Source organism: Halomonas sp. 113, from assembly GCF_904067645.1.
In the GTDB taxonomy this organism is placed as follows: Bacteria; Pseudomonadota; Gammaproteobacteria; order Pseudomonadales; family Halomonadaceae; genus Vreelandella; species Vreelandella titanicae.
The window spans coordinates 340,003-799,371 of record NZ_LR881453.1 but is presented as its reverse complement, the minus strand read 5'-3'; the positions used below and the strand labels follow the sequence as shown (position 1 = coordinate 799,371).

The window sequence follows — 459,369 nt, the reverse complement described above, 5'->3', positions numbered from 1 at the left end:
GGTAAAACAGCAACGATCTCATCCTTCTTTAATAGCTGCCAATCGAAGTGCTCACACCAGTAGGTGAGATTAAGCTGCGTCACATCGGTGGTTATGCCCATATCAACCACGCCGCTTTCCACCCACTCCTTTATCTCTTCCTCCATGCCTTCCAGGACAAGGCTAATGGCATCAGGGTAGCGGCTCGTTAAGCTAGAAAGGTGTGGGGATAACCATCCCGTTAATGCACTGGGAATTACACCTATTTTCAGCGTTCCATCTACTTCATTATGAAACTGGGCCACTTGCTGGCTCAATACCTTAAGCTCTCCTACAACCTTTCTAGCACTAGTAAGCACTAACTCGCCTAAAGCAGTCGGCTCCCATCTTTCCGCCGCTTTTGTGATAAGTGGGCCACCTGCCAGCTTTTCCAATGCCTGCATTGAGTGACTTACGCCAGATTGGCTAACGCCCAGTCGCGCCGCCGCCCGGGTATAGGATTGCTCTTCCACTACCGCAAGCAGCACACGTAGTTGGGCAATAGAGATATCGGCGCCTCTTATCATCATCCCTCCTCATAACGGCCATGAGCGAACCGAGTTTCCAGCCACGCACTAGCGCCTTCTATGCTGGCCTTTCATTTATCATCCTGACCTGGAAATCCCATGTCCATCGTTCTGGCACTAAGCGCCATGTTGTTGCTCGGCAGTACACACTTTATCAATGGCTTGCTCGCCCGATTTTACCCGCCGCTTAATATTGGTTTTTACACACATCTGGGCGGGGCACTGGTCAGTCTTGCAGGTGCGCTGCTCTTTTCCAAATGGGAGCCAGATACCTGGAAATGGGGCACGCTTGCTGGCCTTGGCTCAGCCCTGGGCGCATTGCTGCTTTATAAAGGCTTATCGCAGGCTCCCTTTGCTATCGTAGTGCCTGTTAGCGCTGTCTCGATGGTAACCATCGCCCTTGGGCTCTCTTTGGTATTTCTTGGCGAGCGGCCCAGCGTCTGGGTATGGCTCGGTGTGATGATCGCCCTTCCCGCTATCTGGCTAACGACGGGCGGAGGTAGGATAAACAAAGGGCAGATGAGCAGCATAATCAGAACAGGCCTGCTCTTTGGGTTAGGTGCAGGCTTGGGGTTTTCTCTGCAGCTGCACTTTCTTGGGCAGGTGCCCGACCATGCGGCGCTGTATGGCATCGCCCTATGCATGCTAAACGGTGCCGTGTGTCTACTGCCGTTTTACCAACGCACGAAGCCAGCTCAAATACGCTTTCCACTTTTCTCAACGATGGCGGGCGGTATCAGCGCTCTAGGGCTTACGCTCTATGCGCTATCACGGCAAGGACAGCTCACCATTATCAGCATTGTGATTGTGTCGATGTACCCGCTGATACCCGTCGTATTCGGCTCACTGGTTCGCAAGGAGGGGGTTAGCGGCACCAGCATGGTGGGGATAGCGTTGTCTATTGTGGCGACGATGTTGATTGTGGCGGGGAATGGTTAGATAGCACTCAGCCGTTTCGGGTGTGTCAGTTTGTGGATTTGTAGTGGCGACGCAAACCGAATATTCGGTTTGGACATATCAACAGTTCGATATTGACCTGCCCAACAATACACATTGCCTAGCCAAGATCTGTGCCACTGGCAAATCGTCTGGACAGTAAGCATTCAGGGAAGGCGTCAGAAACTTGTATATATAGAGCTTCAAGCAGCTCCGTTTGATCTCTTCTTCGTGCGCCCTGTTTAGCCATACACGAGCCGATTGCCTCCATTCAGCTCATATTATGAGCCGATTATGGCTTCTATTCAGCTCATGGGCGAATCAGCGGACTTGTTGGTAAAGAAGAGTTGGTTAAACAGTAGAAATGCTCAGTAGACCGCACCAATTAGGCCTCTTGCCTTTCTTGTCAGCCATATCCATATTTATTACTTTTGAACACGGGAAGCATTCTATGACGTCAACAAGTCTTAGCTTGGAAAAACGCAAAAGCAAACTTGAGGCGCTACGTACACATCTAGCTCAAGGTACCAGACAAGCTAGAGCTGGTGAATTCGTGGACGATTTCTCGATGGATGCATTAATCAGCGACTTAGATAGTGAAGCGTGATGTCCACATTCCATATCACACCGAGGGCGCCGCTCCGATCTACCTACCCTAGCAACACTTCCAGCTTTCTCCGTTGCTCAGCATGCTTGGCGGCATTTTCGTTTTTCAGTTTTCCCAGATTGATAAGCTTCCAGCGTACGGCTGGCAGATCCACCGCCCGAGGGCGATCAATAGCATCAAAATCGGGCGTACCGTCATGCAGGCTTATTAGGAATCGCTTGGTGTTCTCATCGAAGCGGGAATGAATATCTGCAATCAATCGTTTACGGGTGTCCAAGAGCTCTTGGAGACTGACAGAAGCTCTGGTCATTCCCTCAAATTCTTGAGTATAAGGCTGATCAAGATTGATGAGATTCGGATTCAGCAGCTCATGCGCGGGGCGCGACGAACTCGCAATGTAGATCAAAAAGGTGCGAAATAGATCATCCGTTAGGCCCTCGTTCTCGTAAAGCAGCTTCACATCGTAAAGGTCGCGCGGATGCTGACGGTCGACGGCTGCGTTCAACTTACCGCCGAACAGGTCTTCGAAGGAGACAATCTGCATCTCTGCGTAGCCGAACTCATCTTCAACAGCTTCGGAGACGGAAAGCGTTTCAGGCTCATGAACGACACCGCGTGTGACTGGAGAGGTTTCGATCTTGATCTCTACACCGCCCATGCGAGCAAGAAGACGAGTGGCACCACCACCGCCGCCCTTGATACGTTGTGTTTTGGAACCCACGATACCGCCTTCAATGGCCCCCGCAATGCGATCCATCGCGTTGTTGATCTCGGAAAGGCTCTCGTTTCGATCTTTCACCGGCAGATAGGTCAGGTCGATATCGACCGACAAGCGCGGAAGATCACGATAGAACAGGTTGATCGCCGTGCCTCCCTTGAGTGCGAATACATCCTCCTTGGCGACATGCGGGAGAATACGCACAAGAAGTGCGACCTGTGCTTCATAGGTTTCACGTGCCATCGTTGGCCTCCGCCGTTACAAACGCTTCAGGCACCATAATCCGATAGCGCGGATGTATCTTGCCCCCTTTTACCAGCGCGCGGTCGCCACTTCCAAGATTGAACTCTGCTGGGTCGAGGCGCTTGCGCCAGGGGTGATCGTGGCGATCTGCAAAAACAAAGAACAGACGCTTTACCTTGATCTTCTTACAACTATGCAGCAGCGCTGACAGTAGTTTAGGTCTCAGCGTTGTCAGGCTCTCAAATAGCATATCGAGGTTGTGAAAACTCTCAAGGTCGGGCAGCTCGTTCATAGCTTCCATAATTGCCCTTTCGGGTGCCGACATCTTAAGCGTCCAGTCCCATGGCAGCGTGTCTTCGTCGTTGATGTTGTCCCTGGCCAACCCAAGCAATGGGTCGGCGAACAGCGAGGTGCTACGGGTCTCGACTGTTGCGTTTAGTGGCAGTTTGCTTAGCCAGTTGGGTGTGGCATCGCCATATACCCAGACAGAGGCATTATTACCCAGGCGCAGATAATGATCATAGCCTTGTTGGGCAAGTGCCGTTGTACCGCCGACATGGATGTCATAGCGCATTATATGCTGCATGGAGAGCAGGCAGGTTTTCCAATCGATGGTGGCCGGCGTTGTTGCATTCGGCACGGGGCGTCGGAAGACGCCGCGGTTAACGCGCTCCAGCCAGCTGTTATCGACGTATTTGCGAGCAAGGAAACGGCTGACACCGTGGCGTTCAAGCCATGCGGTGTCAACCATGAATCCTGAAGGTATGGCTTCAAGCACCTTCTTTAGCTTTTCTTCTTTAAGTGTACTCATGGTTCACAAATTAGCACTTAACTAAATAATCTGCCATGAGGCTCTTTAATATCATCAAATTTTGTGTACCTTTAGTTCACCAATTATCTATCTTTTAAAGAACCAAGGGAGGGCGATTTACCCGCTTAATATCCGCGCCTGCTTGTAACCGAGATACAAACTAATTCCGGGCTCTTAGGCGAATCCGCCTCCTGCAACAGCTCGATTTATCTCGGTTTGCTGGCATCAAATACCAACGAGACGGCGGCAAGACAAAATCGAAAGTGCCACTTACTTTGAATGTATGATTCTTCTGGAGATTGGCAATGGAACAACTAACAGGTGGCTGTCTCTGCGGTAAGATCCGAATCGTGGCCAATGGCGAGCCGCTCCGGGTAGGTATTTGCCACTGTATGGATTGTCGCAAGCATCATGGGGCGCTTTTCTATGCGGCTGCTGATTATCCCAAGCAAGCTGTCATTATCGAAGGCATACCGCACAGTTATGAGGGGCGTAACTTCTGTTCGGCATGCGGTTCGTCGGTTTTTTCGGTAAGCGAGGAAGAAATCGAAATACACCTTGGTGCTCTTGATGCTCCGAATCAACTGAAACCGACATATGAGCTTTGGAACATTCGCCGCGAACATTGGCTACCGCCATTTCCAAACGTGGAGCGATACGAACGAGATCGGCAAGATTGAGCAGGTTCAAGGACTGCCGCTTAGGTCAGAAGGCAATCGATCAGCGCTAACCTTCAGTGCGCAACTTAACCACTTCACCTAGCGCCAAGCCTATAGCTTCAGCAACCTGCTCATCTCTCAACACCTCACGCAGCCAACCCAATAACGTTTCGCTGACTGGGCGCTGAGGCGCGCCTTGACGTGTGTATAGGGCGATAGAATCGTGCTGGGGCGATTGGTGTCCGGAATCAGTGAATCACTACAGACGGCTGTCCGGGCCATGCTCTCAACTCTTTTGTGCAAGGCCGGTCGAGGTACAGGACACGGCGAGCAGGTAACGTAGGTTAGAAAGGTGCTGAACAGATCCTCCGCAAGACCTTCATTCTTGTAGAGCAGTTTAGTGTCGTAAGGTTGGCGCGGATCCTTGTGTAAACCAACTACTCGCCAACCAATGAAATTGGATGGGCAAAAAGTTATTATTCAGCTAAATAATCTTTCTACCGAATTCATGCACTTTTATATCCTCTAACTGGACACTCTATGCATAACCTATGGATTCCCGTCGTCGCCATTTTCGTCGTTGCTGGCCTGGTATTCGGTAGCCAGGCCTATTCCGAGGCTCAGCGTGATGCCCACATCGCCGCGACTATATCTGAACGCCTCGACAGCCAGGCACCGGCCGAAATCTCCCACTTGATACAAGTCAACAAGGGCTATGGGGTGTGCGGCGACTATGAGCTTTCACGCACCGAGTCCGGTCGCTTCTACTACAATCACGCCACCAAGCGCCTAGTGTTGGGCACCGATGCCCCGCTGTATCACGACAACTGCGAGGGCGTCTCTGACTGACCCCTTAGAACCTGTTCACGATCTTTTCATCAGTAAAGTGATTGCGCACAAACCCCATGATCCTCCTCACGGAGCGCTTTTCTATGCGGCTGCTGATTATCCCAAGCAAGCTGTCATTATCGAAGGCGAACCGCACCGTTATCAGGGGCGCTACTTCTGTTCAGCATGCAGTTCGTCGGTTTTTTCGGTAAGCGAGGAAGAAATCGAAATACACCTTGGCGCCCTTGATTCACCCAATCAACTGAAACCGACGTATGAGCTTTGGAACATTCGACGTGAACATTGGTTGCCACCCTTCCCTGCCGTGGAGCGATATGACCGGGATCGGGAAGGTTGAGCATGCTCAAGAGCGGCCGCTCAGATCAGCGCTTACCTTCAATGCGCAGCTTCACCACTTCATCTAAAGCCAGACCTGTCGCTTCAGCAATCTGCTCGTCACTCAGCACTCCCAGCTTGAGCAGATTACGAGCTGTTTTCTCAATACCCAGCTTTTCGCCTTCCTGAATGCCTACTTGGCGTTCTTGCTGAGCCCAGTTTTCCAGGTTTTCTGCCAACATGTCTTTATCCTCCACCAAACTGTTGAGCTGATTGAGGTCGACCTCAGCCCCTAGCCGCTGCAAGTGGCGTTTAAGCCAGCGGGTAATAATCTTGTCGATACGCTCTTTGTGAGGATCGGCCTGAATAATCGCCACAATCCGATCCACAGCTTGCTGAAGCCCCTGGCGATTTGTGGACGCCTTCTCGATACTGAACACCCCGCTTAACGGCGACTGCACCAAGCCTAACTGTTCATCAGTATAGCGCCCTTCATCGACTAAATAATAACGCATCCGTGGCTGGTAGACCTGTAGCAGACCCGGCGGTTCCGGCATGATCATGTCATAGAGATCTAACGATGCCGTCCAGCGCTCTGAACCGTTATAAAGCACTACCGGAAACACCGGCGGTAAGCCCTTGCCGGGTGTGATGACCTTCTGCTTGAGCAACTCACTGTAGAAGCAAGCGGCGTAGTGCATCAGCCGAACCGGCATGGTGCGATCCACCGAGGACTGAAACTCCAACAAGATGTACAGGTACACCTCTTGCGTTACCCCTTGCCAGTTAACGTTGACTGACCACACCACGTCCTCAATTTTTTCTTCGAACAGTGGCGTAATGTAGTTGCCGCTCTGGCTTTTCAGGGTAGAAAAATCCATTAACCGGGCAATCTCGGCGGGCGCAAAGCCTTCGACGAGTTGCTGAACAAATTCAGGATAACTAAACAGCTCTTTGTAGCCGGTATCGTGATGGTTGCTGACCATGGAGACCTCTGACAATCGATCCAAGCCAGAATAGCATGCTCAGCTACCTGGAAAACATTCACACGATGTGATGCAGAGGCGTAATGATCGCTCTGCCCGCTATCTGGCTAACGGCGTATATATACAAACCAAGCCCTAGTATCACTCTTCACCCAACATCTCACGCAGCCAGCCCAATAACGCTTCGCTGCCAGGGCGTTGGGGCGCGCCCTGGCGTGTGTATAGGGCGATGGCATCGTGCTGGGGCAAGCTCTCGGCCACCGGGCGGATCAGTTCGCCACTTTCAATTAAGCGTTGCGTTGTGCGCCGCCATCCCAAGGCGATACCGTGCCCCGCGACAGCCGCTTGCAGTAGCAGTGGATAGCTGTCGAAAACAGCACTCTCCGCTGATGAGAGTTCAAAGTGCCCCATGGCACGAAACCAGTCATCCCACTCCAGCCAATCCGCCGGGTCAGCGTGGTGGTGCAGTAGTCGCTGGTTCAGCAAAGCGTTGAGGCTCAACGGCGTAGTGACCCCTTTCAGGTAAGCAGGGCTGCAGACCGGAAATATCTCGTCCTCGGCGGTAAACACCAATCGATGGCTCCCGCTAGGCCTACCGTTGGTTTGCAGCGCAATGTCGAAGCTGCCACTAAATTCGATAATCGGCCTTGTCGAGGTCGCCAGCTGTATCTCAATTTCAGGATAACGACGATTGAAGTCAGCCAGCTTTGGCATCAGCCAATAGAACGCTTCGCATAACTGGCAGAACAACACGACGCGCTTATCATCCGGGTCGCCGCGCAGCGCCTGAGCACCCGTAGCAATACTCTCCAGCGCCTGGGAGACCGTTCGGCCAAACTCGCGCCCCTCGCGGGTAAGAAACACACTGCGATTACGGCGCTCGAAAAGCATCACGCCAAGGTCTTCCTCTAGCGCACGGATCTGTCGGCTGATAGCCGCCTGGGTCAGGTGAAGTTCTTCGGCCGCGCGCGAAAAGCTTTCCAGCCTGGCAGCAGCCTCAAAGGGTCGTAGCGTCGCCAGTGGTGGAAGAGACTTGATGAAGTTATCCATAATCTGAGCTCATGCATTGTGACGCAGAAGTTGTTTGAAGCACTGCTAGAGGCAGCGGCATTCTAGAGCGGAATTCAACTCTGGAACGCTGCAATGAAGGCCACCGCTGAACCACAAGATAATATCCTACAGGGCATAAGCCTTATCGTGGGGGCTGTGTTTCTGCTGGCGTTGACCGACGCCCTGGTTAAGTATCTGAGTGCCAGTATGTCGCTATGGCAACTCTATGTCATCGCCTCCACACTATCGCTGCCGATACTGTTAGGGTTGATCATTGGCCATTCAGGCCCCCGCCCCAAGGTAAAATCACGCCGCTGGGTGGCGATAAGAAGCCTGCTTCTGTTACTGATGTGGATAGCCTACTACGCAGCACTACCGCTAATTCCGCTTTCGGTGGCAGCGGTCGCCATTTACACCACACCGCTGTTTATTGCCGTGCTGGCTGCTTTTGGGGCGGGCGAGCATCTTTCACGCCAGGCCTGGCTAGGCATTCTCTGCGGTTTCCTGGGCGTGGTGGTGGTGTTGCGCCCTGGCGGCGACACCTTCACTCCTGCCACACTTCTACCCGTGCTTGCCGCCCTCTTTTATGCGCTAGCCATGCTGGTCACTCGCCACCACTGCCAAAGAGAGCACCCCTTACTTCTCACCCTGGGATTAAATCTAGCCTTCCTCGCAGCAGGCAGTCTCTTCAGTGTGCTGGTGGCAATCAACAGCACAGCATCGCTCGCTGAACACGCGCCATTCCTGTTCGCCGGTTGGCAACCGCTAGACGCCACAGCGTTATTGATCGTGAGCGCCTACGCGCTACTGCTGATCATTGTGAATACCGGGGTGGCAAGGGCCTATCAAATAGCCCCTTCGGCGTTGATCGGCACCTTTGATTACGCCTACCTCATCTTTGCCAGCCTTTGGGGCTACCTGCTATTCAGCGAAGTGCCCGATGCCATGACCTGGCTGGGTATGGGCATGATCTTAATGGCGGGAGTGATGGTGTTACGGCAACGGCGTATTTAAACCTGCAAAAAGAATGGCATCGTCAGTCGGCCATTACATCCACACAGAGCTCGATAGGCGCACAGTAGAAATACTATTCAGCCATTAAAAAATTTGATCATTTTAGCGGCGATTTCATCCGGTTGCTCCTCAGGCATGTAATGACCGCAGTTCTGAATGACCCCACCTTCCACATGGGTCGCTAATGGTTTCATAGCGTCATAAATATCAGGCGACATGCCGAAATCACCGCCCAAAGCCAAGATTGGCGTCTCAATTTTTTTGGCCGCTAATGACGTATTCTGCTCGGCGTCATCAAGCACTGCACGATAATAAGCTAACGCCCCACGTAGGTTTCCGGGTTGCTTATAGACGCGCTCATATTCATCTATATCAGCTGTTGAGAAAGTACCGGCGGGATTAAAAGTTTTCCGCTGAAAGAACCACTCGATATAACTTCTCTCCCGACCAGTGATTAAAAACTCAGGGACATCCGGTACTTGGTGAAAAAAGAAGTGCCATGACTTCCAGATGTTTGGCCCCACCTCAACTGTTGGTTTTAACGTCACGCCTGGGATATTAGCGTCAAGCAAGACTAGCCGACCCACTTCATCGGCGAATCGCGCCACAAAGGGGTAAGCGACCCACGAACCAATATCATGCGCACCAATGTGATAGCGCTCGAAACCAAGCTCCTTAACTAGCGCATGGATACGATCGCCAGCCGTTTGTGTATCATAGCCATCTACCGGTTTGTCGGAATCACCTTGCCCAGGTAAATCTATTGCGACTACGTAAAAATGGTCAGCAAGTATCGGCATGATGCGACGCCACGCGTACCAGCTTTGCGGGAAGCCTGCCATAAGCAAAATGGGAAAGCCTTTGCCACCTGATACAGTGTGCAAACGGACATCTCCAGCATCTACCATGGCATGCTTGAAACGCTTACCGCCAAGTTCAATTTCGTCATGTCCAGGCATTCACTTTCCTCCCTTTTTATCGTTGACAGCCAAGCCGTTACCGAGCCTGTTAGTGCTTGAGTTTAGCAGCCACCTAATTACAGCACCGTGCGACTCGCTGGTTAATATCTGATGTCCTCGTATCAAGCTCCTGACGATAGTAGCCACTTACATTAATAGCTCGGCAATTACTAACTCTTCTGGGCTTTTGGGAGGGGCTAAGGCAGCCTTTTTCCATTAGCTCAGCCAATGGCAGATGAGGATAGCCAGGAACTGTATAGCTCTATCCAACGGTGCCGGTTCCTCACTATGTCTGCGAAGCACCACCATCAGCAAACAATTCCACCCCGTTAACATAGCTGGCGGCATCGCTGGCCAGGAAGGCAGCAACGGAGGCAATCTCCTCCGGTTCACCGATGCGCCCTAGCGGACTTTTGGCTGTCAGGAACGCCATGCCTTCCTCGGCGTGCTCGCCGAATGCCTCGCGCAATGAAGCCGTATTGGTGGGTCCGGGGCTCAGGATATTGATGCGGATGCCTGTTCCCTTCAGTTCCGCCACCCAACTGCGCACCATGTTGCGCACGGCTGCTTTGGTGCCACCGTAGATGCTCATGGCCGGCCCTGGGTCTATTGAGGACGAGGAACCGACGATCACAATGCTGGCACCAGAGCCCATCAATCCCAGCGCCCCCTGAACGGTCAGCACCACGCCTTTAACGTTGGTCGAGAGCTGCTGGTCAATCTGCTCTTCGGTGATCTGCCCAAGCGGTGCGTGGCTGCCGCCACCGGCATTGGCCACCAGGATATCGATACGCCCGAAGCGGTTTTTCACGGACTCATAGAAAGACGCCAAGCTCGCAGCACTGGCGACATCGGCCACTATCCCTATAGCGCTGCTGCCCAGCCTGTGCACAGCCTCATCCAATACCGCCTGCCGCCTTCCCGTTATCACCACATCGGCTCCGTCATCGATCAAGCGCTTGGCGATGGCAAACCCGATACCACTGCTACCGCCGGTCACGACAGCAATGTTACGGTTCATGTCTTGTTTCACAGCATCACCTTTCAGTTTATAGTGATCACTAAAGAAATTCTATAGTGATCACTACAAACAAAAGAGTCAATCGGTATTATCAATATGAAAAGCAAACCATCCAAAACAGGCGCTGGCGAACGTGTGGCAGAACGCTCACCTCGACGTCCCTTCGACAGAGAGGCGGGAGTGGCCGTTGCAAAAGATCTATTTCACGAACGCGGCTACGACGCGGTAGGGGTTGCCGAGCTCACACGTGCACTGGGCATCAATCCGCCTAGCCTCTACGCCGCCTATGGCAACAAGGCGGGGCTCTATGAACGCTGCCTAGAAATCTACGTGGCAGAAGCCAACCTGCCAGCAGACAAGATCCTGACGCCCGACCGGCCTCTGTCGGAAGCGATCGATGATTTACTACGGCAGGCCGTGCGGCTCTACACCAAGTCAAAAGCCAAGCGTGGCTGCATGGTGGCTGAAGGCATGCGCGCCGATGATCCTCAGGCCCGCCAACTGGCCAACGCCTATGGCGACGCAGCGGCAGACTTTATCGAGGGCTACATCAAGAGAAGTCAGCCGCACCAGGCACGAAAACTTGCCGATTACGTCGTGACGACACTGCAAGGTCTTTCAGCAGGCGCGCGCGCTGGCCGCTCAAGGGCTCGCCTGCTTGCCGTAGCCGAACTGGCTGGCCAGGCCTTTGCAACCTTTCTTCATACACCCGATGAGAGCAAAGACACATGAGTATTCTTGACCATGTCGAGTTCGCCGTACGCGATGCGGAAATATCGCGATGCTTCTACGAACAGGCGCTAGCCCCGCTGGGCTTCAGCCGAATTATCACCGTAGGGCCAGACCGCACGCGCAGCGGCGGCACACGGCATGGCTTTGGGATGGAGGGCTACCCACGGCTATGGATACACGACAACGAGCAGCCGGGCGAAGGCGTTCATATCGCCTTCGCCGCAGCAAAACGAGCCATTGTCGATGCGTTTTATCGCGCCGCGCTGGCAGCGGGTGGGGAGGATAACGGCGCACCAGGCATTCGCACCCACTATCACGACAACTACTACGCCGCCTATGTGCTAGACCCGGACGGCGTCAACGTGGAAGTGGTCTGTCAGCAGGTCAACTGATGGGAATATCAGTGATTCGCGTATCGGCGATGGTCTCGGCAAAGCCGTGGCCGAACAGGCCCGCAGGGGTCTGGAAGCCGGGCCGCACCTCACCGGCAAGCACTCGCCGGGCAGCCTCTGCCGCCGCCATGGCCGTGAAGGTGTAACCGTTCACCGTATCCAGCACCGAGCGCGCCACCGAACCGTCCATATCGGTCACTTCGGCAACCGCATGGTAGCGGTTCGCCGCCCGCTCATCTGCGCTGGGCCCCGCAGGGAGTTCGTTGGCGTTTTCCGTAGGGAACGCACCCGCCGTCACATGCACGAAGGTTTCGATATCACTTACGCCTGTCGCCTGGTGGAGTGTCACGAGGTCGGGCAGCGTGACAGGGAATGACGATAGCGGGCCCTCGCCAAAATCGAAGTCGCGCACCTCTTCTGGGCTGCGTGCAACTAGCTCTCCGCCAACCAGATGAAGCGTCTCCGTCGTGATGTTCTGGCTCGCGCTGGTCACCGACCCTCTCGACATTCCCCCCGCCACCTTCAAAGCGATACTGATCTTGCGCGGGTTGCTGACTCGCGCCACGGCATGCCCCGCCAAGCTTCCCAGCATCGCGACGCTGCCGCCGCTTCCCGGCAGCAGCATCACACCCGCAGCCCGCGCCTGCCCGTCGAGCGCCAATGCCTGCCGGTAGGTCTCGAGTTCGGCCGAAAAATCGAGATAGTGCACGCCAGCACGAATGGCGGCCGACATCAGCGGCTTGGCCGTCTTCATAAAAGGCCCGGCGGCGTTGAGCAGAACAGAGATGCCTTCAAGGCCCCTTGCGATTGCCTCTGGGTCATCAAGCGAAAAGAGTCGAATATCAGCGCCTAAACGCCCTGCCAATATGTTCAGCGACTCACAATCCTTCGCTCGCCCAGCAACAACCAGGTGAATACCTGCGGATGCAGCATGCTCTGCCGCCATACCACCGGTGTAACCGGCGGCGCCATAGATCATCAATGTTTTCATGGTCAGTGCTGCCAACTTTTGTAGACAAACTCTAGGGTGTAGCCGTCAAGATCCCTGACCTGCGCGGCGTAATAACGGGGGTCATAATGGAGCTGCGGCCCAGGCGGGTGGATCTCGGTGGCGCCCGCCGCCATGGCCTCGGCATGGGCGGCATTGACCTCCTCTTCGGACACTGCCACGAAGCCCACATGCACCGCACCGGGCGCCGCCTCTCCCTGCCTTAGCCAGAAAAACACACGCCCCTTGGCACCGAACCCCTTCAGATCAGGGTGGCCAGGCGGGCCATCATGGCCGTCAAAATCGTGGCGGTTAGTAATTCCCAAAAGGGGTAGCACTCGCTCGTAAAAAGCAATGGAACGCTCGGTATCGCTCACCGTGAGGAAAATATGATCAAGCATGGGAGACTCCTTTAGAGTAAGAGTTAGTCTCCCATCATAGGCAACCACTCACCTAACGCCCCGCCTGTTCCTACTGCAATCCTGCCTATTCCTGCTTTTCGCTTGCCCCTGCTCCTGGTCTGGCATTCAATAGCGTCATGGAAGAACAACTCAACGAACTCCGCCGCCTGGCTGCCCATGCGCAAAACCGCCGTACCGAGACCGGTATTCCCCGGGTGGCGATGGTGCAAGGTGCCATTCCGGAACACGAGCTTGCCGCCGTGTACGACCCCATGGTCAACCTGATCCTGCAGGGCAGCAAATCCATGACCGTGGGCGGGCGCACCCTGCACTACGACCCCGCGACCTATTTTGTGATGTCGGTTGATCTGCCCGCAGCGGGGGTTGTACGTAGTAGCAACTCGGGAGAACCCTACCTTGCGGTAAGCCTGACGCTGGACGCCACCCTATTGGCAGGCCTGCTCTCGGAACTGCCTAATGCTGGCAGCAGCGCCGGGCATGCCACGGGGTTTTCCGTAGCAGCAGTGACGCCGGAACTGCTCGATGCCTGGGTGCGCATGTTGCGCTTGATGGAGCAGCCAGCCGACATTGCGGCGCTTGCACCCGCCTACGAACGCGAGATTCTTTATCGCGTGCTTCAGGGGCCAATGGGCTGGATGCTGCGCGACATCGCCACACCAGACACCGCCCTGGCACGGGTGCACCAGGTCATTCAGCGACTTCGTAACGACTATGCACGGCCCTTACGGATGGAGGCACTGGCCAAGGAAGCAGCCATGAGCGTCTCTGCGTTCCACCGCCATTTCAAAGCCGTAACGGCGCTCAGCCCCTTGCAGTATCAGAAGCAGGTGCGGCTACTTAAGGCTCGAACACTACTGATTTCCACTGGTTACAGTGTCACGGAGGCCGCTCACGAAGTGGGATACGAAAGCTCCACGCAGTTTGGCCGGGAATATGCCCGCACTTTCGGTCGGCCTCCGGCGAAAGATGCTGCGCGGATTGTTGCCAACATGAAGCGAGGCTTTCAGGCAAAACCCGACCAATAGCAGTACAAAGTAAAGAAAGGACGAGCTCTTCTCCTTACTCTGCGAAAACTTCCATGATGCTGTTTCCAGAATTGCTTAATCTGGCGATGGGCCTCTTTCCAGGAAGGTTGAAAGCGCAATGTAGCTGCGGACAGACCTGACGCCTTCAAGGCTCTGAATCTCCATCAGGAAGTCTTCGAGAGATTCGGTGTTAGCCGCGCGTACTTTAATGAGCACACAGCCATCGCCTGCCACAGTGTGCAGCTCTTCTACTTCGGGTCTGTCGGCAAAGGCCAGTAGTTTGCGCGTGGCGCTGTAGCTACTGGTATCGACCAGCAAGAAAGTCAGCAGCGTTCGGCCAAGCTTGCAGCCGTCCAGTATGGCGACGGTGCCCTTGATGACCCCATCGCGCTTTAGCCTTTTTACGCGGTCATGCACAGCGGGGGCGGAGAGGTGCACGATTTTGCTGAGTTCAGCGTAGCTACGCGACGCATCTTCGGCGAGAGCGCCTAATATTTTTCGGTCAATTGAATCAAGTTCAGCCGGGTGATGCTTTATCTGCCGAATAGCATCTTTTTCTTTATCTGACGACACCATTATCGTTTTACCTCCGAATATTATTTTCAATAAAATAAATATAACCGAACCACATTCGATTGAAAATATCATATACGGAGACACTATTATGCCATTAGCACTTTTCGCGTTGGCGATTGGCGCATTCGGTATCGGACTGACTGAATTCGTTGTCGCTGGCATCCTTCCCCAAATCGCCAGGGATTTCGGCGTCGATATACCCACGTCAGGTTTAATGGCCACCACCTACGCGCTAGGCGTGTTCGTGGGCGCGCCCATCCTGACGGTTCTAGGCGCCAAGGTGCCACGTAAAACGATGCTAATTGGCCTCGCTCTCATCTTCACGCTAGGTAACGTGATCACGGCCGTGGCGCCGACGCTCCCCATCGCGCTGGCGGGCCGTATTATAACGGCGTTCAACCACGGCACTTTCTTCGGTATTGGCTCCATCATCGCCGCCTCGCTGGTCGCGAAAGACCGTCAAGCAAGTGCTATCGCCTTCATGTTCTCTGGGCTTACGATGGCAAACCTGTTCGGTGTCCCTGCTGGCACCTGGCTCGCGCAGGCCTACAGTTGGCGGCTAGTGTTCTGGTTAATTGCCGGGATCGGTCTTATCACCGTCATCAGCGTCGCGCTGCTAGTACCCTCAATCAAAGCGGGCAAGGCCATCGCCTTGAAGAGTGAACTACGTGCCTTCGCAGACCCACAGGTGCTCCTCGCCATGGGTATTACCGTCTTCGGCCCTGCCGCCTTCTTTACCTCTATTACCTACATCGCCCCGATGATGGTCGAAGAGGCAGGGTTTACCGACACCGGTGTGGCAAAACTGATGGTTCTGTTCGGGCTGGGTCTGGCGGTTGGTAACTGGATAGGCGGTCGCTTTGCTGACCGTTCACTTTTCGGAACGCTGTTTGTAACCCTTGCCGCGCAGGCTGCGGTACTTTTCGTCTTCTGGCTGGGCGTTGGGAACAGCGTTGTGGCCTCGGCCTCTGTCTTCCTCATGGCCGCCTTTGGCTTCGCCACCGTCTCCCCGATCCAGAAACTGGTGATGGACCGTGCCAGCCAAGCAGGCGCGCCCACCATGGCAGCGTCGGTGAACATCGGCATGTTCAACCTGGGTAATGCCATCGGCGCATGGGTGGGTGGCGCGACGATTGCCGCCGGGTTCGGTTTGGCCTCTCCAAACTGGGCGGGCGCTATCCTTTCGCTGATCGCTTTAGGCTTGGCTGTCATTGCCTGGGCGAGCGCCGGTCAGCAATATTCAGCGGCGCTGGCAGAGTAAGGTCACGGGAAATACCCTCCCCTATCTCACAAAAATGCCCGCCTTGATGGCGTGCATTTAGATGCCTGATACTTACTTCTCGGCGCGCACCTACTCGGCATGCACCTTCTTGGTGGGAATGAGGTGCAGCGCCCCCACCACTGAGCCCACCAAGAAGCCAATCACCGCAGAACACAGCGTATTGAAGCTCCAGCCCAGCGTGCCACCCAAGGCACCGGTTGCCTCGCTAATGCCTTGCTCAATATGGTGTACCCACTCATAGGGAGCGTTGAACCAACCCGTACCGTCGGCACCAAGATTGGCCATCAGGATATGCCCACCCACCCAGAGCATGGCGACGGTTCCCACGACCGAGATGGTCGCTAGCACCTTGGGCATAGCAGTCACCAAACTACGGCCCAGGGCCTGCACTCCCGAACTATCCCGCTGGGCGAGCCTCAGGCCGATATCATCCATCCTGATCAACAGCGCGACCACGCCATACACCAGAATAGTGATGAAAAACGCGACCACCACTAGGCTAACCATCTGCGACCAGAACCCTTGATGGGAAACGGTTGAAAGCGCGATCACCATGATTTCGGCGGACAGAATCAGATCGGTGCGAATGGCGCCACTCACGATTTTTTTCTCGGCTTCAGGCCCCTTCTCTACCGCTGGCTTATCGTCGTCATGCTTGCCGGAAAGCTTGTGCCAGACTTTCTCCGCGCCTTCAAAAGCCAGGTAGGTGCCGCCTATCATCAGGATGATCGGCAATAGTGCGGGCAAAAAGTGATTCAGCAGCAGAGCCACCGGCAGGATAAAAATCAGCTTGTTGCGAATAGACCCCAGCGCGATCTGCTTCACAATCGACAGTTCACGCTCCGCTGCCACCCCCTGCAAATATTGCGGGGTCACCGCCGTATCATCCACCACCACCCCGGCCGCCTTCGCCGTCGCACGCCCAGCGGCGGCACTCACATCGTCCAGTGATGCTGCGGACAACTTCGCCAATGCGGCAATGTCATCCAGTAATCCTATCAAGCCGCCTATGGCCATGGGTGCTTCCTCCGTGAATAATAGTTGCAGATAGTAAAACACACAGCGACTTGGGCGCATCGCCTCTTTTGCCGCAAGTGCAGTGTTGTTTCAGTCTCCCTCTCAATTAACTGTCACCCGCTGAGTATGCTCAAAAGCGGCATCAAGTGGAGAATTGTATTGAGCCTGAGGGAAGCACGGTAAGCACATATTAAATACTCGCCAAGCGCTCACCCTGAATGGCTTTCAAGGTTTTACCGCTAGCACCTTTCCAAGCCAGCCGACCATTGGCGCTGCAGCCTACCAATATGCCAGTTGCTGTTGTGGGGGATAAAAAGAAAGTCCTGAGTGAATACCAGTTTTCCATCTAGCGTCGAGAGCACGCCTCACTCTTTGAGCAGTTGGGGCTGTTCGCTCATGTAGTCGCGTATAGAGTGCCTCTCCAGCGCGGGCCAGGGCACCTCTTAATACTTCAAAGCCATCGGCAACCTCTCAGCCGCCGGAGCCTTCAGTTTCTGCTCGTTTAGGTTAAAAGTTAAATGCGTTTACCACTGCTTAACTCTACCCCATCCAACAACAGGCGGCGCAACTACGCATTTTGCGTATCGATCCGTCAAGGCGATAAACAAGCGATTGGCCATAATACTGCTGCACTGGCGTAACAACGCTGGCACGAGATTTGGTCTCAGTGCTGCCAAGCACGCTCATAATACTTAAGCAAATGATTATAAAAAAACACGCAAAAAAATATTGTAATTGCCTGGTTTTAAATGTCTTTAAGCATAAGAAATTTATGTAAAGGCACTTAGCATATCAAAGGACCGCACTGTCACTTCTGACAGGTTACGTATAGAAGTTAATAAATTATCCTCAAATCAAGCATTCGGATATACAGATAAAGCCAGCTTAAGGCCAGGAGGCAATATGGAAACTGATAACACGACAGTGATATCAATGACCCACAAGGCTAATCCGCAAGCTGTTTACATCAATAAAATTGAATCAACAACAGCGTCAAGCATTTCTGCCTTGATATCTCTCCTGAACGACCAAGAACATTTTTCAGAAATATGTAGCAGCAAAAAATACATCAACCCCATGTATCTTATCGAATGTGCAAGACAATTAGAAACACTTGCTTCGCACAAGATATTAAAAATAAATAGCAATACACGATTCATATTAAAGTCATGGCGACTAGAGCTTTATCAAGAAAAGCCCCAAAACCATACCCTTATTGCAAGCTTAAGGATATTAGACACACATCTCTCACATACAAAAAAATTTATTGTAAATTTTAGATCTGGCGAAAGAACAATAGGTAAGGTTAGCATCATTGTATGTCACATAAGCGCCAGAGCGTATGAAACAATAAGAGGGGAAAATATTTCAAAATCAGTTAAATATGGTGGATTTGAGTTGCACACAGCATATGGCCTTCCTCAGGTGGAACCATACGAAGTAGGATGTAAATATCCAAAAGACGTTTGCATCAGAAATATAAGAAAAACAGGTCACACAAGAGCTGCAAATATAGTAGTACCATCCCAAAACCGCATACTCAATGACCACAAACAGGATCATATAACTGGATATAACCTTACGGAGTCAGCTAAACAATTCTGTTTGTATTGCACTATCAAAGAATCAAAGAAAAAAATAGAAAATATTTACATCAAAAGAATTTTTGCAAAATTTTACAAATATGCAGAAAACAACCAAGAACTACTAGTCAGACTGATTCGAAAAGACTCTAGCAATGATACTACACGCTGCATTATAGAGATATTACAAGAAGGCATAAGACTATCCATTTTCTTTATTTATATCAATGAGGTTGAATGCAATGAATGAGATAAAATCAATTTTGATCAATATGTTTGAAATGGAAGAAGGCTCCATTTCAGAAAATAAAACTTTGAATGAACTAGGTTTATATTCCATTTCTATCGTGGAGTTACAGTCAGGGCTAGAAGCAACTCTAGGACTTCCAAGCGAGTCGTTATCTTTGATGTCAGAAATGACATTAGAGGATATTGAAGATTCTATAGAGAGGCTAAAAAAATGACAAATAAAGTTGTGGTAACGGGAATGGGAGTATTGTGCTCTGCAGGGGCAACTGTTAGTCAGTTTTGGGATAATATTGTACAAAAGAAAGTCTTGACGCAATATGATCATAGATTGGAGAACGCACCAGTTAAATATTCCTGTCCCTTAAGTAATTGGAATCCAAAACTCAGATTTAAACAAGCAGCCTTTACACGGGTCGATCCATTTATACAATACGCTGTTTATGCTGCCCAAGAGGCCTTAGACGATGCGAATATTCAACCAGGCTATAATTTTCCTTCAAATAGGATTGGAATTATCGTCGGAAATTCGCTTGCTGGAATCAGCACATTAGAGAAGATTATTAACAATGAAGCAGAAGTAGGTCCGGCAAGTGTTAGCGCATCATACATTCTGTCAACAATGACAAACATGGCAAGCGCTAACATCTCCGTTCACTTAGGTATCACTGGTCCTTCATATTTTTTAAGCACAGCGTGTGCCTCCGGCGCGGATGCGATAGGTCGTGGTAAAAGAATGATAGAAAGCGGCGAATGCGACACTGTAATCGTAGGAGGATCGGAGGCACCCATTACAAAGAACGTAGTGACTGCATTCGCCAAGTTGGGAGCTCTTTCTCGCAATAACATTGGAGAAGGAAGTATAAGACCATTTGACAAAGAAAGGAATGGCTTTGTTATATCTGAAGGAGCTGGATTCCTTGTTTTAGAACACGAAAGCCAAGCTCAGAAAAGAAAAGCAAATATACATGCAAGATTACTCGGTTATGGCTCCTCATCTGATGCTTATCACATGACCACACCTACACCAAGCGGTAAAGGTCTTACACAAGCAGTAGAAAAAGCACTTTCCGAAGAAAATATAGAGCCAACTGAGATTGGATATATTAATGCTCATGGAACAGCTACCAGTCTGAATGATCGTTTAGAAAGTACAGTATATGAAAACATATTTGGGTTAACAGCTCCTGTTGCCTCCACAAAAGGCGTAACAGGACATCCACTCGCCGCTTCAGGAGCAATTGAAGCAATAGCATCGATTCAAGCACTAAAGACAGATACGATTCCTGGCACAGCCGGTCTCCATATCATTGACGATGATATAAAGATAAACATTAATAGAGAAACTACTAAATCTTCAAACTCATTGCCAGTAATGAGTTCATCAATTGGTTTTGGTGGGCAAAATGCAGTACTTATATTTGGACAAGAGGAATAGATCATGCTTAAGAATATAAAATATATTGCGATCGATACAGATGGCGTATTATTAAACGACACATATAGCCCTGTTATAAAGAAGTTCGTAGAAAAATATGGAGTAGAATATACCTCTTCGATCGAACGTTCTGTCTGGGGTTCTCCTCAGATTACTGCTGGTCACAACCTTTCATTAGCATGTAAGTTACCACACCCAGGTGAAAAGGTAATTAGTGATTTCTTTAAGCTTCGTGAAGAGTATCTAGAAGAACACCCAGTTGAGATTATGCCTAAAATAGAAGTTCCTTTAAAGGTATTTAACAAACTTGGCATGAAAGTCATATCGTATGGTGGGAGGAATCGCGAATATAGTTTTGACCGATTTTTATCAAAATATAAAAATCTCTTTGACTCAGAAACCCCCTATATTGATATTAATGCTAAACGACCTGGCATGTTACAAATTATAGAAGAAGTTCTTTGTTGCAATCCAAGTGAGGTTATTTTCATTGATGACATTAATCGTGTTGCAGAGACTTGCAAATCTATTGGTTCTGGATTTATCGGTGTACCTGCATCAATGAATCATAATTTTCAACTTATGGAAATGCAACGCACTGGCGTCAAGCATATGGTCAAATATTTTTCAGATATAGATGAAGATCATATCTTTTCCATCGATAAAATGTTAACTGGAGGTACGCTTTGGTCATGACAAAAGACAGGTTAATTATTATTGCAATCCCCATTATTTGTGGCCTCACGGCCGCAAATATGTATTACATTCAGCCTTTATTTTTAATGATATCTAAATCCATAGAAATAACCTATGTACAAAGCACCAATCTATTCACAGCACAACTGATAGGAAATGTTCTATCATTAATCTTTTTTATTCCTGTTGCTGATGTAATAGATAGAAGAAAAATCATTGGTGCCCTCTATATATGTCTCTGCACAGGCTTGTTTTTGGTCTATTTCTCGACTAACTTCAACATACTCCTTGGAGGATATGCGCTCATAGGAGTGGGCGCATCTTCTGTTCCTTTGATAATTGCTTTTTATAACAGAGATAAAAAACATGAGAATATCATTGGATATATTATGGGAGGTGTTCTTCTTGGCATTATTGGATCTAGATTCGCATCAGGAATTTTATCAAACTTCTTAGGTTGGCGTGGCATTTATATAGTTTCTTTTTTTCTTATGCTTTTGGGGGCAACCTTTGTCCTTAAAAACATGAAGCCTAATAGTGAGGGTAAAGAAAAGAATATTAGTTACTTGAATGTCATACGCAACAATATTATGGCAACTTTAGAAGATAGAAGCGTCCGACTATATTGTTTCTATGGCTTTGCAACGATGTTTTCATTTACAGCCTTCTGGACTAATATTGCGACTTACCTTGACCAGTCACTCGACTTCTCTACAACAGAAATCGCCTTATTCTCTCTTTTGGGGGTATTAGGAGCACTTGTTGCTATTTACGCTCCGGTTATAACTGGATCGATATTCAAGACAAGTCTCCGGCTTTTCATGACTGGAATTGCACTATTGGCATGCGCTATAGCACTACCAAACAGTTTAATTTGGCTAGCCTGGATTTCTCACAGGGTATAAAGGAAAGCGGCTGAAAGTGCTATGATTTCAAGAACCTAACCAATCCATCAAGCACCAACAGCCGCTTCCAAAATGGTACCTGAAAAGCTGACCTTCTCGCGGGGAGGTGTGTCTGAACGACGAAAAGTGGTTAAAAAGTAGCCGATGTAAGTCGAGCCAATAGGTGTTTAGCGGTGTTAGAGCCTGAGTGCGGTACTGGCTGAGGTGCTATGAGAAATCCAGGCTAGGAGGATTCACTGCACTGTTTGATGCATTAATCCAGCTCATTCATGTATCAAACCAAAAGAAATTATATTCTAGAAGCAAGGGAAAGGAGGCGCAAGCAGCTAGTAATTATATGACATTCTTCATGTTGGGCGGTGCCGCAGGTGGATTCACCTCATCGATTGTATACACAATTAGCAGTTGGAATGGCGTTTTGACAATGTGCTTAGGGCTATTTCTGCTGATGGTAATTATTGAAAGGAAAAAGTATGCCGAATATTAAACCCAGCTGACTTATAAGATAGGCTTAAAAAAGGTGGATGGTAACCTCTTTTATAATTGATACATTTCTGCAAAAACATAATTTCAAGCAGCCATCCACTGTGGGTGAAAGCACCCGTTCTTCTATAAAACTATTCAACGGCTCTGTCGATCAACCCCGACGAGAGCTACCTGAAGGAACAAACAGTAGAGTTAAGCACACTCGATGGCCTACCGTTTCCGGCATTTGCCGCGTCGGCGTTCGGCTTGATGCCGGTATTACCGAAGATATGACGATTTAGGCACTCGATGACCGCAATATCACTCACCTCGCGTTCTTGAATTTAGAATGTAGCTAGGTTTCCTTGAAAAATACCTAGGTTAGCGGTATATTAATTTATGTTAGTCTCATATTAAAAGATGTAGTCGGTACATTAAATCAGCTAAGATATCTATGGTGAAACCTCATGGTAGATAGTTGCAGCAGGCTAGGCCTCATGCTCAAGTCGTATTTAATGAATTTCGGTGAGGATCGATACTCGCTATTAACTATCCGTAACGGGATGGAAATTGATTTAGAAACAAGCCTTCCAGAAGAGTGGAAGACTGAATTTCTAAATAGGAAAATGTATATTAAAAGCGACATAGTTAAAGAAGCGAAGCATCACATAACGCCTTTCAAGTGGTCACCAGAAGAGTACTACGACTCAGACATTACCTATCTTACAAAAACATATAACATATCTCTCGGAATCTCTTTCTCTATAAACACCTGGAACTCCAAGACTATTTTAACTATCTATACTAACAACTCCGAATCTCAATTCAATAAAAATTTTGATGATATGACGAAGCTGCATTTATACAACCTTTTAAGTATTTTTGAGAAGAACCAAGAGACACCTGACTATAAAGAGCTGACTCTACGAGAACTAGAAGTCGCCAACCTTCTTAAGTTTGGTAAAACATACAACGAAATCAGCATTATACTGGACTTATCTGAGCGAACAGTTAGATTCCATACCAATAATATAGTTGAAAAGATGAATGTCTATACTGTTAAGCACGCATTGTTTAAGGCCACATCGATGGGGCTGATATAAGGGGAATGCTCCAAGAATGGAGATGACTTAATGGACTGCTTGCAGACCTCAGCCACCACGCCATACACCAAAATAGTGATGAAAAACGCCACCACTACTAGGCTCGCCAGCTGTGACCAGAATCCCTGATGGTAGGCAGTGGCAAGCGCGATCACCATGATTTCGGCGGACAGAATCAGGTCGGTACGAATGACGCCACCCACGATCTGTTTCTCGGCCTCCGACCCCTTCTCTACCGATGCCACCCTTGCAACACCGCCGTCCACCCCGGCCGCCTTCGCACGCCCAGCGGCGGCACTCACATCGTCTAATGATGCTGCGGGCAACTTCGCCAATGCGGCAATGTCATCCAGTAAGCCTATTAAGCCGCCTATGGCCATGGGTGCTTCCTCCGTGAATAACAGTTGCAGATAGTAAAGCTCATAGCAGGTTGGGCGAATCGCATCTTTTGTTCCAAGGGCAGTGTTGTTCAAGTCTTCTGTTCAATTACCTGAATCATCACAGTTTTCACAGACACCTCCATGTTTGATATTAAAGGTATCTAGGAGAATCCTTGAGCCCTCCCCGTTAAACTGAAGAATTCAAAATTGAAGCGTTAAACAGATGATAGAGCGCGACCATCGCGTTGCCTAGGTAGCTGAGCGTTTAGGCGTATCAGTCCATGGCTTGTAGTACTGGATCAAGCGCCTCAATAAGCCAGTAGAACAACGGCGCGAAGATGATGATCTCCAAGCTGTAAAACGTTGTTTGAAGGTTGAACTAAAACATGTGTTAGAAGAGCGAGTTATATTAATAACAACAGTCATCAGGTACTTCGTCAGAGATTCCGCTTGAAGTACGCGTTTATTCAAAAGCATGCGTGCCAATAACTGATACGGCGCTTGTCACCGGTTGAGTATGAAAGACGTTACTTTAAAAACCTAGAGGGTGTCTAGATTACTCGGGTTGATTCAGAGTATGCTCAAAAAGCGGCATAATGTGTAACATCTCATTGAGCCAGTGATACTAATCTAGGTGCAAGTTCAAACAGATGCCCTAGTATGTAGTCTGAACGAAAAGTAATTAATGAACATAGTAGACAGACTCCGTGCTTAGTTATGTGTCGTAAAAACGGAGTGTGACAGACTTACTAAGGGCTATTTATCTGACAGTTCCAAAATTCTATTGAATGGTTTGCAACTTTCTTCCGATTTAGAACCATACCTGAGGAAATCAAATGATTTTTTAGGAAGAGATTGATATCTCGCGACCAGATTCAAGTTATTGACTTCGTCTTCATTTTTATACTGCGTATAATTCCCTAAGCAGGCCAAATGGTCATGCAGATTAGAAAAAGCAACTTTGTCAAGTAGTAATTGCATGATAAGAGATTTCTCACTTTCTGTTATCTTTGTCGAACTACCAAAGAAAGCATTATCACCTATGTCTCTTCCATACTCTACCTTAACATCTATCTGAGTATTTAAAATTTCTCGAAGCTCCTCTTGAATACAAAAAATGGCATTATCAGTATACAAGACGGTACAAATATTCAGCACTTCAAGCTCTTGAAAAGCTTGCAAAAGGTTGTTGCGCTCTTCGTCTGTAAACTCAAAATAGTTATCGTTTTGCCGAGAATTTTCACCTTTTAAATAGAACTTCAATGCTTTTCTTATCTGATAGCCTGTTAGAACTAGATCTGTAACTAGAGTTGCCTGTTTAGAACCTTTTTTAATTGAACTTGGTGTAAAAGTGGACACGCCTCTACCGATGTCATTGTCGTGGTAAAGTATTCTATGAGTTCCATTGAAATCACTCTCATTTTTGATCAAAAAGAGGTCATAATTTTCTTCATCAAGTTCTTTTACCTTTTTAATGAAGTTTTTTATTTCACTTTCTAACATGCATTCATGTGATTTAATTAGTGTGACTAATGGTAAGTGGAACTTTTGTGGCAAATGATGCAGCCACTTTTTAAGGAGTTTGTCCGCAGCTGACGCTGAGATACCATTATGGTTCCTGACTACAAAGGAGGCCTGGTCGAAGCCAACTAATGAGGTAATATCTTTTTCAGACAATGTGATAGCAGGATAACTTTGGCTAAGTTTTTGTTCATCTACTATAAATTCATAGCGCTCTCTAATTGTCGAATACATTTTACTAAGGTAATTGTTTAATGAAATAATGTAAACAGCATCGCCACACTGATAAGAATATATATGTTCAGAACCATTTATCAAAGCTAAGTGTTTAATATCAAATGACACCACTTCTTTTAGCATAATGTTTATAATTTTCACCTTACTGAAAGCATATTTTTGGTTATCTATTTTAACTATTCTTGACGAAACAAAAGCGTTAACTTGAGAAAGTTTGAAATCTTCTAGTTTCACATTTAGTGCATCGAGTTCACTGTTGGAGATTTGATCCTCAATGAGGCTGCTATAGAAAGCAATGTCATTATGAAGATAAAATGGCATAGAAACTAAAAGTTTTTGGCTTATTACGGAAAGGGATGTATTGATGCTAAATATTATTGAAGACAGGTTAGAGTCGTCAATGGTCATCGAATCTTCAACTATGAATACATGCTGACTTTCTTCATTGTTGTGAAAACTTGAGTATTGCTTAGCGAAGTTTTCAAAACGTCTAATAGGATCTAATTCAGATAGGTATATATACAAGGATGTAGCCATCGCGATATCAAAGAAAAACTCTGATCCATCATAATCTTCATTTGTCATTTGTGAGTAGAACTTGATAATAAATTGCAGCTTGTCAATGTCTGGGTTTAAGTTATTAAAATATTGATTTTTAAGATTTTTTGCATCTTCGTCATTTTCGGAAATATATGACAAGAAACAATTAATGAAGTTATCTATAGTATTTTCATATGAGGTTACGCTTCCAAATTCATCATCTGATATGATTTTTGAATAGAAACAAAAATCTTCGGAAAAAACAGACCAAGCATTAGACGAAACATCAGATTTAATAACTCTCTCTGGACAGAAAATACTTGGCATCGGCTGTCCATCTTGCAAGCCATTTAAAAGTTCAGTTAAAATTTGAAGCTTCCTATTTAAATTGACTTCAGTAATATAACGGCGAAAAGAAAACAAATTCTCCCTATCATAGCCGACTATTAACTCTAAGAAGTCATTACAATACTCTAAGCTATTCTTTTCAGAAAAAGTGAAGATGCAGGCTTTCTTATAAGAACCTCGTCACCCCTTCTTAAGACGGTAACTCCATTTTCAATAATGTTTCTTTCAAACCATTTTTTGTTATTACTGGGAAAAATTGATACTCCATTGTTGTCGATAAGCCAATTATAAAATGTGGATTTAGATTTTAGCTTTTCCAATTGAGTTTCAATCTTTTCATTTTTCCATGTATCATTCTCAATTGAAAGGTAAACTAATAGAGCATTATGATATTGTTCGAAAACTTTATTGTTATCAGAAAGCCCTCTGAAAATATTTCCATCTACAATCGAAGAAATTATCCAGTTTGCTGTTGAGTTATTCATTTCAATGAAACTTAACTTATCTAGCCAGTTTGGAGGTGAAAAACTAATGCTAGAACTTCCAATAACATTGAATGATAGCGCACAATATTTCCACATTGATTCAATCAGATCTGTTGATATATTTTCACTCGAAGCTGAAAATAGACAGAGCAAATAATAAAACTTCTTGGTTGTAATTGGATCAAAAATTAAATGATCAGTAGTTGTTGTAGAAAAAGTCTTTTTTCTTTCTTCTATGGACATTTTAGCGAAGAATAAAGATGCTATTTTTTGTAGATCTGCATCGTTATCATTAAAACAGAAACTATAAATAACTTTGACAAAATCTGGTGTTGACTTTATTTCGTTCAGATATATGTTTAGATGTGATATTAGCTCGGGGGTGGCGTTTATCTTGCTATGATCAGATACAGAGGTAAGAGCTGACAAATAGTGTTCTGGTGAAACCTTGGTCACATCAATATTTATTTTGAAGTTTGTTATTAAATACGCAATATGCTCAAAAACAATAGTAGAGTATGTGATTTTGGGTTCTATATTCTCTAATATTTCAATAAGATAACTTCTTTTATCTTTATTAGTTTCAATTGCATTAATTATACAAGATGTTAATACTTCAGACTGCAGTGTATCAAAATTTTCAAGTTCATAAATGACTTCCCAACCCTCGTTGAGTTCAAATAAAAAATTGAATAAGTTTTTGAATAGACTACCCCGACCAACGGCTCTCTTAAGAGCAGGTAAGATTTGCTCAGTTTTAAGAACATTTAATTCTTTTACACCATCTAGGTGTGAGAAGATGAATGACAAGTCTTCTTGACATGAGTCAGACTGAACGAGCGTTACAAATTCACTAATTGCATTATCTTTTTGCTTATCACTTGAGGTTGCAAATTTCTTGGATACTTGGTCGACCGCATATTTAGATTGAGATCTATATTTATCAAACTTTCCATGAAATGAAGATATCTTGGATATGACTGTCTTTTCATTATTTATTGCTAAGTTTAGCAGTTTTAAGTTATCGCTTAGATTGTTTAGTATTTTATCTGCTTCAGCTTTTGACTTTGTAATAAAAAATATGTCGTCAACATATCTTTCATAAAGTAAGATATCTCCATTAACTAGTTTACTTTTGAAGTCTTTATCAGTCTCAGATAAGTACAACTCTGCAAAAAATCTCGCATACGCAGGCCCTTGCGGCAAGCCTTTATTGTCACCTACGATTTCTTCAGTCATATTAAAGATAGCACTAAGACATTTTTTATACCTATCACTAGTTTCGCTTCTCATCGACTGTATTTTGTCTTTTATCGGGGAGTCACCATCACCTAGTAATAATCTTTTAAGACCGTCATGTGAAATGTTATCGTAAAAGCTATGAATATCAGTTTTTACTATGTAATAGTCTTTATAAACCTCATTTCCAATAGCGTCTGTTATATTGGAGATAAACTTCAACCACAGATACAGCCATGGTTTAAAAATATAGCCACCATCAAATCCTTTATTTATTTGATAACCATGAGAATGGTTATCAGGCTTTATATCAAAATAGTATGCTATTTGCTTCAAAATGCATGAAGTTGCGACTCTTGTGCTTGAGTGTAATGTAACTAGCTCACGTTTCTTGGTTTCTTCATTTCTAGTATGTTTATAGTAACCCCAGTTTTTGGAACCTTCGATAAATTCTTCCATTTCGGCTAGAAATTCACTATTGTCTTTTGAAGATAGCTCTTCAATGACTACTTTTGCCTGAACTTCATCATTCATAAATAAATAATTTAATTCGGCAGCTCTTGTTATTTCTATATCTTTATTCGAGAACTCGAAGTTCGCCTCTGCATAAGAAAGAAAATTTGGAATACAAACTTTTAATAGACCTTCAACTGTAAATATCTCTTCAAACTTACACGACAGCGTATGCTCTATCTGTTCTTGAGTCGGAAAGTTAAAATTATTTAAAGCCTTTATAGCCGAGGTAGTAATCTTTACGTCGTAATTTTTAAATTTACTAAATATCTCATGTAAAATTTCGTTGCTTAGGTTTGAAGCATCTTTACATTCTAAGTTACACAGCAGACCAACTATTAACTTCCTCTCTTTATGCGTTAAATTACTTTGGGCTTCAATCTTTTTAGATAGTTTTTTAAGTGGTTCTGTTTGACTCCATAAATCTAGCAAAACTTCTAGGCTGAATGGTCTTTTATGAACTTTTATGCTCTTTATTCTATTATGTTGTATAGCATCTGATTCATAGCTTTCAAAAAAAACACCTAAGCTTTTTTCTAATGCTGACCTGTTAGTTGATAAATGATTCTGTAGAATACTTATATGTTCAATTAACACCGATTCAGACAAGGAAGTTATTTTCTTTACATCCTCAACTGCTTCTGTTTTAGATAATAGGTAGGAATAACAGCCAGATTTTTGATGTTTAGATAATGGGATTTTTACTCCTAGTCCAACTCCTCCTGTGGGAGTTGCTGAATGCGGAAATAGATCTATTCCGATTAAACAACTATCAAAATCTAATGACACATTTTGCAAAATCGCCTGTTGTATATCATACCCAGTTCGGTAATTAATCGTTTCATCGAAAGTAATCCATACATGGAAGCCTCGACTCCCTGAGTACTCTAGCAAAAATGGCACATTGAGAGCTTCGAGTGTTTGACAAAAGAGTTTAACCGTTTTATTGAGTTCGCTTTTTCCCTTCTCACCAAGACCTGATTCAATGCATGATTTTAGAATATCAAAATCAAAACATATCCACTTTATAGTTAAGTCATTATTTTTTTGGTATATTGCTATCGACCCTTGTTTCCGGAGCTCTTGAGCGATAAGTTCTGAATTGACCACTCCAGATTTTTTCCTATAGGTACCATCTACCTGTTGCTCAACATAGTGGCTCTGGTCTGTGGCCATAAGGTTGCTAATTAACTCGCCATATTTTTTATACACAACTATTTGCTCCGATGATTCAACGATCTGACTGCAGGATTATGGAACCACTTGACTTAAAATAAGTTTTTCAATACGTAAATAATATCATACACATTAAAAACTCCCACTGATAAACAACTAATAGTTAACTTTACCCTTCTATCGAGTTAGCCTCAAGTTTGAGGGCTTGCTCTCGTTGGAGTACACCAGGCTGGCCGACTCATGCAGTCATATATTACCAATTAATAGATTAACTTGATCTAATCCATGCTTTGCTAATTTAAAAACCAATGATTCATTCCTGTCCATAAATGCGTTAATTTAAATACTCTACTCCTCTCCCACAAGTACTGAAAATATTATATATAATGAAGGTAATACACATTCTCTTCTGCTACGTATGAACTAAGCAGCCCACTCACCTATCCTATTTGCACAACTCTGCAGCATGGCTGCACGCTGCTTACAGTCCTTGCCTTGGTTATATACAGCTTCATAGAGCAAGGTAATGGCTATTGTAGGGGCCCGAGCTTGGCAAACGACTATCCTTTTTTCTAGGCAAGCTTGTAAGTCATTTCCATGGCTCGCTTCAGTGTGGGAATACTCATAAGAACATCAGAATCGTCACGCGACGTTAGAATATAATACAACCCACCAGAGAACGTCCTCAAAGCGATAAGTATGTCCATGGGCAGACTGGATAAAAACACCAGGTGAGGGTTTCGCCGCTTAATTCGTTCTTTAGGGAGATTGTTTAATGCGCTTAGCAGAATTGAGTCTTGCTCCAGATAACACCAAAATAAAAAAAGCCCATGAAAACATGGGCTTAATATGAACTTGATGCTAGTCAGTACCCGCTAGTGCCTAACGCGTAATCATTCCCACTCAATAGTAGCAGGCGGCTTACTGCTCACGTCATAAGTCACCCGCGATACTCCTTCCAACTCATTGATAATCCGGTTGGAGACCTTCTCAAGCAGCTCATAAGGCAGGTGCGCCCAGCGAGCGGTCATGAAGTCGATGGTTTCGACCGCGCGTAGCGCGATGACCCATTCGTAGCGGCGGCCGTCGCCTACTACGCCTACGGATTTCACCGGCAGGAACACCGCGAATGCTTGGCTGGTTTTTTCGTACCAGCCGGAGGCGCGCAGCTCTTCGATGAAGATGGCGTCGGCATCGCGGAGGATGTCGGCGTACTCTTTCTTCACTTCGCCCAGAATACGCACGCCCAGGCCGGGGCCAGGGAACGGGTGGCGGTAGACCATATCGTAGGGCAGACCGAGTTCCAGGCCGAGTTTGCGCACTTCGTCTTTAAATAGTTCGCGCAGCGGCTCGACCAGCTTGAGCTTCATGGTTTCCGGCAGGCCACCTACGTTGTGGTGGGATTTGATCACGTGCGCTTTGCCGGTTTTAGACGCGGCGGATTCGATCACGTCCGGGTAGATGGTGCCCTGGGCCAGGAACTCGACGCCGTCGATCTTGCTGGCCTCTTCATCGAACACGTCGATGAAGGTGTTACCGATGATCTTGCGCTTGGCTTCTGGGTCTTTCTCGCCCTTCAGCTTGCCGAGGAACAGGTCTTCGGCGTCTACACGGATCACCTTCACGCCCATGTGCTTGGCGAAGGTTTCCATGACCTGGTCGCCTTCCGCTTTACGCAGCAGGCCGTTGTCGACGAACACGCAGGTCAGCTGGGTGCCAATCGCTTTGTGTAGCAGCGCGGCAACCACAGAGGAATCCACACCGCCGGAGAGGCCAAGCAGTACGTGGCGGTCGCCCACTTGCTCGCGCACGCGCTGTACCTGGTCTTCGATGATTTGCGCGGGCGTCCACAGCTTTTCGGCTTTGCAGATATCCAGCACGAAGTGTTCAAGAATGCGCTGGCCTTGCAGGGTGTGGGTTACTTCCGGGTGGAACTGTACGCCGTAAAACTGCTTCTCTTCCCAGGCCATGGCCGCAATTGGGCAGCTTGGCGTGGAGGCAGTCACGGTGAACTCGGCGGGCGCTTCGGCCACCTTGTCGCCGTGGCTCATCCATACGTCCAGTAGGGTTTTGCCACTTTTAGCGTCTACGTGGTCTTTGATGTCTTTGAACAGCGCGTTGTCTTCGTCGATCTGAATCTGCGCGTAGCCGAATTCACGCTGGTTAGAGCCTTCTACCTTACCGCCCAGTTGCTCGGCCATGGTCTGCATGCCGTAACAGATACCAAACACCGGCAGGCCCATCTCGAACACGCACTGAGGCGCACGCGGGGAGTCTAGTTCCGTCACGGATTCCGGGCCACCGGCCATGATAATGCCGTTGGGGTTGTACTCGCGGATCTCTTCTTCGGTGATATCAAACGCGCGGACTTCGGAATAGACGCCGATCTCGCGAACGCGGCGGGCGATCAGTTGGGTGTACTGCGAGCCGAAGTCGAGAATCAAAATCTTATGGGCGTGAATGTCACTCATGGCGGGGTCTCGGTTAAGCGGTGTGGGTGCCGCTGGTAAGGCCAAAAAGCAAGCGGCGAGCTTTGCCCGCCGCCGTTTTAACGTAGAAGCCTCTGATTAACTATTGCGCTTGACCATACTGCGTTAAAAATCGCCTCAAAATGCTCATTTACAACTTGTAAACTCCGCTTTCTCGTTGATTTTTGCCTTGTCTGGTCTGCGCTCATTACGTTAATCAAAGGCTTCAAAATCATCTATTGGTTAGCTCACCCGATAGTTGGGAGCTTCTTTGGTGATCTGCACGTTGTGAACGTGGGATTCGTTAAAGCCAGCGCCGGTAATTTGTACAAACTCGGGCTTGGTGCGCATTTCCTGAATATCGCGGCAGCCGGTGTAGCCCATGGAGGCACGCAGCCCGCCCATCAGCTGGTGAACGATGGCGCTCATCATGCCTTTATAGGGAACGCGGCCTTCGATGCCTTCCGGCACCAGCTTCTCGGCGCCTTCGCTTTTATCCTGGAAGTAGCGGTCGGCGCTGCCCTGGTTCTGGGACATGGCGCCCATGGAGCCCATACCGCGGTAGGCTTTGTAGGTACGGCCCTGGTAAAGCTCGACTTCGCCTGGGGCTTCTTCGGTACCGGCCAGCAGACCGCCGACCATCACGGCACTGGCGCCAGCGGCAATCGCCTTGGCCAAATCACCGGAGTAGCGCACGCCGCCATCGGCAATCAGCGGAATGTCGTACTCTTTGAGCGCTTCGGCTACGTTGGAAACTGCGGTAATTTGCGGTACGCCAACGCCAGCTACAATGCGCGTGGTGCAGATTGAGCCAGGGCCGATACCGACTTTCACGGCATCCGCGCCTGCTTCGGCCAGCGCCCGGGCAGCACCGGCGGTGGCGATGTTGCCGCCAATCACTTGAATCTGCGGGAAGTGCTCTTTGATCCAGCGAACGCGGTCAAGAACGCCTTGGGAGTGGCCGTGGGCGGTATCGACAATGATCACGTCCACGCCTGCTTCGGCCAGGGCGGCCACGCGATCCGGGGTTTCCGGGCCAGTGCCTACCGCCGCGCCAACTAACAAACGGCCGTCGCTGTCTTTGGCGGCCATTGGGTAGGTGCGGGCTTTTTCGATATCCTGGAAGGTCACCAGGCCACGCAGGTGGAACTCGTCATCAACGATCAGCATTTTCTCGATGCGGTGTTCGCGCATTTTGGCTTTGCTGGTTTCGAGGTCGGTACCTTCTTTGACGGTAACCAGCCGGTCGCGCGGCGTCATGATCGCTTCAACGCTGTCACCGTGGTTAGGCTGGAAGCGCATGTCGCGTTCGGTCACGATACCCACCAGGGTTTCGCCTTCTACCACGGGGAAACCGGAGAAGCCGTATTCACGGGCCATGGCGAGCAGGTCTTCGAGCTTGGCTTTAGGGCTAACGGTGACCGGGTCTTTCACAATCACGCTTTCGTGCTTTTTGACCTTGCGCACCTCAGCGGCTTGCTGGGTCATGGCCATGCTCTTATGGATGATGCCGATGCCGCCTTCCTGGGCCATCGCAATCGCTAGACGCGCTTCGGTAACGGTGTCCATCGCAGCAGAGAGTAGCGGAATATTGAGCGAAAGATTGCGGGTCAGGCGGGTTTTGAGGCTGACATCCTTGGGAAGAACATCGGAGAAGCCGGGAACGAGGAGTACGTCATCGAACGTTAGTGCTTCTTGGGCCATACGTAGCATAGCGGCAACACCCTGATTGAGAGGAAGTGGGGCGTGAAAGGTTAATCGTCTATTATAGCGTTTTGAGGGCCTTTCCAGCAATGCAGTCAGGCTTTTGTGCTTATACCAAATGCTAATGACGTATGCTGTTAGGCTGATAGCTGGCCATTTTTACTGTTCAAGGGGGCTTTTTGTCTCAACAGATTATTGTTTACACCGATTACGTTTGCCCCTTCTGCCTGCTAGCCGAAGAGGCCATTGTTCAGGCAACCGACGGTATGGATGTGGAAATCCGCTGGCGGCCCTTCGAGCTGCGCCCTGCCCCGGTGCCCACGTTGAAGGTGGAAGACCCTTACTTGCCTAAGATATGGCAGGATTCGGTTTATCCCATGGCCAAAAAGCTCGGCGTGCCCATCAAGCTGCCCAATATTTCGCCGCAGCCGCGCACCGACAAAGCCTTTGAAGTGTTTGCCATGGCCGAAGAGCAAGGCTTGGGCCACGCCTACTCCATGGCAGCGCTGAAAGCGTTCTTCCAGCAGGAGCGCGATATCGGCGACCCGGAAGTGCTGGCGGATATTGGTGAGTCGGTAGGCCTGGAGCGCCAAGCGGTGCTCGATGCGCTGGCCGAAGGCCGCTACCGCGAGCAGCACCAGATGGCCCAGCGCCACTCGGTAGAAGAAGCGCTTATCCAGTCGGTGCCTACCTTGGTCATCGATGGCGAAGTGATTCAGGGCGTGCCTGATCCTGCCGCCCTCAAACGTTTTCTGATTGAGCGCGCTTAAGTCTATGGCCTCCCCTATTCCCCAGGCCCTCACCGTCAACCAACTCACCCATCGTGCCTAGCAAACCCTTGAGTGTGATGGTGAGGTTATGGGGTGTATCATGCTGATTATTATTAATAAAAGGGGACAAGAATGGCAGACCAACCTAGGCAGCTCTACTACAGCAATCCAGATAACATCACGGGGGCACGTGTTTCGCGCGATATGATGGTGACGTTATGCAGTGCTTTCGGGGAAGCGCTTGACGACCCAGATACGCGTCATTTCATTCGCAATACGCGTATTCCCAATGAGCGGGAACTCTACGGTACCTTTATCAAGGCGCTGCTCAGTGATGGCTTTAATAGCCAGATTGGCCACATTGCCACTGAAGTACAGGTATCTCGTCAGACAGATGAAGCCAGCGGCAAAGGCCGAGTGGATATCATTTTCGACTATCGCAGCACCAGTTTTCTCGTCGAACTGAAAGTCATTCGTGCTTCTGTGAACGGTCGTCAACCTGGTGAAGAATACGCAACAACGACACAGCGACTCGTTCGCCCATGGCAGAAAGCCGTCAATCAGCTCATCGAGCTTGATGAAACAAGCCTGGGAAAAGCACTAAAGAAGAAGGTTATCAAGCTCCCTATCGCCCTCTACCTGCATGTGGATAACAGACAAAAGGGCAATACGGATCAATGGGAAGCACTCTGCTCTGCAACACACGAAAGGATCGTATCTCAGTTATACGCGAGCTACCACTTCAGCTACTTCCAGCCACTGACAGACCCGGTGACCACATCACGCCGAAGAGGCTGCCTCGTTGAAGGAACGCCAGACGTAAGGCTTTACGGCTTTTCTATTATTGCGGCATGCCAGTAACAACATCCGAATAATACAGGCTACTCTTTATGCGCCTCGCTCCAATACTGGATCGAGGCATCTGAAACGATGCCCTGCTCGGTACCAATACGTATCACCGCTTCCTGTAAAGCCAGCGACAGATCGTACTGATGGCAAAGCGCCAACGAACGAATCATCCGCGAGATACGTAGGTGATTATGCCCGCCTGCTTTGAGCCAAATATGATCGCGGATATTGAGGCTCGGCTGGGCAGTAATGTTGAGCCCATCCCGCACTAAACCCAAAAAACTTAACATCACATCCAGCGAGACTCGCTGCTGCTCACGCAACGCGCTATCGTCGTGAAATACTTCACGCTCGACATCAGTCAGTAGCGGGGCAAAAGCGTTAAAACGGCCAGCCTCGGGAATGGGAAAAAGCCACTGAATATAATCGTGGGTATGCTCTAGCCAGAAGTGAGATAAAGCCCAGATGGCATTGATATAGCGCCCTTTATGATCCGGTGCCTCGCCACGGTAAAAAGCGATCAACGGTGTTGGGTGGTGGCCCATAGCATTTCCTCGTCATCTCCTGGGTAATACAATGATATTTCGTAACAACGACGCCATTTTACGCCACTAGCCGTAAAGATTCCCGGATTCCCTAAAGCAAGGGACAGCAATGAACGCACCAACGCCCACTGCCCTCTACGTCAGCCGACTCAACCAGCGAGCCTATAAAGCTTCTTGCCAACGCTCAGGGTAGGTCATGAGCGCCTGAATTTCTTCGGGTGCAGGCGCATCACAAATCACTTGATCAAACTCATCAAGATGAGCAACACGCTGGATACCGCGCTGACATAATTTCGCTGACCCCATCAGCAGAACTTTACGGCCAGCGTGGCGCATCATGGTTTGTTTTACTTCTATTTTTTCACTGTCGAAGTCGAGCAGGTAACCCTCTGCATCTATGCCTGAAACGGAAATCATCGCCACATCCAGCCGATAGCTGGCCAGCTCTTTAATGGTGCGTGACCCAGTCAGCGCCCCATCCCGCCCCGCCACCTTTCCGCCCACCACATGAATATCCAACAACTGATGCTGGGCAGCGAGCGTCAGCGCGGCCGTTAGGTTATGAGTGACCACGTGCAGCCTTTTACGGTAGTTCAACAGCTCGCGGGCAACATGATCGCAGGTTGTGCCCGTATCCAGAAACAGCGCCTCGCCTTCCTGCAACTGCGATACCGCCAGGGTCGCCATACGCCCCTTCTCTACCTGCTGCGAATCCTGTTTGGTGGCGTAGCCAAGCCTCACCTGGGGCTTTTCGATCCGAGCCCCGCCCCGAAAACGCTGCAGCACATTAGCGTCACACAGTTTACGAATATCGCGCCGCACGGTTTGAGCGGAACAGTTGAGCCGCTGGGCAAGAAATTCGATCGAGGCATGCCCATGCAATTCAACCAAAGCAATTAACTCGCGATGGCGTGGGTTCAAATGCGCTAGGTCAGTCATCGGTAACAAACAATCCCCTGATAAAAAAATCCGGCCTTGCGACCGTCCGTCATCAAATTGACACAGCGGGGCGCGACCATAACGATCAAATTCTTACATTTTGATCAAAACATGACTCAGACATTACAAATTTATCTTGATGAATGCCAGCGTATCATGACGCACGCAGGTGAGCCTCTGTTGCCCAAAATGCGTCCGCTTGGTGAGGCCAGTTGGCCAGCTGTACTGCAATCCCCCTGCCTGCCTCACGAAGCGCTGATTGCACTGAAGCACAGCAATACGCCGATGCAGCGGCCTCCGGTGGGCGTGATTGGGCCTCGCGAGGCCACCCAGCGCCAGCTTGAAATAGCCTATGCCTTAGGCTCGGGGCTGGCCGAGCTGGGCATTCCGCTGTTATGCGGTGGCCGGGGCGGCGTTATGGAAGCGGCCAGCAAGGGAGCCGCACTTCAAGGAGGCGAGGTCATCGGCCTGCTTCCCGATACCCACGCAGAGGCTGCCAATCCTTGGGTTACCCTACCTATTGCCAGCGGCTTGGGCGAGGCACGCAACGTGCTTATCGCCCGAGCCAGTGTGCTGCTGATCGCCGTTGGCGGAAGCTTGGGCACCCACACCGAGGTGGCCTTTGGCCGCCATTTTGACAAGCCTGTACTCACCTTCCCGGACGCCCCCACTGCTGAAGGCATTACACCTGTTAGCAGTGTAGAGGAAGCCCTGCGCCTCACGGCTGCCCACCTATGGGGAGTCACACAACCGTCATGAATATATCAAAAAACGATCAAAATCTTACATTATGGTCATTTATATTTAATCGTGGTTAGGGGTCAGACATGCGATTGATCACTTATGGTTACTTGGTTTACTTGTTGGCCCCTATCGTACTCCTGCTTATAGGCGCTTTCGGTGACCATTGGAGCAACACGCTGCTACCTGAGGGGCTAACTTGGCGTTGGTTTATCACGGTATGGGAAGACGCCACCTATCGAAATGCGATGGTAACGACCTTCAAGCTGGCCTTGACCACCTGCCTGATCAATATATTACTCGTCGTACCACTGGTGTATGGCGTCATGCTCAAGTTCCCTGCCGTGGCTCAGAGCATCACGCGTCTTCTGGTCATGCTGCCAGTAGCCGTTCCCCAATTGGTCATAGGCTTTGCTTTTATTTTGGCCTTTAGTACCGCCATGCTGCCCTGGCTGGGTAGCCCCTGGCTGCTGGTAGCAGGCCATGTGGTGGTTACCTTCCCCTACCTTTTCTACACCGTATATGCCGATATCGAGGCCTCTCCCCTCAAGGCGTATGAACGCATGGCCCAGTCCCTTGGGGCAGCCGAGTGGCAACGTTTTGTGCACCTCTATTTGCCGTTGGTATACCGCTCGGTATTTACCGGCAGCTTAACGGTTGCGGCGCTGTCCATTGGCGAGTTTGAGCTGAGCAACCTGATTTCAGGTTTTATGACCCAGCCCTACCCAGTGGTGCTGATCCAAGCGTTTTACCGCACGACGGGCTTCGCCTGCGCCGCAACGCTTTTCCTGCTTTCACTCGCTCTGCTGTTTTCGCTGTTTTCCACCCTGGTGCAGTGGCGGCTGGGCCGACCCTCCTCTCAGGAGTTACCGCAATGATTGCGCTTGAAAACATCCAGTTCCACTACCCCCATAGCAGTGTGGGTGTTCACGACATCAACCTGCAGGTAGAAACGGGCGAATTTCTTGTGGTGGTGGGTGCCAGCGGATCGGGAAAAAGTACGCTTTTACAGCTTATCGCGGGCTTCCTCACCCCGCTTCAAGGGCGCGTTCTACTTGATCATCAAGATGTTACCCAGCTCTCATGCGGCGAGCGCGGGCTGGGAATCGTGCTGCAGGATTATGTGCTTTTCAACCATATGACAGTGCTTGGCAACGTCGCCTACCCGCTTAAGGTTAAAGGTGTTCGCCAGGGAGAGCGCCACCGACGCGCCCGCAAGATCCTCCATGATGTAGGCCTTGAGGCGTTGGAACATTGCTATCCATCCCAGCTTTCCGGTGGCCAGCAGCAGCGAGTGGCCATTGCACGCGCGCTGGTATTCGAGCCCCGTGCCCTTCTGCTCGACGAACCGTTTTCGGCGCTCGACGCTTCCCGGCGGGAGTCGATGCGCCAGGAGCTCAAGCATATACAGCGTCAATTCGGCGTCACCACGCTGATGATCACCCATGATCAAGAAGAGGCGCTGATGCTGGGCGATCACGTTGCCGTGCTTGAACAGGGCAAGCTCCTTCAACACAGCGCGCCCCACCAGCTTTACACGCAGCCTGTGAGTGAAGCCGTGGCACGTTTCATTGGTCGCACCAACTTTATCGACGCTCAGGTACTTGATTCGCAGCGGATTGAAACCGCCGACCTGGGCATCCTGGAAGTGGCACCACACGCCTTTACAGTGGGGCAAACCGTGCGCGCCATGATTCGTCCCGAAGCCATTATTGCCAACCCAGCTAGCGATATCGCTAACCAGGCACCTGCCACGGTGATAGAGAGGCAGTTTCTGGGCGCCCAGCAACGTCACTACCTTCTCTGCGGCACTACCACGTTGTCGCTTGAGTCGGCTTCACCGCCGGAAATCATCACTCACGTGGCGCTTCCTCCCACACATATCCACCTGTTCAATCGCTGAGGTACTACCATGAAACGCTCTTTTGCTTACGGCCTACTCTCCGCCCTTAGCCTGCTGCCTTTATCGGCGTATGCGGCCAACACGCTGGACTCGGAGTTCTACGATGGCGAACAAGAACTCTACGAAGCTGCTCAGGAAGAGGGGTTGGTTGTATCGTTTGATACCGGCCCAACCTGGGCCAACTGGCAAAGCCAATTCAATCGTTTCACGGAGCGCTACCCCGGCGTTCAGATTGTCTTTAACGACCTGGGCTCGGGTGCCACCGTGGTCGCATTGGAGCAGGCCCGCAACCGTCCCCAGGCCGATACCGCCTACTACTACGCTTCTTCAGCAATTAATGCGCATGAGAAAGAGCTGTTAAGCCCCTTTACCCCCATCAATTTCGACAGCATTCCCGATGTCTTCAAAGCTGACGCGGGTGAGTGGTTCACGATCCACTCCCTGAACGTGGCCTTTATCGTTAATACGCAGCTAGTCGATGAAGTACCGCAAAGCTGGGAAGACCTGCTCGATGAGCAGTACCGTAACAGCATTGTGTACCTTGACCCGCGCTCGACCGGGCAAGGCCAAGTCCTCACTCTGGCGGCCAACTATGCAATGGGAGGCGATCTCGACAATTTATCGCCAGGCATCGATTATCTTGCAGAATTGAGCCGCATCGGTAATGTTGCCCGTGTGGTTGGTACCACGCCCTATGCGCAGTTCGTGCGCGGTGAAATTCCTATCTGGATCGGCTATGAAAACGACGGTCTAAAAGCCAGCATTACCGATGGCATGGGCGACAACGCTGCGGTGGTGATCCCCGAAGAGGCGTCGGTCGCAGCGCCGTACGCTATTTCACTGGTCAAAAACGGGCCAAACCCGAATGCCGGACGCCTATGGCTCAACTATGTCATGTCGGACGAAGGCCAGCGTACCTTTGCGGAAGGATTTGTTCGCCCTGTCAACGGAGATATCGAGCTGCCCGACACGCTGGTAGAGGCACCGCAGATTCGCCCGCTGGATGTGCAAAAAGCGTCGAGCATTAGCGCTGACCTCAGCCACCAGTGGACTCAGCACGTCCTTAATCAATAAGGCCACGCCATGCCTCGCCTGCGCTTTTTTAGCGTTTTGCCGCTGGTTCTACCCAGCGGCATTATTTACACGCTGTTTTTTATGGTGCCGCTGACACTGCTGATCATTGCAGCGCTTGAGTCACCTTTGGTCACGGGTGCTCGTCTTCTTGACGATGGGCTGGTGTTTAAAAGCTTAATAACCAGCGTTGCTTTATCCATTAGCACTGCGCTCTTGTCGGTCATCGTTGGTGTCGTGATTGCTGAGTTTCTCTATCATCAGCCGGAACGGCGACGCTTTTTTCTTCTTTGGCTGATCTCTCTCCCGCTGATTTTCAGCGGCTTGATTGTGGCATATGGTTTTATCCTCTTGTTGGGGCGGGCAGGCTTTATCACACTGTCCCTGGCATCGCTGGGCATAGACCCGGCATGGTTTGGCCGCTTTGTGTATACCCCACAGGGATTGGTGTTGGTGTATGCCTACTTCTTGGTACCCCGCGTGGTGTTACTGATGCTGCCGGTGGTTCAAGGGCTTGACCGCCGCCAACTGGTGATGGCCGAAAGCTTCGGTGCCTCTCGGTGGCAGCAAATTCGTGACGTGTACCTACCGCCGTTACTGCCTGCGTTGATCTCCTCTTGGAGCCTTTGTGCTGCAGTGGCTTTTGGCGCCTATGGTACGGCCCTGGCGCTTACCGGTTCACAGATCAACCTGCTGCCGCTCCTGCTATACAGCAATATTTCCGACGCAGGGTCTGATATGGCCTCTGTTGCTCTTCTTGCGCTGCTAATGATGTGTTGCTGCTTGTTGCTAACCCTTCCCGGCGAATGGATTCGTCGACGTTCTCAGCATCGATAGCGCTTGTGGGGCAACGAATTTGCCCCGCTCTATATTCGATGAGCGCTAGTATTTGATGCTAGGCTACAGTGCCCTGCATTCAGATATCCGCCATGACCCAAACACCCGCCCAAACACTCTCCGTCAGCCAACTCAACCAGCGCGCCAAGCAAACCCTCGAGCGCGATGTGGGCGAGGTGTGGGTAGAGGGCGAGCTCTCTAACGTTTCTCGCCCCGCTTCCGGGCATGTTTATTTCACCTTGAAGGATGACCGGGCGCAGATTCGCTGTGCGCTGTTTCGTCAGCGGGCGCGGTTTGTTTCGGCGCCGATGCGCGACGGTGATCAGGTCAAGCTGCGCGGGCGGGTGTCGCTGTTCGAGCCCCGCGGCGACTACCAACTAATTGCCGATGCTGTGCAGGCGGCGGGCCTGGGAGAACTGCTGGCAGCCTTTGAGCGTTTGAAAGCGCAGCTAGAGGGCGAAGGTGTGTTTGCCAACGCCCGGCCGCTGCCCTTCCCGCCCCGCAAGCTGCTGATTTTGAGCTCCGCCACCGGGGCGGCCATTCGCGATGTGTTGGCGGTGCTGGAAGCACGCTGGCCACTGGCGGACGTGACGTTGATTCCGGTGCCCGTTCAAGGTGCCGAAGCCGCCCCAGCGATGATCTCGGCGCTGGCATTGCTTAACCGTCAGGCGCGGCTAGACCCTGAGCGGGACGTGATTCTGATCACTCGTGGTGGCGGTAGCCTGGAAGACCTCTGGGCATTCAATAACGAACACTTGGCGCGGGCGATTTTTCACTCCCGGCTACCGGTGATGTCGGCGGTAGGCCACGAGGTGGATATCACCCTGGCGGATTTTGCCGCAGACATGCGCGCGCCCACCCCATCGGCCGCCGCCGGACGCTTGGTTCCCGACCAACACACCCTTAAGCGCCAGCTTGAACATCAACACAGCCGTTTGCAGAGGGCGATGCAGGCCCGCCTGGAGCGCGACAGCCAGCGGCTGGATACCCTGCGCGCCAAGCTGCGCCACCCCGGCGAGCAGCTCAACCGTCAGCGCCAGCACTTAACCGCCCTTGATCAGCGCTTGAATCGCGCCATGCAGTTAACGCTCGGCCAGCAGAAAGCCCAGGTGACACAGCTGAGCAGGCGCTTAGCCAGCCAGGATATGGCGCGGTTGCACCGTGCAGAAAGCGAGCGTGTGAGCCAGTTACAGCGCCGTTTGGGGAGTGCGATGCAGCGCCAGTTGGAGAGCCGACAGGCACGCTTGAAAGCCGCCGCACGGGAGTTAAACGCGGTCAGTCCGCTAGCGGTGCTGGGGCGTGGCTATGCAATTGCCCAGGATGAGCAGGGCCAGGTCATTCGCCGCGCGAAAGATACCCAGCCCGGCCAGAAGCTGAAACTGAAGCTAGGTGAAGGCAGGCTAAGCGTGGAAGTTAAGCGGCGTTTAAAGTCCGGGGGTTAAAGACCTAAGTTAAATGGCCGATATCTTCTAACAATGAGGAGAGGATACCGCCATGAAGATTGGATTTTCGTCTTTTACACTAATTAATCAGCGCCAAGATAAGCCGCAGTTTTTAACGCCTACCCGCGTCGCCCCCCAAAAGAGCGAGTCTGCTGAAGACGACCCGTTCACAAAGCGTCTTAAAAAGCAGCAGGAAGCGCTGGAAAGCTTGGCGTCGCTGCCTACTCCAAAGGAAGCCTCCCAGCAGCAGGCCACCGATAAAGTGGGCTTCCTGCGTCAGCGGATTGAAATGCTGAAAGCCATGATGGCCTTCGCCTCTCCTGAACAGCTTAAAAACATGGCCAAGGAGCTCAAGAGCATCGCCCGTGAGCTTGCCGGTGCGGCTAAGCTACTGAACAATCAAGGTGGCGGTGGTGCTGGCATGACCGCAATCCCGTCCGTGGTTGCAACGCCAGCAGTTCCCACGACAGCCGTTCAAACGACAGCAGCTCAACCGGCCGAGGCCCAAGCCAACGGGGCCGACTCAGCCGCGGCCCAGGCGGGTGGCGATGAGAGCGCCCAGGTAACGGTTTCCAGTGACGCGCAGCAAGCCGAAGCCAGTGCGGAAACAGCCGAAGATGATGCTAAAAAGGCTGCTGAGCAAGAGGCCGAGAAGGCAGCGGGCGAGCCTGAAGGCGATGAGTCCACCGAGCTCGGCGTATTACCAAGCCTACCCAATCTCATTCAGAATGAAGACAACCGCTCGAAATCCAATGGCCCCAGCGCTAGTGAACACGCACTACGCGGCGTACTGACTGACGCCCAAAAAGCGCTGCGCGAAGCAGTTAACGAACTTAAGGTTCGGCTGAATGAAGAAGATAAAGAAGCTCGTCGTGAGCTAAAGAAAGCTGAAGACATAATGGAAAAGACTGATCGAGCGGTTGCAGCATCCACTTCTGACGCCCTCTACTCCTCATTGGGTCAGTTGCTGCCTACCTCGCTAGGTGACGTTGCCGTATCAACGTCCTCTATTAACATAGAGGTTTAACACTGACAGAAAAGGCGCTACCGGAAGTAGCGCCTTTGTTGTTTAGCGTTGGCCTAAACAATTCTGCATAGAAACAATGTTGCATAGCTTATTTCTTGGAATCCTTACCTGACTTTTTATCGTCATCGGACTCCGGGTTTACATGGTGGGTGTCCGGCATCGGGTTGGCTTCCTCATGGTGATCGTCACGATCTTTAGGGGCCTTCTTGTCTTTATCAGGAACTTGAGTCATCGCTTCTTCCTTACCGTAGTGGGTGAGCGAAAGAGTGGGAGGCGTTCGTGGTGCCTCCTATCCCTGGCTGACTTAACTGTAGCCCTTCCCCTTCAACTTGCAATTCACCCTCATAAGCACCCACGACATAACTGCAATTAAACAATATTTAAAACAAACACTTAAAACAAGTAAATAGCTTTATAGCAGCTACATTAGCAATATTGATAGCATCAATAACCTGCCACTATCATTTCTCTGCATGACCAACCGTTTTATTGCTCAGCGTTCGCTTACTGGTTTGCCGTTGTTACTACCTTGGTCTACGTTTACAGCGTGAAGGCACTTGAGGATACGAGGGCCTGAACAGTGGTTAGTAAGTGATGTTTTACGATAACTAACCGTATGTGCAAACCAAATTGTGCCAACAATGGAGTGACCGCACATGAGTGATCAACACCAACCACCCCAGCATCAGGATAAACAGCCTGGTGATGAATACGCCATGCGCCCGGAGCCCGAATACATCCGTGAAAGCTACCGGGGCGCCGATAAGTTACTGGACAAGGTCGCGATTATTACCGGTGGCGACAGCGGCATAGGGCGTTCAGTCGCCGTTCACTATGCCCGCGAAGGTGCCGACAGCGTGATCGTGCATCTTAAAGAAACCAAAGATGCAGAAGAGACCAAGCGGCTGGTGGAAGCCGAAGGTCGTCGCTGCTTGGTTTTGAAAGGCGATGTGGCAGCGCCAGCGTTTTGCCGCGAGATCGTCAAGCGCACCCTCGACCACTTCGGCAAGATCAATATCGTCATCAACAACGCCGCAGAGCAGTACGACTGGGACGACATTACCGAGATCCCCGATGATCAACTGCTGCGCACCTTCCAGACCAATATCTTCAGCCACTTCTATCTGAGCAAATCTGCCCTGCCGCACCTCAGCGAAGGCGACACCATTATCGCCACCTCATCGATCAATGCCTTTAAGGGCAACGATACGCTGATCGATTACACCGCCACCAAGGGCGCTATTCAGGGGCTGGTGCGTTCGTTGGCGATGTCGCTGATGGATCGTGGCATTCGCGTGAACGCCGTAGCACCAGGGCCGGTATGGACCCCGCTGATTCCCGCCAGCTTTGAAGATGAGAAGGTAGCGTCATTCGGCGGCCAAGTGCCCATGAAACGCGCCGGGCAGCCCAGCGAAATGGGCCCTGCCTATGTCTATTTGGCCAGCGAGGAGTCTTCCTACATGAGTGGCCAGACCATGCACCTGAATGGCGGGGTTATCTTAAATACCTAAGCGTTTCTTATATAAGATATAGCGCGCATTCCCAGGGTGGCTTTGAGCCACCCTTTTGTTGGAACACTGTGCATAAAATCACTGCAACGCCAAAATATTCCCGCTCGGGAATATTTCCTTCCAGAAAGCCTCTCTAATCACTAAAAATTACCGATCGGGAATAATCATAGCGTTTTGATCACTAATATGGTCTATCATTACCGTACGGTAATTTTATCGGACAGTCGCTATGACCTCCCAGATAGAGAGCGCAAAACGTATTCGCAACAGTGAAGAGCTGGGCAAGCTAGTTCAACAAACCCGGCGTGATCAATCATTGCTGCAAAGTGATATTGCCGGGCTTGCGGGTACAGGCAACCGCTTTATCGTCGATCTTGAGCGCGGCAAGCCAACCCTGCAGCTACAAAAAGTACTCGATGTTTTGGATCTAATGGGACTGGAAGTGATTATACAGCGCAAAGGGAATCACCATGGCCGCCCATAGCGAAGCGCTTGCCTGTTGCATGAATGACAAAACGCTGGTCGGCTTAAGTAATGATCTACCCAGATCAAAATGACTGACTGGCCTCGCTTCTCACTGCCGCCTGGGGATAGCCGTCGCATACGTATTGAGATGCGAGAGGTGTTCATCCGCTTGCTGCAAAGCGTCTAGCGTCTTAGGCCTATCGAATTCCGCCAATAAACTGCACAGCACTTCGGAGACGGCTAATGCCGGGGTTAGCGTGTGAAAAAAGCTATCGGTTTCCGTGGGGCATAGAATCGTCTGCGCTGACATCCCCACCAGCGGCGACACTTCACTATCGGTGATAGAAACAATGCCTACCCCCTTATCTTTTGCCAGTTGGGCCAGTTCCAGCGTCCCTGTTGCATAAGGTTTGATGGAGATAACGAGCAATACATCCTCAGATGTGGCACGAATTAGCCCATCTCCGCCGGTACCCCCAGGCCCATCCAGATGCACCGAGCGCTCGCCCAGTAGGGTCATCACGTAATGGAAATGCCAGGCAACGGCATGGCAGGAACGTAAACCCAGCACGTATACCTTTCTCGCTGATCTCAGCCTAGTGGCGGTGGCTTCCAGCTGCCGTAGTGAATCGGGTTCGCAGAGCTTAGCAAGCTGGGCACTCAGCCCTTGAAGCATATGCGAAGCGGTATCGCTGACTCCCCTTTCACTGCTGCCTTCATCTACCCGCTGGCGAACCTTGGCCGCAAAGCCATCGCCCCCCTGACGTAACACCGCTGCATACTGCGCCCGAAGTTCATCGTAGCCTGGCAACCCCAAGAATTTGGCAAGCCGTGTCATGGTGGCGGGTTGCACACCCGCTAGGCGCGCTACCTCTCGCATGGACACCAGCGCCACTTCCTCCGGATGCTCAAGCACGTAGCGAGCGGCCTGTTGCAGCTGCGCAGACATGGCATCGTACTGGGCAATAATCTGCTCTCTCAGCGAATCGCTCGGCTGCATAGTAGTTGGCTCTGTGAAGAAATAGTCGGTTGGCTCTGTGAATATATGATCTACATGTTTCACATTATATTTAAATGATTTATTTGTTGCAAACATCTTTGTGAGTGTGCCAATCTCATTGTCATATGAATTACTCACCGTTTGATAATGAGGGAAAGAGGCTATGACGCGTATTCTTCACCGCGGTATCGGCGGGAAACTGCCTCATGCTGCGTCGGCACAAGGCGTCTATATCACGGACACCACGGGGCGCCGCTATCTGGATGGCTCGGGAGGCGCTGCGGTCACCAGCGTAGGACACGCCCACCCGGAAGTGCTGGCCGCCATGCGCTCACAGATCGATAGCCTCTGTTACGCCCACACCTCATTTTTCACTACCGATGCCGCCGAAGCACTTGCCGAAAAGCTCGTGGATTTAGCCCCCGCAGGGCTGGATTACGTCTACTTGGTGTCGGGTGGGTCAGAAGCCGTCGAAGCGGCGCTGAAAATGGCCCGGCAGTACTTTGTAGAGATTAATCAGCCCCAGCGACGGCATATCATTGCCAGACGCCAGAGCTACCACGGCAATACCATCGGCGCGTTGGCAACCGGTGGCAATGCCATGCGGCGCCAGCAGTTTCAGCCCATTTTGCCAGAAACACACCATGTATCGCCCTGCTATGCGTATCGCGACAAGGGCACCGACGAGACGCCCGAGGCCTACGCTGCACGGCTTGCCGAGGAGCTTGAGGCAAAGATTCTGGAACTTGGCCCTGAAGAAGTCATGGCCTTCGTTGCCGAACCCGTCGTCGGTGCCACCTTAGGGGCGGTCGCCTCTGAGGCGGATTACTTCAAACGCGTGCGTGCCATTTGCGATAAATACGGCGTACTGCTGATCCTCGATGAAGTAATGTGCGGCATGGGAAGAACCGGCACAGTCTTCGCCTGCGAACAAGATGGGGTAGTCCCGGATATCGTCACGATCGCCAAAGGTTTGGGCGGCGGCTACCAGCCTATCGGCGCGGTGATGCTATCGGCCAACATCTACGCCAGTTTCGCCAATGGGTCTGGGCTGTTTCAGCATGGTCATACCTATCTTGGCCACCCTGTGGCCGCCGCGGCCGCTAACAAAGTGGTTGAGATCATTGCACGGCCAGAGACGCTGGCGAACGTCAATGCCATGGGCACGAGGTTACAGAGCGGCCTTGAAGCGGCGCTCGGCGCATCCCCCCATGTGGGCGATATTCGCGGCAGGGGCTTGTTTCGCGGTATCGAGATTGTCGCGGACAGGGAAAACAAAACACCTTTCGATCCGGCTAGAAAGATTTACGCCAAGATCAAGCGACAGGCCATGGCGCGTGGCCTGATCAGCTACCCGATGGGCGGCACTATTGATGGCATTAACGGTGATCATATCTTGCTGGCTCCGCCCTATATCATTGCGCCTGACGAAGTAGACCTGATCATTGAGCGTATTGCCGAGGCCATAACCGCCGCCATCGCAGAGTGATGACACAATCAATAACATCTGAAAGGAGACCCACCCATGCCCTCTTCTCCCTGCCCGCCTATTTCCGATGCCGACTGGCCTGAGGAGATCCCTGATTTACGCGAGGGCTTTGCTGGCGCACTCAACGTTTATCGCACCATGGCCCATCACCCGGCCTTGCTTAGAGCGTGGGCGCCCTTGCGCCAACACGTTGTTAAGGAGAATGCGTTAGGCCCGGAACTGACCGAAGTGGTGATTTTACGCGCGGGTTTACGTATGGGCTCAGCCTACGAGTGGGCCCATCATGTTAGTCGTGCACTTGCCCTGGGATTCTCCGAACACCGGATCACGGCTATTCGCGGTACTCCCGAAGGTGTTGACGGTCTTATCGTCAACGCCGTGGATGCGTTATTCGATGAGCGCATGCTGGCCAAGGAGCAGGAAGCAGAACTTGCCGAGGCGATCGGACGCAAAGCAGTGATCGACCTGATCGCCATGGTGGGTTTCTATTCGGTACTGGGCTATCTACTCAAAACCTACGACACACCGATTGACGACACTATTCAACAAGAAGCGCAAAAGCAGCCGGAGCTGTTTTCGCTAATGCCACGTTCAACCAGGGCTGCTAATTAGCCACCCAATTTTCAATAAGCGAATTACGCTAATTGCTTAACCAACACCTTCGATTTACGGGCGTGATTGTAGGTTTCGCGTTTCAGCGGCGGGAGGTCTTCCAGGCTGGCGGCGCGGAAGCCGTGTTCCACAAACCAGTGGGCGGTGTGGGTGGTCAGCACGAACACTTCAGTTAAGCCGCGCTGGCGGGCGCGGCGCTCCATGGCTTCCACCAGGCGCTCTCCCCGCTCGCCACCGCGGTAGCTGTCGTGCACCGCCACGCAGGCGAGTTCGGCAATGGTGGTATCCGTAAATACATGCAGCGCAGCGCAGCCGATCACCATACCGTCACGCTCGATCACCATGTAGTCATCGATTTCGTGCTCCAGGCGTTCACGGGAGCGCGCTACCAGCATGCCCCGGCGCTCTAGCGGTTCCAGAAGTTCCAGCAGACCCGCTACATCGTTGAGCGTTGCTGGACGCAGCTGTTCGTAGCGGTGCTGGGTAATCATGGTGCCCACGCCGTCCCGGGTGAACAGCTCACCCAACAGGGCGTCATGGTTGCGCCAGGAGAGCAAGTGCGTGCGCGCCACGCCTTCCCGTGCGGCGGTGCAGGCGGCCTGTAAGTGGCGGGCTAGCTCGCTGCCTGGCACTGCGGCGCTTAAACGCGGCTCGGCCTCCGCTGGCGAAAGCTGGCGCAGCAGCGCGCCCTGCTCATCTTCCAAGCCTTCGGATTCCCCCAGCAAGATCAGCTTATCGGCTTTCAGCGCCACGGCGGCGTGTTGAGCGACTTCAGAGGCGTCTAAATCAAAAACTTCACCGGTACTGGAGAACCCTAGCGGCGGCAGCAGCACCAGCGAGCCTTTTTCCAGCAGGCCTTCAATGGCGCTGGCACGCACCCGACGCACTTCGCCGCTGTGGTCGAAATCCACCCCTTCGCGCACGCCTAATGGCTTGGCGGTCACTAGGTTGCCGGAGATCACGCTCAGTTCCACACCGTGCAGCGGCGTGCTGGGCAGGCCAAGGGAGAGCCGTGCTTCAAGCCATAGCCGCTGGTGGGCAGCTACCTGCTCAACGTGAGCCATCACCGCGCGATCCGCGACCCAGCGGCCATCGATGCGCGTGGGCTCTACGCCAGCGGCAGTCAACGCTTCATGCACCTGGGGGCGAATGCCGAACACGACAACCAAACGCACGCCCAGGGTATGCAGCAGCGCCAAATCCTGAATCAGTTGCTCCCCTCGGCCAGACGCCATGGCTTCGCCTTCAATTAAGATGACAAAGGTTCGCCCCCGGTGGGCATTGATGTAGGGGGAAGCGTTACGAAACCAATCAACAAAAGGGAAGCGCGTATCCAAGGGCCGCTCTCCGGCAGCAGGTGAAAGAAACAATCTCAAAAACAATTTCAAAAACAATCTCCAGTTACTTTACCAGAGCACGAAAAACAGCGGCACCTTCAAATGCAAATCTGCTCGATCTAATGCAGATAAACATGAAGATGCCGCTGTGATCTTATCGCTCAGATGCTTCTAAAGCCTTTCGAGCCTTGGCGTACTACGTTTACAAGTGCTGTTTATTATTCGTTAGCCGAACATACCCTTGAACATAAAGAAGAACAGAATCGCCAGGCCAGCGCCTGCTGGTAGCGTGATCAGCCATGACATGGCAATCGTGCCGATGACCCGCAGGTTCAATGCCGCCATGCCGCGTGCCAGCCCCACCCCAAGAATCGCGCCGACCAGGGTGTGGGTGGTGGAAATCGGCAGGCCAGTGCCCGAGGCCAGCACCACCGTCGTGGCTGCCGCCAGGGTAGCGGCAAAGCCACGGCTGGGGGTCAGTTCCGTAATCCCGGTACCCACGGTAGCGATGACCTTATGGCCGTAGGTGACCAAGCCCACTACGATACCAGCTCCACCCAATACGAGTACCCACCAGGGCACCAGTGCGGAACCACCAATTTCACCGCCGGTTTGCACCACGCTGATGACTGCCGCCAGTGGGCCAACCGCATTCGCCACATCGTTGGAGCCGTGGGCAAAGGCCATGGCGCAGGCGGTGAAGATCATCAGCACGCCGAACACACGCTCAACATTGGCATAGCCGAAGTGGTCGTTGGTATTGTGCTCGAACTTGATACGCCGCTGCATGATCAGGCCAATACCCATGATCACCAGGCCCAGCAGGATCGACAACAACAGGCTCTGATTGAAGGTTAGATCCAACCCCACATGAGATAACCCTTTGGTCAGCGTGACCATCGAAACGATGAAGCCCACCAGAAACACATAACCGGGTACGTAGCGTTTGGCGGCCGTGAACGGGTTGGCGTCCTCGAAAATCAGGTGGTGTACCGATTTAAACAGCACGAAACCGATGGTACCTGCCAACAAGGGGGAGACCACCCAACTGGCGGCAATCTTGCCTACCGCACCCCAGTCCACCGTGGCAGGGCCTAGCCCTGCAACCGCAAAGCCTACGATCGCGCCGACAATCGAGTGCGTCGTGGAAACCGGCCAGCCTTTCATGGAGGCCACCAGCAGCCATGTCCCCGCCGCCAGCAGGGCTGCCAGCATGCCGTAGACCAGCAATTGTGGGTCGTCCTGTAGCAGTTCGGGGTCGATAATACCTTTACGGATCGTATTGGTAACTTCGCCACCGGCTAGCCAGGCACCCAGGAATTCAAAAATGACCGCAATCAGGATAGCCTGTTTGATGGTGATCGCTTTCGACCCCACCGAGGTTCCCATGGCATTGGCCACGTCGTTGGCGCCAACGCCCCAGGCCATGAAAAAGCCAAACAAACAGGCCAGGATGATAAAGATTTCACCGTGCTGGGCAATAATCAGCATGAAAGTCCCCTTAGCGGGCAGTCAGGATCTGCAGACGGCTACCCACGCGCTCGGCGCGGTCGGATAGTTCGCCAACCCATTCAATGATCTTGTAGAGAAAGATCACGTCCACTGGTGGTAGCTGGCTCTCAAGCTTGAACAGCTGGCGGCGAATGGTGATCTGTTGGTCGTCGGCTTGGTGTTCGAGAGTGTGCAGCTCACGGATCATCTTCTGCATCACATCCGAGACATTTTTGCCAAAGCCGGACTCGAGCAGATCCTTGAGCTCTTCTAGCGCTTGACGCGCTTGCGCCACGCAGGCAACGCTGGTTCGAATGTAGTCGCGCATCGGCGCGGCCAGCTCATCCGGCACGCGCATTTTACGCCCCAGCATAATGCCGGTAATGTCACGCACCTTGTTGGCGATCTTGTCCTGCACGCTGATCAGATCAAGCAGATCGGAGCGCGACACCGGAAGAAACATGGTGTTGGGCAGGTTCAACCGTAGTTCTGTTTTCAGCGTATCGGCGTCATGCTCTAGGCGGGTGACGTTTTCGCGCAGCTCAGCCGCTTTGTCCCAGTCATCAACCAGGGTTGCTTCAAAAAACGGCAACAGCTGATCGGCACACTCATTCGTCTTGACGATATGGGCCAATAACGGCTGGAATGGCGAGCGGCCAAACATCGAAGAAAAAGGATTGGAGGTAACCATAATGCCTTTTAGCCTGTTTTCGGGGAGCCTGGAAATGGCGGCGCCAGTATAAAGAGTGCGCCTGCCGCCGTCATGAAAAGTTCACAAATGTAATCAAATATTCATTTAAATGTCACGATAACGAGGTGGCTAGCGTCATGAAAAGCCCAAACCCCATGGAAGTGGAACTTAAACTGGCCCTTGCCCCGACAGGGCCTGCGGCGCTGACTCAACACCCGTATCTCGCTTCACACGCCGTGCGTAAACAAACGTTGACCAATACCTACTTTGATACCCCTCAGGGTGATCTGGCGAAAGCACATATTGCGCTGCGACTTCGCCAGGTAGACGGCCAGGTGCTGCAAACGGTGAAAACCGCTGGCCAAGGTGGTGGCGGGCTTTCCCAGCGCGAAGAGTGGGAGTGGCAAGTGGCTGGTCCGCAGTTGGATCTCGCTTCAATTGCCAAACTCCCCCCTTTTCAAGGCGAACTTAGCGGTGTGCTAGATGCCCTCGCTCCCCAACTCAGCACCGATTTCACACGGCGTAGCTGGCAGCTAAAAGAGGGCGGACAAGGTCAGGAGAGTCATGTCGAGCTGGTATTGGATGAAGGCGAAATTATTAGCGGTGACTACCGCACGCCGATTCGCGAAGCAGAGCTCGAATTAAAAGGCGGCGAGCCTGAAGCTCTGTGGGCGCTGGCATTGACCCTTGCTGAACAGGTACCCCTGCGACCCTCGGACAGTAGCAAGGCGGCCCGTGGCAATGCGCTTAGTAGCCAACACTGGCCGCTCCCCGAAGCGCACTCCCCGGCAGAGTGGCTGCACCGTGCCACGCTGGCGCTGGACGCCTACCACGACAGCCAACAAGCCAGCTTTTTAAACGATGCCCAGCAGGCGCTGGCCACTCTCGCCGAACATCCCGAACTGGATGCCACCGCACGCGCTTATGCCCAGGCGCTGCCTGGCGCGCTCGATGCGGACGGCCAGCCCAATGCAGCCTACGGTAAAGCGGCGTTAGCGCTCGCCCATCGCTTGGCGTACCAAACCGCGCTACGCTAGGTCCTAGCGCACTTTTCAGGACGGCATTGAGGTCCACTTCAGGATGATGCAATGAATTTAAACTTAACCCCCGGCGCGGAAGGCCTACGCACCCGCCTGTTTCATATCATATTTGAGTCTGACACGCCGGGAGCAAAAGCTTTTGATATCGCCTTGATTGTGGCGATTCTACTCAGCGTTGCGGTCATTATGCTGGGCAGTATCGAGACTTATGCCGAGCGGTACGGTGAGCTATTCTTCTATCTTGAGTGGGTCTTCACGCTATTGTTCAGCATTGAGCTGATCTTGCGCATTTACTGCCTGGAAAAGCCGACGCTCTATTTAAGAAGCTTTTACGGGATCGTCGACTTGATTGCCGTGTTGCCCCCATGGCTAGTGCTTTTGGTACCAGGCGCCCATGGATTGGTGATCGTTCGTCTGCTGCGAGTACTGCGCATTTTTCGTATTCTGCGCCTGATGGAGTTTGTCGGCGAGGCGCGTCTTTTAATGGATGCCCTTAAACGCAGCATGCGCCAGATATTGCTGTTTTTTAGCGCCATATTAATGGTGATTACCCTGTTCGCGGCGCTGATGTACACCATCGAATCCTCTGAGGCGGGCTTCACCAGTATTCCGATGTCGATGTACTGGGCCATTGTCAGCATGACCACCGTCGGCTATGGCGACATCGTCCCCGCTACTGCGCTGGGTAAATCGATTACGGTGGTACTCATGCTGCTCGGCTACTCGATCATTGCCGTGCCCACCGGGGTGTTTTCCGCTCAGGTGATTCGCTCGATCCGTGAAGAGCGTTACTCCGAAGAAGCCTGCCCCGGCTGCGGTCACGAACGCCATGAAAAACGCGCCCGCTACTGCCTACGCTGCGGCACCTGGCTGGATGAAGACAGCGAAGACCCGCGCAAGAAGGATGACGACAAAACAGATGACGCTCAAGAAAATCGCCACGAGAGTGACGAAGACAAGAACTAAGACAAGAACTAAGACAAAAACGCGCCCCAAGACAGCTAAGCTAAATCGTCAAACAAAATAGCCAAATCTGGGGCGCGCAGCGTTTATTTAATGCGGTATGGAGTGGTTATCTAACCGATCACTCCACTTCGTGCGGGGCTTCCCAGGCGTCTAACTCAGCCTCGCTCCAGGCACCGTAAGTAGCGTTGGGGAACACGATCCAATCGTTGCCAAAACGCTCGGCATTCTCTTCAACAAGCGCATGCTGCTGGTCAAGGTCGGCGCCCGCGAAGTCACCCGCGAAATCGTGAAGGGAATCCCCCAGCTGCATCACCAGAGTGTGGTTATCCACCACTTCCGCGCGACGTTCTGCCTTGGCAGGCCCCAGCAACATCACGCTCTGTTCAGAGACTTGGGGTAGCTCTAGCGCTTCCAAGGTGGCGATAGTGTCGGCCTCGTTCTCCTGGTAGCGATCAGAGACGTAAAAAATGGCCACGCCCTGCTCATCCGCGTAATCCAGGAACGCTTTGGCACCCGGCATCAAACGCGGCTCGCCTTCACGCTCCCAATGCTTCCATGTGTCCCAAGTGGTGTAGTCGTGGCATGCCTGCATGTCGCGAACCAACAGAGCGCTATTATCCAGCACCGTTTCATCCAGGTCGGTAATGATCGCCAAGTCGTCGCTACCACCATGCGCCTCAATCTGATCCTCAAGCCGGTAGGTGGCGAGGGCAAAACCCTGACGCTGCAGAGCAGCGGCTTCAGCAGACTGCTGTTGATAGCGCAGGCCCATTGCATAAGCTTCCTGGGCACATATTTCTGCGTCATCACTATTTGCATGGCTGGTCAGCGGTAAAGCGGTGAGGCTGGCTAGAGCAGCAAGGGTGCAGAGGCGAGAAGGGAATGGCTTCGTCATTGAATGATCTCCTGGGCTAGGCGATCTCAAAAAGACGAGGCGATTCCTCGCCTTAAAGGATCACAATTTATTATCGAAAAGAACCGTTAGGATCATATTTTATTTTCATTGAACATTCAAATAATGAAAAATAGACAAACTCCCTGCTCATTAAAGCTAAAAGCAGGGATTTGCTCTGAAAAGTGTTTTTAGACGACGAAAGGAGAAATATCGCCGCGCCCTTCACGGATGATTTTCGGCGGCAGTTCGCGCAGGTCGATGACGCTGGTGGGGTCTAAATGGCAGGCGCCGCCGTCGATAATGGCATCCAGGTGGGCGCCAAAACGCTCGCGGATCTCTTCCGGGTCGTTCATGGGCAGGTCATCGCCCACCGGAATCAACGTTACGCTCATCAACGGCTCGCCTAATGCGGCCAGTAACGCGTGGGTAATGCGGTGATCCGGTACGCGCACGCCAATGGAGCGCCGCTTGGGATGCAGTAGCAGGCGCGGCACTTCTGAAGTGGCATCCAGAATATAAGTATAAGGGCCTGGGGTATGGGCTTTCAGCAACCGAAATACATCGTTATCCACCTTGGCGTAGGTGCCAATTTCCGAGAGATCGGAGCACACCAGGGTGAAGTTGTGTTTATCGTCCAGTGAACGTAGCCATTTTATCTTCTCAATGGCTTTCTTCTCACCCAGATGGCAGCCAAGGGCATAGCCCGAATCAGTGGGGTAAGCAACCACACCGCCTTTACGAATGATCTCAATCGACTGATCGATGAGGCGTTTCTGAGGGTTTTCCGGGTGAATCTGAAAATATTGGCTCATTGGTAACTCCTGTCCGTAGGCCCTGCCTATACAGCATAGCCGACTTGGCTTTTAACTGACCGGGCTTTGCAATGACCCGGCTGTGATTTAACCGACCGCCAGCAGGCCGGGTGACGCATCGCGCAGGTGCAGCAGCCGGGGATGCTGCCATATGGGGGGCGCCGCAGTGCGCGGCACTAGGCTCATGCTGCCGGGGGCCGCATGACTGCCAGGGAAGTGAAAATCGCTGCCCATAGAAGCGTAAAGGTCGCGCTCCACTAGCTGACGCGCCAGGTCGCGGGTGCTATCCGGGTTCTGCTGGCCGCTGACCAGTTCAACCGCTTGGCCGCCCGCCGCTTGGAAGGTATCCATCAACAGGCCTCGCTTGCGCCGGGTTAAGCCGTGGCGCAGTGGATGGGCAATCACGGCCACACCGCCGGAATCGACAATCCAGCTCACGGCTTCGCTGATTTCCGGCCAGTGGGCTTTAACATCGCCCTTTTTGCCGCTGCCCAGATAGCGCTTGAAGGCGCTGGCCCAGTCGGGCACCACGCCTTCCGCTACCAGCGCGCGGGCAAAGTCCGGGCGGCCTAGCGGACGGTCGCTGCCGGCGTGCAGGCGCGCTTTTTCCAGCGCGTTGGATAAACCGACTTTTTCCAGCCTTTCGGCGATCACTGCTGCACGCTGTATCCGAGCTTCACGCTGCTGAATCAGGCCTTCTACCATTGGCCCCTGCAAGCCACCGGGCATCAGCGCCACCACATGGATATTGACGCCCTGCCAGCGTGTGGATAACTCACAGCCGGGGATAAGACACAGCCCTGCTTGCTCCGCCGCGCGGCCCGCTTCTTCAATGCCGTCCATGGTATCGTGATCGGTGAGCGACATGTGCGTCAGCCCGCGTTCGGCACACAGGGTTACCAGCTCGGTGGGCGTTAACGCGCCATCGGAAGCGGTTGAGTGCATGTGCAAATCAACTGGGTAGCGCTGATCGGCATCAAAGGTATAGGGAAGTCGAGGCATAAGCATGACGCCGTGTGGCCAGTTTGTCAGAATGCGCTTTTCAGCTGTGAATGAACCCTTCGCAATGGGTAAGATATGGTGCGCGCTTATGCCAGTGCGGTCAATTAACGGTCACTTTGCATCCTCGTCTTATCAAGGAGTTATACCCAAATGCTGTATGCCATTATGAGTGAAGATGTACCCAATAGCTTAGAGCGCCGCTTAGCGGCCCGGCCAGACCACTTGGCACGCCTGGAAGTGCTGCGCGATGAAGGCCGCCTGGTACTGGCTGGCCCTCACCCTGCCATCGACGCTGAAAATCCTGGTGATGCAGGCTTTTCCGGCAGCTTGGTGGTAGCGGAATTCGACAGCTTGGAAGGCGCCAAGGCATGGGCCGACGCTGACCCATACATTATTGCAGGGGTGTATGCCAAGGTAATTGTTAAGCCGTTCAAGAAAGTTATGCCTTGACGCCAATAGGCGAGTATGGAGGGTCCGTCGGCTTTTTCACAGAGCCTGTGGAAAACTCTGTGCAAACCCGGCGGACGCTTTGCGCTAAGCCAGAGATAACGCCAGCGCTAACAAATTGATCATTTTTTAACCACCTGTTCATCAATACGGATACCTGCGTGACCCAACGTTCAAACGCTTTGCCACCGCTTGCGGCATTAACGACGCCAACCCTTACCTGGAACGAGGGAGCCCCCCACGCAACAGCGTTTGATGACATCTATTTCACCCGTGGCGATGGGCGCGCAGAGACCGAGCATGTATTTCTGGGTGCCAACCACCTTCCCGAACGCTTTGCCGCCTGGGAAGCCGCGCGGCCCTTTGTGATTGGCGAAACCGGCTTTGGCACCGGGCTCAATATGCTCTGCGCCTGGGCCTGTTTTGAACAACATGCCCCTTCTTCTGCACGACTGCACCTGTTATCCACAGAGAAGTTTCCCCTTGAGCTAGCTGCCCTTGAACAAGCATTAGCTAGCTGGCCCTCGCTGGCGACTTATGCACAGGCGCTCTGTGCCCAGTGGCCCGCTGCGGTTAGCGGCATTCACCGCCTGCACTTAACCGATCGCGTCACCCTTGATCTGCATTTCGGCGATACCACTGAGCGCCTGGAGCAGTTGGATGGTCAGGTCGACGCCTGGTTTTTAGACGGCTTTGCGCCGTCTAAAAACCCCGATATGTGGCAGCCTGAACTGTTTAACGCCATGGCCGCCCGTTCACGCCCCGACGCGACTTTCGCCACTTTCACCTGCGCAGGCATCGTTAAGCGGGGCCTGAAAGCGGCGGGCTTTAACTGGAAGAAAGTGCCGGGCTATGGCCGCAAGCGGGAAATGCTAGCGGGCAGTATCGAAGCTCCACCAGCGGATCACCGCCGCCAGGCCACTCCCTGGTTTATCCCACCGCCTGCGGCACCGGCCAAGCACGTTGTGATAGTCGGCGCCGGGTTGGCGGGAAGCAGCGTAGCGGCAGCGCTGGCACGGCGGGGCATTAAGGTGACAGTGGTGGAGCGCGAAGCACCCGGTGCGGGCGGTTCGGGTAATCGCCAGGGCGCTCTATATGTAAAGCTTGCCGCCGAGACCAATCACCAAAGCCGGGTTTATCTTGCTGGGCTGTTGTACAGCCAGCGCTGGTTAACGCAGCAAAACTCCCCCCAAAGCTTATGGCAGCCCTGCGGCGTGGTGCAGTTGGCAAGCAGTGATAAAGAGGCACGCCGCCAGCAGCGTTTTATCGAGCAACACCCGCTGCCACCTGAAGTCGTCACGGGCATGGAGAACCCGGCGTTAACCGAAACGGCGGCAATCACCGTCAGTGCACCTCACGGGCTTTATTATCCACAGGCGGGGTGGGTAAGGCCTAAGGCGCTGTGTGAGTACTTGCTTAGCCAGCCAGGCATTAGCTTGCAGCAAGGCAACGTTCGCTCCCTTACCCAACTAGAAAACGGCTGGCAGCTCAACTTGGCCGATGGCAGTACGTTGGGGGCGGATCAGGTGGTGATTGCCAGCGCGCATTTGGCTAACCGCTTTACGCAAACGGCGGAATTACCGCTACAGTCGGTGCGCGGCCAGATTAGCGAGCTAACGCTACCCAATGAGGTGGCGGGCCCTAAACGCGTCGTCTGTGCTGGCGGCTATGTGGCGCCCGCTTTAGAGGGTGTGCTGACCTTCGGGGCTAGCTTTATACCCAACAATGTGACAACTGATGTGACGGACGACGACCATCAGCGCAATATCGATGAGCTGCGCCAGACGCTGCCCGCGCTGGTAGAGGCGTTGGAAAAGGCAGGCATTGAGCTGAGCCCTGAGAACCTTAAGGGCCGTGCCGCCGTGCGTGCAGCAAGCCCCGACAAAACCCCTTACGCTGGGCCGGTGCCGGTGGCAGAAGCATGGCGAACGGATTATTCGCTGCTGAGCAAAGATGCCACCCGCGTGGCGGAGATACCTGGCAGGCACCATCCAGGCCTGTGGATATCCACCGCCCACGGCTCAAGGGGGCTCGCCAGCGCGCCGCTTTGTGCCGAGGTAATCGCCTCACGAATCTGCCATGAACCAATGCCACTAGAAGCGCCGCTGGTCGACCACTTACACCCAGGGCGGCGGATTATTAGTGCAATTATTCGTGGGCAGACTTAATAGACAAGCTTGAGATTGCCGCGTCGCTGCGCTCCTCGCAACGACATTTTTGGGTGGGCGCCTGGCTACAACACTCTCTTGTCATCGCGAGCGAAGCGCGGCGATCTCGGGTTTGCCTGCCAATGCCAGCAAAGATTGCTTCGTCGTTTCACTCTCGCCATGACACATTGGCTGGGCGCCTGGCTACAACATTCTTTTGTCATCGCGAGCGAAGCGCGGCGATCTCGGGTTTACCTGCCAATGCCAGCAAAGATTGCTTCGTCGTTTCACTCTCGCCATGACACATTGGCTAGGCGCCTGGCTACAACATTCTTTTGTCATCGCGAGCGAAGCGCGGCGATCTCGGGTTTGCCTGCCAATGCCAGCAAAGATTGCTTCGTCGTTTCACTCTCGCCATGACACATTGACTGGGCGCCTGGCTACAACATTCTTTTGTCATCGCGAGCGAAGCGCGGCGATCTCGGGTTTACCTGCCAATACCAGCAAAGATTGCTTCGTCGTTTCACTCCCCGCAATGACACATTGGCTGGGCGCCTGGCTACAACATTCTTTTGTCATCGCGAGCGAAGCGCGGCGATCTCGGGTTTGCCTGCCAATGCCAGCAAAGATTGCTTCGTCGTTTCACTCCTCGCAATGACACATAGGCGTCATTGCGAACGAAGTGAAGCAATCTGGGGTGGGTGCCCCGACAGGCTGAGATTGCTTCGTCGCTGCGCTCCTCGCAACGACATATTGGGAGGCTCTTCGCAAGATGAGGCTAAATATCGCCCTCTTCTTCGTCGTCGGCGACATCGCGCCCAAACGAGCGCCACTGAGCCAGGGTCATCACTTCGGTCATCTCTAATTCAAGGTCGTGGGCGATAATCAGCTCATTGCGCTCAAGCTGCTTTTTCAGTTCGGCTACCCAGCCGTGCATGCCCTCGCCCGTGGTATCAGTGGTGTCGTAGCCCTGGCGGGTCACAAACGCCTCTAGCAGGGCATTGAGGGTGTCCGGCGGCAGCATTCGGGCGGGTACTTCAATAAAACGGCTCATTAACGCTGCTCCCACTCAGCCAAACGTTCGATAAAGGTGGCTTCGTCCACGACTTCCACGCCCATCTGTTCAGCTTTGGTAAGTTTACTGCCCGCCGCTTCGCCTGCGACCAGGCAGGTAGTCTTCTTCGATACACTACCCGCCACCTTAGCACCCAACGCCTGCAAGCGTGCTTTACCCTCATCCCGGGTCATACTCTCCAATGAGCCGGTGAGCACCCAGGTCTGGCCTTCCAGTGGCGTTGGGCCTTGGGTGACTTCCGCTTCTTGCCAGGTAATGCCCGCATCAATCAGCGCGGCAATGGTTTCCTGGTTGTGCGGTTGGCGGAAGAAAGTATGCACATGGGCGGCCACAATCGGGCCAACATCGTTGACCGCTTCCAGCGCTTCCAACTCAGCGGCTTGAATGGCCTCAAGGGTACCAAAGTGGTTGGCGAGATTGGCCGCCGTCGCCTCGCCTACTTCACGAATGCCTAAGGCGTAAATAAACCGCGCCAGCGTAGTCGATTTAGCGGTTTCAAGCGCGTTGACCAAGTTGGTGGCTGATTTCTCGCCCATACGCGGCAGGCTTTGAAGCTGTTCGACAGACAAGTGAAACAGCGCCGCCGGCGTTTCTACCCAGCCCAAATCAACTAACTGCACGATCAACTTTTCGCCCAAGCCGTCAATATCCAGCGCTTTGCGACTGGCGAAATGCTTGAGCGCTTCTTTACGCTGCGCCGCACAGTAAAGACCCCCCGAACAGCGAGCTACCGCTTCACCTTCAATACGCTCGATATCCGAACCGCACACCGGGCAATGTTCGGGAAAAATGATCTCCCTTGCATCCGCTGGTCGCAGCTCGGTATGCACGCTCACGACTTGAGGAATCACATCACCGGCCCGGCGAATCGACACCGTATCGCCGATCATGACATCCAAGCGTTTGATCTCATCGGCGTTGTGCAGCGTCGCGTTAGACACCGTTACCCCGGCCACGGTGACTGGTTCCAGGCGCGCCACGGGCGTAATCGCCCCGGTTCGGCCGACCTGGAACTCCACATCGTTAAGCGTGGTGACCTCTTCCTGAGCCGGATACTTGAACGCCACCGCCCAGCGCGGCGCGCGGGCAACAAAGCCAAGTTCACGCTGGTAGCGCAGGTCGTTCACCTTGATCACCACGCCGTCGATATCGAAACCTAAATCGTCTCGCCTTTCGCCTAACTGGTCACAGTAATCGGCAACGGCCTGCGGGCCTTTGACCACCTTCAATTCTGAACTGGCGCGAAAGCCTAACGTGGACAAACGCTGCATTAGTTCGCTGTGCGCAGTATCCCCTAAGTCTGGCTCCAAGCGCGCAGCCTGATAAGCATGAAACTCTAGCGGGCGCTTTGCCGTGATGCGTGGATCCAGCTGGCGCAGGCTGCCTGCCGCCGCGTTGCGGGGGTTGGCAAAGACCTTGCTGCCCTCTTCCCGGGCGCGCTCGTTCAGGGCTTCAAAACCCGCATGGCGCATAATGACCTCACCCCGTACTTCTAACAGCGCAGGCACGTTTTTACCCATCAGCTTGAGCGGTACCGAGCGCAGCGTGCGCAGATTAGAGGTAATGCCTTCGCCGGTGCGACCATCACCTCGAGTCGCACCGCTCACCAGCATGCCCTGCTCATAAACTAACGAGACGGCCGCGCCGTCCAACTTTGGCTCGCAGGTAAACTCAAGATCGTCTGCCGTACATTCGAGGCGTTCGGCCACCCGTTCAGCAAAGGTGAGGATATCGTCACGGCTAAAGGCGTTATCCAGCGACAGCATGGGGATAGCGTGGGCCACCGATGGAAAGCCATCCGCAGGGGCAGCGCCCACACGCTGAGTGGGTGAATCGGGAGTGACCAACTCCGGATGCTCAGCCTCCAACTGCTGTAAACGCTGAAATTTACGATCATAGTCGGCATCCGTCAGCGTCGGTTCATCCAGCACGTAGTAACGGTAGTTGGCCTCGTCCAGGGCGGTCCGCAGTTGGGTAATCTCTTCCAGAGATTGAGAATCAGACTGACTCATTGGGGTGGGTTCCAGTACTAGCTAAAATCGGCAGCGAAAACGCAAAAGCTAAATTTCAAAAGCTAAATTTCAAAAACATAAAAAATGACAAAACAACAGCGTATTGAACAGAAACACCCGCCTCCTGGCAAGAAGGCGGGTGTTTCACAGCAAGTGCTGCTTCGTCGGTTAGTAGGCGACGATTAGCGGGCTTGCAGTTGACGATGCAGGCGATGGCGGCGCTCAAACTCACGCACCCGCTGGCGGGCAAATTCGATCGTTTGTGCGGTCATCACGCTGCGGTTTTCGTCTTTTAGCTCGCCGCCCATATGGCGAACCACCACCATGGCGGTTTCTACCATCGCCTCAAAGGCAGCGGCACTATCGATGGCGCCAGGTAGCGGCATCAACAGCGTGATACCGGGCGTCATAAACTCACCCATCTCTTCAATGGGGAAAGTACCCGGTTTAACCACATTCACCATCGAGAACTGAAGCTCACTAGCATCGCTCTCGGTTTCAAAGCGGTGGAAAACACCCATTTCACTGCTGTAGCGCAAACCGCACACCATCATCAGCTCAAGTAGTTTAGTGCCATCGAAGCCTTCTGGATCACGGGACAGAACGCTAATCACCACGACTTCTTCGGCATTGGACAGCGTCTCTTTAGCGTGTTCACCGTTCACATCATGGCGCAGAGCTTTTTCTAACGTTGGGTGTACGCGGACTCGCTCGTTCATCCCACGCTCGCCGGCCGTTTGGCCGTCATAAGCGTCTGCCTCGAAGCTTTCTTCAAAACCTTCTTCGTGGGCTGCATACTCATGGCTTGCGTAGCGACGCGCCTCTTCATCGGCAGCATGCTGCTGGGCGGCTAGCCTTTCGGCGGCAGCCGCTTCTTCACGAGCTTGGGCCTGCTCTTGAGCAAGGCGGGCACGCTCTGCGTCAGCGGCTTCTTTGGCTTCACGCTTCTGCTCTGCTTCCAGCGCTTTGCGCTCGGCCTTCTGTTGGGCCAAGGCTTGATCACGCACCGCTTTCTCAGCTTTTTTGCGCTGCTTCTCTTTACGCCGCGCAATCAAACGACGCTTCAGCGAGCGCCCCATGCCTTCAAAGTCGACCAGGCGATACTCATCAACTTCGTCATCATCCAACTCGTCGTATTCGCCCGCTGTATCAGAACGCAACTGACGCCGTTTCGGCGAATGCTCATTGGCGTGTTTAGCAAATACTGCATCTTCTGGCTCAGCCCGCAGCACAGGCTCCTGGGTGTGCTCTGGTTCCTGCTGAGTGCGAGGCTGTGCCGCCATTTCGCTGTCTGTTTCAGTGGCAGCTGCGTCACTGGCGGTGAACGAGATAGCATCTGAAGCAGCAGGTTGAGACGCTTCAACGTTCTCTTCTGCCACCGGAGAGCTAGGCGTTGCAGCAGAAGACGCAGGCTGCTCAATTTGTGGTTCCGGCTGCGAAGGTGCTGTCGCCTTGACCTGCGGCCTCTCGGTTTGAGGAGAGCCAGCTTGAGGAGAACCAGTTTGTGCAGAGTCAGTCATTGAGATACTGGGCTCGCGGCGCTCATGTTCAGTGGGCGCATTGTGGGCAGCATAACTAGCAGAAGACGTCGCCGCAGAAGTGACTGGCGGCTCTGTCTTAACGGCTACGCTTGGTGCTGGCTTAGCAACTGATGCTGCTTTATCGAGTTTATCTGCCTTATCAGCTTTGCGCTTGGCGGCTTTAGCAGAGGCGGAACGTCTAAACTCTGAAAGCACTCTAGAAGGCCCAGGATGCTCTTGACGTTCTAACTTTGGTTTATTACCTAAGCCACTATAGTCTGCGGGTTTAACAACTCGAGCACCGCCATTTGGAAGTTCCCAATTGATCTCCGCAGCTTTAGCAGCCTCCTCGGGATCATCTAGCGAACTCCCGGATAGGTCTTTCTCCGCCTGATCCAGACGGGGTACACGACGCTGCCGTTGAAGTCTTCGCACACCGTCAATAACGATGAGCGATACCAACGCCAGCCCTAAAATGATTAGCCACTCTCTTAGTTCCATGTCGAACGTTCCATGGTCGTCTTGCCGGTTGCTAAGGCACGGTGTCTAAAATGTCATGCCTGAATATAGGTAACGGCTATTGAATAATTACCTGCTATCAATAAAGCCAAGCATAGCGCGATTACTACCAAAAGGGCCAATTTTTGCTGCATTTAACGCGATTTTCACGCCATGGCAGAATTCTGCCTCTCTTTAGGCCAGAGAAATCTGACCTTAACTTCAAACAAAAGTGCCGCAATCATTAGATCTAACATCTATAAATAGCTTTATAAAGGAATCCGAGAAGCAAGAAAAGCCGTTTTGACAACCGACACACCCGCCATTGCGTATTGCCTCTATAAGCCGTTTAACCATCTCAAGCGCGCTATTAGTAGGGTTAATATAGTTAAGAAGAACGCTTTAGGACATTTTTTTACGCATTTTTCTAACAAAAAGTTTATCTACTTGGCGTTTGCCGCTTCAGCTTTGCTCACTCTACTATCGCCAATAGTGCTTTCGCTAACTCTGCTTTCGACAATAGCCTCCTTGGAAAAACGCTCTCAACAGAAGTGCTCTTCCAAGAACTCTGCTGCTTAGTCTTCGTTCTCCCAGGTCTCAATCAGAATGCTTTCACTGCTGCTTGGTAGGATAGGGAGTTAGTTTAATCGACCAGCGCCGCCGCTTCTTCAATACCCACCGAGACTAACCGCGATACGCCGGGCTCTTGCATGGTGACACCCATCAAGCGCTCGGCGGCTTCCATGGCAATCTTGTTGTGGGTGATGTAGATAAACTGAACGTTTTCAGACATCTCTTTCACCAGCCTGGCGTAACGGCCCACGTTGGCGTCATCCAAGGGGGCATCGACTTCATCCAGCATACAGAACGGCGCGGGGTTAAGCTGAAAGATCGCAAATACCAGCGACAGCGCAGTCAGCGCCTTCTCGCCGCCCGAGAGCAGATGAATGGTGCTGTTCTTCTTACCCGGCGGGCGGGCCATAATCGCCACGCCGGTTTCCAACAGATCATCGCCGGTTAGCGTTAGCCATGCAGCACCGCCGCCGAATACGCGAGGGAAAAGGGTTTGTAGCCCAGTGTTCACCTGATCAAAGGTTTCGCGGAAACGCACACGGGTTTCTTGATCGATACGCTTAATCGCCCTTTCGAGGGTTTCCAGCGCTTCGGTCAGCTCAGCATGCTGCGCTTCCAGATAATTTCGCCGCTCGGCCTGCTGGTCGTACTCCTCAATGGCAGCGAGGTTGATCGCCCCCAAGCGGCGAATTTTATCCGTGGTGCTTTCCAGGCTTTCCTGCCAACGGGTTTCCGTCGCTTCCTGGGGTAACTGTTCGGCAAGAGTCTCGACGTTATGACCAAGCTCAGCTAGCTGCTCATCCTGGGTGGTGGCTTTAAGCGCCAGCGCCTGCACGTCCATGCGCCGCTGCTGGAGCTGCTCGCGGCTCTGTTCCAGGTTGCGCTCGTGCTGCTGGCGGGCAAGTTCATCGTTACGCAGCTGTTCTGCCAGTGCCTGAGCCTGCTGACGAGTGGCGTTTAAGCGCCCTTCCTGCTGCTCGCGCTGATGAAGCAGCTCTTCAAGCTCTTCACCGGCCAGCTCGTCGGGTTCGATCAGCATTTCCCGTGACTCTTCCAGCTCGGCAATCCGCAGCGAGAGCCGCTCTTCAGAGTCACTTGAACGCGCCTGCTGTGAGCGCAGACTATCGCGCTCGGCACTCAAGCGTTCACGCTCCAGCGCCAGCGCCTGCTGCTGCGCTTTGAGCGGGGCGTGCTGCTGGGTCAACTGGTCACGCGCTTCACGCTGCCGGTTGCGCTGTTCGGCGCTGGTTTCCCGCGCTTGCGCCGCGCTTTCCAACTGTTCCATCGCCACATGCCAGCGGGCACGCTGCTCGTCGATGGTAAGCGCTAACTCCGCCTCATCTTCTTGCAGCTGGGCAAGCTCTTCATCGAGTTCAGTGGCGCGACTCTCCAGATGTTCCAAGCGCTGGGCCAGGCTGCGCTCTTTTACCGCCAGCTGTTGCAGGGTGGCGGCGTGGGCGCGCTCCTGTTCGGCCTGCTGTTCACGGGCCTGTTCCAGGGTTTCAATGGTTTCACTGGCCGCTTCACACTGCGCTTCTGCCAGCGCCAGCGCTTCTTCTTCGCTTTCGCGCTGGGCGGTCAGTTCGGCGTAGCGGCGGCGCGTTAATAGCAGCCCGTCGATACCTTCGCCGTTGGCCTGCTGGTTCAGCCAGCCGCGGCCCAGCCAAACGCCATCCTGGCTTACCACGCTTTCGCCAGGTGCGAGGTGCGCTACCTGCGCCTCCGCTTGTTCTGCCGTTTGCGTATAGTGAATGCTCGCTAACCATTCACCCAACGCACCGGCGCCTTTGACCAAGCTGTCTAATCGCTGGCCAGAGGTTGAGGCGGCGGGTGGTGTTTGATCAATCAGCCGCCACTCCGTGGCTAAGGCTTCAGGTAAAGCGGCCAGTTGGTGGCGGTTCACCAAGCGGGCATTGAGCCAAGGCGCGAGCAGCCAGGACACCAGCGTTTCCCAGCCGGGCTCAACCTGCAGTGCTTCGCCCAGTTGAGGGGCATCCGCTAAACCATACGCTTCTAAGGTCGTGCCAATAGCAGGATCGTGATCCACCAGGGCGGCATCAATCAACGCTTGAAGTGAGGCCAACTCACCCTGGCGCTGACTGAGTTCAGCGCGCTGACTGTCCCGCGTCTGAGTGGCCTGCTGGTAGGCTGCTTTAGCATCGCCGTAGCGCTGCTGCCATTGATCCCGCTGGGTTTGAAAACCTTCCGACTGCTCCTCGGCCTCGGTCAACTGCGCCTGGCACACAGCGTGCTCTTCACGCAGCGCGGTGAGATCGGCTACTTCGCTGCGCTGCTGACGGCGGCGCTGATTTTCCGCTTGTAAACGCTGAATACGCTGTTCAAGGTCGCGTAACTGATCCTGGCTGCGATCCGCATCGCGGCTGGCATCCCGCCAGCGGGTTTCGGCATCGGCCCACTGCTGCTCGGCGGCTTCCAGCGCGGGAGACGCGTCGGCCAACGCCTGCTCCAGGCTTTCGAGCTGCTCCTCCAGCGCTTCGTGTTCGGGGAGCAGATCCTCAAAGCGCTCGTCAATGGCGGCTAAACGCTCCTGATCGCCTTCGCTAACGCGGCGCTGCTCGTCCAATTCGCGCCGAGCCGTGGCGATGTCGCTGGCCAGCTGGGTTTCACGGCTACGCCGGTGGGCCTGATCCTGTTCTAAACGGGCGATGCGCGTAGTGGTTTCAAAGAACTGCTGCTGATGGCGATCGAGCACCTCAGAAAGTTCGTCGTGCTGCTCCCGGGCCTGCTCCAGGCGGGTTTCGCACTGGCGGACGCCGAAGACATCTTTTTCTACCGCTATTTCCAATTCGCGAACGCGGCTCTCTTGATGCGATTGCTCGGAGCGCAGGGCGCGCCCGCGCAGCAGCGCCAGCTCGCCCTTGAGCCGATACTCCTGCTCCTTGAGATCCTGATAGCGTTTGGCGGCTTCGGCCTGACGCTTGAGGCGCTCTAGCTGTTTATCCAGCTCTTCGCGAATATCGTCCAGACGCTCCAGGTTCTCCTGGGTTCGCCGCATGCGGTTTTCGGTTTCCCGGCGGCGCTCTTTGTACTTGGAGATACCCGCGGCCTCTTCAAGCGTTGAGCGCAGATCGTCGGGGCGGGCTTCGATCAGCCGCGAGATCATCCCCTGGCCGATAATCGCGTAGGAGCGCGGCCCCAGACCGGTACCCATAAACAGGTCGGCGATATCGCGCCGACGGCATTTCTGGCCGTTAAAGAAGTAGTTGGATTGTCCGTCGCGGGTGACTAGACGCTTAACGGCAATTTCCGCGTACTGAGCGTAAACGCCGCCCATGCTGCCATCGCGGTTGTCGAACTTGAGTTCTATGGACGCCTGGCTGATTGGTTTACGACCGGTGGAGCCGTTAAAGATAACGTCGGCCATGGATTCGCCGCGCAGGGTTTTGGCGGATGACTCCCCCATTACCCAGCGCACGGCGTCAATAATATTGGATTTACCGCAGCCGTTGGGGCCTACGATGGCGGTCATATTGCCATCAAAGGGCACCGTGACGGGATCCACAAAGGACTTAAACCCGACTAAGCGAATCGACGTTAAGCGCATACCGAAGCGGCGTTCCTGTTGCGATTATTCAAAGACACGGTTAATCACCACTTCGGCCGCTTCGTCATCTGCAATCGGCCCGATGCTGACGCTCTCAAGGTCGCCGAACAGATCCCCAGGCTGAGGTGCTGCTTGGCCAGAGGGAGAAACACGCACCACTAAACGGGCTTCCTGTACCTGGGAGATTTGCGCCTGGGGAGACATCGCGGCACTGTTATCTAGCGTCACGGTCATGGGCAGCTCGGATACTTGTGCCCGCACCACGGCCAGGGGCGGTAACTCGCCCTCAATATCGCGGGCGGTGATAAAGACGCTGGCATCGCCATCCACACGCCCGACGAGCTCCTCATCCAGCGAGACACGCACACGAATGCCGGTGCCCTCGGCGACGGCCTCTTCGGGTTCAATACCCAATCGCTCCTGAGCCACGCGAATGCCGTCGCGTAGCGAGGACACAGTGTTGGGATCCTCGATATTGGCAATCGCCCGGCGCCAGTGGTCAATAGCCTGCTCGTAATCGCCGTTGTCGAAGGCATTAATGCCCAGCAAGCCCAGCACGGTGGGCTGGCGGGGATCCTGCTCCAACGTCTCGTCAACCAACGCTTGTACTTCGTCGGTAAGCTCGCGCTCAGCCATAAAGAAACGAATTTGCGCCAACTGAGCAAGCAGCGGTGGAATGCGCCCTTCAATCTCGATCAGGCGCTCCAGGGCGTCCACGGCCTTGGGCATTTGTCCGGTTTCACGGTAGAGCGGAAACAGCTCGCTCCACACATTAGGGTTATCCGGCTGGCGTTCGGCCTGCTCCTCCATGCGCTCGATATACATGGCAAGCGATCCATCAGGGTCGTTCTGCACTTCTTGCTGCACGGCCAGTAGCACCAGGTCGCCCTCAGCGCCCTTTTGCTGATACCAAATAACGCTAACAGCGACCACAGCGAGCATCACCACAGGCACGACAATACGGCCGGCGCTGGCAGCCTTTAGCGGCCGACGCTCGCGAAAAGCAGTGTCTTCCAGCAGGCTGCGCTCGAGTTCCAGCCGGTCTTCCTCAAAGCGTGCGGCATCTATGTCGCCGCGTTCAAGAGCCGCTTCCAGTGACGCCAAGCGGCGCTTGAAAATCGCCACGTTCTGCTCAGCGGAGGTGTCGTTGGCTTCAAAATCGCGCTGCTGGTCATGCAGGGCACGCGCGTTTCTTAGCGGCGAAACCAGCAGCCACAGCGCGGGGAGCAGTAGAATGGCAATGGCTATCCAGAGCAGCGTCATGAAGACCCCTTACGGTTAGTCAGCGCGTCTATGCGCTGGCGTTCTTCGGCGCTCAACGCTTTAGCAGAGGCGTTACGGCGGGCGCGAATCATCAGCACAACCACCATCGCACCTAGCAACACCAGGGCGATGGGCAAGCCCCAAAGCAGGTAGGTACGGCTCTCTAAACGCGGGTTGTAGAGAATATATTCACCAAACCGCTGCACCATATGGTTGATAATTTCGATATCCGACTGCCCGTCTTGCAACAGTTGATAAACCCGCTCACGCATATCTGCCGAAATGGGTGCATCGGAATCGTTTATGGCTTGGTTTTCACACAGTGGGCAGCGCATGGAGGCGGTTAAATCGTGATAGCGCTTCTCCATGACCGGGTCGTCAAATTCGCGCAGTTCGATACCACCTGCCGCTGCACCAAACGCTATGACCAGCAGTAGTAGCGCTGCCATGGTTCGCATTAGCGCCATTTTTCCACCTCCGGAAGAATTCGCTCGCGCACGTCTTGCGGTGATACGTAGCCTTTATGGTGATAGCGAATGACCCCGTCGGCATCGACCAGGAATGTCTCCGGGGCGCCGTAGACGCCAAGATCAAACCCTAGCTCGCCTTCCGGATCAAAAATATTAACTTCAAACGGATCGCCAAATTCGCTGAGAAACTGCATGCCTTTCTCGCGGGTATCGCGGTAGTTGACCCCGACCATGCGAATGTCGTTATCAGCCAGTTCCAGCAGTTGCGGCATCTCCTGCTTACAGGCCGGACACCACTCGCCCCACACATTCACCAACGTCACCTCACCCTTTAACAGCGTTTGGTCAACGCAGCGATTCTCATCACGCAGCGTGCTGGCTTCAAAGGTCGGGAACTCCCGCGCCATCAGCGCTGAATCCCGCTGGGAGGGGTCCAGCGAGAGGCCTTGGTAAAAGAACAGCGCCAGGGCTAAAAAACACACCGGCAACAGTAATAGCAGTAGCCGTCGCTTCATGCCGTGGCCTCCCGTGCGCCATTTTGAGTACTGTTCTGAGTACTATCATCCTGGCTAGCCACTTTGGGCGCTTCACGGGTGGATGCGGTACGGCGGTAGCGCTTGTCGAGCACCGCCAATACACCGCCAAACGCCATTAGCAGTGCGCCCAGCCAGAGCCAACGGACGAACGGCTTATACTGCACCCGCATTGCCCAACTGCCATCGCCCAGGTTCTCACCCATGGCGACATAGAGGTCGCGGAACAGCCCTGGGCGCAGGGCCACTTGCGTCATCGGCATACCGGTGGCCAGGTAGAGACGCTTTTCGGGCCGCATGGTAAAGCTGCTGCCTGAGTCGCCGCGCTGCACTTGTAGAATCGAGGTGTCCGCCAGGAAGTTAGCGCCACGACGCTCGGTTAACTCGGTCATGGTGAACTGATAGCCCGCGACTTCGACCGTGGTGCCCGGCGACATGCGCACGTTGCGCTCAATGTTGTAGTTGGACACTACCGTCACGCCGACGATAGTGACCGCAACACCTACGTGCCCCAGCACCATGCCCCAATAAGCCAGGGAGAGCTTACGAACACCGGCCAAAAACGAACTGGCGTGGCGGGTTTTATCGAATACATCGCGCACCATCGGCAGCACAATCCAGAGGGCAGAGACAATGCCCAGGGAGACAAACAGGTTCCACTCGCCACGGTACAGCAGCGGCATTAATATGCCGATCACCAATGCGGCCACACCGGCTAACCACAGTTTACGAATCAGATCCCGTGCCGCCATGCTCTTCCAGCGCGTTACCGAGCCAAGCCCCATAAAGATACACATCAACACGGTAAGCGGCACAAACAGGGTATTAAAGTAAGGCGGGCCCACGCTGATTTTCCCCAGCCCCAGAGAATCCAGAATCAGCGGATAGACGGTACCCAGTAGCACGGTGACGGTCATAATCACCAGAAAGATATTATTAACCAGCAGCAGCGCATCCCGGGAGAGCCAGTTAAACCCCACCTTATGACTTACCCGCGGAGCGCGCAGGGCAAACACCAGCAGCGACAGCGTTACCGTAATGGCCAGCAGCATCAGGATAAAGAAACCGCGGGCCGGGTCGTTAGCGAACGCATGCACCGAGGTCAGCACCCCAGAGCGCACCAGGAAAGTGCCCATTAGCGACAGCGAGAAGGTCGAGATCGCCAGCAGCACGGTCCAGCTTTTAAACGAGCCGCGCTTCTCGGTGACCGCGAGTGAGTGAACCAGTGCGGTTCCCGTCAGCCAGGGCAGCAGTGAAGCGTTTTCGACCGGATCCCAGAACCACCAGCCACCCCAGCCAAGCTCGTAATAGGCCCACCAACTGCCTAACGCGATACCCACGGTCAGGAATGCCCAGGCCAGATTCGTCCAGGGCCTTGCCCAGCGCGTCCAGGCCGCGTCTAAACGACCGCCCATCAGTGCTGCAATGGCAAATGCAAAGACCACGGAAAAGCCCACATAGCCCATGTAGAGCATCGGCGGATGCACTACTAGCCCGAAGTCTTGCAACAGCGGGTTAAGGTCGGCGCCATCCTGGGGCATACCGGGCAGTAGCCGCTCGAAGGGGTTCGATGTCATCAGAATAAACAGTAAGAAGCCGACGCAAACCATACCCATCACGCCCATTACTCGCGCGACCATATCCCGCGGCAGGTTGCCGGTAAACAGGCTGGCCGCACACCCCCAGCCCGCGAGCATAAAGCTCCACAGCAGCACCGACCCTTCATGGTTGCCCCACACCGCGCTGAACTTGTAGTACCAGGGCAGCAGCGAGTTGGAGTTGTTGGCCACGTTCGCCACGCTAAAATCGTCCAGCATATAGCTGGCGGTCAAACAGGCGTAGGCAATGGCAATAAACACAAACTGCCCCACCGCCATGGGCTGACCATAGGCCATCCACAGCGGGCGCCGGGTGGCGGCACCGGCCAGCGGCATCACGGCCTGCACCGCCGCCATCAGCAGCGCGATAATGAGGGCAAAGTGGCCAATTTCAGGAATCATTTTGATAAACATGTGCGCTCCGAACCAGCACTGGCGGTAAGGCAAGGCGGTTAAACGGTGGGTCTTAGTATTCGCTTGCTTGGGGTACGCCTTCTTCGTCCAGGCGTTTACCCACTTCCGCGGCTTTGGCCTGGTAGTCGGCTGGCGAATAGCCCGCCTCTTCAAGTGCCTGGGCGACTTCAGGGGGCATATAGTTCTCATCGTGGCGCGCAAGCACTTTATCGGCGTACAAACGACCATCGGCCTGAAGCTCTCCGATCACCACCACGCCTTGGCCTTCGCGGAACAAGTCGGGCAGGATGCCGCTGTAGTAGACCTCCAGGTCATCAACGTAATCGGTGACGACAAACTCGACGTCCAGGCTCTCAGGGTCACGGGATACAGAACCCTCTTTTACCATGCCACCGGCGCGAATCTGCCGCTCCATGGGCGCGTCGCCCTGGGCGATCTGTACCGGGCTGAAAAACAGATTGATGTTAGCGCGCAGCGCGTACAGGGTCAGCCCCACGGCAATCGCGGCCAGCGACACAAGGCCCAGGATAATAAAGAGTTTCTGTTTACGTTTAGGCGTCATTGGGCGTTTCCCCTTGCGCTGTTTGCGCGTCTTGCACGGCGTTTCAAGCCTTTGATCAATTGGCGCTGTTCAGCACGCGCATGCCATACGGTGGCGAGCAGCAGTAGCGCTGTCACGCCCCAGGCAGACCACACATAAGGCGCGTGACCACCCATGGCGAGAAATTCGGAAAATGAGTCAAACGCCATTAGCGAGCCTCCTCTGCCGGTACTTTCACCACTTGGCCGGTCACCAATTCCTGTACCCAGCGCTTGTTAGCTTCGCGGCGCAAAATTTCACTGCGTGTGCGCATCAGCGTTAAGGCAATGAAAAAGCAGTAGAAACCCAGCACCATAATGACCAGAGGCAGCCACATTTCAGTAGGCATGGCCGGGCGCGAGGTCAGCGTAAATGAAGCGGGCTGGTGCAGGGTGTACCACCAGTCCACCGAGTATTTGATGATGGGAATATTGATCACCCCCACCATGGCCAGCACCGAGGCTGCCCGTGAGGCGCTATCGCGGCTGGTAAAAGCCCCACGCAGAGCAATTACGCCCAAGTACAAAAACAGCAAGATCAGCATTGACGTTAGCCGTGCATCCCACATCCACCAGGTTCCCCAAGTGGGCACACCCCATACGGCACCGGAAAACAGCGCGACAAAGGTCATAGCTGCGCCAAGAGGCGCCATCACCGCCGCTGCCATATCGGCGACTTTAATTTTCCAGACCATAAACACCAGGCCGGAAACCGCCATGGCAATGAAGATAGACTGAGCCAAAAAGGCCGCCGGCACATGGACGTAAATAATTCGGAAGCTATTACCCTGCTGGTAATCCGCTGGCGCAAACGCCAACCCCCACAGCGAGCCAGTGACGATCAACAGCGCCGCCGCGGCCCAAAACCAGGGCTGTAATTTGGCACTAATGCCGTAGAACCACTTGGGTGATCCCAGCTTATGTATAAAGGCCCACATAGCGTGTCCTGTCCTTAACCGTTAATACTGATACGCAGCGATGCGGCAATCGCCCACGGCGCCAACATGAGTGAGGCGGCGAGCAGCGCGCCCAGGATAGCCAGGTGTGCGGAGACACCCTCTCCAAAAATGGCCGCCTGCACCGCGCCTGCGCCAAAAATGAGCACCGGGATATACAACGGCAGCACCAGTAGCGAGAGCAGCACTCCACCCCGTGCCAAGCCAACGGTTAACGCCGCACCGATGGCGCCAATCAAACTCAAGCTTGCCGTACCCAGGGCAAGCGACAGCGCCAGCACGGCGTAGCTGCCCGCCGGCAGCGCCAGCATAATACCCAATATCGGCGCCATCAGCGCCAACGGTAGGCCTGTCAGCAGCCAATGCACGGCCACTTTGGCCAAACTTAGCGCGACTAACGGCTGCGGCGCCAATAGCAGTTGCTCCAGACTACCGTCGTCATAATCGCTGCGAAACAGGCTGTCTAATGAAAGCAGCGCGGCTAACAAAGCTGCGACCCACAGCAAACCTGGAGCAATCACCGCTAACAGCTCAGGGTCGGGCGAAATAGCGATCGGGAACAGCGTGATCACCAGGGCAAAAAACACCAGTGGATTGAGCACTTCGCCACGACGTCTCAGCAATAGCGTTAAGTCACGCACGAGCGTGGCCTTCACTGCGGTCATTAACCCACCATTATGCTCACGCAGTGGCACTGCTGAAACCTGTTGGGTGGTCTCCGAGCTTTGTGAAGAGCTATTTGAAGCGCCATGTAAAGAGCTGTGCAACCCTTTCTCCTTTACCCTAGGGATATCCGTCTGAGCAACGGTGAAGCGGTTAACTCGTGGTGTGTCGTTACTAACACACAGCCCCCCGCCTGAGCGTGGGCAACCAGCTGTCTTTCTAGATCAGCGACGCCGTGGCGATCAATCGCGGTAAAAGGCTCATCCAGTACCCATAGGGCGCGCGGCGTTAACGTTAAGCGCGCCAGAGCCACACGGCGCTGTTGCCCTGCTGAGAGTTGCCCTGCGGGCACATCTTCAAAGCCTGCCAACCCAACCCGTTCAAGAGCTTCCAGGCGCTGCTCTTCATTACCGCTTTCCCCGCTTAAGGCCTGGTACCAGGCTAAATTTTCTAACGGTGAAAGCCCTGATTTAATGCCTGGTGCGTGTCCTAAATAGAGCAGATTCGCGAGAAAATGTTCGCGTGTCTCGTTCATCGCAGCGCCATTCCAGAACAGTTCGCCCTGGTAGTCACTGAGCTGGCCGGAGAGAATTTTCAGAAGGCTGGTTTTACCACTACCATTGGGCCCTTCAATTCGCACTATTTCACCGCTGCGAACCTCCAGATCCAACCCTTGAAACAGCCAGCGGTCATCGCGTTCACAGGCAAGCTGTCGGGCTTGTAGACACAGGCTCAAGCGTCTCTCCTGGCATATTGATTTCGCGTCGAACTCTACACGTAAAGCCCCTTTCTCGCCACTCACACAATGCGGCGCTGGGTCGCAGCGTGATCTTCATCAATATGTCGTGAGAGCAATTATCTCTGGCACTGTATGCAAAAACAGGTCTACAATGAAAACCACTGTATGAAAGAACATGCAATGGAGATTCTTTGATGACCCTATCGATGGCAGCACCTACCGTTACGTTTGGCCGTAGACAACCGACACCGCGCCCTTACGCAATGGCGCCTAGCATTACCCGACGCAATACCTATGCACTCAAAGTGCGTGGCAATGCACTGTGTGATTGCAACTTGTTCGATGGCGATGTCATTATTATCCGGCGCTATCAACACGATACCCAGACAGAAACTGCCGTTGCCGAAATAAACCAGCAAACGATCGCCTTGAGGCAGCTCTCTATCAGCCGCTTTGGCGTAGAGCTATGGCCAGAAGATACTTTGCAGCCAGCGCTATTTTTGCACAACCGGGATATTCAGGTACTCGGCATGGTAATGGGTGTGAAAAGTGAGACTACCTTTACGGAGCATTAATGCGCTATCGGGTTCCCGAGTTACCCACAGGGTCATGGCACACGGCTGACATTGAAGTAGAAAAGAGCCAATTTATCACCTGGATCTGCCACGCTCCCGATATCAACGCATTCACTACTCTGCTGAATGCGGCGAAAACCGCGCATCCTAATGCCAGCCACCACTGCACTGCCTACATTGCCGGGCCACCCGGCGAGCAAAATCTGATTGGCTTTTCCGATGATGGCGAGCCTGGCGGCACCGCTGGCCGCCCCATGTATCAGGTTCTCCAGGGGAGCCAACTGGGCCAGATTGGCTGTGTGGTCATTCGTTATTTTGGCGGTACAAAGCTCGGCACCGGTGGCTTAGCCCGCGCCTACGCTCAGGCGGTTAGCCATGCCCTTGAGACACTCGCTACCCGGGAAGTGGTTGAGCGCGACACCTACACCCTGCGCCTTACTTTTGCCAATGAAGCGGTTGCCCGCGCCTGGTGCGAAGAGCACGACATCCCTATTGAGCAAGCCGACTACGATGGTGATGGCGTTCGCCTGACCATTGGCTGGCCACGAGACTACCCGCTTGACCTTGCCCCGCTAGAAAACCGCTTGAAGAGTGCTATTGAGGTTCTCTCTGCACCAAAGGCATAACGCAGCAGATGAAAGGGCCCCATATGTCATTGCGAGGAGCTTGCGACGCGGCAATCTCGTTCTGCGGTGGCAAACAAACCGAGATCGCCGCGCTTCGCTCGCGATGACACTCACCGGCCATTGCGAGGAGCCTGCGACGAAGCAATCTCAAGCCTACCCTGAGAACCAACCCCAGATTGCTTCACTGCGTTCGCAATGACACCCCTATGTCGTTGATGGCAGAGGACTAGTTAACCCAGGTATTTAATCATTACCCCGGCCGCGACTGCCGACCCAATAACACCCGCCACGTTGGGGCCCATGGCATGCATCAGCAGGAAGTTATGTGGGTTGGACTCCAGCCCCACCTTATTCGCCACCCGCGCTGCCATAGGCACGGCGGAAACGCCCGCGGCACCGATCAATGGGTTGATGGGCATTTTGCTCACCAGGTTCATCAGCTTGGCCATCAATACCCCAGCGGCCGTGCCGATACCAAAGGCGACAATACCCAGACCTAATATCCCCAGCGTCTCAAATGCCAGGAAACTCTCGGCCATCAGTTTGGAGCCTACCGACAGTCCCAGGATAATCGTGACGATATTGATCAAGGCGTTTTGCGCGGTATCCGACAAGCGCTCGACTACGCCACACTCACGCATCAGATTACCGAAGCAGAACATACCGAGTAGCGGTGCCGCATCGGGCAGAAACAGCGCGACCAGAATCAGCAGCATAAGCGGGAAGATGATTTTTTCCAGCTTGGAGACCGGCCGCAACTGGGTCATCTTGATTTGACGCTCTTTATCGGTGGTCAGCAGACGCATGATGGGCGGCTGTATCAGCGGTACCAACGCCATATAGGCGTAGGCAGCCACCGCGATAGCACCCAGCAGCTCCGGCGCCAGCACGCTGGAGACGTAGATGGAGGTCGGGCCATCCGCCCCGCCAATAATACCAATGGCGGCGGCCTGATTGAGCGAGAAATCCATGATGCCCATCGAGGTGAGCGCCACGGCACCAAACAAAGTGGCAAAAATGCCAAACTGAGCGGCCGCACCTAAAAACAGCGTGCGCGGATTGGCCAGCAGCGGACCGAAGTCGGTCATGGCGCCCACACCCATAAAGATAATCAGCGGGGCGATACCTGAACCAATTGCTACTTTATAGAAGTTGTAAAGCATGCCATCGCTATAGCCGACGCCCACGGCGATATCACGTGCGGCACGCACCTGATCCGGTGCGACGCCATCGTGGGCTATCACTTTTAACGATTCACGCCAGGCTTCCGCATTCGCTAACGGATCCAGCGTCGCGCCCAGCGCTGCCGCTATCTGCTGTAGCACTGCGGGTTTCGCCACCTCGATCGCTTGGTCTAGCGCTGAAATCGCCAACCCTGCTTCGGGAATATTGGCCAGAATGCCGCCAAAGCCAATCGGCACCAGCAGCAGCGGCTCAAACTTCTTATAAATGGCCAGGTAAAGCAGCAGTAGCCCCACCATGATCATGACGGCTTGGCCAAGCTCAAGGTTATATAGCCCAGAGCCTTCCCATAACGTTACTAATTTATCCATTACTGGGCCCTTAGAGCTCGATCAGCGCATCGCCTACGGCTACGCTGTCGCCCTCGCTGACGTTAACCTTAGACACAGTGCCTGCGATACTGGCACGCACTTCGGTTTCCATTTTCATCGCTTCAAGAATGATCACCACATCCCCTTCAGCGACTTTATCGCCAGGGCGGACATTAACCTTGAAGATATTGCCGGCCAGCGGCGCATCAATGCTCTCACCAGTGGGTGCAGACACTTCCTCTTTGGGGGCGCCAGTGCTGGCCGCCGTTTGCTCCTGCACTTCGCCCAGTTCACCACCTTCAGACACTTCCACCACGAAGGCTTTACCGTTGAGCTTAACGGTATAGGTTTCCGGGCCACTGCTAGCCACCGGCTCTTTGCTTTCCACCTTGGCGGGTGTCTTTTCAGCACTTGCGTCAGTTGCCTGGGGGGCAGGTTCAAAGGCGTCGGGATTGTCGCGGTTTTTAAGGAACTTCAAGCCGATCTGCGGGAACAGCGCGTAGGTCAGAACATCATCTACTTCGCGCTTGCCTTCGGCCAAGCGAATGCCTTCAGCGCTGGCATTCTCTTTCAGCTCGGCAGCTAGCCTATCCATTTCCGGTGAGAGGTTATCCGCCGGGCGACAGGTAATCGGCTCACCGCCTTCCAAGACGCGCTTTTGCAATTCGGCGTTGAAGGGTGCTGGGGCAGCACCATATTCACCTTTGAGCAGCGCCTGAACCTCCTTGGAGATCGACTTGTAGCGCTCGCCCATCATCACGTTCATGACCGCCTGGGTGCCGACGATTTGCGAGGTGGGCGTCACCAGCGGAATAAAGCCCAGATCTTCGCGCACGCGGGGAATCTCGCTGAGCACGTCGTCCAGCTTATCGCCCGCGCCCTGCTCTTTGAGCTGGCCTTCCATGTTGGTCAGCATACCGCCGGGCACCTGAGCAATCAGGATGCGCGAATCAATGCCGCGCAGCGAGCCTTCAAAGGCGGCGTACTTCTTGCGTACTTCGCGGAAGTAACCGGCAATATCTTCTAGCAGCTCAAGATCCAGACCGGTATCGCGGCCGGTGTCTTTCAGCATTGCCACCACTGACTCTGTGGGGCTGTGACCATAGGTCATCGACATGGACGAGATCGAGGTGTCGACGTTATCGATGCCCGCTTCTACCGCTTTCAAAATAGTCGACGTAGAGAGGCCGGTGGTGGCGTGGCAATGTAAATGCACCGGAATCGATAACTCTTTCTTGAGCCGGGTGACCAGATCGAATGCCGTATAGGGCGTCAGTAGCCCCGCCATATCCTTGATAGCCAATGAATCTGCGCCTAAGCCAGCAATGGTTTTGGCGAGATCAACCCAGCTATCCAGGGTATGTACCGGGCTCACGGTGTAAGAGATGGTGCCCTGGGCGTGACCTTCGACGTTACGCACCGCCTGAATGGCGCGCTCTAAATTGCGCGGGTCATTCATGGCATCGAAAACACGGAAGACATCAACGCCGTTGGTTTTCGCCCGCTCGACAAACTTATCGACAACGTCATCGGCGTAGTGGCGGTAGCCCAGCAGGTTCTGACCACGTAGCAACATGGCCTGAGGCGTATTGGGCATAGCCTCTTTTAATGCACGAATGCGCTCCCACGGATCTTCGCCCAAATAGCGGATACAGGCGTCATAAGTGGCCCCACCCCAGGTTTCCAGCGACCAATAGCCAACGCGATCCAGTTTTTCGGCGATCGGTAGCATATCGTCCAGCCGCATACGTGTAGCGAATAGCGATTGATGGGCATCGCGCAGCACGACATCAGTAATGCCTAGAGGGCGTTTTATTTCGTTCATTGTCATGGCTCACAGTAGAGAGTTGTAAGTTTGTAGTAAAAATAACAAAAAAATAGCCACAAGAGGGCCAAAATGAAAAAAATCGAGAAAGTTAACGACGCCGGCTTGAGCGATAACGATGCACTGCAGCACTGATCACCGCCATGACCTCGTCATTTTGCGCAGAGGAACCCGAAGATGGCGACGATTTATTGCCCGTATTAACAGCCACAGGGGCGGGCTGAAAACGCCCAACAAGCTTCGACATCAGCGTAACGCTAATGACCAAAACAGTAAGAAAAACAAACACTACGCCCATACCGAGCGCCATCAACGCCAGCCCTTCTTGCAATAGTTCTAGATCCTGCATAAAGCGATCTCCTTGAAGCCCGGTGTCTTGAAGCACAGCTCAAGTACCATTTTTACGCACATCATGACGCCAATACGGTGAAAGGCGCTTGGCGCAGTAAGGGGAATGCACTAACCTGCCACACTCAGAATAGAATGCAATGGCGCGATAGTGGAAGTCATGGTTGTTAATTTACTACAAAACGGCAGAATCGGCCTAGCCCCGATGGAAGGGGTAATCGACGCCCTGACTCGTGATCTGCTGACCCGGCATGCCGGGTTCGACTGGACGGTCACCGAGTTTGTACGTGTGGTCGATGCGCGCCTGCCGCCAAGAGTGTTTTATAAACACTGCCCCGAGCTTGCGCAACCGCCTGTGGCCACACCAAGCGGCATTCCCGTGCATTTACAGTTACTGGGCTCTGACCCAGTCGCCCTGGCGGCTAACGCGCGCCAGGCGCTTAGCCTGGGCGCGGTGAGCGTCGATCTTAATTTCGGCTGCCCTGCCAAACTGGTTAACCGGCACGATGGCGGCGCCTCGCTGTTACGCCAGCCTGATCGCGTCTATAAGGCGGTTAAAGCCGTTCACGACGCTTTAGAGGGGGAAATCCCGGTAACCGCCAAGATTCGCCTGGGCTTCGCTAATCGCCGTTTAGCGGTGGCCTGCGCCCAAGCCACCGAAGCGGGCGGAGCAGCACAGCTGGTCGTTCATGCACGCACCCGAGACGAGGGCTACCGCCCACCGGCACACTGGGAGTGGATCGGCAAAATTCGCCGCCAAGTGAGCATCCCCGTGGTCGCCAACGGCGATATCTGGACACTGGAAGATTACTGGAAAGCCCGCACCCTGTCAGGGTGTCGCGACGTGATGCTGGGACGGAGCGCCCTGGCCGATCCTTGGCTGGCGCCACGCATTCGCCACTGGCTGCAAACCGGCGAGCGGCTACCTGAGAGTAGCTGGGCGATGCGCGCCAACGTGCTCAAAGAATACGCCGCTCTACAGCGTCAAAAGCTACCCGACCGCGTCGTGGTCTCTCTGGTAAAGCAGTGGCTTGCCCAAATGCGCCAAGGCAGCAGTGAAGCTGAACAGAATTTTCAGCGCGTAAAGCGCATCACCGAGTTAGACCAACTGCTCGACAGCCTTGTTGTCGACGAACAGCAAGCTGCAATGGCTTAGCCCTTCTTTCGCACCACCCCTTTAACAGGCAAAAAAAAGCGCCCTACCGCAAAGCGGGGGCGCTACAAACGATCGCAAGACCGGGGCGCGAGCGACTTCCGGTCAGGCTAGAAACTGGCGGTCAGACTGGAAACAGAAAACCCGCTCTCAATAAGAGAGCGGGTTTTGGAATCTGGCGCGCCCGGGAGGATTCGAACCTCCGACCCCCTGATTCGTAGTCAGGTACTCTATCCAGCTGAGCTACGGGCGCGTAACGTTTTACTAACGTTTACTTTTACTGCGACCAAGACTATTACAAATACTGATTAATGCAATTAGCCTCTGGTACAACTAACTTTAAATACAGCTAATCTCAAATACGATTAACCATAAATGCAGTCAGCATAAAAAGGTGGCGCGCCCGGGAGGATTCGAACCTCCGACCCCCTGATTCGTAGTCAGGTACTCTATCCAGCTGAGCTACGGGCGCATACCTTGTGACCATGCACTTTTTAACAAAGTAAAAGCACTTACTGGCCATGCGATTGGCGGAGAGAGAGGGATTCGAACCCTCGATAGGGCTATAAACCCTATACTCCCTTAGCAGGGGAGCGCCTTCAGCCACTCGGCCACCTCTCCTCAACGGCACGGCGCGAATATTACCGATTTAGTCTTCTTGTGTCTAGTCTTCTACGGATTTTTTTCGCACCGGCCATATCTTACATATAAGCTTACGCTTTAAGCATCGTTTCATCATGCGAGCTCGCAAGGCTTATTCCACTTCATTTTCACTGTTTCGTTCACGCTGAATACGCTGGTAAATCTCTTCACGGTGAACTGCCACATCTTTAGGCGCATTTACGCCGATACGTACTTGATTGCCTTTCACACCTAGCACGGTGACGGTGATTTCATCACCGATCATCAGCGTTTCGCCAACACGGCGAGTTAGGATGAGCATGGCTGATCTCCTTTTCAGACGTTTTATGCAACGGGATATGTCAGCCGGAGGCAACACCATGCCATTATGCGACATAGTGTTCCCTGTCACCAATGACTCCGGCTCCATGACACCTTATACCTCCCGTTGAAAGAAAGCTCACCACCACACGGCAGTAAGTACCCCTTCAGCGTAGAAGGTTTAAGGTATTAATGTTATTCAGATTCGATATCTGCCTTATCTAAACCAAAAGCTTTGTGTAATGCATTAACAGCAAGCTCCATATGCTTCTCATCAATCACGACCGAGATTTTAATCTCAGAGGTGGAGACCATACGGATATTGACGTTTTCGTCGGCTAGCACACGGAACATTTTCGACGCCACACCGGCGTGAGAACGCATACCTACACCCACTAAAGAGACCTTAGCAATATTGTCGTCGCCACGCAGCTCACCGCCGCCCAAATCAGGAATCACCGTCTCTTCAAGCAGCTTCTTAGTGGCTTTGTAATCGCCCTTAGCAACCGTAAAGGTAAAGTCGGTATAGTCTCCGGCCGGCGCCACGTTCTGCACGATCATGTCCACTTCGATATTGGCATCGGCAATGGGGCCTAGAATGCGTGACGCCACACCCGGCACGTCCGGTGTATTCAGCAGGGTTAATTTTGCTTCATTTTTGGTGAAAGCGATACCGGAGATCAGTGGTTCTTCCATAGCGTCCTCGTCTTGGTCGGCTTCTGCAACAATTAGGGTACCGGGGCCGTCTTCAAAGCTCGACAGCACCCGCAGGGGTACGTTGTACTTTCCGGCAAACTCTACCGCGCGGATCTGCAGCACTTTAGAGCCGAGACTGGCCAGTTCCAGCATCTCTTCCACGGTAATGCTCGTTAAGCGCTGGGCTTTGGAGCAGACGCGGGGGTCGGTGGTGTATACCCCGTCAACATCGGTGTAAATCTGGCACTCATCGGCGCCTAGCGCGGCGGCTAGCGCCACCCCTGTGGTGTCAGAACCACCACGGCCCAGGGTGGTGATATTGCCGTCTTCATCGACCCCTTGGAACCCGGCCACAACCACTACCTGACCAGCGTCCAGATCGGCCTTGAGGTCTTCGGTTTCAATGCGCTGGATACGCGCCTTGGTATAGGCACTATCGGTATGAATACCTACCTGGGCGCCTGTGTGCGAAGTGGCTGGCACACCGATTTGCTGCAGCGCCATAGCGAGCAGTGAAATAGTTACCTGCTCGCCGGTCGACAGCAGCATATCCATCTCGCGCGGTGCGGGATCGTCGTTAAGCGCCTGTGCCATGTCCGTCAGGCGGTTGGTTTCGCCACTCATGGCGGAGACCACGACCACTACCTGATGGCCTTGATCGCGGAAGCCCTTAACCTTTTCCGCTACGGCCTTGATACGCTCGACAGAGCCCACCGAAGTGCCGCCGAACTTCTGTACGTATAGTGCCATATGCCGTTTTTCCTATGCGTTCGGGAATGGAGGGTGAAAGTGTCACAAGTTTTAAATAAATAATAAGGCCGGTGACAATAATGCCACCGGCCCAGAGGTTTAGCTAAGAACGTTTTCCAACCATGCTGGTACGCTCTTCAACGCATCCGGCAGGGCGTCGGGTTGACTACCTCCCGCTTGGGCCATGTCGGGGCGGCCACCGCCCTTCCCTCCTACCTGGGAGGCAACATGGTTCACCAGCTCGCCGGCTTTCACTCGGCCGGTCAGATCCTGGGTGACCCCAGCGATCAAACTCACTTTGCCCGCCGCCTGGTCGGCAACGCCGAGGATAATCACTCCAGAGCTTAGCTTGTTCTTAAGCTGGTCAAGGATGCCGCGTAAATCTTTGCCTGATACGCCATCCAGCTGCGTCGCCAGCAGCTTCACGCCATTGACCTCCTGCACCTGGCTGAGCATATCGCTACCCGCTGCACTGGCTAATTTGGCCTTGAGCTGCTCAAGCTCTTTTTCCAGGCTACGGTTGCGCTCAACCAGTGATTCTACCCGCGCTTCGACCTGTTCAGGCTTGGTCTTCAAGCGCTCACCCAATCGCTCGAGGCGGGCTTCCTGCTCGCGGAAGTGAGCCAGCGCATTTTCGCCGGTGATCGCTTCGATGCGGCGCACACCAGAAGCAATGCCCACTTCGCTCATCACATGGCAGCAGCCAATATCACCGCTGCGTGCCACGTGGGTACCACCGCATAACTCGATCGAGAAATCGTCGGCACCAATGGTCAGCACGCGCACGTTCTCGGCGTATTTGGCCTCAAACAGCGCTGCTGCGCCCTTGGCCTTGGCTTGGTCCAGGCTCATCTGCTCGATCTTGGTCGGCGCATTAGCCAGAATCTGCTCATTGACCAGCCGTTCGACTTCCGCCAGTTGCTCGGCGGTCACCGGCTCGAAGTGGCTAAAGTCGAAGCGCAGGCGCTCGGCGTTCACCAGCGAGCCTTTCTGCTGTACGTGATCACCCAGCACCATGCGCAGCGCTTTATGCAGCAGGTGGGTGGCTGAGTGATTGCGAATGGTGGCTGTGCGCAGGCTGGCATCCACTTCACCACGCACGCTTGCGCCAACGCTTAGCGAGCCTTCTACCATCATGCCCTGGTGAAGATGATGACCGCTCTGCTTTTGGGTATCAGTGACCTGGAAACGGCCACCGTCGACATACAGGTAGCCGGTATCGCCCACCTGGCCGCCTGACTCGCCGTAAAACGGCGTGCGGTCTAGTACCACGACACCCTTCTGCCCCGCTTCCAGCGCTGCCAGTGGATTGCCCTCGCTGTCGACCAGCGCGGTTACCTTGGCCTGATCTTCCAAGCGGTCGTAGCCGGTAAAGGCAGTTTCGCCCTCCAACTCGATGGAGGCGCTGTAGTCGGCGCCAAATTGGCTGGCCGCCCGTGCGCGTTCACGCTGGGCCTCTAACGCCTGCTGAAAGCCATCTTCGTCCAGGCTAACGCCACGCTCACGACAGACGTCGGCGGTAAGGTCGAAGGGAAAGCCGTAGGTGTCATAAAGCTTAAACACCGTCTCACCCGGCAGCACCTTGCCATCCAACTCGGCCAGTGCCGCATTCAAGAGCCCCATACCGTGATCCAGGGTGCGTGCGAACTGCTCTTCTTCTTTCAGCAGTACACGGGCAATTTGATCGCTCGCTTCACGCAGTTCCGGATAGGCATCGCCCATCTCCGCATCCAGCGCCTCCACCAGCTTGTGGAAGAACGGCTCAACCGCGCCCAGCTTGTGGCCGTGACGAATTGCACGGCGAATGATCCGACGCAGGACATAGCCGCGCCCTTCGTTGGAAGGCAGCACGCCATCGGCAATCAGGAAGGCACAGGAACGGATATGGTCGGCAATTACGCGCAACGAAGGCGTAGCGGTATCAGGGTGCCCGGTCGCTTTCGCAGCGGCTTGCAGCAGGTTCTGGAACAGGTCGATCTCATAGTTGGAGTGGACGCCCTGCATGACAGCGGCGACACGCTCCAGCCCCATACCGGTATCGATGGAGGGCTTGGGCAGCGGGTTGAGCGTGCCCTGGGCATCGCGATCAAACTGCATGAACACCAGGTTCCAGATTTCGATATAGCGATCGCCATCCTCTTCCGGGCTGCCCGGCGGGCCACCCCAAACCTCAGGGCCGTGATCAAAGAAGATTTCCGAACTGGGGCCGCAGGGGCCGGTGTCGCCCATCTGCCAGAAGTTATCTTCATCCAGCTTGGAGAAGCGCTCAGGGTCGATGCCAATCTCATCTTTCCAGATGCGCTCAGCTTCGTCATCGCTGATGTGTACCGTTACCCACAGCTTGTCTTTGGGGAGTCCCAGCGTTTCGGTTAAAAACACCCAGGCAAAGCGAATGGCGTCGCGCTTAAAGTAGTCGCCAAAGCTGAAGTTACCCAGCATCTCAAAGAAGGTGTGGTGGCGTGCGGTATAGCCGACGTTGTCTAAATCATTATGCTTACCGCCCGCGCGAACGCAGCGCTGCGCAGAGGTGGCGCGCACGTAAGGGCGCGGATCGCGGCCTAGAAACACATCTTTAAACGGCACCATGCCGGCATTGGTAAACAGCAGCGTCGGGTCGTTGCCCGGCACTAATGAGCTGGTGGGTACAATCGTATGCCCCTGCTCTTCGAAGAAGGTGAGAAAGGCCTGTCTAATCTCTGCGCTTTTCATAGGGTATCCGTAACAAGAAAGCGTGATGTCCCAGGGCGCTGTTGCCGCTACCCTCAGGGGTCGCAAAGCAGCCATTATAGCGCAGTTGTCAAACGACTAAAGCCGCACTTAGTGGCAGAAAGGCAAACAGCCACGTAAACAACTGGATGAACAAGCGTATTAGAGCGCTACTAGAAATGTAAGAGGGGGTATTGTATAGGCTGGGGAAAACGTATTACAGACAGGAGAGCGCGTAGCGAATTTGTTCAAAATCGAAGCCGCGACTGGCGAGAAAACGTTCACGCCTAGCGCGCTCTTTGGGGGTCTCACCAGGGCTATCAAAACGCCGCGCCAGGGTTTCCCGGGCTAGCTCAAACCAGTCGACCTGCTCGCCCCCCTCCACTTCTTCAAAAGCGGTGGCAAGGGTTTCCTGGTCTATGCCGCGCTGGCGCAACTCGCCTTTAATACGAATCACGCCTTGGCCACGCAGTATGCGCGAGCGCACGAAACTGGCCGCAAAGCGCGCGTCAGACTGCAGCCCTTGTTCAACCAAGGCGTCCAGGCACTCATCAATAGCGGCATCGTCGAAAGACTTTTTCTTCAGACGCTGAGCAAGCTCGGCGCGGGAGTATTCGCGCCGAGCCAGTAAACCAATGGCGATATCACGGGGCGTAGCATCACGCTGGGAGGTGAATGCCATCAGCTTATCTTAGCGAGAGTCGTCTTAAAGCAGATCGTCATCACCCGCATCCAATTCTGCCGCTGCTTCGGCAGGTGCATCTTCCTTCTCCTTTTTAGGATCGGGCTTGGCCAAGAGCTGCTCACGAATCTGCGTTTCGATTTCGAGCATAATTTCCGGGTGCTCTTCCAGATACAGCGCTGAATTGGCTTTACCTTGACCGATTTTCTTACCTTTATAGCTGTACCAGGCACCGGCTTTGTCGACTAGGTTGCACTGCACGCCCAGGTCGATGACCTCACCGGCGTGGTAGATACCCTTGCCGTAAAGAATCTGGAATTCAGCCTGACGGAATGGCGGTGCTACCTTGTTTTTGACTACTTTCACGCGGGTTTCGTTACCGGTGACTTCATCACCCACTTTCACCGAGCCGGTACGACGAATATCCAGACGCACGCTGGCATAGAACTTCAGCGCGTTACCACCAGTGGTGGTTTCGGGGCTACCGAACATGACGCCGATCTTCATGCGGATCTGGTTGATGAAGATCACCAAGCAATTGGCGTTTTTGATATTACCGGTGATTTTACGCAGTGCCTGAGACATCAAACGCGCCTGTAGGCCAACGTGGGAATCACCCATTTCGCCTTCGATTTCAGCGCGCGGGGTCAACGCAGCGACCGAGTCGATAACAATCACGTCAACACCGCCAGAGCGTACCAGCATGTCGGTAATTTCCAGCGCCTGCTCACCGGTGTCCGGCTGGGAAATCAGTAGATCATCCAGGTTGACGCCTAGCTTTTCTGCGTAGCTGGGGTCAAGCGCATGCTCGGCATCGACGAAGGCACACACTTTGCCCTGTTTTTGCGCCTGAGCAATCACCGAAAGGGTCAGGGTCGTTTTACCCGACGATTCCGGGCCAAAGATTTCGCACACACGGCCAAACGGCAGCCCGCCGATGCCGAGGGCGATATCCAGACCCAATGAACCGGTGGAAACCGACGGCATGACGACACGCGGTGCGTCGCCTAGACGCATGACGGTGCCCTTGCCGAACTGACGGTCGATTTGGGTGAGTGCAGCGTTTAGCGCTTTAGTGCGGTTGTCATCCTGAGCCATTCAGAGATTCCTCATAACAAGCTGTATAATTAGCCAGTAGTATGCCAAAGATTGCGCCGTAAACAAATCCTTGATCGCGCTTTCTCTCATCTATTTTATCAACAGCCTTTTTGCATATGCGCCTTTTTCTTACGGCTGGTTCGTCTTGCTCGCCTTCTCGCGCTCATTCAGGCGCGCCACCAGCCCAACCAAGGCCTGACGCACGGCCTGCTCTCGCACCGACTGACGGTCACCTGGAAAGTGAAAGCATTCAGCTTCCTGGGCAGCAGCATCTCCCCAGGCCAACCAAACCGTACCCACCGGCTTTTCAGCGCTCCCCCCCTCTGGGCCTGCAACACCGCTAACGGCAACAGCTAAGCCCGCGCCACTTTCATTACAGGCGCCCAGCACCATGGCTTTGACGACCTCCTTGCTGACAGCACCGTGCTCGGCCAGCGTGGTCTCAGGCACCCCCAATAAGCGCGTTTTAGCAGCATTCGCATAGGTCACATAGCCCGTCGTAAAGTAAGCAGAGCTACCCGCCACCTCGGTAATGGCGCTGGCAATGCCTCCCCCCGTACATGACTCAGCGGCGGTCACTTCCACATTCAACTGCTTACACAGCCGCCCCAGCCGCTGAGCTAACAGGGTTAAATCAAGATTTTTCAGGCTAGTTTCGCTGGGCACTATGGTCGCTCCTTCAAGTGAGTCGTCTATTCAGCGTAGAATACTGCGTTTAGCTTTCTCAAAGAAATTGCTCAATCAGGACGCCCATGTCACAGGCCATTCCCCCTAACACGCCCATGATCACGCAATATTTAAAGATCAAGCGCGAGCACCCCGAGGTACTGCTGTTCTACCGCATGGGGGATTTTTATGAACTGTTTTTCGACGACGCCAAGCGCGCCGCCGCACTGCTGGATATTACCCTTACCCAGCGTGGGCAGTCAGGCGGCAAGCCTATCCCGATGGCGGGCGTCCCCTATCACAGCGCTGAGGGCTATCTGGCCCGCCTCGTCGCTGGCGGCGAGTCGGTCGCTATTTGTGAGCAAATTGGCGACCCCGCGACCAGCAAAGGGCCCGTTGAGCGCCAAGTGGTGCGTATCGTCACCCCTGGCACACTCCACGATGAAGCGCTGCTCGATGCCCGCCGCGACAACGTCCTGGTGTCCGTTTCTCCCGGAAAAGAGAGCTGGGGCCTTGCCTGGCTGGAGCTCTCCAGTGGTCGCTTCAACGTACTGGAAGTAGACAGCGAAGCCGAAATGCTCGCCGAGCTGACGCGTCTCTCCCCGGCCGAGCTGCTGGTACCCGAAAGCTTAACGCTACCCGAGGCCTGGTCGCAGAAACGCAGCCTGCGCCGCCAGGGCGAGTGGCTGTTTGATTTGGAAAGCGCTACCCGTAGCCTCTGCGACCAGTTCGAAGTGCAGGATTTACGTGGCTTTGGCTGTGCGCACTTAACCTCTGCGCTAATTGCTGCCGGGGTATTGATCGATTATGCCCGGGACACTCAGCGCTCGCGCCTGCCCCACGTGACCGCCATCAGCGTTGAGAACCGCGACGACGCGGTGGTGATCGACGCTGCCAGCCGCCGTAATCTGGAAATTGATATCAACCTGGGCGGCAGCAGCGACAACACCCTGGCCAGCGTGCTGGATACCTGTACCACCGCCATGGGTTCACGGCTACTCAAACGCTGGCTTAATCGGCCACTGCGTCAACGCGAGATTGTCCAGGCCCGTCATGCGGGTGTGGCGCTGCTAAGCCTGGATGCCGCCTATATGCCGCTGCGCGAGACGTTGAGCGCGGTGGGCGACGTGGAGCGCATTCTGGCCCGGGTGGCGCTGTATAGCGCCCGCCCGCGCGATTTGGCACGGCTGCGGGATGCACTGGTAACGCTTCCGGAACTGGAGCAACAGCTTAGCGAGGTTGAGAGCGGCAGTGCGCTGGATAACCTGCGCCCGCATATTCGCCCCTACCCAGAAATGGCCGATATGCTCAGCCGGGCGCTGGTAGAAAATCCGCCGGTGGTGATCCGCGATGGCGGGGTGATTGCCGATGGCTTTGATTCAGAGCTGGATGAGCACCGTGGCATGGCCGAAAACGCGGGCGACTATCTTATTCAGCTCGAGCTTCGCGAGCGCGAGCGCACGGGGCTAGCCAATCTCAAAGTGGGCTACAACCGGGTGCACGGCTACTTTATCGAACTACCGCGTTCACAAGCCCAGCAGGCGCCCGCCGACTATATTCGCCGCCAGACACTTAAAAATGCCGAGCGGTTCATTATCCCCGAGCTCAAAGAGTTTGAAGATAAGGCACTCTCCGCTAAATCTCGCGCGTTGACGCGTGAAAAATGGCTCTACGATCGCCTGCTTGGCGATCTCAACGCAAGCCTTCACGCGCTGCAGAGCACCTCGCAAGCCTTGGCGGAACTGGACGTACTGTGCGCCTTTGCCGAGCGCGCCGAGGCGCTGAACTGGGTGCGTCCAACACTCAGCGAAACCACCGGGATTCAAATTGACGCGGGACGACATCCGGTGGTCGAGCAGGTGAGCGAGACACCCTTTGTGCCCAACGACGTGACGCTCAATCCTGACCAGCACATGCTGATTATTACCGGCCCCAACATGGGCGGTAAATCGACCTATATGCGTCAGACGGCGCTCATCGCCCTTCTCGCTCACTGCGGCAGTTTTGTGCCCGCCGATGCCGCCGAGATCGGCCCGCTGGATCGAATATTCACCCGCATTGGCTCATCGGATGACTTGGCCGGCGGGCGCTCTACCTTTATGGTCGAGATGACTGAAACTGCCAACATTCTCCACAATGCCACCCAGCAAAGCTTGATCCTGATGGATGAAATTGGCCGCGGCACCAGTACCTTTGACGGTCTGTCGCTCGCCTGGGCAAGCGCTGAACATCTGGCAAAAGGACGCGCGCTAACGCTGTTTGCGACCCACTACTTTGAAATGACGGCGCTGCCTGAGCATATGGAAGGGGTGGCCAATATCCACCTAACGGCGACCGAGCATGGCGACAGCATTGTGTTTATGCACCGCATCGAAGCGGGCCCGGCCAGCCAGAGCTATGGTTTGCAGGTGGCGCAATTAGCGGGCGTGCCCAACCATGTGATTAAACGTGCCCGCGAGAAGCTGATAAGTTTGGAGCAGCGCGATGTGGATAACACAGCGCAGGCGCCGCGAACCGCACCGCAGCAAAACGATCTGTTCGCCGCTGCACCGCATCCGGTGGTCGAGGCGTTGGAAAACGTCGATATGGATGGTTTAACACCGCGGGAAGCGCTATCACTATTGTATCAGTGGCGAGACCTGATCTAATGGTGCTTACAGGAGGGAAAGCCATATGGCGCTTGCCGCCAGGTATGCGCACCTCTAGAATGTCGTTCAAACTTTTAGCTTATAAAAAACGGCTGATTTATAACCATTCACGATTGACCATGGCTGGGAGTTACCCGGCCCTGCAAGAGGGATAGCAAGATGACGTTTGTCGTTACCGAGAACTGCATCCAGTGCAAATACACCGACTGTGTGGAAGTCTGCCCGGTCGACTGTTTTTACGAGGGCCCGAACTTCCTGGTCATTCATCCTGACGAGTGTATCGACTGCGCGCTGTGTGAGCCCGAGTGCCCCGCCGAGGCGATATTCTCCGAGGATGAGCTGCCGGATGGACAGGAGGCCTTTATCGAGATTAACGCTGAGATGGCCGAAGTATGGCCCAACATCGCCGAAAGAAAAGACCCGCTGCCGGACGCCGAAGAGTGGGATGGCAAGCCCGGCAAGCTTGAGAAACTAGAGCGCTAAACGCTGTGACGGTTTAAAAATCAGCACATAGCTCTTTTTAAAAGCTCTCTTTAAAAATTCTCTTTAAACCAGCGCTGGTTGTTAAAAACAGTGCTGGTTTTTTTGTGTTGTCTAAAGTGTGCCGCCAAATTGCGGGCAAAAAAAGGCGACCCGTAGGCCGCCCGCTCCAAGCACTTCCTCTGACCACTCCCTGGATCAACCTCCTCAGATGACGTCCTTGCCAGGGCTCACCTCACTGTATCACCCGGCGCATCTGACCTACATCCCGCTGCATCCTGACTGAAGCGTCCTTGCCTCCCCTTGTCCTGTGTATATTGTGTCAGATCATGGCCGCTTCTCAACAAAGCCAAAATACAAAAGGGCGAGCCGCTGCGACTCGCCCTTTTTAAAAAACCACTTATTAAACAATTACTTAAATTTTAATTAGTGGCAAAGTAAGCTATTTCTTACCCTAAACTGAGCGATTCTCGTCGGTATTTGTAAGATATCTCTTACAAAATTTTGAGACATCTCTTACAAGCACCTCTAAAAATTCGCTCGATATTGGCATTTTACTGCCCTTTAATGGCTTTCAAACCTGGGTAGGTCACATCACCCAGCTCTGCTTCAATCACCAGCAAACGGTTGTACTTGGCAACCCGATCAGAGCGGCAAAGTGAGCCCGTTTTAATCTGACCGGCACAGGTACCCACCGCCAAATCGGCAATGGTGGTATCTTCGGTTTCACCGGAGCGGTGAGAAATAACCGCCGTAAAGCCAGCATCCTGCGCCATCTTAATCGCGTCCAGCGTCTCAGAGAGCGAACCGATCTGGTTAAACTTGATCAGGATAGAGTTACCGATCTGCTCATCGATACCGCGCTTGAGAATCTTGGTATTGGTCACGAATAGATCATCGCCCACCAGCTGCACTTTCTCGCCCAGCTTGTCAGTCAGCGCTTTCCAACCCGCCCAATCCGATTCATCCATGCCGTCTTCGATAGACACAATTGGGTAGTCGGCACACAGGCCTGCCAGGTAATCGGTAAAGCCTTGGGCGTCGTAGCTTTTGCCTTCACCGGAAAGGTTGTACTGACCGTCTTTGTAAAACTCAGACGAAGCACAATCCAGCGCCAGAGTGACGTCTTTACCCAGCTCATAGCCAGCATCGGCAACGGCTTGTTTAATCACCGCTAGCGCATCAGCGTTAGACGCCAGGTTAGGCGCAAAGCCGCCCTCGTCACCGACGGATGTAGAGAGCCCCTTCGCGGAGAGCACTTTCTTCAGCGCGTGGAAAATTTCCGCGCCCATGCGCAGCCCTTCGCGGAAGTTAGGCGCGCCCACTGGCTGCACCATAAATTCCTGGATATCGACGTTGTTATCCGCGTGCTCGCCGCCGTTGATGATGTTCATCATCGGCACCGGCATGCTGTACTGGCCAGGTTGACCGTAGAGCTCGGCAATGTGGGCGTAGAGCGGTACGCCTTTGGCGTTAGCAGCTGCTTTAGCCGCCGCCAGCGAAACGGCTAGGATGGCATTCGCCCCCAGATTCGCTTTGTTTTCAGTGCCGTCCAGCGCCAACATGGCATCGTCCAAGCCGCGCTGATCGCGCGCATCCATGCCCATCAGCGCATCACGAATTTTGCCATTGACCGCATCGACTGCTTTCAGCACGCCTTTGCCCAGGTAGCGCGACTTATCGCCGTCGCGCAGCTCTAACGCTTCCCGGGAGCCGGTTGAAGCACCACTGGGGGCACAGGCTTCACCGACAGCACCACTGGCAAGGCGTACATGCGCCTGCACGGTCGGGTTACCACGAGAATCCAGCACTTCCAACGCACTGATAGCAACAATTTTGGTCATGGCAGTATCCTTTCCTGTTAGTCAGATAAAATTATTAATATAACGACCTGATTAGCTAAATACAGCTTAGCGAATCGTTAGCGGCTCAAAACCTTTAACCAGCGCATCCAACTGGGCAAGCTGAGTCAAGAACGGCTCTAATTGATCCAGCGGCAATGCACAGGGACCATCGCATTTGGCGTTGTCTGGGTCAGGGTGGGCTTCCAAAAACAGCCCGGCAAGGCCGACAGCCACGCCTGCACGCGCTAACTCAGCCACCTGGGCACGGCGCCCATCAGCACTATCGGCACGCCCACCGGGGCGCTGCAGCGCGTGGGTCACATCGAAAAATACCGGGTAGCCGGTTTGCTTCATATCACCAAAGCCCAGCATATCAACAATCAGATTGTTGTAACCAAAGCTTGAGCCGCGCTCGCAGAGCATCAACTGGTCGTTACCCGCTTCCTGGAACTTGCTGAGGATATGACGCATTTCATGGGGCGCCAAAAACTGCGGCTTTTTGATATTGATGACCGCGCCGGTTTTGGCCATGGCGACCACCAAATCAGTTTGGCGAGCCAAAAAGGCCGGCAGTTGGATAATGTCAGCGACTTCAGCGGCTGCTTGCGCCTGCCAAGGCTCGTGAACGTCAGTGATGATCGGCACGTTGTGGCGAGCTTTGATATCGGCCAGTATCTGCAGCCCTTTCTCGATACCTGGGCCGCGGTAGGAGTGAATCGAACTGCGATTGGCTTTGTCAAAGCTGGCCTTAAAAACGTAGGGCATACCCAGCTTCTGGGTCACCGTGACGTAGGCTTGAGCGACTTCGTCGGCAAGATCGGCCGACTCCAGTACGTTCATGCCACCCAGCAGCATAAACGGCAAGGAGTTACCGGCGGTTAAGCCAGCAACGTTAATATGACGCTCTTGAGATCGGTCTTGAGAAGCCATGCTTCTGCCCTCTTATTCCTGCGAGTTCGCGTGGGCGCGACTGCGCGCTGTTTTGTAATCCAAGGCGGCGTTCACAAAGCCAGAGAACAGCGGGTGACCATCACGGGGAGTAGAAGTGAACTCCGGGTGGAACTGGCAGGCTACGTACCAAGGGTGGTCAGCCAGCTCGATGACTTCAACCAGCGATTGGTCGACGCTCTTGCCTGAGATAACCAAGCCCGCCTTTTCAAGCTCATCGATAAACTGGTTATTGACCTCGAAGCGGTGACGGTGGCGCTCGACAATCTCATCCGAGCCGTAGGCTTCGCGTGCTTTGGTTCCCGATGCCAAACGGCATACCTGGCCACCTAAGCGCATGGTGCCACCTAAATCAGACGCTGCATCACGCAGCTCGACTTTGCCTTCTGGGCTTAGCCATTCGGTGATCAAACCTACTACCGGGTGCTGGGTGTCGTGGGTGAACTCGGTAGAGTTGGCGTCGTTCCAGCCTGCCACATTACGGGCAAACTCAATCACCGCCACCTGCATACCCAGGCAAATACCCAGATACGGCACGTTGTTTTCGCGGGCGAATTGAGCGGTCATAATCTTGCCTTCTACGCCGCGCTCGCCGAAGCCGCCGGGCACCAGAATGGCGTCTTTACCCGCCAAGCGCTCGGTGCCGTGACGCTCGATGTCTTCGGAGTCAATATAGTCGACGTTGACCTTAATGCGACCCTGGATACCGGCGTGAATCAGCGCTTCGTTGAGCGACTTGTAGGCATCCAGCAGTTCCATGTACTTACCGACCATGGCAATACTGACGGATTTGAGCGGATTGAGCTTGGCATCCAGCACCTTCACCCACTCGGATAAATCTGCTTCCGGGGCTTCCAGGCGCAGCTTATCGCAAACGATCTCGTCCAGACCGTGTTCATGGAGCATCAGCGGGATGCGATAGATCGTATCGGCATCCTGCAGCGGTACCACGGCACGCTCTTCGACGTTGGTGAACAGGGCGATTTTGCGGCGCTCGCTCTCTTCCAGTTCAACTTCGCTGCGGCAAATCAGAATATCCGGCTGGATACCGATGGAACGCAGCTCTTTAACGCTGTGCTGGGTCGGTTTGGTTTTGGTCTCACCCGCCGTTTTGATGTAGGGCACCAGGGTCAGGTGCATAAACAGCGCACGGTTGGCGCCCTGCTCACTACGAATTTGGCGGATCGACTCCAGGAAAGGCAGTGATTCGATATCACCAACCGTGCCGCCGATCTCTACCAGCGCCACATCAAAACCTTCACCGCCCGCGTAAACGCGCTCTTTAATCTCGTCGGTGATATGCGGAATGACCTGGACGGTGCCACCGAGATAGTCGCCCCGACGCTCTTTACGCAGCACGTGCTCGTAGACACGACCGGTCGTAAAGTTGTTGCGCTGGGTCATTTTGGTGCGAATAAAGCGCTCGTAATGCCCGAGATCAAGATCGGTTTCGGCGCCATCTTCTGTGACGAACACCTCACCGTGCTGGAAGGGGCTCATGGTGCCCGGATCCACGTTGATGTACGGGTCGAGCTTGAGCATGGTGACCTTAAGGCCGCGGGCCTCTAAAATCGCCGCAAGCGAGGCGGAGGCGATGCCCTTGCCAAGAGAGGACACAACGCCGCCGGTCACGAAGATATATCGTGTCATGGATAACCTGTCGAAACGTGATCAGAAGGCACGGCAGAAAGCCACGCCAGGATGGGTCGACAGACTAGCAGATTACGACCTAAGGCTCAATTTGAACTGCACTGCTTAAAGTACGCGCTGTCATTCTGAAGCATCGCATCTTGTCATTGCGAGGAGCGCAGCGACGCGGCAATCTAACCCAGATCGCCACGCTTCGCTCGCGATGACATGAAGCTAAATACGCGCTGTAAATTGTGAAGCATCGCGCCCTGTCATTGCGAGGAGCGCAGCGACGCGGCAATCTAACCCAGATCGCCACGCTTCGCTCGCGATGACATTAAGCCTATAAAGGCACTTCTTTCACACGCCCAGGTAATCCAGAATACCTTCTGCAGCCTGGCGACCTTCGTAAATCGCCGTGACCACCAAGTCAGAGCCGCGCACCATATCGCCACCGGCAAAGATTTTTTCGTTGCTGGTTTGGAAGGCGTACTGGCCGTGCTCCGGCGCGGTGACGCGATCGCGCTCGTCCACCTGAATATTGGCGCTATCGAACCACGGTGCAGGGCTTGCCTGGAAGCCAAAAGCGATAACCACAGCATCCGCCGCAATGATCTCTTCAGAACCGGGCACCACTTCAGGGCGCTGACGGCCGTTTTCATCCGGCTCACCCAAGCGTGTGCGCACAACTTTCACGCCTTCGACCTTCTCTTCACCGACGACCGCCACCGGCTGACGGTTGAACAGAAACTCAACGCCCTCTTCACGAGCATTGGAGACTTCACGGCGCGACCCCGGCATGTTGCCTTCGTCACGACGGTACGCGCAGGTCACGCTGGTGGCGTTTTGACGAATCGAGGTACGGTTACAGTCCATCGCCGTATCGCCGCCGCCCAGCACGACCACACGCTTGCCTTCCATAGAGATATAGTCGTTGGGATCTTTTTCAAAGCCCAGGCAGCGGTTAACGTTGGCAATCAGGAAATCGAGGGCCTTGTACACGCCCGGCAGATCTTCGCCAGGGAAGCCGCCTTCCATGTATTTATAAGTCCCCATACCCAGGAAAACCGCGTCGTACTCCTGCATCAAGGTCTCAAACTCAATATCGGTGCCAATCTCGGTATTCAGGCGGAACTCGACGCCCATCTCTTCAAAGACTGCCCGACGGCGCTCCATCACGCTCTTTTCCAGCTTGAACTCGGGAATACCAAAGGTCAGCAGGCCACCGATTTCTGGATACTTGTCGAACACCACCGGCTTAACGCCGTTACGGGCCAAAATATCCGCACAGCCCAGGCCCGCAGGGCCTGCGCCAATGATGGCGACTTTTTTATCCGTCCAGGTAACGTGGGACATATCCGGACGCCAGCCCATGGCGAACGCCGTATCGGTAATGTACTTCTCCACCGAGCCGATGGTGACGGCACCAAAGCCGTCATTTAGCGTGCAGTCGCCTTCGCACAGACGATCCTGGGGGCACACGCGACCACATACTTCGGGCAGCGAGTTGGTTTTGTGCGACAGCTCAGCGGCTTCAATAATGTTGCCTTCCACCACCAGCTGTAGCCAGTTGGGAATATAGTTGTGCACCGGGCACTTCCACTCACAGTACGGGTTACCGCAGTGCAGGCAGCGATGCGCCTGGCTGGCCGCATCGGTGGGCTTGTAAGGTTCGTAAATTTCCGCAAACTCTTTGGCACGGGCACGGGCGTCTTTCTTCTGTGGATCCTGACGACCCACATCGACAAACTGAAAATCGTTATTTAAACGGTTAGCCATGATCTCTCTCCTGTCAGCGTGAGGGGCATAAACGGGTTATTGCGGCTGACGCCGAGACTGATCCAGCAAACTACCCAAGCTGGCTGCTTTTGGCTTAACCAGCCAGAAGTGACGCGCATAGTCGCTGAAGTCTTCCAGAATAGCCGCCCCACGCGCGGAACCCGTCGCGGCCACATAGGCTTCGATCATTTCACGCAGGTGACGACGATACGCCTCCATGGCCTCTGTGTTAACGCGGTGAATTTCGACCAGTTCGTGGTTGTACTTGTCCACGAAGGTGCGCTCTTCATCCAACACATAGGCAAACCCACCGGTCATGCCCGCACCGAAGTTGACCCCGGTCTCACCGAGCACGCAGACCAAACCGCCGGTCATATATTCGCAACAGTGGTCGCCTGCGCCCTCGATCACCGCTGAAGCGCCAGAGTTACGCACCGCAAAGCGCTCGCCCGCAGTACCGGCGGCGAATAGTGTCCCGCCAGTGGCACCATACAGGCAGGTGTTGCCGATAATGGCCGTTTTATGACTCTCAAACTGGCTGACTTTGGGCGGTACAATCACGATACTGCCGCCGTTCATGCCCTTGCCGACGTAGTCGTTGGCGTCGCCTTCCAGGAAAAGATTCAGACCCCGAGCATTCCATACCCCGAAGCTCTGCCCCGCCACGCCGACGAAATTGGCCGTGACCGGCGCCGCTTCCAGTCCCTCTTCACCGTATCGCTTGGCAATGGCACCAGAGGTGAGTGCACCCACGCTGCGGTCACAGTTGGTGATGGTGAAGTGGAATTCACCGCCCGACTGGCTTTCGATAGCATCTTTCAGCGCCGCCAGCACTTCCTGGTTTTTAGCGCCCGGATCGTGGGGCACGTTACGGCTAACCCTGCAGAACTGCGGCGCATCTTTGGGTACAAAATCATTGGCCAGCAGCGGCGTTAGATCGAGCTTACGCTGGGAAGCCGTATCACCCTCAAGCACTTCCAGAAGGTCGGTACGCCCGATCAAATCAGTGAGCTTGCACACACCGAGCATAGCCATCAGCTCACGCACTTCTTCGGCGATAAAGCGGAAGTAGTTCTTGACCATATCCACGGTGCCGCGGAAGTGCTCGCCGCGCAGGAAGTCATCCTGAGTCGCGACCCCAGTGGCACAGTTGTTGAGGTGACAGATACGCAGGTATTTACAGCCCAACGCCACCATGGGCGCGGTGCCGAAACCGAAGCTCTCGGCGCCGAGAATCGCCGCTTTGACCACATCCAGACCGGTTTTCAGGCCGCCATCGGTCTGCAGGCGAATCTTATCGCGCAGCCCGTTGATGCGCAGCGCCTGATGCACTTCCGGCAGCCCCAATTCCCAGGGTGAACCGGCGTGCTTGATCGAGGTCAGCGGGCTTGCCGCTGTACCGCCGTCGTAGCCTGATACGGTAATCAAATCCGCGTAGGCCTTGGCCACACCGGTGGCGATCGTGCCGATCCCCGGCTCGGAAACCAGTTTCACCGACACCTGGGCATCCGGATTGACCTGCTTAAGGTCAAAAATCAGCTGGGCCAAATCCTCGATAGAGTAAATATCGTGGTGCGGCGGCGGTGAAATCAGCGTGACGCCGGGGACTGCGTAGCGCAGCCGAGCAATCAGCTGGTTTACCTTACCGCCGGGTAGCTGACCGCCCTCACCGGGCTTGGCACCTTGGGCGACCTTGATCTGCAGTACTTCTGCATTGACCAGATACGCCGGGGTTACACCAAAGCGGCCAGAGGCAATCTGCTTGATCTTGGAGCTGCGAATGGTGCCGTAGCGGGCTGGATCTTCACCGCCCTCACCGGAGTTGGAACGCCCGCCGGCTTCGTTCATGGCCTGGGCCAGCGCTTCGTGGGCTTCCGGCGATAGCGCCCCCAGTGACATACCGGCGCTATCAAAGCGCGGCAGTAAATCTTCAACCGGCTCTACGTCTTCCAGCGCAATCGGTGTTTCCGCAGGCTTGAGCTTGAGCAAGTCACGAATAGTGGCCACAGGCCGCTCGTTCACCAATTGAGCAAACTTTTTCCACTTGGTATAGCTGCCTTCCTGAACCGCCGCCTGTAGTGACATCACCACATCGGGGTTGTAGGCGTGGTACTCGTGGCCGTGCACATACTTGAACATGCCGCCTTGGGAGATTCCTTTACGGGGAATCCAGGCATCTTTCGCCAGCAGCGCTTGCTGCATCTGAAGCTCGGCAAAACCGGCGCCCTGAATGCGCGAGGCCATACCGACAAAGCAGAGATCCATTACTTCATCTGCCAAGCCCACGGCTTCAAACAGCATCGAGCCGCGGTAGGAAGCCAGCGTCGAGATACCCATTTTAGACAGGATCTTGAACAGGCCTTTCTGCAGCCCTTTACGGTAGTTCTCACGACCGTCAGCCGGGTTGCCGGTCAGCTCGCCCGTGCGGTGCATATCCGCCATGACCTGATAAGCGAGCCACGGATAAACCGCCGTAGCGCCCACGCCAAACAGCACCGCCATTTGGTGGGCGTCGCGAGCGTAGCCGGTTTCTACCACGATGTTGGCGTTGGGGCGCAGCGCCAACCGGCCTAAGTGAGAGTGCACGGCACCCACGGCCAGGGCGGCCTGAATGGGAATCAGGCCTTTCGTCAGCTCCGCATCGGTGAGTACCAGAATGACTTTACCGGCGCGGACTTGAGCTTCTGCCTCCTCACATAAAGCCTTAAGCGCTTGATGCAAGCTCTGCTGATCGGGATCGTAACCCAACGACAGTGTATAGCTGGCAAACGCAGGATCGTCCTGGCTAACCAGGGCGGTAAACTTGCGTGGGGACAGTACCGGCGTGGTCAAGATCAAGCGGTGCGCGTGCTCAGGCGTCGCTTTAAAGACGTTAAGCTCAGCGCCACAGCAGGTTTCCAGCGACATCACGATCGCTTCGCGCAGCGGGTCGATGGGCGGATTGGTGACCTGGGCAAACTTCTGACGGAAGAAGTCAGTCAGCAGGCGCGGGCGGCTCGACAGCACCGCCATGGGCGTATCATCTCCCATGGAGCCAACGGCTTCCTGGCCACTCTCTGCCAGCGGGCGCAGCACCTGGTCACGCTCTTCGAAGCTAACCTGGAACAACTTCTGCTGAACGTTGAGCGAATCGGCATCCATGGTTTGGAAACGCGCAAGCTCGGTCAGTGCCGACTCTAAATAGTTCGCCTCCTGCTTAAGCCAACGCTTATAGGGGTAGGCAGATTTCAGCCGCTCATCGATATCAGTGGTGTGCAGCACTTCGCCGGTTTCGGTATCCACGGCGAGCATTTGACCAGGGCCAACGCGGCCCTTAGCGACCACGTCTTCCGGCTTATAGTCGTAGGTGCCGATTTCAGAGGCCAGGGTAATGTAGCCATTCTTGGTCATTACCCAGCGCGCCGGGCGCAGGCCGTTACGGTCGAGCATACACACCGCTTGGCGGCCATCGGTCATGACCACACCCGCAGGGCCATCCCACGGCTCCATATGCATGGAGTTGTATTCGTAGAAGGCGCGCAGCTCGGCGTCCATGGTCTCTACGTTCTGCCAGGCGGGCGGCACCATCATGCGTACCGCGCGATGCAGCTCCATACCGCCGGTCAGCAACACTTCCAGCATGTTGTCCATACTGGAGGAGTCGGAGCCGGTGGTGTTAACGATCTCGTCCAGCTCGGTGATATCCGGCAGACGCTCGTTAACGAAGTTGGCTTTACGCGAGTTCGCCCAGCCGCGGTTGGCCTCAATGGTGTTGATCTCGCCGTTATGGGCCAATAGACGGAACGGTTGTGCCAACGGCCAGCGCGGAGCAGTATTGGTCGAGAAGCGCTGGTGAAACACGCAGATGGCGGTTTCCAGGCGCGGGTCATTCAAGTCCTGATAAAACGCCGGTAGGTCTTCCGGCATCACCAGGCCTTTATAGGAGACCACTTCTGACGAGAGCGAGGCGACGTAGAAGTCCTCTTCGTTGCGTAGCGCCTGCTCGGCGCGGCGGCGGGCCATAAACAGGTCAACATCGAAGTGTTCACCCTGGCCTGGCTGCACAAACAGCTGACGAATACGTGGCAGGCAGTCCAGCGCCATGGGGCCGCAAACGCTGGAGTCAGTGGGCACATCGCGCCAGCCCAACACGTTAAGACCACGCGCTTCCAGCTCACCCGTCAGAGTGTCGCGGGCATGCGCTTCACGGGCATCATCGTTGGGTAGAAACACCACACCCACAGCAAAGCGTTCGCCCAGCTCGGCATCGAATGCTTCTTTGGCCAGCGCCTGCATAAACGGGGTGGGCATTTTCAACAGCAAACCACAGCCGTCGCCGGTTTTGCCGTCGGCAGCAATGCCGCCCCGGTGGGTCATGCAGGTCAGGGATTCAATGGCAGTTTTCAGCAAATCGTGGCTAGCCTGGCCTTCCATATGGGCAATCAGGCCAAAACCACAGTTATCGCGAAACTCGCCAGGCTGGTGAAGACCTCTATTCATGGGCGTGCCTCTACTAGTCAGCGTATTTTTTTAGCAGCGTGCTTATGGTATAAAGGACGGTTTCGCTTTTTTTATAGTGCTTATAACCTGCCCAGAATGGGGTACTTCCCAAGTTCGCTGCCGCAACAAAATGGCCGGTCAGCATAGCGATTGCTAGCCACTTTGCGCAATCTCTTGGCGCCCACATCGTTAGAGAAACTCTTTTCAAATCCTGTATTTGCATCCTCATTCAAGGAAAAAATACATATACTTCAACCACTTGTAACAAGGTAAAACGCTATTTTAACGCTTTTTATTTTCCATTAAACTTTAGTCTAAACAGCGCCCAAAAACCCATGCCGATAGCGCATAAGGCATACGGATTATATAAAACAGCGTTCGACAAATGGGCTCACGATGTAGCCGAGCGAATAAAAAACCGCCCAATGAAAACCACTCTACGTAAGGAGCGATCCATTGGGCGGATAGGATATAGCTGACCAGTTTTTGGAATGACTAGCTTGTGAAAGGATTACTTTTCCACTGGACAGCGCGGGTAATCATCGAGCAGCGTGCGAAGGACATCAACGGGCGTGGCATCGCTAACACAAGCATCGCCCAGGGCGTTAAGCAGCACCAATCGCAGCCGCGTATCGATATTTTTCTTATCCAGCCGCATGCGGGTTAAAAAGTCATCGCTGGTCATATTCGCCGGTGCCGCTAACGGTAGCTCGGCGCTCTCGATCACCGCCAGGCTGCGTGCTAGCGCCGCATCGGTGAGCCAGCCCAAGCGTCGGGAAAGCGTTGCCGCCATGGCCATGCCAGCGCCCACGGCTTCGCCGTGTAGCCAGTTGCCGTAGCCCTGATGCGCCTCAATGGCATGACCAAAGGTGTGGCCCAGGTTGAGCAGCGCGCGGACGCCCTGTTCCGTCTCATCTTCGGCAACAATGTCTGCTTTGATTTGGCAACTTCGTGCAATGGCGTCTGCGACGACCTCAGGCTCCACATCAAGTAGTGCGGGCATGTTGGCTTCCAGCCAGCTTAAAAACGCTTCGTCGCGGATCAGGCCGTACTTGATAACCTCGGCCAGCCCGGCGGAGAGTTCGCGACGGGGCAGACTCTTGAGCGTATCAATATCCACCAGCACCGCTTTGGGCTGCCAGAAGGCGCCAATCATGTTTTTCCCCAGCGGATGGTTAACGCCGGTCTTGCCCCCCACCGACGAATCCACCTGGGAAAGCAGCGTGGTGGGCACTTGGATAAACGCTACACCTCGCTGATAGGAAGCGGCGGCGTAGCCGACCATATCGCCGATCACTCCACCGCCTAAAGCAATTAGCGTGCAGCGGCGGTTAAAACCGGCCTCTAGCAGCGCGTCCCAAATACGGCTGACCTGTTCGATGGTTTTGTATTGCTCGCCATCGGGGAGTATGACCGTGCGCACTTCCAGATGATCCGGCAGGCTAGCGCAAAGCTTGTCCAGGTAGAGCGGCGCGATAGTCTCGTTAGTGACGACCATCACCTGCTGGCCGGCCAGATAAGGCGTTAGCATATCGGCACGCCCCATCAGCTCGGTGCCAATATGAATCGGATAGCTGCGCTCGTCTAAAGCAACATGAAGGGTGCGTTGCGCGCTGGCTGTCGAGTTCATGGTGATACCTTATGGTTAAGCGTTTTAGCCGACGATGATGAGGGCTCAAGTGGATCTACCAACCGATGCACCCGGCGCAGAATTTCATTGACCACCGCTCGCGGGCTGCGCCGGTCGGTGCGCACGGCAATATCCGAGGTGGCGCGATAGAGCGGGTCGCGCTGGGCAAACATATCGTTGAGCACCTGCTCGCGGTTGGCGCACTGCAGCAGCGGCCGGTTGCGATCTTTCGCTGTCCGTTTGAGCTGCTGGTCGACGGTGGTCAGCAGATAAACCACCGTGCCACGCTCGCGCAGTGCGCGGCGATTCTCTTCGCGCAGCACCGCACCGCCGCCAGTGGCGACCACGACCGGAGAGAGCCGGGTTAGCTCATCAATCATATGAATTTCCCGCAGGCGAAAGCCCTGCTCGCCCTCGACATCAAAAATCCACGGGATATCTGCCCCGCAGCGGTCTTGGATGGCGTGGTCACTGTCGTAAAACGGGCGCGCAAGCTCGGCCGCCAATAGGCGACCAATGGTGCTTTTGCCAGCCCCCATGGGGCCTATGAGAAATAAATTGGGTAAATCCTGCATCAGCGAACCGTTAAGCCATCGTCTAGGAGTCGTGGAGTAATAAAGACTAACAACTCTACCTTTTCATTGCTCTCTTCGGTATAGCGAAACAGTCTACCGAGCAAAGGAATATCACCCAAAAGCGGTGTTTTGGCGATTTGGCGCAGCTCTTCGGTGGTCAAAATTCCGCCTAACACCACCGTTTGGCCGTTATCTACCAGCACTTGGGTCTCAATCTGGTTGGTATCAATCGGCGGTTCACCGCCAAACTCCGATTCACGAAAACTGTCATTTTTAATCACCAGATCCATAATAATGCGGTTATCCGGGGTAATCTGCGGGGTGACTTCCAATGAAAGCTCGGCTTCTTTGAATTCGGTATCCAGGTTGTCGTTGCCATCCACACTCTGAAAGGCACGCTCTTCACCCTGGCTAATTTTGGCGGTACGTTGATTGGCGGTAATAATTCTGGGCTGAGAAATAGTCTGGCTTTTCCCTTCGCTTTCCAGTGCGCGCAGCTCCAAATCCAACAGGATATCACCAGATAAGTAGCCAAAGCTAAAACCGGTGCCCGGCCCAGTGGCAGCACCTAAATCCACAGCCAGGCCGCCCTGTGCCCGGTTGATGCCATCGGGGTTGATATCGCGTCGGCTGAAGGTGCCATCTTCCGCCTCCTGAAAACCGCGGGTACTCGACATACCCCAGTTAACTCCCAGTTCACGGGAAGCAGTGTCCCTTGCAATGACAATGCGTGCCTCAATCTGTACCTGCCGAACAGCCACATCCAGGCGGTCAATGGTGCGGGCGATATCGCGCACTTGATCAGCGGTATCTTGCACCAGCAGCGTATTGGTGCGGTTATCAATGCTGACGCGCCCCCGCTCGGTGAGCAAACCAAAGCCGTCATCGCCACCTCCGCGTAGCAACTGAGCTAAATCTTTGGCCCGCGCATACTTGATCTCGATAAACTCGGTGACCAACGGCGAGAGCGTTTCACGCTGATTGCGCGCCTCTAGCTCTTGGCGTTCCAAATCGGCCAATTCACTAGCGGGCGCTACCACGATCACATTGCCCTGCTCACGGCTCGATAGCCTCTTACTTTGCAGAATCAGTTCGAGCGCCTGATCCCAGGGCACATCATTTAAATTGAGCGTTACACGCCCCGATACGCTATCGCTGGCGACTAAATTTAGCCCGGTAAATTCGGCCAGTTTCGCTAGCACCGAGCGTACTTCTATATCCTGAAAATTAAGACTCAACCGTTCGCCGGTGAAGCGTTCACCTGTCGTCTGGGAGGGTTGCGCCTTCTGACTGGCGGGCTGGACTTCCACAGTCAGCGTGCGGCCATTTTGCGTGGAGATCATCGCATAAGCACCCTGCGTGGCGATCGCTAACTGGGTGGCGTCCTGGCTGGTGCGGGGCGTAATCCGTGTTATGGGAGTGGCGAAATCGGTGACATCGTAGATTTGGTTAAGCGAGTCTGGAATCGCCACATCGCGCAGATCCACCATCACTTGATCGGGGCCACCTTCCCGCACGTTCGCCTCGACGCCTTCGCGATCAAAGGTGACTATCAACCGTCCGGCACCATCTGCACCGCGACGAAAGTCAATATTCTCAACCTGCGGCCCTTCATCGGTTTCAAGCCCCGCTGAGGCGATGCTGGGCGAAGGGCTAGGCAAGCGGCTGGCACCTGAAGCAAAGGTAATGCGTAGGCGATCATCCATTACCCGTGATGTGAACGCCTGCGACTCGCTCAGATTGATCACCAAACGCGTGCGGCCATTGCCCTCCAGCGCGGTAATCTGTTCGATACCGTTACGATTAACGTTGATGCGCCGATCAGTGAGACCACTTTGGGTTGCTGCCAAATCCAGCGTCACTCGGGGAGGAGAGTCTAAGCGGTAGCTGCGTAGTTCAGGCATATCACCGGTAAAACGCAGGTCAAGATGGGTTCCACCGTTCTTAGCGGGTTGAACCTCAATACCGGTCAGCACCGAGGCAGCTGCCAATGAGGGCAACAGTAAGCATAGTGCGGCCATGGCCATGTAGAGAGTGATTCGCCAAGCTGTAACTGCCATGAGCTGTATCCGCTTACTCGCTGTTTTCGTTGATGACTAGTGACACTTGCCGCTCCTGCCACCCTTCAGGCTGAGTGAACACCCGTTCGGTAACGCGTATTTCTTGGGCGTTGATCTGGGCGATACGCCCATAGTCGGTGCCCATATAGTTACCCTCTTTGACGCTGGTCACGTTGCCATCCGGCGATGCAATCAACGCCACTTGTCGCTCTCCCATACGCATAGTACCGACCAATCGCAGCTCTTGCAGTGAGAAGCGCTCCAGCGGCTCTGGCGCGCGCTGCCGGTCGGGAGCGAGCGCAACTTCGCCTCGATCAGCGCTATCCTGAGCAATCTCGTCGGGAGGCAAAAAAGGGCTACGCCCGTCGCTATACAAGTAGGATAAATCTTGGTTTTCGGGCAGCGCGACAGCCATAACTGGCGGTTGCCCGCCAGGGGTCTGACGAATATCGGCCAGCGTGCCTTCAAGCTGAGCCAAGTCGGCGTCTGCACAGCCGGTGAGCACCACCGCGGAGACCGTCAAGGTGACGGCCGAGGTTGCCCTTCTTGTCCTTCTTGTTGCTACAAAAAGCAGTTGTTCAGCTCTCATGGCGCCTGCGCCCCCTCTGTGGAGGTTTGGTCGCTCTCCTCCACATAGCGGTAGGTGCGGGCCAAAAGCGAAAGACGCAGCGCTTCGCCGCGGCCATCGGCGGGTTCCAGGTTAAAATCGTGCTGGGTCACCATGCGGGGTAGCGAGGCGATATCGGCACTAAAGCGCGCTAACTGGTGATAGCCGCCACGCACCTGTATATCCAGCGGCTGCTCGACATAATGGGCCTGGGCTTGCGCTGTGCGCAGCCGAATCGTTTCAATGGTCAGGCGGTTATCGGCGGCGGCATCGCTAATGCTATCCAGCAGCGAGGGGATTTCTGCATCGGTAGGGAGCATGGTACGCAAGCGCCCCACCTGCCCTTCCAGAGTCGCCAACTGATCGCGCATTTCCGGCAGGAAGGCCGCTTGCGAGGCTTTGCTGCGGTATTCGCTCAGCAGCCTGGCTTCTTGGCGCTGGGCGACCATCAAGGCCTCGCGCTGTTCACTCACCACTAGCCACAGCATGACGCTCAATGCTGCCAGCAGCGCCAAGCAGCAGCACAGCACTTTTAATAGCCACGGCCAGCCGCCGGCCTCTTTAACGTCTAGATCCCGCCAGTCGACATCCCACAGGTGCTGCCACTCAATAGCCCACTGCTCGCGGTTAAGCGTCATGGAAGCGCCTCCTCAACGCCTTGCGGCAGCGCTGCGGTGGTCTGTTCCACATCAAAACGAAATACTCGGCCTGAGCCGTTTTGCTCACTCTCTACCGCCAATAGCGAGGGCACAGCCAACCCCGGTAGAGCGGCAATGCGGCGCAGTTGCTCGGAAACCTGGCGATCACTGCCTGCCACCGCAGTAACACTGACGTTATTCCCGCTCTTCGATAAGCGTTGATAAATGACGCCATTGGCCACGCTCTCTGCCACATCATTAAACAGCTGCACAGCATCCGTTCGCTCGGTCTGCAGCGCCTGAAACACCGCGATCTGCTCGCCTAAACGCTCGGCTTCGCTGGAGTAGCGTGAGACGCTCTCGATATCGGCATTAAGACGCTCAATATGGTTACTAATGTAAGCATTACGTTGCTGCTGGGCTGCCAGCTTGAGCTGGTAAAAATGCGCGACCAGCAGGCCCAGTACTACACCCACCACCAGCATGCCCGCCACCACGACGTAGAATTTGCGGGTTCGCCGTTCACGCTGCGCTTCCCGCCAGGGCAGAAGATTAATCGTCATGCTCATTGGTTAACTCTCATTGACCATGTCTCATTGACTTACCCTCATGGCCAAGCCACCCGCGGTAAGCATCGCTGGGGCATCGCTAGTCAACGCCTGAAGGTTCAAGCGCTTGTTCATCCGCATGTTCTGGAAGGGATTGGCAATGGTCACCGACATACCGCTATCTTCAGCAATGCGCTCGGCAAGCCCTGGAATCACACTCGAACCGCCCGCTAATACGATGTGTTGCACTTCTTGCTGACGCCCGGCGGTGTAATAGAGCTGCAGGGAACGCCCCACCTGCTGCACCACGGTTTCCAAAAAAGGGTTGAGAACACGCTCATGGTAATCATCGGGTAGCCCGCCGCGCTCTTTGGCGAAACCCGCTTCCTCCATGCTTAAATCGTAGCGGTCGCGAATCGCATCGGTGAGCTGACGGCCGCCAAACAGCGTATCGCGGGTATAAACGATATGCCCGCCGCGGACGACGTGGAAAGCATTCATATTGGCACCAATGTCCACCAGACCAAAGCAGGCGGTAGGGTCATTCTCCACCTTAAGCTGGCGCCGCAGCTCGGCAAGTGAACGCTCCATGGCGAAGGTCTCCACGTCCACTGCCGCAAGCTTTAAACCTGCCTGTTCTAGCGTGTCGGTGAGCTGCGTCACATCCTGCTGCCGACAGGCGACCAACACTACCTGCTGGTGCTCATCGTCAAAGGGCGCAGGGCCAAGGCACTCAAAATCAAATGCCACTTCATTGAACGGAAATGGAATATGGCGGTCGGATTCGGCCACGATGCGCTCTTCGATCTCCTCATCGCTTAGCCCGATAGGGAAGCTCAGCGTTTTGGTAATCGCGGCGCTAGCGGGAACAGCCACTGCAGCTTTACGGGTAGAGGGTTTAGCGTGTTCTAGTGCACGACTAAGCACACTGGCAACGCCATCGATATCGCGAATTCGACGCTCCACAACCGCCCCTTCGCGAAGTGGTCGCACGGCATAGCTTTCTACCTGGTAATGATCGTGGCATTGTTTTAGCTCAAGCAGCTTGACGGTCGCCGAGGTAATATCGACGCCAATCAACCCTTTACCAGGTTTTAGAAAGCGCATATTGGGTCTGGCTCCACCTGCTTGTCGCCCGTTTTCACATGTGATTTGAGGTTACATGATTTTTAGTTCCGTCACACGCGAACCCACTTAGCGCATATCAACACTGGTGGCCGCCGCTTCAGGTTCCTATAATGGCTGCCAATTGCATGATACGGCCGTTTAGATGCCGATCTTTTCATTCTTCCCAGGGTGCTCTTCGTACATGACGTTTCTTCGAACCCTTATTGTGTCGCTGTTTTTTCTCATCGTCTCGTTGGTGGGCGCCACCGCCTTAGCCGTGGTGGGGGCCGCCATTTACTTTGCCCCAGGGCTGCCCGACGTTCGCCAACTGCAGGACTTCGAACTGCACACACCGCTACGTATTTTCACCCAAGACGGTAAATTGATTGGCGAGTTCGGCGAAGAGCGCCGCATGGCGATCAATTTTGATGAAATTCCGCAGGATATGATCAATGCCTTGATCGCCGCCGAAGATGCCAGCTATTTTGACCACGCCGGTGTCGACCCGCGAGGCCTGGCGCGGGCGGTGGTTCAACTTGCGATGAGTGGCGATATCCAATCGGGCGGCTCGACGATCACCATGCAGGTCGCGCGTAACTATATGCTGACACTCGATCAGACGTTTACGCGTAAAATTCGTGAAATCCTGCTGGCACTACAAATGGAGCAGATACTCGATAAAGAGGAAATCTTCGAACTTTACGTGAACAAGATTTTCCTGGGCAATCGCGCCTACGGTATCGCTGCCGCCGCCGAAACCTATTACGACAAGCCCCTCGCCGAGCTTAGCCTAGCGCAAACGGCCATGATTGCGGGGCTGCCCAAGGCACCTTCTGCCTTTAACCCGCTGGCTAACTCCGAGCGTTCGCTGATTCGTCGCAACTGGATTCTGTTCCGTATGCGCGAACTCGGCTACATCGATGATGCCACCTATCAGACAGCGGTTCAGGATCCTGTAACGGCCCGCCGCCACTATACCCAAGCTGAAGTCGATGCCGCCTATGTCTCCGAAATGGCACGTCAGTATGCCGTGGAACGCTTTGGCGATGACGCTTACACCGGTGGCTATCGTATTTACACTACGATTGATAGCGAGCTGCAGCCCTTTGCCCGCCAAGCGCTGGCCAACGGCCTGACGGCCTATGACCTTCGCCATGGCTGGCGCGGGCCGGAGCAGCGTGAGATTGCGGCAAGCCTTGTCGAGGCCCAGGAGCAAACCGCGACCCAAGGCCTGGAGGAGGAGCTTTCTGAGTCTCCCGAAATTCGCCAAACCGCACGCCAAGCCGCCCAGCGCAGCCAAACGGAAGTCGAAGGGATCGAGGGCGACGTCAGCAACTGGGTTCAGGTGCTTGAGCGCACGCCCAATTATGGCCTGCTTCAACCCGCCATCGTGGTAGAAAGTAGCGGCCGCGAAATGCAGGTGCTAACTCGCAACGATGGTCTACAGACGATCGGCTGGGAAGGTTTGAACTGGGCACGCCCTTACCTGAGCCCGCGGAGCCGCGGAGCTGCACCCAGCTCGGCTGAGGAGATTGCCGTACGGGGTGATATGGTGCGCGTCATTGAGAATGAAGACGGTTCGCTACGCCTCTCTCAACAGCCGGATACCGAAGGCTCGCTGGTCGCTCAAGACCCTCAAACGGGTGCTATCCTGGCACTCCAGGGCGGTTTCGACTTTAACGCCAGCAAGTTCAATCGTGCTGTACAGGCACGACGCCAGTCAGGCTCTATCTTCAAGCCGTTTATTTACTTAGCGGCCCTTGAGGATGGAGAGATGAACGCCGCCAGCGTCGTTAATGATTCGCCCGTGGTGCTTGACGATGGCAGTAACTCATTGTGGCGGCCGGTCAACTCCAGCCGTGACTTCCAAGGCCCTATGCGCTTACGTCCAGCCCTTGCCCGTTCGCGCAACCTGGTCACTATTCGCGTTCTACAAACCATGGGGCTGGATTACACGATTAACTTTTTGGAGGGCTTCGGCTTCTCTCCCGCCCAGCTCCCTCGTGGCTTATCATTAGCGCTAGGCAGCGCGAGCTTAACGCCGATGGAAATGACCAACGCTTACGCGGTGCTCGCCAACGGTGGTTTCCAGGTGTCGCCCTGGTTTATTGAGCGGGTTACCCGTGACGACGACAATGAGCTGATTGATGAAGCCACGCCGCAGGTTGCCTGCCCCAGCTGTGCCGAAGACCAGGAGACGGTGGAAATTGATGGCCGCGAATACCCGATCGCCAAACGGGTAGCCGACCCAGCCGCTGTCTACATTCTACGCGATATGCTACGTGACGTTATCACCTCGGGCACTGGCCGCGGCGCACTGAGCCTTAACCGTGAGGATATCGTCGGCAAGACTGGTACCACCAACAGCCAGCGTGACGCCTGGTTTGCGGGCTTTAACAGCGATCTAGTCACTACGGTATGGGTCGGTAAGGACAGCAACGAGACCATTTCTGAGTATGGTTCTCAGGCCGCGCTACCCATTTGGGTAGAGTTTATGGGGGATGCCCTGGAAGGTACGCCGAACGCCGTGCCCGAGCGCCCCGCGACGATTGTCACTGCGCGCGTAGACCCAACGACAGGCCAACGTTTATCTGACGGCCAGTCTGGAGGTATCACTGAACTGTTCCATCAGGATCACTTGCCGGATTACCAGCAGCGCCGTATCAGCCGCGAGCTGGAAGAAGCCAGTGGTTCTGAGGGTTCAGGCACCGCTGAGTCGATCTTCTAACTCGATCTTCTAAACCAGCCAATCCTGTAGTACACCAAACAAAAGGCCTGGAGATTATCTCTCCGGGCCTTTTCTGTTACTGGCTACCTTTGGGTTTGTATATAGGGTCGCCTAACGTTTAACCAGCAGGTGCTTCGCGCTTACTGGCCAACCAGTTAGCGCCAATGGCGACGATCATGACCGCGACACCAGCAATTTCGGTCATCAGATTGGGATAGAACACCCCAAAGATCGCGGCGGTAATCGCGATGCGCGGTAGCCACGACATTTTGGTAAACAGATAGCCTTCCAGCGCCGCGGCAAAGGCACCTAATGCCAGAATGGCAATCACTCCATTCCAGATGACCACCGGCACCGGGCCACCAATGATAATCTCAGGGTTGAAGACCATAAACAGTGGGATCAGGTAGAGCCCTTTGGCAAACTTCCACGCCTGGAAGCTGGTTTCCATCGGCTTACTGCCCGCAATCGCCGCCCCGGCAAAGCCTGCCAAGGCGATGGGAGGCGTCACGTTGGAATCCTGGGAGTACCAGAACACGACCAGGTGGGCGACCAGCAGCGGCACACCAAACTCGGCTGTCAATGCAGGCCCAACGAGCACGATGAGCACGATATAGCTGGCGGTAACGGGTAGCCCCATCCCCAGCACCAAGCTTGCCAACAGCACCATTACCAGCGCCAATACCAGGTTGCCGCCGGAGAAAGCCAGCATCATGGAGGAGAATTTCAGTCCCAAGCCGGTTAAACCCACTACCCCAACGATAATCCCGGCGACTGCACAGGCCATGGAAACCGCTACCGCATTGCGAGCACCTAGTTCCAAGCCCTCGATCAGCTTGGCAAAGCCTGTACGTACCACGTCTTTAACGGCCGTTGCGGTCACTGGCTGGCCCTGCCTGGGCGCCACAAAGAAGAACCACAGCACATAGCGCAATACCGCTACCGCCAAAATGGTGATCACTGCGTAGTAGCCTACCCGCATGGGCGACATACTCATCGCCAGCAGCCAGACCAGCACCGCCAACGGCAGCAGGAAGTGCCAGCCATCCTTCATGACCTGGCGCATCTGCGGCAGTTCATCCTTGGGTAGCCCCTGCATGCCCTGCTTGAGAGCGATGATATGCACAAACAGGTACACCGTCGCGAAATACATGATCGCTGGCAGGATACTGACCTTGACGATGTCCAGGTACGGCGTATTGGTGTACTCAGCAATCAGGAACGCCCCAGCCCCCATCAACGGCGGCATGATTTGCCCGCCGGTCGAGGCCGCCGCTTCGATACCACCTGCCTGCTTGGCTTTGTAGCCCAGCCGCTTCATCAATGGAATGGTAAAAGCGCCGGTGGTGACCACGTTGGCAATCGCGCTGCCAGAAATCGAGCCCATGCCCGCCGACGCCAATACCGCCGCCTTGGCTGGCCCGCCACGCTGGCGGCCGGTCGCCGCATAGGCCATATCGATAAAGAATTTACCCGCCCCGGTGCACTCCAAAAAAGCACCAAAGAGGACAAAAATAAAGATATAGGTCGCCGCAACGCCTAGCGGCAGGCCGAAAATACCCTCTTGCCCCAAGTAGAGTTGACCGGCAACTCGATCAATGGTGTATCCGCGGTGCTCAAGAATGCCCGGCATCCACTCGCCAAGCCACGGCAGCTCGCCCCGCGGCCCCGCAAAGGCATACACAATCGCCAAGAGGCCAATCACGGTCATACCAAAACCTACCGCGCGACGGCTGGCTTCCAGTACCGTCACCGTAGCAATACAGGCAACCAGAATATCGGTACTGTTCCAAAAACCCGCACGGCTAAAAATCTCATCCAGGTTGAGTACCAAGTAACCACCGGTGAGAATCGCCCCGGCAAAAAACACTAGATCAAGCCCCCAGCCCAATACACCACGTTTGCGAGTGGGCCCAAAGGCTGGAAACATTAGAAATGCCAGCACCATAATCAGTGCCAGGTGAATACTGCGCTGATAAAAAAGCCCTAAGGGCTGAATACCGGCAGAGTAGAGCTGAAACAGGGAAAGACCCACCGCCACAATGGTGATCGACCACAGCACCATGCGGGGTTGAATCACATTACCGCCGGGCACCACGCTCGACGGTTGATTGGATTCGCTCATGAAGTCCTCGGAAGCGTTAACTAATGTCGTTTTTATTCACGCGGGGATGCGTGAGGGTCTATCAACTGAATGGTCACGCGTTGTCCAGCGGCGTGCTCACTGAGGCTCACTGGCGCATGCTCACCGCCAGGCCACACCACACGATGATTAACAGCCGGTGAACCTACCCTCAACACATAACGGTTATTGGCTACAGGCTCGTTAATGGCATTAATCCAGTAACCGCCCTCACCGTCTGATACCTGCTCGCCGCGGCCAAAAATATGCCCAAGCCCTGCGGCGAAATCGGGTTGATGGCTACGCTCTAATTGCATGACGCCCGCTACATTACGATAGCAGTCCAGCACCGTGAAATGTTCAACGGAGTGCTGCCACTTAATACACCAGCGACCGTCAGCCGGCACCGCTTCATCCACTAGCGTGTCGCCTTGTTCGGTCACCACGGCTAGGCGCATAAACGCCGACGCCGAAGCGGGGGAAGCCCCCACTTCGGCGAATGGACAACATGCAATCAGTAGCGCCATCAGTCGTCGCTGCCACTGCATGGCAATGTCCTTATGGCAATCTGATTATGAAAATATCATTACACGATTAAGGACGCAGACGATCCGGGATTTCAGCACCGACTTCTTCGAAATAGCGCAGTGCGCCCGGGTGCAGCGGCACGGGGGTCGACTCCATAGTGAACTCAACGGTGGTGTCGTTAGCCGCCGGGTGAACCGCAATCAGCTCATCGGTGTTTTCAAACAGCAGTTGGGTGAGTTGATAAGCCAGCTCTTCGTCCATATCGGCATTAACGACCAGCACGTTGGGGATACCGATGGTCTGAACGGCTTCGTCCATACCGTCGTACATACCCGCAGCAAGCTGGTAGGGGGCAAATACCGCTTCTTCTTCCTGGGCATTGGCTACCTCTTCATCAGACAAGCCAATCAGGCGAATATCGCGGGTGGCTGCCAGGTTGAGAATCGAGCTGGTGGGTGGCCCAACGCTCCAGAAGCCGGCGTCGATATCACCGTCGCGAATGGCATCAGCGGTTTCGTTGAAGTTAAGGCGCTGGGGAGTGAAGTCTTCATAGCTAATGCCATTGGCTTCAAGCAATGCACGGGCGTTCAGCTCGGTGCCGCTACCCGGTGCACCGACGGAAACGCGCTTACCCGCTAGATCAGCAATCGATTCGATATCCGACTCGGCCAGGGTCACCAGCTGTACCGCGTTGGGATAAACCGACGCCAGTGCGCGAGTATTTTCAATCTGGCGACCTTCAAAATCATCCGTGCCGGTATAGGCTTGATAGACCGTATCGGCCAGAGCCAGGGCGAGATCCGCGTCACCGCGCATAATCAGGCCCATATTTTCAACCGAGGCACCGGTCACTTCAGCAGTCGCCTGAGCGCCTTCGATATGGTTGTTGATCATTTCGGCAAAACCACCGCCGATAGGGTAGTAAACGCCACCAGTACCGCCAGTCGCGATTGAGAGTTGTTGAGCGCTTGCTGGAAGTGCAACCGCGAGCATAGAAGCGGCAGCGGCTGTGGCGTATAGAGAGCGTAGAGTTTTCATGAGCATTTCCTCCGTCCTGCTTGGACTTATAGGTATGGTTGACGATAAAAAGGAGGTGTTGAAGCCCCAGCTTCTGGCTGCCGTCACGACGAACCGGAAGCGGTGGAGGTGAAGTTAGCACGGCTTATGCGTTGGATGCTAATAGGGCGTTATCAGCGCAGCAGTGCCTTTACCTCATACAGCCATGAGTGCCTCAGAAGGTGTAACCGCCCAGCAGCTGGATCGAATAGCCAGCTATTAAAATCCTGAAATCCCGCATAAATGTCTTATTTTATGCCGAATTGTTATTATTTATTGATAATGGCCGTCAATTTCGCCCACCCCACCGTTATTATTGATTCAGGATAGGAGCCACACTGCTATGGAGCCCGGTTTTAAAGAGGACAATAGTCGGGATAAAGGCGCGCCGCGGCAGAACCTCGCCATTAGTGCTTACCGCCAACTCAAGCACGACATTATTCGTGGCCGCTATGCGCCTGAGCAGAAGCTGCTGATGAGCAGGCTCAAAGAGCAGTACGGCGCCAGCACCGGGCCGCTACGGGAAGCGCTATCGCAGTTAGTCTCTGACCGCCTTGTGGTCGCGATAAGCCAGCGCGGCTACCGGGTAGCACCTATGTCGCTGGCCGAACTCAACGATATTTACGACGCCCGGGCTCAGCTTGAAGGGCTGATCCTGCGCTTGGCTATAGAGCGCGGCGACGACGATTGGGAAGCCACGGTGCTGGCTACCGCACATCGGCTGGCCAAGGTCACCGACATCAACACCCCCAACGACCTGCTCGACATCTGGGATCAGCGCCACAAAGCCTTCCATACCGCCATTGCCAGCGGCTGCAACTCCCCTCACCTACTGCAAATGCGCAACACCCTGTTTGACCAGGTAGAGCGCTACCGCCACCTGTGGTTGCAGGAAACCGTGATGTCGTCCCAGGCGCTGGAGCTTAAGCGCCAGGAGCACGCTGCGCTGGTCGATGTCATTCTGGCGCGCGATACAGCCGAAGCCGACACCCTGATGCGCGATCACCTGATGACCCCCGTACCGATCATTACCCGCGTCCTTCAAGAGCGCGGCATCGGCTGAGCTTTTCGCTTCGGCTCTTCGTCCCAGACCAAAGTTCTACGTTTTAAAAAAATGTAGATATTTTAAAAAAACGGCGATACATTGGCTGCAAGCTATTTTGCATCTATTCCTTCCCACTATCCGAGGAATCTACGCCATGACGCATTTCAACTGGGACGACCCGCTACTTCTGGAACAACAGCTCACCGATGAAGAGCGCCAGATCCGCGATGCGGCCTACGACTACTGCCAGGAAAACCTTCAGCCCCGCGTGCTAACCGCCTTCCGTGAAGAGCGCTTTGACCGCGAGATCATGACCGAAATGGGTGAGCTTGGCCTGCTGGGCGCCACCGTTTCCCCCGAGTACGGCGGCGCAGGCGTTAACCACGTAGCCTACGGTTTGATTGCCCGCGAAGTGGAGCGCGTAGACTCCGGCTACCGTTCGGCCATGAGTGTGCAGTCATCGTTGGTAATGTACCCCATCGAGACCTATGGCTCTGAAGCGCAGAAGCACAAGTACCTGCCTAAGCTTGCCAGCGGTGAAATGATTGGCTGTTTTGGCTTGACCGAACCCGACCACGGCTCTGATCCGGGTGGAATGATTACCCGCGCGGAAAAAGTCGACGGCGGCTACCGCCTGACTGGCGCAAAAATGTGGATCACCAATAGCCCAATTGCCGATATCGCGGTGGTATGGGCGAAATCAGCGGCTCACGACAATCAGATTAAAGGCTTTATTGTCGAGCGCGGCACCGAAGGTTTCACCACGCCCAAAATCGAAGGCAAAGTCTCTTTGCGCGCATCGATTACCGGTGAGATCGTGCTGGATAACGCCTTTGTTCCCGAAGAGAACCTGCTGCCAAACGTCAGTGGCCTGAAAGGCCCCTTCGGCTGCCTCAACAAAGCCCGCTACGGCATCGCCTGGGGTGTGATGGGCACGGCAGAGTTCTGCTGGCACGCAGCGCGCCAATATACCCTCGACCGCAAGCAGTTTGGCCGCCCGCTGGCCGCCAACCAACTGATCCAGAAAAAGCTCGCCGATATGCAGACCGAGATCACCCTTGGCTTGCAGGCAGCCCTGCAGGTGGGCCGGCTAATGGATAGCGGCAACTGGGCACCGGAAATGGTCTCGCTGATCAAGCGCAACAACTGCGGCAAAGCGCTGGATATCGCCCGCCAGTCTCGCGATATGCACGGCGGTAACGGCGTCTCCGACGAATACGGTGTTATTCGCCATATGGTCAATCTGGAGTCGGTAAACACCTACGAAGGCACCCACGATGTACACGCTCTGATTCTGGGTCGCGCCCAGACAGGCATTCAGTCGTTCTTTTAATCACCGCACCTTGATCACTTGTCACTTATTAACGGAGCCTCTATGAACGAGCCAACCAAACCACTGGCCGGTATAAAAGTACTCGATATTTCCCGCGTACTGGCCGGGCCTTGGTGCGGACAAATGCTCGCGGATATGGGGGCAGATGTGATTAAGGTAGAGCGCCCCGGTAGCGGCGATGACACCCGCCACTGGGGCCCTCCTTGGCTGGCGGGCAGCGAAGAGTCGGCGTACTACCTGTGCGCTAACCGAGGTAAACGCTCGCTGACCGTCGATATGGCCAAGCCCGAAGGCCAGGCAGTGATCAAGCAGCTAGTCGCTAACTCTGACGTGCTGATAGAGAACTTTAAAGTTGGCGGCCTGAAACGCTACGGGCTGGATTACGCCAGCTTAAAGGCGCTCAACCCTAGGTTGATCTACTGTTCGATTACCGGTTTCGGCCAGGAGAGCCCTTACGCTCACCGCGCCGGTTATGACTTTATGATCCAAGCCATGGGCGGGATCATGAGCCTAACTGGCAAGCCCGACAGTGAACCCGGCGGTGGCCCGGTAAAAAGTGGCGTCGCCTTTACCGATATATTCACCGGGTTATATGCCGCTAATGCAATTTTAGCGGCGCTTTATCAGCGCCGTGATAGCAGCGAGGGTTGCCATATCGATATGGCATTAATGGATGTGCAGGTAGGCGTACTCGCCAATCAGGCACTCAATTACCTCACCTCCGGCAATGTGCCCCAGCGATTGGGTAACGCTCACCCCAACATCGTGCCTTATCAGGCGTTTGCCACCCAGGATGGCCATATGATTATGGCTGTCGGCAACGACGAGCAGTTCAAGCGTTTTTGCGCGGTGCTTTCGCTACCGGCTTTGGCGGAAGATCCACGCTTTGCCACCAATGGCGCCAGGGTAAACAATCGTGCTCTGCTCGTTCCGCAGCTGGAAGCGGCGTTGGCCCAGCGCAGCACTGATGAATGGCTAGCCGCTTTTGAAGCCGTAGGCGTTCCCTGCGGGCCGATCAATACGCTGGATCGGGTGTTCGACGACCCCCATGTGAAAGCCCGCGGACTTAAGCAGACCCTGCCCCACGACCAAGCAGGTCAGGTGGATCTGGTCGCTAACCCTATCCGTTTTAACGGTGCCCAAATGAGCGCCACTACGGCGCCGCCTCACTTAGGCCAACATACGGAAAGCGTGCTGGAAGAACTTGGTATTAGCTTGGAGCAGCGCACTGCGCTTCGCGCAGCAGGCATCATTTAATAGCACTAATGGTTTATGCACTCGATTTATGCACTTCCCTCTTATAGGCGCCTACTTGGCGCCTTTTTTTTTAAGCCAAAAGAACAGACCAATATTGCAAGCCAAGAAGCAGGCACCTGGCTAATGCTTCGCAACCCATGGTTGTACAAAAGCTATACAAAACGTATATTAAGACCTAAAGTTAAGAGCGTTGAATGCTTCAACATAGGCTATAGGCATTAATCTATCTAATGTTATGGCATTAACAGCGCCATCCAACACCCATCCCTCAGGAGCAGCTATGAGCCAGTGCGCACGCGTCAATGGCAGTTGCAAACGCTGTGAAGGCGACTTGCCCTTTGAGTTCACCATGGCCTTTCAGCCAATCGTGGATCTATCGCTGGCCCAAATCGTCACCTATGAAGCACTGGTTCGTGGGCCGTGCGGTGAATCCGCTTGGAGCGTCATTTCGCAAGTGACTGATGAGCTCCTCTACCGTTTTGATCAGGCCTGCCGGGTAAAAGCAATCGAAATGGCCAGCGCACTGGATATGCAAACCGACCTTTCGATCAACTTTCTGCCTAACGCCGTTTATGAGCCCGAAGCCTGCATCCAGGCAACGTTAGCGGTATCAAAACGGGTGGGTTGGCCTACCCATCGGCTTATTTTTGAAATCACCGAAACCGAGCGCGTCCGCGACCGGCAACACCTGTGCAATATTATTAATGCCTACCGCTCCATGGGCTTTAAAACGGCGCTTGACGACTTTGGCAATGGTTACGCCAACCTTGACCTGCTCACTGACTTAACCCCCGATAAACTTAAAATCGATCGTGAGCTGGTGATGAACTGCGATAAGGATCTTCGCCGCCAAGCACTGTTAAACGCGATCATCCTGCTCGCCCAAGAGCTCGATATGACTCTTATCGCCGAAGGTGTCGAGACTCGTGCCGAAGCCTTATGGCTCGCCCGCGCGGGAATTGTTCATCAGCAGGGTTTCTACTACGCAAAACCGGCGATTAACACTTTGTGCACCAATATTGTTCCGCTATTAGTGGGGTTAAAAAATGAAGTAGATAGCAGCTCAGGAGCGGTGTATGAAAGAGATTAGTCTCGACAGACTCTACCAGTTATTTAACCGCTCAAAGCGCAATACCGAAAACGTTATCAAAGCGGCACCGATTGGAATCTGTATTACAACCCCTTCGGGTCACTTTGAAATGGTCAATCCAGCTTACTGTGAATTTTATGGCTACCGGCAGGAAGAGCTTTTAGGCCAGCACCTTACCCACGTAGTGCCCGAAGAGAACCATGCGATTTTATCAGCGCTGCATACTGAGTTTATGCAGGGCAACGAGGATCAAGAGCTGCGCCAAGAGTGGGATGTGGTTCTCAAAAACGGCGGAAGACGCACCATCATCGCCGAAGCTGCGCGTATTGAGGCTGACGACGGCGAACCGCGTAAAGTCACTTTCATAATCGACATTACCCAGCGCAAACAGCTAGAAGAGCGGCTCAAGCAGGCTAATGAGCGCTTGGATCATATGGCTCACCACGATGAGCTAACGGAGCTGCTCAACCGTCGTGCCGGTTTGCAGCGCCTGGATGAAGAGATCAAGCGCTGCGAGCGGTATGGAACACCTTTCAGCATCGCGATCTATGACCTGGATGACTTCAAAGCGATCAACGATACCTATGGGCACAGCGCGGGCGATAGCGTTTTACAACAGATCACCTCCTTAGTGAGTGCTGTACTGCGCGATACCGATTTGCACATACGATTGGGCGGTGAAGAGTTTTTAATCATTATGCCAGGCGTAAATTCTGAAGAAGCCTACCAAGGCATGGAACGCATTCGTGAAAGCGTCGCGCAACAAACGTTTACTAAGCACCAATTAACGATGACGCTCTCATCGGGGATTGCCAGCTACGTTGAAGCCTCGGGCAAACGGCTACTTGATCGTGCTGATAAAGCTATGTATCAAGCTAAACAGACGGGGCGCAACCGTGTTGTCATTGCCTCGTCATCCATGTAGGCAACGCTTTTAAACTTCACAATCAGGCCCCTATCAGGCACCCCTATTAAGCACTATGCTAAAAGATCAATCCTCATCAATTAGGAAGTAAGCCATGAGCAGCAATGCCGAACTAAACGAGCTAAAACATAAATACGTCGCTGCTGGCGCTGCAAGCCCCGCAACGGCGTTCGCCGACCACGCTGAAAACGCTGAAATCTGGGACGCGGACGGCAACCGCTTTATCGACTTCGCAGGCGGCATTGGCGTACTCAACGTAGGTCACCGTCACCCCAAAGTGGTCGCAGCGGTAAAAGCCCAGCTCGATAAGCTGATGCATACCTGCCAAACGGTCATGCCTTATGAAGGCTACGTGAAAGTCGCGGAAAAACTCAGCCACATCGTGCCCGTTCGTGGCCATGCCAAAGTCATGCTGGCCAACTCGGGTGCGGAAGCGCTGGAAAATGCGGTCAAGATCGCCCGCGCCGCCACTGGCCGTTCTAACGTTATCTGCTTCGATGGCGGCTACCACGGCCGTACCTTCTTCACCATGGCCATGAACGGCAAGGTGGCGCCTTACCAGAGCGACTTCGGCCCCATGCCGGGCACCGTTTTCCGTGCGCCCTACCCGGTGCCTTACCACGGCGTTAGCGAAGACGAAGCCATTCGCGGCCTGAAAATGACGCTGAAAACCGATGCCAACCCCAAAGATACCGCGGCCATCGTGCTCGAACCGGTGCTTGGCGAAGGCGGTTTCTACCCGGCCTCTACCAGCTTCCTGACCAAGGTTCGCGAAATCTGCGATGAGCACGGCATGCTGATGATAGTCGATGAAGTGCAGTCAGGCTTTGGCCGTACCGGCAAAATGTTTGCCATTGAGCATAGCGGCGTTGAGCCGGACATTATGACCATGGCCAAGAGTATGGCCGACGGTATGCCGATTTCCGCCATCGTAGGCACCGACAAAGTGATGGACGCTTCAGGCCCTAACTCGCTGGGCGGCACCTACACCGGCAGCCCCACTGCCTGTGCGGCGGCGCTAGCGGTCATGGAAGTGTTTGAAGAAGAGAACATTCTGGAGAAGAGCCAGGCCCTGGGCGACAAGCTGGCCAAGCGCTTCAACGTGTGGGCAGATAAGTTTGATTGCATCGACCACGTGCGCAACATGGGCGCGATGGCTGCCTTTGAACTGGTGTCGAACAAAGCCGACCATACGCCTAACCCAGAACTAGCGGCCGCGCTATGCAAGAAAGCCCGCGAAGAGGGTTTGATCCTTCTTTCCTGCGGCATGTACGGCAACACCATCCGCTTCCTGATGCCCGTCACCATTCAAGATGACGTGCTCAATGAAGGCCTGGATATTATTGAGTCCTGCCTGGATTCGCTGGTGTAATTAAGCGTTAGTCAGCAAGAACCAAACCGCCGCCCAAATTTGGGGCGGCGGTTTTACTTGTGTGGATACCTAACCTGCTTATTCCGCCATAAAGCGAGGCAGCCACAAGGCAATATCCGGCCATAAGCTGATGATCAAGGCCGCCACGCACATCAGCAGGAAGAAAGGTAGCGCTGCCAGGGCCACCCGGCTGATGCTTTCCCCTGTCAGGCTTTGCAGCACAAACAGGTTGAATCCGACCGGCGGCGTTATCTGGCCAAGCTCGATCATGATGATCAGGAAGATGCCAAACCAGATGGGATCGAACCCCGCCAGCAGTACGATCGGCAGCGTAATCGGCAGGCTCATCACGGTGATCGAAATACCGTCCAGGAAAAGCCCCAGCACCACATAGAAAACCGCCAGCGCCAGCAACAACGACATCGGGGTAAAGTTTTGCGCGGCGATCCACTCCGCAAGCTCCCGGGGCAGGTGCAGGTAGCCCATCGCCGTGGAGAGCAACGTGGCGGTAATCAACAGGCTGCACACCATGATACTGGTGATTAACGTGCCTCTGAACGCCTCAATAAACAGCCGCGCCGAAAGCTGGCGCTCGACGCCAAGCAGCACCAGCGTTGCGGCCACGCCCACCGCCGCCGCCTCCGAGGGCGTGGCAATACCGCTATAGATAGAGCCAATCACGATGCTGATCAACACCAGCACGGGCAGCAGAAGCAGAATGGATTGCCCTACGCTCTGGTCAGTCGCCGCCTGTTTGGGTGCCAACGACGGCGACAAATAGGTCCTCGCGCCGATATACACGCTATACAGCAGCGCAATTAACAGGCCCGGCACTACCCCCGCCATGAACAGCTGGCTAATAGAGACTTCCGCCTGAACGCCATAGACGATCATCACGATCGAAGGCGGAATCAACAGCCCCAGGCTACCGGCGCCCGCCAGCGAACCGATCGATAGGTTACGATCGTACCCCCTCGTTTTCAGCTCCTGGGTGGTGATTTTGCCAATCGTCGCGGTCGTCGCCGCGCTGGAGCCGCTCACCGCCGCAAACAGCGTACAGCCAAGCACATTGGTGTGGAGAATACCGCCCGGCAAATGGCGGGTGATCGGCACCAGCCCTTTGAAAAGCCGCTCGGAAATATTGGAGCGAAAAATCAGCTCGCCCATCAATATAAACAGCGGGATAGCCGATAACTCCCAGCTATTACTGGCACGATAGAGAATTCGCGAAAAAATCAGACCGATACGATCAGCACCGAAGTCGCCAAACAGCCAAAGCGAGCCAATGGACACGGCCAGCATGGATGCAAAAATCCAGGTGCCCATCGACAAAAAGAACAACAGCAGTACGCCGACCCCGACGGCCGACCAAAAAATATCCATAACGCCTTTCCTATTAGTCGCTGCTTCAATTGACGCTAGACGAGTAGCCTGAACGCAGAGCCATTATTTTTAGGGCTCTGACTAACAGAGTGATGGAAATTAACCACATGCCCACGAGGATGGCGCTCTCCGGCAGCCAAATAGGCGTCTCTGCCATGGTTTCACTGACGGTGCCGCGGCTGTAGCTACGCAGAACATTCTGAAACCAGAAGGTCGAGAGCCACACAAAGCAGCCTGCCGTTACCAAGCAGCTGAATAGCTCCAGCGGCCAGCGCATGGTTTCAGGAAAGCGTTCCAGAAGCAGAGAGACACGGATCAGCCCGCCCTTCTCCAGCACATAAGGCAGGCCTAAAAAGGACATCGTAGCCACGGCATAGCCGATATACTCATCGAGGATAAACGTCGAGTGGCCAAACAGCCTGAGCGCTATCTCTAACAGGATATGGCCGAGCATATAAATAATGAGCAGCACGGCAATGACAGCACCGACCCGATTGAGCAGTTTAGAGATACGCTCAATGACATTGAGCGCCCTCATTCGGCGCCTCGGAACTCGCTCAAGATCGACTCGCCGTCATCACCAGTATTCTCCAGCCAGCTCTCGACCACGCCACTGGCGGCTTCCTTGAGAGGCGTTAGCAACTCGTCCGAGACGGGATCACTGATCACGACGTCGTGCTCACCAAGCGTCTGATAGTTCTCTTCGGTACGCGTTTCAACCGCTTCCCAGTTGTGTTGGTCAGTCAGGCTGGCCGCTTCCATGACCGCATCCTGTTGAGCGTCGGTAAGCGATTCGAACGCATCGCGATTCATGTGCACCATGTTAAGAGGAATGGCGTACTGAACCCCGGCAAAGTAATTCTGGTGCTCCCAAAAGCTGGCATTGGCCCCCGCTTCGGCGGACGTTAACACCGCCTCGATACCGCCGGTGGCCAGTTGGGGTACCACATCAGCCCAGGACAGGCTGACCGGCGAGGCACCTACATTTCTAAATGTCTCGGTACCGTTACGGTCAAAGGTGCGAATCTTCAGGCTCTCAAGATCGTCCTGGCTCGCGACCTCGTCTTCCGACCAGATACCGCTCGGCGGCCAGGGCGAGGCATACAGCAGCACCTGGTTATTATCGGCGAACACCTCTTCGTAATAGGGTTTCGCTATGTCATAAAGTCGCCGCGCATCGGCAACGTCGTCGACAATAAAGGGGAGCGAAGAGAGTAGAAATAGCGAATCGATGCCGCTCATGGTGCCCGAGAGGGTATCAGCTATCTCGACGGCGCCATCGGCCACGCCATAAAAATGATCACCGGAATTAAAGCCGAGCGAGCCACCCGTATGCAGCGTGATATCAATATCGCCATCGGTTAATTCGGCAAGCTTATCAATAAAATAGGCATCGCCCTGAGCATGAATGGAGGACGCATTATACTCATTGGAGAAGTCCATACTGACCGACTGGGAATGCGCATAGCCACTGACGAGTAGTGCCCCTAGCGCTATCGAAAGTTTTTTACCTGAATGAGGGAATTTATTATTTAAATCAGCAGGATGGAACATTCTTTTAACCCCTATTTTTGATTGGTATAGGGATTAAACTACAGTCATTTGGGAACCATTTATGTCCCATAGCGACGCGAACGGACCAGACAACGACACGCCGCCCAGTGGGCGGCGTTTGCTGCGTGATTAGCGTGGCCGGCGGTCGCCTTCGAGAAAGTTGGCCGTGAAGACCGCTTTGCCATGGGTCTCAAACGACCACTTCATCACCTCAGTTAGCGCTGCCATCACAGCATCGAACTCGCCAAATACCTGGGTGCTCATGCGATTCGGGTGCACCTCCAATCCCGTCGCCTCAAGGCGTTTCACCACCTCTTTGACCACCGGCTTGAAGTCATCGGCCAACGGGTAATAGCTAAGCTGTACGGAAAGATACATAACGCCTCCTTACGCTGTGTTTTGGGGCTGACGGGCGTTGGATAAACGCTGCCAGGCAGCCAAAATAGCGGCACGGGTCTCGTCCGGATGCTCCATCGGGAACATATGCGTACCGGGGACTTCACTTACCGATAGCCCTCTACGCTTCAAGCGTTTTATACGTGAAGCGGTCAATAGGTGGGACTCTTTGCCCGCCACCAGTTCTAACGGCACGCCCAAACGCTGCGGCAGGCGCGAGAGGTGATCCGGCAGGTGGCGGAAAATTTCCACCTCAATACCAGGATCAAAGGTCAGCTCTGCACTGCCATCGTTTAGCAAGCGCGTCCCTGCTTCAATGTAGTCGTTGAGCGCCTCTGGGGTAAAGCGACGAAACAGCCCTCGGCGACCCAGCGAGCTTGCCATCGCTTCGCGACTTGGCCACACGGTGCGCCGACCCAAGGTTTTTCCAGCAGGAGTAACCCGATCCACAAAGCCAAACCGCTTGGCGGCTTTCATTGCCCAGGCGTCCTTGCCCAGCATCAAAGGGGGATCAAGCATAATCACCCCGCAGAAGCGCTCGGGCTGCTTATCCGCGGCCATGGCCATTAGCGTGCCACCCAAAGAGTGTCCCACTCCCAGAAGCGGCGTATCCGTCTCGGGTAGATAGCTCAGCAGCTCATCCACCAAGTTGCCCCAATTATGATTAACGGGGTAGTCAGGGTGGTGACCCAGGCGATCCAGAGGGTGCAGATCAAAGGTCTCTGCCAGTGGGTTCAGCAGGCTGCGATAGCTTAAGCCCGGAAAACCATTGGCATGGGCAAACACTAAACGGGGACGTTGGGCAGCATTAGCAGACATGGCAAGGCTCGCGCGTTAAAAAGGCAGGAAGACGGCTAATGTGAAACATGATTATTTACGCCGCCTATCATACATCTGTTTTAACGCGCTCCTGCATGAGCGTCAATCGACAAAAGGATTAACAGGCTAATTAAAACAGCGACAATTGATGCTCCTGGCTGTTGTCCGCCAGCCGGTACCCCACGCCAAGCAGACGCACGGGACGCTCGCCGCGTGCCCAGCCAACGTTAAGCAGGGTTTCAAACTGTTCAAGGTTAGGCGCGGGGTCGGCGTGTTCGACGGTGGTTTGGGTAAAGTCGTTGAACTTCACTTTTACGATTAACCCGCGCACCGCCAGTGGCGGGTCAAGCCGTGCGTAGCGGCGCTCTAAATCTTCGATCAGCGCGGGTAGCTCTCGGTGGCAGGCATCGAGGTTGGGTAAATCCTGGGCGTAGGTCTGTTCGGTGCTGACCGATTTGCGCTCCCGGTGGGTTTTCACCGGGCGCTCGTCCCGCCCCCAGCTCAGCTCATACAGCCGCCGTCCAAAACGGCCAAAATGCTCGACCAGGTCGGTCAGCGTGCGGGTACGCAGGTCAGCGCAGGTGTGAATATCCAGCCCCGCCAGTTTCTCGGCCGTGCGCGGTCCTACCCCGTGGATTTTCTTGACCGGCAACTGTTGTACGAAGCTATCGACCTTATCCGGCGTAATCACGCACAGGCCGTCGGGTTTGTTCCAGTCGCTGGCAATTTTGGCCAGAAACTTGTTGGGCGCTACGCCCGCCGAAACGGTGATCCCCACTTCGCGGCTGACCCGTTCACGGATCGCTTCAGCCATTAGCGTCGCGCTGCCGTGATGCTGGGTGACCGCCGAGACATCCAGAAAGGCCTCATCCAGAGAGAGTGGTTCGATCAGTTCAGTCACATCGCGATAAATGGCGAAGACCTGGCGGGCAACTTCTTTGTATTTGGTCATCTCACCGCGGATCACGGTGAGATGCGGGCAGCGCTTGAGTGCCTGAGCCATCGGCATGGCCGAGTGAATGCCAAATTCGCGGGCGGGATAGTTGCAGGTGGCGACCACCCCGCGCTGCTCGACGCTGCCGCCAATCGCAATCGGTATATCCCGCAGCGCGGGATTATCGCGCATTTCCACTGCTGCATAAAAGCAGTCACAGTCGCAGTGAATGATTTTGCGCACCGGCTAGCCTTCCAACTGTAAAAAAATACAGTCTAGCATAGGCGTTATGTGCCACAGAAGGTTCTTAGCACCTGCTCATTTTCCGTGGCGGGCGCCGCTAAACGGCGCGCTTCAACAGATTCATCGAACGGCTTAGTCACCACTGCCAATAAGGTGTGGAAAGGCGCAAAATCACCGTCGTAAGCGGCATCAATGACCTCTTGGACCCGGTGGTTACGGGGAATAATGACCGGGTTGGCGCTTCGCATGGCGGCAAAACGCTCGCTATCTTGGCTGGCTATCTGCGCTTGCTGCCAGGTATCCAACCACGCGGTCAAACCGTCAGGCTGAGTCGTCAGTGCCAGCAGTGCCTGGCGGTACTCATCGCTCGGGGAGGAAGCGTATTGCGTGAGCACATCAAAGGTGGCGGTCATGTCCATCCGCCCCTGGTGCATCTGACTTTCGAGGCCTTCCATTAGCGCTTCGGCCTGGGGGCTTTCCGCCGCTAAACCGAGCTTATCGGCATGCAGGCGGAGTTGCTCGGCGCTGAACAGTAACTCAAAGCGACGGATGGCGTCAGTGGCCTGTTCCACGACCGCGTCGCCCTCTTCCCGCATCAGCGGCAGCAGCGTTTCGGCAAAGCGGGCCAGATTCCACTGGGCAATCGCTGGCTGGTTGGCAAAGGCGTAGCGTCGGCCTTGATCGATGGAGCTGTACACCTTTTGCGGATCGAACTGCTCCATAAAGGCACAGGGGCCGTAATCGATGGTTTCACCGGCGATGCTGCAGTTATCGGTGTTCATCACGCCGTGAATAAAGCCCACGCTCATCCAGCGGGCAATCAGCACTGCCTGGCGGGCCACCACTGATTCCAGCAGCGCCAGGTAGGGGTCTTCTGCGTTGGCGGCATCCGGGTAGTGGCGCGCAATCACATGATCCGCCAGGGCTTTGAGCAATGCTTCATCCCGCTGTGCAGCGGCAAACTGAAAGGTACCCACGCGAATATGGCTACTCGCCACGCGGGTAAAGACGGCGCCGGGCTCAGCCATTTGCCGTACCACTCGCTCGCCGCTCGCCACGGCCGCAAGGGCACGGGTGGTGGGAATTCCCATCGCCGCCATGAACTCGCTGACCAGGTACTCACGCAGCACGGGGCCTAACGGCGAACGGCCATCGCCGCCGCGGGAAAACGGCGTGCGGCCGCTGCCTTTTAGCTGCACATCGCGGCGAACGCCATTCTGATCGATCACTTCGCCCAGCAGCAGCGCACGGCCATCGCCCAGTTGCGGCACAAAGTTGCCGAACTGATGCCCGGCGTAACCTAAGGCGCCCGGCTTGGCATCCGGCATGGGCTGGTTGCCGCTAAACCAATCGGCAAGCGTTGTAGAGTCAGGTAGCTCTGTGGCCCCTAGCTCATGGGCAAGCGGCGCATTGAACGCAATCAGCTCCGGGCTGGCCACAGGCGTTGCTTGGGTGGCGACCCAGAGGGGTTCAGGCAAGGTGGAATAGAGATGTTCGAATGGCAGCACGATAGGCTCCGCTTTTAGTGGCAATAACTACCTAATACCCTAGCATTCTACTCAACTAAACGCCGAGGCGATGTTGCCAAACATACCAAATGTTAAAAACAGCGAGCTGACGCCACTGCCAAGGGATTTTTATAATCGGGACACGCTTGAAGTGGCGAGAGATATGCTTGGCTGCTGGCTGGTACGTGAGCATAAAGTCCGGTCACTTTTCTCTTAATAAAGATTTCTGTGAATTTTTTCCGCTGGTTATTGTTTGGCACAAGGTTTACTTTTCACAAAATACTTTTATAAAAGTAAACCGAGTGACATCTATGCTAGGTCAACGAATCCATCAGGCACGCCTTGCTGCTGACTTGACGCTTGAAGCGTTGGGCCAGCAGCTTGAGGTTTCCAAGGCGGCAATACAGAAGTATGAAAAAGGTAAAGCAACACCCGACTCCTCTAAATTGCTCAAGATCGCTAAAGCGTGTGGCGTTCGCACAGAATATTTTTTCCGAAAGTCGACGGTAACGTTGTCGAACATCGAATTTCGTAAACACAGCACGTTTGGGAAGAAGCGTTCTGACGCTATACAAATCCGCATTACGGAAATGATTGAGAAACGTGTCGAATTGCTTAACGCGTTCCCCGAGTTGCCCATTCCACACTTCGCAGTCCCTGGTTGTGTACCTCGCCAAATAGAAGATTTGGACGAGATTGAGGGCATCGCAGAGAATGTACGACACGCATGGGAGCTTGGGTTAAATCCAATTGCCGACTTGACCGCAGAGCTTGAACCCTTGGGGTTGTTGGTAATGGCAGTCGACGTGGAACACAAAGCATTTTCGGGCATGACTGCTACAGCAATGACAGTAGATGGGCAGTACTACCCTGTCATAGTGGTGTCTTCTCGCTGGCCTGGGGATCGCCAGCGTTTTACTCTCGCCCACGAACTGGCTCACGTGCTTTTTGCAGGTCGATTGACGGACGGAGTAAATGAAGAAAAGGCATGCGACCGTTTTGCTGGCGCGTTTTTAGCCCCAAGAGAGTCCGTTGTTAAGGAGCTTGGCTCTCAGCGAAAGCGCTTAGAGCCACAAGAACTTTACCATCTAAAGCATGAGTACGGCCTTTCAATGGCCGGGTGGGTAATGCGTGCGTTTCAATGTGGCGTTATCCATGACGGGTTGCGAGAGGCAACGATGCGAATGTTCTCGGCTCGCGGCTGGAGGACTAACGAGCCCGGCGAGGTGCTACCTAACGAAGCCCCTTCTCTATTTGAGCAGCTAGTATATCGGGCATTAGCAGAAGACCTTATTTCCGAGGCAAAGGCGGCTGAACTGCTCGGCATCCCAAGAATGCGCTTCTATCGAGAACGCCTAATGGAGTCTGCTGATGCTGTTACTCATCAGTGACGCCAACGTAATAATTGATTTAGAGGCTGGGGGCATACTGGAAACACTCTTTCAGCTTCCTTATGTTTTCGCTATGCCTGACGTGCTTTATGAAGAAGAAATTGAAGACGGCAGCCCGTACCTAATTGATATGGGGTTAAAAACACTCGTTGTTGAATCCTTGTACATCGATTATGCGATCACCTTGGGAGAAGAGCATGGCGAAGAGCCCGGCTTGTACGACAGGCTAGCGCTGGCTTTAGCTAAGCAGGAAGCCTGCCCGTTGCTTACGGGAGACAATAATCTGCGCGCCCTTGCTGGGCGCGAAGGTGTTGATATAAGAGGCACGCTATGGGTGTTCACTGAGATGATTGAGTTCGGGCTATTGTCCAATGAGGAGAGCTTAGCCTCCCTTGATTTGATGAAAGCACGCAAACGCAGATTGCCTTGGGACGATGCCAAAAAACATATCGAACGGGCAAACTTTGGCTCCAGGCAATGAGGAGCATGGTAAAAAGTTTCCCAGGAAATGCTATCAGTGTTTCAGGCGCTCTAGTTTCCGTGCAAACAGCGCACAGCCTGCTCAAGCACCGGCGTCAACGGCGCCCGCCACTGGTGGGTCAATAGCGCATCTGCCCGGGTGACGCCGAGCGATAGCGATGCCAGAGGGATGCCCCGCTCATGGGCGGCGCGGCAAAAACGGTAGCCGGAAAACACCATCAACGAGGTGCCCACTGCCAGTACCGCCTCCGACTCTGCCAGCGCTACCTGCGCTGCAAGCCGCCGTTCGGCGGGCACCACATCGCCGTAGAACACCACGTCAGGCTTCAGGATGCCGCTGCAGCGCGGGCAGTCGAAAATGCGAAAGGTGCTGAAGTCAGTTTCCAGGTCGGCATCGCCATCCGGAGCGTGCCCCGCCTGCAAACCAGTAAAGCTCGGATTCATGCGCGCCATTTCGGCATGCATGGCGTGGCGCATCATTTGATAGTCGCACACCATGCACTTCACCATGTCCGCTCGACCATGCAGGTCGATCACCCGGCGGGAACCAGCGCGCTGATGTAAACGGTCAACGTTTTGGGTCACCAACTGCTGGATATAACCCTGTGACTCCAGCGCGGCCAACGCACGGTGTGCGCCGCTGGCTTGGGCTTCGCGCATGGCGCTAAAACCGATCAGCGCGCGAGCCCAGTAGCGCTGGCGAACGTGATGAGAACTCATGAAGTCGCCATGCTGCACCGGGGGTGGCCGCTTCCACTGACCATCCGCATCGCGATAGTCCGGAATGCCACTGTCGGTACTCACACCGGCACCGGTAATCACCCACAGTTTGGGGTGCCGCTGAATAAAATCAGCCAGTTCCTCGCCCGCCTGGGCAACGCTTTCTGCAATTTCCACGGCCTGCGTCAATCGTTCACCTCTAGGCAATGTGGCTCAAACTCAACGATACTGTATAGCAACAGCGGGCCATGCAACGCGCCCTTTAACGGTTATTGTGCACCCAGGAGATACTCTTATGCAGCACGATCATGACATTATTATTGTCGGTGGCGGCATGGTGGGCGCCGCCCTGGCGGCCCGCGTGGGTCATGCGGGCTTCTCCGTAGGGCTGGTGGAGCACGGCGATTCCCCTACTCCCCCTAGCGGTGACTATGACCTGCGTATTTCCTCGCTGAATGCGCGCTCGTTAGCGTTCGTTAAGGCCAGCGGCACGACGTTACCTGAGGAGCGTTGCTGCCCTTTTCGGCATATCGATGTCTCCAACCAGGACGGCACCGGCCATTCGCTGTTTTCCGCTCAGGATAGTGGCATGGATGACTTCGGCATCTTTATCGAAAACCGCACGTTGCAGTACGCGCTATGGCAACGGCTAGAACAACTGCCCAGCGTCACCTGCTACACCCAATGCGCGCCGTTAAGTACGATCACCTCAAGCACTGGCCGCCTGCTGGAGCTGGATAATGGCAAAACCCTAAGCGCCCGTTTGATCGTCGGCGCCGACGGCGCGCAATCGACCCTACGTGAGCTAGCGGGGATCAACGTTAGTAGCCACGACTACCATCAGCGGGCGATGATTATTAACGTGGAAACCGAACTGCCCCAGCAGGATGTCAGTTGGCAGGTCTTCACCCCCACGGGCCCCATTGCCATGCTGCCATTGCCCGGCCATCGCGCTTCCTTGGTGTGGTACGACACAGATAAAACCACCCAAGCCCGCGAACAGCTGGACGATGACGCACTCAAAACAGCCATCGAAATGGCCTTCCCTAAACGCCTGGGCAACCTCATCCGTATCGTCGCCCGAGCCAGCTTTCCCATCAAGCGCCAACATGCCCACCGCTACATCGGCAAGCGTCTGGCACTCATTGGCGACGCGGCCCATGTGGTGCACCCGCTGGCAGGCCAGGGGTTAAATATCGGCCTGCACGACGCCGACACCCTTGCCGAGATCATTATTCAGGGCCGCGACCCCGGCGACTATGTCAACCTACTCCGCTTTGAGTGCCAGCGCCGCGCGGCCAACCAAGCGATGATCGCCGCCACCGACAGCTTTCACCACCTGTTTACCGGCGCCAAGCCGCTGCGCCAACTAGGCGATCTAAGCCTGCAAATAGCCGAGCGCTTCCCGTTCGCCAAACGCATGATGATGCAGCAAGCTAATGGGCTGAATCCGTTTAAGATGTGGTAACACCAGCGGTGGTGGAAACACTCACAATGATGAGAGGCTGGTTTCTTTCAAAGAGCCAGCACTATTTTCATGAAGAGCAAGTAGCAGGTACTTTTATCGTAAAAAAATCTACGACCTAATGGAACTTCAGGCTTTTACTGAGAGGTTTCGGAGGGCTGGCAAACCAACCCCAGTTGACTGAAACCCACCATCCACGGCAATGACTTGCCCGGTAACATAACCACTTTTCTCAGAGCAAAGAAATACAATCATCTCAGCAATTTCTCGCTCACTGCCGTAGCGATTTAAGGGAATAGCGTCATGATAAGCAGCGCGAATTTCAGGAGTGTGGACAGCCAGCGCAAGCTTGGTATCTACTGGACCTGGCGCCACACAATTAGCCCTGATGCCATGTTCGCCTAGCTCGGCTGCCTGTTGTTGAGTCAAATGAATGACGGCCGCTTTGGAAGTACCATAAGCCACACGCAATGTACTGGCCCTTAGACCCGAGATAGAGGCAATATTAACAATCGCACCTTTGGCCGCCTTGAGCAGAGGTAATAGTGACTGCGTAGTAAGAAAAATACCATCCAGATTAGTCGCCATAACCCGTCGCCATATTTCGTAAGTGGTTTCTTCTAACGGGCGAAAATCGGCAACACCGGCATTATTGACCAATGCATCAACTCGTCCGTATTGATTCTCCACCTCTTGCGCTAAATGAGCGATATCATCTGGCTCCGATATGTCATATACCCACGCATAGGCGTTTTCCAGCTTAGCGGCAACCTTCTCAAGTTCTGGTGCATCACGGTCAACCATAAGCACTTCATAACCCTGTTCCAAAAAGAGCTGAGTCGTTGCCAGTCCAATACCACGTGCAGCACCTGTTACTACTGCAATACGCTTTGTTGTTATCATCACTAAAGCCTTAGTAAAAGTTAGTTAACGAAATATTTCTATGAGCATTAAAGAAAGGGTTGGGAAAGCGGCAACGATTACGAGCCCTAGCAAGCAGGTAAATACAAAAGGTAGTGCTCCTTTTGCTACGCTCTCAATTGATAATTTGGTCACATTGGCAGCCACATAAAGATTAATTCCTACCGGCGGTGTAATCAGGCCTATCGAAAGGTTGATCATTAACAGCACGCCAAACCATATAGGATCCCACCCCATTTCATGGACAACCGGCATAAAAATTGGCAAAGAAATGAACATGACGGTGACCGCATCCATGAACATCCCCACAATAAGCAAGATCAACATTATTACTAGTAGAATGACCCACTCGTTACTGCTAAGACCAAGTAGCAGTCCAGAGTAGGTTCCGACAAGGTCATCAACGGTCACCACCCAACCGAACAAACTGGCATACGCAACTACCAACATAACAACAGATGATGATGCAGCTGCATCGCTTAGCGCCTCATATAACTTTTTTAAGGTTAATGTGCGGTAAGCAAGTCCACCCACAAACAACGCATAGACGGTAGCCACCAGCGCTGCTTCTGTTGGTGTAAAGGCCCCAGAGTATATTCCGCCCAAAATAACGACAGGCGTTAGTAGCCCCCAAAAAGAGTCACGAAATGTGCTCCAAAGTCTTTTTTTATAAGAGAGGTTCGTATCAACAAGGTCACCCATGGTTGCCAGGCACAGCTCATCAACCTTGCCAGTCTTAGCGCCTTTATCACGTCCTAGCGGCAGGGTTAATATCATGATGCCCCCCATCAATAGGCCAGGAATAATGGCCGCAAGAAAAAGCTTGGAAATGGAGGTCTCTGCAATCACTCCATAAATGACCAGTCCTATTGAGGGTGGAATCACTATCGAGAGAGCCGCTCCCGTGCACACTAAACCTGCAGCATAAGCCTTACGATAGCCATCTTCTTCCATCCCTTTAATAATCATGGGGCCAATTGCAGCCACAGATGCAGGCCCCGAACCACTGACGGCACCCCAGAAAAGACAAACCACTGTTCCCACGACCCCCATTCCGCCAGGCAAACCGCCAACGAGAACTCTAAAAAAAAGCACCATGCGTTCGGCAATTCCCAGCACTCCCATCAAGGTACCGGCCAGGATGAAAAATGGGATTGCAAGTAGAGAGAACTTGGTTATCCCGGTAGCAATCAGGTCACCTACCATATCTAGCCCAAAACCCATATGCCACATAGCATAAATAGCAGAGAGACCCAGCGAGAAAGCCACCGGCACACGTAATAGTAAGAGTAGAAAAAACACCAGAATCATCTGAGAACCTGAAGAGAGTGTGGCGAATACCTCAAACATTCGCACCTCCCACGCACTCACTATCACGATTTCGCTGCTCATCCCATAGCCGCTGCAGATAGCGAACTATTATCAGTGCAAAACCGAAAGGAATAGCCACATGATAATACCAAGCAGGCAACCCCAACCCGTAAGAACGCATGCCTGAACTTAGCTGATTCATCAGCACTTCCCATGAAAAGTAAGCAGATAGTGCCAACAATGCGACTGAAAAAAGACCAGACAGCAGAAAAACGATTTTACGTAGGCTGGCCGGTAATAAATCGTAGAAAAGCGAAACGGCTAAGTGTTCTCCCCTTCGCGCCGCGATAGCCGCACCAAAAATAGTCAGAATCAAAAAACCATTTGTCAGTAGCTCTTCTGTAGCAGCCAGAGAATAGTTAGTCCCATAGCGAACAACGACATTGGCAAACCCCAACAGGGTCATGCCCATAAAAAGCACTGCACAGAATATTTTTTCTGCCTCTCGCAGCATAAATTTCATGTTACGGCACCTCTATCAATTGCGGATAAAGCTCCAATAAATTACTTGGAGCGTTATCCAGACCAAGCATGAAACAGCTGGGATCAGTTACCGTTCTCTTCCACCGCATTAACAAAGGCCGACACAATCTCAGGGCCTATTTTCTCAGCCCACAGGTCAAAAGCCGGTACCGTTTCAGCACGAAACGCCGCAATTTCATCCTCTGACAGCTCAGTAATTTGCATGCCTTGTTCGCTCAGAAACTCCAAACCATCAGCGGTACTTTCTCGAGTTACCTCTATCTGGTAGGCCATTGCCTGCTCTGCAGCAAGCTGGATTATCTCTTGAGTCTTTTCGTCGAATCCTTCCCAACGTTGCTTAGATATGCCCAAAAACAGGGGATCATAAGAGTAGTGCCAAGTAGTCAAATAATCCTGCACTTCATAAATTTGCTGAGGGATAATAACAGCCCCAATGGGATTCTCTTGTGCATCCACCACGCCTTGCTGCAAGGCGGTCATCGTTTCCGTCCACTGCATTTGTTGGGGATTAGCCCCAAGTTCATTCAAGACATCGACATACATGGGGCCTGCAACACGTATATTGAGCCCACGGATATCCTCTGGGGTACGAATAGGTCGTACACTATTGGTTAACTCCCTAAAACCATTCTCCCCCCAAGCCAGCACCACAATTCCCTTCTCTTCCATTATGGCTTCAAGCAACTCAACAGGTTCACCCTGGGTTGTGGCATCAACCTGGTCGTAATTTGCATAGAGATACGGTAGCGAGAAAACCGCCATTTCCGGCACGAGAGGAGTGACATTGATAGCAGACGTGATGAGCAGATCAAGCGCACCACGGCCCACCATCTCAGCTTGGCGCATTTGATCACCGCCCGAAAGCTGTGCATTGGGGAAAACCCGCACATTTAGCTCACCTTCGGAAGCTTCGTCTAATAACTGAGCAAACCGCTCCGCCCCCAAGTGCCACGAAGTGGCATCTCCCGTGTTATGAGAAAGCCGCAATGTCTCAGCAGATGCAGTACTGGCGAGCACCAGTCCAGCAGCGGAAGCAGCCCATACAAGCTTACGAAAACTAAGGTATTTCATTGTGTTGTATTCCTTCTGACGTGCTTGTGCTGTCGCACTTGATTATTATTGATCCATAATATGGAACGTATTTTGTATTAACGACAATAAAAATTTGCCAAAGGCATTTCAAAAAGTCAAATTATCTGCAAAATAAGCTTTACAGGCGAAACAGAAAACAAAAGACGGTTCATAATATGGAACTAAAAGCTTTATCAAATGGAAGCACGACGGCTGGTGCGCAAAGTGTTGATCGTGCGCTCAGTTTATTAAGCCTAATTGCTCGACAAGCAGATAAGGGTAGCTCGCTTACTGATTTAACCAAGTCCTGTGGCTTGAATAAGGCTACGGTGAGGCGCTTACTGCTTGCGTTGATCAATGCAGGGATGGTTGAGCAGTCGCCCGCCAATCAGCATTACCACTTAGGCCCGGAGGCTTACTTACTGGGACAAAGAGCCTCAGAGCTACATAACTTGACGCGCCTCGCTACTCGCAATGTCGCGCGCTTGGCGCTATCAACCGAAGATGCCGCTTGCCTTTCCATTCGCAGAGGCCACCATTCGCTGTGCTTATACCGTGAGGATGGTGCTTACCCCATTCGCACCCATGCCCTGACACAAGGTGCGTACCATCCTTTAGGGGTCGGGGCAGGCTCACTTGCCATGCTGGCGGCTCTTCCTGACCGTGAAATCACCCAAATTTTAGACGCGCAACGCCCCCTCCTCGAACAGCAATACCCTCGGCTAATCCCGAGCCGTATGTTAAGCCTGGTTGACGAAACCCGGTCTCAGGGTTACGCAATTAACCCTGGTTTGGTATTTCCTGACTCCTGGGGCATTGGCATTGCCTTACGCTGGCCCGATGGCGTACTGGCGGGCTCACTCTCTCTGGCCGCGATACAGAGCCGCATGCAGGAACCGAGAAGATCGCAAAACCTTGTGCCGCGATTACAAGAAGAAGCTCTCGCGATTGAAGATCTGTTAGCCGCTGAATTTTTAAGATATCAAACACCCGCAACCCCTTAGCTAGGAGCACATAATGACAAAAGCGCATATCGTCGGCTGGGGCCATTCCCCTTTCGGAAAACTGCCCGAACCCAACACCGAAACCCTTATGCAGGGCGTAATTCAGGAGGCTCTGCTTCACGCTGGAGTTGCCCACGAAGCCATTGATGGCATTTTCGTCGGAGTCTACAACAATGGCTTTTCTGCCCAGGACTTCCAGGCAGCTCTTGTGGCCATGGGAGATGAACGCTTTGCGCACACCCCTGCAACGCGTTACGAAAATGCCTGCGCAACGGGAAGCGCAGCGCTGCATGGCGCACTCGATTTTATTGAATCAGGACGCGGGCGTATTGCATTAGTCGTTGGCGCCGAAAAAATGACGGCGACTCCCACCGCCGACGTGGGCAATATTCTGTTGAGTGCCAGCTACCATCAGGAAGAAGCTCACATCGCAGGAGGCTTTGCGGGCGTGTTCGGCGAAATAGCCACAAGCTACTTTCAGAAGTATGGCGACCGCTCGTACGAACTCGCCATGATTGCCGCCAAAAATCATGCCAATGGTGTTGCTAATCCCTGGGCGCAAATGCGCAAGGATATCGGCACCGACTTCTGCGCCACCATTTCAGAGCGCAACCCTACGGTAGCTGGCCCTTTACGGCGTACCGACTGCTCTCTCATATCAGACGGCGCCGCAGCCCTGGTTATTGCGGATGCCGAAACCGCCGCTCAGTTAGAGCGTGCTATTGCTTTTCGAGCGCGCACACAAGCGAATGATCTCATGGCACTTTCCCGACGAGACGTTCTGGCTTTCCGAGGCGCCTCTATCGCCTGGAAACAAGCGTTAGAAGCCTCGGGCCTCAGCCTTTCAGACCTATCTCTCGTAGAAACCCACGACTGCTTCACCATCGCCGAGCTACTGGAGTATGAGGCTATGGGACTAGCCGCCCCCGGCGAAGGCTATCGTGTCATTAGGGAAGGTATTACCCATAAAGATGGCGCCTTACCCGTCAACCCTTCGGGAGGCCTCAAATCCAAAGGCCACCCCATCGGCGCCACCGGCGTTTCCATGCATGTCATGGCTGCCATGCAACTAATGGAAGAGGCAGGCGACATGCAAATACCCAATGCCCACATAGCAGGTGTCTTCAACATGGGTGGGGCTGCGGTGACCAATTATGTCTCTATTTTGGAGCGTATGAAATGAGCCAATCACTAGAGCACGGCGTGACACCGGTCTCAACAAAAGTCATGAATCTGTCTCATTTCCTGACCAATAGCGCACGCCGCCTAGCCAATGAGATCGGCTTTGTATGGGGAACGCGCACCTGGCGCTGGCAGGAAATGGAAGCGCGCTCCATGGCGTTTGCCTACGCACTCGACAAACAGATGGGACTACGCAAAGGCGATCGGTTACTTGTTCAATCCTCCAACTGTCACCAAATGTTTGAAGCGATGTTCGCCTGCTGGAGAATTGGCGCCATTTGGGTGCCCGCCAATTATCGCCAGTCACCGGAAGAAATCGCTTGGTTAGCGGAGTCATCAGGGGCAAAGGGGTTGCTCTGCGGCGCCCAATTTTCTGACCATGCAACCGCCTGCGCCCCAGTCGTCGACTTTACTGTCTCCATTGGACAAAGCAACTTTGCTGATGATTACGACACTCTTGTTGAGCGCTTCATAGGTGAAGAGATTGCAACCTGCGAGGTCAACCGAGATGACCCCGCCTGGTTATTTTTCACCTCTGGGACGACCGGAAAACCCAAGGCCGCTATTTTGACCCACGGGCAAATGGCCTTTGTGGTGACTAACCATTTATGCGACCTGATGCCAGGAACAAACGCTGATGACGCCTCGATTGTGGTAGCACCGCTCTCGCATGGCGCTGGTGTTCATCAACTTGCACAAGTTGCAAGCGGAGTGAAAACGATTCTCCCAGCGGAGGATAAATTCAATCCCGAATCCATATGGGCATTGGTGGAGAAATGGAATGTCACCAACCTGTTTACGGTTCCCACTATTGTCAAAATGCTGATCGAACACCCTAGTGTCGATCAATATAACCATGCATCACTGCGTTATGTGGTCTATGCCGGTGCACCCATGTATCGGGCCGACCAAGTGAAAGCACTGGAAAAGCTCGGGCCTGTGTTAGTGCAATATTTCGGGCTTGGTGAGGTGACAGGCAACATTACTGTGCTACCACCTACTTTTCACCATGTTGAGGATCAGCACATGAAAACAGGCAGCTGTGGCTTCACGCGCACAGGCATGCAGGTTCAGATCCAAAACAGTGAAGGCCGTGAAGTTCCTGCCAATGAAACCGGGGAAATCGCCGTGATAGGCCCTGCCGTTTTTGCCGGCTACTTCGACAACCCGGAAGCCAACCGGAAAAGCTTTCGCAACGGTTGGTTCTTAACGGGCGATTTAGGGCATATGGACGAAGAGGGATTTGTTTATTTAACCGGGCGTGTTTCTGATATGTACATATCCGGTGGCTCTAACATCTATCCAAGAGAAATCGAAGAGAAACTACTCACTCACCCCCTCGTTTCAGAAGCGGCCGTATTAGGAGTACCTGACCCCACTTGGGGTGAAGTCGGTATGGCTGTTTGTGTACCTTATCCTGGGAAACAGCTTGATACAGAGTCTTTGAATCAATGGCTTAGCGAGAAAATTTCTCGCTATAAAGTGCCTAAAAACTATGTCGTTTGGGATGAGATGCCTAAAACAGCCTATGGGAAAATAACTAAAAAACTTATTCGAGAGACTCTAGTGGCGCGCGGTGAAATAAAGGAGTCGTCATGAGCTTATCACAACTAAAAGATTCACAGATGGGGGCTATCCAGCACCCAGGCCACCCTATAACTCAGAGGCATCAGGCCCAGCTTTGCCACACAACACCCATCCCCCTCCTTTTAAAAGGAGGGCAAAGCTTACACGATGCTATTATCAAAGAGTTAAGCGTACATAATATTACATCGGCTTATATCACCCTTAACAACGCGCAAATGGATACCCTGCGCTACGTGATACCGGGAGACGACCCCAAAGGTGAGCACGCGGCCTGGTATAGCGATACTTTTCACTTAGGTGCACCGGCTCAAATTTTAACGGCAGGCATTCATGTAGGCCGCCGCGAGGGCAAACCTTTCATGCACTGTCACGGAACCTGGAGTGGGGTAAGTGGTAAGGATAAAGGCAAAGAGGAACGTGATCAGGTGGTCGCTGGGCACTTACTCGCGCCTGAATCATACTTAGCCGAGGATATACAGGTCGACTGTATTGCGATAGAGGGCGCATGTCTGGATGTTCATTACGATGAAGAAACTCGGTTTCCGCTATTTTCACCCAGCACGACTTTAAGCAACATCAATAAAAAGAATGCGCTATTACTGACCTTACGACCAAATCAGGACCTTCAAACCGCGCTTGCTTCTATAGCAAACGATTATCGGGTCGAAACCGCTCAGATACTGGGTATTGGTAGTTTAATCAAGACATGCTTTAACGATGGCAAGCAACTGCTTACCCACGCTAATGAAATATTGATCTTGAATGGGGAATTAAAGGATCACCAAGCGACTATCCAAGCAGTCTCCGTCGGCATTGGTGGTGAGCAACACCAAGGGCAATTGGCCCCAGGGAAAAATGCCATCTGCGTCACTTGCGAGCTACTGCTTGTATTTTAGGTTGAAATAAAACCAACTATGCTAAAAGGCAAGCCAATGCCCGTGGCCTAAAACAATCACAACTATCCCTCTCTTAAGGTAAGGCAACCCTATGGCATCTACACGATACGCGCTGTTCACGGCAACGCTCTGTTCCGGCCTTAGCCTCCTTCTGGCTTCCCCCCTGTGGGCCTGGGATGGGGTCGTCGAGAAACAGACCTTTGAAATGGACAGCTTCACTACCCATGGCGGCGAGACGATCCCCAACGTCACGGTGGGTTGGGAAGCCTACGGCGAGCTCAATGACGCCCGCGATAACGTCATTCTAATCACCCACTTCTTCTCTGGCACCAGCCATGCGGCAGGCCGCTATGAGGAAAATGGGCAGCCGACCGGCTACTGGGATGCCATCATTGGCCCCAGCAAGCCACTCGATACCGATGAGTACTACATCATCTCCTCGGATACGCTGGTTAACCTGAATGCCAATGACCCCAACGTCACCACCACCGGGCCCGCCTCCATCAACCCTGACACCGGCGAGCCCTGGGGCATGGACTTCCCGGTCGTCACCATCCGCGACTTTGTCGAGGTACAGCGCGAGCTACTCGAAGGCCAAGGCATTGAATCACTGCATGCGGTGATGGGTGCCTCAATGGGCGCGCTACAGGCCTTCGAGTGGGCCAGCGCCTATCCTGACCGAGTAGAACGGCTAATCTCAGTGATTGGCGGCGGCGTTGCCGACCCTTGGCTGCTGGCAACCCTAAGCGCCTGGGCCGCGCCGATTCGTTTAGACGCCAACTGGAACGAGGGTAATTACTACGACGGCGAACCGCCTATCGACGGGCTAAAAGAAGCGCTAAAACTGGTGACACTCAACGCCAACCACTGGCAGTGGGCTAACGAAACCTTTAACCGCGATTGGGCCGACGAAGAACGCGACCCAGCCCAGGATATCAACGCCCGCTACGCGATTGAGAAAACGCTGGATGACATCGCCGCCGCCCGTGCGGCCACCTCCGATGCCAACCATCTGCTCTATCTGGTGCGCGCCAACCAAACCTTTATGGCAGGCCACGGCGACTCGCTAGAGGAAGGACTTGCCGCCATCGAAGCACCGACACTGATGCTGTATAGCGAAAACGACCTCGTCTTCGCGCCTGAAGGTGTGCGTCGAACCGCCGAGCTAATTGAGGCAGATGGCACTGAGGTGACGCTTGAAACCCTGGAAGGCGATCGAGGCCATTTGGATGGCGTTGTTTCCATCGACCAAGCTAGCGATACATTGCGGGCGTTTTTGCAGTAAGGGATTGAGCGCTGACTTTGAGTCTTAAACCCAGCACTGAAGAAGTTGCAATATGAGCCAGCCTTACCAGCCGCATCTCAGGCCAGAGCCTCTAAAACATTAGCGGCTGGCGTTCTCTTCGGCCACCTGACGAAGCGCATCGACAAGCACTTCAGCTGGCTGGGCGCCCGAAATCAGGTAGCGCCCGTCGAGGATGAATCCCGGCACGGCGGTAACCCCTGCTTTCATGAATCGCTGTTCTGCCGCTCGAACTTCGTCTGCGTACTGATCAGACCGGGCGATGGACTCGGCAATATCACCGTCAAGCCCGACCTCAATGGCCTTCTCGCGTAGAACTTCTGGGTCTGAAGGGTTTTTCGCCTCACCAAAGTAGGCATCAAACAGTGCCAATTGTAGGGGCGTCTCTAGGTTCTGCGTTGCAGCCCAAGCAAGCACGCGGTGGGCAGCGAAAGTGTTGTTCGCCCGACGCTCCTGGGCACCACGAAAATTTAATCCAAGCTCTTCGGCCACCGCCATAATCTCACGCTGGGACTGCGCCATGCTGGCAGCATCTTTGCCGTACTTGCGGCACAAGTGCTCCAGGATCGGCTCGCCCTCGGGCGGCATGTCAGGGTTGAGTTCAAAGGGCTGCCAGAAGAGCTCAACGTCGATCTCGCCATCAAGGGTTTCTAGCGCTTGTTCCAAGCGCCGATAGCCGATCGCGCACCATGGGCAGGCTACATCAGACACTAGGTCAATTCTCAACTTCTGCATGATAGATCTCCTCGTTGGGTTCGGTCGTCAGCGCTCAAACTGCGCTAAGCCTTGGCTTTTATCAAGCAACACCTAAACGCAACCCGCCTAGTCGGTTGTGCACTTTTTCCAACCCATTGACGGCGTTGGTAAGCAAAAGCCTCTTACTCACGGCTTAGCAGCTTACTAGTTCCAACGCTGGGGGTTGAACTGGTAACGAGGACTAAAGTTCGTCAGCACCAGGTGGGCAGCTCTGTCGATTCGGCAAACGCGGCAATCACGACTTTTCCTGGTTTGTGTTTGAAGATTAAGGAGTCATGACTTTCAAGAATGTAGCTTGCACCTTATCAAGAGAAAGGCAACCACACCCGATGCAGTCTGTCATCATATCTCTCAGTTCAATTAACTGCGTTATCTTCCTGTTTAGCTCGCCTCGCCACCTAGAGCCCAATTTGTCCCAATCAACAAGAGTGACACGGGTCTGATTCGGAAGCTCTTCAAGCTCAAATAAAATGCCTATAAGTTTATTTTTCGCGCCCCTCTTGACCTCAACCTTAGTTGAGGTTTCAGAATAGCCCTACGTCAAAGCCAACTCAATCTTATCGCTTCAGATAACATTTTTATTAAAAACGTGTAACTAAAACCAAACCAACACCCTTGAAAAAATCAACTCAGAGGATTTTAAAATGAAAGTACTTGCCTTCGGCGCTAGCAACAGCAAAAGCTCCATTAACAAAAAACTGGCTTTTTATGCAGCACAACAAGTCAGCGATGCAGATATTTCGTTAATCGATCTTAACGACTTTGAAATGCCAATATTTAGCGGAGAAAGAGAAAAGGAGTCTGGCATCCCTGAATTGGCGCATGCTTTTTACAACGCTATCGGTGAAGCAGATGTCATCGTAATGTCATTCGCGGAACACAATGGGACTTATACGTCAGCCTATAAAAATCTATTTGACTGGACATCACGAATAGATATGAAAGTATTTCAAAATAAACCCGTTCTTATGTTATCTACCTCACCTGGTCAAGGTGGGGCACAAAGTGTCTTAGCTTCCGCACAAGCGTCAGCTCCCTATTTTTCAGCAACCGTTATAGGCGCGCTTTCCTTACCAAGCTTTTTTGACAATTTTGACTTAGAGCAGGGTGTTGTCACTAACCAGCAGTTTAACCGAGACTTACATGGAATATTAATTAAAATTTAATTTTGTCTATTTTTGGGAAATCGTCTGCAGTCTGTCATCACAGGCGCTATAGAAACTTATAGCGCCTGCCATCACCAGTGGCAAAACCGCTGTGACTCGAAGGATATGACACCTGGAGAATGGCCTGGCTATGCGCTACTTCAGACCATAACAAGCTTCTTCACGTTAAGCTCTTCGCGATATTGGTCAGCATACCAAAGCGCATACTGGAACTGATGATTCAACCAGCTCTCTGCCAAGGTATCAAAAACAGTAGTCCGTTTAACTCGTTAGACGTCTTTGACTAGAATGGCTTCCCATATCGATTTTGGCATAGCGTACTTGTGCGTGATCATTTCTTCTAAACTGAGCATATTCCAGCCGCTTTGGAAAAGGTGCTCGATGGAACTTCGATCAAAAAAACGCTTGGGCTCGCCATGAACGGAGTAGTAGTTTGTATCGATCAAGGGGTGTCCCGAGGCACCGAAGTGATGATCGTTTGTCGAGTTCAACCGACAAAGGAGAATGCCGCTATCGTTCAGAGTGTCACGTATACGAGTGACAAGGCGCAGCGTCTCAGCCCAAGGGAAATAGTGTAACGATAGGCTCGCAACGACCACGCTGGCTTTTCCATTCTCAAGCGGGAAAGGATCGCGTAGGTCTTGAACAAAAAAACTCGCGTTGGGTACGCGGCCTCTAGCCGTTGTTACGGACTCTTCAGATAAGTCGAGTGCGACAAGGTCGACGCCAGCTCCAACAAGGATTGCGCTATCTTCACCAGCACCACAACCAAGCTCTAGGACTGGCCCGCAGTGAGCTCGATCAGTGATAAGAGGCAACCAGCGTTGGAGCCAGGGGTCTGAATACATGGGGAATCCTGAAGATATCTAATTAACAGTGATTTCATAAATTAATTTAACTCTACCCCATTGATTCCCACACGAGCAAAAATAAATTCAGCAGTGCTTAAAGCAACCATCGGGCGTATCTCGGTGCATAATCATCAAAGTCAGAGATAGCTTTTAAAATGCCTCAGCGGCGCATAGCACATCGACATATACCAAAATACGATCAAACTGATGAAAGTACATTCCGCCCTATACTGAGAAGCACCCAGTAATGATAAGGAGGCAGCTATGAAAAAAGCATTATTAGCGCTAATCGCTACGATGCTGATAAGCGGGTGTAGCAACACCACCGCATCAAACGCGCCCGCTTCAGATACTGCAACCGAGCAAAACCAGCCCCACCACCAAGTGACCGACCAATGGGTCGGCCGATGGACTGGCGTAGAAGGGTTATTCCTGGAAATCAGCAAGGACGAGCCTGCAGGCCCAGGGCATTATCTCCTTCACATGCGCTACGGCCTGGATGCCGATCAAGTCGGCACTTTCGAAGGGCAGGCCACCGCCGAGGGCATTAGTTTCAACCGCGGGGACGGCCCACAGCTGCTTCGTGCGGGCGACGGCGAAGCCACGGGTATGAAGTGGCTATTGGAAAAGGAAGACTGCTTGGTAGTCGCAACAGGTGAAGGCTATTGCCGCGACTGACCTGAGCGGTGATCACTCAAGGAGCGGCGGGATAAAAGCAGTTATTCAGCCGCTAGTTCAGCAAAGTGGCCCGCTTAATCCAGGGTGTACTTAAACCACCGCTGCTTTAAGCGGCAACCAGCCTCTTTACTTTAAGCTCTTTGCGATGCTGTTCGGCATGCCAAAGCTCGTATTGGGACTGCTGGTTCAACCAGCTTTCCGCAGAGGTATCAAACGCGATAGAAAGCCGCACCGCCATTTCAGGGCTAATACCGGCCTTGCCGTTCAGCACAGCACTGAGCGTTTTGCGACTCACGCCGAGCGCTTCCGCAGCGGCTGTAACAGTAAGACCAAGGGGCTCCAAGCAAAGCTCGCGTAATACTTCACCAGGATGGGGAGGGTTGTGCATCAGCATTGGCGGTACCTCAGTGGTAATCTTCATGATTCACTATCTCGGCATCTCCGTCCTCGAACCGGAACGTCACGCGCCAGTTACCACTCACCGTGACTGACCAGATTCCAGAGCGCTTACCTGAGGGTTCGTGCAAGCGAAGACCTGGCAAGTCCATATCATTGGCATCTGACGCTGCATTAAGTCGACCAAGAATAAGCCGAAGCCTCTTTGCATGCGCAGCCTGAATCCCTGCAGTGCTGCCGGATTTGAAGAATTTTGCCAAGCCTTTGTGTTTGAAGCTTCGGATCATCTATAAAATGTACCCTGCAACGTATCAGGTGTCAAAAACATGGTGCAAATCAAAAAGAGTCGATAAACGTGCTATGTCCCTACCGTTGATAACACAATTAGGTTAAAGACTACTCGCCCGCCACTTCAGTAAAGTGGCCCGCTTTATCCAGGGTGTATTCGCCAAAATCCCGCGCCAAATAAAGCGAGCCCGAGTAGACACGCTGGGCCTCCTTGCGAATGTCCTCAATGGAAGGCGACGCGTTAGGATTGAGCTGGTAACGGGGGCTGAAGTGCGTCAGCACCAGATTGGGCAACTGTACCGATTCGGCAAACGCCGCGACCAGCTTGGCGTAGCTATGCCCGACATCACCAGCCTTCTGGGCCATCTCTTCGGTGTAGGTGGCTTCATGCACCAGCACCTGTGCCCCCGCGCACGCTTCAAACAACAAATCAGGCTGATCATTGTCCCCAGCGATCACCACTTTTCTCGGCTTATGTTTGAAGATCAGGTAGTCATGGCTTTTTAACCGCTCCCCCTTAAACTCAACATCAACCCCTTGCTTCAACTGCCCCCACAACGGCCCTCTTGGAATCCCCTTTTGCGCTAGTTTATCCACATCCAAGGCAGCGTCGACCCTTGTCTCCGTAAACCCATAAGCATAGGACGGCGCCCGGTGTGAAAGGCTGAACGTGGTAACCGCAATGCTCTCAAACTCAACGCTGGGCAGGTCGTCCGAGTCGATAAACTCCAGGGCAAAGGGCAAACATAGCTGCGTAGCCTCACAGGTAGCCTCCAACCATGCCTTGATACCTGCGGGCGCCACAATGGTCAGAGGCGCTTTCCGGCCACCCATTCCCGCACTCGCCAGTATGCCAGGCAGCCCATAGCAGTGGTCGCCGTGCACGTGGGTAATCAAGATGGCTTTCAGCGAATGGAAAGACAGCTTCGTGTGCAAAACCTGATGCTGGGTGCCCTCACCACAATCGATCAGGTACCAGCCCTTTCCTTTGCTCTCTCGCAAGGCGATGCCGGAGACGTTTCTTATTTTGGTGGGTACACCGGCGGAGGTGCCTAGGAATAGTAAATTCATATCGCTTCCGTGCTCTCTCTTATGTACTCCATCTAGAACTAAGGCATCGGATTGCCAGCCAGCTAAATTTAAACAGTAGTGCTTTTACGATGCTCATTAGGCATATATTCATGCAGTTAGGGCCTACCTGCATTCGGCAAGCTCGGCTGGCGCCAATAGTTAGATCCTTATTTTCCTCACCTAATTTTGGCGTATTGTAGTACCGTTCTGCTACGCGCCCTCCCCAGAATTACATACGAGATAGTGATCACGTTAGCCATCGACCAACCGCTTTAAAAAACTCAGCTAGTTTCCTAGTTCCGCCGGAAAGTCCCAGAAGGGTTGGCCGGACTAACCGCCGCCTATCATAGGCACTACGTTGATCTAGATTGGCAATTTTTGTCGTCGAATTAGCTATTTTCCCACCCACTACGGCAGCTAGAGCGATATACAACCACCACCGTTGGTATCGATCCTGCTGATTGCTTGCGATTGCTGCGCTCGAATTTTCCTGACGAGTCCTAGAAACAACCAATGTTGGAATGATGCATTCACTAGCGAGAGCAACCGAATGTGTAATCATATATTTATCTACTAACCCTTCCGGTGGGTCAGGGAAAGAGGTGCAGAATGCAGATGGCACTTGTTGACAGACTCCAGACGGTCTAGCGTGTCGCCGAATACCTTCGCCAAGTTCTTCAATAGGACAAACAGTGCGGTTATATTGTTCGATCTCATTACGGATTTCGATGATCTCTTTTTCTGACACCGACCTGCTATTACCAGCGTAGATGTCAGCACTCTTAGTGGGGCCAAAGAGGTGAAAAGTGCCCGAACCATAGGCCGCGTATTCATTCAATGTTTGTTGCACATCAGAAGCCCATATACACGAAGGTGTTTCTGTCAGGCCTTCTGCCTTACAAACCTGATCGTAGCTCCGCACTTGATTCAATAAATACAAGCTCGCCTGTCGGCTTAGTCGATTTTCTTCGGCAAGGTGTGACGCATGGCGGTTTCCAACAGAGTCTGCTACGAAAAATATCCCAGCAAAAAGCGCCGTTGCATACCAGAGATGATCATAGTATCCGCGAAATTTATCATTCAGATAGAGGGTGTCGTAGACAATGACGATTATGCACCATCCAGTTAACAGACTAATAATCAAGAGAGGCACAAGGCCCAACGGGCTCCCTAGCGCACCACCTCCGCCAATGTAAAAGGAATCAGGAAGGTAGTTTATTTGCGGCCACTGCCCAGCAATGTTTAATAATCCGGGAAGCGCTAATACCCCAAAAACAACGGCTACACCCCGCCACCGAGCGATCACGAAGCCTGCAGCTAAAAGCGCGCCAGTTAATATAATCGAGTATATCAGCAGAAGGCCCAGTATCGGAGTTACTGCCTCTGCAGGTGACCAGTAACTTCCAACTATAACTCCATCATCATTTAGTTCTAAAAAGTTCGAAGATGCTAAGCCAATTCCCTCTAAAATCTGTTGAACGCTATACGCTGCACCGTAGAGAAATGCGATATAAGGAAATAAAAAAGACAAATCCGACTCCTAATTTATATTGCCTCTAAAAGCAATTATACAAGTTTCCATATGATTTTCTGAATTTTCCAATACATGCAGGCACACTATCTCGTCACTCATTTAGCCCCTCATTCACTAGACCCCTTTCTTTCAAAAGCAAGGATGCAACTACTCCCAAGCTACTTATAGCTAAGGGTAAAATCAACGCGAGTTGATAGCTTTGAAGGCTTGGAACAGTTTCGGGGTCAGCAGCAGAGACGCTATCAAGAATGATCCCAAAACCTGATTGAACCAAAGCAGCTGTCAGGAACGCCCCCATATTAACGAGAGCAGTCGCAAAGCCAACATTCGCCAAGGTGACTGACTCTTTGGTAGCCGCAAAAATGACCCCGACCGGCCCGCCAGAGAGTCCTAAAAGTACGAACAGTGCCATTGCCACTCCGCCAGGCTCCCACTCTGCAAACGCCATAAGCGCCCATACCGCGACGGATAACATAGCCGTCACAACAATGATGGGTTTCTTCGCGCCAATCCGATCAGCGGTCCACCCCCAAAATAAAGAACTCAAACCATACACCGTTAAAGCAACGGTGGCATATTGTGCTGCCTGCGCTGGTTGGATGCTGAACCCATCGGTCAATAGCGGTACAGCCCATAGCCCTAGAAACGCATACAAGGTTCCGTTGGTAGCCGCGACACAAACAAATAGTAACCATACCTGGCGCTCTCTAAGGACATATCGATTTCCGCGCAGTATTGGATGCACAGTCGTCTTGGCTTTCGAGTCACGTATCCGTTTTGGTGCTGGGTCGTCTTTACAGAAAATAAGCAGGCATGCAGTGGCCAATAAGGTTAAGGCTGCGAAGAAAAGGACGACCTCTCTCCAGTTGAACCAATGCAACAAATACGCTGTTGGGGTCTGCGCTATTACGCTTCCTAGCGCAGCCAGGAGCATGGTTGTACCCATAACAAGGGAATGGCGCTCTGGGGAAAACCAAGTAGCGTTGTAACTCATCAGGGCGACAAATACAGCTGATAGGCCCAGCCCCAATAACGCTGACCCCACAAGCAAAACGACAAGATTGGGCGCAAAACCAAAGGAAAAAGCACCTATCGCCGTTACTGTACCGCCGATAAAGCCACCCTTCCGTATCCCCACCGAGTCAGTAAAAATGCCAGCGGGTACCTGCATCAGCGTATAAATCCAGAAATGCATTGATGCCACAATGCCGAGCGTAGTGGCCGTTAAACTGAGTTCTTGCTGCATACTCCCTGAAAGGGTCGAAGGGGCGAAGCGGAAAAAAAATCCACTCATGAAGATACTAATGAGCAAGCACCAGCCTCCCCATTTGAGCCAGGTTATTGGAATCCGAAGGCGCCCCCCCATAACGGTACTTGTGCTATTCATACCCCGCCTCCAGGAGCCTTGTTTCGATTAGCTCCGAAAAGTAGGCGGCCACCGGCTCAACTGGTGTGAAATGCCCTCGCACACGATTGCTCAACCCTTCTAGTTGGTATTCACAAATCTGGTCATCCTCAAGAATTACTTGATCGAGTCTTTCGAAATAGTGTGGTGCGATCTCGTTAAAGTCATGCCTCGCCAGGGTTTCATCATGAAATGCGTAACCAACATTGACGCTTGTGCGAGTAGCTGAGATTGGCGTCTTCTGAATCCACCACATAACTTCGGGCGCAGTTACAATGAAAAAACCTGGCAGAATGACGCTGAAATGGGTGCCTTCTGCTGCTTCGCCGATAACGTCACGGGGAGTTGGAAAGGCGAGGTTACGTTTTTCAGGAAATAATGCTGGAGAAAGAGAGTTCTGATGATAAACACCAAACCAGTTGCTATCATGTTCTACCGGTTTAACTGGTTGGCTACCAATCGAGCGACTGTGAATGAAGTTGGTATGGAGAGTCTCCATATCTACTTCAATGTATAGCTTCCAATTGGTCGTTAATGCATAGGACTTTTCTTGAACACAATGCATTCTCTGAGTTTGGTGTGGTAGAGCTACCTTATCGATATAGTTGCCTAGATAGACCTCAAGCGGCATCTCGTTTTCTTTATTAAGATTGATGAATACCAAACCAGCTACAGCTTCACATTGAATTGGAACCAGATTTAAATCTAACTTCTTAAGATCGCTTCTTTTCACGCTCCCACCTAAACCGGGAGCGCTCGTCAAATTTCCGAATGTGTCGTAAGACCACTTGTGAAAAGGGCATCTAAAGTACGCATTCTTTCCGCAGCTTTCGCTCGTTAAAGGAGCCCCACGATGTCTACAGGTGTTTAGAAAGGCTCTGATAATACCGTCTTCACTACGAACAACGATGACACTGCGTTCCAAAAACCGACGGCTTACAAAACTTCCAACGTTAGGGAGAGAAGTCGACAGACAGGCAAAATGCCAGGCTGGAAAATGAATGGTTTGTAGTTCTCGTTCAAACCAATGCTCATCGATATAGCATTCAGGGCGGAGCATTTTTGAGAGGTTTGTTTTATCGCACCCACCCTCAACTCTAGTGTGTAAGGAACTAATCGTCTCTGTCATATTTGTATCCACGTGTTTGTTTTCAAAACAAGTGGTCTGAGCGTACAAAGCGACATGGGATAATTGGAAACGGAAATATTTGCTGAGGGGTATCAATTAATTCGATACTGGCTCAGAGTCCCTTTTACATCACCCGATCGCCACTTCAATTACTCAACATGCTCGGCGAATAAGACGAACCGACGGTAGGAGGTACCACAATGAAATGGAGCTTGGATCAGCTGCGCACATTTATCTATGTTGCAGATTTGGGCGGTTTTTCACGGGCGGGAGAGCGACTCTTTCTGGCCCAATCTACTGTTAGTTGGCAAGTTCAGCAGCTTGAACGCCAGATTGGCGTTCCACTGCTCTACCGCACTCCAAAAGGCGTTACCCTTACAGAAAAAGGCCATGCCTTCTATCTAAGGGCACAAAAGGTCATTAACGCAAACGATGAGGCTGAGCGATGGTTGGCGCAGAGTTTTGCTGATCGTCAGATCATTCGATTCGCCACCACAGATTGCTACGCAACTTGTCTGTTGCCAAGCCTACTTGAGCTTTGGAAATGTCAGTTTCCCAATGTTCAAGTGATATTGGATTGCAGCTTCAGCACTGATATCTGGAAGCGTTATAAAAACGGGGAATTCGATATTGCTCTGGCCCAGCATTGTCCTTCTGACATCGATGCAGAGCCTATCCGAGTTGAACCATTAGAGTGGGTCTGCGCTAGAAATTCGCTCGTTTGGAAACAGAGTACGCTACCCGTCGCTTTATTCGAGTACGGCTGCCCTGACAGAGAATTCATCCTAAATGCACTCAAAGGCGCAGGCCGTGAGTATAGAGTTGAGTTCGAAACCTATAGCTATGGAGGGCTTATGGCAGCAGTGGAAAGCGGAGCTGTCGTTTCGGCACTGCCCAAATCAACTATACCGCCCACCCTCAGGCGCCTTGATAGCCAGCATTGTCTCCCACGGCTGCCCTCTTTAAACGTAAACTTAGCAAGCCCCCAAAAAAGCAGTGATCACATTTGCAGCCAACTGTATGACGCTGTTGTACTGCACTTGGCTGAATACGAACAGAGTTTAACAACCAAAGGCGAGGAGTTACTCCAATAAGCACTGGTTCACCCTTCTAACAACTATGTCCGAGAATGACGTCACCCCATTTTCAGTAGCCGTGTATTCGCAAGGATGGTCGAAACACGGCCAACCTATTCGCCCGCCACTTCAGAAAAGTGGCCCGTTTTATCCAGCGTGTATTCGCTAAAATCCCGCGCCAGGTAAAGCGAGCCCGAATAGACGCGCAGGGCCTCCTTTCGGATGTCCTCAATGGAAGGCGACGCAAGGGGGTGGAGCTGGTAACGGGGGCTGAAGTGCGTCAGCACCAGATTGGGCAACTGTACCGATTCGGCAAACGCCGCGACCAGCTTGGCGTAGCTATGCCCGACATCACCAGCCTTCTGGGCCATCTCTTCGGTGTAGGTGGCTTCATGCACCAGCACCTGTGCCCCCGCGCACGCTTCAAACAGCAAGTCAGGCTGGTCATTGTCCCCAGCGATCACCACTTTTCTCGGCTTGTGTTTGAAGATCAAGTAATCATGGCTTTTTAACTGTTTACCCTCAAACTCAACATCAAACCCTTGCTTCAACTGCCCCCACAACGGCCCTCTCGGAATGCCCTTTTGCGCTAACTTATCCACATCCAAGGCAGCGTCGACCCTTGTCTCCGTAAACCCATAAGCGTAGGACGGTGCCCGGTGCGAAAGCCTGTGCGTGGTAATCGCAATGCTCTCAAACTCAACGCTTGGCAGCTCGTCCGAGTCGATAAACTCCAGGGCGAAGGGCAAGCAAAGCTGCGTGACCTCACAGGTAGCCTCCAACCATGCCTTGATGCCTCCGGGCGCCACAATGGTAAGCGGCGCTTTCCGGCCGCCCATTCCCGCACTCGCCAGTATGCCCGGCAGCCCATAGCAGTGGTCGCCGTGCACGTGGGTAATCAAGATGGCTTTCAGCGAATGGAACGACAGCTTTGTGTGCAAAACCTGATGCTGGGTGCCCTCACCACAATCGATCAGGTACCAGCCCTTCCCTTTGCTCTCTTGTAAGGCGACCCCGGAGACGTTTCTGGTTTTAGTGGGTACACCGGCGGATGTGCCGAGGAAGAGTAAATTCATATATTGTTTGTGATTACTTGTGTACTTGCTTTGGAAACAAGGGGCGGTCTGCCAGCTAGTTTTGGCTTTGCATATTAAAAGCCATAAGCCTATTATGAGCTATAATTACCTGATTTTCTTCAATTGAACTTTTTCATTGGAGAGTAGATAGTCTAATATTCAAACGTATCGAATTGAAATTGATATTAGATTTCCACTGTAAAGCTCTTTGATCGTCGCCACAAAGTTTTATACTAATCATGCTGACCACTCACCGTTAATTTTTCTAAACTTAACAAAGTTTGCGTATCAAAGTTTTTTGTACAGCTCAAAGCTATCTTAACGAGCTAATTTGGAAGGCAACATAAAACCAGTCCCTTTGATGCATTTTTCAGCGCCTCCGCCGACTTCGTTCGATGTACTCATTTATCCAATCCTGATCAAGTTCTAAGCGAACATTACGGCGCACCCCACCAATTATTCCGGAAATATAAATATAAGAAAAATGCTCTTGCTTAATATTTGCAACGGCCTCTCTGTCACCCCATTTTTCTTTGATTAAATTAGCAACACCATCAGGAATATTAAATTCGAGTTCAAACCAACCTTCATCTCCTATATTATAGTTTGCAGGTGTAAATCGCCACTCTCCATTTAGACGTCCAACTACATGGCAACGAACTGTGTCACTTTTAAATGCAGCTGGAGGCAACGGACTGGAAGTTAGAAGGTGTAGCGGCCAACGACCTTGTAACATCCCAAAATAAGAACCGCGAATTCTTTTTAGAAAGTCAACAAGATTGGTATTGATTAACTCCAGTCCACGTGGGGTTATGTATTGGTGAACATCCACTTCAAAAACTCTTTCCCTGATAGCATCTCGATAAAGCCTACGAACTTCCGAAATTGCAGTTTTACCGAACCCAGTTATACAAGATTCATCAAAATTCATTATAGAATTGATTAGGGGCTGAATCACTGGCACGTTTTCATATTGTATAAGAAATACTTGATGAGCTAATGCGTAATTAACAGTTCCACTGGTATAACCAGAAGTAGAGAAAATTGCCGAATGATAATTAAACCTTGGAATCTTGACGCTGGCATCATCACCGATTATTGAAAAGTAATTTTCTGATATATCTTTTAATACACCAACTGCGTTACGAACTACTTCGATACCAACTGGTCGCTTTTCTTGATAGCATTTAGCTTCTACCATCAAACGTAATGGATACATAAAAGCTGGTGATGACAGAAAACCTGCCAATGCATCAATTTGATGCCATGTACCTCGACCCCTAACTTCAAGCCCAGAATGCCCGCCTCTTAAACTTTCGTCAGTATTAAGAGGAACAGACTCGATAGTCTCGTAACCAAATTTTTCCAACAAATAAAGAACGGCCTCTTCTAAAAGAGCACCTCTTACCTGAGAAATATTTGCCACCAGTAACCTCCTTAATTATTCGAAGCATGAGCGCTTTCAATCTTTAGTTTTTTTGGGAGCTGTTGGTTCGGATTGCTAGTAACGTATCTTCTAGACGTGTTCAATTGATATCAGCTAACACAAAACTTCGCAGCTTTCCACGTGCAGATTTTTTACAGGCAAAGCCACAACGAAAAGCTTTTTTCTTTTCTTAGGCGCGCTATTCATTGGACTTTATTGGGGGAAGAAGCCCCAACTCTTTGGTCAGGAGATCCAAGCACTCTGATAATTCATCCTCCAAATAGAAAAATTCCTCAGCTTTCTTGTAAAGCGTATCCATATCGGAGTGACTTCCCAACGAGACCAGAAGAGCCTCATGTGCGATATAATTTCGTTGCTTACGAAGCTTATTTAATCGCTTCTTGAGATCTTCGTTTCGATTCAGCTTGTCAAACACATTCAAGAGCCGCTCGAGAGGGTATGTTTCTACATCTTTAATAGAGAAGCCAAAATGGATTCGATCCTCTACAAGTCTATGAATATAATTATACGCCTCACCAATATACGTTTTAAGAATGAATTCAAGGAGCTGGAAGCTGGTGAGAATGTCAACAGTTCGGCCTCTATAATATTGCTGTTCTTTACTAGGCATAGTTACTCCTTGTGATTCAAACCGCAACTTGCGCATTTTCATTGAGCATAGAGCACGAAGGATGCGCCCGAGTTAATCGCTTTATTAGTTATTGAATCTACTAACATTCTCAGATGCCCATTCAAATATTTCATCAGGATCAATCCTGGAAGATAAACGTATATTTTTTGTTAAATAAGCTAAAAATTGACCTTTATGAAATATCTTTGGCGGTGAACTCGCCATACTGTTATAGGCGCTGAGATGAGAAAACTGCTGTCCATACGGCGAGAATTTGTTAAGAAACGATGTTTGGGAAAACTTGTTTCCGTACGGGCCAAACTTATTAAATATGCTTTCACTGTCAAATTGACTTGGAGTTAATCTCCCTAGAAAAACTCCATCTTGCGCCTGAATAAATGACTCACCTCTCTGTTGCCGAGCCTCAGCTTCATTCTCTACAAATTCTCCCCTTGCAGCAGCAGCTGGATTAGACTGAAGGGTATAGAGAAAAGAGTCTGGTGATATTTTAGGTGTCACATAAGGGTTCGCGCTGACATAAAAACGAAACACACCATTAATGAACAATTTTGGTGGTACAGAGCAGTAAGGATTATTGATACTATATGCTCCATACTCACTACCATATGGAGAGTATTTATTAAATATACTTGTATTAGAGTATTGACTACCGAAAGGGCCATACTGATTTAATATAGACTCTTGATTATATTGATTTGCATTTAACTTCCCTAGCAATTGCCCATCTTGAGCTTGTAGATATGAGCCATCGTTAGTTGTAGCCTCGCGCGCTTGCTCAGAATGTAACTGGGCAAGTATCTGCTCTAGCAGTTCTTTAGTGCTATCTGACGACATTATTGATTACTACCATACAGCGACTGTAAAAGCTTCTGTATTTCTTCAGCAGCTTTAGCCTTAGGAAGTTGTGTAATTAAAACTGGAGCAGTAGCAAGGGCAATATTTTTATTTCTAACTTCTTTGATTTCCTTTAGTGGCCAGTATAGTAATCCTGTGGTTATAGCGGAAGGTGTAGACCAAGCGAATTGCCCAGTAATCAACGCAGTAACGAAGCAGGCAATACCAGTAACAAATAAGACAACGGTCAAAAGGATATATGTCCATTCAATCCTCTTGTTCTCTCGAAGAACAGAATCAATCCTAGATAATATGTCGTCTGTGCTTGTCATCTACGTTTCTTTTTTTAAGACTAACAGTAATAAGGAGAAGGCATTATAACCTTAAAAAACGTGTCCGCGCATTTTCTGAGGTTATGAAACCAATTTGCCTGACTCTATCCCATTGGTTAGCTTCGTAGCAAAGAAAAAGTTGGAAAATTACCCCAAATCGCATGTTGAGGCGGTTTTCTGCCTGTTAATACAGCTACTAGCTTATTGTCAAACTCACTAACTCCCCACCAAACCACTGCTGCTTTAACCCCCGCTGCTTTTCCAACAACAGCGTTAGGTAGTCGCGCATGGGATGGGCTGAAGGCAGCGCGGCAAGGTGCTTGCGCAACCGCCGCTGGTAAGGAAACTGCTCGGCAGGCATGTGCAGCGACGTGGCGTTTTGGGTGAGCCATTCGATGTTGGGCAGGAGCAAGTGAGTGGCGTTACTATCCATTGCTTGGCTTACGCCTTTGGGATCGAAATCACCGACGTAGATATGTGGTCGATGGGTTTTGTACCAAGCCTCGGCCAGCAAGGAGAAACCGCCGCCGTAGTGGCTGTCGCCACGGTAGACGACCAGCGGGTTGGCATAGCCGTTTAGCGCTGAAATATCCGGCGAGAACTCATAGAAGCTGTCCAGGTTTTCGACCTGAATTAGAGCGCTAAACGCGCTTAGCTTTAGCCCCAGTACATCCACATCGCGAATAGCGCGTGGTTCGTTGGCAAGCCCTGCTATTGGCTGCGGCGGAAAGCTGACGAGTACCCGCCGTGCACGGGGGCTTTCGCGGGTTGCTTTGTCTTCCTCTACGCCCTCTTTCGCTTGGGCACTGCTGGTCAGGCCGCTGAGGGAGCGGCCTAGCGGTGCCAAGCGGGCGCTCTCTAACACGTCATTAATCTGCGCCAGCAAGGCGGTGTCAAAGCGCAACGCTTTACTGTTGATTCGCGTGGCCAGGTCAATGTCGTGCTGGTGGCACCAGGCCACTACGTCGTCTACCCACTGGCGGCGGGGCTTCTCCACCGTGGGTTGGCGGAGAAGTTCGCGGGCGACGCCGTTAAGGCCATTGCGTGCACGGCTGGGTAGGTTCATACGGCCAGCTGCAGTTCTACATCGTGGATCAGGCGCAGGTGATTGAATTGGCTGGCCTGGCTCTCCTGCTGTTTGAGTCGAAATGCCTTCTGATCGCTGCGCGGCAGGCCCTGGTATTCGGAAATCACCTGGAACAGCCAGATTTCATCCGGCCATTCCAGCGGGCTTTCGTGTAGGTACTCAAGGGCGCTGACCGGCTCCGCCTGGGGTTGGTCGATCACGCTCAAATAGAAGTGTTCCACATCCTGCTTGAGCGCCTGCTGGCGGGCGGCGGCTAAGCTGCTTTCCTGGGCTTGGGCCGGTGCCGCGGCTTCAACCGTTTGCGTGGTGTGGCGCGGTTGGGGTAGCTGGTGCAGCAGATCGGCGAGCAATCGGCTATCCAGGTTGCGATCCAGCGCCGGGGCGGCCGCCGCGCTTAGCGGGGCGGCTTGATTGACCAGCCCTGGTACCTCGCTGCGCCTTGCATAGTTGCCGGGCACAAAGCCGGGGTGTTCGCGCATAAAGGCGGCCATGCCGCTGATCAGGCGGCTGCGCGCCTGCTGCTTGCGAAAGCGCGCCATCAGTTCGATCAAGCGCCGCTGCACTTCGCGCAGACCGGTGTAGTGGTTACTTAACTGCTGCTGCAGTTGGCTGATCAATAGCTTGCGCAGGCTGCCGTCGCTGCCCACTAGCTCGATCAGCTCGTCGAAGTCGATCAGCGCCAGGCCATCCAGTAGCCTGGCGATCTGCTTCTGGGCGCGGTCGTTTTCGCGGATCTTGTCGTTGAGTTGGCTGACGAAACCAAAATCGCTATTTAACCGCTGCCATAAGCTATCGATGGCATCGGCGAAGCGCCCGTTCAGGTCGTCGACTTCCTGACGCAGGCGCATCAACTGCTGCTCCAGCTTCCAGTGCTCGCCGCGGCTGCGCGCCTCCCGGTAGCTGTGCACCAGAGCACGAATCAGCTCCAGGGTTTCCGCTACATCGGCATTCACATGGCGGCGGGTCTCGTCGGCGAGCATCTCGGCGATCAGTTCGCGCACCTTGGGCGCCAGCTTTACGCCGCTCTGCTCATCCGGTCGCCATAGAATGCGCGCCGCCAGCAGCTTGCGCAGCGCGCTATCGCTAAGCGATTCCAGCGGCACTTCATCGCGGGTGTAGGCCTGCATCAGTACATCGGCATGCTTACCCAGCAGCGCCAGCCGTTCACTGCCGGTTTTTAGCAGGCGGCTTTCGAGTGCATGCTCACCGCCACTCACAGAAGGGCCTCCTGAGCGCCAGAGCCCTCCTCGCTGCCCTCTTCGATGGGCAGGTTCTCTTCATCGCGAATAAAGCGCACCAGATCCACCAGGTAGTCGATCTTGCCGGTGACCACGAACACCTGCCGCTCTGAATGGGGCTGAAGCAGGTAGCCGTGCTCTTTCAAGCGCTTGAAGACCTGCTTTACCTGGGCATCGAGCTGGTCACTTTGCGAGCCAAAGAAGCTGTCGGTGGCCAGGCGCTCCAGGCGTTCACGCAGGCTTTGGTTGTCTTCGCACTTGGCACTGAACTCGGCGGGTTTGAGCACATCGCCGGGGGCGGCCAGGGTATCGCGGCCCAACGCCTCTTGAACCAGCTGTAGCCACTCCAGCAGCGGCAGCAGGCTGTTGAGCGTATCGCCGAGCTGGCGGGAGAGCTGATCCCGGGCGTTGTCATTGAGCTGACGCCAGGCGAGAAAATAGACGCTGCCATCTTCGTTGCTGGCCAGCCGCCGGTTAAGCGGCCGCAGGTAGGCATCGATCTCCTCCCGGGTCTCTTCATTGGTGAGATGGCGATAGCCGCTCTCATCGCTGATCGGGCAGACAAACTCCCCGGCCAGCAGACGCTCTAGCAGTGGGCCATGTTCGATCATACCGTCACCTCCTGCTGACGTTCCTGGAGCCGTTCGGCTAGGCGGCTTAGCCGTGGCTCGATGCGTTTTAACACCCGCTTATTGGGGTTGGCGTCATCGCGATCAATCAGGTAGCGGTTGGCGAACAATAGCAACACATCGGACTCGGGGTTGGGAAACGCGCCGACGATATGAATGCGGTTGCTGTCACAGGCGTCGAACAGTTTTTCGACGTTGTGATACGCCAGGGTGCCGATCTCATCAATAGGCCAGTGGATGGCGATCTCCGCATCGCCGCGCAGCAAGCGGGTAAAGGCGAGTAGGAACTTGCACAGAATCAGGTACGCCATGCCGTGGCTGGAGGACTCCAGCAGTTGGCGGTCGTTTTTGATCACCAGATCGGTGCCGCCTTCGTTCAGGTGCAGCTCCAGGCGCAGCAGGCTTTCAAAGCTGTACTGCTGGTCGCTGCGCAGCAAATCGACCACGTCCGCCAGGGCATTGAGGTAGTCGTCGCTGGGTAGCGTCTGGCCGGATTCCCGCCACTCTTTATAGCGCTGGGCAAACAGCTTCAGCGGCTCCCAGAAGCCCAGCTCATCAATGGTGGACTGGATGCGCACTTCGGCCTTGGTGATGCCTTCCAAACGCAGGTCATCGGCGACCTCTTCAGAGAGTCGGCGGCTTTGGGCACTAATACGTCGGTTCAGATCGCGGAACACAGTGAAGAACTTATCCAGGTCGTCGCTTAGGTTGCGCCCTTCCTGAATCAACTGCTGCTGTTGATCTTCGAGCAGTTTGAGCATGTCGCGCAGTAGCGGCAGCTGTAGGCGCGGGTTGTCGCTTTGCAGCTTGCTGCGTTCGCTCTCCAGCGCTTCGGCGAAGCCGCTGCTGGCGTCCTTGATCAGTTGGCTTTCGACCTCCAGGCAGCCACGGCGTAGCTGCTCGATGAGCTGGTGGCGATTGCCCAGCGCCTGGCGGGCGCGCTCGATGCGCTCGTCCACATCGCCCAGCGGCGTACCGGGCGCTTGGCCGTCGGGTTCGATGACCAAGGTTTCCAGCTGCGTAAGTAGCGGCTTCAAGGCTTCAAGGCAGGCGTATTCGCTCTCCCGCTGGGTTTTCAGCGTGCTGACCGTGCTTTGGTGGGTTTTGCGCGCGGCCTGAAAATCGTTTTTCAGGTGTTCTTTATCCCGCTGCAGCTGCTGTTCGGCCTGCTCCAGCTCGGCCTCCTGAGCGACCAACTGCGGCTTGTGCTGGCCCCACTCGACGCGCATAAAGCGGGTGTATTCGGTGAGTTCATCCTGACGGGCGGCGGTGACGCGAATGCGTTCATCCTGGCTTGCCAGCCGCTCCTTGGTATCTTTTAGCTTGGCGGGGTCAACGCCCTGCTCGGCCAGTTCCTGGCTAAAGGCCTCTTCCAGTTCCGCACGCTGGCGCTTGTGTTCGGCATTGGCATCGCTCAACTGCTGCTTATACTGGCGCAGTTGGGCATCCAGGCTATCCACCTGGCTCTGGCCGTCGGCCTTGAGCTCCAGCAGTTGGCTTTGATGGGTCTCGCTAAGGGCGGCGAGCGCCTGCTGCTTCTCTTCGCGCAGCTCCTTTTGCGCCTGCTCCTGGCTGGCTAACGCGGTTTGATGCGCTGCGCGGCGCTCCTGCTGGCGCTTGGTGTGGCGCTCTTGCTGCTGGCGGCGGGCCTCTATCGCAAACTCGACTTCCTGCTCGGCGCGTTTGTGGGCCATGCGGCCCTGATCTTGGGCTTCATCGGCCTGCTGCACCCGCTCGTTATGCTGCCTGAGCGCTTTCTCGGCGGCCTGGCTCTCTGACTGCACCCGGCGTTTGGCACTATCGGCTTCTTCGATGGCGGCCAGCAGGCTGGCTTCATCCTGGGCGTAATCGGGCAGGGCAATGGCGGAAAGATCCAGAGCCAGCCCGAACAGGTCATCGCTTGCGCCTTCTGCCAACTGCGGGGCGAGGTCACGCCGCTCTAGCAGCTCTGGCGCAATCACCTTGCCTAACTGCTGCTCCCAACCGGGGCGGTGATAGCGCAGGAAATGGCGCAGGCTGCCCTGCTCCGGGTCGCGCTGCTGATAGAGCGTAAAGCAACGCTGCTCGGCGCGCTCCAACTGTTGGCGAAGTTGCACCAGCTGCTGTTCGGCACTGTCGCGCTCGCGTTTGCGGCTTTCAAACTCCCGGCGCAGGCCATCCAGAGTAGCAGCGGATGCGTTGCGCTCCTGCTGGGCCTGATCCAGGCGCGCCTGGGCAAGCTCCGCCTCGGAAGCCTCTTCGGCGGTCTGGGTCGAGAGCGAGAGCTGCGCTTTTAGCTCAGCTAGCTGTTCGACGCCGAGTTCCAGTTGCGCCTGGTACTCGCCCTCCAGGCGTTGGCGCTCCTGCTGATAGCGTTCGTTGAGCCGCTGTTCGGACTCCCACTGTTGTTCCCGGCGCAGGGCTTTCTCTTCGACCAGGGCGTCGATCAGTTCCTGGGATTCACGGGTCTGGCGGGCCAGCGCCTCAGACAATTCACGCAGCCGACCATCCAGGCGCGCCTGGCTCTCTTTTACTGCGTCCTGCATCACGTTTAAGTGGGCACGCAGTTGGTCGCGCTGCTCCCGCCACTGGGGCAGCGCGTTGATATCGCGCTCCAGGGCAGGCATATCCGCATCGGCGTATTGCTCGTACTGGGTTTGCAGGTCGTTGAGGCGGCGCTGGGTCTGCTGCAAATCACTGACCACTTCGCTGTGGCGGTCGTTCAGCGCGTCCCGCGCCTCACTATAGTCGCTCTCCCGCTGCTGGAATTCGCGCTGATGGCGGGCAAGCTCAGCATCCACATCGGCCAGGCGGCGCTCTGCCTTCTGGCGGTCGTCTTCCAACTGGGGCTTCAGTTGCCACAGGGTGGCATCCAGGTCAGCGAGTTCTCGATCGATACCGGCGAGCCGGGCAAGGGAGGCCTGCAGCGGTTCCAGGCGCATGGATTGGCGCATCTGGGCAATCCACTCCCGCGCCTTGGTATTGCGAATTCGAGTCACCGGGAGTTCAACACCATCCTCTTCGAAAATCGCCGCCAGCATGGTTTTGAGGGTGTCCATCTTGCCCTCTTTGGCATGCACTGCTGACACCAGCTTTTCGATATGGCGGATGCGTCGCTCGGGTTTCACCAGGCTGAACTGCGACGCGATCTGGCGCAGCTTGAGGCCATCGCGGCTGTTGCCATGCAGTTGGGTAAAGTCGTTCTGGATCACCGAGCGGAATTCAGAGGTAGCGCCCAGCTTGGGCGACACCGGCGTGCCGTTGCGCCGCAGGCCGCTGGCCCACTGGGTGTAGTCCAGCGCCGCCACGCCCGCGTCGCTCTCCACCAGATAGTCTTCCGGCTGGTAGGGCGCGCCGACAAAGCGGTATTCCACCCCGCCCTCGGCCTTGCGGGTCAGCACCGCCTGGCAGATGTTGCCCGCTTCGCGGCGGTATTCGTACACCAGGTAGCTGTTGCGGTGGGGCAGGTAGAACGCGTCGAACTTCATGCGCGTCTTGGGCACGACCTTGTTGGGTAGCTCGCCGTAAAATACCGGCACCAGGCGCTGTAGCGTGGTTTTACCGGAGGCGTTGGTGCCGCAAATATTGGTGTGACCGTCCACACTCAGTTCGACCACGCCTTCCAGGTGGCCGTGAATCATCACGATGCGTAGCAGGTGGGCCATGCCGTGTCCTTTCGATGACTATTTCAATGGCTATCCGGATCGTTTTGCTGATCGCTGAAAGTGGCTATAGTGCCAGACACAGACCAAGGTGGCATCCGTTGAGTCCCAAACATCAATTCCAGTACCCCAATGACAAACCTTTAGAACGACCCGGGCTAACGGCTGGCCTTTTACGATTTTCCGGCGACTCACATATTGACTGGCCAAGCGCTAAGGCGCTCGCGATAGCCAACCCTACTACCTATGGTGTGTTGGCTGGATCAGAGGGGGACGGTAGAAAAAGCGGCAAGATATGGAGATGGACCGGCACTGACAGCCGGCCCGGGGTGGGATCAGCCCTCGGCGAGCCAGCCGTCGATGAGATCGCGATGTTCCTCGATCCACTGCTTGGCGCCTTGCGTGGGGTCGCCGAGGTTTTCGATGGTCAGCATGAGATCGGCCAACTGGTCGTGGCTCATGTGCCAGGTGTCAAGCATTTGGGTGACCTCGGGATGCTCCTCGCCAAACCCTTTGGGCGACATCCACATGATATCGTCACCACCCCCATAACTCTTCTTGGGATCTTCTAGCGCCTTCAGGTCGTACTGCGCGTAGGCCCAGTGGGGCTGCCAGAGTGTGACGGCGATGGGTGCTTCATTGGCATAGGCTTCCTCAAGGGCTGCGAGCATGGCGGGGCCGGAGCTGTTCAACTGGCGAAACGGAAGGTTGTAACTCTTGATGGCGTTTTCGGTCTCGCCGGAGATAGCCGAGCCCGATTCGATGCCAAGGATGGTCGGCTCGCCCTGATAGTCGAAGCGCTCGGCGTTGTCTTTGAGGTCACTGATGCTATTGATGTCTTCCATGTAAGCGGGCACCACCAGTTCGTCCTGGGCGCCGTCGAACCAGGCATCGTGAACGTCGATGCGGTCCTTGTAGGGCTCGATGTACTGGGCATCGCCATGCGGGAGCCAGACTTCCAGCGAGATATCCAGATCGCCGTTTGCGAGCCCGCTGAAGAGCACACTCTTGCCGGTGGTGGTCAGCCCGACGTCGTAGCCCTGCTCTTCAAGCAGTTGCTGCCACATGTGCGATACAGCAATGTTTTCCGCCCAATTGTTGGTACCTATGGTCAGCGTGTCGTTGGCCGAGGCGGTTATCGAGAGACCGGCCAGGCCGCAGGCGATAAAAAGGGGTGTCAACGGTTTCATACGCGTCCTTTTTTATGTTCGTTAATCGAAAGGGATGAGAAAGCGTGATGCGCTACGTCGTCATTCTTCCATCAGTATGTCGGAATAGCCGTAGGTCGAGAGGCGTTCGATGCCATCTTCGGTGATCAGCACCTGCTCTTCCAGCTTGACGCCTTCGGTGCCGTCTCGGTGGCCGATATAGGCCTCGACGCAGAGCGTCATGCCGGGTTCGATGGTGCCGTCGTAGCCGACGTCGTCCCAATCCATGTCGTGGGCGATCAGCGGCCACTCGCCGGTCATACCGCAGCCGTGAACAATATCCAGGTAACGGTTTTCGCGATAACCATCGGGTATCGGCCACGCTTGTTGCGAGTAGTCACGAAAGCTCATGCCCGGGCGCAGCAGGGCAATGTTGCGCTCGAGCTGGTCGGCGGCCATGCGATAGAGCGCTTTTTGCTCGGTGCTGGGCGCGCCTGCGCCGGACACATGGAAGGTTCGCGAGAAATCGGTGTAGTAGCCGAAGCAACCCACGATGTCCGTATCGAAGGCCACCAGCTCGCCTGGAGCGATGATCTTGTCCGAGCATTCCTGGAACCACGGATTGGTGCGTGCACCGGAGCTTAGAAGTCGAGTTTCGGCGTATTCACCGCCGGTGGCCAGCACGTGCTGGTTGAAGATCGACCACAGCTCGTTTTCGTTCATGCCGGGGCGAATGGCGGCTTCCATGCGCGTCATGGCGGCTTCGGTCAGGGTCACCGAGCGGTGAATGAGAGCCAGCTCGTCTAGGCTCTTGATCGACTTGGCGCCCTCGACCACGGTGGCGGCATCGGTCAACTGGAAGCCGACCTGGCCCAGCGCCTCGATGGCGCCGGTGGGTGCGGACTCGATGCCTAGACGCTGCCCCTGGGTATGCGAACGCTCGAACAGGCTGCGGATGTCATCGACGAAGGCCTGGGTATGTACCGCGCAGCGAGGACCGCTGTACTGCGGCATCACCGCCCGGGCGGGATGCACCTCGTCGAGTAGCTCGGCGTTGGCCGCCAGGTGCAGGCAGGCGCTGAATTCGAACAGCACCACTGGGCCATCCGCCGCCACGTAGAGATAGCGCGCAGGGTTACGCTGCGAGTAGACCTGCATGTTGCGCACGCCGCAGGCATAGCGAATGTTGATGGGATCGAACAGGATCACCGCATCCAGTTGGTGATGCTTCATCTGCTCGCGCAGGCGTTGCAGCCGGTAGCGCTCGACGCGCGACAGCAGCGCGGCGTCGAGCGTGGCATGGCGGAAGCTCCCGCCGGCATAGGGGCCGCCCGTGGGAACTGATCCGGCGAGTGACACGATATCGCCCATGGCAAGGCATCCTTTTGTGAAGTGGATAAATAAGGGGCGCGTTCAGTAGCACCTAGCCCATGAGCGCGTCGTGACGGCGCTGATTATCGGCATCGATGTGTTGCTGCGTAACGCGGCCGTAAATCCGCTTGGTGTGCTCCAGGCTGCCCATCATGTCGGGCGTCTTGGCGTATCCCAGTAGCGTGCAGAGGCGCTGGCCCTTGGCGGCGGCGACGCGGTGCATGGAGTAGCGCCCCTTGAAGAGCTGCAGGTCGCCGGTGTTGAGCGTCAGCGATTCGACGTCGGTGTGGTCACCCTCAAGTACGCGTTGCACGGCAGCGAAGTTTTCCTCGCCGGGGCGGCGGATATTGGGCGCGTACTGGAATTCGCCACCTTCATTGGGACGCCGCGTCATCAGGCTGACAATGAATTCGTTGGTGTCGAAGTGCCAGGGTAGCTCGGTGTCGTCGGGCATCACGTTGATCACCAGCCCCGCGATAGGATCGGCGAACTCGTAAATCACCGGCTCTTCGAGACAGTCAGCAACGAAGCGCTGGAAGTCTGGGTCGCGATAAAGCTGCTGGACAATGGCGTCCTCGGGGATCAGGTCACGCGCCACGAAGCCATTGGTGTAGTGCTGGAAGAAACGTGCTGGGTGATCCTCGGGCAGAGACGGGTCGTCCGGCGTGACATAAGGGTTGACGTTATTGTCCGAGTAGAACGCCTTTGGCGCCAGGGCCTCACTTTCCTCGCGCAGCGGCTCGATGAGGTCCTCGCGGATGAATTTCGCCAACAGGGCGCAGCCATCGGTGCGCAGTTGTTGGCGGACACCCTCGACCGCCGCTCGGTAGGCGTCGCTATCGCGCTGCAGGATCGGGTAGCGTTCAAGATCGATGAAACGCGCTAATGGATGGCGGTCATTGTTGGCGTCTTGCGCGGCCGGTTGGGCTCCGAGCGTAGCTTGTGACATATATTGCCGCTCCTGATAGTTCGTGAATGATCAGTTGTTGCTAGCAGATCGTTGCTAGGGAGTGGCAATACATTAAAAGTGTGGGGACGGGGATACTAATGAGAATGTCCGACCATCTGCGACGAGATTCTTATCGTTCCAGCTCGCGCCGAGGTGGATGCGGCCTTATCTCACACGTCGGTGCGGTAGAGATGGCGGAGCGTGGCCGCCAGCGGCTCGGCGACGGCGGTGATACGTGGCGTTTGCGCATAGGCCAGATACCAAGGAATGCGCAGTAGGTTACCCGCCAATGGCCGCATGACGACGCGACCGGCGTGATGTGCATCCTGAACGGCCCAGCGCGATAGGATGCTCACGCCCTTGTCGGCGGCGACGAGCTCAAGGATCAGGGCAACCGACTCAATCTGAACCATATGCGAAGGGTAGACCCCGGCTGGCTGGAAGAAATGCTCGAACTCATGGCCGGACTCGGGGGTGATGCTATAGGTAAAGTGCCGCCCCTGATCGAATACCTCGGCGGGCACCGCGTCGCTTTGCGCATAGGGGTGTTCGGGCGGCAAAACGGCCACCAGGGGTTCCTCGAACAGCAACTGGTGGGCAATGCCACGCTGCGAGGGCACCTCAATCATGCAGATCATGTCGACGCGACTGGTGAGTAACGCCGTGGTCATGTCCGCCATGGACAGGCGTACCAGGTCGATGTCACGCGCATGCTGGTCGTAGAGATGCGGAATCGCCCTCGAGAAGGTGTCGTAAGGGCCGATGCCCAGTCGCAAAGCGGGTTCGGTTCGGCGTGCCAGTTGCCACGCCTCGAGCTCGGCGCTGCGCAGTCGGGGAAGCACGTCATGCGCAGTCTCAAGCAGTCGCTCTCCGGAGGCAGAAAGCGTCAGTCGGCGTCCTTCACGGTGAAAAAGCGCCACACCCAGGCGGCGTTCCATTTCACGAATGCGATGCGTTGCCGCAGGCTGAGTAATGCCGATAGCGGCAGCCGCATCATGCACCGTGCCGTGAGTGGCAATAGCGTCTATCAATACGTAATACTTGATATCCAGCATGGGACTCGGGGGTCTCTTGAGAGGTGACGCGTCGCGTGAAACGACATGCTAGCACCGGCCAGTTTCTTTTGAATACGCCGTGTTCCATACATTACCTAGCCCTCTTCATAAGGCTTGGAAATACTGGCTTAATCGTCAGGGCGTTTTGTTGCCAAGCAACCCCTCGAAGAAACTCACCGCGTTGGCTTCCAGTCCTTCCAGATAGTAACCGCCTTCCTGCACCACCAGCGTGGGTACGTTCAGGCCCGCTACCCGGCGGCCAAGCTCAGCAAAACCCGCGGTAGAAACGGCGACCTTGGCTTGGAGGTCAAGTTCGTAGATATCGAACCCCAGCGCCAGCACGATGGCGTCCGGTTCGAACAGGCGGATGGCTTGGCAGGCTTGCTCCACGCGGTCAAAGAACACCGACTCCTCTGATCCATGGGGCATCGGCAGGTTGAGGTTATAGCCCAGCCCGCCCCCCTGCCCGCGCTCGTCTTCAAAACCAGTCACCGCTGGGTAGAAGTTGGTGGTATCGCCGTGGATCGAGATATACAGCACATCGTCGCGCTGGTAGAAAATTTCCTGAATGCCCTGCCCATGGTGCATATCCGGGTCTAACACGACGATGCGGGGGTAGCGCGAGGTGAGATGCTGCGCGGCAATGGCGGCATTATTGAGAAAACAGAAGCCACCGGCGGAATCGATGCCCGCGTGGTGGCCTGGCGGGCGCGATAACGCATAGGCAAATCGCTCCCCGGCTAATAAAGCCTCAGCCCCGGCGACCGCACTCTGCGCCGACCAATAAGCAGACTGCCAAGTGTGCTGGCCCACGGGAGCGCTACCGTCAGCCAAGTAACGCCCGGCTTCCGCCAAGATGCCGCGCAGAGCATTGGGCGAACGCACAAAAATATTGGAAATAACTTCTTCTCCCCAATCCTCGCCGAGGGCATGCCAGCGCCGATGGGCACTTTCGAGAAAGCGCAAATAGGCCAGCGAATGCACCGCCCTTAACGGCGCCACGCCATGATCCGCGGGCGCTTGAATATCAAACCCTAGCTGTTTGGCGGCTGCCAGCAGGTGCGTGGCACGCTCGGGCACTTCCTGGGGTGTGCGCATTTTGCCCCGGGAGAAGTAGGTTTGCGGCTGATGAAGCAGTTGGTCAGCGTGAAAGAACGTCTTCATCGGCACTATCTTCATCAGAACTATCTCCGGTTTCGCCCACACCCTTGACTACGAAATCGCGGGCAACGCCGATATGGTAGTCAATCGCCTCACGGCAGGCAGCAGGGCTGCCACTATCCAGCGCGTCGAGCAACTTAAAGTGGCTGGTGGCAATGGTGTCGGGGGCTTCATGGGTTTTGGTAATTAGGGTGATGCAGAGGCGCAGCTCATGGGACAGGTCGTCAAAGGCGCGCAGCAGACGCTCGTTACCTGCGTAATGCAGCATCAGTCGATGAAACTGCAAATCCTCCTCGATGCGGCGGGTGCCATCGTTCCCGGCTGCCGCTTCACATAGCACCTCTACTTGCTGCTTGAGCGCGCGCTGGGCATCGGCGGTATAGCGTTCTGCCAGGCGTTCGATCGCGTGGCGCTCAAGGCAGAGCCGCAAATCAAACACATCTTCGAGTTCAACGGCATTCAACGCGCGAACAAAGAAGCCTCGGCGCGGTTTCGAGATCAATAAACCACGGCTTTCCAGCAAACGAGCGGCCTCGCGAACCGGTGCGCGGCTAACACCCAGGTCGCGGGAGAGCTGCACTTCAGAAAGCCGTTCGCCGGGTAAAAAGTGTTGCTGAATAATCGCTTGGGTTAAATAGTCAGCTACTTGCTCGACCAGGTTCTGCTGCTGGATAAAGGCCCTGGGAGCCGCCGTTGGTGAGGCCATCGCATTCACTCATGGGATATGACGTGTTCTTCCCAGTATGACGAAAAAAAGCCACTTGTCGACGAACGATTGCCGACTGTCGACAGTTTTACCAAGTGCTGCTATGGTCAAAACAGATCCCTAACAAACATCACAACCGGGTCTGACACGCCTCGATCGCCTAACGACTACGTAACCTCATTACGTGCTAATAACCGAGGAGCAGGAAACATGAAAAAACCTTTAGCTTTGGCTATTTCCGCTGCAGCACTCGCTTTTACCTCCGCCGCTATGGCAGACGACCCTAAAGAGGGCGGTGTGGTTAACACCATTATCCAGCCGGAGCCGCCGGGCTTGGTGCTGGGCATGGTTCAGAACGCACCCACCCGTACCGTCTCGGGCAATATCTACGAAGGCCTGTTGCGCTACTCCACCGACCTGGAACTCATGCCGCAGTTGGCGGAGTCGTGGGAGGTCAGCGACGATGGCCGCACCTACACCTTCCATCTGCGTGAAGGCGTTACCTGGCATGACGGCGAAGCCTTTACCGCCGAAGACGTGGTGTTCTCCGCCGATGTCTTCCACCGCGAGTTGAACCCCAGTGCCCGCGCCGTGCTACAGCACGTGGAAAGCATCGAAGCCACCGACGACCACACCGTTGTATTTACCCTTACCCAGCCTTTCGGCCCTTTCCTGCTCTCCTTTGAAGCAGGCACCTTTACCATGGTGCCCGAACACCTTTATGCGGGTACCGATTTCCGCAACAACGAACACAACGATCATCCCATTGGCACCGGCCCGTTCAAGTTCGACAATTGGGAACGCGGCACCGTCATCGAGCTGGTCAAGAACGAAGAGTATTACGAAGAGGGCTTGCCTTACCTGGATGGCGTGAACTGGCACGTTATTCCTGATGGCGCTTCCCGTGCAGTGGCGTTCGAAAACGAGACCATTGACGTGCTGCCCAGCGGCACCGTCGAAAACTTCGATATTCCCCGCCTGGCCGAAATGGATAACGTCTGCATGACCGAAGAGGGCCACGAGTACTTTAGCCCCTTTGCCATGCTGTGGATGAACAATCGCGAAGGCCCCACCGCGGATAAACGCTTCCGTCAGGCGGTGATGTACGCCATGGATCGCGAGTTCGCCAAAGATGTATTGTGGAACGGCCTGGGCAATGTGCCGCTCTCCGCCTTCGGCTCCAATGCACGCTTCCAGAACGATGACCTGGAACCCTACGATCACAACCCCGAACGCGCCCGTGAGCTACTGGATGAAATGGGCTACGACGGTGAAGAGATCACTATTCTGCCGCTGCCCTACGGCGAAACCTGGACCCGCTGGGCCGAAGCCGTGCAGCAGAACCTGCGCGAAGTGGGTATTAACGTTGAAACCCAAGCCACCGACGTGGGCGGCTGGAACCAGCGCCTGGGCGATTGGGATTACGATCTCGCCTTTACCTATCTCTACCAGTACGGCGACCCGGCACTGGGTATTTCACGCACCTACCTTTCCGACAACATTGCCAAGGGCTCGCCCTGGAATAACGTGGAAGGCTACGAAAACGAGCGTGTCGACGAGCTGTTTAACGAGGCCGCCACGGCTTTCCCCGACGAAGAGCGCGAAAAACTTTACCGCGAAGTACAGGAAATCCTCCATGAAGACGTGCCCGTTGGCTGGCTGATGGAACTGGGCTTCCCGACCCTGTACCGCTGTGATGTGCAGAACCTCGTCACCTCCGGCGTGGGTGTCAACGACGGCTTTAAAGATGCTTGGCTAGATCGCTAAACCCAAGCCACCCAGGTAGCGCGAGCTACCTGGTTTTTTTTAGCTATGTCTTGAAGGTATTAGTCAGGAAAACGACTTATGGTTTACGCGCGCCTCATTCTGATGCGGCTATTTAAAGCCGTGATTGTGCTGTTTTTAATCGTTATTTTTAACTTCCTGCTGATTCAACTGGCCCCAGGTGACCCGGCCGCCATTCTGGCCGGTGAAGCAGGTGCTGCCGACCAGGAGTTTCTCAACCAGTTGCGCGAGCGCTTTGGGCTCGACCAGCCGATGTATGTACAGCTGTGGCGCTATGTATCAGGTATCGCCATGCTCGATTTCGGTTACTCCTACCGGTTGGGCGTCCCTGTCTTTGATCTGATTATGGATCGCTTACCTGCCACCCTATTGCTGACTGGCACTGCCTTCGTGCTCTCGTTGGTGCTGGGCATCGTGGCGGGCTCCATGGCCGCGGCACGGGTCAAGAAACCCTCTGGATCACTGATCATGGCGCTAGCGCTGGTGTTCTACGCCACGCCGCTGTTCTGGGTCGCACTGATGTCGGTGGTGGTGTTTTCCGTCTACCTGGGCTGGCTGCCCGCCTACGGCCTCTACACCGTGGGGGCAGGCCATACGGGGTTTGCGCTGGTGCTCGATGTTGCCAAGCACTTAGTGCTCCCGGCGACCACCTTAGCGCTATTTTTTATGGCGATTTACACCCGCATGACGCGCACTTCGATGTTGGATGCCGCGCAGCAGGATTACGTCAAAACCGCCCGCGCCAAAGGTTTGAAGCCCAGCATTATTCAGCGCCGCCATGTGTTGCGTAACGCCCTGCTGCCGATCATCACGTTAGCCGGCCTGCAGGCGGGGCAGATGGTCGGAGGCGCCATCCTGACCGAAACCGTGTTTGCCTGGCCCGGCATCGGGCGGCTGATGTTCGAAGCGTTGCAACAGCGCGACTACAACCTGCTGCTGGGCATTTTCTTCTTCTCGGCGGCGCTGGTCATCGTCTTCAATATCATCACCGATTTGGTGTACAGCCTGGCTGATCCACGCATCAAGAAGGGGGCCGCATGAGCTTTTTCGCACGCTTCGCGCAAAACCGTGGCGCCCTCGTCGGCCTGATCATCCTGGTGCTGATTATCGCCATGGCCATACTGGCGCCGCTGCTGTTTCCTGAATCGCCCTGGCGCATGGTGCAGCGGCCCTTTTTACCGCCGCTATCCCAAGATGGCTTTCCCCTGGGCACCGACACCATGGGCCGCAACGTGGCCTCAGGTTTAATGCACGGCGCCTGGGTATCACTATTGATCGGGCTGGTATCCACCAGCGTGGCGCTGCTGATTGGCGTTCCCTTGGGGGCCATTGCTGGCTACTACGGCGGTATCATTGATGACGTACTGATGCGCTTTACCGAGTTCTTCCAGACCATCCCCAACTTCGCCCTGGCGATAGTGCTGGTGGCCATCATGCAGCCCAGCATCACCTCGATTGTGCTGGCGATTGCGATTGTCAGCTGGCCGCCGGTGGCCCGCTTAGTGCGCGCTGAATTTATGTCGCTGCGCAACCGCGAGTATGTCGAAGCCGCGCGCTTGGTCGGCCAGTCCAACAGCACGATTATCCTGCGCCAGATTCTGCCCAATACGCTGTCGCCGATTATCGTGCTGGCCTCGCTAATGGTGGCCACCGCGATTTTGCTGGAGTCGGCGCTGTCTTTTCTCGGCCTGGGCGACCCGAACGTGATGTCCTGGGGCTATATGATAGGCGCTGCGCGCACGGTGATTCGCCAGGCGTGGTGGCTGAGTTTCTTCCCTGGCGTGGCGATTTTGCTGACGGTACTGGCGTTAAACCTGGTGGGTGAAGGTTTAGACGACGCACTGAACCCCAAACTATCACGCGAGCGCTAAGGACTTTATATGCCTATTACAGAGAATCAATCGGCTGACACCGTCCTCAGCATTCGCGACCTCAACATTGCGCTCCCAAAAGGGGCGGATCGCGCCCTGGCGGTGGAAGACGTTAGCTACGAGGTGAAGCGCGGCGAAATCATGTGCGTAGTGGGTGAGTCCGGTTCCGGTAAATCGATGGCCGCCAACGCTGTGATGGGGCTGCTGCCCAAGGGCGTGAACGCTACCCATGGTGAGATACTCTTTGAAGGGCAGGATTTACTTGCCCTGTCGGAAAAGCAGCACCGCGCCCTGCGCGGGCTAAAAATCGGCATGATCTTCCAGGAGCCAATGACCGCCCTAAACCCACTGATGCGGGTAGGCGCGCAAATTGCTGAAGTGTTCGAGGCCCATGGCCAGTTCACCCCCAAAGAACGCCAAGCCCGCGCCCTGGAGCTGTTGATCGAAGTGGGTATTCCACAGCCGGAGAAGGCCATTCGCGCCTACCCGTTTGAGCTTTCCGGCGGCCAGCGCCAGCGGGTGATGATCGCCATGGCCCTGGCGCTGGAGCCCATTCTACTGATTGCCGATGAGCCGACTACTGCACTGGATGTGACGACTCAGGCGCAGATCCTGGAGCTGATTCGCGACCTTCAGCAGCGGCGCGGCATGTCGGTGATGTTTATCACCCACGACTTTGGCGTGGTAGCCGAAATCGCCAACCGTGTTTGCGTTATGCGCCACGGCAAGATCGTCGAGCTGGGGGACGCTAAGTCGGTGCTTGGGAATCCTCAAGACGCCTATACCCAAGCGCTGATTGCCGCGATTCCCAGCAATGCAGTGCCGCCCCACCGGGAGACCAGCCAAGTCGCCCCGCTGCTGGAGATCAAGCAGCTCAATAAGGTCTTTCGCTCCCGCGGCGGATTCCTTAAACCTGCCCGGGAGGTACGTGCCCTTGAGGATGTTTCGCTCACCCTGGCCCGCGGTGAAACCGTGGGCATCGTAGGCGAATCCGGTTCCGGAAAGTCCACCCTCGGGCGCTGCGTGGTGCGTTTGGAGCACCCGGACAGCGGCGAGCTGCTGTTGGATGGGGTGAATCTTTCGCAGCTCAAAGGCGATGCGCTACGCCGGGAACGCCACAGGGTGCAGATGATATTCCAAGACCCTTACGCCTCGCTCAACCCACGCACCAAAGTGGGCATGGCGATAGCCCAGGGGCCGATTGCCAATGGCACGCCCAAAGCCGCAGCGCTTAAACAGGCGGGCGAGTTGCTCGATATGGTCGGTTTGGGCGCCAGCGCCGTGGAGCGCTTCCCGCATGAATTTTCCGGTGGCCAGCGCCAGCGCATCGGTATTGCCAGGGCGCTGGCGCTCAACCCTGAACTGATTGTGGCGGATGAGGCCGTATCAGCCTTGGACGTGTCGATTCAGGCCCAGGTGTTGGAACTGCTGGAGGAGCTTAAACAGCGGCTTTCGTTATCGCTGCTGTTTATCACCCACGACCTCCGCGTCGCCGCGCAGATTTGCGACCGCATTGTGGTGATGCAGCACGGCCGGATTGTAGAGCAAGGCAGCGCTGAGCAGATTTTCCTCGCCCCACGTGAGGCGTATACCCAAGACCTGCTCAAGGCAATTCCCGGCCGCGAAGCGCCCGTGGCGGCAACCGCATAAGTTTGCAAAGCAGGTTTTTCAAAAGCTAGTTTACCGAATGGACAAGACACGTTAAGGAACACACATGCACATAACCCTGGAGGCTCTGCGCGCCATTGTCGGCCCGACCCACGTATTAACGGGCGACGATGTTATTAGCCGCAGTGTCGATTGGATGACCGGCGCGCCCTGCCAGGCAGGCGCTATTGTACGCCCGGCGGATACCGAACAAGTCGCCGCGGTGATGCGCGCTTGCCATCAGGTGCAGCAGCCGGTGGTGACCCACGGTGGCCTAACAGGCTTGGTACACGGCGCTGAGGCGAGCCCAGATGAGCTGGTGATATCGCTAGAGCGGATGACCGCGATTGAAGAGATAGACCAGGTAGGCGGTACGCTTAGTGTTCAGGCCGGGGCACCACTGCAACGGGTTCAGGAAGCCGCTAAAGAGGTCGGGCTGCAATTTCCGCTGGATCTGGGCGCCCGGGGCAGTTGCACCATTGGCGGCAATATCGCCACCAACGCCGGGGGTGTCCGGGTCATTCGCTACGGCATGATGCGCCAGCAAGTGCTCGGCCTGGAGGCGGTGATGGCCGATGGCCGGGTGGTCAGCTCCATGAACCACATGCTGAAAAACAACGCCGGTTTCGATTTAAAGCAGCTGTTTATCGGTAGCGAAGGCACCCTGGGGATTGTGACCCGCGCAGTGCTGCGCCTGCAGCCACCTACCCCAAGCGAGCAAACGGCGATGGTGGCCTGCCCCTCGTTTGAGGCACTTACCGGGCTGCTCAGCCATATGGGCAAAGCGCTTGGCGGAGGCCTCGGCGCTTTTGAGGTGATGTGGCAAAACCACTACCGGCTGCTCACTGAAACCCTGGGCCGCCACACTCCGCCGATTGCCACTGAACATCCGTTTTATGTGATCATTGATTCCCTGGGCAGCGACACCGAGCGCAATGCCACTCAGTTCAGCGAAGCATTAGAAAGTGCGTTAGAGAGCGAGCTGATTGTCGATGCGGTGATCGCGCAGTCGACTACCCAACGCGATGGACTATGGGCGATTCGTGAAGATATCGAGGGGCTGGTCAAAGGCTTGGCGCCGGTACTCACCTTCGACGTCAGCCTGCCGATTGCCGATATGCAGCGCTACACCAATGCCTTGGAAGCACAGCTAACCCAGCGCTGGGCAGAGGCGAAACTGGTGGTATTTGGTCATCTCGGCGATGGCAACCTTCATATTTCCGTTAGCGTGGGGAGCGCTGAGATCGAAGTGCGGCGAGAGGTTGAAGCCATGGTTTACCAGCCGCTGGCAACGCTGGGCGGCTCAGTTTCCGCCGAGCATGGCATTGGCCTGGAGAAGCGCCCCTGGCTCGCCACTTGCCGCTCCAGCGCCGAGATTGAATTGATGCATACGCTCAAGCAGGTGCTAGACCCACATCGCCTTCTCAATCGCGGTAAAATATTGAGTTAATAATTGTTTTTAGGATATCAACATGCCCCGCTACCCCAACCACTTACTGAGTAAAGGCCCTGCTAATCCATTTCCGGGCATTAAGGTGCTAGAACGCCGACTTGGCAAGGTAATCCCCCATCGGCTGGGCTCTAACGAAGGCCTGGATATGCCTCACCGCGCCCTGCGCGATCACTTTGGCGATGCGCTGGTCGAACACGTTTACTGCTACGGCGACGCCGAGGCGCTGGGTGTTCGCAAACGTATTAGCGAACAACAGGGTATGGCGCTTGAAACCCTGCTGGTAGATGCCGGTGCCGATAGTTTGATTGCCCTGGCCCTGCGCACCACCTGCGAACCGGGTGAAACCGTGGTGAGCACCGCAGGCACTTACCCCACCTTGGGTTATTTTGCCAAAGGCCAGGGCTGTAACCTGGTAGAGCCCAGCTATTATGAAGCGCCCGGCGTGCTGGCCCCCGACCTGGAAGCTCTGGCCGCCGCTGCCCATCAGGAAAACGCACGACTGGTGTATCTGGCCAACCCGGATAACCCCAGCGGCCACTTACATAGCGACAGCGCCATTCTCAAACTGCGCGAGGAGCTGCCCGACACCTGCTGGCTGCTGCTGGATGAAGCCTATGGGGATTTTCGTGATGACGCGGGCAGCGAGTTCGCTGCCAAAGCAATACCGGGAGTGATTCGCCTACGCACGCTTTCCAAGGCTCATGGCCTGGCGGGTCTACGCATTGGCTACGCCATCGCCGACCCTGACGTGCTGGCGATGATGATGAAGGTGCGCATTCACTACGCGGTATCGTCATTGACCCTGGCCGCTGCGGAAGTGGTACTCGACCACCCTGACGAGGTTCACCAACACGTCGCCGATGTAAAAGCCCGCCGTGAGCAGTTGGCAGAGCACTTTCGCTCACTCGGTGCCGACGTACTCCCCAGCGCCACCAACTTTATCGGCATTCGCTTACCTAGCGCGGAACTCGCCGCCGAGGTACATCAGCAACTGCTCGCTGAAGGCGTTTTGGTCGCTCGTTTGGCGCATCCTGAGCTTGCCAATGTGATACGCATTACCGCCGTGCAAGCCGCGTTGGAACCGGGAAGGTTGGACGCTCTGGAACAGGCTATTAAAGAACACGCCTGATTAAATTGGTAAATTTGATAAAGGACATATGCAGGCGGATAGCTGTGAGCATCGAGGGCAGGTTTCCGCGAGGGCGCTGTGAACCCATCCCTGGGCGCTACTTTTTCCATCCCTGGAAAAAGACCCTCGCTTCAACCTGCCCTCGCAGCGGGTGACAGGGGTTGCATAGCTCTTACTTCCAACCCCAATAGATCTAAGGCGTTAACCAATGCCTGAAATAGTCCAGCTCGCCGCGCACCGCCTGGCGATATAAACCCTGCAGTTGAGCAGTGACGCTGTCTTGGCTGATGGGTTCGTTGACTGGCGGCGCGCCAGCACGTCCACCAATGCGCCGACCATCCAGCTCGCGAAGCGGGAGTATTTCGGCGGCGGTGCCAGTTAAAAATGCCTCATCGGCGGTGTAGAGCTCATCACGGGTAATCCGCCGCTCGCGCACTTCAATACCCAGCACTTTTTGCGCCAGCTGAATCACGCTATCCCGGGTGATACCTTGCAGGCAGGACGTCACTTCCGGGGTGTGCAGCACGCCATCGCGGAGCAAGAAGACGTTAGCCGCCGAGGCCTCAGCCACATAGCCTTCCGGGTCGAGCATGATGGTTTCATCGAAACCGGCTTTGATCGCGGTATTCAGTGCCAGTATCGAGTTGACGTAGTGACCATTGGTTTTCGCCCGACACAAGCTGATATTGACGTGATGGCGAGCCCAGGAAGAGGTCAGCGCGCGCAAGCCGTGGGTGGCGGCCTGGGGCGAAATGTAGGGGCCTAGATCCCAGGCGGCGACCATTACGTGGGTGGTTAATCCTTGGGCGCGTAATCCTAAACCTTCCGCACCAAAAAACACGGTAGGTTTCAGGTAGGCATTGCTCAGGCCATTTTTGGTCAGGCACTGGCGCTGGGCATTGATCAGCTCCGCTTCGCTAAACGGCAGCGGCATATCCAGCGAATGGGCGCTTTCTGCCAAGCGGCGGGTATGTTCAGCGGCACGAAATAGATGCGTGCCGCTAGGGCCAGCATAGGCGCGCACGCCCTCAAAACAGCCCATGCCATAGTGTAGCGTATGGGTGAAGACATGCACCTTGGCTTCGCGCCACTCCAGCCATTCACCGTCGTGCCAAATCCAACCATCGCGGTCATAAAGCGGTGTCATTGTTTGCGTTGCTCCCACTGTTGGCACCAGTCATCTATCAATGACTGCTGGTGCGGTTGCAGGGCCTGATAGCCCCAAGCGGCAATTTCATCGTTTTGCGGGTCGGGCACGGCAGTTTGGCTATCTACCAACGTCTGGATCACCGCGTGGCCACAGAGCGGCACGTAGCCTTCTGAATAACCGCCTTCATGGACGAACACCAGCTTGCCATCGCAGCAGCGCTCGGCCAGCGCTTTAAGCTGGGCGGTCATGGTGGCGAACGCCTGGCTATTGAGCAGCATTTTGCCTAAGGGATCCTTAGCGCAGGCGTCGTAACCGCAGGCCACCACGATGAGTTCGGGCTTAAAGGCTTCCAACGCGGGCAGCACCAGTTTTTCCATGGCGTAGGCGTAGGCGCCCAGGCCACAGCCCGGTGGCAGCGGCAGGTTGAGATTGGCGCCCAGGCCTGCGCCTTCGCCCTGCTCGTCAAAACTGCCGGTTTCCAGCGGGTAGTTCGCCGCCTGATGAAGTGAAACGGTCAACACATCGGGCTCGCCATAAAATGCCGCCTGCTGACCGTTGCCGTGATGAACATCCCAATCGAGTATCGCCACACGGTTAACCTGCCCCAAGGCGCGGGCGCGCATCACCGCCACGGGGATATTGCCCAGCAGGCAGAACCCACGGCCTAGATCGGCTTCAGCATGGTGCCCCGGCGGGCGGCATAGGGCGTAGGCGTTGCTCACCTCGCCCAGCGCTACGGCTTCAACGGCGGCAATGGCCAGCCCTGCGGACTGCGTGGCCGCCGCCCAACTACCGGGCATGTAAGGCGCGCAGTCGCCACCATTGCCGCCCCGGGCTTTATCCCCTGTCTGCAGTTCATCCAAATAGCGTGGGGTATGAAAACGCAGCAGATCTTCCATCGCAGCGGCAGGAGGTTTAACCACGCTCAGCTCGTCAATCAGCCCACTGACTTCAAGAATATTTTTCAGCCGTCGTTTGCTTTCCGGGCTTTCCGAGGCGGCCTGGGGCTGTAAAAATTCACCGGGCGCGGAAAATACCCCAATCGCGCCCAGATCGTGCCAAAAGCAGCGTTCGTGCCAATAAAAACCGGTTCTGCTCATGCCGTGAAGCCCTGCATAAAAGCGGTCAGGTTGGCGCTTAGGTGCTCGGTGGGATAGCCTCCCTCCTGAACAATCATCATGGGTAACGAGAGCGCTGCCAAGCGTTTACCCACTTCGATAAATGCTTCGGTCTCTACCGTAAGCCCCGCTAGCGGGTCATCTTTGTGGGCATCCAAGCCTAACGCTACCACCACGGCATCGGGCTCATAGCGCTGTAGGTGATCAATCAGAATCGCCAGGGCATCGAGATAAACCTCCCCGTCGCTGCCTACCGGTAAGGGCAGATTAACGTTAGCACCTACGCCCTCATCAAAGCCCTCTTCATCAGCACCGCCCCAAAAAAACGGGTAGAAATCACTGGGGTCGGCGTGCAGCGAGCCCGTCCAGACATCACTGCGGTGATAGAAAATATCTTGGGTGCCGTTGCCGTGGTGGAGATCCACATCGATGATGGCTACTTTGGCGAAGCGTTCGCGCAGCACCGTGGCGGCCAACGCTGAATTGTTCAGCAGGCAAAAGCCCCCAGCGCGCTCCGGCCCGGCATGGTGACCCGGCGGGCGGCACAGTGCGTAAGCCGATGGCGCGCCATTAAGCACCTCTCCTGCCGCGGCTTCGGCGCTAGCCGCTGAGGCCAGCGCGCCTTGAAAGCTGGTCGCACTTAGCGGGCAGGCCATATCGTGAAGGTGCCAGCCCGCCTGGCCAATCGGGTGGCGCGGGTAGTGGTGGCCACCGCCGCAAGGGTGAATATTTGGCGCAACCACTTCCGCCGCATTGGGCAGCGCCTGCCAGCGAGCGTAAATGGTGTCCAAAAACGTCAGGTAGCGCGGCGTATGAATCTGTTCCAGGCGCTTGCGCAGCTTAGGCGAATCGGCCTCGGCAGGTGCAGACAGGGTCAGCCCTGCCGTTGCCAGCCCTTGGGTAAGCAGTTCAGCGCGCACCGGGCCTTCCGGCGAAGGCGCAGGTTGGCCGCGCAGCAGAAAGGTCGGCGGCGCATGCAACGCCTGATCAGGGTGATAAAAACACTTCATGGGTCGCAGTCCTTAGCTAAATTACAGCAGTGACGGAATCCAGGTAGAGAGCGCCGGAAACGCCGCCAGCAACACAATCACCACCAGGAACGACACGTAAAACGGCAGCGATGCCACAATTGCCCGTTCATAAGGCACCTCGGCTATTCGCGCGGCGGTCATAAGCGTCATCCCCACTGGCGGTGTCACGTTGGAGATATTGAGCACCACGATCATCAGGATCGCGAAGTGGAGCGGGTCAAAGCCCAGCTGGATCATCGCTGGCACCAGCACCGGCGCAATGACCACCAGCGCGGGCAGCACATCCATCACCGTGCCAATCACCAAGAGTAGCAGACACACCAGCATCAGCTGCACAAAGGCTGCATCGCTAAAGGTGGTAATCATGCTGGCCGCATCCCTGGCTATCCCTGAGCGGGTAACGAACCAGCCCAATACCGCCGAGGTTGCCAGTAGAAAAAACACCACGCCGGAGAAGCGCACCGTGGTCACCAGCGCATCCCAGATTTTGCGCCAGGTCAGATTACGGTAGAAGACCACGCCAATCACGATGGCGTAAACCGCCGCAAACCCCGAGGCTTCGGTAATCGTGGTGAGCCCCGAGAGTATCCCGCCAAGAATAATCAGTGGCACTACCATGGCGGGCAGCGCGACTAGAAAGGCGACGATCGCCGCTTTGAAGGGCGTGGGTGCTTGCTTGGGATAGTTGCGTTTCCAGGCCAGAAAAAAGCTGACGCCCAGCAGCGCCAGCGCCATCAACAGACCGGGGATAATGCCACCGGCAAACAGGTCAATCACCGAAATATCCCGCAGCAGTGTGGCGTACACCACCATCACCACGCTTGGGGGAATAATCGGCCCGATGATGGAAGAACAGGCGGTCACCGCAGCGGCGTATTCGGCATCGTAGCCCTGCTTTTTCATCTCAGGAATCATGATCTTGCCGATGGCGACGGTATCGGTGACCGCCGCGCCGGTGAGACCCGCAAAGAATACCGAGACCGAGATATTCACGTGGGAGAGTGACCCGCGCACCCGGCCGAACAGCGCATTGTTGAAGGCGATCAGCTTGTGGGTCAGCCCGCCTTGGTTCATCAGCTCAGCGGTGAAAATAAAGTAGGGCACGGCAATCAGCAGAAAGCCGGAGACGCCGGAGAACATGCGGTCGGCAATGATACCGAGCATGCGCTCGCCGCCGATGGCAAAGCCACCCGCTAGCCCCGACATGGCCATCACCACCGCTACCGGTGCTCCGATAAACAGCAGCACGACAAACGCAATAATTGCAGGAGTCATGAGCGGTGCTCCCCGTCAGAGGTGTCGATGAGTTCGCTAATCACGTCCTGCTCATCAATGAAGTGCTCCAGCAGGGCAAAGCCATGCACCAGATGCAGCAGCATGAGGACGCCACTGAGAGGCACCACGATAGCGGTCACCTTGCTGGGAATACGAATTTGATCAGAGACCATGTAAACCTGGGTGGCACTGGCGAAGTAATCCCAGCCGTACCACGTCAGCATCAGTGCAAACAGGCCAATCACCGCCAGGCAGAGCCCGGCAGCCACTTGCACCATTACTCTGGGCAAGCTGCGAACCAGCAGGGTCATGGCGACGTGCTCGCCATAGCGCAGCGAAATCGTCATGGAGAGAAAGCCGATCCAGGGCAGAAACAGCCGCGCCAGCGAGTAGGTCCAGCTAAGCGTGCTGCCAGTGATCAGCTTGTAGAGAAACGCAGTGAACGATATGCCCAGCATCGCCAGGATACAGCCCACACACACCACGATGGCCACCTGATTGACGAGGTCGCTCACGCGTCGCAAAGGAGTTAAAACGCCCATGGTTTTTCCTCACGCTGGGGCCTTACATCGCCCCAGCGTATATCGTTCGCTAACCGTTATTGGCCTTGTTTTTTTGACCCAGGCTTTATTGGCCATAAATGCGGTAGTCGTCTTCTGCCAACTGCTGGCCGACGCGCTCGACTTCGTCAAGCAGCCCCTGTACGCGGGCTTCGTCCATGCCGAAGTCATCGACGATCCACTCTTGCCAGGCGGGGCGCGCAATCTCTGCCATCCGCTCACGCTCAGCGTCGGGCATCAGGTAGCACTCTTCAAAGCGCCCACAGGACTCCACCCAGCTTGCGGTAGCCAAGGCACCCGACATACCGTGGCTCAGTTGAATCGCTTCCCGGGCGGAGCTGATTACCGCCTGCTGATGCTCTTCCGGTAGCGACTGGTACCAAGACTCGCTGACCACCCAGGGGGCGCTGTTATACACATGCCCGGTGAGCGTGGTGTAGTCAGTCACCGCATCGAAGTTGAAGGTGGTGTTGAGCACTGGCGCATTGAACTGACCATCGGCAAGTCCGGTTTCCAGCGCGGTGATTAGCTCGCCCCAGGGCAACGGGGTGGCCGAAGCGCCTAGCGAGCGCATGATCGCCACGTGGGCGGGGTTCTCTTCAGTACGAATATTGAGGCCTTCTAAATCTTCGACGGTCTCAATCAAGCGCACGTTGTTAGTGAAGGCGACGAAGCCACCGCCATCGTCGAAGGTGCCCAAATAACGCATATCAGCGGCTTCGACGGTGCCGGACATAAAGTCGGCGAACCATTCACTATCAAAGAAACTCCACGCCTGACGCCAGTTGGTAAACAGGAAAGGCGCCGTGACTACTTGGTAGTCTTCGTAGAAGGATGACATCGCCCCGGCAGACATAATCGTCGACTGTAGCGTTCGTCCGCCCTGCACTTCCGAGCCGTTTTCCACCTCGGAGCCTAGCTGGCCGCCGCCGAAGATCGTGACCTCAAGATCCCCGTCGGTTCGCGCCTCCACCAGGTTCTTGAAATGCACCAGCGCCGGATAGATTTCGTTATTGCTCATATCCTCTGGCAACTGCGTGGCGATCACCATTTCATAGGATTGCGCTTGGGCATTGGCGCTGGTAATAGCCAACGGGAGCGCCGCCAGGGCGGCGAAAAATACTGATTTTTTTGCGTTCATAACACACCTCATTTTGTTTATTAGTCGGTCTTCGTTATGACTGGCGTTGCCACCTGATCGGTGACGATGTGGTGATTACTATTTTTGTTGTAAAAACCATATCTGTTGAAAAAACTATGTCTCCTGAAAAAGCTATGGTTATTCGGGAAGCGACTCCCACACCTCAATGGCAGCGGCCAGGTCTTCCAGCGAAGCCCCTACCGATTTGAATAGCGTGATGGCATCCGGTGCGGAGCGCCCCGATTTAGTCCCTGCTAGCACCTCAGCAAGCTCCGCCTGAATCTGGTCGAACTGGAATTCGCCCTCTTCAATGGCTTGCAGGATGTCGCCCGCCTCGCCTTTGGCACCGGCGTAGGTGTCCACAAATACTTCAGAACGGCGCAGACACAGCGCATCGGTTTCGCGCATCTGTGGTCGAAACGCGCCGATCAGATCCAGGTGAGTGCCGGGCGTTAGCCACTCACCTTTAATCAGCGGCTGATTGGAGAGCGTTACGCAGCTAATGATGTCCACCTCAGCGACAGCATCCGCTAATTCCTCCACCACATGGGTTTCGAAGCGTTCGGCGTACTCGTCGGCAATCGCCGCCGCTTTACTGGGATTGCGGCCCCAGATCAGCACACGTTTGATGGGGCGTACGCTGGCGTGGGCCTCGATCACCATGGGCGCCAACTTCCCCGTACCCACCACCAGCAGCGTTTCTGCGTTTTCATTGGCCAAGGCTTGAGCGGCCAGCGCGGAGGCTGCCGCCGTGCGACGCCGGGTTAGCTCGCTGCCATCGATACACGCCAGCGGCTGGCCGTGCTTGCCCTCGCTGAGCAAGTAGAGCCCAGAGATTGCCGGGATACCGTGATCGGCATTTTGCGGAAACACGTTGACCATTTTCACGCCGATGTAACCCGCCGCTTCCCAGGCGGGCATTAGCAGCATGGTGGCTTCGCCATCTGGCCGGTGCATCGCATGGTGATGGCGGGGAGGAGACTCCACGCCATTCACGAACGTTGTATGTAGCCGCTTGATCAAGCCATCCCACGTTAGGTGGCGAGTGACCTCTTCAGCAGAAACAACCCGCATATCAGGCCTCCGGCAGCGCGGCTACCACCATGATCTCCACTTTCCACTCGGGCTTGGCGAGCTGGGCTTCAAGCGCTGCACGCACAGGTGGGCGACCGGGCACGACCCAGGCGTCCCAAGCAGCGTTCATTTGGTCGAACTCCGCCATGCTGGTGACCCATATTTGCGCCGAAATCAAATGCTCTTTCGAGGTGCCCGCCTGGGCTAGCAGTTGATCGATACGCGCCAGCACCTGTTCGGTTTGGCCGCGCATATCCGCCGTGGCATCAGGAGGAACCTGGCCTGCCAGGTAAACGGTGCCGTTGTGAATCGCCACTTGGCTCATACGTGCATTGCTGTCTTGATAGGTAACGCCCATGGTGTTGCTCCTTGAAAGCGGTGCTGCTGATATAAAGGGTCTTGATATAAGGGATTAGTCAAAGACTAAAGCGCTAGCAGGCAAATTACTTGCCCGAAGCTGAGGTAGATTTGCCCGCAAGTCATGCAGGCAAGAAAATTTTATCACTAACGGTTCGGCGAGGGGCTAGCGGTCAGATGAGGGCCTGACGATCTGAAGAAGGGGAAAGCTCGAAATAACGTCGATAGGCGCGGGAAAAGCTGCCTTGATCACGAAAGCCGACCAGCATTGCGATATGCCCCAGGCTGAGCGTGCTATGGCGAACCAAGGTGCGGGCATGCTCCAAGCGCCTGCGCTGCACATAGGCCAGCGGTGTTACGCCGGTCAGCTCGCGAAAGCAGGAGTGAAAGTGCCCTGGGCTCAAGGCACACAAAGCAGCTAACTGCTCCACGCGAACCTCATCGGCCAGGTGCTGATCCAACCAGGCATCCAAACGCGCAAGATCCAGGCGTTCGCTGATGCAGTGCTGACCTAACTGCCCAACCGCTGTGGAAGAGGTGTCATGCAGATACATGGTCAGCGCGCGTAACAGCAAAATCGCAATTTCATTCTGTAGCGCGGGGCACTGTTCAAGCTGGTTCGCCAGGGCGTGGGTAAGCTGGTTTAACGCGGGGGGTACGCTGAAAAAACGCGGTTTATCGAAGAGGCGCTCAATCTCGCTGCCTTTCTCAAGCGAAGCTAACTGGGCAACGGGTATATCCAACACTAAGGTACGATTGCTGCCATCACCCTGGTACTCGTGGTGGCGCGACGAGGGAATTAGACAACCGCGGCGGGCGGTCACCCGCTCCCCCTGACCTTCCATCGAAAGCTCTGTAACACCACAGGTAGCTAGAATAAGTTGATGGAAGTCGTGGGTATGGGCCACCTGCTCTTGGGCTAAATTGCGGCTATGCAGCTCAAAATGGGCCATGGTGGGGTACCGTCTGTACATCGAATGCTATTCCAGCACTATAAAACGGCTAAGCAACAAAAAGCGAGAGTGAAGCCAACTGTGGGCTAACACTCTTCCCGGTAAGTGCACGGTATTTATCTAAGCGCGCTGGCTGTCATCCGCCAGTCATGGACTCAAGATAGCTTATTCGTAAGCTGCCACAAGAGTCAAAACAACATGCCACAGCGCCGACGCCCCTCTCTCAACTCTCCTCTCAGTGACCAGGAAGTCGCGGCCCTCACTCAATTAGCCAACGGCAATGCCCTACACCTACAGCGTAAAGCTGAACGCGAAGCACGACTAGCGCCAACTTTAACGCTGCTTCACTCAGCGGCGTCAACGACCGAGACGCCGTTGAGCGGTATGAAGATACTGATGATTTCGGATGTCTACTTCCCCCGCGTTAATGGTGTTTCCACCTCCATTGCCAGTTTTCGCAGCGCCCTTGAGCGTTTGGGCCACTCGGTCACGCTGATCTGTCCCGATTATCCTGTGGGCCAAGTGGACGAACCGGGCGTATTGCGTATCCGCTCGCGCCAGGTACCCGGCGACCCAGAGGATCGCATGATGCGCTATCGGGACTTGATCCCCCTGGCACCGCAGCTTGCCGCTGAAGCCTTTGACCTTATTCATGTCCACACCCCCTTTACCGCCCACTATGCCGGTGTAGCGCTGGGGCGTCGGCTCGGGCTTCCGGTGGTAGCGACCTACCACACCCTGTTTGAGGAGTATGTTCACCACTATATCCGTTGGCTTCCACGACGTTGGCTGAGGCTTGCCGCGCGTCGGCTTTCAGTGCGCCAGTGCCAGCAGCTCGACGCCTTGGTCGCTCCTTCACGAGCAATGCAGGAAGCCCTTACCCGCTACGGAGTGACCACGCCCTCCACGGTCATTCCCACCGGTTTGTCGCTGGAGTCGTTCTGCCACTCTCAGGGAGCCCAGGATGATAGCGACTTTCGTGCTCATTACGATCTGCCTACAGATGCGCGCCTGCTGCTCTATGTAGGCCGCGCCGCCTTTGAGAAGAACATCGATTTTCTGATCGATATGCTGCCCAAGGTATTAGCCGAACACCCCAACACCCGGCTGATCATTACCGGCGAAGGCCCAGCCCATGACTGGCTTGTCCGGCGCGCCCAGGAAGTTGGCGTGGCAGAATCGGTGCTGTTCCTTGGCTATCTCAACCGCAGCGGCCCGCTGCAAGCCGCCTACCGCGCCGCCGACGTTTTTGTATTTGCGTCACGCACGGAAACCCAGGGGCTGGTACTGCTGGAAGCGATGGCACTAGGCACGCCAGTGGTTTCCACCGCCATGATGGGCACGCTGGATGTATTAAAAGAAGGAGAAGGCTGCCTAATCGCCGAGGATAACCATGACGACTTCGCCGCCAAGGTCAACCAGCTACTCAACGATAAAGTACTGCAACAGCAGCTAGCTGAGTGTGGCGAAAGATACGCCGCCAATTGGCACGAGGATATCAAAAGCAAGGAGTTAGTGACGCTTTATCGACAGCTTACGGCAGAGTATTTGGCTGATGCGGGGAAGTAGGTGCTGAACGTTGAGAAGGACACAACGGCATATTTTCAGTTATTTCTCTCAAACTTGAAATTATTACCATATAGGTATATTTTTCCTTTATGGAGACACCACCACCAAAACTATTACGATGGGTAGCTAGTGCAAAAAAAGATCTTCAGGCAATGCCTGAGGATGTAGAGGATGTATTTGGTTTTGCAATCCATCTAGCCCAGATTGGCTCGAAGCACTCACAAGCGAAACCATTAAAAGGTTTTGGTTCAGCGGGGGTTCTTGAGGTTGTGGAGGATCATCAGGGCGATACCTACCGTGCTGTTTACACGGTTCGCATCCAGGAAGCGGTTTATGTCTTGCACTGTTTCCAAAAAAAATCATCAAGTGGCATAGCGACACCCAAACCTGATATGCAAAAAATACGTGAACGGCTAAAAACGGCGGAAGAACACGCCAAGGAGGCTCACAATGATCGTTGAAGAAAGCGCAGGCAATGTATATGCCGACCTCAACACCCCAGACGCAGATGAAATGGTGATAAAGGCTCAACTAGCAGCCAAAATCAGCGAAGTTATCCAGCTTCGCCGTCTCACACAGGTGAAAGTCGCCGAGCTAACAGGCTTACCTCAGCCTAAAGTTTCAGCGTTACTAAAAGGTCAATTCCGAGGCATTAGCGAAGCGAAAATGCTTGAGTGCTTAGCCCGTCTAGGCCGTGATGTGCGCATTGTCATAGGACCTGCTCGCCCACGCTCTAAGCCTGGACATGTGGAGCTTGAGTTTGCTTAGTTTTTTACTGGCCGTGTTCAATCAGTTCCAAAATATTGAGAGACACGTTCATCGACTAACTGTCATCCCACCCTGAGCCTCCACCACATGGCGAAGCGCCATAAGAAAGGCCGTTTCCCCGCCTTCCTCATCCAACTCATCAAAAGCGGTGCGTAAATAATCGACAGCCATATCAGGATCTTCACGAAGCATGGTAATCACAGCAGCGTCATGGCTTTTCATATCTTCACCCTCATAATGCGAGGATGGGCTAAAGAATTAGGCAATCTGCCTCGCATAAACACATCTAAGCAAAAATAGTAGCCTAGAAGCTACAGCGCTGCAGCTAAAACTAAGCATAGCTAGTCAACGCTATAAGGTACGCNCGCATAAACACATCTAAGCAAAAATAGTTGCCTAGGAGCTACAGCGCTGCAGCTAAAACCAAGCATAGGTATTTAACGCTATAAAGTAAGCCCCCCCCCCCCCCCCCCCCCGAACATCGAGGTGGACAAAAAGTGAACAGATTCAGAGTTTCAGGAGGGAAAAACACAAATCGCAGACACAAAAAAAGGCACCTAAGTGCCTGATTTTAAAGTTGGTGCCGGTGGCCAGACTCGAACTGGCACACCCGTAAAGGCGGCGGATTTTGAATCCGCTGCGTCTACCAATTCCGCCACACCGGCAATGGTTGCGCATTATACAGGCCTAACTCTTTACGTCAATAAAAGCGTGCTGTAATCAGTCACATCCGTAAAATTCAGTGTTCGGGGGAGAGCCGTCGCTCAATCAGTCGTGAAAATAGACTGGCCCCAATCGGCAGGATATCGTCGCCGAGTACGAAGGCCGGGTTATGCACCGGTATATTGCCGCTGTGACCTACCCAGCAGTAGGCTCCAGGGACAACCTTGAGCATATCCGCGAAATCCTCACTGCCCATCAATGGCTTGTTATCAGTGCTGACATTGGCCTCGCCGACGATTTCCCGAGCGGCGTCGGCGAGCAGCTCCGTCTGCACGGGTGCGTTCTCCAGCACGCTAAATACATCACGAATCTCGATATCGATATCAACTTCATAGCTCGCCGCAATGCCAGCGACCAGCGTGCGCATACGCTCACGGGTTTGCTCACGAACCCTGTCGGAAAAGGTCCTTACGGTGCCTGCAAGGGTGGCCGTCTGGGGGATAACGTTATAGGCCGAACCAGAGTGCACCTGAGTGATCGAGAGCACCACTGGATCGTGGGGATTGATATTACGGCTAACCACACTCTGAAGCGTCTGGATCAATGCTCCGCTCACTACCACAGGGTCGCGGGAATAGTGTGGCATCGCCCCATGGCTTCCTTGCCCAGTCACGGTAATATCAAAAAAGTCGGCACCCGCCATCGCAGGGCCTGCACAAAGCGCTACTTCGCCGGGGGCATGTTGAGGAGAGTTGTGAAGCCCATAGATTTCATCGCAGGGAAAACGCTCAAAAAGCCCTTCCGCTATCATTCGGCGAGCGCCCCCCAGCCCCTCTTCCGCTGGCTGAAAAATCAGCACGACGGTGCCAGCAAAGTTGCGAGTTTCGGCAAGATAGCGGGCGGTGCCCAGTAGCATGGTGGTATGCCCGTCGTGGCCACAGCCGTGGAAGCGCCCCGCATTCACGGAGCTGTATGGCAACCCGCTCTCTTCCTCCATGGGTAATGCATCCATATCGGCGCGTAGCCCGATTCGCTTCCCCTGGCCAAGACGTCCATGAATTAAGCCAACCACCCCGGTGGTGGCGATCCCGGTGTGAATTTCCTCAACACCATACTGCTTGAGCAGTTGAGCAACGATGGAGGAAGTCCGTTGCTCTTCAAATCCAATTTCGGGGTGCGCGTGCAAATCATGGCGGATAGCGCGTAGATCATCGCCGTACTCTTCTATGCGAGCAATCGTAGTCATCTTGTTCTCCATGTGGGATGACGAATCATCAGTATCAGTGCGCCTCAACCTGGCTGACCCGAGGTTTAATCGGTGCACCGGCGGTGAAGTCCCATCCACGCCCCGGTGCGGCTTCCATCAGTTGCCGCGTGTACTCAGCCTGGGGTTGGCCAAGCACCTGTGCTGCGGGACCATATTCGATCAGTCGCCCACGCTGCATCACCAGCACGTCGTCGCAAATCTGCGCGGCGACGCGCAAATCGTGGGTAATAAACAGCACCGCAATACCCAGCCGAAGCTGGATTTCATTGAGCAGCGTGAGCACTTGAGCCTGCACCGAAACATCAAGGGCCGAGACCGCCTCGTCGGCCACGATGACCTCCGGCTCCATGGCCAATGCGCGCGCGATGGCGATACGTTGGCGCTGACCACCCGAAAACTGGTGGGGATAGCGATCAATGGCATCAATCGGCAGGCCTACCAGTTCGAGCAGTTCACGCCCGCGAGCCAGGGCCTCGCGGCGTGGCGTGCCGTAGTTGGTCAGCCCTTCGGTCAGGCTCTGCCCCACCGTCATACGCGGGTTAAGCGAGCGATTGGGATCCTGAAAGATCATTTGAATGCGTTTGCGGTGGGGCTTGAGCATCGATTTGGGCAGTTCGGTGATCTGCTTACCGCTGACCCGAATATTGCCGCCAGTGGGAGTGATCAGGCGCATGACGCAGCGCGCCAGCGTCGACTTTCCAGACCCCGATTCCCCGACGATACCTAACGTTCGCCCGCGCTTGAGCACAAAGCTGACATCATCCACAGCGCGGGTCGGCACGACGGGCTTACGCAGCCAGCGCACCACGCCCTGGCTAGTATTGAATACTTTCTCAAGCGACTGCACTTCCAGCACCGTTTTATTGCTTGTGGCCTCCCGTGGCACACGTGGTACAAGACTGGGCACTGCGGCCAGCAGGCGCTGGGTGTAAGCCTCTTGGGGGTTACCAAGCACCTGACGAACAGGGCCGCTCTCAACCAACTGGCCGCGATGCATTACGCATACCCGGTCAGCGATATCCACCACCACCCCCATGTCGTGGGTGATAAACAACACAGCGGTACCATGCTCGCGCTGGAGTTCCTTGATCAACGCCAGAATCTGATGCTGGGTCGTCACATCCAAGGCGGTGGTAGGCTCGTCGGCAATCAGCAACTGAGGTTTAAGCAGCAGTGCCATGGCGATCATGATGCGCTGGCGCTGGCCGCCCGAGAGCTGATGAGGGTAGCTTGTATAGATACGCTCAACGTCAGGAAGGTGAACCTGTTCAAACACTTCGAGCACTCGGGCACGGCGCTGCTGGGCTGTTTGTGAGGTGTGCTGGCACAGCACTTCGTCAAGCTGGCGGCCTACACTTAGCACCGGGTTAAGCGCGGTCATCGGCTCCTGAAAAATCATCGCCATATGCCGCCCTCGCAGGGCTCGTAACTGTGCCGGTGTGGCGGCGAGTACATTTTCCCCGGCAAGCCGGATCTGCCCACTGCGGGCGACCAGTGCTCCAGGGGGCAGCAGTCCCATTGTAGCAAGCGAGGTGACCGATTTACCCGAACCGCTCTCCCCCACCAGGCACAGCGTCTCGCCAGCGCCAATGGTGAATGAGATAGCGTCCAGAATACGCGTAGGCTTGCGCCCAGCGGTCTCGACGACCAGATTTTCAACCTCAAGTATCGGGGTGTCGGCCATCATGACATTCTCCGTTTCATCTTCGGGTCGAGTGCATCGCGGGCGCTATCGCCGAGCAGGTTAATCGACAGAATGCAGGCCGATAGCAGCAGCCCGGCCCAGAAGATAAGCGAAGGTTTAAGCTGAAAGTAGACTCGTCCTTCAGACATAATATTGCCCCATGAAGGTGTCTCAGTGCCGATCCCCGCGCCAAGAAAAGAGAGAATGGCTTCGGTGAGAATGGCGGAGGCACAGATATAGGTGCCCTGCACGATTAGCGGGGCCAGCGTGCTCGGCATCAAATGACGCCACAGCAGCTTCGGTGTGGAGGTTCCCATCAGTATCGCGGCCTCCACGAACGACTCTTCGCGAGTAGCCAGTACCCGCGAACGCACCAGCCGCACCACTTGGGGGATCTCGGGAACCATAATCGCGATCATCACCGTCCATAGTGAGGCGCTGGTAAGTGAGACAATGGCAATCGCCAGCAGAATGCCAGGGATTGCCATCAACCCATCCATAATGCGCATCAATATCGCGTCAATGGTTCGGAAGTAACCCGCCAACAACCCTAGTGGTAGGCCTATCGCGATACTGGTTACGGCCACCCCAAGCCCCACAGTCAGCGACACGTGGGCGCCATAGACAATCCGTGAGTAGAGATCACGACCATAAGGGTCGGTGCCGAGCCAGTACTCACTCCCCATGGGTTTCAGGCGGTTAGCGGGAGACAGCGTCAGTGGGTCATGATTCGCTAGCCAAGGTGCAAACAGGGCGACAGCGACGATCAAGATCAGCACAAGGCCAGCGGCCAGGGTAACTCCCTGCGGGCGAGTCTGGCTTAGCCGCGACAGTAGGCGGCTAACGCTGCGCCCTTCGGGGGCGACGGTAAAGTGGGAGTGCGAGGCATGCATCAGTAGCGAATCCTCGGGTCGGTGATCGCGTAGGAGAGATCGATCAGTAGATTGATAATCACGTAGAGCCCGGCAGTGAGTAGAATCAACGCCTGGATCACCGGGTAGTCGCGAGCCAGTACAGCGTCCACTATCAGCCGCCCCAGGCCGGGAATATTGAATACACTCTCGGTGACCACGACCCCAGAAATCATGAGTGCAAAGCCGGTACCGATCACGGTCAGGATCGGTACCGCCGCATTACGCAGGGCATGGCGGAAGAGCACCGCACGCTCGGCAAGTCCTTTGGCGCGGGCGGTGCGGATATAATCCTCGTCAAGGACTTCAAGCATACTGGCGCGGGTCATACGCGTGATGAGCGCGATATAGATCGAAGAGAGCGTCAGTGCTGGCAGCACGATGCGACTGGCAAAAGGGGCAATTCCCTCGCTAAGACTTCGAAAGCCCTGCACCGGCAGCCAGCCCAGTTCAAGGGCAAACAGCTGAATCAATAAATACCCAATCACGAATACCGGCACCGAAAAACCTACTACCGAGGCCGACATCACCAGGTTGTCGAGAAAGCGCCCATGGCGCCAGGCGGCGATGACCCCTAGCGGAACAGAGATAACCACGGTAAACAGTATCGCCACCACCGCCAAACTGACGGTCGGTTCTAGGCGCTGCCCGATCATCGTCAGTACTGGGGTCTGGGAAATCAGCGATGTCCCGAAATTGCCGCGTACCAGCTCTCCAAGCCAAACAAAGAACTGGATATGCAGCGGCTGGTCGAGCCCTAATGCCGTTCGAATATTGGCGAGTTGAGCGGGGCTCGCCATGTCCCCAGCAATAATTGCCGCCGGATCGCCTGGCGAGAGGCGCAGCAATAGGAAGACAAACAGCGCCACCACCAGCATAACGGGGATCGAAGCTAAAATACGGCGAATGAAGTAAGCGAACATGCGACACCTGCTATGTGTTGTGGATAGGCATGGTCGAATAATAAGGTCAGTGCGCAGGCTCACTCGCGAACGTAGTGTCCCTCACGCACTGGCAAAACCTTATTCGCTCTTAGTCATATTCCAGAACACTGGCACAGGCCCTTTGAGCACACCGCCGAGCTGGTTGGACCAGGAGGAGACCGAGCGATAGTCACCTAGCGGCACATAGATAACTTGCTCAAGCGCATGGACTTGGATCGCTTCTGCGATGCGCTCTCGCTCTTCGTCACTCTCAGCCATGGCGAAATCCAGGCGCATGGCTTCCAGCTCTTCATCCTTGGGCCAGCCGAAGAAACTACCCTCTCGCCCTTGGGCGTTGAGCATCGGGTTGACGATAGGATTCCAGACTTCAGGAATAATCCAGTTGGTAAAGAACATGTTCCAGCCTCCATCCGCCGGATCATTCTGACTGGCACGCCGCGTTACCAGGGTCTGCCAGTCCATCGGCTGCATCTCAACATTGAAACCGGCCTGGCGCAGCGCTTGCGCAGCTACCACCGGCTGGGGAGAGACGGTTGCGACATCAGTGGGCTGCAGGATAACCACTGGGGTGTCGTCATACCCCGCCTCTTCCAGTAGCTCACGAGCTCGGTCAAGGTCGCCGGTAGCCATCCATGTATCGGTGCCAGCATCGCTGCCTAATGGCGTTGTGCAACCGAAGAAAGAGCCGCACGTTTCATAGTAGTCAGCGTTGCCAATCAGGGCAGCAAGCACATCCTCTTGATTCATCGCCAGCATCGCCGCTTGGCGAATACGCACATCATCAAACGGAGGGTAGAGGAAATTCATCCGCCCCATGGTTTGGCTGCCCATCACGCTAAGTGTTTCAAGGGTCAGGTCGTCATTGGTTTCAAGCAGCGGCGCCAAATCAAGCGGCACATTCTCTATAAAATCAATATCGCCACTGCCTAGTGCGTTAATAGCGGTTTGCTGATCAGGCATGGTGATCCACTCAACACGATCAACATTGACCACCTTGCCACCCGCGGTCCAACTTGGCGGCTCATCACGAGGCACATACTCCTCAAACTTGGCATACACCACCCGATTACCCGGCTGAAATTCGTCGACGACAAACCGGAACGGCCCCGAACCAATCTGCTCTGGAATAGCCTCTTCGGGGCTCGTATTAGCTAGCCTCTCGGGCATCATAAAGGCGGGTACAGAAGAGGGTTTGGCAAGCAGCTCGAGAACGTAGCTGAACGGCGAAGATAAGGTCAGGGTAATGGTGTGTTCGTCGCTGGCTTCTAGCGATTCGACATGATTCATCAACATCAAGCCACCGGAATCGCGCTTTGCCCAACGCTCAAGCGAAGCCACACAATCGGCAGCGGTGACCGCCTCGCCATCGTGCCAAGTGAGCCCGTCGCGCAGCGTGAAGGTGTACACCATGCCATCGTCGGATATTTCCCAATCGGCCATCTGCGGCTGCGGCTGAAACTCTTCATCCATGCCGAGCAGGGTATCGAAAACCATATAGCCGTGATTACGGGTGATATGCGCCGTGGTAAGGATTGGATCAATGATCCGTACCCCCGAGTGCATCACCGCGTTGACGGTTTGCGCCTGACTCTCGGCAGCCAATGACATGGCACCAAGGCCAAGCAGCGCTGCACTTAGCAGGGTTCGAACCATGCCAGGAGACGATTTAATCACTACTGTAGATTGCATCGCGATACCTCTTTTTTTCTTGGTGGTGGAACTACTCAGAGTGGCTAATCACATCAGACTAGGAAGCCTCCGCTGGAGGGACAAAAGGCTCCCCCATGGGGCGAGTGCGGATACCCGGTGCTAGGCATTGCCAAGGCAACTCACCGGGGTCAGCCGCCATTGGGCCGGGCGATTTGGCGATCAAAATAGCCGCGGCGATGGGCTGAAAATCGGCGCGGAAATGCACCGAGCTTTTGAGCACTAAAATCTTCTTCATCTCAGGTTCAATACCCACCATGCGCAGCAGGTTGCGATCTAGTAGTTGGCTCTTACGACTGGTCACTAAGATCGCCACGCCGCCTACTCTTAACTGCGCACTGGGGCCAAGATCGACCTGATTGCCGTGCATCATTGGGCCGTCGAAACGACAGCGGCCATCGCTCAGGCGCACCACCTCGAACTCGGCTTCCAGTGGTGCATCGCCAACACTTGGCTCACCGCCCAGCGCCAGGAAAATGCGCGCGCTCTCACCCGCAGCATGTGCTTTGGCAGCCGCCTCAGGGTCACAAATCAACCCTAAGGCGGCGTCTTGGGCATCCGCTTCCACCAGCGCACGCAACATACCGGTAGTGGTTGCATCGCCCCCAGCACCCGGGTTGTCCTGGGTATCAGCAATAACCACTGGTCGGCTTTCACCATTAGCAAGCCGCATCGCTTCAGCAATGGCCTCTTTAGGCGTCAGGAAAGGGACTTTCCAGCGCGCCTCAAGAGTGACGATTTCGTCAGCAAGCCGCGCCACTTCAGCCTCTAGTCGCTCACGGCCGGGTCCATACCCCCAAACGACTGGGCCGCATTCAGCAAAGTCCGCTGCGGGAAAGCCAGCAGCGAATGAACACACGCCGTTACTGCGCTGGTCATGTTCGCTAAGCCCGTGATAGACACTCTGGGCTGGTTCAAGAAAGGTACTGCCAGCGGAGATAGGAATAAGGAAAGGAATGCGCCGCGATGCGAGGTGCAATGTCTCGCCATCGAAGATACGTTTGAGCAGCGCCATGGTGCGGGCGCCCGTTTCAGCCATATCCACATGTGGATAAGTGCGGAAGGCCACTAGGCCCGTCGCGGCTTCAAGCATGCGCTGGGTAACATTGGCGTGGAGGTCAAGACTAGCCACTATCGGTAGTTCGCTGCCCACGATCTCACGCAGTCTAGCCAACAGTTCACCCTCGCCATCAGCAAGATGTTCGCAAACCATTGCGCCGTGTAGGTCGAGATAAATAGCGTCAAAAGCTCTAGACGAGGCAGCGGCAGTTATTTCACCGGCAATGCGTTCAAAAGCGTCTTTAGTGACGTGCGCTGAAGGGCTTGTAGCAGCCCATACGATCGGCAAAAGGTGATACCCATCCGTCTTAGCCGCCGTGATAAACCCACCAATGGGTATGTTTACTTCTTCGAGTTCAAGTAAAGCTTCACCTCGACATAACGCGGGAAAACCACCTCCTTGAACAAAACTCGCGTAGGTGGCTTTGGTAGGTGCGAACGTATTAGTTTCATGCTGAAATCCAGCGATCAGAATGTTCATCCCTTCTCCTAGACTTAAGTATATGACGCAGTGCAGCAGCATCATGTTTTTCACTCTAGGCGTGGCATAGACAGACAAGCAATGACCGATGCATGATGAAACTGTTGCCCTTTGAGCAACGCTGCTTCCCAACCACCGGTATCTGGCATGTCATCTCACGCACCGCTGAATAATGAAGGGTTTAATTCGCGTCGAATGCGCTACGCCTTTGAGGCGATGACGCAAGGTTCTATCCGTCGCGCGGCGGACAAACTGGATATCGAAGCCTCCGTTATTAGCCGTCAAATCGCACGCCTGGAAGCGGAACTGGGGGTAAGGCTGTTGGAGCGGCATGGGCGAGGTGTACGCGCCACCGAAGCGGGGGAGTTACTGCTTGATTTTCATCGAGAGCGCCAAGCCGCTGAATCTGCACTGCTAAGTGATTTTTCCGAGCTCGACAACCTCAGCCGAGGATCGCTTCGCTTAGCGATTAGCGAAGGCTACAGCGCCACGCTTATGAGCGAAGTGATCAATAATTTTTCCCAGCAACACCCGAAACTGTATTTTGAAGTGACCCACGCGAGCGTAAATCAGGTAGTCACGCGGGTTATGGAAGGTGATGCACATATAGGGCTGGCCTACTCTCCACGCCTTTTACCTGGTGTTCAATCGATCGCCTCAGCGCGTCAACCGGTATGTGCGGTTATGCATCCTGACCACCCCTTAAATAAGCGATCCTTGCCACTCTCACTGGACGACGTTCTCCAATATCCTCTGGGGTTAATATCCAAGGGATATGGTCTGCGTCAGTTAGTCGACACCGTGGAAATAATCGATAAACGCCACTTTACACCTAGCCTAGTCAGCAACTCGCTAGCAACCCTTAAACAGTACGTAAGCGCTGGGCACGCAGTGACGTTTATGCCAGCGGTGGCGCTCAAACATGAACTTGCACGAAGCCAGCTTGTAGCGCTACCCATCGCCCATCAGGTGTTTATCGAGGCCGAATCACACCTCATCGTGCGGCAGCATCGACCCCTATCGCTCGCAGCCTCTCGATTAATCAACGAAATCTGTCGAATTTACCCCTTTTCCACCACCTCGATATAAACCTCTGAGTGATACGCCTGACTTCAAACAAGTAGTCGAGTATCCTGTATGGACTTTTTCTCCGGGTATGACGCTCGGCTCTCTTCACTCTCCTAGCGAAACGTTTCCATCTCCATGCAACGCTCCGATTTTCATTACGAACTACCCGACGAATTAATTGCTCGCTACCCTTCTGAACAGCGTAGCGACTGCCGTTTGCTGTGCGTGGATGGACAGAGCGGCGCGCTGGAACACCGCCGCTTTCCCGATTTGCTTGAGCTTCTGGAGCCCGGCGACCTGTTGGTGTTTAACGACACCCGGGTGATTCCGGCGCGCCTGCACGGCCATAAGGCCAGCGGCGGCAAAGTGGAGATGTTACTGGAGCGCCCGCTGGATGCTCACCGTGGCTTGGCGCATATTCGTTCGAGTAAGTCGCCGAAGCCCGGCACCGAGCTGATTTTCGAGGGCGATATTCACGCCATCGTAGAAGGCCGCCGTGATGCCCTGTTCGAGCTGCGCTTTTTAGGCGATACGCCGATGATCGCGCTGCTTGAAAAGCACGGCCATATGCCACTGCCACCGTATATTACCCGGGAAGACGAACTCAGCGACCGTGAGCGTTACCAAACCGTCTATGCCCGGTGTGATGGTGCAGTAGCGGCGCCGACCGCCGGGCTGCATTTTGATCAGCCACTGCTGGACGCCCTTGCCGATAAAGGCATTAACCGTGCCTTTGTGACGCTGCATGTGGGCGCGGGCACTTTTCAGCCGGTGCGCGTCGACAACATCCTTGAACACCATATGCACAGCGAGTGGATTGAGGTCACGGAAGCTACCTGCCAGCAAGTGCGCGAGACCCTGGCAGCAGGCAAGCGGGTGGTGGCAGTGGGCACCACCAGCGTGCGTTGCCTGGAAAGCGCCTGCATGAAAAGTAGCGACGGACAGATCGCGCCTTATAGTGGCGATACCGACATTTTCATCTACCCCGGTTACCAGTGGCGCTGCGTGGATGCTTTAATTACCAATTTCCACCTACCGGAATCGACGCTGCTAATGCTGGTGTCCTCCTTCGTGGGCTATGACACCATCATGCACGCCTATCAACGGGCAGTGGCCGAGCGCTATGCGTTCTTTAGCTATGGCGACGCCATGCTGTTGACACGCTAGGTATTGCTGCTGATTGTTGACCCGCTTGCCCTGCACCCGTCGCGCCAAACGAACGAGATTAACGAGTTACTTTATATGCGAAACGAATGCTTTATGCGCTTTGAGCGCTTGGCCGACGATGGCCGTGCGCGCCGTGGCCGCCTCCACTTCCCCCGTGGCACAGTGGAGACCCCGGCGTTTATGCCAGTAGGCACCTACGGCACGGTGAAAGGCATGACGCCCGATTCCGTCAAAGAGATCGGCGCCGAAATCATCCTCGGCAACACCTTTCACCTGTGGCTGCGCCCTGGCACCGAGGTGATTGAAGCTCACGGCGACCTGCATGACTTCGCCCAGTGGGACAAACCGATTCTGACCGACTCCGGCGGTTTTCAGGTCTTCTCCCTCGGTGAGACGCGCAAGATCACCGAGCAGGGCGTGCACTTCCGCTCGCCGGTGGATGGCAGCAAAGTCTTTATGGGCCCGGAAGAGTCCATGGCGGTTCAGCGTTCGCTGGGCTCCGATGTGGTGATGATCTTTGACGAGTGCACGCCCTACCCGGCCACGTTTGACGAAGCCGAGAAATCCATGGAGCTATCGCTGCGCTGGGCCAAACGCTCGCGGGATGCCCATGGCGACTCGCCTTCCGCGCTGTTCGGCATCATTCAGGGCGGCATGCACCCTGAGCTGCGCGAACGCTCGCTCAAAGGGCTGCTGGAAATCGGCTTTGATGGTTTGGCGATTGGCGGGCTTTCCGTCGGCGAACCGAAAGAAGAGATGATCAAGGTGCTCGACTACCTGCCCACCTGGATGCCGGATGAGATGCCTCGCTACCTAATGGGCGTCGGCAAACCCGAAGACCTGGTGGAAGGCGTGCGCCGGGGTGTGGATATGTTCGATTGCGTAATGCCCACCCGCAACGCGCGTAACGGCCACCTGTTCACCTCGGAAGGCACGGTCAAAATTCGTAACGCTAAGCACCGTTTTGACACCCGCCCGCTTGATGAAGAGTGTGATTGCCATACTTGCCAGAATTTCTCACGAGGCTACTTGCACCATTTGGATCGCTGCAATGAAATGCTCGGCTCGATGCTCAACACCATCCACAACTTACGTTACTACCAGCGTGTGATGGCCGATTTGCGCGCGGCAATTGAAGCGGGTACATTGACGACCTTTGTGGAAGGCTTCTATGCGCGGCGTGGCTTGCCAGTGCCTCCGCTAAGCCAGCCCTGACGAATTAATCGCCACGCGCCTTGGCGCGTGGTTTAAACTGTTTGGCTATGTTTTAAAAACCAGGCTTTTTACAAACCAAGCTTTCAAAACCAAGCATCTAAAAACCTAAGCTTTTCTAACTCAGGAGTTCTCTGCAATGCTGGATTTCTTCATCTCACCAGCCCATGCCCAAGAAGCCGCCGCTGGCGGTGGTATTGCGCAAATCGTCATGCTGGTCGGTTTCGTGCTGATTTTTTACTTCCTGTTGTGGCGCCCGCAAGCCAAGCGCGCCAAGCAGCACAAGCAGCTGGTCACCAACCTGGACAAAGGCGATGAGATCGTTATTGGCGGCGGTTTGGTAGGTCGTATCACTAAGGTGAGCGACGAATTCCTGACCATCGAGATCTCTGAAGGCACCGAAGTTAACGTGCAGAAGAACGCCGTTGCCGCCGTACTGCCTAAAGGCACCATCAAGTCCATCTAAACCTTGTAATACCCCTGCCGAGCCAGTGCCAGCCACCCCGGCAGGGGTGACATGGTATGAATGATGGTGAACTTTGCTGTGCGCGGCGTGTCCGTGCACAGCATTCCGTTTGTAATTGAAGGCAGGGCTTGCATGCTCAACCGTTACCCCCTGTGGAAGTATCTGCTGATACTGGTCGTCCTGGTGGTTGGCCTTATCTACTCGCTTCCCAATCTATTCCCCGAAGATCCCGCCATCCAAATTAGCAGCGCCCAAGGCGACTCGCTGGATGCGCGTCAGATAGACCGTGTTGAAACCGCGCTCAGCGAACACGATATTGAGATCAAAGCCCTCGAAGAAGAGAACGGGCAGTGGCTTATTCGTTTACGCCACGATGACGATCAACTTCCTGCTCGCGACATTGCCGCTGACCTTTTAGGCGATGATGCGACGGTAGCGCTAAACCTCGCCGAAGCAACGCCAGAATGGCTACAGGCATTCTCTGCTTCCCCCATGACGCTGGGCCTTGATTTGCGCGGTGGCGTGCACTTCCTGCTCGAAGTGGATATGGACGCCGCGCTGACCCAGCGTCTGGAAGTCAACGCCAGCGCCATGCGTGAGCTGCTACGCGACGAGCGGATTCGCTATCGTAATACCGATATCGAGGAGCGCACGCTGTCGATCGATTTTGCCAGCGCCGAAGACCGCGATACGGCCCGCAGCCTGATCAGCCGTGACTTTCCTGAATTTGAATACAGCAGTGAAGGCGATGGCCGCGCTTCAACGCTGGTAATGACGCTTAGCGATCAATCGGTAAACGAAATTCAGGATTACGCGATCAACCAGAACTTGACCACCCTACGCAACCGGGTCAATGAGCTGGGCGTGGCTGAGCCTATGGTGCAGCGCCAAGGCCCCAACCAGATCGTGGTGGAGCTGCCGGGCATCCAGGACACCGTGGCGGCCAAGCGTATTGTCGGCGCAACGGCGAACCTGGAGTTCCGCCTGGAAGCGCGCAACGATACGCCGGATAACGAAACGGAAACCCTCACCTTCCGAAATGAGCCTTCGCGCTCTGCCGAGCTAATGCGCGACGTGATCATTACCGGCGATAGTGTCTCCAGTGCCAGCAACAGCTTTGATGAGAATGGTCGCCCGCAGGTCAATATTGATCTGGACGGCACCGGCGGTACGCTAATGAACCGTGCCACACGCACCAATATCGGCCGCAATATGGCGGTGCTGTTCATCGAGCATAAGAGTGAAGACACCGTGGTGGTCGACCCGGAAACGGGCGAAGAGACCATTGAGCGCGAGCCTTACGTTGAGCGCGGCCTGATCAGTTTGGCCACTATTCAAAGTGCGCTTGGCAACAGCTTCCGGATCACCGGTTTGGATTCGCCGACAGAAGCCGCTGAGCTGGCGTTGCTGCTGCGTTCGGGCTCCCTTGCGGCTCCCATCTACTTCGTCCAAGAACGCACCATTGGGCCAAGCCTGGGCGCTGAAAACATTGAGCGGGGCCTGCTCTCGGTACAGATTGGCTTGCTGCTGGTCGTGCTGTTTATGCTGGTGCGCTATAAGGTGTTTGGCGTGTTTGCCAATATCGCCCTGGCGCTGAACTTAACACTGCTGGTCGCGGTGATGTCGATGCTGGGCGCCACGCTGACGCTGCCAGGTATTGCCGGTATCGTACTGACACTGGGCATGGCGGTAGATGCCAACGTGCTGATTTTCGAGCGAATACGTGAAGAGCTGCGTAACGGCATGTCAGTTCAGCAAGCGATCCAAGCCGGCTATGAGCGCGCCTTCACCTCCATCGTTGACGCTAACATCACCACGCTGCTGGTGGCCGTTATCCTGTTCTCGATTGGCTCCGGCCCGGTGAAAGGGTTCGCCGTCACGCTCTCTATCGGCATTTTGACGTCGCTGTTCACCGCTCTGATGGTGACTCGCGCCATGGTCAACTTGGCCTATGGCAGCAAACCCGTCAAAAAGCTGTGGATTTAAAGAGCATGGATTTGAAAAGCATGAATTTAAACCACGTGCTTAGCCCAGAACTGAAGAGGTGGTAATGAAACCCCTATCACACCTGCGAATCGACTTTATGGGACGGCGCAACATCGCGTTTGCCGTCTCCGCTGTGTTACTGATCGTGTCGATTGGCGCCATCCTGTTCCAGCAGCTCAACCTAGGGCTGGACTTTACTGGCGGTACGCTGATTGAGGTGCGCTACGGCGCTGCGCCCTCCCTGGACGCTATTCGTGTGCTGCTCGAAGAGAGCGGCTTTCAAGATGTCTCGGTGCAAACCTTTGGGGCATCAACCGAAGTCTTGATTCGTCTCCAGCAGGCGTTTGACGCTGATGTAGGCGGCGAGGTAGTAAACCTGCTACGCGCGAGTGGTAATAGCGTTGACCTTGTTCGCTCTGAGTTTGTTGGTTCCCAGGTAGGTGACCAACTGCGTGACCAGAGTGGCTTGGGTCTGCTGGTAGCGCTCGGCGTGGTCATGCTCTATGTGGCCTTCCGCTTTCAGTACAAGTTTGCGATTGGCGCACTGCTGGCACTGCTGCACGATGTGATTATCGTAGTGGGCGTGTTCGCTCTGTTTCAGCTCGATTTCGACCTTACCGTCTTGGCAGCCATCCTGGCAGTTATCGGCTACTCGTTGAACGATACCATCGTGGTTTATGATCGCGTCCGCGAAGCCATCCGCACTTCGCGTATCGACGATATGCCGCAGATCTTCAACGAAGCGATTAACGCCACGCTCTCGCGCACCTTGGCAACCTCGGGCACCACCATTCTGGTACTGCTCGCTCTGCTGCTATTGGGCGGGGATATGATTGAGAATTTCGCCATTGCGCTGCTGGTCGGCATCGTTGTGGGTACGTTCTCGTCTATCTATATTGCTGCGGCGCTACTGCTACCACTGAAGCTGTCGCGAGAAGATTTGATTCCCACCAAGAAAGAGTTCGACGAAGAAGAGGAAGAGCTGCCTTAACGGCGCATCTCTATACTCCTCTTATTTAGCCTACAAAAAAGCCCCTGCTGGGAATCCAGCAGGGGCTTTTTTTGTCTTTAAAAACGGTCGTCTTTAAAGCTTTTATCTTTAAAAGCTTAGCATTGCTACTTAAAAGTGCGGCGTGAGCTGCTTGATCAGCGCTTTATAGAGACGCGGCCCGGCTGCCATTAGCTGCCCTTCCACTTTCACCGTGGGCTGGCCGTCCGGCGTACCCATCAAGGCGCCCGCCTCTTTCAGGAACAGCGTGCCTACCAGCATATCCTGCTCTTCCAGGCCGAGCACAAAAGCGCTATCCACTCGCCCAGTGGCCAACTCGCACAAATCCAGCAGCCCACAGCCGGTGGCCAGCAGGTTTTCTACCTGTGGGGCAAGCTGCTGTGAAACGGTTAAATAAGCAGGTAAATTGCGCGGGCGAAGCCAAACTTCCGGCAGGCTCATGGCCATACGCGTGCCGCTAATGGCGGTAGGCTTGCTAACGCGCATGCGCTTGTCGTTGTGCTGGGCGCCGCGGCCGCGGCTGGCGATATATTCATCGTCGGCGAACGGACAGATAATCACCGCGTGTTCGGGACGACCTTTGATAAGACACACCACTGAGAGTGCAAAGCCCTTGCCGGCAACGGCTAAATTAGAGTAGCCGTGCATCGGTTCAATTTTCCAGACGATATCCGCGCCTTCGCCTTCACCCGCGCGGTGCGGGGTAAAGCGGCCGGTAACACCGTGCTGGGGATAACCGCGCTCCAACTGCTGAACAATCGTCGCTTCGGCCTTGCGCGCCGTCTCGTCGAGTAGGCGGTCAAGGTTAAATTCATCGTGCGCGTTTTCAATACGTTCGCGTACGCGTAGGAAGTGCTCAACAGCGCCGCGTGCAGCACGCAGCGTAAATTGGACCATCGGATTCATGATCGGGCCTTGTGACAGTGATGTTAAAGAACGTGATGCTAATCATAGAGCATAAGTAGGCGCAGGTGCCGCCTTTGGCGCGCAATTCTAGCAGACCACTCTCGGGCATACCACCGACTCATGCTAGACTGCGCGCTTTACGCGATAATAATCACCCTCTTTATTCACCGAGCCTTATCATGCTTGAGCGCATTCGCATTGTTCTTATCGGCACCAGCCATCCCGGCAATATCGGCGGCGTGGCACGCGCCATGCACAATATGGGCCTGGCAGATTTAGCCCTCGTTGCCCCCCGCTGTGAAGTGATTACCCAGGACAGCATTTCCCGTGCCTCCGGCGCTGACCACCTCCTTCATCAAGCCAGTGTGCATGCCTCACTGGAAGAGGCGGTAGCTGATTGCACTCTGGCCGTGGGCGCCAGTGCGCGCTCACGCACTCTGCCCTGGCCGATGCTCTCACCGCGGGAGTTAGCTGACCGGCTGCCCGCCGAGTGCCAGGCTGCTGAGCCTCGCGTGGCGCTGGTATTCGGGCGCGAGGACAGCGGCCTTACCAATGCTGAATTACAGCGCTGCCACGCACATGTGCATATTCCTACCAATGCCGACTTTAGCTCACTCAATTTGGCCGCAGCGGTTCAGGTGCTTGCCTATGAGTGTCGCATGGCGTGGCTAAGCCAATCAGATGGCCAAGCGGATGCACCTCCAACTGTGCCAAATGATGACGATGATCTGGCCACCCACGCCGAGCTAGAGCGCTACTTTGAGCACTTAGAGCGCACGCTGATTGGTATTGACTTCCACGACCCTGATCAGCCACGACAGCTAATGGCGAGACTGCGCCGCTTGTACCTGCGCGCTCGCCCAGAACGCATGGAAATGAATATTTTGCGTGGAATTCTGTCGGCTACCGAAAAGGCTGCGAACACCAAGCCACCCAAGCCGTAATTTATTAGGCTGGAAACGCTAAGCTTGAAGTTGATGCTGCGTGCCCCAACTTCGCTATTCTGCTAACGTGATTTCTCTATTGATATTCCAAGAACCGGCGATATTTCAAAAATCCGTTCTAATAGTTCAATAGCTAGACGCCGCCTTATATAACGCCAAGGAACACCTCATGTTTCAACGTCTACGTGAAGACATCAACAGCGTATTTGACCGCGACCCGGCCGCACGTAACTTTCTTGAGGTGCTGACCAACTATCCTGGCCTGCACGCCCTCCTGCTGCATCGCTGCGGCCACTGGCTGTGGAAAAAAAACCTCAAGTGGCTAGCGCGGACGCTATCGACGTTTTCACGCTGGCTCACCGGCATTGAAATTCACCCTGGCGCCACGATTGGTCGGCGGTTTTTTATTGATCACGGCATGGGTGTGGTGATTGGCGAAACGGCGCTGGTGGGCGATAACGTAACGCTCTATCAAGGTGTCACCCTGGGCGGCACCAGCTGGAACAAAGGCAAGCGCCATCCCACCTTGGGGGATGGCGTGATTGTCGGTGCGGGCGCCAAAATACTGGGGCCCTTTACGGTCGGCGCTGGAGCGAAAATTGGCTCTAATGCCGTGGTCACCAAAGAAGTACCGCCGGGCGCCACGGTGGTAGGTATTCCCGGTAAAATCGTTAAACGCGCCGACCCCGATGTGGAAGAAGCACTGGATGTCGACCCCGCCCGACGCGAAGCCATCTGCCAAAAATTTGGCTTTGACGCCTACGGCGTCAGCCAGGACATGCCCGACCCCGTAGCCCGTTCGATGCAGGCAATGCTCGACCATATGCACGCCGTGGATGAGCGCATTGAGCGCATGTGCTCTACCCTGCGTAAGCTAGATGACAACTACCGTGACGGCCAGTTACCGGCGCTGCGCGATGAAGATTTTGCCGATATTCTGGACGAGAACGATACCGGCTGCACCGGCGTTGGCAAGCACTCGGCCACTCCACCATCAGCCGAGCAAGAAACGCTGCCGCCGCGTAATGGTTGACCAAAGCACTCAGGTTTTCCCATAATGGCAGCACATTTGCCGTTAGTGCGCTGAGCTTTCAGCGTCGAGGGGCTTGCCATGCGCTTGACCACTAAAGGCCGTTACGCCGTTACCGCCATGCTCGATTTAGCCTTGCATGCCCACAACGGCCCGACCAGCCTAAGCGATATCTCCCAGCGTCAAGAGATATCGCTCTCCTATTTAGAGCAGCTTTTTGCTCGCCTGCGCCGTGCAGGCTTGGTCAACAGCGTGCGCGGCCCAGGCGGCGGCTATCTGCTTTCGCAGCCTGCGGACGCGATTAGCGTTTCAAAGGTGATTGACGCAGTAAATGAAAGCGTTGATGCCACCCGTTGCCAGGGGCTCTCTGACTGCCAACAGGGCGACACCTGCTTGACCCACCATTTGTGGTGCGAGCTCTCCGTGCAGATACGCCATTTTCTTGACGATATGACCCTGGCACAACTGATGCTGCGTCCTGATGTCATACGTATTGCGTCGCGACAGAAACAGCGTGCCGAGGCAGGCATTCTCGCCTCTTCACCCTGACCCCACGACACAAACCCGATTACCTTGATCGATCAACCGCTGGAACGTAACGATGACCACACCCACGCTGCCCATTTACCTGGATTACGCCGCCACCGCGCCGGCGGATGCCCGCGTGGTTGAGGTTATGCAACGCTACCTGACGGTTGACCAGCTATTTGCCAACCCGGCTTCGCGCAGCCATATGCTGGGCTGGCAGGCAGAGCAGGTGATTGAGCAGGCGCGCCGCCAGGTGGCCGATGCCATTGGCGCCGACCCGAGAGAGATCGTCTGGACCAGCGGCGCCACCGAAGCTGACAACCTAGCGCTGATTGGTTTTATGCGCGCCAACCGCGAGCGTGGCCTACACTTGGTGACCTCGACGATTGAGCATAAAGCCATCGTTGACACTGCCCATGCGCTGGAGAAAGAGGGCTTTGAGATTACCTGGCTAACGCCGGGCCAGGATGGCCGTATTGAACCCGAACAACTGCGCGCAGCGATGCGCGATGACACCGCGCTGGTTTCATTGATGGCGGTTAACAACGAACTGGGCAGTATCAACGATATCTCGGCTCTAGCGGCCGTTGCCCATGAGTTTGGCGCGGCGTTTCATACGGATGCTGCCCAGGCGGTGGGGCGTATTCCCTTAGACGTAGTGGCTCAGCAGATCGACCTGATGTCGCTGTCCGGCCATAAAACTTACGGCCCTAAAGGCGTCGGGGCGCTTTATGTGAAGCGCCACCCGGACATCCGCGTTGAGGCGCTGATACATGGCGGCGGTCATGAGCGCGGTATGCGCTCTGGCACCCTGCCGACACACCAAATTGCTGGCATGGGTGAAGCCTTTGCACTGATGCAGCAGCAGTACGACGAAGACAACGTCCATATTATGGGCTTGCAGCAGCGCTTTCTGCGTGGCCTGGAGGGGCTTGATGGTGTGTTCTCGAACACGCCGCTGAATGACACTGAAAAGCGAGCAGTACCCAACATTCTCAATCTGGCATTCGAAGGTGTCGACGGCGAGTCACTGCTGATGGCGTTGCGCGATGTAGCGGTCTCCACCGGATCGGCGTGCAACTCGGCCAGCGTCGACCCGTCCTATGTGCTGCTCGGCATCGGCACACCACGCTCGCTGGCGCTCTCATCGCTGCGTTTTAGCTTCGGGCGCTTTACCACCGAAGCCGACATTGATCATGCGCTAACGCTCATACGCCATGCGGTGAGCGGTTTACGTACACCGCCCCGTCAAGCGGCTGACTAGCTGACTATTTTTAAGGAGGACGCCTCATGGCAACACTCAATATTACCCCGGCTGCCGCACAACAGATTCGTCACGTGCTCGACGAGCGCGGCCAAGGCCTCGGCCTGCGCGTCTCGGTCAAGCCAAGCGGTTGCTCTGGCTATAGCTACGTGCTCGATTTTGCCGACACTGTCAGTGACGAAGAAGTCCATTTTGAAGCCCACGGTGCCAGCGTCTATGTCGCTCCCGATGCGGTAGAGATGCTTAACGGTAGCGAAGTGGATTACGTCAGCGAAGGGCTGAACCGCTTTTTCCGCTTCAACAACCCTAACGTCAAAGATGAGTGTGGCTGCGGTGAGAGCTTTACCGTCTAAGCATTGCTTGGTCAGCTTCATCGCCGGTATTCATACCCCGGCTTAAGCGCTATAATCACGCCCCTGGATACACAAGCGCAGGCAGCCGGGTTACGCCCGCATGCTTTTTTGACACATTAGCGTTTAAAAACGCTAACTGCCGAAGCGCTATTAACTGAATCATTTTCTGGGCCGCCCTGGCCTTCTAGGGCGGCACTTTTTGCTTAAGCCTTTTTAAGGAGACCATTTACATGGCTACTGAACGCACTCTTTCTATTATCAAGCCTGATGCCGTTGCCAAGAATGCTATCGGTGACATCATTGCTCGCTTCGAAAAAGCGGGTCTAAAAGTCGTCGCAGCCAAAATGGTTCATCTCTCTGAAGAGAAGGCTGGCGGCTTCTACGCAGAACACAAAGAGCGTCCGTTCTTTAAAGACCTGGTTGGCTTCATGACCTCTGGGCCGGTGGTTGTACAAGTGCTTGAAGGTGAAGGCGCCATCGCTAAAAACCGTGACCTGATGGGTGCGACCAACCCGAAAGAAGCGGCACCCGGCACTATTCGCGCCGATTTTGCGGAAACAATTGACGCCAATGCTGTCCATGGTTCTGATTCTCCGGAAAGCGCTGAGCGCGAAATTAGCTACTTCTTTGGCAACGACGAAATCTGCCCGCGCTAAGCCTTTAAGGTAGCGCCGCCGAATCAACTTTCGTTGCCGGCCATTTTGCGGGGGCTAGTCCCCCGCCCCTTTCTATAACGCTGACCGCCATGACCACCAATGTAGCCCAACACACGCCCGCCCCACATACTGACGCCGCCAGCAAGCCTGCTGCAAAAGCGACGCCTGAGCGTCAAAACCTGCTTGGCATGTCCCGTGAGCAGATGGAAGCCTTCTTTTTGTCGATCGGCGAAAAGAAGTTCCGTGCCGCGCAGCTAATGAAGTGGATTCACCAGGAAGGCAGCGATGACTTTGCTGCCATGACGAACCTTTCCAAAGCACTGCGTGAAAAACTGGCCCGGCTGGCAGAAATTCGTGGCCCAGGGGTGATTTATGAGGGTACTTCCAGCGACGGCACCCGTAAGTGGGTGCTGGAAGTGGAAGACGGCAGCTATGTAGAAACGGTACTGATCCCGGCGGAGAACGGTAAGCGCCGCACGCTATGCGTTTCCTCCCAGGTCGGCTGCTCGCTGGACTGCAGCTTCTGCTCCACCGGCAAGCAGGGGTTTCAGCGCAACTTAACCGCTGCTGAAATTATCGGCCAGGTATGGGTCGCTCAGCGCAGCGTTGGCCCGCGGCGTGATACGGCGAACCGTCCGGTGACCAACGTAGTGATGATGGGCATGGGCGAACCGTTGCTCAACTTCGACAACGTTGTGCCTGCCATGAAGCTGATGCTCGACGACAACGGCTATGGCCTGTCCAAGCGCCGCGTGACGCTGTCGACCTCTGGCGTGGTGCCGATGATCGACAAACTTGGCGATGAAATGGACGTTAGCTTGGCGATTTCGCTGCATGCGTCTACGGACGAGTTGCGCAATGAGCTGGTGCCCATCAACCGTAAGTACAATATTCGCACGTTGCTGGATGCTTGCCACCGCTACCTTTCCAAATGCCCGGACAATCGTCAGGTCACCATTGAGTACACGCTGATCAAGGACGTCAACGATCAGCAGGAACACGCCGAGCAGCTTGCTGCATTGCTTAAAGAGCTGCCGTGTAAAATCAACCTGATCCCGTTTAACCCGTTCCCAAACTCTGGGTACGAAAAACCGTCGCGTAATCAGGTTATGCGCTTCCAGCAGTGGTTGTATGATTTAGGCTACAACGCCACGGTTAGAACAACCCGAGGTGAAGATATTGATGCTGCCTGTGGCCAGCTCGTTGGTCGCGTGAAAGACCGCACCAAACGCAGCGCGCGCTATATCCAGTCAGTACAGCTCGACGCGGACTAGGGGGTGGAGTGTCGAAAACCGGGCTTATCTTGACTTCCGCTTGGCACGGCGCTTTGATGGTCACGGTTTTTATTTAGATTAGCACTGCTGTTTGTATGTATTGCCTTACTCGCAGTTGGACGTTCACCACAAGAGGATTTACATGATCGCTCACCGCAGGCGCCAACACCCATCGCGGGTGCCCATGCTCACCGTGCTTATCGGTAGCTTGTGGCTAGCCGGCTGTGCCTCGTCCAACAACCTTTCACCACAAGCTACCCCCGCGGCGGCAGAAGCCTATACCCAGCTTGGCGTCGCCTATTTAGAGCGCGATAATCTTCCCCGCGCTCTCAACGCACTGGATCGGGCACTTGAAATTGCCCCACACCATGCAGAAGCGCTGCAAGCACTGGCACTGGTTTATCAACGCCAGGGCGAAAGTGCACTTGCCAACGACTATTTTCAACAGGCGGTGAATGCCGAGCCTGACTTCACCCGCGCCCGCAACAACTATGCGGCGTTCTTGTTCAGTCAGGGCCAGTTAAACGCCGCCTGTGAGCAGTTAGAAACCGCCTCACAGGATGCCCAGTACGCCAACCGTGCCCAGCTATTTACTAATTTAGGGCAGTGTTATCTGGCGCTGGAAGAATTTGATAAGGCGCGCGCTCGATTGGAGCGCGCGCAAAGTATTGATCCGCGTAATTCACGCGGCTATTTAATGTTAGCTGAACTCGAATATTCTCAGGGCAATTACTCTCAGGCCTGGGCACCGCTGCAAACCTATTTACAGCTCGCCGAGCCCAACCAAGCAGCGCTAAGAATGGCGGTTGATATCGCTCATTCACGCGGCGAGCATAGCGTCGCCGCCGAATACCAGCGCCTGCTTGGCAACGACTGACTGATTGACGCCCTGATCACCGCTTATTTAATGAAGGATGCTCAGCCATGAGCGATACACAGTCACAAGAAAACGTCATTGATAGTCCTAACACTAGCGCCTCTCCTGGCGAACTTCTTGCTCGCCAGCGCGAGCAGCTTGGTATTCCGCTCGCCGATGCGGCCCGGGCGCTCAACCTGCGCCCCGCCGTGGTGGGAGGGCTTGAGCAGGATGACTACCAAGAGATCCCTGTCGCCGCTTATCGACGCGGCTACCTGCGCTCTTACGCTAAATACCTGGGCATGGATGACCGGCTGGTGCTTGAAGCTTATCAAGCCCGCAGCGGCGGTAGCGACACCGAACGCCAAGTTACCCCGGTCTCCACGGCGAGGCCACCCTCCCGTATTGGCGCCTGGCTGTTCAAGTTGGTGACTTTGCTGGTAATTGTGGGTCTTATCGCGGTGACCGTGATGTGGTGGCAAAGCCGGGGTGGCAATGAGCCGCCGGGCTTTGGCTCAACCTCCCCGGAAGAGACCGCTACCGCCCCGGCAGAGCCGACCAGTGAACCCGCTGAAACAGCAGAGAGTACGGATTCAAGCTTCACCAGTGGCGATGAAAGCGCGACGCTGCCCAGTAATGCCACCAACGTCACGCCTTCACCGACGGCTGCGCAAGAACAAGCGCCCAGCGATCAAGCTGATGTTGACGCAGTGACTGGCCTCGACGAATCCGCACTGGATAGCACCACCGATACGGCCAGCACCGCCGACGATAGCAATGAGCCTAGCAGGCCTGAGCAAAGCAGTGTTGAAGAGAGCGATACTGATAGCGAACAAAACGCTGCCGCCGAGCAAACCGCCAATGCCAACGTCCTCGAACTGACGTTTAACGAGCAGTCGTGGACGGAAATTTTTGATGCCACCAACCAGCGCGTCTTCGTGGGCCTACAAACGCCCGGCACCTCGACAACCGTCGAGGGTGAGCCTCCGTTTCGCTTAACCGTAGGTAATGCCACCGGCGTTGAGCTGCGCTACCAAGGCGAGGAAGTTGATCTTCCCGCCCGCGCAGGCGCCAACAATGTTGCCCGATTCACCTTGGGAGAGTGACCCGTCTTATGCACGCCCCTTCTCCGATAAAACGCCGCCATTCCCGCCAGATTCAGGTTGGAAACGTCGCGGTGGGCGGTGATGCCCCCATTGCCGTTCAAAGCATGACCAATACCAACACGTTGGATGTCGCCGCGACCGTGGCCCAGATCCAGCAGTTGGAAAAAGCCGGTGCGGATATCGTACGCGTTTCAGTACCTGATATGGACGCCGCCGAAACCTTTGGTCAGATCAAAAAACTCGTCAATGTACCGCTCGTTGCCGATATCCATTTTGATTACAAAATTGCCCTACGCGTCGCCGAACTCGGCGTCGACTGCCTGCGCATCAACCCAGGTAACATCGGCCGTGAAGACCGCGTACGCGCGGTGGTTAGCGCGGCCCGCGATCATGGCATTCCGATCCGGATTGGCGTCAACGCAGGGTCGTTGGAAAAAGATCTGCAGAAGAAATATGGCGAACCCACGCCAGCAGCGCTGGTGGAGTCTGCCATGCGCCATATTGACTACCTGGATCGCCTGGACTTCCCCGACTTCAAAGTCAGCGTCAAAGCCTCGGATGTATTTATGGCCGTGGCCGCCTATCGCGACCTTGCCGCACGCATCGAGCAGCCGCTGCACTTAGGGATTACCGAAGCGGGAGGTCTGCGCTCGGGCACGGTCAAGTCATCGATTGGTCTGGGTATGCTACTGATGGACGGAATCGGCGACACGATCCGCGTCTCGCTGGCAGCAGACCCGGTGGAAGAGATCAAGGTCGGCTTTGATATGCTCCGCAGCCTCAAGCTGCGCTCGAAAGGCATCAACTTTATTGCCTGCCCCAGCTGTTCGCGCCAGAACTTCGACGTCATTGACACCATGAACCAGCTCGAAGAGCGGCTGGAAGACGTAATGACACCGCTCAACGTCTCGGTGATCGGCTGCGTGGTCAATGGCCCCGGCGAAGCCAAAGAGACCGATATCGGCCTGACCGGCGGTAGTCCCGCTAACCTGGTGTATATCGACGGCAAGCCCGCCAGCAAGCTGCGCAACGACCACTTGGTAGATGATCTCGAGCAGCTGATTCGCGAAAAAGTGCGCGAAAAACAGCAGCAGCAAGACGATATGATTGCCCGCAGCGTTTAGCTGGGGCTGGCTGCCAGCCTGGGTGAGCCACGCCTGATGGCAGAATAAGGAGTTTTCTTTGAGCAAGTCCGCCGTTAAAAAAATTCAAGCCATTCGTGGTATGAACGACCTACTGCCCAGCGATAGCCCACGCTGGCAATTTTTTGAAGCCAAAGTACGCCAGCTAATGCTGCGTTACGGTTTTAATGAAATCCGCACGCCTATCGTTGAGCAAACCGCGCTGTTTGCACGCTCTATCGGTGAAGTTACCGATATCGTCGAAAAAGAGATGTACACCTTCGATGATCGCAACAGCGAGAGTTTGACCCTGCGTCCCGAAGGCACTGCCAGCTGCGTGCGCGCGGCCATGGAGCACGGCCTGCTGTATAACCAAACTCAGCGGTTGTGGTACCAGGGGCCGATGTTTCGCTATGAGCGCCCGCAAAAAGGCCGTTACCGCCAATTCCACCAGATCGGCGTCGAGACCTTCGGTTTTGATGGCCCGGATATCGACGCCGAGGTGATCTTGCTTTCAGCGCGCCTGTGGCAGGAACTCGGCTTGATGGAGCACGTTACCCTGGAGCTAAACTCGCTAGGTTCATCAGAGGCGCGGGCAGCCTACCGAGATACGCTGGTGGCCTACTTTGAGCAGCACCTAGACGCTCTCGATGAAGACTCCAAACGCCGCTTGACCAGCAACCCGCTGCGTATTCTCGACTCCAAAAATCCGGCCATGGCGGAGATGCTCGACGGCGCGCCGCAGTTGATGGATCACCTGGATGCCGAATCCCAGGAACACTTTGAGCAGCTCACGAAGATGCTTGAAGCAGCAGGCATTGACTATGTGATCAACCCACGCTTAGTGCGCGGGCTCGACTACTACTGCCGCACCGTGTTCGAGTGGACCACGACTGCGCTGGGCAGCCAGGGCACCGTGTGTGCAGGCGGACGCTACGACGGCCTAGTCGAACAGCTGGGCGGCAAGCCTACCCCAGCGGTAGGCTTTGCCATGGGCATTGAGCGGCTGATTCTGCTACTCGACACCCTGGAACTGATTCCTGAGAACGCCCTTGGCGGCTGCGATGTCTATTTGCTGCCCATGGATGATACCGCCACCACGGCAGCGATCACCCTGGCCGAGCAACTGCGTGGCGAGCTGCCTGAACTGCGTCTACAACTTCATTGCGGCGGCGGCAGCTTTAAAAGCCGAATCAAAAAAGCCGACAAGAGCGCTGCTACGATAGCCATACTGATCGGTGAAGATGAAATCGCGACGCAGTCGGCAACGGTCAAGTTTCTGCGCGATGACCGCGAACAGCAAAGCGTTCCTCAAGCCGCATTAGGCCGCACGCTGGGCGAGCTTTTAACGGCTAACGCATAAGCCCTGCAGGCTGCCTGCTTGCATGCGACGGTCTAAACATACGACTTTAGAAGAAAGGAGCCCGCCCGTGGTGGAGCTGAGAAGCGAAGAAGAACAGCTAGACGCCGTCAAGCGCTGGTGGAAAGAGAACGGCATGTCGTTGATTGCAGGCGCTGTCCTGGCGGCGGCCGGGGTGTTCGGCTGGAATGCCTGGCAGAACTATCAGCAAGGCCAGGCTGAAGCGGCCTCCATGCGCTATCAGCAGTTAGTCAATATGACCGCTGGCAACGAGCTTGACGAGGAGCAACTAGCAAGCGCGCGGGAAATGGTTAGCGAACTGACCGACGAGCATGGCGATACGCTCTACGCCGAACTCGCCCTGCTGCTCGACGCCCGCTTGGCTGTTCAGCAAGGCGACTTGGAAGCAGCACGCACCGCACTGGAAAGCGCAGCCGATTCCTCGCGCCGCTATGTGCAAAGCTTGGCGTGGCTACGTTTAGCCCGTATCGAGCTTGCCGACGGTAACCCTAAACAGGCGCATGCGCTGTTAGACGAGCCGATTAGTGATGCGCTAGCGGCCCAAAAAGCTAACGTGCGCGGCGATGCGTTCGCCGCCCAAGGCGACACCGAGGCGGCCCGCGATGCCTGGGAAACCGCTCTAGAAGTGTCTCAAACCAAAGACCAGCCGCTTTACGGCGTGCAGTTCAAGCTTGACGATCTCGGCGCTGAGGAGGCGACACAATGACTTTTGGTATCCCAACGAAACAGCTAGTACGCGCAAGCTTAGGCGCGCTGTCGCTGGCACTGCTGGTCGGTTGCGCGAGTAAAGGCGAGCCTGCCTATACCCCCAAAGAGCTGCGTAGTTTCGACGAGACCTCCTCGCTGGAAACTCAGTGGCGGCGCAACGTGGGCGATGGCCTGGGCCATGCCCGTTACCCCATCGCGCCTTCCCGTGAAGGCGACACCGTGTTTGCGGCCGATGTCGAAGGCGTGGTGATGGCGATGGATGCCAACAGCGGCGACGTCGAGTGGGAAATCGACCTTGATACCCCTATTTCCAGCGCGCTAACGGCAATTGCCGGTCAGGTTTATCTGGCCACCGGTAACGGCGAAGTGATCACGCTGGATCAACGTGACGGCAGCGAAGAATGGCGCTCGCGGGTATCCAGCGAAGTGCTTGCCGCGCCCCAGGCCAACCAGCAACTGCTGGTCGTGCAAAGTGTCGATGGCCGTGTGACTGCCTTGGATCGCGCCACTGGTGAAGAGCGCTGGGTATACACCAGTTCGCAGCCGTCACTCACCCTGCGCGGTACCGGTACACCGATGGTCATTGATCCAGTCAGCTTTGTTGGCCTGGCCAATGGCCGCCTGGCCACGCTGGATAACCGCAGCGGCCAGCCGCTATGGGAAATGCAGATTGCCACCCCCCAAGGGCGTAGTGAAGTGGAACGCCTGGTCGATCTTTCCGGCCAGCCGATCATCAGCCCCGATGGCCGCCTGTTCGTGACCAGCTATAACGGCCGCGTGGTGGCGCTGGAAGCAACTCAAGGCGACGTACTTTGGGAAGCGGATCTCTCCAGTCGCCATACCCCGATTCTGGTCGGCGACTTCCTGTTTGTGGTCACCGATGACAGCCAAGTCGTCGCCCTCGACGCTAACAACGGCCGCGAAATTTGGCGCAACGACGATTTAGAAGATCGTTGGTTGACCGCCCCCGCCTTCGCCGATGGCCGTTTAGTGTTCGGCGATTTTGAAGGTTATGTTCACCTGATCGACGCTCGCGAAGGCGATATCGTGGGTCGCACTCGCGTGCACAGCTCGGGCATCAGCGTACGCCCGGTCACTGAAGGCAGCACCATTCATGTTCAGGCCAACAATGGTCGCCTGGAAACCCTGGAAGTCACTCCATGACACCCGTCATTGCTTTAGTCGGTCGCCCCAATGTGGGTAAATCGACGCTGTTTAACCGCCTAACGCGCTCGCGTGATGCCCTGGTGGCCGACTTTCCCGGCCTCACCCGCGACCGTAAGTACGGCAATGGCATGCTGGGCGATAAGGTCTATACGGTTATCGACACTGGCGGTATCAGCGGTGACGAAGAAGGTATCGACGCCGCCATGGCGGAGCAGTCACTCGCCGCCATTGATGAAGCCGATATCGTGCTGTTTATGGTCGACGCTCGCGCCGGCCTTATCGCCGCTGACCAAGCGATTGCCAACCACCTGCGGGTTAACCAGAAAAAAACCTGGCTGGTGGTGAATAAAACCGATGGGTTAGAAGAGCATTCGGCAATGGGCGACTTTTGGTCGCTCGGCCTAGGCGACCCCTGGCCAATTGCTGCCGCCCACGGGCGCAACGTTTCCACCCTGATAGATGTGGTGCTCGAACCGTTTCCGGAGCGCGATGCCAGCATTCCTGCCGACACCGGCAGTAAAGGCGTTCGCATCGGCGTGATTGGCCGCCCGAACGTGGGCAAATCGACTCTGGTCAATCGCCTGCTGGGCGAAGATCGGGTCGTCGTGTTTGATGAGGCGGGCACTACCCGCGATGCTATCGAGATTCCTTTTGAGCGCCGCGGCAAGCCCTATGTGCTGATTGATACCGCGGGTATTCGGCGGCGCAAGAACGTGCGCGAAATCGCCGAGAAATTCTCCATCATCAAGACGCTGGATGCGATCAAAGAGTCCCATGTGGTGATCATGGTACTGGATGGCTCCAGCGGTCTGGTGGAGCAGGATTTGCACCTGCTCGACTACGTGTTGACCACCGGTCGTGCCCTGGTGCTTGCAGTCAACAAGTGGGACGGCCTGGAGACCGAAGCCAAGGACAAAATGCGCACTGAAGTGAAGCGCCGCCTGGGCTTTGCGGATTATGCCGAGCTGCACTTCATCTCTGCTCTACACGGCACGGCAGTGGGGGATCTCTACCCCTCGATTGATCGCGCCTTTGACGCCGCTAACGCCCACTGGTCGACCAACCGCCTCACTACCCTGCTACAGGACGCGGTAAGCCAAAACCCACCGCCGATGGTACACGGTCGACGCATTAAACTGCGGATGGCTCACCAGGGTGGCAGCAACCCGCCGATTATCGTCGTCCACGGCAACCAAACCGAGGCGTTGCCAGAAGCCTATCGTCGCTATTTGACCAACACCTTCCGCAAGGTGCTCAAGGTACGCGGCACGCCAATTCGCTTTGAGTTCCGCTCGGGCAGTAACCCGTTCGATGACATGGCGGGCGCCAGCGACAAAGAGAAAGCTAAAAAGCGCGAGCTTAATCGCACCAAAGAGGCGCGTAAAAGCCGTCGTTAAACGCCTTATTAGCTGCCTTTTGAATTCGCCCGCTTGTATCATCAAGCGGGCGTTTTGGTTCTAGCCTTAAATAGGCGCTTGAACACGTAAATTCTGTTGACAGAAAATAGCTTCAGCCCTCAAATAGCCGCGCTTATTAGCCCGAAGCTAACAAGCTTGCATCAGCACTTTACACTTAGCGTCGTTACCCCACTGCTTACGTCCTACTTAAGGGGACTCTTATCTTATGCTTTATATTGCTCGCTACTGGCGCTGGCTGACCTTGTTTGGCGTTGCCAGCCTACTCACGGGTTGTCTCGCCCTCCCCCAAACCGGTTTGTTTGCGTTTCGTTTGGCGGTGACCTCTCTGGGGGTTGAGGATGTTCGCATTGGCCCTTACAGCATTAATGCGGGGCTAGACACCAGCGATTTAACCAGCCTGATTGCGTCTAGCCTTGGTGCCGGTAGCCTGCCCGTTCAGGCCACCATTGCCATGGGGCTGGGCTTACCTGCGGGCATGCCACCGGTGGAGATGTCAGGCTTTCGCTGGGCGCTGGATATGCCGGGCGTTGATCCTGTGGAAGGTAACTATGAACAGGACGTCACGCTGACCTCTGGCGATGATGCTAATTTACGCCTACCGGTTGCCTTTGATGTACTCGCCACCGACACCCAACGCCTGGCCCCCATGCTGGAGCTTGCCAGCCAGTTGGCGTCTCAAGGCGAGCTACCGCCTGGCAGTCAACTGGCCATCACGCCTGGGGATCTACGCGGGTTGGGTATGAAACTACCGTCAGGATTATTAACGCCGACAATTCGTTTAAACGTAGGTGCCGATGGGCAGCTAGTACCCCAGCGCTAAGGGTTTATGTCTAGGAGCTTGCAGCCAATCGTCTGCGGCCTAGCCTTGGTTCAGAGGGGACTCAATTCAGCACCCATGCTCAACCACTAGGTGGGTTATGATGGGGGATTGATTTACTGCTATCAGCGGTTATCTTGTGTGCAAGAAACTCTTTCGTCTATAAGGAAACCGACTCATGCGCTGGCTTCGCCCTCTCGCTGTTACCGCACTATGTGCGTCTATCGCCGCTTGTACCACCTCGCCCACCGGACGCTCGCAACTGCTGTTGCTCTCTGATAGCGAATTGAATGAGATGGGGCGCCAAGCGTTCACTCAATATCAGCAGGAGCTGCCCACGGCGGGCCAGGCCAGCCACCGCTATGTGCAGTGTATTGCCGATGCCATCGTGGCGGAACTCCCCGCCGAACAGCGGCAGCTAGACTGGCAAATTCGCGTATTTGAGTCCGAACAGCCCAACGCGTTCGCGCTTCCCGGCGGCTATATGGGCGTGAATACCGGCATGCTGGATATTGCCACGACCCAGGATCAGCTTGCTTCCGTTATCGGTCACGAAATTGGTCACGTACTGGCCAACCATGCCAATGAGCGCGCCTCCACCGAGAGCGCCACCTCATTAGGCCTGTCGGTGATTTCCAGCACCTCTGGCATGCAGTCTGCCGGTGGCCAGCAACTCATGGGCGTGCTCGGCATGGGCGCACAGTACGGCATCGTACTTCCCTTCTCCCGGGCCCATGAGAGTGAGGCCGATGTGATTGGTTTGGATCTCATGGCTCAAGCCGGTTTCAATCCCCGTGAGAGCGTGACCCTTTGGGAAAATATGCAGGCGGCCACAGGTGGCGGTGCGCCCCCCGAGTGGATGTCGACTCACCCTGGCCAAGGCCAGCGTATTCAAGGGCTGCAGGGTAATATGGATCAAGCACTTGCCTTGTACGAGCAGGCTCGCAGCAATGGTCGTACACCCAACTGCCCGCGTCCTTAACGGCTCTTGAGGTTTAAATGATTAAGCTGGGATTACTGCTACTGGTACTGCCGCTGTTTGTGCTGATGGGCGTGTATTTCTGGGAGCTAAACGACGTACGCGCGTGCCAGCTTGATGGCGGCCATTGGGACTATATCGAGAGTGCCTGTAGAGACACCCCGCAACCGTTTGTCTCCTGGCTGGAGCGTTCGCCGCTGTTAGTCAATGGCGGCATGCTGCTCTCGGTGGTGGGGCTGGTGATGTGCACGGTGGGCTTGTACGTCAAACGCACTAAGTGAAACGTTATTAGTGGCATCAATAAAGGCAGGGGCGGATACAGTATCCGCCCCCGCTTTTTTAGCAGCGTTAGTTGGATGCGGCTATGAATAGTTAAGTGATTGGCGCAGCATTTCTCGCACAGGCGCGGTTTCAGGGCGCACATTACGCCACAGAAAAAACGACTCGGCGGCCTGCTCGACCAGCATGCCTAAGCCGTCAAGCAACTTCGCGCCGTGCGGGCCTGCCCACTGTAAAAATACCGTCGGCTCGGCCCCGTACATCATGTCGTAGGCCCAGGCATTGGTATTGAACAACGTATCAGGCAACGGCGGTAAATCGCCTGATAGGCTGGCACTGGTGCCGTTAATCACCACATCAAAAGTGCCATTAACGGTATCAAAACCACCGCCGTGGATAGGCCCTAGATCAGCAAAATCGCTGGCCAGCTGCTCGGCCTTGGCGGCGGTGCGGTTGACCACGACGATTTCACTGGGCTGCTCGGCAAGCAGGGGCTCCAGAATGCCGCGCACGGCGCCGCCTGCGCCTACCACCAAAATGCGCTTTTCTGCTAACGCCACACGGTGATAGGCCAAATCGCGCACTAGGCCAATGCCATCGGTAGTATCGCCGTAGGTACGGCCATTACCACCCAGAATCAGAGTATTCACCGCCCCTGCACGACGGGCGCGGTGGCTCAAGGTGTCGCACAGCGCAAAAGCATCGCCCTTGAACGGCACGGTAACGTTGGCGCCACGCCCGCCCGCGTCGATAAACGCCCGCCACGCACCTGCAAAACCATCCACCGGTGCTTCTTCAGCGGTGTACTCAAGGGCCTGCTGGGCTTGATGGGCAAACTCAGCGTGGATCTGCGGGGATTTGGAGTGTTTGACCGGGTTGCCAAACACGCAGTAGCGATCGGTCATGAGAGCTCTCCGCTTTTTCCTTGACCTGCATCCTCAGCGAATTCACCGAGCCAGTCGCGGGGGTATAAGAAATCCTGCAAACGCGCTTCGGGACTGCCGGGCTCTGGCTCAAAGGCGTACTCCCAGCGCGCCATTGGCGGCATTGACATCAAAATTGACTCCGTGCGCCCGCCGCTCTGCAAGCCAAATAGCGTGCCGCGATCCCACACCAGGTTGAACTCCACGTAGCGGCCACGGCGGTAAAGCTGGAAGTCGCGCTCCCGCTCGCCCCAGGCGTCATTTTTACGGCGCTCAACGATGGGCAAATAAGCCGCTAAGAAACTGTCGCCCACCGCGCGCTGAACGGCAAAACAATCGGCAAACTCACCTTCGTTCAGGTCATCGAAAAACAGCCCACCGACGCCGCGGGTTTCATCGCGGTGCTTAAGGTAAAAGTACTCGTCGCACCAGGCCTTATAGCGCGCATAAACATCATCGCCATAGGGGTCGCAGGCGGCTTTTGCCACCCGGTGCCAGTGCACCACGTCTTCCATCACGGGATAAAACGGCGTTAAGTCAAAACCGCCGCCAAACCACCACACCGGCGGCTCGCCGGCTTTCTCGGCAATAAAGAAGCGCACGTTGCCATGGCTGGTAGGCACATGGGGGTTTTCCGGGTGCAGCACCCAGGAAACGCCCACCGCGTGGAAGCTGCGACCAGCCAGTTCAGGGCGCGCGGCGGTGGCCGAAGGCGGCAGCTGGGTGCCATAGACATGGGAGAAGTTGACGCCGCCTTTTTCAAATACGCCGCCATGGGTCATCACCCGTGATCGACCACCACCGCCCTCGGCACGCTCCCAGCTATCTTCTTGGAACTGGGCAGCGCCATCGGCTTTTGCCAATCCAGCGCAGAGCCGATCCTGCAGATCAAGAAGGTAGCGTTTAACGTCATCAAGGTGCTCGTGGGCCACGGTAACTCCTGGGGGCATTGGTGAGTCGTAATGGGTGAGTCGTAATGGGTGAGTGGTGAATAGTTGGAGAGCCGGTTTAAGAACGCATGATTTTACCGGTGGCTAGGTCTCTAATAGTGCTGGGTTTGGCATTGCCACCCAGCTCGCCTTGCACTATATAGGCCACTTCATCAGCAAAGATGTCAGTAATCTCGGCGGCGCTCATCGCGGGCGGTTCCCCCGAACGGTTGGCCGAGGTTGATACCAACGGACCACCGAAAGCTTCGCACAGGGCTTTCATCACCGGGTGGTCGGTCACCCGCAGCGCTACGCGCTCGTGGGCGCCACGCACCAGCCCATGGCTGCGGCCATAATCAGGCACTAGCCAGGTATTGGGCCCCGGCCAGCTTGCCGCAAGAGGAGCATGCATCGCGAGGGGAAGCTGGCTCAACCAGGGGTGGAACTGGCCAATATTGGCAGCAACAAGGATGACGCCCTTGGCAGGGTCGCGCTCTTTCATGCGCATTAGATGGGCTAAGGCTGCGTCGTTTTCGGGGTCACAGCTGAGCCCCCAAACCGCTTCAGTGGGACAGGCAATCACTCCCCCACTACGCAGCGCGCTAATCGCAGGGGCTAGATCGGTCGCCAAACTCATGCTCTCTCCTCACGGCTAACAGGCCTTTAATGACTTTATCCTATCATGGCCGCGGCAACCGCACCCAGCCTCCCGCCTGCTGTGCAACCCAGCCTTCTAACTCCAGCATCAGTAGGCGCTGCTGGCAGTCGCTGACCGTCACGCCAGTGGCGTGCACCAAGAGATCAATAGGCGTCGGCGTGGCCGATAATGACGCTAATAAGGAATCGGGCAAGCTATTGTCAGACAAGCTATCAGGTAGCGGTTCTGGCTCAGATGGCTGTTCTTCCGTCTCAGGCGGGATAAACGCCTCCGCCCAGTGGCCAAGATCAGCGATGATATCGTCGACGCTACAGGCCAGGTGCGCACTGCCTTGACGCAGTAGTGTCAAGCAGCCGCGGGCCTGTACATTGTGTAGCGAACCGGGCAGCACAAACAGTTCGCGATTTTGCTCTAGAGTAAGCCGTGCACTGACCAGCGAACCGCTTTTTTCGGTGGCTTCGACCACTAGGGTACCGAGCGAGAGGCCGGTAACGATTCGGTTGCGCCGCGGGAAAAACGCCGGGCGGGCCAGCGTACCTGGCGGATGTTCTGACACCACCAGGCCACCGGGTAGAGAGCTAAGCTGCTCGTGAAGATCACGGTGAGAGGCGGGATAGATCACATCTACGCCGCAGCCGAGTACAGCGATCGTGCGCCCACCGGCATTTAGCGCTGCGCGCTGGGCAACACCGTCAACTCCCAAGGCCATACCGCTGACCACGCACCAGCCGCGGCGGGCTAGATCGCGAGCGAAGGTTTGGGCGTTATGGGTACCTTCGCCGGTGGGGCGACGAGTGCCTACCATGGCAAGTTTGGGGCCCTCCAGGGCGCTAAGATCCCCCTGGGCCCAGAGCACCACAGGCGGGTCGGGCAATTCATTTAACAGCGCAGGCCAAGCGGGGTGATCTCGATGCAGTACATGGCGACTTGGGCCGCTTCGCTGCCACGCCAGGGTTTCATCAACCACATTTTGCAACGGGCTGCGCGTGGGATGTTCAAGCCACAGGCGCAACTCGCTGGCAGCACGGCTCGGCAGTGCTGCCAGCCAGCCTTCTGGCCACTGCGGCTGACGGGCTAATAATTGCGCGATACGCAGCGCCCCCATACCCGGCAACGCATTGACCACCAGCCACGCCTGGGCGTCCATACTTCCTCCTTTTAAACGTCTTTGTGTGCCGCCTGTTAGTTCGTCGCTGACCCAACCCCATCGCCCACTTCCAGTATCCGGGACGCCTGCATCACCAAGGCATAGCTGACGCGATCATAGGGCTTGAAGACCATCACACTGCCCGCCTCTGTGCTGGGCAGTTGCACCAGCTCCTGGGTACGTGGATCGTTGATCAGCTCACCCTGCTGATTGACTCGCAGCACATGCCCCGCCTGCAAACCATCCAGGGTGCCAAGATCCAGCGCAACGATCTGAAAACGGCCAATAAAACGCACGCCACCTGGCACGGCAATAACATGACCCTCAACCGCATTGGGCGGCGCGCGGGGCATAAACTCACGGCTCAGCTCGCGCTCCTCCAAGGGCAACACAATATCGTTAACCCGCACTTCCTGATGGGAGCTAACGACTTCAAGCTGCGCAATATCGCCTTCACTGCTGACGTGGCGAGCGATGCCAACGTTGATCAGCTCTAAGCCCAGCGGCGTGCCATCCATTGCCAGGTAGGGCTCCGACTGCCGATAGATACCCACCTGACCATGGTGTGGCACAACGCCACGCACGTATAACCTATCTCCCGCACCACTGATCAAGCGGCGATCATCTCCCGCCACTACGTAAGCCAGTTCCTGCAACGCCTCGGTATCATCGACGACGCGGTGTTCGCGCAGAAAGGCTCGTGCTTCCTCCAAGGCGATGGGCTCGATCGCTTCACGATGGGGCAAGGTACGCACCTGAGGCGAGAGTGTAATCACTGTCTGATCACGCTCCCAAGCGGTGGCATCAATACTCACCAGCACCACTGCGCTCAGCAGCAAACCACTCAAAGCCCTCCGGTAGGCGTGTTGTTTTGCCGCCATCCAGTTCTCCCAAGAAAATGCATCACTCTTAGTTCCATGTCGAAGCGCTGCATAAGCGCAGTCATTCTGTTGCTGCTGAAACCCAGTGCGTATCGGGCGCCCATGCCCAGAAACGTTGACAGCATGATATAGTGACCCATCATAAAGTACCTAGGTTAGAAGACGCTCGTCACTACCTAGCTTGACTTAATTTAGACTCAGCATAACGGTGATTGTAACGCCATGGCCAAACTTCCTATTCTTGAATTCCCCGATGAGCGCCTGCGCACCAAGGCCGCTCCGGTGGAAACCGTCGACGATGAGGTACGCCAGCTCGTCGACGATATGCTGGAGACCATGTATGACGCCCGTGGTATCGGTCTAGCCGCGACCCAGATCGATGTCCATCGCCGTATTGTCGTCATGGATGTCAGCGACGATAACTCCCAGCCGCTGGTGCTCATCAACCCGCGCTATACACCCATTGGCGACGAGAAAGAGCCACTATCGGAAGGCTGCCTGTCGATTCCCGAGCACTACGCCGAAGTGCCGCGCTATCTTAAGGTGCAGCTCAACGCGCTGGATCGTAATGGCGAGGCCTATGAGTTAGAGGCAGAGGGTCTGCTGGCACACTGTATTCAGCACGAGTACGACCACCTTGAGGGTGTGCTGTTTGTTGACTACTTGTCGCCGCTAAAGCGCGACCGTATCCGCAAAAAAATGCAGAAACGCCACAAGCAGATGCAGGACGCCTAACACTTCTCTCATTCACGCCAGGTAGCCCTCTTTATATGTCACGATTGCGCGTTGTTTTTGCTGGCACACCTGAATTCGCCGCCTCTAGCCTTGCCGCGCTGCTGGAAAGCCAGCACGAGGTGGTGGCGGTGTATACCCAACCCGATCGCCCCGCTGGCCGCGGCCGTAAGCTAACGCCCAGCCCGGTCAAACAGCTGGCTCTGGAACACAGCCTGCCTGTCTATCAGCCTCAGACGTTAAAGCAACCCGAGGCTCAAGCCGAGCTGGCCGCGCTCAATGCCGACATTATGGTCGTTGTGGCCTATGGACTGCTGCTTCCTCAGGCCGTGTTGGACATACCGCGTCTCGGCTGCGTTAACGTTCACGCTTCGCTGCTGCCCCGCTGGCGCGGCGCTGCCCCCATACAGCGGGCGATCGAGGCGGGTGATAGCGTATCGGGTGTAACTATCATGCAGATGGATGCTGGCCTGGATACCGGGGCGATGCTCACGGAAGTGCGCACGCCCATTACGAACCGCACCACCGGCGGCGATTTGCACGACCGTCTCGCGATTCAAGGCGCCAATGCGTTGATCAACACGCTGGATGCCCTGGCCACCGGCACCGCGCATGCCACGCCTCAGCCCGAGGAAGGCGTCACCTATGCCGCCAAGCTGAGCAAAGCGGAAGCCGAGCTCGACTTTGCCCAGCCCGCCCAGCAGTTAGCCAGCAAAATTCGCGCTTTTAACCCCTGGCCGGTGGCTTGGTGCGCATTAGGCGATGATCGCCTGCGGCTGCTAATGGCGAACGTAGAAGAGGGCGATCAGCCAGCCTGCGAGCCCGGCATGCTACTAGACCACGGCGACGATCATCTGCGGATTGCCTGTGGGGAAAACGGCAGCGAGGTACTTTGTGTGACCAGCGCACAGCTGCCCGGCGGTAAAGCCATGGACGTGCGTGACTTACTCAATGCCCGCCACGCGCGCCTTGCTACCGGTACTCGTCTTGGTAAACCAGCGGCTCAGGCCAGCGAAGGAGAAACACCATGAGCCAAAAGCGCTCCCCCCAAGGCGGCAGTGGTCAGGAAGTCCGCGCCGCGGCGGCTCGCGCGCTGGCCCCGGTGCTCAGCGACCAAGGCTCACTGGCGGGGCTGGATGAGCACAGCGTGGTGGCTCGCGACCGCGGGCTGCTCAAAGAGCTCTGCTTTGGCACCTGCCGCCGCTTACCGCGTCTGGAAGCCTTAGCGGGCACATTACTTAAGCAACCGTTTAAAAAGCGCGACAGCGATGTTCAGGCGCTGCTGCTGCTGGGTATTTACCAGTTGTTGTACATGCGCATTCCAGCCCACGCGACAGTAGGTGAAACCGCGGGCGCTGCGCGCTTGCTGAATAAGGAGTGGGCCACCCGCGTGTTAAATGGCTGTTTGCGGCGATTGCAGCGCGAATCCGAGGCGCTCCAGGCCCAAGTAGACCGGGATGAGAGCGTCGCGTTAGAACATCCACCCTGGCTACTTAACGCCTTGCGTCAGGCATGGCCAGAGCAGTGGCGGGCGATTGTCGAAGCCAACAACCAGTCAGGCCCGATGACGTTGAGAGTGAATCAGCACCACAACGATCGTGAAGCCTACTTGTCGCAGTTGACCGAGCAGGGGTTGAGTGGTCACCTGTGCCCCCACGCCCCAGACGCCATCACGCTGGAAACACCCTGCGATGTCACGGCGCTGCCTGGCTTCGAAGCGGGACATATTAGCGTTCAGGACGAGGCCGCCCAACTCTCGGCAGTACTGCTGGGGCCCGTGCTTGCGCCACGGCCAGGTGCACATGTTCTGGATGCTTGCTGCGCCCCCGGCGGCAAAACGGCCCATTTGCTCGAACTGTTCGACATCAATCTTACCGCTATCGATAGCGATAATCAGCGCCTGGCACGGGTGGAAGATACCCTTACCCGACTAGGCGTAGAGGCCGTTCTCCAACACGCCGATGCGACCGAGCGCGACTGGTGGAGCGGCACGCCGTTTGATGCCATCCTGCTCGACGCCCCTTGCTCTGGCACCGGTGTTATCCGCCGTCACCCGGATATCAAGAAGCTGCGGCGCAAAGACGATATCCGGCCGCTGGCCAAGCTTCAACGTCAGCTGTTAGACAACCTTTGGCCGATGCTGCGCGAAGGCGGCACCCTGCTCTACGCCACCTGCTCGGTGCTTCCGGAAGAGAACAGTGAGCAGATTGAGGCATTTCTCGCCCGCACCCCTGACGCCCATGTCACCACGCCTAACGATGTTGCCTGGGGCATTTCCAGCGGCGCGGGTCGCCAGCTGTTTCCAGCCCAGAACAGTCACGATGGCTTTTTTTATGCCAGACTAGAGAAGCGCACTGCCTAGGCGCTCACTGATGTCGGGGGCAGTGATTTCATGACAAGGAAGGAGGTACTATGAGTCATCATACTTACAAGCACGTGGAATTGACCGGCTCTTCCGAGAAGGGCATTGAGGAAGCGGTTCAGAATGCACTGGCCAAGGCGTCAGAAACGATTAAGCACATGCGCTGGCTGGAAGTAGTCGATACCCGTGGCCATATTGAAGATGGCCAAGTGGCCCACTGGCAGGTAACGGTTAAAGTCGGCTTTACGCTAGAGTAATCCCCACCTGCTTTTCGGCGGCGGCTGGTTTACACTGGCCGCCGTCTTTATTGCAGCGCATGATAGACGTACCTGAACGACCATTTACGTCTTCAACGTCAGGACTGAGTCCTAAGACCGTCTCCTGGTCTTAACGATATTGCGCTGGCGCTTTTAATGGAACCGATGCTCAGCAATGAAAATCATCATTCTCGGCGCCGGCCAGGTCGGCGGCACACTGGCAGAACACCTCGCCCGCGAGGAGAACGACATCACTGTCGTTGACACTGACGCCAAAAAACTTCGTGAGCTGCATACCAAACTCGATATCCGCACCGTTACCGGGGCGGGCTCCTACCCCATTGTGCTACGTCAGGCAGGCTGCGAAGACGCTGATATGTTGATCGCTGTGACCAACAGCGATGAGATCAATATGATCGCCTGCCAGGTCGCCCACACGCTATTTCGCACCCCGACCAAGATTGCCCGTGTACGCGCCACCGCCTACTTGACCCGTAAAGGGCTCTTCGCCCACGAAGCGATTCCCATTGATGTACTCATCAGCCCAGAGCAGGTGGTGACCGACCATGTACGCCGCCTGATCGAACACCCAGGCGCCTTGCAGGTCTTGGAGTTTGCCGGTGGCCTGGTACAGCTGGTGGCGGTGAAAGCGTTCTACGGTGGCCCGCTGGTGGGCCAGGATTTGGCCTTTCTGCGCCGCCATATGCCCAACGTGGATACCCGGGTGGCGGCGATTTACCGCCGTAACCGCCCAATCATTCCCCGTGGCGATACGGTCATCGAGGCTGACGACGAGGTGTTCTTCCTCGCCGCCCGCCGGGATATTCGCGCAGTGATGAGCGAGCTGCGCCGGGTCGAGCGGGACTTCCGTCGGGTCGTGATCGCCGGGGGTGGCAATATCGGCGAGCGGCTGGCGGAGCATTTGGAGCATAGCCACCAGGTCAAGATCATCGAGCACAGCCTGGAGCGCTGCACCACCCTCTCCGAGCGACTGGATCGCACCGTGGTGCTCCACGGCAGTGCCACCAGCAAGCGCTTGCTGGAAGAGGAGAATATCGAAGAGTGCGATATCTTCTGCGCGCTGACCAACGACGACGAGGTCAATATCATGTCGTCGCTACTCGCCAAGCGTTTGGGGGCGAAGAAGGTGCTGACGCTGATCAACAACGCCGCTTACGTGGATTTGGTGCAGGGGGGCGAGATCGATATCGCTATTTCTCCCCAGCAGGCGACCATCGGCAGCTTGCTCACCCACGTGCGTCGGGGTGATATCGTCAACGTTCACTCGCTGCGCCGGGGCGCCGCCGAGGCCATTGAAGCCATCGCCCACGGCGATAAGCAGTCCTCCAAGGTGGTCGGGCGTACCATCCGCGAGATCGACCTGCCCGAGGGCACCACCATCGGTGCGATTGTGCGCGGCAAGGAAGTCATTATCGCCCACGGCGACGTGATGGTTGAGAGCGGTGACCACGTGATTCTATTTGTGATCGACAAGCGCCGCATTCGCGATGTGGAGCGCCTGTTCCAAGTCGGCTTAACGTTCTTTTGATAACCCTCGAACCACGGCCACTGGCTGCTAATAACAGGAGCATGCGACAACCATGAGTCTGCGGGTTATTTTGCGCATTTTGGGGCTGCTGCTGATGCTCTTCAGCCTTACCATGCTCCCCCCAACGCTGATTTCACTCTGGTTTCGTGACGGCGTGTGGAGTGCCTTTATTAGCGGTATTGCGATTTCGGTGGCGACGGGATTACTGCTTTACCTTCCCAATCGACGCTCGCAAAAAGAGCTGCGTATCCGCGACGGCTTTATTATCGCCGCGATGTTCTGGACGGTGCTGGCGCTGTTCGGCTCACTGCCGCTGATGCTATTCGGCGAAGGCTCTCTCGGCGTCACCGATGCGGTATTTGAGTCGTTCTCCGGTTTAACCACTACCGGCGCCACGGTGATTACCGGCATCGATTTTCTACCCGAGTCGATTCTCTACTATCGCCAGCAGCTCCAGTGGCTGGGCGGCATGGGGATCGTCGTTTTGGCCGTCGCCATTTTGCCCACTCTAGGCGTGGGCGGTATGGCGCTGTATCGCACCGAGATTCCTGGGCCGTTGAAAGACTCCAAGCTCACACCACGCATCACCGAAACCGCCAAGGCGCTGTGGTATATCTACGCCACGCTCACCCTGGCCTGCATGATCGCCTATATGTTAGCGGGCATGAGCTGGTTCGATGCCTTGAGCCATAGCTTTTCCACCGTCGCCATTGGTGGCTTCTCCACTCACGACGCCAGCATCGGCTATTTCGATAGCGCTACCATCGAGATGATATGCGTGGGTTTTATGTTGATTTCGGCGTTCAGCTTTAGCCTACACTTTATCGCTTGGCGTGAAAAAAGCCTGATGCACTACTTTCACGACCCCGAAGCGCGCTTTTTGATGCTATTTCTACTCGCGCTGTCCGTGGTCACCGTGCTCTCTCTGTGGTTAACCGACACCTACGACACCGCGCGCGGTCTGAGACATGGGGTTTTCCAAGTCGTGTCGGTGGCCACCACAGCAGGCTTCAGCGTTGCCGACTTTTCCATGTGGCCCGGCGCCCTGCCCTTTTTACTGTTTGTGGCAGCCTTTGTTGGCGGCTGCTCCGGCTCTACCGGTGGCGGCATGAAGGTGATAAGGATCATTCTGATCCTCAAGCAGGGCATGCGTGAAATCATGCGATTGATCCACCCCAATGCGGTGATTGCGGTCAAAGTAGGTAAAGTCAGTGTCCCCGACAGCATTGCTCAAGCGGTATGGGGGTTCTTTTCAGTCTACGTGATGCTGTTCTTTTTAATGCTAGTGGGCGTCATGGCAACCGGGGTTGATCAGGTCACAGCCTGGTCGACGGTGGGCTCGGCCCTCAATAATCTCGGCCCTGCACTGGGTGAATCCCACACTCACTATGGCGACATGCCTAGCTTGGCGAAATGGATACTGGTCATGGCTATGCTGCTCGGTCGCCTGGAAATTTTTACGGTACTGGTGCTGTTTACCCCCGCTTTCTGGCGGCGTTAAGCGCTTCACGCCTGCCCCCCTTATTGATCGATTTGAGAGCTGTTAATGAACCACGAAGATACATCTCACGACGAAACGCCCAACGCAGAAGCGGAGTCGCTGGCTGAAACACCGACTTCGCTGCCAGCCACCAGCGGGCCGTTAAAAACAATCACTGTCGGTGAAACCCGCTACACGCTGCTGGGCACGGCCCATGTGTCGGCGGAAAGTGCCGACGACGTGCATGCGCTATTGGCAAGCGGCGCCTTTGATGCAGTGGCTATTGAGTTATGTGACGCCCGCCACCACAGCATGTCCAACCCGGATGCCATGGGCGAGCAGGATCTGTTCCAAGTCTTTAAACAAGGTAAAGCGGGCATGGTGGCCGCAAGCCTGGCGCTGGGCGCCTTTCAGCAACGGATTGCCGACCAATCCGGCATTCAGCCGGGGGCCGAAATGCGTGCGGCAGTTGAGGAAGCTAACCGACTGAAACTGCCGCTGTTGCTGGTTGACCGCGATGTCGGCGTAACGCTGAAACGCATTTACAGCAATGTGCCCTGGTGGCAGCGCTTCTCGCTGTTTTCAGGCCTGCTTGGCAGCGTGTTATCGCGTCAGGATGTCTCCAAAGAGGACATCGAAAAGCTCAAAGAGGGCGATATGCTGGAGGCCACCTTCAGCGAGTTCGCCGCCGAATCCGAAGCGCTCTATACACCGTTGATTCGCGAGCGCGACCGCTATATGGCACTGCGTTTGGCCGAAGACGCGCCGCCGGGGCGCTACCAGCACGTGTTAGTGGTGCTCGGCGCAGGCCACCTCAAAGGTACCGGCGAACATCTTGAAGCCCCGCTACCCGCGGAGCCAAAAGTAGAGCGCGAATCGCTGGAAGCCACCCCGCCACCGTCCAAGCTTTGGAAAGCGCTTCCGTGGCTGATTACCGCGTTGGTGCTTACCGGCTTTGCGATTGGCTTTTCACGCAACACCGACCTTGGCTGGCAACTGGTGCTTGAGTGGTTCTTGATTAACGGTATTCTCTCTGGCGGTGCGACGATTATCGCCATGGCGCACCCGGTGACCGTGATTGCCACCTTCTTTGCCGCGCCGCTCACCTCGCTGAACCCCACCATCGGCGCTGGCTTTGTGGCCGCTGGGGTTGAGCTCTTTATGCGCAAACCCAAAGTGCGCGATTTTTCATCGCTACGCCACGATGTAACGCAGTTGAAAGGCTGGTGGAAAAACCGTGTATCGCGCACCCTGCTGGTGTTTATTCTCGCCACGCTAGGCTCCGCGGTGGGCACCTGGGTGGCCGGATTCAGAATCGCCGGTGCTCTGTTTGGCGGCTAGGCGCCGCATCGCTGCAGTAGGCGGGTCGATTTTGTGATGCAATCGGCTCGCCGCATAACTATCGTTAAACACCTCAAAGTAGTCATCCAGCACGTCCGCAGCAACCGTATCCCCGCCCTGGCGCAGCAGCTCGATAGCCACTTCCGCAGTACAAAGGTGCGATTTTGACGCCGGTTTGCGCAGCCGGTAGCGCGTCTCGCGCTCGGTTCTCAATGGCAGCACGGGCAAAGCATCTAGATAAGCGCTTTTACGGAACATGCGCCGCGCCTGACGCCAAGTGCCATCCAGAATAATAAATACCGGAATGCGCGCCTGCGCTTTCGCCGCATGCACCGCGTCTATGCCAACCACCCGATCCGCATAGTCGGGCTGATCATCGGGAAAGATCACAAAGGGCGCGTAAAGAGGATCTTTCAACAACGCGGCCAGCTGTGCATCCGGCGCCGTGCGGTACCAGGTAAACACTTGGGTCGTCGTGACCACATCACCAATCAAACGCCCGGTGTTGGTTGGCTTGTAATGCTCCAAGGGGTGGGTCAATAACCACACCTGAGCATGGCTCTCCGCCTTCACCTGATAGGGGCACAGGCAATTCAGTACGGGGAGCTGACAGTTATCGCAGCGGGTGACAAAACTGCCCCGCGCCTTGAACTCGCGCCGCGGCGGACGCGGATGTTCAGCGGCTGAATCATGATTCACAGAGCTCTCGTCAACAGAGCTATCAACATCAGACATCCACGCTCCAGAATGTGAAAAAGGGCGCAGAGTATAAATGAGCGCATCATCTTTTGACGAATGTTTCCACCACCACCGTAAACCTAAAAAATCTCCAACGTTGACACCCAAAGCGCAACGCCGCTAAAGTCTCGTCAACTATTAAAGGTAAAAAGGTTTACACCATGACCGTGCCCCACGAACAGCTTCCTCATGCGCAGCGCCACGACTGGACGCTGGATGAGATCAACGCGCTTTTCGCGCTGCCGTTCAATGATCTGCTGTTTCAAGCCCAGCAGGTTCACCGTGCCCACTTCGACGCTAACGCGGTGCAGGTCTCTACTCTGCTGTCGATCAAGACCGGCGCCTGCCCCGAGGATTGCAAATACTGTCCGCAGTCCGGCCACTACAACACCCAGCTGGAGAAAGAGAAGCTGCTGGAAATTGAAAAGGTCGTCGAACAAGCCAAGGCAGCGAAAGAGGCAGGTGCCAGCCGTTTTTGCATGGGCGCCGCCTGGCGAAGCCCGCGGGATAAAGATCTACTGCTGGTCGAAGAGATGGTTCGTCAGGTGAAAGCCGTGGGCCTTGAAACCTGCATGACGCTGGGGATGGTCGACGGCGAGCAAGCTAGTCGGCTGGCCACGGCGGGGCTCGATTACTACAACCACAACCTGGATACCTCGCCAGAGTTCTACGGCGAGATCATTACCACCCGCACCTACAGCGACCGGCTGGAAACGCTCTCCAACGTGCGCGATGCGGGCATGAAGGTCTGCTCTGGCGGGATTCTCGGCATGGGTGAAGATGCCAAAGACCGTAGCGCCCTGTTGCAACAGCTGGCCAAGCTCTCCCCGCACCCTGAATCCGTGCCGATCAATATGCTGGTGAAAGTGCCCGGCACACCGCTGGAAAATGTTGAAGATTTAGACCCCATCGAGTTCATACGCGCCATTGCGGTCGCCCGCATTCTGATGCCGCAAAGCCATGTACGGCTCTCCGCTGGCCGTGAGCAGATGAACGAATCAACCCAGGCGCTGGCGTTTTTGGCCGGTGCCAACTCGATCTTCTATGGCGACAAACTGCTGACCACTGGCAACCCCCAAGTGGATCGTGACCGTGCCCTGTTTGCCAAGCTGGGCCTGCACCCTGAGAAGCGCGAGACCTGCGAAAGCGAAGATACTCAAGCAGCACGCCTTGCCCAACAGGCACAGCAGCAGGTGCACGCCGAAAGGGTTGCCGAGCTGGCGGTAGACGCCAGTGTCTGAAGCGTGGCAACAGCGTCTGGCCGACGCCCGCGCTCATCGTCAACAGACGGAGCGCTGGCGAACTCGTCAGGTAGCCAAAAACAATACCCTCGACTTTGCAGGTAACGACTACCTGGGCCTCACCCTAGACCCTCGCGTGTGTGAAGCCCAGGCGGAAGGCGCGCGCCGGTTTGGCGCGGGTGCAGGTGCTTCGCACTTGGTCAGCGGTCATCTAGAGATTCACGACACCCTGGAAGAAGCGTTAGCGCGCTGGACAGGCCGCGAACGTGCGCTGCTGTTTTCTACCGGCTATATGGCCAATCTCGGTGTGCTGCAAGCGCTGGCAGATCGCCATACCGCTATTTTCCAGGATCGCCTCAACCACGCATCGCTAATTGATGGCGCCGCGTTAAGCGGTGCCCGCTCGCGGCGCTTTCATCACCGCGATGCCATTGATCTGAACAGCCTGCTGGCACGCAGTGAGTGCGCGCATAAGCTCGTGGTCAGCGATGGTGTTTTCAGTATGGATGGCGATATCGCCGATATTGCCACGCTGGTCGAAGTCAGTCAGCAGCACAGCGCCTGGCTGATGATCGATGATGCCCACGGCGTAGGCGTGCTAGGCGACAATGCCAGCGGCTGCGTGGGCAACACCTGGAGTAGTAAGGACGTGCCGATTCTTGTCGGCACGTTAGGAAAAGCATTAGGCACCGCCGGGGCGTTTGTTGCTGGTGATACCGAGTTAATCGATCACCTGATCCAGTTTTCACGCAGCTATGTCTATACCACCGCCCAACCTCCGGCCATCTCCGCCGCGACTTTAAAAGCGCTGGAGATCGTTCAGGGCGAACCGGAACGCCGCGCTCAGCTAAACGCCAATATCGCTTACTTTCGCCGTGAGGCGCTGCACCTGGGGCTAGCTCTCAGCGATTCGGCCACCCCCATTCAGCCGCTGATCCTGGGCGATGAAACGCGCACCCTAGGCTGGGCATTACATCTCCAGCAAAAGGGTATACAGGTGGGGGCGATTAGACCGCCAACAGTGCCCAAGGGTGAATCCCGTCTGCGTGTGACTTTAAGCTCTCGCCATCAGCACGACGATATTGATCAACTGTTAGCCGCGCTCCACCACTGCCAGCACCAAGAGGCGTTATGCAGCCCCTGCGCTTAATCCTGCTCTCCGGCTGGGGAATCGGCCAGCGTATTTGGCAGCCGCTTGAGGCGCACTGGCCCGCCTGCCTAGCTGCCCAGGCGGTGGATTGGCCCGGCTATGGCGATACGCCGCCGCTTGAGGCCAACGCGGCGCTGCAAGAGTTGGCCGACACTATGGCCGAGCCGTTAGCCAGCGATGCGGTCTGGGTCGGCTGGTCATTGGGTGGGCTACTTGCTACGGCGCTACTGGCATATCTTCCCCCACCTCGGGGCCTGATTCTGCTCGGTGCGGGGGAGACGTTCTGTGTCAAAGGCAAGGCCAGCGCCCAAGGTGGCGTCACTAGCGCCGAGCTGAGCGCCTTCCAACGCGCCTTTCAACGCGACCCCACCGCGACCTGGCAACACTTTTTGCGCTGGCAGACCCAAGGTGAGCCAGGCCCCCGGCAAGTTCACCGGCAACTGCGTGATTTATTGGGCGATACACCGCCTGCCGACAGCCCCACCTTGGCTACCGGCCTACACTGGCTGGCAACCATTGATAATCGCCCACGCCTAGCGGCGCCCCCTTGCCCAGTGGTACGTCTCATCGGCGACCATGATCCACTCATCAGCCCCGCCCAGCGCCGCGTAAGCAAGCCCCTAAGCGATGTCGGCCACTGCCCGATGCTCTCGCAGCCCCAGGCACTCGCAGCAACGATTGGCCATCATGCCAGACAGATGACTGACATCAGTACGGCGGTTTTATGAACGATCTAACGCTGAAGGCTGAGGTTAACTGGCAGGCACGGGTCGCCCACGCTTTCTCCCGGGCCGCTCCCCGCTACGATGCGTTAGCCACAGCACAACGCCACATAGGCGAGAAGCTTTGGGGTTCGTTACCTCCACACGCTTTTAACGTGTTGGATATGGGGTGTGGTACCGGCTACTGGACACAGCGGTTGGCTGAACGTTACCCGAATGCTCGTATAACGGGGTTAGATTTAGCCCCCGGCATGCTGGAACAGGCCCGCCAGCACCACGGTGAAAGCATTCATTGGCAACCGGGAGACGCCGCGGCACTGCCGTTTGGTAAGCATGCATTTGATCTGGTGTTTTCCAACCTGGCGGTGCAGTGGTGCCCCGACATTGGCGCGGTGATGGAGCAGCTTTACCGGGTCCTCACGCCCGGGGGATTGGCGCATATTACGACGCTGCTGCCAGGAACGTTGAAAGAAGTTGGCCATGCCTGGCAGAGACCCGAAGCGCTGCTGCAAACGCCTGATCGCGCCAGCGTCGAGAGAGCCATCGGCGAAAGCGGCTTAACCATCACCCGGCAGACGGCCACCGTTGAGCGCTTCTATTACCCTGACTTGAAGGCGGTAATGGCGTCCATCAAAGGTGTCGGCGCCCAGATTGCCCGGCCACAAGCCAGCCTTAGTCGAAATGACATCGCCGCCGCACAAGCGCGCTTTGAACAACTCCGCCAACCGGAAGGCCTACCCGTGAGTTACCACTGCTTAACGCTGCAATTGGAAAAATCGCTATGAACGTCTGGTTTGTGACTGGCACCGATACCGATGCGGGTAAAACATTGGTGACCAGCGGATTGCTATATACCGCCCGCCAACAGCAGTTGAGCACGCTGGGCTTGAAACCTATCGCCTCAGGCAGCCAAGCGACGCCTGAAGGCCTGCAAAATAGTGATGCTCTCGCCCTTCAGCATCAAAGCGTGCCGCCGGTCGACTACGCCACGGTGAATCCCATCGCCTTTGCCCCCGCCATTGCGCCTCACCTCGCTGCGTTAGAGGCGGGTCAGCCGCTTGAGATTAGCACCATCGTTAGCTTGCTGCGCGAAACGCTTAGCCAAACACCCAGAGACATCACTCTGATTGAAGGCGCCGGCGGCTGGCGCGTACCGTTAAACGAACAGGAAGATTTTGCCGACCTGGCGATGGCGCTTGAGCTACCGGTGATTCTGGTGGTTGGCCTAAAGCTGGGCTGCTTGAATCATGCCCGCTTAACCGCAGAAGCCATTCGCGCCGACGGCTTGGTATTAGCCGGCTGGGCAGGCAGCGTGGTAGACCCCGCTTTTGCGGCTGACACAGCCCGCTTTGAGGCCAATATTGCCCATCTAAACGCCAAGCTGGCGGCTCCCTGTTTAGGCATTATTCCCCATCTAGATGCCCCCAACGCCGCGAATGCCGCCCCCTGTCTTTCCCTGGAGCCGTTATGAAAACGCCAGTTTGGCACCCTTATGCTCACCTAAAAACCCAGACACCCGCACCTAAGGTGGTTGGCGGTGAGGGCGCTCACTTTATGCTTGAGAGCGGTGAACGCCTGCTGGATGCCACCTGCTCCTGGTGGTGCATGATTCACGGCTATGGCCACCCCCGTTTGGTGGCGGCCATTCGCGAACAGGCAGGCGAGCTGTGCCACGTGATGCTTGGCGGCTTGACCCATGACCCCGCCGACCAGTTGGCCCGCGAGCTGGTGCGCATTACCCCCACCGGGCTGAATCACGTCTTCTATTCGGACAGCGGCTCGGTGGGCATGGAAGTGGCGATGAAAATGGCGCTGCAGTACCAGGTACTTGCCGGCCACTCAGGCAAGCAAAAGATGCTCTCGTTGATGAAGGCTTATCATGGCGACACCACCGGTTGCATGGCGGTGTGCGACCCGGAAGAGGGCATGCATAGCCTGTTCACCAGTCTGCTCCCCCAGCACCATTTCGCCCCGGCGCCCACGGCCCCTTTTGATGCCACCGCTGAACAGGTCGAGCACGACCTTAGCGCCCTGCGTAGCGTACTGGAGCGCCACCACCACGAGATTGCCGCGCTTCTTATGGAGCCCCTGTTACAAGCGGCAGGCGGGCTCAACATGACCTCGCCAGACTATGTTACTGGCGCCAGGGAACTGTGCGATGAGTTTGGGGTGCTGTTGATTTTTGACGAAGTCGCCACCGGCTTTGGCCGCACCGGCAAACTGTTTGCCGCCGACCATTCGGGCATCACGCCGGATATCATGGTGCTCTCCAAAGGTTTGACCGGCGGCTATTTAGGCCACGCTGCAACGCTCGCCACAGATCGGGTTCACGATGCCTTTATCGGCGATACTCCCCAGCACGCCTTTATGCACGGGCCTACCTTTATGGGCAACCCGTTGGCCTGCCGCGTGGCATTAGAGAGTCTGCGCGTGTTCGAAGAGGAAGACTATCTTGGCAAGATTGCGACACTCAGCCAGCAACTGCAGCGTGAGCTACTCGAAGACCAGGCGCTGAACGCGCACCCGGCCGTAGCTGACGTTCGAGTCCTTGGCGCCACCGCCGTTATCGAAGCGCACTCCGCCGAGGCGCTAAAGGGGGTAGGCGATTTCGCCCGGGAGCGCGGCGTTTGGCTGCGCCCCATTGGCCGCTGGCTGTATACCATGCCCGCCTACATTACTTCTGAAGCGGAAATTAGCCAGATTACCGATGTAATGAAGGCGTGGTTCTTAAGGCCTCAATAAAGCCACAATGATTACTCAACACGAGATCGGGATCAGCCTGTAGCGGGGGTCTTTTGTCATGACCGGAAAATGTTCCCAACAATTCCGGCATTTCCGCCATCCATGGCGGTCAGATGACAAAAGTAGCGCCCATGGACGGGTTTACAGCGCCCCCGCAGAAGGCTGTGCCGATCCAGTCTCGAATTTTCAAGACAACAGTAGATTACCCTGCTGCTTCCAGCGGTTTACCAACGCTGGAACGCCTTCTCCAGCGGTGGTGTTAATTGCCAATACACCTGGCGGGCTGAGCATATCCGCCTCCGGGTCGACCAGTGCGCAGGGCGTGTCGTAGTCAATGTACGAGAGCAGCGAAGCGGCAGGCATGACTGCCAGCGACGTGCCAACGACCAGCAGAAAGTCAGCCTGGCTAACAAGGTCACAGGCCTCCGCAAACAGCGGCACCGACTCGCCAAACCAGACCACGTCGGGTCGCAGTTGGCTGCCCTTGTCGCACACGCTGCCCAGTTCTATGCCACCTTTCGGCAGCGGGTAGCGCATGCGCTCATCGATTGACGAACGTGCTTTTAAAATCTCGCCGTGCAGATGTAATACATGGCGAGAGCCTGCACGCTCGTGTAGGTCATCAATGTTCTGGGTAATGATACTGACGCTAAAGCCGTCTTGCTCCAGTGCAGCCAGCGCTTTATGGGCGGCGTTGGGCTTGGCGCGACGGATCTGCTCGCGGCGCTGATTATAGAAATCCAATACCTGCTGCGGATTGCGCTGCCACGCCTGGGGGGTCGCCACATCCTCGACCGGATGGTTCTCCCACAGGCCGTCGCTAGCGCGAAAGGTTTTAATCCCGCTCTCGGCGCTAATCCCCGAGCCGGTAAATACCACCAAATGCGGGCTTGCTGCCATGTTTACCTCGTCGTTTATGTTCCACTTTTTCTTAAGTAGAACACTAATATACTAGCTGGCCGATGTTGCCCGCAAAACGCTGCTTGTTACGGTAAGGATAAACATCGATGACGCGCCCATCGATGATGGCCTGCTGCAGTTCCAGCCAGTATTCCGGATCAAATAGCTCGGGGTGCTGCGCCATGAACATGTCGCGTAGGATCTTATTAGCGAACATAAAAGGCCCAAACTCCTCAGGAAAAATATCGTTAGGGCCGATAGATAACGTATCCCCCCCCTGGAAGTCATTGCCCTGGGATTTGGGTATATGCCGAAAACGGCACTCGGTGAGGTAGCAAACTTCATCGTAGTCGTAGAAGATCACCCTTCCATGGCGTGTCACGCCAAAATTTTTCAGCAGCATATCGCCAGGAAAGATGTTCGCCGCGGCCATTTGCTTAATGGCATTGCCGTAATCCTTAAGCACCGTCTCCTTCTCTTGGTCGCTGCACTGTTCCAGGTAGATGTTCAGCGGCGTCATCATCCGCTCGGTATAGCAGTGCTTGATAATCACCTTATCGTCTTTCAACACAACGGTTGAGGGAGCCACTTCCAGTAAGTGCTCCAGGCACTCCGGCGCAAAATGATCCTGGCGGACAATAAAATTGGAGAACTCTTGAGTATCAGCCATGCGCCCTACCCGGTCATGACGTTTCACTAGCCGATACTTTTCTCGCACTACGGCGTGGGTCACGTCTTTGGCCGGGTCGAATTTATCTTTAATGATCTTAAAGACGGTGCGAAAGCTGGGCAGTACAAACACCGCCATCACCATGCCGCGCACGCCTGGGGCGATAATAAACTGATCCTCGCGCTTAGCGACCTGACGATTCAGTGCCCGGAAAAACTCGGTTTTACCATGTTTGAAGAAGCCGATGGCAGCGTAGAGTTCGCCTTCCGGTTTGTGCGGCATCAGCTGCTGCAGGTAATCGACAAACTCCCTGGGTACCGCTACCTCAACTTGGAAGTAGGCGCGGGTGAAGGAGAAAATAATCGACACCTCGTCGGTTTCGATCAGTACCGTATCCAGGTGTAGGCAAGGGTCGCCCCCCTGCTGCTCACCAAACCCTTCGCCATGGAGTACCGGCAGCACCAGCGGCACCTGCTCGCCGCCGCCCAGGATTCGCCCCACCAAATAGGCGCCTTTATTGCGATAAAAGACGCTATTCAGTAGCTCGATTTCAGCATCACTGGCATTCAAAATCGCCGAGGGTAAGTGCTGCTGTAAGAAGGTGGCGCCGAGATGAGTATCCTGATCTATTTCCGCAAAGCGATTTTCGAAGGGGGCATCGATAAGTGCCCATTTGAGGGCAGCCTGCCAGTCGCCATTAACCTGTTTGCGACGGCATAGGTCAATTCCCGAGCGGTGGGCGGCATCTTCCCGGGAGCTATACACAAACATCCAGTCGTTGCGGATATGGCGATGATGGAAAATAGCGCAGAACAGCGAGTTAAAGAAGGTTTCAGCGAGCTCATAATCGAGTCGGTGGCTGATCAACTCAGCGTAGTGGTTGCGCGCCTCGCGCCAGCACTCGCAGTGAGACACCACCTCGGGATCAAAGGTACGCTTTAAGCGCCCCAGAGTGTCATCAATCTTTTCCTTATAGAGATTGATGCGCTCGGCGGATGCCTGCTGCGTTTCGCGCCACGCCGCGTCACGGAAACGACGGCTGGCATCGGCGGTAATCTCCTTAAAACGTGCACGGTACTCATCAAAGCCATGCAAAATCGTCGTCGCTAAGCGGTACGCAGGCGAGTGCTTCACGGGCTGGGCTCCTGTTGATTTGCGCTAGCGTTGCCTAACGGCAAACTACATGCGAGACGACCTTGGTTGGGTAGCCCCAGTTTAGCGCACTGCCGCAATACGTTTGAGCCGTAAGCAAAAAGGCCCCGCGGTGCGGTCAGCGATTAAAAAGCCAAGTTGGTGAATCTCGCTTGGCGTTACTGCCGGGGCGTCACTCAATAGCGTTCCCCGCCTCACCGCTTCAAAAGCATCCCATGAGAAGTACAGCGTCTCCCAGGCATCTTGAGAAGGCGTAAATTTCACTCGGTACGCTGAGGCATTGCCAAGGGAGGTGCTTTTCAAGCGCAGTTGATAGGTACGTCCGTCGCCCCGCACGGTCAGCTCTATGCCCTGGGCATCCGCTAGCGTTGGCTCGAACCCATTGGGCTCGCGGCGAACGGAGGCAAAGCCACCACCGTTTTCAAGCGACACCTCGCCCTGAAAGCGACCTACGCCATCGGTAACGCAAAAACCACTCTTTGAAACGCCACCCATCACGCCATCATCAACGGAGTACCAGCGCTGCTGCTCGCTGGGACTATCAAATGTCAACGCCATGACGACTCCTTATCATTAGCCAAAAAAGCCTCTTTGCCGCTGGGCAAAGAGGCTTGTTCAGCCTAGGCGATTAGTCTTGTGAATTACAGCTTCGCTGTCGTGACCACAGGATCTGAGTCAATATCATCCAGATCTTCAGGTGACGCGACCACCAACGCAAACTCCTCCTCGGCGGTTTTCGCTACGAGGTGATTCTTGCTGTAGAGGAAGAAGTAAGCTGCGCCAACAATGAACAGCACGATAGTGTAGTTAAAGGCGCGTGGGTCGAAGGCGTATACCCCGGTGAGCGCAACCAGGGAAAGCACCAGTGCAATCCCCGAGGTAACGACACCGCCAGGCGTTTTATACGGACGCGGCAGGTCGGGTTGTTTTACCCGCAGTAGAATATGGCTGAGTGCCATGAGCGCATAAGAGATCGTCGCACCGACCACGGCCATGCCCAGCATCAGGTCGCCTTCACCGCTCAACGACACCAGAAAGCCAAACACGCCGGGCACGATCAGGGCAAGATAAGGCACTTTACGGCCACTGGTCAGCGACAGCGCCTTGGGGAGGTACCCCGCCCGTGAAAGCGCAAAGACCAACCGGCTATAGCCGTAGATGATCGAAAAGAAGGAAGCAATCAGCCCCGCCAGGCCCAGCACGTTCACCACGGTTGCCAAGGTCGGATTGCCCGCTGCATTCAGCGCGTCCACCAGCGGCACGCCGCTTTGACCGATCATCTCGGCGCCCGCGGCACCGGCCAGCAGCACCACGACCAACAGCGCTGTGAACAGCAGAAACAGCATCGCGCCGATAATGCCTTTGGGCATGTCCCGGGCGGGGTCTTTAGCCTCTTCGGCCGCCAGCGGTACGCCTTCCACCGCCAGGAACAGCCACATACCAAAGGGTAGTGCCGCCCAGACGCCGTACCAGCCAAAGGGCATAAAGGTGCTCGCACCCGCTGCATCGGTGGGGGCAATATCGAACAGGTTGGCGGCGTCAAAATCTCCGATCAGGGCGACCGCGGTGGCCAGGATGGCAAACACGGCCAAGCCACTGATGACCATCATGACTTTTAGCGCTTCCCCCACACCCGCCAAGTGAATGCCGATGAACAGCGCGTAGAAAATGAGGTAGACCAGCGGGCCGTTGATACCCAGCAACGACTCTACGGCGGCGCCAATGAAGATCACAATGGCCGCTGGCGCCAGGGCATACTCGATCAATACGGCCAACCCGGTCAGATAGCCGCCAGCAGGCCCCATTGCCTGGCGGGCAAAGCTGTATCCGCCCCCAGCCGCGGGTATCGCCGCCGACATTTCGGCAAGTGACAGCACCAGCGCCAGATACATTAACGCCATTAGACACGCGGCTATCGCAAAGCCACCCCAGCCAGCTTCAGCAATACCAAAGTTCCACCCGGCGAAATCACCGGAAATTACGTAGGAAACCCCGAGGCCCGCCAGCAGCATCCAGCCAGCGGTGCCTTTGCGCAGTTGGCGTTTTGCCAGGTACGCTTGATCTATCGTTGGTTGTGTCATCGTTTTGCCCTTTCAGTGTGGAACGAAATCGTCGTCAGCGGCGTGCTGTGGTTTACCAACGTTGTTCCGTTTTGTTGTGTGATCGTTGTTATAGGTTGTCGCTTTTTGGGTGACGTTAATCCGCCACCAGGAAGTTACGCGTCGAGCCTGATGCTGAGTCACCTTCCAGCACATCGTCTTCACTGCGGTCTTTCAACTTAACGCCCGACAATTTGCGCTGACGGGCCTCTTTTAACAGCAGAAAGAAGCGTCTGGCGGCCTCTTCCACCTGCAAACCTGCCGGACGCACATTGGAAATGCAGTTGCGTCGATCGTCCTTGAGCCCCGGCTCGGGCGCCCAGGTCATATACAACCCCAAGCTATCCGGCGAACTCAGCCCCGGTCGTTCGCCGATCATGACGAGCACGGCGTCGGCATTGAGCAGTGCGCCAATTTCGTCGCCAATCGCCACCCGACCCTGCTCGACAAGCGTCAGTGGTGCTAGCTGCCAATCAGCAGCATCGCTGCTCAGCATCTGATAAAGCGCGCCAAGAAACGGAGCACTGTTTTGCTGTACAGCCAACGCAGAAAGCCCATCGACCACGACGATCGCAAGGTCATAGCGCTGCTGGGACGCGGCAGCTTTCTGCAGGTGCTCACGGGTCTCGTCGTTAAGGCGACGGCCATAGTCGGGCCGCTGCAGGTACATGGCACGATCCCGAGCATGGCTGTGCAGGCGCAGCGGTGCCTCAGACAAATCCAAAGCTTGGGTCAGCTCGGTGGATAGCGCTTCCATATCCAGCGGACAATGAACCGCATCCTGTGCTTGGGCGTGAGCCAACTGAAACGCCAGCAATTTGCTGGTCGGCAGGCTGACCCCAGCGCGCCCCAGTCCAATTCGCGCATCGGTAAAGGCATTCAGCCGCTCCCAGGGGTTCTCCACCACGATGGGTGATGATGGATCATGTGCCATGGCGAGGCTCCTTGGGCAGGTGGCGCAGGCTGTTGGCAAAGGCGGCGGGCAGCTGGTCATTGAGCCGGTGGGTGCTAACATCCTGGAAAATCTGCATCTCTTCGAGCCAGCGCTCAAACTCCGGCGCGGCCTTCAGCCCCAGTACCCGCCGTGCATAGAGCGCGTCGTGAAACGAAGTCGTCTGGTAGTTGAGCATGATGTCGTCAGAGCCTGGGATACCCATAATGAAGTTGCAGCCCGCCACGCCGAGCAGCGTGAGCAGGTTATCCATATCATTCTGGTCGGCTTCGGCGTGATTGGTGTAGCAGACATCGCAGCCCATGGGCACGCCCAATAGCTTGCCGCAGAAGTGATCTTCAAGGCCTGCACGGGTGATCTCCTTGCCATCGAACAGGTACTCTGGGCCAATAAAACCCACCACGGTATTCACCAGCAAGGGCTTGAACTTGCGTGCAACGGCGTAGGCGCGGGCTTCACAGGTTTGCTGGTCGAGCCCGTGGTGAGCGTCGGCAGAAAGCGAGCTGCCCTGGCCGGTTTCGAAATACATCACGTTGCGCCCCACCGTACCGCGATTGAGCGACTGCGCCGCCGCTTCGGCTTCGGCCAGGGTGCTCAAGTCGAAGCCAAAGCTGCGGTTGGTGGCCTCAGTGCCGCCGATCGACTGGAAGACCAGATCGACCGGGGCACCCTGCTCTATGGCTTCCAGCGTATTCGTTACGTGGGTAAGCACGCAGGACTGGGTGGGGATTTGATACTTCTGGATCACTTCATCCATCAAGCGCATCAGCTTGACGCTCTGGGCAACGTTATCCGTCGCTGGGTTGATGCCAATCACCGCGTCGCCACTGCCGTAGAGCAGGCCGTCCAGAATGCTGGCCGCAATGCCGGTCACATCATCGGTGGGGTGATTGGGCTGAAGCCGAGTGGAAAGCCGCCCCGGCAGGCCAATTGTGTTGCGAAAAGCGGTGGTGACCCGGCACTTCTTGGCCACCAGAATCAAATCCTGATTGCGCATCAGCTTGCTGACGGCAGCGGCCATTTCGGGGGTAATCCCCGTTTTTACTTCTGCTAACACCTCACTGGTAGCGTGGTCGGAGAGCAACCAGTTACGAAAATCGCCGACGGTGAGGTGACGGATGGGGGCGAAAGCGTCGGCGTCATGGTCATCGATAATCAGCCGAGTGATCTCATCCTCTTCGTATGGAATCAGGGCTTCATTCAAAAAAGTGGTAAGCGGGAGCTCGGCGAGTACCATCTGGGCGACCACCCTCTCTTCGGCACTCTCCGCCATTACTCCGGCCAAACGGTCGCCTGAACGGGGCGGCGTGGCTTTAGCCATCAGCTCTGCCAGGCATGCAAAGCGATAGCTGCGACTCCCCACCGTCGTGTGATAGGTCTGCGCCATGGGGCTATCCTTTTTTATTACGATGGCTGTTGTTGATCGCGTTGACATCGCGCTGAAGTACAAAACTTGCTTGTTTCCACCATAGCGTTATCAATAGAGAGGGAGTATCAAGTTTTGGCAAACTCACTAACTTTCGCTTTACTCAAGTAAATACAAAAAGTTAAGGCGTTACATAAATTATGATTAGCCAACTTATCACTGCGAGGAGCGCTTCATGACCACGCTCGACAGCTCATTTGCACCAACAAGGTGCATTCAAGAGGCCTTTGATGCCGATGAGCACGCGCAGAACCTGACGCGATGGCAACAGGAGTACGATCAGCTCAGCCCAGGGAGTTTCTACGGGCGGCTGGATGAGGTGGCACTGGAAACCATGCAGGTCTTCAAGGAGCATACCGGGCAAGTGCTACGTCAGGACTGCCGGGTATGGCCTGAGTCGCTGTGGATCGGTATTCCCACTACCCATCAAGGCTCGCGCATCAATGGACAAGCGCTCAGTGCGGGCGAGGTGATGTGCCGCCCGGGTGGACGTGATTTTGAACTGGTGACGCCGGAAGGATTCGACATCTATGGGCTGGTGATCCAGTTGCCCGCCTTGACGGCGGCAGCCAAGCGGCAGGGGGTCAGCCTGGATACACACTGGCACGCCATGCCCCGTCGCCAAGCGGCCGGTGACACCCTGCGCGCCGTGTCGTTCCTCATTGAACGTCTACTCACCAGTCAGACGCTGTCCATCGCCAGCCATATCCATCAAGACATTCTGCTGATGGCGCTACTGGAGTTATTGCAGGTCAAGCAGCCCAGTGCTGAGCTGCCACCCAGCTATGCCCATCGCAAGGAAGTGGTTGATCGCGTCAAGCGCTACGTGGATGAGCATCTGGAAGGCCCCGTGACGATGGAGGAGCTTTGTCAGCTTACCCACGTTAGCCGCCGCACACTGCAGTACAGCTTCACCACCATCCTGGGCATCAGCCCGCTACAGTTCTTACGCCTGACCCGGCTGAACCGCGTGCGCCGGGCGCTGCGGGCGGCATCTCCGCAACAATCGGTCACGGAAATAGCCACCTACTGGGGTTTTTGGCACTTGGGACAGTTCGCCCACGACTACAAGCAGCAGTTCGGAGAGAGCCCATCGCAAACGCTCAGTGCGAAAACGTTATGAGCGAGTCAGTGAATAGCGGCAAATACAAGCCAGCCTCTCAGCCAGCCTGATTAAATGCGAGAGTAGCTAAAAAAAGAGCGTCTGCCTAGTTAAAGGTTGGGAGGTGCTTGGATTCACGGCCTGGCAGACCACAGTCAAACCAACTGTGATGTGCCTTGCTGTCTTCCCAAATGTGGTAGTGCAGTTGCGACATCATCACCGGGTCATCTAGAAAATCCAAACGCTCCAGCTTACTCATTGCCGCAGGCCCCATCCTGACTCCGCGTGCAACCCGCTCGGCCCGACGTTGGCGTATTGGCTCGGCATCGGTATGCCGTGATGTGCCTAAAGCAGTAGCCAACGCATTCGGCACAGGATCTACCACCATTTGGGCAAAAGACGGCGCCGCCATTCCGGTATTCATGTGGGAAAGCAACCTCACCATGCGCCGCAGCACACGGGGCGGCTGTGTTTCTTCGGGGATCCGGAAAAGCCGCTTTTGAAAGCAGAACCACCCTAACGAGACACGGCTCGACAGTGCCGATACCGGGATAGACAGCATCAAAGCGACGACGATGGGCGAGAGCCACCACAGAAATGTAGGCTCCATAACGTAAACACCCGCTGCCCACACAGCCCCTATTAGGGTTTGACTCCAATGTGCGCGGAACGCATCCCCCCACGTCGTGTCGCTATTTTCACGTGATGGTGAGCGCCATTGAACCGCCCACCCCATCAATGACGTCAGTACAAAGCGGGTGTGAAACAGCATCCTTACCGGCGCTAATAGCATCGAGAATAGCGACTCGAGAATCATACTTTCCAATACCTTGAGAGGCCCGCCAAATTGACGACTCCCCTGTATCCACACCAGCAATACGCTGAGCAGCTTAGGCAAGAACAGCAGTAACGCCGTCACACCAAACAACCCCACCGCTAAGGTTGGATTCCATTGTGGCCAAACAGGAAACAACATTCCCGGCTCAGGAAAGTAGTCGGGCGTGCTAAAGGTATGCACTGCTAAAAGCGCGGTCGAAAGCACTAAAAAAAGACACCATAGCGGCGCGGAAAGATAAGACATTAAACCGGTCAGGAAAACGGCACGGTGGACGGGGTGGATGCCTTGCGAGAAAAACAGCCGGAAGTTCATCAAATTTCCGTGGCACCAGCGTCTGTCGCGATTGAGTTCATCGAGCAGGTTAGGTGGCATTTCTTCAAAGCTGCCTTCCAATTTGTAGGCAATCCATACCCCCCAACCGGCTCGCCGCATCAGCGCCGCCTCAACAAAATCATGGGATAGTATCTCCCCAGACATCGAGCCTTTACCGGGCAGTGGCGCCAGGATGCAGTGCTGCATAAACGGGGCGAGGCGAATGATCGCGTTATGGCCCCAGTAATGCGACTCACCCAATTGCCAAAAATGGAGCCCGGCAGTAAACAGCGGTCCATACACTCGTGTCGCAAACTGTTGCATCCGAGCGTACAGATTGAGGCGCCCCGAAGCGCGTGGCGCTGTTTGGATAATGCCGACCCTGGAGTGCACCTCCATCATTTGCACCAGTCGCGTCAGGCATTTGCCGCTCATGACACTATCGGCGTCCAACACCACCATATAACGATAGAGCGCCCCCCAGCGGCGGCAAAAATCGTCGAGATTACCGCTCTTGCGTTTGACTCGACGCTGTCGGCGGCGATAGAAAACCTGACCGAAAGCATCCAGATCACGACACAACACCAGCCAGGCATAGGTTTCTTGAATGGCAATATCGGGATCGGACGTATCGCTCAGAATAAAGATGTCGAAATGCCGGTCATTACCCGTACTGCGCAGGGATTCCAGGGTGGCGCGCACCCCGGCAAAGACCCTGGCAACATCCTCGTTACAGATTGGCACCAATAGTGCTGTGCGTGCCTCATCATCAATCGGCTCGTCGCCCACCTCGCTGTCAATGGCGTAGCGGTCATGGCTTCGTAATAGCTGGAAAAATCCCATCAAGGCAGTCCAAAACCCGGCGGATACCCAGGCGAATAGCAACACAAATAACGACAGGATAGCTATCTCAAGCCACTGCAGGCCCTGGCCAGGGAGGACAGTACGCATCTGATTGGCAGCGATGATACTTTGACCGAAAATCAGCACTAGCAAAACCCAGCGTCGCCTAGTGGCGACCCACTTCCAGGACGCGGAGGGTGACTCTCTTCTGCGCCGACGAAAATCACCATTTGCCCAGCGCTTGAAGCGGCGACCAATATTCACGAAAGGATTGGTCGACCACTGCTGGGGCGCCAACGGCGTTCGCTTCATCGGTGGCGCAGTTTGCAGGCGGGTAATACCGGAGGTGTCCGTAGACAGCACGTCTGGCGGCGCTAGCGGCGGCTCTGCATAGGCAAGCGCCAGGCGCCGACCTACTGACAGCGCTGCAGGATCACTATTGTAACCTCTCTGCCAATTACCATCCCCATCACTATCCTCGCTCAACGCAGCGTGTAGCGACGCCATGTCGTGCTTATCAAGATCACCGACCAGTAACTTGTAGCGCTCCTTACGATTCTGGGTCTCCAACGCCAAGCGCTCTAAATAAATATCCGTTGGCGTTGCCTGCGATGAAGACATCATTTCAGCCATTAGCAGGCAGCCTGTAGTACCAGGTTTCGGACATTTGCTTGCCATCGAGCATTAGCTTGGCCCTGATATCCAAGGGCTGGCTGCCATTATTCCGCTTCACATTGACAAATACACGCCAACCGTTGGTCGCTGGGTTATGAACAACGCGGCTAGTCGCCAATTCTCCATTATCGCCCACGCTTGCCTCAACGGTCATATTTGCATCGCTGCCGATACCGGAAAGCGAGGGCCCGATAAAATCGAGGACAAAAGCGAGTGTCCCGTCGGGCTCGCGCACTAGGTTATCGCGCATCACCTCTCCCCGTGAGCGACGTGTTTCTTCAACCCAGGCAAGCTGAGGATCAAGGTGGCGGCTTTCATTGGTTGTGAACGTAATACGGTAATCGAATGCCAGCGGTGTTCCCGGCTCATGGGGTTCATCAGACAGCCACATCGAGACGATATTATCGTTGGTCTCGTTGTCAGTCGGAATCTGAATCAGCTCAACGCTACCCGCCCCCCATTCGTTTTGTGGCTCGACCCAGGCGCTTGGGCGCAGATCATAACGTGCGGCAATATCCTGATAATCGCTAAAATTGTGGCCACGCTGCATCAAGCCATAACCGCGTAACTGAGGTGTTGCATGCCTATTCATCATCAATCTGGCCGGATTGGCTAGCGGGCGCCACAGCCAGCCATTCTGCGCATCATTGATCAAAAGGCCATTAGAATCATGGATTGCCGGGATATAGTGTTGTGTCGAAGAGGGCTGCTCTGGGCCGTAAAGATACATGCTGGTGAGTGGAGCTATCCCTAGTTTCTCGACAGCCCGACGCAAATATAACCGCGACTGTACGTCGACTATAGTGTCTTCTCCGGGACGCAGCACGAAGCGGTATGCACCGGTCACGCTAGGTGAGTCAAGCAGTGCGAAAATAGTCAAGTACTGGCTTTCCGGGCCAGGTTCGACGATCCATATTTCCTTGAAGCGAGGGAACTCCTCGCCCGAAGGTAGCCCTGTATCAACGGCAAGTCCTCGCCCGGAAAGCCCATAAACCTGCCCTTCACCAATAGCGCGAAAATAGCTAGCCCCCAGAAAGACCATCACCTCATCTTTGCGATCACCTTCATTGAGTGCATGGTTGATCCTGACCCCGGCAATACCAATGCCATCGCTATTCTTCACTTCGTCGGAGATGCCTAAATCACCGTAGGTAAAATCATCCGGATTATAGGCAAAGCCATGTACCCCCCCCTCCTGATCAACGCTGTTTAATTGGATGGCACTGTCATAATGCATACCCTCATGGATAAAGCTCAGGGTGAACGGTGCGCCTTTACCGCTCCACACATCGCGATCTCGCTTGAACTGTATTTGCGAATACTCCATATAGCTGAGTTCGCGCAGCTCATCAGGCAAAGATGTTTCCGGGGCTCGGTAGCCCTGCTGGGCTAGTTCCTCTGCTTTTCTAGCGACATCATCGAAGCCAAATGCAAAAGCCTCAAGAGGGATGCTTCCAACCAGCAGGCCACCCAGAACGGCGACTGAAAAAAAACCTTTGCAGCTTGAAAATTTACTTAACCGGGTCGATCCACTCATTTAGCGTCATGCTCCTGTACAATCCTTTGACTAAATTCAAATTCGCTTACTTGCCGAATCGACATACGAAAGAGTCCATTCGATCAGCTAAATGCGTCCTTTTGATTTTCTCACCATCCTAAAGCGCGCACCTCGAGCGTATGTGAAGATGAGGTTACGTTTTAGGTATAGCATGAGTCTAGACTACTTGGCACCCCGACTAACCGGGCTTTTTGAAAGGGTTGAGGCTAAAATTAGAATGGGCTCGATTCGTTGAACCGGGAGAACAGGCGCTACCTTAAGCTTATTGTCTATTATAGATAGCAGTTTGGTGGGCGCCCTTCAAAAACGCTCAATGCAAAAACGACCTACTTACCTAGCGCAGCCAGCGCTGGGCAAACTCTTTAGCTGCCAATGGCCGATCAAAGTAGTAGCCTTGGCCCTGGGCACAGCCCATTGCAAGCAATGCGTTAATCTGGTTTTGGTTCTCAATCCCTTCCGCAATGGTTTCAAGGCCCAGCGTGTTTGCCATGGCAATGATCGTTGCCACAATGACACGGTCGTTGTCGCTGGTGAGCATATCGCGGACGAAGGAGATATCGATTTTAATTTTATCGGCGGCGAAGCGCTTTAGGTAGGCAAGCGACGAATACCCGGTGCCAAAGTCATCAATGGAAAGCCCTAACCCTTTGCTCTTTAACACTTCGGTCATAGCAATCGCTTTTTCAGGATTCTCCATGATACCGCTTTCGGTAATTTCCAGGCTAAGTTGTGACGCCTCAACGCCAAAGTCGACACAGCAACCGAGCAGGCCAGTCACCAAATCATCCTCTTCAAACTGCTGGGCGGCAATATTAATCGCTAACTGGCCAGGCATAGAGCGCCCCTGCTCTCGCCATGCGGCAAGTTGCCTGCAGGCTTCCTCTATCACCCAACTGCCGAGCGCGACAATCATGCCTCGCTCCTCGGCAATAGGAATAAATTTACCCGGTGAAACGTCACCCAGTTCCTCATCGTGCCACCGACACAGCGCCTCAGCGCCAATTAACTGGCCGGTGTGCAAATCTACCTGGGGCTGAAAGTGCAGGCTCAGCTGTTTTTCGGCAATGGCGGACGCCAGGCGTTTGGCGATATGCAACTGTTCAGCCACAACGCGCCCCATCCAGGGTTCAAATACACATACGGGAAGCTTTTGCCGCTTGGCTTGATGCATGGCAATGTCGGCGTGTTTCAACAGCTCTAATGGCATTGCCGCATGCTGAGGATATAGCGCCAGACCGATTCCCACAGAAAGCTCAAAGGAGTGTTGCTCAACAATAAACGGTTGCGCGATACTGTCGCACAATTGCTGAGCTGTGGCTAACGCGCTGCTTGCCTCAACACCAGGGCAAACCACCACAAACTCATCACCAGCTAAGCGTGCTAAATACTGTCCCTCCGTCAACGAAGCTGCAAAGCGCTCGGCCACGGCCTTTAGGACTAAATCGCCCAGGTCATGCCCAGCGGTATCATTGATCTCTTTGAAATGATTAAGATCCAGTAGCAATAGCGCCAATTCAGTGGTCTGCGTATCGGCGACCACTCGCTCTAAGTGGAGCATAAAGGCAGCACGGTTGGGCAATTGAGTCCCCGAATCAGAAAAAGCCAATTGGCGAATGCGCACTTCGTCTTGTTGGCGTTCAAGCTCTGAAGCGGCCCGCGCAGCAAATATCTGCAAGACATTGCGCACAACATCCACATCGTCCAGCGGCTTCTTAAACATGACGCCAATAAGCCCCATCGGCTGACCATGGCTATCATCCAGCCGCCGCCCAACATAGCCGTTTACCCACGAAAGCGCCCCGTTGGTTTCAGCAGGCAGCCTAATGGCGGCACCCTCGTGAACGATACACTCTTGCTCCACCATTACCTTATGGCAAGGAACGCCGGGAGGATAATAAGCAAAATTATCCTGGCACTGACCATTTACATACAGCGTTAAGGTATGCGCGATATCGGAATCCTGCTCGTCCAGTAGCGCTATAAACCCCACTTCAGCGGATAACGCTTCGGCCATATGGGCGGTTAGCCGGCGCAGAAACGCTTCGCCATTCTCAGCTGAGACCGCAGTTGCCAAGCTAACAACGGCGTGTTGAAAGCGTTGCTGCTCATTAATGGTGTTGATCAGGGCGGTGTTGTGTCGACCAATGCGCTGCAACGCCTGCTGTTTATATAACAGACGTTCGCGCGTTTGGCTTTCTGCTAACTGACGCGCCAACTCTGCGCCAGCCAACGCCGCAGAGATACGTAACACTTCATCGGCATAAGAAGGAAGCTCCAGGACGGATGAGTGCATTAGCGCAATAGCCCCCAAAAAGCCGCCACCAGGCGCTGCGATGGAGATACCCAAATACCCCTCAACGCTCAGGGAGTCCAGCCGCTGATCATCCGGGAACTGCTGACGAGCAGAAGCAGGCACAAACAACCGTGAGTGTTCCGCGACCTGTTGGCATGGCGTGCTTTGTAGTGAATACGGAGCTGTCTCAATGAACTCACCCTGAGACCACGCTGCCAATGTGCTCACAGTGCCCTGGCGGCTATCGACATATTCAACAACGGCATGATCAACGCCAAGGATACCCGTCAGGGATCGCACAAGGTGTTGAAAAAAGCCCTCTTCACTGACGCAGGTCAACTTATCCGCCAACTGTCGAAAAATCTCTGGTGCAGAAGTAGGGAGCATGTTATTAAGCGCCTTCGGATTTACACATCAAGCTTCTCTCCCGCTCTTGCTGAACAGTATTTAAAAAAACGCACCGATCCGCCGCATAAACGCCATTCGGTAACCGATCAACGACTAAAGTTTATAAACGCCTAAAGCTTACAAAAGAAAAACCACCCAACATTCAACACCTCACAATCTTCTTTCATAAGCTTTTAAACAACCTTCAAACAACCAACCAAAGCAACTTGAACATTAACACTGAAAACATATTGATAACTTACACTACTAAAGCTGCCCTCAGTTATATGCTTTATAGCTTCGGGCATTTCCACCTATCACACCTATGCTTTTTATTTTTTTTGGCTACCCAATTAAATCATTACCCCTTAATTACACATTTCACGGCGTAACCAAACGAAACAAAAAGTAACTACAGGCATCCAAATCAACCTTAGAAGATGATATTCAACCTAAACAGTCCTTCATGTCAATAGGTCGTTCCTCAACCATCTAGGTCTAATGGAGGACATTGTGAATAAAACAGAACAGAAACGGCTTGCAGGCAGTATCGGCCGGGCAATTGCCAAACAGCGGGTTCGCAGTCAATTGACCCAAGAGGAAGTTGCTGAGCGCCTAGGTGTTGGTAACGAAGCCGTTTCGCGCATCGAGCGCGGGCGGGTGATCCCCAACATTGTGCGCTTAATAGAGCTTGCTGAAATTTTCAACTGCGAGGCAGCTGAGTTATTTGGGCAAGCCAGTTTTCATATCGATGATCAGTCAAGCAGAATGAAACAGCTTTTAGAGCCTTTAAATCAAAATGATCGACAGCTAGTTATCGATATTGTTGAAAGCTTAACTACACGCCTACAAAAAGGGTAATCAAACACAATGACAAAATCTTATCTCTACAACTTTAAGACCAATCAAAAATTACTACAAAAAATCAACTAAAGGATCACTATAATGTTTGCTATTTCATAAACCCCACACAATAAATTTGATAAGGTGATAATATTAGCCATATAAAATAAATCATCCAACATGAGCACGCTTTATTGGTTGAATGATTGCTTTCATGCTATAGGTAGTCTGATGTAAATAGTCGACACCCGGCATTCAGCAATCGCAGCGTTGAGCTGCAAAGGGGCGTTATGTTCAACACCACCGCGTGGAATCGCCTTCGCTACACCGTTTACGCACCTTTCTACGATGCGGTCGCCGCCCGTGCGTTTCGTAGGCCACGGCGTATTGCGCTTGGACAAGTAGATTGGGAGCCTGGTATGCGGGTGCTGCTGGTAGGGGCTGGCACAGGGTTAGACCTGCCTTTTCTGCCTCATGACATCGAATTGCACGCCACCGATATCGCTCCGGCCATGGTGAAGCGCACGGCAAAAAGAGCCGAGGAGCTTCGCCACGATGTGGAATGTAGTGTGATGGATGCCGAGGCGCTCAACTACCCCGATGAGCACTTTGAGGCCGTCATCATGCATCTGATTATTGCGGTAATGCCTGATCCACAGCGAGGGCTTGCCGAAGCGTACCGCGTGTTAAAACCCGGTGGGCAGCTGTGCGTAATGGATAAGTTCCAGCCAGACGGTCAATCTGTGGGTGCGGGCCGACGTCTTCTGAATGGAGTCACATCGGCACTTGCCACCGACATTACACGCCAAGCACAGCCACTGCTCAGCGAAGCTGGGTTTCAGATTCACCACGACGAACCGGTGCTAATGAATGGTCTATTCCGTGCACTCCTGGCCGTCAAGCCCACTCCGTCTAGCCGCTAAGCGTGTGACTTTTTACCGCTACGCACAGGCTAGCGATTGCTAATTAAACTATCTAAGCTGTCTGGCTAATTTACCGATGCCACTCGGATTCAAGCCAATGACAGCCCACTCCTCTAACCGCACCGGCAAGCTGCTTTTTGCCCTGCTTAGCCGCTTACACCTATATATTGGCCTCTTCGTCGGCCCTTTTATTCTTATCGCGGCACTGTCTGGTATCGCTTATTTGCTTAGCCCACCACTTGAAGAGTGGCTCTACCATGACACCCTGTATGGCGCTACTCAGGGCGAGCCTCATTCACTTGCCGAACAGATCACTACGGCCCAGCAATACCTGGGCGCACCAACCCTGCCCAGCGCGGTGCGCCCTGCACCGGCTTTAGGCGATACCACCCGACTCATGTTTAGCGAGCCAGGGCTGGGGCCTTCTGAACATCGGGCGCTGTTTGTCGACCCTATTACCCTGAAAGTCACCGGTGATACGACGGTTTATGGTACCAGCGGTATTTTACCGCTGCGCACCGCGATCGATCATTTTCACCGCCAGCTGTTAATGGGCGAGATGGGGCGTCTCTATAGTGAGCTGGCTGCCTCATGGCTTTGGCTTGCCGCGCTGGGTGGCATAACGCTGTGGATTCGCCAACGCCGCACACTGAAAGCACTGTCAGGCGCCCACACCACACGCCAGAGCCACGCAACACTAGGCGTAGTGCTTTCCCTCGGGTTGCTGTTCTTTTCGGCAACGGGGCTCACTTGGTCACAGTGGGCAGGGAGCAATATTGCGGAACTTCGTCATGCCTGGGGCTGGGGCACGCCAAGTGCCTCAACGGCACTGATCGATACCGATAGCCAGGTAGCCGATGAACATGCTGAGCATCACGGCCATATGGCAATGGTGGCCACGTCTATCACGTTAGAGGACTTTGACCAGGCGCTGAGCGCTGCTCGTAAGGCGGGGCTTAGCGCAGCGCGCATCCAACTAACGCCTCCGAGCAGTTCCCAGGAGGCATGGCGGGTAGCGGAAATTGATCGCCAGTGGCCTACGCAGGTAGACCAGGTGGCGCTGCATCCGCAAAGCATGGCTGTGACCGATCAAACCGACTTTACCACCTTCCCACTAGCCGCCAAGCTCACCCGCTGGGGGATTGATCTGCATATGGGCGTACTGTTTGGTATCGCGAATCAAATAGTGCTGGCGTTGATCGCCGCGGGGCTTGTGACGCTGATGGTATGGGGTTACGTAATGGCGTGGCGGCGGCTACGCACGGCGAGTGGTCAGCGCTTCCCAACGGTGACTGAACCCTGGCTAATGCTTCCGCTTACGACCCAACTCGGCGTGCTGTTCGTCGCTATCACGCTTGGCGTAGCTCTGCCCGTACTGGGTGTAAGCCTGGCGATTTTCATCGTGATTGATGCGCTGCGCTGGTCTATTAAAAAGCGCTACACTGCCCGCAGACTTAATACCCACCAATAACATACCTTGAGGTGAACGATGCCAAAAGCCCCCGTTAAGCGCTTTCGCCGCTTACCCGATGACGAACAGTCACGCGTTATAGAAATGGCCTGGGAAGACCGCACGCCGTTTGAAGCGATCGAAACGCTGTTTGGGCTTGCCGAGCCCGATGTGATTGAGGTGATGCGCCACCAGCTTAAACCCGCCTCGTTTCGTTTATGGCGCACACGTGTCACCGGCCGCGCCACCAAACACCAAGCTCTGCGCTCGCCGGATGTTCTACGTGGATATTGCCCAACGCAATATAAGCGCTGAAATCCACTAGGCTTTGTACGAAAACTGACTCGACCTCCTCTGAAACAAATCTTCCTCTAAGCATCTAAATTGTTATATTATCACATAACATAAACCCATTTAGAGGTGCCCTAGCAATGACCGCATTTTCTCCCCTGCCCGTGACGGTGCTCTCGGGCTTTCTAGGTGCCGGTAAAACCACCGTGCTTAATCATATTCTCGCCAACCGTGAAGGCCGCCGCGTCGCGGTCATTGTGAACGATATGAGCGAGGTAAATATCGACGGTGCACTGGTGCTCGGTGGCCCTGGTGAGTCGACGCTGGATGGTAATGTTGCTCTGAACCGCTCTGAAGAGCGTTTAGTAGAGATGAGCAATGGCTGCATCTGCTGCACCCTGCGCGAAGACCTGCTGGAAGAAGTCAGCCAGTTAGCCCGGGAAGGCAAGTTCGATTACCTGGTCATTGAGTCCACCGGGATTTCCGAACCGCTGCCCGTGGCGGAAACCTTCACTTTTGAAGATGAAAGCGGCCAGAGCCTCTCCCACGTCGCCCGGCTGGATACGCTGGTCACCGTCGTTGATGGCGCCAACTTTCTTGAACAGTACCGCGAAGCGCAAAGCCTCACCGAAGCGGGCGAAAGCTTAGGCGAGGATGACGAGCGCAATGTCGCTGACTTGCTGGTCGATCAAATCGAGTTTTGCAATGTGCTGCTGATCAGCAAAACTGACCTGATCAATGAGAAAGAGTTGGAGGCGCTGAAGGCTATCCTGCACTCGCTGAACCCCGACGCGGAACTGGTGCCGATCACTCAAGGCGGCGTGCCGCTCGATAAAGTACTGGATACCGGCAAGTTCAATTTCGAGCGTGCCCAGTTGGCACCGGGCTGGCTAAAAGAGATGCGCGGCGAGCATGTGCCAGAGACCGAAGAGTACGGTATTGGCAGCTTTGCCTATCACGCCCGCCGCCCCTTCCATCCACAGAAATTTCATGACCTGCTCAACCAGGAGTGGTTTGGTAAGGGCCTGCTGCGCTCGAAAGGCTTCTTCTGGCTCGCCACTCGCCCCCAATCCGCCGGTCAATGGAGCCAGGCAGGCGGCATCGCCCACCACTGCCCAGCCGGGATATTCTGGAAGGCGATTCCCGAAGAGCGTTGGCCAACGGATCCCGAAACGCGTCAGTTTATTATGGAAAAGTGGCAGGAGCCGTTTGGCGATATGCGCCAGGAGCTGGTCTTTATCGGTCAGAACCTGGAACAAGATAAAATGCGTGAAGCGCTGGATGGCTGCCTGATAAGCGAAGCGGAACTACTGCAAGGCATGAACGCGTGGAAGAAACTGCCCGATCCATTCCCGTCCTGGGAATAAGTAAGAGCTAATAACGCTTAAACGCAAAGAGAGGCCGCAGCCTCTCTCTTTTTTACTACCTGCACTTTTCTTGCTAAAAGCTCTATTGCAGCATACTGGGCAACCAAGTCGCGAGGCCCGGAAACACTATCAGCACTGCGACCAGCAGCATCGAACAAAGAATGTAGGGAATCGCTGCCGAGTATATTTCTCTCATGGTAGTACCTGCCGGTGCGACCCCTTTCATGACAAACAACAAAAGACCCAAGGGCGGCGTTGAGAAGCTAATTTCAAGCGCCAGTAGAACAACGATACCGAACCACACCAAATCAAACCCAAGCGCCTGGGCGAGCGGGAAAAAGATCGGCACGGTCAGCATCATGATAGAGATCTGCTCCATAAAGGTGCCCAGCACCAGTAGCACCGCAAACATCGCCAGGAGCATCAGAATCGGCGACAGATCGAAACTGGTCGCCCAGCCGATCAAGCCACCCGAAGCGCCTGAGAAACCAAGCAACTGACTGAAGGTAGCCGAGCCAAACACGATCAGGTAGGCCATCAGCGTGACTTTTAATGCCCCGGTGACCGAAAGTTTAAACGCCTCCCAGGTCATGCAGCGGAAAATAAACGCCAGGATAATCACACCTAGCGCGCCAAAGGCTGCAGCCTCTGACGGCGTGGCAAACCCAATCAGCATTAATGTGACGATAATCACCATCACGCTGAGCATGGGTAGAATATCGGTCACGATCAGTTTGAGCTTCGCGCTCAGCGGCACCGGCTCAAGCTCATAATTCGGGGCGGCCTGAGGATCCAGCTTGGTCTGAATAAAAATGGTCGCGATATAGAACCCCGCCAGCGTTAGCCCCGGCAAGATACCGGCAATAAGCAGCGCGCCAATATCCACTTTTGCCAAGGTTGCTAACAACACTGCCAGCGCAGAAGGCGGAATAATAATCGCCAGGCCGCCAGTGCCCAGAATCGGGCCAATCGCCATTTTCTTTTTATAGCCCCGCCGCTCCATTTCTGGCACCAGTAGCGAACCCATTAATGCCGTAGAGCCCATGGAGGAGCCACTGAGAGTGGAGAAAGCCGTCCCACCCACCACTGTTACGTAAGATAAACGCCCCGGCACCTTGCCCATTAGCTGGTCAATAGCGTTGAACATTTTCATGCCTAGACCAGTGCGGAAAAACAGCTCGCCCATCAACAGAAACAGCGGAATGGGCACCAAATTAAAACTGGATAGTGCGCCGAAACCGTTGTTGAGCATCTGCAAGATGCCGGTTTGGCCGCCCATAAAGTGCCAGGCACCAATCACATTGGCGGCCAAAAAGGCCAGGGCAATGGGGGTGCCAATCGCCATAAAGATCAAAATCAACGAGAGCAGGAAAGCGAGTGCAAAGTACCATTCCATTATTCTTTAATCCCCGCTTCGCCGCTGTGAAGAATTTCATGGCCCACCACAAAGCGGCCAAATTCGATCGCCATCAGGGTAAAGCTGATGGGGAAAACAATGGTCAGTATCCATTTCGGCACAAAGAAAGCCCGCACGTCATAGTCAGTGCGCTCGATATTAAGCAGCACCAGATCAAGCCCCTTCCACGCCAGCACGCCGCACACCACGACACAGAGCAGCGCTACCCCTCGGCTGAGGATATTTAGCGCTGCTGGCGGCAACACCGAGGTCAGTAGCTCAATATGCACATGCCCTTTTTGGCGCACCAGCCAGGGAGCCCCGAGTAGAGTGAGGTAGAACATGGCGTACTCGGTGGAGAGAAAAAACCATGCAGAGGGCTGAAGACCTAAGTTACGAATCACCACCGAAAGCACCACGGCCACCATCAGCCAAACCAGCATGATGGCGGCCAGCAGGGCCATGCCGTTGAGCAGCAGCAGATAGCCGCGTTGTGCGTAGCGCATAAAAAACCCTAGAAAATAAGCCACACAAATAGGGCGCTCGACCGCTCGGCGCCCCTACGTTTCTATAGATCGTTGAATTTTTCGATCAGCGTATCGTAGTGCTCAAGCCCCATGGGGTGGCGCTCCATCTGGCCACGCATACGTTCCCAGGTGGCATCCCGGGCAGCGTCTGAGAATCGCTGTGCTGCTTCGCCTTCCAGGGTGATGACCTGCATGCCATCGGCCTCAAGCTGAGCCTGTTGCTCGTTGGCTAATTCAGCCAGTTGTTCGGCGCTGTCGCGCTCATGCTCAATGGCGACTTCCTGAAGAATTTGCTGCGACTCTTCGCTGAGCTGGTTCCACTTATCCAGGTTAACGATCACCCCCATATCGGTGGAGAAGAAGGCAGGGTCAACCCGATAGTTAAGAAAACGATCCCAATTTAGGTCTTTCAGGCCAATTTGAGTCCAGCCAGTCGCGTTCACTACACCCCGCTCCAGGGCCGCGTAAACATCGGTGGTCGGCAGGCTGATTGGCTGAGCGCCCAGGTAGTCCTGGAAGAAGGCGTCATACACCGGATTACTGCGTAGGCGTAGGCCCGAAACGTTTAGGTTACCTTCGCCATCGACGGTGGGCTCATCAATGGTGTAGAAGTTGTAGCTGACCCCGCTGTCGAACCAGCCCAGATAGTAGGTGCCCATCTTCTCCTGATGAATTTCATTAAGCAGGTCGATGCCGCCATTTTCGCGTGCGTAGATAGCGTTAGTGTTCGAGGCGACCATGGCATCGCGCTCTGGTACGGTACCTGCGTAGAAGCTCGCAGCGGTGTAGGCCATATCGACCACGCCGTTGCGAACTGCGTCGGGCTGCTCGGAAAGGCCAATCACTTCAGGGCCGCCGCGTACGTTAATTTGCACCACACCTTCACCGCGTTCGTTCACCTTATCGACGAACTCTAAAAAGCTCTGGGTATAGATCAACGAGGGGGGAAATGCATGCACTGCGTTAATTTGATCAACGGCCAGCACTTGAGTGGAAGCCAGGGCAGTTAGCACGCCCAGGGTAAGGGTTACTTTTTTCATTAGTTTGTCTCCTGCACAAGATAATTTGCGTTATAGCGTTTTTGTTTCTAAACCGTTTTTATAAGCTGCTGTTTATTAACCCTTCTTATAAACGTCTGTTGCAAACGTGCGTGCTGTTGTTAGCAATATACTTCCAGGCCGTTTCTACCCCTTGCTGATAAGGGTACTCTCTGGCGGCTGAGCCGCTGTCCAAGGGAACTGTGCCGTGTACTGTGCTGAGAAATCAGTAATGGTGTCAGCATGCTGGCGGGTCATATCAATATCATCCCAACCGTTAAGCAGCTTGGTGCGCCAAACCGGGCTAATTGAAAAGCTGACTTCTACTTCGGCGACACGGACGACCTGCTTGTCTAAGTCAACGTGTATCGCCGCCGGTGCATCGCCAAGCGCTGATAACAAACGCTCGGCTTCATCCTCTTCCACCACCGCAGGCAGTAAGCCATTATTGACGGCGTTAGAAGCAAAAATATCGCCAAAGCTTGGCGCCACCACACAGCGAAAGCCGTAATCGACCAGTGCATAGACTGCCGCTTCCCGCGATGACCCCGCGCCAAAGTTGCGGCGACTGACCATCACTTCAGCGTCGGCAGCATTAGGGCGATGAAGAATAAACTCTTTGTCCGGTGTGCCCTGCTCGTCGTGGCGAACGTCATAAAGTAAAAACTGACCGTAGCCAACGCTGCGCGGCTCTTTCATAAAGCGCGCGGGAATCAACTGATCGGTATCCACGTTAGCCGCGGCAAGGGCAACGCCAAGAGTGTCCAGTACGGTAATAGGTTGCATTAGTGCGCTCCTGAAGCCTGAACGGATGAATCAGCGCCCGCTGCTAACGTACGCACATCGGCTAGCCGCCCACTCACCGCCGCTGCGGCCACCATGGCGGGTGACATCAAATGAGTGCGCGCGCCAGGCCCTTGGCGGCCCTTGAAATTGCGATTGGTGGTCGAGGCGCAGCGTTCGCCGCTGGCCACTAAATCACCGTTCATACCCACGCACATGGAGCAACCGGAGTGGCGCCACTCAAGCCCGGCATCAATAAAGATACGGTCTAACCCTTCGGCTTCGGCCTGGGTTTTCACCAGGGTTGAGCCTGGCGAGACCACGCCGGGCACGCGGCTTTTGTGGCCTGCCAAGACAGCCGCAGCGGCCCGTAAATCTTCAATACGCGCGTTGGTACAAGAACCGATAAAGACCCGATCAATGTTGATATCGGTGAGTTTTTGGCCCGCCGTTAAGCCCATATAGGCCAAGCTCTCCCGAGCCTGGCGCGCTTTCGCGGGATCACTCAATTTCTCAGGGTCGGGCACAGCGCGATCAATCGGCAGCGCTTCTTCGGGCGAGACGCCCCAGGTCACCGTCGGCGCGATTTCGTCCGCATGCAGCGTCACTTCAAGATCAAAACGGGCGCCTGGCTCGCTGTAGAGCGTGGCCCAATAGGTGCAGGCTTGCTCGAAGGCTCCCCCTTTCGGACTCCAGGGGCGGTCACGCAAATAGTCAAAGGTGGTTTGGTCTGGAGCAATCATGCCGCAGCGGCCGCCGCCTTCAATGGAGAGATTACACAGCGTGAGACGCGCTTCCATGGAGAGCGAGCGGATCGCCTCGCCAGCGTACTCAATGGCATAACCCCGTGCGCCGTCGGCGCCTAGCCGCGAAATCCAGGTGAGCGCAATATCTTTGGCGGTGATGCCCTCGGCGAGTTGGCCCTCGACGCTAATCCGCATCACCTTGGGCTTGCTCTGCCACAAGGTTTGCGTGGCCAGCACGTGGGCCACTTCCGAGGCGCCAATGCCAAAGGCAATGCTGCCAAAAGCGCCATGGGTGGCGGTATGGCTATCGCCGCACACCATCACCATGCCGGGCTGAGTGAGTCCCTGCTCGGGGCCTAGCACATGAACAATGCCCTGACGCGGGTCATCGAGACCAAACAGCGTCACCCCATGCCGCTGGGTATTGTGGGAGAGCTGCTCAATCATCGAGCGCACTTTGGGGTCGGCAACACCTGCCAGGTCGCGAGTCAGCGTTGGTACGTAGTGGTCAGCAATACCAAAGGTTAAATCGGGCCGTGCAACGGGCAACTGGCGTTCAGCCAGCTTATTGAACGCGTGGAAGGAGCCTTCGTGGACAAAGTGGCGGTCAATCCACAGCAGGCTCTGACCGCTTTCACTGCGGTGAACCTCGTGGGCGCGCCAAACTTTGTCAAACAGCGTTGTTGGGGTACTCATGGTCGTCGCTCGTTGCCTCGGCCTTCGTTAGACTTATCGTTCTCACCCAATACAACTAGCGCAATTTCACAACACAGGTCAAATGTATTTTTTGTAATTTTAAATCTGTATTAAATCTAATACATTAAAAAATCAACCAATCACACTACTCAGCCTTCCCGTTGGTGGGCATTCCACCTACCTTGGGCTCCCAGTAGCGGGAGTTATCTTCGCCGTTGCGCTCCAGATCAATTTGGAAGCGATAACGATCTGGACGGTAAAGTGCATCCAGATGTTCTACCCCCCGGCCCTGCTCATCAAACACCACACGGGTGAGAGAAATCAGCGGGGAACCCACGGCAACATCCAGCGCTTCCGCCACTTCGTGGCTGGCCAGAGTGGCGGAAATCGATTGGGAGGCGTGATCAACTTTCACGCCACTTCGCTCCAACAGAACAAACAGCGGTGTATTGGCTAAATCCATCTCGTTGTAGTGCAGGGCAATCGATTCAGGCACATGGGTTACCAAATGGGAAAACGGCTTGTCGTCGACCATGCGGACACGAACCGAACGCTGCACCTTACCACTCGGCCCCATGCCTAACCGCTCGCGAATCATTTCCGGTGGCAGCACATAAGCAAACTCCAGCAGCCGCACCTGAGAAGCCTGGCTCATCTTGACCATATTGGGCATTAGGTTAGACACGCTGGCAGTCATCACCGTGGCGTCCAGCGGCTGCTCCAGCACCACCGTACCCACGCCTGCTTTACGCTCTACCAATCCTGTCGTTTGCAGCGCCTCCATCGCACGTCGAACGGTGACGCGTGACACGCCATGCTGCTCTGCCAGTTTATTTTCGCCTGGCAGTTTACTGCCCGCTGGCAGCCGCCCACTCAAAATAGCGTCTTTCAACAGCAGGTAGATGCGGTGTGACTTGGTGCCGCCCACCGCGGAGGGTTGTGCCTCACTCATCCACGCCTCTCTTTAGAAATGGTTAAAAAATTCAAATCTGGCTTGACGCAGGGATAATAATAGACATAAAAATGTATTATATATAATACATATTGACAGCTAATCAATAACACAGCTGCTGCCCTTTGAGAGCCATTATTACAGAACCAGTGCTCTTAAGTATCACTAACTGGGTGGCCTCATATTCGCCGCTGACGCTTACTTAAAACAGATGAGATCGCTATGACACGCCCACACCGCTCTTCAAACCAGGCTTCACAGCAAGTTTCACAACAGTCCGCCCAGCTTAGACAGCAACTGAAAGATAGCTCCATTGTGGTCGCCCCCGGTGTGTTTGATGCGTTAGGCGCATCCCTAGCTGAGCAAGCGGGCTTCGATACGGTCTACCTTTCCGGCGCCAGCCTGGCTTACACCCAATTGGGGCGGCCGGATATTGGCCTGCTCAGCATTACTGAAATTTGCACCGCCATGTCGCATATTCGCGAGCGCACCAATTTATCCGTGGTCGTGGATTGCGACACCGGCTTTGGTAACGCCATGAACGTGATGCGCAGCGTTAGACTGCTGGAGCGCGCAGGCGCTAACGCGATTCAGCTTGAAGACCAAACTTACCCCAAACGCTGCGGCCACCTGCGCGGTAAAACGCTGGTCTCCAAAAGCGAAATGGTCGGCAAATTGCATGCTGCATTGGATGCCCGGGCGAGCGATAGCACGCTGATTATTGGCCGCACAGATGCACTTGGCGTGGAAGGCACCGACAGTGCCATCGAACGTGCCCAGGCCTATTACGAAGCCGGCGTGGATATGCTGTTTATCGAAGGCATTCGTAGCGACGAAGACATCAGCAAGATCATGACCCAGTTCAAAGGCAAGGTGCCGATCATGGCCAATATGGTCGAAGGCGGCGACACGCCGCTGCAGAACGCTCAGGCGCTTGAAGACCTAGGCTTCTCGCTGGTGATTTTCCCCGGCGCACTGGTGCGGGCGATTACCCACATGGCCAGCCGTTTCTTTGCCACGCTTAAGCAGGATGGCACCACCGATGCCTTCCGCGACCAAATGCTCGATTTCAAACAGCTTAACGACTATTTAGGCACCCAGGCGATGCTGGAGCTCGGCGAGCAGTACGACAATCGCTAGTGCCTCTCATCAAACCGTGCCCAATATTTATAAGTGCGAATAAATAACTATTCAGGAGACGACGATGCAGACCACCGACAAAACGGCGAAAGAGATTTTTAACGACGTCATGGCCAACCCTCAGCGGGTACCCTTTGGCTTTGGCAACAAAGCGGTGCTGGTGAATGTCGACCCACAAAAGGCCTATACCCGTACCGATCTCTTCAAAACCGCCTATGAAACAGACCCCAAGCAGTTGGAGTACACCAACCAACTGGCCCGCGGTTTTCGGGAGAAAGGCTGGCCGGTGGTTTGGACCCACGTGGCGTTTCTAGACTCCGCCGAAGACGCCGGGGTTTGGGGTACTCGTACCGATACGCCTGATTCGTTGCAAAACATTAAGTATGGCTCTGAACGCGCTGAATTCGACGAGCGCTGCGAGATAGACCGCAGCCGTGATGTGATCTACACCAAGCGTATGCCCTCGGCGTTTTTTGAAACCCCGCTGCAATCGCTTTTAGTGTGGCATCAGGTCGATACGGTGATCATTACCGGCGGCTCAACCTCTGGCTGCATTCGCGCTACCGCCGTGGAGAGCCTGTCCCGGGGCTACCGCACCATCGTGCCCATGGAGTGCGTCGCGGATAAACACGAAAGCTATCACTACGCCAACCTGACCGACCTGCATCTCAAGTATGCCGACGTTCTGCCGGTTGCCAATGTACTCGAATGGCTAAATGGCAACACCTAAGGACTACCAAGTTTCAAAGGAGCCGGTTATGAAAGAGTCACTAGGCGTTTACGACTACTGGGCCTACGACCAACGCCCTAAAATCGAGTGGCCAGGAGGCGCCAAGGTGGCCTTCTGGGTCGCACCCAATATCGAGTATTACGAACTCGACCCACCGCTGAACCCCCAGCGTAACCCTTGGCCGCATCCGCACCCTTCGGTACCCGGCTACAGCATTCGCGATTACGGCAACCGGGTTGGCCACCAGCGCCAGATGACCCTGCTGGATAAGTACGGCATTCGTGGCTCGGTGTCACTTTCGGTCGCACTGTGCGAGCACCACCCCGAGATTATCCAGATGTGCAAAGAGCGCGACTGGGAGTTTTTCAGCCACGGCATTTACAACACCCGCTACACCTATGGGTTGAGCGAAGCCCAGGAGCGGGCAATGATCCGTGACAGCATGGAGACCATTTACCGCCATACTGGCCAGGCTTGTGCAGGTTATCTGGCGCCCGCGCTTTCCCATTCAGAGCGCACCCTGGATCTATTTGCCGAAGTGGGCGAAGAGTTATTCGGTGACAAAGGAGGGATTTACACCTGTGATCTCTTCCACGATGACCAGCCGACGCCGGTCAGCGTTCGCTCCGGCAAACGTTTTATCTCCATGCCTTACTCGCTGGAGATGAACGACACCATCGTCTACGCGGTGAATAAAGTAGAGCCGCGCCAGTACGCCACCATGCTCAAGCGCCACTTTGACCGCCTCTATGCCGAGGGCGCGGAGTCCGGCACAGTGATGTGCATTCCCACTCATAACTATCAGGTGAGCTGCCCGCATCGTATTAAGGCGTTCGAAGAGGCGCTGGAGTACATCACCGGCCACCCGGATGTGTGGGTCGCTACCGGCCGCGAGATTGCTGATTACTACTTGGCCAACTATTACGATGCCGCCCTCGACAGTATGGCGGCCCAGGCCACCACTGCAGGCAAACAGGGGTAACGCTATGGCGCTTCACGACGACTATCTCGACTACCCCTACCGCCGCCACGGCTACGACCATAAGCGCTATGCATGGTCGATGCTGAGCGAACGAGCGCCGGTCACCTGGCCCGAAGGCAAAACCCTGGCGGTGTGGGTCAATATTTCGCTGCAGTTCTACCCGCTGAACCAGCGCGGCAAGCCGTTTAAAGTACCTAACGGCATGACCATGCCCTACCCGGATCTACGCCACTTCTCGCTGCGGGATTACGGCAACCGGGTGGGCATCTATCGGGTACTCAAAGCACTGGCGGCACACAACATCACGCCTACCTTTGCGATGAATGCGCAGTTGGCTGAGCAGACGCCCTACTTAGTTCAGCGTTTGAAAGAGCACGGCGGTGAATTTATCGCCCACGGCTGGAACATGGATCACCTGCACTACGGCGGCCAGCCGATTGAAGAGGAAACCGAGCTGGTCAAGCGCTCTGTGGCCACCCTGCGCCGCGTCACCGGTCAACCTATTCGCGGCTGGCTAAGCCCCGCCAAGCACCAAAGCTTCAACACCCCTGACCTGCTGGCAGAAAACGGCATTGAGTACTGCGCCGACTGGGTGAACGACGATATGCCTTACTCTTGTGAAACCAAGACAGGCAGTTTGACCATGATGCCGCTGGCCACTGAGATCGAAGACCAGTTTGTGATGAGCCAGAACCTGCACTCGGAAGATTCCTGGGTGACCCAGGTGAAAGACGCTTTCGATTTTCTGTTGGAAGAGTCTCGCGAGCAGGGCGGTCGTTTATTCGCCTTAAACCTCCACCCTTGGCTGGTGGGCCAGCCCCATCGCATTGCCTGCCTGGAAGAAGTGCTGGCCCATATCAGCGGCCACCCAGACGTATGGCAAGCCCCAGCAGGCGAAATTCTTGATGCGTTTCAAAATGCAGCGGAGCAGGTGTAATGGCAATTATTCCCTATGCCCACGATAGCTTTGATGCCCACCTGCCGCTGTTGATTATTGGCGCAGGGGCCTGCGGATTGGTGGCGGCACTCGCCGCCCAAGAGTCAGGAGTAGAGCTGGCGATATTGGAGCGTGATGCACTGCCCCGCGGCAGCACGGCGATGTCGTCAGGCTTTATTCCTGCTGCCAATACGCGCTTTCAGCATAATTTGGGCGTCACTGACTCTGCTGAAGCCATGGCGGAAGATATTCAAAAGAAGAACGGTTTTGAAGCAGACCCAGCTATTGTCGAACTACTCGCTACTCAATCAGGCCACACCATCGAGTGGCTGGCGGATCAGCACGGCGTGCCCTTTGAACTGGTGGAGGGCTTTCTCTACCCCGGCCACCGCCACCTGCGCATGCATGCTACGCCACGGCGAACCGGTGAAGAGCTAATGGGGGCGCTGCTCAATGCCGCCGAAGCGGCAGGCATTGATATTTTGGCCCAGGCGCGAGTAGTGGATTTGCACGTTGATGACACTCAGCGAGTGCGGGGCGTAACCATTGAGCGCCCGGATGGCAGTCGCGAAAGCATTGGCTGCGACGCGCTGATTCTGGCCTGCAACGGCTACGGCGGTAATGTTGAACTGGTAGAGCGCTATCTGCCCACGCTCAAACACGCGCTCTACTACGGCCATGAGGGAAACCAGGGCGATGCACTGCTGTGGGGGCAGGCCATGGGCGCCAGTACAAAAGATCTGGGTGCATGCCAGGGCCACGGCTCGCTGGCAACACCCCACCAGATTTTGATTAGCTGGGCGCTGATGATGCAGGGCGGCATTCAGGTCAATCTAAACGGCAAGCGATTCTCAAACGAGCACGGCGGCTACTCCGAACAGGCAGCCAAAGTGCTGGCGCAGCCGGAGCAGGTAGCCTGGAATCTATTCGATGCGCGCATACAGGAATCTGCCCAGGCCTTTGAGGATTACCGTAACGCCCAAGAGAGCGGCGCGGTACGCAGCTTTGCCACCCTTGAAGAGATGGCAGCTGGATTGGGCCTGCCACTAACAGCGCTGCAGACCACCTTTGCGGCGATGCAGCAGCATGCCGAAGAGCAAACGCCCGATACGTTTGGCCGCCATTTTGAACCTGCTAATTTGCTCAAACCACCCTACTACGCCATTCGGGTCACCGGTGCGCTGTTTCACACCCAGGGCGGTTTAGAGGTCAACCCCACCGCGCGGGTACTCAATACCCATGGGCAAGCATTACCCAACCTGTTCGCCGCAGGCGGTGCCGCCCGCGGTGTTTCAGGTTCCAACGACAGCGGCTATCTTTCTGGCAACGGCCTGCTTAGCGCCGTGGTGCTGGGTGCCATAGCGGGTAAAAGTGCCGCGGAGTTGCTGCACTTAAAGTTAAGCTCAGCGGCACTCCCTTGAGCCACTACACCACTAAGTACAGGGCGCCACCCGTTGGCGCCCTGCCTGACAGGCGCGCCTTGAGCTGGGTAAAGGTCAGTTGCTAGCCAACTATTTTGAGGCTTTCGAAAATTTTTTGCTCGATTATAGCGATCAGCTCAGCATTGATGATGTTGATGGCGGGTTCAAGATCTTTTTCCAGCGGCAAAATAATTTGAAAGTCATAACGAATATCAAACGCAAGAGGGCGAACCACCACGCCCGCTCGCTTTGCATAACAGGCCGATACGGCGTTTAACACCGCAAGACCGGCACCGTTCACTACTAGTCGGATCGCCATCTCCCCCAGCGAGACTGTCCATATTTTTTTGGGCGAAACGGCATGTTTCCTCAGTCGCTGAGTAATCCGGTGACGGCTTTGCTCATTGGGCTCACCACAAATCAGCGTTTCATTGGCTAAATCTTCAATGTCGATAAGCGCTTTAGCTTCCAGCGGATGCCCTGGCGGAATAAGGCACATGCCAGGTAGAGAGTACTGAAAGCTCTGGTAGCGCGGATCAATTCGAGGATCGGTGGTAATGCCAAAATCGAAGCGCTGGGCCACCACTTCCTCCGCTATCTGGCTGGATCGGTAGGAGTAGAGACTAATTTCAAGGTCAGGGAACTTCTCGGCAAGCAGCGTAGCGGCATCTGGCACCAGACTTACCGCAAAAGCAGGCATGCTGACCACTCTTAACTGGCCTGCCACTCTCTCTTTCAGTCGTTCGGCAAACTGTCGCAAATGGTGTAAACCAATATAAACCCGCTCCACCTCGTCATAAAACAGCGTGCCACGCCGGGTCGGGAGCAGGCGATTATTGTGGCGTTCGAATAGATCAAACCCAAGCCGCGCCTCCAACTGTTTTATCAAACGGCTAATCGCCGGTTGTGAAATCAGCATCTTACTGGCGGCTTCCGTAGCGCTACTGGTTTTCATAATCCACATGAAGGCTTCTATCTGGCTGTCCGTAAATCCTCGATAAGCCATAACATTTTGTCATCCTTCGATAAGCAAAAATCAATATATCTGACTAAAAAAGCCAGCATACAGTTAAAGGTAGCTAAAAGACTTCGTCCCAACACTCAAAGCATAATATTTAGCTATAGCTTAAGTGCTATCGTTGCAATAAACCTAAAGGGATACCTATGATCGATGAAATTGCGGGTAACAACGCACAGTTCACTGCTTGGCGACAGGATATTCATCAGCACCCGGAACTAGGCTTTGAGGAGCAGCGTACCGCCAAGTTAGTGACGGATAAGCTCACAGAGTGGGGATTTGACGAGGTTCATACCGGCATCGCTAAAACCGGAGTCGTCGGCGTACTGCGCGGCAAAACGCTCGCCGCTCGTACCATCGGGCTGCGCGCCGATATGGATGCCCTCGCCATGACGGAAAACAATCAGTTCGCTCATGCGTCTCTTAACCAGGGAAAAATGCACGGCTGCGGCCACGACGGTCACACCACCATGCTGTTAGCCGCCGCATGGTATCTGGCTAAACATCGCGACTTTTCCGGCACCGTACACTTTATTTTCCAGCCCGCTGAAGAGGGCTTAGCCGGCGCTAAGGCAATGATGGATGATGGTTTGTTTGAGCGCTTCCCCTGTGATCGCGTTTACGGCATCCACAATATGCCGGGAATTCCTCAAGGCGAATTCTGGTTTCGCGAAGGCCCCCTGCTGGCCAGCTCAGACCGTTTCACCATTGACGTTCACGGCAAAGGCGGCCATGCGGCAATGCCGCAGCACGCCGTTGACCCGATGCTGATCGTGAGCGCGATTATCAGCGGCGCGCAGACTATCGTTAGCCGCAATACTGCCCCGCTCGATTCCGCCGTGCTGTCCTTTACCGACCTGCATGCTGGCTCGGGTACGTTCAACGTCATTCCCGATACTGCCAGCATGCGGGGCTGCATTCGCTCCTTTAACGACGCTGTACGTGAGCATGCAATTCAACGACTGGAACAACTGGTTGCCAGTACTGCCCATGCCTACGGCGCCACCGCAACGCTCACCATTCACCCCGGTAGCTACCCGGCCACGGTCAACGACCCGCAAGCCACCCAACTCGCCACCGATGTTGCCCGCGCAGTCGTTGGCGATGCAAAGGTCAACCCTGATTGCTTACCGATTTCTGGCAGCGAAGACTTCTCCTTCATGCTGCAAGCCGTTCCGGGTTGCTATGTGTTTCTGGGCAATGGTGTTGAAGGCGAAACCGGTGGCGTAAGTGTTCACAACCCCAGCTATGACTTTAACGACAACATTATCCCGGTGGGCGCTTCTTATTTTGTTCAGCTAATAAAGCGTGAACTCCCCTCTCGCTAAGCATTTCAAGAAAGCGCAGTTCAAGAAAGCACACTTCAAGAAACAGCACTTCCAGATATAAAGCGGAGAACAACATGGAAGCGAACAAACTCTCAACGTCCGGTGGCAACACCGGATTAATGCACCGGATTGCGCGAATAGCCGATGTCCTGCCCCACCCTTTTATTATGTTTTTTATACTTTTTGTCGCCACGCTAGGCCTGTCGGTTGTGATGAGCGTGTGGGTCGAGCCTGTGCGCCACCCTGCCACCGACGAGCTCGTTCAGGTTCGTTCGTTGCTTAGCTGGGATGGGCTAAGATTTATGGTGACCGGGGCAGTCACTAACTTCACTAGTTTCCGCCCGCTAGGGCTGGTACTGGTGATGGTATTAGCGCTGGGGCTGATCCAGAAAACTGGCCTCGCCGATGCCACCATCCGACGCATGTTGAGTAATGTGGCGCCGCGCTTTATTACCCCGGCGGTGGTCATCACTTCGATCATCGGCAATCTGGTTTCGGATGCGGCGGTTTTCCTGATTCCCCCTTTGGCCGCCATCATGTTTAAAACTGTTGGCCGGAACCCGATTGCCGGCATTATGGTGGCCTTTATCGCCGTTTTTGCCGGTTTTAGCGCCAATTTCTTTATTGCGGGCACGGATCTGCTGCTATCCGGCATCTCGACGGAAGTCGTTCAGAGCGTTCGTCCCGGCTACGAAGTCAGTGTGGTGTCCAACTGGTTCTTTATGTGTGCCTCGGTGCCGTTAATTACCCTGATTATCACCGTCATGAACGACAAGTATGTCGAGCCCATGCTGGCGCGCTTTCAGGATCAGAGTGATGATGAGAACAAAAGCCACGGCGTACAGTTAACCGACACAGAACGGCGTGCGCTGCGCTACACCGGTATAGCGGCACTGGCCTATATCGCGGTTATCCTGCTGCTGATTCTGCCAGCGGGTTCCGGCTTACGCAGCGCTGAAGGGGGTCTGTTACCTTCGCCCTTTATGAGTGGTTTGGTGCCCATCATCGTGCTGTTCTTTAGCCTGTGCGGCATTGTGTACGGCGTTTCGGTAGGTAAGATCAAACAATCCAGCGATGTGCCGCGCTTAATGGAAGCGGCGATGCGCGATATGTGTGGGTTTATTGTCATCGTCTTTATGGTGGCGCAGTTTATTGCCATCTTTAACTGGTCAAACTTGGCGATTGTCAGCGCAGTGAATGGCGCGGATCTACTGCTGCAAATTAATATGCCTACGGCGCTGGCTTTAGTGTGCTTTATTTTACTGGCCGCCGTCGTGAACCTATTTCTTTACAGTGGCTCTGCGCAGTGGGCGCTGATGGCGCCGATTTTTCTACCCATGCTGATGCTGCTGGGCCTTGAGCCAGAAGCCATCCAAGCAGCGTACAGGGTAGCCGACTCATCGACGAACGTGATTTCACCCATCAACCCCTATCTACCGTTAGTGCTGGCGGTCATTCACCTTTACAACAAGTCGTTTACTCTTGGCCATCTACTGACCATCGCCATGCCCTACTCCCTCGCCGTGTTAACCGGCTGGAGCAGCCTGTTCTTTATTTGGTACTGGCTGGGGTTACCGTTCGGACTTTGATCGGCCTTTATTGTCCCAGCATCGCCTCCGCCCACTCACGCACTTTTGGATAGGCGCGCTGCTCAAAAACCGCGAAGCCGTTCAGGCTGCGGGCTTTGAGCGGGGTAAACACCGGCATGGTTAAGCCACACAGAAAGTGCGCCACCCGCTGGGCATTGGGCGGCTGACCGAACTGTTCGCTGTGGCGCTCAATCAGCGGTGTGGCGTAGCGCTGAAAATCGGCCGTCGTTAGCGGTGGCTCGGGCGGCGCATCCGGTAGTTTTACCGGGTGGCCATAGCACACCGAGCAATGCCCGCAGCGTCCCTGCTCAGTATTGGATGGTGTATCAAAGGTGCTGTCACCAAAGGTACTATCACCAAAGTGCATGGCTAGCCGCCGAGTCAGACAGCTCCCCGACTCAAACAGCGCTAGCATTGCCTGTAGCCGCTCAATCTCGATTCGCTCCCGATTCAGGCAATCCTCAAACAGCTGTCTCGCCAGCGCCTCAAGGGTAAAGTTCGGCTGGCAGATCTCGTAGACATCGGTCATCCGCTTGCCTTCCAGGGTTAGCCAGCCCTTATCTTGAAAGTACTCAAGGGCGGTAATGACGCGAGCACGGGAAGCGTCAATCTGCTGCGCCTGCCCCGCCTGATGTAGGCGGTCAAAATCCACCGTTCCCCAGGTGCGGGCGATAGGAATATTATCGACTAAAAGTCGCACAAAGGCCGCCCGCTCGCCTTCAAAGCGGCTAACTAATTGGTCTGGCTCAAGATGATAGCGCAGCCGGTACTCGGCTAGAAATGCGAAGCGCGGAGCGATAATGCCGTGCATTTCCAACCGCACCAGCAGCGTTTTCAGCGGCAGCGGGCGGATATTGGTATCCCGGGAAAGCGTATTGAGCAATACCTCCCACTGGCGATCCGGCGTTTGGCCTGCCGCAGCGATCTCTTCCAGCAGGCGATAGATGCCAGCATATTCAGGGGTATCGCCGTAAACGAAGTTTTCCAGCACCCGCAAGCCATCCCGCCCGGCCAGGGTCAGGCAGGTAGAAGGCAGGCCGTCGCGTCCCGCCCGGCCAATCTCCTGGCTATAGTTCTCGATGGATTTAGGCAGGTCATAATGCACCACGTTGCGAATATCGCCCTTATCGATGCCCATGCCAAAGGCGATAGTGGCCACGATGCAGGGCGACTCGCCGCTCATAAATTGCCGCTGAATCTCATCCCGTCGCTGGGAATCTAGCCCTGCATGGTAGGCCTGGGCAGCGATCCCCTGGGCCGCCAGCGCCTTAGCGACTCGCTCGGCAGTTTGTTGCAGGGTGACGTAAATAATCGTCGGCGCTTCGCTACCCGGCTGCATCTGCGGTTTTAGCCAGTTGATCAGCTGCTGCTGGCGACCTTCCATGGCCGGAGATACCAGCAGTTCAAGATTGGAACGGTAAAAGCCGGTAGTAATCACGTTCTCCGGCGCAATGGCAAACTTCTCACCCATATCGGCTATCACCGCTGGGGTCGCCGTGGCGGTGAGCAGCAGCACCTGAGGTATAGCAAAATCGCGCTGGTAGTCCGGCAGTTTGAGGTAGTCAGGGCGGAAGTTATGCCCCCACTCAGAGAGGCAGTGGGCTTCATCGACCACTAAAAGCGATATTTGAACCTGGCGTAGAAAGTGACGAAAGCGCTCATTCTTGAGCCGCTCCACCGAGATCATAAGGATTTTCAGCTTGCCGCTTTTAGCGCGCTCCATCACCTCCCGGGTAGCGTCACGATCTTGGGTGGAATCAATGCTTGCCGCTGCCACGCCGTGGCGGGCCAGAAACGCCAGTTGATCCTGCATCAGCGCCAGCAGCGGCGATACCACCAGGGTTAAGTGCGGCAAATGCAGCGCCGGGAGTTGATAGCAAAGCGACTTCCCCGCGCCGGTGGCAAAAATCGCCGCCGTGGAGTGCCCTTCCAGCACTCTTGACACCACCGCCTGTTGGCCGCCGCGAAAGTCGTCAAAACCGAATACTTCTTTCAGCGTCTGCTGGGGTGATGAGGGGGGCATGAGCACTCCTTGATAACGAAATTCCGCCTTAAAACGCCTTCTCCAGCGCAAAGCGCGGCTGGGTGTGGCCCTCTTTCGTCACTGTTTCCGTAAACATCTCAAGCGGGCGCACCCAGAGGCCGTAGTCACCGTAAAGGGCACGATACACCACCAGCGGCTCTTCGTTTTCGCTGTGCTGGGCGGTGCCAAGCACTTCGTAGAGGCTGCCTTTATAGTGGCGATAAATACCGGGAACGGGGGCGGTCATTGGCTCTCCTCTTGAGTGGCGTTTGTGGCACTTGGCTGGTTGGCTTTTTTGGCAAGGCGTTCGAGCACTTTTGACGCGGCGACAAAACCAAAGGTGCCGGTTAAAAAAGTCGCAGCACCAAAACCGGAAGCGCAGTCCAAGCGCGTGGCATCACCACTGCCAGGCTTTTGCAGGCACACTTCACCGTCGGCGCCGGGATACACCAACTGCTCGTCGGAGTAGACGCACTCTACCGAGAAGCGCCGTTTGGGGTTGCGTGAAAAACCGTAATCCCGACGCAGCCGCGAGCGCACTTTGGATAGCAGAGGGTCGTGCTCGGTACGGGTGAGATCCGCGACCTGAACACGCGTGGGATCGGTTTGCCCACCAGCCGCACCGGTCACCGTGATGGGAATTTTGCGTCGCTTGCACCAGGCGATCAGGGCGGCCTTGGCAATCACGCTGTCGATGGCATCTACCACGTGATCGGCGTCATCGGGAATCCGCTCGGCCAGGTTGGTGGGTGTCACGAAGGCAGTATCCGCCACAATCTCAATTTCCGGGGCAATCAAGCGGCAGCGCTCGGCCAGCACATCAACCTTGGGCTGACCGATAGTACCATCTAGCGCGTGGAGCTGGCGGTTGACGTTGGAAACGCAGACGTCGTCCAGGTCGATCAACGTCAGCTTGCCAATGCCCGAGCGTGCCAGCGCCTCTACCGTCCAACTGCCTACCCCGCCGACACCCACCACCACCACGTGGGCATGACGAAATGCCTCGGCTGCACGCTGGCCATAAAGACGGCGAATGCCGCCAAAGCGAAAATCATAATCTGCAGAAGGAGGTTTCACGTTAGCCGTAGGCACAGGCGAGGCGGACGGCATGCTCGATGGAGTAGCTGAGGACATCACAAACTCACTCATAACGCTTGAAGGGCGGAAGGCGTGGTGTGGGGCGGCGTGCGCACGCTATCCATCGGTAAATGCCCCGCCCAGCCAAGCTGGTTAAACAGCGCGATCATGGTGTCATCCAAGGCACAGCTCAATTGTACACGCTTGTCTAACAGCGGATGGTCAAAGGCCAAATAGGTCGCGGCGAGCAGTAAGCGCGGAGCCTTCATCTGCTCGGCAAAAAAGCGGTTGTGGACACTTTTACCGTGCTTGGCATCGCCAATAATCGGGTAGCCACGCCGGGAAAGATGGCGGCGAATTTGATGGCGGCGACCGGTCATCGGCCGCGCCTCTACCAGGGAGTAGCGCGCCACCGGGTAGCGGTCGACCTGCACGGGCAGCTCGACGCTATCCAGGCGGCGAATATCGGTCATCGCGGGCATAGCGGGCATTTCCGCCTTGGGGCGCGTACCGTCTTCTTCCCTTAGCGGGTAATCCAAACGTTCATTTTCCGGTGCTTTACCGCGCACCACTGCCAGGTAGCGCTTTTCCACCTGGCGCTCGCTAAACGCATCGCTGAGCAGGCCAGCCACTGCCGACGAGAGAGCAAATACCATTACCCCAGAGGTCGGCCGATCCAGCCGGTGAACGGGGTAAACCCGCTTGCCAAGCTGGTCGCGTAAGCGTTGAAGCAGAAATTCGGTTTCACCACGCGCCAACGCCGAGCGATGCACCAAAAGCCCTGACGGCTTATGTACCGCGACGAGATACTCATCCTGATAGAGGATGTTGAGTGGCGTCATAACGCTCCCCGGTTAAAGCTAACAATCTAAACAGGGCGCCATTGTCGCGGCTTGGCCGTGAGATGTCATCCGCGCAATACGCTATTCACGCCAGCGCTTACTAAGAAGGCAGGTGATCAGCAGTTAATTGTTGGTGGAGTAGGAAAGAGCGGCAGTTGCCCAGGCGGGATATGCTCTTTTAGAAACGCTAAAAATGCCTGCGTCGCCGTCGGCAATGTTCGCTTGGCAAGGGTCTGGACTTCGATAAAGCGGGAGTCCATGCCCTGGTCACGAATAGGAATGGCGACCACACGCTGTTGATGGATGCGATAACGAACGGATATTTCGCCAGCAAGCGCTACCCCTCCGCCAAGCATGGCAAAATTGATTAAAGCCTCGGTGTAATCGCTGCTAAAAATTGATTCAAACGCCAGGTTTTGACGGCTACAGCAGATATCAAACAGCTGGCGCAGGGTCGTGTCTGGCGAGGGTAACGCCAGCGGATAGTGCTGAAGCTGCGCCAGCGAAATATGTTTTTTAACGGCAAGCTCATGGTGTGGAGAAACCAGCGCCATAATCGGCGCGGGCTGCCTAAGGGCAACGGTAATATCTGCTTCGGGTTTGAGGCTAAAGGTAATGCCGATATCCGCATCGCCTTCCCTCACATGCCGGGTCGCCTGGGCGGGTGGCCCCACCATTAGGTGGAAATGAATACCGCTGTAACGCTTGCGAAAAGCCGCAATTGCCGCGGGTAAAAAATCGACCGCAAACCCTTCTGAACTGGCGAGACGCACCTTGCCCCGCTGCAACCCCCGCAGCGCCAGGATTTCACTGCCAATTCGGTCTGCCTCAAGCTGCATATGGCGGGCGTGCACTGCCAGCAGTTCCCCAGCGGCGCTGGGCACCATGCCCCGCGCTCGGCGTTCAAACAATAGCGTATCCAGCTCGCTTTCCAGCCGGGCAATCTGACGGCTGATGGCGGAGGGCGCCACATTTAGCTTCCCAGAGGCTTCACTAATAGAGCCACAGCGAACCACCTCGAGAAAGTAACGTAACGCTGTTTCTTGTAATACGCGTGGATTCATAGTGGCTCCCCTCACCAAAACATTGCCAAAACGGCAATGATAAATTCTAAACATTGCACTGGTAGCATGGCTAATTAATAGCTTAGTTTTAATTCAAGGTGACGGCTCATCTAAAAAACAACAAGCCTCGCTGGTACGCCAAACGCTCATAACCTTCCCTTATTAAAAAACGAGGTATGGCATGCAAACATCGAGAACTCTTTATTGCGTTACGTCACTTGCTTTACTCAGCATCGCGACACCCGCATTAGCTGGCAAGGCCAACGATACTCTGGTCTATGCCTCTGACAGCGAACCTGAAAACGTTAGCCCCTACCATAACAACCTGCGTGAAGGGGTTATTCTCGCCCATTTGGCCTGGGACACGCTGATTTACCGCAACCCGCAAACCAACGAGTACGAGCCGCGCTTGGCCACCGAATGGGAATGGGCCGATGATAAAACCCTGGATCTTGTGCTGCGCGAAGGCGTGACCTTTCACAACGGCGAAGCCTTCAACGCTGACGATGTGGCATTCACCTTCAACTACGCGGTATCCCCCGAATCGCGAGTGGTGACACGCCAAAATGTTGACTGGATTGAAAGCGTTGAGAAGCTTGATGAGTACGAAGTGCGCATTCACCTCAAAGAGCCTTTCCCGGCAGCCCTTGAGTACCTTTCCGGCCCAATGCCAATTTACCCCGATGAGTATTTCCAGGAAGTGGGTATCGAGGGTTTTAGTCGTGAGCCCGTAGGTACCGGCCCTTACCGGATTACCAACGTCCGCCCCGGGGATGGGGTTAGCCTGACACGCTTTGATGACTACTTTGCCGACAGTCCTATTGGTCAGCCGGAGATCGCTAATATCGAGTTCAAGGCCATTGCCGATGCGGACTCACGTATGGCGCAATTAATGTCCGGTCAAGTCGATTGGATCTGGCGCGTGCCGTCGGATCAAGCTGAGTCGTTAAGCGGTATGTCTCAGCTTAGCGTGCTTGGCGGCGAAACCATGCGGGTGGGTTATATCGGGCTGGATGCCGCAACACGGGAAGATTCACCGCTAAATGACCTTCGCGTACGCCAAGCCATCAATCATGCGATGAACAGAGAAGGCCTGGCTAACGATTTGGTGCGTGGCGGCAGCCAGCCTCTGTATGCCCCCTGCTTTCCCACCCAGTTCGGCTGTGAAACGCAGAACGTCATCGAGTATGAGTACGACCCTGACAAAGCCCGCGAACTACTCGCCGAGGCCGGTTACGCCGATGGCTTCGACATTGACCTTCACGCCTACCGTGAACGTGACTACGCCGAAGCGATGATTGGCGACCTGCGTGCAGTGGGCATCAATGCCAACCTGCGCTTTATGACCTCCCCCGCGTTGCTGGAGCTTCAGCGCAACGGTCAAACCGATATGTCGTTCAAAGCCTGGGGCTCCTTCTCTATTAACGATGTCTCGGCTTTCGTCAGCGTTTATTTCACAGGCGGCATTGACGATCTCTGGCAGGACACCCAGGTGCAGGAGTGGCTGCAAGTCGCCGATACTTCGGTAGATCCTGATGTGCGCTTAGAGCACTACCAAAAAGCGTTCGCCCGCATTTCCGAGCAAGCGTACTGGGCACCGTTGTTTTCCTACTCCACCTACTACGCCCACACCGCTGATCTCGACTTCACTGCCTACCCTGATGAACTCCCCCGCTTCTACGAAGCGAGCTGGAAGTAACGGCGCCTGATCGACTTGACGGCAGCCGTGGCAATCTCGCCACGGCTCGCTTTCCGCAGCGAGGGAGTAATGCTTTATGTGGGCATTTGTTTTCAAACGCACGCTGATAGCCCTTAGCGTCGCGTTCACCATTTCGGTGCTCTGCTTTAGTCTGCTGCAGCTCTCAGGGGACTTGGCGCTTTCCATAGGCGGCCCCGAGGCCACCGCTGAACAGGTTGAGCAAATCCGCGTGGAGTACGGCCTGGATCGACCGGTGCTTGAGCAATTTACCACATGGCTATGGGGGGCAGTTCAGCTCGACTTTGGACGCTCTTACTACTACCAGAGCGAGGTCATGGATCTAGTCGTTGAACGACTACCGGTGACAATGACCCTGGGGATTTTCGCCTTGGCGATTGCCCTGGGCGTGTCTATTCCCCTCGGCGTGGTAGCTGCACTCAAGCGTGGCAGTTGGATAGACCGTATGGCCATGGCGATTGCGGTTACCGGCCAGGCAATGCCGAACTTCTGGTTTGGCTTAACGTTAATCATCGTATTTGCCGTCAACCTGCAATGGTTTCCGGCCGCGGGCAGCGATAGCTGGCAAGGCTTCATACTGCCCGCTATTGCGCTTGGCTATTACGCCACCCCCGCCATGATGCGGCTCACCCGTAGCGGCATGCTGGAAGTACTAGAAGCGGACTACATTCGCACCGCACGGGCCAAAGGGCTGCGCACCGGGTCGGTAATCTTCAAACATGCGTTACGCAATGCGGTGATTCCTGTGGTGGCGCTGGCCGCCGTGGAACTGGGTTTTATGCTCGGCGGCTCGGTGGTCATAGAGACTGTCTTTTCGCTACGCGGGCTGGGGCAACTGGCCTGGAACGCTATTTCCCGCAATGACTACCCAGTGGTTCAAGCCATTGTGTTGATCATTGCGCTGTTTTATATCGTGCTGACGCTACTTGCCGACATTCTCAACGCAGTACTCGACCCACGCCTACGCGCGCGCTAACGGAGAACACCATGGCACAAACCCTTTCCCCACCGGCGGCGGCCGCGCAACGCCCAGCGGATACTTGGTCTTCGCGGCTGGTTCGCAGCACGCTCAATAACCGCAACTTAACTATCGGGTTATTGATCATTACTTCACTCGGGAGTATTGCGCTTCTGGCGCCGTGGTTAGCTCCCCATGACCCCTATTTACAGGACACCGCCAATCGCATGGTGCCGCCGATTTGGCATGAAACCGGGAGCTGGACACACCCATTAGGCACCGACCGCCTCGGCCGCGACTACCTGAGCCGCCTAATTTATGGCTCCCGGATTTCACTCTTTATCGGGCTGGTGGTGGCGCTCATTTCAGGGCTAATTGGCACTACGCTAGGCGTGTTGGCAGGCTACTTTGGCGGTCGCGTCGATGCTGTGGTGAGCTACTTGCTCACCACCCGTCTTGCCATGCCTGTGGTGTTGGTAGCACTGGCCATGGCGTCGCTGATGGGTGGGTCGATGCTCTCGGTAACACTATTGCTAGGGCTGCTGCTGTGGGATCGTTTTGCCGTCGTTGCCCGCTCGGCTACTCAGCAATTGCGCGATGCTGAGTATGTGCAAGCCGCTCAGGCGCTAGGTTGCCCGTTACCTTACATTCTACTGCGTGAGGTGCTCCCCAATATTGCGGGCGCACTGATCGTGGTGGCTACTCTCGAAGTCGCCAACGCCATTTTGCTCGAAGCAACGCTGTCGTTTCTGGGCATGGGCGTACAGCCACCATCTCCCTCCTGGGGGCTGATGATCGCCGAAGGCAAAACCTATATGTTCTTTCAGCCCTGGGTGATTACGATCCCCGGCGGTGCGCTGTTTATGCTAGTGCTGGCGATTAACTTGCTGGGTGATGGACTGCGCGATCTCAGCGCACCGGGAGGCCGCAATGAGTAATCTATCAACCGCTGAGCATTCCGCGGCAACAAGCTCGCCTCTACTGACGGTTAAACAGCTGCGCGTCGACTTGCCCGTGGCAAAGGGCACCCTTCACGCGGTACGGGGTATCGACTTTCACGTTGAGCGTGGAGAAATGCTCTGTCTTGTAGGTGAATCAGGCTGTGGTAAATCCATGACCTCGCTGGCATTAATGGGCCTACTGCCGCGCAAGGCGCAGGTAAACGCCGACTGCCTCAACTTTGACGGCGTTGATCTCCTTACGGTGCCTGAACGCGGGCGCAGCAATCTTCGCGGTGCACGCATGGCGATGATTTTTCAAGAGCCCATGACCGCCCTCAACCCCGCCTACACCCTGGGCAATCAGCTCTGCGAAGCCCTGCGCCGCCACCAGCGGGTATCGCGTCAAGCGGCCCACGATCGCGCCCTCTATTTGCTTAAACGAGTCGGCATTAGCGCTGCAGAAGAGCGAATGCGCCAATATCCCCACCAGCTTTCGGGCGGGTTGCGCCAGCGGGTGATGATCGCCATGGCACTAATGTGTGAGCCCGATTTGATCATCGCCGATGAACCCACCACTGCATTAGATGTGACGATTCAGGCGCAAATCCTGCATCTGCTACGCGACTTACAGCAGGAGTTTGGCACGGCGATCATTTTCATCACCCACGACTTGGGTGTCGTTGCGCGTATCGCCGACCGGGTCGCCGTGATGTATGCCGGCGAAGTGATTGAAACCGCCTCTGCACAGGCCCTCTTTAAAGCCCCCAGCCATCCCTATACCCAAGGTTTGTTGCGCTGCATACCGACGCCCGGCAAGACACTGCCAGGCAGTCGTTTGCAGGCGATCCCAGGCATAGTGCCCAGCTTGGTAGGCAAAATCGAGGGCTGCGCCTTTTGCAATCGCTGCGATCAAGCGGATGAGCGGTGCCGAACCACGCCCCCCTTACAGGCAGTGGCAGGCGAGCACTTTTCACGCTGCCACTTTGCCCATCAGCTAGCCAGCCCAGCGCCACTAAACGATCAGGAGGTAACGTCATGACAAACACCACCTCTCCTGCAAACAGTATGGATCCTCTTGCCCTCGAACTCTGCGCGCTGTCTAAAACGTTCAAACTGGGCGGTGGCATGCTACATAAGCCTCAAACCCTAAAAGCAGTCAATGAGGTATCGCTACGCGTTCCGCGCGGCCAGGTGATGGGGCTGGTGGGCGAATCAGGCTGTGGCAAGAGCACCTTGGCCAAGATGCTGCTGGGGCTGACACCCCCTAGTTCAGGCGATGTGCTGATCAATGGCAAAGCGATTGTTAACGCTAACCAAAAGGCACTGGCCCGGCATATACAGCCGATATTCCAAGACCCTTATTCGTCGCTTAACCCACGCCAGCGGATTGCTCAGATCGTTGGTTTACCGCTACGTATTCACGCGCTAGGCACGCCCCGTGAACAGGCAGCGAAGGTCGATCAGATGCTTGACCTGGTCGGCCTACCCAAACGCGCCGCCCAGCAATACCCTGGGCAAATGTCAGGGGGGCAGCGCCAGCGGGTGGCGATTGCCAGAGCGCTAATTATGCGCCCTGATCTGGTGATTTGTGACGAACCCACTTCCGCGCTGGATGTATCGTTCCAGGCGCAGATCCTCAATCTACTGCTCGACCTTAAAGATGAGTTTGGCCTTACCTACCTGTTTATTAGCCACGACCTCGCCGTGGTCGAACATCTCGCGGACCGGCTCGCGGTCATGTATCTAGGCCAGATTGTCGAAGAGGGTACCCGTGAGCAAATCTTCACCTCACCACGCCACCCATATACCCAAGCGCTACTCGCTTCCGCGTTGACCCCGGAGCCAGGTCTAGGCGTGCCCGACATAGGCCTGGGGGCAGGCCAGCCCGACCCCACTCAGCCACCTTCAGGCTGCGCTTTTCACCCCCGCTGCCCAATCGCTCAACCGCAATGCTCAGAGCAGACACCCAAGCTGAGCGCTATTACGCATGCTTCCGGTCAAGCTTTTGGCAAGGGCAGCCAGGCGCGTGTCGCCTGCCACCTTGCCTAAACATATTTAATCAATATTTAACGTTAAAAGGAGTGCCTATGACGCGCCAACACGCCTTAGATCATGCCAAAGCTTACTTTGACAGCGGCGATTTTTATGACCAGCTTGCCCCGCGCATTGCCATCCGCAGCGAAAGCCAGGAATCGAATAGACAGGAAGAGCTTCACCGCTACCTTACTGAACAGATCATTCCGGATATTGAGCAGCTCGGTTTTAGCTGGGACATTGTTGATAACCCGGCTGAAGGGTTTGGGCCGTTTCTGCTTGCTGAACGCCTTGAGCCAGAAGCCTCGTTCAGCGTATTAACTTACGGTCATGGCGATGTCATCCGCGGCTATGACGACCAATGGGCTGAAGGGCTTTCGCCCTGGAAAATCACCCAGCAAGGGGATCGCTGGTACGGACGTGGCACGGCGGATAACAAAGGCCAGCACACCATCAATTTAGCCGCGCTGGGCTGCGTGCTGAAAGCAAGCAATGGGCGCCTGGGCTATAACGTTAAGCTGGTGCTGGAAATGGGCGAGGAGACGGGCTCCCCTGGCTTAAAAGAGATCTGCCACCGCTACCGTGACCGCCTCGCCGCCGATGTGTTTATTGGCTCAGATGGGCCGCGTTTGAATGCCGACGCTCCCACGCTGTTTTTAGGTTCACGGGGTTCCTTCAATTTCGACCTTAAACTCCAGGCCCGTGAAGGCGCTCACCACTCGGGCAACTGGGGTGGCGTATTAAAAAACCCTGCGGTGCGTCTGGCCAATGCACTCGCCACACTGGTGGATGCCAACGGCGTTATTCAAATCCAAGGCCTACGGCCTGATCCAATACCCGAAGCCGTGCGTAAAGCGCTCGCCGCATTGGAAGTCGGCGTCGGCGACAATGCCCCCACTATCGACACTGACTGGGGTGAGCCAGGACTATCGCCCGCTGAACGACTGTTTGGCTGGAACACCTTAGAAGTGCTCGCCATGAAGGCGGGCAACCCGGATGCCCCGGCCAATGCTATTCCGCCAACGGCCTATGCCCACTGCCAACTGCGTTATGTGGTGGGCAGCGACCAGGACAATTTTCTCGTCCATTTACGCCATCACCTGGATCAACACGGCTATCACGATATTGAGGTAAGCGCTGCGCGCATGTCGCAAATGGCGGCGACACGACTCGATCCTGAAGACCCCTGGGTGGGCTGGGCGTTGGCCTCTATGCAACGCTCCACCCATAAAACGCCGACGCTGCTACCCAACTTAGGCGGCTCGTTACCCAACGATGTGTTTGCCGAAACCCTGGGCTTACCCACGCTATGGGTTCCACACTCCTACCCCTCCTGCTCCCAGCACGCGCCTGACGAACACCTATTGGGGAGCATCGCTTCAGAGGCACTGATCTTAATGGCGGGGCTATTCTGGGATTTGAGTGACCAAGGATCAGACATCATGAGAGAGAAAGCCTTATGCAAGACGAACTAACCCAACAGGTTTGCGCGTGGCTGGAAGGCCAGCAGCAGGCGATGCAAGATTGCCTTGAGGCGCTGGTCAATATCGATTCCAACAGCTACGACAAAGCAGGCACGGATGCGGTTGCCGATCAGATTACTCAATGGCTTGAACAAGATGGCATCACCATCATACGCCACCAGCGCCCTGAGTCAGGCGATATTTTAGAAGCACAACTGGGAGGAACTGGCCAAGGCCATGTGCTCTTAATGGGCCATCGCGATACGGTTTTTCCTACCGGCACCGTGGCTAGCCGAGGTTATACCCAGCAAGACAACGTCGGCTTTGGCCCTGGCGTTGCCGATATGAAAAGCGGCCTGGTCATGAACTGCTTTGTACTGCGCGCATTAAGCCGCCTGCCCAACTGCCCATTGCCCGTTCGCGCCCTGTTTACCGCTGATGAGGAGATTGGCTCGCCAGATGGGCGGGCGTTCATCGAAGCCACCGCCCAGGGGGCACGTGCCGTCTTGAACGTCGAGCCAGGGCGGGTCAGCGGCAATGTGGTCACTGGTCGCAAAGGAGGTGCTGGTTTTTTGATCAACGTCACCGGCAAAGCCGCCCACTCCGGCGTGAGCCATGCCGATGGCGCCAGCGCCATCGAAACACTCGCCCGCAAGATCATCAAGCTGCATGCGTTGACCGATTACGAGGCAGGTATCACCACCAATGTGGGCACCATCACCGGTGGTGTATCACGCAATACCGTCGCGCCTTTCGCGTCGGCACAGTTGGACACTCGTTTTGTTACCACCGCCCAGCGTGATCAGCTGTATAAAGCCATTGAGGCGATTATCGCGGAATCCGACGTTCCCGACACTCTTGCGACCATAGAACAAACCTCTGAATTTTATCCTCTCGAAGCGCGTATGAGCAGCGCGCTGTTTGAGCTTTATCAGGTTCAGGCTAAGGCGATCGGGTTTGCTGTTGACGGCGAATTCACTGGCGGCTGTTCTGATGCGGGCTGGACGGCCAGCCTGGGCATTCCCACTCTGTGCGGTCTTGGCCCTGTCGGCGCAAAAATGCACACTGACGAAGAGTACTGTTTGCTGGACACACTGGTGCCGCGCACTCAGGCACTCGCTGCTACGTTATTGAATTTGCACGATGTATCCTTTGCTTCGGCACGTTAAATTGGCAATGTAACTGCTAGCCAACTACCTTGAGTAAGCAACGCTGCTACAGCGTTTCCATGGATTCGGAAGGAGATCAACATGCGCTATTCAACTATACGTTTCTCAACACCGCTTACCGCTATTGCCGCCTCGCTGCTGCTCGCCACCTCAGCGGCACAAGCCAATGAAACGCTTGATGTCGAGATGCATAAAGTCAGCACCGAGGGTAATGAAGAGTCAATCGGTACCGTATCCCTTGAGCATACGGATCATGGCTTACTGCTGACACCTTCGCTGACGGATCTTGAGCCCGGTGTTTACGGTTTTCACGTTCACCAGAATGCCAGCTGTGATCCCGCCGAGAATGACAGTGGCGAGATGACCGCAGCACTGTCGGCTGGCGGACACTATGACCCTGAAGAAACCGGCACTCACCAAGGCCCCTATGGAGAAGGTCATTTAGGCGATCTACCGGTGCTAACGGTTAATGAAGATGGCGAAGCCAATCTCCCCGTCTTGGCGCCGCGCTTGAGCATGGAAGATATGCCTGGCCGCAGCTTGATGATTCACGAAGGCGGCGACACCTACAAAGATGAACCCCACCTGGGCGGCGGCGGCACCCGAATGGCTTGCGGCGTCGTAGAGTCTTAAGCTTTACCGTTGTTGTTAATCGACAAAATGGGCAGCCTCTCGGCTGTCCTTTTTTTTGCTTACGGCCCACTAAAGTCTAGCTGTGATTTTATAGTGGTTATCTGTACATTCAGCTCTGCTAAAGAAGTGCCTGCTTGCATGCTCACCGACATGCTCGCCCATCCCCCTCACTGCTCTAGGTACCTTAGATGATCACCTTTATCGTATCGATCCTGCTGCTGATAGCGGGCTACTTTACCTATGGGAAATTCGTTGAGCGTGTGTTTGTCACTGACCGCAAGCGTCAAACGCCCGCTTTCAGCATGCGCGACAACATCGACTATGTGCCGATGAACACTACGCGCAATTCACTCATTCAGTTATTAAACATTGCCGGTGTCGGCCCTATTTTTGGCCCGATTCTCGGCGCTCTGTATGGGCCAGTGGCGTTTGTGTGGATTGTGATTGGCTGTATCTTTGCCGGTGCTGTTCACGATTACCTGACCGGCATGATCTCGATCCGCAACCACGGCGCTCACCTGCCGCAACTGGCCGGCAAGTTCCTGGGTAAAGCGATGAAGCATGTGGTCAATGGTTTCGCGATTCTGCTGCTGCTTTTAGTCGGTACGGTATTCGTCACCTCGCCTGCGGCGCTGCTGGCCAATATGACCTCGCTGTCGTTAACGCTGATCATCGTCGCTATCTTTATTTATTACTTGATTGCCACCCTGCTGCCGATTGATAAGGTCATTGGCCGTATCTACCCCTATTTTGGCGCCCTGCTGCTGTTCAGCGCGGCGGGTATCGGTATCGGCTTGATCATCACGGGCGCTCCGATTCCTGAGCTCTCGTTCCAGAACATGCACCCTGACGCCGCACCGATTTTCCCGCTGCTGTTTTTAACCATCTCCTGCGGCGCGCTTTCAGGTTTTCATGCCACCCAAACGCCGATTATTTCGCGCACCACCCAAAACGAAACCAATGGTCGCAAAATTTTCTACGGCATGATGATCACCGAAGGCATTATCGCGATGATCTGGGCGGCCGCCGCCATGAGCCTGTTCTATGGCGACCAGTCGCTTTCCGATGTGCTGGCGGCCGGTGGCCCTGCTGCGGTGGTCAGCGAAGTTTCTACCACCATGCTCGGCGCTATAGGCGGCACCCTGGCGGTACTCGGCGTTATTGTGCTGCCGATCACCTCGGGCGATACCGCTTTCCGCAGCGCGCGGATGATCATCGCCGACTACATTAAGATCGATCAAAAGCCGATTATGAAGCGCGTCATGGTCGCTCTACCGCTGTTTGTGGTGTCTTACGCGTTAACGCACATGGACTTCACACTGCTGTGGCGCTACTTCTCCTGGGCGAACCAAACCACCGCCGTGATCGCGCTGTGGGTAGGCACCATGTACCTGGTGCTGTCGCGTAAGCCTCACTGGATTACCTCGTTCCCAGCCACCTTTATGACCATGGCCACGTTTACCTACTTAGCCTACGCGCCGATCGGTTTTGGTCTACCGCTGCAGCTAAGCTATGTGGTGGCCGCGTTAGGCACACTCCTTTGCATTGCGCTGTTTATGAAGCGTGTCCGTCGCCTAAGCCGGGCAACTTTTGCTGTTGATGAGCCGGCGGTACCAAGCCAGTTTGTGGACAGCGGTGAGGCGATTGCCGCTAAATAGTTAGGCGCTCCATAACGTTACCGCCACACTTTCTTCACAGGACGCTCTTCACAAGACACTCTCCACACAAGAGTCACGCCACAAAAAAGGGCACACATCAGCCACATAACCGTGTTTGATGCGTGCCCTCGCTTTTTCTCCTATCTCTTTTATCCTACCTTTTCTCCCCTACTCCTCATGTTTATCGCTTCCATGCTGCTGCGGTATAGACGAATACAGGCAGGGACTACTCTAGCGGTATCGACCAGAAGTAGGTCTCGCCGGAACTATCGTCCACACCGTCGTTGTCGCTGACCAGCCAGGCGTTGCCATTATCGTTGACCGCCATTCCTTCAATCTTGTCCACCACAAAGCCGTTGTAGCTGGCTAGGTCGGGAATCAGGTCGCGCACTAGCTGTTTCTCGACCACCGGCAGTTCACCGCCCAGCGGGGTGGGTTGCAGGCCGTCGAGGGCAACGCGGGTCACTTGCTTAACCTTAGCCTCGGCGCCGATCTGGTTGTCGCGCTCGATCAGATACAGCCAATCGCCATGGGCAGTGATTTCGGAGAGGCCAATCCAACCCTGTTCCACGTTATCCAGCGGGTAATGAACAGCGGCCCACTCGCCACTGTCGATATCAAAACGCAGCAGCTTGACCATGCCCTCGGGGTCATCCTGCCAAGGGCGCTGCACCGCCAGCCACAGTTGATCATCAATGCGCGTGACGCCTTCTAATCCCCACTTCAATGCCTGTTGAGCGAGCGCCTCGGGCAGTGCAATTCCTTGGATAATCTCGCCGTCGGAACCCACATGATAAAGGGTGTTGGCAAGGCCTTTGTCGTTACCTTCGGAAGCGACCCAGAAGCCACCTTCACCATCGGTGGTAATGCCTTCCATATCCAGCCCTAGCGCAGGCTCACCGTTGCGGGTCACGTCCAGTGCTGCCGTAATCCGCGCCGGGGAGGCTGAGGGGTCGATGGTAAAGATGCGCGGCTGGGCGCTGTAGAAGCTGTCGTTGACCGCGTAGAGCATGTCATCAGCGGCGACCAAACCGGAAAGTGCGCCCCAGCCGATCAGTTCATCAGCGCCCGCCGAGGTCAGGGTGGGATAGACCGCTGGCGCATCCTGGTATTGATAAATCATGACATGGGCGCGGGGGCCGCCGTCTTCGCCCAGATCCCCTTCATTGGCGGTGGCTAACAGGCCACGGCTGGGAATCGCCACGGCGCCTTCGGGAGACAGGCCCGAGGGCAGTAGCTGGGTGAGCTGCGGTTCGGCCAGGTTGCTAACGTCATAAACGCCCACCAGCGAGCCGCGCTCGGAAAGCAGGAAGACATAGGGCGTACCTTCGAACACCGCAAACTCCATCCCCTCCGGCTCGCTGCCTTTGGCATCCGAACGCTTATCGGGGTAGTGACCCGCTTCAATCACCGCGCGCTCGAATGAAGTACCTGACTCGTATACCACCTCGCCACGCTTGTTGAAGATCGTCCAGCCGCGCGCGCCGCCATCCATATCGCCTTCGTTGGCAATAGCGAAGTGGTCGTTGTCGATCCACTGCAAAGCGTCCGGCTCACGCAGGCGCTCGGCTTGCTGCTCGTTGAAAATCAGCGCACCGTCATCGCTGGCGTCAATGCCGTCCAGGTCGACAGTCCCGGCACTGAAATCCGCCACCACCTTTCCGGCGTAGTCGAGCACCACCAGGTGGTTGTTCTCCTGCACGGTGACGACGGTCTCACCCAGGGTATTGATATCGACAAACTCCGGCTCGGGATCCTCGGGGGAGATCTCAGCGAGCCCGGTTACGTCGGCGTAGAGCAGGCTGTCACAGTTAACCAGCCCTTCCGCATTGATCTTCACCAGAGCCACGGAACCGCCGGGCATCTGCGGTACACGTCCATCGCCCGCCTCTTCGTCGCGTTCGTTCTCAATGGCGACAGCGACAAAGCGCCCATCGGGGGCCGCAGCGGAAGCTACACTATCGGGCTGTCCGTCCAGCGGGCAGGAGGCGAGTATCTCGCCACTGGCTAAATCGACCGTGCGCAGCTCACCGGAAGGCTCGCTGTAGGAAACCGATGTATTCACTCCGACATAGGCCATATTGCCGAGCACCGATACGGCCGTAGGCTCGCCGTCCATAACGATATTACCCAGCGGTTGCGGATTAGCCGGGTCACTGATATCGATGCGCCCGATCACGCCCAGCGGGCTATCGGTATACACCAGCGTCATGCCATCACCGGAGGCAGCAATGATTTCAGGCGCGGTCTCGCGTGTACGATCCTCGCCCTCAGCCATATTATCGGGAACCGCAAAGCTGGCGATGCGGTTGAAATGTTTATCTGCCGCGCCTGCCGCTTGCGTGGCGGCCAGCACAACAGCCAGCGCCAACAGGGTTGGTCTGCGTTTGAGTATCATGATGGAGTTAATCCCTTGCCTAAGCTTAAGAAACGACTGATTAAGTTATTAAACTTGCTATGTCCGATTAACCATCCAACATCATAACGATGTCAGGCTTATGACACTCACTGGCTAAGTTAGCGCCGTTGGCTATCGGCACACCTCAGCGCGAAATCCAGGTTGCCGCGAAGATGGGTAAGTAGTGAAGGAACGCATAGGGGAAAAGGGAAGCAGGAAAATCGATAGGTTAAAGGAGACCTTAGAACGAAAGCAGCCAGTCAATTAGCCCTGACTGGCTGCTTTTTAGCTAGTTTTGGTTGCTAGCTTACTTCTATACATACGCGACATACGCGCGATAGCGTTTTACTCGTCGCCTGCCATCTGCATTTGGCGTTGCATGTAATTCTGAATACCCACCTTGTCGATCAAACCAAGTTCCGTTTCGATGTGATCGATATGGTCTTCTTCGTCGGCGAGCAGATCGCGGAGCATGTCGCGGGTAACGTAATCTTTAACGCTTTCACAATAGGTGATGGCTTCGATGTAGTCGTTGCGGCCATCGTGCTCAATTTTTAGATCGCTTTCGAGCATTTCTTTGACGTTTTCGCCAATGTGCAGCTTGCCCAGGTCTTGCAGGTTGGGAATGCCTTCCAGGAATAGGATACGCTCGATGATCTTGTCAGCGTGCTGCATCTCTTCGATGGACTCATCGTATTCCCACTTGGCGAGTGCTTTTAGGCCCCAGTCTTTGTACATCTTGGCGTGCAAAAAGTACTGATTGATCGCAACCAGTTCGTTGCCGAGCGCCTTATTGAGATGCTCAATAACTTTCGTATCACCTTTCATGACGTCACCTTTTCTACTGTAATGCTGATGTTTAATCTAGTTTAGACAATACGATCAAGCAGTTACGTTTGGAGAAGAGTATAGGCGCAAATAGCTATACCCCCAGCGTTTCTGAGAGTATAGATAAGATGATTAAAAGTTCAAGCAAATCAGTTATTTGCTAAAGATAACCCTAACAATAGTGATTCGCGTCACACGGCGTAGGCAAGGCCCATATCGGCTTCTTGACGTGCTTCCTGAACGGCATCGCGGGTAATTGATTTAGCGTAGCACGCGCACTTACCGCACTGCGTTGCGCAGCCGGTTGCCTCGCGTACTTCTCGCCAGCTGCGCGCTCCATCGCTAACGTGCTGGCGAATCTGATGATCGGTTACTCCCTTGCACACGCAAACGTACATGGCGACACCTCATAAAAATCATGAGATGAATGTAAATGATTCGCATACATCTTATCAAGTAGAAATGACTGCTTTTTGCTATCCATTCGTCTTAATAAGCAAGAGCCGCAAAATAACGTACTGGCGTAAAAGCACTTTTTGCCCCATGCCAGCTGCAATTATTTTTTCGGCAAAACCACCGTTTGCGTGTTGGAAGCAATATCCGGCCAGCTACGCCGCTGTTTATCGAACAGCACCCATAAGTAGCCCAAACCAAATGCCAGTAGCGAGAGCCACGCCACCGCACAGCGAATCAGGCACTGCTTCAAGTTCAGCGAATAGCCATCTGCTGCCTGCACCCGCAGCCGCCACGCCTGCATACCCAAGGTCATACCTCCGCGTGACCAGGAAAAAACAAAAAACAGCGTGACAAAAAACACCAGCATGAGGCGCAGGCTCCAAATATCGCTGGCCGTCGTGCCAATCTCTTCGGGCTGCTGACCAAGCACATAACGGAAAAACAGCATATGCACGACGGTCACCGCAATCCAAATCGCGGTGACCAAAAAGCCGTCATACAGCATGGCGCCCAGTCGTCGGCCAAGGCCGGCTGGCCATACGCTGTCCAACTGAGTAAAGCGTCGTGTTTGCATAGTTCTCTTCGTGGTTGCTGGCTGTTTCTGGACGATACGAGGCTGTGATGGCTAACTATTGCGGCCATTAACCATTGCGACGTAGAAAATAGATCCCGACCCCGGCGCAGGCCAGAGTCGGCACCAGTACGGCCCAGACGGGTGAAAAGCCAAATATCGTCGAGGCGGGCGCCAGTAGATCCTGAACGTACTTAAAGCTCAGCCCAGTGACAACGCCATAAAACACCCGAGTACCAGCGGCCACGGTGCGCAGCGGGCCAAATACAAAGGAGGCGGCAATCAGCACCAGCGACCCCATGGTGAGCGGCATCAGCATCTTCTGCCAAAAATAGAGCAGTGCCTGATCATTCTGCAGGTTCTGCTCTTCAAGGAACTGGGCATAGGCCCAAAGCTCGCTGGGCGCCTGACTCTCAATATCGCGCAGCAGCCTCTCTAGCTGGGTGGGGGTGAAAGAGGTGTCCCAGCCCATGCTTGCCGTCTGCTCAGACTCAGTGTGATCGTCAAAAATACGCGTGGTGGCGACGTTTTCCAAACGCCAGGCATCGTTTTCCCAGTGTGCGCGCTGAGCGTAAGTGGCTTCGACCAGTTGGCGGTCATCAAAGCGATAGCGGGTTAAATCGAGCACGACGTTATCCGCGCGAATTGCCCCAAAACGGTAGACGCTGTCACCCTCTATCTGCCAGCCGCTGCGACTGGTCAACACAGCGCCTTCACCCTGGAGTTTTTCCAGCCGCCACGCCTCGGCATACTGCTCGGTGCGTGGGCTAACGTATTCGGCAACTAACAGCACCACGACCACGACCACCAGCACGGGTTTCATCACCCCCCATACAATGCGCGCCAGAGAACGCCCAGCGGCGCGCATAACGGTAAGCTCATTGCTGGAAGCCATGCTGCCTAAGCCAATCAGCGCGCCAATTAATACGGCTACCGGGGCGTACTGATAGAATCGCCAAGGCGTGCGCATTAGCAGGTAAAGCAGCGCATCGAAGGCGGTATAGCCCGCCTGCACATCGCCTAAATCATCGATATAAGCGATGGTAATATCCAACCCCAGCAGCACGAACTGAACGACGATAATGGCCGCCAGCACGTTGCGGGCGATATAACGATCAAGACGGTCAAGCACCATTATCGCATCCCCTTGCGTTGCGAGCGCCATAGCAATAATAGGCCCAGCCCTAAAAACAGCCCATGGACTGGCCACACGCCCAGCGTGGTGGACCAAGTGCCACTGCCAATCGCATCGACAACCGCGAGCAGCAGACTAAGATAGGCGACGTATAAAAATACCGCGGGCAGCAGTTTGCCAAAGCGCCCCTGGCGGGGATTAACCCGGGAAAGCGGCTGCGCCATCAAGGCCAGCACAAACACCATAAGCGGGAGCCCTGCCCGCCACTGCCACTGGGCTTGGGCACGGGGGCTTGGATTACTCCATAGCGCAGGCGTAGTGGCGTACTCCAGTGAATCCAGTTCCTGCCGGTCGCGATTCAGCCCTAGTCGCAATGTATAACGCTCAAACGTTAGCCGCTCGGCGCTCTTATCGCCCGGCGTCACCCCGTAGCGCTCACCGTCATCCAACACCAGAAAACGGCTACCCGTTTCGAGGCGGGTTTCCTGATAGCCCGATGCCGCCCGGGTAACGTAGTCGTGAGTACCTTCGTCGCCTTGTTGGTTCTGCTCGTGCACCAGCACATCCTGCATTTCCGTTCCGTCGCTTGAGAAGCTGCCGATGTAAGCGGTACGGCCACCGCCGAACTCTTGAAAGCGCCCCGGCGCCAACACGGAAACATCCAGGCGACTGCGCTGTTCTTCCAGCGCGGTCTCGGTTTGCAGCGCCCCAAAAGGCGTTAGCCACAGGCTGCAGACACCGACCAGTACCGCCACCACGCTGGCAGGCAGCAACGTCACCTTCAATAGCCGCGTGGGGCTCATCCCACAGGCGACCATTACAGTGATTTCGCTGTTCATATAGAGCTGCCCGTAGGCGAGCAGGATGCCTAGAAAAAACGACAGCGGTAGAATCAGTTCCATAAAGCCAGGCAGGTGAAACATCATCAGACTGCCTAGCATGGTGACGGGAATATCGCCCTCCGCCGCGTCCGAAAAATAGCGGATAAAGCGGCTGCCCATAATCACCAGCAGTAGAATGCCAGCGACTGCCGACATGGTGAGTAATACTTCGCGAGTTAGATACCGAAATAAAATCAACGCGCTCTCCGGCTAGTCGTGCAGGATGCCATGCAATAAGCGTATGGCTTGGGTACACTAATCAAACTATTTTCAGTCCCTTTTCAAAATCAAAAGCAACGGGGCATTATCCCGAATCCCTCGATGCTTGTCTTGTTGGAGACGTCATGGAATTTTCCGTTCAGACCGCGAACCCAGCCAAAGCTGAAACACCCTGCCTTTTGGTGCCGGTTTATAAAGGGGGCGACTTCCTGCCCACCGTTGCCAAACTGGACGACGCCAGCGAGCGCCTGATTGGCCAATTGCTCGAACGCGGCGACTTTGACGCAGCACTGGGCAACGTGCAACTGGTACCCTTTGCGCCAGGCCTGGGGGCCGAACGCATTTTGCTGGTGGGCTTGGGAGAGCGCGAAAAATGCCAGGAAGCGGCCTTCATCAAGGCGCTGGATGCGGCCATGACCGCGCTAGTGAAACTGCCTATTGACGAAGCCAGCGTAGTATTTGGCGATGTTCCGTTGACTGACCGCGATGCGGCCTGGAAAGCACGCAAGGTAATGGAAGCTGCGGAGCGGGCTATCTATCGCTTTGATCAGTTCAAATCCTCGCCCACGCCAACCCCCAGCCTTGCCAAGCTGACGTTAATTATCACCGATGCCGACGCTGTCCCGCAGGCTAAGCAGGGTGCGCTAGTGGGCAACGCTATTGGCCAAGGCATCAACTACACCCGCACGCTGGGCAACCTGCCCGGTAACGTCTGTACGCCCAGCTATTTAGCCGAGCAGGCAGAGCAGTTGGGTCGCGACTCACAAGGCGCGCTCGAGGTCGATATTCTCGATGAAGAAGCGCTGGAAGCCCTGGGTGCAGGCTCGCTACTATCCGTAGGCCGCGGCAGCAAAGAGCCGACACGCCTGATCGTTATGAAGTACCAGGGCGCCGAAGAAAGCGAAGAAGCACCCCATGTATTGGTAGGCAAAGGCATTACTTTTGATACCGGCGGTATTTCGCTCAAGCCCGGCGAAAGCATGGACGAAATGAAGTTCGATATGTGCGGCGCCGCCAGCGTGTTCGGCACCGTCAAAGCGGTATTGGCGATTAAACCCAAGCTCAACCTGGTATTTATCGTTGCCGCCGCGGAAAACATGCCAGATGGCAATGCCACCAAGCCCGGTGACATCATCAAAACCCTCAAAGGTTTGACCGTCGAAGTGCTTAACACCGACGCGGAAGGCCGCCTGGTGCTGTGCGATGCACTCACCTACGCCGAGCGCTTTACTCCCGCCAGTGTAGTGGATATCGCCACTCTCACCGGCGCCGTAATTATTGGCCTGGGCCACCACGCCACCGGCCTGCTCTCCAACGACGATGACTTGGCACTGGATCTGCTGGATGCGGGCGAAGCCGCCTGGGATCGCGCCTGGCACTTGCCGCTGTGGGATGAGTATCAAGAGCAGCTTGAGTCCAACTTTGCCGACCTTGCCAATATTGGTGGCCGCCCCGCGGGCACGATTACCGCTGCGTGCTTCTTGTCACGCTTTGCCGATCACTTCCCCTGGGCGCACCTGGATATCGCCGGCACCGCATGGCACTCCGGCAAGCAAAAAGGCGCCACCGGCCGCCCCGTTGGGCTGTTAACCCAGTACCTGCTTGACCGTGAAGCAGACGCCCAAGTAGAAAATAGCGACGTCTAACAACACAATCGGGCAATCAACGGTTGCCTTTATTTGACGCAACCGTTACACCTAAACCCATTAGCGTGTGCCTTATCTCAAGGCACACGCTACGACCACTTTAACGCTTATATTACGACGCCTATATTTGCCCTTCAGGGCTTGGATCAAGTAGAGAGAACATGCCGTGCCCACTAACTTTGAGATTCTGCCATCCAACCAGCCGATAGCCGATGAGATCCGTGACAACATTCTCAAAAACCCCGGCTTTGGCAAACACTTTACCGATCACATGGCCCATGTGCGCTGGACGGTTGACGCCGACTGGCACGGCCACCAAGTGCGCCCTTACGGCCCGCTAACGCTGGATCCCGCCGCCTCTGTGCTGCATTACGGCCAGGAAATTTTTGAGGGCATCAAGGCCTATCGCCATGCCGACGGCTCTATCTGGACGTTCCGCCCTGAGAAAAACGCCGAGCGCTTCCGCCGCAGTGCCCGCCGGTTAGCGCTGCCGGAACTTTCCGATGAAGACTTTATTGGCTCGCTAAAAGCGCTATTAGCGCAAGACCATGTCTGGGTACCGACACCCGCCAGCGCCTCTGACGAGTGCAGCCTCTACCTGCGTCCGTTTATGATCGCCTCAGAAGCCTTCTTGGGCGTACGCCCCGCCCATGAGGTGGACTACTACGTGATCGCCTCCCCCGCGGCGGCGTACTTTAAAGGCGGCATTGCCCCGGTATCAATCTGGCTCTCGTCTAACTACAAGCGCGCAGCCCCCGGCGGTACTGGCTTTGCCAAGTGTGGCGGTAACTACGCTGCTTCATTGGCTGCGCAGAAAGAGGCCGAAGCCCACCAGTGTGGTCAGGTCGCGTTCCTCGATGCCGCTGAAAACAAGTGGGTGGAAGAACTCGGCGGCATGAACCTGTTCTTCGTCTTCAAAGATGGCCGCTTGGTGACCCCGCGCCTGACCGACACGATTTTGGAAGGCGTGACCCGCAACTCGGTACTAACCCTGGCGAAAGATGAAGGCCTAACGCCGGAAGAGCGCCCGATTAGCATTGACGAATGGCGCGAAGGCGCGGCGTCTGGCGAGATCACCGAGATCTTTGCCTGCGGTACCGCCGCGGTTATCACCCCAGTAGGTGAACTGGTCAGCGAAAACGAGCGTATCAAGCTAGCTGCCGGTGGCAATAATGAGATTGCCATGCGCATTCGTACCAAGCTGCTCGACCTGCAGTATGGCCGCAGCGAAGATAAGTACGGCTGGCTAACCCAGCTGGTTTAAGCGGTTTTAAAACCAGCGCTTATCCTTTCAGCACCGCCGCATTCTTGCGGCGGTGCTGTTTGCAATCGACGTATCTGAAATCGTTTTACCTGGAACCGCTATGGCGCGCATTGATTTCTACATTCTGCCCGATACCACGCTAGAAGCGCGCTTGCAGTTTGCTTGCAAGCTCGCCGAGACCATCTGGCGCAAAGGCTACCGCCTGCATCTCCACTGTGAAGACAAAGCCCTCGCCGAGCAGGCCGATAACGCGCTATGGAATTTCCGTCCGGACGCCTATTTACCCCACGCCCTGGAAGATAGCGAAATGGCCGCCAGCGTACCGATTACGCTAGGCTGGCAGCGACTGCCGGTGCCTACAGAAGAGACCGCTCTACTGAACCTGCACCCCGATATCCCTGAAGGCGTAGAGCGCTACGCGCGGATCGCTGAGATTATTAATCAGCATCAACAAGTGCTAGTCGCCAAACGCGCCTGCTGGCAGCGTTATAAAGAGATGGGCCATGAGGTCGTGCCGCATAAGTTGGGTAATGGCTGAGATAGTTTGTAAACAAGTACGATCAAAATCAAAATTAGGTTGAGCAAGTAACCCATATGGCCATCAAGAAATCCGAACTTTACTCCTCCCTCTGGGCCTCCTGCGATGAGCTGCGCGGGGGAATGGACGCGTCCCAGTACAAGGACTACGTCCTGTTTATGCTGTTTATCAAATACATTTCAGATAAATACGCTGACTCGGACGACTTCGCCCCGCCGGTAGTCATCCCCAAGGCCGCCAGTTTCAAGGACATGATTCAGCTCAAGGGCAAGAGCGACATTGGCGACAAGATCAACACCCAGATCATCCAGCCGCTGATCGACAATAACGCCCGACTGGCGCGCAGCGACTTCCCGGATTTCAACGACCCCAACAAGCTGGGCGAAGGCCAGGCGATGATCGATCGCCTCACCAACCTGATTGGCATTTTCCAGAAACCAGAGTTGGATTTTGCCAAAAACCGCGCCGAGCACGATGATATTCTTGGCGATGCCTACGAATATCTGATGCGCCACTTCGCCAGTGAAAGCGGTAAGAGCAAGGGCCAGTTCTACACCCCCTCGGAGGTCAGCCGGGTCATTTCACAAGTGATCGGGATTTCCCCGAAGACTGCCGTGGCTGCCACTACTGCTTATGACCCAACGTGTGGGTCGGGCTCGCTGCTACTCAAAGTCGCCGCTGAAGCGGGTAAATATATCACCCTGGAAGGCCAGGAAAAGGACGTGACCACTGCGGGTCTCGCCCGCATGAACATGATCCTGCATAACTTCCCCAGCGCCAACATTCTGCAGGGCGATACGTTAGCCAACCCGAAATTCAAGAGTGACAACGGCCAAGGGCTGCGCACTTACGATTATGTGGTGGCCAATCCGCCCTTTTCCGACAAGGCCTGGAGTACCGGCTTAACCCCGGAGGATGATGAGTTTCAGCGCTTCAGTTGGGGCGTGCCGCCTGCCAAGCAGGGCGACTACGCCTACTTGCTGCACATCGTCCGCTCCATGAACAGCAACGGCAAAGGCGCGGTGATTTTGCCCCACGGCGTACTCTTCCGGGGCAACGCCGAAGCCGTCATCCGCAAGCAACTGGTGCGCTCCGGTATTCTCAAAGGCATCATCGGCTTGCCCGCTAACCTCTTCTACGGCACCGGCATCCCCGCTTGCATCCTGGTGTTGGATAAAGAGAACGCACAGGCAAGGAAAGGCATCTTTATGATCGATGCCTCAAAAGGCTTTATCAAAGACGGCAACAAAAACCGCCTGCGTGAGCAGGATATCCATCGCATGGTGGACTCCTTCCAAAAGCAAGTGGCTGTGTTGCGCTATGCCCGTATGGTGCCCTTTGACGAAATTGCCGATCCCAAAAACGATTTCAACCTCAACCTGCCCCGCTACATTGATACCAGCGAGCCAGAAGACCAGCACGACATCCACGCCCACTTGAACGGCGGCATTCCTTTACGGGATATCGACGGCGACACGCACGCCATTCCACCGGTGCCAGGCCTGGCTGCCTACTGGCAGGTATTTCCGCAGTTACGCCAAGCCCTGTTTCGGCCCAACCGCCGCTCAGGCTACGCCGCCCCAGCGGTAGATGCTGTAGCCATTAAACCCGCGATTCTTAAACACCAAGAGTTCGCCGCTTTCCGCCAGGAAGTGATTGGACTGTTCAACGACTGGCGCGAGCGTAACACGCCACACCTGAAAGCCTTCGGTGAAGACAGCCAACCCAAGGCACTGATCACCGAAGTCGGTGAAGATCTGCTCGACAGTTTCCGTCAGGCTCCACTGCTGGATCCTTACGACATCTACCAACACCTGATGGACTACTGGTACGAGACACTACAGGACGACGCCTACGAAATCGCCGCCGACGGCTGGGTGGCCAAAACACGCCGCATCAAGGAAGAAATCACCACCGGCAAGAAAAAAGGCCAACTAAAAGATAAAGGCTGGACGTGCGATCTACTGCCCAAGCCTTACATCGTCGCGCACTACTTCGCCGACCAACAGGCCGAGCTCGATGCGTTGCAAAGCGAGCTGGACAGCCTCGCCAGTCAGATCACCGAGCTGGAAGAAGAACACGGCGGCGAAGATGGTGCCTTTGCCGAGCTGGACAAAATCAACAAGGGCGAAGTCACCAAGCGCCTGAAAGAGATCAAAAAAGATCCCGACTACGCTGATGAGGCCACTGTCCTCAAACAGTGGAGCGACCTGGAAAAGCGCCAAAGCGAACTGAAAAAGCAAATCAAGGAGCAAGACGCCGAACTCGACCAGCTCGCCCACAACAAATACCCAGAGCTCACCGAAGCCGAGATCAAAACCCTGGTAGTCGACCACAAATGGCTTACCGCCCTGGAAGCTGCCGTACAGGGGGAACTGGAACGCGTCTCCCAAACTTTGACCTACCGCGTACGCGAGCTAACTGAGCGCTACGCTACGCCCCTGCCACAACTCACCCAACGAGTTGAAGAGCTATCATCCAAAGTGGATGAGCATCTGAAAAAGATGGGAGTCGAGTGGGCATGAACCGGGGAGCATTGGAAGTTCAGGAAGTGTCGCCGGGGTATGGTTTTTTGGCCGCAAAGCCAGCGGTGCCTGACGGGTACAAGCAAACTGAGGTGGGGATAATACCTGAAGATTGGGAAGCCCCTTTAGTAGGAGATGTTTGCGGCTGCATTGTCCCCGGCAGGAATAAGCCAAAGGTTTTCGATGGAATTATTCCATGGATCACAACACCCGACTTGGATGGCGGTAAACTCGTCACCACATCTAAAGCCGGACTCTCTATATCTCTCGCCGAGGCAAAATCCGTAGGTTCAAAAATAATTCCGCCTGGATCAATTCTTATGTCATGTGCAGGCGAGCTGGGCATTGTTGCAAAAACAGCAAGTGAAATTGTTGTAAACCAGCAATTACATGCCTTTCTACCGAAAGGGCGTATATATGCTGACTTTTTATTATATGCCCTTTCCCATCGAAAAGACCAAATTGCTGCGCTCGGCACCAAAACCGCTGTCCCATACTTGAACAAAAGTAGCTGCAACTCGATTCCTATTCCACTTGCGCCGCTTTGCGAGCAGCGCGCCATCGCCACCGCCCTAAGCGATGTAGATGCCCTATTAGAAGAACTGGATCGCCTGATCGCCAAAAAGCGCGCTATCAAACAAGCCTCTATGCAACAACTCCTTACCGGCCAAACCCGCCTACCGGGGTTTGAGGGGGAGTGGGAGACGAAGCGATTAGTGGAAATTGCGTCTCTTCAGCGTGGCTTCGATTTACCAACCTCGCGCCTAAAGCACGGCGATTACCCTGTTGTCTATTCCAACGGGATATGGGGATATCATTTGAAAGCGATGGTTAAAGGCCCTGGCGTTGTTACCGGGAGATCAGGCACCCTCGGTCGCATTCATTATATTGAGGAGGACTATTGGCCTCACAATACGACGTTATGGGTAACTAACTTTCACAACAATAACCCTAAATTTATTTCATATTTATACGAGAAAGTAGGGTTTGAGCGTTTTGCTTCCGGCTCTGGAGTTCCAACCTTAAATCGAAACGACGCACACGGCTACGAAGTAGCTATACCTCCGTCTAATGAAGAACAGGCTGCCATCGCCGATACCCTCTCAAATAACGATGCTGAACTCGAGGCCCTCGAACAACGCCGTACCAAGACTACCGCCCTCAAAAAAGCCATGATGCAGGAACTGCTGACTGGGAGAACTCGCCTGGTAAACTCCGCTGGTTAGAAACGTGAGGGAAAAGAAATTTATGCCCAAGCAGGAATCATGAAAATAGATCAGAACGAACTGCTAAGCACACTCACCCGCGGAGAAGACAGCCGCCACCAGTTCAAACGCGATGCCACCAACGTGGATGGCCTTGCCGCTGAACTGGCTGCCTTTGCCAACAGTGGCGGTGGCTGGTTGTTTCTGGGCGTTAATGATGACGGCTCGATTGTGGGGCTGGATGGCGCGGCAGTGCGGCGGCTGAACCAGCTACTTGGCAATGCCGCTTCTCAGCATGTGCGCCCGCCAGTGCATCCGTTGAGCGAGAATGTGCAGACGGATCAGGGCATTGTGATAGCGATCGAGGTACCTGATGGCTTAGCCAAACCATATCTCGATAATCAAGGCCGCATCTGGGTGAAACAAGGCTCTGATAAGCGCCATGTGACCTCCCGAGAAGAGCTGCAACGCATGTTCCAGCGCTCCGGGCTGGTCTACGCCGATGTGGTGCCAGTAGCGGGCACTTCCACCGATGATATCGACGAAAAGGCTTTTACCGCTTACTTCAATCGTCGCTATGGTGAGAGCAGTGAGTTCTCGGGCCTGACACGGGAGCAGTTGCTGCAGAACCTGGGGTTGGGCGATGGACAGGAGCTGAATCTGGCGGGGCTGATGCTGTTTGGTCGCAATCCCCAGCGCTGGCGCCCTGCCTTTGAAGTGAAGGCGGTGGCCTTCCCCGGCACCGTACTGCACGATACCCGCTACCTGGATAGCGAAGATATCAAGGGCACCCTACTGGAGCAGTTCCGGGGCGCTTTCGCCTTCATCAAGCGCAACCTTCACCATGTACAGCACGGGCGAAGCTTCAATACATTGGGCGAGCTGGAGGTTCCTGAAACGGCGCTGGAAGAGTTGCTGGTCAATGCATTGATCCATCGGGACTACTTCACCAGCGCTTCGATCCGCATCATGATCTTTGCCGACCGGGTGGAGATCGTCAGCCCTGGCCACTTGCCAGATAGCCTAAGCGCGGAGGATATTAGCCGGGGTAAGACCATCCGCCGCAACCCAACGCTCACCGAACATGCCAGCCATATTTTACCCTATCGCGGGATGGGCAGCGGTATCCCCCGCGCGCTGGAAGCCTGGCCACAAATTGACCTAGTGGACGACGCGGCGGGAAATCAGTTCAGCACGGTAATCTGGCGACCGGAAGCAGAGTGGCCCGGGGAAGTGACCGACCAAGTCACTCCACCAGTCACCCCACCAGTCACCCCACCAGTCGCTCCACCAGTGGGGAGGCTGCTGGGGCTGTTGGCAGAAGAGGGTGAACTTTCGAATGCTAGCCTCAGGGAACGCTTGAATCTCAAGGATCGCACCCATGTGCGTCAGCACTATATCGATCCGGCTCTGGAACAGGGATTAATTGAGTATACGATTCCAGATAAACCCAATAGCCGCCTGCAAAAATACCGCCTAACGGCTGCTGGCCAAGCATGGCTGCAACAACAGAACAACAAGGGATAATTCATGGCTGTAACTCCTCGCCCAGAACGTGAAACCCAGCACCGCGTAGTGGCGCTATTCACTCAGCCTGAGAAAGAAGGTGGACTGGGCTATCGGCATCTGGGCGACTGGAGCAAACGGGGGAACAACCGCGCTATAGAGCCTGCTCTGTTGCGCGCTAATCTGCAGACGCGAGGTTACTCGGACGCCCATATCGCCCAGGCCCTTCAAAAGCTGGAAACCGCCGCTGATGTCACCGGAGTGGGTCTCTACCAGGCCAATATGCGCATCTATAACCTGCTGCGCTATCCGGTAAAAGTGCTACTTTCACCGGGTAAGCCCCATGAAGATGTGCACTTGATCGACTGGGAGCACCCCGAAAATAACGATTTCGCGTTGGCCGAGGAAGTTACGCTCAAGGGCGGACTTGAACGACGGCCCGATATTGTGCTTTACCTTAACGGCTTGGCGGTGGCAGTCATTGAACTCAAGCGCAGCTCGGTAGAGGTGGCCGACGGGGTGCGCCAACTTCGAACCAACCAAGAGCCGCTGTTCAACGAGGCGTTTTTCAGCACTTCACAACTGCTGTTAGCGGGCAGCGATTCCCAAGGTCTGCGCTACGGCACCACCGGCACCCCGGAGCAGTTCTTTGTGCAGTGGAAGGACGAAGACCGCCCAGAGGAGATCAGCCCAGGCACACTGCTGGATCGGCCACTGGCGCAGCTCTGCTGCAAGGAGCGGTTGCTGGATGTAATGCGCAACTTCGTGATATTCGATGCAGGGCAGAAAAAGGTACCACGTCCGCACCAGTACTTCGGGATCAAGGCAGCGCAGGCCCGGGTAGCCAAGCACGAAGGCGGCGTGATCTGGCACACCCAGGGCAGCGGTAAGAGCATCCTAATGGTGCTGCTGGCCAAATGGCTACTTGAGCATGACCCAGAGGGGCGCATTCTGGTGGTGACCGACCGGGACGAGTTGGATCAGCAGATTGTCGGCGTCATGCGCAACGCTGGCGTGGTGGGCGAAGACGCGCCCTCCCCACGCATTAACTCCCGCGCCCAGTTTGTAGAGAAATTGAGCGCCAGCACGCCCCGCCTTCTGTGCGCCCTGGTGCATAAGTTTGACCCATCTGACTTTAAAGGCGAGCCACCGCAGGTTCAGGGGCGCTTTTATGTGTTCGTGGACGAGTGCCACCGCACCCAGGGTGGCCACCTGAACAAACAGATGAAGCGCTGGCTGGCGGATGCCATTTTTATCGGCTTTACCGGTACGCCCCTGCTGCGCAAAGACAAACAGACTACCCGCGAGGTGTTCGGCACTTACATTCACACCTATAAGTTTCCCGAGGCGGTAGCCGATAAAGTCGTTTTGGATTTGAAGTATGAAGCCCGGGATGTGCCCCAGCGACTAACTTCACAAGAAGCCGTGGATGCTTGGTTTGAGCACGCCACCAAGAACCTGAATAACTATCAAAAGGCGATCTTGCGCAACAAGTGGGCGACGTTGGAACACCTGATGAGTGCCAAGGAGCGTAAGGAACGCATCATCGCCAATATCATTGAGGATTTCAGCCGCAAGCCGCGCCTAAACAACCACCGAGGCACTGCCATGCTAGTGGCAGCCTCGATCTATGATGCCTGCCATTATTTTCGACTATTTCACAACACGTATTTTGGCAAATACTGCGGCATCATCACGTCCTTCGATCCCAACCACAACGCCATCTCTCGCGAATCGGAACACAGTGGTGAGCGCTATAAGTTTGATACCTACAAACAGTATGTCTTGAAAGATGGCCAGTCCACCCAGCAATACGAAAATGAATTGAAACGCCGCTTCAAGGAAGAACCGGCCAATTGCAAACTGTTGATCGTGGTGAGCAAACTACTCACCGGCTTTGACGCACCCACCTGCACCTATATCTACCTGGATAACGAACTGCGCGATCACAACCTGTTCCAAGCTATCTGCCGCACGAACCGCCTGGATGGCGACGACAAGGACTATGGCCATATTGTCGATTTCAAGCAGCTGTTCGGCGATGTGCAGAACGCCATCGCGGTCTATAGCTCGGACGAGCTGGATCTTGATGACGGAGGTACGGCTGAGAACAACATCGAGCTGAAAGATTGGCTGAAAGAAGGCCGTGAGACACTGGACACTGCCCGCGAGGCACTCCACTACCTCTGCGACCCGGTACCGCCCCCAAAAGAGATCGAACAGCACATCCACTATTTTTGTGGCGAGGCTTACAACCCCGAGGCGCTGGACAACACCGAGACGCTGCGGATTTCATTTTACAAGGCAGTCACCAGCTTTGTGCGCGCTTTTGCCAATATCACTCAGCACCTGGACGAAGCGGGCTATTCATGGAACGAGATCCAGCGACTGAACGACGAAATGGCGTTCTACAGCGAGGTGCGCGACGCAATTAAACGCCACTCTGGTGAAGAGCTGGATATCAAGCCCTTTGAAGCTGATATGCGCCACCTGATCAACACCTATATTCAGGCTGATCCTGCGAGCAACATGGGCGCGGTGGACAGCTACTCGCTGGTGGAGCTGATTGTAAACACCGGCATTCACGATGCCATCGCCCAGAAGCTCAACGCCAAAGGTAAGCTGTCGAACAATGCGGTGGCAGAAGGCATCATCAATAATGTGCGCAAAACCATTATCCGCGAACAACTGACCGACCCACGCTTTTACGAAGAAATGTCGACGCTGCTCAATGACTTGATTGAGGAGTGGCGTTCTGAGACGGCCTCCTACCAAGAGTTTCTGGCGCGGGCCGAAGAGCTGGCCAAGAAAATGAGTGCAGGTCAGGCGTCAAACGAGTTACCCAGCGTATTGAAAGACAAGCCTGACGCAGCGGTATTGTTCAGAAACTTACCCCATCTGGCGCCAGAAATTGCTGATGCCAAGGATGTGGCCGAGCAGCCGCCACAATATATGGATCCATGGGCTCAGATGGCGCTGCGGCTTGATGCCGCCATGCGTGAGCAAGTGCCCGCACACTGGAAGGGCGACGAGGTTAAGGAGCGTCAAGTGCTTAACGTGCTCTACCCGCTGCTTAACCGCAACAGTGACGCCACCGAAGCGGTTTTTGACCTGATCAAAAATATGAACGGCTACGCATGACCGAAACTATCGAACTCGGCGACATCCACATCGCCGTTACCCGCAAGGCGGTGCGCAATGTTCACCTGTCTGTTCATCCACCGGAGGGCCGGGTGACGTTAGTGGCACCAGCAAACACACGTCTTGAGGTAGCCCGCGCCTATGCGATTTCAAAACTGAGCTGGATTCGCAGTCAGCAGTCCAAGCTCCAGCAACAGGATCGGGAAACGCCCCGGCAATTCATTAAGCGAGAGAGTCATTATCTCTGGGGCCGCCGTTATTTGTTGAACGTCGAAGAGAAAGAGGCCCGCCCCAACATCAAGCTCGACCACAAGCGCATCACGCTAAGGGTGCGGCCTGATAGCAGCCCCGAAAAACGCGCTCAAGTCATGCATGAGTGGCACAAACGCCTGCTCCACGAGGCCGTACCGCCACTGATCCAGCGATGGGAATCGAAGTTGGAAGTCACCGTCAACCGTTACTATCTTCAGCGCATGAAGACCAAATGGGGTAGCTGCAACCACCGAGCAGGCAACATCCGACTGAACACCGAGCTGGTAAAAAAGCCCAGAGACCTACTGGAATACATCATCGTTCATGAAATGGCACACTTGATTGAGCCAACTCACAATGAGCACTTTATCGCTCTATTGGATCAACATTATCCGGGGTGGCGTGAGGCGCGGTCTGAGCTGAATGCTCTGCCGTTGAAGGCAGAATCCTGGTGAGACGCGGTTTTATCTCGTAAAAAAGCCTTGCCGCCGAGATCATCAATCAGCACCCACAAGTACTGGTCGCCAAACGCGCCTACTGGCAGCGCTATAAAGAGATGGGCCATAAGGTCGTGCCGCATAAATTGGGGTAAATGGCCGAGGAGACCCTACACCCTAAACACGTGACCCCGCACTTGGCGGGGCCGTCAACAGAGTTGGGCAATCGTTGTCAGTGCGTCCCAGGCGTCGCTGCCTTAGCCACCCTGTTGCTGCATCTGCTCCTGCATCTGTTGTTGCATTTGCTCCTGCCGTTGAGCCATGGCTTCGTCAAGTTGTTCGCGCTGTTCTTGAGTGAATACGCCTTCGATCTGAGACTGTAAGATGATGCTATCAGCGGTCATCTCGGCCGTTAGGTCGCCAAGACGCTCCGCGTCCGCACGAATGGCAGCTTCATCGTAATCGGGCTGAACCTGCTCGCCGAGTTGCTGTTGCAACTGCCGGGCTTCCTGCTCCTTGCCACTGATTTTATCTTGCATCTGGGTCAAGAGGTTGCTCATCTCTTCTTTCTGGCCTTCATCCAGATCGACCATTTCGTCAAGTTGATCAACTTGGTCATCGACACTGGGAGTGCTACCAGCCATTTGCTGGGCCATGGCGGGAACACTGAATGCCAGTGCTGCAACGGCTGGAAGGAAAAGCTTGGCTACGTGCATAAAAACTCCAATTGCGAACAAATTTGTACTTCCTGCCCGACGAATCCTGACGGGTCTTGTGATCCGACACTGCTGTTTTTAAAAAATTCGTCGTAACGGTAAATTGTTGATTACCATTAGCGGGCTCTGGCCGCGCCCTTTGCCCTCATGGAGACGTAAACGTGTTCACGCGCTACCCGCTTGTTACGATTGTCATCGCCCAGCTGTTCGGCACCTCGCTATGGTTTAGCGTTAATGGCGTTGGCTTGGCGCTTCAGGAGGCCGTCGGCCTCAGCGAAAGCGATTTGGGTCTGCTCACCATCGCCGTTCAGGCAGGGTTTATTACCGGCACGCTGCTGATCGCAACCACTGGTCTTGCCGACCGAATTCGTGCCAGCCACCTGTTTGCGATTTCTGCCGTTCTCGGCGCACTGATCAACGCCGCCTTTATCGGCGCGGCTGAGAGCGTGACGCTCGCCGCTGTTGCGCGCTTTGCGACCGGGCTTTCCCTGGCGGGGATTTATCCGCTAGGCATGAAGCTGGTGGTGAGCTGGACACCCAGCCACGCCGGCGCCGCGCTGGGTTGGCTGGTGGGCATGCTGACCCTGGGCATTGCCTCGCCGCACCTGCTGCGCGGTTTAACGCTGCATTTACCCTGGCAGTGGCCGCTGCTGCTGGCGTCACTGCTGGCGCTGGCCGCTGCGCTAATGATTTTCAAGCTGGGCGTTGGCCCCCACCTGCCAGCCACCGCCAAAAGCGGCCGCCCCTGGGCAGGCCTGGCCGCTTTCAAACAGCCCCGCTTTCGTGCCGCCGCACTGGGTTATTTCGGCCACTGCTGGGAGCTTTACGCCCTTTGGGCGCTGGTGCCGTTTCTGGTCGCCCGGGAGCTGGAGCGCTTGGGTGCTGCAAACAGCGCTCAACCGTGGCTAAGTTTTGCGGTGATCGCGTTGGGCTTACCGGGCTGCGTGCTGGCAGGCAAATGGAGCCGACAGATTGGCAGTGCCCGAGTGGCCTGCGTGGCATTGGCTACCTCCGGTGCGCTCTGTTTGGTTTATCCCCTGTTGGGCAGCGCCTCGCCCTGGCTGCTGCTGGTGCTTCTCGGCGTATGGGGCGTTAGCGTTATTGCCGACTCCGCGCAGTTCTCTGCGCTGGCCAGCGCCACGGCTCCACCCGAGCGGCTAGGAGCAGCGCTGGCGATGATGAATGCGATCGGCTTTGGGCTGACCATTCCTTCCATTGCACTGGTCACAGCGCTGTGGTCGAGCCAGTCGCTGGCTGTCATTTGGTGGCTATTGCCGGGCCCCATCCTCGGGCTAATCGCCATGCGCGGATTTTCTGCCCATAAACAGCTCTCATAAACACATCACATACGTACTGTGCACCCACAATAGAGCGTGAGTAGCCCCTGACGACCACTGCCCTTACGCGGTATACTCACGCCCATTAAATTATGCATTTATGCATTTGCGCATTTATGCGTTTATACATTTTTGCACATTTCTCGCCAGCCGTGAGCCAACTCTCCATGGAAAAGACCTACCAACCCGAACAGATCGAAACCCGCTGGTACGAGCGCTGGGAAGCCGACAACCGTTTCGCCCCCTCCGGCCAGGGCACGCCTTTTTCGATCATGATTCCACCGCCCAATGTGACCGGCAGCCTGCACATGGGCCACGCGTTCCAGGACACCATTATGGATACCCTGACGCGCTGGAAACGGATGCAGGGCAATAACACCCTGTGGCAGGTAGGCACCGACCACGCCGGTATCGCGACGCAGATGCTGGTGGAGCGCAAGATTGCGGCTGAAGAGGGCAAGACCCGACACGACCTTGGTCGCGATGCGTTTATCGACAAAGTGTGGGAGTGGAAACACGAGTCCGGCGGCCATATTACCCGCCAGCTGCGCCGCATGGGCGCTAGCGTCGACTGGTCTCGCGAACGCTTCACCATGGACGACGGCTTCTACAAGGCGGTACAAGAAGTGTTTGTGCGCCTGCACGAAGAGAAGTTGATCTATCGTGGCAAGCGCCTGGTCAACTGGGATCCGACACTGCACACCGCCATTTCTGACCTGGAAGTGGAGAACAAAGAGCAGCAGGGCAGCTTCTGGCATTTCCGCTACCCGCTGGCGGACGGCGTCAAAACCAACGATGGCAAGGATTACCTCGTAGTCGCCACCACCCGCCCGGAGACCCTGCTGGGCGATACCGGTGTGGCGGTGAATCCAGACGATGAGCGCTACGCCTCTCTGGTCGGCAAGTTCATTGAGCTACCGCTGGTCGGTCGCCGTATTCCGGTGGTTGCTGACGAGCACGCCGATATGGAGAAAGGTTCGGGCTGCGTCAAGATCACCCCCGCCCACGACTTCAACGACTACGAAGTCGGCAAGCGCCAGAACCACCTGCTGATAAACGTCTTCTCCAAAGACGCGGCGATCCTTGAACAGGCCGAGATCTTCGACCTGAAAGGACAGCCCCAGCCCGATGTAGACGCCACTCTGCCTGCCAAGTACGCAGGTCTCGACCGCTTTGAAGCGCGCAAGCAGATCGTTGCCGACATGGACGCCCTGGGCCTGCTAGAGCAAGTCGAAGCCGTTAACAACACCCTGCCTTATGGTGACCGTTCGGGCGATGTCATTGAGCCGCTGCTCACCGACCAGTGGTTTGTAGCCGTGGAGTCCCTCGCCAAGCCCGCCATCGAAGCGGTGGAAAATGGCGATATCCAGTTCGTGCCCAAGAACTACGAGAACATGTACTTCGCCTGGATGCGCGACCTGCAGGATTGGTGTATCTCCCGCCAGCTGTGGTGGGGCCACCGCATCCCGGCCTGGTACGACGAGGAAGGCAATGTCTACGTTGCTCGTAGCGAAGCCGAAGCTCGCGAGAAGCATGAGCTCGGCCCCGACGTAACCTTGACGCAAGATGAAGACGTACTCGATACCTGGTTCAGCTCGGGCCTGTGGACGTTCGGCACCCTCGGCTGGCCGGAACAAACCCCGGAGCTGGAGACCTTCCACCCTTCCAGCGTTCTAGTGACCGGCTTTGACATCATATTCTTCTGGGTTGCCCGGATGATCATGATGACCCTGAAGTTCACCAAGCAGGTACCGTTTAAGACGGTTTACGTACACGGTTTGGTGCGCGACGGCCAAGGGCAGAAGATGTCCAAATCCAAGGGCAACGTACTCGACCCCATCGACCTGATCGACGGCATCACGCTGGATGAACTGCTCGAAAAGCGCACCGGCAATATGATGCAGCCGAAACAGGCCAAGGCGATTGCCAAAGCGACCAAGGACGAGTTCAAAGACGGTATTGAAGCCCACGGCACCGATGCGCTGCGCTTTACGTTCCTCTCCCAAGCCACCACCGGGCGTGATATCAAGTTTGATATGAGCCGCCTGGACGGCTACCGCAACTTCTGCAACAAGCTGTGGAACGCCTCGCGCTACGTGCTGATGAACGCCGAAGGCGAAGATTGCGGCACTGGTGGTGAAGAGGTTGAGCTTTCACTGGCCGACCGCTGGATTATCTCGCAGCTGCAGAAAACCGAAGCCCAGGTCACCAAGGCGATGGACGAGTACCGTTTCGACCACGCCTCCCAGGCGCTGTATGAGTTCGTCTGGAACGAGTACTGCGACTGGTACCTGGAGCTTTCCAAGCCTGTTTTGTGGGATGAAAATGCCACGGCAGAAGCCAAGCGCGGTACCCGCCGCACGCTGGTACGCGTACTCGAAGCGATTCTGCGCCTTGCTCACCCGATGATGCCTTATATTACCGAAGAGATCTGGCAGCGCGTGTCGCCGCTGGCAGGCGTGTATATGGGTGACGATGCGTCGATCATGCTGCAAGCCTGGCCAGAAGCCGACGAAAGCAAAATCGACGACCAGGCCAGCCTGGATATCGAGTGGTTGAAAGGCGTCATCATCGCCGTGCGTAACATCCGCGCCGAAATGAACATCGCCCCCGGCAAACCGCTTGACGTGCTGCTCACCAAAGGCAAGCCCGAAGACGCCGAGCGCCTGGAGAGCAACCGTCGCTTCCTTTCCAAACTCGCCAAGCTCGAAAGCGTTACCTGGCTTGAAAACCCAGACGACGCCCCGCTCTCAGCCACGCAGTTGGTGGGCGACATGGAAGTGCTGGTACCGATGGCGGACCTGATCGACAAAGACGCCGAAATCGCCCGCTTAAGCAAAGAGATTGAGAAGCAGGACAAGCTGATCGGCGGCATCGAGAAGAAGCTTAGCAACGACGGCTTTATCGCCAAAGCCCCGGTAGCGGTGGTGGATAAAGAGCGCGGCAAGCTGGCCGAATTCCAAGCCACCAAGCAGTTGCTGGAAGAGCAGCGCGCTAAAATCTCAGCGCTGTAAGTCCTCCCCCGGCGCCAGGCAGCTCTGACTGCATGGCGCCGGCGCGCTTGCCCGCTGATCGGATAGCGCCTATAACGGGTAAATGGACTCCCCCAGCACAGACAGCGTTTCGCCCCGACACCCCCTGGCAGTCTTGCGTTTCCTTGGCTTGGTACTCTTGGGCAGTGTCGTCGGCGGAGTGGCGGCTCTTGTAGCCGTTGGCTTCGTCAATGCGGTGGTATGGCTCAACGACCTGCTGTTGATCTCCCCCCGAGGCCAGATGATGGCTGCAGACACCTCTCTGGTGATACTGGCTACCCTGCTGGTGCCAACCCTTGGGGGGCTGCTCGTTGGTCAACTGCACCGCGGCCTGCCTGGGGGCCGCCCCCATACCCCTGCCGACGCCATCGCAGCCGTCCAGACCCGCCGAGGTCGCCTACCCGCCCAGGCTGGTGCTCTCTCAGCGTTAAGCGGTTTGGTGTCGTTAGGCGCAGGCGCCTCGGTGGGTCAGTACGGCCCCCTGGTACATCTCGGCGCGACTCTCGGCTCCCTAATCACACGCTTGCTGCGCCTGGGGCGCTCAGAGGACAATATCACTATCGCTTGCGGGGTAGCCGCAGCCATCGCTGCGGCCTTTAATGCACCACTGGCGGGCATTGTCTTCGCCCACGAAGTCGTGCTACGCCACTATGCCCTGCGCGCCTTCGCGCCAGTGGCTTCCGCCGCCATCGTCGGCTATGTGCTGGCCACTCAGTTGCTTGCTCAGGGGACGCTGTTCCATATCACTGAGCCTGGCGTGCCTCAACCTTGGGAATTCGCCCTTTTCCTAGCCTTGGGTGGCCTAGGCGCCTTGGTGGCTGGAGGCTATATGCATGCCATTCTTGCCATGGGCCAGCTGGCCAAGCGGCTACCGCTGCCCACCAGCCTTCATCCCGCACTAGCCGGGGCTTTGCTCGGCCTAACGGCTCTTTGGGTACCCGATATTCTCGGCATGGGCCAAGAAACCCTGCGCTTCGCCACCTTGCCCGGGGCCTATAGCGGCGGCGAGCTGCTGATGGTACTGCTACTAAAGCTGGCCGCGACCGCTTTGTGCCTGGGGCTGGGCTTCGCTGGTGGTGTCTTCAGCCCAGCGCTGGTGATCGGCACCCTCTTCGGTGCCCTAGCGGGCACCCTGGTAGCGGAGCTGGGGGGCGGCCAGGAGACGTTTATCTTCTATGCGGTGTGCGGCATGGTCGCGGTCACCGCACCGGTTCTCGGCGCGCCTCTTACCACCCTGCTGATCGTCTTCGAACTTACCGGCAGTTATGCGTTGACCACCGCCGCCCTGGCCAGCGTCACGCTAGCCAATCCTCTGGCCGCCCAACTGTTCGGCCGCTCGCTATTCGATATTCAATTAGCCCGCCGTGGTTTGGATCTCTCCGCTGGCCGCAGCCGCGCCGTGCTCCAGGAGGCGCGGTTGACCGAGTTGATTAGTCATGATGCCGTCACCCTGGCCCCCGCGACCCCACTGAAAGCGGCCATCTCGCGCCTTAGTCAAGCGGGCCATGGCGAAGCTTATCTGGTGGACGACCGAGGCCGCTACCAAGGCTGCGTGACTCTGGCAGGCCTTGAGACCCTCCGCGAAGGCAGCGAGGCTACAACCCTGGCCGACTGTCCCGAAACGCCCCGCCCAGTGCTAGAGCCGCACGCCTCGCTTTGGGAGGCAATGCAGCAGCTACAAAAGGTCACCGGCGAGGCCATCGCCGTCGTGGATGACGAACGGCGCTTCTTGGGGGTGGCCTATGAGTCGAGCATTGCTCGAGCCTTCTTGCATCACAGCGACGCCCTACGACGGGAGGAACACGGTGCTGGCTAGACGATTGATCCCAGGACTTCTGGCCGGGCTGCTCGTCCTGGCAACCCCCATCAGGGCGGGAGTGCCCGACGCTGCCGACTCTCTGACGGTATTGAGCTGGGGCGGTGCCTACGAGCACGCCCAGCGCCTTGCCCTCTTCACACCCTTCACCGTGGCCCATGATGTACCGGTGGCAGTGGACAGCTATAACGGCGGCCTGACGGAACTGCGCCAGGCCGTGGCGGAGAACGATGTCCCCTGGGACGTACTCGATATGACCCGCAGCGAGGCCATGGCAGCCTGCGAAGAAGGGCTGCTGGAGCCGCTACCCCCCGAACTGGCGGCCCCCGCGCCGGACGGTACCCCGGCACCCCAGGATTTCTTCTCTGGTGCCCTAGGGCACTGTTTTATCAGCCATTCAATTTTTGCCACTGTCGTGGCCTATCGCCGTGATGCGTTCCCCGGAGAGCGCCCCACTCGCATCGCCGATCTCTTCGATCAACAGCGCTTCCCTGGCCCTCGGGCCTTGCAACGCACGCCGGCGGCTAATCTGGAGTGGGCGCTGCTCTCCTACCGGGTCCCCCGGGAAGAACTCTACCGCCTGCTCAGTACCCGCCGTGGCCTGGACCTGGCCTTCGCCCGGCTGCAAGGCATCGACAAACTCCACTGGTGGGAGGCCGGTGAAACCCCGGTGCGCCTGCTGGAGGAGGGCCAGGTGGTCATGGCTTCCGGCTACAATGGCCGCTTCTTCGCCGCCATGGTGGAGCGCGACCTGCCCATCGAGATCCTCTGGGACGGCCAGCTCCAGGAACATGAGACCTGGGCGATCCCCCGCGGTGCCCCGAACCCCGAGGCGGCCCAAACATTTATCCGCTTCGCCACCACCAGCGAGCGCCAAGTGGAGTTGGCCCGGCATATCCCCTATGGCCCAACGCGACGCTCTGCTGCTATGCAGGTTACCACCCACCGCGACAGTGGCCTGGACATGCGCCTGCATATTCCCACCCACCCCATCAACGCCCAGGGTGCGGTGACCAAGGACGAGACTTGGTATGCCCGTACCCAGGAACGCATTGAGGCCCTCTTTCGCGAGACCCTATTTCGTGAAGCCCTGACGACACAAGAATGAATGCGCAGTGCGGTTTCAAAAAATGGGCGGTTACAGTTAACGTGGCAATGCTGATAACCGTACTACGACATTGGGAACGAGGTGATCGCACTCCCCATGGCCCAGCGCTGGCATTACTGCATAGCGTTGCCAAGAAACCAAAGGCTGTACTGAGAGCATTGGGCTAACAGAAATGCTCTTTTAAATTAAATTCGATATTTTTGAATTTGAAGCTGTCATCTACTATTTCGGTTCACTCAGACTGAGTGTTATTGCGTATTACCCAACCGTTTAACCATTGGCTGCACCATAAGCGCGGAACCAACCCTCAGCGCTTCAAGCGGCCCCGTTGGAAGATATCCAGACGAGGTATAAAAACCAACTGCAGCTTCGTTGCTTGTTGTTACTGCGAGCTTTATACACTCACACCCTTTATTTACAGCCCAGGTACTAATTTCACCTAGAAGCGACTTGGCGATCCCCTTCCCTCGCAGCGCAGGTGAAACCCACATTTGGTAGATATGCGCCATTTTCGTATCGGGCTCATGTATTACCCCCCAGGCTAGGCCAACCGCTTGGCCCTCCAACTCAGCAATTAAGGGCAGAGCGTCCAGGCCTCGCCATTTCAGATCCAAGCGTGTCTGCCATTCAGTGTCTGAGAGCGTTACTTCCTGCTCGTAAGTTGAGCCAAAAGAGTCAGGCGCATCCTCAAGAGAGTTCAACCGCGCCAACTTATAAAGCTGCCAATCTTGCGGGGTTAATACTCTGCTCTTTACGTCACTCATGATCGAGATCTTCCTGCATGATGATGAGGGCCCCTGAGGTGCTAAATATCTTGTGCGTAACGCGCAAGCATCTCTTCCTGTGACTCGGGGGAGCCGCTACGACCTATTTGCTCGTGAATCATCTGCCCCATCGTCGGCAATACGGAACGCTCGCGACGGCTCTCATCTGCCCATAGTTTGGAGCGCATAAAGGCTTTAGCGCAGTGAAGGTAAGCCTCCTCAACCGTCACCTCAATAACCACTTTTGGTGCTCGCTTCTCTGATGCAAAAAGCTGCAGCTTTTCTTCATCCACCGAGACATGCGCCGCGCCATTTATGCGTAGCGTCTCATCGATCCCTGGGATTAAAAACAGCAATCCAGCCTGACCGCTCTCGACAATATTTTTAAGTGAATCCAATCGGTTATTACCTGGAGAATCTGGAATTACCAAAGTAAGGTCATCAACCACCTTGATAAAACCTGGCTCTCCTCCACGTGGCGACGCATCAAAGCCCGACGCGTTTCCAGTGGCGATGACCACAAAGGGAGAAAGCTCGATAAATCGCTGACAGTGCCGGTCAAGTCGCGATAGCTGCTTCTTCAGCGCTCTCTCCTTTGGCTCAGGATATAGCTGGTATAGCTCTTCGGTGGTGCGAATCATAATTCCCCCGATACAAAAACTGCCGTCTCAATAATAATGAACCAGGCACCCGCTATTGCTCGCGCGTAAATGGCGATGGCTGTTAACGGTAAGCAATCCCGACAACGCCAGCTCTAATCCCACAAAATCTACTTAACCACAACGCTAGCAGAAAATACTCCGAAGATAATTAACTTATTAGTTATGACTCATAATATCTATGCAGCGCTAGCGCATGACATATTGGTCCCCTTACCACTCACTTTAACCACATTTTCTTACGAAACGTGTAAGGTTGGTACAAGAACGGCCACTAAGTGGCATCGCTGATTCAGCAACGACACGGACTGCTCTATGCCGACACCAACCGAAGCGCGTTTACAGGCTCTGGCAAGCGAATTAAAGCGGGCCGGGATTGCATACCATGAGCTTACGCCGATGGCGGATACCGGGCTGGCCCATGATCATGTGTGGATCCATCGCAGCGTGGGCGATGACTGGGTGGCGCGACTGCCGAAGCAGAGTCAGATGAATCTGCCGCCTGAAGAGAACCTTGCCTATCAGACTGCCTGCTACCAGCGCTCTAGTCCTGGCGGACACACGCCAGCACTTTACGGCACTCTGCCGCCGAGCGAGGCACTGCCCCGGGGTGGGTTACTGGTTGAGGCTATCCGTGGCCGCTTGGCCAAGTTGCCGGAAGACCTGCCTGCCATCGCGGATGCTCTAGCCAGCTTGCATAGCCAACCGCTGCCCAGTGTCGCAGAGCAGGCACCACTGCTTGCCCCCGAAGACCCATGGCAAGCGATGATAGATGAAGTGCGTCAGCAGGCTAACTGGTTGAGCGACGCGCAACTTTCGAGCAAGGTCACCCAGCGCATTAAGCAGGAGCTGGACTTACTGCCACCTCACTTAAGCGATGCCGCGCCGACACTGATTAGCTTTGACACCCACCCTGGCAACTTCTTAATCCACGACGATGGCCGCGCGGTGTTGGTGGATTTAGAGAAGTGCCGCTACGGCCTGCCGGGTATCGACCTCGCCCACACCAGCCTCTACACCTCGACCACCTGGGACGTAAGCAGCCAAGCGGTGCTATCGCTAAGTGACGTGATTAGCTTTTATCGCCGCTGGCAAGCCACCATGGGTGAAACGCCGGACATCGACACCCTCATTGCCTGTCGCCGCGCTACCTGGCTCTGGTCGTTAACCTGGTGTGCCAAGTGGCGCGCCCAGCACTTAAACGCCGTAGATGCCCAGCAGCGCGGGGAAGACTGGTCCGCTGAACTCACGGATCCCGCCGTGATCGACCACGTGCGCGACCGCGTTGAGCACTACTTATCGTTAAACATTATTGATCACGTGCACAGCGAGCTACAGTGTTTGCAGGTTTCCCTATAACATCTAATTTTACTAATATTTCTTAGCTGTGCTTACGCTTCTAACAAAAGGGATATTCGATGCCTACTCGCCACCCTCTTCGCCTCGCTATTGTCACCACGATGCTTGCCTTCACGGTTCCGGCATCAGCCAACCCCGACCCTAGTGATTGGCAAAGTGTCGTGGCACAGGCCGAAGGCCAAACCGTTTACTGGAATGCCTGGGGCGGTGATACGCGCACCAATCGCTACATCGACTGGGTGGCGGAGCAAATGCAGGCACAGTACGGCGTCGATGTGGAACACGTAAAGCTGGACGATACCGGCAGCGCGGTAGCTCGGGTACTGGCAGAAAAGCAGGCGGGCAACCACACCGAGGGCAGTATCGACCTGATTTGGATCAACGGCGAGAACTTCGCTGCGATGCGCGAAAGCGACCTGCTGTTTGGCCCCTTCGCTGAGTCGCTGCCCCATTTTGCGCTCACCAATGCCGCCGATAACCCTGAGGTGGTGACCGACTTCACGTTACCTACAGAAGGCTATGAATCGCCCTGGGGTAAAGCGCAGATCACCTTTTTTTACGATAGCGCTCAAACCGAGACACCACCCCAGAATATGCAGGCACTACTCGCCTGGGCCAAAGCCAATCCCGGCCAGTTCAGCTATCCGCGTATTCCCGACTTCACCGGCAGCACCTTTTTAAAGCAGGCGCTGATCGAGCTCACCGATCAGGAGGAGGCGCTTTACCAGCCAGTTTCAGAAAGCGACTTTGAGGCTGTCACCAAACCTCTGTGGGCCTATTTAGATGCGCTGCACCCGCACCTGTGGCGCAGTGGTCGTACCTTTCCCGACTCCGGCCCCAACCTGCGCACGTTGATGAGCGACGGCGAGCTAAGTTTGGCTTTTTCGTTCTACCCCACCGATGCCGCCGTGGCAGTCATGGAGTATGAGCTGCCCGAAAGCGTGCGCAGCTACGTGCTGGAAGGCGGCACTTTGGGTAACGTTCACTTTGTGGCGATCCCCTATAACTCGCCGCATAAAGCCGGGGCCATGGTGCTCGCCAATTTCCTGCTTTCACCGGAAGCTCAGGCGCAAAAGCAGTCGCTAGCGATGTGGGGAGACCGCAGCGTACTGGATATCGATCAGCTAGACGCCGAGAATCAGGCGCTGTTCGAGCAGGGTGATCGCCATCCTTCCGAGCTACCGGCGGACGCGCTGTCCAACACCCTACCCGAACCACACCCCAGTTGGATGACCGCCCTGCAAAATGCCTGGCTTGAGCGTTACGGCGTTAACTAACGATGCTGCGACTGGCCCCAGCACTCATCATTGCCCTGCTAGTACTCCCCGTTGGGGCGGGTCTGATGATGGTGCTGCTGCCTGCGTTTGGCTACTTACCAACGCTAGGCGGCCATGGCGCTAGTTTAGCCCCCTGGCAAATGCTGTTCGACCAGCCGGGGCTAGGACGTTCAGTGATGGTTAGCTTTGCCAGCGGGTTAGTCAGCACAGCCGTAGCGCTGGTAATTGTGGTGCTGTTTTTGGCCGCCAGTCGGGGCACTTGGTTAGATCGCGGCATACGACGGTTGGTATCACCGCTGCTCGCCATCCCTCACGCCGCTATCGCCTTTGGGTTTGCCTTTTTGATTGCCCCTTCGGGTTTGGTGGCGCGGCTGATATCGCCGTCGCTAACAGGATGGGAGCGCCCCCTGGACATGCTGATCATCAACGATCCCTGGGGATTCTCCCTAATGGCGGGGTTGGTACTAAAAGAAGTACCGTTTTTGCTGCTGATGAGCCTGGCGGCACTGCCGCAGTTAGCGCCGGAGAAGCGCTTGATGCTGGCAAGATCGCTAGGTTACTCGCCTACCATCGGCTGGTTAAAAACGGTGCTTCCCTCGCTCTACCCACTGATTCGCCTGCCGGTTTATGCAGTGATCGCCTATGCCACTTCGGTCGTCGATATGGCACTGATTCTTGGCCCGAAGCTGCCCCCCACGCTGAGCGTATCTATCTTGGGTTGGTTCAACGACCCGGATATCAGCCAGCGTTTTATGGCCTCGGCGGCGGCGGTACTGCAACTGGGCGTCACTGTCGCTGCACTGCTGTGTTGGTGGTTGTTAGAACAGCTGATCCGCAGCCTGACGCGGTACTGGCTGATCAATGGCAGCCGCCAGCGTGGCGAAATCATCCTGCGCCTCGTTGGCCGCTCGGCATTACTGTTTTCGAGTATCACAGCGCTGGCAGCCTTGGTTGGGTTGGGGCTATTTTCACTGGCCGGTTTTTGGCGCTTTCCAGAAGTGTTGCCACAGATGCTAACGCTGGATCACTGGCAACGCAGCGGCCCTATGCTGGCTACACCGCTCATTAATACGGCATTGATTGGACTTGTTTCTACCGCCTTGGCTACGGCGCTAGTGCTAGCAACGCTGGAAAATGAACACCGTCAGCACATTCAACCCAAGCGCGCGTTATGGTTACTCTATTTACCCCTATTAGTGCCGCAAATTGCGTTTCTATTTGGGCTAATCGTGGCCGCTGAAAGCCTGGGCATTCGCCCTCAACTTGGCTTGGTTATCGCTGGTCACCTGCTGTTTGTACTGCCCTATGTGTACCTCTCCTTGGCTGAGACCTATCGCCGCTTGGATCCGCGTTGGCTCAAAGTAGCGCGTTCACTGGGGGTGTCACGCAGTGCCGCTTTTTGGCGGGTTCGCCTGCCGCTGTTGCTCGCGCCGCTGTTAACAGCGTTTGCCGTAGGCTTGGCAGTGAGTATTGGCCAATACTTACCCACCCAGTTACTCGGTGCGGGCCGCGTGACCACCGTGACGACCGAGGCAGTCGCGCTTGCCTCTGGCAGTAATCGACGTTTAATCGGCGTCTGGGCATTAGTGCAGGCTGGGTTACCGTTGATTGGCTTTATGCTTGCGCTAGGGCTGCCCCGTTTATTGGGTACCCACCGCCGTGATTTAGCTACTTAAGAGGGACAATGTGACAGCTTCTTTTTGCGCGCCGCTACGCCTTGAGCAAGTTAGCATCGCCCTGGCAGGCCGTGAGTTACTGGCAGTGGATGCCACGATTAGCTCCGGTGAAGTACTCACGGTAATGGGGCCTTCGGGGTCGGGAAAATCCACTTTATTGGCGTATATTGCAGGCTTCCTTGATCGCGAATTCACCGCCAGCGGCGGCGTATGGCTGGGCGAGCGCAATTTGCTCAGCCTTCCCGCCGAACAGCGCAACATCGGGCTTCTGTTTCAGGATCCGCTGCTATTTCCGCACTTAAGCGTGGGCGGCAACTTGCGCTTCGGACTGCCTCGCCATCTAAAAGACAAGCGCCAGCAGGTTACTCAGGCACTTGAACAGGTTGGGCTAGCAGGCTTTGAGTCCCGCGACCCCGCCACCCTTTCCGGCGGCCAGCAATCACGCGTGGCGTTGATGCGCCTGCTGCTCTCCAAGCCGCGAGCGGTGCTGCTGGACGAGCCGTTTTCCAAGCTGGATACGGCGCTGCGCCAGGAGATGCGCACACTGGTGTTTAGCCAATTGCACACAGCAGGCCTACCTGCGCTCCTGGTCACCCACGACCACGAGGACGCCAATGCAGCAGGAGGGCCGGTTATTGAGCTCGGCTGACCAACCACCTCGGCTGAGCATCGTGATACCGGTGCTTAACGAGGCCACGGGAATTGAGGCGTCACTGACACCGCTACAAGCGCTGCGCGACCAGCGCATTGCGATACCCGTTGAGATCATTGTCGTGGATGGCGGGAGCAGTGATGCCAGCGCTCACATTGCCAAACCACTAGCAGATCGAGTGCTCAGCAGCCCAGCCGGACGAGCATTGCAAATGAACCTGGGCGCTCAGCATGCCACTGCGCCCGCACTGCTGTTCCTGCACGCGGATACTCACTTGCCCAAGAACGCCGTTGAGCAGATAACCCAAGCGCTTAACGGCCACGCCTGGGGGCGCTTTGATATTGAGCTTGCAGGCCGCAGCGGCTGGCTGCCCGTGGTGAGCTGGATGATGAACCAACGCTCACGGCTCACCGGCATCGCCACCGGCGACCAGGGCATGTTTATGCGTGCGAGCACTTTCAAAGCAGCCGGTGGTTTTCCCGAACAGCCACTGATGGAAGACATTGAACTGTCTAAACGACTCAAACGGGTGTCTCGGCCCGCCTGTTTGCAGGCGAAAGTGGTAAGCTCGGGCAGGCGCTGGGATGAGGTCGGCGCTTGGAAAACGATCCGCCTGATGTGGCGGCTGCGCTACCGCTACTGGCGCGGCGTTAGCGCAACCCAACTCGCCAAGGAGTATCGCGATGCCCGCTGAAACGCCCCACCTGCACCTGCTAGCCAAAGCGCCGCTGGCGGGGCAAGCTAAAACGCGCCTGTCGCCCCTACTCGGTTTGGAAGGTGCGGCCAACGCCCACGCGGAGCTGGTACGCCACTGCGTCGCAAATGCCTGCAAAGCGCTGCCTGCCGCCAATGTCACACTATGGACAGCGCTTGATCACGCCCACCCGCTGTTTATCGAGCTTCGCGAGGCATTTGGTGTGACGCTAAGCGCCCAGCCAGAGGGTGACTTAGGCGCAAGGGTTCGCCATGCCCTGAACAGTACTCCAGGGCCCGCTATGCTAATGGGCAGTGATTGCCCAAGCATCACCAGCGCGCTAATCACCACCTGCGCACAGCAGCTAGCCAGCTTTGAGGTGGTGATGTTGCCCGCCGAAGATGGCGGCTACGGCTTTGTGGGTACCCGGCAAGACTACCCTGCGTTGTTTGAAGATATCCCCTGGGGTACCCAAAGCGTGCTGACCACCACGCAGCAGCGTATTGAAGCATTAGGCCTCCAGGTCGCCTACCCCGCGACTATTTGGGACGTGGATCGCCCTGAAGACTGGCAGCGCTGGAAGGAGCTAGAGAATCTCTAATTAGCCGTTTCAGTGTAAGGAAACGGGCACTCTCCTCACTCAGTGACAACCGATACTTCCCTTATTAGCGCTGGAGTTTTTATTGTGACCCGACAACGTTTGATTATTGCAGCGCTACTGATCACAGCCATTGGCGTGTTTTTCATTAGCGGTGCCCATCAATGGTTCACCCTGGAAACCATCAAAGCATACCAAAGCGACTTCCAAACGGCATTTACTCAAAATCCTTGGCAGGTAGCGGGGATCTTTTTTGCTGTTTATGTGGTGATAACGGCGCTCTCACTGCCGGGCGCCACGCTGATGACCTTACTTGGCGGTGCGCTATTTGGGCTCGGCTGGGGGCTACTGATTGTCTCCTTCGCTAGCACCATGGGGGCCACGCTGGCCTTTCTACTTTCACGGTTTCTTTTCCGTGGCCCTATCGAAAAGCGCTTTCCACGCCAGTTTGCCTCGGTGAATCGCGGCGTGGAGCGCGATGGCGCTCTTTATCTATTTACCCTGCGTTTAGTGCCGGTATTTCCGTTCTTTATGATCAACCTGGTCATGGGTCTAACGCGCATAAAAACCGTCACTTTTTATTGGGTAAGCCAGCTCGCGATGCTGCCCGGCACCGCCATCTATGTGAATGCGGGTGGGCAGTTGGGCGAGCTAGAGAGCCTTGGGGGTATTCTTTCACCGACGCTTATCGCCTCGTTTTTACTGCTGGCCATCTTCCCCTGGATAGCTCGACGCATTGTACAGCTGGTTCAGAAGCGCAAAGCTTATAAAGGTTTTACCCGGCCAGCGGGCTTTGACTACGACATTGTGGTGATCGGCGGCGGCTCAGCCGGGCTGGTTACCAGCTATATCGCCAGCGCCGTGAACGCCAAAGTGGCGTTGGTGGAAAAACACAAGATGGGCGGCGATTGCCTGAATACCGGCTGCGTTCCGTCTAAAGCGTTAATTCGTGCCGCCCGCGCCGCCCATGAGGTTCGCACCGCACACCGGTTCGGAGTGACTGCCAGCGAGCCGCAGGTCGACTTTGCCAAGGTGATGGGCCATGTGCATCAGTCGATTAGCGATATCGAACCCCACGACAGTATAGAGCGCTATAACGGCTTGGGCGTTGAGGTGTACCAAGAGCACGCCAGGCTGATCTCGCCCTGGGAAATACAGGTCGGCGATAAAATCCTCACCGCCCGGCATATCGTGCTGGCCACCGGCGCACGTCCCCGGGTGCCGTCGCTACCGGGTATTAAGAGCGCCCCCGTTTTAACTTCCGAGAACCTCTGGTCGCTTACTGAATTGCCCAAGCGTTTAGTGGTGCTGGGCGGCGGTGCCATTGGTTGTGAGCTAAGTCAGAGCTTCGCTCGCCTGGGTAGCCAGGTCACCCTGGTGGAAGGCGTTTCCCAACTGCTGGGCCGTGAAGATCCAGAGGTCGGTGAGCTAATCGAAAGCACCCTGGCGGGCGAAGGCGTGTCGGTGATGACCGATGCCAGGGCGTTGGAAGTTCTCAACGGAGAGACAGGCTATCAGCTAGTGGTGGAGCATGACGGCGACCGCAAAATACTACCGTTGGACTACCTGCTGGTGAGTGCCGGTCGCCAGGCCAATGTGGAAGGCTTAGGGCTCGAAGCGCTAGGCATCACGACCACCCAAGCGGGCCCCCTTGAACTTAACGAGCGTCTGCAAACCCGCCTACCCAATATCTGGGCCTGCGGTGATTTGGCAGGGCCTTATCAGCTTACCCACGCTGCTGCTCACCAGGCGTGGCATGCGGCCGTCAATGCGCTGTTCGGCGAGCTGAAAAGCTTTGCGGTGGATTACCGCTATATGCCCGCCGTCACCTATGTACAGCCGGAAGTGGCAAGGGTGGGATTAAACGAAAAAGAGGCTAACGCACAGAGCATTGCCTTTGAAGTTACCCGCTACGCCATGGGCGAAAGCGACCGCGCCATCGCCGAAGGTGCCACTCAAGGCTTTATCAAAGTGCTTACCGTGCCTGGCAGAGACAAGATTCTCGGTGCAACCATCGTGGCGGAAAACGCCGGTGAATGGCTGGGTGAATTTACCCTCGCCATGAAGCACGGTCTGGGCCTCAACAAACTACTGGGTACCATCCACCCCTACCCCACGCTGGGCGAGGCGGCAAAGGCCACTGCCGGGGTGTGGAAAAACGCCCACAAGCCCGAACGAGTGCTGGCACTATTGAAGCACTACTTCAATTGGCGACGCGGTGACAGTTCAGCTAAGAAAATTGACACCTAGCACATCGAATTGAAAGATAATTAGAAAAAATAAGTCGACCTAATCGTTACGCCCGTTAGCAGGCGGGTGCACTTTAGCGAATGTTTCAATAATTTCGCGCACTACTTTACGCTGGGCAGCGGGAAGCTCCCGGTAGAGTGCCAGCAATTGGCGCTCTTCACTGGTGGATGAAACGTCCCAACTTGCGGAAGGTTCGCTGACCGTATAAGCGGTGCTAACGCCGTAGCGCAAGTGGTGCGGGTCTACTAACAGCCAGCGAGCCAAAACCTGGAGCTTATCCTGACTGGGGATCGAATCACCACGCAGCCAGCGCCTAACGGCCTGAAACGTGATCGGCTTTCCCCAATAGCGCAGATTAAATTCCCGCTCAAGCACTGACGGCCGCGCTTCGTAACCCGCTGCTTCCAGTGCCGCTTTTAGACGCTCGGCGAACATGATTTTTTCATTCATGCCGCCAATGTGAAGCGATTGTTCAATAACAGTTGAATAACGGTTCACCTTTTGATTGAATCATTAATTCAATTTCGAGTTTTCGCTTAGCAGTATTAGGCGAGTTGCTATGCTAAGCGCTGAAATGCGGCGCTTGAGGAGTCATTCAGAATGAGTGGCACACTATCTCCATCGGTGCAAAATCTCGACGACCTGTGTCATAAGCTGGCGCTACTATGCCGCTCGGCAACCCCTCTCGAGCTTTTTGAACTGCTGACCAAAACGCTGCATGCGCTTACCCAGGGTCAACCAGTGGCACTTTATCGCCGCTTAAGCACAGGAAACCTTCGTTTGGCGTACTACTATCCGTTGGAAAGTACCCTCGCCTCTCACCACGCGCTGCTCGCTATTCATTGTTACGACGATCTAGCCGCCTCAGAGCTGCAACTGTATGAACTAAAGGGCGAGCATGAAGTGTGGGGGTATATTGGGCATCCACCTGCGGTTCACGCTGGGCCTGGCAAGTGGATCCAGCTACTCGTCGATCTTGCATCCCAACGCTTACGCTTGTTAAAAGCAGAGCGTATGGTCACTCGCCAATCAGGTTTAAAGTCTCGCCGCAGATTGCTGTCCAGAGATATTAAAAAACTGACTTCCATTGATGATATTTTGCAGCATCATGGCGCTAGCTGGTGCGATATTTTTCAGGCCGAAGGCATTGCGCTGGCTTATCAGGGCGATCTTCACTGCTTTGGCGAGTGTCCCTCGAAGCACCAGTTATTTCATCATTTACAGCAGTTGAATCAACACAATCCCCATGACGAAATCACCGAGCTGAATGGCAGCTGCCAAGGAGGTTTAGCGGCCCCGCTAAGCGTCGCCAATGCTTCCTTGGGTTGGTTACTACTATTTCGCCAACAGCCGCTACTCCCCGCTCTGGTTGCTGATACGATGCTTCAAGACGTCTTGAGTTATTGGATGCCGCAGGAAGCCTCCATGATGATTGAGCTGGCCGACGATTTAGCCGTGGCCATAACGGCCCAGGAGGTCGTTCATCTCAACCGCCAGTTAACCAAAACCAATCAACGCCTTGAGGGCTTGGCCCACACCGACCCCTTAACAAAATGCTGGAACCGCTACTATACAGAGCTGGTGATTGAGGATTTGATCAATTCGTCAGTCAGTTTTGCCATGTTGATGTTTGATATTGATGATTTTAAAAATATTAACGATACCTATGGGCATGCAACCGGCGATGATATCTTGCGTAATATGGCTCAGTTAGTGCAGGAAACGTTGAGACATGAGGATCACTTTGGGCGTTGGGGAGGTGAAGAGTTCGTCATTATATCCAAGGGGCTTGACCAAGACGCTAGTCTAAAGCTGGCTAACCGGCTCTGCCGCAACGTGGAGCAACACATCTTCGACATCGCTGGCCAATTAACAATCAGTATCGGCCTGACCCTCGCCCAGCCCGGCGACCGGCCTCGCCAGCTATTTGAGCGGGCGGATCAAGGCATGTATCTGGCTAAATTGGCGGGTAAAAACCAAGTCTTTGTCTGTTAATCCCCAACAGCACCTTGCTTCTTCTATAGGCGATGTCCATGCAGCAATTATTACTCATGGGTGCGGGCCATGCCCACGCCTTTGTACTCGAAGCCTTTGCCAAACAGCCTGAACCAAGCATCGCGATTACCGTGGTGAGTGATAGTCCTTTAGCAGCTTACTCCGGCAGCGTACCCGCATGGCTAGCGGGGGAGTGTACGCTGCGCAAGACACAGATCGACGTGGAAGCATTGTGCCAAAGAGCCAATGCTCGGCTAATTCTTTCCCCAGCGAACACGATCAACACCCAGGAGCGTTACGTAGTGCTGGCAAATGGCGAGCGCGTTAACTTTGACGTGGCCTCCGTCAACATCGGTTCGACCCTGACGTCTCCTCAGCAGCATGGGGAGAACCTCCCCAAGCTACTCGCCATGCGCCCATTGAGTAGTCTGCACCAGCGCTGGCAGGCACTGGAAAATGACATTAGCCACTTACCCAGCGGCGGTGCCCAACGGGTGGTGGGCGTTGGCGGTGGCGCTGCGGGCTGTGAAACACTAATGAGCGTGCTGGCCCAGTTGCGCAAACAGCGTCCGGATATTGATTGGCAGGGGCATTTGCTCAGCGCCTCTAACGCACTCTTGCCCGATGCCGGGCGCGTGCCACGCTGGCTAATGCGACGCGCGCTGTCACAGGCAGGGATTACCGTTCACGTTGAACAACGCGGCGAAATGCTGATTGAAGGCGGAGTAACCACCCAGAACGGTAAACGCATCGATGCGGACATCGTCCTGTGGGCAACGGGGGCTGTCGGCCACCCTTGGCTGGCGGGGACTGATCTGCCGTTGGATCAACACGGCTTTATCCGCGTTGACCATTCACTGAAGGTTAGCGACCAGCCGAATATGTTTGCCGCTGGCGACTGTGCAGCGTTTACCCCAGCGCTGCCTAACGCAGGGGTTTATGCGGTGCGCATGGGGCCACACTTAGCGGATAACCTTCGCCGTGCCTGCTACGGCGAACCGTTGCTCCCCTGGCAGCCACCCAAACGGGTGTTGGCACTCATTGGCACTGGCGACGGCCGCGCGATTGCCAGCCGCGGTGGCTTTGGAGTTTCCGGCAAGTGGGTATGGCAATGGAAAAAGCGGATTGATGCGCGCTTTATCGCCCGCTTCAATCCGCCTTTTAAAGGCTAACTGGCTGAATCAGTTGCCTTCGCGCCAGCCGCCTAGCACCCGGCTATCCGGGCCAAAGAAGACCAATCGATCATGGTCAATCAAATACCGATAGGCGGTCTCCAGCATATCCGTGACCCGCTTGGCATCGCCCATTTGCGGGCACGCCATGCGGGTGGTGGCTAACGGGCTAAACTCAATGCGCTGGTTCTCACCGAGTGTTGCTTCGCCAGTAAAGCGATTACAGCCGTCGTAACCGCTAACTTTGCCCTCTTTTGAAATCTCGAAAAATGGCGTTTCCGGCATAGAGAGCCGCTCATCAGTCCCCACCAACAGTAGGTTCCAACGCTGCTCAACAATAGCGCCCTCAAGCGAGGCATCGTTGGCGCCCCGTTGTGGTGTAGAACTTGGCCCCGGCGAACTGCTACAAGCACTTAACAGTAGCGCAGCGGAAGCCAACAGTGGTAATAAGCGCCAACCTTTCATGGTGATCGTTCCTTTTGTCATTGTTACCAGCTACCGGTGTTTTCCATAGAAGCCCATGGCTCTTGTGGTGCCAGGGCATCGCCTTTTTGCAGCAGCTCCACAGAGATTCCGTCCGGTGATTTAACAAACGCCATATGGCCATCACGAGGTGGGCGGTTAATCGTCACGCCGTTGTCCTGAAGGTGTTGGCAGAGCGCATAAATGTCATCCACCCGATAGGCTAGGTGGCCGAAATTACGCCCACCGGTGTACTCTTCGGGATCCCAGTTATACGTCAGCTCAAGCTCCGGAGCCGTCAGCCGCTCTGAGCGTGGCTCATCTTCTGGTGCGGCCAGAAACACTAGCGTGAAGCGTCCTTTCTCGTTCTCTTTTCGGCGAACTTCTTTAAGACCCAGCAGATCGCAGTAAAAATGCAGCGAAGCATTCAGGTCACTGACACGCACCATGGTATGTAGATATTGCATATCGACTCCTGTTAAAAACGGCCTTGGTCATACTTTACAAAAACGTGACAACAGAAATAAATCGCTGCAACGCTGTATAATTAAATTATAACGTTTATCTTAGCTGGGTTTACCCGTCGGAGAAACCTGTGGATTCAGTCACTCAAGCCGCGCTTGGCGCAGCCATTGGCGGGGCCGTACTGGGCCGCCGCCTTGGCCGCAAGGCCATCCTTATCGGTGCCGTACTCGGCACCCTGCCCGATTTTGATGTAGCGCTGGATTATGGCGACGCCGTCGCCAATGTCACCGAGCATCGCGGTTTTAGCCATTCGCTTTTTGTACTAACAGGGTTAGCCACCCTGTTGGCGCTGCTATGCACACGATTTGCTCCTGCAAAAGATATTAGCCTACCCCGCTGGTGGTGCTTTTTTGCTCTTATTCTGATTACCCATCCTTTGCTTGATGCACTAACTACTTACGGCACCCAGTTGCTTTGGCCTCTTGATCTCGCTCCCACCGCGTGGCCGATTATTTTTATTATCGATCCGCTCTATACACTGCCGCTGCTATTTACCTTGGGCGTTGCCTTGGTCTCTCAGCGGGTACGTAAAGCCTGCACATGGGGACTGGTCATCACAAGTGTTTACCTAATGATGGCAGCAGGGGCGAAATTAGTGGTAGAGCAACGTCTTGCCCCTGCCCTGGCAGAACAGGGTCTTGAAGAGGCTCCGCTACTGATACAGCCAACGCCGTTTAACATTGTGCTATGGCGCGCCACGGTGATCGACGGGGATCGCTACCATGAAAGCCTGATTAGTGTGTTTGACGGCGACCGTCAACCGCGTTTCGAACCATTAATTCGTAACGCTGGGCTAGAGACGTTCGCCCTGGCCAGCCAACAGGGAGAGCGTTTAATGTGGTTTGCGGGTTCTTTTTTACGCTATGAAACGCGGCTGCTAGAAGGAAAAGAGACGCTGATCGCCACCGATATTCGGCTCGGCTTCCCAGGCTTCCATCCGTTTAGCTTTACCCTGGCAACGTTAGAGGAAGAACACTGGGTACCGCTTGCGGTAAGCGAACAGTTGGAGAGTACCCGCGGTATTCAGATGCAAACGCTATCGCGCCTCGCCGCTCGTGCCGCAGGTAACACCTCGGCCCTGTGCGCCAGCGATTTCGAGGCGCATGAGTGGCGGGCCGAGCGTGTGGTTTATCGCTGCTGAGCTAGCGCTTCATCAAGGACGTCTAGGGAGCAATACCTTGGCCACAGCCGCTATACTGCTCCCCACCATAGGTCAGCGTAACGCGCGCGGGAAAAGGCTTGCCGCTCATATTATCGAAACAGGCCCCAGCATCGATACGCACGCGGAAAAAGGGCTCCACGTCAGCGTTTTCAATCACGACTCGACCAGCTTCATTGTCCATCACACTAACCATATAAGGTAGCTGGAGACGCTCTTCCCCGTAGTTCGTTTCCATCGTCAGTGTCGGCGTGTCATTTGCTAACGCAACCGTCCAGCCCGGTTCGTTACCCTGACCAAAGAACATCACGCCGGGCTTTTCAGCTCGGGTTAAGGCGTCACGCTGCTCGGCCAACGAGCACTGCAGCTGCCCTCGTGGCGTTTCCACTAGCGCCTCGTCACCCCGGTTCCAGAAGCTGATCTCACCATCTTGGTAACGGGCGCCGCTGGCCACGACGGCTTGGGGCAACCGCCATGCGCCGTGCAGCGACCATAGGCGCAAATCGTTGGCGTTGGTGGCAGCCACTAAGTGCTGCTGAGCGGGTTCGCAGTGCCACGCATCAAAACGCTGGGCAGAGCCGGGAAAAAGCGCCGAGGGCAGAAAGGGTGCCCGGTTATCCAGCGTTGCTTGGTTAGCGGCTTTAGTTTCTGTGGAGGGCGTGGCTGCACACCCCCCGAGTACCACCATCATACCGACTGCGGCGATGGCCCCACCCCATGCTTTTAACGTATTCATATGTCATGCTCCCTATATAACTAATTCTATTGCTTGCTGAACTTCTTACCCGCGTTTGAACGCCTGCAGATCGTGCGTATCGATACTTTCCACCTGCGGGGGCAACCCCAGCTCTTCGCGCTTGATTTTAACCTGCATTTTTTCCGCTAGCCGTTCGGCGTCGTCATCGGTGGTGCGCCCATTGAGCTCCGCCAACTGCGCCATGCCCTGGTGATAGAAAGTGAGCAGATCCAGCGCCGTGCGGTTGCTCTCTTCCACCGCTTTGCGCAGTTGCGAAAGATAGCCACTGACTTGCGACAAATGATGTTTGAGTTGCCAGACATAGCGCACCTCCGTCATCCATGGGCGCTCACGCAACACGGCAAATAGCGCGCTGGTGGCCAATAGCCCAAGTAGCACGCCTAGGGCATTGAGCCATAGGCTGCTGCCAAAGGTGGAGGTAAGGAGCATTGAGAACAGGAGGCCAAAAATAATCAGTTGCCCCGCCATGGCAAAGCTGATCATGCGGGCTTTGCGGCGGTAGGTCTCGGGGTCGTGATGTTCTAGGGTAAATACCATGGCCAGCCTCATTATCGCTGCAAATGTCCTATGATACGGGGCTGGCCAGGGCAAACAAGTAATAGCGTTTTACAAATGCAATTACGCCAAACGCTCTGCAGCCGTTTTAAGTAAGTGTTCGGTCGTTTCCCAGCCCACGCAGGCGTCGGTGACCGATACGCCGTAGCGCATGGCGCCAGGCTTGAGCGGCTGCTTGCCTTCGAACAGGTGACTTTCCAGCATCAGCGCGACCAGGTTGGCTTCGCCTGCCTGACGCTGCGCCAATACATCCAGCATCACTTCACTCTGGCGGCGATGGTCTTTACGCGCATTGGCATGGCTGCAATCCACCATTAGCCGTGGGTTTTGCCCGGCATTACGCAGCGCGGTGGTTGCCGCGCGTACATGTTGCGCCTGATAGTTCGGCTCGCCGTGCCCGCCACGCAGCACCACGTGGGTGTGCGGGTTGCCTGCAGTTTGCTGGACGATCGGGTAGCCTTGCGGGTCTACCGCGAAACGCTGGTGCGGGTGGGCCGCCGCACTCATGGCATCGATAGCCACTTGTACATCACCACTGGTGGCATTTTTGAACCCCACCGCCGCTGACAAATCACTGGCCAGCTCACGGTGCAGTTGCGATTCGGTGGTGCGTGCGCCAATCGCTACCCAACTTAGTAAATCGTCTACGTAGGGCGCCAGCATCGGTTGTAAAAGCTCGGTAGCCACCGGCAAGCCGCGAGTGGCTACGGCATGCATCAGTTCACGAGAGAGCGCCAAACCACGTGGCATATCACCACTGCCATCCAAACCTGGGTCGTAGGCCAGCCCTTTCCAGCCCACTGTGGTGCGCGGCTTTTCAACGTAGACGCGCATGACCGGCAAAATACGTTCGCTGATCTCTTCGCTTAATGCAGCCAGGCGGTCGGCGTATTCCAGCGCTGCATCTGGATCGTGAACGGAGCAAGGGCCAACGACAACGAGCAGGCGGTCATCGTGACCACTCAAAATTTGCTGTACGGCGTGTCGCTGGCGGGCAATTTGCTCACTTAGCGGGGCGCTTAACGAGATACGTTGTCTGAGTTCGGCGGGGGTAGGCAGCCGCTTTGCACTGGGCTCAGGCGCTGAAGGCGTTAGCCGGGAAGTAGCATGGGCAGTGGATACAACGGTTTTATTAATAACAGGGCTGACAGGCGCATTCATGATTAATTCTCCGCAATCGTGTGACATCGTATGGTTGTGTGACCACCCAAGTGAACACGGTCGGAGGTGGCAGCTAGCACCGACCGCGCGTCGCTAAATCGCCAGCTATAGCCATAACCCACAAAGCTGGTAGCGAAAGCGTTAGTCAGTGCGCGATAAATCATGATGCTGCTCCTTGATGAAATAATGGTGAATAACTATTGCCGAAACTCACTAGGCCCCAAAACGCCAGAAGCCCCGGCGGGGTTACCGACCGGGGCTTCTGTGCTTGCGGCAGGCAACCGAGTGGTGTGCCTGGTGGCGCGACGTTAGGCGTCGGCCAGGGGCACACCGTAGCTAAACCAATACCCATAAAACACAAAACCACCAACCAATTCTGGTTGTGGGTTCACTGTATGTGGTGTGGTTAGTCGTTGCATGCCCATATTCCGCTAGATTCTGTTAGTTACGCTGGCAATAACTAGCCCCTGTAAATCGTTTGACAGGGCTGCCGCCATGGCGTTGTCGTTTTATCCTGCCTGCAAGCGCTGCAAATGGCAACACTCAACCACCAAAAGCTTGTACCCAACCAATAGTAGCGGGCAGCGCGCTCATACTTACCAGCACCACTAAGCCTAGAAAGATGGACAGGAAACCAGAATCGTCTTTAAAGTTTTCGTCGTGATGGGCCATGTTAGCCTCCTTTTTTACCAACGCTATATCAGGGGGAACGTTACAACGCTGTGATCATATTAAGTAGAACGAGGGGCGTAGGCAAACACATCCGAAAACACCCGCTCAAGCTTTATGCCTTTTGTGTCGAGCACATCCAGGCAGGCATACACCATATTGGGCGAACCCGAGATATAAACATCGTGGGTTTCTGGCGTGATATCTGCGGTTTTCAACACCTGATCAATACGACCCAGGTGATGGGCAATCCGCTCGCCCGCTGCTAACGGCTCTTCCAAGGGCGATTCGGTTACCGCATGAAAGCAGACATTGGCGTGGGTTTGCGCCCAATGGCTGGCCAGTTGCTCTAAATAGAGGTCGCGGTGTTCGCGGGCGGCCCACCACAGCGAAATTTCTCGTTCGGGCTGTTCATGCAGTACCGCTTCGACAATGGCTTTCATCTGGGAGAAACCGGTTCCTGCTGCAATCAGCAGCAGCGGTCTTTCGCTCTCACGATCAAGCACGCACTCACCGCCGGGCAAACGCAGCGTGAGCTGATTGGCTACCTGCAGCAGTTCCCGCAGCCGCGCTGAGTTATCCCGCTCCGGCCAGTGTTGAATATGCAGCTCGATAACACCATCGCTGCGATCGGCACTGGCGATCGAAAACGGCACCCAGGTGGTGTCATCCAGCTTAAGCTCTAAATATTGCCCCGGCGCATGCTGCATGGCTTCGGCGCGCCCAGTTAGCGTCACGCCAAACACATCGGGGCTTAAGTTCTCAACCTCGGTGACTTGGCAAGTCAACGTCCTTGCACTCATGAAAGCCTCTTTTTACAAATTTGGTCAGCGATACATCGCATTCAGCGGCGAGAGGGCGGCAATTCAAGACCAATCCCCAGCGCTTCCCAGCGTTCATCCACGCGCGCTTTAACGGCATCGTCCATCACAATCGGGGTGCCCCATTCACGGTCAGTTTCTCCTGGCCACTTATTGGTGGCATCAAGCCCCATTTTCGAGCCAAGACCTGAGACCGGCGAAGCGAAATCGAGATAATCAATGGGGGTATTTTCGACCATTACAGTATCCCGCGCGGGATCCATCCGGGTGGTGATCGCCCAGATAACATCTTCCCAATTGCGTGCGTCCACGTCGTCATCCAGCACAATCACAAACTTGGTGTACATAAACTGACGCAGAAAGCTCCATACCCCCATCATCACGCGCTTGGCGTGGCCGGGGTACTGCTTCTTCATGGTGACCACTGCCATACGGTAAGAGCAGCCTTCCGGTGGCAGGTAGAAGTCGACGATTTCGGGAAACTGCTTACACAGAATGGGCACAAAGACTTCATTCAGCGCCACACCGAGAATCGCCGGCTCATCCGGCGGACGTCCCGTATAGGTCGAGTGATAGATCGCATCACGGCGCATGGTCATCCGCGTGATGGTAAACACCGGGAAGTGGTCGACCTCATTGTAGTAACCGGTGTGGTCACCAAAGGGGCCTTCCGCCGCCATATCATCGGGATAGATAAAGCCTTCGAGGATAATCTCGCTGGACGCGGGCACATCAAGATCCGCATGACCGCACTTCACCAGCTCGGTACGCGAACCGCGCAGTAGGCCCGCAAAGGCGTATTCTGAAAGCGAATCCGGCACGGGGGTGACGGCGCCCAAAATCGTCGCCGGGTCAGCGCCAAGCGCCACCGCAACCGGGAAAGGCTCGCCTGGGTGGGCTTTCTGGAACTCCAGAAAATCCAGCGCGCCGCCACGATGGGAGAGCCAGCGCATGATCAGGCGGTTCTTGCCAATCTTCTGCTGACGGTAAATCCCTAGGTTCTGGCGCTTCTTGTGCGGCCCTTTAGTAATCACCAGTGGCCAGGTGACCAGTGGCCCCGCATCGCCAGGCCAGCAGTGCTGAATCGGCAGCAGGCCGAGATCGACTTCGTCGTCTTCATAGACCACTTCCTGTACCGGCGCATGCTTGACGTTTTTCGGCCCCATGCTGAGTACTTGCTTGAAGATCGGCAGCTTGTCCCAGGCGTCTTTCAAGCCTTTCGGCGGATCAGGCTCTTTGAGAAACGCCAACAGCTTACCCACTTCTCTGAGCGCTTCTACCGATTCTTGGCCCATGCCTAGCGCAACCCGTTTAGGGGTGCCAAACAGGTTGCCCAACAGCGGCATGTCGTGGCCTTTGACGTTTTCAAACAGCAACGCCGGGCCACCGGCACGCAGCGTGCGGTCGCAAATTTCGGTGATTTCCAGGTAAGGATCGACTTCGACATGAATACGCTTGAGTTCACCCTGGGCTTCAAGCGCCGCGATGAACTCACGCAAGTCTTTGTACTTCAAGGCACGCTCCCTGGCTGGCGAATGCGCCGCGTTAGCGGCGCTCTTTTTTACACCACAAGCTAGCGGCGCTTCATCGCTTCAAAGAACTCAAGATTGGTCTTGGTATCTTTCAGACGGTCAATCAGGAATTCAGTGGCGGCGGTGTCTTCCATCGGATTGAGCAGCTTGCGCAAAATCCACATGCGCTGCATTTCATCCTCAGAAGCCAGCAGGTCTTCACGACGGGTGCCACTCCGACGGATATTGATCGCCGGGAATACACGACGCTCAGCCAGCTTGCGATCCAGGTGGGCTTCCATGTTACCGGTACCCTTGAACTCTTCGAAGATGACTTCGTCCATTTTGGAGCCAGTATCGACCAGCGCCGTGGCGATAATCGTCAGGCTGCCACCCTCTTCGATATTACGCGCCGCACCAAAGAAGCGTTTTGGCTTCTCAAGGGCGTGGGCATCGACACCACCGGTGAGCACTTTGCCAGAGCTGGGCACCACGGTGTTGTAAGCACGCGCCAAGCGAGTAATCGAGTCGAGCAGAATGACCACGTCTTTCTTGTGCTCAACCAAACGCTTGGCTTTCTCGATAACCATTTCAGCGACTTGCACGTGACGCGCTGGCGGCTCATCAAAGGTTGACGCCACGACTTCGCCACGCACGGTGCGCGACATTTCGGTGACTTCCTCAGGGCGCTCATCGATCAGCAGTACGATCAGATGACACTCTGGGTTGTTGCGCGTGATGGAGGTCGCGATGTTTTGCAACATCAGCGTTTTACCCGCCTTGGGCGGCGATACCAGCAAACCACGTTGGCCTTTACCGATCGGCGCGGTTAGATCGATGATCCGCGCGGTAAGGTCTTCCGTGGAGCCGTTACCGATCTCCATACGCATGCGATCGTCTGGGAACAGCGGCGTTAAGTTCTCAAACAGGATCTTGTGCTTGGCATTTTCCGGACGGTCAAAGTTGATTTGACTGACCTTCAGCAGGGCGAAGTAGCGTTCACCCTCCTTCGGCGGACGGATTTTGCCGGAAATGGAGTCACCCTTGCGCAGATTGAAACGGCGGATCTGCGAAGGCGATATGTAGATATCGTCGGGACCGGCGAGATAGGAGCTGTCAGCGCTACGCAGGAAGCCGAAGCCATCCTGAAGAATTTCCAGCACACCGTCGCCATAGATATCCTCGCCACTTTTGGCGTGTTTCTTGAGGATGGCGAAAATGATGTCCTGCTTGCGCGAACGGGCCAAGTTATCAATACCCATTTCACGGGCGATATCGAGGAGCTCGGGAACGGTTTTTTGCTTGAGTTCAGTGAGATTCATCGGTGTGTTAGAAAGTTGCTCATGGAAGCTGGGCGCCAGGCGCCGGGAATAAGACAGGAGGCGTGAAAGTGACGCCGTGTGATGCGTTCAGACCCCGGTAAAGGCACGCGCTCGAAGATGAAAGGAACGGCGTTGGACTTAACTAACAACGCTGCTGCTTGTTGTTATTAAGACTCAACTCGAGGGTGCTAACACTTGTTTAATCTGGCTACCCCAGGAAAGTGGTTGAACCAGTGGGCTATCTGACGACTTGGAATTCTGGCTGACGCTAACGGGATAAACAGTGAATAACGTCTGGGGCGACCAAGGTGCCGTACTTGCACGACGCATGCAAGATGATTTATCTAAACAGCGACTCATCTCAGCTGCGCAGTACTTGTGGACACGCTAACTAACCAGGTCAGATCAGGCCAGTAGCTCGATGGTAGTCAAGCGCCGCGACAAACGCAAGCCTTTAGGTGTCTAGCAATTGACAATAGATAAAGGTCGCCGCAACCTTGGCACAGCCAACACGAAGGAAAGCTCATGCCCAAGGACATTTCGCTCCCCATTGCCACCGCTCCCGCTGAGGTAGACAGCGGTGCGCCGCAGCGCTTCGCCGCTATAGACCTGGGTTCCAACAGCTTTCATCTACTGGTGGCCAATTACCAGCATGAACGCCTCCAGGTGGTGGCCCGATTGGGCGAAAAGGTGCAGCTCGCCGCGGGTTTAGACGATGATGGCCTGCTCAGCGAAGAGTCAATGCAGCGCGCACTAGACTGCCTGGGCCGCTTCGCGCCGTTTTTAAGCGATATCACCAACGCCAATTTGCGCATTGTCGGCACTAATGCGCTACGCGATGCCGATAATAGCCAAACATTTATCGAACGCGCCGAAGCACAATTAGGCCACGCCATCGAAATTATCGCCGGCCGCGAAGAGGCTCGGCTGATTTATTTAGGCGCCGCCCACGCGCTGGCCGAAAATGGCCGCCGATTAATCGTCGATATTGGCGGCGGCTCGACCGAATTCATTATTGGTGAAGCTTTTGAGCCCAAAGCGCTGGAGAGCCTGCGCATGGGCTGCGTGACATTTTCCCGACGCTTCTTCTCCGACGGCGAGTTGAACGAAAAACGTATGCGCCGCGCCGAGCTCGCCGCTCTTTCAGAGCTCGCCAACATTCAGCGCCCCTATCAACGCCTGGGCTGGGACGACCCAGTCGGCTCCAGCGGCACGATCAAGGCCGCCGCCAGCGTGTTGCATGCCTATGGCGATACGCCCCACGAGGGTGTTATCACTCGCGCCGGTTTAAAGAAGCTGCGCGAACGGCTGCTGAAGTGCAAGCAACTGGATAAAGTCGCGCTGGAGGGCCTCAAGGCTGACCGTGCCAAAGTTTTCCCGGCGGGGATTGCCATTCTTGGGGCGATTTTTGAAGCCTTTGATTTAACCCAAATGCGTTTTGCCGATGGGGCGCTGCGTGAAGGCGTGCTCTACGATATGGCCGGGCGCAATACCGCCGAAGACTCGCGCTCGAAAAGCCTGGAGTCGCTACAGCGCACTTACGATGTTGATACCCGCCAAGGGCTTAACGTCGCCGACACTGCCGAGCGGCTGTTTCAGCAGGTACGCCATGCGTGGTCGCTAAACCTTGACCAAGGGCGCTATTTGCAGTGGGCTAGCCACGTGCATGAAATCGGCCTGGCGATCTCTCACAGCCAGTTTCATCGCCACGGCGCCTACCTGCTGGAGCATTCGGATCTCGCGGGTTTTTCACGCCCTGAACAGCGCCAACTGGCGTTTTTAGTGCGCGCGCACCGGCGTAAATTTCCGCTCAAGGAGTGGCAGGCCCTGCCGGAAGCGCAACAGGAGACGACCCAGAAGCTCGCCCGACTGCTGCGTTTAGCCGTTTTGCTCAACCATTCCCGCCCGGAAACCGCGCCCTCGCTACCGGAAATAAGCGCTGACAGCGATAGCTTGACGATCACGCTGCCTGCCAGCGATGAACCCACCCTGCTGAGTACCGACCTGGAACAGGAGCAGGCGTTTATGGAAGCCGCCGGTTTTAAGCTGATCGTTAAGCAGGCGAAGTCAGACGTGTAAAGCAAACGCCCTCTGCCTGCCATAACAGCTGAGCAGGGGGACAAACCACCCCGATACACGCCTCACCCTGCATGATAACCACCAGCCGCTGGCGCTCCCAGGGCGGCATATCCGCCTCTTGTAGCAACCGCTTTAGGTCGCGCCGCCCTCGTTTAGGCAGTTGAATAACCTCCCCACCTTGTCGCCAGGTCGCTCTCAGCGGTTGAGACGGCTCTTGTAATGAGGCCACCTGCCACCCTAGCGGCCCGATAGGCGTTTCCAGTGGCGTTTGACCATCCCAGCTAACCTCCCACGACGATAACGCTTCAAAAGGCACCATCAGATAGAGCCGCTGGCGCCATAGGCGCGCCTGAGCACCCGGCCACTCAACGCACACCGCGGCACCCGCCTTGGCATTCAATTGATCCAGCAGGCTCTCTAAACGCTTCTGGGGCGGTGTTGGCAAGCCTTGCTGTTGGCAAAGAGTACGCACCAGCAGCCGCTGGCGGGGACGGGAGCGCTGACTAAGTGCGCTCGCATCTATCTGCCCTTCTCCGGTGACGAGCTCGTTTAGCTCGGCTGCTAAATACTCGCTAAGCACCGCATCTGCGTCACCGGCGTTGGTTGCGCTATTGGCTAAAGCAGCGACGGCTGTGGGCCAGCGCTCGCGCAATGCTGGCAATATTCGATGGCGCAGGCGGTTGCGATCAAAGCGAATATCTTGATTGGTGGGATCTTCGCACCAGCGCAACTCAAGCAGCCCAGCCGCAGCTTCAAGTTCAGCTCGGTGCACGGAGAGCCAGGGACGCACCAAGGTGGTACTTTGGGCCTCCCGGCGATAGGGCATACCGGCCAGGCCGCGTAGCCCGCTGCCGCGCAGAGCGGCGAGCAGAAAGGTTTCCGCCTGATCATCCTGGTGCTGGGCCAGCCAGAGCGTATCGCCAGTGGGAATGGTGGCCAAAAAAGCCTCATAGCGGGCGTTGCGAGCGGCGCCTTCGATGCCTTCACCTTGTGCATCTACCGTCACATTGACCACGGTCAGCGGCACGTTCAAACGCACACACATATCCCGGCAGTGCGCCTCGAACGTCTGCGCTGCTGCCTGTAGGCCGTGGTTAATGTGGATAGCCCGCAAATGGCGGTCTGCTTGTTCGCAGGCCCGTGCGGCTAACGCGAGCAGCAGGCAGGAGTCCAAACCACCTGAGAGTGCCACCCAAATAGAGCGCCCCGGCGGGGTTTCCGCCAGGGCGTCGTTGAGCAAGCGTTGCAGCGTATTAAGCGGCTGGGGCGCCATAGCTCATTAAACGCTTGTAGCGACGCTCCAGCAGCGCGTCAGTGTCCATTGACTGCAGACGCCCCAAGCTCGCGGTAAGCGCCTCTTTGACCCGCTCAGCAGTGGTTAGCGGGTGACGGTGGGAACCACCGAGCGGCTCTTTGATCAGCGAATCGACGAAACCCAGCTCTTTCAGTCGCTCGGCGGTAATGCCCATAGCCTGAGCGGCGTCAGAGGCTTTTTCAGCGCTTTTCCATAAGATCGATGCGCAGCCTTCCGGTGAGATCACCGAGTAGGTCGAATACTGCAGCATTTGCAGTTCGTCGCAGACGCCAATTGCCAGCGCGCCACCGGAGCCGCCCTCGCCCACCACGGTGGAGATAATCGGTGTTTTCAGCCGCGACATAACGGCCAGGTTATAGGCGATGGCCTCTGACTGACCGCGCTCTTCGGCGTCGATACCGGGATAGGCGCCGGGGGTATCGATAAAGGTCAGGATCGGCATTTTAAAGCGCTCGGCCATCTCCATCAGACGGCACGCTTTGCGGTAGCCTTCTGGGCGCGGCATACCGAAGTTGCGGCGCACTTTCTCTTTTACATCGCGGCCTTTTTGATGGCCAATCACCATCACTGGTGCATCATTCAACCGCGCAATGCCACCTACCAGCGCGGCATCATCGGCGAAGTTGCGATCACCGTGCAGCTCGTCAAAGTCGGTGAAGATGTGTTCGAGGTAGTCCAACGTGTAGGGACGCTGAGGGTGCCGTGATAGCTGGGAAACCTGCCAGGGAGTCAAATCCTTGAAGATCGATTCCGTCAGCTTGCGGCTCTTCTCTTCCAGCCGAGCGATCTCGTCGGAAAGGTTGACTTGGCTATCGGAGCTGACTAGACGCAGCTCCTCAATTTTTGCCTGAAGTTCGGCAATCGGCTGTTCAAAATCGAGATAATTAGGATTCATCGGCTCTGCCTGTAAGCTGCCTGTCAAAAACAAGCCTGATCAAAATAAGTATTATCGCACCCTGACCCTGCCACGCAAGGTGGGCTCACTTATGCACAGAGTGCAATCTCACGAGGGCAGGTCTCCGCGAGGGCGCTGTGAACCCATCCTTGGGCGCTACTTTCGCCATCTGACCGCCATGGATGGCGGAAATGCCGGAATTGTCAGGAACATTTTCCGGCCCTGGCCGAAAGACCCTCGCTTCAACCTGCCCTCTTCCGATAGTTTAGTGACGTATCGTCAGCTATCGATAGCGTAGCTGTACGCCTGTCTGACCCTGGACATCCTGCAGCGCCAGCAGTAAGTCGTCGCTCGGTGCGACTTTCCACTCATCGGCAAGTTCCAGCCAAGCCACTGCCGCTGGGTGGCGGTACTGCAGGCGCACCGGCAACCCCTCTTGATCGCGATACGGCGTCAGGCTGTCGCGCAGGGTTTCAATTAAGCGGCCATTGATCTGCCCCGCGTCCAATGCCAGTTCCACGGCTTGGCCGTAGCGAATGCGCGCCGTCACCATTGGTGTAACGTCTTTACCGCGTAGGCGCAGGCCACCAGAGTATTCGTCGCTGGAGACTTCGCCCTCAACGATGAGTACCTGATCAGCCTCAATCTGACCGCGTAGTTGCTCGAATAGCTCCCCAAACAGCGAAGCTTCAATACGCCCGGTGCGGTCATCCAGGGTGATAAACGCCATGGTATCACCACGCTTTGACTTCATGGTGCGCACGCCGACCACTAGCCCAGCAACGCGCTGGGGGTCGCGAGAAGGTTTTAAATCGCTGATCCGCGTGGAGACAAAACGTTTTAGCTCCCGCTCGTACTCGTCGATCGGGTGCCCTGTCAGGTAAAGCCCCAGGGTATCTTTCTCCCCTGAGAGCCGTTCGCGATCGGTCCACTCACGGGCGTTGATGTATTCGGCGTAAACGTTGCTGTCACCGTCACTTTCATCGGCCGCGGCGAACGCATCACCAAACATATCCAGCATGCCCAGATTCTGATTGGCGTGGTTTTGGGCAGCGGCTTTTAGCGCGTCCTCCATCGCTGCGAACAGCACCGCACGATTGGGGCCTAGGGTATCCAGCGCGCCGGAGCGAATCAGCGCCTCCAGGGTGCGCTTATTCATCCGCTTGGGATCAATGCGGCGGCAGAAATCGAAGATATCTTTAAAGGGGCCATCTGCCTCGCGGGCTTCGACAATGGCGCCAATGGGCCCTTCGCCCACGCCGCGAATTGCGCCTAGCCCATAGACCACACGCGCATCGGTATCGACGGTGAACTTGTAACCACCGACGTTGACGTTCGGCGGCGTTACGGTGAGCTTGAGGTTCCGACACTCCTCAATCAGCGGCACCACTTTATCCAGGTTGTCCATTTCCGTGGACATAACGGCGGCCATAAAGGGCCCCGGATAGTGGGCTTTCAGCCACGCAGTTTGGTAAGACACCAGCGCGTAGGCAGCCGAGTGAGACTTGTTAAAGCCGTAACCGGCGAATTTCTCTACCAGGTCAAAGATGTTACCGGCCAGGTCTTTATCGATACCGTTGGCGGCACACCCCTCCATAAAGCCGTCACGCTGCTTGGCCATCTCTTCGGGCTTTTTCTTACCCATGGCACGGCGCAGCATATCGGCCTGGCCGAGGCTGTAGCCTGCCATTACCTGAGCGATCTGCATGACCTGCTCTTGGTAGAGGATGATGCCGTAGGTGGGCGCCAAGACAGGTTTCAACAGCTCGTGCTGGTAATCCGGGTGTGGATAAGAGACTTCGGCCCGGCCGTGCTTACGGTTGATAAAGTCGTCGACCATGCCCGACTGCAGTGGGCCGGGGCGGAACAGTGCCACCAGGGCGATCATATCGTCCAGGGAGTCAGGCAGCAGGCGCTTGATCAGCTCCTTCATGCCGCGGGATTCGAGCTGGAAGACCGCCGTGGTTTCAGCGCGCTTGAGCATCTCGAAGGTTGGCGCGTCGTCCAGCGGGATGCTGTCGATGTTGAGCGGATCCTGGCCGTTAACGCTGCGCACCTTGTCGACCATCTCTAGTGCCCAGTCGATAATCGTCAGCGTCCGCAGGCCCAGGAAGTCGAACTTGACCAGCCCCGCCTCTTCAATATCGTTTTTATCGAACTGTACCACCAAGCCGGAGCCATCTTCATCGCAGAGCAGCGGTGAGAAATCGGTCAGTTTGGTGGGGGCGATGACCACGCCACCGGCGTGCTTGCCGGTGCCCCGGGTGGTGCCCTCAAGCTTGAGCGCCATTTCCCAGATCTCTTCGGCCTCTTCATCGTTGCCGATAAACTCTTTGAGCGCGGGTTCCTGCTCAATCGCCTTGGCCAGGGTCATGCCTACTTCAAAGGGAATCAGCTTGGAGAGCTTATCCCCCAGCGAGTACGGACGGCCTTGGGCACGGGCGACGTCGCGCACCACGGCCTTCGCCGCCATGGTGCCAAAAGTAACAATCTGGGAGACCGCATTGCGCCCGTAGCGCTCGGCTACGTACTCGATCACCTTGTCGCGTTTTTCCATGCAGAAGTCGACGTCAAAGTCGGGCATGGAGACACGTTCGGGGTTAAGAAAGCGCTCGAACAGCAGGTCGTAGCCAATCGGGTCTAAGTCAGTGATCTTTTGCGCGTAGGCCACTAGCGAACCAGCACCGGAACCACGCCCCGGGCCTACCGGTACGCGGTTGTCCTTGGCCCACTGGATGAAGTCCATCACGATCAGGAAGTAGCCAGGGAACCCCATCTGGATAATAACGTTGAGCTCGAACTCCAGCCGGTCGCGGTAGCGCTGGTCGATCGCCTGGTACTCTTCGCTGTCGCGGGGGTAGCGTTCAGCGGGAAACAAAAAATCCAACCGCTCGGTTAAACCGTCATGGGATACTTTGCGGAAGAACTCATCCTGGGTCATCCCTTCGGGAATGCCGAACTCGGGCAGGAAAATCTCGCCCAGGCGCACATCCACGCTGCAGCGCTCGGCGATCATCACGCTGTTTTCCAGCGCTTCGGGGATATCGGCAAACAGCGCCGCCATCTCGTCGGGGCTTTTTAAGTACTGCTCTTCAGTGTAGCGGCGTTCGCGGCGTGGGTCGTCCAGCGCTTTACCTTCACCGATGGCGACGCGGGTCTCGTGGGCCCAATAATCTTCGCGCTCAAGAAAGCGCACGTCATTGGTCGCCACCACTGGCGTGCCTGTTTCAATGGCCAGCTTGACGCTGGCGTGAACGCAGGCCTCTTCCAGCGGGCGCCCGGTGCGAATCAACTCTAGATAAAAGCGCTCGGGAAAGGCCGCCTGCCACTCTTCGAGCAGCACCCGCGCATCCTGTTCGTGATCAGATAGCAGGTGGCGGCCAATCTCACCCTCCCGCGCGCCGGAAAGCGCAATCAAGCCTTCGCTCTGCTCCAGCACCCACTGTTTATCGAGAATGGCGCGCCCCTGCCGTTGACCATGCGTCCAACCTTTCGAGATCAACTCGGTCAGGTTGCGATAGCCAATATCGTTCATCGCCAGCAGCGTTAGCCGGTAAGGGTGGGACTCGTCATGGGGATTATGGAGCCATAAGTCGCTGCCAATAATCGGCTTCAACCCCGCCCCCTGGGCGGCTTTGTAGAACTTCACCAGGCCGAACAGGTTGGTTTCATCGGTCAAGGCCAGCGCTGGCATCGCCCGTTCAGCCGTGGTGCTAACCAGCGACTTTAGCTTCACTAAGCCATCGACCAGGGAATATTCACTGTGCAAACGTAAATGAACGAACGGAACCGTCATGAGACTCTCAGCAAAACGCTAGGTGAAGAAAAATACGTTAAAGCAGCGCCAACTGACGCTGCACAGGCGCGAAGCTACGACGATGTTCGGCCAGTGGCCCGTGAGCTGCAAGCGCCGTCAGGTGCTCTTTGGTCGGGTAGCCTTTATGGCGCGCAAAACCATACTCAGGATAGCACTCATCCAAGGCGACCATCTGCGCATCGCGAGCGACCTTGGCCAAAATCGACGCCGCGGCAATCGCACAGTGGCGTGAATCGCCCTTTACCACGGCCTGGCCAGGCAACAGATGGCCAGGTAATTTGTTGCCATCCACGAGTAGATATTCCGCCGCCGGTGCCAGCGCATCAATGGCTCGACGCATGGCCAAGTGGGTGGCGTGGTAAATATTCAGCGCATCCACTTCTGCTGCGCTGGCTTCTGCCACGGCAAAGGCCAGCGCCCGCTCGCGAATTTGTGTATCCAGTGCTTCACGCCTGCGCGCCGTCAACTTTTTAGAGTCGGTAAGACCGTCAATCGGCTGAGCGGGGTCGAGAATCACCGCCGCGGCCACCACGCTGCCGATCAGCGGCCCTCGGCCTACTTCATCGACCCCCGCCAGCCGCTCGCCGCTGTAGGCAATTTCCAGCGTTGGAAAATCCTTGTGCTCGATCAACCAGTGCTCAATGGCCATCAACACTCTCCAGCGGCTGACCCGCGGCCAACAGGTTAATCGCCTCGGCGGCGCGACGGCTGGCGTTACGCTGGAGCGTAGCGTGCATCTCGGCAAAGCGTGTTTCCAAAGCATGTCGACTTGCCTCGTCGGCCAACATAGCGCTGAGCTGGTCGGCAATCGCCTCTGGAGAGGCGGCGTCTTGAATCAGCTCGGGTACCAGCGTCTCCTGGGCAATCAAATTGGGTAGCGATACCCACTGGGTTTTCACCATTCGTTTAGCCAGCCAGTGGGTGGCTGGGGCCATTTTGTAGGCCACTAGCATGGTGCGGTGGCACAACATGGCTTCCAGCGCGGCGGTCCCCGAGGCCAGCAGTACCACATCGCTCGCCACCATGGCTTCGCGGGCCTGACCATCCAAAAGCGCAGTACGCTCCACCAACAGCGGGTAACTAGCCAGCAGTGCGCTGATTTCCCGGCGGCGATCAGCGGTGGCTGCAGGAATCACCACTTGCAGCGTGGGGTGGCGCTGGCAGAGCTGTTCGGCAGCGTTAAGAAAGGTGTCACCCAAAAAGCGAATTTCATTGGCCCGGGAGCCGGGCAGCAGCGCTAACACCTGACTATCCGGCGCCAGCTTCAGCGCCTGACGGGTGGCAATACGGTCATTTTCCAGCGGCATTTCGTCGGCCAGAGGGTGACCCACAAAGGCAACGGGAACACGGTGTTTGCGATAGAAGGCGGCTTCAAAAGGCAGCAGTGTCAGCATGCCGTCCACCGATTTAGAGATGCCTTTTACCCGCCCCTGACGCCACGCCCATACGGAAGGGCTTACGTAATGGGCAGTGGTAATACCCGTTTCGCGGAGCTGGCGCTCCAGGCCTAAATTGAAATCAGGCGCATCGATGCCGAGCATAATATCCGGCTGCCAGGCCAGCGCTTCGGCTTTTAGGGTGCGCCGCACACGGATCAGTTCGGGGAGATGCTTAAGCACTTCAACCAGCCCCATTACCGCGAGGGTCTCTAAAGGGAAGCGGCTCTCCATGCCTTCCGCCTGCATGCGCGGCCCGCCGATGCCACGAAACTCGACGCCAGGGTAGCGTGCTTTAAGCTCGCGCATCAGCCCAGCGCCGAGGATATCGCCGGAGAGTTCCCCAGCCACGAGATAGACACGTTGCAGGGTCATAAAATGATTAGCATGGGTTAACGGGTGATGCCGCGGGTAGAACGCTCAATGGAGGCGGCGAAATGCTCGATCTCGGGCAAATCAAAGCGGCTACGCATTTCGACAAGCGCCTGCTCTGTAGTCAGCCCCTGGCGATAAACCATTTTATAGGCGGTGGTTAAGGCGCTAACTGCTTCGCGGCTAAAGCCGCGGCGCTTTAAGCCCACTAGGTTGAGTCCACGCGCTTCGGCAGGGTTGCCATTAATCATGATATAGGCGGGTGTGTCCTTGGTGATAATCGAGCCACCACCGGCCATGGCGTGATCGCCAAAGTGACAGAACTGATGCACTGCCGCCAACCCACCCAGAATGGCATGATCACCGACGGTGACATGGCCCGCCAAGGTAACCTGATTGGCTAAAATGCAGTCGTTACCAATCACGCAGTCATGGCCGACATGCACGTAGGCCATAAACAGGTTGCGCGAACCAATGGTGGTTTCGCTGCGATCCTGAACGGTGCCTCGATGAATCGTGGCGCCTTCACGGACCACATTATCGTCGCCCATCACTAACCGCGTGGGTTCGCCTGCGTATTTTTTGTCCTGACAGTCTTCACCTACCGAGGCAAACTGAAAGATACGCGTACGTTCGCCTAGCGAGGTGGGGCCTTTAACCACCACATGAGGGCCTATCACGGAGCCCGCGCCGATCGTGACGTCGGGGCCAATGATGCTAAAGGGGCCAACCTCAACGTCGTCGGCAAGGCGCGCCGCCGGGTCGACCAGTGCAGTCGGATGTATCAAGCCACCTTCCTCTCGGCACAAATAATTTCTGCTTCGCAGGCCAGCTCACCGTCAACCGTGGCACGGCATGCAAATTTCCAGATACCCCGTTTACCTCTAATCACGTCGGCCTCTAAGGTGAGCTTGTCGCCCGGCATTACCGGGCGTTTAAAGCGCACTTTATCGCTGCCCACGAGATAGTACACATAACCATCGGCAGGCAGTTTATTGACCGTTTTAAAACCGAGAATGCCGCATACCTGGGCCAGGGCTTCAATCACCAGTACGCCGGGCATAATCGGGTGATGCGGAAAGTGGCCGTTAAAAAATGGCTCATTAATGCTGACATTTTTGTACGCAACGATGGATTCGCCGGTGGTTAATTGCGTTACTCGATCCACCAGCAAAAAGGGGTAACGGTGGGGCAAGTACTCGCGAATTTCATTGATATCCATAACCATCGTAGCGACCTCTAAAATAACAAAAACCTGCAGCTCCTGAAGAGTGTCAGGCAAATACCAGCACGTGCACTGGTTAAAAGGCTGTGGATTATACCCCGCTGTTATCTAGTCTCAAACCAGCAGCGGGTAAAAGTCATGCAGCCGTTACTATTCACGTTGCTTTTTTTCCAATCGAGCCAGGCGCTTAGCGATGTCATCAAGCTGTTTAAAACGCACCGCGTTTTTACGCCACTGGGCATTAGCCATGGCGCCAGTACCGGATGAGTAGACCCCCGGTTCATGGATTGAGTTCGTGACAAGGCTCATACCTGTCACCTGAACGCCGTCGCAAATGGTTAGGTGACCGGATAAACCGACCCCACCACCCAGCATGCAGTGCTTACCGACCTTGGTCGAACCAGCAATGCCCACACAGCCTGCTAAGGCGCTGTGGTCACCGATAATGACGTTATGGGCGATTTGTACCTGACTATCAATTTTGACGTCATCACCAATCACCGTATCTCCCAAAGCGCCACGATCGATGCTGGAGCAACTGCCTACTTCAACGTCGTCGCCAAGCACTACGCCCCCCAATTGGGCGATTTTATGCCAGCCAGCGCCATCGTGGGCAAACCCGAAGCCGTCGCCGCCAATCACACAGCCGCTTTGCAAGATGCCCCGTTTACCGATAACCACGCCATGGCAGAGGGTGACATTGGCGTGCAGGCGCGTTGCTTCGCCGATAATTGTATCGGCTCCCACCACGCTGCCCGCCCCAATGACCACACGGTCGCCCAGCACCACGCCTGATTCAATCACTGCATGAGCTTGAATGCAGACATCGGCGCCTAGCTGAGCATCTTCCGCCACGACGGCGGTGGGGTGAATACCGACGATATCGCGGGCAGGCAGTGGGTCAAACAACTGCGATAGCTTGGCATAGCCCAAGTAAGGGTTATCGATTTCCAGACGCGCTACCGGGCAGTGCTTGCCATGCTCAGGGTGCAGCAATACCGCGGCCGCCTTGGTCGTCGCCAAATCTTTCAGGTAGGCACGATTGGCCAGAAAAGCCACTTGATCCGGCTGCGCTTCTTTTAGCGTCGCCAAGCCGCGTATCGGCTGCTGGGCATTACCGCTGACGGCAATGCCCAATTGGCGCGCAATGTCTGCGAGGGTAAAGTGATGAGAAGCGTGCGTCATGGGAGCCCAGGGAAGCGTTGGTGTGGCCTGACCACACCAATTAGCGTTTAAATTTAGTTCAAGGTATCAAAAATCTGGGTGACTTCATCGGTCACATTGGGCAGATCCACACCTGAGTGCAGTACGCCCTGGGGTTCAACCAGCACATCAATACCATGGCGTTCCAGCACTTCTGCTACCGCTTGTTCCAGCTTAGGCTCGGCGCCTTCTAAAAACTGCTGCTCGGAACGCTGCTGTGCCTGCATTACTTCCTGGCGAAGCTGTTCAAAACGGCTGCCTTTCTGCTGAAGCTCGCTAATCAGCGACTCCCGCTGGGACTGAGCCATCGTTTCGCCTTCGTTCTGCAAACGCTGCTGAAGCTGCTGCAACTCATTACCCAGGTTTTGCGCTTCACGCTGCTGATTGCCAATTTGCCCTTCCAGAGTACTCATTGACGCCTGTGCGGACTGGGTATTCATCAATGCTGCTCGCCAATCCAACACTGCTACTTCTGCAGCGTGAGCGGGCAAAATCATCGCGCCCAACAGGCATACCACCGCTGTCAGTTTACGCATCATGTTATCTCCTTAGGTCACGCTAGCGCGCGCCACCATGGCACGCGGTCTAGCAAAATTAGAACGTTTGCCCTTTAGAACGTTTGTCCTAATGAGAACTGGAAGAACTGAGTGTCGTCACCGCTCTTATCGTTCAATGGCTCAGCAATGCTAAAGGTCAGCGGGCCTACCGGTGTCAGCCAAGAGAGGCCAATACCGGCGCTGTAGCGCAAATCGCCTAGATCAACGCCGGAGTTACACTGCTGACGCCCTGCGTCTTCTGCAAGCACATCGTAGCAAGAGGTCAGGAAGGTATTACCGCCATCCAAGAATAGCGATGTTTGCAGCGCGCGCTGATCTTCAACAAAGGGCAGCGGGAAAATGATCTCGGCGCTACCTTCTACTGAAACGTTACCGCCCAGCGTGCGGTCACGGCCGCCTTCGGTTGCTGGCGTGGTGCGCTGCCCAAGCGTATTCGACGTGAAGCCACGCACCGAGCCAAGACCACCCGCGTAGAAGTTTTCATAGAAGGGGAAGGGATCGTTGCCGCCCAGCGTATCGGCATAGCCGACATTGCCGGTAAATTTGAACGCCCAGGACTCGTCATCGTTAATCGGGAAGAGCTGTTGAGCACGGGCGCGCAGCTTGTAGTACTCCGAATCACTGCCCGGCACGCCGGTTTCCAGCGACAGTCGCTGATAGTTGCCATCGGTCGGCATAATACCGCGGTTGAGATTGTTGCGTGTCCAACTAGCGGTCAGCTTCAGGCTTTGCGCATCTTCGCCCTGATCTTCCACATAGCGACGAATTTCTGAGGCCGTGTCGAAGTAGGTTTTCACCGTTAGGTCTTCAACGCTGGCACCGAAGTTAAGACGCGACAGTTCGCTTACGGGGTAACCAAAGTTGATACCGGCACCATAGGCATCCGTCGAGAACGTCGAAATATCCGAATCGGCGTAATCTGTTTCGCGGTAAAAAACATTGTAGCCGCGAGAAATGCCATCCAACGTCCAGTAGGGATCAGTGAAGCCAAAGTTCACACTGGTAAAGGTGTCGCTGCGCTGAGCCCCTACATTGACCCGGTTACCCGTACCCAAGAAGTTATTTTGTGACAAGCCGACACCGTAAATAACCCCGGCACTCTGGGAGAAACCAACGCTGGCAGAGACCGACCCCGAGGGCTGCTCTTCGACATTATAAGTAACGTCGAGTAAATCCGGCTCACCAGGTACAGGCTGGGTATCCACTTCTACTTGGCTAAAAAAGCCCAGGCGTTCAAGGCGCTGACGCGATTGTGTAATGGCTTCGGTGGAAGCGGGTGCGCCCTCCAACTGAATCATTTCACGCCGCAGTACTTCATCCTGAGTAGTCGTATTACCGTAGAACTCGATACGACGCACGTAGGCGCGTTCACCGGGATTGACAGCAATCACCAGATCGACCGTTTCACCGTCCCCTGCCATTTCAGGCACGCCTTGAATATCAGCAAAGGCGAAGCCTTCGGCACCCAAACGCTGGCGCAGGGCTTCGGTGGAGGCATTCACATCGCCGCGGGAGAAAATCTCTCCCTCTTTAACGGTGAGTAACTGGCGAGCTTCGTTTTCGCTGATCTGTAGATCACCCGCGAAACGAATATCACCTACCCGGTACTGGGCGCCTTCATCGACGTTTAGTGTAATAAAGATTTCGGATTTTTCCGGACCAATCGACACCTGAGTCGAGGTGACATCGAAGTTGACGTAGCCACGATCTAGGTAGAACGAGCGCAGCCGCTCAATATCACCGGAAAGCGCTTCACGGGAGTACTCGTCGCTAGAGAACCAGCCGAAAAAGCGTCCTGGCCGATCATTTAACTCAAACACGCCACGCAGCGTTTCATCATCAAAGGCTTCGTTACCAACGATATTGATTTGGCGAATCTTGGCCACTTCGCCTTCGTTGATATTGATATTGACCTGTACCCGGCCCTCATCAACCTCTTCCACTTCGGTATCGATGCTGGCGCTGTAGCGACCTTGAGACTGGTAGACGCCTTCCAGCTCGCGCTGTATCTCTTCCAGCGTAGAGAGCTCCAGTACCTGACCTTCCGAGAGCCCCGATTCACGCAAACCATTGCGCAAGTCCTCTTCGGAGATCTGATCGTTGCCGCTGATCTGTAGCCGCGCAATAGTCGGACGCTCGACGACCTGAATAACCAGTACATCGCCTTCGCGTGCCAGGGAGACATCGTCAAATAGCCCTGTGGCAAATAAGTCACGGGCAGCAGCAGCTAATTGCTCTTCGCTGACGCGCTCATTGGCACTCACCGGAAATGCATTGAAGACCGAGGCGGCGGATACCCGCTGCAGTCCTTCCACTCGAATGTCTGAAACATCAAAGGATTGTGCTTGGGCGCCGCTGGCGCCTGCCAGCAAGAGTGCCGCCATTCCAAGGGTCTTGATTTTCATGCAGTCAATTCGCTCGCGTTGGTCTGCCTATCATTCCAGAAAGGCACCATATACATTTGTGCAGGCAGATGACAAGGCATCCTGCGCGCTACACGCGTCATTACCACAGGCGCATCAGATCAAAATAGAGGGCCATCAACATCAGGGTGCCGACCATGGCAAGCCCAATGCGCAGTCCTACGGCTTGGGTTCTTTCGGATACTGGCCGTCCACGCACGACCTCCATAAAATAATAGAGCAAGTGGCCACCATCGAGCACCGGGATAGGTAGTAAGTTTAGTACCCCAAGGCTGATAGAAAGATACGCTAGAAAGCCAATAAACGCTTCCATCCCTGCACGGGCCGAATCACCAGAGATCTGTGCAATGGTGATTGGCCCGGACAAATTGGAAGGCGAGATAAGCCCGACAAACATTTTGCGTATGGCATCTAAGGTTAAGAGCGTCATCTCTCCAGTGCGCGAAACAGCCTGGCCTACCGCTTCGATAGGGCCGTAACGGATTTCACGCTGAAACGCTGCTGGCCACTCGACCTGCTCGGCGCCTGCACCGATATAACCAATTTCAACCCCAGTGTCCAAGCGGTTACGCCCGGGGGTTAAATCAACACTCGACTGCTCGCCATTACGTTCATAGGTGAGCTGCAGCGTTTCACCTGGATTACCTCGCACCATATTAACGAAGTGCATCCAATCATCCACTGGTTCGCCATTAATCGCCACCATCCTATCGCCCGCCTCAAGGCCTGCTTGCTCGGCGGCCTCTCCGCTCACTACTTGGCCTAAAACGGCCGGAAATTCCGGCTGCCAAGGAGTAATACCCAGCGATTGCAGCGGCTGTGGCGGATCTTGGCGAACCAAATAATCAGTCACCGATAAGCCAAAACGTTGAGGGTCGCTCGCGCCTTCGGGGCGGGCGTCTATATCCAGCTCACCGCTGAAACCAATAATCGATACCAGTTTGAGGTTAACATCTTCCCAAGAGCGCATCTCATCGCCCTGAATGGCGACAATTTCATCGCCATTGGCAAGTCCGGCTTCGGCGGCGGGCGAGTCAGGCGCAACGCTACCTACCATTGGCGACACCACCGTGGTACCCGCCACGAACAGTGCCCAGTAAGCCACAATCGCTAACAAGAAGTTGGCGATTGGCCCTGCCGCCACAATCGCAATGCGCTGCCACACGGTTTTGCGGTTAAATGCCTGATCAAGCTGCTCTTCCGGAACCGGCGCCTCACGCTCATCGAGCATTTTGACATAGCCACCCAGCGGAATGGCGGCTATCGCGAACTCGGTGCCGTGGCGGTCAACCCGCGACCATAGCGGCTTACCAAAGCCTACAGAAAACCGTAGCACTTTGACCCCACAGCGCCTCGCCACCCAAAAATGGCCAAACTCGTGGAAGGTCACTAACAGGCCCAACACCACAATGACCGCTAAAATATTCTGTATAAGGCCCACACTGAACTCCTTAATGCCCCGCTCTAACGACCAGCCCAGCGAATGCTTAAGCGTATCATTTTGTTACCAGTTCCAGCGCCTGCTGTCGCGCCCACTGATCCGTTGCTAATACGCTATCAAGGCTATCAACACGGCCTTGATAGGGGCGCGACAAGACGTCGGCGACCAGTTGCCCAATGGCTGTAAAGCCGATTCGACGCTGTAGGAATGCTTCAACTGCAACCTCATTGGCAGCGTTGAGCACAACGGGTGCCATGCCACCTTGCCGCATCGCTTCACGGGCAAGCCCTAAACAGGGGAAGCGAGTTTCATCGGGGGCTTCAAAATCAAGCCGCGCCACCTGAAAAAGATCCAGTGTCTCAACCCCGGCATCAATGCGCTCCGGCCACGCTAGCCCGTAGGCGATGGGGATGCGCATATCAGGATTACCCAACTGTGCAATCACCGAACCATCTTGATACGCCGCCATGGAGTGAATCACGCTTTGAGGGTGCACCACCACCTGGATTTGTTCGGGCGTGGCATCAAACAGCCAGCAGGCTTCAATAAGCTCTAGCCCTTTATTCATCAGTGTGGCGCTATCCACCGATATTTTACGTCCCATTGACCAGTTCGGGTGAGCGCAGGCCTGTTCGGGAGTGACATTATTGATTTCCGCCTGGCTCCAGGTACGAAACGGCCCGCCAGAGGCCGTTAGCAGCAGTTGACGAACGCCGTGCTTGGCAAGTCCGCCGCGGTGCTCCGCAGGTAGACACTGGTAAATGGCATTATGTTCGGAATCAATCGGTAGTAATGTTGCGCCAGAGCGGGAAACGGCCTCCATAAACAGCGCGCCGCTCATCACCAGCGCCTCCTTATTGGCCAGTAACACGCGCTTGCCTGCTTCCGCAGCGGCTAGGGCAGGCAGTAAGCCCGCCGAGCCGACAATGGCCGCCATTACGCAGTCGACGCTGGCGTCCCGGGCAACATCGCACAGCGCCTCTGGGCCTGCGCTCACGTCAGTTGACTGCCCAGCCCGCTTAAGCTCTTGGCGCAGCCAAGCGGCATCGGCCTCATTATCCAACACGGCGACCGCAGGGCGATGCGCCAAGCACTGCGCTAGCAGAGCCTCTTTTGAGGTGTGCGCGGTCAGGGCATGCACGCAATAGCGGTCTGGGTGGCGACTAATCACATCCAGCGTGCTAGTGCCCACAGAGCCTGTCGAGCCAAGCACGGTCACACGTTGCCTATTAGCGAGTTGGCTCATAGCGGCGGCACCCGAGCAAACACCTCAACCAGTACTTCCACATAGAACAGTGCAAACAGCGGTATCGCCGCGGTGAGGCTATCAATGCGATCCAGCACACCGCCATGGCCGGGCAGCAACTGGCTCGAATCTTTGATATTACGATGGCGCTTGAGCATGCTTTCCAGTAGATCCCCTAGCACAGAGGCCAAAGTGACCACGGCGGTGATGAGTATCAGGGTAATTCCACCCACCAGGCCCAGCGGCAACCACAGCGCAAAGAGAATAGCCAGAATAGTGGTCGCCGCTAAGCCGCCGTATACGCCCTCCCATGATTTGCCAGGGCTCACGTGGGGAGCCAATTTGCGCTTGCCCCAGTGTCGCCCCACAAAGTAGGCGCCGATATCCGCGCACCAAACCAGCAGCAGCACAAACAGCAGCCAAGCCATACCGATGTCACGCAGAACGTTAAAGCCCACCCAGCAGGGCAATAGCACCCACAGGCCCATCGCCAGGCGCCGCACGGTGGACTGCCACTGCTCACCCGCCGCAGGGTAGCGGGTTACCCAGTAGAGATTCACCAGCCAACCGGCAGCAGAGAACCAAAGCGGCCATATTGAGGTGGCGGCTCCGGCCAGCCACATGACCAGCATCAACACCGCCATCACGGCCACTAGCTGAGCACGCTGTGCCGTACGGGTAACGCCCGCCAGATTGGCCCACTCCCAAGTGGCGAGTAGCACCATCAACGCCGTAAATAGCGCAAAAGCGCCGCCGTCTAAACCAAACAGGCCAGCCAGCACCAGGGGTGCTAGCCAGGCTGCGGTGATAATCCGCTGTTTAAGCACCCTGCGCCTCTATTTGTTCGTCCGTCATGCCAAAGCGACGACGGCGCTGGCAGAAGTCGTTTAATGCCGCATCAAACGCATCCGCACCGAAATCGGGCCATAGCAGCGGGGAAAAGTGCAGCTCAGCATAGGCCAACTGCCAAAGCATAAAGTTGGATAGCCGCTGCTCACCACTGGTACGTATACACAGATCCACCGGCGGCACGTCATCAGTCCCCATTGCAGTGTCGAAGCACGCTTCATCGATTTGCTCAGGCGATAACTCCCCAGCCGCCACCTGCTCGGCTAAGGTGCGCGCCGCCCGTGCGATATCCCACTGCCCCCCATAGTTGGCGGCAATCACCAGATGCATCCCTGTATTGTCCGCGGTTAACGCTTCAGCACGCTGAATATGCTTTTGGATGGCGTGGGAAAAACCCCGCTGTTCGCCAATGATCGAGAGGCGCACATTACGCTCATTGAGCTTTTTGACTTCACGCTTAAGCGCCATCAAAAACAGCTCCATCAAGGCGTTGACCTCTGCGGCCGGACGCTTCCAGTTTTCGCTGGAGAAAGCAAACAGGCTGAGGGTTTGCACCTCGCGCTCGGCGGCTCGCTGAATCACCGCACGAACGGTTTCCACCCCAGCCCGGTGCCCACGCACCCCCGAAAGCCCGCGCGCGCGCGCCCAGCGGTTATTGCCATCCATAATGATGGCAACGTGAGACGGCGGGGCCTCCCCGGCCAGAGAAGACGCGCTGGCGTCGTCCGGCTGTTTTTCAGGAAGCTGCGGTGACGTCATGGATTCTCGCACCAAAGGTCAGTCATAAAAAAACCAGCCAGAGTGTGGCAAAACGGGCAGCCAAAGCTGCCCGCGGCTGAATAAAGCACAGGTTTATACCTGCATGAGATCCTGCTCTTTTGCAGTCAGCGCTTTATCGATCTCAGCAATATACTTGTCGGTCAGCTTTTGAATCGCATCTTCGCCTTCACGCTGATCGTCTTCGGTAATCTCTTTATCTTTTAACAACGACTTGAAATCACCGTTAGCATCACGACGTACGTTACGCACGGCAACGCGAGCGTTTTCAGCTTCGCTACGCGCCTGCTTGATATAACCTTTGCGGGTCTCTTCGGTGAGCATCGGCATTGGCACACGGATCACGTTGCCTGCACTGGCCGGGTTCAAGCCAAGATCAGAGGTCATGATGGCCTTTTCGATCTTCTGCACCATGCCCTGCTCCCACGGCGCAATCGTCAGCGTGCGAGCGTCCTCAACGTTGACCGATGCCACTTGGCTAAGCGGTACCTGGCTGCCGTAATAGTCCACGGTAACGGCGTCTAAAATGCTCGGGTGAGCACGACCGGTACGAATTTTATTGAAGTTGCTATGCAGCGCCTCAACGCTTTTTTGCATGCGCGAATCGGCATCTTTCTTAATATCGTTGATCACGTCATTACCCTCTGTATATCAGCGTGCCTTCCTTGCCCCCTACGACCATATTCAGTAGGGCGCCAGGCTTATTCATATCAAATACCCGCACCGGCATATTATGGTCACGTACCAGGCAGATAGCGGTCAAATCCATAACGCCCAATTTTTGATCCAGGGCGTCGTCGTAAGAGAGCTGGTCGTACTTCACCGCATCCGGATGTTTTACCGGGTCTTTATTGTAGACGCCATCGACTTTGGTCGCCTTGATCACTACGTCGGCGTCCACCTCAATGCCGCGCAAACAAGCTGCAGAATCGGTGGTGAAGAAGGGGTTGCCTGTGCCTGCAGAGAACAGCACTACGTCCCCGGAGGTTAAGTAGCGAATGGCCGTGCGACGGTCGTAGTGCTCTACAACGCCGCTCATTGGGATAGCCGACATCACGCGCGAGCGGATATTGGAGCGCTCTAGCGCATCACGCATTGCCAGCGCATTCATTACGGTCGCCAGCATGCCCATATGGTCACCGGTGACGCGATCCATGCCAGCCTCATTGAGCGCCGCACCGCGAAACAAGTTACCACCGCCAATCACGATGCCTACCTGTACCCCAATACCGACGAGCTGGCCGATCTCCAACGCCATCCGGTCAAGCACTTTAGGGTCAATACCAAAATCGTGTTCACCCATCAGCGCTTCGCCAGAAAGCTTGAGCAAAATACGTTTGTATTTTGACTTCGAACCCTCAGCCTTGCTGGGTGCTACATGGGGGGTAGGTTCTTGAACATCACGCGACATGGCATCTCTCCTGAGGCAGACCTGTAAACAGGCAGGCGGGGCAGCCCCGCTGTATAAACCCGTTATCAGGGTCGGCTAACTAACACCGGTTATACAGGGGCCGGATACGCGAAGGCGTGCGCTCACGCGCACGCCATCTTTTTTCTGAAACCTCTGACCTCAGCGACGGCCAGCCTGTTCCATAACTTCTTTAGCGAAGTCGACTTCTTCTTTCTCGATACCTTCACCAACTTCAAAGCGTGTGAAGCTTACCACTTCGCCGCCTGCGGCTTTCACGTACTCAGCCACAGTCTGGTTCGGGTCTTTAACAAACGGCTGCTCGGTCAGGCTGTTTTCTGCCAAGTACTTTTTCAAGCGGCCCTGAACCATTTTCTCTGCGATCTGCTCCGGCTTACCGGCCATATCCGGCTGCGCCAGAATAATCGCTTTTTCCTGATCCAACTGCTCTTGGGGCATATCGGCAGGATGCGCAACCGCAGGGTTGATCGCCGCCACGTGCATTGCAACGTCTTTCGCGACTTGCGAATTGCCGCCTGTTAGCACGGTCAGAACGCCAATGCGGCCACCGTGGACGTACTCGCCTACCAGACCACCGTCAACAGCGTTCACTACGATGGCACGACGCACACCGATATTCTCACCGATTTTCTGAACCAACTGCTCGCGGGCAGTTTCCAGTTCGCCAGCCATAACGGCGGCAACATCTTCGCTTTTCGCGGTGAAGAAAGCACCGGCGATTTTGTCAGCAAACGCGATGAAGTTGTCATCACGAGCAACAAAGTCGGTCTCGGAGTTGATTTCAACCATTACGCCGTAGCTGCCGTCTTCCGCTACACGCGTAACCACTACACCTTCTGCGGCGATACGATCGGCTTTCTTCGCTGCTTTTAGGCCGGAGCTTTTGCGCAGGTTTTCAATCGCAACTTCGATATCACCGTCGGCTTCGGTGAGTGCTTTTTTACACTCCATCATGCCGAGACCGGTACGTTCGCGAAGTTCCTTGACCTGAGAGGCGCTGATAGCTGCCATGAGAATTCACCTCTGAAATGGTTCTATGAGAGTTAGACGCAACACAGAGTATAGGCATGATAAATGACCATCATGTATCACGCTGCCCTATGTCTCTCTGTATTACGGGGCCGGTATTGAGTGCCGGCAAATTCGTCCGCGCAGACAGTTCATCTGTAGCGGGAAAAAGGGGGCAAAGCCCCCTTTATCTTGATGCGGCACACCTGCTCACCGCACCCACTGCTGCGATTACTCAGCGGCAGTGTTGTCTTCAGCTGCAGCGGCCTCTTCGGTCACTTCAACAAACTCTTGAGCGTTGGCTTCTTTGGCACGGCCACACGCATCCGCAATCGCTTTTACGTAGATCTGGATAGCGCGGATAGAGTCATCGTTGCCGGGAATTACGTAGTCAACGCCATCGGGGTTGGAGTTAGTATCCACCACGCCGATAACCGGGATGCCCAGCTTGTTGGCTTCGTTGATCGCGATGCGCTCGTGGTCAACGTCGATCACGAACAGTGCGTCCGGTAGGCCGCCCATGTTCTTGATACCGCCGATAGAACGCTCAAGTTTGTCCTGCTCGCGAGTCGCCATCAAGACTTCTTTCTTGGTCAGCTTCTCGAACGTGCCGTCTTCGCGCATGGTTTCAAGATCACGCAGACGCTTAATGGACTGACGGATGGTCTTGAAGTTAGTCAACATGCCGCCCAACCAGCGATGGTTGACGAAAGGCTGACCAGCACGGTTAGCTTCTTCTTTAATTACCTTGCTAGCGCTGCGCTTGGTGCCAACAAACAAAATTTTGTTGTTGGATGCCGCCATCTTCTCGACCACATCGATCGCTTCGTTCAGCGCCGGAAGGGTGTGCTCAAGGTTGATGATGTGAATCTTGTTGCGCGCGCCGAAGATAAATTTGCTCATCTTCGGGTTCCAGTACTTGGTCTGGTGGCCGAAGTGAGCACCTGCTTTAAGCAGGTCACGCATATTAACGTGAGACATGGTAGAACTCCTAAAACTCGGGTTAGGCCTCCACGCACCCCATGGATCCGACCGTTGACCACGTTAGACGCTGCCAGCGGCACCCGGGACCATGTGCCGGTGCATGTGTGTTTTTAAGGCTTGATAGTAAGCATCGCGCCCGTAAGTCGAGCACGCTGCGGATTCATCGCCCTGCCCTACTGCGTACTTCCCAGCCAAGAAGCTCGGAATCACGATTGCAGGAAAGCGCGCGGCTTTATACCATAGATCATTGCCAAGATGAAGTCGCACCCCGTTTGACGGTCTTAAATTGCGCCATTCAATTTTCCATTCTGCATTCATATCGAGCATTCATGAACGTTCCTATCAAGACGCCTTCTGAAATCGAACACATGCGCGAAGCCGGGCGCCAAGCGGCTAGCGTGATTGAAATGATCACCCCCCATATCCAGGCAGGCATTAGCACGGGGGAAATTGACCGTCTCTGCCATGAGTATATTGTTAACGAGCTAGGCTCGACCCCTGCACCGCTGAATTACCATGGTTTTCCCAAGGCGACCTGCACGTCGATCAACCATGTGGTGTGCCACGGCATCCCCGACGACGCCAAGAAGCTCAAAAATGGCGATATCATGAACCTGGATATCACCGTTAAGACCACCGACGGCTATCACGGCGACTCCAGCGTGATGTTCGTAGTGGGTGAGACGATTCAGGGCGAACGGCTGTGTCGCATTACTCAGGAATGCCTGTATAAAAGCATCGAGCTGGTGAGGCCTGGCGTACGCCTCTCGGAGCTTGCCCGCGTGATTCAAAAACATGCCGAAAGCAACGGCTACTCCGTCGTTCGCGACTTCTGTGGCCACGGCATCGGCGCCGAATTCCACGAAGAGCCGCAGTTTTTACACTACGACGGCTACGCACCGGATGCCGACATTAAGCTCGCCGCAGGCATGTGCTTTACCATCGAGCCGATGATTAACGTCGGCGGGTATAAAACCAAGGTGCTACGCGATGGCTGGACCGCCGTCACTAAAGACCGCAGCCTTTCAGCGCAGTGGGAACATACGCTGCTGGTGACCGAGGGCGGCGTTGAAGTGCTGACCGCGCGTGGCGATGAAGACTTCAGTTTTCTAACCAACTGATGCTATTACACCACCACCGGTTTGAGCCGGACACCACGCTTTACGACCTGGATCTTTTCCGCACTGAGCTTGCCGGTTCACGCTCGCCGGTGGCACCCTTCAAGGCCGCGCTGCGCGAGCTACAGGCGCGCCTGGACGACCAGTTTCGCGCCGGTGCAGACATTCGCGACCTTGTGCGCGGCCGCGCCTGGTACCTGGATCAGTTGCTGGCGATTGCCTGGGCACAGCATGAGTGGCCCGACGATGGTATTGCACTGGTGGCGGTAGGCGGCTATGGCCGTGGTGAGCTACACCCCCACTCGGATATCGATCTGCTGCTGCTACTGGAGCAGGACGATGACACCGCCTATCGTGAACCGCTGACCGCCTTTATCACCTTCTTGTGGGATATTGGCCTGGAAATTGGTCATAGCGTTCGCTCGCTTAGCGACTGCGAGCGGGAAGCCGAAGCGGATGTCACGGTGATTACCAACCTACTCGAATCTCGCCTGATTGCGGGGCCAGAAAGCCTGCGCGAAGCGATGCGCGAACGCCTCAGCGCCGAACATATTTGGCCCGCCGACCGCTTTTTTGAAGCCAAGTGGCAGGAGCAGATTTCCCGCCACTACCGCTATAACAACTCCGAGTACCACTTAGAGCCGAACCTCAAAAGCTCCCCCGGCGGGCTGCGCGACATCCAGATGATCGGCTGGGTGGCCAAGCGCCACTTCGGTACCGAACAGTACACCGATATCGTCGCCAACGGCTTTATGAACGACGCCGAACTGCGCATTTTAAGCCAGGGGCAGGCGTTCTTGTGGCAGGTGCGCTATGCCCTGCATATGCTTACCGACCGCGCCGAAGACCGCCTGCTGTTTGACCACCAGCGCACCATCGCCGAAATGTTTGGCTTTCGCGATACGCCGGAACGTCTGGCGGTTGAGCAGTTCATGAAGCGCTATTACCGGCACGTCACCGCGCTGGCGGGACTCAACGATATGCTGCTGCAGCACTTTGACGAGGTCATCCTGCGCGGCAAAGAAGCGCTGGAAACCGTCAAACTCAACGAGCGCTTTGAAACCAAAGGCGGCTATATCCAGGTTCGCTCGCGGACACTTTTCCGTGAACGCCCCGCGGCGATGCTGGAGCTATTCCTACTGATGGCCAAGCACCCCGAAATCGAAGGAGTGCGCGCCGATACCATCCGACTAATTCGCGATCATCGCCACCAGATTGACGACCACTACCGGGAAGACCCGCGCCACCAGCGGCTCTTTATGGCTATTCTGCGCGCCCCCGGCAATGTGCCCCGCCAGTTGCGGCGCATGAACCGCTACGGGATTCTGGGCAAATACCTGCCCGAATTTGGCCGCGCCATAGGGCTGATGCAGCACGACCTTTTCCACATTTACACGGTCGATGCCCACACCCTGCTGCTGCTCAAATTTCTGCACAATTTTCGCAAACCGGAAGCGAAGGGTGACTTTCCAGTGGCGGTGGCATTGATGCAGCAGTTGCCCAAGCTCGACCTGTTGTGGATCGCCGGGCTGTTTCACGACATTGGCAAGGGCCGCGGCGGCGACCACTCGGAAATCGGCGCCCGGGACGTTGAGCATTTTTGTCAGCGCCACCACGTCTCGCCCCACGACACGAACCTGGTCAGTTGGCTGGTTGAGCACCATCTATTGATGTCGATGACGGCGCAAAAGCGCGATATCAGCGACCCCGATGTGATTCGTGATTTTGCCTTGATCGTGCGTAACGAAACGCGCCTGGACTACCTTTACGTGCTCACCGTGGCCGACATCAATGCCACTAACCCCACGCTGTGGAACGGTTGGCGGGCGTCGCTGCTGCGCCAGCTGTACGCCGAAACCAAGCGTGCCCTGCGCCGCGGCCTGAATAATCCGCCCGACCGCGACGACTGGGTGCGGGAAACGCGCACCGAAGCACGCTCTTTGCTGCAAACCATCGGCGTTAATCGTGAGCAAATCGATCATCTTTGGGAATCGCTAGGGGAAGACTACTTCCTGCAGTACGCCCCCAGCGAAATCGTTTGGCAGACCCAGGGCATTCTCAATCACAACCAGTCGCCGCTGCCGTTGGTGTTGATCAGCGCACCTACTGCGGACATGTCCGAAGGCGGCACCAAAGTGTTTATCCACACCCGTTCGGTGGACGACCTTTTCGCTGCTACCGCCGCTGCCATGGAGCAGTTGGGGCTCTCGATTCACGATGCGCGCATTGCGACCTCCCACAACGATTGGACGCTCAACACCTTTATTGTGCTCGACAGCCATGGTCAGCCCATACGTGACCCAGGCCACATCGAAGAGATGCGCCGGCACCTGGTGGAAGAGCTCGATGACCCTGATGACTACCCGGATATCGTCACCCGCCACACGCCGCGCCAGCTCAAGCATTTCAAGGTACCCACGGAGGTGCTGATTGAGCAGGATCCGGCCAATGAGCGCACGCTGCTGGAGCTAACGGCTCCCGACCGCCCCGGCCTGCTGGCCCGGGTGGGACGTATCTTTATGGAGCAGGACATCTCGCTGTCCGCGGCAAAAATCGCCACCCTCGGCGAGCGGGTAGAAGACGTCTTTTTTATTACCACCAAAGCAGGCGAACCGCTGACTGACCCCGAGCGCCAGCAGCAGCTGCGCGAACGTCTGATTGAAGTGTTGGGCGTTTAAAAGATAATTCACCGAACCCCGAGGCTGATGCAGAGATTGTAGTGCCAAGCCTGGGGGCGAGGGTAGGTTTCCGCGAGGGCGCTGTGAACCCCTCCAGGGGCGCTACTTTCGCCATCTGACCGCCAGGGATGGCGGAAATGCCGGAATTGTCAGGAATTTTTTCCGGCCATGGCGAAAGACCCTCGCTCCAACCTACCCTCGCTCCCGTCTATCGAGTGTCTGTAAAAGTATTCATTGCAAAATCACACCCTCGTTAGGTTTGAGCCTGCACCGGGCCTTGCCTATAATCGACGGTTTACGCCGCCAGCCATCAACGGACACATCATGAACGCCGACCTCGACGCCCTGCATCCTTACCCGTTTGAAAAGCTGGCCGCGCTGAAGGCCGCATTAACGCCCCCAGCTGACTTGGCGCATATTCCGCTGACCATTGGCGAACCCCAGCACGCGCCCTTTCCTGCGGCGCTTGAAGCGCTGGTGGCGCACCAGCTGGAAATGGCCCGTTATCCCGCGACCAATGGCCTGCCAGCGCTCCGCCAAACCATCGCCAACTGGGCAAGCCAACGCTTTCAACTGCGCGAACTCGACAGCGAACGGCACGTGGTGCCCGTTAACGGCACTCGGGAAGCGATTTTTGCCTTTGTGCAGGCGGCGTTGGATCGCACCCGCCCGGCGAAAGTCGCGGTGCCCAATCCGTTTTATCAAATCTACGAAGGTGCGACGCTGCTGGCAGGCGGTGAGCCGCTCTATTTAGACTGTACCGCTGAGAACAATTTTCGACCTGACGTTAACGCCGTGCCCGCCGCGACGTGGCGCGACGTGCAAATCGTCTTTATCTGCTCGCCGGGCAACCCCACCGGCGCGGTCACGTCCCTTGATGAATTTAAGCAGCTGATTGCCCTCGCCGACGAACACGACTTTATTATCGCCTCGGACGAGTGTTACTCGGAGCTCTACCTTGACGAAACAGCCCCACCACCAGGGTTGCTGCAAGCCTGCGCCGAGCTGGGCCGTGATGATTACCGGCGCTGCGTGGTGTTTCACTCGCTCTCCAAGCGCTCCAACTTGCCGGGCCTGCGCTCGGGCTTTGTGGCGGGGGATGCGGCACTGCTCACACCGTTTAAGCGCTACCGCACTTACCATGGCTGTGCCATGTCGCTGCCGTTGCAGCACGCCTCTATCGCCGCCTGGCAGGATGAGCAGCACGTACGCGCCAACCGCGACGCCTACCGCGAAAAATTTAGCGCGGTCACCCAGGTGCTTGCCCCAGTCATGGATTTTCCCGCGCCACAAGCTAGCTTTTACCTATGGCCTGCGGTGCCCGGTGGCGACGATATCGCCTTCACGCAGAGGCTGTTTGCCGAACAGCACGTTAGCGTACTGCCCGGCAGCCTAATGGGACGCAGGGGTGAAAATGGCGTTAACCCCGGCGCAGGGCGTTTGCGCCTAGCGCTGGTGGCTGAGCTAGCGCCCACCCTTGAAGCCGCCCAACGAATTCGCCATCTCATCGAGCGCGGTTAACTTATTCCACATTCTCTGGTTCAACATTCTCAGGAGGTCGTATGCTGACGCTGTATATCATCGATAACTGCGATACCTGCCGCAAAGCGCGTAAAGCCTTGGATGAGAAAGCGCTGCTGTATAAAACCCACGATCTGCGCAAAGATGGTCTATCTGCTGCGCTACTAGAACACATTTTACATCGCGTGCCGCTTGTGGAAGTCATTAACAAACGCAGCAAAACCTGGCGCGAACTTTCCGATGAGGAAAAAGATTACGACGCCAACTCGGCCCGCCAGCTACTGATGAAATACCCCACACTGCTGAAGCGGCCGCTGCTCGAAGTAGACGACTCCACTATCTTAGTCGGCTACCGCGAGGGCGATTACGACAAGCTCGGCTAAGTACTCAAGTGGCTAAGTGCTTCAGCAACTAGATACTTGAGAAACTAAGCACTTAAGCAACTAGGCACCTTGGCTTTGCCTGCTTTTCTTCACTATTTATCACTACAGGACACCTTCTTATGCTGAGCTTTGCGCTTGGAATCGGCACCCAAAACACCCAGGGCGACTGGCTGGAAATCTACTACCCGGCGCCGCTGCTCAACCCACCCGCCAGCCTGGTGGAAGCCGCCAAACAAGCTCTGGATGCCCCCCAAGGCAACGCCGCCATCAGCTTTTTGCCCGAAGACTGCACACGCCTGGCTAAAGCGTTAGAAGCCGCGGGGCACTCCGCCCAGGCAGAGCTTGCCGAAGCGCTCTCTGCCAGCCAGCGCCCCCTGGTCGCGATGTTCCTGGAGAGCGACGAAGCGCCACAAACCGCGCCAGAGGTGTATTTAAAGCTGCATCTGCTGTCCCACCGCTTGGTCAAACCTCACGGTCTTGATCTCACCGGCATGTTTGGCCTTCTGCGCAATATTGCCTGGACCAACGAAGGCGCCATCGACATTGAAGAGCTGCCTACGCGCCGCTTGAAGGCACGTATGGCGGGCCGCGCGCTGTCCGTCGACTGTGTCGATAAATTCCCCAAAATGACTGACTACGTGGTGCCTACCGGTATCCGCATTGCCGACACCGCCCGCGTACGTCTGGGCGCTTACCTAGGCGAAGGCACTACCGTCATGCACGAAGGCTTTGTCAACTTCAATGCGGGCGCCGAAGGCCCCGGCATGATCGAAGGTCGCATCTCAGCCGGCGTGATGGTCGGCAAAGGCTCCGACTTGGGCGGCGGCTGCTCCACCATGGGCACTCTCTCTGGCGGTGGCAATATCGTCATTAAGGTCGGGGAAGGCTGCTTGATCGGCGCCAACGCAGGCATCGGCATTCCCCTGGGTGACCGCTGCACGGTAGAAGCAGGGCTGTATATCACCGCTGGCTCCAAAGTGACCTTACTGGATGATCAGGGCCAGGAAGTGAACACCGTTGCCGCCCGCGAGCTGGCCGGGCAAGACGATCAGCTATGGCGCCGCAACTCCCAGAATGGCCGCATTGAGTGCTTGACCAATAAAAGTGCTATCGCCCTGAACGAGGCGCTGCATGCCCACAACTGAATCTGAAGGACTGTCGCCGACGCTCACGCTCGCCTTTGAGCTGCTCAGCCGGGCCTCGGTAACGCCGGACGACGAGGGCTGCCAGGAACTCATGATCGAGCGCTTAGCAGCGCTCGGTTTTCATATTGAGCGGCTACCGTTTGGCGACGTAAAGAATTTCTGGGCGGTTCGCGGCCATCACGGCCCGGTGGTGGCCTTTGCCGGCCACACCGACGTGGTGCCCAGCGGCCCCTATACCAACTGGCAGTACCCACCGTTTGAGCCCTGCATTGATGATGAGGGTATGCTGTGCGGACGTGGCGCGGCGGATATGAAAGGCAGCTTGGCCTCAATGCTGACCGCCGTTGAGCGCTTTGTGGCCAACCACCCGAATCACGATGGCCGTATTGCCTTTCTGATTACCTCCGATGAAGAGGGCCCGGCAGTCGACGGCACTCGCGCGGTGGTCGAGCACCTGCGCGAGCGTAATGAACGGCTCGACTACTGCATTGTCGGCGAACCATCCTCGACCACGCGCCTGGGCGATGTGATCAAAAACGGTCGTCGCGGCTCACTGGGCGCCACGCTGCACATTAAAGGCGTGCAGGGTCACGTGGCCTATCCGCATTTAGCGCGCAATCCCATCCACCAGGCCATGCCAGCGCTGGATGCGCTGGTCAACGAGCACTGGGACGCGGGCAACGACTTTTTTCCCGCCACCAGCTTTCAGATTTCCAATCTGCGCGCAGGCACCGGGGCGACCAACGTGATCCCCGGCGACGTGGAAGTGGTGTTTAACTTTCGCTTCTCCACCGAGGTGACCTCTGATGAGCTCAAAGCGCGCACGGAAACCATTCTCGACCAGCATGGATTGGAATATCAGATAGACTGGACGCTCAACGGCGAGCCGTTTTTAACCGCGGAAGGCGCGCTGGTTGACGCCGCCATTAAAGGCGTTGAAGCGGTGACCGGCGAGCGCCCGGCGCTCTCTACCAGCGGCGGCACCTCGGATGGCCGCTTTATCGCCACCCTTGGCGCTCAAGTGGTCGAGCTAGGCCCGCTCAACGACACCATCCACAAGGTCAATGAGCGCGTTCGCGCCAGCGATCTGGACGACTTAAGCCGGATTTACGAAGCGACGCTGCAAGCGCTACTCTTCTCCGGTGAGGTAAACCTATGATGGAGCGTTACCCCGATATAGAGATTTACCTAGCCAGCGTGTCGCTTGATGCGCTCAATGAGTGGTTGAAAAGTGCACTAATCGCGCCACCGCTGAGCCCCGCAGGCAAAGGTAAATGGCAAACCCGCGGCCAATACCAGGGTGACTGCGTGCCGGTATTGCTGGTAGACAAAGCCGCTGATGGCTTTGCCAGCCTATGGTTTGATAGCAACCACACGCCGTGGATGACCGACCAAGAGTGTGCCCAACAGGCCGCGGAAGCGTTGCAAACCGAAATACGTTGCTCACTGGGTGGCTGGCACCCCGGTGATGACCCTGACCGCTTCTGGCAAGTGTTGCCCGGTGGCAAAGAAGGGGCAATAGAGTGGCCCGATTCAGGGCGTTAATCGAGCGCTTTAAACGTAAACGACCCCGCCGAAGCGGGGTCGTTACTATCCAACGATCAATTTAACTAGCCGTTGGGCTCACTCAATAATACTGACATCGTCGGCCTGCAAACCACGCTCATTTTTAATCACGTGATAACGCACGATTTGGCCTTCTGCCAACATACGCGGGCCACGACCACGAATGGCACGGAAGTGTACAAACACATCTTCGCCATTATCGCGGGTAATAAAACCGTAGCCTTTGTTGGTATTGAACCACTTTACTTCACCCTCTTCGCGGCCATCGTTAGGATCGATGATGTCTTCCTCCTCATCATCGTCCAACGGTGCAGCCGCTTGGGGTTGGCGCGTTGCTGGCTTGGGACGAACCACAGCATCGGACGCCACCACGATCGAGGGCGCAAAAGCGGCAGACGCTAATGTGCCAATACACAGAACAATAAAACTACCTATCGCAACGGCGATATAGACACCGCTAACTCCACTGATTGCCAACTCGGCCATCCACAGCTCGGCGAGGGCACTATCGGTTAAATGAACAATCCCCGCCAGCAAAAGTGGCGTGGGGGCGGCAAGTAATACACTGATTAAGAAACAGCGAAACACAACTTTTGGGTTCATAGAAAAAAAAAGCTCTCTTGTTGTATGGGTAACAGACGAAGGACAATACCCGCACTATCAGGCCCATTCCCAATAGCACCGGCATACTACTACATAAGGCTGCAATGTTATCATGACACATGAATTATCGCCTGTTGACCTAGCTCAACGTCTTGAATCTTTAGAGAGTCGCATAGCCCATCAAGAGCATTGGCTGGATACCCTGGATCAAGCGGTGGTACAACAGGAGCGCCGCCTGGAGAAACTGGAGCAGCTCAGCGGCCTAATGCGCGAACGCCTGCGTGAGCAGCACCAGGCACTCCAGGCAAGCGAACCCCAGGGCGGCCAGCGCCCCGAGGATGAACTTCCGCCCCACTACTGAACTAACGCCAGCCCCGGATGCGACTAATTAATTAGCCGCCGACAGCTAGCTTTCAACAGTTTAGCTGCCAACAACGCTCGCAGGGTCGATACTTTCCAGCCCAAAGGCATCCGCTACGGCCTGGTAGGTGACTTGCCCCGCGTGCACGTTAAGGCCCGGGAGAAAGTGTGGGTCGTCATGCAGCGCCTGCTGCCAGCCCTTATCTGCCAGGGCGAGTACAAAGGGCAGCGTGGCGTTGGTCAGCCCCTGGGTGGACGTACGTGCTACCGCGCCGGGCATATTGGCCACACAGTAGTGAACCACCCCATCGACGATATAGGTCGGTTCGGCATGGGTGGTGGGCTTGCTGGTTTCAAAACAGCCGCCCTGATCGATGGCAACATCGACCAGTACACTGCCAGGCTTCATATCAGCCAGCATACTGCGAGTGATTAGTTTTGGCGCAGCGGCGCCGGGCACCAGCACCGCGCCAATGATCATGTCAGACTCACGGGTGGCCGTTTCCAGCGCGTCTGCGGTGGAGTAAACGGTTTTAATGCGCCCCTGGTAACGGTCATCCAGCACTTCAAGCCGCGCTAACGACTTATCCAGAATGGTAACTTCCGCGCCTAACCCTAACGCCATGCGCGCAGCGTTTTCACCTACCACGCCACCCCCAATCACGGTTACCTTACCTGGCGCCACACCCGGCACACCGGGCAGCAGCACGCCCGCACCGCCCTGGGCCTTCTCCAGGCTATGGGCCCCAGCCTGCACCGCCATTCGTCCCGCTACGGTGCTCATAGGCGCCAGCAGCGGTAGGCCACCGCGGGCATCGGTAATGGTTTCGTAGGCGATACAGGTGGCACCGCTCTCCATCAGCCCACGGGTAAGGGGCTCTTCGGCGGCCAGGTGCAGATAGGTGAACAGTGTATGCTGTGGGGCGAGTCGCGCTACCTCGTCCGGCTGCGGCTCTTTCACCTTGAGGATTAACTCAGCGTTGCGCCACAAAGTGTCCACATCTGCTTCTATGTGCGCACCGGCGGCTTGGAAATCAGCATCGCTAAAGCCTGCACCTTCACCGGCTCCGGCCTGAATGCTCACCTGATGGCCGCGCCCGGCTAATTCCCGTGCGCCGGTAGGGGTTAAGGCCACGCGATACTCGTGATTTTTGATCTCTTTGGGGACAGCAATTTTCATTGGATTTTTCCTGTGCTTTTAAAGGTCAGTCATGTTGTTAAGCAAATTACAGCACAGCTAACGTTGACCACCACCCCAGAAACAAAAAACAAAAAAAACGCCGGTTAAGGCGTTTTTTAGGAGAAAAATCTAGCGATTGCCGGTTCTACACGAAAAAATCCACTTCGTTCTACGTCACTCCACAATAACTGCGCCGCCGTAGATACGCCGATACTCCTCGGGCAGGCGCTTGGGCCGCCCTGTTGAAAGCGCCACGCAGGCAAAGCGTGTACGGGCGTAAAGCAACGTTTTAGCGTCTTTGACTCGCACCAGCTGAAAACGGCGGGTCAAACTAAAGCGCTCGTCACAATCGACAATCCAGGTAGCCAGCTGTAGCTCATCACCTGCAAAGGCAGGCGCCAGGTAATCCAGCTCGTGGCGGTGAACCACCATGGCCCGATCAAGCTCTCGGTAACGCTCAAGAGAGAGGCCGAGCGCGACCGAGTGAGCCCAGCTAATCTGCTCAACCCAGCGCAGGTATTCACTGTTGTTGACGTGCTGATAAGCATCGATCGCCTCATCGGCCACGCGGATATCGATCACAAAAGGATCGGGCAGCGCCCACTCCATCGGCTAACTCCTGTGTACCTTTACTCCCCTACACGCTGACTTCTCTGAACTCTAGCTACCTGAACTAGTCGCGGAACACACGCACACCCAGCGCCTTCAGGTAAGACGTTTCAGGGATAGCCGGATGCACCGGGTGATCAGGCCCTTGGTGGCCTTGGAAAATCACCTGCCCGTGACGATCCTGGTGGCGAACCGCACCACGCACTACGTCCATTAGCCGCTCGGGCGCCAGGTGCATGGAGCAGGACGCAGACAACAGCAGACCATCGCGACCCAGCAGGCGCATGGCCTCGCGGTTCAAGCGGGCGTAGGCACGCTCACCGTTGGGAATGTCCTTGCGCTTTTTGATAAACGCTGGCGGGTCAAGAATGACCACGTCAAACTCCTCGCCCTCTGCCTTCAACGCTGCTAACGCTTCAAATGCATCTCCCTCACTAACCGCTACCTTCTCCTGCACGCCATTCAGCTCGGCGTTGCGCGCCACTTGAGCCAGCGCCGGGCCTGAAGAGTCCAGGCACATCACCTCTCTCGCGCCATGAACAGCCGCCTGCACGCCCCAACCGCCTACGTAGCTGAATACGTCCAGCACGCGCTTACCTTCCACATTGCGATTGATCCACTCGCGATTAACCCGGTGATCAAAGAACCAGCCGGTCTTCTGACCGTTCAGCACCGGCACCACAAAGTGAGCGCCGTTCTCTTCGAGCACCACTTCGTCAGGCAGCGTACCTTTGATGACGTCAACGTGGGCCTCAAGACCTTCCTGACGACGGCCGCCAGTATCGTTACGGAAGACGATCACCTCCGGTTTGATGACTTTTTCCAGCGCGTCGACAATTTCATCCGCCAGCGCCTGCATACCCGCGGTATTGAGCTGCACGACGAGGACATCACCAAAACGATCGATCACCAAACCTGGCAACAGGTCGCCTTCGCCGTGGATCAAGCGGTAGAACGGCTGCGCATAAAGGCGCTGACGCAGTGCCAACGCTTGATTAAAGCGGTGTACAAACAGCGAACGATCCAAGCGCATCTCGGGGTCACGAGACATTATCCGGGCAGCAATTAACGAATGAGGGTTTACATACGCGACGGCCATTACTTTGCCATTGGAGGCTTCTACCAGTGCGGTTTCGCCTGCCGCAAAGTTTTTCAGCGGCGTCTCTTTGATATCCACCTCATTGGAGTAGATCCAAAGATGGCCCGCTTTAAGACGGCGGTCGGCATTTTTATTCAGGCGCAGGCGTTGGGTCACAGCAATCTCCAAAAATTTTGTCTTTAAAACCTTGCCTTAAAAACCTGTGTCTTAAAACCTGGGCTTAAAAACGGAGGCAAGGCAAAAGATGAGGCAAAGCAATACTTAAATAAAACAGTAGCACTGATAGGTAGCCATTAGCGCTGGCAGCCGGGGCAGAACACACTAGCACGCTGGCCAAGCGTAATGCGCCGAAGCTCAGCGCCACAGCGCAAACAGGGTTGGCCGTGGCGGCCATAAACATTAAGGCGTTGGGCAAAGTAGCCGGGCTCACCCTGGCCACTGACAAAGTCCCGCAGCGTGGTGCCACCTTGGGTAATTGCCGCCGCCAGCACGTCTTTCACGGCCAGGGCCAAGGCGTCATAGCGAGCACGGGAAACTCTCCCCGCCGCACGGCGGGGATCAATGCCGGCCATAAATAGCGCCTCTGCCGCGTAGATATTCCCGGCACCAACAACCACCTGGTTATCCATCAGAAACGGTTTTACTGCCACGCGCTTGTTGCGCGAGAGCGTGTAGAGCCATTTGCCGTTAAACGCATCAGACAGCGGCTCAGGGCCCAAGTGAGCAAGCCGTTTATCCTGCGCTGCGTCTGCGGCCTGCCAATCCACAAAGCCAAACCGACGGGGATCGTGATAGCGCAGCACATAGCCGCTGGCAGTCACCACGTCCACGTGGTCATGCTTTTTAGGCAAATCCCCCACCCGGGCAATCCGCAGACTGCCCGACATACCCAAGTGCCAGAGCAGCGTCGCGCTAGCGTCACCTTCAAGCGCGCCGCCAGCCTGGATAGGAATCTGCAGGTATTTTGCCCGCCGCATCAACCCCCCAATGCGCGCACCTACCAACCGCTCGGCCAGATCATCGGGCACAGGCACACGCAGCCGCGGCTGACGCACCAGCACTTCGGTGACTTCCTGGCCTTCAATATAGGGAGCAATCCCGCGTCGGGTGGTTTCAACTTCAGGAAGTTCGGGCATATTTAGACATCGTACCTGCCTGTAGTGACAGCCTAATGAAGGTGGTTTAGCGAAGCATGCGACACACGAAAGACATGCATGCAAAAACCCGGCTTGAGGCCGGGTTTTTGAACAGGCGCTCGCCTGCAGTGGAAGCCGATCAACATCGCAAAAGCGATTACTTGATCTTCGCTTCCTTGTAGATCACGTGCTTACGGATGACCGGGTCGAATTTCTTGAATTCAAATTTATCCGGAGTGTTCCGCTTGTTCTTATCAGTGGTGTAGAAGTGGCCTGTACCGGCACTGGACACCAACTTGATTTTATCGCGCATGGTTTAACTCTCCCAAAATGCTTGGCCCAAAATACCTGGCCCAAAGGGCTTTGTATAATAAAGCTGGCTTAGATAGCGTCGCCACGCTTACGAATAGCAACCAAAACTGTGTCGATACCTTTCTTGTCGATGATGCGCATTCCTTTAGTGGAAACGCGCAGCTTGACGAAGCGGTTCTCAGACTCAACCCAAAAACGATGGGTGTGCAGGTTCGGCAAGAAACGACGACGTGTCTTACGCTGGGAGTGTGAAACGTTATTTCCAGTTACCGGACGCTTGCCGGTAACCTGACATACTTTGGACATTAGAGCCTCCAACTGCTTGGCCAGGATATAATAACCTGAGTGTTCAAAACTGTCGGGCAAACCGGAGCAGGGAAGGTGTCGACGCCGTTAACCGCCAAGCTTTATCCAAATCCGTTATTCAACCCAAGTTTAAAGGTGGCACTTTATACCAGAGCACCCGACTTACAGCAAGCAAAACCCACAAAAAAGGCTGGAAAAGCACTTTTTTGCTCATTTTACTTAATCAAAACGGCATAGACTTAATCAAAACGGCATAGAGCAGTGCATTCTTATGCTGCTTATAGCCAGCCGCGCTCGGCAAAAGAGATCACTTCTCCATCCCCCACCACGAAATGATCCAGCACGCGCACGTCAAAAAGTACCAGCGCCTCTTTGAGGCGTTCCGTGATACGTCGATCAGCATCGCTTGGCTCTGCCACACCAGAAGGGTGGTTATGCGCCAGGATAACGGCGCCAGCGCTCAGCTCTAATGCGCGCTTGGCAACTTCGCGGGGGTAAACGGATGCGCTGTCTAGGGTACCGCGAAACAGCGATTCATAGCGAATAATTCGGTGCTGAGTATCCAAAAAAAGCACCGCAAACTCCTCATGCCCTAAATGGCGTAGCTGCGAACTCAGGTAGTGGCGCACCAAGGCAGGTGATGTCAGCGCATTGCCCCGCGCCAACTGGCTGGCTAAATGGCGCCGCGACAGCTCAAGCGTCGCCTGGAGCTGAGCGTACTTGGCGCTACCTAACCCACGGGCAGCACAGAAGCTTTCCTGATCGGCCTCTAGCAGTTGGCGCAAACCACCGAAACTGCTGAGTAAATCCCGCGCTAAATCGACCGCCGAACGACCCTGTACGCCAACACGCAAAAAAATTGCCAGCAACTCGGCATCTGAGAGCGCCTGGGCGCCAGTATTTAATAGCTTTTCCCGGGGCCGCTCACCTTCCGGCCAGTGATTAATTCCCATCGCACCTCACCCGCGCTGCCCATCTTTGTCGATCGAAGCCAGCCTCAACACGCATAGCTTTACAGCCATAAGCCTCATTAAACCTAGCTTAACCTTGTTTGTGCTCAATATGCCAAATTGTTGGTGCCAATGGTATGGTAAGCCTCCTTACGAACGCGGATATGGATCACTGACCATGGCCTCTGCTGTTAACTCGACAAGCGCGTCGACGCTCGCCGGCAAACGCGTACTGCTCGGCGTTAGTGCGGGTATCGCTGCCTACAAAAGCGCGTTGCTTGTGCGCCTGCTCAAGCAGGTGGGCTGCGAGGTGCGCGTGGTGATGACCGACGGGGCCCAGGCCTTTATTACCCCGCTCACGCTGCAGGCGCTCTCCGGCGAGCCTGTGCGCACCTCTTTACTCGACCCCGAAGCCGAGGCGGGCATGGGCCATATTGAGCTGGCCCGCTGGGCGGATATAGTGCTGATCGCTCCGGCGACTGCCGACCTTATCGCTCGTTTGGTGCACGGTATGGCCGACGACCTGCTCACTACGCTCTGCCTGGCCTCAGAAGCGCCCAAACTGATTGCCCCGGCGATGAACCAGGCTATGTGGCGCCACCCCGCCACCCAGCGTAACGTAGCGCAGCTTGAGCATGACGGTTGGCAGCTCATAGGCCCCGCCGCCGGTGACCAGGCCTGTGGCGATGTGGGGCCAGGCCGCATGAGCGAGCCTGAAGAGATTTTTAGCGCGGTTACGGCGCTGTTTGCTGCCCCTATCACCACAGCGCCTCACTCACATGCACCCCATATTGTGATCACCGCTGGCCCTACCCGTGAGCCACTGGATCCCGTGCGCTACATCTCCAATCACAGCTCGGGGAAAATGGGCTTTTCCCTGGCCGCAGCCGCGGTAGCTGAAGGGGCCAAGGTGACGCTGATCAGTGGGCCGGTTGACCTACCCACTCCCCAGGGCGTGACGCGAATTGACGTTGAGTCAGCCGAGCAGATGCACGCTGAAGCTCAGCGGCTAGCGCCTCAAGCGGCGCTGTTTATCGGCTGCGCGGCTGTCGCCGACTATCGCGCGGCAGCCCCTGCCGAGCATAAGCTCAAAAAGCAGGATGATAGCGACACACTCACCCTGACCCTGGTTAAAAATCCCGATATCATCGCCGGCGTCGCGGCACTGCCCGCCAAACAGCGCCCGCTGGTGATCGGCTTTGCCGCCGAAACCCAGGAGGTTGAGCGTTACGCACGGGATAAATTACAGCGCAAAGGGCTGGATATGATCGTCGCCAACGACGTCTCCCAGGCTGGCCTGGGCTTTGGCAGCGACCAGAACGCCGCCTGGATACTCTGGCGCACCCCTCAAGGCGTCGAGAGCCGCTCAGAAGTTGCACAGCCGAAGACACAGCTGGCCACCACCATCATCCGTCAAGCGCTCGCCCTACTACCCACAACAGCCGCTACGAAAACATCTGGAGAATCCCCATGAGTGCCCGCCCCCGCCTGCAGTGCAAAGTATTAGATGAGCGTTTGCACGACTACCTCCCTGCCTACGCGACAGCTGGCTCGGCGGGAATGGATCTGCGCGCCCTGCTGGATGAGCCGTTAATATTAGCGCCCGGCGATTGCCAGCTCGTACGCACCGGCATTGCCATCTATATTGAAGATCCGGGTTTGGCAGGCATGATCCTACCGCGCTCCGGTTTGGGGCATAAACATGGCATCGTGCTAGGCAATTTAGTGGGTTTAATCGACTCAGATTACCAGGGCGAACTAATGATTTCGGTCTGGAACCGTGGTCAGAGCTCGTTTACGCTAACCCCCTTCGATCGGCTGGCACAGTACGTGCTTGTGCCTGTGGTACAGGCCGAACTCTCCTTGGTGGACGCGTTTGAAGACTCCTCAAGGGGCGGCGCCGGGTTTGGCAGTACGGGCAGTCAGTAACGAGTGGTCGCGCCTGTTTAGGAACCCTTTTAAGGAAACGTCTATTTAGCTGGGAAGCCCTATGAACGCACAGTCTGTACCCGCTTCGATTTTTCGCGCCTACGATATTCGCGGTATCGTTGACGACACGCTCACTGAAGAGACGGTAGAAATGATCGGGCGTGCTGTCGGCTCTGAGGCCGCCGCGCGGGGCGAATCCAGCGTGGTAGTCGCCCGCGACGGTCGCCTTTCAGGCGCTCGGCTGCAGGCAGCGCTGATGCGTGGCCTGAACGCCGCAGGGCGCGATGTGATCGATATCGGCATGGTGCCCACCCCGGTGCTCTACTTCGCCACTCACATACTGGAAGGCACCCAATCAGGCGTAATGGTCACCGGTAGCCACAATCCGCCTGACTATAACGGCTTTAAAATTGTGCTGAGCGGCGAAACGCTCTCTGGTGATGCGATTACAGCCCTGTTTGAACGTATCCAGTCCGGCAACCTAGACAGTAGCTTAGACAATGCTCAAGGCAGTATCACCCAGCAGGATGTTCGTGAACGCTATTTAACGCGCATTCTAGGCGACGTTAAGATCAACCGACCGATAAAAGCCGTGGTCGACTGCGGCAACGGCGTTGCCGGGGAACTCGGTCCGCAGCTGCTGGCACGGTTAGGTATTGAGACCATCCCGCTGTTTGCGGAAATTGACGGCCATTTCCCCAATCACCACCCTGATCCGGGCAAGCCGGAAAATGTCCAGGATCTGATCCGCAAAGTGCACGAAACCGGGGCCGACATTGGCCTTGCTTTCGATGGTGATGGCGACCGTCTGGGCGTTGTCACACCCACTGGCAAGCTGATTTATCCCGACCACCTGCTGATGGTGTTTGCCACCGATATGCTCGCGCGCCAACCTGGGGCCAAGGTTATTTTCGATATTAAGTGCACTGGCAACTTGGTCAAAGTGATCAGCGAGGCCGGCGGCGAACCGGAAATGTGGCGTACCGGGCACTCGATGATCAAGGCGCGTATGCAGGAAACCGGCGCTCAGCTTGGTGGCGAGATGAGTGGGCATATTTTTTTCCAAGAGCACTGGTATGGTTTTGACGATGGCCTCTACGCCGCCGCTCGGCTGGTAGAGATTCTCGCCAATCAAGCCGACGACGCCGATACTTTTTTTGCCAACTTCCCTCAAGACGTTGCCACACCGGAAATTAATATAGCGGTTAGCGACGATAACAAATTTTCTCTGGTGGATAAGCTTGCTCGCGAGGGCGACTTCGGCGAAGGTATAAAAACAACTTTGGACGGCATTCGCGTTGACTACCAGGATGGCTGGGGGCTGTGCCGCCCCTCGAACACCACGCCTGCACTGGTCATGCGCTTTGAAGGGAAAGACGAGGCCGCGCTAGCACGCATCAAAGCAATTTTTAACGACGCGCTTCGGCGCGTCGCGCCAGACATTGAGCTCCCCCAGTAGACAGATAGCTCTTTAAATAGCTCGGGGCTGGAGGGATCGCGACCACCTAGAAAGCGCGACCCTCATCACTTAATCAGCATAAACGTTAGCAGCATAATAAACGTTCGCAAGGGACAACCTCATGAGTTCAGCCAGTCGCGATCCCCAGGTCGTTGTGGAGGTGCTTTCCGAAGCCCTCCCGTATATTCAGCAGTTCTCCGGCAAAACCGTGGTGGTCAAATATGGCGGTAACGCCATGACCGAAAGCACCCTGATCGACTCCTTTGCCCGCGATATCGTGTTAATGAAGGAAGTCGGCATCAACCCGGTGGTGGTGCATGGCGGCGGGCCGCAGATCGGAGACCTGCTCAAAAAGCTCAACATTGAATCTCGCTTCGTCAACGGCATGCGCGTTACCGACTCACAAACCATGGACGTGGTCGAGATGGTACTGGGCGGCTTGGTCAACAAAAGCATCGTCAACCTGATCAATCAAAGCGGCGGTAAAGCGATTGGCTTGACCGGTAAAGATGGCTCACAAATTCGTGCCCGCCAGCTCAAAGTTGAGCACCAAAGTCCCGAAATGACGGCGCCCGAGATCATCGATATTGGCCATGTGGGCGAAGTGGAGTCGATCTCAACCGAGCTTATCGAGATGCTGGCAGCGCGTGATTTTATTCCGGTGATTGCACCGATTGGCGTCGACGCCGCAGGCCACAGCTACAATATCAACGCTGACCTGGTAGCGGGAAAGATCGCCGAAGCGCTCAATGCAGAAAAGCTGATGCTACTCACCAATGTCGCCGGGTTAATGAATACCGAAGGTGAAGTGCTCACCGGTTTAAGCACCGCTCAGGTGGATGACCTGATCGCCGATGGCACGATTTATGGCGGCATGCTGCCCAAAATCCGCTGCGCGCTGGATGCAGTGAAGGGCGGCGTGAACAGCTCGCACATTATTGATGGCCGTGTCCCCCACGCGGTGTTACTGGAAATTTTCACCAATGCTGGGGTAGGTACTCAAATCAAGGACGCGAGCTAACCGCGACGGAGGCCACATTATGAGCGAAGATCAAAAACCTCGCCGCCGCGAGCAAATTCTCCAAGCCCTGGCATTGATGCTCGAGGAAGATAGCGGCAAGCGCATTACCACAGCCGCCCTCGCCCGCCAGGTAGGAGTTTCAGAAGCGGCGCTCTACCGCCACTTTCCCAGCAAAGCGCGTATGTTTGAGGGGCTGATTGACTTTATCGAAGAGAGTATTTTTGCCCGCATCACGCGTATTTTAGAAGACGTTCCCGACGCCACCTCCCGCTGCGGCACCATACTCGCGCTGCTGCTGGGCTTTGCTGAGAAAAATCCTGGCCTGGCACGAGTGATGGGCGGCGACGTACTCACCGGCGAAACCGCACGGCTACGCCAGCGGGTCAACCAGCTGTTTGAACGCCTGGAAATGCAGCTTAAGCAGATTCTGCGCGAAGCCGAACTGCGTGAAGGCCTACGCCCCACGATTCCTGCCTCTGCCGCTGCCAATTTGTTAGCGGCCCAGGCGGAGGGGCGAATTTCACAGTATGTGCGCAGCGACTTTAAGCGCTTGCCCACCGAACATTGGGAAGATCAGTGGTCGCTGCTATCGGCCCACTTACTGCGCGCCACGGCACAGCCTGCTTAGGCTCGCGTGCTGGCTGCACAAAAAGCCGGCTCCTTTAACGGGAGCCGGTTTTTTTAATGCTGAAAAGCCACAAATTGTGCATTCAGCGTGGTCTTAGGCGACCATTTCCTCACCCATTTTCTGACGCAGCTTTTTCATGGCATTTTTTTCGAGCTGGCGAATACGCTCCGCGCTGACGCCGTAGACGTCGGCCAGATCATGCAGCGTCTCTTTGCTATCGGCTAACCAGCGGCGCTGGAGAATATCCCGCGAGCGCTCATCAAGCCCTTCGAGGGCAAGCTGCAAACGGCGCGTCGAGTCTTCCTCGAAGTTGCTATCTTCCAACTGCGTGGCAGGGTCGGAAGCGGAATCATCCAGGAAGTGCACCGGCGCTTGATAGGTGCTCTCTTCATCATCGCCTGCCGGAGCATCATAGCCTGCATCGTAAGACGACAAGCGCCCTTCCATATCGCGCACGATCTCGGGCTTAACGTCGAGATCTTTGGCGATGGCGTCCACTTCGTCGTTGTTCAACCACGCCAAACGCTTCTTCGCACCGCGCAGGTTAAAGAACAGCTTGCGCTGGGCTTTGGTCGTGGCAATCTTAACGATCCGCCAGTTGCGCAGCACAAATTCGTGAATTTCTGCTTTAATCCAGTGCACGGCAAACGAAACCAGACGAACGCCCTGGTTCGGATCGAAGCGCTTGACGGCTTTCATCAAGCCAACGTTACCTTCTTGAATCAAATCCGCTTGGGGCAACCCATAGCCCGAATAGCTACGCGCGATATGCACCACAAAGCGCAAATGCGACAGTACCAAACGACGAGCGGCTTCCAGATCGCCTTCATCATAGAGGCGATAAGCGAGCTCACGCTCTTCATCGGCCGTTAATACCGAAATTCCATTGACTGCGCGGATGTAACCGCCCAGATCGCCGCCGGGCGAAAGCTGCCCCACCGGTAGAAGACTAGTGCTCATGTGCAGGTGGTCTCCCCTGTAACCCATCGTGGTTGACGTAGCACGTTATCAATAACCTATTACAAAACCGTGATACTAATTCAGTCATACACATTCAGTCATACGAATGTCTGCAATACTGAGACCTTAACGCAAGCATAAAGTTCGCAGGTTAAGCATTACCAGCAGTATCGCATTAGCTGCTTAGAATTCATCAATTATCTTGGCCGAATACTCGAAAGGTGACGAGTCACCGCCAACCAGGCACCCAACCAACCTAGTAGTGTACTGCAAGATAGCAGAATTGTAGAGCCTGTCACGTCGAGTTGAGGTAAAGAAAAACTCGCCCCGTAACTTGCCGCCAGAGCGGATACCGGCAGGGAAAGCCAGTGATTGCCCAGACCTAACAAACCCAGTGCCAACAGCCCACCGCCTAAGCCATACCAAGCACCGCTGTATAGGAAAGGCCGTCGCACAAAGGCATGCGTGGCGCCAATGAGCATCACGACTTCAATTTCCCGGCGACGACTCTCCACCGAGAGACGAATGGTATTACCGACCACCAGCAGCACGCCTAAACCAAACAGCACCCCTAGCGCCAGCGCTACACGGCGACCTAGCTCGGCTAAGTTTCTCAGCCGCTCTACCCAGGCCAGGTCAAGACGCACCTCATCCACCCCAGCGAGCGCTTCAAGACGGGCGGCCAACTGCTGCATGGCAACTGGATCAACGCTTTCTGGGCGTACCACCATACTGATAGGCAGCGGGTTACTCTCCAGCCCTGCCAAGGCATCATCGAGCCCCAGCGACTGCTGGAACTCCGCCATACCCTGCTCGGCGCTGATCAGCTGGGTTTCGAGCACGCCCGGTTCCGCGTTGACCGCCTCCTCGATACGCAGCGACTGGGCATCATCAGCACTCAACTCCAGGTAGACCGTTAGGGTGGCGCTCTCATCAAGCTCTGCATCCAGCAGGCGGGCACTATCCAGGGTTAGCCACAGCGCCGCAGGCAGTACCAGTGCAATAGCGATCGCCAGCATGGTCAGGAGATTACCCAGCGGATAGCGTATCAAGCGCTGAAAGCTATCCCACCCCATACTGCGGTGATGGCGCCCCCATGCCCGCAGGCGGCTGGAAAAGCGCGTTTGCTGCGACCTGGCGCCCCGCTGTGGCGCTTGGGCTTTCTCAACCGCTGGTTTAACAGCGGCTTTGCGCGGCGTTTTTAATGCTGCTCCCTGACGACGCTTGGGTGTCGCGGATGACCTCATACCGCCCCCTCATCGGCTACCAACCTGCCGTCGCTTAAGCGCAGGATGCGGTGGCGCAGTCGGGCAATTAGGGCCAAATCGTGACTGGCGATCATCACGGTGGTACCAATCCGATTAAAGTCCTCAAATAGCGCCATGATATCCGCCGAAAGCTGGGGATCCAGATTGCCCGTCGGTTCATCGGCAAGCAGTAGCGCGGGCTTATTAACCACCGCCCGGGCAATGCCGACCCGCTGCTGCTCGCCGCCGGAGAGCTCTATGGGCAACGCCTTTTCACGATGCAGCAGCCCCACTTTATCTAACGCGGCACGCACACGGCGGGCGGCTTCCCGAGGTTCAACCCCTTGAATCTCCAGCGGTAGAGAAACATTGTGAAAAATGCTGCGATCAAAGAGCAGCTGATGATCCTGGAAAACCACGCCAATTTGGCGCCGATAGAACGGCACTTGGCTGGCATGCAGCTGGGCAATGTCGTGCCCCGCTACGACGACGCGCCCACGGCTAGGTTTCTCAAGGCGCATGATTAAGCGTAGTAGCGAGCTTTTCCCCGCCCCGGAGTGACCGGTAAGAAACACCATTTCGCCCCGGGCAACCCGAAAGTTAAGATGTGCCAGCGCTTCAAAGCGTCCACCGTAGCGTTTTCCCACATGCTCAAAGGCGATCATGCGCTGGCATCGTCCCCTTGGCGGTCAAATAGCGCTTGGACAAAATCATTGGCCTCGAAGGGGCGCAGATCGTCGATACCCTCCCCCACACCAATAAAACGAATCGGCGTTTCCAGCTGTTTAGCCAGCGCGAAAATAATCCCGCCTTTGGCGGTGCCGTCCAGTTTGGTTAGCGTGATCCCGCTGACCGGCACGGCGTCGTTAAAGGTGCTGGCCTGGGAAATCGCGTTTTGCCCGGTGCCCGCATCCAGCACCAGCATCACTTCATGAGGCGCGGTGTCATCTAGCTTCTGCATCACCCGGTGGACTTTTTTCAGCTCTTCCATCAGGTGGCTTTTGTTATGTAGCCGTCCGGCGGTATCGGCGATCAGTACATCAACACCTCGCGCAGTGGCGGCCGCTACCGCGTCATAAATCACCGAGGCGCTGTCCGCGCCGGTGTGTTGGGCGATGACCGGCACCTTGTTGCGCTCGCCCCAGACTTTGAGCTGTTCGACAGCGGCGGCACGGAAAGTGTCACCGGCCGCCAACATAACGCTTTTGCCTTCGCGCTGAAAACGCTGGGTGAGCTTACCAATGGTGGTGGTTTTACCCACGCCATTAACACCCACCACTAAAATAACAAACGGCCCCTTGCCCGCCTTTTCCAGTACAAGCGGTTTGGCGACCGGCGCCAGCATGGCGGACAACTCTTCTTGCAGGCCACGGTAGAGGGCTTCTGGGTTGTTCAACTCTTTGCGCGAGACCCTCGCTTCCAGGCGACCAATAATCTCGGTCGTCGCATCAATGCCCACATCGGCCATTAACAGCTGCGTTTCCAGATCTTCCAGCAGTTCGTCATCAATCTGTTTTTTACCTAAAAACAGATCGGCGATGCCATCGGTTAAATTGGCACGGGTTTTCCCCAGGCCTGACTTGATACGCGCAAACCAGCCTTTCTGGTCGCTTTTGTCAGCCACCGGTTTCTCTTGCAAGGCGGGCGCGGGCGTCAGCTCTGGCTCTGGCTCTGGCTCTGGCTCTGGCTCTGGCTCTGGCTCTGGCTCTGGCTCTGGCTCTGGCTCTGGCTCTGGCTCTGGCTCTGGCAAAGTTTCCGGCGCTTCTGAGGTCTCTTCAACAACGTCAGTGGAAGTCTCGGGCGTTGCAATGTCCATCTCATCGGCTTGCTCTTGAGGCTGCTCCTTTAACTGCTCCTCCTGCGCCTGCTTGTCTTGAGGCGCCTGTTGCGGATCTTGCTTATTCTTGCGTTTAAAAAAACCAAACATGAGTGTTACCCGACATAAATAGTGGACATTAAGGTTATGCTAACACCGTAACCCAAGACTTTGGATAAACAGCCCGCTACAATCCGCTTTATGACACGACAACGCCCCCCTCGATCCTCTACATCCCGCCGCACACCTGCTCAGCGGGGTGGTCAACAACTTGGCAAACCCGTTGGTAAGCCACTTGGTAAGTTACGCATCATCGGCGGTGAGTTCCGCCGCCGTCAGTTGCCGGTGCTGGATAGCCCAGGCTTGCGTCCAACCCCAGACCGCGTGCGTGAAACGCTGTTCAATTGGCTCGGCCAACAGCTTTACGGCCAGCAGGTACTCGACCTGTTCGCAGGTACCGGTGCGCTAGGCATTGAAGCGGTGTCTCGCGGCGCCTCCTGGGTCGATTTTGTCGAGCGCGACCCGCGGGTAGCGGCGCAGCTGTCGACCAATCTGGCATCGCTCAATATTACCGCAAGCGCGGTGCATGTTAACGATGTTCAGACTTATCTGACGCGCCCAGCCAAGCCCTATACGCTGGTCTTTCTTGACCCGCCTTTCCATCAGCAGTTGGCCGCGCCCTGCTGTTCGACATTGGAAACTAGTGGCTGGCTGGATAACGAGGCAATGATTTACCTGGAAACCGAGACATCGCTGGCTCCCAAGGTGCCCGCCAACTGGCTATTGCACCGCGAAACCCAGGCGGGCGAAAGCACTGCGCGGCTCTATCAACGTCAAGCACCGTAAACAGCGCTTGCCGCCACGCGGCGGTGGCGTTACGCTCGCCTCATTCGTCCCTACTGACAAGCTTTGTGCTTGTTTATTTGGGTGCCTTTTTATGACCTATTTTGGGTTTTCGTTTTTACGCTAGGGAGAGATACATGAGTCTGGAGCTATTTAATCAACTTGAGCAGAAAGTCACCGACACTGTTGATGCACTGGAGATGATGAAACTGGAAAATGAAGAGCTGCGCGGCGAAAACGCCAAGCTGAAAGAGGAGCGCGAAGAGTGGGAGCGTCGCCTCAACAGCCTGCTCAGCAAGTTCGACAGCCTCGAAACCTCCAGCACGCCTTAGGCTCAGGATAAGTGCGCTGCTGCCCTAAAGCACCAGGGACATCAGCAGCGCATCCTCACGCCCGGCGGCGGCTTGCGACGATAGCGGTGGGTAGTAGCCTTTGCGCCGTCCGTCTTCGCTAAACCCGCAGCGCTGGTAGAGCCGGATAGCGCTAAGATTACTCACCCGCACCTCTAGCAGCAGCCGCTCGCTCAGCCAGCCGCGTGCGGTGGACAGCACGACCTCCATCAACGCCCGACCTGCTCCACTGCGTCGCTGCTCTGGGTGTACTCCAATGGCTTGTAGTTCCGCCTCAAACGGCAGTCGCGCCACAATGGCGTACCCTAACAACTGCTCATCCTGCCACCAGCCCAGTACACAGGTATCCTGGCTGCCCAACGCTGCCAGCATTTGCGTCTCAGAAGTACCGCTCTGCGCCCGGTACTCAAGCGCAATCAGTAGGGCTAGGTGCTCAACGTTGAGTTCAGTGATCATCCGTTGCCTGCTGAGCACTTTCTAACTGAGTGCCCACTGCCTGAGCGCCAGTCGCCTTATCGGCTTCCCACTGCTGGCCTAACGCCTGCAGCGCTGGCCAGAGGTCGCGCTTACTATGGCTACCGTCGAGGAGCGCCCCAAGTGAGGGGCCCTGCCATAAGGGCAGCGAAAGCGTTTGGCTGTGACCTTCAGCCACGTTCAGTATGCGCTCCAGCGGCGCTTGTTCAGCTCCAGATTCGGTATCAGGCTCGGCTTCCAACTCACCCCACCAGAGTAATCGCTCTAACCGCCACCCCTGTCGGCTCGCGCTTCCAGCGATAAACGCCGCCAAGCCCTCGCGGGCTTCGTCCAGGGGATCCTCCACCGCAAAGGCGTTGGCCATTTGCGGCCAGGTGAAGTGGCTCACTTCCGGCAACGCTCCACGCTGAATGCCCGCGGCCTGTAACAGGTTGGCCAGTAGCTGCTGCTCAAGCGGACTCATTTCCCCCGCCTGCAGCACCATCCAGCGGCCCTCAAGACAAACGCAGGAGAGCGCGAACTTAAGCGGTTTGGCTGGCACGGTTTCCGCGCTGGAAGTCGCCGTCTCCGGGTTGGCAATCGCCGGCTTATTTTGGCCCGACTTGTCCGCACGCTGCTTGTCTTGACCCAGCAGTGCCCGCACCGCCGAGGGTGAGGCAATGGCTTCGCCTGAGGCCTGGGGGTCGGAAGATTGAAGTTCGGACGGTTGAGGTTTGGACGTTTGCCGCTTGGGCGCAGGGGCGTCGTCCAGCAATGCCTGTAGCCGCTCCCGAGGTGGCGTAGGGGCAGGCGTCGAATCCTCCCACTCGCAGGCCTCGGTGGGCAGCGCATTAGGCAACTGGTACTTCGCGGCCCAGGCGGTAATACCCATGGCGTCCAGGTAGTGGCGCCGAGTAACTTCTTGATTCACTTCCCGCCGCCGCGACAGTTGGGTGAGCTCGGGCGTTCACCGCCGCGTGCCTGCCACTCGCTGGGGGTATAAAGATGCAGCGCTAAGGCGTGCACCGGTCCGGAAAGCTCATCGGCCAACAGCGCATAAATTTGCTGGTGACGCTTCACCGGCATCATGCCGTCGAAGGAGTCACTCACTAGCGTCACTTTGAAGTGGGTTTCAGAGTTCGCGGGCACGTTGTGCATGTGGCTTTCGTTTTCAACCTGCAGCACGTCCGGCGCAAGTGCCGTTAACTTCTGCTCAATCTGTGTCTGCAGCGTCATAAGGTTCTCCTTGAGAGATCACAAACCATTTTATTGTACGCGCTTACTGGCCCGCAGACGATGCCCGTCGAGCGTGTAACGCACGCCTTGCCAGCGGCATACGCGCCACGCTTGCCAAGAGCGCCAGCAGCGTGGTCGCCGCCCCCAGCCAGAGCGTTACCTGTACCGGCCAGCCTAGCGCCAATGCAGCACCGACTAAGGCTACGCCAAACGACTGCCCGACGGTACGCGTGGTGCTCATGACGCCAGAGACGTTGGAACTGCGCTCCGGTGGCAGACTACCCATCATTTCGCGATTGTTGGGTGGCTGGAACAGGCCAAAACCAATACCGCATAGCGCAGTGCGCCATAGACTTCCCGCCACGCCGGTCGACTCATCGACCAGCGCCAGCGCAATCAGGCCAATGATAAGTAGGCCAAGCCCCGCGCTGGAGAGAATACTGGGATTAATACGGTCGGCTAAGCGCCCCGCTACAGGGCCAACGAACATGATAGCCAGTGGCCAAGGAGTGAACAGCCAAGCGGTTTCCAGTGGCGAAAAACCCATCTGCTCCTGGTAGAAAAACGACAGCGCTACAAACGTAAGGCCCTGACCTATAAAGGCAAGCCCAGAGGCCGATACCGCCAGTGTAAAGCGCAGCTCGGCAAACACGCTAAGCGGCAACAGTGGATACGGCGCACGACGCTGACGCGCAATAAACCCAGCACAGGCCAATACTGCCAACAGTACCCAGCCGCCGCTTTGCCAAATCGGCGCGGCGTGGCTCACGGCGTCCATGGCAATAAAGAAGCTGGCCAGCATAACGATCGAGAGCAGCGCCCCAGCCACATCAAAACTGCCTTTGCGTGGCTCTTCTCGGGGCAATGCACGCTTGGCGAGCCATAACGAGCAAAGACCCAACGGCACATTTAGTGCAAACAGCCAGGGCCAGTCGGCAAAGGACAGGATCACACCGCTTAACGTGGGCCCTGCTGCATAGCCACCGGCCACCACCAAGGCACTTAAGCCAAGGGCACTGCCCAATAGTCGCGAGGGGAAAATGGCTCGATAGAGCGATGGTCCAATCGATAGTGTGGCCGCAGCACCTAGCCCCTGAAAGGCACGAAACACCAGCAACGTTTCTAAATTGCGTGATAGTGCTGCCCCTAGCGCGGCAGCGACAAAGGTGGCCAGTCCAAACAGGTAGAGCCTGCGACGTGTGATCAATTCACTAATGCCCGCAAACACGAGCAAAAAAGCCGCACAAACAACCTGAAACAGGTTAGTAATCCATACCGCTCGGGATGCCGACACATTCAAGTCGGCGGCAATAGTGGGCAGCGCCAGGTTGATCATGGTGGTATCGACCACCGCCATCAAGGTACCGGTCACCAGCGCTAGCACAGCAAGGGCGCGTTCAGGCCCAGGCAGGCCATCGTCGCCGGGGCGGGTTTCAAACAGTCGCATGCAAGCGTTCCTAGGCAGGAGAGATCTTAAACGAAACGGCCAACGCGAAACGATTAAAGACACTGCGTCTAAAGACACAGCGTTAAAAACGATGAAACCGGCCTAAGCCGGTTTCGAAGTGCGCTATTTAACAGTGTGGCATTTCACAGTGCACTAGCGGGCTGTTACCAGCCAAACGCGCAGGCAAACACTGGGCTTATGTAGTACTAGGCTTGCCTAAATACTAGCACGCTAACGGCTAGTCCTGCTCACTATCGAGCAGTAACGCATCATCGACTTCTGAGATTTCCAGCGCCGTTTCGTCGTCTAGATCAATGGCCAGGTAGCTGTGCTCGACGCGCACAAACTCCTGGAACAATGCCCAGTCGAGTTTATCCGGCCACTGCCGTTCGTCCTCTTCCCAAGCGCGCAGCTCAGTCTCGAGAATTTCCACGTAGCGGTCGCGCACAAAAGTTTCCAGCGCTTCCGGGGTATCCATCTCTGGAATCAGGTAAATGGTACTTTCACGTTCGACGTCGTCCAGGGTCAGGTCGTCGTCTCCCATGGTGGGTTCCAGCGCGTTGATCCAGTCCACAAAGGGCTGGGTCGGCCTGACGCTCAGTGCGGAGCGGTTAAGCAGTTTCATGGGATTCTCCTCGCCGTCGAAACGTTGACCATTATGGGCGCTATAACGCGCCCTTACCAACTTTTCATCCGTTATCTTAGCGTGTTAGTCCACTTCAGGGCGCATCGCCGGGAACAGCAACACATCGCGAATCGAGGCGCTGTCGGTGAACAGCATCACCAAGCGGTCAATACCGATGCCTTCGCCCGCGGTGGGCGGCATGCCGTACTCCAAAGCACGTACGTAATCTGCATCGTAGTACATAGCTTCCAGGTCACCGGCATCTTTTTCCGCTGACTGGGCACGGAAGCGCTCCGCCTGATCTTCTGCGTCGTTAAGCTCCGAGAAGCCGTTGGCGATTTCGCGACCACCGACAAAGAACTCAAAGCGGTCAGTGACGAAGGGATTGGCGTCATTACGCCGGGCAAGCGGACTCACTTCAGCCGGGTATTCGGTGATAAAGGTCGGCTGGTCGAGTTTATGCTCGGCAACCTCTTCGAATATCTCCGTTTGCACCTTGCCCAGGCCCCAGCTCTCTTTGACCTTGATGCCCAGTTTCTCGGCAGTTGCCCGCGCCGCTTCCAGCGAATCCAAATCGCTGTCGGCAATGCCGTCACCATGATCGAGAATCGCCTGACGTAGCGTTAAGCGGGCAAAAGGTTTGCCGAAATCGTAGCTCGCGCCCTGATACTCAATCACTGAGTTACCGAGCACTTCTTCAGCGGCGGTGCGCAGCATCGCTTCGGTCATATCGAGCAGGTCGCGGTAATCCGCATAGGCCCAGTAGAACTCCACCATGGTGAATTCTGGGTTGTGGCGCGTTGATAACCCTTCGTTGCGGAAGTTGCGGTTAATCTCGAACACTTTCTCAAAACCGCCCACCACCAGACGCTTGAGGTAAAGCTCTGGCGCAATACGCAGATACATGTCGATATCCAGCGCATTGTGGTGGGTAATGAACGGCCGAGCCGCCGCTCCGCCGGGGATCGGCTGGAGCATCGGTGTCTCTACTTCCATAAAACCACGCGCTTCAAAGAAGCGGCGCATGGAGCTGATGACCGCTGCGCGGGTTTCAAACACCTTGCGCGACTGCGGATTCATGATCAGATCCACATAGCGCTGGCGATAGCGGGCTTCCATATCGGTGAGGCCGTGAAACTTGTCCGGCAGCGGGCGCAGGCTCTTGGTGAGCAGCTGCGCCTCTTTCATCATCACGTACAGATCGCCCTTGCCGGATTTATGCACCGGCCCGTGGGCAGCGACGATGTCACCGATATCCCAGCTTTTAACGTCTTCCAGCACGTCGGCGGGCAGGCCCTTTTTATCCACGTAGAGCTGGATTTGCCCGGCCACATCTTGAATGACGATGAAGGGGCCACGTTGACGCATCACACGACCCGCCACAGCGGCGTGGTGATCCAGCGCTTCAAGCTCGGCCTTGTCTTTATCGCCGAAGGCATTTTGCAGCTCGACGGTTAGGCTGTCGCGGCGAAAATCATTGGGAAACGCACTCTTTCCCTGCTCAGCGGCGCGCTCACGGCGAGCAGTCAACTTGGCACGGCGCTCGGCGATCAGGTGGTTTTCGTTGTCTGCAGGAGACGCGTCTTGGTTAGCCATGGGGCACCCTGTTCATGTTCAAACGCTAAAAAAATTACAAACCTTGCTTCAAGCTGGCGACGATAAATTGATCAATATCCCCGTCGAGCACTTTATCGCAGTTGCTGGACTGCACGCTGGTGCGCAAATCCTTGATGCGCTGATCATCCAGCACGTAAGAGCGAATCTGGCTTCCCCAGCCGATGTCAGCCTTGGAGTCCTCGGCCTCCTGCTTGGCGGCGTTGCGCTTTTGCATCTCGTGTTCCCACAACCGCGCTTTCAACTGCTTCATGGCAAAATCGCGGTTGGCGTGCTGGCTGCGTTGCCCCTGGCAGGCCACCACGATACCGGTCGGCTCGTGGGTAATCCGCACGGCCGAATCGGTGGTGTTTACGTGCTGACCGCCCGCGCCGCTGGAGCGGTAGGTATCGACGCGCAAGTCCGAGGGATTAATCTCTACCTCGAAACTGTCGTCAATTTCCGGGGACAGGAATACCGAGGCAAACGAAGTATGCCGACGGCCACCGGAATCAAACGGGCTTTTACGCACTAGGCGGTGCACGCCGGTTTCAGTACGCAGCCAGCCGAAAGCGTAATCGCCCTGGATATGCACCGTGGCCGACTTAATGCCCGCCACTTCGCCCGCAGAGATTTCGGTGATATCGGCTTTGAAGCCGTGACTCTCCGCCCAGCGCAGATACATGCGCAGTAAAATATTGGCCCAATCCTGAGCTTCGGTGCCACCAGAGCCGGACTGAATTTCCAGGTAGGCGTTGTTCTGATCCATTTCACCGGAGAACATGCGCCGAAACTCAAGCTTTTCTAACGCCGCCTGCATGCTGTCCAGCTCTTTGCACACTTCTTCGACGGTGCCTTCATCCTCTTCCATTTCTGCAAGCTCTAGCAGATCCCGGCTATCGCCAAGGCCCTGCTCAAGTTCATCAATGGTGGCCACTATGGCTTCGAGGGAGGCGCGCTCTTTGCCTAACTTCTGCGCGTAGTCTGGATCGTTCCAGACATTGGGGTCTTCCAGTTCGCGGGTGACCTCTTCTAGCCGATCTTTCTTCTCGGCATAGTCAAAGATACCCCCTAAGAACGTCTGTCCGCTCAGACAGGTCCTTGAGCTGGTTGTGAATCGGATTGGTTTCCAACATGGGATCGCCCTAGCTTGGTCTACTCGGATCGTACAGAGGTGTATCGATCAGAAAAGCGCATAGTGTAACGAAAGCCGACACGCCCCGCATCCAATGGCCTGCCACTAGGCAATAAAAAACCCGGCATGCGCCGGGTTTCATTGGGGTTTGGCTCTTTAGGGCTTAAAAGCGATAGGTTAACTGAGCACCAAAACCGTGAGCTTCGTTTTTGTAGTCGGCTGAGTAGGAGGCCCCGCCAACCGGCTGGCCACCCGTGGCCTGGCTGGCCAGCAGGTCGCTACGATCCTGCTCAACAAAGGTGCCGCGCTCTGACAGATAGGAGTAGGCAACATCGACAGTCAGGTCAGGCGTTGGGCTCCATCCTGCCCCCAGCGAGAAAATACGCCGATCATCGGAAGGAATACGTACGCTACGATCCTCATCATTGGTCGGCGTCATGTCTAACGTAACCCCAGCACGAAGCGCCAATGTCTTGGTTAACTGGTACTCGCCGCCAGTGGCAAACGCCCAGGCGTTTGAATAGTTCTGAAACTCTTGGGTAATCGTATCGCCTTGGCTGCCGGTAACCAAAATTTGATCAAAGTGGCTCCAACGCACCCAGGATGCACCGAACATCAGCTTGAGACGGTCAGTCATTTGCTGGGTAAGCGAGAAGTTAACCGTCTCAGGGGTGGTCAAATCCAGGCTAGCAGTATCTGAGCGAACGACATTACCCAGGGGATCAGTAGCGCTAAAATCACCTTCCAAGGTGTAGTCTACTTTCGAGCGGTAAGTCAGCCCCAGGGTGGTTTCAGGTACTGGACGATAGATTACGCCTAAGTTATAGCCCCACGCTTCGTCGTCACCATCAACCCGCGAGTCGATGTCGGCATCTGGGTTAAAGGTGGCCTCACTGGGTACTTGTCGGCGTAGTTCGCCTTCCACACGGTTGTAAGTAATCCCCGCGCCTACTGACCACTGGTCATTAAAGCGGTAAGAAACCGTCGGCTGTGCACTGACCACCTTGACTTCGGTGTAGTCGCCAAAGTAGCGACCCTGGAAATCATCTTCATAATCGGTTTTTGAGCCAAAGGGTGCATACACCCCAAACCCGAATGCAAGTTGGTCGGTCACCGGGTGCGCATAAAACGCAAAGGGGATCGGCGTCCCCGGCACCATATCGCCATCATTCCCACCGGGGATACTACCAACGGGAATCTGATTGCCATTTGGCGCGCCACCAAGCGCGACCCCGGAGTCGATATAGCGAGAAGCTTCGACATTAGAGATGTCAGTATTCACGTTTAGATACGTGCCACCAACGGTCACCTGGGCACGGTCTAAAAACGACATACCCGCTGGGTTACCGTACACAATGGTTGCATCATGGATGTTAGAGCTTCGCCCGGCATGGCCATAGCCCTGCCCACTCACGCTCTGCTCGTTAATTTGATACCCGCCCGCGTGGGCTTGGCTGGCAAAAGCGGCCGTAATGGCAGCAGCCAGGGTGAGCTTATTAAATTTATTATTCATAGTGGGCCTCTCTTCCCGATGATCCAGTGGATACCGACGATCCACCCTCTTTATTTTTACATGACTGTTTTCTCGCAACTGAGCCAAAGGTTCAAGGGCAAACGTTCGTTTTATTTTATTTTTGGCTTATACATTAGTCGCACGGTCGTTTTAAATCAGTGTTTTAGTCATTTCAGCTTACTGAGCCAAGAGGCCTTGACCTATGGGTTACCCATAGGTTCTACACTAAATAACCACTATTTAACCGGTCGGGAGAACAGGCCATGAAAGTTACTGAGCTTGCCAAACGGGGCGGTGTTACCGCTGAGACCGTGCGTCACTACGCTCGTGAGCGGCTACTTGCTCCTCAGCGCCACCCGGATAACGGCTATCAGCTATTTTCGGATACCGACTTAGAGCGGCTGCGTTTTATTCAGCGGGCGCGCAAATTAGGTTTTAGCGTGGCTGAGATTCGCGACATTTTGACCCACGCCGACCAAGGCGACTCTCCCTGCCCACTGGTACGCGACTTACTCGCCAGCCGCCTGCCGCAAATCCGCGCACGTATTGCCGAGCTGGAAGCGCTAGCCGAACGAATGGAACAGGCCATGGAGAGCTGGCAGCAAATGCCCAACGGCTCCCCCGACGGCCACAGCGTGTGCCGCCTGATTGAGAGTTTTCCTGACGCCACGCCTACCAAGGAGACCCCATGAGCGACGCCTCTACCGAAGCCGCCTCAAACGTGAGCCCTGCCAATGGAGTCACCACGCGAACTATTCCTGGCATGAATTGCCAGGGCTGCGTCAAGCGTATGCGCGAGGCAGTACAAAACGGTGACCCAAGTGCCGAAGTGATCGGCACGCCTAGCGAAAAACGCCTAGAGGTTGTTTCATCGCTAACCGACGCCGAGCTTGATCAACGCTTGACCGAGGCGGGCTACCCGCCCGGTGAAGCAGCGCTGGAGGAAGCAGCCCCAGACGGAGCAACTAAGCAACCAGATACCACGCCACCCGCTAAGGCTGAAAAGGCTGCAAGTCCCCCCTCCCAAGGCCAAGGTAAAAAGCAGCGTCTGGCGATTAGCGGGATGACCTGCGCCAGCTGCGTTAAGAGCGTGCAGAAAGCACTAGAGCGAACTGAGGGAGTCGACACCGCCAGCGTCAATTTTGGCACCCACTCCGCCCAGGTGTTTGGCAGTGCAAAGACCCAAGCGTTAATCGCCGCCGTTGAGTCAGCTGGCTATGGCGCCGAACCGATTGTGGATATGCGGGAAGCAGAACGCACTCGTGCAGAGCAGGATGCCAAGACTTACCAAAAACGGCTGCGCGGCAGCGCGATCTCGCTGGCACTGGCGATTCCGCTGATGCTCAGCATGCTTTTTTTCCATCCCCACCCGATGGGCATGGGGCGTCTCTACTGGCTGGTGATCGGCTTGTTAACCTTGGGTATTTTGGCCTTCCCAGGACGCCACTTTTTCGTCAACGCCTGGAAGCAGTTTAAGCATCGCCAAGCCAATATGGATACCCTGGTGGCCATGGGCACCGGCACCGCCTGGCTCTACTCCATGGCCGTGGTGCTGTTTGCGCCGTGGCTGCCAGAAGTCGCTCAGGGGATCTATTTTGAAGCCTCAGCCATGGTGATCGGGCTGATTCTACTCGGCAATGCCATGGAGCTACGTGCCCGGGGCCGCACCAGCGATGCGCTAAAGCGCCTGCTTGATCTACAGAGCCGAACAGCGCGGGTGATTCGCGACGGTCACGAGCAGGAGATTGAGATTGATGCGGTGCGCGCTGGCGACCACGTACGAGTACGCCCCGGCGAGCGTTTACCGGTGGATGGAGACGTCGTTGAAGGCCAAAGCCATATCGATGAGTCGATGCTTACCGGCGAGCCACTCCCCATCGCCAAAAGCGCGGGAGATGAAGTCAGCGCTGGCACGGTGAATGGCAAAGGCGGCTTGATCTATCGCGCCACGCGGGTGGGCACCGACACTCGCCTGGGGCAGATTACCGAACAGGTAGCGAGCGCTCAAAACTCGCGTCCACCGATTGGCGAGCTAGCCGACCAGGTCTCCAGCGTTTTTGTGCCTGCGGTAATGATCATTGCCGTATTGACGGCCCTGGTGTGGTTCAACCTAGGGCCCGCTCCCCAGGTGATCCATATGCTGGTGACGGCGACCACCGTGCTGATTATTGCCTGTCCCTGCGCGCTGGGTCTGGCGACGCCGATCTCGACCATGATCGGCGTCGGTAAAGCGGCAGAGCATGGGGTGCTGGTACGCAGCGGCGAGGCGCTGCAAACCGCTAGCAAGCTGACCACGCTAGTAGTCGATAAAACCGGCACGCTCACCCAGGGCAAGCCCAGCGTCACTGATGCGCAGATGTTTGGCGTAGAGCAATCCACCGCGCTGGCATTGGTGCACGCGCTGGAACGCAGCTCCGAGCACCCATTGGCGGCGGCGTTAATGACCTATGCGGATGAACACAACGCCAACCCTGCCGAGATTAGTGGTTTCGACAGTGTGACCGGTGGCGGGGTAAAAGCCCAAACCACCGACGGCAAAGCGTTACTGCTGGGCAATGCGCGTCTGTTAAGCGAGGCCGGTGTGGATCTCAAGGCCGGTGAAGAGCAGGCCCACGCTCTAGAGGAGCAGGCCCGCACGCTGGTGTACTTGGCGGTAGATGGCAAACTGGCCGCCCTATTTGGCATCAGCGACCCGCTTCGCCACGACACAGTGGCCGCGATCAAGCGCCTGCAAAAAGACGGCTTAACCATCGTCATGTTGACCGGCGATAACGAGCACACCGCCAGGGCCATTGCCCAGGAAGTAGGCATTGATGAGTTTCGGGCAGGGCTGTTACCCGAGGACAAGCACGCCGAGATAGAGCGTCGTCAGAAGGCGGGAGAAATCGTTGGCATGGTGGGCGATGGCATCAATGATGCCCCGGCGCTGGCCAGGGCGAACGTGGGCTTTGCCATTGGCCAAGGCACCGATGTGGCGATTGAGAGCGCGGGCATCACGCTAATGCGCGGCTCGCTGCACGGGGTGGCATCAGCGATAGAAATCAGCCGCGCCACGCTGCGCAATATCAAACAGAACCTGGTGGGCGCCTTTGGCTACAACCTACTGTGTATTCCCATCGCGGCAGGGGTGCTCTACCCGCTAACCGGTATGCTGCTTTCACCGATGATAGCGGGCGCTGCCATGTCACTCTCTTCCATCACCGTTGTGAGTAACGCCAACCGCTTGCGGCTATGGAAAACCAGCCAGGAGGACGCCTCATGAGCTTATTGATCAACTTGGCAGGCCTGGGGCTCATTGCACTGATAGTGTGGTGGTTCTGGCTTGGCTAAACGTTTTTAGCTCACTCCAATATATCGCCCTGGCTTATGGTTCAGGGCGATAATCAGGTTGAGCGTCAGCGCCCCTAGTACCGAATAGCCCACGCGATCCAACGGTAGTTGGGTCAGGGCTACCAGCAGGATAACGCCATCAATCGCCAGTTGAACGTAGCCTGCGCGCAGGCCGTGTTGATCCTGCAAGTAGAGCGCGAGGATATTGATACCGCCCAGGCTGGTGCGGTGGCGAAACAGCATCAGCATGCCGATGCCCATCAGCGCGCCGCCCATCAAGGCGGCGTAGATTGAGGGCACGTTGGCAAACTGCACCCAGCCTTGGGTTAACTCTGAAAACAGCGATACCAAGCCGATGGCGGCAAAGGTGCGCAGGGTAAAACTCCAGCCCATCCGCTTCACCGCCAAGTAGTAAAACGGCAGGTTAATGGCAAAAAAGTACACCCCAAAGCCCCAGCCGGTAATACTGCTGGTGATATAGCTCAACAGCAGCGCTAAGCCTGCAGTACTGCCGGTCAATAGCACCGCATGGGTGTAAAAGGTCACTCCCAGCGCGACAAAGAACGTGCCCAGCAGCATCGCCATCACATCTTCATAGGGGCGATGCTGATCCTGGGGTAAATCTTCCACGCGCATAGGGCGTCCTTACTTAAATTGCCAGTAGATGATGCGATGTACAGCTTAAATTGGGCTGGCGTGTTCGACCATCAACTGCAGCGTCTCGCGGCCGCGCCAGCGGTTACGGTTAAGCTTATAAGCACAGTGCAGTGTATCCCCCACGTTAAACCCAGGCAGTTCCCCTGGCGTTAAGGCACGAAACCAGATGGCTTTGCAGGTCACCGGGCCAGTGGAGAGTTCCAGCATCAGGTGCGCGCCGTCAGCACCCACCGGGCGCAGCGCCTCGACAATAAAGCGGCCTTCAAACAGCGGCGGATCAAACTCCCGCCCATAGGGCCCAAGGGTTTCTATCTCTTGCAAGGTGGTCAGCGAAAGCTGTGCCGTGGAGAGCTCACCATCCGTCCATAGGCGCGGATAGAGCGTTCGTCCCTCCAGCTGTTCGCCTACGGCCCTCAAGAAAGCCGCTTTAAAGGCGTCAAGCTGATCCCGTGGCACGCCTACCCCTGCCGCTCCACTATGACCGCCAAAGCGTGGCAGCGCCTGGGGAGCAAGCTCAAAGGTGCGCTGTAGGGCATCCCGCAGGTGCAGCCCATCAATCGAGCGGCCAGAGCCGGTTAGCATGCCTGGTGCCGAGGCTTGCGTTAGCACCAACGCCGGGCGCCCGTAGGCCTGCACCAATCGCGAGGCGACGATACCCTGTACGCCGGGGTGCCCGTCTTCAAGCAGCACCACCACGGCGGGCTCATCGGCATCCAGAGCTGCCGTGGCAAGAGTGCGCGCCTCGGCGGCCATATCGGCCTCAATCGCTTTGCGGGACTGGTTATCCTGATCCAGAACGTCGAGCTGGCGATTGGCGACCCCATCGTTCTCGGCCAGCATAAAGTGCAGCGCCGCGTAGGGGTCGTCCAGCCGCGAGCGGGCATTAATCCGCGGCCCCATCTGAAACGCTAACGTCTCGGCGTTAAACGGCACACTGTCAGCGCCTAAGCGCGTGGCCATAGCGCGCCAGCACGCCGCATCCATACGATTGATCAGTTTTAACCCTTGATTGACCACCGCGCGGTTGGCGGGGCTGCCGCCCAGGGAGACACAGTCAGCCACGGTGCCCAAAGCTACGTAGGAGAGCCAGGGCGACAGCTTGGGCGTCGACTCTGATAGCGCTCCCCACTCAATCAGCACGCCGCGGGCGAGTGACATCAACAGCCACGCCACCATACAGCCAGCGATGGTTTTGTCGGGATACTCACAGTCATCACGGGTAGGGTTAACACAGGCGAATGCCGAGCTTGGCGGCCCCTCACTGGGCAGGGCGTGGTGGTCGCTGACTACCACGTCGATACCTGCCGCTTTTAATCGCGCGATACGCGGCTCATCAGAGCTGCCACAATCGGCGGTAATCACCAGGGTCGGAAACGGCTTTTGAGCCAAGGTGCGCTCTACCAGCGGTAGGCTAATCCCATAGCCGTCGTGAATACGGTGGCCAATCAGGCTATGTAGCTTGCCCTCTGGCACCCCAAACAGCTCCACCAGCGTGCGCCTAATCACCACGTGGGAGGTAATGCCATCCACGTCGTAGTCGGTGAGAATGCCGATGGCCTCACCCTCTGCCACCGCCTGAGCGATACGTTCGGCGGCGCGGCGACCGTCGGCCAGTTTCTCCGGGTGGGCCAAATAACGCAGGCTAGGTGCGATTAAAGGGAGCAGCTCACCGCTGTAGCCCGGCAAGCGCGAGGCCAGCAAACGCGCCTGCAGTTCGCTTAGGCCTTCCGCCTGAGCGCGGGCATAAAGCGCCTCATCCACTGGACGAGGCTCTAAGCGCGGCCCGGTCTTGCTAGACGACAGCGTGCGATCGGGTAAATCAGTCACTGAGGCCATTAATACGTCAACGCCGGTTTTCCGCAACGTACTGCTGCACGGCGGCAAGTTCCGCAGGGAGCACTGTGTAGCGCTCTTCGCGCTCAATCAGGTCTTCCATATGCGGCGGCAGTGGCACGCCCAGGAAGCCCGCCTTCACAACGGCCTCGGCGAATTTAGCCGGGTGCGCAGTGGCGAGAGTGATCATCGGCGTTGACTGATCTGCCCGGGCCCGCTCAGCGGCACGATAGCCGGTAGCGGTGTGCGGGTCGAGCATTTCACCGGTGCGTTTATGGGCGTCGCGAATCACTTCCAGAATCGTCGCATCGTCCACGCTGTAGCTGGAGAACTTCTCGCGTAGCTTGGCCAGCGGCGCATCGGCCAGCGCCGTGGGTTCCTGCTGGAAGCGCTCAAGCAGCGCCGCCACGGCCAAGCCATCGCGGTCGTAGGCGTCAAACAGCAGGCGCTCAAAGTTAGACGACACCACAATATCCATCGACGGAGCCAGCGTCGCCGCCAGCTCTTTTTTGGAGAAGTCGTTGGCGGCCAGCGTGCGGTGCAGAATGTCGTTGGCGTTGGTCGCGATGATGAACTGCTTCACCGGCAGGCCCATTTTGTAGGCCATATAACCGGCAAAAACGTTGCCAAAATTAGCCGACGGCACGCAGAAGCTCACTTCACGGTGCGGCGCACCCAGCGAAACGCCGGAGGCGATGTAGTAAACGATCTGCGCCATAATGCGCGCCCAGTTGATCGAGTTCACCGCGACCAAGCGAGTACCGTTGAGGAACGACTGATCGGCAAAGCTGGCCTTGACCATCGCCTGGGCATCGTCGAAATTGCCTTCAATGGCAATATTAAAGACGTTATTGGCCAGCACCGAGGTCATTTGCCGACGCTGTACTTCCGAGACCCGGTTGTGCGGGTGCAGGATAAAGATATCCAGGTTGTCGCAGTGGCGACAGCCTTCAATCGCCGCCGAGCCGGTATCGCCAGAGGTCGCGCCCATGATCACCGCACGCTCGCCACGCTTTTTCAGAAAGTGATCAAGCAGGCGGCCGAGCAGCTGTAACGCTACGTCTTTAAACGCCAGGGTCGGGCCGTGGAACTGCTCAAGCAGGAAGTGATTGGCATCCAGCTGTTTGAGCGGCAGCACGGCGTCGTGATTAAAGGTCGCGTAGGCCTCGGTCACGATGTTGCGGAAGGTTTCGTCGTCGATCTCACCGTTCACAAACGGCTTCATCACCCGAAAGGCGATTTCCGCGTAGGAGAGCCCGGCCATGTCGGCCAGCTCTTCCCGGGAGAACTCAGGTAGTGTTTCCGGCACATAGAGGCCACCATCACTGGCCATACCGGTGAGCACCACTTCTTCAAAGGAGAGCGCGGGCGCCTGCCCACGCGTGCTGATATAGCGCATCTAGGCTTACTCCCCTTCGTCCAGGCTTTCTACGCGAATGCGCGTTAACGACCCGGCGATATCGGCCATGGATTCGATTTCGCGGATCGCTGCGTTCATCTGTTTCTCTTTGGTGCGGTGAGTCAGCAGAATGATCGGCACCAATTCGCCCTCGGTCGCCTCTTTCTGGATCAGCGCTTCGATAGAGATGCCCTGCTCGGCCAGAATAGTCGCCACCCGTGCCAGTACGCCAGGGCGATCCACCGCCAACAGGCGCAGGTAGTATGCCGTGATGATGTCTTCCATCGGCATGATGGGCAACTGGCTGACATCTTCATCGATGCCGCTAAACGCGAGGTAGGGAACCCGGTAGTGGTGGTCGGTGGAGATATCCCGCGCCACGTCGAGTAAGTCGGCCACCACCGCTGATGCAGTCGGCTCGGCGCCGGCACCGGCGCCGTAGTAGAGCGTCGGCCCTACCGCGTCGCCCATTACTGCAATAGCATTTTTTACGCCATGAACATTGGCCAGCAGGCGCTCTTTAGGAATCAGCGTGGGGTGAACCCGCAGTTCCAGGCCTTGATCGGTACGCTTGGAGATACCCAGGTGCTTGATCACGTAGCCAAGGTTGTCGGCTTGCTCGACGTCTTCCGCAGTAATCCGTGAAATGCCTTCGGTGAAGGCTTTCTCGAACTGCAGCGGCACGCCGTAGGCAATCGAGGCCAAAATCGTCAGTTTGTGCGCCGCATCGATGCCTTCCACGTCAAAGGTGGGATCAGATTCGGCGTAGCCTAGCGCTTGAGCTTCCGCGAGCACGTCCTCAAAGGCGCGGCCTTCATCGCGCATATGGGTAAGAATATAGTTGCCGGTGCCGTTGATAATCCCCGCCACCCACTCAATGCGGTTGGCACCCAGGCCTTCGCGCAGCGATTTGATCACCGGAATGCCGCCGGCGACTGCAGCTTCGAATGCCACGATGACGCCCTTTTCGTGAGCGGCTTTGAAGATTTCGTTGCCGTGCACTGCAATCAGCGCCTTGTTGGCGGTGACCACGTGCTTGCCGTTTTCAATGGCGGTGAGCACCAGCTCGCGGGCGATATCGTAACCGCCAACGAGCTCCACCAGGACATCCACATTGGGGTTGGTCGCGACTTCAAACACATCGGAGGTGGCATTGATGCCGGTAATATCGCAGTCAGGATGAATACTGCGGTGAGCAACCTGCTCAATCACAATAGGGCGGCCAGCACGACGCGCAATATCATCAGCGTTGCGAGTCAATACGTTAAAGGTGCCGCCACCGACAGTACCTAGACCACAAATACCTACTCTTACCGGTTTCAAAATACTTCCCCTTTCGTGTTGTGCACCTGGTGGTGCTGGCCTTAATTACGGTTTTGAATTCGATCTTAAAGACCGTGCCTCAGCGCTTTGTATTATCTTTCAATGTGACGTCATTCGTCATCTAAGCCTAACATGGCAAAGAGCCGCTCGGGGGGCACAAAGCCCGGCACCAGTTGCCCATTGGGCAAAATAATTGCTGGCGTGCCCTGTACACCCAGCGCCTTACCCAGATCATACTGCTCCGCCACAGGATTGTCGCAGTCTGCTGCGCTGGAAATAGTCTCGCCCTCTTTGGCTTGAGTCATCGCTTCACTGCGATTATCCGAGCACCACACCTGCTGCAGCATGGTGGCAGCCTGGCTGCCCATACCCGCACGGGGAAAGGCCATATAGTGAATGGCGATACCACGCTCATTCAACTCCGGAATGGTGTCGTGTAACCGCGCGCAATAGGGGCAAGTAGGATCGGTAAATACCGTCACTGTTGCTTTCGGTTCTTCGGCACCGCGGAAGATCACTAGCTCACTCTCAGGTACTGCCGCTAGCGCATCTGCACGCTCTTGGTTCTGCTCTTGCTCGGTTAAGTTGACCAACCCGTCGGGGGCATTTTCATATAGGTCACCGACCAGGAAGTGGCTGCCGTCTGCATTGGAGTAGAAAGATTCGCCGTTCTCCAACCGCACGTGATAAACGCCATCCATAGGCGTTTCGGTAACCACTTCCACGGGCATCGACTGGCCATTGACGCTAAGTGATTCAGCCAAACGATCTGCCACGTCGTCAGCCTGTGCAGCGGAAGGTAGCAGGCTGGCAGTTAGCAAACACGCCAGCATCGAGGAAGGTGTCAGTAAAGGTAGTGTTACAAAACGGCGTTGACGCATCATCAATTCAACCTCGTGGGTGATGTTCAGCATGTAGGCTTTCCAAGCGCGCCTGGGCTACATGGGTATAAATTTGGGTCGTCGACAGATCGCTATGACCCAGCAGCAGCTGTACGACCCGCAAATTGGCCCCATGATTCAATAAATGGGTGGCAAATGCATGGCGAAGCGTATGGGGCGACAGTGGCCGGGTAATCCCTGCCGTTATGGCATGCACCTTAATCCGGTGCCAAAACGTTTGCCGGGTCATCGCTTTGTCACCCCGCCCAGGAAACAGCGCGGGGCGTGTTGGGTCGCTCATCAGCGCCAACCGTGCAGTCTGCATATAGTGCGCCAGCCAATCTGCGGCCTCTTCGCCCATGGGAACCAAGCGGTCTTTATCGCCTTTACCACGCACCCTAACCACGTTTTGGCGCAGATTGACCGCATTACCAGTGAGCCCTACAAGCTCTGATACCCGTAAGCCACAGGCGTACAGCAGCTCCAGCATGGCACGGTCACGAACCCCCAAAGGAGTCTCCGTATCCGGCGCCAAGAGTAGGCGCTCAACCTCGTCCTCTTCCAAGGTATTAGGCAAGCCGGGTATGACCCGCGGTAGTTTGATATCAGTCAGTGGGTCACTTTCCACTTGGTTGTTTAAACGCCCCCAACGGTAGAAGCTGCGCAGCGTCGACAGCAGCCGGGCATTACTGCGCAGTTGATACCCCTCCTCCCGGCGACTGGCCAGCCACTCACTGAGGCGCTCCGGCGGCGGCGCCAGAAGGGCTTCACCGTGGCTCTCCAGGTGGCTCTGCCAGGCGGTTAAATCACGCCGATAGGCGGCTAACGTATGATCGCTGGCGCCCTGCTCAAGCCAGAGAGCATCTAAAAATGCATCGATAACGCTCATACGTTAGTCACCTCAAGCCGCTTTTGTTGAGCGGATAAACAAAACCCCGCCCCGCAAAGCGGTGACGGGGTCTTGGTATCCGGGCGCGACGCCTGTTCGAGAACAGCGTGCGCCCGAGGAGCAGTGGCGTTTAAGCCAGCTTTTCCTTGATACGTGCAGAACGACCACTGCGCTCGCGCAGGTAGTAAAGCTTGGCTTGACGCACGTCACCGCGACGCTTGACTTCGATAGAGTCAACCAGCGGGCTGTAGGTCTGGAAGGTACGCTCAACGCCAACGCCGTGAGAAATTTTACGCACGGTGAAAGCGGAGTTCAGGCCACGGTTACGCTTACCGATGACTACACCTTCAAACGCCTGCAGACGCTCGCGAGTACCTTCTTTTACTTTTACCTGAACGACAATGGTGTCGCCGGGGGCAAAGGGAGGAATTTCTTTGCCCATTTGCTCAGATTCGATCGCCTGGATCACTTTGCTTTTACTGCTCATCATCATACTCCTGAATAACGTGTTGGCTTGACCGCTCAATCATGGGTGGCGGAAGCCGTGATCCCGGCGCTCGAAACGAGCTACGCGGGAGTCGTTATGGGTGACACAGGTGCGCATACGCCCTGCACCGCCGCTCTGGCCTACTCAGTTTTAGCTGACAGAGCGTGTTCTTCGATAAACTCGTTCAACAGCTTACGCTGTTCGGCATCTAACGGCCGCCCTTCCAACAGGTCTGGACGACGCTGCCATGTACGCCCGAGTGACTGCTTTAACCGCCAGCGCTTGATGGCTGCATGATTACCGCTTAACAGCACATCCGGCACTTGGCGCCCGTCGATGACTTCTGGACGGGTATAGTGCGGGCAGTCTAACAGACCGTCATTAAACGAGTCTTCGATAGCGGAATCCTGATGACCCAGCACACCGGGAATCAGCCTTGCCGCTGCATCAATCAGCACCATCGCTGGCAGCTCACCGCCGCTCAACACATAGTCGCCAATCGACCACTCTTCATCGATGTCACTCTCCACCACGCGTTCATCAATGCCTTCATAGCGCCCTGCCACGACCACTAAAGGCCCGGCGGAAGCCAGTGCTTGAACGCCCTGCTGATCCAGCTTACGCCCCTGGGGCGAGAGGTAGATCACCGTCGGCACTAAGCCGGTGGCTTTCTGCGCCCGTTCCCGGGCGGCAAAGATCGCTGCGCGCAGGGTGTCGACTTTCATCAACATGCCTGGACCACCACCATAGGGGCGGTCATCGACGCTGCGGTGGCGGTCAGTGGCATAATCCCGCGGGTTCCAAAACTCCAGTGCAATACGCTGTTTTTCTACCGCTCTGCCGACCACACCCTGTTGCGTGAGCGCGTCGAACATCTCAGGAAACAACGACACTACACCAATCCACATTGCAGGCACTGCTGCTTCGCTCGCCGTTTCCGGCGCGTTGCCACTATCCAACTCGGTTGAGTCGGTAGATGCATCATTGCTCAAACTGTTCATAAGTTTGGTCAAAACTCAGGATCCCAATCGACGACCATACGGCCCTCTTGGGAACTGATTTCGATAATGACGTCGTCTGGCAAAAATGGCAGCAGTCGCTCGCGCTTGTCGATTGACTCTGAATCGCCGCGAACCACCATGACATCGTTGGCGCCGGTTTCAAACAGGTAGCTTACCCGTCCTAGCCGTTCGCCGGCCTGAGTGAAGACCGCCATGCCTTCAAGCTCATGCCAATAATACTCATCGTCGGAAAGCTCAGGCAGCGCCTCTTTGGGCATCAAGATATCCGTTTGGGCTAATGCTTCCGCCGCACTACGGTCATCGACCCCTTCAAGCTGCACCACAAGTCCTTTGCCCTGCCGACGCCCTTGAACAATGCTTATGCGCTTCAGGGTTTCACCTTGGCGCACCCACCATTCCGGGTATTCAAGAATGCTGTCCATTGGGCTAGTGTAGGAGTACACCTTGAGCCAACCTTTCACCCCATAAGGGCTAGTCAGCTTGCCTAGCACCACATGCGTGTCGTCAGTTTGGCTTATTTCAAAACGCGTCATCGACGACCTCAGCTACCCAGCACTCACTTTCTCACACAATAAGTCTCAGACAACAAGACTCAAAATCAGGCTTAGGCCTGTTTGCGTGCTTCTTTTACCAGCTCAGCAACACGACCAGACAGCTGGGCGCCTTGGCTCTGCCAGTGAACAACGCGGTCTAGGTCAACGCGCAGACGCTCTTCCTGACCACGGGCAACCGGGTTGAAGAAGCCGATACGTTCGATGAAACGACCGTCGCGAGCGTTACGCGAGTCGGTAACGGTCAGGTGGTAAAAGGGACGCTTCTTGGCGCCACCACGGGCCAAACGAATGGTAACCATACGATAACTATCCTTCGGTTGAGGTTACGAGAGTGTGTTTATAGCGCTAACCGCTATCGGAACACTCGTCGTGCTGTTTTCTTGGCGCTAAACTGGCACACGACCACATAAAGCGGCTTGCATGACCTTTTTTAACACCATTAAGGCCTTCATTGAGCGCTGCTACTGCTACGTTTTGACGTATTTGGGCAGCACCCACGCATGAAGAGGCAGCATTCTACGCAAATGCGCCCGGCTTGGAAAGCCTGACAGCCAGAAAACTGATAGGTCGTCAACCTCACCAAGCGCATCAGTACGTTACTATTGGCGTCTTAGCGCCGCGGCAATCCACCGGGGCCGCCCATTCCACCGGGCCCACCTGGGCCGCCGCCACCCATCATGCCGGACATGCCACGCATCATTTTCTGCATGCCGCCCTTCTGGCCTGCTTTCTTCATCATTTTCTGCATCTGCTTATGCTGCTTAAGCAGGCGATTGAGGTCAGGCACTTGCAGACCGGCCCCCGAGGCAATGCGGCGCTTGCGCGAGCCATTGATAATGTCGGGCTTGCGGCGCTCTTTAGGCGTCATGGAATTAATTAGTGCTTCCAACTTGCCCAGCTCTTTCTCGGGACCAGGGCCTTGAGCCATCTCAGCCATCTGCCCCATACCCGGCAACTTGCCCATTAGGCCACCCATACCGCCCATCTTCTTGAGCTGCTGGAGCTGATCGCGAAAATCTTCCAGGTCAAAGCCATCACCCTTCTTGACCTTTTTGGCCAACTTCTCGGCTTTGGACTTATCGACGGTGCGCTCGGCTTCCTCGATCAGCGACAGCATGTCGCCCATCCCCAGGATGCGCGAGGCGACTCGGTCTGGGTGGAACGGCTCCAGGGCGTCGACTTTTTCACCGACACCCATAAATTTGATCGGTTTACCGGTAATGTGACGCACAGACAGCGCCGCACCGCCGCGAGCATCACCGTCCGCTTTGGTCAGAATCACACCGGTTAGCGGCAGCGCTTCGCTGAACGCCTTGGCGGTATTGGCAGCGTCCTGGCCGGTCATGGCGTCGACGACAAACAGCGTTTCCTGAGGCGAGACCGCTTTATGCAGTGCCTGGATCTCCGCCATCATGGCTTCATCAATCGCCAGTCGACCGGCGGTATCAATCAGCACCACATCGTGAAACTGGATCTTGGCGTGCTTGATGGCCGCTTCGGCAATCGCCACCGGCTGCTGGTCAGAGCGCGAGGGGAAGAAGTCCACTTCGACTTCTTTGGCCAGGGTTTCGAGCTGATCGATCGCTGCCGGGCGATAAACGTCGGCAGACACTACCAAGACCTTCTTCTTCTCGCGTTCGCGCAGGTAGCGGGCCAGTTTGGCCACAGAGGTGGTTTTACCCGCACCCTGTAGGCCGGCCATCAATACAACGGCGGGGGAACCCTTAAGCACAAAGCCGTCGTTGGCTTCGCCCATAATCGCTTCCAGCTCTTGCTGGACGATTTTGACGAACTGCTGGCCTGGCGACAGGCTTTTGGATACTTCCTGCCCGACCGCCCGCTCGCGCACGCGCTCAATAAACTCCTTGATGACCGGCAGTGCTACGTCGGCCTCAAGCAGTGCGCGGCGTACTTCGCGCAGGGTATCTTTAATATTGTCGTCGGTCAGGCGAGCCTGACCCTTGATCGACTTTAACGTCTGGGAAAGACGCTCACTTAGATTCTGGAACATGGGGCCTCTCTGCCTCCGTCACTGCCGTCGGCGCGCACGCCCTGGACTCATTAGTAAAAAGATTATACGCGCTCATGCTTTGAGTCTCCATGGGCGAGTGCCAGCGATCCTGCCTGGGCAAGCTGACGCAAGGGCGCTGTTAACCCATCCATGGGCGCTACTTTCGCCATCCATGGCGAAAGACCCTTGCTTACAGCTTTCCCTGGCATTCCTGCATACTTACTCCGAGTCTTTAACTATTTTCATGCGTTTACCCCGCTGGGCGACGCCGCTTGGATTAGTTATAGTAGTTGGATAGATTCTCGTCGTAATCACACTTAATTCGTTTATTTATTCACCGCAACGCGCTGCAAGGCGCACGGATAGCATCATGCAGGCGCTACCTTTCGCCACGATTGCTTTTGTTCTTTATGTTGCCGCTGCCATTTGGCAAGGCATGACGCTGTTCCGGCGTGTGCCGCCTCGCCAGGGCATGGTGCGCCTGCTCGCTGTGCTGGGCTTACTGCTGCACATTCCTGTGGTGGTCAAATTAGTCGGCCAATCCCCTGGCCTACTGCCCGGCTTTACCACCAGCGCCACATTGCTGATGGCGGTTGCGGTCAACGTCGTGCTAGTTGCCAGCCTTTTTAAACCGGTGCTTAACGCCGGGATTGCACTCTTCCCGCTGGCGGGTATTGCACTACTCGCCGCCACGTGGCTGCCGAATCAGGGCGGCCATACCGGGCTTACACCGGGCATTTTATTGCATGCGATAAGTTCAGCGCTGGCGTTTGCCGTGCTGGCGATTGCCGCCGTCCAAGCGGTGCTGGTCGGCCTACAGAACCAGGCGCTGCGCCACCATCATATTCGCGGCATTGTGCAGTCGCTACCGCCGCTCACCACCATGGAGCGGGTACTTTTTGAACTGGTGTGGGCGGGCATTATCCTGCTGACGCTCTCCATCGCGAGCGGGCTTATTTTCCTGGACAATTTCTTTGCCCAGCACTTGGCACACAAAACCGTACTCTCGCTACTGGCCTGGATAATCTTCACGACCCTGTTGGTTGGTCGTTATCGCTTTGGTTGGCGCGGCATGCGTGCCGTGCGCTGGACACTGGGCGGTTGCGGCCTGCTGGTGCTGGCCTACTTTGGCAGTAAGTTCGTACTTGAGGTTGTACTCAATCGATAGCGGCTCAACCGCTACCGCGGGCGTTACCACGCCTTTGGTTGTCTTGACACACTACTCGCTACCTTCTACAAATCGAGCCTAATCCGCCACAAAGGACTTTTCGACTTGAGCGACGACTTCCCCCTGGGGTTACTGTTCGGCCTGCTAGCCTTACTGATACTGCTTTCTGCGTTTTTCTCCAGCTCTGAAACCGGCATGATGTCGATTAACCGCTACCGCTTGAGCCATCAAGCCAACAGCGGTGACCGCAGAGCCAAACGGGTCATGCGCCTGCTCACCCGCCCAGACCGCCTGATTGGCGTTATCCTGATCGGCAACAACTTCGTCAACAACCTGGCGGCCTCAATTGCGACCATTATCGCCATTCACTTCTTCGGCGACGTATCTGGGCCTGCAATCTCTACTGCTCTGTTGACCATCACGATTCTTATTTTTGCCGAAGTAACGCCGAAGACCTACGCCGCGATTAAACCCGAGCGGATCGCCTACCCGACCTCCTACGCCCTTGAGCCACTGCTAAAGCTGCTTTACCCGCTCGTATGGCTGGTTAACGTGATGTCTAACGGCCTGCTCCGGTTGGTGGGCGTTAAAAGCGTTGATAACGGGGGCGATAGCCTGACCCGTGATGAGCTGCGCACGGTGGTTCACGAAGCGGGCACGCTGATCCCCTACCGCCACCGGGCAATGCTGCTATCTATTCTCGATCTTGAGAACGTCACCGTGAACGACATCATGGTGCCACGCCACGAAGTGCTGGGTATCGACCTGGATGATTCGCTCGAAGATATTTTGACCCAGATTCGCACCAGCCAGCATACCCGGCTACCGGTTTATAAAGGTGATATCAATAATATTATCGGCATGCTGCATCTGCGCAACGCGGCACGCTTTCTCTCCCGGGACGAAGTTACCAAGGCATCGATTGTTCAAGAGGCACGGGAGCCCTACTTTATTCCCGAGTCCACACCGCTCCATACCCAACTGCTCAACTTTCAAAAGCAGAAACGGCGCATCGGCATTGTGGTGGATGAGTACGGCGACGTAGAGGGCTTGGTCACCCTGGAAGATATTCTGGAAGAGATCGTGGGCGAGTTCACCACCGATGTCTCTGAAGATGAAGAGATTCACCAGCAGGATGACGGTAGCCATGTGATTGAAGGCACCGCCAATATTCGTGAGATTAACAAGATGCTCGGCTGGCAACTGCCTACCGATGGCCCCAAAACGCTCAACGGGTTAATTCTTGAGCATCTTGAAGCTTTCCCAGAAGGCCCAGCATGCCTACAGATCGGCAATATGCGCATGGAGATTCTGGAGATCCGCGATAATCTCATTACCTCGGCGCGCTGCTGGCAAAAGCTGCGGACGCCACGCCGCTAATCAGTGATAAGCGAGTTAATGGCGGTTGGCCAGATCCTGATCAGCCGCTGCCTTTAGCGCCCTAACCCGCGCTTCGAGAAACCGCCGCAGCGCTATGTCATCGGCGTCCAGACGGTTGAGCGGGGGCCCAAAGTGCAGGCTCACCGGCGCCCGAAAACGCTTAGGGCACTTCTTTAGCGCCTTGCCATCATGGTGAGATGTCCACGACCCCCACAAGCCTGCTAACCCTGCCGGAACCACCGGCACATCGTCCCTGGCGAGAATAGCCTCTAGGCCACGCCGAAAGGCGTGAATTTCGCCATCAGGGGTCAATCGCCCTTCAGGAAAGACCATCACAACCTGCCCCTGGCGCAGCGCTGAGCTCACGTCATCCAGAGCGCGCCTCAGGGCGCCGGGGCTGCGTCGTTCAGACTCAATAGGGATTGCGCCAACCAGCTGAAACCACCATTTAAGCCAAGGCGAGTCAAAAATCGGTTGATCCATCACAAAGCGCAGCGGTCGGGGGCTGGCACCGCCTAACACCAAGGCATCCATAAAACTGACATGGTTACACACCACCAGCGCGGCCCCCTGCTTGGGGATATGCTCACGCCCATGCACCTGTAGCCGGTAGCAGAGGCGCATTGAGACAAAAATCAACCAGCGCAGTGCCTGGCGAGCCGCATTGACCCACCCACTCACGTCGCCGCCTCACGATGGCGTAGGCCCGCCAGAATGGTGCTCATCAGTTGATCCAGCAGCTCATCTACTTTTAATTGCTGACCCTGCCAATAGCCCAATCGCTCATTAAGCCCTAGCTGGACTAACCCATGCACGCTGCCCCACAGCGTGCGCCCCAAACGGCGGGCTTCGAGATCATCCAGCGCTGGCTGGTAGGATTTAAGCGACGCTTCCACTTGGGTAAACAGCGCTTCGATCAAATCGCTCTGGCGCTGATCAAGCTCGCCTTCTTGGGCCAGCGGGTAATCAAACAGCAGTTGCCAGCGGTAACAATCCTGCTCGGCGAACCGCCAGTAGGCACGCGCCAGCGAACGTAGCCATGGCTCAGGGTCATCGTCGATCAGGCTGGTAATGGTGTGCTGTAAACGCGCCAACGTTTCCACATTGACGTGCTGCAATAAATTATTGAAGCTGCCATATAGCTTCAATAGGGTGCTGGGGGCACAGCCGACCTCTCTGGCCAGGGCACGCAGTGAGAGACCATGGACTGGCTGCTCAGCCAACCACTCATCACAAGCGTGCATGACCTGCGCATGGAGGGCATCGGGCGCATGCTGTCTAGGACGGGCCATGGCAATCTCTTAAGGTCAACGGCAAACAAGAAGGAAGCCTCACTGCGCTTTAGCGGGAGCAAGGGATAAGATAGGATACCTTACATCGAACACTGTTTTCGACACTAAAACGCTACATTTCGTGCTTTATTGCGCGCAGTCCCCCGCCATCCAGGTACACTTCCACGACGATTCTGCTTAAGGAGATAGCTATGACGGGGCGATTGCATGTGCAAAATTTACCGCTGACCCGCTTATTGCCAACGCTAGCCACTCCTGAACCGTTGATCGAGTCGCCTAATCTAGCGCCTCGTAGGCCAATTTCCGCTATTCGCATAGAGCAGGGGCAGTACCGGCTCTCGTCGCTATTCTGGGGCCTGACGCCACCCTGGCTGGAAGTGCTGGATCATGCCCCCCACTGCGCACGGGCAGAAACCCTTGAATCACGGGCGATGTTTCGCGATGCCTTTAGCGCTCGCCGCTGCGTTATTCCGGTCAGCGGTTTCTATGTATGGAAAACCCAGCCCCGCAGCAAGCAACCCTATTTGGTGACCCAGGTATCCCGGGCGCCGCTGCTATTGGGCGCGCTATGGTGCCGTTACCACACCACGTTAACGGCGTTTACCGACTCTGCCGCACTGATCACCGTGCCCGCCAATCTGCTGTTATCGCCGTTAACCGACCGCCTGCCGGTCACTATACCCAACCATGCGTTATCCGCCTGGCTCGACCCAGACACCGATACCGAAACGCTTAATTCACTGTTAGCACCCGCACCATTGGAACTGTTGGGCGCTTTTCCGGTATCTAAACATGTCAATAATCCCGCCTACCAGTCACCGGCCTGTGCCCATCCTACCGGGTCGATGCTGCGTTGGGCTGTGTCACAGGAGCTGTAATGTTGCGATCCACTTGCATAACCCGCTGGCGTGTTTTCCCACAGTGCGCAGTGATTGGCGTTATCGCCAGCATCGCGTTAACACCACAGGCCTTCGCGGCCACCGATGACGCAGTTGCCGACGCCATTGCTGACACGGTCACCCCGATCATTAGCCCCTATGACAGCCGCGACTACCGGGTTTTGACGCTTGAGAACGGCCTCAATGTGCTGCTGGTCAGCGACCCGGAGGCGGACAAGGCGGCAGCGTCGATGAATGTGCGAGTAGGCAGCGCCCAAGATCCTGATGACCTTAAGGGGTTAGCACACTTTCTAGAGCATATGCTGTTTTTAGGCACCGAGCCCTACCCGGAATCTGATGCCTACCAGCGCTATATTTCCAATAACGCGGGCTCTCACAACGCCTTTACCGCGCAGCAGGATACCAATTACTTCTTTGATATTGAGCCCTCGGCACTGCCGGGTGCACTGGATCGTTTCAGCGAATTTTTCCTCTCGCCGCTGTTTAACGCCGACCACCTGGAGAGCGAACGCAATATCGTTCACTCGGAGTACATGGCGCGTATTCGTGATGAGTCCCGTCGCGAAAACGATGTGCTCAACCAACTGCTCAACCCTGACAACCCCACCACCGGATTTGCCGTGGGCAGCCGGAAAACCTTAGCCAGCCCGCCAGAAGGCGAGGCAACGCTACGCGAGCGGGTCATCGATTTCTATCACCAGCATTACGACGCCAATGTAATGAATCTGGCGATTGTGGCGCCACAACCGTTGAACCAGTTGGAGGAGTGGGTAGCCGAGCGCTTTGCCGATATTCCCGACAACGACTTAAGCGTGCCGACGATTGACGCGCCGCTGGTTGATTCAGACACGCTACCCCGCTATATCGAGCGCCAGTCGCTGCAGGATCGTCGACAATTACGCTTCTACTTCCCAGTACCCGACCCCACTGACGACTACCGAACAAAGCCGACCCAGGTAATCGCCCACCTGCTTGGCGATGAAGGTGAAGGTAGCCTGTTAGCGGTACTGCGCGATGCAGGACTGGCCGATGGGCTTTCCGCCGGTGTGGGGCGCGGCGATGGCAACGAAGCACTATTCACTATCTCCATCAGCCTGACGCCCGCAGGCGCCGAACGCTTGGACGATATTGAAGCCACCCTGTTTGCCGCCATTGATCAACTGCGTAATGATGGCCTCGCCGAATGGCGCTACGAAGAGCAGGCAAAACTCAATGAGCAGGCCTTCCGCTTTCAGCAGTATGGCGCCCCACAGCAGGAAGCCACTCGCCTTTCAATGAGCCTATCCCGCTACCCGGTAGAGGACGTACAGTACGCGGCCTACCGTATGGATGGCCCCGATGCAGAACGCCAGCAGGTTTATCTTGACGCGCTAACGCCGGACAACATGCTGCGCTTCTACTCAGCACCGGATATCGAAAGCGACACTGTCTCACCTTGGTTCAATACCCAATGGGACGAGCAAGTGCCCGAACAGCCGGGCCAGCCCCTGAGCGGTTTGGCACTCCCGGGGCCCAACCCCTTTATCGCCAGTGACCTGACGCTGCTGGAAGGCCAGGATGAGCGCCCCAGCCTACTGGTCGAAACACCATCGTTTACCGCTTGGCACATGCAGGATGAGCGCTTTAACACTCCCACAGTTGAGTGGCGGGTCAGTCTGCAAAGCCCCACCGCCAGCTACTCTGCCCATGAAGCAGTGCTCACTCGGCTACTCGCCAGTTGGCTCAACGACAGTTTAAATGAATCCCTCTACCCAGCGTGGTTGGCAGGGCAGTCGTTTAGCGCTTATCCCCACGCCAGGGGCATGACACTATCGTTCTCAGGCTGGCGTGATGGCCAAACCCCGCTGATTGAACAAGCGCTTGAGCAATTAGCGCACGCAGAAATTACCGACAGCGCTTTCGAGCGGGTGCGTTATCAGCTGCAGCGCGAGTGGCGCAATGCGCCCCAAGCATCGCTCTACGGTCAAGCTAGCCGCACGCTGGGCGAAGCCCTACTCACACCACAATGGTCTACCGCTGAACTTCTCGCCGCCAGCGAGCGCTTTGACAGTGGTCACCTGGAAGATTTTCGCCAGCGCTTTCTAGATAACCTGTACGTCGATGCCATGGCGGTGGGCAACCTGGACGCTGACCTGGCGCGTGAACAAACACAGCTGATGCGTGCCAGGCTAAAACCGCGGTTAAACCGCGACGATATTGCTAACCTCACCCCACTTGCAGCGAGTGATGAGCACAGCGTGCTGCGCCCTCACAGCTCTCGGGATGAGTCCTTGGTTCTGCGCTATCTGCAAGGCCGCGATCAGACGCCAGAGGAACAAGCCACCACCGCGGTGATCGCCCAGTGGCTGGAAACACCGTTCTACCAGCAACTGCGCACCGAGCAGCAGCTCGGCTACATCGTGAACGCCGGCTATTCGCCGCTGCTCGAAGCGCCAGGGATTGCCCTTATGGTGCAATCACCCGACGTGGATAGCGGCACCATTGCCGAACGCATGGATGTGTTTCTTGATGAGGCTAACCAACGGCTTGAACAACTCAGCGACGCTGACTTAGCGCCTTATCGCCAGGCAGTTCACGACCAGTTGCGCCAGCGCGATACCAGCCTTGCGGGCATGGCCAACCGCTATTGGCAAGCCACCGCGTTGGAAGACGTGCGCTTTGATCGCCGCGACCAACTGGCCGAACTAGTGCTGAACGTTAGCCTTGAGGATATTAAGGCCCTATGGCCATCGTTGTGCGAGCACACCCTGGATATACACTTTAATCCGGGCGACGAACCCAGCGATGTCAGCGATTATCGTGAAGAGCGCTCACCCCTGCCCAAAGTGCGTGATGACAATGCGTAAAGAGAACTCCCTACAGGAGTGACCTAAACGGGTACCGGCTCAGGCGTCAAATGCTTGAGCCGGCATCATGGCTTCCACGAACATCACCAGCTCTTCCAAAATCTGGCGCTCGCGATCAGTAAGGGTCTGCTGATTGTACTGAGCGATTTCCCGCGCAAACGCCTTGAGGGTAAAGCCCGCCAAAGCCGGATCATTGATCCGCATCCAGCGAAACGCTTCCCACTGCTCACGCTCTTCGCCTTCCAACGTGTCGGGGTAACTGCGCGCACGAAAGCGAAACAGCATCTCTTCCAAGCGCGGATCCTGAAACGCAAAGCGCAGCCCTACCAAATCCCACGGCTCCATCTCTCGCACCCGCTCCATCTGCTGACGGTCGGCAGCCGAGAAGAAACTGCCTGAGTAGAGCATTAGATCAGGGTCTTGCGGCGCATCGTCGTAGCCTGCACTAAATACCTCGGCGACCTTTGCGGCGACACCGCTGGCATCGCGCAGGGCTTTCCAGTGCTGCCGACAGGCCGCCACATCCAAGCCTAAGCGCGCGACGATGGTGCCATACTCACCCTGTTGAGGCCCCTCAACGTCTTTCAAAGCACTGGCGGGAAATACCACCGGGCAACGGTTGATATGAATCACCTTCAGCGGAATACGCGCCTCGCCTTCGGCTAGATCCTGCTGACTGACAAACACGCGCTCACGAACCTGCTCCGCCGACATACTCAGCATATCGCTGGGATCAACGCTCAAATCGTAAACGATCACCCCATTAGGGTTTGTCGGATGTTCAGCCAACGGCATCACCAGGGCACTGCAGCCCCGGCTGGCAGGATAGCGGCGGGAGATATGCAGCAGCGGCTTGGCATTAGGCAAGTCAAGCTGCTTGGCCACCGCGCGCTTACCGCGCAGGCCGAGCAGATAGTCGAACAGCTTCGCATTGCGCGCCTTGAGCAAGCGGGCCAACGCGATCGTGGCCCGTACATCGGCTACCGCATCGTGGGCACCCTCATGGGCGATGCCGTTAGCCGCAGTTAAGTGCTCAAGCTTGAAGCTGGGTGCGCCGTCTTCGCGCAGCGGCCACTCAATGCCATCAGGACGCAGCGCATAAAAGGCGCGCACAACATCGATTAAATCCCAGCGGGAATTGCCGTTTTGCCACTCACGGGAATAAGGGTCGAGCAAATTGCGGTAAAACAGATGGCGGGAGACTTCGTCATCAAAACGCAGGCTGTTGTAACCCACCACGCAGGTGCCCGGCTCACTCATATGGCGCTGAATCTCGCCCGCGAATTCTGCTTCGGGCAAACCATGGCGTTGGGCTTTTTGAGGCGTAATACCGGTGATCAAACATGCGGCAGGATGAGGCAGATAATCATCGGCGGGCTTGCAGTAGAGCTCGATCGGCTCACCGATCTCGTTCAGGTCAGCATCAGTGCGCAGGGCTGCGAACTGTGCGGGCCGATCGCGACGCGGATCCGCCCCGAAGGTTTCATAGTCATGCCATAGAAAACTGGCAGGGGCAGCATTGGGTGGCGCCATGAACAATCACTCCGCTGGGCAGTTAAAAGCCTAAGCCTAGCACACCCGCCCCCCCTTTCGCCGCGTCTTCAGCGCTTAGGGTTAGCTTTTGGGGAGCGTAACGTTTAGTTCAAGCACTGAGCAGTTGTCTTCGCTGTCCAAGGAAATTTGAATGGCGTCGTCATCCACATGGACGTAGCGACGGATCACCTCAAGCAACTCGCGCTCAAGCATCGGCATATAGTCGGGCTGCCCGCGCTGGCTACGCTGATGCGCCACAATAATTTGCAAACGTTCTTTGGCTACCGAGGCGGATTTTCTGCGCTCACGCTTCAAGAACTCAAGCAGTTTCATCGACGACCTCCCCCGAACATACGGCTGAGCAGGCCTTTGCGTTGCATTTCATGAAAACGCAGCGGCATGTCTTCGCCGAGCAGGCGCGATACCGTATCGCTGTACGCTTGGCCCGCATCGCTGGAGATATCGTGGGTGACGGGCACGCCCTGATTAGAGGCACGCAGCACGGCCTCAGACTCAGGAATCAAGCCGAGCAGGTTAATCGCCAAAATTTCGCGGATATCGTCGAGCGTCAGCATATCGCCTGAGGTCACACGCTCGGGATTATAGCGGGTCACCAACAGGTGCTCTTTGATAGGGTCTTCGCCCTGTTCGGCACGTCGGGTTTTAGAGGCCAGCAGCCCCAAAATACGGTCAGAGTCGCGCACTGACGACACTTCCGGGTTGGTGACCACAATCGCCTCGTCGGCAAAGTACATGGCCAACTGTGCACCACGTTCAATACCGGCAGGTGAATCGCAAAGAATGAAATCGAAATCTTCTTTCAATTTCTCCAGAATCTCCGCGACCCCCTCTTGGGTCAAGGCGTCTTTATCACGGGTTTGAGAAGCTGGCAAAATAAACAGATTCTCGACGCGTTTATCACGAATCAGCGCCTGGTTAAGCCCCGCTTCGCCTTGAATCACGTTGACTAAGTCATACACCACGCGTCGTTCGCAGCCCATGATCAGGTCGAGATTCCGCAGGCCCACATCAAAATCAATTACGACTGTTTTTTTACCGCGCAGCGCAAGCCCCGTAGAGATTGCCGCCGCGCTGGTGGTTTTACCGACCCCTCCTTTACCAGAGGTCACTACAATTATCTTGGCCAAGAGTCACTTCCTTCTTGAAGTCGTTCGTCGCGAGCGCGAGACAGCTGGCGCTCTGCGCATAACGGGAACGTCAATGTCATCAACATGCCATACTGTAACGGATAGCGTCTTCGGCGTCGCTAGGCATGAAGCACCAACGCAGCCTCATACAAATACCTTAGCCCAGTGGCTTAATTTCAAGCTGTTCTTTTGTAAAGTGAACTTCTGCGGGCCGCCCCAGAAGCTGCGCATCAATATCTTCAGAGCGTTTGTAATTACCTGCCACTGAAAGCAGTTCAGCCTCCAATTCGCGGCAGTAAATACCCGCTTGGATATTGCCATGAATACCCGCCAACGCACGGCCACGCAGCGCGCCATAAACATGAATACTGCCAGCGGCCAGCACTTCAGCACCGGCATTCACCGCCCCAATCACCACTAAATCTCCATCAGAGGCGCTTACTTGCTGCCCCGACCGCACGGTACCGCGATAAAGCCGCGTAGCGAGCGTTGGCGCTTCCGCCTCACTTACTGCCTCCTCACGGGAGACTTCTTGCACTGGCGAATTACTGACACTTTCAAGCCCCCGGGCACGGCCCTCTGCCACTGGTGGAAACCACCCCAATCCCAGCGCCCAGGACGATTGGCGCACCGGCTCGGTGCCACCGCGTACGGCCACCGGCAACAGCTTGTGGTCACGGCACACAGCACAAATGCGTTCAAGGGCTAAGTGGGGTTCATCGAGTTTTTCCACGCTGAGCACAACCGGTGTATGCTGAAAGAAAGCAGGAGACTGGGAGAATTTGCCAGCCAACTGCTGCCGGATTTGCTCCGGATCAGCACTACTTAGCTCCATGACGGTCATCGGCAACATGCCCCCTTTGAAGGTAAAGGCCACTACGGCACTATCCACGTTAAGGCTCATGGCCGAACTCCCCGTCATGTTCAGATAAGATAAAGGTAGCGTACTATCACGCATTTCGTCGTCTAGAAACACTGTAGTCTAAAAACAGTGTGGTCTAGAAGCAGTGTGGCCTAGAAAATAGACGTTTATCACACCATAGTAAGGCCAAGCTAAGCGACAGCGCCGGTGACTGCAACCACTGAGCCGCTTTTTTCATGCTACGCATTTCATACTAGCAGGATGATTCATGCACGGACTGTTAAGACGACTGTTCGCACCTCGGTGGCAGCACCCTGACCCCGAGGTGCGCCGTCAGGCCCTCCAGCGATTGAACCCTGAGCAAGCAGAGCAGCGCCAAGCGCTGCAGTCGCTCACTCAAGATAGCGACAGCCAGATTCGCCTAGCCGCGCTGCTAGCCCTGGATGACTGCGCAGGCCTGGTCGACGCTTACTCGCACCACCAGCAGGATGAGGCCTGGTTCAATGCTATTTGCCAACGGCTCAGCGGGCGTGAAGGCCATACCGACTTGCACCAACGCCAATCCTTGGTGGAACAGATCGAAGAGCCGCGGGTACTGAGCGCGGTGGCCCTGCAGGGTGACAACCTGAATCTACGCTTGACCGCACTGAGCAAGCTGGGCGATGAAAATGATCTGATTCATCAAGCTTGCCACAACGGCGTGGCCGCCGTTCGCCATCAGGCTGCCGAACGCATTGAGGGCGAAGAGGGGCTAAAACGGTTGTTAAAAGAGGCCCGCCGCGACCGCCAAGTGGTGCGTCTGGCACGGGAACGCCTCAACCGCTTGCGTAGCGACGCCCAGTGGCTAGAAGCAGAAGCGCAGCAACGCGAAACGCTCCTGAATCAATTAGAGCAGCACGCCCGTGCGCCTTGGGAACCCCTCTATGGCGGCCGCTTTCGCCACCTTGAACGGCAGTGGGAACAGTTGAACCAGCCGCCAAGCGTGGAGCAAGAGCAGCGCTTTCATCAAGCGGTGCTCAATTGCCGCAAGACGCTTCACGACCACGAAACCCAGGAGCAGGCGCGCCAGCAGAGCGACGAGCGCCGTGAAGAAGCCGAAAACACCCGCGAACAGCTGCTTGAAGGCATCGAAGAAACCCTTGATGGCCTGCGCCACGCCTCAGCCATGACCGTGCAGGATATCGACAGCCTGCGCGCCCAGCGCCAACTATTAGGCCAACGCTGGCAGGCGCTTTCTGATATCCATCCGCCCAGTGAGACCATGCGCCAGCGCTACACGTTGGCGATTCATCACTACGACCAGTGCTTAGAGGCATGGCAGCGCTGGTGCGCGGCAAGCGCCCCCATCGAAACCGCATTGGCCAACGGCGACCACGCTACCCTCGCCACGCTGATGAGCGAATGCCAATGGCCGGATGCCTTAACGCCGCCCGCGCTGCTCGGCCGTGCCCAAGCGGCCCTCAACGCTGAAAACACTACGCCCTCGCAGCCGACAGAAGACAACGCCTCCCTAAAAGCACATGGCGCAGAACTCGACACCTTTGAGCACTTGTTAGAGCGCGGCGCCTTTAAAAGTGCCAGCCGTCTGCATCAGCGGCTAAAGCCGCGCATTGAAGCGCTGGAAAGCCCAGCCGCTCAACCGCTCAAAACGCGCTTAAAGCACTTAGCCGCCCGGCTCGCGGAATTACGCGATTGGCGGGGGTTTGTCGCCGGGCCAAAGCGCGAGCAGCTATGTGACAGCATCGAAACCCTCGCGAATGACCGCCATATGGCAGAAGAAGCACTTGACCGCCACCATCGCCAACTGGTCAAAGAGTGGAAATCACTGGGAGATGCGGCGGCTAACCGCGAACAGTCTGCTCGTTTTCGCAGCGCCTCGGATCGCATCCACGAACGTCTCGCCCCTTGGCGAGACCAGCTCAGCGAAGAGCGTGAGGCAAACCTTCAAGCCCGCGAAGCGCTGTGCGATCAGCTGGAAAACCTGCTGGCTCAGCCCGCCGAAGACGCCGACCCCGATGTGCTACGGCAAATCCGCGACAAAGCGCGCCACCAGTGGCGACATTACAGCCCCGTTCCCCGTGAACGCTCCGAGTCCGTTGGGCGGCGCTTTGGTGTCATTCGCCATCAGCTACAGGCGTTGATCGATCAGCGCGCTGAAACTATCGCCGCGCAAAAACGGGATCTGATCAGCCAGGTGAGCGCGCTGCGCAGCGACGAAAGCCAACCTCTTGCACAGCGCATTCACTTGACCAAACAGCTGCAGCAGCAGTGGCGGGCCCTGGGCCGGGCACCCAAAGGCGAAGAGCAAACGCTGTGGAAAACCTTCCGCCACGAATGTGATCAACTCTTTGCCCAGCGCGATGCGCATAAAACTGAGCAGGCAGCGCGCCAGCAACAGCAGCTTGATGAGATGCAAGCCCTCATCGACGAAATGGATAGCTGGCAGCCGATTGAGGCGAGTGAGTCGGCCACGTTGGAGCGCTTTATCGAACAAGCCAATCAACTTGAGCCGTTGCCACGCAATCGGCGCAGCGAAGGCATGCAGCGGCGGATGAGTGGCATCGTGCGTGCGCGCCGAGAACGCTTAAACCGTCTGGCGGTTGCCGATACAGTTCAACAGTGGCATGCGATCATGCCATTAGTGAGCGCTCACTTGACTGCCGACCAGCGCTACCTCGACGAAGGGATCCCAAGCAACGTGGACGCACAAGCGGCTCTCGGCACTTCACTGCCTACCGCCTTTAATGAGGCGCATAACGCACGCAATCAACAGCGCCATAGCGTAGCGGTACCGCTATCAGACGCTGATCACACTCGCATCGCCGACTCCCTCGCCAGACTGAGAGTGCACCTCTCGATGCTGGCCGTGGGTAGCGTGCGGCAGAGCGATGAGCCGCTGCGCTTGGCGATTCAGGTAGAGCGTTTGAATGAAGGCTTCAATCAAGAGCGCAGCCGTGATCAAGAAGTGATCAACATCTTGATCGCGCTATTGGCGCTAGGGCCAATGCCAGCCACGCTATGGGACACTGAAGTAGAAGAGCTGGATAACCTGCTTAGCCGACTAGCGCGAGTCCCGCTACCTTAAGCGTTAGCAAGAAAACGGGAGGCTTATAGCCTCCCGTTTGCGCTCTCCTCTTGGGCTAATCACTAGCCCATAAACTGACCACCGTTGATATCGATGTTCGCACCGGTGATAAATCCTGACTCCTTATCGGCTAAGAAGGTAACCAGTCGACCAATCTCCTCTGGCGTGCCGTAGCGCTTCACCGGGATTGTTTCCCGGATTGCTTCGCGCACTTTTTCTGGAATATTCATGATCATATCGGTGGCGATATAGCCAGGCGATACGGTATTGACGGTAATCCCTTTGGTCGCTGTTTCCTGTGCCAGCGACATGGTCAAGCCATGCATACCGGCTTTCGCCGCCGCGTAGTTGACCTGGCCAAACTGACCTTTACGACCGTTGATGGATGAAATATTAATAATTCGACCATAGCCATTCTCAAGCATCATCTCAATGACACTTCGGCAGGTGTTAAAAACGCTGTTGAGATTGGTATCGAGCACTTCGTACCACTGCTCGTAAGACATTTTTTTCATGGTGCCATCACGGGTGATCCCCGCACAGTTCACCAACACACTAATAGGGCCATACTTGTCGTGGATTTGGCGGGCTCCTTCCAGGCAGGCGTTGTGGTCAGAAAGGTCGATACCCGACAATTCGATATTGCGATAGCCGTCGGCGTGCTGCGTTTCTAGCCAGGTCTTAGCCTTGTCGGGGTTGCGATAACCCGCCACGACCAGATATCCCGCATCTGCCAACGAACGACAAATTGCCGTACCGATACCACCAGTTCCACCAGTTACCCAGGCGACGGGGGCTTGATTGGCCATTGACTACCTCCCTGAAATGACAAATGGCTTGGATCTCAAAGCACGCACATCGCGCCGCAAGCCATTGTGAATAAGCGCGACTGCGCCTGTATTACCCTAGTGCATAATTTTCTTGAACAATGCACCAACGTAAGCTTTTTGTTATGGCTATATAAAGCATAGCTGCACTTACCCCATGTTGCCCCAGGTCATAATCAACGGCTATAAGCCAAACGTGTTAATCACTCTATTGACTTCACCTAAAACTTCTGTAGAATACGCCACACGTTGATGCGGGGTGGAGCAGTCTGGTAGCTCGTCGGGCTCATAACCCGAAGGTCATCGGTTCAAATCCGGTCCCCGCTACCAATATTTTTAAAGGCAGATCAGTTACTTACTGGTCTGCCTTTTTTTATTGCCTAGAGTTCGGTGAGAGTAGTCAGAAAAGCTCTCGGGTTCAGCGTCTCATCCCCCCTGAAGGCCATCGGTTCGCTTTTATTCTAAAGCCAAAGCCAGCGAATCTCGCTATCCAATACAACAGAGAAAGCCGTTATCGAAAGGCAGCGGCTTTTTTGTGCCTGAACCCTTACACCGCCAACTGCTCACGCCAGCGATCCCATTCTGGTGTAGATCCAACCATCTCAAACAGATGATCCAAAAAAGCGCTTACCTTGCGGGTGTGCAGCCGACGCTGGGCGTAGAGCACGTGGATATCGCGCCTGCCTAGCACGACTTCACATCGCCACGCTTCGAGCAGAGGCAGCAGTTTGCCCGAGGCCAGCTCATCAGCGATCAGCCAGGTGGGAAACATCACCAGTCCCTGCCCCATTAGCGCGGCACGCACCAGGCTCTCGGCATCGTTGCTATACAGGCTGCCGTCGACTTTGTAAGCAAAGGCTTGCGGCTGCTCGGCATGATGGAAGTACCAGCGCTGACGACCCATTTCACCTTGGTAGAGCAGGCAGTCGTGGTGTTCAAGGTCATCTGGGGTATTGGGCCTACCGCAGCGCTGTATATAGGTGGGGGCAGCAACCACAACGTAGTTCATTGACGCTAGGCGGCGTGCCACCAGCGTTGAATCGGCCAATTCGCCGACACGAAAGGTAATATCGATGCCCTCGCGCACCGGGTCGGTCAGTTGATCGGTTAACATCAGTTCGGCTTTGATCGCCGGGTAGCGGCGTTGAAAGTGATGCAGAATCGGCACGATTTGGCGCTGGCCGAAAGCCACGGGAGCATTGAGGCGCAGCACGCCGCTAGGCGCTGTATTGGGGGCCGTTAGCGCTTCCGTCGCCAGGTCGAGTCGTTCAAGTATCTCGCGAACTTCCTGATAGTAGCGCAAACCTGCCTCGGTCAGCGTCACGGCGCGGGTGTGGCGATAGAACAGTTGCTGACCAAGCGCCTCCTCTAAAGAGGCAATCTGACGCGAAACCGACGACACGGCGCGATGAAAGTGGCGTGCGGTGGCGGTAAAACTTCCTGTCGCGGCGACGCGCTCAAAGATGCGTAGCGCATTGAGATCCATCGAGTTGCTCCTAGCGCAATAAAGATTTGCGATTTTTCCAATTGTAGCAATGATTCTTGGCGACCAGACTGCTTTTCATCGGACACAAAGCACATTTCCACTGCCCGTTCCGAAAATTTTGTCTACAAAAGGAGTTAACGATGCGCAAAGGCACCGCATTAGTCGTCGGCGCGACCGGCATCACTGGTGGCAACTTAGCCAGCTACCTCACCGCTAGCGGGTGGAGTGTCTATGGATTATCTCGTCGCCCCTCTGATCAAGCAGGGGTAATTCCCGTCGCTGCCGATCTGTTAGATCGCGAGGCTACGGCGGAAGCACTGGCGGGGCTACCCATCACCCACGTGTTTTATTGCACTTGGGTGCGGCGCGAAAATGAAAAGGCTAACGTCGAGGCCAACGGCGCAATGATGCACAACTTGCTCGACGCTCTGCAGGGCGCAAGCTTAGCGCATGTCTCGCTGGTGACCGGCACCAAGCAGTACCTGGGTGCCTTCGAGAACTACGGTAGCGGTAAAACCGAGACGCCGTTTCGTGAATCAGCGCCCCGCGTACCTGGCGAGAACTTTTACTACACCCTCGAAGACATCATGTTCGCGAAGGCGGGTCGGGACGGCTTTAGCTGGAACGTGCACCGTCCGCACACGGTCATCGGCTATGCCCGCGGTAACGCCATGAACATGGGCGTGACGCTGGCGGTTTACGCCTCTATCTGCAAAGCAACGGGCAAGCCGTTCACATTCCCTGGCTCGCAGGTGCAGTGGAACGCCTTGACCGATCTAACCGATTCGCTGGTGTTGGCGCGGCAGATGGAGTGGGCGGCGACCACGCCCGGTGCCCACAATGAGGCCTTTAATACGGTCAATGGCGATGTGTTCCGCTGGCGTCGACTGTGGCATGAAATTGGCGAATTCTTCGAGCTTGAAGTAGCCGACTGCCCGGAAACGCCACAACCGCTCGAAACCCAGATGGCCGACATTGCGCCTACCTGGGCCGAGATTGTCGAAAAGAACGAGCTAGTCGAAGCCGATGTCAGCAAGTTAGCCTCCTGGTGGCACACCGATGCCGACCTGGGGCGCGAGCTTGAGTGCGTCAACGATGTCACCAAGTCGCGAGATTTCGGCTTTGATCACTTCCGTGAAACACGCGCGGCGTTTTTCGATCTGTTCGCTCGCCTACGCGCGGAGCGCATCATTCCTTAAGTAATTTCAGAAGCAATTTCAGAAACAATGCCAAAAATAGTAGCTCATCCAGGGCGCCTAACCGCACCCTGTTTCTGCTTTATCAGGTTCACGTAGCTTGATACCCACTAGCAGTGAGTTTTATTTCCCTCCTCTTCCTTGAATCCACCGGCAAATGCCTGCATATCATGGGGAACTATTGTTCATTTTTTGATGCCGAGTCTACCCATGCAAATTATCGATCCCCGCTCAGGTAAGCCGCTTACGGCGGATACCGGAAGTGCTGACGCTACCGCGCCTAACGCTGAACAAGCGGCGGTGCGCCCTGAAGATGTCATTATCGAGCTCAATGCTGGCAATATTCAGCAGGTGCTTGAAGCGTCCATGCAGGTGCCGGTGCTAATGGGCTGCTACTCGCCGTCCAACGCAAGCAGCAGCACCCTGCTCGCGGTGCTGGAGAAGCTGGTGGTTGAGTACGCGGGCGCTTTCCTGCTCGGCAAGCTCGATATTGAAGCAAACCCCGAAATCGGCGGCCAACTGGGCGTGCGTTCTGTGCCCGATGTGAAGCTGATTAGCCAGGGCGGCTTGGTGGATGGTTTCCAGGGCGCTCTGCCGGAGAAAGAAGTGCGCGAGTGGCTCAATCGCTACTTCCCAGCCCCCGGCGAAGCGCCGCCTACCCCTGAAGAGCAGGCGGAAGAAGCGCTTAAAGCCGGTGACACCGCCGCTGCCCGCGAGATTTATCAAACCCTAATGGGCCAGTACCCAGAGCACTATGCCTACCAGGTAGCCTTCGCACGGGTATTGGTGGCCGAAGGGCGCGGCAGTGAGGCCCGTGAAGTACTCGATAACCTGCCCCCGGAAGAGCGCGACGCGGCACCTGCGCGTGGCGTACGCGCCAGCATCGAGTTTAGCGAGCAGGCACTCTCAGCCGAAGAGATTGCTGCCCTGGGCGATCGTACCGATAGCGAAGCGCAGTACCAGCGCGCCCTGCGCCAAGTGGCCGACGGTCATTATGATGAAGGGCTGGAGGCGCTGCTGGCACTGATGAAGCAGGATCGCGCCTATAATGATGACGCCGCGCGTAAAACGCTGCTGCAGGTATTCGACGCCCTGGGCGCCGACCACCCGCTGACCGTTGCTTACCGCCGTAAGCTCTTTGCGATGCTGTACTAAGGTCTTCTGAAGGCTCTCAATCCTGCTTCAGCAGGGAATCCATACGAGACAGCGCCGCTTCCAGCTGGGAAGCGGTGGTACCAAAGTTAAGCCGCACAAAGCCGGGGCAGCCAAAGGCCGCCCCGTCCGAAAGCGCTACTCCCGCCTCTTTCAGCAACGTCTTGTAGGGCGCCTCACCTAACCCTGCCTCGCGCATATCCAGCCAAGCCAGATAGGTCGACTCCGGCGCACTCCAGCGCACGCCCGGCCAAGCCGCTACGCGTGCCTGCAGCGTCCCACGATGCTCACGTAACACGCTTAACAGCTCCTGGCGCCACGGCTCGCCATGTCGATACGCTGCTTCCGCCGCGACCAAGCCGAGCACGTTGCCATCGGGAAGTAACCCCTTGGTAGCCGCCGCAAAGCGCTCACGCAGTGCGGGGTCGGAAATCACCGCGCAGGCGCTGGTTAAGCCCGCTAGGTTAAAGGTTTTCGACGGTGCCCATAGCGTAATGGTGCGCTTCGCTAATTCAGGAAATGCCGCGGCTAACGGGCGGTGCTGGGCGCCTTCGTCCAATAACAGGTCGCAGTGCAGCTCATCGGAGACCACCCAAAGGTCGTGGCGCTCCACTAGCTCAGCCAGCGCTGCAAGCTCCTCATGGCGCCACACTCGCCCCGTAGGGTTGTGGGGCTGGCACCACAGCAGCAAGCGCGTACGTGGCGTAATAGCGGCCTCCAAGGCATCAATATCGAGCTGCCAAGGCTCATTGGGTGCTGAAGGCGCTGCCAGCATCGCCTGCTGGGGTAGTCGCCCGGTGCGCTTTGCAACCTCTAAAAATGGCGGGTAGATCGGCGCTACCGTCAATACACCGTCGCCTGGCTCGGTCAGCGTTAACGCGGCCAGGTGCAAAGCTGGCACGACGCCCGGCAGCCACTGCTGCCACTCCGGCTGAATGGGCCAGTCATAGTGGTGGGCGCTCCACTGGCACAGGGTTTCTGTTAACGTAGCAGGCACTTCGCCATAGCCATATACACCGTGGGCCACGCGCGCCTGCAGTGCATCAATCACCTCAGGCGGGGAGCGAAAATCCATATCGGCGACCCAAAGGGGCAGTACGTCGTCGCCGTAGCGGTGCCATTTTTGCGATGCCCAGCCACCTTCTGGGTGGCGTCGCTCCACAGGCGTGGCAAAATCGTAGGCCATGAAAAATCTCACTCATTCAATAGGGGTTGTGCCAAGCATGCCGCAAGATGACTTTTATACCAAGATGCGGGCGGGGCTATCGGCGCTGTTGCGGCAATGGCGCTCGCTTGGGCAAGCGAATACGGATCAGCTAGCGCTCATTTTGGCTGAAACAGCACGGGTAGCTAAATTAGGTACACCCGACGCCACGCCCAGCGGCGCCACCCTGGAGCAGTGGAGCCAGGATGAGCTAGGTGAAATGCCGCTATGGGCGCCGCGCACTGCGGTCTTTCTGCTCAATCAAATGCCCGCTCGCCCGACCCCCGATAGCGACGCCGAAGCCTGCGCCTGGGCTTACTGCTGGCTGCGCAACCGTTCGTTTGATTCACTCCAAGCGGCGCAGGAGGCGCTCCCCGCGCACTTGAAAGCGCCCCTAAAAGATGCCCTTGAGGCCGCATGGCGCGACCAGCAAGGCCTGCGCTTGGTTTAATTAAAAGCGCGCGCTGACAGCACCCAAACAAAAACAGCAAGGATGACGCCGCATGATTGAAGTCCCTCTCACTTGGCAGCTAGCGAAATTAGGGCTCTCGATCAGCATGGTGCTGGGGCTAGGCGCGATTGCTGTGCGTGCTAGCCCGCGCATGGCGGGCCTGCTGGCGGGCTATCCGTTAGGCACGGCCTTGGCGCTATTTTTTATCGGCTTGGAAATTTCCCCTCAGTTTGCGACCCAAAGTGCGGTGCATACCCTGGCGGGCTTTACGGCCACAATGGCGCTAGGGGCCGGTTATTGGATGGCAGGACGACAGCCGGGCGTTAAAGGTGTCATTGGCGGCGTGGCGGGCGGCTTGGTTGCCTGGCTCGCCGTTAGCACGCTGCTCGCTCAGTTTAACTTCACGCGTTTGAGCGGCACGCTGGTGACGCTATGCGCCATTGCTCTGTTCAGCGGCTTATTTCGCAGCATTACTGATGTCAGGATACCCGCCAGCAGAACGTTTTCGTTACCGGCGCTTGCCGCCCGCGCGGCACTTGCCACGGTGATCATATTTACCATTACCAGCCTGGCCCACTGGCTGCCGCCCGCCTGGGCGGGAACGTTGGCCGCCTTTCCCGTCACGATGCTGCCTTTTTTGCTGATCCTACACCTGAACCATGGGGCAGCGCCGGTGGCGACGGTGATCAAGCACTACCCGATGGGACTTGGCTCGCTACTGAGTTACACGCTATGTGTTTCCTATACTTACAGCACACTAGGGTTGCTATGGGGCACATTGGTCGGCTTCGCTGCTGCCACGCTATGGCTGTTGGGGTGGATGCAACTCATTGCGTGGTATCAACGCCGCACCGCTTGACCAAGCGCTTGCTTGGGTTAATCCTAAACGTTGCCGTTGCGATTACCCTTACTAATAACCTGTTTTTTTAATAACAAGGACAAGCCATGTTTACCCGTACCATTGAGCCCGCCTTTTACGATACTGACGCCTTAGGGCACATTAACAACACCCGCCTGCCAGCGTGGTTTGAGCTTGCCCGAAATGACTTGTTCAAACTCTTTACCCCTGATTTAAACCCCAAGCAGTGGCGCTTGATTATGGCGCGCATGGAAGTCGACTACCGGGCTGAACTGTTTTACGGTCACGATATCGAAATACGTACTTACTTAACGCGATTAGGCAATAGCTCGTTTACAGTCACCCAAGAGGCGCGGCAGCACGGCAAGCTCACTAACCTGGGCCATACGGTTATGGTGCAGTATGACCACCAGGCCAAGTGCGCCATGCCTATTGAGGGTGACCTGCGCGAGGCGCTAATGTCGCACCTTCAAGACGCGCCTGAGCCCGCCTGATCGACGCTGCCCTGCACTACCGGGGCAACAGGAGCCTTATAATGGCAATCCGCTACAACCTCTGGATAGACCCTGACAACGTCGCCCAGCATCGCGCCGTGGAGGCAGACCTTGAGCGCTATTTTATTGAGCGCTTTGCCGACTATCCGCATATCCGCTTGTTTGGTGCCGATCCCTACGATTATGATGCCCCCTTCAATCGCCTTTATGACGTGCTAATGGCACGAGCCGCTGAATACTGTGAGCGGACGTGGTGCTATGTCGCGTCGCCTGAACAGCTCAATCGCTGCTTTTTCCGTGCCGTTGGCCGCTCGACTAAATTTGTTCAAGACGACCGTTCGTGAGAGACCAACCCAATGGTGATACGCACCAACCAAGCGCCTGACGAACGTCAGCTCGCCATTATTGCCCAGCAGCTTGGCCGCGCACCGCGTGGTATCGAAGCGGTAGCCGCCACCGACGGTGAAGGTACACCGCTAGTACTGCGTATGGCGCCGATTGTCGATGGTAAACCCTTCCCCACCCTGTATTGGCTCTGTTCCGATGTTCTGAAAGTTGAGATTTCCCGCATCGAAGCCGTTGGGGTTATCAAAGCGCTCGAACAACGCCTACAGGAAGAGCCTGAATTTCTTGAGGCTTACCAACAGAGCCATCGCGACTATGTGACCGCTCGCTGGGACTATATGAGTAATGCTCAGCGTGAAGAAGTCGCTAAGCTGGGTTACACCAACGTGATGACCGAACGCGGCATTGGCGGCATTAGCAACTGGCATCAGATACGCTGCCTGCACACCCAGTACGCCCACCACCTGTGCGGTGATAATGTGATTGGGCAGTGGATGGATGAGCATCATCAGGTAGACCGCTGTTTACCCTAAGCCCCTTTTAACCTAAGCCTCGTAGTAATCTCGTTTTCTTTTTGGCTACGGTTTTAGTCACGTTCATTTTTTAACGACAGGAAATAAACGAATGGCTCGAATTTGCGTTTATCTTGGCTCCCGTGAAGGTAACAGCCCTGCCTTCCGCCAGGCCACCAATCAACTGGGGCGCACCCTCGCTGAACGCGGCCACACGTTGGTTTATGGTGGGGCACGCGTTGGCCTGATGGGCGAGCTGGCTAACGCAGCACTTGAGGCCGGTGGTGAAGTCATTGGTGTGATGCCCGACCACCTGGTGGAGCGCGAACAGGCCCACTTTGGCTTGAGCGAGCTGATTCGGGTGCGCAACATGCACGAACGCAAAGCCACCATGGCGGCCAACGCCGATGCTTTTATTGCCTTACCCGGCGGGATTGGCACCTTGGAAGAGCTGTTTGAAATATGGACGTGGGGCTATCTAGGACTGCATGAAAAACCGATGGGGTTGCTGAACATCGACGAGTTCTATTCGCCGCTGCTGACCTTTTTAGACAGCACGGTTAGTCATGGCTTTTTGGCGTCTCCCACCCGCGAAATGCTGCTCGATGCACCGTCCCCCAATGAGTTGCTTGAGGCGCTGGAGGCCCAGCTATAAAACTGGTGAGGGAAGAGTTACTAACGTCCCGGGTGCTCGGTGAGCTTGCGGGTATGCTGATAGGTAAGCTGCAGTAAACGGGCATCTTCACCTGCCCGGTGGCGGTGAATACCCTGTTCGGCGATCAGCGCTTCTTTGGTGTCGCTCCACACTGCCTGCTGCTCTTCGCTAAGCAGAATTCTTAGCGCCTCAAGGCGAAAACGCGGCAGCATACCCGCATGATGGAAGAGCAGCGACAGCCAGGTATTGTCGTACCCCCAACTATCGCTGTACGCCTTACCCAGCTCGCGTAGTTCATCGTTCAGCCAGTGGGCGACCTGGCGTACCGGGTAGCCCTCCTGAATAAGGCGATCACGGGAGATGCCATGCAGCAGTTCAGCCTTGGGATCCCAGTGCGTCCACTCTTCCAGCGGTTGAATGAGAAAAGCACAGCAGCTTCCATCGGCACGGGCGATGCCTACTTCAATGGGGTAGCTGCCGCGCCCAAATCCGGACGCTTCAATATCTAGCACTGTGGGTAGCGTCTCGGACACAACCTTCCTCACTCAATCAAAACGCGGTAACGCTTCATGCGGCGGCCACGCTATTTAGTGCCAGCTGATCCGCCTGTCGCTGCCAGTAAGCCGCACGCTCACCATCTACCGCCAAGCCTAATTCACCCAGGCGATAAGCGCGAGCAAGCCGCTCTGCGGCGAGATAGTGCCCAGACTGGGCGGCGCGTGCGTACCAGGTCACCGCGTAATCTTCACGGCGCGGGTACTGGGCACAGCCATGTTCGTGGATTTGTGCCACCTGGTACTGTGACTTTACATCCCCGGCATGCGCAGCTTCCAGAACGTACCGCGCTCCGCGCGCTTTGTCCTGGGGCGTCTGACTGCGATGAAACAGCATATGGCCGTATACGGAGAGCGCGTCTGGGTGACCCGCTTCCGCACAGCGCTTAAACAAGCGCATCGTTAAACGCTGGGTGCGCGGTGAACGCGGCAACAGCCAGTGATTATGAAACAGCCGTTCAGCTAGGCGAAATTCTAGCCGAGTAAACAACGTTGATGCCTGCAGCATGGCAAACCACCCTGCCTGTCGTCTGTTGGAACCTTGGGCTAGCAGTCACAAAAATAACTGCCAACCACACGAGAAACCGGCCTTTAGCCGGTCGATGGGCTGGCAAGCATACGCCTGCCTTTGCGACGACTCAACCCCATTAATTTGCTGCTTGCAATGAGCCTCGCTAACATGCCATTCGTACGCCGTTTACCAGCCTGGTAATGGTGGCTTATCTTGTGGCAATTCCGCCTTAGTAAGGAGATAAAAATGCAAACGCGCCCACTTGGCAGAACCGGCATGGAGGTAAGTCGACTCTGTTTAGGCACGATGACGTTTGGCGAGCAAAACAGCGAAGCTGAAGCCCACGAGCAGCTTGATAGAGCCGTGGCGTTTGGCATCAATTTTATTGATACCGCAGAAATGTACCCCGTTCCGCCCATGGCCCAGACCCAGGGCTTAACTGAGCGCTATATTGGCAGTTGGCTTAAGCAGCGTGGCGCCAGGGACGATCTGATCATAGCCACCAAGGCCGCAGGCCCAGGGCTTGACCATATACGGAGTGGCCCGCGTTTAACCCGTGAGCATATTCATCAGGCCATCGATACAAGCCTGGAGCGCTTGAACACCGATTACGTTGACCTTTACCAACTGCACTGGCCCGACCGTCAAACCAATTTCTTTGGCAAGCTAGGCTACGTTCATAGCGAAGACGAAGATGCGACGCCGCTAGAAGAGACGCTTGATGCGCTGAAAGAGCTGGTTGATGCAGGCAAAGTACGGGCTATTGGGCTCTCTAATGACACGCCCTGGGGCGTGATGCGCTCACTGCAGCTTGCCGATAAGCTAGATTTACCGCGCGTGGCGTCTATTCAAAACCCCTACAACCTTCTAAATCGCTCTTTTGAAGTTGGTTTGGCTGAAATTGCCCACCGTGAAGATGTCGGTCTACTTGCTTATTCACCGCTAGGGTTTGGGGTCCTCTCAGGTAAATACCTGAATGGCGCGCAACCACCCAAAGGTCGTTTGACGCTGTATGAGCGCTTCAAGCGTTACACCTCGCCCGAAGCCGAGGCGGCCACCCAGGCTTACGTTGCGCTTGCTGAAAAGCACGAGCTAGACCCTGCGCAAATGGCGCTGGCGTTTGTTAACTCTCGCAGCTTCTTGACCAGCAATATCATTGGTGCGACCACCATGGAGCAGTTGGAAAGCAATCTTGCCAGCGAGAGCCTCAAGCTGGACAACGAAGTGCTAGAGGCAATCGAAGATATTCACCGCCGTATGCCCAATCCCTGTCCTTAAAACAAACAGCCCTTAAAAACAGCCGACTCTCATAAGGCTATCACCGCTATAGCCTCGGCCTTTGCCGAGGCTTGGTATACTGAGCCCACTTATATCAGGCTTTTATTTATCAGGGCACGACCAGGAGCATGCGATGCTGAGCGTTATCTCTCCCGCCAAAACGCTGGACTTTGAAACCCCACCGACCACAGAGCAAGTGTCACAACCCGACTTTCTGAAACACAGCCAAGCGCTTATCACTATTTTGCGTGATTACTCGCCGCAGCAAATCAGCGAACTCATGGGTATCAGCGATAAATTGGCGGGCCTGAATGCGGCGCGTTTTGAGGAGTGGCACCCTCCTTTCACTCTGAGCAATGCCAAACCTGCTGCACAGGCTTTTCAGGGCGACGTTTATACCGGCCTGCAAGCAGAAAACTTCAGCGAAGCGGAGAACCGTTACGCACAGTCGCATCTGCGCATACTTTCTGGCCTATATGGCCTGCTGCGGCCGCTGGATTTGATTCAGGCCTACCGCCTGGAAATGGGCACCAAGCTGCCTAACAGTGCCGGTAAGGATCTGTATGCCTATTGGAAGCCCATCCTGGCACCTGCACTTAATGAAGCCATTGCAGAAAGCGGCTCCAACGTGCTGGTTAATCTCGCCTCGAATGAGTACTTCAAAGCGGTAGATACCAAGCAGCTTAATGCCCGGATCATTACGCCGGTGTTTAAAGATGAGAAAAACGGCACCTTTAAAATCATCAGCTTCTACGCCAAAAAAGCGCGTGGACTGATGAGCGCTTGGCTTCTCCAGGAACAGGTCAACGATCCAGATGAACTCAAGGCGTTCGATGTGGCAGGTTATCGTTTCGATGCATCGGCATCCCAGGGGGATACCTTCGTTTTCACTCGTAAAGAAGCCGATCGCTAAAGCGAATGGCCTAATAGAAACGTACGGGGCGTGACGCGCGCGGCTTTAAAAAGCGCTGGTGCGCCTCTTTGAACAGCGCTGTATCGCAGCGGTGAAGCCACTCATAAGCCACCATATCTGCCGTCACCGCCACAGCACCGCTCGCGCAGGCGCGCTCACGGGCAAACGCAGCCTCTTGCGGGCGTCGACTGGCAGAGGCGTCGCTCAGCCAGTACAACTCGTAACCTGCCTCTAATAGCCCTAAACCCGTTTGCAGCACGCAGATGTGCGCTTCTGTTCCACACAGTACAATCTGTGTTTTACCCGTTGCGTTTAGCGCTTCACGAAATTCAGTTTCCGCCATGGCCCCAAAATGCTGTTTCTGCCAGAGCCGATAGTCATTCAGGCAGGCGAGCAGTGATGCCGAGGATCCTCCCAGTTTTTCTGGAGACTGCTCGGTTAACCATACAGGCACCTCAAGCAAGCACGCCATTTCGCCTAGCCAAGCCGCTTCATTCATGGCTTCTTGACCACCATCGATTACAGGCAGCAGACCCGCCTGGAAATCGACCATTAACAACAGGCTTTTATCGCGTTGTAGTAGCACGTTGCCACCTCATTTTTATCGTTATTCAGGCTAACCATAATAGACGCGATACAAACAATAAAGCAGCCGCTTTTCAGCGACTGCTTCGGTTAACTCATCAAACAAATGCTCGGCCTAGTTCTCGGCCGCTTCTTCCATATCTTCGCCGAGCTCTTCCATGCTCTCCCCGGCATCTTCTGCGGCGTCATCAATGCTTTCACCCGCTTCTTCAGCAGGCCCTTGATCATCACAAGCGATCAGTCCGCCTGCCATCAAAGCCATAAATAGAGCGATTGCTAACTTCTTGGCTACTTGCGTCGTCATACCGTTTCTCCTCCTGAGATTTTACTTCTGGGTACGTGCAACATAATACTAGATGCTGCGTGGCAACAATACCATGTTAAATGCACAAGCTATTGTTATATCTGGAATAAAATGCCTGGAAATCGCGCTGAGGTGTGAGGTGTGAGGTGTGAGGTGTGAGGTGTGAGGTGTGAGGTGTGAGGTGTGAGGTGTGAGCAGGGTATTCGTTAGATACCCCTACACCAACGTTTTCTACTCACTATTCCCCCTCACTCCTCACTATTTACCCCTCACGACCATGCAAAAAAAATCCCCCAAGGCATCAGCCCTGGGGGATTTTTCATAATAAGTGCCTGACGATGACCTACTCTCGCATGGGGAGACCCCACACTACCATCGGCGCTAAGCGGTTTCACTTCTGAGTTCGGCAAGGGATCAGGTGGTTCACGCGTGCTATGGTCGTCAGGCGTAACTTTAAATGTATATCATGCTGTTTGTGTGCGTCTCATTGTGCCGCCTGTTCTCCTTTGAATCAGGCCACACGCTGCGTATCCGGTTTTCATTGACGTCATCATCGCGACCAGACCCCTTGGGTGTTATAGGGTCAAGCCTCACGGGCCATTAGTACACGTTAGCTCAACGCCTTGCAGCGCTTCCACACCGTGCCTATCAACCAGCTGGTCTCGCTGGGCCNCTGGCTTGCCTCAGCGAGGAAGGCGTATTCTACGCATTTCCTGGTGGTTGTCAAGGGCGTTGTTTTCGATGCAAACCTGACCACATCCAAAACCGCTGGCTTTCGTAAAAGCACTAACTACCTGACAAACCGAAGCTTTTACACTTCATTCACCGCTGGTAACGCTTGGCGTCCCCGGCAGCGGATGCGTACTTTACGGATTCGCTGACGGGTTGGCAAGCGGTTTTTAACCCTAATACTGATAGAGGTACTGACAATGGCCCTCAGATACCGCGGAGCGAGTCTGGCACCAGCGAATCAGCCCCTAGGTCGGCGATGCTACGCGCCCCGGTGAGCGTCATTGCAACCCGCATCTCCTTTTCAAACAGCTCAAGCAGATGGGAAACGCCCGCCTCTCCGGCTGTAGCAAGTGCATAGATAAAAGCACGCCCAATCAATACGGTATCCGCCCCCATGGCGATCATGCGCACAACATCAAGTCCACTGCGTACGCCGGAGTCGGCTAGAATGGCCAAATCGCCCTTAACCGCATCAGCGATAGCAGGCAGCGCACGCGCGGTAGAGGGGACACCGTCTAGCTGACGACCACCATGATTGGAAACAACGACACCATCCGCGCCGAAGCGAACCGCATCACGAGCATCCTCGGGGTCGAGAATCCCTTTGATGATCATTGGACCCTCCCAGAGCTCACGAATCCACTCCAAGTCCTTCCATGAGATGGCCGGATCAAAGTTGTCACCCAGCCAGGCAATATAGTCTTCTAGCTCCGTTGGCTTGCCGCGATAATCAGACACGTTACCCAAGTCATGGGGACGGCCATTAACACCCACGTCCCAGGCCCAAAAAGGGTGTGTTGCTGCTTGAAGCATACGCCGCATTGGGCCGCGCTTACCGCTCATGCCTGAATGTGCATCTCGATAGCGTGCCCCCGGCACGGGCATATCGACGGTAAAGATCAGTGTCTTGACGCCAGCGGCTTTGGCTCGCTCCAAGACATGCTTCATAAATCCTCTATCTTTCAACACATAAAGCTGAAACCAGATAGGCCGATCAACCGCAGAGGCCACTTCGTCGATTGGACACACCGATACTGTCGACAGTGTAAACGGCACCCCCTTATTAGCAGCTGCCCGCGCAGCTTGCACTTCACCACGCCTAGCATACATTCCTGCCAACCCCACCGGCGCCAAGGCGACCGGCATAGCAAGCGCTTCGCCGAACAGTGTGGTCTCCAATGATAGTGAAGACATATCCTTCAACACACGCTGACGCAAAGCGACACCAGCAAGATCCTCAACATTGCGTCGCAGCGTATGCTCCGCGTAGGAACCACCGTCAGCGTAGTGAAATAGAAAAGGGGGGATACGACGCTTGGCCGCTTGGCGATAATCAGTGGAAGCAGAAATGATCATGGATAGCCCTGTGTAATAGCCCTATACAATGGATGCGCTATACACCGGCGCCCCAAAGTGGAAAATTGGTTTTACCAATTGACAAAAAAACTAGCACCAACAGTAGTGAGCCGCCCTAAGCGTGTCAAACGGTGATATCACTCCTTAGCACCTCATCCCGCTATACTTTAGTTTAAAGTCGCTATTAATGCGTTTTATTAGCGTTAAATCCTACTTCGCAGACGCTTGAGATCAAACCTCAAAGATCTTAATATTGGTCTTACCAATTGCGGACGCAAATCGACATGAGCTATTCAATATGAGCTACCCACCGCTCCGCCAGCAGCGCTTGGCCGATGTAATTACTGAACGCCTTGAAGCTATGATGCTAGAAGGCAGCCTAAAACCAGGCGAGCGCTTACCTCCCGAACGTGAATTAGCCGAACGGTTTGGTGTTTCGCGCCCCTCTTTACGGGAAGCTATTCAGAAACTAGCCGCTCGTGGCCTACTAACCAGCCGCCAAGGCGGCGGCACTTTTGTTAACGATGACCTCAGCAATGGTTATACCGACCCCTTGCTGGAGATGCTCTCTCGTCACGGCGAATTTAACCTAGACTTACTTGAATTCCGCGACGCTATGGAAGGTATATCCGCCTACTACGCTGCGCTGCGCTCAACACCCGCCGATAAGTCCGTGCTTATTCAGCGCTTTGAAGAGCTCGACGGCGGTTTTGCCGGTGCCGACCCTATCCAAGAAGCCAAACTAGATGCAGCGTTCCACTTAGCGATTGCCGAAGCTGCTCACAATGTTCTACTGCTGCATACCATTCGCGGCATTTTTCACCTGCTAGAGAAGAGCATTGTAAATAACCTGGCCCATTTATTCGCCAAGGAGGGTTCGCGCAGTCAGTTAATGCAACAGCACCGCGCCCTACTCAATGCCATTTTGGAAGGCCGCGCGGAGGATGCCCGCACTCGCGCTCATGAGCACTTAGTGTTTGTCGAAGAAGGTCTACTTGAGATGGCGAGGGCTGAGACGCGCGCCCAGCGTGCCCTTCGCCGCGCTCAAGGCAGTAGTAAGACGTCAGCATGAACAGCGCTGGTATGAATAACCAAGCGCCCACCCCCTTGCCGCCACGCTGGCGGCGCCTGTGGCTGCTGGTTATTTCACTCGGCTTGCTGTTTTGCATGTGGCAGGCCGCCCAGTTGGCGCGTGAACAAGCGCTTTCCAACTTACAGGATGATGCCGAAAACGAGCTGCGGCTGTCTGCCGCCAACTTAAACGGCTATTTACTGCGCTACGACTACTTGCCGCAAATGCTTGCCACTCGGGAAGGCGTGCAGCGTTTTTTGGCCTCTCCCGATAGCCAAGACCCGATGCCGCTAAATATGCTACTGGATCGTTTCCGCTTTACAGCGGGGGTTTCAGACGTCTATTTACTCAATCACGATGGCGACACGATCGCCGCCAGCAATTGGCACCGCCCTAACACCTTTATTGGCCAGAACTATGCTTTCCGCTCCTACTACACCGATGCCATTGCCGGAGGCCAGGGGCGCTTTTTTGGTTTGGGCATCAAGTCTCTTGAACGGGGCTACTACTTTTCATCGCCCATATGGCTAGACGACACCTCGCCCGATGCACAGCCAGACGGCGTGCTAGTAGTTAAAGTGCTTTTAGATGATGTTGAAGAGAGCTGGGCTGAGCAGGATGCCGAGCTATTTGTCACTGATAGCGATGACATCATTTTCATGGCCAGCCACCCCGAACTACGCATGAACGCGCTCTACCCACTCACCGATGAGCAGCGTCAAGCCCTAAGAGAAACGCGCCGCTATGCCATGGAGCCATTGTCACCCTCGGGTATTGAAATCAATGCACCTTACCGACAGGGAAGCCAGTTGGTCAGTTTCTCCCAAGGCCCATTGAGCAGTAGCGACTATCTTAGTTTGACCCGACATGTCCCTGAATTTGGCTGGCAAATGCATATTTTAAAGCCGCTAACACCGGTGATTAGCGCTCAGTGGATTGCCGCCCTCATGGCAGGCGGCCTCTACGGCGTGGTCACTCTCGGCGCAGGTATTGGCTGGCAGCGCCTACGGCTGCGCCGTGAACGCGAAGCGTTTGCCGAGCGCGAGCGCAATACCTTGGCACGCGTGCGTGACGAACTTGAGGTAAGCGTAGAGCGCCGCACCCGTGATCTGGTGGCCAGCAACCAACGCCTATCGGATGAAATTGAAGAGCGCCGCCGTGCAGAGGCCAATTTACGCCAGACCCAAGACGAGCTTATTCAAGCCGCCAAACTCGCTGTGTTGGGGCAGCTCGCCGCGGGCATCAACCATGAACTTAATCAACCACTGGCGGCTATTCGCGCTTACGCGGAAAACGCCCGCCGTTTTATGGCATTAGCACGCCACGAAAAAGCGGATGCCAACCTTGAACAAATTGTTGAACTGACCGAGCGTATGGCGGACATCAGCGCTCAGCTGCGCCAGTTTTCACGTAAGAGCAGCGAGCACCAGGAGGCGATTTCGGTACAAGCCTGTATCGACTATGCTCTTCGCCTGTTTCAAAGCCGCCTGCGCGAAGGCAACATCTCCATTACTCAGGAGTGGCCCAATGAAACACTATGGGTGCAAGGCGATCTAGTGCGTCTGGAACAAGTGTTGGTCAATTTAATCGGTAATGCGCTGCAGGCCATGAAAGGCGTACCTGCGCCACAACTTACTCTGGGCGCCCAAATACACCAGCAGCAGGTCATTATTAGCGTTACCGATAATGGCCCTGGCATTCCCGAGGAGCACTTAGGGCATATTTTTGAACCCTTTTTTACCACCAAAGCGCCGGGGAGTGGTTTAGGCCTAGGACTCTCGATTTCGTCGCGTATCATGGACGATTTAGGCGGCAAGTTACAGGCAACTAATCGACCCGAAGGCGGCGCTTGCTTCACTATCGCCCTGCCCCACTCACCGCTAACTCACCCCCAGGAGAACTCCTCGTATGCATGAGCCGTCGACGCTGCCGGTCATGGTGATCGACGACGAACCGCATCTACGGATCACCGCCAGCCAAACCCTCGAGCTTGCAGGCTACACGCCCTACTGCTTCGAATCAGCGGAACAAGCCCTGGCAGCATTAACACCGGACTTCCCAGGTGTCATTGTCAGTGATATCCGCATGCCGGGAATGGATGGTATGGCACTGCTCCATGAGTTACACAGCCGCGACGCCACTCTGCCGATTATTTTAATCACCGGTCACGGCGACATTTCCACGGCCGTAGAAGCCATGCGCGCAGGAGCATGGGATTTTCTTGAGAAGCCGTTTGCCGGTGATCAGTTGCTGGACGTAGTACGCCGAGGCATAGAGAAGCGCCAACTCAGCTTGGAAAACCACCGTCTTAAAGCTGAACTTGAAGTGCAACAAGCCGCGTTGGGACCGCGACTCGTTGGGCGCACACCCATCATATCCAGGCTCGCGGCGATGATTCAGCGTATCAGCCAAGTAGAAGCCGACGTTCTGCTATTCGGTGAAACAGGTACCGGTAAAGACCTCGTGGCCCGTGCAATTCACGAACGCAGCGGCCGGCGCAACAGCCCCTTTATGGCGATCAACTGCGGCGCGGTGCCCGAAAACACCATTGAGTCCGAGCTGTTTGGCCATGAAAAAGGCGCTTTCACGGGTGCAGTAGAGCGGCGAATCGGCAAGTTTGAACACGCTAACGGCGGCACCGTGTTTCTGGATGAGATCGAATCGATGCCCATGGCGCTGCAGGTCAAGCTGCTGAGGGTGCTGCAGGAACGCAGCGTTGAGCGGTTAGGCGCCAATGAAACAGTTCCGCTCAATATTCGGGTGATTGCGGCCACCAAGGTGGATCTCAAAGCCGCCTCCGAAGAGGGGAGTTTTCGCGAAGACCTTTACTATAGGCTAAACGTTGTCACCCTGCCGCTGCCTGCTCTGCGCGAGCGGCGTGAGGATATCCCCTTGCTGTTCCAGCACTTTGCCGTGGTCGCTGCCAATCGTAGCGGGCTAGAAGCACCGACCCTCGACAGCCCCGCCATTGCCGCCCTGCTGGCCCATGATTGGCCCGGCAACGTGCGCGAGCTGCGGAACCTTGCCGAGCGTTACGTGCTACTGGGCGCCGCCTTTGACTATCGTCTGGATGCGCTGCTGGAAGGGGTCAACGCCGACACCGAAGAGCCTACTTTGCCGCGCCAGGTAGAGCTGTTTGAAAAGAGCCTGATCAGCCAATCTCTGTCGCGCTACCATGGACGGGTAACCGATGTTTGTCACCACTTGGGCATTCCGCGCAAAACCTTTTACGACAAACTTAAAAAGCACGGCCTCAATGCCGACGACTATCGCCACAGCAGCGAGCCTTGATGCAACAACTCCCCCAAGACAGACCAGGGCGGCACCCAGGGCACCAGCGTTAATGTGGCAATCAACATTAGCAGGTTAGACATTGGCCGCCGGCTGTCGCCTAGCTTGAGCGCCGTACCAAACGAGCGTTTTAGCCGCGCGCCTTCAAGATCAACGCTGTATATCTCATCCAAACTCAAGTGGATCAAAAACCCTACTAAGGTGGCCGCACCGTGAGACCACGCTAGCCACGCTGGTTGGCTGAGCAAATTAAAACTTAACGCGGCGGTGAGCAGGCTGCATAGCCCGCCCGCTAGCAGTGAATGCCAAATACCGCGGTGCACGGTAAAACGCGAGAACAGCACCCCCGCCAAATAGCGCACACAGAAGTAGATTCCGCCACAGGCAATCAACAACGCGCCCGGCGTGAGCCATGGCTGTAACAACAAGGCGCCTAATACCAAGGCGGGCACCGAAAGCAGATTGAATATCAAACGGATAGAGTGGGAACGATCAGCATCAATGTCGGGCAAAATGCCGCCAAAGGTGACTAATGCAATCATCACCAGCGCTTGGGAGGGTGGCCACCACTGGCCTTTCCAACCTACGTAAGCTATCAGCATGCCGCCCGCCGCTGCCACCGTAATATGCGTGCGAAAATTAGCCATGACGCGGCATCCTAAAGTCTGCAAAACAGAAAACTGTATAAATTAACAGACTTTTAGTGTTCGCGACATGACTAATTTAAGAAAAAAGGTTGGCTTAGCAATCGCTTAGGGAAAGCTTAGAAAAAGTCGCTAGCGGGTGACTTCGGCCAGAAAGCGGTCTTTCAATTTAACGTAGTTACCTGCGGTATAGGGAAAGAAAGCACGCTCTTTGTCTTTGAGTGGTCGCATCGCTTTGGCGGGGTTACCGGCATACACATAGCCATTCTCCAAATGCTTACCCGGCGTTACCACGGCGCCTGCGGCAATAATGACCTCGTCCTCAACGACCGCGCCATCCATTACAATCGCGCCCATCCCTACCAGGATCCGACTTCCCAAGGTGCAGCCATGCAGTATCGCTTTATGGCCGATGGTCACATCATCGCCAATGGTGAGCGGAAACCCCTCCGGACTAAAATCACTGGCGTGGGTAATATGTAGCACGCTGCCGTCCTGCACGCTGGTACGCGCACCGATACGAATACGGTGCATATCGCCACGGATAACCGTCATCGGCCAGACAGAGCAGTCGTCACCCATCACCACATCACCAATGACCACACTGGCCGGATCAATATAAACGCGCTCACCCAATTGGGGTTCCATACCTTGATAGGGCCTTAATGCACTACTCATAACTCGCTCCTAGGGTTGTTGGATAGCTTAGAGAATTCAGTTACCCCACTATAGCAACCCGGCCAGCAGAACAATAAAGGTCAGCGGAATCGACACCCAGCGAATGATATTGCGCCACACCAGGTAGCCCCTTTCACCAACGCCTAACGCGCTTACCACTTTATCGCGAGGCATTACCCAAGCGGCAAAAACCGCTATCAATAGGCCGCCCAAAGGCAGGAAAACATCCGGCGGTATACTGCTGACAAGCTCGAAGACATTGCGTCCAAATAGCGGCCGAAATTCCGCCAGGGTTGAAAAAGAGAAGGCCGATAACAGCCCGATCAACCAGACGCTGAGCGCCACAATGGCAGTCGAGATACTGCGACGCAGCCCCAAACCCTGTAACGTTGCGACCATCGGCTCCGCGAGGTTAATGGCCGATGTCCAGGTGGCCAGTAGCAGCAGTAAGAAGAACACGCTCAGCCATACAGAGCCCCAGGGCAGCTCAGAAAACGCAATGGGCAGGGTGACAAACATTAACCCTGGGCCATCAGTGGGATCCATGCCTTGAGCAAATACCACCGAGAAAATAGCGATCCCCGCCAGTAACGCCACGCTAATATCGAGTACGGCGACTGCCACAGCGGCTTTAGGCAGGCTTTGCTCTTCCGGCATATAAGCGCCATACGCCATCAAAGCACAGGCGCCCACCGCCAAAGTAAAGAACGCGTGCCCCATGGCGTGAACCACCACCGCCGGGGTTATCGCCTCGAAAGAGGGTAAAAACAGCCACGCCAAGGCGGGGGCAAAGCCATCAGTCGTCGCGGCATAGCCCGCTAATAGCAGCAACAACAGATACAGCAGCGGCATCAGCAGGTTATTGAGCCGCTCTAACCCCTTGGCAACACCCGCCGCCACGACCGTCATGGTCATAAACAGAAATAGCGAGTGGTTGAAGATCAGCAGCCCAGGGTTGGCCAAGAAGGCTTCAAAACCGGCGCCAATCTCTGCGGCACTCGCGCCATTGAAATGGCCGTTAACAGAGGCCACCAAAAACTCAATCGACCAGCCGGACACCACCGAGTAGAAAGATAAAATGCAGAACACGGTGAACGCCCCGAATAGCCCCAACCAGCGCCAGCGAGGCGAAGCCCCCGCCTCGGCCGCCAAGACACTCAACGCTTGCATTGGCCCGCGTCGCCCAGCACGGCCAATCAGAATCTCCGCCATCATGACCGGAATACCCAGCAGCAGCACAAACGCCACATAAATCAGTAAAAACGCCGCACCGCCGTTCTCTCCGGCCACGTAAGGAAAGCGCCAGATGTTGCCTAACCCCACCGCAGCACCTGTTACCGCCAAGATAAAGGCCCGCTTCGACCCCCAGCGCTCCAGCGTTTCGCTCATCACATGCTCCTGCCATTGGTGGCATTAAAAGGCGGCAAGACTAGCAGGCGCTTGCGTGCAGGCCAAACCCTGGCATTAAACATAGTTGTTGAGGCTAACATTGAAACACAGCACCACCGCCCGCACTGTGTCATTATTATTGCGCGTTTTGCGCTCACTAACGGTTTTTAAAACGATGCCAATCGAGGTGCCCATGTCCACCAATCCGCTGCTTGAAACGCACGCGCTGCCCCCCTTTGCTGAGATTCGCGCCGAGCACGTGGAGCCTGCCGTGGAGACGCTGCTAAGCGAAAGCCGAGAGGCCATTGATCGCCTCGCCGAGCAGGCAGCCGCTACCCCGCCTACCTGGGACACTTTTGCAGCGCCCCTTGAAGCGGTGAATGATCGGCTCACCAAGGCGTGGTCACCGGTTTCGCACCTCAATGGCACCATGAACTCGCCGGAAATGCGCGAAGCGTATCAGGCATGCCTTGGGAAGCTCTCCGACTTCGGCACCTGGGTAGGCCAGCACGAAGGGTTATTTCATGGCTGGCAAGCATTGAAAGATGGCCCGGCCTGGAAGCACCTGGATGCCGCACAGCGGCGCACCGTGGAGAACGCCCTACGCGATTTCCGCCTTGCCGGTGTTGATCTTCCTGCTGACCAGAAAGCCCGCTACGGCGAGATTCAGTCGCGGCTCTCACTGCTGTCAAATCAGTTCTCCAATAACGTGCTGGATGCTACCCAGGCATGGCACAAGGACATCGATAGCCAAGAGACGTTAGCGGGGGTGCCGGAAAGTGCTCTCGACACCTTAAAAGCCACCGCCGAGGCGAAAGGCGTTGCGGGCTACCGTATTACCCTGGATTTCCCCAGCTTCTTCCCGGTGGTTAGCTATGCCGATAACCGCGAGCTGCGCCGGGAGGTCTATACCGCTTTTGTTACCCGTGCGTCTGATGAAGGCCCAGATGCGGGCAAATTCGATAACGCGGCGATCATGGAAGAGATCCTGGCACTGCGCAATGAAATGGCCCAATTGCTCGGCTTTGCCACCTATGCCGATTACTCTCTCACCACCAAAATGGCGGAATCTCCCGAGCAGGTGCTCGATTTTCTCAACGACTTAGCCCGCCGTGCGTTGCCTCAGGCGAAGGAGGAGTTTGCAGAACTCAGTGCTTATGCCCGAGAAGAACTCGGCCTAGAGACGCTGGAACCGTGGGATGTTGCCTATGCCAGCGAAAAACTACGCGAAGCGCGCCACTCGATCTCCCAGGAGCAATTACGCCCCTATTTTCCAGCACCCCAGGTAATCGATGGCTTGTTTCAGGTGGTTGAACGCCTTTACGGCGTGCGATTTGAAGAAGATACCCAAGCACCCCGCTATCATGATGACGTGCGCTATTTCCGCATCACCGAAAACGGCCAACCCATTGCCGGTTTCTATCTGGATCTCTACGCCCGCGAAGGTAAGCGTGGCGGTGCCTGGATGGCCGATTGCCGGGTGCGTCGTCAAACCGAGCAGGGTCTGCAACTGCCCGTCGCCTTCCTGACCTGCAACTTTACTGCCCCGGTAAACGGCCGCCCGGCACTGCTCACCCACGACGAAGTCACCACGCTGTTCCATGAGTTTGGCCATGGCCTCCACCATATGCTGACCCAGCAGCAGATCGCCGATATTTCCGGCATTAACGGCGTCGCTTGGGATGCCGTAGAGCTGCCCAGCCAGTTTATGGAAAACTACTGCTGGGAGCGTGAAGGCTTAGATCTACTCGCCAAACACGTGGATAGTGGTGAACCGCTGCCAGCAGAGCTGCTTGAGCGCCTGCAGGCAGCCAAGAATTTCCAGTCAGCCATGGGTATGATGCGCCAAATCGAGTTCTCGCTGTTTGATCTGCGTCTGCACCATGAACTTAGCGCCCCCAGCGCCAGCGATGTGCAAGCCTTGTTAGATGAGGTGCGCGAAGCGGTGTCTGTGCTGCCGAAAGTGCCATTCAACCGCTTCCAAAATAGTTTTGGCCACGTGTTTGCCGGTGGCTATGCGGCTGGTTACTACAGCTACAAGTGGGCTGAAGTGCTCTCGGCGGACGCCTGGAGCGCCTTTGAAGAGACCGGTATTTTCGATCCTGAAACGGGCCAGCGCTTTCGTCGCGAAATCCTGGAGCAGGGCGGCGCCCGCGATGCAGCCGACCTTTTTGTCGCCTTTCGAGGCCGAGAGCCGAGCGTCGAACCGCTACTGCGCCATAGCGGCATTCGCGCTGCTTAAATCTGCAAAACCTATGCGCGCCCTCCACTTAGAGAGCGCGCTCTTGGAGTCTAATGATGTCTAGTGTGAAACGCTTTATCGCCGGTGTTACTTGCCCGCGCTGCGCAGCGATGGATCGGATCCGTGCCTGGGAGCAAAACGGTATTCGCTACCGAGAATGCGTCAGTTGCGATTTCTTCGAGCAACTGCCCATCGAAGAGGATGCGCTTACCGAAATGACCACCCGGGTCAACCAGGTACGTGACGATCAGAAGCAGCAGGATGTGCAACCCGTACGTATTTTGGATCCAGGTAAATCCTCGCGTTAACTCCCTCCCCGCCAAGGATGGCGTGTTCATTCTTTCCTTAACGCCCCACAAGCCGATAGCGTACAGGCAACACCATTTAGTGTGCGGTTATCCGCACACTAAATAACCATTGTCGTGCGAACAATCGGACACTATGACAAAAAGTGCTTTCCACCAAAGTTGAATAAAAAAATCATAAGCATCTGATTTAAAAATCATAACCCTTAAATGGCACAACTATCGCTGTTAAATACTTTGGATACCCTGCTTAACGCAGTATCGACTGGCCGCATTTATCGACGCTGTCAGTATATAACCCCAATAACAGCTAGGAATTTTCGCCATGCGCAAACATATGCCTAAAACGTTCACTCTTCTCGCCAGCAGCGCTCTGCTTGTAGCCGCTGCCAGCAGTGCCCAAGCGCAAGCAGACCGCTCTGATTGGCCCGACAACTTTACCGTGGGCACCGCTAGCCAAGGCGGCACTTACTTCGTCTACGGTTCAGGCTGGGCCAACTTTATCGCTGATGAGCTGGGTGTATCTGGCGGTGGTGAAGTCACCGGTGGCCCGACTCAAAACCTGGCCCTGGTGCACACAGGCGATATGGCATTTGGCTTAACCACCATGGGCCCTGCTTCTGATGCCGTTAAAGGTGAAAGTCCGCTAGCGCCTGGAATGAAGATGGACAATGTATGCGCCATGTTCCCCATGTACGAAACGCCGTTCTCCATTACCGCGCTTTCTGACAGCGGTATTGAGTCAATTTCCGATATTCCTGATGGCGCGCGCATCGGTTTTGGCCCGGCTGCCTCAACCTCTGACACCTACTTCCCAGCGATTCTAGAAACCCTGGGCGTTAACTTTGAGCGTCGCAACGGCGGTTGGTCAGACTTGGGCGGTCAATTGCAGGATGGCCTGCTTGACGTGGTCGCCTTCGCTGCCGGCATTCCGATTCCCGCCGTTAGCCAGTTAGAAGTACAAACTGACGTCAACATTATTGAGTTTAACGAGGAAGAGCTGGCCACGGTGCTGGAAAACTTCCCCGTAGCTGAATTCATGATTCCGGCCAACACCTATACGACGCTGGAAGAAGATGCCCGCGCTGTCTCCATGTGGAACTTCGCTATCGCAGGCTGCGACCTGCCGGAAGATTTCGTTTATGAAGTCACCAAGGCGACCATGGAAAACAACGACCGCATGCGCTCTGTGCACCGCAGCGCTGAAACCACCATTCCAGAAAACATCAAGCACAACACCGTGCTGCCGTTTCACCCCGGCGCTGCACGCTGGTACGAAGAGAACGGCTATGAAATTGCTGATGACATGATCAACTAAGCAACGTTTACCGTTCTGACTGCCCCGTTTCCGGCCCAGCCGGGCGGGGCAGCTTTCGCTGCTGCTACCCCTTTGTCTGCTTTTGCTGTGAGGGTGAACTCTAATGAGTCACAAAACCGACCAAGACCCCAATGATCTCAAGGATGATGCCCACGCGGCGTCAGTGATACCAGAGTCCATTGCCGATGGTGTCGATGAAGACGTTGTTGAACCCAATCGCCGCCTGTTTACGGGCTGGCAGTTCCTACTGTTTGCGGCATTAGCGATCGCTTACTCAAGTTTCCATCTGATTTCACTCAACGTGTATCCGATGGAAACCTGGTCGTTTCGTATCGTGCATATTGCCGGTGCGCTTATTCTCGGTTACGGGCTCTTTTCTGGTGCCCGTTTTGCCGACGACGATCACCAGGCGTCAGGTGCCTGGATCAAATGGCTTAGCTACGCGTTACTGATTCCTGCCGCCTATACTCTGGCGCAAGTTCTGTTGATGTATCAAACGCTCAGCGGCGGCGCCATGCGCATCGACCCGAGCATTGAAAACTGGCACTACGGCTACCCGTTAATGGCGACGACAGCGGCGGCTGTTGTGTTGTCATGGTTTTATCGTCAGGCACGTCATCGCTTCAATCCTGCAGACTTGGTACTGATGGTCTGCGCGCTGGCCAGCGCTGGTTATTTGTTAGTGGCTTATAACACCAATATCCGCATGTCGACGGGTACCTCTTTCGCACCGTCAGGCATTTCCTGGGCGGCGATTGCGGGCTCACTACTGATTCTGGAGCTCACCCGCCGGGTCGCAGGCCTGGCCCTGGTGGTTATTTCTGCGGTTTTCCTGACCTACGTTTTCGCCGGGCCCTATCTGCCAGGCTTTTTAGGCTATCCGGGGCTGTCACTACAGCGCTTCTTTAGCCAGGTGTATACCGACGCAGGCATTCTCGGCCCCACCACCGCCGTGTCGTCGACCTATATTATTCTGTTCATTATTTTTGCTGCCTTCCTACAGGCCTCTAAAGTAGGCGACTACTTCGTTAACTTTGCCTTTGCCGCAGCTGGCCGTGCCCGTGGTGGCCCTGCCAAGGTGGCCATTTTTGCCTCTGGCTTGATGGGTATGATTAACGGTACTTCGGCAGGTAACGTGGTTTCCACCGGCTCATTGACCATTCCCCTGATGAAGAAAGTCGGCTACCCATCACGTAGCGCAGGCGCGATTGAGGCAGCCGCCTCAACCGGTGGGCAAATCATGCCGCCGATTATGGGCGCGGGCGCGTTCATCATGGCCGAAGTGACCGGTATTCCCTATACCGAAATCGCCCTTGCCGCTGTTATTCCGGCGATTCTGTATTTTGCCTCTATCTATTTTATGGTCGACTTTGAAGCCGCCCGTAAAGGCATGCGTGGCATGCGCAAAGATGAGATTCCGCTGTTCTCGAAGCTGGTAAAACAGGTCTATCTGTTCGCGCCGATTATTATCCTGATTGTCGCCCTGTTTATGGGCTACTCGGTGATCCGCGCGGGCACCTTGGCCACGGCGTCAGCCGCAGTGGTTAGCTGGCTCTCACCCAATAAAATGGGCTTTCGGGCGATTCTTAAAGCGCTGCAAATAGCGGGCACTATGTCGATTCAGATTATCGCCGTGTGCGCCTGCGCGGGCTTAATCGTCGGGGTTATCTCGCTGACCGGTGTGGGCGCGCGTTTCTCGTCACTGCTACTTGGCTTAGCGGGCGTGAGCCAACTGCTGGCACTAGTGTTCGCCATGCTGATCAGTATTCTACTCGGCATGGGTATGCCGACTACCGCTGCCTATGCGGTGGCCGCTTCCGTGGTCGCTCCCGGCTTGATCAATATCGGCATTGAACCGCTAATTGCTCACTTCTTTGTGTTCTATTTTGCGGTCGTCTCCGCGATTACCCCCCCTGTTGCCTTGGCCTCCTATGCCGCGGCCGGTATCTCCGGCGACAACCCCATGGGCACCTCGGTGGCCTCGTTCAAGATTGGCTTGGCCGCGTTCATTGTGCCGTTTATGTTCTTCTACAGCCCGGCCATGCTGATGGAAGGCTCACCGATGCAGATTCTGCGCGTTGGGTTAACCGCGACGCTGGGCATTGTGCTGCTTTCTGGTATGGTTCAAGCGTGGTTCTTTGGCCCCGTTAACCTAGTGCAGCGTGTCGTCATGCTGGTGGGCGCGCTGTTTTTAATCTACGGCGGTATCTATACCGACATTGCCGGCCTTGCGATTGGTATCGTGCTATTCATGATGCAGCGTAAGATGCACGGTGGTGGTAGCAAAACGGCACAAGCTGGCTGATTGATTTAAGCCGTTAAATGCTAAGCGTAAAAAAACCCCGCTCAACAATTGTTGAGCGGGGTTTTTTAATGGGCGCAAGGTAGGCAAAGAAAAGCGGCTTGGTTAACCAGCCAGGTTATCGACGATTTTCAGCACCGGCGCCGCTTGGTTAAGCGTGTAGAAGTGCAGGCCTGGCGCGCCGCCCTCCAGCAATCGCTGGCAAAGACGGCTCACTACATCGGTGCCAAAGGCAGCAATCGCTTCGCTGTCGTCGCCATAGGACTCCAGCTGCTTGCGAATCCAGCGCGGGATCTCGGCTCCACAGGCGTCAGAGAAACGCGCCAGCTTGGTGTAGTTGGTAATCGGCATGATACCGGGAATAATCGGCTGCTCGACGCCCAGCGCACGGGCTTTATCAACGAAGTTGAAATAGGCGTCAGCGGTGAAGAAGTACTGGGTGATGGCCATATTGGCGCCCGCCTTCATTTTACGCGCAAAGTTTTCCACATCCTTATCAAGATTAGGCGCCTGTGGATGAGATTCAGGATAAGCAGCCACTGCGATGTCGAAATGGGCGCCCGTCTCCGTGCGAATAAACTCAACCAGTTCGTTGGCATAACGTAGCTCACCAATGCTTCCCATACCTGAGGGCATATCACCACGCAACGCGACGAGGCTCTCGACCCCTTCCTCACGGTACTGCGCCAGCAGATCACGCAACTGCGCTTTTTCACTGCCTATGCAGGAGAGATGCGGAGCGGTATTAATGCCACTTTCACCGACCGCACGCACCACCTCACGGGTACGCGCCTGGGTAGACCCACCAGCACCGTAAGTCACCGAGAAAAAACGTGGTTTTCGGGCGGCCAGTTCATCGCGAACGTGAATCAGCTTGTCGCGCCCAGCATCGGTACTGGGCGGAAAGAATTCAAAGCTGATACCTAGCGGATGCTCATGGCTGCTCATGGGGTTTCCTTATTAGTGATCAAACATGATGATATTTTGAGGTATTCTCGCTGTTCCAGCGCGCTGGGGCTAATGAAAGATTCCACGCTTGGCCTTTAATTCGGCTCATGTTAGCGAGCCACCACATACGACGGGAGGATAAATGGATCTTGCACCTGGGGCGCTCGTTGGGCCGCTACTCATGCTACTCAGCTACGTGGGGCTAGGCTGGCTCGCCGCCCAACGACTCAAGCTAGATCCTCGCCCGATTGCGACGCTGCTGGTTTACCTGATAGCGCCTTTTACGATTTTTCGCGCGCTGATGAACGGCGGCCCAACACCTGACTACCTCTTACTCACATTAGCACTGTTCATTCTGGCAAGCCTGATGGCACTGGTGGTACAGCGTATTACTCGCCACCGTTTTGGTGAACAGGAGGCTGCTCTGCTGGCGTTCTCCTCAGGAACGGGTAATACCGGCTATTTCGGCCTACCGATTGCGCTGATTTTGCTCCCCCCTGAAGGCGTTACTCTTTACCTGTTCTGTATGCTGGGGATTAATATTTACGAATTCACCGTGGGCTTTTACCTTAGCGCACGCGGACGTTTTTCCGTACGTGAAAGTCTGATCAAAATTTCTCGCTTACCGCTTATCTATGCGTTCCTATTCGCGTTACTGCTTAGCGCCCTTGAAATAACCATACCCGCTGCAGTAATGAGTTCGCTGCAAGTCTTCCCCGCCACCTACACGCTGCTGGGCATGATGATTATTGGCATGACGCTTAGCCAAGTAACGCTTGCCGCCTGGGATTCACGCTTTGTAGCCACCTGCCTGGGTCTTCGCTACCTGCTCTGGCCGCTCGTTATGTTGGGGGCCGCTTTAATACTACAGTGGGCGGCGCCTCTTTCCACGGAACTGGCCATGGCGCTGCTGTTGATAGGCGTGGTACCCATGGCTTCCAACGTAGTGGTGGTGGCCATGGAGCTGGGCATTCAACCGCAAAAAGGCGCATTAGCGGTGCTGGTGACGACACTGCTCGCGCCGCTGCTGATTCCGCTTTATCTGGGTTTGATGCTGCGTCTCACAGGACTAGGCTAAAAACCAGCCACACCTGCTTCGTTAAGCTGTCGAGCCATGTGCTGTATCTCGGGGTGGCTAAAAAATGCTACCAGCGCGTCAGCGCGAACCGGGCCAACGCCGGGAACGGCTTGCCACTGTTCGCGCAGGTAGCCCGCTAGCTCATCCCAATCCCCGCGAACCGACTCGCTACCTGGCGGCGCCCCCAGCGCGCTTAACCAGGCCGAAAACGACTTGCCCTTGGCGACTTGAAACTGTTCCAGTAACGTTTCAGCGGTCGCCTCACCAATGCCGTAGGCCTGTTGCAGCTGGCGCGGTTCGACATCCAGCCAGTCCAGTAAATGCGTGACTACGCCCGCATCCATTAGCGCTTGCCAAGTACCTTCACCGATACCCTGCATACCAAGCTGCTCGCCAAGGTAGCTAAGCCGCGCCAGCAATTGATCATCGCAGCCGGGCGTTAATTCAAAGCAGCTCAGCAGGTTAAAGCGCTGGGGTGAAGGCGGTGACAGCGGCGAGCGCTCCTGGGTGTGCCACACCACCTCGGTTAACTGGGGAATCGTTAATCCCGCTAGCGAAATCGCCACTTGGTCACCGGGACGG

Annotated in this window: 416 protein-coding genes, 5 tRNA genes, 1 rRNA gene, 1 pseudogene and 1 other annotated feature (2 of these 424 cut by a window edge); of the genes and pseudogenes, 188 read left to right on the top strand and 235 right to left on the bottom strand. The window is 55.6% G+C overall.

The features are described from left to right. Positions 1 to 548, bottom strand: the 5' portion of a protein-coding gene (locus tag YERSI8AC_RS03915) for a LysR family transcriptional regulator (RefSeq protein ID WP_159176141.1). The gene continues 364 nt to the left of window position 1, outside the view; the window shows 548 of its 912 coding nt (coding positions 1–548); it begins with the start codon at positions 546 to 548; the stop codon falls past the left edge of the window. Positions 549 to 644: 96 nt separating this feature from the next. Here YERSI8AC_RS03915 and YERSI8AC_RS03910 point away from each other — a divergent pair, with 96 nt between their 5' ends. After that, a complete protein-coding gene (locus tag YERSI8AC_RS03910) occupies positions 645 to 1,484 on the top strand; it encodes an EamA family transporter (RefSeq protein WP_138801336.1) in 840 nt (279 codons plus the stop codon). Positions 1,485 to 2,131: 647 nt separating this feature from the next. On the opposite strand, the gene YERSI8AC_RS03905 is transcribed toward YERSI8AC_RS03910, so the two are convergent. Beyond that, positions 2,132 to 3,049, bottom strand: coding sequence for a nucleotidyl transferase AbiEii/AbiGii toxin family protein (locus YERSI8AC_RS03905; protein WP_138801337.1), 918 nt, complete (start codon positions 3,047 to 3,049; stop codon positions 2,132 to 2,134). Beyond that, on the bottom strand, positions 3,039 to 3,860 hold the full coding sequence (locus YERSI8AC_RS03900; protein WP_159176140.1) for a type IV toxin-antitoxin system AbiEi family antitoxin: 822 nt from the start codon (positions 3,858 to 3,860) through the stop codon (positions 3,039 to 3,041). Before YERSI8AC_RS03900 ends, YERSI8AC_RS03905 begins: the two co-directional genes overlap by 11 nt. 305 nt (positions 3,861 to 4,165) lie before the next feature. Here YERSI8AC_RS03900 and YERSI8AC_RS03895 point away from each other — a divergent pair, with 305 nt between their 5' ends. From YERSI8AC_RS03895 to YERSI8AC_RS03885, 3 genes are all read left to right on the top strand, one after another. Next, the gene (locus YERSI8AC_RS03895; RefSeq protein WP_159176139.1) at positions 4,166 to 4,540 is read left to right on the top strand and encodes a GFA family protein; all 375 of its coding nucleotides are present in this window, start codon (positions 4,166 to 4,168) and stop codon (positions 4,538 to 4,540) included. Between the two features lie 519 nt (positions 4,541 to 5,059). Next, complete coding sequence (locus YERSI8AC_RS03890; protein ID WP_159176138.1) at positions 5,060 to 5,368, top strand: hypothetical protein; 309 nt, start codon at positions 5,060 to 5,062, stop codon at positions 5,366 to 5,368. Beyond that, positions 5,325 to 5,705, top strand: a complete 381-nt coding sequence (locus YERSI8AC_RS03885; RefSeq protein WP_236557232.1) for a GFA family protein — start codon at positions 5,325 to 5,327, stop codon at positions 5,703 to 5,705. The genes YERSI8AC_RS03890 and YERSI8AC_RS03885 overlap by 44 nt, the downstream gene beginning before the upstream one ends. A gap of 25 nt (positions 5,706 to 5,730) precedes the next feature. Here YERSI8AC_RS03885 and YERSI8AC_RS03880 read toward each other — a convergent pair whose 3' ends face one another. Then, entirely contained in the window at positions 5,731 to 6,669 is a 939-nt protein-coding gene (locus YERSI8AC_RS03880; protein WP_159176137.1) for an Rpn family recombination-promoting nuclease/putative transposase, read from the bottom strand. Positions 6,670 to 6,810: 141 nt separating this feature from the next. Then, positions 6,811 to 7,719, bottom strand: a complete 909-nt coding sequence (locus YERSI8AC_RS03875; RefSeq protein WP_159176136.1) for a LysR substrate-binding domain-containing protein — start codon at positions 7,717 to 7,719, stop codon at positions 6,811 to 6,813. Positions 7,720 to 7,812: 93 nt separating this feature from the next. Here YERSI8AC_RS03875 and YERSI8AC_RS03870 point away from each other — a divergent pair, with 93 nt between their 5' ends. Beyond that, positions 7,813 to 8,733: a DMT family transporter gene (locus YERSI8AC_RS03870; RefSeq protein WP_159176135.1), complete on the top strand. Its 921-nt coding sequence runs from the start codon at positions 7,813 to 7,815 to the stop codon at positions 8,731 to 8,733. Between the two features lie 77 nt (positions 8,734 to 8,810). Here the strand turns inward: YERSI8AC_RS03870 and YERSI8AC_RS03865 are convergent, their stop codons facing one another. Then, positions 8,811 to 9,692 carry an alpha/beta fold hydrolase gene (locus YERSI8AC_RS03865; RefSeq protein ID WP_159176134.1) on the bottom strand — a complete coding sequence of 294 codons (882 nt, stop codon included), beginning with the start codon at positions 9,690 to 9,692 and terminating at the stop codon, positions 8,811 to 8,813. A 286-nt stretch (positions 9,693 to 9,978) separates the two neighbouring features. Next, the gene (locus YERSI8AC_RS03860) at positions 9,979 to 10,725 is read right to left on the bottom strand and encodes an SDR family NAD(P)-dependent oxidoreductase (RefSeq protein ID WP_201304177.1); all 747 of its coding nucleotides are present in this window, start codon (positions 10,723 to 10,725) and stop codon (positions 9,979 to 9,981) included. Positions 10,726 to 10,809: 84 nt separating this feature from the next. On the opposite strand from YERSI8AC_RS03860, the gene YERSI8AC_RS03855 reads away from it, so the two are divergent. Together YERSI8AC_RS03855 and YERSI8AC_RS03850 are read left to right on the top strand one after the other, a co-directional pair. Continuing rightward, positions 10,810 to 11,445: a TetR/AcrR family transcriptional regulator gene (locus YERSI8AC_RS03855; RefSeq protein ID WP_159176133.1), complete on the top strand. Its 636-nt coding sequence runs from the start codon at positions 10,810 to 10,812 to the stop codon at positions 11,443 to 11,445. Further along, the gene (locus tag YERSI8AC_RS03850; RefSeq protein ID WP_159176132.1) at positions 11,442 to 11,837 is read left to right on the top strand and encodes a VOC family protein; all 396 of its coding nucleotides are present in this window, start codon (positions 11,442 to 11,444) and stop codon (positions 11,835 to 11,837) included. Before YERSI8AC_RS03855 ends, YERSI8AC_RS03850 begins: the two co-directional genes overlap by 4 nt. On the opposite strand, the gene YERSI8AC_RS03845 is transcribed toward YERSI8AC_RS03850, so the two are convergent. Both YERSI8AC_RS03845 and YERSI8AC_RS03840 read right to left on the bottom strand, forming a co-directional pair. Next, positions 11,830 to 12,828 (bottom strand): saccharopine dehydrogenase NADP-binding domain-containing protein, encoded by a 999-nt coding sequence (locus YERSI8AC_RS03845; protein ID WP_236557231.1) that lies wholly within the window; start codon positions 12,826 to 12,828, stop codon positions 11,830 to 11,832. The genes YERSI8AC_RS03850 and YERSI8AC_RS03845 overlap by 8 nt on opposite strands. Positions 12,829 to 12,830: 2 nt before the next feature. Next, positions 12,831 to 13,226 carry a VOC family protein gene (locus YERSI8AC_RS03840; RefSeq protein WP_159176131.1) on the bottom strand — a complete coding sequence of 132 codons (396 nt, stop codon included), beginning with the start codon at positions 13,224 to 13,226 and terminating at the stop codon, positions 12,831 to 12,833. Positions 13,227 to 13,363: 137 nt separating this feature from the next. Here YERSI8AC_RS03840 and YERSI8AC_RS03835 point away from each other — a divergent pair, with 137 nt between their 5' ends. Then, positions 13,364 to 14,272, top strand: coding sequence for an AraC family transcriptional regulator (locus YERSI8AC_RS03835; RefSeq protein ID WP_159176130.1), 909 nt, complete (start codon positions 13,364 to 13,366; stop codon positions 14,270 to 14,272). A 75-nt stretch (positions 14,273 to 14,347) separates the two neighbouring features. Here the strand turns inward: YERSI8AC_RS03835 and YERSI8AC_RS03830 are convergent, their stop codons facing one another. Beyond that, positions 14,348 to 14,848, bottom strand: a complete 501-nt coding sequence (locus tag YERSI8AC_RS03830) for an Lrp/AsnC family transcriptional regulator (RefSeq protein WP_159176129.1) — start codon at positions 14,846 to 14,848, stop codon at positions 14,348 to 14,350. 88 nt (positions 14,849 to 14,936) lie between these two features. On the opposite strand from YERSI8AC_RS03830, the gene YERSI8AC_RS03825 reads away from it, so the two are divergent. Continuing rightward, positions 14,937 to 16,109 (top strand): MFS transporter, encoded by a 1,173-nt coding sequence (locus YERSI8AC_RS03825; protein ID WP_159176128.1) that lies wholly within the window; start codon positions 14,937 to 14,939, stop codon positions 16,107 to 16,109. Positions 16,110 to 16,199: 90 nt separating this feature from the next. On the opposite strand, the gene YERSI8AC_RS03820 is transcribed toward YERSI8AC_RS03825, so the two are convergent. After that, complete coding sequence (locus YERSI8AC_RS03820; RefSeq protein WP_159176127.1) at positions 16,200 to 17,147, bottom strand: DUF808 domain-containing protein; 948 nt, start codon at positions 17,145 to 17,147, stop codon at positions 16,200 to 16,202. 903 nt (positions 17,148 to 18,050) lie between these two features. Between YERSI8AC_RS03820 and YERSI8AC_RS03815 the strand changes: the two genes are divergently transcribed. From YERSI8AC_RS03815 to YERSI8AC_RS03790, 6 genes are all read left to right on the top strand, one after another. Beyond that, complete coding sequence (locus tag YERSI8AC_RS03815; RefSeq protein ID WP_159176125.1) at positions 18,051 to 18,980, top strand: AfsA-related hotdog domain-containing protein; 930 nt, start codon at positions 18,051 to 18,053, stop codon at positions 18,978 to 18,980. Further along, positions 18,973 to 19,194 carry an acyl carrier protein gene (locus YERSI8AC_RS03810; protein WP_159176124.1) on the top strand — a complete coding sequence of 74 codons (222 nt, stop codon included), beginning with the start codon at positions 18,973 to 18,975 and terminating at the stop codon, positions 19,192 to 19,194. The genes YERSI8AC_RS03815 and YERSI8AC_RS03810 overlap by 8 nt, the downstream gene beginning before the upstream one ends. Next, positions 19,191 to 20,414, top strand: a complete 1,224-nt coding sequence (locus YERSI8AC_RS03805; RefSeq protein WP_159176123.1) for a beta-ketoacyl-[acyl-carrier-protein] synthase family protein — start codon at positions 19,191 to 19,193, stop codon at positions 20,412 to 20,414. The genes YERSI8AC_RS03810 and YERSI8AC_RS03805 overlap by 4 nt, the downstream gene beginning before the upstream one ends. Before the next feature lie 3 nt (positions 20,415 to 20,417). Further along, a complete protein-coding gene (locus YERSI8AC_RS03800; RefSeq protein ID WP_159176122.1) occupies positions 20,418 to 21,110 on the top strand; it encodes an HAD family hydrolase in 693 nt (230 codons plus the stop codon). Beyond that, a complete protein-coding gene (locus YERSI8AC_RS03795) occupies positions 21,107 to 22,015 on the top strand; it encodes an MFS transporter (protein WP_236557424.1) in 909 nt (302 codons plus the stop codon). The genes YERSI8AC_RS03800 and YERSI8AC_RS03795 overlap by 4 nt, the downstream gene beginning before the upstream one ends. A 932-nt stretch (positions 22,016 to 22,947) precedes the next feature. Then, the gene (locus YERSI8AC_RS03790; protein WP_422822510.1) at positions 22,948 to 23,583 is read left to right on the top strand and encodes a helix-turn-helix transcriptional regulator; all 636 of its coding nucleotides are present in this window, start codon (positions 22,948 to 22,950) and stop codon (positions 23,581 to 23,583) included. On the opposite strand, the gene YERSI8AC_RS03785 is transcribed toward YERSI8AC_RS03790, so the two are convergent. From YERSI8AC_RS03785 to guaB, 5 genes are all read right to left on the bottom strand, one after another. Then, on the bottom strand, positions 23,532 to 23,963 hold the full coding sequence (locus tag YERSI8AC_RS03785; protein WP_236557230.1) for a DUF808 family protein: 432 nt from the start codon (positions 23,961 to 23,963) through the stop codon (positions 23,532 to 23,534). The two genes, YERSI8AC_RS03790 and YERSI8AC_RS03785, sit on opposite strands and share 52 nt — an antisense overlap. 756 nt (positions 23,964 to 24,719) lie before the next feature. Continuing rightward, the gene (locus tag YERSI8AC_RS03780) at positions 24,720 to 26,684 is read right to left on the bottom strand and encodes a hypothetical protein (protein WP_201304176.1); all 1,965 of its coding nucleotides are present in this window, start codon (positions 26,682 to 26,684) and stop codon (positions 24,720 to 24,722) included. A 50-nt stretch (positions 26,685 to 26,734) separates the two neighbouring features. Continuing rightward, positions 26,735 to 30,058 (bottom strand): RNA-directed DNA polymerase, encoded by a 3,324-nt coding sequence (locus tag YERSI8AC_RS03775; RefSeq protein ID WP_201304175.1) that lies wholly within the window; start codon positions 30,056 to 30,058, stop codon positions 26,735 to 26,737. Positions 30,059 to 30,915: 857 nt separating this feature from the next. Beyond that, positions 30,916 to 32,493: a glutamine-hydrolyzing GMP synthase gene (guaA, locus tag YERSI8AC_RS03770; RefSeq protein WP_133730748.1), complete on the bottom strand. Its 1,578-nt coding sequence runs from the start codon at positions 32,491 to 32,493 to the stop codon at positions 30,916 to 30,918. Between the two features lie 240 nt (positions 32,494 to 32,733). Beyond that, on the bottom strand, positions 32,734 to 34,203 hold the full coding sequence (guaB, locus tag YERSI8AC_RS03765; protein ID WP_041157644.1) for an IMP dehydrogenase: 1,470 nt from the start codon (positions 34,201 to 34,203) through the stop codon (positions 32,734 to 32,736). 170 nt (positions 34,204 to 34,373) lie between these two features. On the opposite strand from guaB, the gene YERSI8AC_RS03760 reads away from it, so the two are divergent. Further along, entirely contained in the window at positions 34,374 to 34,964 is a 591-nt protein-coding gene (locus YERSI8AC_RS03760; RefSeq protein WP_039858764.1) for a DsbA family oxidoreductase, read from the top strand. Positions 34,965 to 35,096: 132 nt separating this feature from the next. Next, positions 35,097 to 35,825 (top strand): hypothetical protein, encoded by a 729-nt coding sequence (locus YERSI8AC_RS03755; RefSeq protein WP_159176119.1) that lies wholly within the window; start codon positions 35,097 to 35,099, stop codon positions 35,823 to 35,825. Positions 35,826 to 35,845: 20 nt separating this feature from the next. On the opposite strand, the gene YERSI8AC_RS03750 is transcribed toward YERSI8AC_RS03755, so the two are convergent. Further along, positions 35,846 to 36,358: an opioid growth factor receptor-related protein gene (locus YERSI8AC_RS03750; RefSeq protein WP_159176118.1), complete on the bottom strand. Its 513-nt coding sequence runs from the start codon at positions 36,356 to 36,358 to the stop codon at positions 35,846 to 35,848. Positions 36,359 to 36,520: 162 nt separating this feature from the next. Then, complete coding sequence (locus YERSI8AC_RS03745) at positions 36,521 to 37,297, bottom strand: DeoR/GlpR family DNA-binding transcription regulator (RefSeq protein ID WP_159176117.1); 777 nt, start codon at positions 37,295 to 37,297, stop codon at positions 36,521 to 36,523. Positions 37,298 to 37,408: 111 nt separating this feature from the next. On the opposite strand from YERSI8AC_RS03745, the gene YERSI8AC_RS03740 reads away from it, so the two are divergent. The 7 genes from YERSI8AC_RS03740 (at position 37,409) to YERSI8AC_RS03710 (ending at position 44,318) form a co-directional block, all read left to right on the top strand. Beyond that, complete coding sequence (locus YERSI8AC_RS03740) at positions 37,409 to 38,056, top strand: DNA-binding protein (RefSeq protein ID WP_159176116.1); 648 nt, start codon at positions 37,409 to 37,411, stop codon at positions 38,054 to 38,056. Positions 38,057 to 38,124: 68 nt separating this feature from the next. Continuing rightward, positions 38,125 to 38,916 (top strand): ABC transporter permease, encoded by a 792-nt coding sequence (locus YERSI8AC_RS03735; protein ID WP_159176115.1) that lies wholly within the window; start codon positions 38,125 to 38,127, stop codon positions 38,914 to 38,916. Next, positions 38,913 to 39,941, top strand: a complete 1,029-nt coding sequence (locus tag YERSI8AC_RS03730; protein ID WP_159176114.1) for an ABC transporter ATP-binding protein — start codon at positions 38,913 to 38,915, stop codon at positions 39,939 to 39,941. The genes YERSI8AC_RS03735 and YERSI8AC_RS03730 overlap by 4 nt, the downstream gene beginning before the upstream one ends. Positions 39,942 to 39,950: 9 nt before the next feature. Then, entirely contained in the window at positions 39,951 to 41,015 is a 1,065-nt protein-coding gene (locus tag YERSI8AC_RS03725) for an extracellular solute-binding protein (RefSeq protein ID WP_159176113.1), read from the top strand. Between the two features lie 9 nt (positions 41,016 to 41,024). Further along, complete coding sequence (locus YERSI8AC_RS03720) at positions 41,025 to 41,849, top strand: ABC transporter permease (RefSeq protein WP_159176112.1); 825 nt, start codon at positions 41,025 to 41,027, stop codon at positions 41,847 to 41,849. 92 nt (positions 41,850 to 41,941) lie between these two features. After that, on the top strand, positions 41,942 to 43,291 hold the full coding sequence (gene xseA / locus YERSI8AC_RS03715) for an exodeoxyribonuclease VII large subunit (RefSeq protein ID WP_159176111.1): 1,350 nt from the start codon (positions 41,942 to 41,944) through the stop codon (positions 43,289 to 43,291). Between the two features lie 52 nt (positions 43,292 to 43,343). Next, positions 43,344 to 44,318 carry a hypothetical protein gene (locus tag YERSI8AC_RS03710; protein ID WP_159176110.1) on the top strand — a complete coding sequence of 325 codons (975 nt, stop codon included), beginning with the start codon at positions 43,344 to 43,346 and terminating at the stop codon, positions 44,316 to 44,318. Between the two features lie 88 nt (positions 44,319 to 44,406). Here YERSI8AC_RS03710 and YERSI8AC_RS03705 read toward each other — a convergent pair whose 3' ends face one another. Then, a complete protein-coding gene (locus YERSI8AC_RS03705; RefSeq protein ID WP_171051180.1) occupies positions 44,407 to 44,550 on the bottom strand; it encodes a hypothetical protein in 144 nt (47 codons plus the stop codon). Between the two features lie 424 nt (positions 44,551 to 44,974). Here YERSI8AC_RS03705 and YERSI8AC_RS03700 point away from each other — a divergent pair, with 424 nt between their 5' ends. Then, positions 44,975 to 45,829 carry an SDR family oxidoreductase gene (locus YERSI8AC_RS03700; protein ID WP_027957334.1) on the top strand — a complete coding sequence of 285 codons (855 nt, stop codon included), beginning with the start codon at positions 44,975 to 44,977 and terminating at the stop codon, positions 45,827 to 45,829. A 229-nt stretch (positions 45,830 to 46,058) separates the two neighbouring features. Then, entirely contained in the window at positions 46,059 to 46,313 is a 255-nt protein-coding gene (locus tag YERSI8AC_RS03695; RefSeq protein WP_041157636.1) for a helix-turn-helix transcriptional regulator, read from the top strand. 90 nt (positions 46,314 to 46,403) lie between these two features. On the opposite strand, the gene YERSI8AC_RS03690 is transcribed toward YERSI8AC_RS03695, so the two are convergent. Then, on the bottom strand, positions 46,404 to 47,294 hold the full coding sequence (locus YERSI8AC_RS03690) for a MurR/RpiR family transcriptional regulator (RefSeq protein ID WP_159176109.1): 891 nt from the start codon (positions 47,292 to 47,294) through the stop codon (positions 46,404 to 46,406). A 163-nt stretch (positions 47,295 to 47,457) separates the two neighbouring features. Here YERSI8AC_RS03690 and YERSI8AC_RS03685 point away from each other — a divergent pair, with 163 nt between their 5' ends. Together YERSI8AC_RS03685 and YERSI8AC_RS03680 are read left to right on the top strand one after the other, a co-directional pair. Next, positions 47,458 to 48,783 carry an aspartate aminotransferase family protein gene (locus YERSI8AC_RS03685; protein WP_027957336.1) on the top strand — a complete coding sequence of 442 codons (1,326 nt, stop codon included), beginning with the start codon at positions 47,458 to 47,460 and terminating at the stop codon, positions 48,781 to 48,783. Positions 48,784 to 48,819: 36 nt separating this feature from the next. Next, on the top strand, positions 48,820 to 49,395 hold the full coding sequence (locus YERSI8AC_RS03680; RefSeq protein WP_027957337.1) for a carboxymuconolactone decarboxylase family protein: 576 nt from the start codon (positions 48,820 to 48,822) through the stop codon (positions 49,393 to 49,395). A gap of 23 nt (positions 49,396 to 49,418) precedes the next feature. On the opposite strand, the gene argA is transcribed toward YERSI8AC_RS03680, so the two are convergent. From argA to YERSI8AC_RS03665, 3 genes are all read right to left on the bottom strand, one after another. Then, positions 49,419 to 50,732, bottom strand: a complete 1,314-nt coding sequence (gene argA / locus YERSI8AC_RS03675; RefSeq protein ID WP_159176108.1) for an amino-acid N-acetyltransferase — start codon at positions 50,730 to 50,732, stop codon at positions 49,419 to 49,421. Positions 50,733 to 50,957: 225 nt separating this feature from the next. Beyond that, a complete protein-coding gene (locus YERSI8AC_RS03670) occupies positions 50,958 to 52,223 on the bottom strand; it encodes an inorganic phosphate transporter (protein ID WP_022519938.1) in 1,266 nt (421 codons plus the stop codon). 10 nt (positions 52,224 to 52,233) lie between these two features. After that, entirely contained in the window at positions 52,234 to 52,914 is a 681-nt protein-coding gene (locus YERSI8AC_RS03665) for a TIGR00153 family protein (RefSeq protein ID WP_009286796.1), read from the bottom strand. A gap of 137 nt (positions 52,915 to 53,051) precedes the next feature. Between YERSI8AC_RS03665 and YERSI8AC_RS03660 the strand changes: the two genes are divergently transcribed. Then, a complete protein-coding gene (locus tag YERSI8AC_RS03660) occupies positions 53,052 to 53,951 on the top strand; it encodes a CYTH domain-containing protein (RefSeq protein WP_159176107.1) in 900 nt (299 codons plus the stop codon). A 51-nt stretch (positions 53,952 to 54,002) separates the two neighbouring features. Next, the gene (locus tag YERSI8AC_RS03655; protein WP_159176106.1) at positions 54,003 to 54,920 is read left to right on the top strand and encodes an ion transporter; all 918 of its coding nucleotides are present in this window, start codon (positions 54,003 to 54,005) and stop codon (positions 54,918 to 54,920) included. 118 nt (positions 54,921 to 55,038) lie between these two features. On the opposite strand, the gene YERSI8AC_RS03650 is transcribed toward YERSI8AC_RS03655, so the two are convergent. From YERSI8AC_RS03650 to YERSI8AC_RS03640, 3 genes are all read right to left on the bottom strand, one after another. Continuing rightward, positions 55,039 to 55,815 (bottom strand): 5'-nucleotidase, lipoprotein e(P4) family, encoded by a 777-nt coding sequence (locus YERSI8AC_RS03650; protein WP_022519942.1) that lies wholly within the window; start codon positions 55,813 to 55,815, stop codon positions 55,039 to 55,041. 188 nt (positions 55,816 to 56,003) lie between these two features. Then, on the bottom strand, positions 56,004 to 56,627 hold the full coding sequence (locus YERSI8AC_RS03645; protein ID WP_138800955.1) for an L-threonylcarbamoyladenylate synthase: 624 nt from the start codon (positions 56,625 to 56,627) through the stop codon (positions 56,004 to 56,006). 87 nt (positions 56,628 to 56,714) lie between these two features. Continuing rightward, entirely contained in the window at positions 56,715 to 57,635 is a 921-nt protein-coding gene (locus YERSI8AC_RS03640) for a PHP domain-containing protein (protein ID WP_159176105.1), read from the bottom strand. A 144-nt stretch (positions 57,636 to 57,779) separates the two neighbouring features. On the opposite strand from YERSI8AC_RS03640, the gene YERSI8AC_RS03635 reads away from it, so the two are divergent. Both YERSI8AC_RS03635 and mnmC read left to right on the top strand, forming a co-directional pair. Further along, on the top strand, positions 57,780 to 58,079 hold the full coding sequence (locus YERSI8AC_RS03635; protein ID WP_159176104.1) for a YciI family protein: 300 nt from the start codon (positions 57,780 to 57,782) through the stop codon (positions 58,077 to 58,079). A gap of 158 nt (positions 58,080 to 58,237) precedes the next feature. Continuing rightward, positions 58,238 to 60,244, top strand: coding sequence for a bifunctional tRNA (5-methylaminomethyl-2-thiouridine)(34)-methyltransferase MnmD/FAD-dependent 5-carboxymethylaminomethyl-2-thiouridine(34) oxidoreductase MnmC (gene mnmC / locus YERSI8AC_RS03630; RefSeq protein ID WP_159176103.1), 2,007 nt, complete (start codon positions 58,238 to 58,240; stop codon positions 60,242 to 60,244). Positions 60,245 to 61,001: 757 nt separating this feature from the next. On the opposite strand, the gene YERSI8AC_RS03625 is transcribed toward mnmC, so the two are convergent. The 13 genes from YERSI8AC_RS03625 to ccmA form a co-directional block, all read right to left on the bottom strand. Then, positions 61,002 to 61,277 carry a YheU family protein gene (locus YERSI8AC_RS03625; protein ID WP_022519947.1) on the bottom strand — a complete coding sequence of 92 codons (276 nt, stop codon included), beginning with the start codon at positions 61,275 to 61,277 and terminating at the stop codon, positions 61,002 to 61,004. Next, entirely contained in the window at positions 61,277 to 63,310 is a 2,034-nt protein-coding gene (ligA, locus tag YERSI8AC_RS03620) for an NAD-dependent DNA ligase LigA (protein ID WP_159176102.1), read from the bottom strand. Before ligA ends, YERSI8AC_RS03625 begins: the two co-directional genes overlap by 1 nt. 182 nt (positions 63,311 to 63,492) lie before the next feature. Further along, complete coding sequence (gene zipA, locus YERSI8AC_RS03615) at positions 63,493 to 65,331, bottom strand: cell division protein ZipA (protein ID WP_159176101.1); 1,839 nt, start codon at positions 65,329 to 65,331, stop codon at positions 63,493 to 63,495. A gap of 640 nt (positions 65,332 to 65,971) precedes the next feature. Next, positions 65,972 to 69,466 carry a chromosome segregation protein SMC gene (gene smc / locus YERSI8AC_RS03610; RefSeq protein ID WP_159176100.1) on the bottom strand — a complete coding sequence of 1,165 codons (3,495 nt, stop codon included), beginning with the start codon at positions 69,464 to 69,466 and terminating at the stop codon, positions 65,972 to 65,974. A gap of 24 nt (positions 69,467 to 69,490) precedes the next feature. After that, the gene (gene ccmI, locus YERSI8AC_RS03605; protein ID WP_159176099.1) at positions 69,491 to 70,729 is read right to left on the bottom strand and encodes a c-type cytochrome biogenesis protein CcmI; all 1,239 of its coding nucleotides are present in this window, start codon (positions 70,727 to 70,729) and stop codon (positions 69,491 to 69,493) included. After that, positions 70,726 to 71,196, bottom strand: a complete 471-nt coding sequence (locus YERSI8AC_RS03600; RefSeq protein ID WP_039858734.1) for a cytochrome c-type biogenesis protein — start codon at positions 71,194 to 71,196, stop codon at positions 70,726 to 70,728. The genes ccmI and YERSI8AC_RS03600 overlap by 4 nt, the downstream gene beginning before the upstream one ends. Continuing rightward, positions 71,187 to 71,714, bottom strand: coding sequence for a DsbE family thiol:disulfide interchange protein (locus YERSI8AC_RS03595; protein WP_159176098.1), 528 nt, complete (start codon positions 71,712 to 71,714; stop codon positions 71,187 to 71,189). Before YERSI8AC_RS03595 ends, YERSI8AC_RS03600 begins: the two co-directional genes overlap by 10 nt. Next, positions 71,711 to 73,744 carry a heme lyase CcmF/NrfE family subunit gene (locus YERSI8AC_RS03590; protein WP_022519954.1) on the bottom strand — a complete coding sequence of 678 codons (2,034 nt, stop codon included), beginning with the start codon at positions 73,742 to 73,744 and terminating at the stop codon, positions 71,711 to 71,713. The genes YERSI8AC_RS03595 and YERSI8AC_RS03590 overlap by 4 nt, the downstream gene beginning before the upstream one ends. A gap of 52 nt (positions 73,745 to 73,796) precedes the next feature. Beyond that, positions 73,797 to 74,306, bottom strand: a complete 510-nt coding sequence (ccmE, locus tag YERSI8AC_RS03585) for a cytochrome c maturation protein CcmE (protein WP_022519955.1) — start codon at positions 74,304 to 74,306, stop codon at positions 73,797 to 73,799. After that, entirely contained in the window at positions 74,303 to 74,494 is a 192-nt protein-coding gene (ccmD, locus tag YERSI8AC_RS03580; protein WP_022519956.1) for a heme exporter protein CcmD, read from the bottom strand. The genes ccmE and ccmD overlap by 4 nt, the downstream gene beginning before the upstream one ends. Continuing rightward, positions 74,494 to 75,261: a heme ABC transporter permease gene (locus YERSI8AC_RS03575; protein WP_009286787.1), complete on the bottom strand. Its 768-nt coding sequence runs from the start codon at positions 75,259 to 75,261 to the stop codon at positions 74,494 to 74,496. The genes ccmD and YERSI8AC_RS03575 overlap by 1 nt, the downstream gene beginning before the upstream one ends. Before the next feature lie 14 nt (positions 75,262 to 75,275). Further along, positions 75,276 to 75,944, bottom strand: coding sequence for a heme exporter protein CcmB (gene ccmB, locus YERSI8AC_RS03570; RefSeq protein WP_223828158.1), 669 nt, complete (start codon positions 75,942 to 75,944; stop codon positions 75,276 to 75,278). 113 nt (positions 75,945 to 76,057) lie between these two features. Continuing rightward, entirely contained in the window at positions 76,058 to 76,678 is a 621-nt protein-coding gene (ccmA, locus tag YERSI8AC_RS03565; RefSeq protein WP_159176097.1) for a cytochrome c biogenesis heme-transporting ATPase CcmA, read from the bottom strand. A gap of 197 nt (positions 76,679 to 76,875) precedes the next feature. On the opposite strand from ccmA, the gene YERSI8AC_RS03560 reads away from it, so the two are divergent. Continuing rightward, on the top strand, positions 76,876 to 77,256 hold the full coding sequence (locus YERSI8AC_RS03560; RefSeq protein WP_022519959.1) for a LexA family protein: 381 nt from the start codon (positions 76,876 to 76,878) through the stop codon (positions 77,254 to 77,256). Continuing rightward, positions 77,256 to 77,882 (top strand): IMPACT family protein, encoded by a 627-nt coding sequence (locus tag YERSI8AC_RS03555; RefSeq protein WP_159176096.1) that lies wholly within the window; start codon positions 77,256 to 77,258, stop codon positions 77,880 to 77,882. The genes YERSI8AC_RS03560 and YERSI8AC_RS03555 overlap by 1 nt, the downstream gene beginning before the upstream one ends. A 230-nt stretch (positions 77,883 to 78,112) precedes the next feature. On the opposite strand, the gene YERSI8AC_RS03550 is transcribed toward YERSI8AC_RS03555, so the two are convergent. The 3 genes from YERSI8AC_RS03550 to YERSI8AC_RS03540 all read right to left on the bottom strand — a co-directional run bounded on the left by YERSI8AC_RS03550 (position 78,113) and on the right by YERSI8AC_RS03540 (position 81,609). Further along, positions 78,113 to 79,435, bottom strand: a complete 1,323-nt coding sequence (locus tag YERSI8AC_RS03550; RefSeq protein ID WP_022519961.1) for a sodium ion-translocating decarboxylase subunit beta — start codon at positions 79,433 to 79,435, stop codon at positions 78,113 to 78,115. A 10-nt stretch (positions 79,436 to 79,445) separates the two neighbouring features. Then, a complete protein-coding gene (gene oadA / locus YERSI8AC_RS03545; protein WP_159176095.1) occupies positions 79,446 to 81,260 on the bottom strand; it encodes a sodium-extruding oxaloacetate decarboxylase subunit alpha in 1,815 nt (604 codons plus the stop codon). A gap of 91 nt (positions 81,261 to 81,351) precedes the next feature. Continuing rightward, the gene (locus YERSI8AC_RS03540; RefSeq protein ID WP_022519963.1) at positions 81,352 to 81,609 is read right to left on the bottom strand and encodes an OadG family protein; all 258 of its coding nucleotides are present in this window, start codon (positions 81,607 to 81,609) and stop codon (positions 81,352 to 81,354) included. Between the two features lie 159 nt (positions 81,610 to 81,768). Between YERSI8AC_RS03540 and YERSI8AC_RS03535 the strand changes: the two genes are divergently transcribed. Next, positions 81,769 to 82,764: a tRNA dihydrouridine synthase gene (locus YERSI8AC_RS03535; protein WP_223828023.1), complete on the top strand. Its 996-nt coding sequence runs from the start codon at positions 81,769 to 81,771 to the stop codon at positions 82,762 to 82,764. A 173-nt stretch (positions 82,765 to 82,937) separates the two neighbouring features. Here the strand turns inward: YERSI8AC_RS03535 and YERSI8AC_RS03530 are convergent. The 9 genes from YERSI8AC_RS03530 to YERSI8AC_RS03490 form a co-directional block, all read right to left on the bottom strand. Beyond that, a tRNA-Arg gene (locus YERSI8AC_RS03530) sits at positions 82,938 to 83,014 on the bottom strand. A 142-nt stretch (positions 83,015 to 83,156) separates the two neighbouring features. Continuing rightward, positions 83,157 to 83,233: transfer RNA gene (locus tag YERSI8AC_RS03525), tRNA-Arg, on the bottom strand. Between the two features lie 56 nt (positions 83,234 to 83,289). Next, positions 83,290 to 83,382 (bottom strand) — tRNA-Ser (locus YERSI8AC_RS03520). Between the two features lie 133 nt (positions 83,383 to 83,515). After that, positions 83,516 to 83,704: a carbon storage regulator CsrA gene (csrA, locus tag YERSI8AC_RS03515; protein ID WP_007111501.1), complete on the bottom strand. Its 189-nt coding sequence runs from the start codon at positions 83,702 to 83,704 to the stop codon at positions 83,516 to 83,518. A gap of 194 nt (positions 83,705 to 83,898) precedes the next feature. Then, positions 83,899 to 85,149, bottom strand: a complete 1,251-nt coding sequence (locus YERSI8AC_RS03510) for an aspartate kinase (RefSeq protein ID WP_009286781.1) — start codon at positions 85,147 to 85,149, stop codon at positions 83,899 to 83,901. A gap of 99 nt (positions 85,150 to 85,248) precedes the next feature. Further along, positions 85,249 to 87,858, bottom strand: a complete 2,610-nt coding sequence (alaS, locus tag YERSI8AC_RS03505; RefSeq protein WP_159176094.1) for an alanine--tRNA ligase — start codon at positions 87,856 to 87,858, stop codon at positions 85,249 to 85,251. A gap of 214 nt (positions 87,859 to 88,072) precedes the next feature. Continuing rightward, complete coding sequence (locus tag YERSI8AC_RS03500) at positions 88,073 to 88,537, bottom strand: regulatory protein RecX (protein ID WP_022519966.1); 465 nt, start codon at positions 88,535 to 88,537, stop codon at positions 88,073 to 88,075. Positions 88,538 to 88,561: 24 nt separating this feature from the next. Then, entirely contained in the window at positions 88,562 to 89,635 is a 1,074-nt protein-coding gene (gene recA, locus YERSI8AC_RS03495; protein ID WP_009286780.1) for a recombinase RecA, read from the bottom strand. A gap of 129 nt (positions 89,636 to 89,764) precedes the next feature. Next, entirely contained in the window at positions 89,765 to 90,304 is a 540-nt protein-coding gene (locus YERSI8AC_RS03490) for a CinA family protein (protein ID WP_035538996.1), read from the bottom strand. Between the two features lie 83 nt (positions 90,305 to 90,387). Here YERSI8AC_RS03490 and mutS point away from each other — a divergent pair, with 83 nt between their 5' ends. Together mutS and fdxA are read left to right on the top strand one after the other, a co-directional pair. Further along, positions 90,388 to 92,949 (top strand): DNA mismatch repair protein MutS, encoded by a 2,562-nt coding sequence (mutS, locus tag YERSI8AC_RS03485; protein ID WP_027957360.1) that lies wholly within the window; start codon positions 90,388 to 90,390, stop codon positions 92,947 to 92,949. 159 nt (positions 92,950 to 93,108) lie between these two features. Continuing rightward, on the top strand, positions 93,109 to 93,432 hold the full coding sequence (fdxA, locus tag YERSI8AC_RS03480) for a ferredoxin FdxA (protein ID WP_007111508.1): 324 nt from the start codon (positions 93,109 to 93,111) through the stop codon (positions 93,430 to 93,432). Between the two features lie 551 nt (positions 93,433 to 93,983). Here fdxA and eno read toward each other — a convergent pair. The 12 genes from eno to pilM form a co-directional block, all read right to left on the bottom strand. Continuing rightward, positions 93,984 to 95,273: a phosphopyruvate hydratase gene (gene eno / locus YERSI8AC_RS03475; RefSeq protein ID WP_159176093.1), complete on the bottom strand. Its 1,290-nt coding sequence runs from the start codon at positions 95,271 to 95,273 to the stop codon at positions 93,984 to 93,986. Positions 95,274 to 95,339: 66 nt separating this feature from the next. Beyond that, positions 95,340 to 96,203, bottom strand: coding sequence for a 3-deoxy-8-phosphooctulonate synthase (gene kdsA / locus YERSI8AC_RS03470; RefSeq protein WP_009286777.1), 864 nt, complete (start codon positions 96,201 to 96,203; stop codon positions 95,340 to 95,342). 12 nt (positions 96,204 to 96,215) lie between these two features. Further along, positions 96,216 to 97,871, bottom strand: coding sequence for a CTP synthase (locus YERSI8AC_RS03465; RefSeq protein WP_009286776.1), 1,656 nt, complete (start codon positions 97,869 to 97,871; stop codon positions 96,216 to 96,218). A 339-nt stretch (positions 97,872 to 98,210) separates the two neighbouring features. Beyond that, the gene (locus tag YERSI8AC_RS03460) at positions 98,211 to 99,629 is read right to left on the bottom strand and encodes an FAD-dependent oxidoreductase (RefSeq protein ID WP_009286775.1); all 1,419 of its coding nucleotides are present in this window, start codon (positions 99,627 to 99,629) and stop codon (positions 98,211 to 98,213) included. Between the two features lie 36 nt (positions 99,630 to 99,665). Further along, the gene (gene gltB, locus YERSI8AC_RS03455; protein WP_089690628.1) at positions 99,666 to 104,108 is read right to left on the bottom strand and encodes a glutamate synthase large subunit; all 4,443 of its coding nucleotides are present in this window, start codon (positions 104,106 to 104,108) and stop codon (positions 99,666 to 99,668) included. Positions 104,109 to 104,619: 511 nt separating this feature from the next. Then, the gene (aroB, locus tag YERSI8AC_RS03450; protein WP_022520003.1) at positions 104,620 to 105,738 is read right to left on the bottom strand and encodes a 3-dehydroquinate synthase; all 1,119 of its coding nucleotides are present in this window, start codon (positions 105,736 to 105,738) and stop codon (positions 104,620 to 104,622) included. Beyond that, positions 105,735 to 106,313 (bottom strand): shikimate kinase AroK, encoded by a 579-nt coding sequence (gene aroK / locus YERSI8AC_RS03445; RefSeq protein ID WP_009286772.1) that lies wholly within the window; start codon positions 106,311 to 106,313, stop codon positions 105,735 to 105,737. The genes aroB and aroK overlap by 4 nt, the downstream gene beginning before the upstream one ends. Beyond that, positions 106,313 to 108,373 (bottom strand): type IV pilus secretin PilQ, encoded by a 2,061-nt coding sequence (gene pilQ / locus YERSI8AC_RS03440; protein WP_022520004.1) that lies wholly within the window; start codon positions 108,371 to 108,373, stop codon positions 106,313 to 106,315. The genes aroK and pilQ overlap by 1 nt, the downstream gene beginning before the upstream one ends. Before the next feature lie 13 nt (positions 108,374 to 108,386). Further along, positions 108,387 to 108,962 (bottom strand): pilus assembly protein PilP, encoded by a 576-nt coding sequence (locus YERSI8AC_RS03435; RefSeq protein WP_022520005.1) that lies wholly within the window; start codon positions 108,960 to 108,962, stop codon positions 108,387 to 108,389. Continuing rightward, a complete protein-coding gene (locus YERSI8AC_RS03430; RefSeq protein ID WP_022520006.1) occupies positions 108,959 to 109,618 on the bottom strand; it encodes a type 4a pilus biogenesis protein PilO in 660 nt (219 codons plus the stop codon). Before YERSI8AC_RS03430 ends, YERSI8AC_RS03435 begins: the two co-directional genes overlap by 4 nt. Further along, a complete protein-coding gene (locus YERSI8AC_RS03425) occupies positions 109,615 to 110,187 on the bottom strand; it encodes a PilN domain-containing protein (protein ID WP_022520007.1) in 573 nt (190 codons plus the stop codon). The genes YERSI8AC_RS03430 and YERSI8AC_RS03425 overlap by 4 nt, the downstream gene beginning before the upstream one ends. A 24-nt stretch (positions 110,188 to 110,211) precedes the next feature. Next, positions 110,212 to 111,273 carry a type IV pilus assembly protein PilM gene (gene pilM / locus YERSI8AC_RS03420; RefSeq protein WP_022520008.1) on the bottom strand — a complete coding sequence of 354 codons (1,062 nt, stop codon included), beginning with the start codon at positions 111,271 to 111,273 and terminating at the stop codon, positions 110,212 to 110,214. Positions 111,274 to 111,475: 202 nt separating this feature from the next. Here pilM and YERSI8AC_RS03415 point away from each other — a divergent pair, with 202 nt between their 5' ends. After that, positions 111,476 to 114,001: a penicillin-binding protein 1A gene (locus YERSI8AC_RS03415; protein ID WP_022520009.1), complete on the top strand. Its 2,526-nt coding sequence runs from the start codon at positions 111,476 to 111,478 to the stop codon at positions 113,999 to 114,001. A gap of 118 nt (positions 114,002 to 114,119) precedes the next feature. Here the strand turns inward: YERSI8AC_RS03415 and YERSI8AC_RS03410 are convergent, their stop codons facing one another. Genes YERSI8AC_RS03410 through YERSI8AC_RS03400 form a run of 3 tightly spaced genes read right to left on the bottom strand, consistent with a single transcriptional unit; the run spans position 114,120 to position 117,689 of the window. Beyond that, positions 114,120 to 116,126: a TRAP transporter permease gene (locus tag YERSI8AC_RS03410; RefSeq protein WP_022520010.1), complete on the bottom strand. Its 2,007-nt coding sequence runs from the start codon at positions 116,124 to 116,126 to the stop codon at positions 114,120 to 114,122. 32 nt (positions 116,127 to 116,158) lie between these two features. Beyond that, positions 116,159 to 116,671, bottom strand: coding sequence for a DUF1850 domain-containing protein (locus YERSI8AC_RS03405; protein ID WP_009286764.1), 513 nt, complete (start codon positions 116,669 to 116,671; stop codon positions 116,159 to 116,161). A 46-nt stretch (positions 116,672 to 116,717) separates the two neighbouring features. Further along, positions 116,718 to 117,689 carry a TAXI family TRAP transporter solute-binding subunit gene (locus tag YERSI8AC_RS03400; protein WP_027957372.1) on the bottom strand — a complete coding sequence of 324 codons (972 nt, stop codon included), beginning with the start codon at positions 117,687 to 117,689 and terminating at the stop codon, positions 116,718 to 116,720. 361 nt (positions 117,690 to 118,050) lie between these two features. Between YERSI8AC_RS03400 and csiR the strand changes: the two genes are divergently transcribed. From csiR to gabT, 6 genes are all read left to right on the top strand, one after another. After that, positions 118,051 to 118,770 (top strand): DNA-binding transcriptional regulator CsiR, encoded by a 720-nt coding sequence (csiR, locus tag YERSI8AC_RS03395; protein WP_022520012.1) that lies wholly within the window; start codon positions 118,051 to 118,053, stop codon positions 118,768 to 118,770. Between the two features lie 136 nt (positions 118,771 to 118,906). Beyond that, positions 118,907 to 120,085: an acyl-CoA dehydrogenase gene (locus YERSI8AC_RS03390; RefSeq protein ID WP_159176092.1), complete on the top strand. Its 1,179-nt coding sequence runs from the start codon at positions 118,907 to 118,909 to the stop codon at positions 120,083 to 120,085. A 42-nt stretch (positions 120,086 to 120,127) separates the two neighbouring features. Then, entirely contained in the window at positions 120,128 to 121,342 is a 1,215-nt protein-coding gene (locus YERSI8AC_RS03385) for a CaiB/BaiF CoA transferase family protein (protein WP_022520014.1), read from the top strand. A gap of 280 nt (positions 121,343 to 121,622) precedes the next feature. Beyond that, entirely contained in the window at positions 121,623 to 122,432 is an 810-nt protein-coding gene (locus tag YERSI8AC_RS03380) for an EAL domain-containing protein (protein WP_022520016.1), read from the top strand. Further along, the gene (locus YERSI8AC_RS03375; protein WP_138800939.1) at positions 122,419 to 123,357 is read left to right on the top strand and encodes a GGDEF domain-containing protein; all 939 of its coding nucleotides are present in this window, start codon (positions 122,419 to 122,421) and stop codon (positions 123,355 to 123,357) included. The genes YERSI8AC_RS03380 and YERSI8AC_RS03375 overlap by 14 nt, the downstream gene beginning before the upstream one ends. A 94-nt stretch (positions 123,358 to 123,451) precedes the next feature. Next, on the top strand, positions 123,452 to 124,729 hold the full coding sequence (gene gabT, locus YERSI8AC_RS03370; protein WP_009286758.1) for a 4-aminobutyrate--2-oxoglutarate transaminase: 1,278 nt from the start codon (positions 123,452 to 123,454) through the stop codon (positions 124,727 to 124,729). A gap of 78 nt (positions 124,730 to 124,807) precedes the next feature. On the opposite strand, the gene YERSI8AC_RS03365 is transcribed toward gabT, so the two are convergent. From YERSI8AC_RS03365 to YERSI8AC_RS03335, 7 genes are all read right to left on the bottom strand, one after another. Next, a complete protein-coding gene (locus YERSI8AC_RS03365) occupies positions 124,808 to 126,112 on the bottom strand; it encodes a TRAP transporter large permease (protein WP_022520018.1) in 1,305 nt (434 codons plus the stop codon). Positions 126,113 to 126,137: 25 nt separating this feature from the next. Beyond that, positions 126,138 to 126,650 carry a TRAP transporter small permease gene (locus YERSI8AC_RS03360; protein WP_159176091.1) on the bottom strand — a complete coding sequence of 171 codons (513 nt, stop codon included), beginning with the start codon at positions 126,648 to 126,650 and terminating at the stop codon, positions 126,138 to 126,140. Continuing rightward, complete coding sequence (locus YERSI8AC_RS03355) at positions 126,647 to 127,666, bottom strand: TRAP transporter substrate-binding protein (RefSeq protein ID WP_159176090.1); 1,020 nt, start codon at positions 127,664 to 127,666, stop codon at positions 126,647 to 126,649. The genes YERSI8AC_RS03360 and YERSI8AC_RS03355 overlap by 4 nt, the downstream gene beginning before the upstream one ends. Before the next feature lie 129 nt (positions 127,667 to 127,795). Further along, positions 127,796 to 128,044: a YkoF family thiamine/hydroxymethylpyrimidine-binding protein gene (locus YERSI8AC_RS03350; protein WP_039858708.1), complete on the bottom strand. Its 249-nt coding sequence runs from the start codon at positions 128,042 to 128,044 to the stop codon at positions 127,796 to 127,798. A 9-nt stretch (positions 128,045 to 128,053) separates the two neighbouring features. Continuing rightward, positions 128,054 to 128,881 (bottom strand): alpha/beta fold hydrolase, encoded by an 828-nt coding sequence (locus YERSI8AC_RS03345; RefSeq protein WP_141439969.1) that lies wholly within the window; start codon positions 128,879 to 128,881, stop codon positions 128,054 to 128,056. A gap of 130 nt (positions 128,882 to 129,011) precedes the next feature. Further along, the gene (gene dinB, locus YERSI8AC_RS03340) at positions 129,012 to 130,058 is read right to left on the bottom strand and encodes a DNA polymerase IV (RefSeq protein ID WP_159176089.1); all 1,047 of its coding nucleotides are present in this window, start codon (positions 130,056 to 130,058) and stop codon (positions 129,012 to 129,014) included. Positions 130,059 to 130,102: 44 nt separating this feature from the next. Beyond that, positions 130,103 to 131,566, bottom strand: coding sequence for a protein adenylyltransferase SelO (locus YERSI8AC_RS03335; RefSeq protein WP_236557229.1), 1,464 nt, complete (start codon positions 131,564 to 131,566; stop codon positions 130,103 to 130,105). 167 nt (positions 131,567 to 131,733) lie between these two features. On the opposite strand from YERSI8AC_RS03335, the gene YERSI8AC_RS03330 reads away from it, so the two are divergent. After that, positions 131,734 to 132,957, top strand: coding sequence for a helix-turn-helix domain-containing protein (locus YERSI8AC_RS03330; protein WP_201304174.1), 1,224 nt, complete (start codon positions 131,734 to 131,736; stop codon positions 132,955 to 132,957). Continuing rightward, a complete protein-coding gene (locus tag YERSI8AC_RS03325; RefSeq protein WP_138800933.1) occupies positions 132,938 to 133,438 on the top strand; it encodes a DUF3368 domain-containing protein in 501 nt (166 codons plus the stop codon). The genes YERSI8AC_RS03330 and YERSI8AC_RS03325 overlap by 20 nt, the downstream gene beginning before the upstream one ends. A gap of 50 nt (positions 133,439 to 133,488) precedes the next feature. Here the strand turns inward: YERSI8AC_RS03325 and YERSI8AC_RS03320 are convergent, their stop codons facing one another. Next, entirely contained in the window at positions 133,489 to 134,346 is an 858-nt protein-coding gene (locus YERSI8AC_RS03320) for an NAD-dependent protein deacetylase (protein ID WP_159176087.1), read from the bottom strand. 106 nt (positions 134,347 to 134,452) lie between these two features. Between YERSI8AC_RS03320 and YERSI8AC_RS03315 the strand changes: the two genes are divergently transcribed. Continuing rightward, entirely contained in the window at positions 134,453 to 135,625 is a 1,173-nt protein-coding gene (locus tag YERSI8AC_RS03315; protein WP_159176086.1) for a UbiH/UbiF/VisC/COQ6 family ubiquinone biosynthesis hydroxylase, read from the top strand. Positions 135,626 to 135,751: 126 nt separating this feature from the next. On the opposite strand, the gene YERSI8AC_RS03310 is transcribed toward YERSI8AC_RS03315, so the two are convergent. From YERSI8AC_RS03310 to YERSI8AC_RS03295, 4 genes are all read right to left on the bottom strand, one after another. After that, positions 135,752 to 136,525 carry an SDR family NAD(P)-dependent oxidoreductase gene (locus YERSI8AC_RS03310; RefSeq protein ID WP_039858695.1) on the bottom strand — a complete coding sequence of 258 codons (774 nt, stop codon included), beginning with the start codon at positions 136,523 to 136,525 and terminating at the stop codon, positions 135,752 to 135,754. 24 nt (positions 136,526 to 136,549) lie between these two features. Continuing rightward, the gene (locus tag YERSI8AC_RS03305; RefSeq protein ID WP_041157600.1) at positions 136,550 to 137,893 is read right to left on the bottom strand and encodes a TRAP transporter large permease; all 1,344 of its coding nucleotides are present in this window, start codon (positions 137,891 to 137,893) and stop codon (positions 136,550 to 136,552) included. After that, positions 137,886 to 138,377, bottom strand: a complete 492-nt coding sequence (locus YERSI8AC_RS03300) for a TRAP transporter small permease (RefSeq protein WP_039858690.1) — start codon at positions 138,375 to 138,377, stop codon at positions 137,886 to 137,888. The genes YERSI8AC_RS03305 and YERSI8AC_RS03300 overlap by 8 nt, the downstream gene beginning before the upstream one ends. An 83-nt stretch (positions 138,378 to 138,460) precedes the next feature. Beyond that, complete coding sequence (locus YERSI8AC_RS03295; RefSeq protein WP_009286750.1) at positions 138,461 to 139,468, bottom strand: DctP family TRAP transporter solute-binding subunit; 1,008 nt, start codon at positions 139,466 to 139,468, stop codon at positions 138,461 to 138,463. 176 nt (positions 139,469 to 139,644) lie between these two features. On the opposite strand from YERSI8AC_RS03295, the gene YERSI8AC_RS03290 reads away from it, so the two are divergent. From YERSI8AC_RS03290 to YERSI8AC_RS03270, 5 genes are all read left to right on the top strand, one after another. After that, on the top strand, positions 139,645 to 140,472 hold the full coding sequence (locus YERSI8AC_RS03290; protein WP_159176085.1) for an IclR family transcriptional regulator: 828 nt from the start codon (positions 139,645 to 139,647) through the stop codon (positions 140,470 to 140,472). 13 nt (positions 140,473 to 140,485) lie between these two features. After that, positions 140,486 to 141,655, top strand: a complete 1,170-nt coding sequence (locus YERSI8AC_RS03285; protein ID WP_041157598.1) for an acetyl-CoA acetyltransferase — start codon at positions 140,486 to 140,488, stop codon at positions 141,653 to 141,655. Further along, complete coding sequence (locus YERSI8AC_RS03280) at positions 141,652 to 143,253, top strand: acyl-CoA synthetase (protein ID WP_009286748.1); 1,602 nt, start codon at positions 141,652 to 141,654, stop codon at positions 143,251 to 143,253. Before YERSI8AC_RS03285 ends, YERSI8AC_RS03280 begins: the two co-directional genes overlap by 4 nt. Next, a complete protein-coding gene (locus tag YERSI8AC_RS03275; RefSeq protein WP_138800926.1) occupies positions 143,250 to 144,137 on the top strand; it encodes a hypothetical protein in 888 nt (295 codons plus the stop codon). The genes YERSI8AC_RS03280 and YERSI8AC_RS03275 overlap by 4 nt, the downstream gene beginning before the upstream one ends. A 91-nt stretch (positions 144,138 to 144,228) precedes the next feature. After that, complete coding sequence (locus tag YERSI8AC_RS03270) at positions 144,229 to 145,422, top strand: E22 family MetX-like putative esterase (protein ID WP_159176084.1); 1,194 nt, start codon at positions 144,229 to 144,231, stop codon at positions 145,420 to 145,422. Between the two features lie 99 nt (positions 145,423 to 145,521). On the opposite strand, the gene YERSI8AC_RS03265 is transcribed toward YERSI8AC_RS03270, so the two are convergent. Next, positions 145,522 to 146,175 carry a DsbA family oxidoreductase gene (locus YERSI8AC_RS03265; RefSeq protein WP_159176083.1) on the bottom strand — a complete coding sequence of 218 codons (654 nt, stop codon included), beginning with the start codon at positions 146,173 to 146,175 and terminating at the stop codon, positions 145,522 to 145,524. Between the two features lie 665 nt (positions 146,176 to 146,840). Here YERSI8AC_RS03265 and YERSI8AC_RS03260 point away from each other — a divergent pair. Beyond that, entirely contained in the window at positions 146,841 to 147,362 is a 522-nt protein-coding gene (locus YERSI8AC_RS03260; protein ID WP_138800923.1) for an NADPH-dependent FMN reductase, read from the top strand. Between the two features lie 269 nt (positions 147,363 to 147,631). Here the strand turns inward: YERSI8AC_RS03260 and YERSI8AC_RS03255 are convergent, their stop codons facing one another. After that, on the bottom strand, positions 147,632 to 148,210 hold the full coding sequence (locus YERSI8AC_RS03255; protein ID WP_022520031.1) for a class I SAM-dependent methyltransferase: 579 nt from the start codon (positions 148,208 to 148,210) through the stop codon (positions 147,632 to 147,634). Positions 148,211 to 148,477: 267 nt separating this feature from the next. Here YERSI8AC_RS03255 and YERSI8AC_RS03250 point away from each other — a divergent pair, with 267 nt between their 5' ends. Then, positions 148,478 to 148,891, top strand: coding sequence for a hypothetical protein (locus YERSI8AC_RS03250; RefSeq protein WP_159176082.1), 414 nt, complete (start codon positions 148,478 to 148,480; stop codon positions 148,889 to 148,891). Positions 148,892 to 148,997: 106 nt separating this feature from the next. On the opposite strand, the gene YERSI8AC_RS03245 is transcribed toward YERSI8AC_RS03250, so the two are convergent. The 6 genes from YERSI8AC_RS03245 to YERSI8AC_RS03220 form a co-directional block, all read right to left on the bottom strand. Further along, positions 148,998 to 149,285: a HigA family addiction module antitoxin gene (locus tag YERSI8AC_RS03245; protein WP_022520034.1), complete on the bottom strand. Its 288-nt coding sequence runs from the start codon at positions 149,283 to 149,285 to the stop codon at positions 148,998 to 149,000. 10 nt (positions 149,286 to 149,295) lie between these two features. After that, positions 149,296 to 149,574, bottom strand: coding sequence for a type II toxin-antitoxin system RelE/ParE family toxin (locus tag YERSI8AC_RS03240; RefSeq protein ID WP_159176081.1), 279 nt, complete (start codon positions 149,572 to 149,574; stop codon positions 149,296 to 149,298). Between the two features lie 109 nt (positions 149,575 to 149,683). Further along, on the bottom strand, positions 149,684 to 150,646 hold the full coding sequence (locus tag YERSI8AC_RS03235; protein ID WP_159176080.1) for a ribonuclease Z: 963 nt from the start codon (positions 150,644 to 150,646) through the stop codon (positions 149,684 to 149,686). 247 nt (positions 150,647 to 150,893) lie between these two features. Continuing rightward, positions 150,894 to 152,177: a hypothetical protein gene (locus tag YERSI8AC_RS03230; protein ID WP_159176079.1), complete on the bottom strand. Its 1,284-nt coding sequence runs from the start codon at positions 152,175 to 152,177 to the stop codon at positions 150,894 to 150,896. Between the two features lie 94 nt (positions 152,178 to 152,271). Then, the gene (locus YERSI8AC_RS03225) at positions 152,272 to 153,492 is read right to left on the bottom strand and encodes an MFS transporter (RefSeq protein WP_159176078.1); all 1,221 of its coding nucleotides are present in this window, start codon (positions 153,490 to 153,492) and stop codon (positions 152,272 to 152,274) included. A gap of 67 nt (positions 153,493 to 153,559) precedes the next feature. Continuing rightward, positions 153,560 to 154,714 carry an aromatic ring-hydroxylating oxygenase subunit alpha gene (locus YERSI8AC_RS03220; RefSeq protein WP_159176077.1) on the bottom strand — a complete coding sequence of 385 codons (1,155 nt, stop codon included), beginning with the start codon at positions 154,712 to 154,714 and terminating at the stop codon, positions 153,560 to 153,562. A gap of 200 nt (positions 154,715 to 154,914) precedes the next feature. Here YERSI8AC_RS03220 and YERSI8AC_RS03215 point away from each other — a divergent pair, with 200 nt between their 5' ends. Then, entirely contained in the window at positions 154,915 to 155,808 is an 894-nt protein-coding gene (locus YERSI8AC_RS03215; protein ID WP_159176076.1) for a LysR family transcriptional regulator, read from the top strand. Positions 155,809 to 155,903: 95 nt separating this feature from the next. On the opposite strand, the gene YERSI8AC_RS03210 is transcribed toward YERSI8AC_RS03215, so the two are convergent. The 15 genes from YERSI8AC_RS03210 to YERSI8AC_RS03140 form a co-directional block, all read right to left on the bottom strand. Next, complete coding sequence (locus YERSI8AC_RS03210; RefSeq protein ID WP_159176075.1) at positions 155,904 to 156,866, bottom strand: ribonuclease Z; 963 nt, start codon at positions 156,864 to 156,866, stop codon at positions 155,904 to 155,906. Between the two features lie 370 nt (positions 156,867 to 157,236). Then, entirely contained in the window at positions 157,237 to 158,292 is a 1,056-nt protein-coding gene (locus YERSI8AC_RS03205) for a hypothetical protein (RefSeq protein ID WP_159176074.1), read from the bottom strand. Positions 158,293 to 158,491: 199 nt separating this feature from the next. Beyond that, the gene (locus YERSI8AC_RS03200; RefSeq protein ID WP_159176073.1) at positions 158,492 to 158,923 is read right to left on the bottom strand and encodes a hypothetical protein; all 432 of its coding nucleotides are present in this window, start codon (positions 158,921 to 158,923) and stop codon (positions 158,492 to 158,494) included. Positions 158,924 to 159,007: 84 nt separating this feature from the next. Next, on the bottom strand, positions 159,008 to 159,778 hold the full coding sequence (locus YERSI8AC_RS03195) for a hypothetical protein (RefSeq protein WP_159176072.1): 771 nt from the start codon (positions 159,776 to 159,778) through the stop codon (positions 159,008 to 159,010). Next, positions 159,778 to 160,110 carry a hypothetical protein gene (locus YERSI8AC_RS03190; RefSeq protein WP_159176071.1) on the bottom strand — a complete coding sequence of 111 codons (333 nt, stop codon included), beginning with the start codon at positions 160,108 to 160,110 and terminating at the stop codon, positions 159,778 to 159,780. Before YERSI8AC_RS03190 ends, YERSI8AC_RS03195 begins: the two co-directional genes overlap by 1 nt. A 196-nt stretch (positions 160,111 to 160,306) precedes the next feature. Then, positions 160,307 to 161,176: a DUF7281 domain-containing protein gene (locus tag YERSI8AC_RS03185; RefSeq protein WP_159176070.1), complete on the bottom strand. Its 870-nt coding sequence runs from the start codon at positions 161,174 to 161,176 to the stop codon at positions 160,307 to 160,309. Further along, entirely contained in the window at positions 161,173 to 162,414 is a 1,242-nt protein-coding gene (locus YERSI8AC_RS03180; RefSeq protein ID WP_159176069.1) for a hypothetical protein, read from the bottom strand. The genes YERSI8AC_RS03185 and YERSI8AC_RS03180 overlap by 4 nt, the downstream gene beginning before the upstream one ends. Then, complete coding sequence (locus YERSI8AC_RS03175; protein ID WP_159176068.1) at positions 162,411 to 163,046, bottom strand: condensin complex protein MksE; 636 nt, start codon at positions 163,044 to 163,046, stop codon at positions 162,411 to 162,413. Before YERSI8AC_RS03175 ends, YERSI8AC_RS03180 begins: the two co-directional genes overlap by 4 nt. Next, positions 163,043 to 166,708, bottom strand: a complete 3,666-nt coding sequence (locus YERSI8AC_RS03170; RefSeq protein WP_159176067.1) for an ATP-binding protein — start codon at positions 166,706 to 166,708, stop codon at positions 163,043 to 163,045. The genes YERSI8AC_RS03175 and YERSI8AC_RS03170 overlap by 4 nt, the downstream gene beginning before the upstream one ends. Positions 166,709 to 167,040: 332 nt before the next feature. Next, complete coding sequence (locus YERSI8AC_RS03165) at positions 167,041 to 167,895, bottom strand: glycine betaine ABC transporter substrate-binding protein (RefSeq protein ID WP_159176066.1); 855 nt, start codon at positions 167,893 to 167,895, stop codon at positions 167,041 to 167,043. Between the two features lie 60 nt (positions 167,896 to 167,955). Beyond that, positions 167,956 to 169,224, bottom strand: coding sequence for a M24 family metallopeptidase (locus YERSI8AC_RS03160; protein WP_159176065.1), 1,269 nt, complete (start codon positions 169,222 to 169,224; stop codon positions 167,956 to 167,958). Between the two features lie 52 nt (positions 169,225 to 169,276). Continuing rightward, positions 169,277 to 170,173: a HalD/BesD family halogenase gene (locus YERSI8AC_RS03155; protein ID WP_159176064.1), complete on the bottom strand. Its 897-nt coding sequence runs from the start codon at positions 170,171 to 170,173 to the stop codon at positions 169,277 to 169,279. A gap of 170 nt (positions 170,174 to 170,343) precedes the next feature. After that, positions 170,344 to 171,228 (bottom strand): LysR family transcriptional regulator, encoded by an 885-nt coding sequence (locus YERSI8AC_RS03150; RefSeq protein WP_159176063.1) that lies wholly within the window; start codon positions 171,226 to 171,228, stop codon positions 170,344 to 170,346. Positions 171,229 to 171,363: 135 nt separating this feature from the next. Then, on the bottom strand, positions 171,364 to 172,392 hold the full coding sequence (locus YERSI8AC_RS03145) for a histone deacetylase family protein (protein WP_159176062.1): 1,029 nt from the start codon (positions 172,390 to 172,392) through the stop codon (positions 171,364 to 171,366). Further along, positions 172,370 to 173,095 (bottom strand): GntR family transcriptional regulator, encoded by a 726-nt coding sequence (locus YERSI8AC_RS03140; protein ID WP_138801576.1) that lies wholly within the window; start codon positions 173,093 to 173,095, stop codon positions 172,370 to 172,372. The genes YERSI8AC_RS03145 and YERSI8AC_RS03140 overlap by 23 nt, the downstream gene beginning before the upstream one ends. 210 nt (positions 173,096 to 173,305) lie before the next feature. Here YERSI8AC_RS03140 and YERSI8AC_RS03135 point away from each other — a divergent pair, with 210 nt between their 5' ends. From YERSI8AC_RS03135 to YERSI8AC_RS03110, 6 genes are all read left to right on the top strand, one after another. Then, positions 173,306 to 174,862, top strand: a complete 1,557-nt coding sequence (locus YERSI8AC_RS03135) for an ABC transporter substrate-binding protein (protein ID WP_159176061.1) — start codon at positions 173,306 to 173,308, stop codon at positions 174,860 to 174,862. Positions 174,863 to 174,940: 78 nt separating this feature from the next. Further along, entirely contained in the window at positions 174,941 to 175,921 is a 981-nt protein-coding gene (locus tag YERSI8AC_RS03130; RefSeq protein ID WP_138801577.1) for an ABC transporter permease, read from the top strand. Further along, positions 175,918 to 176,751 (top strand): ABC transporter permease, encoded by an 834-nt coding sequence (locus YERSI8AC_RS03125; RefSeq protein WP_138801578.1) that lies wholly within the window; start codon positions 175,918 to 175,920, stop codon positions 176,749 to 176,751. The genes YERSI8AC_RS03130 and YERSI8AC_RS03125 overlap by 4 nt, the downstream gene beginning before the upstream one ends. A 9-nt stretch (positions 176,752 to 176,760) precedes the next feature. Beyond that, on the top strand, positions 176,761 to 178,401 hold the full coding sequence (locus tag YERSI8AC_RS03120) for an ABC transporter ATP-binding protein (RefSeq protein WP_138801579.1): 1,641 nt from the start codon (positions 176,761 to 176,763) through the stop codon (positions 178,399 to 178,401). Between the two features lie 64 nt (positions 178,402 to 178,465). Then, positions 178,466 to 179,848: an FAD-binding oxidoreductase gene (locus YERSI8AC_RS03115; RefSeq protein WP_159176060.1), complete on the top strand. Its 1,383-nt coding sequence runs from the start codon at positions 178,466 to 178,468 to the stop codon at positions 179,846 to 179,848. 22 nt (positions 179,849 to 179,870) lie between these two features. Beyond that, positions 179,871 to 180,980, top strand: coding sequence for a pyridoxal phosphate-dependent aminotransferase (locus YERSI8AC_RS03110; RefSeq protein ID WP_159176059.1), 1,110 nt, complete (start codon positions 179,871 to 179,873; stop codon positions 180,978 to 180,980). Between the two features lie 193 nt (positions 180,981 to 181,173). On the opposite strand, the gene YERSI8AC_RS03105 is transcribed toward YERSI8AC_RS03110, so the two are convergent. The 9 genes from YERSI8AC_RS03105 to YERSI8AC_RS03065 all read right to left on the bottom strand — a co-directional run bounded on the left by YERSI8AC_RS03105 (position 181,174) and on the right by YERSI8AC_RS03065 (position 189,639). Further along, positions 181,174 to 182,127 (bottom strand): branched-chain amino acid transaminase, encoded by a 954-nt coding sequence (locus tag YERSI8AC_RS03105; RefSeq protein WP_159176058.1) that lies wholly within the window; start codon positions 182,125 to 182,127, stop codon positions 181,174 to 181,176. Then, a complete protein-coding gene (locus tag YERSI8AC_RS03100; RefSeq protein ID WP_159176057.1) occupies positions 182,124 to 183,230 on the bottom strand; it encodes a class II histone deacetylase in 1,107 nt (368 codons plus the stop codon). Before YERSI8AC_RS03100 ends, YERSI8AC_RS03105 begins: the two co-directional genes overlap by 4 nt. Continuing rightward, positions 183,227 to 184,258, bottom strand: a complete 1,032-nt coding sequence (locus YERSI8AC_RS03095) for a histone deacetylase family protein (protein ID WP_159176056.1) — start codon at positions 184,256 to 184,258, stop codon at positions 183,227 to 183,229. The genes YERSI8AC_RS03100 and YERSI8AC_RS03095 overlap by 4 nt, the downstream gene beginning before the upstream one ends. A 21-nt stretch (positions 184,259 to 184,279) precedes the next feature. Next, positions 184,280 to 185,554 (bottom strand): TRAP transporter large permease, encoded by a 1,275-nt coding sequence (locus YERSI8AC_RS03090; RefSeq protein WP_159176055.1) that lies wholly within the window; start codon positions 185,552 to 185,554, stop codon positions 184,280 to 184,282. Then, on the bottom strand, positions 185,551 to 186,096 hold the full coding sequence (locus YERSI8AC_RS03085; protein ID WP_159176054.1) for a TRAP transporter small permease: 546 nt from the start codon (positions 186,094 to 186,096) through the stop codon (positions 185,551 to 185,553). Before YERSI8AC_RS03085 ends, YERSI8AC_RS03090 begins: the two co-directional genes overlap by 4 nt. A gap of 85 nt (positions 186,097 to 186,181) precedes the next feature. Next, positions 186,182 to 187,255, bottom strand: a complete 1,074-nt coding sequence (gene dctP, locus YERSI8AC_RS03080; protein ID WP_159176053.1) for a TRAP transporter substrate-binding protein DctP — start codon at positions 187,253 to 187,255, stop codon at positions 186,182 to 186,184. A gap of 138 nt (positions 187,256 to 187,393) precedes the next feature. After that, positions 187,394 to 188,329, bottom strand: a complete 936-nt coding sequence (locus tag YERSI8AC_RS03075; RefSeq protein ID WP_159176052.1) for an ornithine cyclodeaminase family protein — start codon at positions 188,327 to 188,329, stop codon at positions 187,394 to 187,396. A gap of 1 nt (position 188,330) precedes the next feature. After that, positions 188,331 to 188,687, bottom strand: coding sequence for a RidA family protein (locus tag YERSI8AC_RS03070; protein ID WP_008959745.1), 357 nt, complete (start codon positions 188,685 to 188,687; stop codon positions 188,331 to 188,333). 172 nt (positions 188,688 to 188,859) lie between these two features. Beyond that, entirely contained in the window at positions 188,860 to 189,639 is a 780-nt protein-coding gene (locus YERSI8AC_RS03065) for a helix-turn-helix transcriptional regulator (protein WP_159177889.1), read from the bottom strand. Positions 189,640 to 189,837: 198 nt separating this feature from the next. Here YERSI8AC_RS03065 and YERSI8AC_RS03060 point away from each other — a divergent pair, with 198 nt between their 5' ends. The 3 genes from YERSI8AC_RS03060 to YERSI8AC_RS03050 all read left to right on the top strand — a co-directional run bounded on the left by YERSI8AC_RS03060 (position 189,838) and on the right by YERSI8AC_RS03050 (position 191,976). Next, complete coding sequence (locus tag YERSI8AC_RS03060; RefSeq protein WP_159176051.1) at positions 189,838 to 191,208, top strand: glycosyltransferase; 1,371 nt, start codon at positions 189,838 to 189,840, stop codon at positions 191,206 to 191,208. An 89-nt stretch (positions 191,209 to 191,297) separates the two neighbouring features. Continuing rightward, positions 191,298 to 191,669: a type II toxin-antitoxin system RelE/ParE family toxin gene (locus tag YERSI8AC_RS03055; RefSeq protein WP_159176050.1), complete on the top strand. Its 372-nt coding sequence runs from the start codon at positions 191,298 to 191,300 to the stop codon at positions 191,667 to 191,669. Further along, positions 191,659 to 191,976: a helix-turn-helix domain-containing protein gene (locus YERSI8AC_RS03050; protein WP_159176049.1), complete on the top strand. Its 318-nt coding sequence runs from the start codon at positions 191,659 to 191,661 to the stop codon at positions 191,974 to 191,976. Before YERSI8AC_RS03055 ends, YERSI8AC_RS03050 begins: the two co-directional genes overlap by 11 nt. 48 nt (positions 191,977 to 192,024) lie before the next feature. On the opposite strand, the gene YERSI8AC_RS03045 is transcribed toward YERSI8AC_RS03050, so the two are convergent. From YERSI8AC_RS03045 to YERSI8AC_RS03010, 8 genes are all read right to left on the bottom strand, one after another. Next, complete coding sequence (locus tag YERSI8AC_RS03045; protein WP_236557228.1) at positions 192,025 to 192,198, bottom strand: hypothetical protein; 174 nt, start codon at positions 192,196 to 192,198, stop codon at positions 192,025 to 192,027. Positions 192,199 to 192,554: 356 nt separating this feature from the next. Then, a tRNA-Leu gene (locus tag YERSI8AC_RS03040) sits at positions 192,555 to 192,641 on the bottom strand. A 74-nt stretch (positions 192,642 to 192,715) separates the two neighbouring features. Continuing rightward, positions 192,716 to 193,885 (bottom strand): M20 aminoacylase family protein, encoded by a 1,170-nt coding sequence (locus tag YERSI8AC_RS03035; protein WP_159176048.1) that lies wholly within the window; start codon positions 193,883 to 193,885, stop codon positions 192,716 to 192,718. 34 nt (positions 193,886 to 193,919) lie between these two features. Next, positions 193,920 to 195,593, bottom strand: coding sequence for an ABC transporter ATP-binding protein (locus tag YERSI8AC_RS03030; RefSeq protein ID WP_236557227.1), 1,674 nt, complete (start codon positions 195,591 to 195,593; stop codon positions 193,920 to 193,922). Next, the gene (locus tag YERSI8AC_RS03025; RefSeq protein ID WP_159176047.1) at positions 195,590 to 196,483 is read right to left on the bottom strand and encodes an ABC transporter permease; all 894 of its coding nucleotides are present in this window, start codon (positions 196,481 to 196,483) and stop codon (positions 195,590 to 195,592) included. Before YERSI8AC_RS03025 ends, YERSI8AC_RS03030 begins: the two co-directional genes overlap by 4 nt. After that, the gene (locus YERSI8AC_RS03020) at positions 196,483 to 197,424 is read right to left on the bottom strand and encodes an ABC transporter permease (protein ID WP_159176046.1); all 942 of its coding nucleotides are present in this window, start codon (positions 197,422 to 197,424) and stop codon (positions 196,483 to 196,485) included. Before YERSI8AC_RS03020 ends, YERSI8AC_RS03025 begins: the two co-directional genes overlap by 1 nt. A 99-nt stretch (positions 197,425 to 197,523) precedes the next feature. Next, positions 197,524 to 199,134, bottom strand: coding sequence for an ABC transporter substrate-binding protein (locus YERSI8AC_RS03015; RefSeq protein WP_201304173.1), 1,611 nt, complete (start codon positions 199,132 to 199,134; stop codon positions 197,524 to 197,526). Between the two features lie 58 nt (positions 199,135 to 199,192). Then, positions 199,193 to 200,692, bottom strand: a complete 1,500-nt coding sequence (locus tag YERSI8AC_RS03010) for a M81 family metallopeptidase (protein ID WP_159176045.1) — start codon at positions 200,690 to 200,692, stop codon at positions 199,193 to 199,195. Between the two features lie 147 nt (positions 200,693 to 200,839). Here YERSI8AC_RS03010 and YERSI8AC_RS03005 point away from each other — a divergent pair, with 147 nt between their 5' ends. The 6 genes from YERSI8AC_RS03005 (at position 200,840) to secF (ending at position 207,582) form a co-directional block, all read left to right on the top strand. Next, a complete protein-coding gene (locus YERSI8AC_RS03005; RefSeq protein WP_159176044.1) occupies positions 200,840 to 201,781 on the top strand; it encodes a LysR family transcriptional regulator in 942 nt (313 codons plus the stop codon). A gap of 114 nt (positions 201,782 to 201,895) precedes the next feature. Continuing rightward, positions 201,896 to 202,927: a tRNA preQ1(34) S-adenosylmethionine ribosyltransferase-isomerase QueA gene (gene queA / locus YERSI8AC_RS03000; RefSeq protein ID WP_159176043.1), complete on the top strand. Its 1,032-nt coding sequence runs from the start codon at positions 201,896 to 201,898 to the stop codon at positions 202,925 to 202,927. Positions 202,928 to 203,020: 93 nt separating this feature from the next. Continuing rightward, a complete protein-coding gene (gene tgt / locus YERSI8AC_RS02995) occupies positions 203,021 to 204,142 on the top strand; it encodes a tRNA guanosine(34) transglycosylase Tgt (protein WP_027957421.1) in 1,122 nt (373 codons plus the stop codon). 136 nt (positions 204,143 to 204,278) lie between these two features. Continuing rightward, positions 204,279 to 204,605, top strand: coding sequence for a preprotein translocase subunit YajC (yajC, locus tag YERSI8AC_RS02990; protein ID WP_007111584.1), 327 nt, complete (start codon positions 204,279 to 204,281; stop codon positions 204,603 to 204,605). A 132-nt stretch (positions 204,606 to 204,737) separates the two neighbouring features. Next, entirely contained in the window at positions 204,738 to 206,591 is a 1,854-nt protein-coding gene (gene secD, locus YERSI8AC_RS02985; RefSeq protein WP_053857131.1) for a protein translocase subunit SecD, read from the top strand. Positions 206,592 to 206,655: 64 nt separating this feature from the next. After that, on the top strand, positions 206,656 to 207,582 hold the full coding sequence (secF, locus tag YERSI8AC_RS02980) for a protein translocase subunit SecF (protein ID WP_022520069.1): 927 nt from the start codon (positions 206,656 to 206,658) through the stop codon (positions 207,580 to 207,582). Positions 207,583 to 207,711: 129 nt separating this feature from the next. On the opposite strand, the gene YERSI8AC_RS02975 is transcribed toward secF, so the two are convergent. Beyond that, on the bottom strand, positions 207,712 to 208,506 hold the full coding sequence (locus tag YERSI8AC_RS02975) for an inositol monophosphatase family protein (RefSeq protein ID WP_159176042.1): 795 nt from the start codon (positions 208,504 to 208,506) through the stop codon (positions 207,712 to 207,714). 179 nt (positions 208,507 to 208,685) lie between these two features. Here YERSI8AC_RS02975 and YERSI8AC_RS02970 point away from each other — a divergent pair, with 179 nt between their 5' ends. The 17 genes from YERSI8AC_RS02970 (at position 208,686) to YERSI8AC_RS02890 (ending at position 224,389) form a co-directional block, all read left to right on the top strand. Continuing rightward, the gene (locus tag YERSI8AC_RS02970; protein ID WP_159176041.1) at positions 208,686 to 209,450 is read left to right on the top strand and encodes an RNA methyltransferase; all 765 of its coding nucleotides are present in this window, start codon (positions 208,686 to 208,688) and stop codon (positions 209,448 to 209,450) included. Positions 209,451 to 209,619: 169 nt separating this feature from the next. Further along, positions 209,620 to 210,483, top strand: a complete 864-nt coding sequence (gene cysE, locus YERSI8AC_RS02965) for a serine O-acetyltransferase (protein ID WP_138800467.1) — start codon at positions 209,620 to 209,622, stop codon at positions 210,481 to 210,483. 78 nt (positions 210,484 to 210,561) lie between these two features. Beyond that, positions 210,562 to 211,029 (top strand): Fe-S cluster assembly transcriptional regulator IscR, encoded by a 468-nt coding sequence (gene iscR, locus YERSI8AC_RS02960; protein ID WP_022520074.1) that lies wholly within the window; start codon positions 210,562 to 210,564, stop codon positions 211,027 to 211,029. Between the two features lie 52 nt (positions 211,030 to 211,081). After that, entirely contained in the window at positions 211,082 to 212,272 is a 1,191-nt protein-coding gene (locus YERSI8AC_RS02955) for an aminotransferase class V-fold PLP-dependent enzyme (protein ID WP_159176040.1), read from the top strand. Between the two features lie 26 nt (positions 212,273 to 212,298). Continuing rightward, positions 212,299 to 212,625, top strand: a complete 327-nt coding sequence (locus YERSI8AC_RS02950; RefSeq protein WP_022520076.1) for a HesB/IscA family protein — start codon at positions 212,299 to 212,301, stop codon at positions 212,623 to 212,625. A gap of 230 nt (positions 212,626 to 212,855) precedes the next feature. Further along, positions 212,856 to 213,281, top strand: coding sequence for a nucleoside-diphosphate kinase (ndk, locus tag YERSI8AC_RS02945; protein ID WP_022520077.1), 426 nt, complete (start codon positions 212,856 to 212,858; stop codon positions 213,279 to 213,281). 89 nt (positions 213,282 to 213,370) lie between these two features. Further along, entirely contained in the window at positions 213,371 to 214,555 is a 1,185-nt protein-coding gene (rlmN, locus tag YERSI8AC_RS02940) for a 23S rRNA (adenine(2503)-C(2))-methyltransferase RlmN (protein WP_159176039.1), read from the top strand. A 142-nt stretch (positions 214,556 to 214,697) separates the two neighbouring features. After that, on the top strand, positions 214,698 to 215,432 hold the full coding sequence (gene pilW, locus YERSI8AC_RS02935; protein ID WP_022520078.1) for a type IV pilus biogenesis/stability protein PilW: 735 nt from the start codon (positions 214,698 to 214,700) through the stop codon (positions 215,430 to 215,432). 47 nt (positions 215,433 to 215,479) lie between these two features. Continuing rightward, positions 215,480 to 216,517 carry a RodZ domain-containing protein gene (locus YERSI8AC_RS02930; protein WP_009288406.1) on the top strand — a complete coding sequence of 346 codons (1,038 nt, stop codon included), beginning with the start codon at positions 215,480 to 215,482 and terminating at the stop codon, positions 216,515 to 216,517. An 8-nt stretch (positions 216,518 to 216,525) separates the two neighbouring features. Continuing rightward, entirely contained in the window at positions 216,526 to 217,641 is a 1,116-nt protein-coding gene (gene ispG / locus YERSI8AC_RS02925) for a flavodoxin-dependent (E)-4-hydroxy-3-methylbut-2-enyl-diphosphate synthase (protein WP_039860545.1), read from the top strand. Positions 217,642 to 217,699: 58 nt separating this feature from the next. Then, positions 217,700 to 219,001: a histidine--tRNA ligase gene (gene hisS / locus YERSI8AC_RS02920; RefSeq protein ID WP_022520080.1), complete on the top strand. Its 1,302-nt coding sequence runs from the start codon at positions 217,700 to 217,702 to the stop codon at positions 218,999 to 219,001. Between the two features lie 67 nt (positions 219,002 to 219,068). Beyond that, entirely contained in the window at positions 219,069 to 219,725 is a 657-nt protein-coding gene (locus YERSI8AC_RS02915; RefSeq protein ID WP_027957429.1) for a YfgM family protein, read from the top strand. Continuing rightward, complete coding sequence (gene bamB, locus YERSI8AC_RS02910; protein WP_022520082.1) at positions 219,722 to 220,891, top strand: outer membrane protein assembly factor BamB; 1,170 nt, start codon at positions 219,722 to 219,724, stop codon at positions 220,889 to 220,891. The genes YERSI8AC_RS02915 and bamB overlap by 4 nt, the downstream gene beginning before the upstream one ends. Further along, positions 220,888 to 222,291 (top strand): ribosome biogenesis GTPase Der, encoded by a 1,404-nt coding sequence (gene der / locus YERSI8AC_RS02905; RefSeq protein WP_022520083.1) that lies wholly within the window; start codon positions 220,888 to 220,890, stop codon positions 222,289 to 222,291. The genes bamB and der overlap by 4 nt, the downstream gene beginning before the upstream one ends. Before the next feature lie 226 nt (positions 222,292 to 222,517). Next, positions 222,518 to 223,132 carry a hypothetical protein gene (locus YERSI8AC_RS02900; RefSeq protein WP_009288402.1) on the top strand — a complete coding sequence of 205 codons (615 nt, stop codon included), beginning with the start codon at positions 222,518 to 222,520 and terminating at the stop codon, positions 223,130 to 223,132. A gap of 175 nt (positions 223,133 to 223,307) precedes the next feature. Continuing rightward, a complete protein-coding gene (locus YERSI8AC_RS02895) occupies positions 223,308 to 224,111 on the top strand; it encodes a M48 family metallopeptidase (RefSeq protein ID WP_009288401.1) in 804 nt (267 codons plus the stop codon). A gap of 17 nt (positions 224,112 to 224,128) precedes the next feature. Then, a complete protein-coding gene (locus tag YERSI8AC_RS02890; protein ID WP_039860539.1) occupies positions 224,129 to 224,389 on the top strand; it encodes a hypothetical protein in 261 nt (86 codons plus the stop codon). An 81-nt stretch (positions 224,390 to 224,470) separates the two neighbouring features. Here the strand turns inward: YERSI8AC_RS02890 and aroE are convergent, their stop codons facing one another. From aroE to YERSI8AC_RS02865, 5 genes are all read right to left on the bottom strand, one after another. After that, positions 224,471 to 225,292, bottom strand: coding sequence for a shikimate dehydrogenase (gene aroE / locus YERSI8AC_RS02885; protein ID WP_138800465.1), 822 nt, complete (start codon positions 225,290 to 225,292; stop codon positions 224,471 to 224,473). Continuing rightward, positions 225,289 to 226,242 (bottom strand): oxygen-dependent coproporphyrinogen oxidase, encoded by a 954-nt coding sequence (hemF, locus tag YERSI8AC_RS02880; protein ID WP_159176038.1) that lies wholly within the window; start codon positions 226,240 to 226,242, stop codon positions 225,289 to 225,291. Before hemF ends, aroE begins: the two co-directional genes overlap by 4 nt. 76 nt (positions 226,243 to 226,318) lie before the next feature. Beyond that, positions 226,319 to 226,876 carry an L-threonylcarbamoyladenylate synthase gene (locus YERSI8AC_RS02875; protein WP_022520093.1) on the bottom strand — a complete coding sequence of 186 codons (558 nt, stop codon included), beginning with the start codon at positions 226,874 to 226,876 and terminating at the stop codon, positions 226,319 to 226,321. A 43-nt stretch (positions 226,877 to 226,919) separates the two neighbouring features. Further along, positions 226,920 to 228,044, bottom strand: coding sequence for a DNA-processing protein DprA (dprA, locus tag YERSI8AC_RS02870; protein ID WP_089690633.1), 1,125 nt, complete (start codon positions 228,042 to 228,044; stop codon positions 226,920 to 226,922). A 35-nt stretch (positions 228,045 to 228,079) separates the two neighbouring features. Then, positions 228,080 to 228,925 (bottom strand): peptidoglycan-binding protein, encoded by an 846-nt coding sequence (locus YERSI8AC_RS02865; RefSeq protein WP_159176037.1) that lies wholly within the window; start codon positions 228,923 to 228,925, stop codon positions 228,080 to 228,082. Between the two features lie 222 nt (positions 228,926 to 229,147). Between YERSI8AC_RS02865 and def the strand changes: the two genes are divergently transcribed. The 7 genes from def (at position 229,148) to YERSI8AC_RS02830 (ending at position 236,646) form a co-directional block, all read left to right on the top strand. Continuing rightward, positions 229,148 to 229,660 carry a peptide deformylase gene (def, locus tag YERSI8AC_RS02860; RefSeq protein WP_022520096.1) on the top strand — a complete coding sequence of 171 codons (513 nt, stop codon included), beginning with the start codon at positions 229,148 to 229,150 and terminating at the stop codon, positions 229,658 to 229,660. 35 nt (positions 229,661 to 229,695) lie between these two features. Then, positions 229,696 to 230,688, top strand: coding sequence for a methionyl-tRNA formyltransferase (gene fmt, locus YERSI8AC_RS02855; protein ID WP_009288389.1), 993 nt, complete (start codon positions 229,696 to 229,698; stop codon positions 230,686 to 230,688). After that, the gene (gene rsmB, locus YERSI8AC_RS02850) at positions 230,685 to 232,019 is read left to right on the top strand and encodes a 16S rRNA (cytosine(967)-C(5))-methyltransferase RsmB (protein ID WP_159176036.1); all 1,335 of its coding nucleotides are present in this window, start codon (positions 230,685 to 230,687) and stop codon (positions 232,017 to 232,019) included. Before fmt ends, rsmB begins: the two co-directional genes overlap by 4 nt. Positions 232,020 to 232,069: 50 nt before the next feature. Continuing rightward, a complete protein-coding gene (locus YERSI8AC_RS02845) occupies positions 232,070 to 232,276 on the top strand; it encodes a dodecin (protein WP_008959783.1) in 207 nt (68 codons plus the stop codon). A 175-nt stretch (positions 232,277 to 232,451) separates the two neighbouring features. Further along, a complete protein-coding gene (gene trkA, locus YERSI8AC_RS02840) occupies positions 232,452 to 233,825 on the top strand; it encodes a Trk system potassium transporter TrkA (protein WP_039860535.1) in 1,374 nt (457 codons plus the stop codon). A gap of 52 nt (positions 233,826 to 233,877) precedes the next feature. Beyond that, positions 233,878 to 235,326 (top strand): TrkH family potassium uptake protein, encoded by a 1,449-nt coding sequence (locus YERSI8AC_RS02835; RefSeq protein WP_022520099.1) that lies wholly within the window; start codon positions 233,878 to 233,880, stop codon positions 235,324 to 235,326. Positions 235,327 to 235,371: 45 nt separating this feature from the next. Continuing rightward, complete coding sequence (locus YERSI8AC_RS02830; protein ID WP_159176035.1) at positions 235,372 to 236,646, top strand: TraB/GumN family protein; 1,275 nt, start codon at positions 235,372 to 235,374, stop codon at positions 236,644 to 236,646. On the opposite strand, the gene YERSI8AC_RS02825 is transcribed toward YERSI8AC_RS02830, so the two are convergent. Continuing rightward, on the bottom strand, positions 236,581 to 237,381 hold the full coding sequence (locus tag YERSI8AC_RS02825; RefSeq protein ID WP_159176034.1) for a tRNA-uridine aminocarboxypropyltransferase: 801 nt from the start codon (positions 237,379 to 237,381) through the stop codon (positions 236,581 to 236,583). The two genes, YERSI8AC_RS02830 and YERSI8AC_RS02825, sit on opposite strands and share 66 nt — an antisense overlap. Positions 237,382 to 237,545: 164 nt before the next feature. Here YERSI8AC_RS02825 and bioB point away from each other — a divergent pair, with 164 nt between their 5' ends. Genes bioB through bioA form a run of 6 tightly spaced genes read left to right on the top strand, consistent with a single transcriptional unit; the run spans position 237,546 to position 243,239 of the window. Then, a complete protein-coding gene (gene bioB / locus YERSI8AC_RS02820; RefSeq protein ID WP_159176033.1) occupies positions 237,546 to 238,625 on the top strand; it encodes a biotin synthase BioB in 1,080 nt (359 codons plus the stop codon). Continuing rightward, the gene (gene bioF, locus YERSI8AC_RS02815; protein WP_159176032.1) at positions 238,618 to 239,775 is read left to right on the top strand and encodes an 8-amino-7-oxononanoate synthase; all 1,158 of its coding nucleotides are present in this window, start codon (positions 238,618 to 238,620) and stop codon (positions 239,773 to 239,775) included. The genes bioB and bioF overlap by 8 nt, the downstream gene beginning before the upstream one ends. Then, positions 239,757 to 240,503, top strand: a complete 747-nt coding sequence (locus tag YERSI8AC_RS02810; protein WP_041157557.1) for an alpha/beta fold hydrolase — start codon at positions 239,757 to 239,759, stop codon at positions 240,501 to 240,503. The genes bioF and YERSI8AC_RS02810 overlap by 19 nt, the downstream gene beginning before the upstream one ends. After that, on the top strand, positions 240,500 to 241,282 hold the full coding sequence (gene bioC / locus YERSI8AC_RS02805) for a malonyl-ACP O-methyltransferase BioC (RefSeq protein WP_159176031.1): 783 nt from the start codon (positions 240,500 to 240,502) through the stop codon (positions 241,280 to 241,282). The genes YERSI8AC_RS02810 and bioC overlap by 4 nt, the downstream gene beginning before the upstream one ends. Next, positions 241,279 to 241,968 (top strand): dethiobiotin synthase, encoded by a 690-nt coding sequence (bioD, locus tag YERSI8AC_RS02800; protein ID WP_027957823.1) that lies wholly within the window; start codon positions 241,279 to 241,281, stop codon positions 241,966 to 241,968. The genes bioC and bioD overlap by 4 nt, the downstream gene beginning before the upstream one ends. Beyond that, positions 241,965 to 243,239, top strand: a complete 1,275-nt coding sequence (bioA, locus tag YERSI8AC_RS02795) for an adenosylmethionine--8-amino-7-oxononanoate transaminase (protein WP_159176030.1) — start codon at positions 241,965 to 241,967, stop codon at positions 243,237 to 243,239. The genes bioD and bioA overlap by 4 nt, the downstream gene beginning before the upstream one ends. Positions 243,240 to 243,425: 186 nt before the next feature. On the opposite strand, the gene YERSI8AC_RS02790 is transcribed toward bioA, so the two are convergent. The 6 genes from YERSI8AC_RS02790 to YERSI8AC_RS02765 form a co-directional block, all read right to left on the bottom strand. Next, a complete protein-coding gene (locus tag YERSI8AC_RS02790; protein WP_159176029.1) occupies positions 243,426 to 244,139 on the bottom strand; it encodes an SIR2 family NAD-dependent protein deacylase in 714 nt (237 codons plus the stop codon). Positions 244,140 to 244,182: 43 nt separating this feature from the next. Then, the gene (aceK, locus tag YERSI8AC_RS02785) at positions 244,183 to 245,943 is read right to left on the bottom strand and encodes a bifunctional isocitrate dehydrogenase kinase/phosphatase (protein ID WP_159176028.1); all 1,761 of its coding nucleotides are present in this window, start codon (positions 245,941 to 245,943) and stop codon (positions 244,183 to 244,185) included. An 81-nt stretch (positions 245,944 to 246,024) separates the two neighbouring features. Next, the gene (locus YERSI8AC_RS02780; RefSeq protein WP_022520108.1) at positions 246,025 to 246,519 is read right to left on the bottom strand and encodes a CIA30 family protein; all 495 of its coding nucleotides are present in this window, start codon (positions 246,517 to 246,519) and stop codon (positions 246,025 to 246,027) included. An 83-nt stretch (positions 246,520 to 246,602) separates the two neighbouring features. Next, positions 246,603 to 248,042, bottom strand: a complete 1,440-nt coding sequence (gene eat, locus YERSI8AC_RS02775) for an ethanolamine permease (protein ID WP_027957819.1) — start codon at positions 248,040 to 248,042, stop codon at positions 246,603 to 246,605. Positions 248,043 to 248,157: 115 nt separating this feature from the next. After that, positions 248,158 to 248,994 (bottom strand): ethanolamine ammonia-lyase subunit EutC, encoded by an 837-nt coding sequence (eutC, locus tag YERSI8AC_RS02770; RefSeq protein ID WP_159176027.1) that lies wholly within the window; start codon positions 248,992 to 248,994, stop codon positions 248,158 to 248,160. Then, positions 248,984 to 250,399, bottom strand: a complete 1,416-nt coding sequence (locus YERSI8AC_RS02765; protein WP_159176026.1) for an ethanolamine ammonia-lyase subunit EutB — start codon at positions 250,397 to 250,399, stop codon at positions 248,984 to 248,986. Before YERSI8AC_RS02765 ends, eutC begins: the two co-directional genes overlap by 11 nt. Positions 250,400 to 250,613: 214 nt before the next feature. Here YERSI8AC_RS02765 and YERSI8AC_RS02760 point away from each other — a divergent pair, with 214 nt between their 5' ends. Next, positions 250,614 to 251,561, top strand: coding sequence for a helix-turn-helix domain-containing protein (locus YERSI8AC_RS02760; protein WP_159176025.1), 948 nt, complete (start codon positions 250,614 to 250,616; stop codon positions 251,559 to 251,561). Between the two features lie 85 nt (positions 251,562 to 251,646). Here the strand turns inward: YERSI8AC_RS02760 and mdoH are convergent, their stop codons facing one another. From mdoH to YERSI8AC_RS02745, 3 genes are all read right to left on the bottom strand, one after another. After that, the gene (mdoH, locus tag YERSI8AC_RS02755) at positions 251,647 to 254,166 is read right to left on the bottom strand and encodes a glucans biosynthesis glucosyltransferase MdoH (RefSeq protein WP_159176024.1); all 2,520 of its coding nucleotides are present in this window, start codon (positions 254,164 to 254,166) and stop codon (positions 251,647 to 251,649) included. Next, entirely contained in the window at positions 254,159 to 255,745 is a 1,587-nt protein-coding gene (locus YERSI8AC_RS02750) for a glucan biosynthesis protein G (protein ID WP_051052184.1), read from the bottom strand. The genes mdoH and YERSI8AC_RS02750 overlap by 8 nt, the downstream gene beginning before the upstream one ends. 355 nt (positions 255,746 to 256,100) lie before the next feature. Further along, positions 256,101 to 258,446, bottom strand: coding sequence for a putative bifunctional diguanylate cyclase/phosphodiesterase (locus tag YERSI8AC_RS02745; protein WP_159176023.1), 2,346 nt, complete (start codon positions 258,444 to 258,446; stop codon positions 256,101 to 256,103). Between the two features lie 501 nt (positions 258,447 to 258,947). On the opposite strand from YERSI8AC_RS02745, the gene YERSI8AC_RS02740 reads away from it, so the two are divergent. The 5 genes from YERSI8AC_RS02740 (at position 258,948) to zigA (ending at position 263,320) form a co-directional block, all read left to right on the top strand. Next, a complete protein-coding gene (locus YERSI8AC_RS02740; protein WP_081742548.1) occupies positions 258,948 to 259,307 on the top strand; it encodes a helix-turn-helix domain-containing protein in 360 nt (119 codons plus the stop codon). A 272-nt stretch (positions 259,308 to 259,579) separates the two neighbouring features. Beyond that, the gene (locus YERSI8AC_RS02735) at positions 259,580 to 260,212 is read left to right on the top strand and encodes a class I SAM-dependent methyltransferase (RefSeq protein WP_159176022.1); all 633 of its coding nucleotides are present in this window, start codon (positions 259,580 to 259,582) and stop codon (positions 260,210 to 260,212) included. Positions 260,213 to 260,309: 97 nt separating this feature from the next. Beyond that, positions 260,310 to 261,683: a PepSY-associated TM helix domain-containing protein gene (locus tag YERSI8AC_RS02730; RefSeq protein WP_159176021.1), complete on the top strand. Its 1,374-nt coding sequence runs from the start codon at positions 260,310 to 260,312 to the stop codon at positions 261,681 to 261,683. A gap of 18 nt (positions 261,684 to 261,701) precedes the next feature. Further along, entirely contained in the window at positions 261,702 to 261,977 is a 276-nt protein-coding gene (locus YERSI8AC_RS02725) for a TIGR03643 family protein (protein WP_138800445.1), read from the top strand. Positions 261,978 to 262,093: 116 nt separating this feature from the next. Further along, positions 262,094 to 263,320 (top strand): zinc metallochaperone GTPase ZigA, encoded by a 1,227-nt coding sequence (gene zigA / locus YERSI8AC_RS02720; protein ID WP_159176020.1) that lies wholly within the window; start codon positions 262,094 to 262,096, stop codon positions 263,318 to 263,320. An 82-nt stretch (positions 263,321 to 263,402) separates the two neighbouring features. Here the strand turns inward: zigA and YERSI8AC_RS02715 are convergent, their stop codons facing one another. From YERSI8AC_RS02715 to YERSI8AC_RS02690, 6 genes are all read right to left on the bottom strand, one after another. Beyond that, positions 263,403 to 264,716 (bottom strand): TRAP transporter large permease, encoded by a 1,314-nt coding sequence (locus YERSI8AC_RS02715; RefSeq protein ID WP_138800443.1) that lies wholly within the window; start codon positions 264,714 to 264,716, stop codon positions 263,403 to 263,405. Continuing rightward, positions 264,716 to 265,222, bottom strand: a complete 507-nt coding sequence (locus YERSI8AC_RS02710) for a TRAP transporter small permease (protein ID WP_138800442.1) — start codon at positions 265,220 to 265,222, stop codon at positions 264,716 to 264,718. The genes YERSI8AC_RS02715 and YERSI8AC_RS02710 overlap by 1 nt, the downstream gene beginning before the upstream one ends. A gap of 62 nt (positions 265,223 to 265,284) precedes the next feature. Further along, positions 265,285 to 266,283 (bottom strand): TRAP transporter substrate-binding protein DctP, encoded by a 999-nt coding sequence (dctP, locus tag YERSI8AC_RS02705; protein WP_022520121.1) that lies wholly within the window; start codon positions 266,281 to 266,283, stop codon positions 265,285 to 265,287. 144 nt (positions 266,284 to 266,427) lie between these two features. Continuing rightward, complete coding sequence (gene leuD, locus YERSI8AC_RS02700; protein ID WP_159176019.1) at positions 266,428 to 267,066, bottom strand: 3-isopropylmalate dehydratase small subunit; 639 nt, start codon at positions 267,064 to 267,066, stop codon at positions 266,428 to 266,430. Next, positions 267,066 to 268,505, bottom strand: a complete 1,440-nt coding sequence (leuC, locus tag YERSI8AC_RS02695; RefSeq protein WP_159176018.1) for a 3-isopropylmalate dehydratase large subunit — start codon at positions 268,503 to 268,505, stop codon at positions 267,066 to 267,068. The genes leuD and leuC overlap by 1 nt, the downstream gene beginning before the upstream one ends. A 145-nt stretch (positions 268,506 to 268,650) precedes the next feature. Continuing rightward, positions 268,651 to 269,457 (bottom strand): GntR family transcriptional regulator, encoded by an 807-nt coding sequence (locus YERSI8AC_RS02690; RefSeq protein WP_159176017.1) that lies wholly within the window; start codon positions 269,455 to 269,457, stop codon positions 268,651 to 268,653. A gap of 222 nt (positions 269,458 to 269,679) precedes the next feature. On the opposite strand from YERSI8AC_RS02690, the gene YERSI8AC_RS02685 reads away from it, so the two are divergent. From YERSI8AC_RS02685 to YERSI8AC_RS02665, 5 genes are all read left to right on the top strand, one after another. Next, positions 269,680 to 270,597 (top strand): isocitrate lyase/PEP mutase family protein, encoded by a 918-nt coding sequence (locus YERSI8AC_RS02685; protein WP_159176016.1) that lies wholly within the window; start codon positions 269,680 to 269,682, stop codon positions 270,595 to 270,597. Between the two features lie 64 nt (positions 270,598 to 270,661). Then, positions 270,662 to 271,327: an isochorismatase family protein gene (locus YERSI8AC_RS02680; protein ID WP_159176015.1), complete on the top strand. Its 666-nt coding sequence runs from the start codon at positions 270,662 to 270,664 to the stop codon at positions 271,325 to 271,327. Positions 271,328 to 271,355: 28 nt separating this feature from the next. Then, positions 271,356 to 272,309 (top strand): polysaccharide deacetylase family protein, encoded by a 954-nt coding sequence (locus YERSI8AC_RS02675; RefSeq protein ID WP_022520128.1) that lies wholly within the window; start codon positions 271,356 to 271,358, stop codon positions 272,307 to 272,309. A gap of 4 nt (positions 272,310 to 272,313) precedes the next feature. Continuing rightward, positions 272,314 to 273,246: a polysaccharide deacetylase family protein gene (locus tag YERSI8AC_RS02670; protein WP_022520129.1), complete on the top strand. Its 933-nt coding sequence runs from the start codon at positions 272,314 to 272,316 to the stop codon at positions 273,244 to 273,246. Next, positions 273,246 to 274,667 (top strand): FAD-dependent oxidoreductase, encoded by a 1,422-nt coding sequence (locus tag YERSI8AC_RS02665; RefSeq protein WP_022520130.1) that lies wholly within the window; start codon positions 273,246 to 273,248, stop codon positions 274,665 to 274,667. Before YERSI8AC_RS02670 ends, YERSI8AC_RS02665 begins: the two co-directional genes overlap by 1 nt. Positions 274,668 to 274,749: 82 nt before the next feature. Here the strand turns inward: YERSI8AC_RS02665 and YERSI8AC_RS02660 are convergent, their stop codons facing one another. Continuing rightward, positions 274,750 to 275,673, bottom strand: a complete 924-nt coding sequence (locus tag YERSI8AC_RS02660) for a LysR substrate-binding domain-containing protein (RefSeq protein ID WP_022520131.1) — start codon at positions 275,671 to 275,673, stop codon at positions 274,750 to 274,752. Between the two features lie 158 nt (positions 275,674 to 275,831). Here YERSI8AC_RS02660 and YERSI8AC_RS02655 point away from each other — a divergent pair, with 158 nt between their 5' ends. Together YERSI8AC_RS02655 and YERSI8AC_RS02650 are read left to right on the top strand one after the other, a co-directional pair. Continuing rightward, positions 275,832 to 277,013, top strand: a complete 1,182-nt coding sequence (locus tag YERSI8AC_RS02655; RefSeq protein ID WP_022520133.1) for a M20 aminoacylase family protein — start codon at positions 275,832 to 275,834, stop codon at positions 277,011 to 277,013. 74 nt (positions 277,014 to 277,087) lie between these two features. After that, positions 277,088 to 278,602 (top strand): AbgT family transporter, encoded by a 1,515-nt coding sequence (locus YERSI8AC_RS02650; RefSeq protein ID WP_022520134.1) that lies wholly within the window; start codon positions 277,088 to 277,090, stop codon positions 278,600 to 278,602. 7 nt (positions 278,603 to 278,609) lie between these two features. On the opposite strand, the gene YERSI8AC_RS02645 is transcribed toward YERSI8AC_RS02650, so the two are convergent. From YERSI8AC_RS02645 to YERSI8AC_RS02625, 5 genes are all read right to left on the bottom strand, one after another. Further along, complete coding sequence (locus YERSI8AC_RS02645; protein WP_159176014.1) at positions 278,610 to 280,625, bottom strand: RecQ family ATP-dependent DNA helicase; 2,016 nt, start codon at positions 280,623 to 280,625, stop codon at positions 278,610 to 278,612. A gap of 28 nt (positions 280,626 to 280,653) precedes the next feature. Beyond that, entirely contained in the window at positions 280,654 to 280,872 is a 219-nt protein-coding gene (locus YERSI8AC_RS02640) for a DUF1653 domain-containing protein (RefSeq protein WP_022520136.1), read from the bottom strand. After that, positions 280,869 to 281,735: a tRNA cyclic N6-threonylcarbamoyladenosine(37) synthase TcdA gene (gene tcdA, locus YERSI8AC_RS02635; RefSeq protein WP_053856901.1), complete on the bottom strand. Its 867-nt coding sequence runs from the start codon at positions 281,733 to 281,735 to the stop codon at positions 280,869 to 280,871. Before tcdA ends, YERSI8AC_RS02640 begins: the two co-directional genes overlap by 4 nt. Positions 281,736 to 281,770: 35 nt before the next feature. Continuing rightward, positions 281,771 to 282,544, bottom strand: a complete 774-nt coding sequence (locus tag YERSI8AC_RS02630; protein WP_022520138.1) for a pseudouridine synthase — start codon at positions 282,542 to 282,544, stop codon at positions 281,771 to 281,773. Between the two features lie 116 nt (positions 282,545 to 282,660). Then, positions 282,661 to 283,608: a LysR family transcriptional regulator gene (locus tag YERSI8AC_RS02625; RefSeq protein WP_022520139.1), complete on the bottom strand. Its 948-nt coding sequence runs from the start codon at positions 283,606 to 283,608 to the stop codon at positions 282,661 to 282,663. 181 nt (positions 283,609 to 283,789) lie between these two features. On the opposite strand from YERSI8AC_RS02625, the gene YERSI8AC_RS02620 reads away from it, so the two are divergent. From YERSI8AC_RS02620 to YERSI8AC_RS02580, 9 genes are all read left to right on the top strand, one after another. Continuing rightward, complete coding sequence (locus tag YERSI8AC_RS02620) at positions 283,790 to 285,307, top strand: ABC transporter substrate-binding protein (protein ID WP_022520140.1); 1,518 nt, start codon at positions 283,790 to 283,792, stop codon at positions 285,305 to 285,307. Between the two features lie 76 nt (positions 285,308 to 285,383). Further along, on the top strand, positions 285,384 to 286,301 hold the full coding sequence (locus tag YERSI8AC_RS02615; protein ID WP_022520141.1) for an ABC transporter permease: 918 nt from the start codon (positions 285,384 to 285,386) through the stop codon (positions 286,299 to 286,301). Between the two features lie 11 nt (positions 286,302 to 286,312). Continuing rightward, entirely contained in the window at positions 286,313 to 287,221 is a 909-nt protein-coding gene (locus YERSI8AC_RS02610; RefSeq protein ID WP_159176013.1) for an ABC transporter permease, read from the top strand. Beyond that, entirely contained in the window at positions 287,214 to 288,263 is a 1,050-nt protein-coding gene (locus YERSI8AC_RS02605; RefSeq protein WP_159176012.1) for an ABC transporter ATP-binding protein, read from the top strand. Before YERSI8AC_RS02610 ends, YERSI8AC_RS02605 begins: the two co-directional genes overlap by 8 nt. Beyond that, positions 288,260 to 289,273 carry an ABC transporter ATP-binding protein gene (locus tag YERSI8AC_RS02600; protein WP_159176011.1) on the top strand — a complete coding sequence of 338 codons (1,014 nt, stop codon included), beginning with the start codon at positions 288,260 to 288,262 and terminating at the stop codon, positions 289,271 to 289,273. Before YERSI8AC_RS02605 ends, YERSI8AC_RS02600 begins: the two co-directional genes overlap by 4 nt. Before the next feature lie 38 nt (positions 289,274 to 289,311). Beyond that, positions 289,312 to 290,733: a M20 family metallopeptidase gene (locus YERSI8AC_RS02595; protein ID WP_022520145.1), complete on the top strand. Its 1,422-nt coding sequence runs from the start codon at positions 289,312 to 289,314 to the stop codon at positions 290,731 to 290,733. Continuing rightward, the gene (locus YERSI8AC_RS02590; protein WP_159176010.1) at positions 290,718 to 291,890 is read left to right on the top strand and encodes a M20 family metallopeptidase; all 1,173 of its coding nucleotides are present in this window, start codon (positions 290,718 to 290,720) and stop codon (positions 291,888 to 291,890) included. The genes YERSI8AC_RS02595 and YERSI8AC_RS02590 overlap by 16 nt, the downstream gene beginning before the upstream one ends. Positions 291,891 to 291,971: 81 nt before the next feature. Beyond that, a complete protein-coding gene (gene sodC / locus YERSI8AC_RS02585; RefSeq protein WP_027957803.1) occupies positions 291,972 to 292,523 on the top strand; it encodes a superoxide dismutase family protein in 552 nt (183 codons plus the stop codon). Positions 292,524 to 292,711: 188 nt separating this feature from the next. Next, entirely contained in the window at positions 292,712 to 294,181 is a 1,470-nt protein-coding gene (locus YERSI8AC_RS02580; RefSeq protein ID WP_159176009.1) for a carbon starvation CstA family protein, read from the top strand. Positions 294,182 to 294,407: 226 nt separating this feature from the next. Here YERSI8AC_RS02580 and YERSI8AC_RS02575 read toward each other — a convergent pair whose 3' ends face one another. The 6 genes from YERSI8AC_RS02575 to lptF form a co-directional block, all read right to left on the bottom strand. After that, positions 294,408 to 296,579 (bottom strand): esterase-like activity of phytase family protein, encoded by a 2,172-nt coding sequence (locus YERSI8AC_RS02575; protein WP_159176008.1) that lies wholly within the window; start codon positions 296,577 to 296,579, stop codon positions 294,408 to 294,410. 345 nt (positions 296,580 to 296,924) lie between these two features. Beyond that, on the bottom strand, positions 296,925 to 297,407 hold the full coding sequence (gene bfr, locus YERSI8AC_RS02570; protein ID WP_009288515.1) for a bacterioferritin: 483 nt from the start codon (positions 297,405 to 297,407) through the stop codon (positions 296,925 to 296,927). Positions 297,408 to 297,598: 191 nt separating this feature from the next. Then, complete coding sequence (locus YERSI8AC_RS02565) at positions 297,599 to 297,805, bottom strand: (2Fe-2S)-binding protein (protein ID WP_008959830.1); 207 nt, start codon at positions 297,803 to 297,805, stop codon at positions 297,599 to 297,601. A gap of 158 nt (positions 297,806 to 297,963) precedes the next feature. Next, positions 297,964 to 298,437, bottom strand: a complete 474-nt coding sequence (locus YERSI8AC_RS02560; protein WP_159176007.1) for an RDD family protein — start codon at positions 298,435 to 298,437, stop codon at positions 297,964 to 297,966. Positions 298,438 to 298,504: 67 nt separating this feature from the next. Further along, positions 298,505 to 299,569, bottom strand: coding sequence for an LPS export ABC transporter permease LptG (gene lptG, locus YERSI8AC_RS02555; RefSeq protein WP_027957800.1), 1,065 nt, complete (start codon positions 299,567 to 299,569; stop codon positions 298,505 to 298,507). Next, on the bottom strand, positions 299,569 to 300,648 hold the full coding sequence (gene lptF / locus YERSI8AC_RS02550) for an LPS export ABC transporter permease LptF (RefSeq protein ID WP_027957799.1): 1,080 nt from the start codon (positions 300,646 to 300,648) through the stop codon (positions 299,569 to 299,571). The genes lptG and lptF overlap by 1 nt, the downstream gene beginning before the upstream one ends. 146 nt (positions 300,649 to 300,794) lie before the next feature. Here lptF and YERSI8AC_RS02545 point away from each other — a divergent pair, with 146 nt between their 5' ends. The 9 genes and pseudogenes from YERSI8AC_RS02545 to YERSI8AC_RS02505 all read left to right on the top strand — a co-directional run. Next, positions 300,795 to 302,315: a leucyl aminopeptidase gene (locus YERSI8AC_RS02545; protein ID WP_159176006.1), complete on the top strand. Its 1,521-nt coding sequence runs from the start codon at positions 300,795 to 300,797 to the stop codon at positions 302,313 to 302,315. Positions 302,316 to 302,481: 166 nt separating this feature from the next. After that, complete coding sequence (locus tag YERSI8AC_RS02540; RefSeq protein ID WP_138800417.1) at positions 302,482 to 303,579, top strand: branched-chain amino acid aminotransferase; 1,098 nt, start codon at positions 302,482 to 302,484, stop codon at positions 303,577 to 303,579. Positions 303,580 to 303,679: 100 nt separating this feature from the next. Continuing rightward, complete coding sequence (locus YERSI8AC_RS02535; RefSeq protein ID WP_159176005.1) at positions 303,680 to 304,117, top strand: DNA polymerase III subunit chi; 438 nt, start codon at positions 303,680 to 303,682, stop codon at positions 304,115 to 304,117. Between the two features lie 56 nt (positions 304,118 to 304,173). Continuing rightward, a complete protein-coding gene (locus tag YERSI8AC_RS02530; RefSeq protein WP_159176004.1) occupies positions 304,174 to 306,642 on the top strand; it encodes an HsdM family class I SAM-dependent methyltransferase in 2,469 nt (822 codons plus the stop codon). Continuing rightward, positions 306,639 to 307,868, top strand: a complete 1,230-nt coding sequence (locus YERSI8AC_RS02525) for a restriction endonuclease subunit S (RefSeq protein WP_159176003.1) — start codon at positions 306,639 to 306,641, stop codon at positions 307,866 to 307,868. Before YERSI8AC_RS02530 ends, YERSI8AC_RS02525 begins: the two co-directional genes overlap by 4 nt. A gap of 39 nt (positions 307,869 to 307,907) precedes the next feature. Beyond that, positions 307,908 to 309,374, top strand: a complete 1,467-nt coding sequence (locus tag YERSI8AC_RS02520) for a Fic family protein (RefSeq protein ID WP_236557226.1) — start codon at positions 307,908 to 307,910, stop codon at positions 309,372 to 309,374. Between the two features lie 3 nt (positions 309,375 to 309,377). Next, complete coding sequence (locus tag YERSI8AC_RS02515; RefSeq protein ID WP_159176002.1) at positions 309,378 to 312,494, top strand: type I restriction endonuclease subunit R; 3,117 nt, start codon at positions 309,378 to 309,380, stop codon at positions 312,492 to 312,494. Beyond that, positions 312,491 to 313,201 carry a M48 family metallopeptidase gene (locus tag YERSI8AC_RS02510; protein WP_159176001.1) on the top strand — a complete coding sequence of 237 codons (711 nt, stop codon included), beginning with the start codon at positions 312,491 to 312,493 and terminating at the stop codon, positions 313,199 to 313,201. Before YERSI8AC_RS02515 ends, YERSI8AC_RS02510 begins: the two co-directional genes overlap by 4 nt. Before the next feature lie 32 nt (positions 313,202 to 313,233). Continuing rightward, positions 313,234 to 313,338: pseudogene (locus tag YERSI8AC_RS02505) on the top strand (DNA polymerase III subunit chi); the annotation flags it as partial. Between the two features lie 102 nt (positions 313,339 to 313,440). Here YERSI8AC_RS02505 and YERSI8AC_RS02500 read toward each other — a convergent pair. After that, positions 313,441 to 313,899 carry a Spy/CpxP family protein refolding chaperone gene (locus YERSI8AC_RS02500; protein WP_159176000.1) on the bottom strand — a complete coding sequence of 153 codons (459 nt, stop codon included), beginning with the start codon at positions 313,897 to 313,899 and terminating at the stop codon, positions 313,441 to 313,443. Between the two features lie 161 nt (positions 313,900 to 314,060). On the opposite strand from YERSI8AC_RS02500, the gene YERSI8AC_RS02495 reads away from it, so the two are divergent. From YERSI8AC_RS02495 to YERSI8AC_RS02480, 4 genes are all read left to right on the top strand, one after another. Further along, positions 314,061 to 315,236 carry an MFS transporter gene (locus tag YERSI8AC_RS02495; protein ID WP_138800415.1) on the top strand — a complete coding sequence of 392 codons (1,176 nt, stop codon included), beginning with the start codon at positions 314,061 to 314,063 and terminating at the stop codon, positions 315,234 to 315,236. A 167-nt stretch (positions 315,237 to 315,403) separates the two neighbouring features. Then, positions 315,404 to 318,250: a valine--tRNA ligase gene (locus YERSI8AC_RS02490; protein ID WP_022520159.1), complete on the top strand. Its 2,847-nt coding sequence runs from the start codon at positions 315,404 to 315,406 to the stop codon at positions 318,248 to 318,250. An 82-nt stretch (positions 318,251 to 318,332) separates the two neighbouring features. Then, on the top strand, positions 318,333 to 320,084 hold the full coding sequence (locus tag YERSI8AC_RS02485; protein WP_159175999.1) for a chloride channel protein: 1,752 nt from the start codon (positions 318,333 to 318,335) through the stop codon (positions 320,082 to 320,084). Further along, a complete protein-coding gene (locus YERSI8AC_RS02480; protein ID WP_159175998.1) occupies positions 320,011 to 321,192 on the top strand; it encodes an extracellular solute-binding protein in 1,182 nt (393 codons plus the stop codon). The genes YERSI8AC_RS02485 and YERSI8AC_RS02480 overlap by 74 nt, the downstream gene beginning before the upstream one ends. 248 nt (positions 321,193 to 321,440) lie before the next feature. Here YERSI8AC_RS02480 and YERSI8AC_RS02475 read toward each other — a convergent pair whose 3' ends face one another. Together YERSI8AC_RS02475 and YERSI8AC_RS02470 are read right to left on the bottom strand one after the other, a co-directional pair. Further along, positions 321,441 to 321,956: a GNAT family N-acetyltransferase gene (locus tag YERSI8AC_RS02475; protein ID WP_022520162.1), complete on the bottom strand. Its 516-nt coding sequence runs from the start codon at positions 321,954 to 321,956 to the stop codon at positions 321,441 to 321,443. A gap of 41 nt (positions 321,957 to 321,997) precedes the next feature. Then, positions 321,998 to 322,597 carry a pyridoxamine 5'-phosphate oxidase family protein gene (locus tag YERSI8AC_RS02470; RefSeq protein ID WP_138800410.1) on the bottom strand — a complete coding sequence of 200 codons (600 nt, stop codon included), beginning with the start codon at positions 322,595 to 322,597 and terminating at the stop codon, positions 321,998 to 322,000. Between the two features lie 333 nt (positions 322,598 to 322,930). Here YERSI8AC_RS02470 and YERSI8AC_RS02465 point away from each other — a divergent pair, with 333 nt between their 5' ends. From YERSI8AC_RS02465 to YERSI8AC_RS02435, 7 genes are all read left to right on the top strand, one after another. After that, positions 322,931 to 323,974: an aminoglycoside phosphotransferase family protein gene (locus YERSI8AC_RS02465; RefSeq protein WP_009288508.1), complete on the top strand. Its 1,044-nt coding sequence runs from the start codon at positions 322,931 to 322,933 to the stop codon at positions 323,972 to 323,974. A 59-nt stretch (positions 323,975 to 324,033) separates the two neighbouring features. Continuing rightward, entirely contained in the window at positions 324,034 to 325,251 is a 1,218-nt protein-coding gene (locus YERSI8AC_RS02460) for an ABC transporter substrate-binding protein (protein WP_027957787.1), read from the top strand. Between the two features lie 2 nt (positions 325,252 to 325,253). Then, a complete protein-coding gene (locus tag YERSI8AC_RS02455; RefSeq protein ID WP_022520165.1) occupies positions 325,254 to 326,927 on the top strand; it encodes an ABC transporter permease in 1,674 nt (557 codons plus the stop codon). 10 nt (positions 326,928 to 326,937) lie between these two features. After that, positions 326,938 to 327,576 carry an ATP-binding cassette domain-containing protein gene (locus tag YERSI8AC_RS02450; RefSeq protein WP_022520166.1) on the top strand — a complete coding sequence of 213 codons (639 nt, stop codon included), beginning with the start codon at positions 326,938 to 326,940 and terminating at the stop codon, positions 327,574 to 327,576. Next, positions 327,563 to 328,273 (top strand): TIGR04283 family arsenosugar biosynthesis glycosyltransferase, encoded by a 711-nt coding sequence (locus tag YERSI8AC_RS02445; RefSeq protein WP_039860670.1) that lies wholly within the window; start codon positions 327,563 to 327,565, stop codon positions 328,271 to 328,273. Before YERSI8AC_RS02450 ends, YERSI8AC_RS02445 begins: the two co-directional genes overlap by 14 nt. After that, positions 328,263 to 328,874 carry a TIGR04282 family arsenosugar biosynthesis glycosyltransferase gene (locus tag YERSI8AC_RS02440; RefSeq protein ID WP_022520168.1) on the top strand — a complete coding sequence of 204 codons (612 nt, stop codon included), beginning with the start codon at positions 328,263 to 328,265 and terminating at the stop codon, positions 328,872 to 328,874. The genes YERSI8AC_RS02445 and YERSI8AC_RS02440 overlap by 11 nt, the downstream gene beginning before the upstream one ends. An 84-nt stretch (positions 328,875 to 328,958) precedes the next feature. Next, on the top strand, positions 328,959 to 331,121 hold the full coding sequence (locus YERSI8AC_RS02435; protein WP_022520169.1) for an FAD-dependent oxidoreductase: 2,163 nt from the start codon (positions 328,959 to 328,961) through the stop codon (positions 331,119 to 331,121). A gap of 39 nt (positions 331,122 to 331,160) precedes the next feature. Here the strand turns inward: YERSI8AC_RS02435 and YERSI8AC_RS02430 are convergent, their stop codons facing one another. Beyond that, complete coding sequence (locus YERSI8AC_RS02430; RefSeq protein WP_278370519.1) at positions 331,161 to 331,556, bottom strand: transcriptional regulator; 396 nt, start codon at positions 331,554 to 331,556, stop codon at positions 331,161 to 331,163. Between the two features lie 165 nt (positions 331,557 to 331,721). Here YERSI8AC_RS02430 and YERSI8AC_RS02425 point away from each other — a divergent pair, with 165 nt between their 5' ends. Further along, positions 331,722 to 333,116 carry a GGDEF domain-containing protein gene (locus YERSI8AC_RS02425; RefSeq protein WP_022520171.1) on the top strand — a complete coding sequence of 465 codons (1,395 nt, stop codon included), beginning with the start codon at positions 331,722 to 331,724 and terminating at the stop codon, positions 333,114 to 333,116. A gap of 32 nt (positions 333,117 to 333,148) precedes the next feature. Further along, on the top strand, positions 333,149 to 334,288 hold the full coding sequence (locus tag YERSI8AC_RS02420; RefSeq protein WP_138800407.1) for an FAD-dependent oxidoreductase: 1,140 nt from the start codon (positions 333,149 to 333,151) through the stop codon (positions 334,286 to 334,288). A 9-nt stretch (positions 334,289 to 334,297) separates the two neighbouring features. Here YERSI8AC_RS02420 and YERSI8AC_RS02415 read toward each other — a convergent pair whose 3' ends face one another. Then, positions 334,298 to 334,753: an META domain-containing protein gene (locus tag YERSI8AC_RS02415; protein ID WP_022520173.1), complete on the bottom strand. Its 456-nt coding sequence runs from the start codon at positions 334,751 to 334,753 to the stop codon at positions 334,298 to 334,300. Between the two features lie 23 nt (positions 334,754 to 334,776). Further along, on the bottom strand, positions 334,777 to 335,217 hold the full coding sequence (gene gloA / locus YERSI8AC_RS02410; protein ID WP_022520174.1) for a lactoylglutathione lyase: 441 nt from the start codon (positions 335,215 to 335,217) through the stop codon (positions 334,777 to 334,779). A gap of 128 nt (positions 335,218 to 335,345) precedes the next feature. On the opposite strand from gloA, the gene YERSI8AC_RS02405 reads away from it, so the two are divergent. Next, a complete protein-coding gene (locus tag YERSI8AC_RS02405) occupies positions 335,346 to 336,416 on the top strand; it encodes a metal-dependent hydrolase (protein WP_138800405.1) in 1,071 nt (356 codons plus the stop codon). A 22-nt stretch (positions 336,417 to 336,438) separates the two neighbouring features. Here the strand turns inward: YERSI8AC_RS02405 and YERSI8AC_RS02400 are convergent, their stop codons facing one another. From YERSI8AC_RS02400 to YERSI8AC_RS02390, 3 genes are all read right to left on the bottom strand, one after another. Beyond that, positions 336,439 to 337,170, bottom strand: coding sequence for an MliC family protein (locus YERSI8AC_RS02400; RefSeq protein WP_009288499.1), 732 nt, complete (start codon positions 337,168 to 337,170; stop codon positions 336,439 to 336,441). Between the two features lie 45 nt (positions 337,171 to 337,215). Next, positions 337,216 to 337,728: a DUF3087 family protein gene (locus tag YERSI8AC_RS02395; protein ID WP_022520177.1), complete on the bottom strand. Its 513-nt coding sequence runs from the start codon at positions 337,726 to 337,728 to the stop codon at positions 337,216 to 337,218. An 81-nt stretch (positions 337,729 to 337,809) separates the two neighbouring features. Further along, a complete protein-coding gene (locus tag YERSI8AC_RS02390) occupies positions 337,810 to 338,907 on the bottom strand; it encodes a 3-deoxy-7-phosphoheptulonate synthase (RefSeq protein WP_138800404.1) in 1,098 nt (365 codons plus the stop codon). A gap of 162 nt (positions 338,908 to 339,069) precedes the next feature. Between YERSI8AC_RS02390 and YERSI8AC_RS02385 the strand changes: the two genes are divergently transcribed. After that, positions 339,070 to 339,219 (top strand): hypothetical protein, encoded by a 150-nt coding sequence (locus tag YERSI8AC_RS02385; RefSeq protein ID WP_159175997.1) that lies wholly within the window; start codon positions 339,070 to 339,072, stop codon positions 339,217 to 339,219. 231 nt (positions 339,220 to 339,450) lie between these two features. Here the strand turns inward: YERSI8AC_RS02385 and YERSI8AC_RS02380 are convergent, their stop codons facing one another. The 4 genes from YERSI8AC_RS02380 to rho are packed head-to-tail and all read right to left on the bottom strand — an operon-like array spanning position 339,451 to position 343,230. Further along, positions 339,451 to 339,579: a hypothetical protein gene (locus tag YERSI8AC_RS02380; protein WP_022520180.1), complete on the bottom strand. Its 129-nt coding sequence runs from the start codon at positions 339,577 to 339,579 to the stop codon at positions 339,451 to 339,453. A gap of 59 nt (positions 339,580 to 339,638) precedes the next feature. Further along, a complete protein-coding gene (locus YERSI8AC_RS02375; RefSeq protein WP_138800403.1) occupies positions 339,639 to 340,379 on the bottom strand; it encodes an FAD-binding oxidoreductase in 741 nt (246 codons plus the stop codon). A 41-nt stretch (positions 340,380 to 340,420) separates the two neighbouring features. Next, the gene (ubiD, locus tag YERSI8AC_RS02370; protein WP_009288495.1) at positions 340,421 to 341,911 is read right to left on the bottom strand and encodes a 4-hydroxy-3-polyprenylbenzoate decarboxylase; all 1,491 of its coding nucleotides are present in this window, start codon (positions 341,909 to 341,911) and stop codon (positions 340,421 to 340,423) included. Between the two features lie 59 nt (positions 341,912 to 341,970). Next, positions 341,971 to 343,230 (bottom strand): transcription termination factor Rho, encoded by a 1,260-nt coding sequence (rho, locus tag YERSI8AC_RS02365; RefSeq protein ID WP_007111700.1) that lies wholly within the window; start codon positions 343,228 to 343,230, stop codon positions 341,971 to 341,973. Between the two features lie 525 nt (positions 343,231 to 343,755). Between rho and ppx the strand changes: the two genes are divergently transcribed. After that, on the top strand, positions 343,756 to 345,309 hold the full coding sequence (gene ppx / locus YERSI8AC_RS02360; protein WP_022520182.1) for an exopolyphosphatase: 1,554 nt from the start codon (positions 343,756 to 343,758) through the stop codon (positions 345,307 to 345,309). Here ppx and tilS read toward each other — a convergent pair. The 19 genes from tilS to YERSI8AC_RS02265 all read right to left on the bottom strand — a co-directional run bounded on the left by tilS (position 345,284) and on the right by YERSI8AC_RS02265 (position 366,613). Further along, positions 345,284 to 346,582: a tRNA lysidine(34) synthetase TilS gene (tilS, locus tag YERSI8AC_RS02355; RefSeq protein WP_138800402.1), complete on the bottom strand. Its 1,299-nt coding sequence runs from the start codon at positions 346,580 to 346,582 to the stop codon at positions 345,284 to 345,286. The two genes, ppx and tilS, sit on opposite strands and share 26 nt — an antisense overlap. Then, on the bottom strand, positions 346,563 to 347,519 hold the full coding sequence (gene accA, locus YERSI8AC_RS02350; protein WP_022520184.1) for an acetyl-CoA carboxylase carboxyl transferase subunit alpha: 957 nt from the start codon (positions 347,517 to 347,519) through the stop codon (positions 346,563 to 346,565). The genes tilS and accA overlap by 20 nt, the downstream gene beginning before the upstream one ends. Positions 347,520 to 347,802: 283 nt before the next feature. Beyond that, positions 347,803 to 351,315, bottom strand: a complete 3,513-nt coding sequence (gene dnaE / locus YERSI8AC_RS02345) for a DNA polymerase III subunit alpha (RefSeq protein WP_138800401.1) — start codon at positions 351,313 to 351,315, stop codon at positions 347,803 to 347,805. 37 nt (positions 351,316 to 351,352) lie between these two features. Next, positions 351,353 to 351,985, bottom strand: a complete 633-nt coding sequence (rnhB, locus tag YERSI8AC_RS02340) for a ribonuclease HII (RefSeq protein WP_027957771.1) — start codon at positions 351,983 to 351,985, stop codon at positions 351,353 to 351,355. Then, positions 351,975 to 353,147 carry a lipid-A-disaccharide synthase gene (gene lpxB / locus YERSI8AC_RS02335; protein WP_159175996.1) on the bottom strand — a complete coding sequence of 391 codons (1,173 nt, stop codon included), beginning with the start codon at positions 353,145 to 353,147 and terminating at the stop codon, positions 351,975 to 351,977. Before lpxB ends, rnhB begins: the two co-directional genes overlap by 11 nt. A 17-nt stretch (positions 353,148 to 353,164) precedes the next feature. Next, on the bottom strand, positions 353,165 to 353,932 hold the full coding sequence (gene lpxA, locus YERSI8AC_RS02330) for an acyl-ACP--UDP-N-acetylglucosamine O-acyltransferase (protein WP_022520188.1): 768 nt from the start codon (positions 353,930 to 353,932) through the stop codon (positions 353,165 to 353,167). After that, positions 353,929 to 354,372 (bottom strand): 3-hydroxyacyl-ACP dehydratase FabZ, encoded by a 444-nt coding sequence (fabZ, locus tag YERSI8AC_RS02325; protein WP_022520189.1) that lies wholly within the window; start codon positions 354,370 to 354,372, stop codon positions 353,929 to 353,931. Before fabZ ends, lpxA begins: the two co-directional genes overlap by 4 nt. A gap of 147 nt (positions 354,373 to 354,519) precedes the next feature. Further along, complete coding sequence (gene lpxD, locus YERSI8AC_RS02320; protein ID WP_009288490.1) at positions 354,520 to 355,554, bottom strand: UDP-3-O-(3-hydroxymyristoyl)glucosamine N-acyltransferase; 1,035 nt, start codon at positions 355,552 to 355,554, stop codon at positions 354,520 to 354,522. Between the two features lie 53 nt (positions 355,555 to 355,607). Continuing rightward, a complete protein-coding gene (locus YERSI8AC_RS02315; RefSeq protein ID WP_027957768.1) occupies positions 355,608 to 356,108 on the bottom strand; it encodes an OmpH family outer membrane protein in 501 nt (166 codons plus the stop codon). A gap of 74 nt (positions 356,109 to 356,182) precedes the next feature. After that, a complete protein-coding gene (bamA, locus tag YERSI8AC_RS02310; RefSeq protein WP_022520190.1) occupies positions 356,183 to 358,534 on the bottom strand; it encodes an outer membrane protein assembly factor BamA in 2,352 nt (783 codons plus the stop codon). Positions 358,535 to 358,634: 100 nt separating this feature from the next. Beyond that, positions 358,635 to 359,993 carry an RIP metalloprotease RseP gene (gene rseP, locus YERSI8AC_RS02305; protein ID WP_022520191.1) on the bottom strand — a complete coding sequence of 453 codons (1,359 nt, stop codon included), beginning with the start codon at positions 359,991 to 359,993 and terminating at the stop codon, positions 358,635 to 358,637. 55 nt (positions 359,994 to 360,048) lie between these two features. Next, the gene (gene ispC / locus YERSI8AC_RS02300; RefSeq protein WP_022520192.1) at positions 360,049 to 361,239 is read right to left on the bottom strand and encodes a 1-deoxy-D-xylulose-5-phosphate reductoisomerase; all 1,191 of its coding nucleotides are present in this window, start codon (positions 361,237 to 361,239) and stop codon (positions 360,049 to 360,051) included. Next, the gene (locus tag YERSI8AC_RS02295) at positions 361,236 to 362,066 is read right to left on the bottom strand and encodes a phosphatidate cytidylyltransferase (RefSeq protein ID WP_009288631.1); all 831 of its coding nucleotides are present in this window, start codon (positions 362,064 to 362,066) and stop codon (positions 361,236 to 361,238) included. Before YERSI8AC_RS02295 ends, ispC begins: the two co-directional genes overlap by 4 nt. Continuing rightward, entirely contained in the window at positions 362,059 to 362,847 is a 789-nt protein-coding gene (gene uppS / locus YERSI8AC_RS02290) for a polyprenyl diphosphate synthase (protein ID WP_022520193.1), read from the bottom strand. Before uppS ends, YERSI8AC_RS02295 begins: the two co-directional genes overlap by 8 nt. A 93-nt stretch (positions 362,848 to 362,940) precedes the next feature. Further along, positions 362,941 to 363,498: a ribosome recycling factor gene (frr, locus tag YERSI8AC_RS02285; protein ID WP_009288629.1), complete on the bottom strand. Its 558-nt coding sequence runs from the start codon at positions 363,496 to 363,498 to the stop codon at positions 362,941 to 362,943. A gap of 4 nt (positions 363,499 to 363,502) precedes the next feature. After that, a complete protein-coding gene (gene pyrH, locus YERSI8AC_RS02280; protein ID WP_007111718.1) occupies positions 363,503 to 364,276 on the bottom strand; it encodes a UMP kinase in 774 nt (257 codons plus the stop codon). 159 nt (positions 364,277 to 364,435) lie between these two features. Next, positions 364,436 to 365,305: a translation elongation factor Ts gene (tsf, locus tag YERSI8AC_RS02275; protein WP_009288628.1), complete on the bottom strand. Its 870-nt coding sequence runs from the start codon at positions 365,303 to 365,305 to the stop codon at positions 364,436 to 364,438. Between the two features lie 228 nt (positions 365,306 to 365,533). Continuing rightward, positions 365,534 to 366,283 carry a 30S ribosomal protein S2 gene (gene rpsB / locus YERSI8AC_RS02270; RefSeq protein ID WP_009288627.1) on the bottom strand — a complete coding sequence of 250 codons (750 nt, stop codon included), beginning with the start codon at positions 366,281 to 366,283 and terminating at the stop codon, positions 365,534 to 365,536. A 63-nt stretch (positions 366,284 to 366,346) separates the two neighbouring features. After that, positions 366,347 to 366,613: a hypothetical protein gene (locus YERSI8AC_RS02265; protein ID WP_027957764.1), complete on the bottom strand. Its 267-nt coding sequence runs from the start codon at positions 366,611 to 366,613 to the stop codon at positions 366,347 to 366,349. Positions 366,614 to 366,615: 2 nt separating this feature from the next. Here YERSI8AC_RS02265 and map point away from each other — a divergent pair, with 2 nt between their 5' ends. The 7 genes from map to YERSI8AC_RS02230 all read left to right on the top strand — a co-directional run bounded on the left by map (position 366,616) and on the right by YERSI8AC_RS02230 (position 374,676). After that, positions 366,616 to 367,407 (top strand): type I methionyl aminopeptidase, encoded by a 792-nt coding sequence (gene map / locus YERSI8AC_RS02260; RefSeq protein WP_022520194.1) that lies wholly within the window; start codon positions 366,616 to 366,618, stop codon positions 367,405 to 367,407. After that, positions 367,407 to 370,082: a [protein-PII] uridylyltransferase gene (locus tag YERSI8AC_RS02255; protein WP_022520195.1), complete on the top strand. Its 2,676-nt coding sequence runs from the start codon at positions 367,407 to 367,409 to the stop codon at positions 370,080 to 370,082. Before map ends, YERSI8AC_RS02255 begins: the two co-directional genes overlap by 1 nt. Positions 370,083 to 370,406: 324 nt before the next feature. Further along, on the top strand, positions 370,407 to 371,603 hold the full coding sequence (dapC, locus tag YERSI8AC_RS02250; protein WP_159175995.1) for a succinyldiaminopimelate transaminase: 1,197 nt from the start codon (positions 370,407 to 370,409) through the stop codon (positions 371,601 to 371,603). 41 nt (positions 371,604 to 371,644) lie between these two features. Continuing rightward, positions 371,645 to 371,986 carry a Spx/MgsR family RNA polymerase-binding regulatory protein gene (locus YERSI8AC_RS02245; RefSeq protein ID WP_022520197.1) on the top strand — a complete coding sequence of 114 codons (342 nt, stop codon included), beginning with the start codon at positions 371,645 to 371,647 and terminating at the stop codon, positions 371,984 to 371,986. A gap of 119 nt (positions 371,987 to 372,105) precedes the next feature. Next, positions 372,106 to 373,131, top strand: coding sequence for a 2,3,4,5-tetrahydropyridine-2,6-dicarboxylate N-succinyltransferase (dapD, locus tag YERSI8AC_RS02240; RefSeq protein WP_009288624.1), 1,026 nt, complete (start codon positions 372,106 to 372,108; stop codon positions 373,129 to 373,131). Then, positions 373,118 to 374,290, top strand: coding sequence for a succinyl-diaminopimelate desuccinylase (gene dapE / locus YERSI8AC_RS02235; RefSeq protein ID WP_022520198.1), 1,173 nt, complete (start codon positions 373,118 to 373,120; stop codon positions 374,288 to 374,290). Before dapD ends, dapE begins: the two co-directional genes overlap by 14 nt. Next, on the top strand, positions 374,287 to 374,676 hold the full coding sequence (locus YERSI8AC_RS02230) for a hypothetical protein (RefSeq protein ID WP_009288622.1): 390 nt from the start codon (positions 374,287 to 374,289) through the stop codon (positions 374,674 to 374,676). The genes dapE and YERSI8AC_RS02230 overlap by 4 nt, the downstream gene beginning before the upstream one ends. Positions 374,677 to 374,754: 78 nt before the next feature. Here YERSI8AC_RS02230 and YERSI8AC_RS02225 read toward each other — a convergent pair whose 3' ends face one another. Next, positions 374,755 to 375,300, bottom strand: coding sequence for a cold-shock protein (locus YERSI8AC_RS02225; RefSeq protein ID WP_022520199.1), 546 nt, complete (start codon positions 375,298 to 375,300; stop codon positions 374,755 to 374,757). Between the two features lie 112 nt (positions 375,301 to 375,412). On the opposite strand from YERSI8AC_RS02225, the gene YERSI8AC_RS02220 reads away from it, so the two are divergent. Beyond that, positions 375,413 to 375,661: a SlyX family protein gene (locus YERSI8AC_RS02220; RefSeq protein ID WP_022520200.1), complete on the top strand. Its 249-nt coding sequence runs from the start codon at positions 375,413 to 375,415 to the stop codon at positions 375,659 to 375,661. Positions 375,662 to 375,721: 60 nt separating this feature from the next. Here the strand turns inward: YERSI8AC_RS02220 and ald are convergent, their stop codons facing one another. From ald to radC, 7 genes are all read right to left on the bottom strand, one after another. Next, positions 375,722 to 376,840, bottom strand: coding sequence for an alanine dehydrogenase (gene ald / locus YERSI8AC_RS02215; RefSeq protein WP_009288621.1), 1,119 nt, complete (start codon positions 376,838 to 376,840; stop codon positions 375,722 to 375,724). 174 nt (positions 376,841 to 377,014) lie between these two features. After that, positions 377,015 to 377,449 (bottom strand): acyl-CoA thioesterase, encoded by a 435-nt coding sequence (locus tag YERSI8AC_RS02210; protein WP_009288620.1) that lies wholly within the window; start codon positions 377,447 to 377,449, stop codon positions 377,015 to 377,017. Positions 377,450 to 377,513: 64 nt separating this feature from the next. Then, on the bottom strand, positions 377,514 to 378,704 hold the full coding sequence (locus YERSI8AC_RS02205) for a class I SAM-dependent rRNA methyltransferase (protein WP_159175994.1): 1,191 nt from the start codon (positions 378,702 to 378,704) through the stop codon (positions 377,514 to 377,516). Between the two features lie 137 nt (positions 378,705 to 378,841). Next, a complete protein-coding gene (gene mutM, locus YERSI8AC_RS02200; protein ID WP_022520203.1) occupies positions 378,842 to 379,684 on the bottom strand; it encodes a bifunctional DNA-formamidopyrimidine glycosylase/DNA-(apurinic or apyrimidinic site) lyase in 843 nt (280 codons plus the stop codon). Positions 379,685 to 379,841: 157 nt separating this feature from the next. Continuing rightward, positions 379,842 to 379,997 carry a 50S ribosomal protein L33 gene (gene rpmG, locus YERSI8AC_RS02195; RefSeq protein ID WP_022520204.1) on the bottom strand — a complete coding sequence of 52 codons (156 nt, stop codon included), beginning with the start codon at positions 379,995 to 379,997 and terminating at the stop codon, positions 379,842 to 379,844. A gap of 68 nt (positions 379,998 to 380,065) precedes the next feature. Next, positions 380,066 to 380,302, bottom strand: a complete 237-nt coding sequence (rpmB, locus tag YERSI8AC_RS02190; RefSeq protein ID WP_022520205.1) for a 50S ribosomal protein L28 — start codon at positions 380,300 to 380,302, stop codon at positions 380,066 to 380,068. A gap of 278 nt (positions 380,303 to 380,580) precedes the next feature. After that, positions 380,581 to 381,255, bottom strand: a complete 675-nt coding sequence (radC, locus tag YERSI8AC_RS02185; protein WP_009288617.1) for a RadC family protein — start codon at positions 381,253 to 381,255, stop codon at positions 380,581 to 380,583. A gap of 175 nt (positions 381,256 to 381,430) precedes the next feature. On the opposite strand from radC, the gene coaBC reads away from it, so the two are divergent. From coaBC to slmA, 5 genes are all read left to right on the top strand, one after another. Then, positions 381,431 to 382,726 (top strand): bifunctional phosphopantothenoylcysteine decarboxylase/phosphopantothenate--cysteine ligase CoaBC, encoded by a 1,296-nt coding sequence (gene coaBC / locus YERSI8AC_RS02180; protein ID WP_039860871.1) that lies wholly within the window; start codon positions 381,431 to 381,433, stop codon positions 382,724 to 382,726. Continuing rightward, a complete protein-coding gene (gene dut, locus YERSI8AC_RS02175) occupies positions 382,723 to 383,181 on the top strand; it encodes a dUTP diphosphatase (RefSeq protein ID WP_022520207.1) in 459 nt (152 codons plus the stop codon). The genes coaBC and dut overlap by 4 nt, the downstream gene beginning before the upstream one ends. A gap of 61 nt (positions 383,182 to 383,242) precedes the next feature. Continuing rightward, positions 383,243 to 384,640: a phosphomannomutase/phosphoglucomutase gene (locus YERSI8AC_RS02170; RefSeq protein ID WP_159175993.1), complete on the top strand. Its 1,398-nt coding sequence runs from the start codon at positions 383,243 to 383,245 to the stop codon at positions 384,638 to 384,640. 121 nt (positions 384,641 to 384,761) lie between these two features. Further along, positions 384,762 to 385,661 (top strand): acetylglutamate kinase, encoded by a 900-nt coding sequence (gene argB / locus YERSI8AC_RS02165; RefSeq protein ID WP_007111740.1) that lies wholly within the window; start codon positions 384,762 to 384,764, stop codon positions 385,659 to 385,661. A gap of 19 nt (positions 385,662 to 385,680) precedes the next feature. Continuing rightward, complete coding sequence (gene slmA / locus YERSI8AC_RS02160; RefSeq protein ID WP_022520209.1) at positions 385,681 to 386,289, top strand: nucleoid occlusion factor SlmA; 609 nt, start codon at positions 385,681 to 385,683, stop codon at positions 386,287 to 386,289. 93 nt (positions 386,290 to 386,382) lie between these two features. On the opposite strand, the gene rpoH is transcribed toward slmA, so the two are convergent. From rpoH to ftsY, 4 genes are all read right to left on the bottom strand, one after another. Continuing rightward, positions 386,383 to 387,249, bottom strand: coding sequence for an RNA polymerase sigma factor RpoH (gene rpoH, locus YERSI8AC_RS02155; RefSeq protein WP_022520210.1), 867 nt, complete (start codon positions 387,247 to 387,249; stop codon positions 386,383 to 386,385). 197 nt (positions 387,250 to 387,446) lie between these two features. Continuing rightward, positions 387,447 to 388,496: a permease-like cell division protein FtsX gene (ftsX, locus tag YERSI8AC_RS02150; protein WP_022520211.1), complete on the bottom strand. Its 1,050-nt coding sequence runs from the start codon at positions 388,494 to 388,496 to the stop codon at positions 387,447 to 387,449. Further along, positions 388,493 to 389,161, bottom strand: coding sequence for a cell division ATP-binding protein FtsE (gene ftsE / locus YERSI8AC_RS02145; protein WP_022520212.1), 669 nt, complete (start codon positions 389,159 to 389,161; stop codon positions 388,493 to 388,495). The genes ftsX and ftsE overlap by 4 nt, the downstream gene beginning before the upstream one ends. After that, the gene (gene ftsY, locus YERSI8AC_RS02140) at positions 389,158 to 390,423 is read right to left on the bottom strand and encodes a signal recognition particle-docking protein FtsY (RefSeq protein ID WP_027957753.1); all 1,266 of its coding nucleotides are present in this window, start codon (positions 390,421 to 390,423) and stop codon (positions 389,158 to 389,160) included. The genes ftsE and ftsY overlap by 4 nt, the downstream gene beginning before the upstream one ends. Positions 390,424 to 390,513: 90 nt before the next feature. Here ftsY and rsmD point away from each other — a divergent pair, with 90 nt between their 5' ends. Then, positions 390,514 to 391,158 (top strand): 16S rRNA (guanine(966)-N(2))-methyltransferase RsmD, encoded by a 645-nt coding sequence (gene rsmD / locus YERSI8AC_RS02135; protein ID WP_022520214.1) that lies wholly within the window; start codon positions 390,514 to 390,516, stop codon positions 391,156 to 391,158. A 134-nt stretch (positions 391,159 to 391,292) separates the two neighbouring features. After that, positions 391,293 to 391,487, top strand: coding sequence for a cell division protein ZapB (gene zapB, locus YERSI8AC_RS02130; protein WP_022520215.1), 195 nt, complete (start codon positions 391,293 to 391,295; stop codon positions 391,485 to 391,487). 24 nt (positions 391,488 to 391,511) lie between these two features. Here zapB and rimI read toward each other — a convergent pair whose 3' ends face one another. From rimI to YERSI8AC_RS02090, 8 genes are all read right to left on the bottom strand, one after another. Beyond that, positions 391,512 to 391,961 (bottom strand): ribosomal protein S18-alanine N-acetyltransferase, encoded by a 450-nt coding sequence (rimI, locus tag YERSI8AC_RS02125; RefSeq protein WP_022520216.1) that lies wholly within the window; start codon positions 391,959 to 391,961, stop codon positions 391,512 to 391,514. Beyond that, positions 391,951 to 392,889 carry a hypothetical protein gene (locus tag YERSI8AC_RS02120; RefSeq protein ID WP_159175991.1) on the bottom strand — a complete coding sequence of 313 codons (939 nt, stop codon included), beginning with the start codon at positions 392,887 to 392,889 and terminating at the stop codon, positions 391,951 to 391,953. The genes rimI and YERSI8AC_RS02120 overlap by 11 nt, the downstream gene beginning before the upstream one ends. Continuing rightward, on the bottom strand, positions 392,886 to 393,194 hold the full coding sequence (locus YERSI8AC_RS02115) for a BolA family protein (RefSeq protein ID WP_039860389.1): 309 nt from the start codon (positions 393,192 to 393,194) through the stop codon (positions 392,886 to 392,888). The genes YERSI8AC_RS02120 and YERSI8AC_RS02115 overlap by 4 nt, the downstream gene beginning before the upstream one ends. 43 nt (positions 393,195 to 393,237) lie before the next feature. Beyond that, positions 393,238 to 394,641: an MFS transporter gene (locus YERSI8AC_RS02110; RefSeq protein WP_022520219.1), complete on the bottom strand. Its 1,404-nt coding sequence runs from the start codon at positions 394,639 to 394,641 to the stop codon at positions 393,238 to 393,240. Between the two features lie 238 nt (positions 394,642 to 394,879). Continuing rightward, the gene (locus tag YERSI8AC_RS02105; RefSeq protein WP_022520220.1) at positions 394,880 to 395,266 is read right to left on the bottom strand and encodes a hypothetical protein; all 387 of its coding nucleotides are present in this window, start codon (positions 395,264 to 395,266) and stop codon (positions 394,880 to 394,882) included. An 84-nt stretch (positions 395,267 to 395,350) separates the two neighbouring features. Continuing rightward, positions 395,351 to 396,862, bottom strand: coding sequence for a lysine--tRNA ligase (gene lysS, locus YERSI8AC_RS02100; protein WP_022520221.1), 1,512 nt, complete (start codon positions 396,860 to 396,862; stop codon positions 395,351 to 395,353). A gap of 34 nt (positions 396,863 to 396,896) precedes the next feature. After that, positions 396,897 to 397,995 (bottom strand): peptide chain release factor 2 gene (gene prfB / locus YERSI8AC_RS02095; RefSeq protein ID WP_138800386.1). Its coding sequence is split into 2 segments (ribosomal slippage): positions 396,897 to 397,919 and positions 397,921 to 397,995, totalling 1,098 coding nucleotides; the frame shifts between segments, so codons are not numbered across the junction. A 162-nt stretch (positions 397,996 to 398,157) separates the two neighbouring features. Further along, positions 398,158 to 399,507 (bottom strand): OmpP1/FadL family transporter, encoded by a 1,350-nt coding sequence (locus tag YERSI8AC_RS02090; RefSeq protein WP_022520223.1) that lies wholly within the window; start codon positions 399,505 to 399,507, stop codon positions 398,158 to 398,160. 263 nt (positions 399,508 to 399,770) lie between these two features. Here YERSI8AC_RS02090 and YERSI8AC_RS02085 point away from each other — a divergent pair, with 263 nt between their 5' ends. Beyond that, positions 399,771 to 400,199, top strand: a complete 429-nt coding sequence (locus tag YERSI8AC_RS02085; RefSeq protein ID WP_022520224.1) for a MerR family transcriptional regulator — start codon at positions 399,771 to 399,773, stop codon at positions 400,197 to 400,199. Further along, complete coding sequence (locus YERSI8AC_RS02080; RefSeq protein ID WP_159175990.1) at positions 400,196 to 402,769, top strand: heavy metal translocating P-type ATPase; 2,574 nt, start codon at positions 400,196 to 400,198, stop codon at positions 402,767 to 402,769. Before YERSI8AC_RS02085 ends, YERSI8AC_RS02080 begins: the two co-directional genes overlap by 4 nt. A 74-nt stretch (positions 402,770 to 402,843) precedes the next feature. Here YERSI8AC_RS02080 and YERSI8AC_RS02075 read toward each other — a convergent pair whose 3' ends face one another. The 11 genes from YERSI8AC_RS02075 to ffh all read right to left on the bottom strand — a co-directional run bounded on the left by YERSI8AC_RS02075 (position 402,844) and on the right by ffh (position 413,893). After that, a complete protein-coding gene (locus YERSI8AC_RS02075) occupies positions 402,844 to 403,473 on the bottom strand; it encodes a YitT family protein (RefSeq protein WP_159175989.1) in 630 nt (209 codons plus the stop codon). Between the two features lie 45 nt (positions 403,474 to 403,518). Next, on the bottom strand, positions 403,519 to 405,330 hold the full coding sequence (locus tag YERSI8AC_RS02070) for a single-stranded-DNA-specific exonuclease RecJ (RefSeq protein WP_138800382.1): 1,812 nt from the start codon (positions 405,328 to 405,330) through the stop codon (positions 403,519 to 403,521). Positions 405,331 to 405,337: 7 nt separating this feature from the next. After that, complete coding sequence (gene thrC / locus YERSI8AC_RS02065; protein ID WP_159175988.1) at positions 405,338 to 406,726, bottom strand: threonine synthase; 1,389 nt, start codon at positions 406,724 to 406,726, stop codon at positions 405,338 to 405,340. 6 nt (positions 406,727 to 406,732) lie between these two features. After that, on the bottom strand, positions 406,733 to 408,049 hold the full coding sequence (locus tag YERSI8AC_RS02060) for a homoserine dehydrogenase (protein ID WP_159175987.1): 1,317 nt from the start codon (positions 408,047 to 408,049) through the stop codon (positions 406,733 to 406,735). Between the two features lie 110 nt (positions 408,050 to 408,159). Next, complete coding sequence (locus tag YERSI8AC_RS02055; RefSeq protein ID WP_159175986.1) at positions 408,160 to 408,963, bottom strand: DsbC family protein; 804 nt, start codon at positions 408,961 to 408,963, stop codon at positions 408,160 to 408,162. Next, a complete protein-coding gene (gene xerD, locus YERSI8AC_RS02050; protein ID WP_138800379.1) occupies positions 408,938 to 409,819 on the bottom strand; it encodes a site-specific tyrosine recombinase XerD in 882 nt (293 codons plus the stop codon). Before xerD ends, YERSI8AC_RS02055 begins: the two co-directional genes overlap by 26 nt. Positions 409,820 to 409,949: 130 nt before the next feature. Next, positions 409,950 to 410,306: a 50S ribosomal protein L19 gene (rplS, locus tag YERSI8AC_RS02045; RefSeq protein WP_027957738.1), complete on the bottom strand. Its 357-nt coding sequence runs from the start codon at positions 410,304 to 410,306 to the stop codon at positions 409,950 to 409,952. Between the two features lie 140 nt (positions 410,307 to 410,446). After that, positions 410,447 to 411,214, bottom strand: coding sequence for a tRNA (guanosine(37)-N1)-methyltransferase TrmD (trmD, locus tag YERSI8AC_RS02040; protein WP_027957737.1), 768 nt, complete (start codon positions 411,212 to 411,214; stop codon positions 410,447 to 410,449). A 101-nt stretch (positions 411,215 to 411,315) separates the two neighbouring features. Next, on the bottom strand, positions 411,316 to 411,861 hold the full coding sequence (rimM, locus tag YERSI8AC_RS02035; protein WP_071695240.1) for a ribosome maturation factor RimM: 546 nt from the start codon (positions 411,859 to 411,861) through the stop codon (positions 411,316 to 411,318). Between the two features lie 71 nt (positions 411,862 to 411,932). Continuing rightward, a complete protein-coding gene (rpsP, locus tag YERSI8AC_RS02030) occupies positions 411,933 to 412,181 on the bottom strand; it encodes a 30S ribosomal protein S16 (RefSeq protein ID WP_007111767.1) in 249 nt (82 codons plus the stop codon). A 311-nt stretch (positions 412,182 to 412,492) separates the two neighbouring features. Then, positions 412,493 to 413,893 carry a signal recognition particle protein gene (ffh, locus tag YERSI8AC_RS02025; protein WP_027957735.1) on the bottom strand — a complete coding sequence of 467 codons (1,401 nt, stop codon included), beginning with the start codon at positions 413,891 to 413,893 and terminating at the stop codon, positions 412,493 to 412,495. Positions 413,894 to 414,263: 370 nt separating this feature from the next. Here ffh and YERSI8AC_RS02020 point away from each other — a divergent pair, with 370 nt between their 5' ends. Both YERSI8AC_RS02020 and YERSI8AC_RS02015 read left to right on the top strand, forming a co-directional pair. Next, a complete protein-coding gene (locus YERSI8AC_RS02020) occupies positions 414,264 to 415,061 on the top strand; it encodes a cytochrome C assembly family protein (protein WP_009288264.1) in 798 nt (265 codons plus the stop codon). Positions 415,062 to 415,166: 105 nt separating this feature from the next. Beyond that, entirely contained in the window at positions 415,167 to 416,441 is a 1,275-nt protein-coding gene (locus YERSI8AC_RS02015) for an HlyC/CorC family transporter (protein ID WP_138800378.1), read from the top strand. 15 nt (positions 416,442 to 416,456) lie between these two features. On the opposite strand, the gene YERSI8AC_RS02010 is transcribed toward YERSI8AC_RS02015, so the two are convergent. Both YERSI8AC_RS02010 and YERSI8AC_RS02005 read right to left on the bottom strand, forming a co-directional pair. Further along, positions 416,457 to 417,065 (bottom strand): 1-acyl-sn-glycerol-3-phosphate acyltransferase, encoded by a 609-nt coding sequence (locus tag YERSI8AC_RS02010; protein WP_217920682.1) that lies wholly within the window; start codon positions 417,063 to 417,065, stop codon positions 416,457 to 416,459. A gap of 53 nt (positions 417,066 to 417,118) precedes the next feature. Further along, the gene (locus YERSI8AC_RS02005; RefSeq protein ID WP_027957733.1) at positions 417,119 to 417,733 is read right to left on the bottom strand and encodes a TetR/AcrR family transcriptional regulator; all 615 of its coding nucleotides are present in this window, start codon (positions 417,731 to 417,733) and stop codon (positions 417,119 to 417,121) included. 191 nt (positions 417,734 to 417,924) lie between these two features. Here YERSI8AC_RS02005 and YERSI8AC_RS02000 point away from each other — a divergent pair, with 191 nt between their 5' ends. Together YERSI8AC_RS02000 and YERSI8AC_RS01995 are read left to right on the top strand one after the other, a co-directional pair. Beyond that, a complete protein-coding gene (locus tag YERSI8AC_RS02000; protein ID WP_159175985.1) occupies positions 417,925 to 418,611 on the top strand; it encodes an SOS response-associated peptidase in 687 nt (228 codons plus the stop codon). Continuing rightward, positions 418,611 to 421,478 carry an insulinase family protein gene (locus YERSI8AC_RS01995; RefSeq protein ID WP_159175984.1) on the top strand — a complete coding sequence of 956 codons (2,868 nt, stop codon included), beginning with the start codon at positions 418,611 to 418,613 and terminating at the stop codon, positions 421,476 to 421,478. The genes YERSI8AC_RS02000 and YERSI8AC_RS01995 overlap by 1 nt, the downstream gene beginning before the upstream one ends. A 39-nt stretch (positions 421,479 to 421,517) precedes the next feature. Here the strand turns inward: YERSI8AC_RS01995 and sbcB are convergent, their stop codons facing one another. The 4 genes from sbcB to minC form a co-directional block, all read right to left on the bottom strand. Further along, positions 421,518 to 423,011 carry an exodeoxyribonuclease I gene (sbcB, locus tag YERSI8AC_RS01990; protein ID WP_159175983.1) on the bottom strand — a complete coding sequence of 498 codons (1,494 nt, stop codon included), beginning with the start codon at positions 423,009 to 423,011 and terminating at the stop codon, positions 421,518 to 421,520. A gap of 81 nt (positions 423,012 to 423,092) precedes the next feature. Next, on the bottom strand, positions 423,093 to 423,344 hold the full coding sequence (minE, locus tag YERSI8AC_RS01985; RefSeq protein WP_007111776.1) for a cell division topological specificity factor MinE: 252 nt from the start codon (positions 423,342 to 423,344) through the stop codon (positions 423,093 to 423,095). After that, positions 423,341 to 424,159, bottom strand: a complete 819-nt coding sequence (gene minD / locus YERSI8AC_RS01980; protein ID WP_027957730.1) for a septum site-determining protein MinD — start codon at positions 424,157 to 424,159, stop codon at positions 423,341 to 423,343. Before minD ends, minE begins: the two co-directional genes overlap by 4 nt. 157 nt (positions 424,160 to 424,316) lie before the next feature. Beyond that, complete coding sequence (gene minC, locus YERSI8AC_RS01975; RefSeq protein WP_027957729.1) at positions 424,317 to 425,063, bottom strand: septum site-determining protein MinC; 747 nt, start codon at positions 425,061 to 425,063, stop codon at positions 424,317 to 424,319. Positions 425,064 to 425,289: 226 nt separating this feature from the next. Between minC and YERSI8AC_RS01970 the strand changes: the two genes are divergently transcribed. Further along, on the top strand, positions 425,290 to 428,106 hold the full coding sequence (locus YERSI8AC_RS01970) for a DUF349 domain-containing protein (RefSeq protein WP_159175982.1): 2,817 nt from the start codon (positions 425,290 to 425,292) through the stop codon (positions 428,104 to 428,106). A gap of 62 nt (positions 428,107 to 428,168) precedes the next feature. Here the strand turns inward: YERSI8AC_RS01970 and phbB are convergent, their stop codons facing one another. After that, positions 428,169 to 428,915: an acetoacetyl-CoA reductase gene (phbB, locus tag YERSI8AC_RS01965; protein WP_009288260.1), complete on the bottom strand. Its 747-nt coding sequence runs from the start codon at positions 428,913 to 428,915 to the stop codon at positions 428,169 to 428,171. A gap of 271 nt (positions 428,916 to 429,186) precedes the next feature. Between phbB and YERSI8AC_RS01960 the strand changes: the two genes are divergently transcribed. Further along, positions 429,187 to 429,263: transfer RNA gene (locus YERSI8AC_RS01960), tRNA-Met, on the top strand. A gap of 217 nt (positions 429,264 to 429,480) precedes the next feature. Here the strand turns inward: YERSI8AC_RS01960 and YERSI8AC_RS01955 are convergent. Then, on the bottom strand, positions 429,481 to 430,419 hold the full coding sequence (locus YERSI8AC_RS01955; protein ID WP_159175981.1) for a LysR family transcriptional regulator: 939 nt from the start codon (positions 430,417 to 430,419) through the stop codon (positions 429,481 to 429,483). Positions 430,420 to 430,559: 140 nt separating this feature from the next. On the opposite strand from YERSI8AC_RS01955, the gene YERSI8AC_RS01950 reads away from it, so the two are divergent. After that, positions 430,560 to 431,618, top strand: coding sequence for an SDR family oxidoreductase (locus YERSI8AC_RS01950; RefSeq protein ID WP_138800372.1), 1,059 nt, complete (start codon positions 430,560 to 430,562; stop codon positions 431,616 to 431,618). 207 nt (positions 431,619 to 431,825) lie between these two features. Further along, positions 431,826 to 432,770 (top strand): co-chaperone YbbN, encoded by a 945-nt coding sequence (locus YERSI8AC_RS01945; RefSeq protein WP_027957665.1) that lies wholly within the window; start codon positions 431,826 to 431,828, stop codon positions 432,768 to 432,770. Between the two features lie 16 nt (positions 432,771 to 432,786). Here YERSI8AC_RS01945 and YERSI8AC_RS01940 read toward each other — a convergent pair whose 3' ends face one another. Further along, positions 432,787 to 433,953: a MalY/PatB family protein gene (locus tag YERSI8AC_RS01940; protein WP_138800371.1), complete on the bottom strand. Its 1,167-nt coding sequence runs from the start codon at positions 433,951 to 433,953 to the stop codon at positions 432,787 to 432,789. Positions 433,954 to 433,990: 37 nt separating this feature from the next. On the opposite strand from YERSI8AC_RS01940, the gene YERSI8AC_RS01935 reads away from it, so the two are divergent. From YERSI8AC_RS01935 to YERSI8AC_RS01910, 6 genes are all read left to right on the top strand, one after another. After that, entirely contained in the window at positions 433,991 to 434,422 is a 432-nt protein-coding gene (locus YERSI8AC_RS01935; RefSeq protein ID WP_022520367.1) for a hypothetical protein, read from the top strand. 52 nt (positions 434,423 to 434,474) lie between these two features. Continuing rightward, a complete protein-coding gene (locus tag YERSI8AC_RS01930; RefSeq protein WP_009288548.1) occupies positions 434,475 to 435,281 on the top strand; it encodes a hypothetical protein in 807 nt (268 codons plus the stop codon). 86 nt (positions 435,282 to 435,367) lie between these two features. Next, a complete protein-coding gene (locus YERSI8AC_RS01925; RefSeq protein ID WP_027957662.1) occupies positions 435,368 to 435,775 on the top strand; it encodes an acyl-CoA thioesterase in 408 nt (135 codons plus the stop codon). 41 nt (positions 435,776 to 435,816) lie between these two features. Next, positions 435,817 to 436,119, top strand: a complete 303-nt coding sequence (locus YERSI8AC_RS01920) for a hypothetical protein (RefSeq protein ID WP_007111787.1) — start codon at positions 435,817 to 435,819, stop codon at positions 436,117 to 436,119. A 12-nt stretch (positions 436,120 to 436,131) separates the two neighbouring features. Then, the gene (locus tag YERSI8AC_RS01915; protein WP_009288547.1) at positions 436,132 to 436,653 is read left to right on the top strand and encodes a DUF501 domain-containing protein; all 522 of its coding nucleotides are present in this window, start codon (positions 436,132 to 436,134) and stop codon (positions 436,651 to 436,653) included. Between the two features lie 91 nt (positions 436,654 to 436,744). Next, a complete protein-coding gene (locus YERSI8AC_RS01910) occupies positions 436,745 to 437,287 on the top strand; it encodes a TIGR00730 family Rossman fold protein (RefSeq protein ID WP_009288546.1) in 543 nt (180 codons plus the stop codon). A 20-nt stretch (positions 437,288 to 437,307) separates the two neighbouring features. On the opposite strand, the gene YERSI8AC_RS01905 is transcribed toward YERSI8AC_RS01910, so the two are convergent. Both YERSI8AC_RS01905 and YERSI8AC_RS01900 read right to left on the bottom strand, forming a co-directional pair. Next, positions 437,308 to 437,820 (bottom strand): hypothetical protein, encoded by a 513-nt coding sequence (locus YERSI8AC_RS01905; protein ID WP_027957659.1) that lies wholly within the window; start codon positions 437,818 to 437,820, stop codon positions 437,308 to 437,310. 34 nt (positions 437,821 to 437,854) lie between these two features. Continuing rightward, entirely contained in the window at positions 437,855 to 438,349 is a 495-nt protein-coding gene (locus YERSI8AC_RS01900) for a tetratricopeptide repeat protein (RefSeq protein WP_009288545.1), read from the bottom strand. Positions 438,350 to 438,598: 249 nt separating this feature from the next. On the opposite strand from YERSI8AC_RS01900, the gene YERSI8AC_RS01895 reads away from it, so the two are divergent. Together YERSI8AC_RS01895 and yaaA are read left to right on the top strand one after the other, a co-directional pair. Beyond that, positions 438,599 to 439,630: an NADP(H)-dependent aldo-keto reductase gene (locus tag YERSI8AC_RS01895; protein ID WP_138800370.1), complete on the top strand. Its 1,032-nt coding sequence runs from the start codon at positions 438,599 to 438,601 to the stop codon at positions 439,628 to 439,630. A 133-nt stretch (positions 439,631 to 439,763) separates the two neighbouring features. Further along, positions 439,764 to 440,543, top strand: a complete 780-nt coding sequence (gene yaaA, locus YERSI8AC_RS01890; protein WP_159175980.1) for a peroxide stress protein YaaA — start codon at positions 439,764 to 439,766, stop codon at positions 440,541 to 440,543. Positions 440,544 to 440,553: 10 nt separating this feature from the next. Here the strand turns inward: yaaA and YERSI8AC_RS01885 are convergent, their stop codons facing one another. The 4 genes from YERSI8AC_RS01885 to lldD form a co-directional block, all read right to left on the bottom strand. After that, complete coding sequence (locus YERSI8AC_RS01885; RefSeq protein WP_022520372.1) at positions 440,554 to 441,129, bottom strand: isochorismatase family protein; 576 nt, start codon at positions 441,127 to 441,129, stop codon at positions 440,554 to 440,556. 114 nt (positions 441,130 to 441,243) lie between these two features. Next, positions 441,244 to 441,432 carry a hypothetical protein gene (locus tag YERSI8AC_RS01880; RefSeq protein ID WP_022520373.1) on the bottom strand — a complete coding sequence of 63 codons (189 nt, stop codon included), beginning with the start codon at positions 441,430 to 441,432 and terminating at the stop codon, positions 441,244 to 441,246. A 330-nt stretch (positions 441,433 to 441,762) separates the two neighbouring features. Beyond that, positions 441,763 to 441,878 (bottom strand): 5S ribosomal RNA (rrf, locus tag YERSI8AC_RS01875). Between the two features lie 149 nt (positions 441,879 to 442,027). Further along, positions 442,028 to 442,104: a sequence feature (23S ribosomal RNA rRNA prediction is too short), on the bottom strand. Positions 442,105 to 442,368: 264 nt separating this feature from the next. Continuing rightward, positions 442,369 to 443,520 (bottom strand): FMN-dependent L-lactate dehydrogenase LldD, encoded by a 1,152-nt coding sequence (gene lldD, locus YERSI8AC_RS01870; RefSeq protein ID WP_159175979.1) that lies wholly within the window; start codon positions 443,518 to 443,520, stop codon positions 442,369 to 442,371. 298 nt (positions 443,521 to 443,818) lie between these two features. On the opposite strand from lldD, the gene YERSI8AC_RS01865 reads away from it, so the two are divergent. The 3 genes from YERSI8AC_RS01865 to YERSI8AC_RS01855 are packed head-to-tail and all read left to right on the top strand — an operon-like array spanning position 443,819 to position 447,883. Next, entirely contained in the window at positions 443,819 to 444,592 is a 774-nt protein-coding gene (locus YERSI8AC_RS01865; RefSeq protein ID WP_027958892.1) for a GntR family transcriptional regulator, read from the top strand. Continuing rightward, complete coding sequence (locus tag YERSI8AC_RS01860; RefSeq protein WP_159175978.1) at positions 444,589 to 446,508, top strand: sensor histidine kinase; 1,920 nt, start codon at positions 444,589 to 444,591, stop codon at positions 446,506 to 446,508. The genes YERSI8AC_RS01865 and YERSI8AC_RS01860 overlap by 4 nt, the downstream gene beginning before the upstream one ends. After that, positions 446,501 to 447,883 carry a sigma-54-dependent transcriptional regulator gene (locus tag YERSI8AC_RS01855; RefSeq protein WP_009288649.1) on the top strand — a complete coding sequence of 461 codons (1,383 nt, stop codon included), beginning with the start codon at positions 446,501 to 446,503 and terminating at the stop codon, positions 447,881 to 447,883. The genes YERSI8AC_RS01860 and YERSI8AC_RS01855 overlap by 8 nt, the downstream gene beginning before the upstream one ends. On the opposite strand, the gene YERSI8AC_RS01850 is transcribed toward YERSI8AC_RS01855, so the two are convergent. The 3 genes from YERSI8AC_RS01850 to YERSI8AC_RS01840 form a co-directional block, all read right to left on the bottom strand. Continuing rightward, positions 447,859 to 448,530, bottom strand: coding sequence for a metal-dependent hydrolase (locus YERSI8AC_RS01850; protein ID WP_027958894.1), 672 nt, complete (start codon positions 448,528 to 448,530; stop codon positions 447,859 to 447,861). The genes YERSI8AC_RS01855 and YERSI8AC_RS01850 overlap by 25 nt on opposite strands. A gap of 129 nt (positions 448,531 to 448,659) precedes the next feature. Continuing rightward, positions 448,660 to 449,205, bottom strand: a complete 546-nt coding sequence (locus YERSI8AC_RS01845) for a gamma carbonic anhydrase family protein (RefSeq protein ID WP_039860901.1) — start codon at positions 449,203 to 449,205, stop codon at positions 448,660 to 448,662. A 48-nt stretch (positions 449,206 to 449,253) separates the two neighbouring features. Beyond that, complete coding sequence (locus tag YERSI8AC_RS01840; protein WP_159175977.1) at positions 449,254 to 450,594, bottom strand: sodium-dependent transporter; 1,341 nt, start codon at positions 450,592 to 450,594, stop codon at positions 449,254 to 449,256. Positions 450,595 to 450,787: 193 nt separating this feature from the next. Between YERSI8AC_RS01840 and prlC the strand changes: the two genes are divergently transcribed. From prlC to YERSI8AC_RS01820, 4 genes are all read left to right on the top strand, one after another. Further along, positions 450,788 to 452,836 carry an oligopeptidase A gene (gene prlC / locus YERSI8AC_RS01835; RefSeq protein WP_159175976.1) on the top strand — a complete coding sequence of 683 codons (2,049 nt, stop codon included), beginning with the start codon at positions 450,788 to 450,790 and terminating at the stop codon, positions 452,834 to 452,836. Between the two features lie 56 nt (positions 452,837 to 452,892). Continuing rightward, positions 452,893 to 453,144, top strand: coding sequence for a YheV family putative zinc ribbon protein (locus tag YERSI8AC_RS01830; protein ID WP_027958898.1), 252 nt, complete (start codon positions 452,893 to 452,895; stop codon positions 453,142 to 453,144). 322 nt (positions 453,145 to 453,466) lie between these two features. Continuing rightward, positions 453,467 to 454,459, top strand: coding sequence for a TAXI family TRAP transporter solute-binding subunit (locus tag YERSI8AC_RS01825; RefSeq protein WP_138801677.1), 993 nt, complete (start codon positions 453,467 to 453,469; stop codon positions 454,457 to 454,459). A gap of 103 nt (positions 454,460 to 454,562) precedes the next feature. Then, positions 454,563 to 456,764 carry a TRAP transporter permease gene (locus YERSI8AC_RS01820; RefSeq protein ID WP_022520977.1) on the top strand — a complete coding sequence of 734 codons (2,202 nt, stop codon included), beginning with the start codon at positions 454,563 to 454,565 and terminating at the stop codon, positions 456,762 to 456,764. A gap of 102 nt (positions 456,765 to 456,866) precedes the next feature. Here the strand turns inward: YERSI8AC_RS01820 and metF are convergent, their stop codons facing one another. Then, positions 456,867 to 457,709: a methylenetetrahydrofolate reductase [NAD(P)H] gene (gene metF, locus YERSI8AC_RS01815; RefSeq protein WP_138801675.1), complete on the bottom strand. Its 843-nt coding sequence runs from the start codon at positions 457,707 to 457,709 to the stop codon at positions 456,867 to 456,869. Positions 457,710 to 457,851: 142 nt separating this feature from the next. Between metF and YERSI8AC_RS01810 the strand changes: the two genes are divergently transcribed. Beyond that, positions 457,852 to 458,787 (top strand): AEC family transporter, encoded by a 936-nt coding sequence (locus YERSI8AC_RS01810; RefSeq protein WP_159175975.1) that lies wholly within the window; start codon positions 457,852 to 457,854, stop codon positions 458,785 to 458,787. On the opposite strand, the gene ligB is transcribed toward YERSI8AC_RS01810, so the two are convergent. Further along, positions 458,784 to 459,369: the 3' portion of an NAD-dependent DNA ligase LigB gene (gene ligB, locus YERSI8AC_RS01805; RefSeq protein ID WP_159175974.1), read on the bottom strand. Its footprint extends 1,091 nt past the window's final position; the window shows 586 of its 1,677 coding nt (coding positions 1,092–1,677); its start codon lies beyond the right edge, outside the window — the gene reads right to left on this strand; the stop codon is at positions 458,784 to 458,786. The two genes, YERSI8AC_RS01810 and ligB, sit on opposite strands and share 4 nt — an antisense overlap.

Excerpts from the sequence above, each read along its gene's own strand:
- YERSI8AC_RS02545 (WP_159176006.1), top strand. The coding sequence starts at position 300,795 with ATGGAATTTTCCGTTCAGACCGCGAACCCAGCCAAAGCTGAAACACCC.
- YERSI8AC_RS03120 (WP_138801579.1), top strand. The coding sequence starts at position 176,761 with ATGCCTATTACAGAGAATCAATCGGCTGACACCGTCCTCAGCATTCGC.
- pilQ (WP_022520004.1), bottom strand. The coding sequence starts at position 108,373 with ATGGCAGTTACAGCTTGGCGAATCACTCTCTACATGGCCATGGCCGCA.
- YERSI8AC_RS03590 (WP_022519954.1), bottom strand. The coding sequence starts at position 73,744 with ATGTTTATCAAAATGATTCCTGAAATTGGCCACTTTGCCCTCATTATC.
- csiR (WP_022520012.1), top strand. The coding sequence starts at position 118,051 with ATGGAGCCCGGTTTTAAAGAGGACAATAGTCGGGATAAAGGCGCGCCG.
- YERSI8AC_RS03280 (WP_009286748.1), top strand. The coding sequence starts at position 141,652 with ATGAGCCAATCACTAGAGCACGGCGTGACACCGGTCTCAACAAAAGTC.
- bioB (WP_159176033.1), top strand. The coding sequence starts at position 237,546 with ATGACCGTGCCCCACGAACAGCTTCCTCATGCGCAGCGCCACGACTGG.
- YERSI8AC_RS02265 (WP_027957764.1), bottom strand. The coding sequence starts at position 366,613 with ATGCTCGATATGAATGCAGAATGGAAAATTGAATGGCGCAATTTAAGA.
- YERSI8AC_RS01940 (WP_138800371.1), bottom strand. The coding sequence starts at position 433,953 with ATGGCCTACGATTTTGCCACGCCTGTGGAGCGACGCCACCCAGAAGGT.
- fmt (WP_009288389.1), top strand. The coding sequence starts at position 229,696 with ATGTCACGATTGCGCGTTGTTTTTGCTGGCACACCTGAATTCGCCGCC.
- YERSI8AC_RS03310 (WP_039858695.1), bottom strand. The coding sequence starts at position 136,525 with ATGATAACAACAAAGCGTATTGCAGTAGTAACAGGTGCTGCACGTGGT.
- rpsP (WP_007111767.1), bottom strand. The coding sequence starts at position 412,181 with ATGGTTACCATTCGTTTGGCCCGTGGTGGCGCCAAGAAGCGTCCCTTT.
- YERSI8AC_RS01945 (WP_027957665.1), top strand. The coding sequence starts at position 431,826 with ATGCAAATTATCGATCCCCGCTCAGGTAAGCCGCTTACGGCGGATACC.
- YERSI8AC_RS02715 (WP_138800443.1), bottom strand. The coding sequence starts at position 264,716 with ATGGAATGGTACTTTGCACTCGCTTTCCTGCTCTCGTTGATTTTGATC.
- YERSI8AC_RS03700 (WP_027957334.1), top strand. The coding sequence starts at position 44,975 with ATGAGTGATCAACACCAACCACCCCAGCATCAGGATAAACAGCCTGGT.
- YERSI8AC_RS02220 (WP_022520200.1), top strand. The coding sequence starts at position 375,413 with ATGACACATGAATTATCGCCTGTTGACCTAGCTCAACGTCTTGAATCT.
- YERSI8AC_RS03155 (WP_159176064.1), bottom strand. The coding sequence starts at position 170,173 with ATGTCACAAGCTACGCTCGGAGCCCAACCGGCCGCGCAAGACGCCAAC.
- YERSI8AC_RS02790 (WP_159176029.1), bottom strand. The coding sequence starts at position 244,139 with ATGGCAGCAAGCCCGCATTTGGTGGTATTTACCGGCTCGGGGATTAGC.
- YERSI8AC_RS02055 (WP_159175986.1), bottom strand. The coding sequence starts at position 408,963 with ATGCTGAACATCACCCACGAGGTTGAATTGATGATGCGTCAACGCCGT.
- YERSI8AC_RS03650 (WP_022519942.1), bottom strand. The coding sequence starts at position 55,815 with ATGACGAAGCCATTCCCTTCTCGCCTCTGCACCCTTGCTGCTCTAGCC.
- YERSI8AC_RS03795 (WP_236557424.1), top strand. The coding sequence starts at position 21,107 with ATGACAAAAGACAGGTTAATTATTATTGCAATCCCCATTATTTGTGGC.
- YERSI8AC_RS02725 (WP_138800445.1), top strand. The coding sequence starts at position 261,702 with ATGCCAAAAGCCCCCGTTAAGCGCTTTCGCCGCTTACCCGATGACGAA.
- YERSI8AC_RS03910 (WP_138801336.1), top strand. The coding sequence starts at position 645 with ATGTCCATCGTTCTGGCACTAAGCGCCATGTTGTTGCTCGGCAGTACA.
- YERSI8AC_RS02875 (WP_022520093.1), bottom strand. The coding sequence starts at position 226,876 with ATGAGTTTGGCGACCGATCTAGCCCCTGCGATTAGCGCGCTGCGTAGT.
- YERSI8AC_RS03575 (WP_009286787.1), bottom strand. The coding sequence starts at position 75,261 with ATGTGGGCCTTTATACATAAGCTGGGATCACCCAAGTGGTTCTACGGC.
- YERSI8AC_RS03425 (WP_022520007.1), bottom strand. The coding sequence starts at position 110,187 with ATGAGCATGACGATTAATCTTCTGCCCTGGCGGGAAGCGCAGCGTGAA.
- YERSI8AC_RS01935 (WP_022520367.1), top strand. The coding sequence starts at position 433,991 with ATGCCGCAAGATGACTTTTATACCAAGATGCGGGCGGGGCTATCGGCG.
- eno (WP_159176093.1), bottom strand. The coding sequence starts at position 95,273 with ATGACCAAAATTGTTGCTATCAGTGCGTTGGAAGTGCTGGATTCTCGT.
- YERSI8AC_RS03785 (WP_236557230.1), bottom strand. The coding sequence starts at position 23,963 with ATGGCCATAGGCGGCTTAATAGGCTTACTGGATGACATTGCCGCATTG.
- YERSI8AC_RS02765 (WP_159176026.1), bottom strand. The coding sequence starts at position 250,399 with ATGGCGCAGACCTATCACACGACGGTGGGGAGTCGCAGCTATCGCTTT.
- YERSI8AC_RS03055 (WP_159176050.1), top strand. The coding sequence starts at position 191,298 with ATGGAGACACCACCACCAAAACTATTACGATGGGTAGCTAGTGCAAAA.
- radC (WP_009288617.1), bottom strand. The coding sequence starts at position 381,255 with ATGGGAATTAATCACTGGCCGGAAGGTGAGCGGCCCCGGGAAAAGCTA.
- YERSI8AC_RS02525 (WP_159176003.1), top strand. The coding sequence starts at position 306,639 with ATGAACCGGGGAGCATTGGAAGTTCAGGAAGTGTCGCCGGGGTATGGT.
- dapE (WP_022520198.1), top strand. The coding sequence starts at position 373,118 with ATGCCCACAACTGAATCTGAAGGACTGTCGCCGACGCTCACGCTCGCC.
- guaB (WP_041157644.1), bottom strand. The coding sequence starts at position 34,203 with ATGCTACGTATGGCCCAAGAAGCACTAACGTTCGATGACGTACTCCTC.
- YERSI8AC_RS02575 (WP_159176008.1), bottom strand. The coding sequence starts at position 296,579 with ATGATACTCAAACGCAGACCAACCCTGTTGGCGCTGGCTGTTGTGCTG.
- YERSI8AC_RS03705 (WP_171051180.1), bottom strand. The coding sequence starts at position 44,550 with ATGACTCAAGTTCCTGATAAAGACAAGAAGGCCCCTAAAGATCGTGAC.
- YERSI8AC_RS02520 (WP_236557226.1), top strand. The coding sequence starts at position 307,908 with ATGAAAATAGATCAGAACGAACTGCTAAGCACACTCACCCGCGGAGAA.
- YERSI8AC_RS03635 (WP_159176104.1), top strand. The coding sequence starts at position 57,780 with ATGCTGTATGCCATTATGAGTGAAGATGTACCCAATAGCTTAGAGCGC.
- gloA (WP_022520174.1), bottom strand. The coding sequence starts at position 335,217 with ATGCAATATCTACATACCATGGTGCGTGTCAGTGACCTGAATGCTTCG.
- YERSI8AC_RS03135 (WP_159176061.1), top strand. The coding sequence starts at position 173,306 with ATGAAAAAACCTTTAGCTTTGGCTATTTCCGCTGCAGCACTCGCTTTT.
- YERSI8AC_RS02480 (WP_159175998.1), top strand. The coding sequence starts at position 320,011 with ATGAGTCGAGCATTGCTCGAGCCTTCTTGCATCACAGCGACGCCCTAC.
- tcdA (WP_053856901.1), bottom strand. The coding sequence starts at position 281,735 with ATGCCGTCCGCCTCGCCTGTGCCTACGGCTAACGTGAAACCTCCTTCT.
- rlmN (WP_159176039.1), top strand. The coding sequence starts at position 213,371 with ATGACCACCAATGTAGCCCAACACACGCCCGCCCCACATACTGACGCC.
- YERSI8AC_RS02825 (WP_159176034.1), bottom strand. The coding sequence starts at position 237,381 with ATGTCTGATGTTGATAGCTCTGTTGACGAGAGCTCTGTGAATCATGAT.
- eat (WP_027957819.1), bottom strand. The coding sequence starts at position 248,042 with ATGACACAACCAACGATAGATCAAGCGTACCTGGCAAAACGCCAACTG.
- YERSI8AC_RS01865 (WP_027958892.1), top strand. The coding sequence starts at position 443,819 with ATGAGCTACCCACCGCTCCGCCAGCAGCGCTTGGCCGATGTAATTACT.
- cysE (WP_138800467.1), top strand. The coding sequence starts at position 209,620 with ATGTTTCAACGTCTACGTGAAGACATCAACAGCGTATTTGACCGCGAC.
- leuC (WP_159176018.1), bottom strand. The coding sequence starts at position 268,505 with ATGAGTACCCCAACAACGCTGTTTGACAAAGTTTGGCGCGCCCACGAG.
- YERSI8AC_RS03250 (WP_159176082.1), top strand. The coding sequence starts at position 148,478 with ATGAAAAAAGCATTATTAGCGCTAATCGCTACGATGCTGATAAGCGGG.
- YERSI8AC_RS03665 (WP_009286796.1), bottom strand. The coding sequence starts at position 52,914 with ATGGTTACCTCCAATCCTTTTTCTTCGATGTTTGGCCGCTCGCCATTC.
- smc (WP_159176100.1), bottom strand. The coding sequence starts at position 69,466 with ATGCGCTTAACGTCGATTCGCTTAGTCGGGTTTAAGTCCTTTGTGGAT.
- YERSI8AC_RS02640 (WP_022520136.1), bottom strand. The coding sequence starts at position 280,872 with ATGACCGCCCCCGTTCCCGGTATTTATCGCCACTATAAAGGCAGCCTC.
- YERSI8AC_RS01825 (WP_138801677.1), top strand. The coding sequence starts at position 453,467 with ATGCGCAAACATATGCCTAAAACGTTCACTCTTCTCGCCAGCAGCGCT.
- bamB (WP_022520082.1), top strand. The coding sequence starts at position 219,722 with ATGACTTTTGGTATCCCAACGAAACAGCTAGTACGCGCAAGCTTAGGC.
- YERSI8AC_RS02620 (WP_022520140.1), top strand. The coding sequence starts at position 283,790 with ATGCAAACATCGAGAACTCTTTATTGCGTTACGTCACTTGCTTTACTC.
- YERSI8AC_RS03535 (WP_223828023.1), top strand. The coding sequence starts at position 81,769 with ATGGTTGTTAATTTACTACAAAACGGCAGAATCGGCCTAGCCCCGATG.
- YERSI8AC_RS03595 (WP_159176098.1), bottom strand. The coding sequence starts at position 71,714 with ATGAAGCGACGGCTACTGCTATTACTGTTGCCGGTGTGTTTTTTAGCC.
- trkA (WP_039860535.1), top strand. The coding sequence starts at position 232,452 with ATGAAAATCATCATTCTCGGCGCCGGCCAGGTCGGCGGCACACTGGCA.
- YERSI8AC_RS03735 (WP_159176115.1), top strand. The coding sequence starts at position 38,125 with ATGCGATTGATCACTTATGGTTACTTGGTTTACTTGTTGGCCCCTATC.
- pilW (WP_022520078.1), top strand. The coding sequence starts at position 214,698 with ATGATCGCTCACCGCAGGCGCCAACACCCATCGCGGGTGCCCATGCTC.
- YERSI8AC_RS02590 (WP_159176010.1), top strand. The coding sequence starts at position 290,718 with ATGCAAGACGAACTAACCCAACAGGTTTGCGCGTGGCTGGAAGGCCAG.
- recA (WP_009286780.1), bottom strand. The coding sequence starts at position 89,635 with ATGGCTCAGGATGACAACCGCACTAAAGCGCTAAACGCTGCACTCACC.
- YERSI8AC_RS03510 (WP_009286781.1), bottom strand. The coding sequence starts at position 85,149 with ATGGCACTATACGTACAGAAGTTCGGCGGCACTTCGGTGGGCTCTGTC.
- map (WP_022520194.1), top strand. The coding sequence starts at position 366,616 with ATGAACGTTCCTATCAAGACGCCTTCTGAAATCGAACACATGCGCGAA.
- dctP (WP_159176053.1), bottom strand. The coding sequence starts at position 187,255 with ATGAACGCAAAAAAATCAGTATTTTTCGCCGCCCTGGCGGCGCTCCCG.
- YERSI8AC_RS03200 (WP_159176073.1), bottom strand. The coding sequence starts at position 158,923 with ATGCCTAGTAAAGAACAGCAATATTATAGAGGCCGAACTGTTGACATT.
- alaS (WP_159176094.1), bottom strand. The coding sequence starts at position 87,858 with ATGAAAAGCGCAGAGATTAGACAGGCCTTTCTCACCTTCTTCGAAGAG.
- YERSI8AC_RS02565 (WP_008959830.1), bottom strand. The coding sequence starts at position 297,805 with ATGTACGTTTGCGTGTGCAAGGGAGTAACCGATCATCAGATTCGCCAG.
- YERSI8AC_RS03210 (WP_159176075.1), bottom strand. The coding sequence starts at position 156,866 with ATGAATTTACTCTTCCTCGGCACATCCGCCGGTGTACCCACTAAAACC.
- YERSI8AC_RS01880 (WP_022520373.1), bottom strand. The coding sequence starts at position 441,432 with ATGACGACGCAAGTAGCCAAGAAGTTAGCAATCGCTCTATTTATGGCT.
- xseA (WP_159176111.1), top strand. The coding sequence starts at position 41,942 with ATGACCCAAACACCCGCCCAAACACTCTCCGTCAGCCAACTCAACCAG.
- dapD (WP_009288624.1), top strand. The coding sequence starts at position 372,106 with ATGCTGAGCTTTGCGCTTGGAATCGGCACCCAAAACACCCAGGGCGAC.
- YERSI8AC_RS03095 (WP_159176056.1), bottom strand. The coding sequence starts at position 184,258 with ATGAAGTGTTTTTATCACCCTGATCAGGCGTTGCATGCGCCGCCGACC.
- ppx (WP_022520182.1), top strand. The coding sequence starts at position 343,756 with ATGCCCAAGGACATTTCGCTCCCCATTGCCACCGCTCCCGCTGAGGTA.
- YERSI8AC_RS02845 (WP_008959783.1), top strand. The coding sequence starts at position 232,070 with ATGAGTCATCATACTTACAAGCACGTGGAATTGACCGGCTCTTCCGAG.
- YERSI8AC_RS03870 (WP_159176135.1), top strand. The coding sequence starts at position 7,813 with ATGAAGGCCACCGCTGAACCACAAGATAATATCCTACAGGGCATAAGC.
- YERSI8AC_RS02810 (WP_041157557.1), top strand. The coding sequence starts at position 239,757 with ATGCAGCCCCTGCGCTTAATCCTGCTCTCCGGCTGGGGAATCGGCCAG.
- YERSI8AC_RS03720 (WP_159176112.1), top strand. The coding sequence starts at position 41,025 with ATGCCTCGCCTGCGCTTTTTTAGCGTTTTGCCGCTGGTTCTACCCAGC.
- ftsX (WP_022520211.1), bottom strand. The coding sequence starts at position 388,496 with ATGAGGTCATCCGCGACACCCAAGCGTCGTCAGGGAGCAGCATTAAAA.
- YERSI8AC_RS03905 (WP_138801337.1), bottom strand. The coding sequence starts at position 3,049 with ATGGCACGTGAAACCTATGAAGCACAGGTCGCACTTCTTGTGCGTATT.
- YERSI8AC_RS03005 (WP_159176044.1), top strand. The coding sequence starts at position 200,840 with ATGTCATCTCACGCACCGCTGAATAATGAAGGGTTTAATTCGCGTCGA.
- YERSI8AC_RS02650 (WP_022520134.1), top strand. The coding sequence starts at position 277,088 with ATGGAAGCGAACAAACTCTCAACGTCCGGTGGCAACACCGGATTAATG.
- metF (WP_138801675.1), bottom strand. The coding sequence starts at position 457,709 with ATGAGCAGCCATGAGCATCCGCTAGGTATCAGCTTTGAATTCTTTCCG.
- YERSI8AC_RS01920 (WP_007111787.1), top strand. The coding sequence starts at position 435,817 with ATGGCAATCCGCTACAACCTCTGGATAGACCCTGACAACGTCGCCCAG.
- YERSI8AC_RS03790 (WP_422822510.1), top strand. The coding sequence starts at position 22,948 with ATGGTAGATAGTTGCAGCAGGCTAGGCCTCATGCTCAAGTCGTATTTA.
- zipA (WP_159176101.1), bottom strand. The coding sequence starts at position 65,331 with ATGGAACTAAGAGAGTGGCTAATCATTTTAGGGCTGGCGTTGGTATCG.
- YERSI8AC_RS03410 (WP_022520010.1), bottom strand. The coding sequence starts at position 116,126 with ATGAGCGAATCCAATCAACCGTCGAGCGTGGTGCCCGGCGGTAATGTG.
- YERSI8AC_RS01970 (WP_159175982.1), top strand. The coding sequence starts at position 425,290 with ATGCACGGACTGTTAAGACGACTGTTCGCACCTCGGTGGCAGCACCCT.
- YERSI8AC_RS03110 (WP_159176059.1), top strand. The coding sequence starts at position 179,871 with ATGCCCCGCTACCCCAACCACTTACTGAGTAAAGGCCCTGCTAATCCA.
- lpxB (WP_159175996.1), bottom strand. The coding sequence starts at position 353,147 with ATGACCCTGCAACGTGTCTATCTCGTGGCTGGGGAACTCTCCGGCGAT.
- YERSI8AC_RS03600 (WP_039858734.1), bottom strand. The coding sequence starts at position 71,196 with ATGGCGCTAATGCGAACCATGGCAGCGCTACTACTGCTGGTCATAGCG.
- YERSI8AC_RS01910 (WP_009288546.1), top strand. The coding sequence starts at position 436,745 with ATGGCTCGAATTTGCGTTTATCTTGGCTCCCGTGAAGGTAACAGCCCT.
- YERSI8AC_RS03125 (WP_138801578.1), top strand. The coding sequence starts at position 175,918 with ATGAGCTTTTTCGCACGCTTCGCGCAAAACCGTGGCGCCCTCGTCGGC.
- YERSI8AC_RS02735 (WP_159176022.1), top strand. The coding sequence starts at position 259,580 with ATGTTCAACACCACCGCGTGGAATCGCCTTCGCTACACCGTTTACGCA.
- tgt (WP_027957421.1), top strand. The coding sequence starts at position 203,021 with ATGCGCTTTGAGCGCTTGGCCGACGATGGCCGTGCGCGCCGTGGCCGC.
- YERSI8AC_RS03855 (WP_159176133.1), top strand. The coding sequence starts at position 10,810 with ATGAAAAGCAAACCATCCAAAACAGGCGCTGGCGAACGTGTGGCAGAA.
- YERSI8AC_RS03165 (WP_159176066.1), bottom strand. The coding sequence starts at position 167,895 with ATGAAACCGTTGACACCCCTTTTTATCGCCTGCGGCCTGGCCGGTCTC.
- YERSI8AC_RS03820 (WP_159176127.1), bottom strand. The coding sequence starts at position 17,147 with ATGGCCATAGGCGGCTTGATAGGATTACTGGATGACATTGCCGCATTG.
- YERSI8AC_RS03415 (WP_022520009.1), top strand. The coding sequence starts at position 111,476 with ATGACGTTTCTTCGAACCCTTATTGTGTCGCTGTTTTTTCTCATCGTC.
- csrA (WP_007111501.1), bottom strand. The coding sequence starts at position 83,704 with ATGCTCATCCTAACTCGCCGTGTTGGCGAAACGCTGATGATCGGTGAT.
- YERSI8AC_RS03640 (WP_159176105.1), bottom strand. The coding sequence starts at position 57,635 with ATGCTTATGCCTCGACTTCCCTATACCTTTGATGCCGATCAGCGCTAC.
- ccmD (WP_022519956.1), bottom strand. The coding sequence starts at position 74,494 with ATGGCGTTTGACTCATTTTCCGAATTTCTCGCCATGGGTGGTCACGCG.
- guaA (WP_133730748.1), bottom strand. The coding sequence starts at position 32,493 with ATGAGTGACATTCACGCCCATAAGATTTTGATTCTCGACTTCGGCTCG.
- YERSI8AC_RS01820 (WP_022520977.1), top strand. The coding sequence starts at position 454,563 with ATGAGTCACAAAACCGACCAAGACCCCAATGATCTCAAGGATGATGCC.
- YERSI8AC_RS03385 (WP_022520014.1), top strand. The coding sequence starts at position 120,128 with ATGAACGAGCCAACCAAACCACTGGCCGGTATAAAAGTACTCGATATT.
- YERSI8AC_RS03840 (WP_159176131.1), bottom strand. The coding sequence starts at position 13,226 with ATGCTTGATCATATTTTCCTCACGGTGAGCGATACCGAGCGTTCCATT.
- aroB (WP_022520003.1), bottom strand. The coding sequence starts at position 105,738 with ATGAACTCGACAGCCAGCGCGCAACGCACCCTTCATGTTGCTTTAGAC.
- YERSI8AC_RS03365 (WP_022520018.1), bottom strand. The coding sequence starts at position 126,112 with ATGGATATTTTTTGGTCGGCCGTCGGGGTCGGCGTACTGCTGTTGTTC.
- YERSI8AC_RS02750 (WP_051052184.1), bottom strand. The coding sequence starts at position 255,745 with ATGAGTGGATCGACCCGGTTAAGTAAATTTTCAAGCTGCAAAGGTTTT.
- accA (WP_022520184.1), bottom strand. The coding sequence starts at position 347,519 with ATGAATCCTAATTATCTCGATTTTGAACAGCCGATTGCCGAACTTCAG.
- YERSI8AC_RS02225 (WP_022520199.1), bottom strand. The coding sequence starts at position 375,300 with ATGAACCCAAAAGTTGTGTTTCGCTGTTTCTTAATCAGTGTATTACTT.
- der (WP_022520083.1), top strand. The coding sequence starts at position 220,888 with ATGACACCCGTCATTGCTTTAGTCGGTCGCCCCAATGTGGGTAAATCG.
- YERSI8AC_RS02685 (WP_159176016.1), top strand. The coding sequence starts at position 269,680 with ATGACACGCCCACACCGCTCTTCAAACCAGGCTTCACAGCAAGTTTCA.
- YERSI8AC_RS02255 (WP_022520195.1), top strand. The coding sequence starts at position 367,407 with ATGCTATTACACCACCACCGGTTTGAGCCGGACACCACGCTTTACGAC.
- YERSI8AC_RS02835 (WP_022520099.1), top strand. The coding sequence starts at position 233,878 with ATGAGTCTGCGGGTTATTTTGCGCATTTTGGGGCTGCTGCTGATGCTC.
- YERSI8AC_RS02080 (WP_159175990.1), top strand. The coding sequence starts at position 400,196 with ATGAGCGACGCCTCTACCGAAGCCGCCTCAAACGTGAGCCCTGCCAAT.
- YERSI8AC_RS01995 (WP_159175984.1), top strand. The coding sequence starts at position 418,611 with ATGTTGCGATCCACTTGCATAACCCGCTGGCGTGTTTTCCCACAGTGC.
- YERSI8AC_RS03050 (WP_159176049.1), top strand. The coding sequence starts at position 191,659 with ATGATCGTTGAAGAAAGCGCAGGCAATGTATATGCCGACCTCAACACC.
- fdxA (WP_007111508.1), top strand. The coding sequence starts at position 93,109 with ATGACGTTTGTCGTTACCGAGAACTGCATCCAGTGCAAATACACCGAC.
- YERSI8AC_RS03245 (WP_022520034.1), bottom strand. The coding sequence starts at position 149,285 with ATGCTGATGCACAACCCTCCCCATCCTGGTGAAGTATTACGCGAGCTT.
- YERSI8AC_RS03750 (WP_159176118.1), bottom strand. The coding sequence starts at position 36,358 with ATGGGCCACCACCCAACACCGTTGATCGCTTTTTACCGTGGCGAGGCA.
- YERSI8AC_RS03835 (WP_159176130.1), top strand. The coding sequence starts at position 13,364 with ATGGAAGAACAACTCAACGAACTCCGCCGCCTGGCTGCCCATGCGCAA.
- sbcB (WP_159175983.1), bottom strand. The coding sequence starts at position 423,011 with ATGGCGCCACCCAATGCTGCCCCTGCCAGTTTTCTATGGCATGACTAT.
- thrC (WP_159175988.1), bottom strand. The coding sequence starts at position 406,726 with ATGCGCTATATCAGCACGCGTGGGCAGGCGCCCGCGCTCTCCTTTGAA.
- sodC (WP_027957803.1), top strand. The coding sequence starts at position 291,972 with ATGCGCTATTCAACTATACGTTTCTCAACACCGCTTACCGCTATTGCC.
- YERSI8AC_RS03680 (WP_027957337.1), top strand. The coding sequence starts at position 48,820 with ATGCCCTCTTCTCCCTGCCCGCCTATTTCCGATGCCGACTGGCCTGAG.
- mutS (WP_027957360.1), top strand. The coding sequence starts at position 90,388 with ATGTCACAGGCCATTCCCCCTAACACGCCCATGATCACGCAATATTTA.
- YERSI8AC_RS03175 (WP_159176068.1), bottom strand. The coding sequence starts at position 163,046 with ATGATCGAACATGGCCCACTGCTAGAGCGTCTGCTGGCCGGGGAGTTT.
- YERSI8AC_RS02865 (WP_159176037.1), bottom strand. The coding sequence starts at position 228,925 with ATGGCGGCAAAACAACACGCCTACCGGAGGGCTTTGAGTGGTTTGCTG.
- YERSI8AC_RS02605 (WP_159176012.1), top strand. The coding sequence starts at position 287,214 with ATGAGTAATCTATCAACCGCTGAGCATTCCGCGGCAACAAGCTCGCCT.
- rho (WP_007111700.1), bottom strand. The coding sequence starts at position 343,230 with ATGAATCTCACTGAACTCAAGCAAAAAACCGTTCCCGAGCTCCTCGAT.
- bioA (WP_159176030.1), top strand. The coding sequence starts at position 241,965 with ATGAAAACGCCAGTTTGGCACCCTTATGCTCACCTAAAAACCCAGACA.
- ligA (WP_159176102.1), bottom strand. The coding sequence starts at position 63,310 with ATGAGTCAGTCTGATTCTCAATCTCTGGAAGAGATTACCCAACTGCGG.
- YERSI8AC_RS03880 (WP_159176137.1), bottom strand. The coding sequence starts at position 6,669 with ATGGTCAGCAACCATCACGATACCGGCTACAAAGAGCTGTTTAGTTAT.
- aroE (WP_138800465.1), bottom strand. The coding sequence starts at position 225,292 with ATGACCGATCGCTACTGCGTGTTTGGCAACCCGGTCAAACACTCCAAA.
- YERSI8AC_RS02005 (WP_027957733.1), bottom strand. The coding sequence starts at position 417,733 with ATGGCCCGTCCTAGACAGCATGCGCCCGATGCCCTCCATGCGCAGGTC.
- YERSI8AC_RS01900 (WP_009288545.1), bottom strand. The coding sequence starts at position 438,349 with ATGCTGCAGGCATCAACGTTGTTTACTCGGCTAGAATTTCGCCTAGCT.
- rpmG (WP_022520204.1), bottom strand. The coding sequence starts at position 379,997 with ATGCGCGATAAAATCAAGTTGGTGTCCAGTGCCGGTACAGGCCACTTC.
- YERSI8AC_RS03810 (WP_159176124.1), top strand. The coding sequence starts at position 18,973 with ATGAATGAGATAAAATCAATTTTGATCAATATGTTTGAAATGGAAGAA.
- YERSI8AC_RS02425 (WP_022520171.1), top strand. The coding sequence starts at position 331,722 with ATGAGTGGCACACTATCTCCATCGGTGCAAAATCTCGACGACCTGTGT.
- YERSI8AC_RS02710 (WP_138800442.1), bottom strand. The coding sequence starts at position 265,222 with ATGCGCTACGCACAACGCGGCTATCTGCTGCTGCTCAACGGCATGGCC.
- YERSI8AC_RS03030 (WP_236557227.1), bottom strand. The coding sequence starts at position 195,593 with ATGATGGCCGACACCCCGATACTTGAGGTTGAAAATCTGGTCGTCGAG.
- YERSI8AC_RS03850 (WP_159176132.1), top strand. The coding sequence starts at position 11,442 with ATGAGTATTCTTGACCATGTCGAGTTCGCCGTACGCGATGCGGAAATA.
- YERSI8AC_RS02460 (WP_027957787.1), top strand. The coding sequence starts at position 324,034 with ATGCCTACTCGCCACCCTCTTCGCCTCGCTATTGTCACCACGATGCTT.
- YERSI8AC_RS03865 (WP_159176134.1), bottom strand. The coding sequence starts at position 9,692 with ATGCCTGGACATGACGAAATTGAACTTGGCGGTAAGCGTTTCAAGCAT.
- ccmB (WP_223828158.1), bottom strand. The coding sequence starts at position 75,944 with ATGACCGCAGTGAAGGCCACGCTCGTGCGTGACTTAACGCTATTGCTG.
- YERSI8AC_RS03090 (WP_159176055.1), bottom strand. The coding sequence starts at position 185,554 with ATGACTCCTGCAATTATTGCGTTTGTCGTGCTGCTGTTTATCGGAGCA.
- dprA (WP_089690633.1), bottom strand. The coding sequence starts at position 228,044 with ATGGACGCCCAGGCGTGGCTGGTGGTCAATGCGTTGCCGGGTATGGGG.
- YERSI8AC_RS03215 (WP_159176076.1), top strand. The coding sequence starts at position 154,915 with ATGAAATGGAGCTTGGATCAGCTGCGCACATTTATCTATGTTGCAGAT.
- zapB (WP_022520215.1), top strand. The coding sequence starts at position 391,293 with ATGAGTCTGGAGCTATTTAATCAACTTGAGCAGAAAGTCACCGACACT.
- YERSI8AC_RS02245 (WP_022520197.1), top strand. The coding sequence starts at position 371,645 with ATGCTGACGCTGTATATCATCGATAACTGCGATACCTGCCGCAAAGCG.
- YERSI8AC_RS03295 (WP_009286750.1), bottom strand. The coding sequence starts at position 139,468 with ATGAAATACCTTAGTTTTCGTAAGCTTGTATGGGCTGCTTCCGCTGCT.
- yajC (WP_007111584.1), top strand. The coding sequence starts at position 204,279 with ATGCTGGATTTCTTCATCTCACCAGCCCATGCCCAAGAAGCCGCCGCT.
- YERSI8AC_RS02010 (WP_217920682.1), bottom strand. The coding sequence starts at position 417,065 with ATGCGCCTCTGCTACCGGCTACAGGTGCATGGGCGTGAGCATATCCCC.
- ffh (WP_027957735.1), bottom strand. The coding sequence starts at position 413,893 with ATGTTCCAGAATCTAAGTGAGCGTCTTTCCCAGACGTTAAAGTCGATC.
- YERSI8AC_RS03825 (WP_159176128.1), top strand. The coding sequence starts at position 14,937 with ATGCCATTAGCACTTTTCGCGTTGGCGATTGGCGCATTCGGTATCGGA.
- YERSI8AC_RS02900 (WP_009288402.1), top strand. The coding sequence starts at position 222,518 with ATGCTTTATATTGCTCGCTACTGGCGCTGGCTGACCTTGTTTGGCGTT.
- dctP (WP_022520121.1), bottom strand. The coding sequence starts at position 266,283 with ATGAAAAAAGTAACCCTTACCCTGGGCGTGCTAACTGCCCTGGCTTCC.
- mdoH (WP_159176024.1), bottom strand. The coding sequence starts at position 254,166 with ATGGCTGAAATGATGTCTTCATCGCAGGCAACGCCAACGGATATTTAT.
- YERSI8AC_RS03300 (WP_039858690.1), bottom strand. The coding sequence starts at position 138,377 with ATGAAATTTATGCTGCGAGAGGCAGAAAAAATATTCTGTGCAGTGCTT.
- YERSI8AC_RS02395 (WP_022520177.1), bottom strand. The coding sequence starts at position 337,728 with ATGGTATTTACCCTAGAACATCACGACCCCGAGACCTACCGCCGCAAA.
- ndk (WP_022520077.1), top strand. The coding sequence starts at position 212,856 with ATGGCTACTGAACGCACTCTTTCTATTATCAAGCCTGATGCCGTTGCC.
- YERSI8AC_RS02600 (WP_159176011.1), top strand. The coding sequence starts at position 288,260 with ATGACAAACACCACCTCTCCTGCAAACAGTATGGATCCTCTTGCCCTC.
- YERSI8AC_RS02560 (WP_159176007.1), bottom strand. The coding sequence starts at position 298,437 with ATGCAAACACGACGCTTTACTCAGTTGGACAGCGTATGGCCAGCCGGC.
- dapC (WP_159175995.1), top strand. The coding sequence starts at position 370,407 with ATGAACGCCGACCTCGACGCCCTGCATCCTTACCCGTTTGAAAAGCTG.
- oadA (WP_159176095.1), bottom strand. The coding sequence starts at position 81,260 with ATGAACGAAATAAAACGCCCTCTAGGCATTACTGATGTCGTGCTGCGC.
- YERSI8AC_RS01930 (WP_009288548.1), top strand. The coding sequence starts at position 434,475 with ATGATTGAAGTCCCTCTCACTTGGCAGCTAGCGAAATTAGGGCTCTCG.
- YERSI8AC_RS02110 (WP_022520219.1), bottom strand. The coding sequence starts at position 394,641 with ATGCGACTGTTTGAAACCCGCCCCGGCGACGATGGCCTGCCTGGGCCT.
- YERSI8AC_RS02595 (WP_022520145.1), top strand. The coding sequence starts at position 289,312 with ATGACGCGCCAACACGCCTTAGATCATGCCAAAGCTTACTTTGACAGC.
- zigA (WP_159176020.1), top strand. The coding sequence starts at position 262,094 with ATGACCGCATTTTCTCCCCTGCCCGTGACGGTGCTCTCGGGCTTTCTA.
- YERSI8AC_RS03550 (WP_022519961.1), bottom strand. The coding sequence starts at position 79,435 with ATGGATAAATTAGTAACGTTATGGGAAGGCTCTGGGCTATATAACCTT.
- YERSI8AC_RS03305 (WP_041157600.1), bottom strand. The coding sequence starts at position 137,893 with ATGTTTGAGGTATTCGCCACACTCTCTTCAGGTTCTCAGATGATTCTG.
- YERSI8AC_RS03690 (WP_159176109.1), bottom strand. The coding sequence starts at position 47,294 with ATGCAGCCGAGCGATTCGCTGAGAGAGCAGATTATTGCCCAGTACGAT.
- ispC (WP_022520192.1), bottom strand. The coding sequence starts at position 361,239 with ATGAGCCAACTCGCTAATAGGCAACGTGTGACCGTGCTTGGCTCGACA.
- YERSI8AC_RS02580 (WP_159176009.1), top strand. The coding sequence starts at position 292,712 with ATGATCACCTTTATCGTATCGATCCTGCTGCTGATAGCGGGCTACTTT.
- kdsA (WP_009286777.1), bottom strand. The coding sequence starts at position 96,203 with ATGGCTTCTCAAGACCGATCTCAAGAGCGTCATATTAACGTTGCTGGC.
- YERSI8AC_RS02515 (WP_159176002.1), top strand. The coding sequence starts at position 309,378 with ATGGCTGTAACTCCTCGCCCAGAACGTGAAACCCAGCACCGCGTAGTG.
- YERSI8AC_RS03065 (WP_159177889.1), bottom strand. The coding sequence starts at position 189,639 with ATGGCCCATTTTGAGCTGCATAGCCGCAATTTAGCCCAAGAGCAGGTG.
- YERSI8AC_RS02675 (WP_022520128.1), top strand. The coding sequence starts at position 271,356 with ATGAAAGAGTCACTAGGCGTTTACGACTACTGGGCCTACGACCAACGC.
- YERSI8AC_RS03045 (WP_236557228.1), bottom strand. The coding sequence starts at position 192,198 with ATGAAAAGCCATGACGCTGCTGTGATTACCATGCTTCGTGAAGATCCT.
- YERSI8AC_RS03890 (WP_159176138.1), top strand. The coding sequence starts at position 5,060 with ATGCATAACCTATGGATTCCCGTCGTCGCCATTTTCGTCGTTGCTGGC.
- YERSI8AC_RS02085 (WP_022520224.1), top strand. The coding sequence starts at position 399,771 with ATGAAAGTTACTGAGCTTGCCAAACGGGGCGGTGTTACCGCTGAGACC.
- YERSI8AC_RS03740 (WP_159176116.1), top strand. The coding sequence starts at position 37,409 with ATGACTCAGACATTACAAATTTATCTTGATGAATGCCAGCGTATCATG.
- YERSI8AC_RS02375 (WP_138800403.1), bottom strand. The coding sequence starts at position 340,379 with ATGAGTGCAAGGACGTTGACTTGCCAAGTCACCGAGGTTGAGAACTTA.
- YERSI8AC_RS03885 (WP_236557232.1), top strand. The coding sequence starts at position 5,325 with ATGCCCCGCTGTATCACGACAACTGCGAGGGCGTCTCTGACTGACCCC.
- gltB (WP_089690628.1), bottom strand. The coding sequence starts at position 104,108 with ATGAATAGAGGTCTTCACCAGCCTGGCGAGTTTCGCGATAACTGTGGT.
- dut (WP_022520207.1), top strand. The coding sequence starts at position 382,723 with ATGAGTGCCCGCCCCCGCCTGCAGTGCAAAGTATTAGATGAGCGTTTG.
- YERSI8AC_RS02780 (WP_022520108.1), bottom strand. The coding sequence starts at position 246,519 with ATGGCGTTGACATTTGATAGTCCCAGCGAGCAGCAGCGCTGGTACTCC.
- YERSI8AC_RS02745 (WP_159176023.1), bottom strand. The coding sequence starts at position 258,446 with ATGCTCCCTACTTCTGCACCAGAGATTTTTCGACAGTTGGCGGATAAG.
- lysS (WP_022520221.1), bottom strand. The coding sequence starts at position 396,862 with ATGGCTAACCAAGACGCGTCTCCTGCAGACAACGAAAACCACCTGATC.
- rplS (WP_027957738.1), bottom strand. The coding sequence starts at position 410,306 with ATGAGCAGTAAAAGCAAAGTGATCCAGGCGATCGAATCTGAGCAAATG.
- tilS (WP_138800402.1), bottom strand. The coding sequence starts at position 346,582 with ATGGCGCCCCAGCCGCTTAATACGCTGCAACGCTTGCTCAACGACGCC.
- YERSI8AC_RS02105 (WP_022520220.1), bottom strand. The coding sequence starts at position 395,266 with ATGAAACTGCTTAACCGCTCCGCACTGAGCGTCAGGCCGACCCAGCCC.
- YERSI8AC_RS01895 (WP_138800370.1), top strand. The coding sequence starts at position 438,599 with ATGCAAACGCGCCCACTTGGCAGAACCGGCATGGAGGTAAGTCGACTC.
- YERSI8AC_RS01925 (WP_027957662.1), top strand. The coding sequence starts at position 435,368 with ATGTTTACCCGTACCATTGAGCCCGCCTTTTACGATACTGACGCCTTA.
- YERSI8AC_RS03500 (WP_022519966.1), bottom strand. The coding sequence starts at position 88,537 with ATGGCATTCACCTCCCAGCGTGATGCTACGCCCCGTGATATCGCCATT.
- YERSI8AC_RS03260 (WP_138800923.1), top strand. The coding sequence starts at position 146,841 with ATGAAAGTACTTGCCTTCGGCGCTAGCAACAGCAAAAGCTCCATTAAC.
- YERSI8AC_RS03460 (WP_009286775.1), bottom strand. The coding sequence starts at position 99,629 with ATGGCTAACCGTTTAAATAACGATTTTCAGTTTGTCGATGTGGGTCGT.
- iscR (WP_022520074.1), top strand. The coding sequence starts at position 210,562 with ATGCGCTTGACCACTAAAGGCCGTTACGCCGTTACCGCCATGCTCGAT.
- dnaE (WP_138800401.1), bottom strand. The coding sequence starts at position 351,315 with ATGACGGTTCCGTTCGTTCATTTACGTTTGCACAGTGAATATTCCCTG.
- ald (WP_009288621.1), bottom strand. The coding sequence starts at position 376,840 with ATGAAAATTGCTGTCCCCAAAGAGATCAAAAATCACGAGTATCGCGTG.
- YERSI8AC_RS02950 (WP_022520076.1), top strand. The coding sequence starts at position 212,299 with ATGGCAACACTCAATATTACCCCGGCTGCCGCACAACAGATTCGTCAC.
- YERSI8AC_RS03655 (WP_159176106.1), top strand. The coding sequence starts at position 54,003 with ATGAATTTAAACTTAACCCCCGGCGCGGAAGGCCTACGCACCCGCCTG.
- YERSI8AC_RS02400 (WP_009288499.1), bottom strand. The coding sequence starts at position 337,170 with ATGAATACGTTAAAAGCATGGGGTGGGGCCATCGCCGCAGTCGGTATG.
- YERSI8AC_RS02895 (WP_009288401.1), top strand. The coding sequence starts at position 223,308 with ATGCGCTGGCTTCGCCCTCTCGCTGTTACCGCACTATGTGCGTCTATC.
- YERSI8AC_RS03625 (WP_022519947.1), bottom strand. The coding sequence starts at position 61,277 with ATGAGCCGTTTTATTGAAGTACCCGCCCGAATGCTGCCGCCGGACACC.
- YERSI8AC_RS03540 (WP_022519963.1), bottom strand. The coding sequence starts at position 81,609 with ATGCAGGATCTAGAACTATTGCAAGAAGGGCTGGCGTTGATGGCGCTC.
- rsmB (WP_159176036.1), top strand. The coding sequence starts at position 230,685 with ATGAGCCAAAAGCGCTCCCCCCAAGGCGGCAGTGGTCAGGAAGTCCGC.
- YERSI8AC_RS03845 (WP_236557231.1), bottom strand. The coding sequence starts at position 12,828 with ATGAAAACATTGATGATCTATGGCGCCGCCGGTTACACCGGTGGTATG.
- YERSI8AC_RS02115 (WP_039860389.1), bottom strand. The coding sequence starts at position 393,194 with ATGACGCTGCAGACACAGATTGAGCAGAAGTTAACGGCACTTGCGCCG.
- minE (WP_007111776.1), bottom strand. The coding sequence starts at position 423,344 with ATGAAACTGCTTGAGTTCTTGAAGCGTGAGCGCAGAAAATCCGCCTCG.
- ftsE (WP_022520212.1), bottom strand. The coding sequence starts at position 389,161 with ATGATCGCCTTTGAGCATGTGGGAAAACGCTACGGTGGACGCTTTGAA.
- xerD (WP_138800379.1), bottom strand. The coding sequence starts at position 409,819 with ATGAGCGTTATCGATGCATTTTTAGATGCTCTCTGGCTTGAGCAGGGC.
- YERSI8AC_RS03355 (WP_159176090.1), bottom strand. The coding sequence starts at position 127,666 with ATGTTCCATCCTGCTGATTTAAATAATAAATTCCCTCATTCAGGTAAA.
- YERSI8AC_RS02380 (WP_022520180.1), bottom strand. The coding sequence starts at position 339,579 with ATGGCCCATCACGACGAAAACTTTAAAGACGATTCTGGTTTCCTGTCC.
- YERSI8AC_RS02465 (WP_009288508.1), top strand. The coding sequence starts at position 322,931 with ATGCCGACACCAACCGAAGCGCGTTTACAGGCTCTGGCAAGCGAATTA.
- YERSI8AC_RS02690 (WP_159176017.1), bottom strand. The coding sequence starts at position 269,457 with ATGAGTGAGGCACAACCCTCCGCGGTGGGCGGCACCAAGTCACACCGC.
- YERSI8AC_RS03805 (WP_159176123.1), top strand. The coding sequence starts at position 19,191 with ATGACAAATAAAGTTGTGGTAACGGGAATGGGAGTATTGTGCTCTGCA.
- bamA (WP_022520190.1), bottom strand. The coding sequence starts at position 358,534 with ATGAAAATCAAGACCCTTGGAATGGCGGCACTCTTGCTGGCAGGCGCC.
- yaaA (WP_159175980.1), top strand. The coding sequence starts at position 439,764 with ATGCTGAGCGTTATCTCTCCCGCCAAAACGCTGGACTTTGAAACCCCA.
- rimI (WP_022520216.1), bottom strand. The coding sequence starts at position 391,961 with ATGATCACTGAACTCAACGTTGAGCACCTAGCCCTACTGATTGCGCTT.
- YERSI8AC_RS03695 (WP_041157636.1), top strand. The coding sequence starts at position 46,059 with ATGACCTCCCAGATAGAGAGCGCAAAACGTATTCGCAACAGTGAAGAG.
- YERSI8AC_RS02430 (WP_278370519.1), bottom strand. The coding sequence starts at position 331,556 with ATGTTCGCCGAGCGTCTAAAAGCGGCACTGGAAGCAGCGGGTTACGAA.
- YERSI8AC_RS03375 (WP_138800939.1), top strand. The coding sequence starts at position 122,419 with ATGAAAGAGATTAGTCTCGACAGACTCTACCAGTTATTTAACCGCTCA.
- YERSI8AC_RS03435 (WP_022520005.1), bottom strand. The coding sequence starts at position 108,962 with ATGAGAGCTGAACAACTGCTTTTTGTAGCAACAAGAAGGACAAGAAGG.
- def (WP_022520096.1), top strand. The coding sequence starts at position 229,148 with ATGGCCAAACTTCCTATTCTTGAATTCCCCGATGAGCGCCTGCGCACC.
- bfr (WP_009288515.1), bottom strand. The coding sequence starts at position 297,407 with ATGAAAGGTGATACGAAAGTTATTGAGCATCTCAATAAGGCGCTCGGC.
- YERSI8AC_RS03465 (WP_009286776.1), bottom strand. The coding sequence starts at position 97,871 with ATGACACGATATATCTTCGTGACCGGCGGCGTTGTGTCCTCTCTTGGC.
- leuD (WP_159176019.1), bottom strand. The coding sequence starts at position 267,066 with ATGCAACCTATTACCGTACTGGACACTCTTGGCGTTGCCCTTGCCGCG.
- YERSI8AC_RS03560 (WP_022519959.1), top strand. The coding sequence starts at position 76,876 with ATGACCCTATCGATGGCAGCACCTACCGTTACGTTTGGCCGTAGACAA.
- YERSI8AC_RS02615 (WP_022520141.1), top strand. The coding sequence starts at position 285,384 with ATGTGGGCATTTGTTTTCAAACGCACGCTGATAGCCCTTAGCGTCGCG.
- YERSI8AC_RS01845 (WP_039860901.1), bottom strand. The coding sequence starts at position 449,205 with ATGAGTAGTGCATTAAGGCCCTATCAAGGTATGGAACCCCAATTGGGT.
- YERSI8AC_RS03350 (WP_039858708.1), bottom strand. The coding sequence starts at position 128,044 with ATGTATCTTTCCGTACAGCTTAGCTATTACCCGTTGGCCGATGACTTC.
- YERSI8AC_RS03150 (WP_159176063.1), bottom strand. The coding sequence starts at position 171,228 with ATGCTGGATATCAAGTATTACGTATTGATAGACGCTATTGCCACTCAC.
- YERSI8AC_RS01855 (WP_009288649.1), top strand. The coding sequence starts at position 446,501 with ATGCATGAGCCGTCGACGCTGCCGGTCATGGTGATCGACGACGAACCG.
- YERSI8AC_RS03075 (WP_159176052.1), bottom strand. The coding sequence starts at position 188,329 with ATGCGGGTTGTTTCTGCTGAAGAGGTCACTCGCCACCTAACGTGGGAT.
- YERSI8AC_RS02535 (WP_159176005.1), top strand. The coding sequence starts at position 303,680 with ATGGCGCGCATTGATTTCTACATTCTGCCCGATACCACGCTAGAAGCG.
- YERSI8AC_RS03100 (WP_159176057.1), bottom strand. The coding sequence starts at position 183,230 with ATGAGCAGAACCGGTTTTTATTGGCACGAACGCTGCTTTTGGCACGAT.
- uppS (WP_022520193.1), bottom strand. The coding sequence starts at position 362,847 with ATGACGTCACCGCAGCTTCCTGAAAAACAGCCGGACGACGCCAGCGCG.
- YERSI8AC_RS02075 (WP_159175989.1), bottom strand. The coding sequence starts at position 403,473 with ATGCGCGTGGAAGATTTACCCCAGGATCAGCATCGCCCCTATGAAGAT.
- secD (WP_053857131.1), top strand. The coding sequence starts at position 204,738 with ATGCTCAACCGTTACCCCCTGTGGAAGTATCTGCTGATACTGGTCGTC.
- YERSI8AC_RS02420 (WP_138800407.1), top strand. The coding sequence starts at position 333,149 with ATGTCCATGCAGCAATTATTACTCATGGGTGCGGGCCATGCCCACGCC.
- YERSI8AC_RS03255 (WP_022520031.1), bottom strand. The coding sequence starts at position 148,210 with ATGTATTCAGACCCCTGGCTCCAACGCTGGTTGCCTCTTATCACTGAT.
- rpoH (WP_022520210.1), bottom strand. The coding sequence starts at position 387,249 with ATGAGCACTAGTCTTCTACCGGTGGGGCAGCTTTCGCCCGGCGGCGAT.
- YERSI8AC_RS03670 (WP_022519938.1), bottom strand. The coding sequence starts at position 52,223 with ATGCTGATTATTGCCCAGCACGGTGAAATCTTTATCATCCTGGCCTGT.
- YERSI8AC_RS02385 (WP_159175997.1), top strand. The coding sequence starts at position 339,070 with ATGATGCTGCTCCTTGATGAAATAATGGTGAATAACTATTGCCGAAAC.
- YERSI8AC_RS03380 (WP_022520016.1), top strand. The coding sequence starts at position 121,623 with ATGAGCCAGTGCGCACGCGTCAATGGCAGTTGCAAACGCTGTGAAGGC.
- fabZ (WP_022520189.1), bottom strand. The coding sequence starts at position 354,372 with ATGGTTATGGATATCAATGAAATTCGCGAGTACTTGCCCCACCGTTAC.
- YERSI8AC_RS02170 (WP_159175993.1), top strand. The coding sequence starts at position 383,243 with ATGAACGCACAGTCTGTACCCGCTTCGATTTTTCGCGCCTACGATATT.
- argB (WP_007111740.1), top strand. The coding sequence starts at position 384,762 with ATGAGTTCAGCCAGTCGCGATCCCCAGGTCGTTGTGGAGGTGCTTTCC.
- gabT (WP_009286758.1), top strand. The coding sequence starts at position 123,452 with ATGAGCAGCAATGCCGAACTAAACGAGCTAAAACATAAATACGTCGCT.
- prlC (WP_159175976.1), top strand. The coding sequence starts at position 450,788 with ATGTCCACCAATCCGCTGCTTGAAACGCACGCGCTGCCCCCCTTTGCT.
- rsmD (WP_022520214.1), top strand. The coding sequence starts at position 390,514 with ATGACACGACAACGCCCCCCTCGATCCTCTACATCCCGCCGCACACCT.
- YERSI8AC_RS02645 (WP_159176014.1), bottom strand. The coding sequence starts at position 280,625 with ATGCCCCCCTCATCACCCCAGCAGACGCTGAAAGAAGTATTCGGTTTT.
- tsf (WP_009288628.1), bottom strand. The coding sequence starts at position 365,305 with ATGGCAGCTATCAGCGCCTCTCAGGTCAAGGAACTTCGCGAACGTACC.
- YERSI8AC_RS01955 (WP_159175981.1), bottom strand. The coding sequence starts at position 430,419 with ATGGATCTCAATGCGCTACGCATCTTTGAGCGCGTCGCCGCGACAGGA.
- YERSI8AC_RS02070 (WP_138800382.1), bottom strand. The coding sequence starts at position 405,330 with ATGGCCTCAGTGACTGATTTACCCGATCGCACGCTGTCGTCTAGCAAG.
- YERSI8AC_RS03430 (WP_022520006.1), bottom strand. The coding sequence starts at position 109,618 with ATGACGCTTAACCGCGAGCAGTGGGCTATTGAGTGGCAGCACCTGTGG.
- YERSI8AC_RS02830 (WP_159176035.1), top strand. The coding sequence starts at position 235,372 with ATGAACCACGAAGATACATCTCACGACGAAACGCCCAACGCAGAAGCG.
- queA (WP_159176043.1), top strand. The coding sequence starts at position 201,896 with ATGCAACGCTCCGATTTTCATTACGAACTACCCGACGAATTAATTGCT.
- rpmB (WP_022520205.1), bottom strand. The coding sequence starts at position 380,302 with ATGTCCAAAGTATGTCAGGTTACCGGCAAGCGTCCGGTAACTGGAAAT.
- minC (WP_027957729.1), bottom strand. The coding sequence starts at position 425,063 with ATGAGCCTTAACGTGGATAGTGCCGTAGTGGCCTTTACCTTCAAAGGG.
- YERSI8AC_RS02975 (WP_159176042.1), bottom strand. The coding sequence starts at position 208,506 with ATGAATCCGATGGTCCAATTTACGCTGCGTGCTGCACGCGGCGCTGTT.
- mutM (WP_022520203.1), bottom strand. The coding sequence starts at position 379,684 with ATGCCCGAACTTCCTGAAGTTGAAACCACCCGACGCGGGATTGCTCCC.
- slmA (WP_022520209.1), top strand. The coding sequence starts at position 385,681 with ATGAGCGAAGATCAAAAACCTCGCCGCCGCGAGCAAATTCTCCAAGCC.
- YERSI8AC_RS01950 (WP_138800372.1), top strand. The coding sequence starts at position 430,560 with ATGCGCAAAGGCACCGCATTAGTCGTCGGCGCGACCGGCATCACTGGT.
- YERSI8AC_RS02390 (WP_138800404.1), bottom strand. The coding sequence starts at position 338,907 with ATGAATGCGCCTGTCAGCCCTGTTATTAATAAAACCGTTGTATCCACT.
- YERSI8AC_RS03220 (WP_159176077.1), bottom strand. The coding sequence starts at position 154,714 with ATGACAGAGACGATTAGTTCCTTACACACTAGAGTTGAGGGTGGGTGC.
- bioD (WP_027957823.1), top strand. The coding sequence starts at position 241,279 with ATGAACGTCTGGTTTGTGACTGGCACCGATACCGATGCGGGTAAAACA.
- eutC (WP_159176027.1), bottom strand. The coding sequence starts at position 248,994 with ATGGCACATGATCCATCATCACCCATCGTGGTGGAGAACCCCTGGGAG.
- YERSI8AC_RS02440 (WP_022520168.1), top strand. The coding sequence starts at position 328,263 with ATGCCCGCTGAAACGCCCCACCTGCACCTGCTAGCCAAAGCGCCGCTG.
- coaBC (WP_039860871.1), top strand. The coding sequence starts at position 381,431 with ATGGCCTCTGCTGTTAACTCGACAAGCGCGTCGACGCTCGCCGGCAAA.
- YERSI8AC_RS03800 (WP_159176122.1), top strand. The coding sequence starts at position 20,418 with ATGCTTAAGAATATAAAATATATTGCGATCGATACAGATGGCGTATTA.
- YERSI8AC_RS03240 (WP_159176081.1), bottom strand. The coding sequence starts at position 149,574 with ATGATCCGAAGCTTCAAACACAAAGGCTTGGCAAAATTCTTCAAATCC.
- lldD (WP_159175979.1), bottom strand. The coding sequence starts at position 443,520 with ATGATCATTTCTGCTTCCACTGATTATCGCCAAGCGGCCAAGCGTCGT.
- YERSI8AC_RS03405 (WP_009286764.1), bottom strand. The coding sequence starts at position 116,671 with ATGCAGTGGCAGCGACGACTGATGGCGCTACTGATTGCATGTTGTCCA.
- bioC (WP_159176031.1), top strand. The coding sequence starts at position 240,500 with ATGAACGATCTAACGCTGAAGGCTGAGGTTAACTGGCAGGCACGGGTC.
- pilM (WP_022520008.1), bottom strand. The coding sequence starts at position 111,273 with ATGCGCTTTCTAAAACCTGGTAAAGGGTTGATTGGCGTCGATATTACC.
- YERSI8AC_RS03390 (WP_159176092.1), top strand. The coding sequence starts at position 118,907 with ATGACGCATTTCAACTGGGACGACCCGCTACTTCTGGAACAACAGCTC.
- ftsY (WP_027957753.1), bottom strand. The coding sequence starts at position 390,423 with ATGTTTGGTTTTTTTAAACGCAAGAATAAGCAAGATCCGCAACAGGCG.
- YERSI8AC_RS03145 (WP_159176062.1), bottom strand. The coding sequence starts at position 172,392 with ATGAAGACGTTCTTTCACGCTGACCAACTGCTTCATCAGCCGCAAACC.
- YERSI8AC_RS02740 (WP_081742548.1), top strand. The coding sequence starts at position 258,948 with ATGGAGGACATTGTGAATAAAACAGAACAGAAACGGCTTGCAGGCAGT.
- YERSI8AC_RS03645 (WP_138800955.1), bottom strand. The coding sequence starts at position 56,627 with ATGAGCCAATATTTTCAGATTCACCCGGAAAACCCTCAGAAACGCCTC.
- YERSI8AC_RS02530 (WP_159176004.1), top strand. The coding sequence starts at position 304,174 with ATGGCCATCAAGAAATCCGAACTTTACTCCTCCCTCTGGGCCTCCTGC.
- YERSI8AC_RS01850 (WP_027958894.1), bottom strand. The coding sequence starts at position 448,530 with ATGGCTAATTTTCGCACGCATATTACGGTGGCAGCGGCGGGCGGCATG.
- YERSI8AC_RS01840 (WP_159175977.1), bottom strand. The coding sequence starts at position 450,594 with ATGAGCGAAACGCTGGAGCGCTGGGGGTCGAAGCGGGCCTTTATCTTG.
- pyrH (WP_007111718.1), bottom strand. The coding sequence starts at position 364,276 with ATGTCGCGTGATGTTCAAGAACCTACCCCCCATGTAGCACCCAGCAAG.
- YERSI8AC_RS03360 (WP_159176091.1), bottom strand. The coding sequence starts at position 126,650 with ATGAGGGCGCTCAATGTCATTGAGCGTATCTCTAAACTGCTCAATCGG.
- YERSI8AC_RS02660 (WP_022520131.1), bottom strand. The coding sequence starts at position 275,673 with ATGGCTTATCGAGGATTTACGGACAGCCAGATAGAAGCCTTCATGTGG.
- YERSI8AC_RS03265 (WP_159176083.1), bottom strand. The coding sequence starts at position 146,175 with ATGCAGAAGTTGAGAATTGACCTAGTGTCTGATGTAGCCTGCCCATGG.
- YERSI8AC_RS03815 (WP_159176125.1), top strand. The coding sequence starts at position 18,051 with ATGGAAACTGATAACACGACAGTGATATCAATGACCCACAAGGCTAAT.
- YERSI8AC_RS02730 (WP_159176021.1), top strand. The coding sequence starts at position 260,310 with ATGACAGCCCACTCCTCTAACCGCACCGGCAAGCTGCTTTTTGCCCTG.
- YERSI8AC_RS02455 (WP_022520165.1), top strand. The coding sequence starts at position 325,254 with ATGCTGCGACTGGCCCCAGCACTCATCATTGCCCTGCTAGTACTCCCC.
- YERSI8AC_RS03010 (WP_159176045.1), bottom strand. The coding sequence starts at position 200,692 with ATGAACATTCTGATCGCTGGATTTCAGCATGAAACTAATACGTTCGCA.
- YERSI8AC_RS01860 (WP_159175978.1), top strand. The coding sequence starts at position 444,589 with ATGAACAGCGCTGGTATGAATAACCAAGCGCCCACCCCCTTGCCGCCA.
- YERSI8AC_RS01915 (WP_009288547.1), top strand. The coding sequence starts at position 436,132 with ATGGTGATACGCACCAACCAAGCGCCTGACGAACGTCAGCTCGCCATT.
- rimM (WP_071695240.1), bottom strand. The coding sequence starts at position 411,861 with ATGACGCGTTTTGAAATAAGCCAAACTGACGACACGCATGTGGTGCTA.
- YERSI8AC_RS03020 (WP_159176046.1), bottom strand. The coding sequence starts at position 197,424 with ATGTTCGCTTACTTCATTCGCCGTATTTTAGCTTCGATCCCCGTTATG.
- YERSI8AC_RS02315 (WP_027957768.1), bottom strand. The coding sequence starts at position 356,108 with ATGCGTAAACTGACAGCGGTGGTATGCCTGTTGGGCGCGATGATTTTG.
- YERSI8AC_RS03725 (WP_159176113.1), top strand. The coding sequence starts at position 39,951 with ATGAAACGCTCTTTTGCTTACGGCCTACTCTCCGCCCTTAGCCTGCTG.
- YERSI8AC_RS03895 (WP_159176139.1), top strand. The coding sequence starts at position 4,166 with ATGGAACAACTAACAGGTGGCTGTCTCTGCGGTAAGATCCGAATCGTG.
- YERSI8AC_RS02210 (WP_009288620.1), bottom strand. The coding sequence starts at position 377,449 with ATGGAGTGGGCGCTGCCCGATCCTTTTGTGATCGATATCCGCGTGGCC.
- YERSI8AC_RS03185 (WP_159176070.1), bottom strand. The coding sequence starts at position 161,176 with ATGAACCTACCCAGCCGTGCACGCAATGGCCTTAACGGCGTCGCCCGC.
- YERSI8AC_RS03290 (WP_159176085.1), top strand. The coding sequence starts at position 139,645 with ATGGAACTAAAAGCTTTATCAAATGGAAGCACGACGGCTGGTGCGCAA.
- YERSI8AC_RS02890 (WP_039860539.1), top strand. The coding sequence starts at position 224,129 with ATGATTAAGCTGGGATTACTGCTACTGGTACTGCCGCTGTTTGTGCTG.
- YERSI8AC_RS02930 (WP_009288406.1), top strand. The coding sequence starts at position 215,480 with ATGAGCGATACACAGTCACAAGAAAACGTCATTGATAGTCCTAACACT.
- YERSI8AC_RS03195 (WP_159176072.1), bottom strand. The coding sequence starts at position 159,778 with ATGTCGTCAGATAGCACTAAAGAACTGCTAGAGCAGATACTTGCCCAG.
- YERSI8AC_RS03685 (WP_027957336.1), top strand. The coding sequence starts at position 47,458 with ATGACGCGTATTCTTCACCGCGGTATCGGCGGGAAACTGCCTCATGCT.
- YERSI8AC_RS03875 (WP_159176136.1), bottom strand. The coding sequence starts at position 7,719 with ATGGATAACTTCATCAAGTCTCTTCCACCACTGGCGACGCTACGACCC.
- YERSI8AC_RS03105 (WP_159176058.1), bottom strand. The coding sequence starts at position 182,127 with ATGACACCGCTTTATGACCGCGATGGTTGGATTTGGCACGACGGTGAA.
- YERSI8AC_RS02610 (WP_159176013.1), top strand. The coding sequence starts at position 286,313 with ATGGCACAAACCCTTTCCCCACCGGCGGCGGCCGCGCAACGCCCAGCG.
- secF (WP_022520069.1), top strand. The coding sequence starts at position 206,656 with ATGAAACCCCTATCACACCTGCGAATCGACTTTATGGGACGGCGCAAC.
- YERSI8AC_RS02485 (WP_159175999.1), top strand. The coding sequence starts at position 318,333 with ATGGACTCCCCCAGCACAGACAGCGTTTCGCCCCGACACCCCCTGGCA.
- YERSI8AC_RS03140 (WP_138801576.1), bottom strand. The coding sequence starts at position 173,095 with ATGGCCTCACCAACGGCGGCTCCCAGGGCCTTTATCCAGCAGCAGAAC.
- ccmI (WP_159176099.1), bottom strand. The coding sequence starts at position 70,729 with ATGACGCTGCTCTGGATAGCCATTGCCATTCTACTGCTCCCCGCGCTG.
- YERSI8AC_RS03015 (WP_201304173.1), bottom strand. The coding sequence starts at position 199,134 with ATGCAATCTACAGTAGTGATTAAATCGTCTCCTGGCATGGTTCGAACC.
- YERSI8AC_RS03035 (WP_159176048.1), bottom strand. The coding sequence starts at position 193,885 with ATGACTACGATTGCTCGCATAGAAGAGTACGGCGATGATCTACGCGCT.
- YERSI8AC_RS02955 (WP_159176040.1), top strand. The coding sequence starts at position 211,082 with ATGACCACACCCACGCTGCCCATTTACCTGGATTACGCCGCCACCGCG.
- ispG (WP_039860545.1), top strand. The coding sequence starts at position 216,526 with ATGCACGCCCCTTCTCCGATAAAACGCCGCCATTCCCGCCAGATTCAG.
- YERSI8AC_RS02680 (WP_159176015.1), top strand. The coding sequence starts at position 270,662 with ATGCAGACCACCGACAAAACGGCGAAAGAGATTTTTAACGACGTCATG.
- YERSI8AC_RS03170 (WP_159176067.1), bottom strand. The coding sequence starts at position 166,708 with ATGGCCCACCTGCTACGCATCGTGATGATTCACGGCCACCTGGAAGGC.
- YERSI8AC_RS01810 (WP_159175975.1), top strand. The coding sequence starts at position 457,852 with ATGGATCTTGCACCTGGGGCGCTCGTTGGGCCGCTACTCATGCTACTC.
- YERSI8AC_RS03085 (WP_159176054.1), bottom strand. The coding sequence starts at position 186,096 with ATGGGCGTTTTAACTCCTTTGCGACGCGTGAGCGACCTCGTCAATCAG.
- YERSI8AC_RS02475 (WP_022520162.1), bottom strand. The coding sequence starts at position 321,956 with ATGAGTGACGTAAAGAGCAGAGTATTAACCCCGCAAGATTGGCAGCTT.
- YERSI8AC_RS02490 (WP_022520159.1), top strand. The coding sequence starts at position 315,404 with ATGGAAAAGACCTACCAACCCGAACAGATCGAAACCCGCTGGTACGAG.
- YERSI8AC_RS02000 (WP_159175985.1), top strand. The coding sequence starts at position 417,925 with ATGACGGGGCGATTGCATGTGCAAAATTTACCGCTGACCCGCTTATTG.
- trmD (WP_027957737.1), bottom strand. The coding sequence starts at position 411,214 with ATGTGGATTGGTGTAGTGTCGTTGTTTCCTGAGATGTTCGACGCGCTC.
- YERSI8AC_RS03345 (WP_141439969.1), bottom strand. The coding sequence starts at position 128,881 with ATGTCTGCTAATGCTGCCCAACGTCCCCGTTTAGTGTTTGCCCATGCC.
- YERSI8AC_RS03130 (WP_138801577.1), top strand. The coding sequence starts at position 174,941 with ATGGTTTACGCGCGCCTCATTCTGATGCGGCTATTTAAAGCCGTGATT.
- YERSI8AC_RS02630 (WP_022520138.1), bottom strand. The coding sequence starts at position 282,544 with ATGACGCCACTCAACATCCTCTATCAGGATGAGTATCTCGTCGCGGTA.
- YERSI8AC_RS02760 (WP_159176025.1), top strand. The coding sequence starts at position 250,614 with ATGACCACGCTCGACAGCTCATTTGCACCAACAAGGTGCATTCAAGAG.
- YERSI8AC_RS03160 (WP_159176065.1), bottom strand. The coding sequence starts at position 169,224 with ATGGGCGATATCGTGTCACTCGCCGGATCAGTTCCCACGGGCGGCCCC.
- YERSI8AC_RS03235 (WP_159176080.1), bottom strand. The coding sequence starts at position 150,646 with ATGAATTTACTATTCCTAGGCACCTCCGCCGGTGTACCCACCAAAATA.
- YERSI8AC_RS03900 (WP_159176140.1), bottom strand. The coding sequence starts at position 3,860 with ATGAGTACACTTAAAGAAGAAAAGCTAAAGAAGGTGCTTGAAGCCATA.
- YERSI8AC_RS02970 (WP_159176041.1), top strand. The coding sequence starts at position 208,686 with ATGCTTGAGCGCATTCGCATTGTTCTTATCGGCACCAGCCATCCCGGC.
- rnhB (WP_027957771.1), bottom strand. The coding sequence starts at position 351,985 with ATGGCCATTGAGCACTGGTTGATCGAGCACAAGGATTTTCCAACGCTG.
- YERSI8AC_RS02510 (WP_159176001.1), top strand. The coding sequence starts at position 312,491 with ATGACCGAAACTATCGAACTCGGCGACATCCACATCGCCGTTACCCGC.
- YERSI8AC_RS02665 (WP_022520130.1), top strand. The coding sequence starts at position 273,246 with ATGGCAATTATTCCCTATGCCCACGATAGCTTTGATGCCCACCTGCCG.
- lptG (WP_027957800.1), bottom strand. The coding sequence starts at position 299,569 with ATGGTGCTTGACCGTCTTGATCGTTATATCGCCCGCAACGTGCTGGCG.
- lpxD (WP_009288490.1), bottom strand. The coding sequence starts at position 355,554 with ATGACGCACGCTTCTCATCACTTTACCCTCGCAGACATTGCGCGCCAA.
- YERSI8AC_RS02415 (WP_022520173.1), bottom strand. The coding sequence starts at position 334,753 with ATGAAAGGTTGGCGCTTATTACCACTGTTGGCTTCCGCTGCGCTACTG.
- YERSI8AC_RS03660 (WP_159176107.1), top strand. The coding sequence starts at position 53,052 with ATGAAAAGCCCAAACCCCATGGAAGTGGAACTTAAACTGGCCCTTGCC.
- YERSI8AC_RS01830 (WP_027958898.1), top strand. The coding sequence starts at position 452,893 with ATGTCTAGTGTGAAACGCTTTATCGCCGGTGTTACTTGCCCGCGCTGC.
- YERSI8AC_RS03730 (WP_159176114.1), top strand. The coding sequence starts at position 38,913 with ATGATTGCGCTTGAAAACATCCAGTTCCACTACCCCCATAGCAGTGTG.
- rpsB (WP_009288627.1), bottom strand. The coding sequence starts at position 366,283 with ATGTCTCACGTTAATATGCGTGACCTGCTTAAAGCAGGTGCTCACTTC.
- YERSI8AC_RS03025 (WP_159176047.1), bottom strand. The coding sequence starts at position 196,483 with ATGCATGCCTCGCACTCCCACTTTACCGTCGCCCCCGAAGGGCGCAGC.
- YERSI8AC_RS03745 (WP_159176117.1), bottom strand. The coding sequence starts at position 37,297 with ATGACTGACCTAGCGCATTTGAACCCACGCCATCGCGAGTTAATTGCT.
- YERSI8AC_RS02500 (WP_159176000.1), bottom strand. The coding sequence starts at position 313,899 with ATGCACGTAGCCAAGCTTTTCCTTCCAGCCGTTGCAGCACTGGCATTC.
- ccmE (WP_022519955.1), bottom strand. The coding sequence starts at position 74,306 with ATGACGCCTAAACGTAAACAGAAACTCTTTATTATCCTGGGCCTTGTG.
- YERSI8AC_RS02020 (WP_009288264.1), top strand. The coding sequence starts at position 414,264 with ATGCAGGCGCTACCTTTCGCCACGATTGCTTTTGTTCTTTATGTTGCC.
- YERSI8AC_RS03555 (WP_159176096.1), top strand. The coding sequence starts at position 77,256 with ATGCGCTATCGGGTTCCCGAGTTACCCACAGGGTCATGGCACACGGCT.
- YERSI8AC_RS02655 (WP_022520133.1), top strand. The coding sequence starts at position 275,832 with ATGATCGATGAAATTGCGGGTAACAACGCACAGTTCACTGCTTGGCGA.
- YERSI8AC_RS03830 (WP_159176129.1), bottom strand. The coding sequence starts at position 14,848 with ATGGTGTCGTCAGATAAAGAAAAAGATGCTATTCGGCAGATAAAGCAT.
- YERSI8AC_RS02470 (WP_138800410.1), bottom strand. The coding sequence starts at position 322,597 with ATGATTCGCACCACCGAAGAGCTATACCAGCTATATCCTGAGCCAAAG.
- YERSI8AC_RS02625 (WP_022520139.1), bottom strand. The coding sequence starts at position 283,608 with ATGAATCCACGCGTATTACAAGAAACAGCGTTACGTTACTTTCTCGAG.
- YERSI8AC_RS03070 (WP_008959745.1), bottom strand. The coding sequence starts at position 188,687 with ATGGGCGTTACCTATCAAGACAGCAATGCACGTATGAGCCAAGTGGCG.
- YERSI8AC_RS03115 (WP_159176060.1), top strand. The coding sequence starts at position 178,466 with ATGCACATAACCCTGGAGGCTCTGCGCGCCATTGTCGGCCCGACCCAC.
- YERSI8AC_RS03755 (WP_159176119.1), top strand. The coding sequence starts at position 35,097 with ATGGCAGACCAACCTAGGCAGCTCTACTACAGCAATCCAGATAACATC.
- YERSI8AC_RS03710 (WP_159176110.1), top strand. The coding sequence starts at position 43,344 with ATGAAGATTGGATTTTCGTCTTTTACACTAATTAATCAGCGCCAAGAT.
- aroK (WP_009286772.1), bottom strand. The coding sequence starts at position 106,313 with ATGCAGGATTTACCCAATTTATTTCTCATAGGCCCCATGGGGGCTGGC.
- YERSI8AC_RS03060 (WP_159176051.1), top strand. The coding sequence starts at position 189,838 with ATGCCACAGCGCCGACGCCCCTCTCTCAACTCTCCTCTCAGTGACCAG.
- YERSI8AC_RS03400 (WP_027957372.1), bottom strand. The coding sequence starts at position 117,689 with ATGAAAACTCTACGCTCTCTATACGCCACAGCCGCTGCCGCTTCTATG.
- YERSI8AC_RS03285 (WP_041157598.1), top strand. The coding sequence starts at position 140,486 with ATGACAAAAGCGCATATCGTCGGCTGGGGCCATTCCCCTTTCGGAAAA.
- YERSI8AC_RS02090 (WP_022520223.1), bottom strand. The coding sequence starts at position 399,507 with ATGAATAATAAATTTAATAAGCTCACCCTGGCTGCTGCCATTACGGCC.
- YERSI8AC_RS03325 (WP_138800933.1), top strand. The coding sequence starts at position 132,938 with ATGCTGTTACTCATCAGTGACGCCAACGTAATAATTGATTTAGAGGCT.
- YERSI8AC_RS02230 (WP_009288622.1), top strand. The coding sequence starts at position 374,287 with ATGATGGAGCGTTACCCCGATATAGAGATTTACCTAGCCAGCGTGTCG.
- YERSI8AC_RS03315 (WP_159176086.1), top strand. The coding sequence starts at position 134,453 with ATGCAGCACGATCATGACATTATTATTGTCGGTGGCGGCATGGTGGGC.
- YERSI8AC_RS03270 (WP_159176084.1), top strand. The coding sequence starts at position 144,229 with ATGGCATCTACACGATACGCGCTGTTCACGGCAACGCTCTGTTCCGGC.
- phbB (WP_009288260.1), bottom strand. The coding sequence starts at position 428,915 with ATGGCCAATCAAGCCCCCGTCGCCTGGGTAACTGGTGGAACTGGTGGT.
- YERSI8AC_RS03190 (WP_159176071.1), bottom strand. The coding sequence starts at position 160,110 with ATGACAAGCACAGACGACATATTATCTAGGATTGATTCTGTTCTTCGA.
- YERSI8AC_RS03275 (WP_138800926.1), top strand. The coding sequence starts at position 143,250 with ATGAGCTTATCACAACTAAAAGATTCACAGATGGGGGCTATCCAGCAC.
- YERSI8AC_RS02670 (WP_022520129.1), top strand. The coding sequence starts at position 272,314 with ATGGCGCTTCACGACGACTATCTCGACTACCCCTACCGCCGCCACGGC.